The organism is Mycolicibacter icosiumassiliensis, from assembly GCF_900078685.2.
In the GTDB taxonomy this organism is placed as follows: domain Bacteria; phylum Actinomycetota; class Actinomycetes; order Mycobacteriales; family Mycobacteriaceae; genus Mycobacterium; species Mycobacterium icosiumassiliensis.
The window spans coordinates 1,532,808-1,890,239 of record NZ_LT546166.1; the positions used below are offsets into that span (position 1 = coordinate 1,532,808).

Here is a 357,432-nt window from a genome sequence, read left to right on the forward strand (position 1 = left end):
TGCTGCCGGGCGGGGTGGCCAACCCTGACCAGCTGCGGGTCGACAAGCGCGCGGTGTCGTTCATTCGGGAGTTCTTCGACGCCGGTAAGCCGGTCGCTGTCATCTGCCATGGGCCGTGGACGTTGGTGGAAGCCGGAGTCATTGCCAGCCGCCGGATTACCTCGTGGCCGAGCTTGCGTACCGACATCGTGAATGCGGGCGGCGATTGGGTCGATGAGGAGTTGGTGGAGGAGTTCGCGGCACGGGGGGCGACGTTGTGATGGTGGAGCCGATGCCGGTACCTGTCGAGACCGAAAACCGCCGTGCGCGACTCTGGGTCAACTGGGCCACGGCGGCGTTGACCGCTGCGGGGGCGGCCTTGGTGATGGTGTTTGCGCTGGGCGCGGTGATGAGCACCGCCGCGTGCAGTACCGCTGAGTGCCCCGACCTCGGGCCCAGCGGGGCACTCTTCGGCGTGCTGTACTACGGGGCACCGGCAGTCGCCGCATTGACCATCTTGGCTTCGTTCTTCACGGCGGGTCGTCGGCGCGGATTCCTAGTGCCGGTGGCTGGTTGGACGTTGCTGGTACTCGATGTGCTGGCGCTGCTCATCGCCTTTCGGCGCTGAATGCAAGGATCGGGGTTCAGGCCGCCAGGGCACCCCGGGGACGCGGCGCCCATGTGGTGGCCTGAGGGCCGGGGGTTTTGCCTCAACGTGCTCGGGGTAGCCCATAGCCATGGCACAGATGACTTTGCGCGCCGAACTCAGCGATTCCGAACTGAAGCTGCTGGCCAATGCGATCCTGGGTTGTGACTCATGATCGGGGTCGGGTTGCTGCTGCTGATCCTGGGACTGGTGTTCGACGTCTACGTCCTGTGGGCGATCGGGATCGTCCTGCTGGTCGTGGGCGCGGTGTTTTGGGTGCTGGGGGCCGTGGGGCGGCCGGTTGGTGGCCGTCGCTACTGGTACTGAGCGCCTTTCGTGGCGTGACGTCAGACTCGCCCCCCGGCCCCCAGCGTGCCTTGCATGTCCGGCCTCATGGCCACCAGCTGGGCGTTCCAGTATCCCCAGCTGTGCACCCCGTTGCTGTCGATATTGAACGTCGCGTTGTGCCCGCCCGCACCGGTGTAGGCGTCGCGGAAGGCGGCATTGCCCTGCATGACGACCTGCTCGATCACTTGGCCAGGCAGGCTTCCCTCGCCGATCTCCGACGGAGTGCCGTTGCCGCTATAGATCCACAACCGGGTGCCGTTGCCCGCCAGGCGCCCGGCTTGCACCGTTGGATCGTTGCGCTGCCATCCCGGACCGCCCGTCGGGCCCCACATGTCCTGCGGGTTGAAACCGCCCTCGTCGTTCATCGCCATCCCGATCAGCGTCGGCCCGTTGCCGCTCGATGGAGTCAGCAGCGCCGAAAGTGACGCGGCATAAGCGAATTGCTGCGGGTGATAGGCCGCCAGGATCAGCGCCGACGATCCGGACATGGAGACGCCCACCACCGCGTTGCGGTTGGAGCGTACGCCTTTGCCGGCGAGGTAGTTCGGCAGCTCACTGGTCAGAAACGTCTCCCATTTGTAGGTCTGCCCATTGGCCGACCCATACCAGTCGGTGTAGAAGCTTGAGCGCCCACCGACCGGTGCTACCACGGACATCCCCGAGCCGCTGTACTCACTGAACGCCGGTGTTTCGATATCCCAGCCGCTGCGATCATCGCGGGCTCGTAAGCCGTCCAGCAGGTAGACGGCCGGCGCGCCGCCGCCCTGGAATTCAACGGTGATGTTGTGGCCCATGCTCGGCGACGGCACCGAGAGAAATTCCGGCCCGGCGGCATCGGCGGGTGGGGCCGATGCGCCCAAGCCGATCAATGCCGGCAGCAACGCCGACGCCACTGCGACCGCGCTGACCGGGCGCGGCCGGTCCGTTGCGTTGTTCCACATCGTTCTCCCCTTTCGCGCAGACCCGAGCGCCAATGCCCGTCGGCCGGGTGTACGAGAGGGGAGGGATCGACACAGGGCCCGGGGGCTTTGGGTCCACCCGTCGGCATCGCGAGATACCGCGGATGGCTGCCCTGCAGTCTGAAGACAGATATCTGACCTTCTTGTCTTAACAAAGTGGGGGACCGTTGTCCAGAGTGTTCGCCAAAGCGCTGCCGCGACAAAAATTTCCGGACAAGCGGTTTGAGCTGGCGGCGCCGTGGGCACCTACATCGACATGTCCGCGCATACCCGCCTCGATTCCATTGGTCCGCTGGCGATCGCGGTATCCGCAGTCTGTGCCGCCATGCTTGTCAGCCCCAGCGTTCCCGTCGCGAGGGCTGCGCCGTGTCCCGATACCGAGGTGGTCTTCGCGCGCGGAACCGGTGAGCCGCCGGGCGTTGGTCCGACCGGTCAGGCATTCCTCAATGCGCTCAACGCGCGCCTGGGTACCAGCCCGGTCGTCTACGCGGTCAATTACCCGGCCACCGACCACTGGGACACCGGCATCGACGGCATTCGGGATGCGGGCGCTCACGTCGTCTCCCGGGCGACCAGCTGTCCCAAAACCAAGATGGTGCTGGGCGGCTACTCCCAGGGCGCGGCGGTGATGGGTTTCGTCACGTCGGCCCAGGTACCCGACGGGGTCGACCCGGCGACAGTTCCCAAGCCGCTGGACCCCGATGTCGCCGACCACGTCGCCGCGGTCGTATTGTTCGCCATGCCCAACGAGCGGGCGATGAACTTTCTCAAGGAACCCACGATCGTGATCGGACCGCTGTATCAGGCAAAGACCCTGCAAGTGTGCGCCGTCGAGGATGCGGTGTGCTCCGACGGCATGAACTTCGCGGCGCACGACAGCTACGCCGGCGACGACGCAACGATGGTCCAACAGGGAGCGGACTTCGCCACCCACCAGCTGACCCAGGGCCGCGTGGGATAGCCCCTGCGGCCCCAAACACGCCGCCGACGCGGCACCCATGCTGCTCGTCGCGACCCGAATGGTGCAGGGCTTCTCCGGCGGGGGACGTGCCGGCTAACGGACCTGACGGAAACCCTGCACGCCCGCCAGCGCCTCAGCCACCGACGAGGTAGTCGGCAAGGCATTGCCGGGGTCGCAGATTCGCAGCAGCCGCCCAACCGCGACTCCGGGCACCGTCGTACAGTAGACCATGGTTTCGTCGCATCGGTCGGTAATCGACTTGAGTGCCGAAAACCCTGCGGTGCCAATGAATTCCAGATCATTGAGGTCGAGTACCAACCACTCGCAGTAGCCCGCGCAACGTTGTACGTAGTCAGCCAGCTGGCCGGCGTTGGATGCGTCGAGTTCGCCGCCCACACTGATCACTGCACCGGAGCGTCCCCAGCGGGTGACGGAACGAGCGGTGCGGCTCGCCCAGGTATCTGACGGGGGAAGGGAATCTATTCGGGGCGCCGGGAACACCGACCCGGCGGTTCTCAAAGCAGGCATTGAATTACTCCATCAGTCCAAACTCGTACTGTGGATCGCGTCGATGCGAGCTACACCTTCACAGATGAGATGCCGGGAGTAGGCCTCCCTGGCTAGCGTGCATTACGCGTCTTTCCGGGTGGCTGTGAACTCAACCTGCTAACGAACCTACGCCGATACTCGCGGGTCTGCAACGATTCGGTAACGATACTCTTTTTCACGTTGTCGCGAATTCCCTTGTAGCAAACCGCTTCGAGGACCTGTTCCGCGTTTAGGAGCGGGTGTCGGGGGTAACAACCGACTATGGCATTTCCGCAGACCACTCGGCGTTCGCTGCTCGTCTGGCACGTGCATGGCTGCTGGATGGATTCCTTCGTCGCCGGGCGACACCGCTACCTCATTCCGGTCGATGCCCCGCGTGGTCCCGACGGTCGCGGGTTATGCGGTCACGACTGGCCCCGGGCACAGGAAGTCCCGCTGGCCGAACTAGGCGACCACGATATCGATCTGGTGGTGCTGCAGCGGCCGCACGAGCTGGAGCTGGTAGCGCGCCTGCTGGGCTGCCGGCCCGGAATCGACGTCCCGGCGGTCTACGTCGAGCACAACACCCCGCGGCCGTTCGTGGTGGAGAGCCTGCACCCGATCGCAGACCGCGACGACATCCCACTGATCCACGTCACCGCCTTCAATCAGCTGATGTGGGACAACGGCCGCGCGCCCACAACCGTCATCGGCCATGGGATCGCCGACCCGGGCCACCTGTACACCGGGGACATCGCGGCTGCCGGTGCCCTGATCAACGAGCCGCTGCGGCGGGGGCGCACCGTCGGCACCGATCTCCTGGGCCCGCTGGGGCAGTCAGCGCCGGTCGACGTGTGGGGGATCGGCACCGAGGACCTCAACAAACCGGCCCATCGCTGCTCAGGTGTTGTCGGCCACGGTGACGTGCGGACCGATCAGCTGCTGAAGGAATTGGCGCACCGGCGGGTCTACCTGCACACCGCGCGCTGGACGTCGCTGGGTCCGTCGTTGCTGGAAGCCATGTTCCTGGGAATGCCGGTGGTGGCGGTGGCTGCCACGATGGCGCCGCTGGTGGTGCCCCCGGAGGCGGGTGTCGTCAGTGCGGACGTCGACACCCTGCGAGTCGCGCTGAACGGCCTGGTCGCCGACCGGTACCTGGCCGAGGTGGTCGGCCAGGCGGCCCGCGCGTACGCCACGGAACATTTCGGGCTGGACCGATTCCTGCGGGACTGGGACCAGGTCATCGAGGAGCAATGCAGCGCCAGCCGTGCTGGGGGAGCGCCGCCGTGAAGGACGCGTGAGCGCCACCCACCTGGCCGCCAAGCGCCGGTTGCGGGGATCTCGTTGTGGCGGAACGGGTATCACTGTATGGCGACGAGCATCGTGGCCTCGTCCCACTGGAGGCCGTGGCTCGCGGTGTACCGGTGGTGGGGTCGGCGGCCTGATGGCTGGCCTTGCGAATGTGTAAAGCCTGAGCGCTATTTGACAAAACGTGGTCCCGCGCGGAAGACCGGCCCGGGCCATGGCCCGTTCGATTCGGGCCGCTTGCCCCGATAGACCGGGCGGAGGAGTATGAGCGCATTGGCCGCGTGGGCGGAGAAACATATGGCGGAGACGAGCCGCAACGACATGATGGGCGATGTGGCGGATCTGGTTCGTACTTTGGATCAGCGGCAGCCGGTCGATACCGACGGAGCCTTGGACGAGCTGATCGAGAACCTGCTCGGGCACATGTCCTGCGCCCAGCACGCCGGTGTCACACTCACGACGTCGGGCGGTGCTGTGCAGACTCTTTCGGCGACCGACACGTACCCAGCAGTGCTCGACGACATTCAGCGTCGCCACCGGGAAGGGCCATGTCTGGCCGCGGCGTGGAAGCATCACGTCGTTCGCCTGGATGACATCTCCCGCGAGGAACGCTGGCCGTCGTATTGTCGGGAGGCCGTGGCCACGACGCCGATCCGTTCCATTCTGGCGTTCGAAATATTCACCGGTGATGGGACTACCGGCGCCTTGAACTTCTACGCCCACACGGCCAACGCGTTCGATGACGACGCGGTGGAACTGGGTTTGATCCTGGCTACCCACGCCGCGTTGGCATGGCACATGGTCCGCCGCGACGAGCAATTCCGCAGTGCACTGGCGTCCCGCGACGTCATCGGCCAAGCCAAAGGAATGCTCATGGAGCGGTTCGACATCGACGCGGTGCAAGCCTTTGAGCTGCTCAAGCGGCTGTCGCAGAACTCCAACACCCCGCTGGCCGCGGTCGCCCTGCAACTGGTGGGTCGCGTCGGCCGGGCGCGGTGAGCTTGCGGGCTGCTAGAGCCGGCTTTCCGGTCTGATCAGCGCCCAGACCGTCTTGCCGCGCGGAGTAGGCGTACTGCCCCAGGCGCGAGACACCGCACTGACTACCGCCAAGCCCGACGCCCGGGCCGGGGAGCCGGCAGGGGTTTCGTGGAGCACCGCCGGGGCGGCGTCGGCGTCTTGGACCGCGATGGTGACCGTGGAGCCTGCGCTTTCTACCAGAACTGTCGGGGAGCTGTCGGTGTGGCGCAGGACATTTTCCACCAGCACATCCACGATCACCTTGGCGCTGGGGATCAATTGATCCTGTGACCAGTTGGACAGGCACTCGGCGACGAAGTCACGGGAATGGCGCAAGCTGCTCAGGCGGCGTGGCAACTCGGCGCAGACCCTGCGCCGTGCGCGCTTGGGGCGCGCCAGCGAACCCAACGCGGTCTCAACGTCGGGATACGCCGGAACGTACCGCGTCACACCGGTTCTGGCGATTGACGCCGCCATGTCGGGTCGAACACAGACCAACAGAATCGGGATATCGGGCCAGACGCTCACATGCCAGCGGGCGCTGGTGAACACCGACCACGCAGATGGCGCTGGGACTTCCAGTCCGCTGACGTCGACCAATACCGCCGACGGTTCATCGAGCGCCACCTTGATCACGCTGTCGCGCAATGCGAGATAGGTGCTGCTGTCTAGCCTTCCCATGGCGGTCAGCAGGCGCGCGCCGCTCACTTCGCTTATCGATACCGTGAGCTGACCTGGTGCCCTAGTCATGTCCCACACCCGGCCTGCAGTCCGTCATAACACTCTGCCACCACCCCTCACGTGATGGGCTACCCACAAGTGCCGTCAAGCTCACCTGGCGTGCCGCCGCGATCTCAATTCACGGTCAAAAGAGTGTGGTCGAGATCGGAAAGCACCTCGGACGGCAGCCTGCCGGTGTAGGCAGCCAGGAAGCGGGCCGCCAGCTCGCGCACCTTGATGTTGGTCTCCTGCGAACGCCAAACCAGGATGTCGAACGCCCGCTCGGCGGAGATGCCGTACGCAACCATCAGCACACCCTTGGCCTGCTCGATCACCGCGCGGGACTCGGCGACCTCGGAAACCGCGGCGCTGACATCGGCCTGCAACACATCGGTGACGTCGACGTAGAAACCAGCCGTGCCGGTCACGGTGCCGGCGTCATCGTGCATGCGGTCCCCGACCACGATCACCCAGTGCTCCTGCTCACTGGTGTCGATAATGCGGTGCCGGCTGCTGAACGGCTCGCCCTGTAGGACCCGCTCCAGCACCGCCGCGACCTGGGCGCGGTCTTCCGGATGTTTGTGCCGCAGCAGCAAATCAGTGCTGGGCGTCACCGTTCCCGGCTCGTAGCCGTGCATGCGGGCCACCGCATCCGACCATTCCCACCGCTGCTCGCCGAGCCAGTAGCGAAACCGGCCGACCCGCTGCGGCTCGCCGTGGCCGACCACCAGGTCTAGGTCACTTTGGACCTCGGCGTCGTCGCCGGTCGGCGTCACAAACTGAGCATTGACATCCCCGACCACCGCGCACCCGCCTTCTCGTACTCCAACAGTATGAGCTGATTCCGAACGGCCGGCGGGCGAGCCGCGGTCGGGAATCGTAGGAGCATGCACGGACGATCCGAACCGGCGCTGTTTTGCTGAACGTCCGAGCTTGGCGTAACTATCCACAATTTCGTAACGCCGCGCAACAACTACCTCATGTTTCACTATGTTTCCCGTTCGGTCGGGGTGGGTAAGCGCTGACAGGTGCGGTGATGTTCCGGCGCAGCGGACTGCCGCTAACGATCGACTCGATGGAAGGAGTCAGAAGTGAAGCTCTCCAGGATTTCGACCAAGACGGCCGCCGGCGCGGCCGCAGTCGCCGCGTTGAGTGTTTTCTCCGCGACCACCGCCATGGCTGAGCCGGCGATCCAACCGTTCGGCACACCCGAACAGCTCAACGACGGTCTGATGGCGACGTCCTACACGGTCAGCAACCTGGGGCCGGCCACCGTCGCCATCCCCGGCTACCAGCCTCGCGGCAAGCTGTATCAAGCCGACGTGACTGCTCGCGCGGACCGCGGCACCGTGACCCCGGTGGTGGCCGACTTCAATGCCAGGGCGGCCAACAGCGACACCTACCGGGTGATCGACACGGTGCCCACGCCGGACGGAATCAATCCCGGGCCGATTGCCCAGGGCGCTGCCGCAAACGGCAAGATCTACTTCGATGTCACCGGCCCAGCGCCGGACGGGGTCGTCTACAACGACGGCGTCCAGGACGTGCTGATCTGGTCGAGCAAGGCCTGATGTAGGACGAATTGGGCCCGATCTTCGCGTCGGGTCCAACACCATCCGCGCTGTCTCCGCGGGATCGGTCCTGCCATCGCCGCCGCTGCGGCAATTCTGCGGCTGGCGGTTGTCTGGTTATCCGGCCTACCTGTTGTGCCATTTGGACCGCGCGTCAGAAGCCCGCGGTTCACCGAGGTGGTGGGCTGCGCCGTTTGGTAAAGCCGTTGGCGGGTAACCGTGTGCGTGTTGAAGGGAGCAGCCAATGCCGAAAACCGCGGACTTCATCCTCGATGGGCTCTGTCGGTGGTGGGAGCACCAGACCTTCGGATACCCCGCGACTCTCAAGGATCGGGATTGGGTAAGCGGGTACCCGGCAATCACAGTAAGACGGGCGGGGTAGCCGTCGATGACCGCCTTTGATGCGCCCGTCGCCTTACGCAGCCTGCCGTCGAACCTGGACGGCGTCTATGTTCCCCAAGAAGATTCACATCTGCTCATCGAGACTATGGAACGGTCTGGGCTGCCACGCGGCGCGCGGGTGCTGGACCTGTGCACCGGTAGCGGCGTGGCGGCAATCGCGGCGGCCGAACTAGGTGCGGAAAGTGTCACCGCGTTGGACATCTGCCCGCGTGCGGTGCAGTGCGCGCGGGACAACGCGCGTTTTGCGGGCGTGGAGGTAACGATCTGGCAGGGGTCATGGAGTCACGCGTTACATTGCGCCCCTTTTGATCTCGTGGTGGCCAACCCGCCCTATGTGCCTTCGCCGAGCGGCGGTGGGCCAATCCCGTCGGCGGGCGGTCCGGAATGGTCGTGGAACGGTGGCGTCGACGGGCGAATCGTGCTGGATCCGCTCTGCGGGTCGGCAGGGGCGCTGTTGCGTAGCGGCGGTTCCCTGCTACTGGTGCAGTCCGCGCTGGCTGACGTCGCACGTTCACTGGAGAGCCTGCGGAAATCGGGGCTGTCAGCCGCGATTGCTGCCGTTCGAAGCATTCCGTTCGGTCCGGTGCTCTCGGCGCGCGCCGGCTGGCTGGAGTCCACTGCCCGGGTATCGCACGGCTCCCGTGTGGAACAACTCGTGGTGATCCGGGCGGACAAGCCATGACGGCGCCGGAGAAGACGGTGGTACGGCCGGTCCGCAACGGCCCGGTCCTGGTCGCCGGACCGGTGCGGATCGAAACGCCCGAGGGCGTCGTCGAATCCGATCGCTTCATGGTGGCCATCTGTACGTGTGGGCGCAGTCGCAACTATCCACTGTGCGACACCAGCCATCGGCGCCGTAAAGCGTCACAACGTCGTAGCGGCATGGACGGCGTCAGAGCCGATTAGCTGCCGGCGCCGGCCTCATCGGTCGCCGGCAGCCGTTCAGGACTGGTCATCACGATCCCTTTCGTTTCCTCGCTCGTGGCGTGCCCGGGACGGGCCGGGCGGCGCGTTCGGCGGCCAGTAGCGCGTAGTCCGATTTCAGTTGGGTGTTGTCCGACCTCAGTTTGGTGTTGTCGGATTCCAGCCTGTCGTTGTCCGACTCCAATCGGGCGTTGCGCGCTTCCAGACCGAGGATCTGCCCAATACCCGCCACGTTGATGCCGATGTTTACCAGCTCGGTGATTCGTCGCAGCCGCACGAGATCGTCATCGCTGTAGCGACGCGTCCCGCCCGCGGTGCGTGCCGGGGTCAGCAGGCCGCGGCTCTCGTAGAGCCGCAAGGTCTGCGGACCGATACCGGACAACTCGGCTGCCACCGAGATGCCGTATACCCCAAGCCCGGACCGGGCATTCATCTCGTTGGCCACCGCGCGTCGCTTCCACTCGTCGGAAATTCTTCGTGCCACCTCTTGCATAAACCTACCACCGGTGCTATATAAAAATCTATGCCGATAGACATAGATGATCTGTCGCAGATTTAGGAGGTGGAGATGATGTTGATGCGTACCGACCCGTTCCGTGATCTCGACCGCTGGACCCAGCAGGTGCTGGGCACCGCGGCGCGGCCGGCGGTCATGCCGATGGACGCCTGGCGCGACGGCGACCAGTTCATCGTCGAATTCGACCTGCCCGGGGTCGCGGAGGATTCGCTGAACCTTGATGTCGAACGCAATGTGCTGACAGTGCACGCCGAACGGCCGGGGCTCGATCAAAGCCGGGAGATGGTGTCCGCGGAACGGCCGCGCGGGGTGTTCAGCCGTCAGTTGTTCCTTGGTGACAATCTGGACGCCAGCCAGATCCAGGCCAGCTATCAGGATGGCGTGCTGCGGCTGACTATTCCGGTCGCCGAGAAAGCAAAGCCACGGCGGATCAAGATCGCCGGTAGTCACGGCGAGCAAGCCATCAACGCCTGATCGCGAGGGGCCGGGCGGCGGCCTGCTACCCCGGTGAAGGAGGTGAGCAAGATGACCACCGACACTCTGATCGCGGCGGTGCTCGAGGAGGCGGAGAGCATCGTGCGCGCCGAATGGCTGCGCCTGTTAGCGGCCGCAAGACCCGGGCGCTACGCCGCGACACCCACCGAAATGCCCGTCGCCCGGCCTCGACCCCCGAAGCTCGCCCTGTGCAGCGCCAGTTCTGAACGGCGTGATGGGTCGCTAGCGCGCGGCCACCAACACCGGTCGGCCACGCGGCGGCGCAACAGGAGCGTGTGGCCGACGCAGCGGTCCCCTCCGCGACGTCCCGCAGGGGTGGTCAAGTGGATGCCGGCAAGGGAGGTGATGGTCTAACGCGGTTAACAGCGGGCGGTGAATCGTGCGTTGCTCACCGATGTGACCATGAGCGCGTTCGACGCAGACCGGGCCTGCGCGCGCATCGCCACCGATGTGGCAGCGAGACTCAGGTGGGCCGCGCGCGATGTCACCGCAGGGCGCGACGGGGCTCCGCTGCTGCCAACGCTCTCCCGGCAGCGGGCCTCGCCGGCCTGGCAGATATTGATCAGGTACCGCCAGCCCCGGCTTGGACCTTGGTGGCGTTATGAACACGAGACCCGATCCCTACGCAGTGCTTGGCGTGCCGGCGGCCGCTACCCCGGCTGAGATCAGTCATGCCTTCCGTACCAAGTTGCGCACGCTCCATCCCGATGCCGGCAATGCAGGCTCTCCGCCAACAGCCGACACGAAGGCGCAGCTGCAGCAGCTGCTGGCCGCATACGCGTTGTTGCGCCGCGGCCACCACCATGCTGACGAAGCCGATCGCAAGTCGCCGACCGGGACCAACGCGAATCGGAAAGGGCCGGTGAAGGTGCGGGTCACCTACGGTGACTCGCCCGCTCCGATCCGTCGGAAAGACCTGTGGGTTGGCCCGGTGCGTCGCCATCGCTGACGTCTCTGGCCCGGCGATAGCGGCGGCTGGACGGTCAGGCGTCACACCGTCGTCTCGGTGCGGACATTGGCCAAATCGAGAAGGCTGACCAGCCGGCGCACGACTGCCCGATCGCTGCACAACAGGGCCATTCTGCCGTGGGTGGCGCAATAACGGCCAAGCAGGCAGAGTTGCCGTCCCAACCGACGTGGCCCATTCGCCTGACCGGTCCGCTCGATAGGCGCCCATCACGCTGACTTCCTCATCAGCAGGTGCGCTTGAACGGTGGTTCCGGTTGCCGTCGTATGGATACGAACCAGGTCCGCAGTCGCATTGACGACGAACAGCCCGCATCCGTGCTCGTAGTCGCCGACGATGGGTCTGCGACCGGCCAGCCGGTCGGTCAGGTGGCCGGCATCGCTTACCTGGCAGATCAATTGGCCGCCTGTCTCCCACAGCATCAGGGTGCAAGGCCCGCGGCCGTGCTGCAGGCCGTTGGATGCCAGCTCGTTGACGATCAGCTGCAAATCCGCGATATCGGCGCCGTCTAGACCGAACCAGCGCGCGTACTTGGCGGCGAATTGCCGCGCGGCGGAGAGATCGGTAAGTCGCTGCAGGGTGCAGCTTGCCGCCGTCGGACTGCTGGGCAGCGGCTCGTTGTAGCGGGCCCACGCGACATCGGGAGCGAAGCCGGCACTGGTGCGCTCTGGGTGACCGACACGGGCCAGTAGTGGATGGGTCGTCTCCGCATCGGCGAGGGCACATGAGTCCAGATATGTTGCGTCGTAAGGACAAAGCATCGTGAGTTCGCGTCCGGTGAAAGCCTCATTGACCAAAGCTTCGTGCTGCACGCAGGCCGGATACTCCAGCTTGGACCTGCCGCTCCAGATCGGTTGGCCGACCATCTGAACCGGTCCCGACGGATGTCGGGCGGCGAAGGTGCCGAACACACCGCCCAGGATGTGCCCGGGATTGCGCCCCACCTGGTTCATGTCGGCCAGGGTCACCAAGCCGACTGTGGACGCGGGCAGGGCGCCGTGCAGCAGCGAGAGGTTGGGTTCAGGCACCGCCACCAAAGTGGGCACACCGTCGGCCACACCGCCGGCGACAAAGGGCACCAGATAATCCAGATACTCCTGCGGGGACCGGTAGAACAGCGCGATATGTCGAAAGGAACCGCGATCAGCGTCGGCAGCCACGGTCATCGCGTGTGCCCCTGTCATCCGGCGTGAACGGCCCGCAGAGCAACCTCAAGTTTGACTACGTGAGGCGCGGTCCGACTGTGCGCGGCGTGCCGCGGTTGCGCTTAGTACCAGTAGCGCCGACCCGCGACCGGACGGCCGACCGCACCCAGAATCCACAGTGCCGCGCCGACGACCAGCAAAATGACGCCGATCGTCCAGAGGACGTTGATCTTGAAGATGAGCGCCAGAATAAGCAGCACCACTCCGAGGGCAATCATTACAACCCCTTCTCTCACACAATCAAACCGGCCGCACCCAGCGAAGATGGCTGCGGTAAATGACAGTCAGACACGACCGGGTTGAACCCGAGATAGTTCAACGGACCCGCCAGTGTGGTGACGGCGATGGTTCCGGCGTTTGCACAACTGGTTTGACTGCCGTGGAAATAGTCGCGCTGCCACGCGGCGAAGACGCCGATCAGCAGCCAGATCAGCACAATGGTCCCGGCCAATCCACCGATTCGCATCCGCCCTCCATTCATCTGTACCCCGATCAATTCCCCGTTCGATCGCTGTCGAAACCTGGAAACGGAGTGCGCAGGTGAGGTTGCTGCAGCCGGGTTTGACCGTCGGGCACCATGGTTAACCCCGGCATTATGGCTTCGAATACCGCAGGTGCCGGAATTGTCGTCGGTGTCGATGGGTCGTCGGCGTCGCGGGTGGCCGTGCGCTGGGGAGCCCAGGAAGCTGACCGCCGTGCTCTGCCGCTCACTCTGGTGCACGCGGCCGTAACCCAGCTGTCACCGCGGCGGGCCCGACGGATCGTATTCGGCCAACACGAGTTGCCGCACCGGCGCGTGCAACGGATCGTCGAGGACGCCGTCGGAGTCGCCGGCGACAGCCGCCGGGACGGCGCGCCCGCGCGGCTCAATACCAAGGTGGTGTTCACCGACCCGGTTGACGTGTTGGCCGACTTGTCCCGGCAAGCCGATCTGGTAGTCGTCGGATCGAGTGGCCGGCGACGGTTGCGGCACCTGTTGTTCGGCTCGGTCGGCTCGGCACTGACACCGCGCTGCCAGTGCCCATTAGCCGTCATCCACGATGACGAGCTGGCGACGCCACGGTCCGTGGCCGCCGCGGTGCAGGTCGATCCGACCGGATGGTGACCGCCCCCGAAATGGTTGCCGGGCCAGGCCAATGCATGGGGTAGCCAACCGTTGCCGTTGAGTGTGTTGTGGTGACACGCTCATGCGGCGTCCCCTTGCGGGGTTGGGGTTTTGGCCTCGCCGTGTCCGGCCCCGTGTGTGCGGGGTCTTATGGATGCTCCGCCGGCACCGGATGATCCGGTGTCCGCGCCATGGCCTGTACCAACCACCGGTGTGATTGGCCCGGGTACCGATGGGGCCGTGGTCCCGACTGGACCACAACTGGCGTTATCCGGCCAGTCACGGAGATTGAGCGCAGCATTGCGATCCCGATCGACGACTTTCCCGGTGATCGAACAGACCAGGTGTTTGTCGATGAGGCCCTTGCCGACCAGGCGGCACGGTGTGCCGTCGGCCTGCCAGCAGCCGTGGTGGATTTGGCTGGACGGGAACCAGCGATCGGCCACGGTCAGGGTGCTGTGGTGCCGGATGGATTTGTAGGCCAGCTGGGGCCTGATCACACCCATCGCAGCATCCGAGGCCGACCGGCGGAACGCCCGCCGGCCCATGCCTTGTTTCATCGCGGCTACATCGAGATCCTCGATCACGACATGGCCGTACCTGCTCGCCAGCTCGGTCGTGAGCTGGTGGGCAGCCTCTCGCCGCAGGTGCACGCACCGGCGATCCAACCGGGACAGCTTGGCTTTCGCTGCCCGATGGCCGTTCGATCCGGGGATGCGGCGGGAAAGTTCACGACCGGCAGCACGCCGCGCCACCAGGGTGGCTTTCAGCGGGGCCGGATTCGGGTATTCGACAACGGTTTCGGCGCCCGTTGCGGTGTCGATGGTGGCGACGGTGGCCAGCGTGCGCATCCCCAGGTCGACCCCGGCCCGCACCGTCGGCTCGGTGACCGTGCGGGCCGTGTCGGGGGTGCGCAGCGCGTAACCCACGGACACGAACAACCGGCCCCACTGCTGCGACAACGTCATGTTCACCACGCGGGCACGCCCCGAGGCGAGGTGGCGTTGCACGCGGCGGGTGTTCTCCTTGGACCGCAACCCACCGATCACCGGCACCGTGATCGTGCGCCGATCAGCCTCAACGCGCATCGTGCCGGTGCTGAACCGCACCCGGCCGCGATCACGTCGAGCGGATTGGAAGCGGGGGAAACCCACCCGCCGGCCAGCCCGTCGACCGCTGCGGCTGTCTCCCCAGTTGCTCAACGCCTGCGCCAGATCGGCCAGCCCGGCAGAATATGCCTCCTTGGAATTGGCGGCCCACCACGGCGCCACCTCATCCTTTGCGCGATTCCACGCCTTGCGCAACGACCCCAGATCCCAGCCCACCGACTCATGGTCTGGATCAGCCGAGGTTGCGTCGAGGTCGGCTTTCACCCGGTCCAAGCCCCAGTTGAATGCTTTGCGGCGGGCACCGAAATGCGACCGCACCAACCCGGCCCGATCCTCATCAGCGGGCCATTCGACCTCGAACTTCGCCGCCGTGATCGTCCAGCCCGACGGCACCTTCTCGCCTAGCAACCCGCTCGCGGCGTAACCGCCGGCATCCCCGCTGTAAAGCTCGAACAACACCGACACCGACTCCACCGCCACCCGATGCGCCTCGAAGTCCGCACCGACGTCGACATACCGCGACAACACGTGAGTGCCATCGGGCTTGGGCTTGCCCGGCATGTGCACACCGCCAGTAAGGTCGGCAACCTTGCCGGCCTGCACACGGGTGCGCAGCGCCACGATCATCAGGCCGCTCCCGATTCACGTTTGGTCGCCGCCACCGCGCGCATCGCCCGGTTGCGGGCACCGCGGCGCCCATAGAGCCGGGCACACATGCTGGTCAGGACCTCGATCATGTCGCGCACCAGATCATCGGTGGTCTCACCCACATCAGCGACGACAATCCGACGGCCCTGCGCCGACAACGCCGCCTCCAGGTGCTCTACCCCGAAGCGCGCCAGCCGATCACGATGCTCCACAACAATCACCCTCGCATCAGGGTCTGACAAGATGCGCTGCAACTTCGGGCGTTTACCGTTGAGACCGGAACCGACCTCGCGTACCACCTGGCCCACCTCCAGCCCTCGCCCCCTGACCCACTCGGTCAAGCGGGCGACCTGCCGATCCAGATCCGACCGCTGATCATGGCTCGACACACGCGCGTACACCACCACCGTCGCCGATGAACCCGACGACGAACCACCACCCGTCTTCACCAGGATCAACCGCCCCACCCGCTCCGCCGGCACCGGCAACGTCCCCTCACGAAACCAGCGATACGCCGTATGCCGGTTCACCCCAACCGACTCCGCCCAATCCGCCAAATTCACAACACCAACTAGAACATACTTACGCACACTAAAACACACTCAACACGCAACAGTTCGAAACCCCAATTGCAGTCGCTGATTGGAGGTCTCATGCCCAAGACGACGAAGAGCGGCAACGTTAAGCGCGGCGAGTTGCCCAGCACCCTGCAGCGGTCCGGCGCCAAGGCGCAGCGCACTTTTGCGAAGGCGCACGACGCCGCCGCCAAGGAGTACGGCAGCGAGCAGCGTGCCCACCGAGTCGCGTATGCCGCGCTGAAGCACAGTTTCGAAAAGGTCGGCGATCACTGGGAACCCAAAAAGAAGCCCGGTCCGTCCGATAAGCGCGCGGCCCGGGGTGGCCTGAACAATTCCGCACCGTCCGCAGAGGGCGTCGACGCCAACGCCAGCAAGCAGCATCTGCTGGATGTCGCCCGCCGGCTGGAGATTCACGGACGTTCGACCATGCGGAAGTCCGAACTGGTCACGGCGATCAAGAAGCACAATCGCCGCGTCCGCGGTAAGTAATCGGCTGACGGCAGCTTTAGCCCCGCCCCGAGGCCAAACCGGCGATCGGAGTTTGCTCAAGGTTCTCGAGAAGGTCCTCGGCGTTCTCGAAAACTGCTGAGGCACCGGCCATTTCCAATTCTGTTCGGGAGACGCCGCCACTGAGCAGACCGATGCTGGGCACCCCGGCGCGCACGCATGCCTGGGCATCCCAGACCGCGTCGCCCACAAAGACGGCGCGCTCCGCCGTCGCGCCGACCCGGTCCAGCGCGATCCCGATGATGTCCGGATCCGGCTTCGCGACGTCAACGTCGGCAGACGAGGTGACCGCCGCGACGAGATCGTCGCAGCCGAGCACTTTGCGCAGCGCCGCCAACTCCTCTTCCGGTGCCGAGGTGGCCAGCACTACCGGAAGGTCGAGGGCCGCTAGGCGTTCAAGTAGATTCCGGGCGCCCGGTAGTGGCGACAGCAGGGCCGATGACCGCAGGTAGTACTGCGAGTGCAGGTCTTTCAGTCGCCGGCGGACGTCCTGCGGTGCCTCGTCAGACAGCAGGCGCACCAGCTCGGTTCCGTCCATTCCGATGGCGCGGTGAATGCGCCACGACTCCACCTCGAGGTGTAGCTCGGAAAACGCTCGCGACCAGGCGTGCACGTGCAGATAGTTGGAATCGACCAGGGTGCCGTCGATATCGAACAGCACCGCCGATTGCGCACTCACGGCCTTCCCCTCTCGTTTGCGGATGTCCCGGCTGGGATACCCACCCAGAGACTTCCCAAATACCGACGAGAGGAAAAGCGGTGGCTACCGAGGACCGCGACAGCAAGCTGCGACAACTCGACGATTACCGGGTCGGCATCGAAAGCCGCAAGATTGCAGTGCTGGCCGCCGACGGCGTGATGACCTCAACGACGAGTTCTTCGACGCGTTCGCCGCGCACCGCGCCTGGAATCGCGATGCCGACGCGGTTCCGGCCTAGACCCCTAGGTCACGGCACCACGCGCAGCGGCCGGCCGGACCGCTGCACCTCGGCCAACGCATCCGTCAGCGAGTCCACCAGCGGAAGTCGAGAGTGCGGATCGCAGATCCGCAGCAAGGTGGACAGTGCGGGACTCGGGACCACCTTCAGATTGGTCTGCGCGCTGGAACACTGCACGCTGATCGACTGAAGAGCCGAAAACCCGGCGGTCCCAATAAAAGTCAGCTCAGAGAGGTCCACTACCAGCCACTCGCAGCACTCGGCGCAGCGTTTGGCGTAGTCCGCGAATGCGCTGGCGTTTGCCGCGTCGATCTCGCCGTTCACGGCGACGACGGCTCCGGTGCGTCCCCAATGAACAGTGAACTTGGCGGTATGACTCCGCCAAACCTGGGTGGCTTCCGTTGCGGGAGTGGCGAAAGCGTTCTGAGTTACCTTGCTGATCGTCATGCTGTGGCTCCATCAGTCGACGAATCGTGCTGTTGGATCACGTCAACGTAATCACGTCCGGGTCTGCGTTTACGCGGTGACGTTTCACTGCGGCTGTGAACTCAACCGGAGGAACCAGACGTTACCCAGCCTCGCTCTCATTGGCCAAGAGATACTCGACAATTTCTGGAAAATCCCAGTGAAACCTTAAGTTTCACGGTGTGAGCAGCGACGAGCGTCCCGCTGACCAGGCCGACGTCATCACGTCGGCCAACCGATTTTCCACAGCATCGAGAGCTCGCATACCGAAAACGACATCAGTCTCCAGATGCGGAGCGTGGTCCAACAAGTCGCCGATCACGTCGGCGCGCACCACCTGTTCGTGGACCGCATCGGCCTCGACATGCTCGGCGTAGAACGCCACGCACGCCTCCGGCGCGGCCATCTGCCGCAGGGCCGCGACCAGGCGGCTTGAGCCGGGAGGCGAGGTGATCTCGGTGGCCGCGAAGTGTCCGGCGGCCGCACCCCGCCAGCGGCGATGCAGCCCGAACAGCGACATCAGGTTCACCACGGCCAGCGACTCGGCGGGAACCACGTCGAGGTAGGCGAGGTAACCGGCATCCAACCCAGCTGCCGTCAGCAGGTCGGCGAAGAGCTGCTGGTGCACCCGTGACTCCCGCCCGGCGCCGTACTCGTCGAATTCGACCGCAACGAACGACGCTTTGGCTTGGCCGGTCAGGCGCGGGATGATCCAGGCGTGCGGATCGCCCTCCTTGAGGTGGTACAGCGATCGGTGGACGAAGTACTCGCGTGCCTGCTCCCAGGTGCCGTGATCGCGCAGATACCACGACGGTCCGGTGCCGTGCACGGGCTCGGTTGCCGCAGCATCCATCTCGGCACCGGCCGTGGCGTGCGGCGGTATTACTCCGACGTCGTGGCGGACCCGATCCAGGAATGCGTGTTCGAGCTGCGCGCGCAGTCCCAACAGGGCGACATCCCACTCCCAGCCCGGGTCCACTCCGGCAAACCCGCGGTAATGCAACTCGTAGCAGACGTACAGCGCCAGTTGTAGGTCGCGGCCATAGGGGTCGGCGTCGGAGGCCGGAGGGATGAGCTCGTGGGTCGTGCCGGCGGGCCGGCGCAAGAGGTCACACACCGTCGCAGACAACGGCCCGCACGCGGCGGGCAGACGAGGTTCGGTGTGGATCGTTGCGGTGGGCACGCTTGCGGGTACCCATCACCCGGCCTGCGCCAAACGGCGCCGCGTCGTTTCGGTGGTCGGCCGTTGGGTATTCCGGCAGCATGACACGCTTCGGCTACACCCTGATGACCGAGCAAAGCGGACCCGCGGAGCTGGTCAGCTACGCCGTTGCCGCCGAGGAACGCGGTTTTGACTTCGCGGTGTGCAGTGATCATTTCTCGCCGTGGTTGACGTCGCAGGGTCACGCGCCCAACGCGTGGGCACTGCTGGGCGCGGTCGCGCACGCCACCCAACATATGGGGCTGTACAGCTACGTCACGTGCCCGACAATGCGCTATCACCCGGCGATCGTGGCCCAACAGGCGGCCACCGTACAGATCCTGGCCGAGGGCCGGTTCACCCTGGGGTTGGGCAGCGGGGAGAACCTCAACGAGCACATCGTGACGGGAGCCGGCTGGCCGAATGTAGCGCGCCGGCAGGCCATGCTTGGTGAAGCCATCAAGATCATTCGCGAGCTGCTGATGGGGGAGACGGTCGACCACGACGGCGACTACTTCCAGGTGGACCAAGCGCGGCTGTGGGACCTGCCGGACATCCCGGTCGCGCTCGCCGTCGCCATGTCGGGACCCAAGGGCATCGATAGATTCGCCGCGGCCGCTGATCACCTGATCGCGGTGCAGCCCGACCGCGACCTGGTCCAGGGCTGGCATGCCGCGCGGAAGGCAGCGGGGCTGCCCGGCGGTGGGCGAGTCATCGGCCAGCTGCCGGTGTGTTGGGATCCCGACCGGGACAAGGCAATACAGCGCGCCCACCGGGAATTCCGCTGGTTTGGTGGGGGTTGGTCGGTCAATTCCGAGTTGCCGACACCGGCTGCGTTCGCGGCCGCCACTCGTTACGTGCAGCCGCGAGACGTTGCCGGCGCAATTCCCTGCGGGCCGGAACTGGATGCGATCGTCGATGCGGTCGGCGGCTACCGAGACGCCGGATTCACCGACATTGCGCTGATCCAGATCGGCGACCAGACCCAAGAGGCGTTCCTCAAGGAGGCCGCCGAGCCGCTGCTGGCGGCGCTGCGCGACGCCCCGTAAGGCGACTGCGAGCGCGGCGGAGCCGGGCGCAGCAGGTCGCCGCCATCAGCGCAGCGGGTTTCGGTTTGCCGCGCCGAGGGTACAAGGGGCCTCATGAGCGACACCGATGAGGGAATCGATCGCGAGCGTACGACCCATCAGCGGGCCGGACTGGTGTTCAAGGACCGCCGTGAGCTGCCGGGATTGGCCCTGCTGTTGACGGCGACACTGGGGGAGGTGACGAAAATTGTTCGGCGCCTGGTAGCTGGTGGTAGGCATTGAGGTTGGGAACGTGATCCCGACGATTTCGGAACGCACCGGTTAGGACCAAGGCCACGATCTGGTGCACGCCGGGTGCCCCAATTTGAGGTCAATCCCTACAACGAAGTCTCTCTGAGCGCAGTTCGTCTTGTGGGGTCGAGCGGGATGGCCACGTCACACTTCGTGGTGTTGATGCGTGCTGGGCTGTCGACAGATCGGTGAGCGGCTAGGAAGTCGTCGGCGATGCGTGCGCAGTCGTCGGCGGTGATGACGCGCAGGCCGGTTATTCGCGCGAATGCCAGCGGGCCGATGAGTTGGCACAAAGCCAGTTGTGGGTCGAAGTCGTCGAGTTCGGCTCGTGCTGTGGCGTGTTGCAGAACGGCGTCGAAGGGCCAGCGGTACTGCTCGATGACGCGGGCGCGCAGGGCCGTGGAGGCGTGCTCATCAGCTGGCGCGGCGGGGCCAAGCGCGAGCCAGGCCAGTACGGTGACGTGCAGCGGCGCCTCAGCGAAGACGCCGGCCTGGCGGCTCAGCAGCTCAATGAGTTGTTCGCGCAGCAAGCCTGGGGCGGGTGGCAGTGATTCGACTTGGGGAAGTAGCCGTTCGAAAGTGGCCGCGAGCAGGTGTGACGAGCTGTTGAAGTGGCGGTAAAGGGTGGTTCTGGCGACTTTGGAGGCTTTGGTCACCGCGTCGACGGTGACGGCTTCGATGCCGCCGCTGGTGAGCAAGGCTGTTGCGGCGTCGAGAAGCCGGTTGCGGGATCGAATTCGCCGCGGGTCGACATCGTCGACGCCGGCGCTGTGGGCTTGCGGCTGCAGGCTGCTCATTCTTCCTCGCTTCGCGGTTGACCATGCTCCTGGCTGACGGTTCCATGTGGAGCCGCTATAGTACCGGCAGTATCGTAGCGAAACCGATGGTAGCGAAAGGCCGTTAGTTTGTCTGATCGCTTGGTCGACGAGGGTAGCGCGCCCGGCGACTTGCCGGTGTCGGTCCCGCAATTGCTGCCCTACCACACTTCGACATGTTTGGGTTGTGGGCCGCAGAATCCGCATGGCCTGCATTTGGTGGCACATCGCAGTGGCGATTCGGTATACGCCGATGTGACGTTCACCGACCGCCACGTCGGCGCTCCCGGGCTTGCCCACGGTGGTGCTGTTGCTGCGGCGTGCGACGACGTGCTGGGTTTTACGCCGTGGCTCATTGGAGCGCCGGCAGTCACTCGCCGCCTGACCGTCGAGTACTTGCTGCCGGTTCCACTGAACCAGCCTCATCGGATCACGGCCCACATTGAGATGCGACAGGGCCGCGCGTTGCACGTCAGAGCCGCTGGCGTCGGCGGCGATGGGATCATCCGCTTCACCGCCGATGCGGTGTTCGTGGTGGTCGACGCCGCACATTTCGCTGCTCACGGTGACGTGTCCGGTTTTGGTGGCCTGCTGGAGCAATTCGGCCGCGATGGGGTGTCCCGAAACGGCCTGGCTCGATGAGCTCACCCGACTTGCGCGCTCACCCCGCCACGAAGAAATTTGGCGCCACTGCGTCGCCTGCGCGCGGCGTGAGCGCCGCACCGCACCTGGCCGGGGAGCGATGGGAAGCGTTGCTGGATGAGGCGGTGAGATTGGCGTCGGTGGGCGGCTACGACGCCGTGCAAATGCGGGCAGTTGCCAAACATGCCGGCATGGCCGTGGGCACGTTGTATCGCTACGTTCCGTCGAAGAATTACCTGCTGGCCGTCGCGCTGACGCGTCAATTTCACCGTGTGGAGGCAGGCTGGCACTGGACGGCCGGCGCCGCTACGCCCGCGCAGCGACTCGACCGGCTCAGCGCCTATCTGCACGACCGCTGGCAGCGCGATCCGCTGCTTACCGAAGCCATGGTCAAGGCTTTCCGGGTCACCGACAGCACCGCGGCTGACGTGGTGAACGAGGCCGCCGGGGTCATCGAAGATCTCCTGGCGCGCACCCTCGCCGGCGGCACGCCCAGCCTTCTCGATCGACGTGTCGCCGGGGTCATCGCCGACATCTGGCTGGCGAATTTGACCGCTTTCATCGGCCGACGGGCCTCGGCGTCACAGACCCGCGACCGCATCACTCGAGCCACCCGGCGGATACTGGCCAATCTGGCATTGTCATCAACAGCCCGACGACCGTGACCCAAGGCGACGGCATTGGGCACGCGCCTCGTTGCGGCATCGCCGCGGGCCTTGTCGGTGTGGCCGGAGTCTGTGGCAATGCGACAGAAGACTGATAATGTCGCATCCGAAAAGCGGGAGGGTCGCCAATTCGCTTTCGTTACGTCGCTAGTCGGTTCGAGTCAGGGTGAGGGCATCGTGGCGAGGACACCATCGCGTCGGGGTCAGGCGTCTGCGGCCACCCGCGCGGTGGCCACGGATCGGCTGCTCGACGCCGCCGAAGACTGCTTGCGGGATAAGGGGGCAATCGGGCACCACCATGGAGGACCTCGCGGGGCGTACCGGGGTCTCGCGCGCCACGGTGTACCGCTACTTCTCCAATCGCGAGTCCGTCATGTCCGGTGTCATCCTGCGGACAACCGAACGCTACCTGCGAAGCATTGCTCCGCGCATCGCTGAACATGCCGATTTAGGTTCGGCGATCGTCGATTTCGTCGAAGTAACGGTACGGGCGGCTCAACGCGAGCCGATCATCGGTGTGTTGTTCGGCAGCGACGACGATTTAGCCGGTGTCGGGTTGGCCGAAGGCACGTCGGTGGCACTATTCGACCTCGTCGCCGAATTCCTACGACCAGTCTTCAAAGAGCGGTGGGATCAACTAGGGTCGGGGATGTCAGTTGACGACGCCGCCGAGTGGATTCTGCGCGTCATCCTCAGTCTGATCGCGGTGCGCGGCCCCCGCCAGCGCAGTCCCGACGGCCTGAACACCTTCCTACGCCGTTTCCTGCTGCCGTCGTTGCTTTCCACCGCCGAGTCTGGCGACACATGCAACAAACCGTGAGTAGTGTCTTAAGTCATGACGATTGACTCCGACGCCGATCGAGAGCGCTGACCGTGCAGTTTGCGCAGGTCGACCCGGCCATTGCCGAACAACTGCAGAACGCTTCGGCGGTCGTGGAAGGGCTATCCGGTTATCTGGGTTTTCGCCACACCGAGTTCACCGCCGGGCGACTGGTGGTGGAGATGGACGCCCGCGCTGACCTGTTGACTGCGTTCGGCAATCTGCTCGGCGGATGCCCGACCGCGATGGTCGACCACTGCCTGGGTGTGGTGTTCTATCCAGTCATCCCGGCCGGATCATGGGTCGCGACCACGGGGTTTCAAGCTGAACCGGCTTGCGCCCGTGTCACACCGCGTGTGCGTCGCCGTGGCCGAGATCATCGCGCTGGGAAAGCGTAGCGGGGTCGCCAGAATCGACATCAGCAACGACGGGAGCGCAGTGTGCGCCGCCCAAGGAATCGTAACCGTGGTGCGCCCAACGACCGGGTCGGCGTGAGCGCGAAAGTCACCGTTCCCCTCGCGGCTCTAGCTGCCCGATTCGCACGGCTGCGCCGATGACGCTCACGCACTTCAACGGCAGCGACGGTGTCACGCTTGCCGCGGATTGCTACCGGCATCACGATTCCCCCGCTGTCGTCCTCCTGCTACACGGCGGAGGTCAAAACCGCCAGGCTTGGGCGGCCACCGCGCACGAGTTACACGAAGCTGGCTACACCGTCATCGCCTATGACGCCCGTGGTCATGGAGACAGCGCCTGGGATCCCACCGGACACTACGATCTCGACGTGCTGGCGTCGGATCTACTGGCCGTACGTGCGCAAGCGTCAAGCGACCGCCCCGTAGCGGTGGTGGGTGCGTCTCTGGGCGGCATGACCGTCCTCGGGGCACACCGACTCGCAGCCGCAGACCTGTGGGCCGCAGTAACCCTGGTCGACATCACCCCGCGCATGGAGTTCGACAGAGCACGCCGTGTCGTGTCGTTCATGGCCGCCCACCCTGATGGATTCGGCAGCCTCGACGAGGCGGCCGACGTCATCGCCGAATACAACCCACACCGCGCACGGCCGCGCAGTCTGAACGGACTCCGCAAAGTGTTACGGCCACGCGAGGACAATCGGTGGATCTGGCGATGGGACCCGGCTTTCGTGACCTCCAACTTCCACGTCCTGCGCGGCGATCCCGCGGCCGGCGCCGAGGAGTTCAACGCCATCACCGACCTGCTGGTCGACGGAGCCCGCCGCGTACAGGCGCCGACGCTGCTGGTGCGCGGTGTGCTCTCCGACGTCACATCGCCGCAATCGGTCGATGAATTCCTGCAGGTCGTACCGCACGCCCAGACAGTGGACGTCTCGGGCACGGCCCACATGGTCGCCGGCGACGACAACGACGCCTTCACCGCGGCAGTCGCGGACTTTCTGGACCGCACCATTGCGGCAACGTCGTGACGCTGCCCGCTGAAGCCATCCCCACGGCGAGTCGCCTGCCGCTGCGCCGCCGGCGCGACGGTGAGCGGCTGCCGGCGTCGTCTCACTGGTATTGAGTGACAGCACGTAGGCGCCGAGGCTTCCGAGGAAGCCTGCGCAGTGGGCGACGAGTTCGTCGGTGCTGAAGTCGAGTTCGTCGTCGAGCCAGCGGCGCAGCACCTCGAACAGCCCGCCCACCCCCAGGGTCGACGCCAGATGGGCGACGCTCACTGCGGAGTCGGGAATATCGAGGCGCACTCTAGCCTCGCGCAGCACGAGGTCGGCGAATCCAGCCATGAGTTGGCTGCGCAACTCACGTAGCAGCGGCTCGGTTGCCGATTCGACAAACAAAATCCGGCCCAGCCGCCGGTCGTTTTCGATCATCGTGATCAGCGCGCGAATCGGAGCGTGCGCCAACACGTCGGGGGTTGCGCCCGCGTCGGGGATCGCTTGGACAATCACCTCCTGGAAGGTGGCGTAGAGCTGCTGGTAGACCGCCCGCAACAGCTCGTCCCGATCGGTGAAGTGTTGATAGAAGTACCGCGAGGTTACCCCCGAGGTCGCACACACCGCCGTCACCGTGGCCGCCGTCACGCCCCGGGTGCCGATCAACTCCACGGCAGCATCGATCAAGCGCTCGCGGCGGCGGCGATGACGCTGCTCGGCCGACACTCCGCTGTACACCCGGACCGAACGCACACGTATAGTCTGGCACCCACATCTGACAAGGTGTAAAGTCAGATTCGTCCACTACGAACAAGGGGCAGCGTGATGAGCAACGAGTCGTCGATATCGTCGAGAACACGGGTGCTGCCGAAGGCCCGCCGGGTCCGTTTCGCATTGCCTTCGGGCACCACTCGTCAGCATTTCGTGGGCGGCGAGCTGGTGATGAGCCACTTTATTTCGACCTTGTCGGCAACGTTTCCCGAGGGAGAAGACTTTTTTATTCGGTCAGTGCGCCAGTACCGTGACCAGATCAGCGACCCTGACCTTCAGGAGGCGGTCAAGGGATTCATCGCACAGGAGGCCACCCACCGGCACCAGCATCGGCTGCTCAACGAGCGGCTGCAGGCGATGGGTTATCCGACTGACCGGATCGATCGGCACATCAAAAAATTGGTTGCCCGGTTGGAGCAGCGCTTCTCCCCGGTCATGCGCCTGGCTGTCACCGCCGCGCTTGAGCACTACACCGCGACACTGGCCGAGATCATCTTGACCAGTGATGAAGCCCAGAAACTGATCGGCGACACCGAGGTCCGGCCGATCCTGCTGTGGCATGCGTTCGAGGAGTCCGAGCACAAGGCCGTCGCTTTTGATGTCTTGCGGACGATCGGGGCCACCGAACGCACCCGCGTCTGGGGAATGCGCGTCGCTTCGCTGCTTTTGTTCACCGAGTTGATCGCCCAAACGCTCCGGTCTATGGCGGCTGACCGTGCTGCATATCATCCGAGACGAATGACGGCCAGCCTGAAGGCATTTCGTCGGTCCCCCATGTTCAGCCCCGAGGCGGTGCAACGCTTCCGTTCTTACACTCGCCCCGGGTTTCACCCTGACGACTGGGACAGCGCCGACGTCCTGGGCCGCTGGGCGGCCGAGTTGTTCGACGCCGACGGCGCCCAGCAGATCGGGCAGCCGGCCGACGCGCCAAGGGCCTAGCGTCATCCAGAGACAAACACGCCGATAACCGGATCGCCGACGTCGAAGCCGCCACCACCGATACACGGATCTGCTACTCAATTACGCTGTTCCGCAGCCCATTTCGGCATGTTCTGACGTGAGCGACTTTCATTCCCGCTGCCAGGCGGCTGCCGCTTATCGGGTGAAGGTGTCGCGCTCGGCGGGGGTTGTACGCATGAGCGGGCCGTAGCGTTGCCGGAGCTCGGTGACGATGTCGGCGAACGGCAGGTCGTGATACCAGCCTCGGTCATGAAGATATTCCATGTGCTGGTGGCCTTCGCTGTCGAAGGCATGCAGCAGTGCGTCGTGTTCGCCGTCAAAGTCGATTGGGGGCACACCGAATCGGGCACACAGTTCGGCGTTGAACGCCGGTGTCGCCTTGACCCAGCGGTTGTTGACGAAAAGCTCGCTGTAGCCGTGGTAGACGAATAGGTCGGTGCCGCCCATTCGGGCGCGCAGCGTGTCGGTTTGTAGGTGGTTGCGCACGTCGGCGAACCCAAGGCGGGCGGGTATACCCGCGGCGCGGGCCGCCGCGGTGAGCAGGACTGCCTTGGGGACGCAGTAGGCGCGGGTAGCGGTGGCGACGTAGCTGGCGCGGTAGTGGCCGGGATCGTCATCGACACTGTAGGGGTCGTACCAAATCGTGTCGCGGACAGCGGCGAAGATGCGCTGGGCTCGTGTCACCGGATCGTGGCTGTCGCCGATCGCCGCCCGGGTGAAACGCTGAACATTGTCGTGGCGCCAGTCCAGGAACTCCGTCGTTGCCAGAAAACTCGGGTGCTGCCCGGTGGATGTGTCGGTCACTGAGCGCCTTTTGTCCTCGCCTCGGCCGCGATATGGCCTGTCAGCGATCGCGCCGCGTGGTCCAAGGCCTCGGCAAGACACCGCTCGGCTTCGGGCAGTCCGGCGGCTAGATGGGCCGCCGCAGCACAGCGGTCCCGCACCGAAAGGCTGTTGTCCATGGCTTTCTCGGCGACAGCGGTCCACAGGTCGGCTGCTCCGCGGGCCGCTGCTGCCGCGATGGCGACCGCGTCGTTGTCCAGCAACTCGGCGATGTGCTGGCAGCCGTGAGCTTGCAGGCGGCGGAACAGTCCGCCACCGGTACCGGCCTTTTCGATGAACGCGCCAAGCCCGAACAGTGCTTCGGCGAGCGCATCGTCGTCGAAATAGTCAAGCCAGCAGCGCACGTCGTCGGCGAAAACCCGCACACCAGGTAACCCGGCCCCTGCCAGGTCGGCGTCGTTGAAATTTAGAAGCGGCGGCCCGGCGGCCTCGCCGCGCATCGACGCCGCGCTGGCTGCCAGCGCGGGCCCGCTGATCACGGCCAGTTCGGGAACGTGGCGTGGCCAGTCGATCAGATAGGTGGTGTGACGGGTCGGCATCGGGAACCCGGTCGAGCACCGGGCGCGCCGCAGGTTCTCATACGGAACGCTTTGGATGGTGTCCCGGTCGTTGTCGACAACATAGGCCAGTTGATGATCGTCGTCGTAGCCGACGATCACGACATCGTGGCGGCTCATGCTCAACCGCACCCGAAGATAGGGCAGCTCGGCGATGTCGGCCCACACCATCACCGGCCGGCCGGCGTCGATCTCGCCGGTCACCCACGCCCAACCGAGGTCGGCGTCATCAGTCGAGGCCACCCGCAGCCCGGCGCCGATACGGGTCAGGTAATCCTCTTCCAGCCCGCCTCCGCGCCCCACCAGATAGATCTGCGGCCGCAACCGGGCGCAGCGGATGTAGCTGAAACCCACGACACCACCGAGAGCGAACACCAGCCCCTCGGTTGGCGGCTCAGATTCCCAGCCGAGTTCGGCCCACTCGGTGAGATCACGCAACGCCGACGACCCGCAGTGCCCACCCATTCGGTGCCGGTAGGCGATCTGTCCTGCGCCCAAAGCCTTTCGCGCCTTTCGCTCGTCAGAATCGGATGAGTCCTCGGATGTTGCGGCCTGATCTCATGTCCTCGTATCCCTCGTTGACCTGCTCGAGGGTGTATTCCCGGGTGATCAGCTCGTCGAGTTTGAGTTGCCCGGCGTTGTAGAGTTCGACCAGCCGCGGGATGTCGTGGGCGGCGTTGGACGACCCGTACAACGCGCCGCGGATCTGCTTTTCGTACAACGTCAGTTCCAGCAGCGATCCCGACATCGAGGTGTCGTCGGGGTGCCCGATCGCGGTCACCACCACCCGGCCCCGCTTTCCCACCAATGACAGCGCCTCACCGATGTAGGACGCCTCGGCCACGTCGGTGGTCAACACGCACACGTCGGCGAGTTTGCCTCGGGTCAGATCGCTGACCAACGCCCACGCCTGATCGATCGTGGCGGCGGTGTGCGTCGCGCCGAAGCGGGCGGCCTGCTCGCGTTTGAACGCGACCGGGTCGACCGCGACGATCGTCAACGCTCCGGCGATGCGGGCGCCCTGGATGGCGTTCATGCCGATACCGCCCGCCCCCACCACGACCATGGTGTCCCCGGCGCGCACCTCCCCGGTGCGCACCGCCGACCCGTAACCGGTCGTGACACCGCACCCGATCAAGGCTGCTTTGTCCAGCGGGGTTCCGGCGTCGATTTTGACCAGTGAGGCTTGCGGCACCACGGTGTACTCGGAAAACGTTCCCAACAAACACATCTGACCGATGTCCTGGCCGCGGGCGTGGAAGCGGTAGGTGCCATCAATCTGGGGTCCCATCATGATCGCCGCACCCATCTCGCACAGGTTGCCCATGCCGCGCGCACAGTACGAGCAGCGTCCGCACGCGGGCAGGAACGTCAAAATGACCGAATCGCCCTCTGCGAGATCCTCGACGCCGGGCCCGACCGCGGCCACGGTGCCGGCACCTTCGTGTCCGCCCACCACCGGCAGCGGTATCGGCAGGTCGCCGGTGACCAGGTGCTCATCGGAGTGACATAACCCGGTCGCGGTCAGCCGGACCAACACCTCGTCGGGACCGGGGGGATCGAGCTCAATCTCCTCGACCTCCCATTTCTGGCCCAGGCCCCACAGAATCGCTGCGCGTGTCTTCACCGTTTCACTCCTTGCACGTTGATGTTTCGGTTTTATCGATGCTTCGGGTTTATCGCCGGGAAAAGATCAACCGAGGGTCTCGATGACGAACGCGCAGTCGGTGTGCTGCTGGCGGAGCGTTTTTTTGTCGAACTTGCCGGTCGACGTCAACGGAATTTCGGGGACGAACGTCCACCGCTCCGGCAGCCACCACTTAGCCACCCGGTCGCGCAGGAAGTCCGCCAGTTCCCCAGCAGTGGCGGTGTGCTCGGCGTGACGCACGATCACCGCCAACGGCCGTTCCTGCCATTTGGGGTCGGGCACCGCGATGACCGCCGCGGTGCGCACCCCGGGGTGCGCGGCCAATTCGTTTTCCAGTTCCACCGAGGAAATCCATTCACCGCCGGACTTGATCACGTCTTTGGCCCGGTCGGTCAACGTGATGAACGCATCCTCAGAGATCGTGCCGACATCACCGGTCGGCAGCCACCCGTCGGCAGTAACCGCTGCGGTGTCCTGGCCGTAGTAGCGTTCGGTGATCCACGGCCCGCGCACCTGGATCTCCCCGACCGACTCGCCGTCCCAGGGTTGTTCGACGCCCGTGTCGTCAACGATGCGGGCTTGCACGCCGGCCACCACCCGACCCTGCGTCGCCCGCAGTCGCTGCGCGGTATCGGCGGGGTCGGTGTGGCGCGGCAGGGCCACCGAGGCCAGCGGCGAGGTTTCTGTCATGCCCCACGCCTGCACGATCCGGATGCCCAACTCGTCAAACGCAGCCATCAGCGACCGCGGCACCGCAGATCCCCCGCACGCCACCAGCTTCAGTGAACTCAAGTCATGGCCGGGATTGCTGCGCAGGTAGTGCAGGATGTCGGTCCAAATTGTTGGCACCGCACCCGATATCGTCGTCCGCGTCGCTTCGATCATCTCCACCAGCGGCGCGGCCTGCAAGAAGCGATCCGGCAACACCAGCTGCGCGCCGGCCATCATCGCCGCATAGGGCAGCCCCCAGGCGTTGGCGTGAAACATCGGCACAATGGCCAGCACCGTGTCGTCATGGCCGATACCCAACGCGTTCGCCGTGCAGGCGGCCTGCGAATGCAGCCACGTCGAACGGTGACTGTAAACCACTCCTTTCGGGTGACCGGTGGTGCCGCTCGTGTAGCACATCGCCGCGGCGGAGCGCTCGTCAACACTGGGCCAGTCGAAGGTCTCCGGCTGGCCCGCCACCACCTCCTCGTAGCGCAGCACGGTTTTCCCGCAACCCTCCAGCAGCGCCAGATCACCCTCACCGGTGACCAGCACCGTGTGCACCGAGGCCATCGTCGGCAGCGCCGCCGCCAGCACGCCCAGCACCGTGTCGTCGACGATGACCACCCGGTCATCGGCATCGTTGGCGATCCACGCCAACTGCTGCGGCGGCAGCCGCAGGTTCAACGTGTGCAGCACCGCGCCCATCGACGGCACCGCGGCGTAACTGTCCAGGTGCTCCTGATTGCTCCACTGCAACGTGGCGACCCGCTCATCACCGCGCACACCGATCTCACGCAACGCGTTGGCCAGCCGAGCCGCCCGAACCGCCAACTCCCGATACGTCACCCGAGAAATCTCCTCCGGACCACGCGCGGTGAACACCTCCCGCTCACCATGCACCGTCGCCGCATGCCCGACGATCCCGGCGACACCCAACTGAACGTCCTGCATCGTCGATTTCACCGCGACACCACCCCGCTCAGCAGACCAGTCGACCGCTGCGGCTCACGCATCAATGAGGTCCTGCCGCTGCGCGGCCTCCAACATCAGCCGATACTCCGGGAACAGATTCTTGGCCTGCGGTATCAGCTTGACCAGCTTGGCCACCGGACCCTTGGCCCGCACCGTGCCCTTAGCCATCGCCACCGTCAAGTTCACCTTCCCCAACCAAAACCTGTTTCCCATGTCCGCCGACATGAACAACTCCACATTGGGCACCGCCGCACTCGACGCACCGGTCTCGACGACCTTGTTAGGCATATCCACCGTCACCACCGCATCCGGATCGGTGTAATGAACCCGCAACACCACCCCCGAACCCGCCAGCTTGTCAGCCAACCCCTCCTTGTCCAGCCCACGCCTAAAAATCCCACCCAGATACGTGTAAACCTCATCCTCATCAGCAAAAACAGCCATCCCAACCTCGTCTCGTAGGGATCAACAACTCGCGACGTTTTCAACTAGGCCCGACGTCTTGAATCGATATTTGACACTCAAAGCGCTTGGCGGACCAGACATCACGACACCACCGATGCGGATGTCGCTGCTCATCGCCGGACTGGGGCAGCGATACGTTGCCCCAGTCCGGCCGCGCTAACTGGCCCAGCCGGCGCTTGCCAACGTGGCACCCAGCCGGTTAGGCCGACGTGCCGGCCAGGGCTTTGCGATCCTCATCGGCGAAGTCGTCTTCGAGCTGAACCGGCGTGTAGTCGACATCGATGTCGGCAACCGGACGCCCCCGCGCGCTCTCGATCGTGCTCAACCTGCGCATTCCCTTGTCGGTCGCATAACGAGTCAACTCCTCCACGGTCAGGTTGAACGGGATCTGGTCGCCGTAGGGTGTCAGGAGTTCTTCGATCATCTGAACTCCCAACGGGATCAACTCGTTCATGCGTGCTTCGAACACCGACCAGTTGGCATCGTCGGCGGCGATGTGACGCCGGCAGGTGAAGGTGCCCCACGCCATGTGGCGGCGCTCGTCGTCACCGATGCGTCCGATGAACTCCTGCATACCGGGAAGAACGCCGCGGTCCACACAGATCTTGTGCCAGGCATAATATCCGGTCAGCGCCAACATCCCCTCGACGATGTGGTTGTAAGTTGTGGCCGCACGAATCTGGGCGGCCGGCGAGGGATCCGTGACGAGATCGCCAAGTGATTCCGAAAGCTCCTCATTGAAAATCTTCCGGTACGCCGGAGAGTGATAACCATGCAAATCCTCGGTGACCCCCACGGCATCCAGCCATAACCGGAACCCCTGAGTGTGCTTAGCCTCCTCGAAAGCGAACTGGGTCAAATACATCTCGTCACCCAGCCGGCCCTCGGCCCGCATCGCGGCCATGAACGGTTGGATGTCCTGTGTGACCGCCTCTTCACCGGCGAGGAACGCCGCACACAACCGCACCGCGAGATCGCGTTCGCTCTCTGATAGCGACTCCCAGTCCTTGCGGTCGCGGGAGAAGTCGATGTCGGCCGGATCCCAGAATTTCGCGTTGCCCCCGGCGAACAGCTTGAGCGGCAAGCTATCCCAGTTAAGTCCGCCCGCAGCCAGCGAGCCGTAACCCGTTCGTGTCATGATAGTGACCTCCTTGTCATGCTGTGAAACTTGCGTGTTGGACTGTCGCAGTGTCTTGATGCTGGCCTCCTCCTCGGACTCATCTCGATGCAACGCTTCCCGGATAGGACAGCCCCCGTCCGGCCGCAGCTTTGGCTCTCATCGGCGGCGACGGTAACGACGCGAAAGCGTGCGTCAGGACCGCGACCAGCCGCCGCACCGCCAGCTGCGGCTGCTCAGGTGTGGGCTCGTCGAGACCGAGGACCGGATCCATCCCGCGCACGTACGGCGCGAGCGCCAGATGCGGGAAAAGCAGCAACAGCAACGACAACAGCGCATCGGTGTCGGCGTCGGCGCGCAGGTCCCCGCGTACATGTGCGTCGCGCACCAAGGGCCGCAACACCTCCAGGTAATGGCGGTGAACCACGGTCCGCACACTGACGCGGGCGTCGGTATCGACCTCCAAACTCACCGCGGCATGCAGCGCACGCTCGCGAGGATGCTCAGCGAAATAGACGATCCAGTCGTCGAGCAAGTCGGTCAGGAAGTCGAAAAACGGTCGGCGCGGATCAAGTTCGCGGATACGGACCTCCAGATAAGACCGCACCCGCTGGCTAGCCACGTCGGCGACGAATGCGTACAAGTCGCGTTTGTCAGCGAAATACTGAAAGAGGCTGCCCTTGGCCACTCGCGCACGCCGCGCGATCACGTTCAGGCTGCCGCCTGAAAACCCATGCGCCGCGAACTCGGCTTCGGCCGCCTCTATCACGGCTGCGCGACGGGCCGGATCGACACGCGCCCACGTAACCGTCGGCATCCCACCTCCTTGTCGCGACCCGTCAAAAGTAATGACCACTGGTCATTGTAGCATGATGCAGGTCACAGTCAATGCCGCGGCGTGCCTCACCTACTTTGAGCGCGTGGGCGACGGCGGTGCCTCACCAATTTTGAGCGCGTAGCCCGAGAGGCTTGCCCGGTATGGAGGGCAAGATCGATATGGCCGCGAGACGGCAGGTGACGAACAAATTGCGAGGTCGGTATCGCAAGGCGTCGAAAGCGGACAAGACCAAGATCCTGGACCGGGTGGTGTCCACCACCGGGATGGGCCGCTCGACGGCCCGGCGGATGCTGACCGGTCCTGCGCTGGCGGACCCGGCTGAGCAGGTCGATGGGCGCACCCTGCGGGCGCGGGGCTTCAGCGACGACGCCAGGGCGCTTTTGGAGCACGTGTGGGCCTTGATGGGCATGCCGTGCGGCAAGTACCTGGTGGTCATGGCCGAGCTGTGGCTACCGCTGCTGGCGGCCGCCGGTGACCTCGACAAGCCGTTCGCCACCGAAGCGGCCTTGGCCGAGCTGAAGACAATGAGCGCGGCCACCGTGGACCGCTACCTCAAACCGGCCCGGGATGCGATGCGCATCAAGGGCATCTCGACGACGAAACCCTCACCGCTGCTGCGTAATTCGATCACCATCCGCACCTGCTCCGACGAGGCGCCCGAGACTCCGGGGGTGATCGAGGCTGACACTGTGGCGCACTGCGGCCCGACGCTGATCGGCGAGTTCGCCCGCACCCTGACCATGACCGACGTCGTCATCGGCTGGACCGAAAACTACTCGATCCGCAACAACGCCTCCAAGTGGATCACCGCCGGCATCGAGGAGTTGCGGGCGCGGTTCCCGTTTCCCATGGTGACCTTCGACTCGGACTGCGGCGGTGAGTTCATCAACCACGAGGTCGCCGACTGGTTGCAGGACCGCGACATCACCCAGACCCGCTCGCGGCCCTACCAGAAGAACGACCAGGCCCATGTGGAGTCCAAGAACAACCATGTGGTGCGCATTATGTGGAATCTGATTTGTCATCAAGTTCGGTCCCTATTTGCCCTGGTTGACTGCGGTGATCGGTAGCAGGGTGGCGGTCGCTGGGATACCGATCTCGCGTGGGGTTGTCTCATCGGGTGTGGCGACGTCGATCAGTCGTTCCAATAGGCGGTCGAGCGCGCTCTGTCCCTCGTCGACCGCCGCTTGTTCGTCGTCGGTCAGCGGGACACTGGCCAGCATGCGCTGGAGGTTTTCCTTGGCCTCCAGCAATTGCGCCTTGCTGGAGGCCTTCGGAGTGTAGAAATCGCAACGGGCGCAGGCCATTCGGTGTCTGCATTGCTCGAAGAAGCTGTAGGTGCAGTAGCCGTGGCCGAGGTCGTAGTACTGCCAGGGCTCGCCGGTCGCCGCGGCCCCGGAGACGACGGCGTCGCGGTCCACGAGGACCTCGATGGTGCGGACGTTGCGAGCGAAGTACCCGGCGTCGCTGTATGCCTTCGCCAACGTAGTTGGGGCGATCTTGGCGTAATGCTGAGTGGCAGAGGGACTTCGGTGACCAAGCCATGCTTGCAGCTCGAACAGGGTCATGGGCTCTTTGGCGTTGTAGAGCTGGCTGGCGATGGTGGAGCGGGCCCGGTGGCTGGTGATGTTGCCGCGGACGTCGGCGGTCGGCACACCCGCTTTGGTGCAGAGGGCGGGGATGACGCGGATGTTCAGGTATTGCCTACCGATTCCTTGTGCGCGGTAGGAGAACAGCGGGTGCACCCGTTCGCTGGTCTTGCGGTCAAGGACAGCGGGCTGGGTCGGCCGGACGGCCTCCCATGCTGCGATGGCCTGCCCCAGGATCGGGTCGACCGGTTTGGTGAACGCGGTCCCGGTCTTGTGCACCGGGACATCCAGTAAACAGACCGCATCCTTGTCCAGCGTTTGGTCGGTGTCGCCGGGCAGGGCGACGTCTTCACGTTGCCAACGCACGCATCCGACCCGCAGTCGGACGATCTCGTCGCTGCGCAGTCCACCGAACAGCCAGGTCAGTGCCAATGCCCGGAGAAGCTCGATCGGATACATACGGCCGACCGGGTTGGCGTAGACGTCGCTGTGCTCCAAGTTGAGGCCTGCCCACAGCAGCTTGGCCCAGACATCGTCGGCGATCACGCGCGGGTCGGGGCCGATGAGTGCGCGGATGCTGCGCGGGGTGGCCAGCACGCGAGCGGGATCGAACCGTCGGGAGATCCAACCCCACTCCTGGCAGTCGCGAAAGAGCTGGCGAGCCCCGGCGAGCAGGCTACTCTTCGTGCGCGGCATCAACGGCTCCCCGATCCGATCTCGTAGGGAGTCGTCGTTTTGGGTGTAGTCGCCGATACGCAGGCGGTCGACAGCGGCGACCCAGGCCGCGCACAGCTCTCGCGTCCACTGGCCCGGCTCCTGGACCTCGGGATGCTCGGCAGCCAGCCAGCGTCCCATCCGCAGCATCTGGTTGCGTCGGCCCTTCCTGCCCGATGATGGAAGAGTCGAGGTGTCGTACCAACGCACCACCCAGTCCGCCCAGACCGGGTCCACGCCCTCGGCCGGCGCCAGAGTCAGCCGCCTGGGCGGTCGCGGCGGATCAACATACCCGAGCGCCGCCAGCGCCCGGTGCAGGCTGTGGACGTTCTGGCGCAACGAGTACGGGACCGACATGTTCGTCCGCAGTGCCCGCAGCGCGTCTTCGGACAGGTCGGCCAGCAGCGGGCTGCGGTTGAGCAGCATCGCATGGCAGACCAGGCTCGCGGTCCGCACGCTCACTTTTGGTGACCGCTGGCCCCATCCGTGCAGTACCGAGGCGACTTGTTCTACCGCTTGGTCGACGGCGTTTCTGCCGAACACTTTCCGAGCGACCGCGCCGCGGTCGACGTTGCCCAGTAAGTGCAGTTCGGTGAACCCAAACAAGTAAGCCATGGCGATGGCGTAGGACCTTGCCGACGTGTGTGCCCATCGCGGATACGTTTCCAGGAAAGCTTTTCCGTTGATCCCCAGAACGCCGGCCCAGGTTGGCCCGTCCCAGGCCCAGAAGCTGGCCCCGAGCGTGGCGCAGCCCGACAGGATCACCGCGACGGCGTCTCGGGCCGACCGGCGGTGGTACCAGCCATCAGCTACCTCAAGGCGTTCCACCGCCTGAGCCAGTGGAAGCACCAGTCGGTGAACAGCTCGCCACCGCCGCAGCCGCGGGTCCTTCCAGTACTGCGGCCAGTGACGCACGTCCCAGCCGAGGGTGTCCAGCGCGGCCCGCTCGGCGATCGACAGCGTCGCGGAGCGATCAAATTGCGCGGTGCCGACCAGCCAGGACCACGCGGGAACTATGACCGTGGCGGCCGCCGACGACTCTGCAGTCACTGCTCGACCACCCCCGATTCTGGTTCGCCGAGCCGGGCCAATGTGCGGACCCGCCAACCATGAATCTGCTCCATCCCGCGACTGAGCTTGTCGGCAAGATCACGGCCGGACAGGTGGATATAGGCCAGAGTGGAATCTGTCGAACGGTGACCGGCGAATGTCGCGATCGCATGCAGCTCCCAGCCCATGCGCGCCAGGTCGGTCAGGCACAAGTGCCGAGTCGTATGGGTGGAGAACTGCGGCAGATCGGCCGCCAACGCCAGCCGCCTGACGACCTTCGACCACGTCCACAGGCTCAGCGGCGCAGCCCTATTCCGCCGGGACTCCGACAAGAACAACGGCCCACGAGCGCGGGAAAGCGTCGCTCGGTGGGCCAGATAGCCTGACAGCAGTATCCCCGTAGGCGCCGAGTAGGGCACCACCCGTTCCAACCGGTTCTTCGTCGTTTCCGCCCGGATCTGCAGAGTCCGGTGAGCCGGGTCGACATCATCGGTGCGCAGGGAGCACAGCTCCTCGCGCCGCAGCGCGGCGTCATAGGCGAGCGCGAGCATCACCCGGTTGCGGGCCGGCTCCCCGGCGGCCACCGCCAGCAGCGACAGCCATTGCGATTCGGTGGGAATCCACGGCAGCTTGGTCAACCGGGGAATCAAGCCACGCTGATGGCCTGCGCCGCCACGATTGCGGGCCGTGTAGCGACCACGGCCGACCGGGTTGGACTCACGCACGCCCTCCTCGACCAGGAAGTCGTAAAACAACCTCACGGGAACCATCCGCTGCTGCAGCGTGGCGTTGGCCAACCCCGCGCCCGAGTCGATCGAGACCACGTTCGCACCCCGACGGCTCGGCCGGTCGCCCAATTCCCTTACATAGCTTGCGATATGGGACCGGTCAGCGCCGAGCGGATCGACTCCCACCCGCTCGCACATCTCCAGGTACTCCGCCAGCCCCCGTGCGTAGGCGTCCATCGTCCGGGACGCACGCCCAAGATCGGCCCACATGCGCAGCCAGATGACCGCCTGCTCGTGTCGGCCGAGGACCGGCCACTTCTCCGCCAGCACTACCGTGCCCAACAGGTCTCCTCAGTTCGTGGTCGTACCGCAGTGAGCTGATCCTCACTGCAGCCAGATTCCACGTAACTGACAAGCACGCCTTCTACTGGCGCTACGACACCCCCGGCGAGTTGCAGCTGCTCAACCGGTTATGGGAGCTGGTGTCGCTGCGCCTGAATTTCTTCACCCCGACCAGAAAGGCCGTCGGCTACACCACCACCGCGGCCGGTCGCCGTAAGCGCGTCTACGATAAGCCGGCCACCCCGTGGCAGCGTCTGCGGGCATCGGGCGTCCTTGATGCGCAACAGCTTTCGAACGTTGCAACCCGCATCGAAGGCACCAACCCGGCCGATCTGACCCGCCAGATCAACACCATCCAGATGCAGCTGCTGGACCTGGCCAAAGCCAAGACCGAGGCCCTGGCCGCCGCCCGCCACATCGACCTGCAAGCATTACAACCGTCAATCAACCGATTGGCCAAGGCGAGGTAGTGCAGGCCTCCTACGCGCTCACTATGTGTGAGGCACCAGCGACCGCTTCGCGCTCACTTTTAGGTGAGGCACCTCGTGCCGCGGGGGAGGCTTTCCGAGTCGAAATAGACTGTGCAAGCGGCACGTTCAGTTGCGAGCCGTCAGCCGATGGGTGAAGTCTGGGCCGGTGTAGGTCAGCGATCATCCGCCCCAAGCGTTGAGGAAATCTCGTGACGTGAGCGCGGGTACCGCCACTTCGGGTCATGACCTTCTCAGCGCGACGCGGTGGTCGCTGAGAGGGTAGTCGGCATGGCGATTTGCGGGGACGCAAGGTAGTTCAGGCTACAGGGATCGCGCGATGATCTCTTTCATGATTTCGTTAGTTCCGGCGTAGATTTTCTGGACTCTCTGGTCGACCCAGAGACGAGAAATCGGGTAGTCGTTCATGTATCCGTAGCCGCCATGCAGCTGCAAGCAGTTATCGATGACGGTCATCGCGTGTTCTGTCGTCCACCACTTCGCCATCGCTACGGTTTGCACATCGAGCTTGCCGTGGAGATGCAAACAGATGCAGTGGTCGAGGAAGACACGCGCGATGCGGGTTTCGGTGGCGGCTTCAGCCAACGTGAACTTGGTATTCTGAAAGCTGAACAGATTGCGGCCGAACGCTTCTCGTTCGTGGGTGTAACGCAAGGTGTGCTGCAACGCCGTCTCCATGGCGGCGACGGCACCGACTGCGACGATCAACCGCTCCTGTGGCAGCTGAGTCATCAGCTGGATGAAACCCTGACCTTCGGTTTCGCCGAGCAGGTGGGACTTGGGCACGCGCACCGCGTCGAAAAACAGTTCGGAGGTGTCTTGGCCGTGCTGGCCGATCTTGTTCAAGACGTGCCCGCGGCGGAACCCGGGCCGGTCGGCCTCCACGACGATCAACGAGATGCCGCTGGCTCCGTGATTTGGATCAGTTTTGGCGACGACGATTACGAGGTCAGCTTGTTGACCGTTGGTGATAAAAGTTTTGGAGCCACTGATCACATAGTCGTCGCCCTCCGCTACTGCTCGCGTGGTGATATTCTGCAGATCGGAGCCGGTGCCGGGCTCGGTCATCGCGATCGCACCGATAAGTTCGCCGGAAGCCATTTTAGGCAGCCAGCGCTGCTTTAATTCTTCTTGGGCATACTGAAGGACGTAGTGCGCGACGATGCCGCTGTGCAGGCCCGCGCCCCACGAGCTGTCAGCGATGCGGGCTTGCTCTTCGAGTAATACTGCTTCGTGGGCGAAAGTTCCGCCGCCACCGCCGTATTCGACCGGTATCGACATACACAGCAGGCCGAGATCTCCGGCGCGCTGCCACAACGCCCGGTCAACGTGGTGCTGTTGGGCGAACCGCTCCCGGTGAGGTGCGAGTTCAGTGGCGCAGAACTTGGCAGCCAGCTCGCGGACTGCGTCGAGTTCTGAAGTGCGCCAGGGCGAGTTGAGGTTCATCAAGAAGCCTTTCTGCTGTCGAGCCTGTCGAGATTCGCTGTCAAAAATCAGTTCGGCGTCAGAATCGCCTGGCGGCTGTGCGGCTACGTTTGCCTGTACCGCAGCGGATTTCGCGCCGACGCCAGCCCGGGAAGAATCGTGTCGAAATGAGCTAGGGACAATATCGGCCCGCCAAGAGACAGTGCGGGCGTGGAACTGTCACCTGCGTGCTCATCGCCTGCGCAAGTCGACGGGAAGGCCGTCGACGGGGATGGGCAGCGAGGTGTTGTCCCACCTGGCGGTGTAGTCGGGCCGCACACTCCAGGTGTAGGTGCGCAGCATTTGGTGCAGGATGGCCTTGACTTCGAGCATGCCGAAATGCATCCCGATGCATTTGTGGGCGCCTCCGCCGAAGGGGATCCAGGCGAAACGGTGCGCGTTGTCCTCGCGCCGCTGTGAGTCGAAGCGCAGGGGATCGAAGCGGTCGGGCTCGGTCCAGACGTCGGTGACGAAGTGGTTGACCGCCGGAGTGATGGCCACCAGGGTGCCGGCCGGGATGTAGTAGCCGGCAATGGCGGTGTCTTCGACGGTCTTGCGCATCACCAGAGGCACCGGGGCGAGAAGGCGCAGCGACTCCTTGATGACGAGGTCGAGGTCGGTCAAGCCCTCCAAATCGTCGATATCGAGAACCTTGTCGCCGAAGACGTCGGATTGGGCGCGCACCCGGTCCTGCCAATCGGGATGTTTAGCCAGGTAGTAGGCGACGGCGGTGGTGGTGATGGTCGAGGTGTCGTGGGCAGCCATCATCAAAAAGATCATGTGGTTGATGACGTCGGCGTCGGTGAACTGTTCGCCGTCTTCTGTGCGGGCCTGACACAGCGCGGTGAACAAGTCGTCGCTGCCTCCGGAGCGAGCCTGGGGCAGGTGACGGGTGAAATAGTTTTCCAGGACCCGTCGACCACGGATCCCGGCCCGATACCGGGTGCCGGGCAGCGGCGCGCGGACGATGGCGCTAGCAGCGCGGACGGTCGCGATGAAAGCCCGGTTGACCGCCTCGCTTTCATCCTTGCCGCGGCCGCCCATGAACACATCGGTGGCGACGTCGAGTGTCAGGTTCTTCAGCAGGCGATACAGGCGAGTCGATGGCCCGGTCGGCCAGGCCGGAACGGTGGCGCGCACGCACGGGGCGACCTGTTTGACGTATCCGGCCAGCCGGGGCCGGGTGAACGCCTCTTGCATGATGCGCCGGTGCATCCGGTGTTCATCGAAGCTCATCAACATCAGTCCGCGATGAAAAAACGCATCGATGAGGAAGCTCCAGCCGTCTTGCGAGAACGCCTTGGCGTTGCTGGTCAATGCTTGCTGGGTGGCCTCCGGTCCGGCGATAACCACCATCTTGGTGCCGAAAGCTCCCATCCAGGTCACAGGCCCAAGCCGGGCATAGCGTTCGCGGCCGAGTTCGCAACCAAAGCGGATGTAGTCCAAGGTGTGCCCAACGAAAGGCAGCCCAGGGTCACCAGGAACCGGCTTGAGACCGCTGCCAGCCGGTGGAGCCGCCAAATCGCGCACCGGCCACCGCCGGCTCAGCTCGCGCCAGCCGTCCTCGACGCGGCGGGGGGCCGGAACCAAAATCACCGACGACAAGCGCTCGCGGGCCTTATCGACCGGAGCGTGCAACAACCCAGTCATGAGCATTCCTTCGCACTCCTCTGAACACACAGATCGCCATCGACCGCTGGCAGTTCTCGCGTGACTGCGCCTAACCGGTGATACCCCGAATCATTTACAGGGATCGGTTAAATGTCAAGCTTCAGACAGTTCGGCTCAATCTGTCACAGATGGGTAGTCCAGTCGCAGATACCGCAACGCGACCTGCGAAATACGCCCCGCTGTGGCTGCGGCGTCGTCAGTGGGCAATACCAGGTGGCTGACGGTCAGCCGGACCAAGGCGTCGACGACATCCCGTACATCCTGGGCGTCGAGCCCCGGGAAATGGCCGATGAACCACTTGATCATCGTTGCCGAGGACAACTCGAGCAGCGACGCCGATGTCGGCAGCAGCGGCAATACCCCGGTGTCGGGCGACCCGGGCCCGGCGTCGGTCCCCCGGTTGGAGGTCAGTACCGCTTTCAGCAACGGGCTGGACTCCGCCTCGTCCAGGGTGTAGCGGACGGCGGCCATGATGCCTGCACCGGCGTCGCGGGCATGCTCTTCGAGCACCGCGCGAACGCCATCCAAGAATTGCTCGCCTTCGCGGACGATCAGCGCGTCGCCGAGTCCTTTCTTGTCGGTGAACTCCTTGTACAGCGTCGGACGAGAGACACCCACCAGCTCGGCGACTTCACTCACCCGTACTCGCTCCCAGCCCTTCTCGATCGTCAGGGCCCGCGCAGCGTCCAACACTTGTTCGCGCATGTGCCGGCGAAACGACATTCGCATAGATTCGCTGGGCATGGTCGGTAGGATAAACCGCGAGGCCGTCTAGCCAGGCACTTCGCTCTATGGATCAACCGGCCGGCAGCATTTCTGGACTGCACATCAGCCCTCCCGGATGGGTGGATCGTGGCCTCGCGACCGCTCACGGCGTCTCCACCTTGCATGCTGCGCTACTTCTAGTAGCGTAGCGATACCGATAGTCTCGCTACGGGGGAATACATGACCGACGCTCCTTCAACGGGCTCGGGTGCGGGGCCTGCGCTTTTGTCGCGTCCCGCACCGCCTGCCGATGTGGCGAGGCCACGCGAATACAGCAGGCGGTTAGCGGCCCTGGCCGGGTTCACCGTTCGGCACAAAGCGCTGGCGATCGGGGCGTGGCTGGGTACGGCCGTGCTGCTGGCGATGCTGTTTCCCCAGCTGGAGACGGTGGTGCGTGAGCAATCGGTGAACCTTCTCCCGCGAGACGTTCCGTCGTTGCAAACAGTGGACCGGATGAGCGCGGCCTTCGGTGAACAGGGTTCCAAGACGGTGGTGTTCGTTGCGATGGAAGACCCCGCGGGGTTGACGCCTTCGGCGCGGCAGCGCTACGACCAGCTGCTGGCGCGGCTGCGCGCCGACACCGGCCATATCTTGCTGGTGAAAGACTTGCTGGCCGATCCGGTCACCGCGTCTCAGGCGGTCAGCCGCGACGGCAAGGCGTGGTACCTGCCGGTGGGTGTGGCCGGCACGTTGGGCGATCCCACCGCGGCCGCATCGGTGCAGGCGGTGCGCGCCCTCGTCGCAGAGGTGTTCGCGGGCTCGTCGACCACCGCGTATGTGACGGGTCCGCCGACGACGTTCAGTGACATGATCTCCTCTGCCGAGCACGATCTACTGCTGATCTCGATCGCAACGGCCGGGCTGATCGCGTTGATCTTGCTGATCGTCTACCGGTCGGTGTTCACCGCCCTGCTGCCGCTGCTGGTGATCGGGATAAGCCTGGCCGTTGGGCGCGGTGTACTGTCCGCGCTCGGCGAAATCGGCATGCCTGTCTCCCAGTTCACTGTGGCGTTTATGACCGCAATCCTGCTCGGCGCGGGCACCGACTACACGGTGTTTCTGATCAGCCGATACCACGAGCAGCGCCGCGCCCAGGTTCCCGCCGATCAAGCCGTCATCGCCGCCACCGCCAGCATCGGCCGGGTGATCATGGCCTCGGCGGCCACCGTGGCGTTCGCCTTCTTGACCATGGTGTTCGCCCACCTGAGCGTGTTCGCCGCCCTCGGTCCGGCCTGCGCGGTCGCCGTACTGGTCGGGTTCGCAGCCACCATCACGCTGCTGCCGCCGGTGCTGGCGCTGGCCGCCAAAAGAGGCATCGGCGAACCCAAATCTGACCGCACCCGGCGCTACTGGAACAGCGTTGCAGTCGCGGTGGTCCGCCGGCCGGTACCGCTGTTGATCACCAGCCTGGTCATCCTGCTGGCCCTGACCGCGGTCGCGGCGACCATGAAGATCAGCTACGACGACCGCAAAGGCCAGCCGGCCGGCACCGCCAGCAACCAGGGCTACCGCCTGCTGGACCGCCACTTCCGCAAAGACAGCATCGTCACCGAATTCCTGCTCGTGGAAAACCCGACCGACATGCGCACTGGAAAGGGGCTGGCCGACCTCGACGAAATGGCCTCCCGCATCGCGCAAATCCCCGGCGTCACCAAAGTATCCGGAGTCACCCGCCCCACCGGAACCCGCCTCGAGCAAGCCCAACTTTCATGGCAAAACGCTCAGATCGGCGACAAGATGGCCCGCGCCGTCGCCGACGGCAACACCCGAAAAGACGACCTCACCAAACTCACCAACGGCGCCGGCCAACTCGCGGAGGGCCTGGCCCAACTCGACACCACCCTGCGCACCGCCCTGACTCCGCTAACCGGAATACTCACCCAGGCCCAGTCTGCCGGCACCCCGGCCCAGCAGTTGCGGCCTTTGCTGCAACAGCTTTCGGCCACCGCCCCCGCCGTCGATCAAGCCATCCAATCCGGCCCCGGGCTGCGGCCTATGGCCGACCAAGCTCAAAACGCCATCGCCGTCCTCGACCCCCTCGCCGGTGCCCTCAACAGCTCCCCGTGGTGTGCCACCACAACGCAGTGCACCCAGATCCGTGACCAAGTCCAGATTCTGGTGAGCCTGCGTGACAATGGGTTCTTCACCGAGGTCGCCGATCTCGGCGACCGCTACAACCCCGCCACCAATGCCACCGTCACCGGCACCCTCATCAACGTCCAGTCAGCCGTCGGCGCACTGGACAAAGCCTTCGGAACCCTCGGGGACCCCGCCGACCTTGCCGGCAACATACGGCGCCTCCAGGACGGCGTCGGCCAGCTTGCCTCGGGCGCCCAAGCGCTGGCGACCGGCGTGCACACCCTGGCCGACAGCAACATCGACATGCTTTCCGGGATGAGCCAGATCGCCATCCAACTGCAAAACTCAGCCCGGGCCAGCGCCCGCTCAGATTCCTCCAGCGGCTTCTACCTACCCGCCGATGTCTTCGAAAACCGCCAATTCGCCGACGTGGCAAAGCAATTTGTCTCCCCCGACGGTAAAGCCGCGCGCTTTGCCATCGAATCCAATTTCGACCCCTACAGCGCCGAAGCAATCCACCTTGCCCACCAGATCACCGACATCGCCAACGCCGCCCGGCCCAACACCGCGTTAGCCCACGCCACCGTGTCAGTCGCCGGCTTTCCCGCCGTCAACTCCGACATCCAACGCCTGCTGCGCGCCGACTTCGCCCAACTGGCCATCGCTACCCTGCTCATCGTCGGGCTCATCCTGGTACTGCTGCTGCGCGCTGTGCTGGCCCCGCTCTACCTGCTGGGCACCGTGGTGCTCAACTACCTCGCCGCACTGGGCATCGGCGTGCTTCTATTCCAATGGGGGCTGGGCTATCCCATCGCCTGGCCGGTGCCCCTGGTGGCATTCATCATCCTGGTCGCGGTCGGCGCCGACTACAACATGCTTCTCGTGTCGCGGCTGCGTGAAGAATCAGGACGCAATATCCGCGTCGGCGTACTACGTACCGTTGCCAACACCGGCTCGGTCATCACCTCAGCGGGACTCATCTTCGCCGCCAGCATGTTTGGCCTGATGGTCGGCTCGGTGGCCATCATGGTCCAAGCCGGATTCATCATCGGCTGCGGACTGCTGCTCGACACCTTCCTCGTGCGCACCCTCACCGTCCCCGCCATCGCCACACTCCTACGCCAAGCCAGCTGGTGGCCCAACACACCGACCTCGACCACACCCCCGCACCCGCACCCGCCCGGCCACCGCCCGCGGTGAACTGCATCGCAGCGCCGGCCCGTCGGATAACGCCCCCCAACAACGTCGGCATCTGCCGCAGCCGCAAACGGTCGAAGGGGTGCCTGCGGCCACGAGGGGTCTGTAAGTTAAACGGTGTAACTCCTGAGGAAGAAGGAGAGCACTGTGACTGATGTGATTATCGGTGACACCGTCGTTGAGTCGGCCGACGAGGAGGCCGTGGTGCGGCTGGACGACCTGGACCAGCAACTGGTCGGGCAGTTGGTGGATCGGGCCCGCTCGCAGGGGCTGCAGCTGACCGGCGAGGGCGGGCTGCTGGCCCAGCTGACCAAGACGATCATCGAGTCCGCAGCCGAGGGCGAGCTCGATGAGCATCTCGGCTACGCCAAACATGACCCGGCCGGCCGTGACGGCGGCAACTCCCGCAACGGCAGCCGCCCCAAGACCGTGCTCACCGACATCGGGCCGGTCGAGGTCGAGATGCCGCGGGACCGCGAGGGCACGTTCGAGCCGCAGATCGTGCGCAAGCGCCAGCGCCGGCTGTCCGGGATTGAGTCGCTGGTGATCTCGTTGTCGGCCAAGGGATTGACCCATGGCGAGATCTGCGCGCACCTGGCCGAGGTGTACGGCGCGCAGGTGTCCAAGCAGACCATCTCCACGATCACCGACCGGGTGATCGAGGGCATGAGCGAGTGGCAGAACCGGCCGCTGGATGCGGTGTATCCGGTGGTGTTCATCGACGCGATCAACGTCAAGATCCGTGAGGGCAACGTGGCCAACCGGCCGATCTACACCGCGCTGGGTGTCACCGTGGATGGCACCCGCGACGTGCTGGGGCTGTGGGCCGGTGAGCACGGCGACGGGGAGGGGTCCAAGTATTGGCTGCGGGTCTTGTCGGAGATCAAGAACAGAGGGGTCCAAGACGTCTGCATCGTGGTGTGCGACGGTCTGAAGGGGCTGCCCGACGCCATCGCCAACGTGTGGCCGGCCGCGATCACCCAGACCTGCGTTATTCACTTGCTGCGCAACAGTTTCCGCTACGCCTCGAAGAGGGACTGGGCCGCGATCGCCAAAGACCTCAAGCTGGTCTACACCGCGGCCAGTGAGTCCGCGGCGCTGGACGCGTTCGCCGCGTTCGCCGAGAAATGGGAACAGCGCTACCCGGCGATCATCAAACTGTGGGAGAACGCGTGGGCCGAGTTCGTGCCGTTCCTGGCCTTCGACAAGGAAATCCGCGGCGTGATCTGCACGACCAACAGCGTCGAAAGCCTCAATTCGCGCATCCGCAGGGCGGTCAACGCGCGTGGACACTTCCCGACCGTTCTGTGGAATCAGGATTGTCAAGTTCGTGCTGGTCGGCCATGGTTGACGGCAACGATCGGCAACGGGGTGGCGGTCAGTTGTCGTGGTGTCGTTCCGGCCGGGGTCGGAACGTCGGCGAGGCGTTGCAGTAGCTGGTCGAGGGCGGCTTGACCGTCTTCGACGGCTGCTTGTTCGTCGTCGGTGAGCGGGATGCTGACGAGCATCTTTTGAAGGTTCGATTTCGCTTGCAGGAGTTGGCTTTTGCTGGACTCTTTGGGAATGTAGAAGTCGCACCGGGCGCAGGCCATCCGGTGCGGGCATTGCTCGAAGAACGTGTAGCTGCAGAAACCGTGGCCGAGGTCGTAGTGCTGCCAAGGCTCACCAGCGGCGGCACCGCCGGAGGTGGCCGCGTCGCGGTCGACGAGGACTTCGATGGTGCGGACGTTGCGGGCGAAGTAGCCAGCGTCGCTGTATGCCTTAGCCAGGGTGTTCGGGGTGATTTTGGCGTAGTGCTGGGTCGATTCCGGGCTGCGGTGCCCGAGCCAAGTCTGCAGCTCGAACAGCGTCATCGGTTCCTTGGCGTTGTAGAGCTGTGTCGCGATGGTGGAGCGAGCGCGGTGGCTGGTGATCGGCCCGCGAACGTCGGCGGCTGGGATGCCGGCTTTGCGACAGAGCGCGGGGATGATCGTGTCGTTGATGTAGTTCTTGCTGATCCGTCCGGCTCGGACAGCGAACAGGAAGTGCACCTTCTCACCGGTTTTCCGGTCCAGCATCGGTGGTTGCGCTGGTCGCAGGGCCTGCCATGCTTCGATCGCCCGGCCCAGGAGCGGGTCGACGGGCTTGGTGAAGGCGGCGCCGGTCTTGTGGGTGGGGATATCGAGCAGACAGACCGATGAGCCAGTCTGCTGCGGGTCGTCGCCGACGGCGGGCTGATCGTGCTGCCAGCGGATGCAGCCGAGCCGGAGCCGGGCGATTTCGTCGCTGCGCTGGCCAGCGAACAGCCAGGTCAGCGTGATCGCGCGGACCATGTCGACCGGGTGGGCTCCGGGCCCTCCGGGCAGGTCGCCGGGGTCGAGGTTGAGGCCGGCCCAGAGAAGTTTGGCCCAGAGGTCGTCGGCGATCACCCGCGGGTCGGGTCCTTGCAGTGCCCGGATGCTGCGCGGGGTCTCCAATGCTCGCGCGGGGTCGAACCGGCGCGGGATCCAGTCCCAGTCTTGGAGGTCGCGGAAGAAGGTGCGGGCGATCCGAATGTAGGTGCGTTTCGTCTTCGGCGACAGCGGTTTTCCGAGCTGTTCGGTGCGGCTCTCACGCCAGTTCTGCGATTGGATGTGGTCGCCGACGCGCATGCGGTCGACGGCGGCGATCCAGGCCGTGCAGGTCTGGCGTGTCCAGTCAGCGGGCCCGGTGATGTCGGGATGGTCGGCGGCGAGCCAGCGGCCGATCTTGGCCAGCACGACGCGGTGGGTGTCCCGGGTGCTCGGTTGGACCGTCGCGGTGGCGTGCCAGCGTTGGATCGCTCGCGCCCAGCCCGCGGCGGTGCCGGTGATGGGGACGGGCCCCTCCCCGTACCGCGGTGCCGGCGGCGGACCGGTGTGTCCGAGCGTAGCCAGAGCCCTGTGAATACCATGCAGGTGGCGGCCGTGGAAATGCCGTTCGATCGCCGCGTCCGCGCGCAACCGCTCCAGCGCCGGGGAGGTGAGCTCGTTCAGCATCGGGCTGCGGTTGAGCAACAGCAACGTGCAGATCATCGACTCCAGATTCGCGGCACGATATCCCCATCCGCTAAGCACCGCGCGAACGGGCTCGACTGCCTGCTCGACGGCATCAGCACCGAACACTCTCTGCGCCAACGCCTGCCGCGCGAACGGCCCGACCAGATCGAATGCGGTGAACCGGGTGAGCAGATAGGCGTGGGCGAGGAGATAGGGGCGTGCCTGCATGCCGACCTGCCCCGGGAAACGCTGCCGCAGCTGCTGTGGGCGCAGCAGCTCGGCCCACTCCTGTGTCGACCAGGACCAGAAGTCGCGGCCCAGGTCGCCGCAGCGGTGCAGGACGATCGCGGTGGCATAGCGGGCGAACCGGCGCTGGAACACGGTGTCGGGATGCCAGTGCAGCACGGCCAACGCCTCGTCCAGTGGTGCGGTCAGTCGCAGAATCGCCCGCCATTGCCGGTGTTCGCGGTCCCGGTCCAGCCGCAGCAGGTCGAACCCGAGAGTCTGCAGCGCATCGCACTCGTCCTTCGACAGCCGTTCGTGGCGCCGGAAACAATCCAGCCGCAGCGGCCACTCCCAAGCAGATTGCGCTGCCTGCCAATTCACGATCGTCGTCATCGGCGACCGGTCTCCTGCTCGCCGAGGCGGGCCAGCATCTCCACCCGCCAGGCGTGGATGTGGTCCATGCCGCGAGCGAGCTTGTCGGCCAGCTCCCGCCCGGACAGGTGAATATAGGTGAGCGTGGTCTCGGTGCTGCGATGCCCGGCGAACGTGGCGATCGCGTGTAGTTCCCAGCCCATCCGCGCCAGGTCCGTCAAGCACAGATGCCGGGTCGTGTGGGTAGAGAACTGCGGCACCCCGGCGTCGATCGCGATGCGCCGCACCACTTTCGACCAGGTCCACAAACTCAACGGCTCAGCCAGGTTGCGGCGCGACTCCGACAGGAACAACGGTCCTCGGGCTCGGCTCAGCGCCGCCCGATGTGTCAGATATTCCTGCAACAACACCCCGGTCGGCGCCGAATACGGCACCACCCGCTCGAGCCGGTTCTTCGTCGTCTCCGTCCGCACTCGCAACATCCGCCGACCCGGATCCAGGTCATCGGTGCGCAACGAGCACAACTCTTCCCGCCGCAACGCTGCGTCATAGGCCAGCGCCAACATCACCCGATTCCGCGGCCGCTCGGCCGCCGCCACGGCCAGGACATCCAGCCACTGCTGCTCGGTCGGGATCCACGGAAGTTTCACCAGCCGCGGCACCAGGCCGCGCTGCTGCCCACCCCACTTCCGCCCTGGCGTATATCGTCCTCGCCCAACAGGATTGGACTCCCGGACACCCTCATCCATCAGGAAGTCGTAGAACAACCGCACCGGCACCAGCCGCTGCTGGATCGTCGCGTTCGCCAACCCGCACCCGGAATCGATCGACACCAAATTCGTGCCACGCCGGCTGGCCCGCCCCGTCAGCTCACGAACGAACACCGCGACATCGGCCCGGTTTGCGGTGACCGGGTCGATGCCATGGTCCTCACAGACCTGCAGGAACTCGGCCAGCCCGCGCGCATACGCGTCGATCGTCCGCGGTGCTCGACCAAGGTCGACCCACACCCGCAACCAGGCCGCCGCTCGCTCGTGCCGGCCGAGCACCGGCCACTTGTCCTCAAACCCCGTTGCCGCCAAGCCTGCCTCCCAGTTCCGTGGCCGTCAGGGACCAAGATCTTCTCAGCCCCAATCTGATTCCACGTAACTAATAAGCAGGCCGCGCTCAAATGCGTCTACCTGGCGATCATGAGCCTCGACCCCACCGGCAAAGGCCGACAACGCTGGATGAACCGATGGAAGGCACCCCTCAACGCCTTCGAGATCGCCTTCCCCGGACGACTGACCCAAGGCCGAAAGTAACACTACGACAACCAGTTACACCGTTAACTTGACAGTCTCGCCACGAGGGACGAGTCGAAAGCCGCCTGTGAAGCTCAGTTTTAGTTTTAGTCGTTGAGCCGGTAGACGGCGTGGGCGGTGTAGGTGGTTTTGACGGCGCCGCCGGGGGTTGTTTCGATTTTCATGAGTGCGTGGATGCGGACGCGATCACCGACTGCCAGGCCGCGCGCTTGGTCCTTGCCGATGCGGCCGAGTTTGACCGTCACGGTCTCTCCGTCGTCTTGCTGAATGAGCCAGGACGAGACCGCGCTGACGGTGAGGTATTCGCCGATGATTTGCACGGGTTGTTCGTCGAGGTTGGCGTTTTCGACGGTGGCGGCGATGTAGGCGGCGGCCGTTGCCGACACGGTGACGCGGCGGGTGGCGCGGGATGGTTGCTGCCAGTCGATTTCGACGTCGAATCCGGCGCGGTCCAGTGTTTTGGACAGGTCGCGTAGGGCCGAGGCGGTACGTGGTCCCATCTCGGCGAGCTGTTGGACGAACCGGGATTGCGCTGGGCTGGGCCCGATGTCGTTGCCGGCGCTGAACACATCGATGGCCGCACCGATTGCGGTGTCGAGCAACTGATCGTCGGTTTCCAGTTCGGCGAACATGCCGACTTTGCCGCCGGCGTGGCCGGTTTCGGTGATCGGTGAGGTCGCCGGGGTGAGGGTCAAGATGATCGATCCAGGCCCGGGTGAGGCTCTGAGCAGCAGGTCGGTGCGCCGGCGCACGTCGGCGTTGGGTTGGCGTCCCAGCGCTTTATCGCCTTGTTGGGCTGCCCCGACCGCGGTGGCCAGGCGTTGAAATCCGGCCATCACGCGGGCGACTTCGGAGACCCGCGCCGAGGCCCCGGTCACGCCGTCGCCGCTGAGGCGGATGTTGCCACGCGAGGGCAGGGTTCGCCCGAGGCTATCGTCGGCGATCAGGGCCTCGACGCTGATGCGGGATAAGTCATCAGGAGTACTCCAGGCTGGTGTGTCGTCGTCGGTCATCGCCGCCAGGATCGCCGCCTGCATCCGGTCGAGGTCATCCTCACTGGTAGTCATCGACGATCACCTCCACATATCCGCAGCGCGGCAGCGCGTCCTCGCGTACGGGCGGCGAACCCGTTGGGCCAGAACGCATTCGCTGCAGGTAATCATCGACCCGGCCTCGTCGCTCCAAGTATTGGGGCAGGTAGCGGTCCTCAATCTCGGTGTCGGGTTGGCAGTGCCAGGCGACGACCGAAGTATCCACCCGCACTCCGACAACGCGACGCAGCGTAGCGCGCTGCGCGAACGCCCGCAGGATGTTGGCGCTGGCCGGGTCCAGGTGGGCTTTGGACAACTCCAGGTCCTCGGCCCAATACACACACGACACGACCTCGGGTTCGGGCTCCTCGGACAGGAACCGTCCGTAGAGCCAGCAGGCGTTGACGTGCACGTGGCGACAAAGCAGGCTTGTCGCCGACTCCCAGTCCCGCCATAGGTGCTGCCGGTGCTCGCCGCGCCCGTTGACGAATCGCTGGTAGACCTCGGCCCGGCTTGCCCGGTAGCGACCGGGTGGCAGTAGCCCACCGGATGGATCCAACTCCGGAATCACACCATTGCCCCTCCTGCCGGACGGCCTGTTGGCTCTACCCGACCGCGCGGGCGGGGTGATCTGTGCTCAATCCCGTGAAACCCGAAAGCGATTCATCATCGGCTGGGTCCTGGTCGCTGGCCGCGGCGAACAACGCGTCGATCACCTCGTCGATGCCGGCCACCGCCTCTTGCGCCGCCGGCCGAAGCGCAGCGGATGACGACCCGGCAGCGTAAGGCGGTCGACGAGCTGATCCGCGGGTCCGCCGCCGCGAACGCGACGTTCTCCGACACGTCGGCCAGGAAGGCGATCGCCCGGATCGATGCGTCTGACGGGCGGGTGGCGTAGGTGCCCTGCCGCAGGCGATTCAGCGTGGCGTGCGAGATATCGTGGCCGGCGCGCTGCGCCAGCTCGGCCAGGCGGCGTCCGGATGCCCCGCCGTGCCGTGTGGCGGCGATCTCGATCAGGTCGATCAGCGACTTGCTGGTCTTTGCCATAGCGTTACACCCACTCCCTCGCTACCCTGACGCGCGCGTGCGCCCGAAACCCATTGTTGCGGCGCGTGGAACACGAGTCAAGCGCAACACGCGGTCGCGGTAACACCCCAACCGAATAACGATTCTGTAATCTGCCTCATGTGTCAGACGGCATCGCGATGGTGAGCGTGCGGTTTCCCGCCGAGGCGGCGGTGGGTGGCGGCGTCTGGGTGTTCGGGCCACAGCCGCCGGCCCAGGGCGTGTTCCAGGCGAGCCAGCGAGCCGATGTCGCACAGCACGGTGCCGGCCAGGATCCGCCCGATGGTGGTGTGTGCCACCCCGCTGACCACAGCCAGTGCCCGCTGACCGGTAGCGGTCTCGGCCATCGCCGCCCCCAGCGCGCGGGCCAGATGCTGCGCGGCCGACGCCGACGGCGGGGCATCAGGTGTCATGGCGGCGTTAGGCCAGAGGCCTCTGGCCACGTAAGCCACCGGCGGCTTATCGCCGTTGCTGCGCGCCACCAGCCCACCCTATCCCGCAGCCCCGCCGCATTCAGGCAGGCTGTCGGACCCCCCTGCTCGAATGGTGCATACATGCACCATTATGGATGGAGGCGGCATGGCCAACGTTTCACCAACGGCGCGGACCCGTGGTGAGCGCCGGGCAGCAGTTGCTGTTGCCGCTGGGGTGGGGGCCGGCCATGGCTGAGGGCAGCTTGAGCGCGGCGGTGGCGGCAGTGACCGGGGCGTGGATCGCCGACGGCGCGCTGTCGGTGCAGACGCTCGACAAGTTCGGCTTGCTCGCCCGCCGTTTCGCCCGGTTCGCCGCCGCGCATGACGTCACTACCCTGGCCGGCGTCGATCGAGTGTTGGTCGCGACATTTGTTGCCGCCAAAGGCCGCACCCGACACGGGACCGTGTCGGCTGCGGCGGTCGCGACCATGCACAACCGCCGCGCCGCGCTGCGCGCGTTCTACCGCACCGCCCGCCGGCTGCGGCTAACCCTCGACGACCCCACCACCGACATCGACGTCCCAGCACGTCGGTCCTCGGCCCGGCGCCCACTCACCGATGACGAAGCCGCGCTGGTGCGGCTGTTCTCCGAACACGCCACCCCAACCCGCCACGCCGCCACCGCCGCACTGCTGCTTGCGGGGGCGCACACCGGCGAACTCGGTCACATCAGCGCCGCCGACCTCGACCACCGCGCCGCCACCGTGTGGGCGCACGGATCAGCCAAGCACCGGGCCCGGCTGCTGCCCCTGGACACCTGGTCGGTGCGGGTGCTCGTCGAACGCGCCGCCCACCTCACCGAACCGCTTCCTCGCGGCGGCCACCCACCGGTGCTGTGCACCGGCGCCCACGGCAGCGACGCCCACAAACAGGCCCGAGTGTGCGTGACCGTGCGCGACATCCTCACCCGCGCGGGACTATCCGACGACAGCGGGGTACGACCCGCATCGCTGACCGCCTACGCCGCGCGCCGCGAGTTCGAGCGCACCGGCCGCATCGAGGACGCCGCCCGCCTTATCGGCTCGCCCTCGCTGGACACCACCGCCGCCCTCATCGGCTACGCCTGGCACGACCCCGGCGGCGCACCATGAAGCGCGACACCGCCACGCCGACGCCGGCCTATGGGGCCCAGCGCATCGAGCAGCGCCGGCTGGGCAAGCTCGAAACCCCGACCGATCTCACGCTGCTCGAAATCGACACCATCGAAGCCGTCGCCTCACACGAGGTCATTTACCACCTGGCTGCGATCCTGCCCGTCCACGAGCCCGGAACTCCCGGCCGGCGCCCGCACTACCCACCGTGGGTGCACGTGCTGCACAAAGCATTGACCGGGGTGCTCGGCTCACACAGCAAGGCCGCCCGCGCCATGGCCCACCCCGCCTACTGGCGCTCGATCCGCCAGCACGCCGCCAAACACGGAGCCCCCACCGCGCAGCGCCGCCCACCGCAGCGATGGCACCACAACTACGCCCAACGGTTGCTCGACGACCACGCCAACGAGCTGCTCACCGCGTTTCGGCCGCTCGCCCGCCGGCTGGCCACCGAACTCGGCTGCCTGGCCCACACCGCCCCTGTCTCGCACACCAATCCCGCCCGGGGACAATACGTCGTCGGCGATGGCACCGTGGTGGCCGCGCCCGTCCGTAAGGCCACCGCCGACCGGTGGGCCGAAGAGGGTGGACGCCGCGTCCACGCCGGCATCGAAGTGCAAAACGGCGAAAACGACAGGGAGTTCCGCTACGGCACCAAGTTCACCATGCTCGCCACCCGCCCCAACGCCATCCGCAACAACCGCGTCATCCTCGATGTCGACGCCGTGCCGGCGGGCAAAGGCTACGGCGGCGAAGCCCGCATCGCCGTCGACATGATCGACCGCGTCATCGCCGACTCCGACGTCCGCTGCGACGGCGTCTGCTACGACGGCGCCTTCCGCGGCAAACACATCGACCACGCCATGAAACACGGCCTGACCGTGCTCTCACCCATCCACGACGGCACCCGAAAACCCACCGCACTGGCCCGCCTCGACTGTGCCTGCGGCGAGGTTCACAACCTATGGACTCAAGACGGGCGCATCTGCCAACGCCAGATCCTCGACACCGGCGACACGCACCTGCAACCCTGCCCAACCGCCAAGATCTACTCGCGCCGCAACGCCGACGGAAATCACCGGTGGTACATCGAGTTCGCGACTCCCACGTGCGGCACCGTGCAGCGAGAGCGCATTGACACCACCGACGACGACCGCAAGCGTGGCTACAATCGGGCAGAGCACCTGCGCCAGCACGTCAAAACCGAGGACGGCGACAGCGTCTACGACCGCTGCTACGGGTGGCGCGAAGACTCCGAAAGTCTCAATAACACTCTCGACCGCACCCTCTACGGCGGGCGCATGATCGCCTACTCGGCTGTTCGCCAACTGACCGTCATGCTCGGATTCGGCCTGGGCCGCAACGCAATAGCGGCCTACCTGCACCGACGACGACACCCAGACGAGCGAGCAGCCTAACGCCGGCCACCACGACGAGCGACCCCAAGCTGCCCACGGACGCCCACGCGTCGCGTGGCCTTTGTCATGCCCGATACACTCACACCCGCCGGACTCGACAACACGACGCCCACCGTCACGACGCCGACCACGGCACCAGGATGTCCAAGAAGCCGCTGAAATCGCGCCCCGCCAGGGTTTTAGTCAGGTATTCAAGGACGTCCCCGACACTGGCATTGGTGGGTTTCATCAGCGCTGCCGCGCAGCACGATGCCGGGTGGACGCTGGGCTTCGGGATCTCGGTCCTAGTGTTGGCGATCGGCGGTTTGACCTGGATTTTCATCGGTCGAAACCGGACCACCCACGCCGGTCATCACCGGCGTCAGACCTAGCGCGCCGGCGGCGAACCGGGACACTGCCTGCGCCCCGGTCAGCGCCGCCTGGCCATGACCTGGCCGGTGGCGGCTGCCGATCTCGCCCGAAGCCGGATTCAGCGTCACCTCGGCCAACAGTTCGCCCGTCGTCGGCTCGCAGACCGCCCAGAGATAGCGCGAGTCCTCGGCCCAGCCGGCGGCTGCCGTCGCGATGAAGTCCGGGTCGGTCTCACCGAGATCGGCCAGGGTCGGACGGTCGTCGACTCGGTCGTCAGCCCGTGGCATCCGCAGATACCACGGGCCGGCGTTGATCTCGACAGGTTCTATAGCGGGCCGGACCTACTTGATCTCGCAGAGCACGGTGCCCTGCGTGATGGCCGATCCGGCCTCTGCCGACAGGCCGGTGATGACACCGTCCTTGTGCGCGGTGACCGGGTTCTCCATCTTCATGGCCTCCAGGACGACGACCAGGTCACCAGCGGCAACCTCTTGGCCCTCCTCGACGGCCACCTTGACCACGGTGCCCTGCATCGGTGCGGTGACCGCGTCACCCGAGGCCGCCGCGCCGCCGTGCGCGCCACGCTTGCGGGCCTTCGGCTTCTTTCTGAGGACACCGCTGGCTCCACTTCCACCGCCCGCTCCGCCGCCCAGCGCCAAGTCACCCGGCAGCGACACCTCCAGGCGCCGGCCGCCAACCTCGACGACCACCTTCTGCCGCGGCTGGACATCGTCCTCGTCGAGGGGCTCGCCGCCGGTGAAGGGCTCGATGTTGTTCTCGAACTCGGTCTCGATCCAGCGGGTGTGGACCGTGAAGCCGTTCTCGTCGCCGATGAAGGCCGGGTCACGGACCACCACACGGTCGAACGGGATCACCGTGGCCAGTCCCTCCACGTGGAACTCGTCCAGGGCACGCCGGGCGCGCTCCAGGGCCTCGGTGCGGGTCGCGCCGGTGACGATCAGCTTGGCCAGCATCGAGTCGAACTGGCCGCCGATCACCGAACCGGCCTCCACGCCGGAGTCCATCCGGATGCCCGGGCCGGTCGGCGGGTCGAATCGGGTGACCGGGCCGGGGGCGGGCAGGAAGCCGCGACCGGCGTCCTCACCGTTGATGCGGAATTCGATCGAGTGGCCGCGCGGCGTCGGGTCCTCGGTGATGTCGAGGGTCTCGCCGTTGGCGATCCGGAACTGCTCGCGTACCAGGTCGATACCCGAGGTCTCCTCGGTGACCGGGTGCTCCACCTGCAGACGGGTGTTGACCTCCAGGAAGCTGATCAGGCCGTCCTGGCCGACCAGATACTCCACGGTGCCGGCGCCGTAGTAGCCGGCCTCCTTGCAGATCCGCTTGGCGGACTCGTGGATCTCCTTGCGCTGCGCGTCGGTCAGGAACGGCGCCGGAGCCTCCTCGACCAGCTTCTGGAAGCGGCGCTGCAACGAGCAGTCGCGAGTGCCCGCGACGACGACGTTGCCGTGCTGGTCGGCGATGACCTGGGCCTCGACGTGGCGCGGCTTGTCCAGGTAGCGCTCCACGAAGCACTCGCCGCGACCGAAGGCCGCGATCGCCTCACGGGTGGCCGACTCGAACAGCTCGGGAATCTCCTCGAGGGTGCGCGCCACCTTCATGCCGCGGCCACCGCCGCCGAACGCGGCCTTGATCGCCACCGGCACGCCATACTCCTTGGCGAAGGCCACCACCTCGTCGGCGTCCTTGACCGGGTCGGGGGTGCCGGGCACCAGCGGAGCCTTGGCGCGGGCGGCGATGTGACGCGCCGTGACCTTGTCGCCGAGGTCGCGGATCGACTGCGGGCTCGGCCCGATCCAGATCAGCCCGGCGTCGATGACGGCCTGGGCGAAGTCGGCGTTCTCCGAGAGGAAGCCGTAGCCGGGGTGAATGGCGTTAGCGCCCGACTGGGCCGCGGCGTCGAGGATCTTCTCGAACACCAAGTAGGACTCGGCCGAGGTCTGCCCACCCAGGGCGAAGGCCTCGTCGGCGAGCCGGACGTGCGGTGCGTCGGCGTCGGGCTCGGCGTACACGGCCACGCTGGCCAATCCGGCGTCGCGCGCGGCGCGGATCACCCGGACTGCGATCTCTCCGCGGTTGGCGACGAGCACCTTGGAGATCTTCGAGCTGGCATGGTTCGCCACTGGGCCTCCTGATGGCATGTTTAAGAAAGGTCTTTAAGAATCTAGCTTCAGGCAGTGTAAGGCGCGAGCGCTGAACCTGTTCCAGGTGCCCCTTACGCGGCGCGTAAATGCCGCTTGATGCGGGTCAACATGGCCGACATACCCCGCAGCCGCAACGGGCTGATCAGTGCAGCCAGCCCCAGCCGGGACGCGAAATCCTCCGGCACGCCCAGGATGACATCGGCCGGTTCGCCGTCGAGGCCGGCCGCCCAGATCGAGGCGAAGCCGCGCGTGGTCGGTGCCTCCGGAGGCGCGCTGAAATACAGCCGCACCCGTTGCGGGTCGGCGGCATCGACATGCAGAAACAACGGCGACTGGCACTCCGGTACCGGTTCCATGGCTGATTCGGTGAGCTCGTCCGGCAGCTCGGGCAGTTCGTCGGCGAATTCCAGCAGCAGCTTGAGCTTGTCCTGGCCTTCGACTTCGGCGAAATCGGACACCACCTGCGCCAGTCCTTCCGGCAGGCTCATCAGCTGGCTGGACTCCCCGGGGCTCCGGGCAGCTGTCCGGGTGCTTGTCCTGGTTCTACCCCCGCGACGATCGGCACGCGCACGGTGTTGCCCCACTCGGTCCATGAACCGTCGTAGTTGCGGACATCGTCGAGGCCGAGCAGGTGCGTCAGCACGAACCAGGTGTGGCTAGAGCGTTCTCCGATGCGGCAGTAGGCGATCGGTTTGTCGTCGGGCTTGAGGAAGCTGTAGAGCGCCTCGAGTTCCTCGCGCTTACGGAACCGGCCGGCGTCGTCGGCCGCCTTGCTCCAGGGCACCGACACTGCGGTGGGGATGTGGCCGCCGCGCAGCACACCTTCCTCCGGGTATTCCGGCATGTGGGTGCGCTCGCCGGTGTACTCCTGCGGGGAGCGGACGTCGATCAGCGGCACCTTGCCGATATTCGCCAGCACGTCATCCTGGTATGCCCGGATGGGGGCGTCATTGCGCTTGACGACGGGATAGCCGCTGGTGGTCTTCGACGGCACGTCCAGCGTGGTCTCCCGGCCCGAGGACACCCACAGATCACGTCCGCCGTCGAGTAGCCGCACGTCTTCGTGACCGAACAGGGTGAACACCCACAGCGCGTAGGCGGCCCACCAGTTGGACTTGTCGCCGTAGATCACCACGGTGTCGTCGCGGGAGATGCCCTTGCGGTTCATCAGGTCGGCGAACTGCTCGCCGGTGATGTAGTCGCGAACCGGGGAATCGTTGAGATCGGTGACCCAGTCGATCTTGACCGCGGTGGGAATGTGGCCGATGTCGTAGAGCAAGACATCTTCGTCGGACTCCACCACGACCAGGCCGGGCCGGCCCAGATTGCCCGCCAGCCAGTCGGCTGTCACCAGCCGTTCGGGGTGGGCGTAGGACTGCGGGATCGGCAGGCACTGGCACGATGTCGAGCCTACCGGGCGGAAACCGCTGTGCCACTCCCATGGCGGGAAATCCTGCGGCGTCAGACGCCGGTGAGCTGGGTCAAACGACCGGGTTGTTCGCCCACAGCGCAGCGACCGAGAGCCCGGCTGTGCGCAGCAGCCGCCGCAGCATCGGCAGGCTGATACCGATGACGCTGGAGGGATCGCCGTCGACACCGTCGACGAACCAGCCCCCCAAACCATCCAGGGTGAATCCGCCGGCCACCCGCAGTGGCTCGCCGCTGGCCAGATAGGCCTCCAGGTCGTCGTCATCGGGGCGGCCGAAACGCACTGTGGTAACCGCGGTTTCGGTGATCTGATGGGTGATCTCGTTGTCGCGCAACCGGATCAGACTGTGGCCGGTGTGGAGCTGGCCGGAATTGCCGGCCATCTCGCGCCAGCGGTTGCGGGCCTCATCGACGGTCGGTGGCTTGCCGCACAGCTTGCCGTCGATATAGAGCATTGAATCGCAGCCGATCACAACGCAATCGGTGCTCACCGGAGGCTGCAGCGTGGCGGCGACCTGTTCCGCTTTCGCGGCAGCCAGAGCGCCGGTCACGGCATCCGGGGAGGCGGTGGCGGGCAGGCCGGCCATCACGGCGTCCTCGTCCACACCGGAGACCACCACCAACGGGTCGATCCCGGCGCCGCGCAGGACGGCCAGCCGGCCTGAGGATGCCGAGCCGAGGACCAGGCGCGTCACCGACGGGTCACCGGCGCATGTGGGTGCGCTCCAGCAGAGTGATCCGCTGCCAGCTGAACAACGGAATCCGCAGCTTGTCGACCGGGTGGCCCCACAGATTGCGGTCCCGCGTACCGGATTCGGCTCCCGAGCCGCCTGCCGTGCCCAGCACCGCGACCAGCGCCGCGATCTCTGCGTCGGTGGGGTTGCCCCGCAGCACCTTGATGTGTGGTTCGGCCGCCGCGGGCCCTTGGCCCGCAGTGGTCGCCTCGGTGGTCTCGTCGCTCACGTGGTCGCTCACAGCGGAATGTTTCCGTGCTTCTTGGGCAGCGGCTGGACGATCTTGCGTTCCAGCAGGCGCAGTGATGTCGCGATGTAGCCGCGGGTGTGCGACGGCGGGATCACCGCGTCGACGTAGCCCCGCTCGGCGGCGACGTAGGGGTTCACCAGGGTGTCCTCGTACTCCTGCTGGAGCTCCAGGCGCAGCGCGTCGACGTCGTCGCCGTTCTTCGAAGCCTCGGTGAGCTGCTGGCGGTAGACGAAGCCGACCGCGCCGGAGGCGCCCATGACCGCGATCTGGGCCGTCGGCCAGGCCACGTTGACGTCAGCGCCCATCTCCTTGGACCCCATCACGCAGTACGCGCCGCCGTAAGCCTTGCGGGTGATGACGGTGATCTTGGCGACGGTGGCCTCACCGTAGGCGTAGAGCAGCTTGGCGCCGCGCCGGATGATGCCGTTGTATTCCTGCTCGGTACCGGGCAGGAAGCCGGGCACGTCGACCAGCAGCACAATCGGGATGTTGAAGCAGTCGCAGGTCCGGATGAACCGGGCGGCCTTCTCCGAGGCGTTGATGTCCAGGCAGCCGGCGAACTGGGTGGGCTGGTTGGCCACCAGGCCGACCGTGCGGCCCTCGATACGCCCGAAGCCGACGATGATGTTCTGCGCGTAACCGGCCTGGACTTCCAGGAACTCGTCGTCGTCGAGGATCCGGGTGATCACCTCGTGCATGTCGTACGGCTGGTTCGGCGAGTCCGGGATCAGCGTGTCGAGTTCGAGGTCCTCTGCGGTGAGGTTGTCCTCGATGGCGCCCTCGGCTGCCGGCACCGGGAAGTGCGGCGGGTCGGCGTAGTTGTTCGGGGGCAGGTAGCTCAGCAGGTCGCGGACGTAGTCCAGGGCGTCCTGCTCACCGGAGGCGACGTAGTGCGCGGTCCCGGACTTGCCCATGTGGGTGTGCGCCCCACCCAGCTCCTCTTGGGTGACCTCTTCGCCGGTGACGGTCTTGATCACGTCCGGGCCGGTGATGAACATCTGGCTGGTCTGGTCGACCATCACGATGAAGTCGGTCAGGGCGGGGGAGTACACGTGACCGCCGGCCGCGGCGCCCATGATCAGCGAGATCTGCGGGATCACACCCGAGGCCAGGATGTTGTTGTGGAAGATCTTGCTGTACAGGCCCAGCGAGACCACACCCTCCTGGATGCGGGCACCGGCGCCGTCATTGATCCCGATCAGCGGCCGGCCGGTCTTCATAGCCAGCTCCTGGACCTTGACGATCTTCTCGCCGTAGACCTCGCCGAGGCTGCCGCCGAACACGGTGGCGTCCTGGCTGAAGATGCAGACCTCGCGGCCGTCGATGGTGCCGTAACCGGTCACCACACCGTCGCCGAGCGGACGCTTGTCGGCCAGGCCGAAGTTGGTGCTGCGGTGCTTGGCCAGCGCGTCGAGCTCGACGAATGAGCCCTCGTCAAGCAGGGCATAGACCCGTTCCCGAGCGGTCAGCTTGCCCTTGGCATGCACCTTCTCGACCGCGGCCTCACCGACCGGGTGCAGGGTCTCCTCGGTCCGACGCTTGAGGTCGGCGAGCTTGCCCGCGGTGGTGTGGATGTCGACGACATGCTCGGCTTGCGCCTCTACGTGGGCCTCACCGGAGTGCTCAGTAACACTGGTCATAAGAAACGATCTTAAAGTGTGGGCCATCGGATCGCCCGACCGGACCGGTTAGGGAACGTCGCCGCCGTCTTCGCCGTCGCGAAGCAGTTTTTCTCCGGTGGTGGTGGTTGGTGCGGGGTCGATCCCGGTCCAGGTGTGGTGGGGGCAGGGTTTGGGTGGTGCCGCTTGCAGGTTACCGAGACGGCGGAATCGGGTGGCGCCCCGACCAGCGCGTTTAGGGAACTCCTATGCAGTTCAGCGGTGGTTTTGGGCCGGTTAGAGGTCGGCTCGGGTACGACTGCGGTTCGCCCCCGATATACCCCTGGTCGCCGGGGTGACGCCGGGGTGAGATCGGGGCTGACGCAGAGTTACACGCCCTGCTCTACCGGCGTCTTGCTAGCGACCAGTTAGTACCGCGCGGCGTGCCCGAGCAAACTTATCTACGCAGGTAGTCTGACTGTCGGGACCAGAGTCGACGATGGAGGACGGAATGCCGCCGTTTGGCCTAGGCGAGACCATGAAGCTTCGCCGCATCGGGGACGACGGCACACCTACAGAGTTCGACATCAAAGCCCAGGACTTAGGACCTGCGCACGGCATCACATTCAGCGTTGATGCTGACGTCGAAGTCGGCGATGAGATCACCCACACCCTGCCGAACGGCAAAACCAAGACGATGCGGCTTCTTGAGGTGCAGGTGAATCAGAGTCCGTTTGGCCGCGGCAGCAGGTTGGACCATACGGCTGCGAAGTACGAGGTTGTTTCAGCTAAGGCAGTTGCCCGGCCGCCGACGCCGGTTAACGTGCCCGGCTTGCACCCGTTGGTCTCAGCTGCGAGCGGATCGCAAGTCGCGAATGGTCACTACGACGACGCAGTTTTTAATGCTTTCAAGGCTGTTGAGGACCGCGTCAAAAAGCTGACGGGGCAATCCGATATCGGCAAGCGGCTCATGACAGCTGTGTTTAACGAACAAAGCCCTCAGCTGGACATCACATCGGATAACGCAGACAACGACCAGAAGAACGATGAGCGAGAAGGCTACAAGTTCTTGTTCATGGGGTGCGCGCAGGCGCTGCGGAATACACGCGGGCATGGACCAAATCTCCAGACCGGGAAGCACGAGGCTATTGAGATGCTGGCCACCGCCAACCTTCTGATGCGGGCGCTCGATCGAGCCGAAAAGCGGCTTCCCCAAAAGCAGTTCAAACAGCCTATGCAGAAGCTTCCTCAGGGGATCGGTCGGTTTTCTCCTCCGTCATTTAGGCCATGATTGAGAACCCTCTGGCTGGATATAGCTAGCCGCGCTTGCGCTTGTGGTTGGCGGTACTCTTCGCCGCCTTGCCGACCTTGCCCTTACCGGCTCGGGCCTCCTTGGCGAACTTGGCGCTGCGCGGCCTGCTTCTTGGTGGCCGTCGTGGGTTCCTCTCGTTGGCAGCCGGGGCGGGTTGGAAAGGAGGAACCAACCGCCCCGGCCGCGTCTGGGGCTTTACCGCGCTATTTGGTCGCCGGGGTACCCGCGAGCCTCGTCACGTGGCCGGCGCTTCTGCCGGGGCGTGAGCGATAGCCCGTGGAGTTCTACCTGCGGACACTTCGGCATGTACTGGCCGCCCATCGACGGCGGTAGCCCGTTGGCGTGCGGCGCTACTAGGCCCTCGCCCCAGCTGAACTCTGTGAGGCCGGTCTCGGCCTGGCCGGTGAGTGGTTGGCGTGAGCTGGCGTAGAACTGCCTTTTCCTGGGCGGTGGTTCCCGCCAAGGCTCGGGGGCATGAACACCGGCCACGATCACGTCGCAATCGTCGTCGGCGCGGCGTAGCTGACAGTCTGGGCGATCTGGCAGACCACCGCCGCGCCCCGGTGCCGAGTTCCTACGCCGAACCCCCTGGCGAAGAAGCTGTCTGTGAACCGTCCCGGGTTTGATGCGCACCCGGTTACTGGTGTGCCGCCTGTTGAGCATCGGCTTGTTGATCATAGTAAGCGGTCTCGTACTCGGCTGGTGGGATTCGGCCGAGGCGGTGCATGAGCCGGCTGGTGTTGTACCAGTGCACCCAGTCAGCGGTGAGTAGCTCCACGTCGGACAGCCGGTGCAGGGGGCCACGCCGAAATGGTGCGTCGTCACGGACGGCTTCGGTCTTGTAGAGGCCGATGGTGGTCTCGGCCAGCGCGTTATCGTAGGCGTCGCCGACCGAGCCAATCGATGCCACCAGTCCGGACAACGACAGGGTCTCCCCGAACCGCACCGACGTGTATTGACCGGGTTCAACTGATGGATGCAACACCGGCTTGTCGGAGTGAGAGTAGCTGCTCGTTGAATGCTTCGGCGGGTGTCTTCCAGCCGAGTCTCTTTCGGGGCCTGGTGTTCAGTGCGTGAGCGACTGCCTAGATCTCCTCTGCGGACCACCGAGAGAGATCGGTGCCTTTCGGAAAGTACTGGCGTAGAAGGCCATTGGGGTTCTCGTTCGTGCCGCGTTGCCAAGGGGACTGGAGGTTGGCGAAAAAGACGGGGATGCCGATCTCGATCTGGAACTGGGCGTGGGCTGACATCTCCTTTCCTCGGTCCTAGGTCAGCGACCGGGCGAGTTGCTCGGGCAGGGTCGACATGGTGTTGGCAAGGGTGTTTTTCATCGTGAGTGCGCCGTAGCCGGCCAGAGCCGGGCCGTTCTTCGGGGTTTCCTTGTGCCGATAGCCCTCCTCGCGGGGGAGGTGGACCAGCATCGTGTATCTGGTCGTGCGCTCGACGACAGTGCCGATTGCCGAGCGCCCCAGACCGATCAGGAGATCGCCCTCCCCATGGCCTGGAACAGCGCGGTCCTCGGCCTCTGCGGGCCCGTTGGCTGATCAGCGTCTCAGGGGTGACGTGGGCCCAGGTCTTTCGCCGTGATCGTTCCCGCGGCGCTTTGAGTGCGCGTCCGGTGCGTAAGCACCAGACCAGTTCACGTTTGAGCGCGCCACGGCCCTGGATGTAGAGCGATTGGTAAATCGCCTCGTGGCTGATGCGCACGGAATCGTCCTCGGGGAAGCCAGGCGTAGAAGGTTCTCGGGACGATTGCACAGTCGTGCTCGTACAGCACGCGGCAGATCGGAACGACCCCGAACCGAGCACGATGCTCGGCGATGAACGCACAGATCAGCGGTGTCGCGGGTCGCTCTCCCGCGCGAAGAAACTCGTTGCCGCCTTCAGTATTTCGATGGTCTGCTCAAGCTCACGGTTCTTGCGCTTGAGTTCCCGGTTCTCGCGTGCGATTTCGCTGGAAACCCCGTCGCGCTGCCCGGCGTCAACCTCGGTCTGGGTCACCCACCGGCGCAGCGTGTCCGCCGACACGCTCAACCGTTTTGCGGCCGCGGCGATGCAGGCCGTCCTGGTGTCGTAGTCCTGCTCATGGTCGGCGACCAACCGCACCGCCCGCGCCCTGAACTCGTCGTCGTATTTCTTCGGCATGATGCGCCTTACCTTCCCTCGAAATAAGGTATGCATCAAAGCCGGGGCGGTTCAGGTAGGACACGCGTAACCAGTGGAACCAGCCACGCCACACTTGGTCGGACCCGTTGGACCTCGGCGGGTTCTACAGCAAGATCGCCTGGCCAGCCTTGGAGGCGGTCGGATTGCCGGCCAGCCGACCTGCCTACACCGCCGAGGACGGCACCGCCGTACCTGCCGTCAAAGGCGTTCGCTTGCACGACTTGCGACACACAGCGGCAGTGCTGTGGCTGACCAATGGCGTTCACTTCATGCAGGTAGCAAAGTGGTTGGGGCACAGCAGCTACGTGCTAACGCTGACCACCTACGCCAACTACATTCCCGAGGTCGAAACCGAAAATCCATTGCCCGAACGCGTTGTACCGGTAGCGAAGCTGAAAGTGGTCAATCTGTTTGGTCGTCCGATTGCCTAGGCGTGTCGTCGATATTGCGCCGAATAGCCCGGAGAAATGTGAGGTGTCGATCGCCCTTGTTGGTGAGAGCCAGGTACTTGTTTGTGTCGTTGATTGGCCTCCTCTTCTGTCCGTTGTCGATCAGGCCGAGCGCACGAAACTGGACGCGAATCATGTCCCAGTGATCGTTATAGATATTGATTTCTCGATTGCTGAAGCCCTTGCAAGATTCCCTGTCATCGTCATTTAGCATCACGAAAGCATGGGTCGCCGCCCGTTGGCGTACGTCGTGTTCTATCGCCTCGTCAATCATGGCTGGGCCGATGTCGCCGAACAATTCATCCCATGTGGTGCGCGCTTCTGCGTCCAACCGGTACTTCTGCCAACCGGTTTCCGACCTCTTCTGCCCAGTAACGACTACCGGGATGCTCACTTCGTCACTGCCCTGGGCGAGTTCCGAGGTGTCCTCCACCAAAGCGGATTGCGCACTCTCGCGCTCAGCTTCCGCCTTGGCCAATCGCTGCTTCAGTTCGAGCATTTCGCGCTCAGTCTCAACTGTCATTGCCTTATCGCCGCGTACCCATCCGATGCCTGGCTCTTTGCGGGTCAAGGCTACGAGGCTTAGCGCGACGTTGCCGCCGAGTTCCGCCGCACTCGTGAAGTACTTGACCGGGCGGCTCTCGACCTTCGTGCGAAACTCGGCGAGTTTCGCTCTCGCTTCGTCGTTCTGGTCAGTCTTCCCTGCCTCTATGCGCTCAGGGTCTTTGTGCAGGAAGCCGATCACCGGCGTCTTGGTCTCGATTGCGTAGTCATATTCACGTTCGGTATAACTGATGCCTTCGGCGTTCATGCTGCCGTAGCGACCACCTACGACCACCACGTAGTAGTCGCTCTCGTCAATGACTCGCTTGATGAGGGTCCATTGATCCTCGTTGGCGGCCGGAAACATTTCCATCCCAGCCGGAAGATGTTCGAGGCCAAGGATCGCCTGGATTGCTGCGCCACGTTCATCAGCGAGGTCGTCGTAAGTCGAACTGACGAAAACCTGGTATCGCTTATCCATGTGGCCATGATCGCATCCCCCGGCGACAACCTTGTACGTTCCAGAAGAGGCACGGAGCACCGGTAGTGGTGCTCAACGTGCCTCTTCCCAAACCTAGGCGGGATTCGAACCCGCACCCACCGCGTCGACAATGCGGCACTCTATCCGTTGAGCTACTAGGACATGCCCAGTTTATAGCCACCCGTCGGGGACTCGCGGGCGTGTCATTAAGCGTGTCGCGTGCCGCCGGTCGCCGCGAATACAGTGGACTGGCGAAGTCCCGGGCGTCTAGGTCAGGCGGCTAGCACTGGTGAGTAAGCTGGCGAAATGAGTCTTGTGCCAAGGCCGCCGCTGGACGTAGCCGCTCTGCGAGCCGGGCTGACCGGGCCGAATGGGCCGTGGCGCGCCGTGGATGTCGTCGACGAGACCGGTTCCACCAATGCGGATCTGTTGGCTCGCGCCGCAGCGGGCGAAGACATCGACGGAGCCGTGCTGTTGGCCGAACATCAGACGGCCGGCCGTGGACGTCACGGTCGACACTGGAGCGCCCCGGCGCGCAGCCAACTCTCGCTGTCGGTAGGAGTCGCCGCGGACACCGTGCCGACATCGGGTTGGGGTTGGCTGACTCTGGCCACCGGTGTCGCGGTCGCCGATGCGATTGCCGACGTTTCGGACTTGCAGATCGGCCTGAAGTGGCCCAACGACATTCTCGTGGGCGACGGCAAGCTGGCCGGCATTCTCGCCGAGGTCGCCGCGCCACAGCGGGTGATCGTGGTGGGCCTCGGGCTCAACGTGTCCATGACCGCCGAGGAGGCACCGGATCCCGCAGCGGTCTCACTGGGCATGCTCGGTGCCGCGGTGGTTGACCGAAACCTCTGGGCCGACAAGGTCCTTCGTCACCTCGCGGATCGGATCGCGGCCTGGCGGGCGGCCGGCGGGGCAGACGACGCGCTGGTGTCGGACTATCGGCGGCACAGCTGCACTCTGGGAGCTCAGGTGCGCGCCGACATACCCGGCGACCAGCGAGTGGAGGGACTCGCCGAGGCCATCGATGACACCGGTCGGCTGGTGATCAACACCGGGGATGGCACCGTCACGGTGTCGGCCGGCGACGTCACCCGACTGCGGCCCACCGGCTAGGGCCGGCCGTGGGTTACCCGGAGAGCGTGCTGGCCGAGGACGAGCAGCTGGTGTTGCACCGGCACCCGCACGTCAAACGTCTGATTCTGCCGGTGCTGGCACTGCTGCTGGTCACCGCCTGCGCCGCGTTTGCCGCCGGGTTCGTCAACTCGCGGGTCTGGGATCCCACCGCCAAGAACGTCGTCTTCGGGGTGATCTGGGCGATCTGGCTGGTGGTATTCGGCTGGCTGACGCTGTGGCCGTTCCTGAGTTGGCTGACGACGCATTTCGTGGTCACCGACCGGCGGGTGATGTTCCGGCACGGGTTGTTGACCCGCAGTGGCATCGACATCGCTCTGGCGCGGATCAACAGTGTGGAGTTCGTGCACGGGTTCATCGACCGGATCTTGCGAACCGGGACGCTGATCATCGAGTCGGCATCAGCCGAACCATTGGAGTTCTATGACATCCCGCGCGTGGAGCAGGTCCACACGTTGCTCTATCGGGAGGTCTTCGACGGCTCCGATCCGAAGGTCTTTGACGGTTCCGGTTAGGACGTCTTCGACAGACCGTCCGCCGGCGGTTGATGACGGGCCGGACGCCGGAACAGCGTCACCACGCCGGTATCCGGGCCGCCCTCCAGGGCGTCTTCGATCGCCTCAGCGAGCGCACCGGTCTCGATTGTCGCGTCCAGCGCGGCATCGGTACTACGGGCGAACTCGTCGGGAAAGACCCAGCGGCGGAACGCCCAGAACCGGAATGCCATCTGCAGCAGGTTGCCGACGATGTACGCCGAGACGAAGTCTGAGAGGTTCTCGATGGTCAACGACACCATCGGCACCCGCAGCCCAAGCACGTAGCTGGAGAACCACAACGGGGCCATGGATAACACCACACCGACGCCGCTGACCCCGAAGAACAGCAGGGCCTCGTGGTGCCGCTCCCGGCCGCCCCGGTCTTTGAAACTCCACTCACGGTTGAGGATGTAGGAAGCGATCACCGCGACAATTCCCGAGATGACCTTGGCGGTGACGGGCTTGGGCGAAAGGATCGTCAGCTTGAGGGTGTAGAACAACGCGGAGTCGATGACAAAGGTGGTCGCGCCGACGATGGCGAACTTGATCAGCTCATGATGGCGTTCGGCCAGCGGACGGATCCCCCGCGGCAGGCGTGCGATCGTGGCGTCGGTAAAAGACACAAGTTGCCAGTGTACGGACTCGGCCCCATCTGCGCCTAACGACTGCATAACGACCGCGCGGGCCCATGGCGCCGACGCGCGCCGCGCGGCCGCGCCGCGCTTGCGATCGCCGCGTGCCGACGTGACACGATATTGCCCGTGCCGAACCCCCCAACCACGACGCCGCCTGCGGGCGGACGTAGCCCCCTCGTCGCCATGGTGGGCGGCGGCCAGCTGGCGCGGATGACCCATCAAGCCGCGATCGCGCTAGGGCAGCGGCTACGGGTGCTGGCCGCGGCGGCCGACGAGCCGGCCGCCCAGGTCACCCCCGACGTGGTGATCGGATTGCACACCGACCTCGATGCCCTGCGCCGGGTGGCCGCTGGGGCTACTGTGCTCACCTTCGACCACGAGCATGTCCCGGGCGAGCTGCTGGACCAGCTGATCGCTGAGGGCGTCAACGTCGCGCCGCCGCCGGCGGCGTTGCTGCACGCCCAGGACAAACTGGTGATGCGCCGCAAGCTATCGGCGCTGGGGGCGCCGGTGCCGCGGTTCGCCGCGATCGAGACGCCCGAGGATCTCGACGACTTCGCCGCGCTGACCGGTGGCCCGATGGTGGTGAAGGCGGCCCGGGGCGGCTACGACGGGCGCGGGGTGTCCATCGTTGATGACGTGGCCCAGGCCCGGGCGGTCGTCACTGACTATCTGGCCGCCGGTGTGCCGGTGTTGGCCGAAGAGCGGGTCGCGATGCGCCGCGAACTCTCGGCGCTGGTGGCCCGGTCGCCGTTCGGCCAGGGCGCGGCGTGGCCGGTGGTCGAGACCGTGCAAGAAGACGGAATCTGCGTGACGGTGATCGCGCCTGCCCCCGACCTTTCGGGTGAATCGGCTTCTGCTGCACAACAATTGGCGCTGCGTTTGGCCGATGAGTTGGGTGTGGTCGGGGTGTTGGCGGTCGAGCTTTTCGAAACCGTCGACGGGCAGTTGTTGGTCAACGAGCTGGCGATGCGCCCGCACAACTCGGGGCACTGGACCATGGACGGTGCTGCCACCAGCCAGTTCGAACAGCATCTCCGCGCGGTGCTGGACTATCCGCTCGGCGCCACCACGCCGGTGGCCGCGGTGACCGTGATGGCCAATGTCCTCGGCGCCCCGCAAACGCCCGCGATGACGATGGACGAGCGGCTGCACCACCTGTTCGCGCGCTATCCCGACGCCCGAGTCCACCTCTACGGCAAGGACGAACGGCCGGGCCGCAAGATCGGCCACATCAACCTCCTCGGTGCGGACACGAACGACGTGGCGAACCTGAGCGAGCGGGCCGAAAGCGCGGCACACTGGTTGTCGCACGGGGAATGGAGCGATGGATGGGATCCGCATGAGTGAGCACAAGCCCGGTCCCCGGGTCGGCGTCATCATGGGCAGTGACAGCGACTGGTCGGTGATGGAGGAGGCAGCGCTCGCGCTGGCCGAGTTCGACATCCCCTTCGAGGTCGGCGTGGTCTCGGCGCATCGCACTCCGCAGCGGATGTTCGACTACGCCCGCGACGCGGCCGGCCGCGGCATCGAGGTGATCATCGCCGGCGCGGGCGGCGCCGCGCACCTGCCCGGAATGGTGGCTTCTGCCACACCGCTGCCGGTGATCGGGGTCCCGGTGCCACTGGCTCGCCTTGATGGGCTGGATTCTTTGCTGTCGATCGTGCAGATGCCTGCCGGTGTGCCGGTGGCCACCGTTTCCATCGGTGGCGCGCGCAACGCCGGTTTGCTGGCAGCCCGCATTCTGGGCTCTGCCGATGCGGCGCTGCGGGCTCGGATGGTGGCGTTCCAGGCCGAGTTGGCTGATCTCGTGTTTGCGAAAGACGCCGCGTTGCAGGGTAGAGTTAGCGGCCATTAACTGAGGAGGCTGTGATGGCTGGGTGGGCCGGGAATCCGTCGTTTGACCTGTTCAAGCTCCCCGAGGAGCATGACGAGTTGCGGGCAGCGATTCGAGCGTTGGCGGAGAAGGAGATCGCTCCGTACGCCAAGGAGGTCGACGAGCAGGCTCGGTTCCCCGAGGAAGCACTGGCGGCGCTGAACGCGTCGGGCTTCAACGCCGTCCACGTCCCGGAGGAGTACGGCGGCCAGGGCGCGGACTCGGTCGCGGCCTGCATCGTCATCGAGGAAGTGGCGCGGGTGTGTGCTTCGTCGTCGCTGATTCCTGCGGTGAACAAGCTGGGCACCATGGGTCTGATCCTGTCCGGGTCCGAGGAGCTCAAGGCGCAGGTGCTGCCGGGTTTGGCGGCCGGTGAGGTGATGGCCTCCTACGCACTGTCCGAGCGCGAAGCCGGCAGTGACGCCGCGGCGATGCGTACCCGAGCCAAGGCCGATGGTGATGACTGGATCCTCAATGGCTCCAAGTGCTGGATCACCAACGGTGGCAAGTCCAGCTGGTACACGGTGATGGCGGTGACCGACCCGGATCTGGACGCCAACGGCATCTCGGCGTTCATGGTGCACATCGACGACGAGGGCTTCACGATCGGGCCCAAGGAGCACAAGCTCGGTATCAAGGGTTCGCCCACCACGGAGTTGTACTTCGAGAACTGCCGGATTCCCGGCGACCGGATCATCGGCGAGCCGGGGACGGGGTTCAAGACCGCGCTGCGGACCTTGGATCACACCCGTCCGACCATCGGTGCGCAGGCGGTCGGTATTGCCCAGGGCGCGTTGGACGCGGCGATCGAATACACCAAGGACCGCAAGCAGTTCGGCAAGAACATCAGCACGTTCCAGGGTGTGCAGTTCATGCTCGCCGACATGGCGATGAAGCTGGAGGCCGCGCGGTTGATGGTGTATTCGGCGGCGGCGCGTGCTGAGCGCGGTGAGACCGGGTTGGGCTTCATCTCGGCGGCCAGCAAGTGTTTCGCCTCGGATGTGGCGATGGAAGTGACCACCGATGCGGTGCAGTTGTTCGGTGGGGCGGGTTACACCACGGACTTCCCGGTTGAGCGGATGATGCGCGACGCCAAGATCACCCAGATCTATGAGGGCACCAACCAGATCCAGCGCGTCGTCATGAGCCGACACCTGCTGCGCTGACGCAGCGATGACACACCGGATCGACCTCGTCCGCGCGTCGGTCGGGGCACCGTTGTCCGCGGCACCGCAGAAGCGCTGGGCCGGTGGCTCGGCGGCCGCAACATTTCCGATGTCGTGATCGGCTTAAGGACCTCGCGCGCATCGGTGAACTGACGAATGCGACAGCCCTAAGATTGGCATTCGGCGCTGTCCGCCCCACCTAGGAGAGGCTTTATGCCAGGACTTCTTCCCGCGGTCGACCCCGACGGATTGCTGGAGTACTCCGTCGTCTACACCGACCGGGCGCTCAACCACATGTCCGTGCGCTTCCAAGACGTCATGAACGACGTCTCGGCGATGCTGCGCGAGGTGTATCACGCCGACGCGGCAGTGGTCGTGCCCGGCAACGGAACGTGCGGCATGGAGGCGGTCGCGCGCCAGTTCGCCAACGACGCCGATGTGCTCGTCGTCCGGAACGGGTTCTTCAGCTACCGCTGGAGTCAGATCCTTGCGACCGGCCGCATCACCGACCGCGTCACCGTACTCAAGGCACGCCCGACCGGCGACGGCGACCAGGCGCCCTTCGCTCCCGCGCCCATCGACGAGGTCGAGGAGGCGATCGCACGGATCCGGCCGGCGGTGGTGTGCGTTCCGCACGTGGAGACCGCCAGCGGAATCCTGCTGCCCGACGACTACCTGGCGCGCATCGGCACGGCCACCGCCGCGGTGGGCGGCCTGTTCGTCCTGGACTGCATCGCCGCCGGCGTGGTCTGGGCGGACATGGCGGCGCTCGGGGTGGACGTATTGGTGACCGCGCCGCAGAAGGACTGGAGTGCCGAGCCGGGCTGCGCCATGGTCTGCCTGTCCAACCGGGCGCTGGAGGTCATGGAGCGCACCCAGAGCACCAGCTTCGCGCTGGACCTCAAGAAGTGGCGCGAGATCATGGTGGCCTACGAAAACGGTGGCCACGCCTATCACGCGACCATGCCGACCGGCGTGATCAGCAGCCTTCGCGACGCCATGGCCGAAACCCGTGACCGCGGCTTCGAGACCGTGCGCGAGCAGCAGTTCACCCTGGGGCGCAAGGTACGTGCGCTGCTGGCCGAACGCGGCTTCCCCAGCGTGGCCGCACCGGGATTCGAAGCGCCCGGCGTGGTGGTCAGCTACACCACCGACCCCGACATCCGCACCGGCAGAAAGTTTCTGGCGCAAGGCCTGCAGACCGCGGCCGGAGTGCCGCTGCAATGCGATGAGCCGGCGACGTTCAGCACCTTCCGGATAGGGCTGTTCGGTCTGGACAAGTTGGCCGATATCGAGGGAACGGTGGCGCGACTGAGCTCCGCGATCGACCGGATCGCCTTGGCCTGATCCGATGTCAGAAGGTAACGCCGGCACGTCGAGCATCTACCTCGCCGCCGCCGAGGGCGGCACCGGCAAGTCCGTGCTCGCGCTGGGCCTGCTGCACCTTCTGGCCGCCTCCTCGACCCGGGTCGGGGTTTTCCGGCCGGTCGTGCGATCGCTGGACGAGCCCGACGAGCAACTCGAACTGCTGCTGGCTCATGCCACCGCCACCATCGACGACCACGGTGCCTGCCGTGGCGTCACCTACCAGCAGGTCTTCGCCGACCGGGAGGCGGCGTTGGGCGAGATCGTCGCGCGTTTCCACGAAGTCGCCCGGCACTGCGACACCGTGCTGGTGGTCGGCAGCGACTACACCGACGTCGTCAACCCGAGTGAGTTAAGCTTCAACGCGCGCGTCGCGGTGAACCTGGGGGCGCCACTGGTGTTGGCGGTCAACGGCTACAACCGCGACGCGCAGGCCATCGCGGAGATCACCGAGCGTTGCCTGGCCGAAGTGGCCGCGGTACACGCCCATCCGGCGGCGGTGATCGCCAACCGCTGCGACCCGGACCGGCTGGCCGATGTCACCCAGGCGATCTCGGTACGCCTGGCCGGCATAGGCGTTCCGGCGTTCGCGGTTCCGGAGGTGGCGCTGCTGTCGGCCCCGACCATGGCCGAACTCTGCACCGCGCTGGGTGGCACTGTCTACAGCGGCGACCCGGAGTTGCTGCGCCGTGAAGCGCTCAGCGTCATGGTCGGCGGCATGACCGCTGAGAACATTCTCGATCGACTGTCCGAGGGCCAGGTGGTGATCGTGCCGGCCGACCGCTCCGACGTCCTGCTGGCATTGGTGAACGCGCATGAGGCACAGGGCTTCCCATCTCTGGCGGGGATCATCCTCAACGGCGGTCTGCTGCCTCACCCGGCCATCGACAAATTGGTGAAGGGCCTGCGGCCCACCCTGCCGTTGATCGCCACCAGCCACCGCACCTACGACACCGCCGAAAAGGTGTCGCACACCGGCTCGAAGATCACCATCGGTGCGTTGCGCAAGATCGACACGGCGCTAGCCCTGGTGGCCGCGCACATCGACGGCGCCGAGCTGGCCGACCGGATCCGGGTGCCGGCGTCGACGGTGATCACCCCGCAGATGTTCGAGTACCGGCTGCTGGAACGGGCCCGCGCCGACCGTCGCCACATCGTGCTGCCGGAAGCAACAGATGACCGGATCTTGTTGGCAGCCGGGCGGTTACTATCGCGCGGGATCGTCGATCTGACCCTGCTCGGCGTGGAAGGTGCAGTGCGCCAACGCGGCGCCGAGCTGGGAGTGGACCTGGACGCCGCGCGGGTGATCGACCCAGAGACCAGTGACCTGCGGGATACCTTCGGCGCCGAATACACCAGACTGCGCGCGCACAAGGGTGTGACCGAGGACCGTGCCCGCGAGATCATGCGCGACATCTCCTATTTCGGCACCATGATGGTGCATCTGGGGATCGCCGACGGAATGGTGTCGGGTGCCGTGCACACCACCGCCCACACGATCAGGCCGGCGTTCGAGATCATCCGGACCGCGCCCGGGGTGTCCACGGTCTCCAGTGTGTTCCTGATGTGCCTGTCCGACCGGGTGCTGGCCTACGGGGACTGCGCGGTGGTGCCCGATCCGACCATTGAGCAACTCGCCGATATTGCCATCTCCTCGGCGGCCACCGCGGCAGCGTTCGGCATCGAACCCAGAGTCGCGCTGCTGTCCTACTCGACGGGCGAATCCGGTTCCGGCGCCGGGGTCGACAAGGTTCGTGCGGCAACGCAATTGGTGCACGAGCGTCGCCCCGATCTACTCGCCGACGGTCCGATCCAATACGACGCCGCGGTCGACGAGGGGGTGGCCGCGGCCAAGATGCCGGACTCGCCGGTGGCGGGGCGGGCCACCGTGCTGGTGTTCCCAGACCTCAACACCGGTAACAACACCTATAAGGCGGTGCAGCGCAGTGCCGGTGCGCTCGCGATCGGCCCGGTGCTGCAGGGACTGGCCAAGCCCGTCAACGACCTGTCCCGGGGTGCGCTGGTCGACGACATCGTCTACACCGTGGCCATCACTGCAATCCAGGCGCAGGGCGTGACTCCGTGAACGAAACCGCATCCGGCCTGGTGCTGGTGCTCAACTCCGGCTCGTCGTCGATCAAATTCCAACTGGTCGACCCGGTGGCCGGGACCGCGGTGCTGTCCGGACTGGTGGAGCAGATCGGCGAGGCGGACAGCCCGGTGGCCGACCACGCCGCCGGGCTGCGGCTGATCCATCGGCAGCTCATCGACTCCGGCATTGGCCTGGCCGCTGTCCGTGCCGTGGGGCACCGGGTGGTGCACGGGGGCAACCTGTTCCATGCACCCACACTGATCACCGATGAGGTGGTGTCCGAGGTGGCGCGGCTGGCCGAGCTGGCGCCGCTGCACAATCCGGCCAACGTCATCGGGATCGAAGTGGCCCGCAAGGACTTTCCCGACGTCCCGCATGTGGCGGTGTTCGACACCGGCTTCTTCCACTCGCTGCCGGCGGCCGCGGCCAACTATGCCATCGACCACGACGTCGCGACCCGATACGGTATTCGCCGCTACGGATTCCACGGCACCTCACATGAATACGTCTCCGGTGAGACCGTCGCCGTGCTGGGCCGTGACCCCGGCGAGTTGAACATCATCGTGCTGCACCTGGGCAACGGGGCTTCGGCTTCGGCCGTGCAAGGCGGGGTGGCCGTCGAGACATCGATGGGGTTGACCCCGCTGGAGGGCCTGGTGATGGGGACCCGCAGCGGTGACATCGACCCCGGGGTGTTGTTCCACCTCAACCGCACCGCCGGGATGGGTGTCGATGAGCTCGACGAGCTGCTGAACCGCCGCTCCGGGCTCAAGGGGCTCAGCGGGGTCAACGATTTCCGCGAGTTGCTGGAGAAGCGGGAGGCCGGCGGCGCGCTGGGCGAGGCCGCCGGACTGGCCTACGACGTCTACATTCACCGACTGCGCAAATACGTGGGCGCCTACCTGGCGGTGCTGGGCCGAGTCGACGCCATCGCCTTCACGGCCGGGGTGGGGGAGAACGCGCCCAGCGTGCGCGAGGACGCACTGGCCGGCCTGGACGGGCTGGGCATCGTCGTGGACCCCGAACGCAACCGCACCGGCAGGGGCGCCCGGATCATCTCAGCCGACGGATCGCGCACCACCGTCTTGGTGGTTCCCACCAATGAAGAGCTGGCGATCGCGCGGGCCGCCTGGCAGTTCGTCTGAGCGCCGCCCGCGATCGCGTCACCCGGCCCGGGGTAAAACCGGCGGTACTCGGCCCGCGAGCGCGCAGTAGCGGTACAGTCTCGTCCTGTGAAATTCGGCCGATCGACCGTGCTGCCAGCGCTGCTGGTTGTTGGCGCACTGACGGTTTCGGCCTGTGGCGGCGGCTCTGCTCAATTGGTGTCTGGCGAGGACCCGGCGGCGGGCGTGGACTGCGGGGGCAAGCAGGAACTGCATGCCGGCGGCTCGACGGCCCAAACCAACGCGATCGAGCAATTCGCGTACGCCTACTCCCGGGCCTGCCCCGGCCAAGCGCTGGTCTACAACGCCAACGGCTCCTCCACCGGAGTGGACGACTTCATCGCCAACGAGATCGACCTGGCCGGCTCCGAGGTCGCCATGGACCCCGCCAAGACGCAGCCGGAACGGGCCGCAGAGCGGTGCGGTTCGCCGGCCTGGGACCTGCCGGTGGTGTTCGGTCCGATTGCCGTCACCTATCACGTCAACGGGGTGAACAGCCTCAGCCTGGACGGGCCCACCCTGGCGAAAATCTTCAACGGCACCATCGGCAGCTGGGACAATCCCGCGATCAAGGCGCTCAACGCCGGTGTCACATTGCCCGCGCTGCCCATCCATGTGGTGTACCGCAGCGACCGGTCGCCGAACACCGCCAGTTTCCAGAAGTACCTCGAGGTCGCCTCTGACGGCGCGTGGTACGCCGGCGGCGCCGACATGTTCAACGGCGGCATCGGCGAAGCTGCTACCGGTAACAACGGCGCCGCGGCGGCCATGCAGACCACCGACGGATCCATCACCTACAACGAATGGTCGTTCGCGGTCGGCAAGCAGCTGCCCATGGTGCAGATCATCGCCGCGGCCGGCTGGGCCCCGGTGGCGATCTCCGCCGAATCGGTCGGCAAGACGATCGCTGGGGCGAAATTCGTGTCCGACGCGAACCCGAACAACGACCTGGTGCTCGATACGGCGTCCCTCTACCGGCCCACCGAACACGGCGCCTATCCCATTGTGTCGGCGACCTACCAGCTGGTCTGCTCGAAATACCCCGACGCCGCCACCGGCACCGCGGTGAAGGCGTTCCTGCAGGCTGCGATCGGTCCAGGCCAGGATGGGCTGGACCAGTACGGCTTCATTCCCTTGCCGCCGTCCTTCAAATCCAGGCTCCTGACCGCGGTCAACGCGATCTCGTGACCGTTCGCGGCGTCGGCGCCGGTTAGTCTGGTAGCCAATCTTTCGCCGCAGTGCGCGGCACTGTGGTCGAAGGGAGCGTCGTCGGTGAACAACCCCGTGCCGGGTTCGCGGACCGGATCGCGATTCGGCCCCTATCACTTGGGGCGGTTGCTCGGCCACGGCGTTGTGGGTGATGTCTACCGGGCCGAGGACACCCGCAACGACGAGACGGTGGCGCTGAAGCTGATCTCCGAATCGCTCTCCGCCGATGAGGCGTTCCGCAGCCGGCTCGAGGACGAAGCCGAAGCCGCCGGGCAGTTGACCGAGCCCCATGTGGTGCCGATCCGCGCCTACGGCGAGATCGATGAGGTGCTCTACCTGGAGGCGGGCCTGATCGACGGCACCGACCTGGCCACCGTCTTGGCCGACGGAGGTCCGCTGAGCCCGCCGCGGGCGGTGGCCGTGGTGCGGCAGGTCGCCGCGGCCCTGGACGCGGCACACAACGCCTACGTCGTCCACCGCGACGTCAAACCCGACAACATCCTGCTCACCGGCGACGACCTGGCTTATTTGATGGACTTCGGGGTGGCCGCGGCCATCGCCGAACCGGGCGTGCGGGCCAAGCCGGCTGTCGGCACCGTCACCTACATGGCGCCCGAGCGTCTGACCGGTGAGCAGGTCACGCACCTCGCCGACATCTACTCGCTGGCCGCTGTGTTGGCCGAGGCGCTCAGTGGGGTGTGCCCGTTCTCCGCCGACACCGTCGACGAGGCGATCGAAGAACGCCGCACCGCCGAGCCTCCGCAACCGAGCAAGCTGCGACCGGGGCGCGTTCCGGCGGCCATCGACGCGGTGCTGGCCCGCGGGTTGGCCCGCAAACCCGAGGAGCGCTACAGCAGCGCCGGTGAGCTCGCTGCCGCCGCCTACCAGGCGCTGACCGAGCCCGAACGCCACCAGGTGTCCCGGATTCTGCGGCGCGGCGAGCCGGCACTGCCCCTGCCCGGCGGCCTGGAACCCGAGCCACGATCCGAGGGCCGGGGTGGCGGCGCACTGTCGGCCGGCGTGAGCCGTGCCGGATGGGCGCCGACGGACAGCGGATTCGGTGCGGTTTTGGGCACCGGTCTGGGCGGCCCGCCGCCGGCGCCGTTCCCGATGTCACTCCTGCTGCGCGGTGATCTGCACACCGGCACCCCGGCCATCCCCACCCCGTCCCGGCGATGGCGGCTACCCCGCAAGCCGGTGCTGGTGGCGGCCGCGGTGGTTGCCGCGGTGGCCGTCGCCGCCGGAATCGGGCACGTGGTGTCGCAGCCCTCGTCGGCGATGCCGGTGGCGTCACCTCCGCAGGAGGTGTTGCCGTTCACCGACCTGGACTACCGGCTCTCACCGGGTGGGGTGGCGCTGGACGGCGACGGCAACGTCTACGTCACCAGTGAGGGCATGCACGGGCGGGTGGTGCGCCTGGCCGCCGACTCGACCGCCTCGACCGTGGTGCCCTTCAGTGACCAGTACCAGCCGCGTGGCGTGGTGGTCGACAGCTTGGGCAACGTGTACTTCTCCGATGTCAACAATCGGGTGGTCAAGCTCGGCGCGGACGCCGAGACTCACACGGTGCTGCCGTTCGCCGGCCTGGACGACCCCGACGGGGTGGCGGTGGACTCCGACGGCGGCAACGTCTATGTCGCCGACCGCGGCAACGATATGGTGCTGCGCTTGGACACCGCCACCAATGCCCAGACCACGGTGCCATTCGTCGGTCTCAACAAGCCCGATGGGGTGGCAGTCGACACCGCCGGCAATGTCTACGTCACCGACACCGGCAACAACCGGGTGCTCAAGCTGGTGGCCGCCTCAGGCGAACAGGTGGTGTTGCCCTTCGCCGGGATCGTCGCGCCGTGGGGTATCGCGGTGGACGAAGCCGGCGACGTCTACGTCACCGAGCACAACCGCAACAAGGTCGTGAAACTGGCCGCCGGTGCCGCGATCCCGGTGGTGCTGCCGTTCACCGGACTCAATGCCCCGTTGGATGTCGCCGTCGACAAACGCGGCAATGTCTATGTCGCCGACCGCGGCAACGATCGCGTCGTCAAGGTGGACGCGAACAGCTGAGGGCTGCCTGAGCCGGAGGCGCTGTGACGGCTGCCTCACCGAAACGCCAGGTAACATTTTTTGGGTGGACAGTAGCGTCGCGGGCCCGGCAGCAGGCATCACCGATCCGGTGACCGAGGCCTCGGGCACGACCATCGGGCGCCACGACCACGACCACGACCATCACGCCGGGCACGCCCATGGCGGTCCCGTCCTGCGCGATGGGGGCTGGCATCGCGCAGCGACCTGGGCTCGCCGGCTTGCCTGGATCAGCCTGGTCCTAGTGGGAATCGAAGGCGTCGTGGGCCTGTGGCAGGGCCTGGCCGCCGGTTCGATCGCCCTGACCGGCTGGGCGCTGGGCGCCATTCCCGAGGCGCTGGCCGGGGCCGTGGTGATCTGGCGGTTCACCGGTGCCCGCACACTGTCCGAGACGGCTGAGCGGCGCGCTCAGATCGGCGTAGCGATCTCATTCTGGATCAACGCCCCCTATATCGCCGCGGAATCCTTACGTCACCTGTTCGGGGACCAGCGCAGCGAAGGCAGCGCCATCGGCATCGCGGTCACCGCCGCGGCCGTGCTGGTGATGCCGGTTCTGGGCCGCGCCCAGCGACGGCTCGGCACCCGCCTCGGCTCGGCGGCGACCGTCGGTGAGGGCGTGCAGAACTATCTGTGTGCGATCCAGGCCGCCGCGGTACTGGTCGGGCTGACTCTCACCACGCAGTGGTCCGGCGGTTGGTGGCTGGACCCGCTGATCGGTCTGGGGGTGGCCGCCGTTTCGGTGTGGCAGGGCTTCCGCTCCTGGCGCGGCGAGGGCTGTGGCTGCTAAGCGCCGCTGCGATGTTGCGCCTATCGGCGCTAAGTCCCCCTGAGTTTGGACATTTGGCTTAGTACCCGGGTTTGAAGCCGAGGTCGGTGAGGATTCTGCGTTCGGCGTCGGGGATGGCCGGCGGGAAAGTCTGGGTGGCTCCGTTGATGTTGATGGTGGCGCTGCGCAGTGGTCGCAGCGTCTTGACGGCCTTGGCGATGGATATGCCGGTGCGCGACTGGATGACGTGAGAGACGGCCAGGGCGGCGAACACGATAGTCAGGTGCGCTTCGATCGCGTCGCGCATCCGGTTGAACATGGGCCGCGCTTCGAGGTCGCTCTTGGACATCCGAAACGACTTCTCGACGTGCCACAGGTCGTGGTATTTCGCGATGATTTCGCTGGCTGGCATCACGGTGAGCGGCACATTGGTCACATACCCCTTCAAGCCCACCAGTGATTGGGCACGCGCCAAACTGGCCTCATCGATCGCCCGGTCATTGCCGCGGACCTTTACGAACCGGGCGGTCTTGGCCGGTTTGGAGCCGTCGACGATGGCTCGCGCCCGGGCTTCCTGGGCGGCCAGGGTTTTCTGGTCACGCCGTGCCCGTTTGGCCGAGTACGCCCAAACCGCCCGCCAGGCGCCCGGGTGGGCTTGGGGGTCCCAGACCGGCTCAGCACGTTTGTTGCAGTCGTTGACGGTGCTGTTTGCGTGCCGGGGTGTCACGGTGTCGATGATCTGCCCATCGATGAAAACATCGCCGTTCCAATGGAAATGGGACTCCAGATCCCCGGGTGCCTTGGTCATTCGGGATCCGACGATGAACGACAACTCCAACTCGTCGAGGGCTTTGAGGTTGGCCGCTGAGAGCATCCCGGCATCAGCGGCCACCACCATCGGCGTCCCGTGAAGTTGGTGGCGTTCGAGGAAACCGCGAATGATCGGCACGATGGTGGTCGTCTCGGCGGTGTTGCCCTCGAAACAGCCGATCTCCAAAGGCATCCCGGTGCGATCCACCAGCAGTCCGACGACGATCTGAGGTTCGACCTTGCGGTCCTTGCTGTAGCCAACCCGGCGCAGCGTGTCTTCTTTCTCGGCTTCCCAATGCAAGGTTGTGACGTCGTAGAGCAGCAGTGAGCGGCCTCCGCAATCACGGGAATGCGCAAAGCACTTCGCGGCGAGCACATCTCGGGCCGGGCCGGCGTGCAGGCTGCGGACGTGGCGGTCAATCGTCTTGTACGACACCAGTGTTGTTCCGAGGTCGGCCAGCACTCGCAGCGCGTCGATCTTGCTGGTCGGCTCTACGATCCGGGCGATCACCAGATCCCGCAACACGTCATCGCCGACCTCGCCGAAACCGAGCCAGTCATACACATGGGCCAGCACGTCATAGAGCAGTCGCGAACTGGTGCCCAGCGTGCGCCCTGGCGGCACGACCGGTGCTGGGTTGCCGGACTGGACCGGTGCAGCGAGCAAGGCGCGCTCCCGGAAGTCGGCCACCTGGGCCATCGACGAAGCGCGAGCACCGACCTCAAAGTCGAGTGCGGCCTGACCGTCGAGGACCACCTGTTGGGCCGCATCGAGCAGAATGCCCAGCTCAGCATCGGTATGCGCCGAGCCCAGATGCGCCAGGATCACCACCCTGCCCTGGTCCTTGCGCGCCACCTGCACCGCCACCGCACCCGAGGCAGTGCGCACCTTCCGGACGTACGCCACCGCACGAACCTACCCGGTTAGTACCCCAAAATACCCGCCCGCCAGACACAAACAGCAGGTCAGAGACCTACACCACATCAGAATCGCTGAGGGTGTCCAAACTCAGGTTTCGGTGTGGCAGGGCTTCCGCTCCTGGCGCGGCGAGGGCTGTGGCTGCTAAGCGCCGCTGCGATGTTGCGCCTATCGGCGCTAAGTCCCGACTGCCCTGGAGCTGGTGGTGGTGCTCGACAGGAACAGTCGGGACGGGAGACAGATTACGGCACGGACGGCACGGACGCCATCGGCGTCGCCGCCTCGGCGCCCAGCCGGTAGCGAATCAACCGCGAGCTGTTGGCGACGACGGCCACCGACGACGCGTTGTGCAGGATTGCCGCGAGCACCGGTGACAGCGCACCGCCGGCGCCGATCAACAGTCCTGCGGCGTTGACCGCGATCGACATGCCGTAGTTCTGCCGGATCACCTCGACCGCACGTCCGCCCAAGTCCCGGACGTCGAGCAGCCGACGCAGGTCGTCGTTGGCCAGGGCAACATCGGCGGTCTCCACCGCAACGTCGGTACCGGCCAGACCCATGGCGATCCCGATGTCCGCGGCGGCCAATGCCGGGGCGTCGTTGACGCCGTCACCGACCATGCCCACCACGTAGCCCTCGTCCTGAAGCGCGCGGACCACCTGCAGCTTGTCCTCCGGCAGCACCTCGGCTCGCCATTCGTCGATGCCGAGTTCGGTCGCCACCGCTGCCGCCGTCTCCGGGTGATCGCCGGTGAGCATAACTATGCGGCGAATGCCTTTGGCGCGCAACGCCTCAAGTACTTCACGTGACTCTGGGCGTACCTCGTCGCGCAGACTGATCAAGCCGACCAGGGTGCCGTCGACCGCCAGCAGCAGCGGGGTCTCGGCCTGCGCGCGTAGCTTGCTGACCCAGTCCGCCGCCTTCTTGGAGATGCGGACCTTCTCCGAGCGCAGCAGGTTCGGGCTGCCCAGCAGCAGGGTGCGGCCATCGGCCCAGGTGCGAATGCCCAGCCCCACCAGGACTTCACACTCCTCGTGCGGCGGGATGCTGATGTGGCGTTCCTCGGTGGACCGGATCACCGCTTCGGCCAGCGGGTGACGGGAATGCAACTCCGAGCTGGCAGCGTAGGCGAGCACCTGTTCGGGCTGCCAATCCTTATGGATGGCAACGATATTGGTCACCACCGGCCGGCCCAACGTCAGCGTGCCGGTCTTGTCGAACACGATCGCATCCACCCGGCCGGCCTGCTCCAGATGCGAGCCGCCCTTGATCAGGATGCCGCGCCGGGCGCCATTGCCGATCGCCGCGCTGATCGCGGTCGGCGTGGCCAGCCCCACCGCACAGGGGCAGGCGATCAACAGCATTGTCATCGCGCGACGGACATCGCCGGTGAGCACCAAGGTGATCGCCGACAGGATGAACGAGGCCGGCACGAAGCGGCGGGAGAAGTTCTCGCCGACGGTCTGGATCGGTGCGCGGTCGTGCTGCGCCTCCTCGACGCGACTGATGATGCGGCCGATCACGGTCTGGTTTCCCACCGCGGTGGCCCGGACCACCACTCGGCCGCGCACCACCACCGAACCGGCATGCACTCGCGCCCCGGCGATCACGCTGACCGGCAGGGTCTCGCCGGTAATGGCCGATTGGTCGACGATGGCGTCCCCGTCGACGATCTCGCCGTCGACCGGGATCGCCACGTGGTCGTGGACGATCACCTCGTCGCCGATCTGCACCGTGTCGATCGGCACCTGAATCTCGGTACCGTCGGCCAAACGGACCCAGGCGGTGTCCTGGTTGCCGCGCAGCAGATCCGAGATGGCACGGCGAGTCCGCCGCAGCGTCAGATCCTGCAGGTACTCACCGATGTTGAGCAACCACAGCACCGTCAGCGCGACCACATTCTCGCGAAGTATCAGGCTGGCCACGGTCGCGGCGGTCACCAGTGCGTCGGTGCCGGCCTTGCCGGACCGGATCGAGCGCAGCGCGCCCCGCAGGAAGGGATAGCCCATGAAGACCGTGGCGCCGGTCGCGACGAGCTGGCCGCTGGGCCCCAACAGCGGCGGCCGGGCGAAGACGTAGCGGCGCATCCCCAGCAGTGCCAGCGCCGCGCCGCCGATCACCATGCGCAGCACGTCGGTGTTGCTGACGTCGGCCGAACGCGGCGTGCGGGCCGGAATCAGCTCGGCGGCAACGGTGGCCGCGGACGCGATGGCCGCGAGGATCTCCCCGGTGTCACTCCGCTTGGGGGAGTACCAGACCACGACCGAGCCGGTACGCGGATAGGCGTGCACGGTACGTACCCCGTTGACGCGGCCGGCGGCCTCTTCAGCCGCCACCGCACGTCGTGAGTCGCCCCGGACCCACGGCACCTGCACCCGCATCCGGCCGGCCGCGTCGGACACGACGGTCAGCTCATCGTGGTCGGCGGGCACGATTGCAATGACGCCGCTGCTCTTCATCGCTGCGCTCCCCATCGTCGGCGCCGGGCGATCAGTGGTCGTGGTCGTGCTCGACGGCCGCTGCCGGCGGGGTGGCCTCCTCGCCGATGCGTTCGCGAGCCTCGGCAACCACGTCGGCCACCTTCAGTCGCGCCGACTCGGCGACCTCTTCGGCTCGCCGGGTTCCGCGCAGACTCCACTCGGTGGCCGCTACCGCCGCCTCATGTAGCGGAGCCTTCGCCAGTGCCCGGCGTGCCACCTCGTAGGCACTTACTCCGACCAGTCCGGTGAACACCGTCGATGCCGCTTTCACCAGCAATCCCTGCACTGCCATGAGCCATCTCCTTTTTCGTACGGCGGGTTCTTGTGAGTGAGGGTATCAGCATATAAGCATTTATGCATGTGTCGTGGGTCTCGGCTTGGCGCGTGCTTCGCCCCGATGGGGGACGGAAGTGGGTGCCCAGTGGGACCCTGGCGACGACATGGGCGTGTCGTGTCGTGAAATTCCCACTCGCGGCCGTGGCGGGCCGTTCAGGCGAGGTTCCGGGTGACCTTCTCGCTGGCCCGGCGGCGCTCTTGCAGGTCGGGATCGGGGTTGGCGACCTGCACCAGTGACGCACCCACGGCGAACACCGCCAACATGTTCTCGATCAGCGCGGTCGGGTTGTTCCAGTCCTTGGTCGACCACACCCGATCCGACGACGTCAAACCCAGTGTTGCCGCGCACTTGTCGCACGACGCCAGCACGTCGTCGGCCGACGATCCGGCCAGCGCTGGGCCGGGGGCGCGTTCGGCGACGATCTGGTCGCCGTGCACCCGCACCGCGGTCGCATAGTCGGTGACGCCCACCGGCAGGTCGGGGGCCGGCCGACCGAACGGGTCCAGGGACAGCACCACCACCTCGCCGGCGGTGGCGGCCACTGCCGCATCGGCCTCGCCGAGCCGGTCGGCGGCGTGTCCAGCAGCACTTCGGCCCCGATCCACCAGGCGCCGAACAGCACCGCCGCCGTCTGCCAGTGCGCGGGCAACAACACCGCGATGCGACTGCCCGCGCCGGCACCGAGCTCGTCGCGCAGCAGGTTGCCGGTCTTGGCGGCCCAGTTCGTCAGCGTCGCCGCGGACAGTTCGATGCGCTCGGCGGTGGCGTCGTCGTAGTAGGTGATCCGTGGTCCCACCGAGTCGGCGCGCATGATCGGATCAAGGATCGCCGAGCTGAGGTTGATCACCGCAGCGACGTTAGCCGACATGTCGACTCAGGCCACCCCCGCGTGCGTTTTAGGAGATAAACAACTTTGGATCGGCCAAGACTACGGCGGGGGGCACATCTCCCATTCGCCTTGCTGCAAATGGATATTCGTACACGGTTCCCTGGTTTCCGCACTCATTGGTCGTAACCGTTGCCGTCTCCACGCCCAACAGTGATCCGTCGGCCTGAGGGGTCCACGTCTTTTGGGAATGGTACGTAGGAGATTGCTCGGGGCCGGTCTGACCATTGCGAGTCACCGTACACATGGGGAGGAGCTGGTCGATCGGGTTCGATTCCCACTGCCCATTGACAAAATGAAGGATGTCGTGGAGCGCATTCGGCACTTGATTGTTATCGGCATCCAGTCCGGCACCGGTGGCGGCGCACCCTATCGAACCGCACCACGAACGAAATGCCCACCACTCATCTCTGAGGTTCTCCTTGGAAGGCGTGATCACGCCGTTGACCTTCCGCTTGGTCAAGTCGTAATCCAGGCGGTACAAGCCGTCGAGAACCGGTCCGTCAAGAGTTGGCGCTGGCGGGGGCGAGGAGTCCGGCGGTGATGCGCTGATAGTCGCCGGATCGGCTACGGCAACGCCGATAGGCACATCAGCTACCCGGGTCGCCGTCACTGGGACTTGCTTAACCGCGCCTTGAAACCCGCACTCATTGGTGAGCACCGTATCGGTGAATATGCCTCGCAGCGTGCCGTCGGGTTGCGGTCGCCAGGTCCACGAGGTTGTTTCTGTGTCAGCTCCAGGTACGGTCTTGCCGCCTTCGATGGCGCACTCGGGGTACTGAACACGCTCACGGCCGGGTTCGGATTGCCACCTTTGGTCGATGAACCGCAGCGCGATCGTGGCGCCGGACTTGTCCGCGACCGTATGGTCAGCGGTATCCAGTTTGGTTGCCGCAGCGACACATCCATCGGGTGTGCACTGCGAACGAAATGCCCACCAAGTTACGTCCGGTGACCGATACGACTGGCCGGTTTCTGGGGGACTCGAAGGAGGCTTGCTCTCTGGGGCCGGGCTCGCCGGAGCGGGATCCCGCGGTGCGGGTGCGCCGTTCAGAGTCTGCAGATCGTAATGGTAGGCAAGCTGGTAGGTGCCGTCCAGTGCCGCAGCAGGGGGTGTGGGGGCGCCGAAGCGCTGATGCGTTTGCGCGGAAACGACTACCCCGGCGGTGGCGAGTAGGAGAACCACGGCAGGGATCGCCCAACGGGCACGCCGTCGCCCCAATCGGGGCTGGGCGGACGAGCTGGTGTCGGATGGACTGGCGGCCTGCACCTGTTCGACGGGGGTGACCATGGTGTGCGCGGTCGCGGAAAGGCCTTGTGGCGCTGTGATTGCTGACAGTGAGCGGGCGAACTCTGCGCATGAAGCGAACCGATCGGTTGGACTCTTCGCCAGGGCACGTGCGAGCACTGGGTCCAGCGCGGCGAGGTCCGGCCGTGCGGCGGCAATCGACGGTGGTGGTGAGGACAGGTGTCGGCTGATGACCGCTGCGGGATTGGAAAGCGGGAACAGTGGAGTCCCGCAAAGTAAGTGGTAGGCGGTAGCGGCCAGTGCGTACTGGTCGGCGCGGCCGTCGATCGGTTCGCCCATCAGCTGCTCGGGCGCTGCGTAGGGGAGGGTGCCGAGGGCCACGTTGGTGGCCGTCAGGCCACCCACATCACCCATGGGTCGTGCGATCCCGAAGTCTCCCAGCAGGACTCGTCGTTCACCGCCTTGCGGGTCGCTGAGCAGGATGTTGGCGGGTTTGACGTCACGGTGCAATAGGCCGCGCTGATGGGCGTAATCGAGTGCGTCGGCTACGGCCGAAACGATCGATTCGACGACGCCGGCCGGTATTCCGCCCGGGTAATGTTGCGCCAGCAACGTGGCGGCGTCGGTCCCCTCGACGTAATCCATGGAAATCCAGAGTTGGCCGTCGGACTCGCCGCGGTCATTCACCCGAACCACGCCGGGATGCCACAAGGTAGCGGCAAGGTCGGCCTCTCGGATAAACCGCATTCGGAATTCTTCGTCGGCAGAAAACTCGGGCCGCAGAATTTTGAGCGCATCGCGGCGTGGCAGGCGCGGATGCTCGGCCAGATACACTTCGCCCATTCCGCCGGTGCCCAATATCCGAACAATGCGGTACCCGGCAAAAAACGTTCCCTGAGCTAACGCCATGCGGTGATATTAATGCTGATCGATCCGGATTCAGCGACCGTTGTCGCCCAGGCAAAGCTGATTCCCGATCAGTTCACGCACTGCGGGTCGTTGGAACCCGCGGTCAGAATCGGTGACGCAACGGGGATTTGGGGCGCCTCGCCGTCGTCGTAGCTGGAGATGCCGGCCGCCTGCGCGCTGCTGCCGCCGGAGCCCAGGCCCGACCCGGGCCCGGTGTAGTCGTTGGCCAGCACGACGCGCACCGCGCCGGTCGGGACGGATTCGTTGGACACCACCGGCAATCCGCCCAGGTCCCTGGCCACCGCCCGTGCGCCGGGGTCGTCGGCCGAGGCGGCCTGCACCTGACTGGTGGGTACGTGCCCGGACTCGTTGTTTCCGACCGATCCGGTGCCGAATCCCTTGGCGTTGAGCACCCCGGAGACCGCGGCGGCCAGTCCGTTGATGTCGGTGTCGTTGAGCACGCTGGCGGTGGTCTGCTCCGGGTTGTAGGCCAGCAGCTCGGTCTTGCCCTCGTCCTGATCGTGCAGCAGCCCGGCCACCCAGTCGGCCACCTGGCCGGGGTCGACGCGGACCACGCTCTGCATTCCGTCGTCGCTCCAGCCCGACTCCTCGAGCACCGGGATGGTGGCGAACGCCACCTTGCCCGCGGCCAGGTCTTGGGCCTTGGTGACGAAGTCGATCACGTCCCAGCCGGACGACAGCACCACCGACCGCTGTACCGCGGCCTGCAGCCGCGACAGGGTGCCCGGACTGGCCAGCGTCTTGCCGGAGATGACCTGGTGCGCCAGCGACGCCATCACGGTCTGCTGGCGCCGGACCCGGTCCAGGTCGCCGTGCGGGAGTTCGTGGCGCTGCCGCACGAAGCTGAGCGCCTGGGCGCCGCCGAGCCGCTGCCAGCCCGCCGGGAAGTCCGCGCCGGAGAGCTCTTCGTACACCGGCTCCTTGAGGCAGACGTCGACGCCGCCGAGGGCATCGGTGATCAGCGCGAACCCGAGCAGTCCGATCTCGGCGTAATGGTCGACGGTGACTCCGGTCAGATCGGCCACCGTCTTGATCAGGGCCTCGCGGCCCGCTTCGGTACCGCGTGCCTGTGCCTGGATCGGGTCCATCCCGGATTCGACGAGCGCGTCGGCGGTCTCCAGCCGGGTGGCCCCGTACACGCCGTTGATCTTGGTCTTGTCCAGGCCGGGTGCCGCCACGTAGGAGTCGCGGGGGATCGAGATCGCAGTGGCCGACTTCCCGTTATTGGGGATCCGGACCAGGATGATCGTGTCGGTATTGGTGGCTTCGTCGTCCCCGACCCGCAGTGCGGACAGCTCTTCGGGGGTCAGCGGATTGCCGTGGGCGTCGGTGCGGCTGTCCATCCCGACCAGCAGGATGTCGACCGCGCCGTCGGATCCGCCGTTGCCCAGCGCCAGCGATGAGACGTGGAAGATGCCGTCCTCGAACGACCGGACTTGGCTCCAGGCCACTCCGGTACCCAGGACGACGGCGACGGCTGCCACCGTGGCGATCACACGAACCACACGTTGCGCAGGCATCACTTCAGATTACTTGCGTAACTGCTGTATCGGCGGTAGCCGAGTGCGGCGTGCCAGACTCGACGGTCATGACTACTCGGCAGCGGATCGTGATCACCGGCGCCGGCGGCCAAGTCGGCACTTTCCTGGCGAAACGCGCCGCCGAGACCGGTCGTGACCTGCTGGCACTGACCTCGGCGCAGTGCGACATCACCGATGCCGCTGCGGTGGACGCCGTGGACCTGCGGCCCGGTGACGTGCTGATCAACTGCGCGGCGTACACCCAGGTCGACGCGGCCGAGACCGAAACCGAGCGTGCCCACGCCGTCAATGCGGCCGGGCCCGGCCACCTGGCGGCCGCCTGCGCGCGGGCCGGGGCGCGCCTGATCCACATCTCCACCGACTACGTCTTCGACGGCGACTTCGGTGGTGCCGCGCCTCGCCCGTACGAACCGGGAGATGCCACCCGGCCGTTGTCCGTCTACGGTGCCACCAAACTGGCCGGCGAGAACGCGGTGCTGACAGCTTCACCGGACGCCCTGGTGGTGCGCACCGCCTGGGTCTACACCGGTGCCGCGGGCGGCTCTGACTTCGTCGCGGTAATGCGCGAACGGGCTGCCGGCGATGCGGTCGTGGAGGTGGTCGACGACCAGATCGGATCCCCGACGTATGTGGGCGATCTCGTCGACGCGCTGCTGGCGTTGGCCGCCACACCGCCGAGTGCCCGGGTATTGCACGCCGCCAACGCCGGTGCCGCGAGCCGCTACGAACAGGCCCGCGCGGTGTTCGCCGCGGTCGGCGCCGATCCGGACCGGGTGCGCCCGGTCAGCAGTGCGGTGCATCCGCGCCCGGCGGCCCGGCCCGCCTACTCCGCGTTGTCGGGCAGCGAGTCGGCGCGGGCCGGCCTGGCGCCGCTGCGCCGGTGGAGCGATGCATTGTCCGCCGCCGTGGCCAGATAACCTCTACGCCGTGAGTGAGGCCCTGCCGGTGGTGACGGTGACCTATTCGCCGGGATGGCATCTGGACCGCTTCCTGGCATCGCTGTCGCTGGCGACCGATCGTCCGGTGCGGGTGGTGATGGCCGACAACGGGTCCACCGACGGTTCGCCGGAGGAAGCCGAGCAGCGCTATCCGAACGTGCAGTTGCTGCACACCGGGGCCAACCTGGGCTACGGCGGAGCGGTCAATGCCGGGGTGGCCTTGCTGGACGCCGAGGGTGGCGAACGCAGCGAATTTTTCATCGTGGCCAACCCTGATGTGCAGTGGGGTCCGGGCAGCATCGAGGCCCTGCTGGACGCGGCGGACCGGTGGCCGCGGGCGGCGACGCTGGGCCCGCTGATCCGGGAGCCAGACGGCTCGGTGTATCCCTCGGCCCGCCACCTGCCCAGCCTGATCCGCGGCGGCATGCACGCCGTGGTCGGCCCGGTGTGGCCCAACAATCCCTGGACCCGCGCTTATCGGCAGGAACGGCTGGAGCCCAGCGAGCGGCCGGTCGGCTGGCTGTCGGGGGCGTGCCTGCTGGTGCGCCGGTCCGCGTTCGACGCGATCGGCGGCTTCGATGAGCGCTACTTCCTCTATATGGAGGACGTCGACCTGGGGGATCGGCTGGCCAAGGCCGGCTGGCTCAATGTGTACGTGCCCTCGGCCGAGGTGTTGCACCAGAAGGGCCACGCCACCGGCAAGGACCCCGCGCGCAACCTGGCCGCACACCACCGCAGCACCTACACCTACCTGGCCGACCGGCACCCCGGTTGGTGGCAGGCGCCGCTGCGCTGGAGCTTCCGGGGCGCATTGGCGGTGCGCTCGCGCCTGGTGGTGCGCAGCGCTCGCCGCAAACTGACGAAGGGACGCCCGTGACACTCAGCCAAGTCGATGCCGTCGTCCTGGTCGGCGGCAAGGGGACCCGGCTGCGGCCGCTGACCCTGTCGGCGCCCAAGCCGATGCTTCCGACTGCGGGTCTGCCGTTCCTGACTCACCTGCTGTCGCGGATCGCCGCCGCCGGCATCGAGCACGTCATCCTCAGCACGTCCTACAAGCCGGAGGTGTTCTCCGCGGAGTTCGGCGACGGCTCGGCGCTGGGCCTGCAGATCGACTACGTGACCGAGGAGGAGCCGCTGGGCACCGGCGGAGGTATCGCCAACGTCGCACCCAAGCTGCGCCATGACACCGCGATGGTGTTCAACGGTGACGTGCTGTCGGGGGCGGATCTGACCGAGTTGTACGACTACCACCGCGCGCAGGGTGCCGAGGCGACCCTGCACCTGGTCCGCGTCGGCGACCCGCGCGCGTTCGGCTGCGTGCCCACCACCGATGGGCGGGTCACCGCATTCCTGGAGAAGACCGAGGACCCGCCCACGGACCAGATCAATGCCGGTTGCTACGTGCTGTCCCGGGAGGTTATCGATCGCATCCCGCGCGGGCGCCCGGTCTCGGTGGAGCGGGAGGTGTTTCCCGCGCTGTTGGCCGACGGTGTGAAGGTCTGCGGCTACGTCGACACCAGCTACTGGCGCGACATGGGCACCCCGGAAGATTTCGTTCGCGGTTCGGCGGACCTGGTGCGCGGTATCGCGCCGTCACCGGCGCTGGGCGGCCGGCGCGGCGAGGCGCTGGTGCACGACGGTGCCTCGGTGGCGCCGGGTGCGGTCCTGATCGGCGGGACTGTGGTGGGTCGGGGCGCCGAGATCGGCCCGGGTGCCCGACTCGATGGTGCGGTGATCTTCGACGGGGTCAAGGTCGAGGCAGGCTGCGTGATCGAACGCTCGATCGTCGGGTTCGGTGCCCGGATCGGGCCGCGGGCGCTGATCCGCGACGGGGTGATCGGCGACGGCGCCGACATCGGGGCCCGATGCGAGTTGCTGCGCGGGGCCCGGGTGTGGCCTGGGGTGTCGATCCCCGACTGTGGGATCCGCTACTCCAGCGACGTCTGAGCCGGCCGATCCCGCGTTGACTCGGCGGTCACGGCGCACCCCTCTCGACCTTTTCCGCCCTACGCGCAGTGCCAACGGTGGATGGTCGTGGCTCAGTGCCGATCCGTCGCCAGGCCAACCAGATGCGCCAGGGCGTCGTCGGCATCCGGCGGTAACGCATCCACCGGCCACCAGCGCAGGTCTACCGATTCTTCGCTGATGTCGATCTGTGCATCCGCGGGCGCGTGCGCGACGAACTGCAGGTCCAGGTGCCGGGTCGGCACGCCCAGCGAGCAGGTCACCGGATGCACGTGCACGGCCGCCAGCTGCGGATCCAGCCGCAGACCCACGATGCCGGATTCTTCGGTGGCCTCACGCAGTGCGGCGGCGGCGATGTCGGCGTCGGTGTCCTCGCAGTGCCCGCCGAGCTGCAGCCAGCGGCCCACCCGCGGGTGCAGGGTGAGCAGCGCGTGCCGGCCGGTGTGGTCGAGTACCAGGGTGGATGCGGTGATGTGGCCGGCAACGCATTCGCGTCGGCACGCGTCGGGGCGGGCAGCCAGAAAAGCCAGCACCGCGTGCCGTAGCGAGTCCTGATCGGAATCCGGTGCTGCCCAGTCGTTCAGTGCCGCGACAGCGGAGTCGTGCAGGCTCATCGCCGCACCAGCAGGTCGCCGACGTCGGCTGGCCGGCGTGGTTCGGGTGGTTCGGTGGGGTAGCCGATCGCGATGGCGCCCAAGGGTTCCCAGTCGGCTGGCAGATCGAGTTCGGTGCGGACCAAATCGGGGGTGAAGATGGTGGAACCGATCCAGCAGCTGCCCACGCCACGTACCGCTAGTGCCACCAACAGGCCCTGGACTGCAGCTCCGACGGCAACCGTGAACATGGTGTGCTCGGCGGCGGTGCGGGTGGCGTCGGGGTAGTGGTGGGCGCCGTCGGGAACCATCATCGGGATGACGACTTCGGGTGCGTCATAAAGGATCTGGCCACGCGAGACGCGGGCCGAAATGGCCTCGGGGGACTTGCCGTCGCCGGTCAAATCGGACCGCCATTGCTGCGCCATGGCATCGAGCAGTCGAGTGCGAACGCTGGGGGTCTGCAGCCAGACGAACCGGACCGGGCGGGTGTGATGCGGGGCCGGGGCGGTTAGGGCCTCGGCGATGGAGTCGGTGATCAGTTGCGCCGGAACAGGTTCGGCGGCGAAGCTACGGACGGAGCGGCGCAACAGCTGTGCCTGGCCGCGTCCGACCCCGATGGCCTCGGCGGTGCCCAGCCAGAACAGGTCATCAGGGCCGGAGCGCACCAGTGCGGCTGCGGTGGAACCGTTGTCGGGGCTGGTAACGCCACGCACCACCGCCACCGGAACATCGGTGAGCTTGCCCTTGACCAGGTCGGCGGCCGCGGCGAGTTCGTCGGCGACGGCCACTTCGGTGACCAGCAATTCGTTGCCGTGTCGGTCGACGGACCCAGCGTAGCCATTGAGCACAGCCAGGCCCGACGCCCCGATCGCGACGTCGATCTGACCGTTGCGCCAGGCGCGGCCCATGGTGTCGGTGATCAGCACCGCCACGCTGACGCCCAGCCGCTCGGCCAGTCCGGCGCGCAACGCGGCGGCGCTGCCGTCGGGGTCGACCGGCAGCAGCGCGAGTTCGTCGGAGCCGACGTTGGAGCCGTCCACACCGGCGGCGGCCTGTACCAGGCCGAGGCGATTCTCGGTGATCCAGGTGCGGCCTTTGCGGGCCAGTACGCGTACCGCCTCGGCCTCGACCAGCTGGCGGCGCAGTTCATCGCGCGCCTCGGCGTCGTGCGGCGCCGGCACGATGCGGCCCTCGCACTTGGACACCACCTTGCTGGTGACGACCACGATGTCGCCGTTGGCCAGCCACGGGGCGGCTTGGGCCAGCGCGGCCGCGAGATCGTCGCCGGGCCGGAATTCGCCCAAGCCGGTCACCGGCAAGATCTCGACCTTGGCGGCGCTGCCGTGCTCGGTCATCGAATACCCGCGAGATCCAGTCCGGTACGGACCATTTCGGCCGTGGCTGCCGGATCGGTCATCAGCAACGGGGCGGCGCGTACGGTGACGCCGGCGATGTCGGCGCCGTCGACCCGCTCGCCCTCGTGCACCAGCCAGTAGTCCAGAATCCCGGTCCCACTGCGGGCGCCGTAGTGCTCGCCGACCGCCCGGGAAGTCGAATCCAACCCGATCACGCTCAGGCAGACATCGGCCATGCCGCGCAACGGCTTTCCGGCGATGATCGGGGAGTAGCCGACGATCGGCGCCGCGGTGGAGCGCAGCGCCGCGCGGACACCCGGAACGGCCAGGATGGCGCCGATGCTGACCACCGGATTGGAGGGGGCCAGCAGCACGATGTCGGCGCCGGTGATGGCGTCGACGGCTTCGGTTGTGGCCGTGGCCTTCTCTGCGCCCACGAAGCCGAACCCGTGCGTGGGAACCTGGGCGCGGTAGCGCACCCACCACTCCTGGAAGTGGATCGCGCGCTGGGTGTCGTCGGCCGGATCGGTGATGACGACGTGGGTTTCGCAGCTGTCGTTGGTGACCGGTAACAGCCGCGCTCCCGGCTGCCAGCGCTCGCACAGCGCCGAAGTCACCTCGGTCAGCGGGTAACCGGCGCGCAGCGACTGGGTGCGTACCAGGTGGGTAGCCAGGTCGCGGTCGCCGAGGCCGAACCAGTCCGGCTGCATCCCGTAGCGAGCCAACTCCTCCATGGCGTGCCAGGTTTCGTCCCGGTGACCCCAGCCGCGCTCGGGGTCGACGCCGCCGCCCAGGGTGTACATGCAGGTGTCCAGGTCGGGGCAGATGCGTACCCCGTGCATCCAGGCGTCGTCGCCGACATTGACGACCGCGGTCAGTTCGTGCCCGGCTGCCCCGCTGTCAGCTGGGGATTCGGCGAATTGGCCCAGACCCAGTAGTTTCTGGACGCCGAGCAGGAACCGGGCGCCGCCGACTCCCCCGACGAGAACGGTGACCTTCACAGCGCACGACAGTACCTTTGGCGCCGCTACGGCCGGTGTGGCGGACCGTTATCGCCGCTGCGTCGGGGGCGCGGTAAGACACGCCGAGGGGCGGGTGTGGGGTAGATGACAGGGACTCGCCGGTCTCGAACACGTTGGAAATCGATCACGGGATGGTAAGGAATTTGGCCAATCGGCTTGACCGGGCTGATCAACCCGTGTCTAATCACACTAGTGTCATTTCCCGGTTGGCCAACCGATTTCGGTGTCGCAGACCGAGATTCGACCACATGTTCGAATCGGGTGGTCAATATCTTCCGATTCGGCCGACATATCACGATCGCGCTACAGGTGAGGAGGCGGAGCATGTCCTATGAGCACCTTTGGGGCGTGATGGGGGGAGCACCGCACGCCGGTGCCGAAATGGCCGAAATGGCTGGGCCCAGTGGGCTTGAGGCGATGCCCAGCCGGCCGCATCTGAGTCTGGTTCCCGAGCCTGAGGACTACGACGAGTTCGAGCCGTTCGACCCGGCGTCGGCCACCAACGAGCAATGGCAGGACCGTGCGCTGTGCTCGCAGACCGACCCTGAGGCGTTCTTCCCGGAAAAGGGCGGCTCGACCCGGGAGGCCAAGAAGATCTGCCAGCGGTGCTCGGTTCGCAGCGAGTGCCTGGAATACGCCTTGGGGCACGACGAGCGCTTCGGTATCTGGGGTGGGCTTTCCGAGCGTGAGCGCCGCCGCCTCAAGCGCGGCATTATCTGAGTCTGCGTTCTGTCGCTTCGGGCGACCCACTGCGCCCGGCTGCGCTGGGGGCACCTCCCGCTTGCGGGGGAGGATCGCACGGGTCAGTCGTCGATCGTCGGGTCGATGACGGTGGGCTCGACATCTAAGTAGGTGGCGACTTGGGCCACCAGAATCTCGTGCAATAAATCACCGAGCTCTGTGCTGTCGTTCGCGCGTTGCTCGATCGGCTTGCGGAACAGCAAGATTCGGGCGCGCGTCGGATTGCCCCGAACATCCACCCCGGCGGGAATCAAACGGGCCAGCGGAATTGGTCCGTCCGCGACCACTTCTGGCGGCCACTGCACGCTGTCGGGATCCTTGGCAGCGATCCGCGGGATCTCATCGACCGCGACATCGAGAGCCGTCAACCGTTGCTTCCACCGTTGTTCGATCGGCTCGTAGGCCTCCAACACCGCCATGTCGAAGCGCTCCGCGCGGGTGCGCCAGCCCGGGACGGTTGGCGGCAACAGCGGCCCGCGGGTTTCGCGGCCGCGCCTGCGGCGACGCGTGGCGATCACGCAGAAGATGGTAACGGTTGTGCATAGGGTGCCGGCCCATTGCGCGTGTCCGGCGCCGCGGGGGCGCGCGGCCACGATAGCCTCACGGGCGTGAACGTTCCCCGCCGTTGCTGCCGGCCAGGGTGTCCGCACTATGCGGTGGCGACGCTGACGTTCGTCTACTCGGACTCCACCGCCGTGGTCGGCCCGCTGGCGACTGCCGCTGAGCCGCATTCCTGGGACCTGTGCTTCAGCCACGCAGGCCGGATCACCGCCCCGCGCGGCTGGGAACTGGTCCGTCATCCCGGCCCCTGGGTGTCCCCGGAAGAGGATGACCTGATTGCGCTCGCCGAGGCGGTTCGCGAACGCGAATCCGGGCGGGCGGCCCCGGCCAACGGGTGGTACCCGCAGGGCAATCCGGTCGACTCCCCGACCCGGCCAGCGCCCGCCGCTGGACCCGGTGGTGGTGTGCTGGCACCTCCCGGTCCGCCCGGCAAGACCAATGGTCGGCGCCGTGGCCACTTGCGTGTGTTGCCAGACCCGTCGGACTGATCGCCGGTTCCGGGCTAGGCTTGAGCGTCAAGAGTCCACTGCGTCAGGAGCCCTGTCCATGTCTCGGCCCGCTGCGGCTGTCCACCGTGTGATCAAGGCGTACGACGTACGCGGCCTGGTCGGTTCGGAGATCGATGAATCCCTCGTCACCGAGGTCGGGTCTGCGTTTGCCCGGCTGATGGCAGAAGAAGGGGCCCGGCAGGTGGTGATCGGCCACGACATGCGGGACAGTTCGCCAATGCTGTCGGCGGCGTTCGCCGAGGGGGTGGTTGCCCGCGGTCTGGATGTGGTCCGGATCGGGCTGGCGTCGACCGACCAGCTCTATTTCGCCTCCGGGGCGCTGGACTGCCCGGGTGCGATGTTCACCGCCAGCCACAACCCGGCCGCCTACAACGGCATCAAGCTCTGCCGGGCGGGTGCCAAGCCGGTGGGTGCGGACAGCGGCCTGGGCCGGATCCGCGATGAGCTGATCGCCGGTATCGACCCGGTCGGCGACGGCCACGGATCGCGCGGCAGCATCACCGACCGCGACGTGCTGGCCGACTATGCGGCATTCCTGCACTCGCTGGTCGACATCTCCGGTCTGCGTCCGCTGCGGGTGGCCGTGGACGCCGGCAACGGGATGGCGGGCCACACCGCGCCGGCGGTGTTCGGATCGGTTGGTGCGATCACGCTGCTGCCGCTGTACTTCGAGCTGGACGGCAACTTCCCCAACCACGAGGCCAACCCGCTGGATCCGGCAAACCTGGTGGATCTGCAGGCATTCGTGCGCGAGCAGGGCGCCGACATCGGCCTGGCCTTCGATGGCGACGCCGACCGGTGCTTCGTGATCGACGAGCGCGGCGAGCCGGTGTCGCCGTCGGCGGTGACCGGTCTGGTGGCAGCCCGTGAATTGGCCCGCGAGCCCGGTGCGACGGTGATCCACAACCTGATCACCTCGCACGCCGTGCCGGAACTGGTCACCGAGCGCGGCGGCACTCCGCTGCGGTCGCGGGTCGGGCACTCCTTCATCAAGGGGCTGATGGCGCAGACCGGGGCCATCTTCGGCGGGGAGCACTCGGCGCACTACTACTTCCGGGACTTCTGGGGCGCCGACTCGGGCATGCTGGCCGCCCTGCACGTTCTGGCCGCGCTCGGCGAACAGCAGCGGCCGCTGTCGGAGCTGACCGCCGACTACCAGCGTTACGCGGCGTCCGGAGAGATCAATTTCACCGTCTCCGATGCGCAGGCCTGCGTGGATGCGGTGGTCTCCTCGTTCGGTGACCAGGTGTCCGTGGACCACCTCGATGGCGTGACCGTCGACCTGGGTGCGGGCAGCTGGTTCAACCTGCGCAGCTCCAACACCGAGCCGCTGCTGCGGCTCAACGTCGAGGCGCCCGACGCTGCCGCGGTGGACGCGGTGGTGGCCCAAGTGTCCGAAAAGATCGCCCAGCAAGGCCGAGCCGTCGGCGCCGCGGAGAAGTCGCGTCCGTGACCGCGTTCTCCGGCTCGTTCTCCACCGTGGACCTCGATGACACCGAGGCCCTGCTGGCGGCTGACCGCGACGGTGCGCTGTGGGCCACCGCGATGGCCGGGGCGCAGGTACGCGCCACCGCCGCAGCCGTCGATGAGGGCGCCTTGGACGGCGTGCGCAGCGAGAGCCGTGACTACCCGCCGCGGACGATCATCTGGCTGTCCACTCGCGGTACCGCGGCTACGGCCGGGAGCCTGCTGGCCGCCACCCGCGGCGATTCGGCGCGCGCACCGCTGGTGCTGGCCGCCGAGGCCCCGCCGTGGATCGGGTCGCTGGACGTACTGATCGTCGCCGGCGACGACCCGGGCGATCCGGCGCTGGTCGCCGCGGCCGCGGCTGGAGTACGTCGGGGCGCCCGGGTGGTGGTGGTCGCGCCCTATGAGGGCCCGCTGCGTGACGCCACCGCCGGCCGGGTCGCCGTGCTCGAACCGCGGATCGCCGTCTCGGCGGAGTTCGCCCTGCCGCGCTACCTGGCCGCCGGGCTGGCCATCATGGACGCCCTGGAGGTGGCGGCCGCACCGACCGACTTGGGCGCACTGGCCGACGAGCTGGACGCCGAGGCGCTGCGCAACAGTGCCGCGCGTGAGCTGTTCACCAACCCGGCGAAGATGCTGGCGAACCGCATCGTCGGCCGCGACATCGCGTTGGCCGGTGACTGTGCGGCGACCCTGGCGCTGGCGCGGCACGGCAGCGCGGTGATGCTGCGGATCGGCCGGACCACGGTGGCGGCGAGCGGGCTCGCCGACGCGGTGAGTGCACTGCGGGCCCGGTCCGGTGGTGGCCGCGACGTCGCCGACATCTTTCACGACGAGCAGATCGACGGCCCGGCCGTGGACCGGTTGCGGGTGCTGGCCCTGACGCTGGCCGCCGAGCGGACCGTGGTGGCGGCCCGAATCAACGGCCTGCACGACGTCGACCTGGTTGCCGCCGGGGACGTGCCGGTGGCACCGGGCGCCGCGGAGGAAACCGCGAACCCGGCTGTGCCGGTGGTGGGGCTGACGCCGACCGGCCCGGGCCGGGCCGAACAGCAGCTTGCGGTGTTGGCGGTGCGGTTGGAGATGGCCGCCGCCTACGTGCGACTTTTGCGGGGTTGACGGGAACAGTGGAACAACTACGCGGTGCGATACGGACCTACGCCTGGGGCTCGAGGACAGCTATCGCCGAGTTCACCGGTCGGCCGGTTCCGGCGGCGCATCCCGAGGCCGAGCTCTGGCTGGGTGCACACCCGGGAGATCCGGCCTGCCTGGAGACCGACACCGGCGAAGTGTCGTTGCTCAAGGTTCTGACCCGCGACCCGGAGGGCCAGCTGGGCCCGGTGGCCCAGGCACGCTTCGGTGACCGGCTGCCGTTCCTGGTCAAGGTGCTGGCCGCCGACGAGCCCTTGTCGCTGCAGGCCCACCCCAGCGCCATGCAGGCGATCGAGGGCTACGAACGCGAGGAGCGGCTCGGGGTCCCGGTATCCTCGCCGATCCGCAACTACCGCGACACCAGTCACAAACCGGAACTGCTGGTGGCGCTGCAGCCATTCGAGGCGCTGGCCGGCTTCCGGCCGGTGGCGCGCACCATCGACCTGTTGCGGGCGCTGGCGGTGTCCGACCTGGATCCGTTCATCGACCTGCTCGGCGGCCCGTCCGGCAACGGTCAATCCGATGTGCAGTCCGACGCCGACGGACTCCGGGCGCTGTTCACCACCTGGATCACCGCACCCCAACCCGACCTGGACGTGTTGGTGCCCGCCGTGCTCGAAGGAGCCATCCAGTACCTCAGTTCCGAGGCCGGCGAGTTCTCCGCCGAGGCCAAGACGGTGCTCGAACTGGGGGAGCGGTATCCCGGGGATGCCGGGGTGCTGGCCTCGCTGCTGCTCAATCGGGTCAGCCTGGCGCCCGGCGAGGCCATCTTCGTATCGGCCGGCAACTTGCACACCTACCTGCATGGCGTAGGCCTGGAGGTGATGGCCAACTCCGACAACGTGCTTCGTGGCGGACTGACGCCCAAGCACGTCGACGTCCCCGAGTTGCTGCGGGTGCTGGATTTCACCCCCACCACCGAGGAGATGCTGCGGCCGGCCACCTATACCGACGGACTCGAGGTGGTCTACCAGACCCCCGCCGAGGAATTCGCGCTGTCGCGCCTGAAGCTCGACGGCACCCACCTCGGCCACGAGGTGGACGCGCCGGCGCGCCATGACGGTCCGCAGATTCTGCTGTGCACCGAAGGCTCAATCACCGTGCACGCCAAGTCCAAGACGCTGACGTTGCACCGGGGCGAGTCGGCCTGGGTGCCCTGCGACGACGGGCCGATCCGGCTGCTCGCCCAGAAACCGGCCGCCGTATTCCGGGCGACGATAGGCCTCTAGGGTGTCGTCCTCCGGTAGCGCCAAGGCCATCGTCGCGGCCCTGACGGCCAACGGCGGTATCGCGGTGGCGAAGTTCGTCGGCTACCTGGTCACCGGCAGCGCCGCCATGCTTGCCGAAGCGGTGCACTCGGTGGTCGACACCTCGAATCAGGCGCTGCTGCTGTTCGGCCAGCGGGCCGCCACCAAGGCGCCCGACGCGCTGCACCCATTCGGGCACGGCCGCAGCCGCTACTTCTGGTCGTTCGTGGTGGCGCTGGTGCTATTCAGCCTGGGTTCGATGTTCGCGCTCTACGAGGGCTACGAGAAGGTTCGCCACCCGGTCGAGTTGAGCTCACCGGTGGTGGCGATCGCGATCCTGGCGGTAGCGATCGGGTTGGAGACCTACAGTTTTCGGACTGCGATCACGCAGTCGCGCCCGTTGAAGGGTCAGGGCAGCTGGTGGCGGTTTCTGCGTACCTCCCGCAATCCCGAGCTTCCGGTAGTCCTGTTGGAGGACACCGCGGCGCTGATCGGTCTGGCGCTGGCGCTGATCGGGGTGGGGCTGAGCGTGGTCACCGGAAACCCGGTGTGGGACGGCGTGAGCACCCTGGGCATCAGTGCGCTGCTGGGTGCGGTCGCCGTCTTCCTGATGGTGGAGATGCACAGCCTGCTGATCGGCGAAGGCGCCACCGCCGCCGAGGACCAGGCCATCCGCGCCGCCGTGGAGGGAACCGAGAACGTCACCCGCCTGATCCACATCCGGACCCAGTACCTGGGCCCGGACGAGATGCTGGTGGGAGCCAAGATCGCGTTGGCGCCCCAGCTCGACCTGGCCGGCGTCGCGGCCACCATCGACGCCGCCGAAGCCAACATCCGCGCGGCTGTCCCTGCGGCGCTGGTCATCTATCTCGAGCCGGATCTGGACCGCACTCCTGTGCCACACTCGGTGGAGCAGAAAGGTTGATCGCTTTGTCCAAACTGTCCTACCGACAGCTCACCGCCGCGTGCCAGGCCGGCGGCGGGAGCACCCTGAGCGTGTCCACCGAGCTGGCGCCGGCCGGGGGAGCCCACGCCGCGGTCAGCCCGGCCCCCCGCGCCGGGCGCTCTGCGTCGGCCGCCGAGACCCGGCTGATCGATGGGGTACCGACCGCGACGGTGCTGATCGATGACAACCAGAGTCAGGTCCAGCGCGTCGAAGCCGCGATCCTGCAGGGCATCCGTGATCAGCATCCACTGTTGAGCCTGGTGCCGCGGATGGAAGTCTCCTACGACGGCGGCCGGTTGGTGTATACCGATCTTGAGCTGCCGCAACGGATTTTCGACGGACACTTTCTCACCGGCTCCATCGACGGCAAGCCCGCGATCGCCCACCCCGCCTACCGAGTGGCCCGCGAGAGCACGCCAGACAATGCGCGTGCGCTGTTGGAATTGAGCCCCGGCAGTTTGGTGTTCGGTGCGATCGACGCCGCCCTCGGCACCGGCCAAAGCCGTTTCCGCGGAGTGCTGTCCGGCGAGATCATCGGCGTACTCGTCGACGGTGCATCGGCGGACTCTCGTGCAGTGTCCGACACCGGTGTGTGCTGTAGCCGGATCCTTCGCACCCAGGTGCTCAGCTTCGCCGCACTGCGGCAACTGCGGTTCGACTGTGGCCCGGCCGGCGATGAGGCGGGCCGCGTCCTGCTGGCCGCCTACGCGCTGGCCGGGTTGGTGCGTTCCAACGCCGAACTGAGCATCCGGGCCAACTGCGATCTGGTGGAGACCGGCCCCACCACACTCAAACTCGATGCCCGCGACGGGGAATTCGTCGAGTTGGCCGCGTTGTCGATCGCCGAGGCCGACAAGCTGCTGGAGCGGGCCCTGGTTGAGGCCTACCGGGAAGCCGACATCACCTGGCGCGGACAGGTGCTGCACGTCACGGGAAATTCCGCGGCCTACGCGGCCGCCCAGAACGGCGGAGCGCCGCGGGACACACCGGTGGTGCATGCGCCTCGGCGGTTTCGGTTTCCGCACTTCATCGAGAGCCGGCTGAGCACTCCGAACTGAGTCACCGAGATTCGGCGATGGACGCCCGCAAGGAGGTAACAGCGCACCGGATCCTGGTTTCTAGGTCCAGCCCCCTTTCAGCGCCGTGCGAATTCCGGCGCGCGTTCGGAAAATGGACCAACGGCGATAATCAGACCGAAGACGGCTTGCACCAGGGGATTGCGCCCGAGGATCTCCGTCAACCGAGACGGGCGATGATCCGACCGAGGATCGGAGTTGCGGTTCGCGACGATTCTTGCGTGCAGCATCCCCTGCACAGTTTGAACGATCACGGTGGGCAGTGTGCGTCGCAGTTGGATCCGTGCCAAGTGACGAGTGGACAGCCTGCCAGTACGCAACGGCGGCGCGAGAATTCGCGCTGCCGCTACGGCATCGGCGATCGCCAGGTTGATGCCGATTCCGCCGGCTGGCGACATCGCATGCGCGGCATCGCCAATGAACAAGATACCTTTGCCGTACCACCTACGTAGCCGATTCATTTGTACGTCAAGGAGTTTGACCTCCTCGAATGACGTGAGTTCGCCGACCCGATCAGCCATGCATGGTATCAACGAGGTGATATCGCGCTGCAACGCTTCGATTCCCCGGGCACGTAGGGCAGCGTCTTGCCCTTTGGAGATCTGGAGTCCGATCTGGTAGTAGTCGCCGCGGTTGGTCGTGACGCATCGGCGGTCGATGTGCGCCACCCCGGACAGCTCCGCGGGGTCGTCGAGACGGCGTGGCAATCGAAACCACCAGATGTCCATCGGCACATCGAAGCTGCGCGGTACCAAGCCCATTGCGGAACGCAACGTGGATGAGCGGCCATCGCACGCGACGGTCAGGTCAGCACGGAGTTGCCCAACGACGCCGTCCGGGCCTCGGTACCGGACCCCTACGACACGGCCGTCGTGGCGTAGTGGCCCGACCACCTCGACGTTGTGCACCAGTCGAAAGGTCGGCTTTGCCGCTCCGGCGGTGGCTAGCAGGTCCAAGAATTCCCACTGCGGCACGATCGCGGTGCGTCGCTCCGTACGGCCGGCCTCGTTTCGCCCGCGCCCGAACCACCGGAGATTGCCGGTGCCGCTGAGGCTGTCGAGGTCTTGGCGGGGAAGCTGGGCGAACTGCTCTGCCAACCCCATATCGTCAAGCACCCGCTGGGTGCTCACGTGGACGGTGTCGCCGCGGAAATCGCGCAGGAAGTCGGCATGTTTCTCCAGCACGATCACAGCTATGCCCGCGCGCGACAGCAGCACCCCCAACATCACGCCGGCCGGACCGCCGCCGGCAATGACACAGGTCGTCGACTCCGGAATGGTCATTCTCTCCCTTTCACCGGCAGGTGGCTCGCTTGGTTTTTCTCGTGGTTGTCGTGTCCCAGCCCAGTCGGTGCGCGTCGCACGTCGAGGTCGCCGGCCATTGGGGTTCGGGGCACCAGTGGGCCCGCATCGGTGCCGCGCAACGTGAGTAGGCCGCTCGCTTCACATCCAGAAGCCCGGTCTGCCGTACTGAAGCCGAGAATCCCGGCAGTACGATCAGAGGAGGCCGTGGGCTTGATCGCCACATCGGCGGGAAGAGCTTCTGGTTGAGGTCGCGATCGGGCTGTCTGTGGTTGCCGGCGACGGTGGTAAGTCGACGGGCTCGGCCGCAACGGCCTCTGCGCCACTAGGTAGTGCTGCGAGCGCGGCCAACCCCGCGAAGGCGCCCAGCGGCACGGTCGCTAAGAAGGCCGCCACGCTGCTGATCAACGCCGGCCCCAATAGGGGCACAGACTCCATCAGCACGAACAGGACCACGTGAAATTCGACCAGGGCTACGGCGAACAACCCGACCGGGATTGCCAGTTCGCTTGGCGCAGCCGACAAGAATCCTTGCGCCACCGCGATCACGTTGGCGAGGCTGCGCAGATGGCCTTCTGACAGCAACGAGGCAAGCGGCGATTCTCGGATCCACGTGATAATCGAGTTCACCAGCTGCTTTACCTCCTCGGCGTAGCCCGGCGCTGCTCGGCCCGTACTGACCAGGTGCGGTGCTGGCAGAGCTGGTGGTGTCGATGCCAATGCCGCCGCCGCGACCGCCTCGTAGGTAGTCATGGTGGTAGCGGCTTGGATCCACATGCGCGCGTAGTCGGCCTCGTTGACCGCGATGGGGAGGGCATTGACGCCGAAGAAATTGGTCGCCACCAGTACCGCGTGCGTGGCGTGATTGGCGGCCAGTTCTGCGAGAGTCGGCATGGTGGCTTCCGCTGTGGTGTAGCCGCCTGCCGCGACTTCGTGGGCAACGGCCATCGCCGCGAAACCAGCTGCGGTTTGCCGCAACGACGACGCGTAGGCGGCGTGCGCGGTCAGGTAAGCGTCCGCGGCCGGGCCCTGCCACACGGCGGTTCGGATTGTTCCGATGAGTCCGACAAGCTCGTCAGCCGCGGCGCCGTACTCAACGGAGAGGGATTTCCATGTCCGCGCTGACGCCAGCAGCGGACCTGAGCCGGGCCCGCTGAACAGCGCCTGCGCATGGACCTCGGGCGGGAATGCCATCCATATCGGCGTATTCACCAGGGGTCACTCCAGGCCATATGCAGCGCTCCTTGGATCACCGGATCGGTCAGTGGCTTCGATGCAAAAGGCAAGGGGCCGAGTCCATTCCGGACCGCAGCTGGAGAAGCTGGCTGCCGCTTGTCAGCGGGGCCTTTCGCCTCAACCGTGGCCGATCAGAAGAGGCTGAACCAGTCAGTGGTGTTCGCCACGCCCACCAAGTCGTCAATATCGACCGCAGGCGTCAGATTGAGATTGAGGAACGGTGTCAGTATCAGCATCGCGGTCGGGTCGTCATCGTGCTCCAAGATCACAACCTTGAACCAGTCCCAATGGTTCACCACGGTGATCAGCCAGGCGTTCTCGAGCGCTGACCCGGGGTCCACACCGTCGATGTTGACAGTGGGAGGGACCACGTCGCCGAGGGTCAGATGTGTTCCGGTGACACCCAGCATCGACGTGTAGTTGCCCTCGGCGAATCTGTCACCCAGTGGCTCGGCAGACGCTGGTCGATCCCACAGGCTATCGGCGTCAACGATTGTCAGACCGTCGGTGCCTCCGGACGAATAGAGCCAGTCGAACAGTCCGGGCGGGCGGTCGCCGTGCACGAAGTCTTGAATTGCCCGCAGGTTCATGTCCTCGACGTACCGCATATTGGGGTACATGGCCGCCAATTCGGTGGCGGTGGGGTCGGGGCCGCCGGGCACGTTGGTGATTCGTGGCTCGAACCTGACTATGCCGTCAACTTCGCGGACCGTGAGCTCAGTCGTCGCCGAACCGGTGTCTGCGTAGGCGGTAGCGGCGAAAGCGATAGCCACAGAGGCGATTTGCACTGCTCCCGCCACGGTTTTGGCCACGGTCTTGGTAGTCAATTGATTTCCTCGCATTCGTTTCATTCGGTGTCTACAACGGCGACTGCAGCTGCCAGAGCGTTCGGCAGCAAGGCGCTGCGTGGTGAACGGCGTTGTGCGGCAGAGGTGTTAGGTGACGGCGCCCCCTTCGGTCGCCTCGAACGTCCCGCTGCCAGATTAATGATAATGAAAATCATTGTCAATAATGACTGAGCGTGAGATTAGGACTGGGCTCGGCAGGGGGCCTGGAGCGATGCAGCGCCGCCCCATCGGCCGGGCAGGTCTTCGCTCGGAACATGCAGGGACACAACGCTGAAGGTTCACGCCGACGTGGTCGGCTAGAACCTCAACAGCGCTAAGGGGGAGATGGGATTCACCGTCGGCCGGCCGGGGATTTCTCGGCCCTACCGGCGAATGCGGGTGCGCGGTCGGCGATCAGCCAGGCGGCTCGATGGCGGCGATCAATCCGCCCTGCGGCCCGTGACCGCCCGCGGCCGACGGCAGGTCCCGAGTTGGGCGAACAACTCCCGGATCGATTGCGGCGCGGTCATGGTGTCGGCTCGGCCGGCTCGCCCCAGGCCTGTAGCAAGGTGCACAGAATCTCTTCGGCGCGGCCTAATCCGGCCAGATGGCTCTCCCCGGGAATCGGGTGGAGCCGGGCGTCGGGAAGCAGCGCCACCGCATGTTTGCCGTGGGAGAACGGGACGATGTGGTCGGCGTCGCCGTGCCACCAGTGCACCGGCACCTTCACGTCGGCGAGCCGGAAGCCCCAGGGGCGGGCGAACAGGATGACATCGGCGATCGGCGCGGCGAGCTGCTTGCGGGAACCGTTGAGCAGGTCGTCGAGGAACATCGCCTTGAACTCCGGGCGGGACAGCATCTCGCGGTCGCCCTCGGGGGAGAACCGTGCGTAGAGCTCCAGCGCTGGCGAGGCCACCGGCCGGACCATTCGAATCAGGCCCGCGGCCAGCACGCTGATCGGTCGCCCGGCGTGGTCGAGTACCGGCTCGGCGAGCCGGGCCAGCCGCATCAGGTTGCTGTCGATGGCTTCGGGGCCCACCGCCGGGGCGACGCCGCCCAGCACGCCGGCCGCCACCACCCGGTTGGGCATGGCCGCCGCGCATGCCAGCGTGTAGGGGCCGCCACCGGACAGTCCGATGACCGCCATCTTGTCGATCCCGAGCGTGTCGGCCACGGTGCGCAGGTCGTCGGCGAACTGGGACACCGTCTCGTACTGGAACGGCGTGGAGGAACCGATGCCGGGCCGGTCCACCCCGATCAGGCGGATGTTGGCTTCGGTGGCATACAGCCGTGCCTCGATGGGAATCTGCCGGCGGGCGCCGGGGGTGCCGTGCAACCAGAACATCGCCCGGCCCTGCGGGGCACCGAATTCGGCGAAGCCAAGCTGACGGTCCTCGCCGACCGCGATGTTCCCCTCCATCTGAGGACGGGCGATGTCATAAGCCATGTCCGGAGTCTGGCACGCGCCCAGCAGCCAGATTCCCCAAGGTCGCAGGCTCGATGATCGGCATCAACATTTCGGTGGGCTGCGCGCGGCCGAGCAACGTCGCCGAAGGCATCGCGCAGGTGATGAACCACATGGTCACCAGCCGGGCCAATACGTGGCGCGCCATCTCGAATGTACAAAATGGCATCAAATGTCTAGACAGCAGACGTATGTAGATGTAATGTCCAGCGGCGATAGTGGTTGAACTCACAAGGAGGGCCGTGGATGAGCACCCAGAGCGCCGAGGTGTGGCGGGACAAGAAGCGATACCTCTGGTTGATGGGCCTGATCGCCCCGACGGTGATGTTCACCCTGCTGCCGTTCGTCTGGGCGATGAACCGGTTCGGCTGGCAGCTGGCCGCGCAGCTGCCGTTCTGGATCGGACCGATCCTGGTCTACGTGCTGCTGCCGGCGCTGGATCTGCGGTTCGGCGCCGACGGGCAGAACCCGCCCGATGAGGTGATGGCGGCGCTGGAGAACGACCGGTACTACCGCTACTGCACCTACGCCTACATTCCGTGCCAGTACGCCAGCCTGGTCCTGGGCGCCTACCTGTTCACCGCCACCGATCTGAGCTGGCTGGGATTCGAGGGGTCTCTGGGCTGGTTCGCCAAGATCGGGCTGGCGCTGTCGGTGGGCACCTTGGGCGGGGTCGGCATCAACACCGCGCATGAGTTGGGGCACAAGAAGGATCGGCTCGAACGTTGGCTGTCCAAGATCACCTTGGCGCAGGTCTGCTACGGGCACTTCTACATCGAGCACAACCGTGGCCACCACGTACGTGTCGCGACCCCCGAAGACCCGGCGTCGGGCCGGTTCGGCGAGACCTTCTGGGAGTTCCTGCCCCGCAGCGTCTTCGGCGGTCTGCGTTCGGCCTGGCAGCTGGAGGCCGCGCGGTTGCGCCGGTTGGATAAGGGGCCGTGGCGATTGTCCAACGACGTGCTCAATGCCTGGCTGATGTCGGTGGTGCTGTGGGGCGTGCTCATCGCGGTGTTCGGCCCGGCGCTCATCCCGTTCGTCGTCATCCAGGCCGTCTACGGCTTCTCGCTGCTGGAGTCGGTGAACTACATCGAGCACTATGGTCTGCTGCGTCGGACTCGTGCCAATGGCCGCTACGAGCGCTGCACGGCCGAACACAGTTGGAACTCCGACCATCTGGTGACCAACCTGTTCCTCTACCACCTGCAGCGGCACAGCGACCACCACGCCAACCCCACCCGGCGCTACCAGACGCTGCGCAGCATGGTCGAGGCGCCGAACCTGCCCAGCGGCTACGCGTCGCTGATCGGGCTCACCTACCTCCCGCCGCTATGGCGCGCACTGATGGACCACCGGGTGCTGGCCCATTACGGCGGCGATATCACCCGGGTCAACATCGACCCGCGTCGGAGAGCGAAGATCCTGGCCCGCTACGGCGCCACCGAGCCTGCGGCGGCCTGATGCCAGCGGCTAATCTCGCGGTGGTGAAACGCATCCCCTACGCCGAGGCCTCCCGAGCGCTGCTGCGCGACTCGGTGCTCGATGCGATGCGGGACCTGTTGACCCGGCGGGATTGGTCATCGATCACGCTGGCCGCGGTGGCCGAGGCGGCGGGGGTCAGCAGGCAGACCATCTATAACGAGTTCGGCTCGCGCCAGGGATTGGCGCAGGGCTATGCGATCAGGCTGGCTGACCGCCTGGTCGATGCCGTAGACAGAGCCATGTCCGACAACGTCGGCGACATCCACGCCGCGTTCCTGGAAGGGTTCCGGTCCTTTTTCTCCGATTCTGCGGCCGACCCGCTGGTGATCTCGCTGCTGACCGGAGCCGCCAAGCCGGACCTGCTGCAGATCATCACCACCGACAGTGGTCCGATCATCACCCGCAGCTCAGCGCGGCTGACATCGTCGTTCATGCACAGCTGGGTCCGGGTCAGCGAGGACGACGCCGGAATCCTGGCCCGGGCCGTCGTGCGCCTGGCCATGAGCTATGTCTCCATGCCGCCGGAAGCCGACCACGATGTGGCCGCCGACCTGGCCCGACTGTTCACCCCGGCGGCACAGACCTACGGCGTCGTCGACGCCGAATGACCCGACCGAGCAGACTTCGGCCTGCGCCGGTAGCTTGTAGCGGAGCCAATTCACCGAACCTAACGGGGGCGTACTGATGAGTTTGACCGCGGACAGCCGCAACGGCATCGACTACAAGGTCGCTGACCTGTCGCTGGCCGAGTTCGGCCGCAAGGAGATCCGGCTGGCCGAGCACGAGATGCCGGGCCTGATGGCATTGCGTCACGAGTACCACGGGGTCAACCCGCTCAAGGGCGCCCGCATCACCGGTTCGCTGCACATGACCATCCAGACCGCGGTGCTCATCGAGACCCTGGTCGACCTCGGCGCCGAGGTCCGTTGGGCGTCGTGCAACATCTTCTCCACCCAGGACCACGCTGCCGCGGCCGTCGTCGTCGGGCCGCACGGCACCGTCGAGGAGCCCAAGGGCACCCCGGTCTTCGCCTGGAAGGGCGAGTCGCTGGAGGAGTACTGGTGGTGCGCTGAGCAGGCTTTGACCTGGGACGGCGAGCCGGTCAACATGATCCTCGACGACGGCGGCGACGCCACCATGATGGTGCTGCGCGGTGCCCAGTACGAGAAGGCCGGCGTGGTTCCGCCCGCCGAGGACGGCGACTCCCACGAGTGGAAGGTCTTCCTGGCCCGGCTGCGCGAGCGGTTCGAGACCGACAAGACCAAGTGGACCAAGATCGCCGAGTCGGTCCAGGGCGTCACCGAGGAGACCACCACCGGCGTGCTGCGGTTGTACCAGCTGGCCGCCGCGGGTGAGCTGGTATTCCCGGCGATCAACGTCAACGACTCGGTCACCAAGTCCAAGTTCGACAACAAGTACGGCTGCCGGCACTCCCTGATCGACGGCATCAACCGTGGCACCGACGCACTGATCGGCGGCAAGAAGGCGCTGGTCTGCGGCTACGGCGACGTCGGCAAGGGCAGCGCGGAGTCCCTCAAGGGCCAGGGCGCGCGGGTGACCGTCACCGAGATCGACCCGATCAACGCGCTGCAGGCACTGATGGAGGGCTACGACGTGGCGACCGTCGAGCAGGCCATCGGCGACGCCGACATCGTCATCACCACGACCGGCAACAAGGACATCATCACCCTCGAGCACATGAAGGCGATGAAGAACCAGGCCATCCTGGGCAACATCGGCCACTTCGACAACGAGATCGACATGGCCGCCCTGGAGACCTCCGGCGCCGTGCGCGACAACGTCAAGCCGCAGGTCGACGTGTGGACCTTCCCCGACACCGGCCGCTCGATCATCGTGCTGTCCGAGGGCCGGCTGCTCAACCTGGGCAACGCCACCGGCCACCCCTCGTTCGTGATGAGCAACAGCTTCTCCAACCAGGTGATCGCGCAGATCGAGCTGTGGACCAAGGGCGACGAGTACGACAACGAGGTCTACCGGCTGCCCAAGCACCTGGACGAGAAGGTGGCCCGCATCCACGTCGAGGCCCTGGGCGGCACGCTGACCAAGCTGACCAAGGATCAAGCCGAGTACATCGGCGTCGACGTCGACGGCCCGTACAAGCCGGACCACTACCGGTACTGATTCGATGCCGACTGTGCGGTTTCGTACGCAACACACCGTAGGTGGCGTACGAAACCGCACACTCGCGCCATGCTGATCGCGATCGAAGGCGTTGACGGCGCCGGGAAGAACACCCTGGCCCAAGGGTTGCGCACGGCCTTCGAGGGGGCTGGTCAGTCGGTGGCCACGCTGGCGTTCCCGCGCTATGGCGTCTCGGTGACCGCGGATGTGGCCGCCGAAGCGCTGCACGGCCGGCACGGCGATCTGGCCGACTCGGTGTATGCGATGGCGATGTTGTTCGCATTGGATCGCGCCGGAGCCAAGGACGAGATCGACGCGCTGTGCCGCGGAAACGACGTGGTGATCCTGGACCGGTACGTCGCCTCCAGCGCTGCCTACAGCGCCGCCCGGCTGCACCAGGACGCCGCCGGGGAGATGGTGGGCTGGGTACGCCGGCTGGAATTCGAGCGGTTCGGGCTTCCCGCCCCGGACTGGCAGGTGTTGCTCGACGTGCCCACCGAACTCGCCGCGCAGCGGGCCCGGCGCCGCGAGGACCAGGACGCCGCGCGTACCCGGGACAGCTACGAGCGCGACGACGGTCTGCAGCGGCGCACCGGTGCGGTATACCGCGGGTTGGCCCGGGCCGGGTTTGCTGGACGCTGGCAGGTAGTCGGCCCGACGGTCGACGCGGCCGCTCTGGCGGCCGATCTGACTGCACAAATGCGCGGGTAACTCGGCGAAACGCGCGTGTGATAGCCGCGTTTTATCTCGATCTGGTGACACCATGTACGCCATGAGGCAAAGGATTCTTGTCGTCGACGACGACGCGTCGCTGGCCGAGATGCTCACCATCGTGTTGCGTGGGGAGGGTTTCGACACCGCGGTCGTCGGTGACGGCACCCAGGCGCTCACCGCCGTGCACGAGCTGCGGCCCGACCTGGTGCTGCTGGACCTGATGCTGCCCGGCATGAACGGCATCGACGTCTGTCGGGTGCTGCGCAAAGACTCGGGTGTGCCGATCGTGATGCTCACCGCCAAGACCGACACCGTCGATGTGGTGCTTGGGCTGGAGTCGGGCGCCGACGACTACATCATGAAGCCGTTCAAGCCCAAGGAGCTGGTGGCCCGGGTGCGGGCCCGGCTGCGCCGCAACGATGACGAGCCGGCCGAGATGCTCTCGATCGCCGACATCGACATCGACGTGCCGGCGCACAAGGTGAGCCGCGGCGGGGAGCAGATCTCGCTGACCCCGCTGGAGTTCGACCTGTTGGTGGCGCTGGCACGCAAACCGCGGCAGGTGTTTACTCGTGAGGTGCTTCTCGAACAGGTCTGGGGATATCGCCATCCGGCTGACACCCGGCTGGTGAACGTGCACGTCCAGCGCCTGCGGGCCAAGGTGGAGCAAGACCCGGAGAACCCGACTGTGGTGCTGACCGTCCGAGGAGTGGGTTACAAGGCCGGACCTCCGTGATCCCCACCGGGGAGCGGCTGCGGTGATCTTCAGCTCCAAACGGCGCCCCCGGCGATCGGGTCCACTGCTGCTCGGCGTGAATACACTGCGCCGCGCGGTGCAGGTTGCCTGGCGTCGTTCGCTGCAACTGCGGGTTGTGGTGCTGACGTTGGGCATGTCGGCTGCGGTCATTCTGGGTCTGGGGTTTGTGTTGACCAGCCAGATCACCGATCGGGTGCTGGACGTCAAGGTCCGGGCGGCCACCGAGCAGATCGTGCGGGCGCGGGTCACTGCCGGTGGCATCGTCGGCGGTGAGGAGGCCCGTTCGCTGACGTCGAGTCTGCAGCTGGCTCGCAACACGCTGATGTCCAAGACCGACCCGGCAGCCGGCAGCGGTACCGCAGGCGCGTTCGACGCGGTGCTGGTGGTGCCCGGTGAGGGGCCGCGCGCGGCGACTACCGCCGGGCCGGTGGATCAGGTTCCGGCCGGACTGCGTGAATTCGTCAAGGCCGGTCAGGTCAGCTACCAGTACGCGACAGTGCACGTCGAAGGCTTTTCCGGGCCGGCGCTGGTGATCGGTACCCCGACGACGTCGCGCATCACCAACCTGGAGCTGTACCTGATTTATCCGCTGGGCACCGAACGCAACACGATCGCCATGGTGCGCGGCACGATCGCCACCGGCGGCTTGGTGCTGCTGGTGCTGCTGGCGGGCATCGCTTTGCTGGTGTCGCGGCAGGTGGTGCTGCCGGTACGGTCGGCGTCGCGGATCGCCGAACGTTTCGCCGAGGGCCATCTGTCCGAACGGATGCCGGTGCGCGGTGAAGACGACATGGCCCGGCTGGCGGTGTCGTTCAACGACATGGCCGAGAGTCTCTCGCGGGAGATCACCCAGCTCGAAGAGTTCGGCAATCTGCAGCGCCGGTTCACTTCCGACGTCAGCCACGAACTGCGTACCCCGTTGACCACGGTGCGGATGGCCGCCGACCTGATCCACGACCACAGCGACGACCTCGAACCCTCGCTGCGGCGCTCGACCGAGTTGCTGGTCAGCGAGCTGGATCGGTTCGAGTCGCTGCTCAACGACCTGCTGGAGATCTCCCGCCACGACGCCGGTGTGGCCGAATTGTCGGTGGAGTCGGTGGACCTGCGCTCGACGGTCAACAGCGCCCTGGAGAACGTGGGTCACCTGACTGCCGATGCCGGCGTCGCGCTCAAGGTAGACATGCCTGGCGATCAGGTGATCGCCGAGGTTGATCCGCGTCGGGTGGAACGCATCCTGCGCAACCTTCTGGCGCGCCGACCCGTCGCGGGTGCGACGCTCGGGCGGGACCGGGTTGGGCCTGGCGATCAGCGTGGAGGACGCCCGGCTGCATCAGGGCCGGCTGGAGGCCTGGGGCGAGCCGGGCAAGGGGGCGTGCTTCCGGCTCACCCTGCCACTGGTGCGCGGACACAAGGTCACCACCAGCCCGCTGCCGATGAAGCCGGTGAGCGCCGCCGAGCGTCGGGAGCGTCGTCAGCGGGCCCGCGAGCACGCCGAGTGGGGGCACCGCCCGCTTGCGGGGGAGATCGGATGATGCCCCGCAACAGGACCGCAACCCGGATGCTGGCGGTGGCAGCGCTGGTCGGCGCGCTGGCAGGGGGCGCCGGGGTGCCCAGCACGTCGGCGCCGCAGGCGATCGGCACGGTGGACGCGCCGCCGCCGTCGGTGCTGCCCAAGCCCACCCCGGGCATGGATCCCGATGTGCTGCTGCGGGAATTCCTCAAGGCGACCGCCGATCCGGCCAACCGGCATCGGGCGGCGCGGCAGTTCCTCACCCAGGAGGCCTCCGACTCTTGGGACGACGCCGGTAGCGCTTTGCTGATCGACAACGTGGTGTTCGTCGAGACGCGTAGTGCGGGCCGGGTGGCGGTCACGATGCGCGCGGACATGCTGGGGTCCTTGTCGGACATGGGGGTGTTCGAGACCGCTGAGGGCGCCCTGCCTGCGCCGGAGCCGATCGAGCTGCTCAAGACCCCCGACGGCTGGCGCATCGATCGGCTGCCCAACGGGGTGTTTCTGGACTGGCAGCAGTTCCAGGCCACCTACAAACGCAACACGCTGTACTTCGTCGACCCGACCGGCAAGACGGTGGTTCCCGATCCCCGTTACGTGGCGGTGTCCGATCCCGACCAGCTGGCGACCGAACTGGTGTCCAAGCTGATCGCCGGCCCCCGTCCTGAGATGGCCGGTGTGCGCAACCTGTTGGCGCCGCCCCTGCGGTTGCGCGGGCCGGTGACCCGCGCCGACGGCGGCAAGAGCGGGGTGGGCCGCGGCTATGGCGGCGCGAAGATCGATCTGGACAGTTTGTCGGCTACCGACCCGAACACCAGGAAATTGCTTGCCGCGCAACTTATCTGGACGCTGTCCCGAGCTGACATCAAGGGTCCCTATGTGATTGACGCCGGCGGTGCGGCGCTCGACGACAGGTTCCCCGACGGGTGGACCACCTCCGATGTGGCCACCACCGATCCCGGCGCCTCCGACGGCGCCGGTGCGGGAATACACGCGCTGGTGGGTGGATCGCTGCTGGTGCTGGACGGGCAGCAGGCCAATCGGGTCCCGGGAGCGTTCGGCCGGGAGCCGGATCAGGAGTCGTGCGCGCTATCGCGCAATGGCCGCCAAGTGGCCTCGGTGGTGGTGCACCCCGGTGACCCGGAGGCCACCTTGTGGATCGGCGACCTCGGTGGCGAGGCGGTGCAGGCGGCCGAGGGGCACACCCTGTCGCGGCCGAGCTGGTCGCTGGACGAGGCCGTGTGGGTGGTGGTCGACGGCAACAATGTGCTGCGGGCCATCCAGGAAGTCGCGACGGGCCGCCCGGCCCGCATCCCGGTGGACTCCGGGGCGGTCTCCGCGCGGTTCCCCGGACCGATCAGCGAGCTGCAACTGTCCCGTGACGGCACTCGGGCGGCCATGGTGATCGGTGGGCAGGTGATCCTGGCCGGCGTCGAGCAGATGCCCGGCGGCCAATTCGTGCTGCACTACCCGCGCCGGTTGGGCTTCGGGCTCGGCTCCTCGGCGGTGTCACTGAGCTGGCGCACCGGCGACGACATCGTGGTGAGCCGGTCCGATCCGAAACATCCGGTGTCCTACGTCAACATCGACGGGGTCAACTCCGATGCGCCCAACGGCAACCTTCAGCTACCGGTGTCGACGATCGTGGCCGACCCGTCCACGGTCTATGTGGCCGATCCGCGCGGAGTGCTCGCACTGTCATCCGCGGCGGCCGAGGACGAGCAGAGCTGGTCGCCGCTGGGGCCGTTCATGGTGAGCGGTGCGCTGCCGGTACTGCCGGGCTGAGCGGCAGGACCGGCAGCTAGCCAGCGCCGATGAGGGGTTGGCGAGAGCGCCTGCTCTTGCTGGTCTTGCGCCGCTTGGCGCTGACCACCAGGCGAGCCACCGCGGCTTCGATGCTGCGGGCGAACTCGTCGATGTCGGGCATGGTGTCGTAATCGGCCAGGATGCCGAAGAACAGGTTGTCGGTGTAGCTCAGCATCGCGACGCCGGTGCGCAGCTGCAGCGCGATCGGCGGCACCGGCAGAATCTCGAGAACCCGCCGGCCCAAGATGTGCAGCGGCAGCGACGGCCCGGGGACATTGGTGGCCACGGTGGTAACGCTGTGCTGCGGCAGGCGGGTCAACAGCCGAACCGCCCACGCGGTCAGCGGGAACGGCAGATGGTTGGTCGCGGTGACCAGTGCGCTGCCGGCCTGACGTTGCCCGGTGCCCTTGGTTCGGCGCAGCCGCGCGTGCACCAGGTGCAGCCGCCGCACCGGGTTGTCTTCCTCCACGGGCAGGAGCGGCAGCATCAGCGAGACCCGGTTGTCGGTGTGGCCGGAGGCATCCTGGGCGCGGGTGGACACCGGCACCAGGGTGCGCAGCGTCTGCGCGACCGGGCGTTCGCCGCGGCGGTCCAGCACGCCGCGGTAGGCCTCGGTCAGGGCGGCCAACGCGACATCGTTGACGGTCACGTCGAACGCTCGGCAGATCCGGTTGACGTCATCGAGGGACACCGCGGCCGAACTGTACCGGCGCAACGCGCTCATCGGCCCGTTCAACGAGGTGCTGCCGCCCGGTCGCAGCAGTCCCGCCGACAGTTCGACGGTGCCGCGGGCGGCGCGTACCGCGGCGGCCCCGATCGCGGTCGAGACGTGCCAGAGTTCGGCAGCCCAGCTCACCGGATTGAGGCTCACCGCGTGCAGCCCGAATTGGACGGGGGCCGAATTGTTTTCGTCGCCGCCGCGAAGGTGGCCGGTGAAGCTCGACACCCCTTCGCCCGCGCCGCTTTCGTCGCACAGCCCGGTGAACAGGTGCGATGTTGCGATCCCGTCGCCGACGCACTGGTGAACCTGGATCAGCATCGCCCACCGGTCGTCGGCGAGTCCTTCAATGACCCAGATGTGCCACAGCGGCCGGTCCCGGTCCAGCCGGCGGGCCATCTGGTCGGCGACCACACGGAACAGTTCGGCGTCGCCGCCGGGATGCGGCAGGGCAATCCGTCCGATGTGGTGTGCCATGTCGAAGTCGGGGTCGTCCACCCACTCCGGCGGTGCCAGGTCGAGCGGGTGCGCCTGCAGTTTCTGGGCGAACCGCCGGCAGCCGCTGATCCGGGCAGCGAGGGTGGAGACCAGCGAGGCGTAGTCCGGCACCGGACCTTCCAGGACGACCAGGGCGCCGATGGCCAAGCTGGCGTGGCGGTCGGAGTCTTCGGCTTGCAGAAACCCCGCGTCCAGGGTCGTCAGCTGCTCCACGATGCGTCCTCCTGCCCGCGCCCCGTTCTCATGGTCCGCCCGCATCGCGGATGAAGGCAGGGCCAGAAGTCCCGAGTCGACGGCGAAGGTGCGGGTCTTCGTGCCCTGGTCGGACCGGTGGGGCGCAGAGGATCGTGAAAAGGGCAGGTCCTCTTGGGCTCGGCGGGAAGTGGGCCCGGGACCGCCAGGGAAGAAAGGGGCTGGACCGTGGATGAACAGCCTGCGGGTTACCCGGATGCCGCGGCGGTCCGGGAGACCATCCGAACCGCGTTACTGTTGGCAGCCCGAGCGCCGTCGGTACACAACTCCCAACCGTGGCGCTGGCGGGTGGACCCTGCGCCGTCCGCGCCCCGACTGGACCTGTACGTCGAGCCCGATCTGCAGCTGCGCAACGTCGACCCCGACGGCCGGGGCATGATCTTGAGCTGCGGTGCGGCATTACACCACTGTGTGGTGGCGCTCGCCGCGTTAGGGCAGCAGGTCAAGGTTCATCGGTTGCCCGACCCGTCGCGGCCCGACCTGCTGGCCTCGATCGAGCTGTGTCCGCTTGGCGCGCAACCCGATCTCTCGCAGGTCGACGTCGCGCTGGCGGCGGCGATCCCGCGGCGGCGCACCGACCGTCGCTACTTCAGCGGCTGGCCGGTGGCCGGCGCCGACATTGCCTTGATGGGCGCGCGTGCCGCCCGGGCGGGCGTGATGCTGCGCCGGGTCGACGCCCTGGATCGGCTGAACGCGGTGGTGGCCCGCGCGGTGTTCGAGCATCGGACCGACTACGACTACCTTGCCGAGTTGGCGACCTGGAGCGGGCGCTACGGGTCGGTGGCCGGCGTTCCGGCGCACAGTGTTCCGGCGCCGGACGTCGGCGCCCCGATTCCGGGCCGGTTCTTCGCCGGGCCGGCACTGGCCCAGCCGCCGGGTGCCGTCCCGGCCGAGGACCGCGCGGTGATGTTGGCGTTGGGCACCGAGACCGACGACCGGCTGGCCCAGCTGCGCTCCGGCGAGGCCACCAGTGTGGTGCTGCTGACCGCGACGGCATTGGGGCTGGCCAGTTGCCCGGTCACCGAGCCGCTGGAGATCGCCGAAACCCGCGCTGCGGTGCGCCGCGACGTCTTCGGAACCAGCGGCTATCCGCAGATGCTGCTGCGGGTGGGCTGGGCCCCGATCAATGCCGATCCGCTGCCGGCGACCCCGCGGCGCTTCCTCAACGACACCGTCCAATGGCTGGTCGCCGATGCTCGGGCGGTGGAACCGGGGGACGTTCGGGGGCTGGCGCTGCACGCCTGATCCGCCACTGCGGCGGTTAGGCCATCAGGGGAGCGGACCAGCGCAGCACGGTCCCGCCGTCGGGGGCCGAGGCGACGCTGAAGGTCCCGCCCGCCTGCTCGGCGCGCTGCCGCAGGTTGGCCAGGCCGCTGCGGTTGATCACCTCGGGCATTCCGCGGCCGTTGTCGCTCACCTCGATGCTCAGGTCGTCTTCGACTTTGATCTGCACGGTCACTGCGGTGGCACCCGAATGCCGGACCGTATTGCTGACCGCCTCGGAAACCACCGCCTCGGCGTGATCAGCCAGACCCGGCTCCACCACCGAGAGCGGGCCGACGAACTGGACCGTGGTGTGTAGTCCCGATCCGGAGAATTGGGCCACCGCGTTGTCCAGTCGCTGCCGCAACGGTGTCGCCGCGGAGGCGACGCCGTGCAGGTCGAAGATGGTGGTGCGGATCTCGCCGATGATCTCCTGTAGGTCGTCGACCGCGTCGGAGAGTCTGCGCTGCACCGCGGCGTCCCGGCTTCGGGGAATGGTGCCCTGCAAGGACAGTCCGACGGCGAAAAGCCGTTGGATCACATGGTCGTGCAGGTCGCGTGCGATCCGGTCCCGGTCGGTGACCACATCGAGTTCGTGCATGCGGCGCTGTGTGGTTGCCAGCTGCCAGGCCAGCGCGGCCTGGTCGGCGAACGCAGCCATCATCTCGAGTTGCTCGACGCTGAACGGGGCCGTGATGCTGTGCCGCATCACCACCACCACTCCGGCCACCGCATCGGCGGCGCGCAGCGGAAGTATCAGCGCCGGCCCGGCCGCGTCGACACCGGTCAACGTGAGCCGGTCGACTCGGTGCGGTTCCCGCTTCGAGTAGGCCTCGCCGACCGGGGAGCCGGTCACCGGGAGGGTCTCCCCGGATAGGCAAGCCATTGTCGGCCCGATGGTTTCGACCACCAGGAGCTCGCTGACCTCGGCTTCGGCGGTGTCCTCGTCAAGCGGGATGGCCACCAGCGCCGACTCGGCGCCGGTGAGTTTGCTGGCCTCCTCGGCGATCAACCTGAACACCGTGGTGGGGTCGGTTCCGGACAGCAGTTCGGTCGCGATGTCGTGGGTGGATTCGATCCAGGATTGCCGCGCCTTGGCCTGGGCGTACAACCGGGCGTTGGCGATCGCGATCCCGGCGGCGGCGGCCAGCGCCTGCACCAGCACTTCGTCGTCTTCGCTGAATGGCTGCCCGTTGGCCTTTTCGGTGAGGTACAGATTGCCGACCACCTCACCGCGCACGCCCACCGGTACGCCGAGGAACGTCCGCATCAGTGGATGGTGAGGCGGAAAACCTATCGACGCGGGATGTTTGGAGAGGTCGTCCAGTCGCAGCGTTTGGGGTTGGTCGATCAGCAGACCGACCACCCCTACCTGCTGGGGCAACCGACCGATCTTGGCGAACGTGTCGTCGTCGATGCCCTCATAGACGAACTGCTGCATTCGACGGTGGCGGTCGTGTACTTCCAGCGCACCGTATTTGGCGTCGACCAGATTGGTGGCGGTCTGCACGATGGTGCGCAGGGTCTCGTCGAGCTCCAAACCCGAGGTGACGGCCAGCATCGCCGCCAGCAGTCCGTCGAGGCGGTCGCGGCCCTCCACGATCTGCTGGACCCGGTCTTGCACACCGACCAGCAGTTCGCGTAGCTGCAGATGAGAAAGCTTGTCGCGCAGGGGGTTCGGTCCTTCCTCGGATGCGTCGTCAATCATTCCGTGCGCGCTCGAGTTTGGTGGCGAAGACTGCGGCCTGGGTGCGACGCTCCATGCCCAGCTTGGCCAATAGCCGTGATACGTAGTTCTTGACGGTTTTTTCCGCCAGGAACATCCGGTCGGCGATCTGCTTGTTGGTCAGGCCTTCGGCGAGCAGGCTCAGCAGTGTCCGCTCCTGTTCGGACAGGCCCGACAGCGGATCGGGTTTTGCGGCGGCGCCGCGTAGCTTGGCCATCAGGGCGGCTGCGGCGCGATTGTCGAGCAGTGACCGTCCCGCGCCGACTTCCTTGACCGCGTGGGCCAGCTCCATGCCCTTGATGTCCTTGACGATGTAGCCGCTGGCGCCGGCCAGGATGGCGTCGAGCATGGCCTCATCGGAGGTGAAAGATGTCAGGATCAGGCACCGTAGTTCGGGCATCCGCGACAGCAGGTCACGGCACAGTTCGATGCCGTTGCCGTCCGGCAGCCGGACGTCGAGCACCGCGACATCCGGGCATAGCGCGGGTATGCGGGCGAGGGCTTCGGCCACCGAACCGGCCTCACCGACCACGTCGAGTTCGGGGTCGGCGCCCAGCAGGTCGATCAGGCCGCGCCGTACCACCTCGTGATCGTCTACCAGAAAGACTCTGATCACATCGCGTCCTCTCCGCTCCGGCACTGCCCACGGTAGCGGCGCAACTGGCGGATTCACAGGGTACTTAGCCCCGAACCGCCGGAGGGGCGCTCGGTGGGCGTGAATTACGCTTCATGCGCTTCGGCCGAGACAGAGGAGATCCCAGTGGACAGGTCTGCCCTCAACGCATTGTTCGATCTGACCGGACGCACCGCCATCGTGACCGGCGGAACGCGTGGCATCGGATTGTCGGTGGCGCACGGACTGGCCGCTGCCGGCGCCAACGTGGTGGTGGCCAGCCGCAAGAGCGAGGCCTGCGAGCGTGCCGCGGAGCAACTTCGCCAGGCCGGCGCCCAGGCCATCGGGGTGCCCACCCACCTCGGTGACGTCGAGGCGATCCAGCAGCTGGTCGACGCCACGGTCGAGCGGTTCGGCGGGGTGGACATCGTCATCAACAACGCGGCCAATGCGTTGGCGCTGCCGTTGGGTGAGATCACCCCGGAGGCCTTGAGCAAGTCGTTCGCGGTCAATCTGCAGGGGCCGGTGTTCCTGGTGCAGGCGGCGCTGCCGCATCTTCGGAAGAGCCAGCACGCCGCGATCGTCAACGTGGTGTCGGCCGGCGCCTTCGTCTATTCGCCGGCGACATCGATGTACTCGGCCGCCAAGGCCGCACTGGTGTCCTTCACCCGGTCCATGGCGGCTGAGCTGGCGTCGTCGCGGATCCGGGTCAACGCGATCGCCCCCGGGCCGGTCAATACGGACATGGTGCGTAACAACCCGCCGGAGTTCATCGCGGCGCTGCGGGGTGCCACGCTGCAACAGCGCATCGCCGAACCCGACGAAATGGTCGGTCCGATACTGCTTCTGGTCTCCGACGCCGGCAGCTACATCACCGGCCAGACCATCCACGCCGACGGCGGGATGGTGGCGCGGTAGTTTGCGCTAGTCCCGCTTGGCGGCGCGCAGCGCCTCGGCCGCGCCGCCCAGGAACGGGGTGATGATGTCCACCGGCAGCGGGAACACCACGGTGGAGTTCTGGTCGGCCCCGAGTTCCAAAAGGGTTTGCAGGTAACGCAGTTGCAGCGAGGCCGGGTTCTGCGAAAGCCGCTCGGCGGCTTGGCTGAGTTCCTCGGACGCCTGCAACTCGCCACGGGCGTTGATCACCTTCGCCCGGCGCTCGCGTTCGGCCTCGGCTTCGCGGGCCATCGCGCGTTGCATCGACTCGGGGATCTCCACGTCCTTGATCTCGACCACCCGCACCTGGACGCCCCACGGCTCGGTCTGCTTGTCGATGATCGTGCGCAGGTCGGCGTTCAGATCGTCGCGGTGCGCCAGCAGCGTGTCCAGATCCGCCCGCCCCAACAGGGAACGCAGCGTGGTCTGGGCGATCTGCGAGGTGGCCACCGCGTAGTTCTCGACCTCCATGATCGCCTTGATCGGGTCGGTGACCTGGAACATCACCACGGCGTTGACCCGGGCCGGAACATTGTCGCGGGTGATCACCTCTTGTGGGGGAATGGTCAGCGTCACCACCCGCTGATCCACCCGAATCATCTTGTCCACCAGGGGGAACAGAAACTTCAGCCCGGGCTGGTAGAGCGGGCGGGCATGGCCCATCCGGAACACCACGGCGCGTTCATACTCGCGCACCACATTCAGCGCGAAATAAGCCAGCACCGCCAGTGCCACGATGGCCAGCACCAGTACGGTGATCAGTCCTTCACTCACTTGAGCTGCTGCCTCCTGCTCGACGCGTCGTCGGAAAAGCCGCCCCACCGGGTGGAGTATCGGTCGATCGCGGCCTCGACCTGCAATGCCTGATCTTCGGCGACGGATCGGTGCGGCCGGTCATCGGGGGCATTACTCGGGGTATGCCACAGGTGCCGCAGCAGCGGAAAGCCGCCGGCCGCTACCACGGCGATCGCCGCGGTCAACACCAGCACATCGGCGGCCGAGTGGTTCACGAACAACGTCGCCGCCGGCAGGATGATCCCGAAACCCGCTACCGCACAAGCGATGCCTCGGTGGAACCGGCCGGTCTCGGAGTGCGGCCACGGGTCGACCGCTCGGCTGATCTCCCGGCCGTGGCTGGATGTGGTGCAGGTGTGCTTGACCGGGCAGGAGTTGCAGACCGACGGCGTCGCCCGGTACCGCATCACGCGATTGTCCGGATCGAACGAGGTGGGCCAGAGCCACTGGTCCTGCGGGCACTTCCACGCGTCATGGTCGTCGTGGTAGACGAACTTGCCGGTACGCCACTGCGCGGCGCGCTCGGAGGTCCGCTGGGCCATCCGGTCGAAGCCCCAGGCGAAAGCCAGCAGCAGCAGCGCGTAGCCGGCAACCAGCCACACCCAGGTCGCCGGCCCGGTCATGCTCAGTCCTTGCCTGCAGCCGTGGAGTCCGCCGGGACCTCGACGTAGAGCGGGTTCTCCGGCAGCTCGTCGACTGTCTCGCCGGAGCGGAAGTTGCGCAACGCAATCCAGGCGATCCAGACGAACGGCAGCACGCCGCCGATGATCAGGATCGCATCACCGGGCAGGCGCATCCACTCCAGCAGCGCATTGCCGGGCTTGGTGATGTACCCCAGTGACCGTGCTTCGAAATAGCCGTCGTTGACCGAGTGGAAAAGCTGCAGCACGCCCAGCGGCAACAGCGTGACGAACACCATCCACGCCAGGCCGATGTTCATGCTCCAGAACGAGATCCGGGCCAGTTTGTTCGGCCACTTGTCCGCCGGGATCACGTAGCGGAAGGCGAACATCGCCAGGGCGACCGCGAGCATGCCGTAGACCCCGAACATCGCGGCGTGTGCGTGGTTGGCGGTCAGCGCGGTGCCGATCTCGTAGTAGGACACCACCGGCAGGTTGATCAGGAACCCGAAGATTCCTGCGCCCAGGAAGTTCCAGAACCCGACGGCGACCAGGAACATCACCGCCCAGCGGGCCGGGAAGTTGTTCTGCTCGCCGGCTTCCTGACGGGCACCCAGCTGAAGGAAGGCCCAGGCTTCCACGGTTAGGAAGGTCAGCGGGATGACCTCGGCGGCCGAGAAGAACGCGCCCATCGCCATGTGCTCGACGGGTGTGCCGGAGAAGTACAGGTGGTGCATGGTGCCGATCACGCCGCCGGCGGAGTACAAGATGATGTCGAGGAAGATGACCAGCAGCGCGACGCGCTCGCGCACCACCCCGAGCTGCACGAAGATGTAGGCCACCATCGCGGTGGTGAACAGCTCCAGGAAGTCCTCCACCCACAGGTGCACCATCCAGAATCGCCAGAAGTCGGCGACCGAGAAGTGTGTCTCGCTGCCGGCCAGCAGGCTGGCCGCGTAGAAGGTGGGGATGGCCAGTCCGGTGAAGAAGAACATCCAGGGCAGGTTCATCTTCGAGGTGGTGGCCAGTTTCGAGCGCATGCCGCGCCAGATGATGACGATCCACAGGAACAGGCCGACGATCAGCAGCACCTGGAACAGGCGTGGCAGGTCCAGGAACTCCCACTGCTGGGAGAAGATGGTCCCCGGCTTGATCACCCCGAAGATCGACAGTGCCTCGAAAGTCAGCGACCCGAAGACCACCACCGCCAGTGCGCCGAGCAATCCGTAGACCAGGATCGACTGCTTGCCGGGTTCGCGGCGGGTGATGAAGGGTACCAGGAAGATCCCGCCGGCCAGGAACGCCGCCGCGGTCCAGAACAGTGACAGCTGCAGGTGCCAGGTTCGGGCCAGGTTGTAGGGCAGGACCTTGGCGAGGTCGATCCCGTAGAACTCCGACAGATCCGCCCGATAGTGCTCGACGGCGCCGCCGAGCAGGACTTGGGCCAAGAACAGCACCGCGACGACGGCGAAGATCCAGATCGCGGCGCGCTGCGAGCGGGTCAGCGGCACCTCGCCGGGCTGGCGGAAGTGCAGCTTGGTCATCTCGGTGCCGTGCCAGCCGATGTTCTGGCTCCAGCGTCCGTAAACGGTGAACATGATGCCGATGCCGCCCAACAGCATGATCAGCGACAGCACCGACCACACCACCACCGATCCGGTGGGCACGTTGTCCACGCGGGGCTCCGAGGGCCAGTTGTTGGTGTAGCTGTAGTTGTGACCGGGCCGGTCCGCGGCCGCCGCCCACGCGGTCCAGGCGAAGAAGGAGGTCAGATCGCGGATCTCGCCGGGGTCGGTGATCATGTGCGGCAGCAGGCCGTATTTGGTGGAGGCTTCGCCGAAGTAGTCGGCGTAGTGCTTCTCGATGTCGTTGAACGCCTGGACCTGTTTGTCGGTGAACACCAACGTCTTGGTATCGGCGTTATAGCGGTTGGTCCGGAACTCGGCGACCACGTCGTCGTGCGGGTTCGCCACGCCCTGAGCCTTGAACTGATCGGCGACGTCTTCGGTGGCCAGCCGCAGGTATTCGGCGGTGTAGTCCGGGCCGAGATAGGCGCCGTGGCCCAGCACCGAGCCGTACTGCATGAGGCCGCGGGCCTGATAGAGCTGTTGGCCGCGGGTGATGTCGGCACCGGAGAACAGCTCCTGGCCGGATTCGGTAACGACCCTGTCTGGCATCGGCATTGATGCCGTGTACGTGCGGTAGGCCAAGATGCCCATCACCAGGAAACCGAAGATCATGACCAGGGCCACGCCCTGGGCCCAGCCCTTGCCGACCAGCGCCCCGGCACGGCCGGATTCGCTGGTCGGCGCGCCCAATTGTGTCGCGTCGGTGCTCATGGATCGGACGCTAACAGTATCGAGGATGGGTATTCGCGAAATTATCCGGGCCGCCACGAATTTGGGGTCTGGCGTTAGTTTTTCTGCGGACTAAATGCCCCTTGACGCCGAGGTACGACATACCGTAGTAGCGAGCCGGAGGTCCAGGCACCCGAGGGGGTCGCGGTCGCCGACCTCTCGGCCGACCTGTCCGGGGATTAGGACCGGCTAGAACAGCTGGCCCCACTTGATGTCACACCCCGGGGGCAGCATCTCCCTCGTGCTTGACGCGGTGCTTCCCCTGCAGTGCGGGGGCTGCGGTGCGCCCGGGACCCGATGGTGTGCCGTCTGCGCCGCGCAGCTGGCCGTTGGGCCGGACGAACCGCGGGTGATCGCCCCGCGACTGGATCCGCAGGTACCGGTGTTCGCACTGGGCCGCTACGCCGGGTCCCGCCGGCAGGCGATTGTCGCGGTCAAGGAACGCGGACGTAGCGACCTCGTCGCGCCGCTGGCATTGGCGTTGGGCGCTGCGCTGGCGCGGCTGCTGCGCTGGCAGATGGTGGACCTGCCGCTGACGATCATCCCGGCGCCCACCCGCCGCAGCGCCGCTCGACGGCGCGGGGGCGATCCGATCGCGCGGATCGCCGCGGCGGTCGCGGCGCGCAATGTCGGCGTGACGGTCACGCCGGCATTGCGGATGCGGGCGCTGACCCGCGACTCGGTCGGTCTGGGCAGCGCCGCCCGGGAACGCAACATCGCCGGTCGAGTCCTGCTGCGCCGACGTGGCCTGGCGGATTTGTCCGGAGCCGGCGATGTCCTGATCGTCGACGACGTCGTGACCACCGGGGCCACCCTGGCCGAGTCGGTGCGGGTGCTGCGTCACGCCCAGGTGCGGGTTTCTGCGGCGCTTGTGATCGCTTCGGTATGAGACGGGTGTCAAACGGGTGCGCCAAACCGGTGGCACGTATCCGGCGGCATGGCTACGGTCGTCATCAAGGGCCGGGGACCTTGAAAGAACGGGCCGGGGACCTCGAAAGAACGTGGTCGAGACGATAGGAGAGTGTCGAGCATGGCAAATCAATTTGTGGAAACCAGCGCGACGTCGGTCGATGTGGACGAGCGCCCCGACCAGTCGGGTGCGGAGATCGTGGTCAAGGGCCGTAACGTCGAGATTCCAGACCATTTCCGGGTTTACGTCGCGCAGAAGCTGGCCCGCGTGGAGCGGTTGGACCGCTCGATTCGCTTCTTCGATGTCGAGCTCAAGCATGCCAATAATCGACGCCAGCGAAAATCCTGCCAGCAGATCGACATCACCGCGCACGGCCGCGGCCCGGTGGTCCGCGGGGAGGCCCGCGCCGACAGTTTCTATGCCGCGTTCGAGGCCGCGATCGACCGCCTGGAGAGCCGCCTGCGCCGCGACAAGGGCCGTCGCAACGTCTCCTACGGCGACAAGACTCCCCTGTCGGTAGCGGAGGCCACCGGGATCACCAAGTTGGACCCGGAGTTCCTCGCCGACGCATTCAACCGGGACGGCACCGCCGAACCCGACCACCGCGAGGCGGGCGGGCACAGCGACGGCCACGAGCATGAGCCTGGCCAGATCGTGCGCACCAAGGAACACACCGCGACACCCATGTCGGTCGACGACGCGCTCTACGAGATGGAGCTTGTCGGCCACGATTTCTTCCTGTTCCAGGACAAGGAGACCGACCAGGCGTCGGTGGTCTACCGTCGGCACGCCTACGACTACGGCTTGATCCGTTTGGTCTGAGGCCACTGCCTTGGCGGAGCCGCGTTGGCGGCGCATTGCCACCCCTGGCAACGGTGTCACCTACCATGGGTGACGCTCGTAATGCCGAAGACTGAGTAGGGGACATAGCCGTGCTGTCCAAGTTGCTGCGTTTTGGTGAAGGCCGCATGGTCAAACGGCTCCGGAAGGTCGCGGACTACATCGACACCCTCTCCGGGGATGTCGAAGCGCTTACCGATGCCGAGCTGCGGGCCAAGACCGACGAGTTCCGTCAGCGGCACGCCGACGGCGAATCCCTCGACGACCTGCTGCCCGAGGCATTCGCGGTGGCCCGTGAGGCGGCGTGGCGGGTGCTGACCCAGCGGCCGTTCCACGTGCAGCTGATGGGTGGCGCGGCGCTGCACTACGGCAACGTCGCCGAGATGAAGACCGGCGAGGGCAAGACCCTGACCTGTGTGCTTCCGGCGTACCTCAACGCGATCTCCGGCAAGGGCGTGCACGTCGTCACCGTCAACGACTACCTGGCCAAGCGCGACAGCGAGTGGATGGGCCGCGTGCACCGTTTCCTCGGCCTGGAGGTCGGGGTGATCTTGTCGCAGATGACCCCGGACGAGCGACGCGTTGCCTACCACGCCGACGTCACCTATGGCACCAATAACGAGTTCGGCTTCGACTACCTGCGCGACAACATGGCGCATTCGCTCGAACAGCTGGTGCAGCGCCCGCACAACTTCGCCATCGTCGACGAGGTCGACTCCATCCTGATCGACGAGGCCCGCACCCCGCTGATCATCTCCGGGCCTGCCGACGGCAGCTCCAACTGGTACTCCGAGTTCGCTCGGATCGTGCCGCTGATGGAAAAGGACGTCCACTACGAAGTGGATCTGCGCAAGCGCACCATCGGTGTGCACGAGCTCGGGGTGGAGTTCGTCGAGGACCAGCTCGGTATCGAGAACCTCTACGAGGCCGCCAACTCCCCGCTGGTCAGCTACCTCAACAACGCCCTGAAGGCCAAGGAGCTGTTCAACCGCGACAAGGACTACATCGTCCGCAATGGCGAGGTCTTCATCGTCGACGAGTTCACCGGCCGCGTGCTGGTGGGCCGGCGCTACAACGAGGGCATGCACCAGGCCATCGAGGCCAAGGAGCGGGTGGAGATCAAGGCCGAGAACCAGACCCTGGCCACCATCACCCTGCAGAACTACTTCCGGCTCTACGACAAGCTCGCCGGCATGACCGGCACCGCCGAGACCGAAGCTGCCGAGCTGCACGAGATCTACAAGCTGGGTGTGGTACCGATCCCGACCAACAAGCCGATGGCGCGCCTGGACCAGATCGACCTCATCTACAAGACCGAAGAGGCCAAGTTCCTCGCGGTCGTCGACGACGTCGCCGAGCGCTACGAGAAGGGCCAGCCGGTGCTGATCGGCACCACCAGCGTGGAGCGCTCGGAGTATCTGTCCAAGCAGCTGACCAAGCGGCGCGTCCCGCACAACGTGCTGAACGCCAAGCAGCATGAGCGTGAGGCGCACATCATCGCCGAGGCGGGCCGGCGCGGCGCGATCACGGTGGCCACCAACATGGCCGGTCGCGGCACGGACATCGTGCTCGGCGGCAACGTCGACTTCCTGGCTGACCAGCGGCTGCGCGGTCAGGGCTTGGACCCGGTGGAGACCCCGGACGAGTACGAGGCCGCCTGGGATGCGGCGCTGCGCGAGATCAAGGCCGAGGCGGCCGTCGAGGCCGAGGAAGTGATCGAGGCCGGTGGTCTTTACGTGCTGGGCACCGAGCGGCACGAGTCGCGGCGTATCGACAACCAGCTGCGCGGTCGGTCCGGCCGCCAAGGTGACCCGGGCGAGTCGCGGTTCTACCTGTCGTTGGGCGACGAGCTGATGCGACGGTTCAACGGTGCGGCGCTGGAGTCGCTGCTGACCCGGCTGAACCTGCCCGACGACGTGCCGATCGAGGCCAAGATGGTCACCCGGGCGATCAAGAGCGCCCAGACCCAGGTCGAGCAGCAGAACTTCGAGATCCGCAAGAACGTTCTGAAGTACGACGAGGTGATGAACCAGCAGCGCAAGGTGATCTACGCCGAGCGCCGCCGCATCCTCGACGGTGAGAACCTGGCCGAGCAGGCCAACGACATGCTCGTCGACGTGATCACCGCCTATGTCGACGGCGCCACCGCTGAGGGCTATGCCGAAGACTGGGACCTCGAGCAGCTGTGGACCGCGCTGAAGACCCTGTACCCGGTGGGGATCGACTATCACCAACTGTTGCACGCCGACGACATCGGTGAGGCCGACGACCTGACTCGCGAAGAGCTGCTCGAGGCGCTGCTCGCCGACGCCGAGAACTCCTACGCGGCGCGTGAGGCCCAGGTCGACGAGACCGCCGGGACCGGCGCCATGCGAGAGCTGGAACGCGGCGTGCTGCTCAGCGTTCTGGACCGCAAGTGGCGTGAGCACCTCTACGAGATGGACTACCTCAAGGAAGGCATCGGTCTGCGGGCGATGGCGCAGCGTGACCCCCTGGTCGAGTACCAGCGGGAAGGCTTCGACATGTTCCGCGGCATGCTCGACGGGCTCAAGGAGGAGTCGGTCGGCTTCCTGTTCAACGTCGCCGTCGAGGCGGTCCCGAAGCAGTCGGTGGCGCCGGTGGATGCCCCCGAGGGGTTGGCGGAGTTCGGGTTGCGCGCCAAGGGAATCGACGGTGCCAACGGGGCTGACGGCGCGGACGGCACAGCGGGGCTGACCTATTCGGGTCCCGACGAGGACGGTTCCGCGCAGGTGCGCCGGAACGATGACCTGCAACCGGCGGGCGCGACATCTCGCCGTGAGCGCCGCGAAGCGGCCCGCCGCGAAGGCCGCGGGCCCCGGTTGCCGAAGGTTCCTCGCAAGAGCTGAGGGCGCAGCGCTCAGCCGATGGCGCCGACCCGTCCCCGGCCAGCGGGCGGTACCCCCAGCGCGTGGCTTCGCCGCGCTTGCGATCGGCGCTAGCCGATGTGCAGAGCGACGATCCGCCAGGCTGTGTTGTTGCCGCCGTTGCCGCGGTTTCTGCCCCCGGGAACCAACTCGACGCGGCAGGCCAGTGCATGCGTGCGCGGTCCGCGCCGGTAGGTGCCGAAAACTTCCACCGCGCTTGCCGGTTCGGCTGAACCTGCCGGTTGCACGCGCACCCGCTGCAGGGTGGCCGGCTCAACCCGGCCCGCCGGTGCCGCCGGCCGAGCCGATACCACCGAGCCGGCCAGTCCGGTGGCAAGTAGCGGATGCAGATGCGTCGACGGCCGGCGCCCGTCCACCACTTCCAGGACCCGGCGCAGTGCGGCGTCGGCGAACACCGCTGCCGACTGCAACGGCGCCGGCAATGCCTTGCGTGCGGGCCGATCGGGCCGTGTCCTCGGGGGATGCCCGCGCCGCGGCCGGACCGACGGCGAAGGCCCGGGCGAGTGCGCGGGCCGAGCCGGCATGGCGGGGCGGGCAGGCGGTTCGTAATCGAGCATCGGTGCGACGGTCGATCGCGGGGGCGAAGTGGGATCGATGGGCACGGCAACTCTCCAAGGTCGGTCCGGGCGGCGGGCCTGCTGGAGAGTGGCAGGGCGTGTGCGGCGATCATCGCACAATCGCGGCTGCGGCGTATCCGCGTGCGGCGCGGCCTAGCGGCGGGCTACCGTGAGCGGCAGTGTTTTTCTCTGATCCGGAGCTGGTTCAGCGCCCGGCCGGATCGAGCCAGCAGGGAGGACGGGTGCCAGGATGGTGAACCGGCTATCGGCGTCGGACGCCTCGTTCTACCGGCTGGAGAACACCACGACGCCGATGTATGTGCAGTCGCTGTTTATTCTGCGCAACCCGCGGGGCGGGCTGGGCTACGACAAGCTACTGGAGACCGTCGAGCGGCGGCTGCCGCAGATCCCGCGCTACCGGCAGAAGATCCGCGAAGTCACCATGAGCCTGGCCCGCCCGGTGTGGGTGGATGACCAGGAGTTCGACATCACCTACCACGTAAGGCATCTCGCGGTGCCATCTCCCGGCAGCGATCGCCAGCTGCACGAGCTGATCGCGCGTTTGAGCCAGCAACCGCTGGACCGGTCCCGGCCGCTGTGGGCGACCTATCTGATCGAGGGGCTAGCTGACAACCGGATCGCCATCTACGTCAAGTCGCACCAAGCGCTGGTTCACGGCATGGCGGCGCCGGCGTTGGCGCACGTCCTGGTCGACCGGACTGCGCGCCCACCGGCGTTCGATGAAGACATCTGGGTGCCGCGCGACGAGCCCGGCGCCGTCGAGTTGGTCCTCGGCGCGGTCGGGGACTGGTTAGCGGCTCCGCGGACCCAACTGCAGGCGGTGGGATCGACGGTCGGCAGCCCGTTGACCTGGGCGGGCCGCAAGGCGTTTGAAGCAGTCCGGGCCGTCGCGCGCGGTGCGGCCCCGCACAGCCCGCTCAACACCCAGGTCTCGCAGAACCGCCTGTTCACGGTTGCGAGCGGCTCGCTGGAGGATTACCGAACGGTGCGGGCCCGCTACGACTGCGCCATCAACGACGTGGTGCTTGCCGTGATCACCGGGGCGTTGCGGAACTGGCTGCTGGCCCGCGGCGAACCGGTCGGATCGACGCGCACCGTACGGGCGCTGGCACCGTTGTCGGTGTACCCGGACCACGAATTCGACTCCGCCGGTCAGCCGATCGGTGCGGTCACGCCGTTCCTGGTGGATCTGCCTGTCGGAGAAACGAATCCGGTAGTCCGGCTTTCCCAGATCGCCTATGCCACCGAATCGCATCCCTCCTCGACCCGGCTGGTGGATGCCCGCACCATCTTGACCGTGGCGGGCTTCGCCCCGCCAACCCTGCATGCGATGGGTGTTCGGGTCGCGACCGCGTTCGCCGGATTCTCCGGGCGGGTGTTCAACCTGCTGATCACCAATGCGCCGGGCACTCAGCGCCAGCTCTATGTCTGTGGCGCGAAGCTGCTCGAGACCTACAGCGTGCCGCCGTTGTTGCCGAACAAGGCGTTGGCGATCGGGGTCACGTCCTACAACGGCACGCTCTATTTCGGCGTCAATGCCGACCGCAAGGCCATGAGTGACGTAGGAATGGTCTCAGCACTGCTGGACGAGGCGCTGGCCGAACTACTGGAGGCAGCACAGTGAGTGACAACGAATTCCAAGCCGCTAAACGGCGGCTCGCCGACGACGTGTACGAGAAGGAATTGCTGCGTCTGCAAAGCGAATTCGTCAAACTCCAAGAATGGGTCCGCACTACCGGCACTCGGGTGGTGGTGCTCTTCGAGGGGCGTGACGCCGCAGGCAAGGGCGGGGTCATCAAGCGCATCACCGAATACCTGAGCCCGCGCACGGTGCGGATCGCGGCGCTACCGGCGCCCACTGAGCGTGAGCGAGGGGAGTGGTACTTCCAGCGCTACGTCGCGCATCTGCCGGCGCGCGGTGAGATCACCCTCTTCGACCGATCCTGGTACAACCGGGCCGGGGTGGAAAAGGTGATGGGATTCTGTACGCCCGAAGAGCATGCGCAGTTCCTCAAGCAGGCGCCGGTCTTCGAGCAGCTGCTGATCGATGACGGAATCCTGTTGCGCAAGTATTGGTTTTCGGTCTCTCAGACCGAGCAGCTGCGCCGGTTCCGAAAGCGGCGTAACGATCCACTGCGGCAGTGGAAGCTCTCGCCGATGGACCTGGAGGCGCTGCACCGCTGGGAGGACTATTCACGGGCCCGTGACGAGATGATGTCTCACACCGATACCGCTTCCAGCCCTTGGTACTTGGTCGAGTCGGAGGTCAAAACCCACGCGCGGCTGAACATGATGGCGCACCTGCTGGAGTCCATCCCGTATCGCGAGGTGGAGCACCAGCGGGTTGACTTGCCGAAGAAGCCCATCGTCACCGGCCGTTACGAGCGGCCCGACCGCAGTCTCTACCGCTATGTGGACGACTACGCCGCCACCCTGCTGGACGACGCGTGAGTGGCTTCGCCCGGCTTCGCCGTGCTCGCGATCGCGGCTAAGGTCTGGCACATGCGGGTATATATCCCGGCGACGCTGGCCATGCTGGCCCAACTGGTCGCCGACGGTTCATTGCGTCCGGTCAGCGGGACTGCGTTCGCGGTGACCCCGGCGCTGCGGGAGTCCTATGCCCACGGCGACGACGACGAGCTGGCTGAGGTCGCACTCGGGGAGGCGGCGCTGGCCTCGCTGCGGTTGCTCGCCGGCGCGGCCGGTGAGACGTTGCCCACCCGCCGGGCGGTGCTCGTTGCCGAGGTCGAGGGCGCCACCGTTCGCCCCGATCTGGATGCCGCCGTGGTCCGGCTGACCGAGCCGGTCACGATGACCGACGTGGTCGCGGCGTATGTGGACAACGCTGCGGCCGAGCCCGCTGTGCGCGCGGCATTGGCGGTGATCGACGACGCCGACCTCGGCGATGAGGACGCCGAGCTGACCGTCGGCGACGCCCAGGACCACGACCTGGCCTGGTACGCCACCCAGGAGCTGCCGTTCCTGCTCGATCTGCTGTGATGCCGTCGGGCCAAGGTTACGGTACCGTAGGTTCATCAACCGCCCGATAGCGAGCAGGGAAAGTTTTCGTGAGTAAGAAGCATTCGGCGATCGTTGCGCACATCGGCGACACTAAGCGCCCGACCGCCGTCGGGGCCGACCGTCACCCGGTCTGGAATGCTGTGCGCCGCATTGCGACACAGATCACCACCCCGCTTCTTCCCGACGACTATCTGCGCTTGGCCAACCCGCTGTGGTCGGCCCGCGAACTGCGTGGGCGCGTGGTGGAGGTCCGGCGGGAGACCACGGATTCGGCGACGCTGATCATCAGGCCCGGCTGGGGTTTTCAGTTCGACTACCGGGCCGGTCAGTACATCGGCATCGGCCTGCTGGTCGATGGTCGCTGGCGCTGGCGGTCCTACTCGCTGACATCTCCGCCGGTGACCAGGGCGCGCACCATCTCCATCACCGTCAAGGCGATGCCGGAGGGCTTCCTGTCCAGTCACCTGGTCGATGGTGTGGCGCCGGGAACCGTGGTGCGCCTGGCTGCGCCGCAGGGGGAGTTCGTGTTGCCCGACCCGGCGCCGGCGACGGTGCTGTTCGTCACGGCCGGATCAGGGATCACGCCGGTCATGGCGATGTTGCGCTCGCTGGCTCGCCGTGGGGCCATTGCCGACGTCGTCCACCTGCATTCGGCGCCGACGGCAGCCGACGCGCTGTTCGCTGATGAGCTGGCCGATCTGGCGCGGGACCACCCCGGGTACCGGCTGCTGTTGCGCACCACCCGAGACCAGGGCCGGCTGGAGCTGCGGGGACCCGAAACTCTGGACGCCGAGGTGCCCGACTGGCGTGAGCGCCAGACCTGGGCGTGCGGACCGACGGCAATGCTCGGCGATGCCGAACGCGTTTGGGCTGCAGCCGGAATCGCCGACCACCTGCACGTCGAGCGGTTCGCGGTGGCGCGCACCGCGCCGGCCGAGGGCGGTGGCACCGTCACCTTCGCGGCCAGCGGCAAGAGCGTGACGGCGGATGCGGCGACGACGCTGCTCGAGGCCGGCGAGAGCGCCGGGGTATCGATGCCGTTCGGATGCCGGATGGGTATCTGCCAGTCGTGCGTGGTGACGCTGGTGGGCGGACGCGCTCGTGACCTGCGCTCCGGCGCCGACCATGAGCCGGGCACTCGGGTGCAGACCTGTGTCAGCACGGCGGCCGGCGATTGCGAACTAGACGTTTGATGATTACCCGCTGGTAACCTACGGGAACGTAGGTTACGATAGCGTAGGTATAGACGGTGATGCGTTTCCGAAAGGCGGTCTGATGGCGGTAACCGACGTCGAGGTGTTTGCGCACCTCAGCGACGCCGACGTGGCGAACCTCGCCGCCGAGCTGGACGCCATCCGCCGGGACATCGAGGCCACACGCGGGGAGCGTGACGCGCGGTACATTCACCGCACCATCGCGGCCCAGCGGGCGCTCGAGGTGACCGGTCGGGTGCTGCTGGCGGCCGGTAACCGGCGCTGGGCGCGCTGGGCCGGCATCGGCACCCTGGGCGTGGCCAAGATCGTCGAGAACATGGAGATCGGCCACAACGTCATGCACGGGCAGTGGGACTGGATGAACGATCCCGAGATCCACTCCACCGGCTGGGAGTGGGATATGGCCGGCGTTTCCAAGCACTGGCGCTTCACCCACAACTTCGCCCACCACAAATACACGAACATCCTCGGGATGGACGACGATGTGGGTTACGGCGTAATCCGGGTCACTCGCGACACTCGCTGGCAGCGCTTCAACCTGCTCAACCTGTTCTACAACGCCATGTTGGCGATCGGGTTCGAGTGGGGAGTCGCGCTGCAGCACTTGGAGATCGGCAAGATCTTCAAAGGTCGCGACAGTCGCCAGGAGACCCTGTCTCGACTGCGGGAGTTCGGCGGCAAAGCCGGCCGGCAGGTGTTCAAGGACTACATCGCCTTCCCGGCGCTGACTTCGCTGTCGCCCGGCGCGACCTTCGTCTCGACGGTGAAGGCCAACGCGATCGCCAACGTGATCCGCAACCTGTGGGCCAATGCGATCATCTTCTGCGGTCACTTCCCCGACGGTGCAGAGAAATTCACCAAGACCGACATGGTCGGTGAGTCGCAGGGACAGTGGTACCTACGGCAGTTGCTGGGCAGCGCCAACATCGATGCTCGGCAGCCGATGCGGTTTATGAGCGGAAGCCTGTCGCATCAGATCGAGCACCATCTTTTCCCCGATCTGCCGAGCAACCGCTACCCCGAGATCGCGGTGCGGGTGCGTGCGGTGTGCGAGAAGTACGACCTGCCCTACACCTCCGGGCCGTTCTTGGTGCAATACGCCAAGACCTGGCGAACCATCGCCAAACTGTCACTGCCGGACCGCTTTCTGCGCGACACCGCCGATGACGCACCGGAGACCCGCAGCGAGAAGATGTTCGCCGAGCTGGGCCCGGGGTTCACTCGCGTCGACCCGGTGACCGGTCGTCGCCGTGGGCTCAAGACCGCCATCTCCGCCGTGCGGGGTTGGCGTCGCGACAAGAAGGTCGGCCTGGCCGCCTGATCAGTGGTCGTGAGTGTGAATCTCACGACGGGACACGCCGCAAGTCGTCGTGAGATTCACACTCGGCGGTGTGGAAACGCGGAACTCGGCGGTGTGGAAACGCGGAACTCGGCGGTGTGGAAACGCGGAATCCGGCCGTGTGGAAACGCGGGATCAGCCCTCGCGCAGCACCGTGAGCAGTCGGCGCGCCGCCTCGACACGGCGTTGCGCCGCACCGGTCAGATTGTCCAGCGCGCATTCGGGATCGGCCGGCGGTCCCAGGTGACCGCAGCCGCGTGGACAGTCGCCGATGGCTTCGGCGAGGTCGGAGAACGCCAGCAGCACGTCATCGGGTGCAATGTGGGCTAGGCCGAACGAGCGGATACCCGGGGTGTCGATGACCCAGCCCGAGCCCTCCAATCGCAGCGCCACCGACTGAGTGGACGTGTGCCGCCCGCGACCGATGTCGGTGACCCGTCCGACGGCCCGATCAGCTTCCGGGACAAGACGATTGACCAATGTTGACTTGCCGACACCGGAGTGCCCTAGCAGCACCGTGACCTGGGATTCCAGTAGGGGAGCGACGGCGTCGAGCGGGTCGTCGCGGCCCGCGATGACCACCGTGAGATCCAGGTCGGCGAACTGGCTGGCGAAGGGCGCCGGATCGGCCAGGTCTGTTTTGGTCAGGCACAGAATCGGCGCCAGACCTCCGGCATAGGCGGCGATCAGCGCCCGCTCGACCAAACCGGTCCGCGGCGGGGGATCGGCCAACGCGACCACCATGAGTAGTTGGTCGGCGTTGGCGACCACCACCCGCTCGGTGGGGTCGGTGTCATCGGCAGTGCGCCGCAACACGGTTCGCCGCGGCCTGCGCCGGACGATCCGGGCCAGGGTGTCGGGTCGGCCGGACAGGTCGCCGACCACATCGACGCGGTCGCCGACCACGATCGGGGTACGCCCCAGCTCGCGGGCGCGCATCGCGGTGACCTGGACATCGGCCGGGCCGTCGGGTCCGTCGAGGACACAGCCCCAGCGGCCGCGGTCGACGCTGACCACCATGGCCGATTGGGCGTCGGCGTGCCCGGGACGGATTTTGGTGCGCGGCCGCGAGCCGCGGCCGGAGCGGACTTTGACGTCGGATTCGTCGTAGTCCTCCGGTTTCAAGCGCCGGCCCCTGCGTCGGCCAGCATGTCGGCCCACATTCGGGGGAATGCGGGCAGGGTCTTGGCGGTGGTGTCGATGTCCTCGACCTCGACACCGGGGACTCGAAGTCCGATGATCGCACCGGCGGTGGCCATCCGATGGTCGGCGTAGGAATGCCAGATTCCGCCGTGCAACGGGGTCGCGGTGATCAGCAGGCCGTCGGGGGTCTCGACGCTGTCGCCGCCCAGCCGGTTGATCTCGGTCGTCAGCGCCGCCAGTCGGTCGGTCTCGTGCCCGCGCAGATGCGCGATGCCGCTCAGCCGCGACACCGAGCCCGGGGCCGCCAGGGCAGCCAGTGCCGCCACTGTCGGGGTGAGCTCGCCGACGGCGCGCAGATCCACCTCGAAGCCGCCGTAGCTGCCCGGGCCCGCTACCTGCAGGTGCGCGTCGGCGTGGCTCACCCGGGCGCCGGTTGCGCTGAAGATCTCGATGATGGCGTCGCTGGGCTGTACGCCGACGGCTGGCCAGTCGGCGATGCGCACGCGGCCTCCGGTGACCACCGCGGCCGCCAGGAACGGGGTGGCGTTGGACAGGTCCGGTTCGATCTCCCAGTTCCGGGCCGTCGCCGTCGCCGGTGTGACCCGCCAGCGGTTCGGGGCGGCGTCGTCGACCTCGATTCCGGCCTGGCGCAGCATCGCGACCGTCATCGAGATGTGCGGGGCGGACGGCAGGGTAGTCCCGGTGTGCACCACGGTCAGTCCGTCGTCGAACGCCGCGGCGGCCAACAGCAGGCCGGAGACGAACTGCGAGGACGCGGAGGCGTCGATCGCCACCGTGCCGCCGGCGACGGAGCCCGAACCTTGGATCCCGAACGGCAGTCCGTCGCCGTCGACCGTTATGCCCAGGCTGCGCATCGCATCCAGCAGTGGCGCGATCGGCCGGGCCCGGGCCTGCTCGTCCCCGTCGAACGTGACGGTGACGGCGCCCAGCGCGGCCAACGGCGGCACGAACCGCAGCACGGTGCCGGCCAGGCCGCAGTTCAGCCGGATGTTCGGTTCGGGGTCGATCTTGCCGCTGACCGTTACGTGATGGGCCACTGCCTCGACCCGCAGGCCCAGGGCGCGCAGGGCGTCGAGCATCAGGTCGGTGTCGCGGCTGCGCAGGGCGCCCGAGAGGGTGGAAACACCACCGCCGCGTGCTGCGGCCAGCGCGGCCAGCACCAGGGCCCGATTGGTCTGCGACTTCGAGCCGGGCACGGTCACCGTCGCCTCGATGGGAGCGTTGGGCGTCGGTGCCGGCCAAGTCGTCACGGTTTCATCCTGCCAGCGCATGGCTCCGGAGCTGGTATCGGCGCTCGATAGGCTTCTTTGCCGGCCAGCTGCCCGGTATCACCCAACTGTTTACCCAGGATCATTAGTGTCTGCGGCATGGCTCTGGCCGCGGGCTCGATTTTTGCTGAGTACACCATCTTGAAACTGGTGGGTGCCGGCGGGATGGGCAAGGTTTACCTTGCGCAGCACCCCCGGCTGCCCCGACGCGAAGCGCTGAAGATTCTTCGTCGGTCCTTAAGCGCCGACGACGAGTACGAGGAGCGGTTTCGGCGGGAGGCCGAAGCCGCCGCCGTGCTGGTGCACCCGAACATCGTGCGCGTGCATGACCGCGGTGAATACCGGGGCCGACTGTGGCTGTCGATGGACTACATCGACGGTGAGACGCTCGGCGAGCTGATCACCCGCAAGTTCCCGGCCGGTATGCCGGCTCAGATCGTCATTCCGATCATCGCGAGCATCGCCGATGCCCTGGACTACGCCCATGGGCAGGGCGTGGTGCACCGTGACGTCAAGCCGAGCAACATCTTGGTGACCGAGGACGGCGACGACGTGCTGACCGCCGTGCTGGCCGACTTCGGCGTCGCCCGGCAACTGAGCGGCCCCACCGGGCTGACCGCCAGCAATCTCGCCATCGGAACCATTGCCTACGCCGCACCCGAACAACTGATGGGTGCCGAAGGTCTGGAACGCGCTGACCAGTACGCCTTGGCCGCCACCACCTTCCAGATGCTGACCGGGGCACCGCCGTATCAGCACGAGAACCCGGTGACGGTGATCAGCCACCACCTGAACACCCCGCCGCCGCTGCTCAGCGACCGGCGTCCCGAGCTGCAGCAGTTCGACGACGTGCTCGCCGCGGCGCTGGCCAAAGACCCCGCTGAGCGATTCCGGGACTGCTCGGATTTCGTTGCGGCCCTGGCCGAGCAGCTCGCCGACCCGGAGTCCGACGACGAGTCCGACTCCGCCAGGACGGTCGTGCGGGGCGTGCCGCGAGCCCTACCGGCACCTCCACCGAGCCGGCTGTCGAAACTGGCCCGACCCGCTGTCCTGGTGCCCTTGGGTCTTGCGGTGGTGGGATCGGTGGCGGCCCTCGTCCCGCGCCTGCTGGCCGAGGAGCCGGTCGACACGGCGGCGGTCGCCGCCGGGGGCGCACCCGCGGCAGCTGTGGCGCCGCCGCCCAAGGCGCCCGCGTTCGAGGGCACCTACCGCGTCGACGCCAACCGCGCCGGGGAGAAGTACAACGGCGTTCCCAACCCCGAACCGCCCAACGTGAGCACGTGGTGGGCGGTCAAGTCGGCCTGTGACGCCTCGGCGTGCACGGCGTCGGCGATGATGCTGGACGCGAAGGATCACCGGAAGACGGTGAAGACGCCTTCGGGCGGCAATGAATTGGCCCTGGAATTCACCGGCGACACCTGGCGGTCACAGCCGCAGACGGTGCAGACGCCGTGTATCGGGGTCGACGGCCGGCAGGACAGTCAGAGCACCACCCAGGTGCTCACCCTGGAGCCGACCATTCCGGGCGTCCTGCACGGCGCGATGGTTGCCACCGTGGACAGCAATGAGTGCGGCCAGCGCGGAGCTCAGATCTGGGTTCCGGTGGTAGCCAGCCGATTCGGTGACGTTCCCGCGGGGATCAACCCGTCCGTCGAGATGGCCAAGCCAACCAAGCCGGCCTGATCATCGCCTGATTGGCCGTCGCTTGGTCGACGCATTCCCGGGCAGCTCTGAAGGGCCCGACTGTGTAGCACTAAAAAATTAGAGTGCGCACTATTGAGCGCTCCATAGCTATGTTACTTTTCGAGTAATTCAAGGTTGCTCGACAGCTTTCGGGAACCTCCTGGACGTACCTGCCGCGCGTGGCTGGTCGTCGACCACCGCAAATGGGCCGAGCGGGCCGCCGGAAGGAGAACCCCGGTGAATCATGTACGCGGCGCCTTGGGCACTGTTGCCATCGCCGTTGTGGGTGCGGGATTGATCGCACCCACCGCGGCGGCTGCGCCGTCAACCGCTCTGCAGATTCCCGGATTGCGCCTGGCCGCCAATGACACTGCAACTCTGCCGCTGGGAGGCGGCACGGCGTTCATCATCGGCGGCAGCGGTCTGGCCACCCCCGGCCCGTCGTACGTGGACGCCGCTATGTCGCTGTATCTGGAGCCGCTCGGCTTCACCGGCACGACGCAGGTTGTCACGACACCAGAACAGCTCTACCCATTCTTGGGTCCCTTCGGCGGGACGCTGGATGAGTCACTGGCACAGGGTCAGCAGAACCTCTTTGACGCAATCATGGCTCAGTACCAGAACGGAGACCTGAGCGCCGAGAACCCCGCGGTGGTGTTCGGCTGGTCGCAGGGCGCGGTCATCGAGACGATGCTGCAATACCAGCTCGCGGACGCTGGGGTGCCCAGTGAATACGTGCATTTCGTGATGGTCGGTGACGTCAGCGCCCCCAACGGCGGCATGCTGGAGCGCTTCAATCTGCCCGATGATGCGCACCCGAGCCTTCCGAGCTTGGGTCTCACGTTCAGCGGGGCCGGAGCCTCTGATCTGTATCCGACCGAGGTCTACACCCACGAATACGACGGTTTCGCCGACTTTCCGCAATATCCGATCAACTTCTTGTCGGTCCTCAACTCCATTTTCGGCATTGCTTTCGACCACACCACCTATCTAGGGCTGACGGCCGATCAGATCAGTGATGCGATTCTGCTGCCGACGTCAGACGCTGACAGCTTGACCAACTACTACATGATTCCGGCCGGCGGGCTGGGACTTGACCCCGTGTGTTGGACACGCTCAATCCCAGGAATGTCCTGGGGGAAGCGAGATGATCCAACCCGATGGCAAGGAAAAATTACCCCGATGCTTACCCGTCCGCACGGGAAGCAAGTCTTCAATCAACAACCACTGCGCATCGGTGAGCAACTGAAACCGCGACATACTGAAAAGCTTCAGCCACAACACCCGAAATATTTGTCAGACACGCCCTAGTGTTCTCCGCTGCAGATTTGTTGAATATATTTGACGAGTGATTCGAGGATCTCTTCGGCGGTCTTGTTCCCGACGGACGGCTTCGGTTCGGAGTTCCAGTCGTGGATCCAATTCTTGATGTCATTCTGCAGTGCCGCAACGCTTTTGCGGACGTCGCGTCGCAGTAGCCGGCGAGCCGGTCGTTGACCGTGGGTAGTTTGTGGGCGGACCGGTTGTCCGGGTGCGCGTCCACCTCGTCGGCTACGGCCTTGTCGATGGCGAACAGCCACAGCCGCCGGCACGCGCAGCGCTGAAAAACGTGACGTGGCGCGCCACTGAACCAAAACCGATCACGCCAACCCGAGCCGGGGCCGGCAGACCGATTGCGGAATCTATCTACCGGCTGCAGTGCTCAGCCGTCAAATTGTGCGCCGATGAGCACTCGATGAGCCCCGAGGGCAAATCACTCTTCCAACCTGTCGGGACAGTACACGGCGCGGGCAACCGCCACGAAGTGGGCGCCCTGCAGCAGGGGCAGATTGTTGGAGTAGGAGTTTCTCACGCCGTCGACGGCTTCGCGTACGGTGTGGCCGTCTTGCATGTAAGCGCAGGCTCCCCTGGCGACATTGACTGCTTCGGGATCGTTCGGATGCGCGATACCGAGGCCGTCGAGCGCACGGAGGAACGTGTCGTCCGTCGCGCTGGTGACGTACACGTACGGATCATTTGGTGTGGCGTACGCGGGAGCCATTCCCATGCCGACCACGGCTGCTGCGCACGCCGAAGTCACAACCAGCACCGGTAGGGTCGGGAAACCGCGCCGCCACAACGGTATTTGGTGGCCGGTCTTGGTCTGCCGGCAATTCTCTTTCGACATTCCTTCGTCTCCTCAGTTTCTCGGTGCGGCGTCGGCATCGAGGTGGCAGCTGGTAACCCTGTGGCGCAAGCGCTTCCAGCTCCGGCGGCCTGCCTAGCACACTAGATGCTGCAGCCGGGCTGAGCTCCCCGCCGAAGTCAACCTTCGCGACTCTTTTCACTGAAGTTCACCTAAGGTGGCCGGTATTCACTCGCTGTTCATCAACACGCAATCTGATTGCGCGCTCGTCGGCTCGACCCGGCTACGGTGGCTGTCTTGTGGTCGCGCCGGTCGACACGTCGCATCGACGATCAGGCGGTGGGCCGGCCACATGCGAAACGCCCTGGTGTTGCGATCACACGGACCACTTGTGCCCGCGCTGCCAAGCCGGGCTACTGAATCGCCCCGGCAAGTCCGGAGACTCCGTTCCTTGGGAAGGATGGAGTCATGTCAGGGAGTACGTCGAAGAGGTACCCGGCCGAGTTGCGTGAGCGGGCGGTCCGAATGGTCGGCGAGATCAGGGCCGATCATGAGTCGGACTGGGCGGCAATGGGCAAGGTCGCCGAGCTGCTCGGAATCGGGACGCCAGAGACTGTGCGCAAGTGGTGTCGGCAGGCCGAAGTCGATGCGGGCCAGCGGCCCAGTGTCACCAGCGAGGAATCGGCGGAACTGAAACGGCTCAAGCGCGAGAACGCTGAGTTAAAACGCGCCAACGCGATCCTCAAGAGTGCCTCGGCTTTCTTCGCGGCCGAACTCGACCGGCCACTGCGCTGATCGTGCGCTACATCGACGAGCACGTCGGTGTCCGCCGCGACGATGCCGACGGGCCAGGTCTGCGCTGGGGTGTCGAGTCGATCTGCGCGCAGCTCACCGAGCTGGGTGCCAAGATCGCCCCCGCGACCTACTACGAACACCGCGCCCGCAGACCCACCAAGCAGGAGGTTCGCGACGCCGAACTGAGGCCGAGGATCCGTGCGGTGCACGCCGAGAACTACGGTGTCTACGGCGCCCGGAAGGTATGGCTGACGCTGAACCGTGAACGGCCCGAGGACGCACCACCGATCGCGCGCTGCACTGTGGAGCGGCTCATGGCCGAACTCGGCCTGGCCGGCGCGGTGCGCGGCAAGATCAAGCGAACCACGATCAGCGATCCGCGCACACCGAAGCCGCTGGATCTGGTGGATCGCAACTTCCGGCCGTTGGCTCCGAATCGCTTGTGGGTAGCCGATTTCACGTATGTCTCGACGTGGTCGGGCTGGTGCTACACGGCGTTCGTGATCGATGCCTACGCCCGGCGGATCCTGGGCTGGTCGGTAGCGACCACGATGACCAGCCAGCTCGTCGTTGACGCTGTCGAGCAGGCGATCTGGACGCGCCAGCGGGAAGGCAACGACCTGGCCGGGCTGGTTGCGCACCATGACCACGGAACCCAATACCTATCGGTGGCCTACTCCGAGCACCTAGGGCGTGTCTCCCATATCGGGAGATGTTTTGAGGTGATGCTGTCGGGGTGACGACGGCTTCGCGGTATCGGTTGTTCAATGACGCTCAGTGGGGGTTGATTTCGGGTCTGTTGCCTTCCAATGCGGGCAGGCGTGGTCATCCGTTCGGTGATGACCGGCGTGTGGTGGAAGGCATCGTCTACCGGTATCGGACCGGGATTCCGTGGCGGGATCTGCCGCGATCGGAGTTCGGGCCGTGGCAGACGGTGTGGAAACGTCACCGCCGCTACGCCGGCGATGGCACCTGGGATCGGGTGTTGATGACGCTGTTGGCGATGGCTGATGCCGAGGGCCGGTTGGACTGGACGGTGTCGGTGGATGCCACGATCAACCGCGCTTACCAGCACGCGACGAACACGACGCGCCCCGATCAGGACACAGGGGGCTGGGTCGAATTACACGAATCTGCCACTGTCTGAATGTGAACCCGCAGGTCACGGCATCGGGCGGTCGCGGGGTGGGTTGACCACCAAGATCCACACCGCCGTTGACGGCAACGGCCGCCCGCTGGCGGTGGTGGTCACCGGCGGGCAGCGCAACGACCAGGCGATGCTGGCCGGTGTGCTCGACGAGATCGTTGTACCCCGCCGTGGACGTGCTCGTTGCCGGCCCGATGCGGTGATCGTTGATCGCGCCTATTCCAGCGGGGCCGCCGACGAATGCTGCGCAGCCGCAAGATCACCACAGTCATCCCGCAGAAGAGCGATGAGATCGCCGCCCGGCAGCGTCGTGGCAGTGCCGGTGGCCGACCGCCATCGTTCGACGAAATCCGCTACAAGCAGCGCAATCTCGTCGAACGGTCATTCGCGCTACTCAAACAATGGCGCGGCCTGGCCACCCGGTACGACAAACTCGCCATCGTCTACCGCGCCGCCGTCGTGCTCAGCGCATGCATCACATGGACCCGCCATATGGGAGACATGCCCTAGCCACAGCCGGGATCAAGCCCTCGACTGGCGCGGTGGGTTCGTCGTATGACAACGCACTGGCCGAGTCCGTGATCGGGCTCTACAAGACCGAGCTGGTCAAGCCGCGGCGGCCCTGGAAGGGCTGCGACGACCTCGAGATCGCCACCGCCGAGTGGGTCGACTGGTTCAACCACCGCAGGCTCTACGAGTACTGCGGCGATATGCCGCCAGCGGAGCTGGAGGCCGCGCACTACGCTCAACAACCGACTTCGACACTCGTCGAGGTCTCAAACTAAGAAGTCTCCGGACATGCCGGGGCGATTCAAGCCCGCCAGTTGATCACCGTTTGGCGCGCGATGGAGAACCGGCGCGCGATCTCGACATGGGCGACACCATCGGCGATCAACAACACGATCCGCGCCCGCAGCGCCAGACCCGCCTTCGTGCTCGAGGACCGAACCCATTTCTCCAGTTCGACACGGTCACTGTCGGGCACTACCAACGGCGCTGCTCGCATACGCAATTCAACCAAACAACACCGCCCAATTACTTTAGGCGCGCGGCACTAGAACCCCAAACACCCCGCCGCGCCATGCAAAACCACAGGTCACAGGACTAACGATCCAGAAACCCGCGATCCATGTCCGAAGTCAGGTCCTAATTTGAAGCTCCCGTTCATGTCGGCTTCAGATTGTCGTCGCTGCCCAGTCAACTCGGGTGCCTAGCATCCCGCGAAGTATCGCGTTGCGAACTATCACGCCGCTTGGGCGAGGACGGTCGACCGCAGAAGGGGAGTCGCATGCTGGATTTCGGGGTGTTGCCGCCGGAGGTGACGTCGTCGCAGATTTATTCGGGCCCGGGGTCGGGTTCGATGATGGCGGCCGCGTCTGCTTGGGACGGCCTTGCATCGCAGCTGAATTTGTTTGCCGGCGGGTATGCCTCGATGATCTCGGCCCTGGAAGGCGATGCCTGGTCCGGCCCTGCCGCGAACGCGATGGTCGCGGCTGCCGTCCCGTATATCGACTGGGTGAAGACAACAGCGGGGCAGGCTGAGCAGGTCGCCAACCAAGCTCGGACGGCGGCGACCGCCTTCGAGACAGCGCACGCTTCGGTTGTGCCACCGGCCCTGGTAGCTGCCAACCGAGCTCAGCTGTCAAACCTGCTCGCCACCAACGTATTCGGTCAGAACGCGCCGCAGATCGCGGCCACTGATGCCCAATATGCGCAGATGTGGGCCCAGAACACCCAGGCGATGTACGGATACGCGGGATCGTCGTTGTCGGCGACGCGACTATCGACGTTCACCCAGCCGCCGGAGACCAGCAATCCGACCGCTCAGCCCAGCCAAGCGGTTGCGACCGCCGCCCAGTCCGCCGGTGCGGGCGCATCGCACGCTAACAGCCTCTCCCAGCTACTTTCGTCAGTGCCGCAACAGCTCTCCACAGCGGCGACTTCGGCCTCGTCGAGTTCGAGCACATCTACGTTGTTCGGCATGCCCGTGCCTTCGTCACTGCTCACGAGCCTGGGAAACCTCAACACCATCGACGGACCGATATCGTTTGCCGCCGCCATGGTTCGAACTGCCGCCAACTCGTCGGCCGCCGGCATGATTGCGTTCAGGCTCTTTGCTGACGCGGCAATTTATTCACCGCTGGCCGGATTGTCCGGCGCGATGTCGCCGGTCACCTTCAGCTCGGCGTCACTGGGCGCGGGGTTGGCTGGGGTGACCACATCGAGTGCAGCAGGCGTTCAGAGCGCGGTTTTGGCCAGTACCGGCGGTGCGGGTCTGATGGGCTCGCTGTCGGTGCCGTCCGCATGGGCGCAGGCAACTCCAGTGGCCACCGCGAGCGAGCAGCCCATGTGGTTGTCGGAGGTCGAGGCGTGGTGGGAGGACGGTGCACCCGCGAATCTGGATTCGAGATCGATGGCGCAGGTGGCCGCCGCGGCTGCCGCGGGAAGTCTGCTGATGCGTCCCGTTGTCGGTAAGGCATTACGTGTTCCACCACGCCGTTTCAAGATGTCGCGACCCTCTGCCGGTGGATGACTGTCTTTCTCTACGGCGTGACGTGGCAGCGCGCGATCTGACCGTTGCCTCCGAGGCGATTGTTAAAGGGGTTGGGCAACAGTGATGTTGGACTTTGCGGTGCTACCGCCTGAGGTCAATTCGGCCAGAATGTACGCTGGGCCCGGCTCGGTGCCGATGATGGCGGCCGCAACAGCGTGGGATGCAGTCGCCGGGCAACTGGAATTGTTTGCCTCCGGCTACTCCTCTACGGTGACAGATCTCCAGGGCCACCAATGGTCGGGGCTTGCTTCGGCTTCGATGGCCGCCGCAGCCGCACCTTATGTGACGTGGGCGAACACGACTGCCGTTCAGGCCGGGCATGCGGCGAGCCAGGCTCGCGCCGCAGCGGCAGCGTACGAGGCGGCGTTCGCGATGACTGTTCCCCCGCCGGCGATCGAAGCCAACCGGGCGTTGCTGGCGGCGCTGGTGGCCACTAACTTCTTCGGTCAGAATTTGCCGGCGATCGCTGCCACGGAGGCCCACTATTCCGAGATGTGGGCGCAGGACGCCGCCGCGATGTACGGCTATGCCGCCGCGTCGTTGCCGGCGGCCGCGGCCTTGGCGTCGTTCAAGGCGCCACCGCAGACCACCGATCCCGGCGGGCAAACCGCGCAGAACGCAGCGACGGCGCAGGCGGTGGGCTCAGCAACCGCGCATAAGATGCAACTCCTGACCCACGCGATATCAAATGTGTCGCATCAGATGCACAGCCTCTCGGTAGGGCAGTACTCGTCTCACTCCGCGGTGTCGACGGGATCGAGTTCGGCGCATGCAGCGGGTTCGTCGTCGGCGCATACCGCGGGCTCGTCCGGCTCGTCCGGCTCGTCACAGTATTACTACATTCACGACTGGCAGTCCTTCAAACAGTTTTACGACAATTTCAACACCGCAATAAATAAAAACTTCTATAACGGCGGCGTAACCCTGGGCGACCAGTTGGACTTCAACGCCACGATTCCCAAGGTAGTGAGCCATTACAGCCTGCCGAGGACGCCGCCGCTCCTCTACGCCTCTGACGCGCTGAGCTCGACAGGAGGAAACGGGCCGGTCGTGGTCAGCGCGGGCAGGGCGGCCTCGGTGGGTTCATTGTCGGTTCCCCGGGCCTGGTCATCGCCGTCTTTGACGAACGGCCAAACCCTGCTTGCGGCAAATCAAGTCACCCAGCAACCGCCGGAGGAGGTTCACCGCGGTGTGCCCGTCCATGCGGTGAAGCCCATGGCTGACCAGCCGCCGCCGGCCCTGGGGCCGGTGGGAGGCCACGGGCAACGCCACACTGGCAACGCTGTTATCCGCATGCGGGAGCGCCGGTTCCAGATGCCGCGGCCAACGGTCGGTGGATAGCGAAGCGTAGGTCGTCAGGGCTCGCGGGTAACGAATGCGAGCGAGGAAATGAGGATTCGGATGCTGGAATTCGGAATATTGCCACCGGAAATCACCTCGGTACGGATTTACTCCGGCCCTGGTTCGGAGTCGATGATAGTGGCCGCAGGAATCTGGGATGTCCTTGCTGCGCAGTTGGATTTGTTTGTGCGAGGCTATTCGTCGATCATCGCGGCTCTGGAAGGTGAGTCGTGGTCGGGTCCCGCTGCGACCGCGATGGTGACCGCGACTGCACCGTACTTACAGTGGGCGACGACAACAGGGATCAAGGCGGAGCAGACCGCCAGCCAGGCCCGCGCGGCTGCGGCCGCCTTTGAGGCAGCATACGCGGCTGTGGTGCCGCCGGCTGCGGTGGCGGCCAACCGCAGTCAGCTGTTGCATCTGATCGCGACCAACATATTGGGTCAGAACGCGAACCAGATCGCGGCCACCGAAGCTGATTACGCTGAGATGTGGGCGCAAGACACCCGCGCGATGGATTGCTATGCAGCCTCGGCATCGTCGGCGACCCAGCTGTCGCCATTCACGGAGTCGCCCCAGATGACCAACCTGGCCGGACAGTCCGCGACTGCGGCTTCCTCTGCTGCGAGTTCGGTTGCCCCGCACCTGCAAGCATTGTCGCAGCTGCTTTCGACTGTGCCGCAACAACTGGCGGCCGCAACTGCACCGAGTTCGGGCGCCGCCGCGCCGGCCGGTATACCGATACCGGAATCGTGGATCACGTTCCTCGACGATATCAATTACACGACCGGAATCCCCGACATTTGGGGGTTGGAGGTGATGCGTGATGTCGGTGCGGTCGGGAGCGCGATCCTCAATACGACCGGCTACTTGACCGATGGCGGCGGATTTGTGCAAGCCGGGGCTACGGAGAAGACATCGCCGACGGCGACTCCCGGGATTCTGGCCGGGGAAGCGGAGTCCTCGGTAGGGAGGGCAGTTGGGCGCTCGGTGCTTGTCAGCGTCGGCGAGGCGACCGCCGTGGGGCAGCTGTCGGCGCCTCCGGCATGGGCGAATGCGACCCCGATCGGCGGTGCGACCGACACTTCGCTGGCATCGTGGGGGGCCAAAGCGGTGTGGGAGGAGACTCCGAAGATGGGCACGGCAGGCACAGGGTTAGCGGCACCGATGGCTGCCGGAGCCGGTGGGGCGGCGGCCCGCAAAGTGGTGCGGCCCAGTGTCAGCGCCATCCTGCAGGTCATGCCTCCCCGGTACCAGGTGCCCCGCCATACCGCCGGTGGCTAGTGGTCCGTGCTTGAAATGGTTTGACGGTTTGCCTTCTTGAGGACCTCGTCGGCGGTTTTTGTCCAGACGAATGGGTGGGCGCGGTTGTTCCAGCCGGTGATGAATTTGCGGATCGCGGAGGTGAGCTCGCGGACGTTGCCGAAGGTGCCGCGTCGGATGGCTTGGCGTTCGATAATGCCGAACCAGACTTCGACGAGGTTGAGCCATGATGCCGAGGTCGGGGTGAAGTGCACCTGGACGCGTGGGTTTTCGGCGAGCCAGTCGCGGACCTCGACGCGCTTGTGGGCGGCGTAGTTGTCCATCACCAGGTGCAGTTGCTGGTCGGGGTAGGCGCGAGCGATATGTTTGAGGACGCGCAGAAATTCCTGATGGCGGTGCCGGTCCTGGCATAGTCCGGTGACCTGCCCGGTAGCGATCTCCAGCGCGGCGAACAGCGTCGTGGTGCCGTTGCGCACGTAGTCGTGAGTGCCCCGCTCCGGTCCGGTGATCCCGGCTGCATCGGCAGCATGGGCTGGGTGCGATCGAGTGCTTGGATCTGGGATTTCTCGTCGACGCAGAGCACGACAGCGTTCTCGGGCGGGTCAAGGTACAGCCCGACGACGTCGGTGACCTTGGCGACCAACTGCGGATCAGTGGAGAACTTGAAGGTCTCGACTCGCCACGGCTGGATGCCGTACTCACGCCACGCCTTGGCCACCGCCGAGAAACTGACTTTGAGGTGATCGGCCAGCAGCCGTGAACTCCAGTGCGTGACACCGAGTTTCTTTGGCGGCGGCACCAACGATCACCGCGGTCTGGCCGTCGGCGATCGTGCAAACCTGCGTGGTGCACCTGCTGCGGGCATCGATGCGCTACGCCTCCTACACCGACCGCCGCAAGATGGCCGCAGCGATGCGCCCGATCTACACCGCGGCCACCGAAGACGCTGCCAAGCTGGCACTGGAGGACTTCCGCACCCAGTGGGGCACCAAATCCCCCGGAGCACTCGCCGTCTGGGACCGTGCCTGGGCCGAGTTCACCCCGTTCCTGGCATTCCCGGTCGAAATCCGCAAGATCATCTACACCACCAACGCGATCGAATCGCTGAACTACCAGCTGCGCAAAGTCACCAAGGCCCGCGGCTCGTTCCCCTCAGATGCCGCGGCGATGAAACTGCTCTACCTGGCCATCCGCAACATCAACCAGAAACGAGGATCAACCACCGGAACCGCAACCTGGGGATGGACCCACGCCCTGAACTCCTTCGCCATCCAATTCCCCGACCGACTCCCACTCTAACCCAACAATCAACGGCCACAACCACTTACACAGTTACCTTGACAAGCCCGCACCAACGTCGCCGACACGATCGCACCGTGATCAAGCGTGCGGGGGCGCCCGGATCGGGGCAGGTCATCGAGGCCGGCGATTCCGGACTGCTCGTAGCGTGCCCGCCACGAGATCACCGTGGGGCGTGAAACTCCCGTGCGCGAAGCGATCTCGGTATTCGATACCCCGTCGGCGGCCAGCAGCACGATCCGCGCTCGCAACACCAAGCCCGCCGGCGCCGTCGTCGACCGCAGCAATGAGCCCAGTTTCGCCCGGTCGCCGTCACGCAATCCCAGTGGAGCAATCCGCATGCATGACTATCCCAAACATCGACCGTCAAACCATTTCAAGCACGGAAAACTAGGGCGTGTCTGACAAATGCGGTAGCCAGAGGGTGATTGCGCGCAGGACCGCTGCGCCGCGGTAGACCAGGGCGAGTTTGTCGTAGCGGGTGGCCAGCCCACGCCATTGCTTGACGGTGTTGAAGTTGCGTTCAACAACATTGCGGCCCTTGTAATCGTCGGCGTCGAAGGCCGGTGGTCGCCCGCCGGCCGAGCCACGGCGCTGGCGATTGGCGACCTGGTTCGATGGCTCCGGTATCACCGCACCGATGCGGCGTCGCCGCAGCATGGTGCGGATCGCGCGACTGGAATACGCCTTATCGCCGCGGACGCGATCAGGGCGGGNGGACAGCAGCGACAGGCCGGGCGGCGGGCCCCCCACCGCCGGTGCGGCCGACGCCCAGGCCAGCGGCACCGACAGGCCGCTGATCGAGGTCGCCGAGGCCAGGTTGGCCGAGACCGGCAGTGCGCCGGCCATCGCTGCCCGGAGCAATTCCTGGCCGACCTCGGCGGCACCCATCGCGTCGAACAGGAACGTTCCGAGCGCGTCGACGCCGAACGTGCCCATCGAGTCGACAGCCAGCTCGACCCCGGCGATGCCGAGCTCCATGGCGGGTTCGCCGATCAAGATTGCGTCGGCGCCGATTGCTTCGGCCACGGCCGACGAGGACTCCAGCGCCTGGGTCAGTGTGGTGATGACGCCCTCGCCGTGGCCCTCCGAGGTGGTGGCGGCCGCGTGCATGACGGCCGCTGACTGCGCCGACGCAGCGGTGGAGTTGGTGGTGTGCGGTGGTTGCCGGAACGGGCTCAGCCTGCCTGCGGCTGCGGCGCCGGCGGCGTAGCCGTACATGGCGGTGGCGTCCTGGGCCCACATCTCGTAGTAGTGGGCCTCGGTGGCCGCGATCGCGGGAGTGTTCTGTCCCAGGAAGTTGGTCGCGATCAGGGTCATCAGCAGGCTGCGGTTGGCGGCGATCACCGGTGGCGGCACGGTCATGGCGAACGCGGATTCGTAGGCGGTGGTGGCGGCGCGGGCTGCGATGGCGGTCTCCTCGGCCTGGATCGCGGCGGTGTGCAGCCATTGGGCGTACGGTGCTGCGGCGGCGGCCATTGCCCGCGCGCTGGGGCCCGTCCAACCGGAGCCCAGTTCGGTGAGCACTGAGGTGTAGGCCAGGCCCGCGGTGTGTAGCTCGGCGCCCAGCGCATCCCAGGACGACGCCGCGGCAAGCAAGGGGCCGGCGCCCGCGCCGGAATACATTCGGCCGGAGTTGATCTCCGGTGGCAACAATGCGAAATCCATCAGGTGCTACCGGCCGAGGAGGCGCTGCTTTTCCTGGGTGAACTCTTCTTCGGTGAGGATTCCGGCATCGCGCAGATCGGCCAGTTCCCGCAGCTCGCCGGAGATCCGGGTGATCGGCCCGTTCAACGGCCGCACCGGCGGCTTCGCCGGCTTCTCCGCTTGGTCGCGCTGTTTGACCAGGGCACGCGGCGCCCGCTTGGGGGCGGTTTTCGGGTTCGCGGTGCCAGCGCGGCCACGCCCTACGCCCGCGGTGGCCCGGCCGGCCAGTCCGGCGGCGCCGATGGCGGCCAGCGGCAGTGCCGATGCCCCGGCCGCGGTGGCCGGAAGTGCAGCTTGCGCGGCAGTCGGCAAGGCGCCGCCGACCTGCTGGATCACGGTGGTCGTCGGCGCCGCAGTGGCCCAGGCTTGTGGCACCGACAGCCCGCTGAGCGTGGCCGCTTCGCCCATTTCCGCGCCCACCGGAGTGATCGAGCTGGCCAGGACCATCTCCGGCAGTAGTTCGCTCTCGATCTCGCCGACGCCGATCAGGTCGATCCCGAAGGTGCCGGCCGCGTCCACGCCGAACGTACCGGCCGAGTCGATGACGAAGGTGCCGAACAGGCTGGAGGCCAACGCCAGGTAGGACGCCGCCAGTCCTGGCTCCATTGCCGCCGCCGAACCGATCGAACTCGTCAGCGTCGCATTCGATCCCGCTGCCGCCGATCCCGGCGCGCTGAGGCCCTGCAGGGCCTGGGTGATCGCGGAAGCCGCGGTATCGGCGTGGCTGCCCGCCGCGGTGGCAGTGGCCTGGCCGACCGCACCGGCGTGGTTCGCCGTCCCGGTGGGATTGGTGGTGCGCGGCGGCTGGGTGAACGGGACCAGCCTGGCGGCCGCAGCGGAGCTGGTGGCGTAGCCGTACATGGCGGTGGCGTCCTGGGCCCACATTTCGTAGTACTGGGCGTCGGTGGCCGCGATGGCGGCGGTGTTCTGACCCAGATAGTTGGTGGCAAGCAGCGACATCATCTGAGTGCGGTTGGCGGTGACCGCCGGGGGAGGCACGGTCATCGCGAACGCTGCGTCGTAGGCGGCGGCGGCCGTCCGGGCCGACGACGCGGTGTGTTCGGCCTGGGCAGCGGTGGCGTGCATCCACTGCGCGTACGGTGCCGCGGCGGCGGCCATTGCGGCGGCGCTGGGCCCGGCCCAGCCGGCGGACAGCTCATCAATCATCGAGTCGTAGGCCAGGCCCACGCTGTTCAGTTCGGCGGCCAGGGCGCTCCAGGCGGCGGCAGCGGCCATCAAGGGCTGTGCGCCCGCCCCTGAATACATCCGGCTCGAGTTGACCTCTGGCGGAAGCGTCGCGAAATCCATTGTCAGACAGTCCTGTTGGTAGTAGGCGTCATGGTGCCTCCTGAATTTCCGGTTCGCGCCGGTGCGATGGGCCGCCGGGCGCACTCGGTCACCGTGACCGTAAACAGTCAACTTGAAGTGAACCTGAAGAACGCGGCGGTGGGTGAAAGCCACGCCGGTCGGCTCTCCCCATCGTGGCGTGACGGTGTTATCAATGGACCATGGCCGATTCCCGGTCCGCCGACCGTCGCGGCGGTACTCCCTTCAGCGTGGGAACGCCGCGGGTTCTGGTTGTGGAGGACTCCGAGACCATCCGCGAGATGGTCAGCGAGGCGCTGGCCGATGCCGGCTACCTCACTGACACCCAGCCCGACGGCGAGGGGTTGGAAGAGGTGCTGGATGGATTCCGGCCGGATCTGGTGGTACTCGACGTCATGCTGCCCGGCCGTGATGGCTTCGCCCTGATGGACGTGGTCCTGCGCTGGGGCGAGGTGGGCGTGGTGCTGCTTACCGCACGCGACGGCCTGCCCGACCGGCTGCGCGGCCTCAACGGCGGCGCCGATGACTACGTGGTGAAGCCGTTCGAGCTCGCCGAACTGGTCTCGCGGGTCGGTGCGGTGCTGCGCCGGCGGGGCCGGTTGCCGGCGGCCGTGCAGTTCGGCGATCTCATGGTCGATGTGGACGCTGGAGTGGCCTCCCGTTCGGGCACCCCGCTGGGTCTGACCGCCACCGAGCTGCGCGTGCTCGTCTACCTTGTCGAACAACGCGGCCGCATCGTCAGCAGTGCACAGATCCTCAATGCGGTGTGGGGCTATGAGGCCTACGACCCGAATCTGGCCCAGGTCCACATCAGTGGGCTGAGGCAGAAGCTCGAGGCGCACGGACCACGGATTCTGCATACGGTGCGCGGGATCGGCTACCGGCTGGAACTTTCGGGTTCATGACCGCCACCCCCTCGCTGCGCCGCCGCCTGACGCTGATGGTGCTGGCGCTGCTGGTCATGCTGATGTTGGCGATGGGGCTGGTGATCAATGCCACCTTGACCGCATTTGCGACGCGCAGCGTGCACGAGCGACTGGCAGCGGCGACCGCGCGGGCGGATTCTTTGATGGCGCTGGGAATCTCGGCGGAACAGATGTCGGAGCAACTCAACGGCGGCATCATCGCCGCCCTGGTGGTCGCCGCCGATGGCACCAGCTACGGTGACCCCGCGATCGAGCCCGACGCCACCACCGGATCGAAGATTGCGGCCCCGCCGCTGGAGCCCGACGACACCGCGACGGTCCTGGTGCATCCCCTGGCCAATGGTGATCGGGTGATCCTGGTCGCCGACACCACGGAGTCTGACGAGACGCTGCGCCGATTGCGGCGTTTGATGATCGAGGCCGGTCTAGGGACCTTGCTGCTCGCCTCGACCCTGCTGGCCGGGGCGAGTCGTGCGCTGCTCGCGCCGCTGGATCGTCTTACCGATCTGGCCCACGACATCACCACCGGGGACCGGGGCCGGCGACTGCGCCCCGACCGCCCCAAGACCGAGTTGGGCCGGGCGGCAGAAGCTTTCGACGACATGCTCGACGAATTGGAGGACTCCGAGAAGCGGGCGCAGCACGCCGCACAGGGCGCGCAGCGAGCGGAAGCGGCGGTACGGCGTTTTCTGGCCGACGCTGCCCATGAGCTGCGCACCCCGATAGCGGGAATGCAGGCTGCCGCGGAGCAGATTGCCGGAAACGTCAGTGTGCGTGTCGGCCAGTCCGTCAGCGAGGACGCCATCTCACCCGAGTTACTTCGCCAGCATCGTCGCGCCAGCCTGCTGTTGACCGAAGCACGGCGAGCGACCCGGCTGGTTACCGACATGCTGGACTTGAGCTATATCGATGCTGGATTGCCGTTGGAGCTCAAAGACATCGACCTGATCGGGATTGTCGATACCCAACTGGATCGGGCGGCGCTGCTCGCCCCGCAACTGCGGATCGGGCGTACTGGCCTGGACTCGGTGACTGCCCGGGTCGACCCCACGCGAGTCGCGCAGATTCTGTCCAACCTGCTCGACAACGCGCGCCGCTACACGCCGCCCGGTGGGCAGATCACCGTTGACGTCGGTGAAGGCAGCGGTGGTGTCGCAGTGGTCGTCACCGACACCGGCATCGGTGTGCGCTCCGAGGACGCCGAGCGGATCTTCGATCGGCTGGTGCGCCTGGACAGCGCCCGCGGCCGCGACCACGGTGGGGCGGGACTGGGGCTACCGATCGCCCGGGCGCTGGCCGTCGCGCACGGCGGGAGCCTGACGTGTGTTCCCCACGATGGGGGCGCCTGCTTCAGGCTGGTCATCCCCGCGAGTTCCGGCGCGGCGCGGCCGGGCGGCTAACTGCGCCGCAGCAGGGGTTGTCAGCTGTTGTGTGGTGAGTGGTCGGTAGTTGTCGGTGGTGTGCTGTAGGAACAGGTGTATGAATCTTGCGGCGTGGGCTGAGCGCAACGGTGTTGCGCGGGTGACCGCGTGTCGCTGGTTNTGGTTCCCTTCGTCGAAGACTTGCCACGCTTGCGGGCATGTTCAGGACATCGGCTGGGCAGAACACTGGACCTGTGATCGCGCTGGCGGCGGTTGCGGGACTCACCAACGCGACGATTGCGCCGCGATCAACCTCGCACGCTACGAGGAACCCGATAGCGTCGTCGGCCCAGTTGGGGCCGCCGTCAAGCGTGGAGCCGACCGTAAGACCGGGCCACGCCCGGCTGGTGGCCGTGAAGCGCGGAAGGGACCCGGCCACCCGGCCGGGAAACAACCCCGAGACGGGGTGCGAGTCGCGTGACCACTAAAGATCACTCACTCGCAACGGGTTGGGTGCTGCACCGGAATGCGCCGCCTAGCGACCGGCTGATTCCGAACTCGACGTACTCGACCGTGACGCCACGGTGTTCCAGTTGCTCGCCGACGTTACTGAAGGCCGGATCGGTGACATAGACGTCGGGGGAGATCGGCAACCCGTTGGTGGCCAGATCCTTGGCCTGCGATAGCGAAACCGGAATCCGATCCCAGCACTTCAGCGCGGCCGGAACCCCGTCGAGCAGCGCTTCTTCGCACACGACCAGCAGGCCGTCCCGGATCAAACCGAGCGCGCAGTCCAAGTGCAAGATGTCCGGGACCAACCGGACCACCTCAACGGTGTAGCCCCGCGCGGCGAGCAGCTTGTCCAGCCAACGCGCTCCGAGTTCATTCGACGCAAGACCCGATGTTCCCACGAAGACATGCCGGCCGAGGACCAGGACATCGCCGCCCTCGAGGAACGGTCCGGGCCCCAACGTCGCGTCGTCGTCGGCGGCGATCTCGGGAGCCGGCACGGCGACATAATCGCAAGGCGCCGGATACACCCGCTCGCGCAGGATGTCGCGGACCGGAAAAACCTCACGACGGCGATGCCGAAACCGAAGGGAGCCCTCGATCACGACATCACCGATGGTGAAAAACGGGTCGCGCACAAAGAAATTGGCGTAACCGTCGGATCCGGCTGCGGCCTTCTCGGCCGCGGTCAACATCCGCGGCCGCAGCACCTCCACACCGTAGCGGTGCAACACCGACTCGAAGTTGCGGCGTTCCTGCAGCCACAGCCGCTGTCGCTGCGGGAAGGCCGCACCGAAATCCTTTCCGGCGACGACATTTTCGGTCGACCCTGGAGCAGGGAAACCCAACTCGGAATCCGAGATGTCTTCCGGCAGAGCCAGTTCGGACTGGGCGAGCAGCACGGTGCGCAGCGGCGCGAACTCGCTTTCGACGAAGACCTCGGTCACCGACGCCTCGCCGCTAGGGCTGCAGGTATCCCGGCGGGTTGACGGTGTCGACCCACAGGTCCACGCCCAGGTCACTGCCGGGCACACAGTCATAGACCGACAGATCGGTGACGCCGGAGTCCACCAGCACGTCCTCGCACAGCAGGGAGTTGCCGGTGTATTCGCGGGCCGGCCTGGTCACGATGGCGTACGCGGCGTCGGCGTAGATGTCGGGGGTGCGGGAGCGGGCCATCGCCTCGTCGCCGCCGAGCAGGTTCTGCACCGCCGCGGTCGCGATCATGGTGCGCGGCCACAGCGTGTTGGAGGCGATGCCGTGCCCGCGGAGCTCCTCGGCCATACCGAGCGCGCACAGGGTCATCCCGAACTTGGCCATCATGTAGGCGGTGGGTTTGAGCCATTGGGGCTCCAGCCGGATCGGCGGGGACAGCGTCAGGATGTGCGGATTGTCGCGGCCGATCATGTGCGGGATGCAGGCCTGCGACACCGCGTAGGTGCCGCGCACCTCGATGCCGTTCATCAGGTCAAAGCGCTTCAATGGCACCTCGAGGATCGAACCGAGGTTGATCGCTGAGGCGTTGTTCACGCAGATGTCGATGGCGCCGAACCGTTCGACGGCGGTGGCCACCGCCCCTGCCACGGAGTCTCCGTCACGGATGTCGCCGACGATCGGCAGCGCCTGGCCGCCGGCCTCTTCGATTTCCGCGGCGGCGGTGTAGATCGTGCCGTCGAGCTTGGGGTGGGGTTCGGCGGTCTTGGCGATCAGCGCGATGTTGGCGCCGTCGCGGGCGGCCCGCTTGGCGATCGCCAGGCCGATGCCACGGCTGGCACCCGAAATGAACATGGTTTTACCGGAGAGAGGGCCTGAGTTGGGCATGGCTGTCAGCCTATGCCGCGGCGGCCATGGTGGTGGTGCTCCGGGGGATGTTTTCGTCCTCGACCTGGCACTGGAAGCTAGCCCGCGGTGGCGCCGTGGCGCACCAGCGCGTCCAGTGTGAAACGGGTCTGTAGCCCGATGTATTCATCGAGGGTGTACAGCTCGCCGAAGTGCCAGCGCTTGAGCGCCCAACCATGTGCGAGCAGCATGATGTCGAAAACGATGAGGTCGACGTCGACGTCGTGGAAAGCTCCGGCAGCGATCCCAGCCTCGACGACGGCGCGAAGTGGTGCGGCGCTCGCGATCTCGAGTTCCTTGATCTTGGCCCGCCCCGCCGAGTCCAGGGTGCGGCTTTCCCGGTAGGTCAGCACCACCGCGTCTAGGTTTTCATCGACGATTTCGATATAGCGCCGGATGCCGGCTGTCAGCTGCTGGATGGGGTCGTCGCCGGCCTCGGCGATGACGGGGGAGAGCTGATCGCTGAAGGCGTCCTGGATCCGCACGATGGTCGCCAGCAGCAGGTCTTCCTTGCCGGAAAAGTACTTGTAGATCAGGCCGACGCTCACGTCGGCCGCAGTAGCCAGGTCCTGCATCGACATCTGGTGGAACCCGGTCTTCTGCATGACTTTGACTGCCGCATCAAGGATCTGACGACGCCGCGAATCGGTTCGGGCTGCGCGTACCGCCTCCTCGACGGGCAGTTGACCGTAATCGATGGTCAAGGCGTGCTCTCCTATCGGCGAAATCAGATTCCCAGGTCCTTGGCGATGATCGTCTTCATGATCTCGTTGGTGCCGCCGTAGATGGTCTGGATGCGGGCGTCGACGAAGGCCCGCGAAACCGGGTATTCGCGCATGTAACCGTAACCGCCGAACAGTTGCAGGCAACGATCCGCGGTGCGCACTTGCAGGTCGGTCGTCCACCACTTCAGCTTGGCGGCTCGGCCCGCGGTCAGGTCGCCCGCCAGGTGCTCGGCGATGCAGTCGTCGAGGAATGTCCGGGCGATGTCGAGTTCGGTGGCAACCTCGGCGAGCACGAACTGGGTGTTCTGAAAACCCGCGATCGGCGAACCGAACGCGTGGCGCTGCTTCACGTAGTCCAGCGTCTCGTGCAGCACGCCCTCGGCGGCCGCGACTGCGCCGACTCCCAACGACAGCCGCTCCTGCGGCAGGTTGTGGACCAGTTGGAAGAAGCCCTGTCCCTCCTCGCCGAGCAGGTTTGCCGCTGGCACCCGCAGATCGGTGAAGGTCAGTTCGCTGGTGTCCTGGGCGTGTAGGCCGATCTTCTCCAGATTGCGGCCGCGGTGGAAGCCCGGCGTGTCCGCTTCGACCACCAGCAGCGACAGCCCGCGGTGCCGGTCTTCACCGGTGCGCACCGCAACGACGAACAGATCACCGGTTTGGCCGTTGGAGATGAAGGTCTTCGCGCCGTTGACGACGTAATGTTCGCCATCACGACGCGCCGTGGTGCGAATGCCCGCGAGGTCGCTGCCGGTGCCGGGCTCGGTCATCGCGATACCGAGCACCGTCTCGCCGGTGACCACCCCAGGTAGCCAGCGCTCCTGCTGCTCGGGCGTGGTGAGGTCGGTCAGGTAGGGCAGCACCACGTCGTTCTGCAGGGAGAACGCGATCGCTTCGGCAGCCGCCCCGGCTCGCTGCAGTTCTTCGATCACGATGGCGTGGTAGCGGAAGTCGTGCACGCCCGGGCCGCCGAATTCCTCGGCCACCGGGAAGCCCAGCAGGCCCAGGCGGCCGGCCTCAATGAATAGTGCCCGGTCCCAGCAGCCGGATCGCTCCCGGTTCTCGTGGGCCCCGACGACGCTTTTCTGCACGAATTCTGTGACCATCTCCCGGAATTGCCGGTGCTCGGGGCCGTACCGCAGCTTGGTCGCCATCGCTCAGCCCGCCATGGTCAGACCACCGCTGACGCTGATCACCTGACCGGTAATGAACGACGCGGCATCGGAGGCGAAGAACAGCACCGGGGCGGCGACTTCCTCGGGCCGAGCCAACCGGCGGAACGGGATCGCCTTGACCAGAGCCTCTTTCAGTTTCTCGGGCTGAGCCGCGAACAGCGGGGTGTCGGTGGGCCCCGGACACACGCAGTTGACGGTTATCGCGTGCCGGGCCATCTCCCGCGCCAGTGACTTGGTCAGCGCGATCACCCCGCCCTTGGCGCCGGCGTAGATGCTTTCGCCCGCACTGCCGACCCGCCCGGCGTCGCTGGCCAAATTGATGACGCGTCCACCGCGGCCCGCCTCGATCATGCCCGGCAGGAATGCACTGCAGACGTGAACCGGACCCAGATAGTTGATCGCCACCACCTTCTCAGCGAATTCCGTTGTTGCGTTGAGAAATTGGTCGGTACGGTCCCACCCGGCCGCGTTGACCACCACCGTTGGCACCCCGATCTTCGCGTGCGCGCGGTCACGTAACGCGTCGACCTGCGCGCGATCGGCGACGTCGACCGGCAATGCCGTGATCAGCTCGGGCTGTCGGGCGGCGGTCGCCGCGGCCGCGGCGAGGTCGAGATCGGCAGCGATCACTCGATCACCCTGTGCGGCGAACGCCAGGGTGATCGCCTTGCCGATACCGGATCCGGCTCCGGTGACCAACGCGAGGGCATTGCTCATGGCGTAGTCCTGTCCTGGTCGACGTCAGGCCGTGATGAACTGGCCGAAGTTGGCGGGACGCTTCTCGGCGAACGCCGCGGCGCCCTCCCTGCCCTCGTCGGTATGCACAAAGATCTCCAGCGCCGACATCGCCAGGTTGCTCAGACCGGCTTGGTGATCGGTGTCGGCGTTGAAGGACTGTTTGAGGAAGCGCAGTGCGGTCGGGCTCTTTTCGGCGATCTCGGCGGCGATCGCCTTGGCCTCGTCGAGGAGTCGCTCGGCCGGGACCACCCAGTTCACCAGACCCCAGCGTTCGGCGGTGGCGGCGTCGTACTGCCGGCACAGGTACCAGAGTTCCCGGGCGCGCTTCTCGCCGACGACGCGGGCCAGGTACGCCGAGCCGAATCCGGCGTCGAAGGATCCGACCCGGGGGCCGGCCTGACCGAACTTGGCGGTCTCCGAAGCTATCGACAGGTCGCACAGCACGTGCAGCACGTGGCCACCGCCGATGGCGACGCCGTTGACCGCGGCGATCACCGGCTTGGGAACATCGCGAATCACCTTGTGCAAGTAGCCGATCTCGAACATGCCGCTTTCGGTGGGTCCGTAATCACCGGTCTCGGCGCGCTGCTTGACGTCGCCGCCGGTGCAGAAAGCCTTCTCGCCGGCTCCGGTGAGGATAATGGCCGCAACCCGGGTATCGGCCCAGGCTGCGCGGAACGCCTTGATCATTTCCTCCACGGTTTGACCGCGGAAGGCGTTGTAACGGTGCGGGCGGTTGATCGTGATGACGGCAGCGGGGCCGTCGACCTCATAGGTGATGTCGTCGAAGTCGGGCACGGGGTCTCCTGGGTCAGCGATTGCGGGTCGGCGAACGTTCGGTGAGGTTGTATTCATAATGAATGAATGACAATTCAATTTTGCTGAATGTAGGTTCCGATCCGTTGGTGCGTCAAGTGCAGCTCGGCCGGGTATTGAGCCCAGGTGAGGGTGGTTCTCATCGGTTCGATTTGCAGAGCGAGCGTTTCTGCGGCGGGGGCGGGCTTACGACGTAAACTCACCAGCAGTGGACACCGAGTCTCGTGGTCCGCTGCGAGGCGGTCCGGATGACTACCACGCCTGGGCTGGGTCGGCTGATCGTCTTGTCGGTGCAGTGAAAAAAGGGTGGTCCACGTGGATATCGATGGTTCCGGTGCTCGGCGTCGGCTGGGCGAGGCCGAGTTGCCCGACGACGTCGGTGGTTTCGACGGCCCGCGCTCGTTGTCGCAGCTGAGCCGCGACGGCATCTTGGAAGCGGCCATCGACTTCATTGATCGCCAGGGCCTGTCGAAATTGACGATGCGTGCCCTGGGCGCGGCCTGCGGGGTCGAGGCGATGGCGCTCTACCGTTACGTGCACGGCCGTGGCGACCTGCTCAGCGGCGTCGTGGACCACATCATCGACCGGCTCTACGCCGATCAACTTGCGGCGCGGCGTCAGGAAGACGGCTGGCAGGACTACCTCATGCGGCTGGCGCACGGGGTACGCCAGATCGCACTCGACCATCCGGAGGTCTTTCCGCTGGTCGCCACCCAGGCGCCGGAGGCGCCGTGGGTTCGGCCGCCGCTGCGCAGTCTGCGCTGGATGGAGAGCTTCCTGGACACGTTGATCTCCTACGGATTCGACGACGACGCCGCGGTGGCGGCCTACCGCTCTTACACGACATTCCTGATCGGTCACCTGCTGTTGGAAGTGTCTGCCCGCGGCGCCGAACTGCACCCCGACGAGGTCCTCCTCGATGACAAGGTTGAGCGTCCCGGCCGCGACCTCACCGACTACCCGAACCTGCGGCGCCTGCAGCCGATGTTGTCGCAGGACCGCAGCACCGCCGAGTTCGAAGAGGCGCTGGAGACGATGCTCGACCGGATCGAACTGCTGCTCGCCCGGCGCTGAGGCGATTGGCGCTCCCCGGTGTGTTTACGTTGTAAACAGCGGGGGTATGTCTCGCGGTGTAACGCCACACGAGGGAGGGCTGCACGATGGGACTGGCAGACAAAGCCAAAAACGCCGCACAGGATGTCGCGGGCAAGGCCAAAGAGGCCGCGGGCAAGGTCACTGGGGATGACGACCTCAGAAATGAGGGCAAGGCTGACCAGGGGAAATCGAGCCTGAAGAAGGCCGGCGAGAACATCAAAGACGCCTTCAAGGACTAACAAGCGGGAACACCGCCCCGCGCGCCGACTGCGGCGCGCGGGGCGGTGGTGCGTTCGGGGCATGGGTCGGCTGCAGCGGTACGCAACGCGGACCACGAAGCCGCCGCGACAAGGTTTACAACGTAAACAAACCGGCGTAGCTTCGACGACATGCTGTTCGGTTTACGGCGTAAACTCAGTCGTTGCGCGGTTTGGCGCCGCAACACGGTCGGATCGGAACGGGCGGAAGCGGTTCCGGCTCTGACCGTCATGATGGCGGCCGGTGGCTTCATTGCCCAGGCCTGCGTGGACGAGGCCTTCGTCGCCCCGGCGGGTCTTGCGGAAGACGAGCTGCGCGTCCTGGTGGAGCGTCGCGGGTCAGCGCTGCTGGTGCACGCGGGCGGCAGCGTCGACGCGTCCAACATCGCCGTCTGGCGGCGCCTGGTCGGCGAGGCCGCGGCGGCGGCGACAGCGCCCGGACCGCTGATTATCGATGCCAGTGGACTCGAATTCATGGGAATCTGCGCATTCGCGGTACTGGTCGAGGAAGCAGCCAGATGCCGCCGGCGTGGCATCCGGCTCTGCCTGGTCAGCGACCAGCACATCACCGCCCGGGTGGTGAAGGCCGCAGGTCTGGATGCCGAATTGTCGTTCGCCGCGACGGTCGGCGACGTACCGTGTGGCGATCCCGGTCCGGTCCTAGACAGCTGAACGGTGACGACCGCGGTCAGTGTGCCTGAATGTCCGCGGTGATCGCACCGGTCAACCGGATCAGATCCGCGGGCGCTAGCGCCACGTCCCAGCCGCGTTGCCCCGCACTGCACAGCAACCGGTCAAAGCCCAGCGCCGAGGCGTCCACCACGGTCGGCAAGGCTTTGCGCTGTCCGAGTGGCGAGATCCCGCCCAGCACGTAACCGGTCGCCCGTTGTGCCGCCGCCGGGTCGGCCATTGCGGCCTTAGGCGCCCCCAGCGCAGCGGCGACCGCCTTGAACGACAGCTTCGCCGGCACCGGCAGCACCGCGACCGCTAGCCCGCGGGGGACAGCGACTACCAGCGTCTTGAAGATCTGCTCGGGCCGCACGCCGTCCGGCCCCTCGGTCGCGAGCTGCTCGACCGCTTCGGCTCCGAAAGCGCGCTGGTCCGGCTCATGCTGGTATCGCAGCACCTCATAGGGCACCTGCGCGGCTATCAGGGCCGCGATAGCTCGGGTTGCCGCGCGACTCACCGCGCCAGCATACGGCCGGGAAATAGCTCCAGGGCTGACGCTGTTGAGTAGGGCAGTTCATGTGGTCGCTGTGCCAAGCCGTCGATCACGGCCCTAGGATCGGAAAGGAGTCGCCGATGTCAACGGCGATCGGTCTGCTGGAACGCGAGCTATCGGCTGGGCTGGTTGTGGGCACCGCGACAGAAGGGACAGCGGCGATCGAGATGGCTGACGGCGAGAGTGCGTCCGGTACCGAAACCGAAGCTTCGACAGAAGCCAAGGCGCCGGTGCGTTCCGATGAGACCGACGAGCAGCTGACCGCTCGTTTCGAACGCGACGCGATCCCCATGCTCGATCAGCTCTACGGCGGTGCGTTGCGCATGACGCGCAATCCCGCCGACGCTGAGGACCTGCTGCAGGAGACCATGGTCAAGGCCTATGCCGGGTTCCGCTCGTTTCGGGAGGGCACCAACCTCAAGGCGTGGCTGTACCGCATCCTGACCAACACCTACATCAACAGCTACCGCAAGAAGCAACGTACGCCCGCTGAATACCCGACGGATGAGATCACCGACTGGCAGCTGGCGGCCAGCGCCGAACACTCTTCGACGGGGCTGCGCTCGGCGGAGGTGGAGGCGCTGGAGTCGCTGCCTGACACCGAGATCAAAGAGGCGCTGCAGCAGCTTCCCGAAGAGTTCCGGATGGCGGTGTACTACGCCGACGTCGAGGGATTCCCGTACAAGGAGATCGCCGAGATCATGGATACGCCGATCGGCACGGTGATGTCGCGTTTGCACCGAGGCAGGCGACAGTTGCGCAGTCTGCTGGCCGATGTAGCCCGCGACCGCGGCTTCATTCGCGACGGCCAGGCTCCCGAGGAGGTGTCGTCGTGACCGAGCACTCGCGGGACTGCAACACGCCGCCGGCTGCTGGTGGATCCGAGGCCAACTGTTCTGAGGTGATCGCCGAAGTTTGGACGCTGCTGGACGGCGAATGCACGGCGGAGACCAAGGCCAAACTGCGCCAGCACCTTGAGGAGTGCCCGGGCTGCCTGCGGCACTACGGGGTCGAGGAACGGATCAAGGCGTTGATCGCCCGCAAGTGCAGTGGTGACAAGGCCCCGCGGGGTCTCTACGAAAGGGTGCGGCTAGAGATCAGCCGGACCACCATCATCCACCGCGAGAGCTAAGCCGGGGTCAGGCGGGTCGCCGTCATGGCCCAGACATTAGGTGCTAACCGCAGCAAGCCCGGCCTAAGGCCGGGCTTGCGATCAGCTCTACTGGTGAGGCTGAACTAAACGCTCTAGGCGTTGGGTCGCTTGCCGTGGTTGGCTTTGCTGTGCTTGCGATCGCGCTTCTTGCGGCCACGTTTTGCCATGATTGGCCCTCCTAGCAGGTATTCCGGCTGGTAAGTGTCTCACACCGCCGGGTGTGGCGCGGTGGCGGGGCCTGGAATCGGCCCCGCCACCGCAGTTACCGCGCCTCAGTGAAAGCTGCGCGCGCCCGCCAGGGTCTGCGGCACGAGTGCTGGCGGGGTCGGCGGGGCCGGCGGGGTCGCCAGTGCGGGTGCCCCGGGCACGGGTGCCCCGGACATGGGCGTGCCGGGCGGCGTCAGTGAGCTGACGTCGGTCGGCATGATCGAACCCACTCCGGGCACCACTTTGTTGAGCATGCCGTTGAGGGCCTGCAGGAAGGAGTTCGCGGCGTTCACGCCTGCCGCTGAGCCTCCGGCGGCCGATCCGGGCACGCCGAGCGGGGCGGGGGTACCGAGGGGGGTCGGAATCGGCATGGGGTCATCGACTAGTGCCGGGGCCGCATGGGCGGACGCGACACCGAATCCCAGCGTCGCCAGCGTCATCGCGGCGGCGCAGATCAGGGTCAGCCGCACACGCGGCTGGGCAAGATGATTTTCAAACAACGCGCTACTCCTCAAGTTCGATCTCGACTTGTGCCGCGTCACGGCGATTTCGTCACGCGTTCAAAACACTCAAGTAACGGTGCTATGCAATTGTCACAACAGAAACACGACATGATCACGGATCGAACTCTCTAGGTCCTCTTATTTATCTTGGAGTTCGCTTACCCGAGCGCCCTGCCCGATGGCCGGCCGCGTTGTGGTTCGATAGGGACCTAGCTTTTTTTGATGTACGTAATCGTTGACTGGGTGATGAACGAGGTGAAGATGGCCGAGGACGTTCGCGCGGAGATCGTGGCCAGCGTGCTCGAAGTCGTGGTCCACGAGGGCGACCAGATCAACGAGGGCGACACTGTGGTCCTGCTGGAGTCGATGAAGATGGAGATCCCGGTGCTGGCCGAGACTGCGGGCACCATCAGCAAGGTGGCCGTGCAGGTCGGCGACGTGATTCAGGCCGGCGACCTGATCGCCGTGATCAGCTGATCGGTACCGCTGTGACCGGCGCAAGCTAGCCGATGTCCACCCTCGGTGACCTGCTTGCCGAACACACCGTTTTGCCCGGCAGTGCGGTGGACCATCTGCATGCCGTGGTCGGGGAGTGGCAACTGCTCGCGGACCTGTCGTTCGCCGACTACCTGATGTGGGTGCGCCGCGACCCCGACGCCGACGGCGCACTGGTGTGCGTGGCGCAATGCCGGCCCAATACCGCTCCCACGGTGCTGCTCAGCGACGCCGTCGGCACCGTCGTCGTTCCGGACTGGATGCCGCTGGCGGTCGCGGCGTTCGAGTCGGGAACGATTTGGCGGGAGGGTTCGGAAGGCGCTGCCGGACAACGCAATATGGAAGCGGTACCGGTACGGCACGGTGGCCGGATAGTGGCCGTGCTGACCCACCAGACCGCATTGACGGGCGGCCGGGAGTCCAGCAGATTGGAGGCCGCGTACCTGGACTGCGCCGCGGATCTGCTGCACATGATTTCCGAGGGCACCTTCCCCGACGTCGGCGACATCGCGGTGTCGCGGTCGAGTCCGCGGGTGGGCGACGGCTTTATCCGGCTGGCCGTTGATGGCACAGTCCGTTACGCCAGCCCGAACGCGGTGTCGGCCTACCACCGCATGGGTCTGGCCGCCGAGCTGGCCGGTCACGACCTGGTTGCCGTCACCCGGCCGCTGATCTCCGACCCGTTCGAGGCGCACGAGTTGGCCGAGCACGTGCGTGAATCGCTGTCCGGTGGCTCGAGCATGCGGTTCGAGGTCGACGCGGCCGGAGCGGTCGTGCTGCTACGCACCCTGCCGCTGATCGTGCATGGCCAGCCGGCGGGTGCGGCGGTGCTCGTTCGCGACGTCACCGAGGTGAAGCGCCGCGACCGCGCGCTGCTCTCCAAGGACGCGACCATTCGAGAGATCCATCATCGGGTGAAGAACAACCTGCAGACCGTGGCGGCGCTGCTGCGTCTGCAAGCCCGCCGCACAGCCAGTGCTGAAGGACGCGAGGCGCTGCTGGAGTCGGTACGGCGCGTGTCGTCGATCGCATTGGTCCACGAAGCGCTCTCGATGTCGGTCGACGAGGTGGTGAACCTCGACAAGGTGATCGACCGCATCCTGCCGATGATGAATGACGTTGCCAGCGTGGATATCCCGATCCATGTCGCCCGAATCGGGTCGATCGGAGCGCTGGACGCCGACCGGGCCACCGCGTTGATCATGGTGATCACCGAACTGGTGCAGAACGCGATCGAGCACGCCTTTGAGGCAGAGGCGGATCGGCGCGCCGTGACAATCCGGGCCGAACGTTCGGCGCGCTGGCTCGACGTCGTGGTCCACGACGACGGGCACGGGCTGCCCGACGGGTTCCGGTTGGAAACCTCTGACCGGCTCGGTTTGCAGATCGTCAACACGCTGGTATCGGCGGAGCTCAACGGCTCGCTGACCGCGGGCGATGCGCCAGGCGGTGGGACTGAGATGGTGCTGCGCATTCCGGTCGGCGGTCGCCGGCTCCGTCAGACGTTGTGAGTGCTGGATAGGGACCCAGTGCGAACCTGACGACGTGACATGCGCGTGTCGCGTCGTGAAATTCCCGCTCGCGGCCCGGTGCAGAATCGGGTTGACCTCACGGCCCGGTGCAGAACCGGGTTGTCCCCGACACAAAAACGACGCGGCCCCGACCAGGTCGGGGCCGCGTCGTTGTCGGTCTGAGATCAGACCCCGCTGCGCGCCCGGGTGCGGGCGTTGCGGCGCTTGAGCGCACGCCGCTCGTCTTCGCTCATGCCGCCCCACACGCCGGCGTCCTGGCCGGTCTCCAGCGCCCAAGTCAGGCAGTCGGTGACGACCGAGCAACGGGTGCAGACCTGCTTAGCGGAAGCAATCTGGGCGAGAGCCGGCCCGCTGTTTCCCACCGGGAAGAACAGCTCCGGGTCCTCGTCGCGACAGACCGCCTTGTGGCGCCAATCCATAGGTCTCCAACTCCTTACTTTGCGCGCACAGCGATGTGCGCTATTGCTTTTCGACTGTTATAAGCGGCGCAAGAAATCAATACGGCTTGCATCCGATCGCTCGATCGTTTCACAGCCTGGACAGATGTCAAGGGTGCGCTTTATCACGTGGCCAAGGTCACGTTTGCGCGGGGCTGCTCCCGCCGCGCCCGCGCAGGTGTACTACAGTCGACCTAACTGCGCGCTCATCGAGCGATTTGAGCGCTATCTCCGCAGCTCAGCGGGATTTCTCTACCGGAGGCGCGACGACGTCCAGCGCGTCGGGCACCGCGCGGAACGTCATTGTGCTACGCAGCCCGAGATATTCGCCATCGATCTGAGTCGCTATCGGTGTGTCGCCCGCATCCACCCGCAGCGCGGCCACGTCGTCGTCGCGGATGAGCTGTTTGGCGCGCAGCGTCGGCCGTTTCGACAGCATCTGCCGCACTAGCCTCAGCGTGGGTAGAACCTTCATGCTGGTGGTCGCGAACACGCCCATTCCCGACTCGAAGGTGGTGTCGGGGTTGGTCCACACGGATCGCTCGTCGGCGTAGGTCCACGGAGCGCAGTTCGAGACGAACACGAAATGCACCCCGTCGACCGGCTCGGCGTCGCCCAGTTGCAGTGTCAACGTCGGCGCACGGCGGGTGGTGGCCAGCACTGCAGGGACCGCCGCCCGGATGTAGCGCAGCGGGGTGACGGTATGGCCCTTCTCGCGTTCGGCTTCCACCGCGGCCACTACCTCGCCGTCGACGCCCATGCCGGCGTTGAGGACCGACCACCGTTCGCCGCAGTCGATGAGGCCGATTCGGCGCCAGGCGGGGCGGCCCCGCGGGGGCGTGATCACCTCGATGAGCTGGTTGGTGGCGGCGATCGGGTCGGCCGCGATGCCCAGCGAACGCGCGAACACGTTGGCTGACCCGCCGGGCACCACAGCCACCGCGGGCACGTGTGCCGGCCGCGGTGAGCCAGGCGTCCCGAGCAGGCCGTTGACCACCCCGTGCACGGTCCCGTCGCCGCCGTGCGCGATGACCAGGTCGATGCCGTCCCGGCACGCGGCCTGGCTGATCTCGATGGCATGGCCGCGATAGTCGGTGTGCACCACGGTCAGGTCGAGGCGGCTCTTGAGCGCGTGGGCGAGTAGGTCGCGCCCGGCCGGCGTGGTGGATGTGGCATTGGGGTTCACGATCAACACGGCACGCACGGGATAGCAGTCTATGGGCATCCGGCAGATCGGATCGGGTGGTTACGCTGGCGGCGTGAAAGCCGTCGCTGACTCACCCCGCGCTGTGTTTGGTGCGGGCCTGATTGTCGCTGTGCAGGGCGCGGCCGCGCTGGTTGTTGCGGTGGTGCTGGTGCTGCGGGCCTTGGCCGGTGCGGATCAGCACGACGCCAACGGCTACGGCACTGCGGCATGGTTCGCGTTCATCGGTGCCGCCGTCTCGGCAGCCGGATGGGCGCTGCTGCGGGGCCGGCGGGTCGGGCGCGGTATAGCGGTGTTTGCCAATCTGCTGCTGCTGCCGGTCGCCTGGTATCTGGGTGTGGGCTCACACCGCTGGGGCTACGGCGTGGCGGTCGGCGCGGCGGCCGTGGCGGGACTGGCGGCGTTGTTCAGTCCGGCGGCGCTGCGCTGGGCGGAACGACGCCCATAGCCGACAGGATCGTGCCGAACTTGGTCGCGGTTTCGGCCAGTTCCTCGTCCGGGTCGGACTCGGCGACGATCCCGCCGCCGGCATGGGCCAGCGCGGATCGGCGGTCGGCGGACAGTTGCGCGCAGCGGATCGATACCACCCAACGGCCGTCACCGCTGGCGTCGCACCAGCCGACCGCGCCCGCATAAAACCCCCGGTCGCCCTCCAGCTCAGTGATGAGGTCGACCGCAGCCGCGGTCGGAACCCCGCCGACCGCGGCGGTCGGGTGCAGTGCCAGCGCCAAATCCAGTGCAGTGGTGGCGGTGTCGCGCAGCCGGCCGGTGATCGGGGTGTTCAGGTGCCACACCGCGGAGGTGCTGCTGAGCTGCGGCTCCGGCGCGACATCGAGCTCGGTGCACAGTGGCCCGAGGGCGGCACGCAGCTGATCGACCACCAACTGATGCTCGTGGCGGTTCTTACCGGACTCGGCCAGCGCGGCGCCGTTGGCGGCGTCGACGGCAGGATCGGGGGAGCGTGGCGCCGAACCGGCGAAGGGCCGGCAGGTGACCCGGTCGCCTTCGCGGGCGACCAACAGTTCCGGACTGGCGCCGACCAGCACGGTGCCGGCATAGGACTGCCCGGCCGCACTCAGGTCGTGCCGGCATCCAGCGGCGCGTCGGCGGCCAGCCGCAGCCCGCGGGCCAGCACCACCTTGTGCAGGGCGCTGCGTGGTGCGGTCAGTTCGTGCAGGGCCCGGCGGATCCGGGCTCGATGCTCGTCGGGCGGCGGAATCTGCGCGACGACGTGGACCGCCGGCAGCGCCGCGCCGTGCGCGGACGGCAGCGCCGCGTCGCGTCGCACCTCGCGCGGGACGAACAGGGCCGCGGCGGCGTCCGGCCGGAAAGGCAACGCCCCCACCACTATCGGTGCGTCGCCGCAGGACAATGCGGCCTGTGCGGCGGCGACATCGGCGAACCCGGCTTTCATTGCCTCGGCCGAGAGCGTCCCGGAGGGGCCGGAAAGCACGAACGTCGGTGCCGGCAACCCTCAGGCTCCCGGTCCGGTCAACCCGAGTGCGGCCAGCTGACGTACCCCGTGCTCGAAGCCACAGACGGCCATCGAGGCCGCGGCCATCGCAAATCGCGCTCCGTCGGCCAACGGCAGCTCCAGCCACCGGGTGATCACCGCCCGGGAGAAGTGGCCGTGTCCGACGAACACCACATCACGCGAGGCGAGGTGCCGCAGCGCCACCGCAACCATCCGGTCGGCGCGGTCGCTGACCTGCGCCACCGTCTCACCGCCGGCACTGCCGTGTGTCCAGATCAGCCAGTCGGATTCGGATTCGCGGATCTGCGCGGTAGTCAGCCCTTCGTAGCGGCCGTAGTCCCACTCGGCGAGGTCGTCGGAGATCTCGTCGACGTGCAGTCCGGCCAACTCGGCAGTCACCTGGGCGCGGCGGCGCGGGCTGCAGATCACCAGCGGATTGTCCAGCGCCAGCTTGGTCAGCGTCGCTCGGGCGGCGACGGCTTGGCGCCGGCCCACCTCGGTCAACTCCAGATCGGTGCGCCCGGTGTGGCGACCGCTTTGGGACCACTCGGTTTCCCCGTGGCGCAGCAGCAGAAGTCGGTGCTCCTCGATCCCCACGTCCGTCCATTCTGCCCGACGGCGGACACCGACCCGCGTTTGGTGCTCCGCGGCCGCAAGCCGTGCCAGTATGTCGGTGTGACGGGGATGCGGATCTTGGCGGTTGCCAACCAGAAAGGCGGCGTGGCCAAGACCACGACGGTGGCGTCGCTGGGTGCGGCGATGGCCGAGCTGGGTCGGCGGGTGTTGCTGGTCGACCTTGACCCGCAGGGCTGCCTGACCTTCTCGCTGGGGCACGACCCGGACAAGCTGCCGGTGTCGGTCCACGAAGTGCTGCTCGGCGAGGTGGAACCCAACACAGCGTTGGTGCCAACCGACGAGGGAATGACCCTGTTGCCGGCCAACATCGACCTGGCCGGCGCCGAGGCGATGCTGCTGATGCGGGCCGGCCGCGAGTATGTCCTGCAGCGGGCGCTGACCAAGCTGGAAGACGAGTTCGATGTGGTGGTCATCGACTGCCCCCCGTCACTGGGTGTGCTGACCCTCAACGGTCTTACCGCGGCCGGCGAGGTGATCGTGCCGCTGCAGTGCGAGACCCTGGCGCATCGCGGCGTCGGCCAATTCCTGCGCACCGTCTCCGACGTCCAGCAGATCACCAACCCGCAACTGCGTCTGCTGGGAGCCTTGCCGACGCTCTACGACTCGCGCACCACCCACAGTCGCGACGTGTTGCTCGACATCGCCGATCGCTACGACCTGCCGGTGTTGGCTCCGCCGATCCCGCGGACGGTGCGTTTCGCGGAGGCCAGCGCATCGGGCGCGTCGGTGATCGCCGGGCGCAAGAACAAGGGCGCGCAGGCCTACCGCCAACTGGCCGAGGCGTTGTTGAAGTACTGGAAGAGCGGCAAGACGCTGCCGACGTTCACTCCCGAGGTCTAGCTCCCATCCCCGCGAAGGTGCGTGTCCGCGACACGCCGGGGCCGACCGTACAACGGTGCACGCTCGCGGAGGGCCTCAGCCCAGCGCGACGACGGTCGCACCGCGCTGTTCCAGCACCGTCGGACCCGACACCGCCGGAAACACCGTCGAGACCCCGGGCGGGCGGCTGACCGGGATGATGCGTTCCGGCGCGCCGGTGCTCTGATCGAAGACGCCGACCCCGTCGGTCACCGGGATCAGCAGGCGATCGGCCATCCGCGCCGCCGGCCCCAAGGGAACCGCGCCGCCCGACCCCGCAATGGTGTAGCGGTAGGCCAGGGTTCCGGAGTCGAACACCATCACGGCATCGCCGGTCCACCAGCAGATCAACCCGGTGGGCCGCGATACCGGAAGTGCGGCGCTGTCGGGGGTGGGCTTGGCCGGCAGCAGAGTCTTGGCGATCGTGGTGCCGGTCTGGTCGACCACCTCGATCCGGGGCTGCGGGGTGGGCAGATAGACCGCGGTGTTGGCGCCGGCATCGGAGTCGGTCACCGCAAGCACCCGGGCGCCGGAATCCGCGGTCACTCCGCGCTCGGGGATGTGCTGGGTCTCCGGCTCGTCTTCTTCCTTGCCCGCGCGTAGCAGGGTCAGTTGCAGGTCGGAATGGCCCGCGCAGGCCTCCAGCACCGAGACCGCCGAGGAGGCCGCCGCTGCCGACACCAGCGTGCAGCCCTGTCCGCGGCCGCGCGCCGACGGTTTTACCCGAGCGTCGATTTCCCCGTAAGACATCACTCGGACCAGGTCCGAACGCCACAGTTCCAGGCGGGTGGGGCCGGCGGAGAGCACCGCGCTGCCCTCGGAGGTGACCCGCACGGCTCGGTCGGCGTAGCTGGTTCGGGCCGGTCCGCGCAGGCCGTCGGCGGCGACCACCGTGCTCACCTGGCCGCAGCCGCGGGAGTCGGGATAGACCGCGACGGCGTAACGGTAGATCCAGGACACCGCGCACAGGTCGACGTCGCGGGAATAGCTCCAGCGCTCCTCCCCGGTGGCCGGGTCGCGTCCGCTCATCCGTGGGCCGTCGCCGGTGATCACCGTGCCGGAGACCAACACCGGCGCCCAGGTGGCCGGGCTGGCGGCCGTCCACAGCTGGGACAGCGCCGCCGGCACCATCGCCGCTGACGGGGGATTGGTCGCCGAGTCCGACGCCGGCCGGCTGATGGTGGCGCGGGCATCGCTGGTCCACCAGATCACCACTCCGACGACAACGATCACGACCGCGATCACGGCCGCCGCGATCAGATCACCGGAGGTGCGGCGCTCGGGGCGCACCATCGCAGCGGCCTAGCTCAGCTGCCGTTCGCGGCAGCGGCCGCGGTCTTGTTCGGGCGGCGGCGGCGACGACGCCGCGGCGCGCTGGGCCCGGTGGACTCGGAGGGCGCGGTGGTGCCGGTCTCACCCGCGTCCACGCTCTGGGGGGCCCCGTCGGCGGCGGCCGCCTGACCACCACCACGGGTGCGCCGGCGAGACCGGGTCGGGTTGCGGGGCGCACGCTGGCGGTCCGCTGCAGTCTCGCGGGTTTCATCCTCGGATCGCTTGGCCGGTGACCGGCGCGCCTGGCCCAGGGAGCCGCTGGCGTCGGTGGGAATGTTCAGCTCGGTGAACAGGTGTGGCGAGCTGGAATAGGTCTCCGACGGGTCCGGGCAGCACAGGTTGAGAGCCTTGTCGATCAGCGTCCAGCGGGCCAGCTCGTCCCAGTCGACCAGGGTGACCGCGACGCCGGTCTTGCCAGCCCGTCCGGTGCGGCCGATGCGGTGCACGTAGGTCTTCTCATCGTCGGGGCACTGGTAGTTGATGACGTGCGTGACGTCGTCGATGTCGATGCCGCGGGCGGCCACATCGGTAGCCACCAGCACATCGATGTCGCCGGCGCGGAACGCCTTGAGCGCCTTCTCGCGGGCCACCTGATTGAGGTCGCCGTGCACCGCGCCCACCTTGAACCCGCGCTCACCCAGGTCGTCGGCGACTTTCTGGGCGGTCCGCTTGGTGCGGGTGAAGATCATTGTGGCGCCGCGGCCCCGGGCCTGCAGCACTCGCGCCACCAGTTCGGCTTTGTCCAGCGCGTGGGCCCGGTAGACGAACTGCTCGGTGGCGTCGTGCACCGCCGAAGAGTGCGGCGCCTCGGCGCGGATGTGAGTGGGCTGGTTCATGAAGCTGCGGGCCAGCGTGATGATCGGGCCGGGCATGGTGGCCGAGAACAGCATCGACTGCCGGTCGTCGGGGATACGAGACAAGATGCGCTCGATGTCGGGCAGGAAACCCAGGTCCAGCATCTCGTCGGCCTCGTCGAGCACCAGCACCGACAGCCCGCCCAGCTGCAGGTGTCCCTGCTGGGCCAGGTCGAGTAGCCGGCCCGGGGTGCCCACCACCACGTCGGCGCCGGCCTGCAGCGCCTCGATCTGCGGTTCGTAGGGCCGGCCGCCGTAGATGGCCTGCACCGACAGTGGACGGTCCCCGGCGGTCAGGTACTTGGCCGCGTCGGCCAGGTCGCCGGAGACCTGGATGCACAGCTCACGGGTGGGTACCACGACCAACGCTCGGGGCGCGCCGGTCAGTGGCCGGTCCGGGCTGGTGGTGACCCGCTGCAGCAGCGGGATGCCGAAGCCGTAGGTCTTGCCCATGCCGGTGCGGGCCTGGCCGATCAGGTCGTCGCCGGCCAGGGCCAGCGGCAACGTCAGCTCCTGGATCGCGAAGGCGTGCTCGATACCGTCCTCGGCGAGTGCGCGGACGATCTCGTCGCGAACGCCCAGTTCGGCGAAGCTCGGAGGGGTAGTGGGAACGGTGGTGGAGATCAGTGGGGTCATGCGCGGAAAGATGCCTTTCGAAGTCGGCGCGGTATGTCAGTCGATCGCGGTGCGGGTCGGGGCGCACACACTGGAGACGGTCGATACTTTGCCCATTTTCGAAGGCACCGCCGGGGGCCCTGCACTCGCCGAGGAGGCGGGCCAACCACGTGTACGCACATTGCGCGGCAGCGCCGAATAGGCACTGCCTGGGGCTCATACTACCTGGTCGGGCCGGGCATGGGTCCATCGCCGCGGAACGCATACAGTGTGGTGATGAATTCGGTTCCCTCCGCCGAGGCGGAAGCGCAGTCTTCCCCGCCGCGGCTGTCCGCCGATCATCCCGGTGTCAACGAGCTTTTCGCGGTACTGGCCTATGGCGAGGTGGCCGCGTTCTACCGGCTCACCGACGAAGCCCGGATGGCGCCCGATCTGCGTGGCCGGATCTCGATGGCGGCCATGGCCGCAGCGGAGATGGGTCACTTCGAGGTGCTGCGTGAAGCTCTGGAGTGTCGCGGTGTCGACGTGGTCGCTGCGATGTCGAAATACGCTACCGCCCTTGATAATTACCATCGGCTGACGATGCCCAGCACCTGGCTGGAGGCATTGGTCAAGACCTACATCGGCGACGCGATGGCTGCCGACTTCTACCTGCAGATCGCCGACGGACTCCCCGATGAGGTGGGCGACGTGGTGCGTGCGGTGCTCGCCGAGACCAAGCATTCGCAGTTCGTCGTCGACGAGGTGCGCGGCGCGGTCACGGCCAGCGCCAAACAGCGCAGCAGGCTGGCTTTGTGGTCGCGTCGCCTGCTCGGTGAGGCGATCACCCAGGCTCAGTACGTGTTGGCCGACCGCGACGAACTCGTCGATCTGGTGGTGTCGGGGGCGGCCGGGCTGGCTCAGCTGGCCGGGTTCTTCGATCGCCTCCAACACACCCACGACGAACGCATGCGCGAGCTGGGCTTGGCCTAGCCGTGACCGGCGCGCGGGCTCAGGATCTGCGCGATCTGGCGCGGCTGCGGCGCGTCCGGGACCGCATCGATCGGGATTACGCCCAACCGCTCAACCTGGAGGCGCTGGCGCGCGAAGTTCACCTGTCCGCGGGGCACTTGTCGCGACAATTCAAGCTCGCCTACGGTGAATCGCCGTACTCCTACCTGATGACCCGCCGGATCGAACGCGCGATGGCACTGCTGCGGCGCGGCGACATGAGCGTCACTGAAATCTGCTTCGCGGTGGGCTGCTCATCGCTGGGGACGTTCAGTACACGCTTCACCGAACTTGTCGGGATGCCGCCGAGCCGCTATCGGGCGCAGACCATGCACCGCACCGAGGGCATCCCGTCATGCCTGGAGAAGCAGGTCACCAGACCGATCAGGAATCGAGAAGCCCCGGCCGGCGCGCTGCACCTACCGTGACCGCTATGGACATCACTATTCACTCGAGCTTCCTGCCGCACGATGATCCGGACGCCTCCGTCGCCTTCTACCGCGACGTGCTGGGCTTCCAGGTGCGCCTGGATGTCGGCAAAGGCAAAATGCGCTGGATCACAGTCGGGCCCCCCAATCAGCCCGATACCTCGATCGTCCTGTGTCCGCCGGCGGCCAACCCCGGGATCACCGACGATGAGCGTCGCGTCATCGCCGAGATGATGGCCAAGGGCACCTACGGCACACTTCTGCTGGCCTCCGACGATCTCGACGGCGCGTTCGATCGAGTGCAGGCGACGGACGCCGAAGTGGTCCAGGAACCCACGCAACAGCCATATGGCGTGCGGGACTGCGCTTTCCGTGATCCCGCCGGCAATATGGTCCGCATTCAACAGCGCTGAGAAGTCCGTTATCGCCGAGGGCGAACAGCCGGTGCGCACCAATCGGGTCCTCGTCCACTAGCCTGCTTAGCAACGCCCACCGCAAACGAAAGGGGCAGGCGTGGAGGTCAAGATCGGGGTCACCGACAGCGCGCGCGAACTGGTCATCAACAGTGCGCAGACGCCCGATGAGGTCGAGAAGTTGGTCGACGCCGCGTTGGGCAAGGGTGCGGACGGTGCTGGACTGCTTGCCCTCACCGACGCGAAGGGCCGTCGCTTCCTGGTGCAGGCCGCCAAGATCGCCTATGTGGAGATCGGTGTCGCCGACAGTCGGCGGGTCGGTTTTGGAATCGGCTCCGACGCCGCTACCGGGGCCGGTTCTTCTTAGCGGGGCTAGTGCCTCTTAGCGAGTGAGGGGCACGTGTGACAGCCCGCCCCAGGCGAACGCCACCGTCCCGTCGACGGCGTCGTCCTTGGAGATCGGGCGGTCACTGTCCAGCCAGTACCGGGCGCAGTCGACGCTGATCGCGACCAACCCCACCGCGACCATCCTGGCGCGGTGCGGGTCCAGGCCGGAGTCGTGGCTGACCAGGTCGAAAATCGCGTCGATGCACGATTCGGTGGCCACCCGCACCTGCACCGCCACCTGCGGCTCGGCAACGTTGTCGTTCTCGAAGATCAGCCGATAGCCCTGGCTGTCGTGCTCGATGAAGTCGAAGAATGCTTGCACCGCCGACCGCAGTCGCTGGCGGTTGTCGGTGGTGGTCCGCAGTGCCTGGCGGACACCGGAGACCAGGTTCTCCACGTGCCGGGCCAGCACCGCCAGGTACAGCTCCAGTTTCGAGGTGAAGTGCTGGTAGAGGATCGGTTTGCTGACACCGGCCCGCTCGGCGATCTCATCCATGCCGGCCGCATGGTAACCGCGTTCGACGAATACGTCACTGGCGGCGATCAGTAGCTGACCCCGGCGCTCGTCGCGGGGGAGCCGGCTGCCCCGACGGCCGCCGGTAGTCGACGCCTTGGCGCCGCTCGAGCGGCGGCCGGTCGGCTGGGCGCCGTCCCGCTCTGCCGTGTCGATCGGTTTGCTCATCGACTCCTCAATCTGGTTCGGCCGGACGCCTGGGACCTGCGTCCGCGACGGCCGGTACGTGAGAGCGAGACTACGCGCTGCGCCCGTCACTTCCACCAGCGACATCCGGCAATCGGCTGTCGATCGCCAATTAGAACTCCTCGTGGCACACCTCCTGGCGTGCCGCAGAGTCCCAGCTCGCAGACCTTGTGCCATCCTGGGACGGTGACCTACGACCCGGGGCGGAGCGGCGGCGGTCGAGCCCCGGTGCTACGGGATCGCTTCCGCGAGCCGCTGCGCGCCCAGCGCGACCCGCTGGCAGCCGGTGCTGGACGGCTGCGGTCGGACCGTGATGTGCACCGCCAGTGGCGCAAGCAGACCTGGCTGGGCAGGTTCGTGTCGACCTATGGTTGGCGCGCCTATGCGCTGCCGGTACTCATGGCTCTGACCGTCGTCGTGGTGTATCAGACCGTGACCGGGACCGGAGTGCGTACCCAGGCCGCCGACGACACCGTCCAGGGGCCGCCGACGATCGGGTCGGCGGGCACCTCGATCATCGGCGCACCACCGCGCGGCCTCACCGAGTTCGATGTGAACCTGCCGACCGGTGTGCTGCCTAACGGCGGCCCGTTCACCGAAGCCGGCGACATGTCCTGGCACGTCATACCGGGGACGGAGCCGCAATTCGGTCAGGGCACCGAGAAGGTGTTCGCCTACACCGTCGAGGTGGAGAACGGCATCGACGCCACCGCCTTCGGCGGTGACGAGGCGTTCGCCCGGATGGTCGACCAGACCCTGCGTAACCCCAAGGGATGGACGCACACCCCGCAGATCGGGTTCGTGCGGGTTGACGGGGCGGGTCCGATTACTCCTGACTTTCGTATCTCGCTGACGTCGCCGATCACGGTCCGGGAGGGCTGCGGCTACGAGATTCCGCTGGAGGCGTCCTGCTACAACCCGTCCTACGGCGCCAAGTCCGAGCCGCGGGTGTTCATCAACGAAGCCCGCTGGGTTCGCGGTGCCGTGCCCTTCCAGGGCGACATCGGGTCCTACCGGCAGTACCTGATCAACCACGAGGTCGGTCATGCCATCGGCTACCAGCACCATGAACCGTGCGATAAGCAGGACGGGCTGGCGCCGGTGATGATGCAACAGACGTTCGGCACCTCCAACGACGACGCGGCGAAATTCGACCCGGACTGGGTCAAGCCCGACGGGAAGACCTGCCGCTTCAACCCGTGGCCGTCTCCGATTGCCTGAACCGGTCAGCTGCCCTTCGGGAAGCTTCACCCGCAGTTTGTCGTTGCCCCCACCAGCTGCTGTGATGGGTTGGCGGACGCGACGTTGAGGAGATTGCCCGGTGCCGATATCACTGCCGCCGCTGGTGGAGCCGGCTGGCGATCTGACCAGGGATGAAATAGCGCGCTACAGCCGCCACTTGATCATTCCCGACGTCGGCGTGCAGGGGCAGAAGCGACTCAAGAACGCCCGCGTGCTGGTGATCGGCGCCGGCGGACTGGGTGCGCCGACACTGCTGTATCTGGCGGCCGCCGGCGTCGGCACCCTGGGGATCGTCGACTTCGACGTTGTCGAAGAGTCGAACCTGCAGCGCCAGGTCATCCACGGGATCTCCGACATCGGCCGCCCGAAGGCCGAAAGTGCCCGGGACTCGATTGCGGAGGTCAACCCGCTGGTACGGGTGCAGCTGCATCGGGTGCGGCTGGACCGGTCCAACGCCATCGAACTGTTCACGCAGTACGACCTGATCCTGGACGGCACCGACAACTTCGCCACCCGCTACCTGGTTAACGACGCGGCGGTGTTGGCGCACAAGCCCTACATCTGGGGGTCGATCTTCCGCTTCGAGGGCCAGGTCTCGGTGTTCTGGGAGGACGCGCCGGGCGGGCGCGGCCTGAACTACCGCGACCTGTACCCCGAGCCCCCGCCGCCGGGAATGGTGCCGTCATGTGCCGAGGGCGGCGTGCTCGGGGTGTTGTGCGCATCGATCGGGTCGGTGATGGCGACCGAGGCGATCAAGTTGATCACCGGTATCGGTGAAACGCTGCTGGGGCGGTTGATGATCTACGACGCCCTTGCGATGAGCTACCGCACCATTGCGATCCGCAAGGACCCGGCCACGCCGGCGATCACCGAGTTGGTCGACTATGACGCGTTCTGCGGAGTGGTTTCTGACGATGCGGGCGAGACTGTTTCTGGTGCCACGATCACCCCGGCCGAGTTGCGCGAGCTGTTGGACTCCGGGCAACAGGTGGCACTGATCGACGTGCGCGAGCCGGGAGAGTGGGCAATCAACCGCATCGAGGGTGCCCAGTTGGTCCCGCAGTCGACGATCAACACCGGTGAGGCCCTGGCGACTATCCCGCAAGACCGAATGTCGGTGCTGTACTGCAAGACCGGCGTCCGCTCGGCCCAGGCCCTGGCCACCCTGAAGAAGGCCGGATTTGCCAACGCGGTCCACCTGCAGGGAGGAATTGTGGCGTGGGCCAAGCAGATGCAGCCCGACATGGTCATGTACTAGCGCTACCGAGCGGGTGAGAACGGTGCCTTTGGCGGTGACCCGCCGCGCCCGGCTGCGCCGTGCTTGCGATCACCGCGGTTAGTCTTATCGCGTGACCATCGAGCCGCCACCCGAACATGTGCTGGCGACGTTCGGTATTCGCAACGTTTCGCCCACACCGCTTGGCGCCGGCTGGGAAGACGGCTGGAAGTGCGGGGAAGTGGTCCTGTCGATGGTCGCCGACCATGCCAGGGCCGCGTGGTCGGCGAAAGTACGCGAGACCCTGTTCGCTGACGGCATCCGCCTGGCCCGCCCGGTGCGCTCCACCGACGGACGGTATGTGGTGTCGGGTTGGCGAGCGGACACCTTCGTCGGCGGCAGCCCCGAGCCCCGCCACGACGAGGTGGTGTCGGCGGCGGTTCGGCTGCACGAAGCCACCTCCAAGTTAGAGCGGCCCCGCTTCTTGACCCAGGCACCCGTGGCGCCGTGGGCCGACGTCGACGTGTTCATCGCCGCGGACCGGGCGGCCTGGGAGGAACGGCCGTTCGCCTCGCTGCAGGCCGGCGCACGGCTGGCCCCAGGATCGGTGGACGGCCAGCGGTCGATCGACCTGATCAACCAGCTGGCCACTTTGCGCAAACCCACCAAGAGTCCCAGCCAGTTAGTGCACGGCGACCTGTACGGCACGGTGCTGTTCTCCGGCGCCGCGGCCCCCGGGATCACCGACCTCACGCCCTACTGGCGGCCCGCCTCGTGGGCTGCTGGCGTGGTGGTGGTAGACGCCTTGTCGTGGGGCGATGCCGACGACGGTTTGATCGAACGCTGGGAAACATTGCCCGAGTGGCCACAGATGTTGCTGCGCGCGTTGATGTTCCGCCTTGCCGTACATGCGCTGCATCCACGCTCGACCGAGGAGGCGTTCCCCGGACTGGCCCGCACGGCGGCGTTGGTCCGCCTGGCGCTCTAGCTTTCTCGGCTTTCGCGCTGAATGTGTGCTCAGCCCGACTTCGAGGCTGTTTTTTCGCGCTCATTACACGTTCGGTGACGTATTGTCGCCCCTCAGAACCGGTGTCGCAGCGTGCGCAGGTCCACTTTCCCGTCGACGGCCAGGACTCCTTCGGCGCGAAGGCGTTCCAGTTGCTCGGTGCGTAGGTGCGCCGCCGGCCGTCCCGATGCCGGGACCACCCGGTGCCAAGGCAGGTCAGTGCCGTCGATCCGCAGAATCCAGCCCACGATGCGGGGACTGGAAAGTCCTGCCGCCGAAGCGACGTCGCCATAGGTAGTGACCCGGCCGGCGGGCACGCCGATGATCAGCGCGCGGACCAGCTCGACCTGTTCGTCGGTGACGGCGCCCACGGCCCTGGGCTCCTAGCGCCGGTCCAGCTGCGCGCGGATCACGGCGGCAGCCTCGGTTGGGCGGGCCTGGTCGACCATGTGGTTACAGTCGAAGTCGACCAGCTGGAAGTTCGTGCCCAGCCGGTCCCGCAAGCCGTCGATGAGCGCCGCTTCCACATACGGCGGCGAGGTGCGGGTGGCCCGCACCAGGGTGGTCGGCGTGGATTGCGGCAGCACGACAGCGCGGGCCAACTCGCTCCAGTACGACATCACCGCGGGCACGCTGATGCGCCAACCGAAGCGGCCCGAGGGCAGCGCGACCAGATGCTCGTCGAGTTCGACGTCGAGCAGGACGGGATCCACGTCGGACCACGCGCCGTTCTCTTTCTCGGCCCGGGCCTCCGCGGGGTCGGGGTAGTCGGGGGAGGCCAGCATCGCGGCGGCGATCGTGGCCATCCACTCGCCGTCCAGGCCGATCGCCGGGTCGAGCAGGATCAGCGCGTCGACGAGGTCGGGCCGTGCCGCGGCCAGATGCAGCGCTATCGCACCGCCGAAGGAATGCGCGACCACCGGAACCGGGCCGTCAGCGGTGCCCTCCAGCAGCGCCGCCAGCGCCGCGACGTTGGCGTCGATGCTCCACGGGGCCGCCCACGACGAGTGCCCGTGGCCGATCAGGTCCGGCGCGGCGACGGCGATGTCGGGCAGCTGCTCGGCCACGTAGCGCCAGCGGGCCCCGTGACCGGTCAGCCCGTGGACCGCCAGCAGCCCCACCGGGCCGTCCGGGCCGTAGCGGTGCACATGCAGTCGATGATCGGGATTCACCCGTCGATGGTGCCAGCCGCACCCACACCTGTCGGAGGGCAGTGCTCTCATTGGCGGCATGGCACAGGATTGGGGATCGCCCGCCGCGCAGGTCGCCGCGGCGCTCGATCCGGGTGCGCGCGGCGTCCTACAGGTACGCGGGGGACCGGGCACCGGCAAGACCAGCCTGCTGGTGGAGGTGGCCACTGCCCACGTCGGCGCCGGCGTGGACGCCAATTCGGTGCTGCTGCTGACGGGCTCCGGCCGGCTTCCCGCAGCGGATCGCGGGACGCTGACCGCGAAATTGCTGGGCGCCGGCGGGCTGGGCACCGGCCAGGTGATCCGGGAACCTCTGGTGCGCACCGTGCACGGCTACGCCTTCGCGGTGCTCCAACGCGCTGCCCGGCGGGCCGAAGCCACCCCACCGCGGCTGGTCACCGGTGCCGAACAGGACAGCGTGATCCGCGAACTACTCGCCGGGGACGGTGCCGAAGCCTGGCCGCCGTCGTTGCACGCGGCCCTGGCCACCGACGGCTTCGCCACCGAACTGCGGGACTTGATGGCGCGCTGTGCCGAACGCGGTGTGGACCCGGCAGAGCTGACCAGGTTGGGCAAGCGCTGCCGCCGCCCGGAGTGGACGGCCGCGGGCCGGTTCGCCCAGCAGTACGAGCAGGTGATGCTGCTGCGTGCCGCGGTTGGTACCGCGGCGCCCCAGGCGACCACGCCGGCGCTCGGCGCGGCGGAATTGGTCGGGGCGGCGCTGGAGGCGTTCGCGACCGACCCGGATCTGCTCATCGACGAACGCAGCCGGATCCGGCTGCTGCTGGTCGACGACGCGCAGCAACTCGACCCGCAGGCGGCCAGGTTGGTGCGGGTGCTCGCGGCCGGCGTGCACCGGACGGTGATCGCGGGCGACCCCGATCAGGCGGTGTTCGGATTCCGCGGCGCCGAACCCACCGTCCTGTTGGGTGACGACGTGCAACCCGACGGGGCCGCGGTGCCGGTGGTAACACTGACGACGTCGCACCGGTGCGCGCCGGCGGTGGCCCGGGCCATCAGCGCCGTCGCCGGACGGCTGCCCGGCACCAGTGCCACCCGCCGGCTCGAGGGAATCGGATCCGACGCCGGGGCGGTGAGCGTGCGCACTGCGGCCAGCAGTCACGCCGAGGCTGCCCTGATCGCCGACACCCTGCGGCGCGCCCACCTGATCGACGGGGTGCCGTGGTCGCAGATGGCGGTGATCGTCCGTTCGGTGCCGCGGGCGGCCGCGCGGCTGCACCGCACCCTGGCCGCCGCCGGGATCCCGGTCACGCTGCCGGCCAGCGGTGGATTGCTGGCCGAACAGCCCGCGGTGGCCGCCCTGCTCACGGTGCTGGAGTGCACCGCGGACGTGGTGGACGGAGCTCGGGCGCTGACGTTGCTCAGTGGGCCGATCGGTCGGGTGGACCCGATCTCACTGAGGCAACTGCAACGCACGCTGCGCCGCGGCACGGCCCGCCCGGAACCGCCGCATGAACCCGATGATCGCCTGGCGGTGGTGCTCACCGGTGCGCCCGGTGAGCTGCCGGCCGCGCACACCCGTGCGCTGCGCCGGGTTCGTGCGGTGCTGCAGGCCGCGGCCCGCAGCCATGCCGACGGCCGCGACCCGCACCACACGCTGTGGCAGGCCTGGAATCGGTCCGGGCTGCAACAACGCTGGCTGTCGGCCACCGAGCGCGGTGGTCCGGTCGGCGCTCAAGCCGGCCGGGACCTGGACGCGGTGACCGCACTGTTCGACCTCGCCGAGCAGTACGTGGCGCGCACCGCGGGCGCCACCCTGACCGGATTGGTCGAGTACGTCACGGCCATGCAACTGGCCCCGCCCCGCCCCGAACCCGCGACGGGCACGGAGGCGGTGGGTGTGCTCAGCGCGCACGCCGCACTCGGGCGCGAATGGGATCTGGTGGTCATCGCCGGAGTCCAGGAAGGACTGTGGCCCAACATCGTTCCGCGTGGCGGCGTGCTAGGAACCCAGCGGCTCCTGGACACCCTGCATGGCTTCGGGGCGGAGGTCTCGGCCCGGGCCCCGCTACTTGCCGAGGAGCGACGGCTGCTGGTGGCGGCGCTGGGGCGGGCACGGCGCCGGCTGGTGATCACTGCCGTCGACGGCGACGGCGACGGCAGTACCGAGGAACAGATCCCGTCGGAGTTCTTCGCCGAACTCGCGGACTGTGCCAGCGGCGACGTGGCAACGGCACCGGCTCCACCGGTGGTGGCCCCGCCGGTGTTGTCCGCGGCCGGGCTGGTGGGGCGACTGCGTGCGGTGGTCTGCGCACCGGAGACCGCGGTGAGCGATTCCGAACGCGCGGATGCGGCAATGCAATTGGCGCGACTTGCCCGGGCCGGGGTGCCCGGTGCCGATCCGCGGGGTTGGCACGGCACGGCAGCATTGAGCACCGAGGAGCCCCTTCGGCAGCCCGGCTTAGGACCGGTCACCCTGTCGCCGTCGGCGCTGCAGAGCCTGCTGGACTGCCCGCTGCGCTGGCTGGCCGAACGCCACGGCGGAACCGACGGCCGCGATCTGCGCTCGACAATCGGATCGGTGATACACGCGCTGGTCGCCGAATCGGCTGGCAGCCCACAGGAACTGCTCGCCGAGCTGAACCGGGCTTGGCAGCAGCTGCCGTTCGCGTCGCAGTGGTACTCGGCCAACGAACTCGACCGGCATCGCGCCATCATCGAGACGTTCCTGGCATGGCGGGCGCAGACCCGTGGCGAACTCACCGAAGTCGGCACCGAGGTCGGCTTCGACGGAGTGATCGACGCCGGTGAGGACGGGGTTCGGCTGCGCGGCCGGATCGACCGAGTCGAACGCGACGCCGCCGGCCGGCTGGTGGTCGTCGACGTCAAGACCGCGAAGACCCCGGCCAGCAAGGATGACGCACAACAGCACGCCCAGTTGGCCGTCTACCAATTGGCGGTCGAAGCCGGGCTCGTCGGGCCCGACGAGGAGCCCGGCGGGGCGAGGCTGGTCTATCCCGCCAAACCCGGAACGGTCGGCGCCACCGAGCGCGCACAAGACCCCCTGACGCCCGATACCGGTGCGCAATGGCGGGAGCGGATCGCGCAGGCGGCCGCGGCCACCGCCGGCCCGCAATTCACCGCCCGAGTGAACGACGGCTGCCGACACTGCCCGGTCCGGCCGATCTGCCCGGCACACAACGGCGGGTGCGGCGCATGACAAACCGCTACGCCCCCGCCGAGCTGGCCGCCGCGCTTGGGCTACACCAACCCACCGAGGAGCAGGCCGCGGTGATCGCCGCCCCGCCGGGGCCCCTGGTGGTGATCGCCGGCGCGGGTGCCGGCAAGACCGAGACGATGGCTGCTCGGGTGGTGTGGTTGGTCGCCAACGGTTACGCCGACCCCGGCCAGGTCCTGGGGCTGACGTTCACCCGCAAGGCGGCCGGCCAACTGCTGCGCCGGGTTCGATCCCGGCTGGCGCGGTTGGCCGGTGCCGGCCTGATGGCGCATGAACCCGGCGTGCGGGGGATTGACGGCGCCCCGGCGGCAACGCCCGTCGTGAGCACCTATCACGCCTTCGCCGGTGCGCTGCTGCGCGAGCACGGGCTGCTGCTCGGTATCGAGCCCGACACCCGGCTGCTCACCGAGACCGGGCTATGGCAGCTGGCGTTCGACGTGGTCAGCAGTTATCCCGGGGAACTGCGCACCGACCGGGATCCCGCCGCGGTCACCGCGATGGTGTTGCGGCTGGCCGGGCAGTTGGCCGAACATCTGGTGGACACCGGCGCATTGCGCCACACCCACCTGGAGTTGGAGCGGCTGGTGCACACCCTGCCGCCGGGCCCGCGCCAGCGCGCCGAACCCAACCAGTCGCTGCTCAAGATGCTCGACACCCAGACCGAACGTGCCGAACTGGTGCCGTTGATCGAGGCGCTACACCAGCGCATGCGGGCGGAACGGGCAATGGATTTCGGCGCACAGATGGCCACCGCCGCTCGGCTGGCGCAGTCCGACGGGGCGGTCGGCGCCCGGTTGCGTGCCACCTATCGGGTGGTGCTGCTCGACGAATACCAGGACACCGGGCACGCCCAGCGCATCGCGCTGTCGTCGCTGTTCGGCGGGGGTGCCGACGACGGCCTGGCGCTGACCGCGGTGGGCGATCCGATCCAGTCGATCTACGGCTGGCGCGGCGCCTCGGCGACCAACCTGCCCCGATTCGCCACCGACTTCCCGCTCTCCGACGGCAGCCCGGCACCCACCCTGGAGTCGCGGACCAGCTGGCGCAACCCTCCCGAAGTGCTGCACCTGGCCAATGAGATCTCCGCGGAGGCACGCCGGCGCTCTGTCACCGTGCAATCGCTGCGGCCCCGCCCGGCCGCGCCCCCCGGCGACGTGCGGGTCGCGCTGCAGCCCGACGTAGTCAGCGAAGACGAGTGGGTTGCCGAGGCATTGCAGCGGTACTACCGGCAAGCCGACCGCCGGGCGCGGCGGCGATGCGCGTGCCCACCGGCCCGCGCTGGCGGTTCGGCGCCGCCGACCTGGCCGCGCTGTGGCGACGTGCCGCCGGGCTGGCCCGGCCCGAAAAATCGACCGCACCGGTGTCGGCCGCGGAGATCGCTGCCACGGCCGGGCCGGATTCCGAGACCGCATGTCTGGCCGACGCGCTGGCCGATCCTGGACCGCCAGAGCGCTATTCGGCCGTCGGATACCGGCGCATCGTCGCCCTCGCCGAGGAACTGACCCTATTGCGCGGCCACCTGTGGCATCCGCTGCCCGACCTGGTCGCCGAGGTACGCCGGGTGCTCGGCCTGGACTGCGAGGTGCTCGCCGCGCAGCCGGTGGCGGCAACTGCGGCCGGCACCGAACAACTGGACGCCTTCGCCGATGTGGTGGCCGGTTATGCCGAGGCGATCGCAAGGCCGGCGCCAGCCGGTCGCGGCGGGTCGTCATGGGCGCAGGGGGCCGGGGCGCGAGCCGCGCTGCCGGGACTGCTGGCATACCTGGACGCCGCCGCGGTGGTGGAGAACGGGCTGGCGCCGGCGGCGCCGGCGGTCGCTACCGATCGCGTCCAGATCCTCACTGTGCATGCCGCCAAGGGGCTGGAATGGCAGGTGGTCGCGATACCGCACCTGGTGGCGCGGGTTTTCCCGTCGACCGCATCGCGACGTAGCTGGCTCTCCGACGCTGCCGAACTTCCGCCGTTGTTGCGCGGCGATCGGGCCCAGCATGTGCCCGGCGGTTCAGTGAGGCTCGACGCAGGAGAGGCGAAGCTGGGACCGTCGCATGTGTCCGGCGATCACGGTGTCCCGCTGCTCGACATCGATGCGGTCACCAACCGAAAGCAGCTGTCCGACGCCATCTCCGAACATCAGCGCCGCCTGGACCAGCGACGGGTCGACGAAGAGCGCCGGCTGCTCTACGTCGCGGTCACCCGCGCCGAGGACACCCTGCTGGTCTCGGGCCACCATTGGGGGCAGGGCGAGACCAAGCCGCGCGGCCCGTCGGACTTCCTCACCGAAATCAAGGCGGTGATCGACAGTTCGGCCGACGCGGGAACTCCCTGCGGGGTGGTCGAGCACTGGGCGCAGGCGCCGGCCGACGGCGAGAAAAACCCGTTGTCCGACAACGTAAAAGAAGGAATATGGCCGACTGATCCGCTGACCGGCCGGCGCGGTGATGTCGAACGCGGCGCGGCGCTGGTCGCCGCCGAGCTGCAGGCGGGTGAACCTCAAGACGACGCGCCCTCGGTCAGTGCGTGGGCCGCCGACGTGGACGCCCTACTGGCAGAGCGAGCCACCGCCGCGACGCCGCAGGCCCGCGCCCTGCCCAACCAGCTCTCGGTGAGCGGTCTGGTTGAGTTGAGTCGTGACCCCGCTGGTGCCAGGCAGCGCCTGAGTCGCCGGCTCCCGGCCCGGCCTGACCCGCATGCGTTGTTGGGCAGCGCATTTCACGACTGGGTTCAGCGGCTCTACGGCGCCGAGAGACTTTTCGAGCTCGAAGATCTGCCCGGTGCGGCCGACGCCGACACCGCCCGCGCCGACGCACAGGAGCTGGCCCGCCTACAGGCGGCGTTCCTGGAATCGCCCTGGGCCGCGCGCACTCCCACCGCCGTCGAGGTGCCGTTCGAGATGGCTATCGGCAACCGGGTGGTGCGCGGCCGGATCGACGCGGTGTTCGTCGAGCGCGACGGTGGCGTCACCGTGGTGGACTGGAAGACCGGAACGCCCCCCGACGGACCCGAGGCGCGCCGGCACGCCGCCGTCCAGCTTGGCGTTTACCGCCTGGCCTGGGCCGCATTGACCGGCTGCCCGCCCTCGCAGGTGCGAGCGGCCTTCCACTACGTGCGTTCCGGGACCACCGTCGTCGCTGACGAGCTGCCCGAACTGACTGACCTGGCCGCGCTGCTCAACACCTGACGACGGGTGTGGTTACAGTGGGTCCGTGCGTCAGGCTGACCGATGACCGCCCGTCGTGGCAGGAGCTAGCTGGCGGCGGTTGCGGCGTCTCGACGAGACGCTGACCGCCCAGCCCAGTTATGCGCTCGTCGGTGTGCTACGCATGCCACACGGGCAGTCCAGTCCCGGCCGCACCGTATATCGGCGAAGCCTGATCGCGCTGGCGGCACTGCTGGTGTCCGCGCTGTTCGTCTACATCGACCGCGACGGCTACCAGGACGTGCAGGGCGACCGCCTGACCTTCCTGGACTGCCTGTACTACTCGGCGGTGACCCTGTCGACCACCGGATACGGCGACATCACGCCCGTCACCGAATTTGCCCGCATGATCAATGTCCTGGTCATCACCCCGCTGCGGATCGCCTTCTTGATCTTGCTGGTCGGAACGACCGTCGAGGCGTTCACCGAGACCTCCCAGCAGGCATTCCGCATTCAGCGTTGGAGGAAGAGAGTGAAAGACCACACCATCGTCATCGGGTACGGAACCAAGGGCAAGACCGCGATCGCCGCGATGCTCGGCGACGACGAGACCACCCCCAGCGACATCGTCGTCGTGGACAACGACCGGGCGGTGCTCGACCGCGCGAAGACCGCCGGGCTGGTCACGGTGGACGGCGACGCGACCCGGTCGGATGTGCTGCGGCTGGCCAGCGCCCAGCGCGCGTCGGCGATCGTGGTGGCCACCGGCTCCGATGCGACGGCGACGCTGGTCACGCTGACCGCCCGCGAGATCGCCCCCAAGGCCACCATCGTGGCGGCCATTCGGGAAGCCGAGAACCAGCACCTGCTGGAACAGTCCGGCGCCGACTCGGTGGTGGTGTCCTCGGAGACCGCCGGGCGACTGCTCGGCATCGCCACCACCACGCCCAGTGTGGTCGAGATCATCGAGGACCTGCTCACGCCGGACGACGGTTATGCCATCGCCGAGCGGCAGGTGGAACAGCAGGAAGTCGGCGGGTCGGCCAAGCACCTCAACGACATCGTGCTCGCGGTGGTTCGCGGTGGGAAGCTGCTGCGGTTGGATGCGCCCGAGGTGGATGCTATCGAGCCCGGCGACCGGTTGCTCTACGTTCGCACGGTGAGCAACCAGTGACGGTCGAACCGGGTCGGCACGGGAGGAAAGATGGGTAGCTTCCAGCTTCGCCATGTGCCCCTGCTGTCGCGGGTCGGGGCTGATCGAGCAGACCAGCTGCGCACCGACACGGACGCGGCCGTCGCCGGCTGGTCGTCTGCCGCGCTACTGCGCGTCGATCCCCGCAACCAGGTACTGGTCGCCGGCGGCCGGGTGGTGCTGCACGCGGCCAGCGAACTGGGCGACACGCCGCCACCGGATGCGGTGTTCCTGGGCCGTGTCGAGGACGGTCGGCACGTCTGGGCGGTCCGGGGCGCGCTGCAGGCCCCGACCGGCGCCGACGTCTCGGTGCTGGATATCCGTGCCACCGGCGATATCTTCGATGACGTCAGCGCTCAATTGGTGTCTTCGGCCATCGCGTTGCTGAATTGGCATGACAATGCCAGGTTTTCGTCCGTCGATGGCACGCCGACCAAGCCGGTGCGCAGCGGCTGGGCACGGGCCAACCCGATCAGCGGCGTCGAAGAGTTCCCGCGCATCGACCCGGCAGTGATCTGCTTGGTGCACGACGGCGCCGACCGGGTGGTGCTGGCCCGCCAGCACAATTGGCCGGTCCGGATGTTCTCGCTGCTGGCCGGATTCGTCGAGGCCGGCGAGTCGTTCGAGGCCTGCGTGGTCCGCGAGGTCCACGAAGAGGTCGGGCTGTCCGTGCGCGACGTCAGCTACCTGGGCAGCCAGCCCTGGCCGTTCCCGAGGTCGCTGATGGTCGGCTTCCATGCCGTCGCCGACCCGGGCGAGGGGTTCGTCTTCAATGACGGCGAGATCACCGAGGCCGCGTGGTTCACCCGCGAGGAGGTGCGGGCCGCGCTGGCGGCCGGAGCCTGGGACGGCGGCAACGCCGACGCGAAACTGCTGTTGCCCGGGTCGATCTCGATCGCCCGGACGATCATCGAGTCCTGGGTCGAAGCGGTCTGATTGGCGATCACCCAGCAACAATCCTGCACGTACGGCCCTCAGCCGCGAGTTGGTGTCGCGAACTCGGCCACCAGAGCCTTCGCCAACGGCCGTGCAGACGCCGGATTCTGACCGGTGTAGAGATTGCCGTCGATGGTGACGTGCGGGGACCACGCAGTGCTGCTCTGCTCGTAGGCCCCGCCATCAGCAGTGAGGCGGTCTTCGAGTAGCCAGAAGGCTTTGTGGGCGAACCCGATCTGCGCCTCCTCGACGTTGCTGAAGCCGGTCACCTTACGACCACGGAACAACCATGTCCCATCCGCGCTGCGGGCAGCCAGCAATGCGGCGGTGCCGTGGCACACGGCCCCAACCGGCTTGTCCTGTGCGGCGAACTCACCGAGTAGGGCGCCGAACCGGTCAGACACCGCGAGATCCTCCATTGGCCCGTGGCCGCCGGGGATGAAAACCATCTCGTAATCGGCGGCCGTAACCGCGTCAAGGTCGACTGGCGCTGCGAGCTGATCGGCGATACCCGCCAGATAGGCACGAAACCTTTTGCCCGGCTCACTCGAGCCGCCGTTCATCTCGGGCGTAAACCCTGCCTCGTCCGCAACTGGTCGCACAGCTCCAGGGGTCGCGATCGTGATGTCGAAGCCGGCCTGGGTGAACATCTGGTGTGGGACCGCTAGCTCCTCGGGCCAGAAGCCGGTCGGGTGCTTGGTGCCATCCGCGAGCGTCCAGTGGTCCGAGCCCGAGACTGCGCAGAGTAGGTGTGTCACGTAACTGCTCCTTTTCGTCGCCAGGCCGGCTGTCCGTACACAACCGCACCATCCGAAATATCCGCCAGGGGTGGTCATCGAGGGCTTCGGTTCCGCCAAGAGGAACAGTTCTTCGTGCCGGCCGTGAGCGGGCGCACTGTAGTGGGCATGACCGAGACCGCGCTGATCGCAGAGCTGGCAGACCAGCTTTGGCAGGCCGACCGGTCAGGTGTGCCGGTGGAGCCGTTGACGGCAGCCCATCCTCAGCTCGACATCGATGACGCCTACGCCATTCAGTTGCGCAATATCGATCGGCGGGTCGCTGCCGGAGCACATGTTCGAGGGCGCAAGGTGGGGCTGACGGCCCGCACCATGCAGGAGTTGCTCGGGGTAAGCGAGCCCGACTTCGGTGTTCTGCTCGACGACATGTTCGTCGAGGACGGTGACGAAGTGCCGCTCTACGACATGGTGCAGCCGCGGGTCGAGGCGGAGATGGCATTCGTGCTCGACACCGACCTTGTCGGGCCTGGTGTCACGACGGCGAACGCGCTGACCGCGATCGCCGGAGTCCTGCCCGCGATCGAGATCGTCGACAGCCGTATCACGGACTGGCGGATCAAGCTGGTTGACACGGTCGCCGACAATGCGTCGTCGGGCAAGCTTGTCCTGGGTGGTCGGCTGCGCAAGGTCACCGAGCTCGACCTGCGCGTGGTCGGGATGGCGTTGAGCCGCAACGGTTCGGTCATCGATACCGGCGCCGGGGCGGCGGCGCTGGGAAACCCGGCCCGCTGCGTGGCCTGGCTGGCGAACAAGCTCGCCGATTTCGGCACGGGTCTACGCGCCGGTGATGTGGTGTTGCCCGGCGCGGTTCATCGGATGGTGGCGGTTACCCCCGGGGATGTCTTCCGAGCGGAATTCGCCCACTTGGGCGCAGTTACCGTGCGCTTCTCCAACGGATCTGAGGTGCAACCATGATCGGCCCGCGCCAGATCGTGGACGAGTTGATAGTGGCCGAACGCGAATGCAAGGCGATCAACCCGTTCAGCGATACGCAACCGGACTTCGACCTCGAATCCGCCTACGAGGCGCAGCGGCTATTCGTCGCCGCCAAGGTCGACGCGGGCGATGTGGTGGTCGGTGCGAAGCTCGGACTGACCAGTCGCGCCAAGCAGCAAGCGATGGGCGTATCGGAGCCGTTGTACGGCAAGGTCACCCGCACGATGCTCGCTCCGTTCGGCGAGCCGTTGGATCTCACCTCGCTGATTCAGCCACGGGTCGAGCCGGAGATCGCCTTCCTGCTGGGCGAAGAGCTGTCGGGTCGCGTCACGGTCACCGACGTTCTCGCGGCCACGAAATCGGTGTTCGCGGCCCTCGACGTGCTCGACTCGCGGTACCGGGACTATCGATTCACCCTGCCTGATGTCGTGGCCGACAACTGCAGCGCCGGCCGGTTCTTGTTGGGGCCGCGGGCCTTGCCGCCCACCGAACTGACCGATCTACGCCTGGTGGGCTGCGTGCTTCGCGCCGACGGCGAAGTGGTCGCCACTGCCGCGGGCGCAGCCGTCATGGGCCATCCGGCCGCCTCGGTCGCCTGGCTGGTCAACCAACTCGCGGAGCGACACGAAGTGCTGCCGGCTGGGTCGCTGATCTTTTCCGGTGGGCTCACGGCACCAATCCCGCTGTGCGCCGGCCATTCCGTCACTGCCGAGTTCGATGGCCTCGGCACCGTCGAGGCTTACGCCTGACCGGCCGGTCTGGCGTTAGAGAGGAGAAACAATGGGATACGAGCTGCGGACCCAGACGGTTGAACCGATCCGCAACACGTACCAGAGTTTGATCAATCGGTTCGGCGACAAGCCGGCAAGCCGGTATCAGGAAGGAACCTACGAACTTCAGCCGACCGAGAACTTTCATTATCGACCCCTGTGGGCTCCTACCCACGAGATCTACGATCCGGATTACACCGCGCTGAAGCTCAGCGACCCGTACTCCTACGTCGACCCGAGGCAGTACTACTACGCGACCTATGTCGCGGCCCGCGCAGGTCTCTACGAGGGCTTTGCCAAGGATCTGCAGTACATCGAGCAGCGCAACCTGTTCGACAGCCTGCCCGAGAACTGGCATGCGATGATGGTGTACGCACTCGTGCCGTTACGCCACTACGAGTCCGGTGGAGAACTGGTCTCCATCAATGCCAGCCGATTCTCCTGGGGCGCAACGCTCTCGCAGGCCGCCACGTTTGCGGCGATGGATCGTATCGGCAATGCGCAGCTGCTGAGCATGGTCGGGCTGGCGATCGGTGGTGGCGCGGGCGACAAACTCGCTGAGGCCAAGCAGGCCTGGCTTGAGCGTCCTGAGCTGCAGGGCCTGCGTGAACTCGTCGAACAGGCGTTGGTCGAACAGGACTGGGTCACCGGGCTGCTCGCCATGGAGCTGACCGATGCGCAGCTGCACCCCCTGCTGTTCCGGCATTGCGACGAACGCGCACTGTTCCGCGGTGCGATGGCGTACAGCCTGCTCGCCCAGCATTTCAACAAGTGGTACACCGACCATCGCAAATGGTTGACGGCGTTGCTGAAGGCGTGGGTCAGCGACCCCGAGCACGGTGACGCCAACCGCACGGCGCTCAGAGCCATCGTCGACCGCTGGTACCCGCAGTCCCGAGCCGCCGTCAACAGCCTCGCTGAAGGTATCCAGCAGGGCTATGGCTCCACCTCGATGGTCTCGGCTGCCGATCGTCTGGCCGCCGAGTTGGCGAAAGAGCTTGATCAGCTTGGTATCCCCGTCGACACCCCGAGTGGAAGTAAGAGATGACCGAAAAATCAGGAATGCGCGTCCGCAATGTCGGCGTGGACCTGCAGGACATCGACGAGGCCCGTTCGATCGTCGAGGCGATTGAACGCGACAACCCTGAGGTGACCATTCGAAGGCTGCCCGGGATGGTCAAGGTCTCGGTGCCTGGGCGCCTGAGCATTCAACGCAGCACGGTCGAGGAACTGCTCGGTCGGGACTGGGAGACGAACGAATTCCAGTTGGTCGTCATCTCCCTGGTCGGCAACATCGCCGAATGGGACGAAGACGAAATCATTATCAAGTGGGAGCACTGAGAGCTAAGGAGGAATCGTGGCGAAAGCTTCGATGCGGGAGCGCTACCAGCTGCTCACCCGCGATCTGGACTGGAAACCGAGCTACGTGGCGGAAGAAGACCTCTACCCGCACACCAGGTTCGAGGGCATCAAGATCCACGACTGGGATGCCTGGGAGGACCCCTTCCGGTTGACCGTCGATGCCTACACGAAATACCAGGCCGAGAAGGACAAACGGCTCTACGCGGTACTCGAGAGCTTCGCTCAGGGCCAGGGACATCTGCAGCTGAGCGACGCGCGCTACCTCAACGCCCTTCGGCTCTTTCTGCAGGGCGTATCGCCACTGGAATATGCCGCCCATCGTCACTTCGGCTACCTCGGCCGGCATCTGAACGGTCCCGGTCCCCGGTTTGCGGCGCTGTGCCAGTCGATCGACGAGTTGCGGCACGCGCAAACGCAGACACACGCGATCTCGATGTACAACAAGTACTACGACGGATTCCACTCGCCACAGAAGATGTTCGACCGGGTTTGGTACCTCAGCGTGCCGAAATCGTTCTTCGACGATGGCCTCTCGGCTGGTCCTTTCGAATTCATGACCGCCATCTCGTTCAGCTTCGAGTACTTCCTGACCAACCTGCTGTTCGTGCCGTTCATGAGCGGAGCCAGCTTCAACGGCGACTTGTCGACCATGAGTTTCGGGTTCTCCGCGCAGAGCGACGAGAGCCGGCATATGACGCTGGGTCTGGAAGTGATCAAGTTCATCCTCGAGCAAGACGAACAGAACGTGCCGATCATGCAGGACTGGATCGACAAGTGGTTCTGGCGCGGTTACCGGTTGCTCGGGCTGGTGGCATGCATGCAGGACTACTTCCTGCCGAAGAAGGTGATGAGCTGGAAGGAGGCGTTCGAGCTCTACCTCGAGCAGCAGATGCTGGACGGCCTGTTCCCCGATCTGGAGTACTACGGTATCCGCCCGCCGCGCCACGTTGAGCAGGCCATCGCGGAAAAGGAGTACCTCAGCCACCAGGTCCACTGGATTCTCTACCAGTTCTCCCATGCGGCGTCCTTCACCACGACGGTTCCACCCGGGCCTGAGATGGACTGGATGTCCGAGCAGTACCCCGACACCTTCGACCGGTACTACCGGCCGCTGTACCAGAAGGCCGCAGCGATGCAGACCGCGGGCAACCGCTTCTTCAACCCGGTCCTGCCCCAGCTGTGCCAGGTCTGTCAGATCCCCATGGGCTTCAGTGAAGTGGGCGATCCTGCGACGATCTGCCAGCGGCACAGCGTCTACCGGGGCGAGCGGTACAACTTCTGCTCGGATGGCTGCAAGTGGATCTTCGACCGGGAGCAGGAGAAGTACGTGCAGGCATGGCTGCCCGTGCACCAGATCTACCAGGGCAACTGCGGCGGGCCGACACTGCCGGACGTGCTGAAGTGGTACGGGATCGATCCGACTCGCGATGGTGGCGAATACACGACTTCCCCGGATGCCGCTCGCTGGGCGGAGTGGCACGCTCCGTTGGGGGCGAGGTCATGACGGTAAAAAGCCTTGGGACCTATGACTTCCCCGCAAAGGACCGTCAAGAGGTCTACGGCGACGACCAACTGGTGCACGTGCTCTGGGATGGCAACATGCTGTTCTGCTCGGCAGCGTGCTTCCGGGTGCCCAAAGCCATGACCTGGTCGGATTTCAAGAGTCAGATGATCGACCCGTGGGCGTCCGCGGACCCCGACTACCGATCGGATAACGCAACCGGATGGCGTCGAGACGAGGAAGCCTTCGACCCGAAGCCGGATGACACCATCGCGGGCCTCGGCATCCCGCACAAGGGCCTGATCTATTTCCTGGTGCGGTGATGGCGATCCTGCGACTGCTGCCCGGCGAGGTCGAGTTGGCGGTTCACGAAGGTGAGTCGATTCTCCAGGCGACTGTCCGCGACGGCTTCAGCTACCGGTTCGGTTGCCGTCGGGGCGGTTGCGGGATCTGCAAGGCGGACCTGGTGTCCGGCGAGGTGCGCTACGGCAAGAACATCGCCGAGAGCGTACTGAGCGAACAGGAGCGGGCCGAGGGAGTGGTGCTGACATGCCGGGCCCAGCCGGCTACCGACGAAGTCGTCGTGCGGCTGCGACCGGGCCATCGGTTGAAGCTGAACGTCCCGCTGTTGCTCGCGGCCGCGCAACAAAGGATCGCCGGCGTCGACGACCACCGCAGCACTGCCGATGTACAAGGCCCCGAACAATTCTCGACGAAGGAGGCATAGATGAGCGTCAATCGGATCGGCTACGTGCATGCACGAGTCACCGACCTGGACGAGGCGATCAGCCACTACAGCAACACTCTTGGCCAGACGGTCATCGCGCAGGAAGACGGGAAGGTCTACCTGAAGGCCTGGGACGAGTTCGATCACCACTCCGTGGTACTCGAAGAGGGCGGCGTCGGCCTGGTCAAGCTGGGCTTCAAGGTGCACACCGAAGATGACCTGGCCGACTTCGAGAATCGAATCAGCCGATTCGGCGCATCAAGCGAGCGGATGAGCAAGGGCGAAAACCTCGCCGTCGGCGCCGGCCTGCGGGTGGTCCTACCCTCAGAGCACGTCGTCGAGTTCTACACCGACATGGAGTTTCTCGGCACCGACACCGGCACGCTCAACCCCGACCCTTGGTCCCGTCGCGCCCCGGGTGCGGCGGTGCATCGCCTCGACCATGCACTGATCGCGGCGGAGGACCCCGCACTCGTCGAGCGCTTTTTCCAGGAGTGCCTGGACTTCCACACCTCGGAGCGGCTGATCACCGACCCAGCGGACCCGGAAGTGATCGGGACCTGGTTGTTCTGTGGCCAGAAGGCGCACGACCTTGCGGTGATCAAGGGGGAGAACGGCAAGCTGCACCACTGGGCCTACTGGCTCGAGGACTGGAACGAAGTCCTGCGCGCCGGTGACCTTTTCGCGATGGACGATGTGTCGGTGGATGTCGGGCCGACACGGCACGGCATCACCCGGGGAAAGACCATCTATTTCTTCGACCCGTCGGGCAACCGCAACGAAGTGTTCTCCGGCGGCTACATCACCGGGGCGGACTTCCCGACGATCACCTGGACCGCCGATCAGGCCGGCAAGGGGATCTTCTACATCTCCCGCGAGGTCAACGACACCTTCACCACGGTATTCACCTGACCGCTCGCCTCCCAACTGACCGACGCGACAGCAGGAGCACAACCACCATGGCCGAGACCTACACCATCACCGTCGAGCCGCTCGACCGCCAGGTCCAGTGCCGCGATGACCAGAACATCCTCGACGCCTGCCTGCGCCAGGGTGTCTGGTTGCCGCACGCCTGCACCCATGGCACGTGTGCGACGTGCAAAGTGCAGGTGCTCGACGGCGACGTGGAGCACAACGACGCATCCTCGTTCGCCCTGATGGATTTCGAGCGCAACGAAGGCAAGGCGCTGGTCTGCGTCGCGACACCGAAATCCGACGTGACCGTCGAAGCCGAAGTGGATGTCGAAGAGGGAGTGGAGTTCCACCCGATCCACGACTACTGCGGGACGGTGGCAGGAATCGAAGACTGTGCGCGCAACATCCGCCGGGTGCTCATCGACCTCGACGGTGAGATGCGTTTCAATCCAGGTCAATACTTGCAGATCTCCGTCCCCGGCAAGGGAGTGAACCGAAGCTGGTCAATGGCCAACCCACCCGGCCGGGCCGATCGCGTCGAGCTGCAGATCCGCAACACCCCGGGCGGACTGGCCACCGAAGGCTGGGTATTCAAGGATCTCGCCGTCGGCGACTCGGTGCAGCTGACCGGTCCCTACGGGCGGTTCTTCCTGCGGGAGCAGCGCAGCCAGCCGGCGATCCTGATCGGCGGGGGAACCGGGCTGGCCCCGCTGAAGTCGATGATTGCCCACGTGCTGACAACCGGATTGCCGCATCGGCTGCACCTGTACCAGGGCGCCCGAACGCAGGCAGACCTCTACGACGTGGAATTCTTCGATGGCCTCGCCGCGCAGTTCCCCGAGCAGTTCAGCTACCGGCCCTGCCTGTCCGATGAGCAAGTGGACGGCATCGCACACGGGATGGTCACCGATGTCGTGGCAGGCGATTTCGACACCTGCCGTGGTCACGTGGCCTACGTGTGCGGACCGCCGCCGATGGTGGAGGCCGCGATCAAGACGCTGATGAAAAAACGCCTGTTCCCGCGCGACATCTACCGGGAGGACTTCTTCGACTCGTCGGACAAGGCCACCGGCGGACTGCGCAGCCCGCTGATGAAAACCACTTGACCGCCGCCGCGAAGAAGCGCGAAGGAAATCCGATGACTGTCACCAGCCAGCGCGATGTCGTCTTCACCCCGTTCATGTTGCGGGTACGCGAGGCGACCGCCGGCTCGCAAACAGAGCCGACCGTGTTGCGGTTCGAGCCGAGCGGCAGCTGCTCGATCGCCGTCGCCGTGAACGAGTGGTTCGAGTTGCGGGCCTACGCGGAGCACATGATCGCCGAGGCCAACGCAATGCTGGACCCCAACATCGAGCCCATCGCACTGCGCGACGAATGCGGCACCGGAATCCTGGCTTTCGAACTCGGTTGGCAGGCCTATAATTTCCGGCTGTTCGTGCATGCCGACGCACCCGGCCACACCGGGCGGGTGGAGATCGGCCACGATCTACAGGCCCGAGCCGAGAAACCCGCCGAGCGCACCGTGCTCGACGACCTGGTCATCAACATGCTGGTCCACGCCGATCGATGCGGCACCCGCCGATGAACGCGCGGCCGGAGATCGGCGAGTCGGTCGTCGCCGCCGGCATCCGCACCAACTATCTGGAGTCGGGTACCGGCGACCCGGTGGTGCTGATCCATGGCTCGGGGCCCGGGGTGACGGCGTACGCGAACTGGCGACTGACCATCCCCGACCTGGCGAAGCGTTACCGCGTCCTCGCACCGGACATGGTCGGCTTCGGCTACACCGAACGGCCGGATGGCATCGACTTCGGCGTGCAGACCTGGGCGGACCAGGTAGTGGGATTCCTCGATGCGCTGTCCATTCCGCAGGCCTCACTGGTCGGCAACAGCTTCGGTGGGGCGATCGCCTTGCGGGTCGCCGCGCAACACCCCGCCCGGGTGCAGCGACTGGTCCTGATGGGCAGCGTCGGCGTGCCATTTCCCATCACCGACGCACTCGACGCGGTGTGGGGATACCAGCCGTCGTTGGAGAACATGCGCGGTCTGCTCGACGTGTTCGCGTATTCACGGAAGCTGGTCACCGATGAGCTCGCGGAAGTGCGGTACCGGGCCAGCATCGAGCCGGGGTTCCAGGAGTCCTTCAGCGCGATGTTCCCGGCCCCCCGGCAGCGGCACGTCGACGCGATGGTCACCTCCGATGAGCAGATCGCGGGGCTGCCGCATGAAACGCTGATCGTTCACGGCCGCGACGACCGGGTGATCCCGTTGCGCACTTCAGGCCGACTGTTGCAGCTCATCGAACGCTCCCAGCTGCACGTCTTCGGTGAATGCGGGCACTGGACGCAGATCGAGCGGAGTACCGAATTCAACCGGCTGCTAGACGATTTCCTCGCCGGCTGACGAGGACCTGAGATGGGTGAAGCAGGGAAAGGGCAGGTGAACATGACGGTCACAGGCCGGACGAGCAAGGCGGGCGGGGGCACCCGTCGGCGTTCTGCGGCCAAGCCGGCTCCGGAACGCGATCTGTATCTTTCGATGTATCGCACCATGGCGCTGCATCGCGCTGTGGAGGACCGGATGGTCAGCATGTACCGGCAGGGCGAGTTGCTCGGCTCGCTGTATACCGGGCATTGGCACGAGGCGATCGCGGTCGGAACGGCGGCGGCGTTGCGGCCCAGCGATTTTCTTGCCCCGCTGCACCGTGATCTCGGTGCCCACCTGTGGCGGGGGGTCCAGCCGCGCGAAGTGATGGCGAGCTTTATGGGCAAGGCCACCTCGCCGACCGGCGGTCGCGACGGCACACTGCATTACGGGCGGCTGGACCTGAACATCTACAACCCGCCGAGCCATATTCCCGACAACTATCCGGTCGCCACCGGTGCCGCGTTCGCTTTCAAATACCGCGGCAGCGACGGGGTGGCACTCGCGTACTGCGGCGACGGCTCGACGGGACGCGGCGACTTCCACGAGGCACTCAACATCGCCGCGGTTCTGCGGCTGCCCTGCGTCTTCGTCGTGGAGAACAACCAGTTCTCCTACTCGACGCCGCTGCGGCTGACCTCGAACTCCGAGGACTTGGCAACCAAAGCCATTGCTTACGGTATGCCGGGGGAGCGAATCGACGGAATCGATGTGGTCGCCGTATACGAGGCGACGTCGCGGGCGGTCGCACGGGCCAGATCCGGGCAGGGCCCGTCCCTCATCGAAGCCGTCACCATGCGCATGCACGGTCATGCCGAGCACGACCCGGCCGATTACGTGCCCAGGGAGCTGCTGGCCGAGTGGGCGAAACGGGACCCGGTGGAGGAATTCGGCGGCCGGTTGCGGGAACTGGGCTTCGCCGACACCGACGACATCGCCAAGATCGCCGAGGAAGTGCGACAGATCGCGATCGACGCCCGCAAGCAGTCGATGGCCGACCCGATGCCCGAGCCGATCGATTTGGAGGGGCGCGTCTATGCCGACTGAGACCGCTACCAGCACTGGTGAAGTCAGCTATCTCGACGCGGTCAGCCACGCGCTGGCCGCCGAGATGGAAGCCGACGACAACGTATTCCTCATCGGCGAGGACGTCGGACAATTCGGCGGCGCCTTCAAAGTCACCAAGGGCTTCCTGGAGCGCTTCGGTGAGCGCCGCGTCGTCGACACCCCGATCGCGGAGTCCGGGTTCACCGGGCTGGCGGCGGGCGCAGCACTGATGGGCCTTCGTCCGGTCGTGGAGTTCCAGTTCGCTGACTTCATCTCCTGCGCTTTCGACCAGATCATCAATGTCGTGGCGCGACACCACTTCCGCACCGGCGACCCGATGCCGATCACATTCCGGTGTCCATTCGGAGCTCGGCTGCGCGCGGGGCCGACGCATTCCCAGAGTGTGGAGTCCTACTTCGCGCACGTCCCGGGATTGAAGATCGTGGCGCCGGCGACCGTGTCCGATGCGGCGGGCCTGCTGATCAGCGCGATCCGGGACAACAATCCGGTGCTGTACTTGGAAAGCAAGTACCTCTATCGGCGCGTCAAGGCGCCGCTGTCGCTGGATCCGGTGCCGATCGGCGCGGCGCGGGTGGTTCGGGAGGGCACCGACGTCACCCTGGTGACCTATTCGGTCGGCGTTCATCAGGGGCTGGAGGCCGCCGCCGAGCTGGAGAAGGAGGGGATCTCCGTCGAGGTGGTCGACCTGCGCAGTCTGGTGCCGCTCGATGTGGAGACGATCGCCGCTTCGGTGCGCAAGACCGCGCGGGCTGTCGTGCTGCACGAGGCCGCGCGCCGGCTGGGGTACGGCGCGGAGATCGGATCCGTCATCACCGAGGAGTGCTTCTGGTCGCTGGACCACCCGGTCGTGCGGATCGCGGCGAAGAACACCCCGACCCCGACCAGCCCACCGCTGGAGGATGCCGTGGTGCCACAGACGACGGAGGTCATCGAAACGCTGCGGAAGGTGGCGAAAACATGAGCAGCGAGCAAGATTACGACGTCGTGGTGATCGGCGGCGGCCCAGGCGGTTACGCCGCGGCACTCTACGGCGCCTCAGCGGGCCTGACCGTCGCGCTCGTCGAGGACGGCGCCGTCGGCGGAACCTGCCTGAATCGGGGCTGCATACCGGCGAAGGCACTACTGCAGACCGCCGAGGTGTACCGGACCGCCGATCATGCCGCGGATTTCGGAGTCATCGCCGACGGCGCGAGCACCTTCACGGTGGACTGGGCGAAGGTCTCCCAACGAACCAACGGCATCGTGGATCGGCTCGTCGGTGGACTCCCGGGCCTCACCGAGACCGGCGCGGTCTCCGTCAACGGTACGGTGCTGCGCGGCGGCGCGGTGGTCATCGCAACCGGCTCGGTGCCGCGGACCCTTCCCGGGTTCGAGTTCGAGGGCGAGCTGATCGTCAGCTCCGATCACAGCACTCGCAGCGCAAGTCTGCCGGAGCGGGTCGCGGTCGTCGGCGGCGGTGTGATCGGCTCGGAATTCGCCTCGGTGTTCACCGACGTGGGGGTGCACACCACCCTGCTGGAGGCGATGCCCGGCGGCGTCCTGCCGGTCGGCCCCGATCCCGAGCTCGCCGATGTCCTGCGTAGGGCGCTTGTCAAGCGCGGCACCACGATCCACGCCGGAGCCAAGGTCAATCCTCCGGAAATGTCGGACGGCGGAATAGTTCTCGGATTCGAGGCGAACGGTGCCTCGGAGAAGATCGAAGTTGACCAGGTTCTGGTGGCGACCGGGCGGCGTCCCGTCAGTGCGGACATGGGATTGACCGAAGCCGGAATCCAGGTGTCGGACAAGGGGTTCATCGAGGTCGACAAGACGACGATGGCCACCACCCGGCCCGGTGTCTACGCCGTCGGCGACGTCGTCGACACCCCCGGCTTGGCGCACGTCGCGTACGCCGAAGCCATCGTCGCGATCAAGGCCATCCTGGGAGAGCAGCCGGATCCGGTCGACTACGCACGGGTCCCGTGGATCGTCTACACCCATCCCGAAATCGCGTGGGCCGGTTACACCGAGGACGCGGCCAAGGCGGCCGGCTACGACATCGTGGTGCACAAGCACAAGTTCGCCGGCAACGGCCGGGCCATGATCATCGGCGACACCGACGGGATGGTGAAGGTCGTCGCCCAACGTGACGGGCCCATCCTGGGTGTGCACATCGTCGGACCGTGGGCGAGCGAACTGATCGCCGAGGGCTACCTGGCGGTCAACTGGCAGGCCCTGCCCGAAGAGGTGGGCGCATTCATCCATCCGCACCCCAGCCTGTCGGAAGCGGTAGGCGAAACAATGCTCGCCCTCACCGGGCGAGCACTGCACGGCTGAAACGGAGCGATCATGGCAGACGACGTGCACGAGGTGACCATGCCGAAGCTCGGTGAGAGCATCACCGAAGGAACCCTGTCCCGGTGGCTGAAATCGGTCGGCGATCAGATCGCGTTCGATGATCCGCTGTTCGAGGTCGCGACCGACAAGGTCGATTCCGAAGTACCGAGTGCCTTCGACGGTTTCCTTATGGAAGTGCTCGTCGCAGAGGGGCAGACCGTGCCGGTAGGCACGGTGCTCGCGCGGATCGGGCCATTGGCCGGGTCCGCGACGGGCGCTGCACCAGTGCCGGCCGCAGAACCTGCTCCCGCGCCGAGCGAGGTCATCGACGCACCGGTGGTCACGGGCCGGGGCAACGGCAACGGGCGGTTGCTGTCCCCGGTCGTGCGCCGCCTGGTCGCCGAGCACAACCTCGACCTGGCCGCGGTCACCGGGTCAGGCGCAGGCGGTCGGATCACACGCGAAGACGTCCTGGCTGCGATCGCCGCCACCCCTGCTCCGGTGGCGCCGGCTGCGCCCGCCGCGTTGGCGCCACCGGCTTCACCCGTCAGCCCGCCAACCGCAGCAGCCCCGGCGCCGCAGGCCGGCGACCGTGAGGAGGTCGTACCACTCTCACGGATCAGGCTGATCACCGCACAGCGCATGCTGGAGTCACGGCAGACGTCACCGCACGTGTGGACCTCCGTCGAGGTCGACCTGCAGCGCATTGAAGATCTCCGACGGCGGTACAAGGAACAGTTCCGCAAGGAAGAGGGGGTGTCGCTGACCTACCTGGCGTTTATCGCCCGCGCCGCATGTGACGCCTTACGTGCCCATCCCGCCGTCAACGCCTCGATCGATACGGCGAGCAAGACCATGACGTTGCACCGCTACGTCAACCTCGCGATCGCGGTGGACCTCAACGAGCAAGGCCTGATGGCACCGGTGATCAAGGGCGCGGACGCACTGAACCTGCGCGGGCTCGCCAGGGCGATCAAAGCCATGGGTGATGCGGCAAAAGCACAGACCCTCACCGCCGACGACCTGTCCGGCTCGACCTTCACGCTCACCAATCCCGGGCCCCTCGGCAGCTTCGCGTCTGCACCGATCATCAATCAGCCCAATGTGGCCATCATGTCCACCGAAGGGGTGTCCCGGCGACCGACTGTCGTCGGCGACGGGATCGCCATCCACCACATGTGCATCCTGGGATTCTCCTACGACCACCGCGCTTTCGACGGGGTCACCGCTGCGCGGTTCCTGATGGATATCCGCGACACCCTGCAGGACCGTGATTGGGAGGCGGAACTGCAATGAGCACGGCAGACGGGATCGATACCGCCAGGACGCGCGCGTTCGAGGTCGGACTCGTCATCGACCCGGACCCGGCGTTGTTCGGGCGCGCACTCGCCGCAGCCGCCCTCGGTGTGGCGCGCAACCCGGTCGAGGGGACCGAGGCGACCGTCCGCGCCGGAATCCAACTCCTGCGAGCGGGACTGGCCGCGGTGAATCGTGCACTGGGCGTATCGACGCCGGGACCGATGCCGGTCGACCCGAAGGACCGGCGGTTCGCCGATCCGGCTTGGGAGGACAACGCCGCCTACTACACCATCAGACAGCTTCACCTCATACTGCGGCAGTACGCCTTCGCGCTGGCCGGCGCGGCAAAGCTCGACCCGGTGGTGGCGGGCAAGGCCGACATGGCGCTCGGCTTCCTCGCGGACGCTGCGGCGCCGACGAACTTTCTCCCCACCAACCCGGCGGCGCTCAAGCGCATGTTCGAGTCCGGTGGCCGCAGTATTGTTTCCGGCCTCCGCAACTTCGCCGACGACGTGCTGCACAACCGTGGCCGCCCGCGACAGGTGGACCGGACCTCGTTCGAGGTCGGTCGCAACATGGCCGCGACCCCCAGCAAAGTCGTCTATCGCAACGATCTCATCGAGCTTCTGCAGTATCTGCCGCAAACCGATGAGGTGCATCAGATCCCGATCCTGTGCAGCCCGCCGTGGATCAACAAGTACTACATCATGGATCTGGCACCGGACCGTAGCTTCATCGAGTGGGCAGTCCGGCACGGGCATAGTGTGTTTGCGATCAGCTATCGCAACCCCGATAAGGAGATGGCGAACTCCGGTCTGGATGACTACCTGATCGGCGGGCTGCGCACGGCACTGGATGTGGTGTGCGAGATCACCGGTTCCGACACCGCGCATGTCGTCGGGCTCTGCCTCGGCGGTGCCATGACCATGATGACGGCGGCACACTTGGCGAAGGCCGGGGACAGCCGGATCGGAACCATCACGTTGCTGAACACGATGGTCGATTTCGCCGAGCCGGGTATCCTGGGCAACTTCACCGACGATGCTGCGGTTGCCAAGTTGGAGAAGAAGATGGCCCGCAGGGGTTATCTCGAGGGTTGGGAAATGGCAGCTACTTTCGACATGTTGCGTGCCAATGACCTGATCTTCAAGTACACGGTGTCCAATTGGTTGATGGGGGAGTCACCTCCTGCGTTCGACCTGCTCGCGTGGAATGCCGACTGCACTCGCATGCCGGCTGCCATGCATTCGTTCTACCTGCGCTCGTGCTACGTCGAGAACCGGTTGGTTTCCGGTGACCTGAAACTGGCGGGTCATCGTCTCGAGCTCGCCGATGTCAAGCAACCGATGTATATCGTCGCCGCGATCACCGATCACATCGTGCCCTGGCGGTCGTCGTATGCCACCACCCAATACGTCTCCGGCCGGGTGCGCTTCGTGCTTTCCAACGGCGGGCACATCGCGGGCGTTGTCAACCCGCCCAGTTCCAAGGCGTGGTACCTGACCGCTGAGGACGCCGCTGCCACACCGGACGCGTGGTATGCGAATACCAGCACGACTGCCGGCTCGTGGTGGGAGGATTGGGCGGTGTGGGCCGGTGAGCACGGCGGTCCGATGATCGATCCACCCCGATTGGGCTCGGAGGTGTACGAAGTACTCGGAGACGGGCCCGGCGATTATGTGTACACCTGAGTGAGCTGGATTCGAGATGGTTCGACAACGGGTTGAGGCGCCGACGTGACCGACTTCATCGCGTGGCTCGAAGACCTGGATCCCCCAACGGCGAATGTCGTCGCAGGTGCGAAGATGGGCCGGCTCAGCGAACTGTCGCGGCTCGGATTCCGGGTGCCACGCGGTTTCACGGTCACCGTTGACGCCTTTCGTCAGCACTACATCGGGTCTGGCGTGGATGCCGTCGTCGAACGGCATTTGTCGACGCTGACCGGCCCGGCTGATCGGGCTCGGCTCTCAGAGGTGGCCGATGCGATCAGGACTACGTTCGAAGAGACTCCGGTGGCCGAGACGCTCACGTCGGCCATTGCCGACGCGTACGCCGAACTGAGTTACCGCTGCGGCGATATCAATCAACCGGTCGCGGTCCGCAGTTCGGCGACGGGCGAGGACGCCGCCGAGGCCAGCTGCGCCGGCGTCTTCGACACCTACCTCGGCATGACCGGTGAGGCCCGAGTGCTTGCGGCGATAAACCGTTGCTGGGCGAGCCTTTTCTCGGCGCGCGCGCTTCGCTACCGGCAGGAGCGGGGGATTCCGCACCACCCCGTGGCGATGGCCGTTGGTGTGCTCGAGCTCGTCCATGCCCGGGTCTCCGGTGTGGCATTCTCCATCCACCCGGTGACCGGCAATCGAGAACGAATGGTCATCGAAGGAACCTGGGGGTGGGGGGAGGCCGTCGTGCAGGGCGTCGTGAGTCCCGATCACATCGAGATCTGCAAGGAAGACCGTCGAGTGCTGTCCCACGACGTCGCGGACAAGAGCCTGATGTCAACCTTCGACTACGCGAGGGGCGAGATCGTCGAAGCCGAGATGCCCGAGCGCTTTCGCAACGCACCCATCCTCGACGAAGAACAGATCGGTGCCGTGGCGGACGCGGTCTGCGCGATAGAGCAACATTACGGCCATCCGGTGGACGTCGAGTGGGTGATCGACCGGACCCGCCGCCCGGGTGATCCGGTGTCGATCGTTCAGGCCAGGCCGGTAACGGTATTCGGCGGAACCGAAGGTCCGCCATCCGCGACGCAATGGAACCCGGGCGCCTACGCCGACAAATACGCGTTCGGTGAACCGCCATGAAAGGTTAGGCCAGATGGCTGATTTGATCGAAGCGCGGACCATCGGCTTCGCCGCCGCGGGCCGAATTCTGGATGCCGGCGTCAAGGAGGCGGGGGCATTGCAGGTGCCCGTCGCCATCGCCGTCGTCGATCGTGCCGGAAATCTCGTCGTATACGGGCGCATGGACGGCGCTCCGCTGTTGTCCGGCCAGATCGCTCAGGACAAGGCCTACACTGTCGCGGCTTTCGGACTGCCGACCCATGAGTGGTTCGAGTTGATCAAGGACGACCCGGCACTGCTGCACGGCATCGTCAAGACGGAACGGCTGATCGTATTCGGTGGCGGTGTCCCGATTCTGGCCGATGCGGAACTCGTCGGAGCCGTCGGTGTGTCGGGCGGGAGCGCCGCTCAAGACCGACAGATCGCCGAGGCAGCCGCGGGAGTCATCTGAATTCCGGTGTTGCTGCAGGCGTGGCCCGGCGCCGTCGGTCACGACCGACGCGCGATATCCTCGAACACCACCGCCCAGTGCTCCTGGAGCGCGTGACGACCCATGAACAAGCCCAAATGGCCGGCAGAGACCAACCGACGGGTGATGTTCTCGGCGTTGGTCGACACGTGGTCTTCCAGTGCCCAGACCTGTTCGGCCGGCGTGATGTGATCGCGGTCGCCGGCGATCAGATAGACCGGGCAGTCGATACGGCCGAGATCGACCTTTTCTCCTGCTACCCGCAGTGTTCCGTTTGCCAGCTCGTTGCGGACGAACAGATGCTCGACGATCCACAGGTAGAACGCGCCGCTGATGTCCTGTGTGTGCTCGAACCAGTCGGCGAACTTCGCGTAGTGCGTCAGGGCTGCATCGTCATGGGCATTGCCGAGCAGCTGGGCCAGTCGCTCGAACTGACCGGCCGGCTCCATGGACTTGAACCCGGCCAATTGGTACTGGCCGGGCCAGATTCCACCGTGCAAAGCGACCAACATCCGGTGGGCGGGCAGGCCGAGGTCTGCGTTGAACAGTGCCAGCCACTGTTGCAGTTGCGGCTCGCCGCGTTTCGTGTCGATCGGTGCACCGGCAACGGTCAGTGTGTGAACCTTCTCGGGATGCGTCGCCGCATAGATGGCGCCGAGCCACCCTCCCTGGCAGTCGCCCACCAGGTTTACCCGACCACCGAGTAGGTCCACGGCTTCGGAGATGACCGCCAGGTAGTCCTCGATCGTGGAATCTCGCGTTTCATGTTTTGCGCCAACCCAATCCAAGGCGGCCACCCTTCCAATGCCGGCCGACTGGATGGTCTCGATCTGGCTCTGCCCCGGCGCGAAGTCGACGACGCATGAGTCATGGCCGGCCTGCGGGGGCAACACCAGCACCGGGATGCCTCCCGACTCCGGGTGCCGGCTGAAATCCCGCAGCCGCGCGATCGGCCACACCCTCGCGATACTGTGCGCAGTCGTCCACACCGGTGCCTTCCGCTCGAACGCAGACCGCGCCCAGCGATCGAGCACATCGAATGGATCGGCCGGGTTGGAGCTCTGGCGGACCGCGGAAATCATGAACCGGGCGGTGCCGGCCGCAGCGGCGGTGGAGACCTGCGCAGGCACCTTCGCGTAATTGGTGACGATACCGTCTTCTGAAAGTAGGCCTTTCAGTGTTCGATGCAGTGCCATGCGTGGTGTCATCGGCAGACCCTATCCTGGTGAATTCGTTCTCCGGCCGTATCGTTCCGCGGTCCAGAACCGCGAGGGTATACGGCTGCAACACTCTTGTCCCGCAGTAATTCTCGACGTAGCTTCGGTACGTGATCGACTTCAGGGGAGAGCAGGCATGAGCATTCGAACAATCGAGCGGCCCGGTGGTCTCTCGTTACCGGCGGTCGGCCTGGGCACCTATCTGCTCAACGGCGTCAACGGCAGGCATGCGATCCAGTCGGCTATCCGCGCCGGCTATCGGTTGTTGGATTCCGCCTTCAACTATGAGAACGAGGGGACAGTCGGCGCCGCGGTCCGGCACTGTGGTGTAGACCGCGAAGAACTCCTGGTCACCTCGAAGTTGCCGGGACGCCACCACAGTTACGACGAAGCGCTGACCACGATCTATGAGAGCCTTTATCGGACCGGCCTGGAGTGGATCGACCTCTACCTGATCCATTGGCCGCTTCCGCGACTTGGTCTCTATGTACAAGCGTGGCAGGCGTTGATCGAAGCCAAAGAGCGTGGCATCGTGCGTCACATCGGTGTGAGCAACTTTCTGCCCGAACATCTGCAACGACTTGTCGATGAGACCGGTGTGGCCGCCGCTGTGAACCAGATCGAAATGCACCCGTATTTCCCGCAGCTCGAGGCGCTCGCCTACCACCGCGAACACGGCATCCTTACCCAGGCGTGGAGCCCGCTCGGACGTGGCAATGATCTGCTCACCAATCCGGTGATCACTGATATCGCTGCAGGCCACGGTGTTTCACCCGGACAAGTCGTACTGGCCTGGCATGTCGGGTTAGGTGCTGTTCCGCTCCCCAAGGCGGCGTCGCCCAGTCGCCAGCAGGAGAATCTGAATCTGTTCTCCTTCGAATTGACCGATGCGGAGGTTGGACGTATCACCGCCCTGGGCCGGCCTGACGGGCGTATCGCCGGACAGGACCCGGCGACTCACGAGGAGTTCTGACCGGCGTTCCGCAATCGGGAACGGCGCCCCGCTCAGGACGCGGCCGGGCCTATCGTCGGGGTACTCCCAGCCGACCAACAAGGAGGTCTGACATGGCCGATGCGAAGTTCTTCTCGCAAGCGTGGTGCGACAAGGCGATTCAGGCGGTCAACAGCAACGAGGCGATGCGGGCGGGGTTCAAGGACCCTGATGCGTTCACCAACAAGATGGCATTTGTGTGCACCGATCGGCCGGACTGTGCCGTGCATCTGGAGTGGGACAAGGGCAAAGTCGTTTCCTGGACGACCCCGAAGTTCGACGAGAGTGAACTGTGGCTCGTCATCAACGGGAGCCAGGAAACGTGGCGTACCGCGGCCTCCGGTGCTGAGGAGGGCGGAAAGCTGCTCATGGGCGGAAAAATCAAGATCGCCAAGGGGCCGATGTCCGCGGCCATCGAGAACGCCGGTGCCTTCAACAGCTTCCTGGCAACCTGGGGAGAAGTTGCGACGGATTGGGACGTCTGACGACGACCGGAACGAGGCGGATCATGTCATCCATTGAGGCGAATGCCTATCCGGTCGTACTGAGCGATGGCGACGAGGCGAACGGAGTCGCCGGCATCTTGGCGACACTGCTCGATCAGAACTTCGGGGCCTTTCCGTCGCGCACAAAGATCGCCCACAGAATGAGACGTCCGGTAGCGATCTACAGCAGCGACACCGAAAGCGCTTGCACGATCACGTTCGGTCAGGATCGCACCGTGATAGCCAACGGCATAGTGGGCAAGCCGAGCGTCACGGTCATTGCCACCGTGGGCCAGATCCTTGATGTGTCACAACTCAAGATGATGGCGGGTGGGCTCTGGCCGGCGGGGTTCTTCACAAAGCGTGGGCTGTCCGTCATCGGTGAGATCGTCAGACACAAGCTTGTCATCAAGGGTCTGCTGACCCACACGGTGACCGCGCTGCGGACCATCGCGCTCGTCTCGGTCGCGCAGTAACACCGGTAGGGATGGTGTCACCCGTGCGGTGTTCCGCAGCCGGGAACGCGGCGGTGCCACAGGCCTGGTCGCGCCTAGGGTTGGTCGGGTCGACATGTTCATCGTCAAGCAGGGAGGCGTATCCATGCCGCTGGTCGAGGTCACGCTCACCGAGGGCCGTACCGCCGAGCAGATCCGCGCCTTGATTCATGAGGTGACCGCGGCGGTCGAGCGTTCGGTCGCTGCTCCGCGCGCCAACATCCGGGTGGTGGTCCGCGAAGTGCCGACGACACACTTCGCGGCCGGCGACGTCACCATCGCGGAGCGACATGAACAGGACCGGATGCGACAAACACCCAACCCACCGGCGGACTCGAAACGGGATGACGCATGACTTCGAACGATTTTTACGGCCATGTGATCGATGGCAAGGAGGTCGGCTCCCGCGACGGGGCGACGTTCGAGAGCGTCGACCCATGGCTGCGGAAGCCGTGGGCGCGAATCGCTTTGGGCGGCGCGGCCGAGGCAGACCAGGCGGTGGCCGCGGCCCGTCGGGCATTTGACGAAGGGGACTGGCCCCGCATGGGTTTCGCGAAACGTGGTGCAATCCTGCATCGACTCGCGGACCTCATGGAGGAGCGGGCCGACGAGCTGGCCCTGGCCGACACCCGCGACATGGGCAAACCGATCGTCCAAAGCCGGGGGACCGACGTCGCGCGCTCGGCCACCAATTTCCGCTTCTTCGCCGACCATGCCCGGATGTCGACCGGCGCGTTGTTGCCGATGGACAGCGGCCATCACGCCTACACGCGATTCGACCCCGCCGGCGTCGTTGCGGCAATCGCGCCGTGGAACTTCCCGCTGATGCTGGAAACCTGGAAGGTGGCGCCGGCGCTGGCCTGGGGGAACACGGTGGTTCTGAAGCCGGCTGAGGACACACCGACTTCGGCGACCATCCTGGCTCGGCTCGCGCTCGAGGCCGGCATGCCACCGGGCGTGCTCAACGTGGTGCACGGCTACGGCCCGAACTCGGCCGGCGCGGCGCTGACCGAGAACCCGGCGGTGGACCGGATCACCTTCACCGGAGAGTCCGGCACGGGCAAGATCATCGCTCGCACGGCATCCGCGCACCTCGTCCCGGTCAGCCTGGAACTCGGTGGGAAGGGCGCGAACGTGGTGTTCGCCGACGCCGATCTCGACAATGCCGTCGAGTGGTCGATTCGGGCCATCTTCACCAATGCGGGCCAGGTCTGCCTCGCCGGCAGCCGGTTGTTCGTGCAGCGTGCGGTCTACGACGAATTTCTGTCACGCTTCGCCGCCGCGGCTGAGGCCATGATCGTCGGTGACCCGAAGCACGCGGCTACTCAGATCGGCCCCCTGGCCTCTGAAGAGCATTACCGCAAGGTCTGCTCGTATCTGGACTTGATACCGAGCGAAGGCAAGGTACTGACAGGCGGCCTCGGCGATGGCTGGGTGGTGAAACCCACCGCGGTGGTGGATATCGCAGCGGACGCCCGCCTGTGTCGTGAGGAGATCTTCGGCCCGGTCGTGGTGATCCTGCCCTTCGAGACCGAGGAAGAGGTCATCCGACTGGCCAACGACACCCCGTACGGACTCAACGCCATGCTGTTCACCGAAAACGTCCATCGGGCACATCGGGTCGCGGCCGCGTTGAAGGCCGGCACCGTCTGGGTGAACTGCTTCTTCATCCGAGACCTTCGCGCCCCTTTCGGCGGCGTGGGCGATTCAGGCATCGGTCGCGAGGGCGGCGACTTCAGCCGCGAGTTCTTCACCGAACCCAAGGCGATCGTCATGCAGATAGACGCCGACTCCCTAACGTAGAGCAAATTTCGGAGAACCTGAGCCGGACCGGCCTTCGTTGCCGTTCCTTACCCTGGAACGAGGCCCACTCATCGGCCGGAGATTTGCCAGACTTCTCTGAAACCTGACCACGACGAAAGGACCGGGATGGGTGACGAAGATTCTTATCGCGTCGAAATCGCGGGCCACAACTGTGGTTTCAGCGTCGGCCACGGCGAACGCATTCTTTCTGCAGCTATCCGGGCCGGTGTGTGGATGCCGTTCGAGTGTGGCTGGGGCAGCTGCGGCACCTGCAAGGTGACATTGGTCGAAGGGCAGACCGAGCTACTGTTCGCCGACGCGCCGTCGATCACGCCCCGGGACGAACGCCGCCGCCGTGTCCTGGCCTGTCAGAGCACAGCACTGTCCGACCTGGTGGTGAAGCCGACCTGGATCGCCGATAGCCCGCGAGATGGTTTCGCCGCCCGGAGCTTCGCGGCGGTGTTGACGGCCAAGGACGCCCTTGGGCCCGATATCTGGCGGTTGCGCTTCGAGCTTGACGGCATCGCCGACTTCTATGAGGGGCAACACGCGATCATCGATTTGGGCGGCGTGATGCGCCGGTGCTACTCGATGTCCAACATGCCGGGATCCTGCGACGTCGAGTTCATCATGAAGCGCTACGGCGGGCGGCCGGTCAGCGAGGCGGTGGCCGCACTGACGCCCGGGGAACAGGTGAGTATCGAAGGTCCATACGGCGACATGTGGATACGTGACTCCTCGACGCCGATATGCCTGGTGGCCGGCGGGACCGGGATATCACCGATTCTTGCCATGCTCCGAAAGCTGGTCAGTGCGGCCGATCGGCGAACCATCCGAGCGTTTTACGGGGCCAACAATATTGACGATCTGGTCTGCTGGGACGAGTTGGGTGTGCTGACTGGCGAGCTGGCCAACGCCGACCTGACAGGCGTGCTGGTGTCCCCGTCACCGGGTTGGCCCGGCGCCGTAGGCATGGTGACCGACGCACTGGTGGCGGCGCTACCCGACCTGACTTCGGCAGATTTCTACATCGCCGGGCCGCCGGTTATGACCAATGCGGTCACCGCACTGCTGGAGCAGAACGGCATTCAACTCGACCGGATCAGGTACGACAGTTTCGGTTGACCGGTTGCGATGCAACGGCAGGGGATCTACGAGCGCCTGCGCATGATGGTGACCACGCCGGTTGCGCCGTCGACATGAATGTCGTCGCCATCGCGGATCGATGAGGTCGCCACCCCACAGGCGGTGACGGTCGGTACGCCGTACTCGCGGCCGACAATCGCAGCATGCGACAGCATTCCACCGCTGTCGCAGACGCAGGCCGCGATGCGGCTGAACACCAAAGTCCAACTGACCGAGATGGATTCGCAAACCAAGATTTCGCCGCTCTGGATCTTGTCGAGTTCGCTGGGGTCGCGCAATACCCGCGCCCGCCCAGAGGCCGAGCCGCGCGCAACGGGCACACCGCGCAGCGTAGAAACCCGGAGGCCGGCCGCCTCGGCGCGCACTGCGCTCATGTACTGGCGGTCCAAGCCGTAGATCTCGATCAGCATCGGATCGTCGACTTCGTCGGGAATCGTGCCCAGCACTTTCGGCATCTGTGAGCGCCGCGTTTGCCAGTGGTCGAAATACTGTCGCCGGGCCTCGACAAGGGTGCGGAGATCGGTGTAACTGCGCTGCCGGTCGGCGAGTTCAAGCAATTCCGGCCAGAACAGATACATCGTGTCGTCGTAGCGGTCGGCGCCGATCCGGTTGGCCAGTTCCAAGGCCGCCCAGCGGATCGGCAGCGATGCCCGGAGATCGATGTAGTAGTTGTGATCGTCTTGCCACCAAGGGAAATTCGCATGCTGCACGGAGGCGAGCCCGGCATCGAAGAGTTGTTGCTCGCTACGGGTCAGCCGGCGACGCGTGTCATCGATCGCGCCCTCCCGCTCCTCGATGGCGGAGGCCTGAGCGGCTGCGAAGTCATGCGGCTGGTCATGCTGCAGGAACCCCTGGAGCGTACTGAACACCGGGGTGGGATCCTCGATCCAGCTTGGTAGCGCCACGTCTGCGGTACCGGCGGTGCGGTGACCGTAGTCGTCCAAGAACGTCGCCAGTCGCTGCAACCAGCGCCGGCCGGTGTCGCTGGTCTCCAACGCCGCGCCGAGTTGATCGGCCGGGGTAGCCGCGAAAGTCAGATCCAGACCACGCGATCGGGCATCGATGGCAAGGCTCCATAATGCCCGGTCGGTTTCGGCGATCTTCGTGTCGTAGCCTTGCAGAAACTTCGCCACGATCGCGGGCTCGACACCCAGTTCTCCGCAGAGACCCCGAAAGCCCAGATAGTTCGTGATAAGCGGGTACATCATCTCGAAGTGGATCTCAAACGTCCGGCGGTAGTACAACCTCGCCTCGCGTAGTCCGGTGGCCAGGTCATCATCGGACAGTGCCGAATAGTCACGTGACAGGAATGCGCGCCAACCTGTCTCGATTTCGTCGCGACGCTGTGTCCAGATCTGCTCGAACCGGTCCAGAAAACGTGGCAGGTAGGTGCGCATACGCTGGTCGCGCGCAGCAACCGCGTGCTTGTTGCGCACGGGGATCACTGCGGCGTAGGTGTGCGTGCCGGCGATCCGCTGCGTCATACCCCGCCCAGTGGGCAGCGGCATTTGCTCGGCTGCCAGTTGGGTACCCCATGAATAACCGTCCTGGTTCCAGATCAGGCCGAGCGGTGTCAGTCCACGGGCCCAGTGGAAGTCCAGAAACCAAAACCGGTCTTTGTCGGCCTCGGTGAAACGGCGGAACGGCTCGACGATATAGAGGGACTGGGCGAGCGCGGGCGTGAAGCCCGGGTACCACTCGTCGGTGAGGTATGCGTCGATGCCGACCACGGCGATGAATGCTACCGCTTACTAGGACACCCGCCGGCCCAGCTGGCGCGCTGCCTCCACCAGCAGGCGGGTCAACTGGGCCAGGGAGCGTTCCACGAGTTCGGTGCGACCGACGATCGATAGCGCGGCGCGGACTTGCCCGGCGCTGTCGAAGATGGGTGCGGCCACCGACATGACTCCGACCTGGACCTCGTCGCGGTTGATGGCAACACCGTCGCGGCGGACCTGGGTCAGTGTCGCCTCCCATCCGGCGACAGTACGTACCGAGTTGGGTGTGATCGGCGGGAACCCTGCACGGCGGCGGGCGTCGGCGACAGCTGGGTCGAAGGCGGCCAGTGCCTTGCCCGTCGCCGAGCAGTGTGTCGCGAATCGCCGTGGCAGGACGGCTTCAAGCAGGTAGAGTCCTTCGCGGGACTGCAACCGCTCCAGATGCACCACATCAGGCCCATCGGCCACGCCGAGGTGCGTCGTGTGACCGGTGCGCTGACGCAGATCCTCCATGATGGGCAGTGCCGCCTGGCGCAGGCGGCTGCGGCTGATCGACAGCTGGCCTAGCTCATAGAGGTGCAGGCCCAGCCGGTAGCGTCCGGTGGCCGGACTGCGTTCCACGAAACCCCGGCTGGCCAGCGTACTGAGCATGCGGTGGGCGCTGCTCTTGGCGACCCCCAGGCTGCGCGCTACTTCCGACACGCCCAACTCGTCATCGGTGCGGAAACAATCGAGCACATCCAGTGTGTTCGCAACCGACTTCAGCGCGTCATCGCGGTGCGTGACTACCACGTCCGAGGCAGGACGACCGTCATCGACGAGGCTCACATGAACTCCAGTTACATGAAATTGACCACTCTTACCGAGCGTCCCCATAGTACGGCTTAGGCCGCCACCGCTGTATAGAACGCATGAAAATCCCGAAAATGTGGGCATAGTCGGTTCGTTGCGGGTTGGCGTTAAATGCGTGCCAAACGTTCCGGGGGTGCCCACGAACTCGCCGGCAGATCAACTGTCGCGGTCCCAATGCGTTTTTCATCAGACTCGTCGAGGCGTCAAGGCCAAGTCAGCAGGCTCGCGGTCCCCGGCTGACCGGGGGGGCAGGACCTGATCGTGCGCCGCGCTGTCGGAGGACTCATCGTCGCGCCGAATGTAGTAGCTACGGCTCGTCACCGGGGAGAAACCGGCTGCGGCACCTGCCCGAGGCGCGTGGCGGACAACCGTGTGGCGCACTGTGAAGCGATCCCGGTTGCTCGCGGCTCGTCCGCGGCGATCTGGCCAGCGAGGCTAAACGGCAAGGCGCACAAGATATCGCATCGACGATGTTCGCTCGCGATCGGACATCCGGGTATCCGATGCGGCACGTCGACATCGTCGATGCCGTCGGTGTCGCCGGCTGTCGGGCCGGGGATTATCTGACGCGGTAGTCGTCACCAGCAGCGGCGCGCCTGCGTTCCGTCTTGTGGAACGGTTCACATGCCATCGCTGGGTACGTGACAGTGTGATGTCCACAACCGCAAGAAGGTTTGAGAGCTCATCTCACACACTCCGACGGAAAGAGAGATAACGATGCCCCAGCTGGCCCGTTCTGAATGGTACGACCTGACACGCGACATGAACTGGACGCTGTCCTACGTCACCGAGGACCAAGCGTTTCCCGAGGAGATGTCGAACGGTTTCGGTGTGTCCACCGAGCAATGGTGGACTTGGGACGAGCCCTACAAGATCACCTACCCGGAGTACGTGCACATCCAGGCGGGTAAGGACGCCAGCGTCTACGCGGTCAACGCCGTGGTGGCCCGGTCGAAGGTGTATGAGCAACTCGACCCGGGGTGGAAGGCGGCTATCCTCGCCCACTACGGCGCGGTCGCGGTCCCCGAATATGTTGCGGGCATAGCCGAATCGCGGATGGCTCGATTCGGGCGAGCAGCGGCCTGGCGCAACATGGCCACCTACGGAATGCTCGACGAGACCCGGCACGGCCAGATTCAGACCTACATCCCTTACACCCTGCTGCACAAGGAGCCCCGGGCGGACTGGGCGCACAAGGCGCCGCACACCAATGAGTGGGGCGCAATCGCGGCGCGGTCGCTCTTCGACGACATGTTCACCGCCAACGATGCGGTTTCAACCGCCATCCAGCTGACGTCGACTTTCGAGACCGGGTTCACCAACCTGCAGTTCCTCGGGATGGCCGCCGATGCGATGGGTGTGGGTGACCTGGAGTTCAGCGCGCTCATCTCGTCGATTCAAACCGACGAAGCCCGCCACGCCCAGCAGGGCGAGCCGACAATGAAGATCCTGATACGAAACGGTAAGCGCGAGATCGTACAGAAACTCTTGGATCACATGTTCTGGCGGTCCTGGAAAGTGTTCGCACTACTCACCGGCCTTTCGATGGACTATTACACCCCCCTCGAGCATCGCAGGCACTCGTTCAAAGAGTTTATGGCGGAGTGGATCAATAAACAGTTTGTCGACCAATTCCGTGACTTCGGCCTGGAAACTCCGTGGTACTGGAATGAGCATTACCTCAACGAGGTCAACTGGCTACATCACGCCTACCATCTCGGCGTGTGGACCTGGCGCCCCACGGTGTGGTGGAACCCCGACGCCGGCGTCTCGCCGCAGGAGCGTGACTGGCTGGAAGAGAAGTACCCGGGCTGGAACGACTCGTTCGGCAAGTACTGGGATGTGATCACCGACAACGTCCGTGCCGGCGATATTCCCCTGACCCTGCCCGAGACGCTGCCGATGGTGTGCAACATGTGTCACATCCCGGTCTGCACACCGGCCGGGTTCAACGCCGGCTACCTCGACAGTCCGGCACCGCTGATCCACGACTATCAGGGGCGCCGTTACACCTTCTGTTCGGAGCCGTGCAAGTGGATCTTCACCATCAATCCGGCTCGCTTCCAAGGACATCTGGGCATCGTCGACCGATTCCTGGCCGGCCACATCCAGCCGCCCGACCTCGGTGGCGCCTTGGCGTACATGAGCATCTCTCCGGCCGAAGCCGGCCAGGATGCGACCAACTACGCATGGGCTCATGAGCACGCGCCACTGCTCGTGTCGGCGCCCTGATCACTACGCAGCAGAAAGGAAGCCGCCAATGGCACCATTGCCAGTCCAAGGTCTGGTTGAAGGCGATTTCGTCGTCCAACTAGTGCCGATCGATAGCGACGACACGATGGATGTCGTCGCCGGCAAACTCGCCCACCACTCGGTCAACCGCCGCGTCGCCCCGCAGAACAAGCCGCTGCGGGTGCGATTCAACGGGCAGGTGCTGCCGGCCGATGCGACGCCGGCCAGTGTCGGCATCGCGCCGCTGGACTTCGTCGAGGCCTACTACCAGGAGCAGTCGTGACCGAGATGCGATGGGTCGAAGTCGCCGAGGCCGATGAGTTGTGGGAGGGCGAGATGATCGACTTCGAAGTCGATGGTGAGCAGATTTTGGTCGCCCACCTGGTCGGCGGTGAGGTCAAGGCGTTCCAAGGTTTGTGCCCACACCAGGAAATTCTGTTAGCCGACGGAGAGTTTGATCCCGACAAATGCGAGCTGACCTGCGGTGGACACCACTGGCAGTTCGACCTCCGCACCGGGGAGGGGATCAATCCGGTTGGTAGCCAGCTGTATTCATTTCCGACCAGGGTGGTCGGCGAGAAGATCGAGATCGGTATTCCGCAAGACGGCCAACGGCACGACAACCGCTTTTGGATCACACAAGAGGAAGCCGGATGACGCATACGGATGAGCAGGGCAGGGTGGAGAAACGCGTGGGCCCGATCCTGCGGGGCATTGACCGCGAACTCTGCGGCGCGGTGATCGACGCCATCGAAATCGACAACCCCGACACCGATCTCCAAGTCGATGATCAAGGCGCCTACATCCGCATCAGCGCACCGTGGTACTGCCGACTGACCCGCGAATCGCTGGAAGACGCCCTCGGACGCCCGTTCCGGCTGAGCGACATCGAACCCAACCTGGCCAGTTTCGCTGGCCGCATCGACTTCGGCGACGACGAGGTCGTCTGGCAACTTGACAGAGAGGCATGACCGTGGCGACGAACAACCGGCGAGTAGGACCTCGCACCTGGAGCCTGCTGGGCGATGTCAAACGCAAACCCAGTCCCTATGAGGCCGTGACGGCCAAATTCCACTACCACTTTCGCCACGAGCCCGCCCCATTCGAACTGGACCCGAACGTCCCGCTCAACAACTGGTACATGCGGTACCGGGAGGGCTCGCCCCTTCAGGTCGAGGACTGGGAACAGTTCCGCGATCCCTACAAGCTGACCTACACCGAATATGTCACCCGTCAGCGGGACCGCGAAACCTACGTCGATGGTCTCATCGACCAGTACGAAGCCGCCGGCGCCGTCACGCAGCTGAAGCCGGATTGGGTGGCGACACTGCAGAATTTCTTTGTCCCGCTGCGCTTTCCGTTGCACGCGTTGCAGATGGCCGGATTGTATCTGGGGCAGGTGGCGCCGTCGTCGTTCATCACCAACTGCGCCCACTTCCAGGCCGCCGACGAGCTGCGCCGCGTTCAGCGCATCGCCTACTGGACCAAGGTGCTGGCCAACGCGCACGGCGAGGAGTTCGCCCAAACCGGCACCGCGCGCCAGCCCTGGGAGTCGGGGCCGCAGTGGCAACCGCTGCGCCAGCTGCTGGAAGAACTCCTGATCGCCTACGACTGGGGCGAGGCGTTCACGGCGTTGAACCTGGTGGTCAAGCCCATGATCGACGCGCTGGTCAACTGGGAGTTCGCTCGGCTGGCCGAAGCCAACGGCGACCAGTTCCTGAGCCAGCTCTTCACCGAATTCACCCTCGACAGCCGGCGTAGCCAGGACTGGACGCAGGCGCTGGTCACCTACACGATCGATCGCGACCCTGCTCTGCGTGAGGTGATCAACGGGTGGGTGGCGCACTGGCAACCCAAAGCCCGTGCGGCAATCGAGGCACTGGTGCCGCTGTTGGACACGGCGTCGACCGGGGACCTGGTAACCAACGTCGCGGAACGCTACGTGAGCTTCATCGATGGTGTCGGTCTGGCGGAGCGTGCGGACAGCCCCGCCTGATACGCACCAGCGACCGGATGCAATGTGGAGGTGTGAGGTGCGGTCACTTCATCGCGCGGGGAAACCGCAATGACGGCCATAACCGGCGCACGCGACTATATCGGTGACCAGCTGAGCCGACCGTTGGCGCACATCGGCGGTTTCGCCCGCATGTCCGCATTGGCCGGAAAGGCCGTCGTCAGTGGGCGACTGGAGTGGCGTGAACTGATACTGCAGTGTTGGTTCCTGTTGCGCATCACCATCCTGCCGACCGTCCTGGCGGCGATGCCGCTGACGGTACTGTTGACCTTCACGTTGAACGTCTTGCTGGCCGAGTTCGGCGCGGCAGACATTTCAGGCGCCGGCGCGGCGTTGGGGGCGGTCACCCAATTGGGCCCACTGACAACGGTGTTGGTGGTCGCAGGCGTCGGCTCCACCGCGATCTGTGCCGACTTGGGCGCACGCACCATCCGGGAGGAGATCGACGCCCTGGAGGTGATGGGCATCGACCCCATCCGCCGACTGGTGGTGCCCCGCGTGCTCGCGGCGACCCTGATCGCCGGCCTGCTCAACAGCCTGGTGATCATCGTGGGCCTGGTCGGCGGTTTCGTCTTCAGTGTCTACCTTCAGGACATCTCTGGTGGCGCCTACCTGTCCACCCTGACGCTTGTCACGGGCTTGCCCGAAGTGTTGATCGCGCTGGCCAAAGCCATCTCGTTCGGGGTGATCGCCGGGCTGGTCGGCTGCTACCGGGGTCTCACGGTGTCGGGGGGCGCCAAAGGGATCGGCATAGCCGTCAACGAAACCGTGGTGCTGTGCGTGCTTGCCTTGTTCGCGGTGAACGTGATCCTGACGACCATCGGCGTGCGATTCGGGACGGGACACTGACATGGCCAACGCCGCCGTCGTGCGCGCCCGCTTCCCGCGGACGGTGACCAACCTCGACCGGTACGCCGCCAGCCCCGTGCGGGCGCTCAACGGTTTCGGCGAAATGGTGTGGTTCATGCTGAGCAGTGTCGGGCAGATCCCGTTCACACTGCGCCGCTACCGCGCCGAGACCATGCGACTCATCGCCCAGATCGGCATGGGTACCGGCGCGCTGGCGGTCGTCGGCGGCACCGTCGCGATCGTGGCTTTCGTAACGCTGTCCGGTAGTTCGCTGGTCGCGATCCAGGGCTTCTCGTCACTGGGCAACATCGGAGTCGAGGTGTTCACCGGCTTCTTCGCCGGACTGGTCAATGTGCGGATCGCCGGCCCGGTGGTCACCGGCATTGCGCTGGCGGCCACGGTCGGCGCAGGCGCCACGGCAGAACTCGGGGCCATGCGCATCAGCGAGGAAATCGACGCACTAGAAGTGATGGGGGTCCAGTCGATCGCATTCTTGACATCGACGAGAGTACTTGCCGCAGTAGTGGTTATCCTGCCGCTGTACGGAATGGCCATGATCATGGCGTTCCTATCGCCCCAACTCGTCACCACGGCGCTCTACGGACAATCGAGCGGCACCTACGCTCACTACTTCCGGACGTTTCTGCGTCCCGAAGATGTGTTCTGGTCGTTCGTGACCGCTGTGATCATCGCGATCATCGTGATGATCACCCATTGCTACTACGGCTACACCGCTGCCGGGGGCCCGGTGGGTGTAGGCGCAGCCGTCGGGCGGTCCATGCGCTTGTCGCTGATCGCAGTGGTGGTAGTTGCCATGCTCGCTTCGTTGGCCCTCTACGGAGTCCACCCCAACTTCAACCTCTCGGTGTAATCCATGACCTCACATCGCACAGAAAACACTCAACGCACACCCCCGTACCGGACCGTGGCTGTCGTCGCACTGGCCGTGCTGACCCTCATCGGCGGCATGGTCTTCGTGCAGTTTCGCGGAGGCTTTACCCAGAAGGAGTCACTCACGCTGATCGCCGACCGCGCGGGTCTGCTGGTCAGTCCCGGGTCGAAGGTGACCCTCAACGGGGTCCAGGTCGGCCGAGTGGCGAGCATCAACGAGATCGAACGCGACGGCAAGGAGGCGGCGAAATTCGTCTTGGACGTGTCGCCCAAGTACCTCGAGCTGATCCCGGTCAACGTTGACTCGGCGATCAAGGCGTCCACGGTATTCGGCGGCAAGTACGTCGCACTCACTTCACCGAAGGATCCAGGCGCACCGATCACCAGCGCCGACGTGATCGACGTCCGGTCGGTGTCCACCGAGATCAACACCGTTTTCGAAACGCTGACTTCGATTGCGCGGTCGGTGGATCCGGTCAAGCTGAACCTGACCCTGAGCGCGGCCGCCCAAGCGCTGGCGGGACAGGGGACCAAGTTCGGCACCTCATTGGTCAACGGCGACAAGGTGCTGGACAACCTCAACCCCCAGATGGACCAGTTGCACCACGACGTCCGGCAGCTGACGCAGATAACGGACGCGGTGGGCGATGCATCTCCGGACCTCTGGAACCTGGTGAGCAACCTGACGACCACGTCGCGCACGCTCAACGAGCAACAAAAGGACTTGGACGCGGTACTTCTGGCGGCTACCGGATTCGCCAACACCGGTGCCGACGTGCTCGAAGAGAGTCGGCCGCATCTGGTTCAGACGTTGGACCAACTGGTCCCGACGACCGCATTGCTCGACACCTACAGCCCAGAACTGTTCTGCGCCATCCGCAACGCCGCGGAGGTGGCACCTGCGGTCGCGGATGTGGAAGGCGGCGGAAACGGGTATTCGCTCAAAATACACACCCAGTTGATCGGCGCCCCCAACCCGTACATCTACCCGGAGAACCTGCCCCGGGTCAACGGCCGCGGTGGTCCCGGCGGCGCGCCCGGCTGCTGGCAGAAGATCACCCGAGACCTGTGGCCCGCGCCGAGCCTGGTCCTTGACACCGGTGCCAGCGTCGTCCCCTACAACCACTTCGCATTCGGTACACCGTGGGCGAACGAATACGTGTGGGGACGCCAAGTCGGGGAGTACACGATCAACCCATGAAACTGACCGCAACCGCTATCAAGCTCGCCGCCGTCTCGCTGGTGCTGGTGATGTTCACCGCAGGCATCATCGTGGTGTTCGGCCAGATGCGCTTTCAGGACACCGTCAGCTACTCGGCGGAATTCTCCTCCGGTAGCGGATTGCGCAAGGGGCAGTTTGTCCGGGCCGCCGGGGTAGAGGTCGGCAAGGTGACCAGCCTGCGGTTGGTCGAAGGTGGCGAGCGCGTGCACGTGACCTTCGACGTCGACCGGTCATTGCCGCTGTACCAGTCGACCACCGCGCAGATCCGCTACGCCAACCTCATCGGCGATCGCTACCTGGAGATCAAGCGCGGAATCGGCGAGGGTACCGACCGCTTACTGCCACCAGGAGGCCAGATCCCGGTGGCGCGCACCGAGCCGGCCCTTGATCTCGACGCACTGATCGGAGGATTCCGACCGGTATTTCGTGCGCTGGCTCCCGAGAAGGTCAACACCATCGCTGCCGCGATCATCACGGTGTTCCAGGGCCAGGGCGGCACGATCAACGACATCCTCGACCAAACCAGCCGGGTGACCGCGGCATTGGCCGACCGGGACGAGGCGATCGGTTCGGTGGTGAAAAACCTGAACACCGTCCTGGACTCGATCGTCAAGCAGGCAGGTAAAGCCGACGCGACCGTGGTCAACTTGGAGACACTGATCAGCGGGCTGTCCGAGCACGCGGATCCACTCGCCGACAGCGTCGCCGGCTTGAGTAGCACCACCGGAAAGTTGAGCGCTCTGTTGACCGACAACCGGCCGCTGCTGCAGAAGTCGGTTTCTGCGGCACAGGGTGTGCTGCAGCCACTGGTCGATGACAGCAGCCGGCTCGACGAATTGCTGGGCAAACTGCCGACCGCGCTGACCCTCTTGGGCCGCAGCGCCGGTACCTATGGCGATTTCATCAACTTCTATCTCTGCGACATCACGCTCACAATGAACGGCCTCCAGCCCGGCGGCCCGGTCCGCACGGTGCGGTTGACCCAGCAGCCCACCGGAAGGTGTACACCACAATGAGGACGTTGGAGCCCGAAAACCGGGTCCGGACCGGGATCATGGCCGTCGTCCTGGCGGTGCTCGCCACCGCGGTCGGCCAAACCTTCACCAGTGCACCTGTGCTGTTCGCCCAGCCGCGCTACTACGGCGAGTTCAGCGACTCCGGCGCGCTGCGCGTCGGCGACAAGGTGCGCATCTCGGGCTTGGATGTCGGTACTGTGCAGGAACTCAAGATCGCGACCGGCCGGGTGGTGGTCCGATTCACCTTGGGCGGCAACACTATCGGCACCCGGAGTCGACTGTCCATCCGAACCGACACCGTTCTGGGCAAGAAGGTGCTCGAAATCCAGCCGCGGGGTGATACACCGCTGCGTTCCGGTGGGACGCTGCCGCTGGGCCAGACCACCAGCCCGTACCAGATCTACGACGCGTTCTTGGACGCCACCAAGGCCACCGCCGGCTGGGATGTCGGGACCATCAAACAATCACTGCAAGTGCTGTCGCAGACCGTCGACCAGACTGCCCCGCACCTGAGTGCAGCCCTCGCCGGGGTGCAGCGATTCGCCGACACCGTCGGCAAGCGCGATGAACGAATCCAGCATCTGCTGGGCGAAACCAGCAAGGTGGCAGGCGTTCTCGGTGTCCACGGCGACCAGATCAACCGGCTGCTGGTCAATGCCCACGCACTGTTGGCGGCTGTCAACCAGCGTGGCCAGGCGGTCGAGGCGTTGTTGCGGAACCTCAACGCCGTCACAACGCAGGTGGAGGGACTTATCAATGACAACCCCAACCTGAACACCGTGCTCAACCAGGTGAAAACCGTCAGCGACGTGCTGGTCAAACGCAAGGACGACCTGGCCTCCACCGTCACCGAGTTGGGCAAATTCGTGGCCTCCCTGTCCGAGATCGTGTCGTCGGGGCCGTATGCCAAGATTGCGCTCTTCAACCTGCTGCCCTATCAGATGCTGCAGCCATGGGTTGACGCCGCATTCAAGAAGCGCGGCATCGACCCGGAGGACTTCTGGCGCAACGCCGGGCTGCCGGCATTCCAGTGGCCCGATCCCAACGGCACCCGGCTACCCAATGGAGCGCCACCGCCGGCGCCGCCGGTACTGGAGGGCACCCTGCAACATCCCGGTCCGGCCGTCCCACCGGGATCGCCATGCTCGTACACCCCGCCGGTCGACGGTCTGCCACGCCCGGGCAATCCGCTGCCCTGTGCGGGTCTGGAGGCCGGGCCATTCGGCGGCGACGGGGGTTACCTGCCCCCGGTTGACGTCCGGACATCGGTTCCGAACCTCGACCGTCCGTCACCATCACCGGGGATTCCGGTCGCCGGGCGCCCGGGTCAGCCGTCGCCCGACGTTCCCGGAAGCCCGGTGCAGCTGCCCCCGAAAGCACCACCGGGGGCTCGATCTGAACCGATGCCGGTTCTTCCGGGCAACACCGGAGGGTTGGGCCAATGAGCACCATCGTCAACGTGAACGGGCTGCCGCGACCGTCCCGAAAGTCACTGATCGTTACCGCACTGGTGGCGGTGCTGGCCCTGGCTGCCGGTTACGCGGGTCGACAGATATACCACAAGTTGACGACCAACACCGTCGTCGCCTACTTCGCGCAGGCGAACGCGCTCTACCCGGGGGACGAGGTCACGATCATGGGCGTGGCCGCGGGATCCGTGGACAGGGTTGAGCCGGCCGGCGACAAGATGAAGGTCACATTCCACTACAAGAACATCTATAAGGTGCCCGACAACGCGTCCGCGGTGATCATCAACCCGACGTTGGTCGCTTCGCGCATCATTCAGCTGGAGCCGCCGTACAACGGTGGCCCGATGTTGACCAATAACGCGGTGATCCCGCTCGAACGCACCCAGGTGCCGGTGGAGTGGGATGAGCTGCGCGACAGCATTGGCCAGACCGTCTCCGCATTGGGCCCGACGCCGCAGCAGCCGAAGGGGCCGCTCGGCGATACCATCGAGTCCCTCGCAAACGGACTGTCCGGCAAGGGGCAAGAGGTCGGCCGGACGTTGGACAGCCTGTCGACGGCGCTGACCGCGCTGAACGAGAGTCGCGGCGAAACATTCGCGGTGCTACGCGGTCTGGCCAAGTTCCTCAACGCGTTGCACATAAACGAGCAGCAGCTGATCTCGCTGAACGACAACCTGGCGCAGATTTCGTCCAGCCTGACGCCCACCGACCACGAGGTCGCCGACGCAGTGGAGAACCTCAACTCATTGCTGCCTGTGCTGGACAAGTTCCTCGACAAGAACGCCAAGGTGTTGACCCGCGATGTCAACAATCTCGCCGAGGCAACCACCCCACTGGTACAACCCGACACCGCGAACGCCTTGGAGACCTTTTTGCATGTGTTCCCGACCTTCGCGGCGAACGTCAACAATGCCTACCACCCGAGCCAGAGCGCGCTGACCGCCATTCCCGCCGTCGTCAACTTCGCCAATCCGTTGGAGCTGATCTGCAGTTCGATCCAGGCCGGCAGCAGACTCGGGTATCAGGATTCCGCTGAGCTGTGCGCCCAATACCTCACGCCGGTACTGGATGCGATGAAGTTCAACTATCTGCCGTTCGGTCTGATGCCGTTCAGCACCGCGGCGACGCAGCCCAAACAAGTCGCCTACTCCGAGCCGCGGTTACAGCCGCCGGCCGGATTCAAGGACACCACCGTGCCCGGAATCTTCGCGCCGGACGCCTTCTTCGCGCGTGGCAACGTCAACCCGGGCTGGATTACGGCACCCGGGATGCAAGGGGCGCAGGTTGGGCCCGCCACCGGAAACCTGCTGACGCCACAGTCGGTGAGCGCGCTGCTGGGCGGGCCCGATGTTCCCCCTCCGGCGGTCGGGCCGAACCAGGCCGGCCCGCCCAACGCCTACGACGAGCACAGCCCGCTCCCGCCGCCGTGGTACCCGCAACCCGGTTCACCGCCGCCGCCCGGACCGGATGTGAGGCCGGGCCCGGTTGCGCCCACGCCTGCACCGGCGGTGTCGCCCGCTGACGCGTCGACAGGGCCGGGCGAGTGAACGCGGCACGCCGAGTCAGACGTGGCCTCTGGCGTGGGCTGGCCATGCTCGCTGTCACCATCTCGCTGAGCTCGTGCGCCCAGTGGCGCGGCATCTCGAACGTGGCGATCCCCGGCGGCGTGGGCTCTGGGCCCGGCTCCTACACCGTCTACGTGCAGATGCCCGACACGCTCGCGCTGACACCCAACAGCAAGGTGATGGTCGCCGACGTCTACGTCGGCCGGGTGCGGACGATCGCGATGAAAAACTGGGTGGCCAGTGTGACGTTGGACTTGCAGAAAGGCATCCGCCTGCCGAGGAACGCCACCGCGAAAATCGGCCAAACCAGCTTGCTCGGTACCCAACATGTGGAACTCGCTCCACCGGTGGATAACCCATCGCCGCAGCTGTTGGCGAACGGTGACACCATCGAACTGAAGGACTCGTCGGCGTTCCCGACCACCGAGCAGACGCTGGCCAGCATCGCGACCCTCCTGCGCGGCGGGGGCATCGCGAACCTGGAGGTGATCTCCAACGAGGTCTACAACATCGTGAACGGACGGGAAGGTCAGATCCGAGCTCTGCTCGGCAAGCTGGACACGTTCACCGCCAAGCTGGACGAGCAGATCGGCGATGTCACGCGCGCCATCGACTCGGCCGACCGCGTTCTTGCGATGGCGGCCGCGCACAAGAACACCTTGAACGCGGCGCTGACAGCGCTGCCCCCGTTGATTCAATACGCCACCGACTCCCGGGGGCGCGTCATCGATGCGGTCGAGGCACTGGGGCGGTTCAGTGATGTCACGGCGCAAACGGTCGGACCGGTACAGGCCAGCCTGCACCGCAACCTGATGTCCGCGCAGCAGCCGCTCGCGCAGCTCGTAAGGGCTGCACCGTATCTGATGACCGCCCTGCCCCTGGCCGTCACCGCGCCGTTCGACATCGATGTCATCCCGAAGTCTTTCCGGGGCGACTTCTTCAATGCCTCCCTCAATATCGATCTGACGCTCAGCACAATTGATAGCGGCGTCCTCACCGGGACCGGCTTCTCGGGGGCGCTACGCGCACTGGAGCAGTCCTGGGGCCGCGATCCGGCCACCATGATCCCCGACGGCAGGTTCACGCCGAACCCCAACAATGTGCCGGGCGGTCCGCTGGTTGAAAGGGGTGAATAGATGTTGGTCACCCGATTGGTCAAATACCAGCTCATCGTCTTCACCGTCCTGACGATGATCACCCTGATGGTCCTGGGCGGGTATTACCTGCGTATCCCTTCCCTGGCCGGCCTCGGACAGTACAGCCTGAACGCGGAGTTGCCGACATCCGGCGGCCTGTATCGCACGGCCAACGTGACCTACCGCGGCGCCACGATCGGCCGAGTCACCGCAGTGGAGCCGACGCGGACCGGGGTGCGCGCCACGATGAGTATCGAAGACCGGTACAAGATCCCCGTTGACGCGACAGCCAACGTGCATTCGGTATCGGCGGTCGGCGAGCAATATCTGGACTTGGTGTCGCAGGGCAACCCCGACAAGTTCTTCTCGCCCGGGCAAACCATCACCAAAGGCACCGTGCCCGAGGATATCGGGAAGGCGCTCGACGCGATTGACCGCGGCCTGGCGGCGTTACCCAAGGACAAGATCACGTCGCTGCTCGACGAGACTTCACAGGCGGTAGGTGGTTTAGGCCCGGCGCTGCACCGCCTTGTCGACTCCACCCAGGCGCTCAGTGGAGACTTCGCGGCGAACTCCGCCGATATCAACGCCATCATCGCCCAGTCGGTGCCGCTGCTGGACAGCCAGGCCGCCTCCAGCGACGACATCCGGAGCTGGATTCACAACCTTCATATCGTGGCCACCCAGACCGCCCAGAAAGATCCACAACTCAAGAGCGTGTTGTCCAACGCAGCCTCCACGCTCGACAGCGCCAACGACCTGGCCGGCGGCCTTCGGGAATCGTTGCCACAGACATTGGCCAACCTCGAGATCGTCACGGGCCTGCTCCTGCGCTACCGCAAGGGCATTGAGCAGGTACTGGTACTGCTTCCACAGGCCGCTTCGGTCGCCCAATCGACCATGGTGACGTTTCCGGGCGAATTCCCGCTGAACCTTCAACTGGCTATCAACCAGCCGCCGCCCTGTCTGACCGGGTTCTTGCCGGCCTCGCAGTGGCGCTCTCCCGCCGACACCAGCATTGAGCCATTGCCTTCCGACACTTACTGCAAGATTCCGCAGGACACCCCGGCCAATGCCGTGCGCGGGGCCCGCAACATTCCCTGTGTCGATGTCGAAGGCCGGCGGGCGGCGAGCCCGCAGGATTGCCGCAGCGACCAGCCATACGTCCCACTGGGCACCAACCCCTGGTATGGGGACCCCAACCAACTCCGCAACTGCCCCGCACCGGGCGCCCGCTGCGACCAACCCGTAGAGCCGGGCCACGTGATACCGGCGCCGACGGTGAACACCGGGTTGAATCCGCTGCCGGCCGACCAGTTGCCAGGCACGCCCCCGCCGATCAACGATCCGTTGTCCCGGCCGGGATTTGGCACCGTCCAGTGCGACGGGCAACAGCCCAACCCGTGTACCTACACACCGGCCGGGCCGCCCAGTGCGTTGCTCAGCACCCAGAGCGGGGAGATCACCGGGCCCGACGGCGTCAGGTACTCCGTCCAGACAACGCCGACAGGAGACGACGGATGGAAGAGCATGCTGGCCCCGGTCGGCTGAGTCCCCCCGACGGCGCGGCAGCAACGGACGGCGCATCGGGCTTGAGCCGTCGGTGCCTGGGTGCCGCCGCGATGACGTTGACCCTCCTGGCCGGCGGTATCGCTGCGGGGGGCTGCTGGGTGCTTCGTGCCCATTCGGTCAGCCAGGCCATCGCGGGTGCCGGCACTGAAGCCGTTGCCGCTGCCAAGGACTGCGTCGCGGCAACTCAGCCGGCCGACCGCACCGCGTTGTCGGCCAGTCAGCGCAAGCTTGACGAGTGTTCCACGGGGGACTTCAAGGCCCAGATCGTGTGGTATAGCGCAGTTTTGGCGGAGGCCTATGAGGCGCAGGACGTCCATGTCCAGGTTCCGGAGATTCACGCCGGGGTGGAACGAGCCAACAGCGACGGTTCTATCGTTACGTTACTGGCGTTTCGCGCGAGGATTTCCCAGGCTGGTGTGGCGGAGCGGGAAAACAGCTACCGGGTGCGAGTGAAGATGGTGCCCGAGAATGGGCAGTTCAAGATCGCCGATCTTGACCAGGTGGCCAGATGATGGTGATAACGGCCACCCCGCCGAGCACCGACGCAGACCAAAAGGCAATAGGGGCTGTCCCGGCGCCGTGGTCGCTGCGTGCGGCAGCGTTGGCCGTGGACATCCTGCCAGCTGCGGTGGTGCTCGCGGTCACAGCGCTGGTCGCACTGGCGGTACCGCTCTACAGCGGGTGGTGGTGGGTGTGCGCGTCAACCGGTGCGGTTGCGATCCTGCTGACGGCAGCAAATCGACTGCTGCTGCCGATCATCTGCGGAAATAGCCTCGGGCGGGCGGCTTTCGGCGTAACGGTCATGGACCGCAACGCTGCACCCGTTGGACCGTGGCGGCTATTGTTGCGCGACACGGCGCACGTGCTGGACACCGCCCCGATGTTCGCGGGTTGGTTCTGGCCGCTATGGGATTCGCGCCGGCGCACCTTTGCCGACATCCTTTTGCGCACCGAATCGTGTCTCGTTGGGACGCGACGGCGAGGTCGCGACCTACGCCGCCTCTTGGCGGCGGTCATGCTGACAGCCGCGTTGCTTTGCGCGGTCGGCGTCACGATCAGCTATACGGTTGTGCACCAACATGATCGGTCGGTAGCTGTTGCAGGCGCGCAGGTTGCGGAGCAGGGTCCACGCATGGTCGCGCAGATGCTCAGCTACCGCCCCGAGACCATCCAGGCCGACTTCGATCACGCGCGTTCCCTGGCGACGGACAAATACGGCGCGGAGCTGTCCGCCCTGCAGCAGGCTGTGCAGGAGTCAGGTCCGGTGCGCAACGAATACTGGGTGAGCAATAGCGCGGTCCTCGACGCGACACCCGAACGCGCGACGATGCTGCTGTTCTTGCAGGGTGAACGGGGCGCACCGCCCGACCAGCGTTACATCACCGCCTCGGTGCGGGCGACCTTCGTCGCGTCGGGCGCGGCGGGATGGCGTGTCGACGACATTGCCGTCATCGCTGGAACACCGGCGGTAGAGGCGCAACCATGAGCCCACGACGCAAGCTCGAACCGACCGAGCGCTCTGCCTTGCCCGTGACGTCGCGGCGTTCGTTGCCGCGTTGGAGATTCCCACTAATGGCGATGCTCGCTGTAGTGTTTTCTGCAGCGGCGATAACCCTGTGTGCCATGAACCTGTATTCGCATGAATCGCAGAAGCGGATGATGATCAAAAATGTCGCTGTGCTGGGCTACATTCGCTCATTCATGACCGAATTCACATCTCCGGATCCGTTTCATGCCAACGATTACACAGATCGCATACTGGCTGAGGCCACAGGTGAATTTGCGGAGCAATACCGTGAAAGTAGGAACGAGATCCTCATTCGGGTCGCCAGGGCCGAAGCAGCTACGGGCACCGTCCTGGATGCCGGCGTCTCGAAATGGAACGACGATGGCAGCGCCGACGTATTGGTGTTGACGAAGTTCACCTCGAAGTCACCAAATGGAAAATTGCAGCTTGAACGGGTGAATCGTTGGGTGGTAGCGGTCAAGCAGGAAGGGCAATGGTGGAAAATCAGCCGATTGACCCCGGTGATCTGAGTGATGCGATCGCCGATCATGACACCTCCAACGGCGGCACCGAAATCGAAGCCGGCGAGGCGGCACCCGATGCCGGAAGCCGTCGAGGGCGGCGTGACACCTGGCTTGCCGGCGCCGTCGTCGGCGCAGCCGCGCTGTTCATCGCCTCCGTCGCGTTCACCGGTGCGGTGCTGCAGCCCCACCTGGCAGATCGCGCCGCGGTGTCCGCCCGAGTGGTGGTCGCCCGCACCGCGGCGGCGACGATCACCACACTGTGGACGTACACCCCCGACACAATCGACACGCTGGCCGACCGTGCAAGCGAATACCTCAGTGGCGACTTCGCGGCGCAATACCGCAAGTTCCTTGAGGCGGCGGTCACGCCAAACAAGCAAGCACAAGTAACCGGAGACACAAACGTCGTGGGGGTGTCCGTGGAATCTTTGGACGGCGCGAATGCGGTTGCCATCGTCTTCACCAACACGACGTCGACCAGTCCGCTGACGCAGAACATACCCTCGCTGAAATACGTGGCCTACCGAGTGGGTATGCAGCGACTGGGTTCACGATGGACGGTCACCAATATGGCGACGATCAGCTTCATGGACTTGACGCCGAAGCTGTAGGCGTACGGATAAGGAGGCGAATATGGGTCACAGAAAATTGCCGCTGGCGTGGGCTGGTGTGGTCGTGCTCGGAGTGATTGTGGTCATCCTCGTGGTGTCCTGGCAGTTGTTTGCCCGACTGTTCGCCGCGCAGGGCATGGTCGACGATCTGAACCCGGCATTTCCTGTAGATCGGGTGGTCGGCGCACGGGGCGGCATCGAGATGGTTTCTGCCGCGACCGACGTCGGTGATGCGATGATGCATTCCGCGGATGCAGCCGCGGAGGTCCCCAAGCTGATCGACTTCCTCGCCGAGCAGACCGGCCGCTCCAGCGATGACACGCGGGCGATGCTGGCGAAGGACTATCCGTACATCAACGGCTTCCTGACCTCATTGCCGCTTCCCGAGGTCAGCGCCGAGCTCCCGAAGATCGTTCATTACCTGGGCACCGTCTTATTCATGACACCTGATCAGGTGGACCACATGCTGGAGACGGACTACCCGAAGATGTACCAGGTGATCGTGAACCTGCCGAGGCTGACCGCGGGCTGGGATGACATTCCGGGCACCGAGAAACTGACCCGATTCAACGGCGAACCCGTGCACACCATGCCCCAGCTGCGGGACTACCTCAGCCAGGAGGTGATAGCCCCGGTAGAACGCCAGCAGGCCAACTTCCGGCCGCTGGGCACCCGCGGCGGGGTCGCATACCTGGCCCCCCTGCTCCTGGCGCTGGGCATCGTGGTGATCCTCTTCGGTACGACGATGATCGTGGAGACCTGGCGAGGAGTACGGCCAAATCCGCTCCGGTACGCGTGGGTGGTCGTCCCGGTGGTCGGAGCCGTGGTGATTCTGCTAGTCCTCGCGATAAACGCGTTCCCGCGGTTCATCGGCGGACAGCAATTGCTCGATGACACCCGCCCGGTCTTCGCGCTGGATCGAATCCAGGGCGATCGCGCCGGCATCGAATTCATCTCCATCTTCGTCGAGGCCCTCGGACCGGCGGTCCTGCCCGATGGCGGCGCGACCGAGGAGTACCCCAGGCTGCTGGACCACGTCGCCAAGGAGGTGGGTGTTCCCGTCGGGGTGGTTCGTGATCTGGTGGCCCTGGATTTCCCTCACGCAGCCAGGCTGTTGGACGGGGTGCCGTTCTCCGCCTCGGTCGCCGACGCTTCGAAACTGGTCGATTACGTCGCTTCCACCTCCGGCGTGCCTCCCGCCCAGTTATGGGAGACGCTGCACGCCCGATTCCCCAAGATCTACCAGGTGCTGTCGAATCTGCAGATAGTCACCGACGGCTGGAAAGAGGTGCCCGGCACCGACAAGCTGACTCGCTTCGACGGTTCGCCGGCCCGCTCGGTTCCGCTGATCAGGGACTACTTCCGCGAGGATGTCATACCTGGATTGGAACGCCAGCAGCACAATTTCGTGGTCGTCGACACCAACTGGCCGCCGCTGTTCGTGTTCGCCCCGTTGCTGACTGCCCTCGGCGCATTCGTGATCGGCTACGGGCTCTGGCTGGGCGTCCTGACCCGAAGGCAACTGGAACGGCAGAACGAGGCGCAGAGCCCAGTGGTCCTGGTGCCCGAGGAGCCGAGCCTGACCGGGTCGGCTCTGGGGGATTCGGCGTTGGCCGACGTCCGATGACGGAGACCACCGGCGCCGCCGCCCCAGGTGGAGGGGCGCCGGGAGGTTCGTGAACTGAATTGAACGACAACAACAAAGGAGAACTCACAATGAGCCACAACGACATGCTCGACGCCGCTCGCGCCGCGGGGGCGCCCATAGAGCAAGCGGTCGCGCTGTTCATGCTGCACCAGGAGACTGCCGCCGAAAGTGTCGCAGCGGGTTACCAGAACTCATTCGCGGGCTATGTGGTGGGTCGCGGAGGTGTGCTGGGCGAGGCAACCGGCGCCACGGTCAGCGCGGTGTTCGCGGCATTCGATCCCGCATTCCTTCGTAGCCTCTGGGAGGAAGGCGTCGCGGTGCGTGACGCCGCCGGCGCGGCCGAACTCTACTGGGACCAGACCGCCGGCTTTGCGCGTAGACACTTGACCGGCATCGAAGGGCTGGACCGCATCGCCGCGTTGGGGGAGAAGGTGATCGCAGCGACGCCAGACGCGGGCCTGCCGCTGTACGCCGGCTGGCGCACCATGCCGCTGGCCGACGACGCGCCGGCGCGGGCGCTACAGGTGATGTTCATCCTGCGGGAGTTGCGGGGTGGTGTGCATTTCAACGCCCTCACCATCTCCGGTATCACGCCCGTCGAAGCGCACATGCTCAACCACGGCCATGACTACACCACCATGTTCGGCTGGCCTGAGCCGTTCGCCGACGGCGCGGACAAAAAGGAGCGTTACGCCGAGGTCGAGCAGACGACCAACCAGCGGATGGCGGAGATCTTCGCGGCTGCCCTCGACCGTGACGAGGCAAACGAACTCGTTGGATTGAGCGCCGCAGTTTGGGCGTGGTTAAAGGCCGGTGTCCCGGCATGAACACCTCGGGCGGGCGCCACCGTCTCAGCGCGCCAGCTGCTCCAGTTTCGCCTTGACCTCACGACCGGTCGGATTCGTCATCGTCGAGCCGTCGGCGAAGCGCAGCGTCGGAACAGTCCGGTTGCCGCCGTTGGCCGAGGCGACGAACTCCGCGGCGGTCGGGTCGGACTCGATGTCGATCTCGTCGAAGGCGATACCGAACTTGTTCAGAACGATCTTGAGCTGGCGGCAGTAGCCGCACCAGCCGGTGGTGTACATCACGAGCGGCGCATTGCTGTCGGTCATAGCTGTTCAAACTAGTCGCTGAGGATGCTGGGCCGCTCGCGGCCGGACGTCAGGGGTTCCTGCCAAGATGGACACATGGCTGACCCGCTGATCGACGCTCTGGACGACGAGCAGCGCGCTGCCGTGCTGGCGCCACGCGGGCCGGTATGCGTGCTGGCCGGGGCCGGGACCGGCAAGACCCGCACCATCACCCACCGGATCGCCCAGCTCGTGGCGGGAGGTCACGTCGCATCCGGGCAGGTGCTGGCGGTGACGTTCACCCAGCGTGCCGCCGGCGAGATGCGTTCTCGGCTGCGGGCCCTGGGTTCGGTCGCGAACGGCGAGGGCGGGACTGGCAACGGAGTGGGCGCGGTGCAGGCGCTGACCTTTCACGCCGCCGCACGCCGGCAGCTGCGCTACTTCTGGCCCCGGGTGGTCGGTGACACGTCCTGGGAGCTGCTGGACCGCAAGTTCGGGGTGGTGGCTCGCGCCGCCGGGCATGCCGGGCTGCGCTTGAGCAACGACGACGTCCGCGATGTGGCCGGCGAGATCGAGTGGGCCAAGGCGTCCCTGATCGGCCCGGAGCAGTACCCGGAAGCCGTGGCCGCCGCCGGCCGCGACACCCCGGTGGATGCCGCGCAGCTCGCCGAGGTCTACGCCGGGTATGAGTCGCTGAAGGTCCGCGGCGAGGTCACAATGCTCGACTTCGACGATTTGCTGCTGCACACCGCCGCCGCGATCGAGAATGACGCGGCGGTGGCCGCCGAATTCCGGGACCGCTACCGCTGCTTCGTCGTCGACGAATACCAGGACGTCACCCCGCTGCAGCAGCGGGTGCTGTCGGCGTGGCTGGGGCAGCGCGATGACCTGACCGTGGTCGGCGACGCCAACCAGACCATCTACTCGTTCACCGGCGCCTCCCCGCGCTACCTGCTCGACTTCACCCGCCGATTCCCCGACGCCGCCCTGGTGCGGCTGGAACGTGACTACCGGTCCACCCCGGAGGTGGTGTCGCTGGCCAACCGGGTGATCGCCGCGGCCCGCGGCCGGGTGGCGGGCAGCAAGCTGAAGTTGATCGGTCAGCGCGAATCCGGCCCGACGCCGACCTTCCGGGAGCACCCCGACGAGGTCGCCGAGGCCACCGCGGTGGCCAAGTCGATCGCCCGGCTGATCGAGGGCGGCACCGCCGCCGCCGAGATCGCGGTGTTGTACCGGATCAATGCCCAGTCAGAGGTCTACGAGGAGGCGCTCACCGAGGCCGGCGTCGCCTACCAGGTGCGCGGGGGAGAGGGATTCTTCACCCGCCAGGAGATCCGCCAGGCGCTGGTCGCCTTACAGCGGGCCGCGCAGAGAGGCGCCGACGGGCCGCTACCGGAAACCGTGCGCGCCGTGCTGGAGCCGCTCGGCCTGACCGCCGAGCCGCCCACCGGCGCCCAGGCGCGGGAACGCTGGGAGGCCCTCGGTGCGCTGGCCGAGCTCGTCGACGACGAAGTGGCCCAGCGCCCGGACCTGGATCTGCCTGGACTGCTGGCCGAGCTGCGGATGCGCGCCGACTCCCGGCATCCACCGACCGTTCAGGGCGTCACGCTCGCGTCGCTGCACGCCGCCAAGGGCCTGGAATGGGACGCGGTGTTCCTGGTGGGCCTGGCCGACGGCACGCTGCCGATCTCGCATGCCCTGGCGCACGGCCCGGACAGCGAAGCCGTCGAAGAGGAACGCCGGCTGCTCTACGTCGGCGTCACCCGCGCGCGCATTCACCTGGCGTTGAGCTGGGCGCTGGCCCGCGCTCCGGGCGGGCGGGCGTCGCGCAAACCGTCGCGATTCCTCAGCGGGATCGCGCCGCAGGCCGTCGTCAGCGCCACTCCCGCCAAGCGCCGGTCGCGGAGCACTCCGAAGCACTGCCGGGTCTGCAACAAGGACCTGGCCACTCCGGCCGCCATCATGTTGAGCCGGTGCGAGACCTGCGCGGCCGACGTCGACACCGAGCTTCTGGTGGCACTCAAGGACTGGCGGCTGCGCACCGCCACCGAGCTGAAAGTGCCCGCTTACATCGTCTTTTCCGACAACACCTTGACCGCGATCGCCGAGATGCTGCCGGTGGACGAGGCCGCGCTGGTGGCGATTCCGGGCATCGGTGCGCGCAAGCTGGAACAGTTCGGCTCCGACGTCCTCGAGCTGGTCCGCAACCGGGACTGAATGTGCAGGTCAAAAAATCGGTTGTGCATCCCACGGGGCAACCGTTAACCTGCCTAACCATGAACACCCCGAACACGATCGGTGTACGTGCGGCTGCCGCGGCGGCGCATGCCGCTGCCGGCGTGTCCGTGCATCGGGGTTTTGCCTAACGCATCAAGCTCAACCCGCCCGATGGCCACGGACCTGAAATCAGGACCGTGGCCAATTTTTTTTGCGCTATTCCGAAGAACAAGGTGACCAGCGACCATGAAGAACAAGCTCGAACTCCCGTGTAACAGACCCACGTGCCGGTCAAGCGCCTGTCCGAGGAGTACGTGCCGGGCTTCACCGCCTGAGCACGTACTCCTCGGACAGGCGCTTGACCGGCACGTGGGCGTCGAGCTGGCACATGATCGCCGTGGTCGAGGCGAGCACCCGCATCGGCATCGCCAGCTTGGGCGGTAGGTCCAGCTGCCGCGCGGTCTTGAGCTGCTCGACCGGCCGTTCCAACTGCTTGCCGGCCATTCGCATCAGCCATTTGCGGCTGTAGTGGAACACCTCGACTTGCACCGGCTCGACGTACTGGCGCAGCATCTCGTCGATCTCACGGACCGACACCTCCTGCCCCTTCTGGATGAAGCCGCCCTGGCGCATGGTCGCGATGACCTTGTCGTAGTCCTTGTCCCGGGCGTAGCGCACCGCGGCACCCAGTTCGGCCGGGAACCCGCCCGGCATCGGGGCGACCGCCCCGAAGTCGATGACGCCCATCTTGGTGCCGTCGATCAGCATGAAGTTGCCGGGGTGGGCATCGCCGTGGATCAGTTCCAGCCGGCGCGCGGCGTCCCAGGTGAACTCGGCCAGCCGGGTGCCCATCAGGTCGCGCTGCTCGACGGTGCCGTTGCGGATGATCTCGGCCATCCCGACGCCCTCGATCCACTCCTGGATGACCGTCTTGGGCGCCGACGCCACCACGTTGGGGATGACGAAGTGCGGGTGGTCCTTGTAGGCCTTGGCGAAGATCCGCTGGTTGTCGGCCTCAAGCCGGTAGTCCAGCTCCATCTCGGTGCGCTCGATCAGCTCGTCGACCACGCCCTGCACATCCACGCCGGGGGCCAGCTGCTTGAAGACGCCGGTCAACCGTCGGATGGTCTTGAGGTCGGCGCGCAGTGCCTCGTCGGCGCCGGGGTACTGGATCTTGACCGCCACCTGTCGGCCGTCGGCCCAGACACCGCGGTGCACCTGGCCGATGCTGGCCGAGGCGATGGGTTCGTCGTCGAAGGAGCTGAATCGTTCCCGCCACTTGGTGCCCAGCTGGGCGTCGAGCACCCGGTGCACCTTGTCGGCGGGCAGCGGGGGAGCGTCCTTCTGCAGCTTGGTCAGCGCCTCCCGGTAGGGCTCGCCGAACTCCTCGGGGATGGCCGCCTCCATCACCGACAGGGCCTGGCCCACCTTCATCGCGCCGCCCTTGAGCTCACCCAAGACGGTGAACAGCTGGTTGGCTGCCTTCTCCATGAGCTCGGCGGTGACTTCGTCCTTGGACTTGCCGGTCAGTCGTTTCCCGAGCCCGAGTGCTGCCCGGCCGGCAAAGCCGACGGGCAGGCTGGCCAGCTTCGCATTGCGCGCCGCGCTTCCGCGTTTGATTTCTGACACGTGCCCATCATCCATGACGTTGTTGTGGTGCCGGTCACCGCGGTGACAATTTTCGATGGCGGTTGTCACCTCAGCAATCGCACATCGGATGCCGGACCCAGCGCCGCGTCATCATCGATCCGGTGGCCAGATCCAGCTCCAGGGTGGCGCCCAGCGTCGGCGGAGCGGCCAGGCCGGTTGCAGCCCCGCGCACCGCGGCGATCACCCGCTCGATTTGGCTCAGCGCCAGCGCCGCGGTCGCCAGCACGGTTGCCCGGTCGGCGTGGGTGACGGTGTGGCGGAGCTGCGCGGCCACCGCGGGCCACGCGGAGTCCCGGTCTCTCCGGTGCAGATCGGCGCAGCCCAAACAGCTGGTGACTCCCGGCAGGACCAGCGGGCCGATGATGCCGGTGCCGTCGCGCACCCGCACCGGCAGGTGCGGCACCCGCGCGGCGTGCAGTTCACGCACCAGCCTCGGGTCGGGGACCAGGTAATCCGCCAGTACCACCAGATCGGTCCCGGTGGCGCTGAGCGCGGCGTGTGGATGACTGCTGCGCCGGACGACGGCGCTCGAGCAGCGCAACGATTCGACCAACAGATCCGACAAGGGGCCGCGGCCGTGCACCCGCAGCGAGACTGTGCGGCACCGACGGCTCGTCGCGGTGCCGCGGACGGCGACACGTGCCGCGACCAGCGCGACCAGCAGGTCGTCCAGCTCCCCGGTGTCTACCGGGCCGTGTTGGGCGGCTTCGTGGCGCAGCGCGGCGACGGTGGTCGGGATCTGCATCGTGCGCAGGACGGTGGCCAGCGCGGCGGTGCTCAGCCCGCGGGGTGGTCGCACCAGAACGGCGCGCCGCGGATCCCAGCCGACCTGGACGGCACCGTCGGGGCGCAGCAACACCGGCAGCGCCGGATCGAGGATGTAGGTGGAGGTCTCGGAACCAACCCTTGTCACGCAGGCGACCCTGCCATGCCGGCTGGCGACGATCCTCCCGTCATCCACAGGGGCGAGAAACGATGCGCCGCGCGGCCTCCACGGCGGCGCCGCGTTGGCGTGCGATGACGGCGCGGTCGGTAATGGTCTGGTACGGATCAGTAGGCAACTGAACTCCAGGCCGCGCGGTGCGCCTCAGTGGTCGGCGTCGTCGGAGTTGCCGGCCTCGCGCTGGAACTCCGCGATGGCCTGATCGATGGCCGAGTCGATGTCGCTGGAGCCGCCGATGATCCGGTCGATGAACGCGGCCGGTTCGTCGAGATCGGAGGACTCGGGCAGCAGGTCGGGGTGCTGCCAGACCTTGTCGCGGGCGTCGGCCCCGACCGCTGTGGTCAACCGCTCCCAGAGCACCGCGGCCTCGCGCAGCTTGCGCGGGCGCAGTTCCAGACCGACCAGCGTGGCGAAGGTCTGCTCGGCCGGGCCACCGGTGGCGCGCCTGCGGCGCAGCATCTCCGAGAGCGCGGCGGTGCCCGGGATCCGGTCGCCCAGCGCCGCATTGACCACGGTCTGCACCCAGCCCTCGATCAGGGCCAGCAGGGTCTCGAGGCGCTCCAGTGTGGCGAGTTGCTCCGGGGTCGACTTGGGCTCGAACACACCCTGGTTGAGCAGTTCGTTCATGGCCGCGGGATCGGTCATCGCCGACGGATCGAAACCCTGGGCCAGTTCCTCAATGCCCCGGATGTCGATCTTCATGCCCCGGGCGTACGCCTCTACCGCGCTGAGCAACTGGTTGGACAGCCACGGCACGTGGGTGAACAGTCGGTGGTGGGCGGCTTCGCGGGCCGCCAGGAAGGTGACGATCTCACTGCGTGGCTGCTCCAGGCCGTCGGCCAACTCCTCGATCGCCCGGGGCAGCAGCGCTGCCACACCGCTGGGACCCAGCGGCAGGCCGATGTCGGTCGAGGTCAGCACCTCGCCGGACAACCGTCCCAGCGCCTGGCCCAATTGGGAACCGAACGCCAATCCACCCATCTGCGACATCATCGACAGCAGCGGGCCGGCCATGCCCTTGGCCTCTTCGGGCAGCGCCGACGCCCACACCGACGAGACCTGTTCGGCCATCGGGTCACACAGCCGCTGCCAGGTGGTCATGGTGTGCTCGACCCAGTCCACCGGCGTCCAGGCAACCCCACTGGTGGTGCCGGCCGGCAATGAAGTCGCCCCGTCGAGCCAGGTTTCCGCCAGGTGCACCGCGTCGCCGATGGCGGTCGCGGTCGACGCGGTGACCGGCGAGACCGAACCGATCGACTTGGTCGCGACCTGACGCGCCAGGTCGTAGTTCACCGGCCCGGCGGGTCGGCCGTCGGCACTGACCCGGCCGGCACCGCTGAACATCTGCCCGAGCTGAGTGAAAACCTGGCCCAGATCGGCCATGTTGAAACCAGCACCCATACCGAATGGGTCGGAGGGCCCGGAGCCTCGCTCGCGGTCGGGGTCGTCCCCGGAAGAGAAACCGAAGGGCAGATCAGCCATAGACATAACCGTACCCATCGGCACCGTCCGACGGTACGACACGCGGCCACCAGTGGTCGGGCCGTCCCCACCAGGGCGGCGGCCGTTTACCATACCCGGGGTGAACAGGCGGATTCTGACACTGTTGGCGGCTGTGCTGCCGGTGGTCGCGTTCGGCGTGCTGCTGACGGCGGTGACGGTGCCCTTCGTGTCGTTGGGGCCGGGTCCCACGTTCGACACCCTCGGCATGATCGACGGCAAGCAGGTGGTCGACATCGAGGGGACCACCACGCACCCGACGACCGGCCACCTCAACATGACCACGGTGTCTCAGCGCGACGGTCTGACGCTGGGTGAGGCGTTGGCGCTCTGGCTGTCCGGGCGTGAGCAGCTCATGCCGCGTGACCTGGTCTATCCGCCCGGCAAGTCCCGTCAGGAAGTCGACGAGAGCAACGACGCCGACTTCCGTGCGTCCGAGCAGAGTGCCGAGTACGCCGCGCTGGGCTATCTGCGTTACCCGTCAGCGGTCACCCTCGCCGACGTCCAGGATCCGGGGCCGTCAGCCGGCGCACTGCAGCGCGGCGACGCCGTGGACGCCGTCAACGGCGAACCGGTGTACACCGTGCAGCAGTTCACCGCGCGGCTGGCCGACACGAAGCCGGGCGAGACGGTTGTCATCGACTTCCGGCGCAAGAACGCCGCACCCGGCACGGCGCGGATTAAGCTCGGAGAGAACAAGGACCGCGCCAATGGATTCCTGGGCGTGTCCGTCCTTGATGCGCCGTGGGCGCCGTTCACCATCGACTTCAACCTCGCCAATATCGGCGGCCCGTCGGCGGGGCTGATGTTCTCGTTGGCCGTCGTCGACAAGCTGACCAACGGCACCCTGGCCGGTCCGAACTTCGTCGCCGGCACCGGGGTCATCAAGGCCAATGGCCAGGTCGACGCGATCGGCGGGATCACGCACAAGATGACGGCGGCCCGCGAGGCCGGCGCGACGGTGTTCCTGGTCCCAGCCGACAACTGCTACGAGGCCAGAAACGACAACAAGGGGCTGCAACTGGTCAAAGTCGACAGCCTCGCCCAGGCGGTGGGGGCGCTGCGAACCATCACTGACGGAGGTCAGGCACCCTCTTGCTGACTGTTCGTTGGCTACAGTGGGGCCGTCAGCGACAATTGAGCTAGGGAGCGTGGCACGTGGCGATGCGGCCCACCGCGAGGATGCCGAAATTGACCGCGCGCAGCCGGATCATGGTTGGCAGCGCCTTCGTCGTGATCGCGCTGCTGCTGGTGGGGCCGCGGCTGATCGACGGCTATGTCGACTGGTTGTGGTTCGGGGAGCTGGGCTACCGCTCGGTGTTCGTCACGACGTTGCTGACCCGCCTGATCACGTTCGTCGTGGTGTCGCTGCTGGTCGGCGGAATCGTGTTCGGCGCACTGGCGATGGCCTTCCGGGTCCGGCCGGTTTTTGTGCCCAGCAATGGCGTCAACGACCCGGTGGCGCGGTATCGGACCACGGCGCTGTCGCGGCTGCGGCTGTTCGGATTCGGGATTCCGGTCGGGATCGGTGTGCTGGCCGGGATCGTCGCGCAGAGCTACTGGGTGCGTATCCAACTGTTCCTGCGTGGCGGTGACTTCGGGATCGCCGATCCGCAGTTCGGCAAGGACCTGGGTTTCTACGCCTTCGACCTGCCGTTCTACCGGCTGGTGGTGGGGTTGCTGCTGGCGACGCTGTGCCTGGCCACCATCGCGAATCTGACCACGCACTACATCTTCGGCGGTATCCGGCTGTCCGGCCGGGCCGGCGCCCTGAGCCGCCCGGCGCGCATCCAGGTGGTCAGCCTGATCGGCACTCTGGTGCTGCTCAAGGCCGGGGCCTACTGGCTGGACCGCTATGAGCTGCTCAGCCACACCCGTACGGGCAAGCCCTTCACCGGAGCCGGTTACACCGACATCAACGCGGTGCTGCCGGCCAAGATGATTCTGCTGGCGATCGCACTGATCTGCGCGGTCGCAGTGTTCTCGGCGATCGTGCTGCGCGACTTGCAGATTCCGGCGATCGGGCTGGTGCTGCTGCTGCTGTCGTCGATCGTGGTCGGCGCGGGCTGGCCGCTGATCGTCGAACAGTTCAGCGTCAAGCCGAACGCGGCGCAGAAGGAGAGCGAATACATCTCCCGCTCGATCACGGCGACCCGGCAGGCCTACGGTCTGACCGAGAATGTGGTCACCTACCGGGACTACCGCGGTGACGCGCGCGCCACGGCCGCGCAGGTGGGTGCCGATGCGGCCACCACCTCCAACATCCGGCTGCTGGATCCGACCATCGTCAGCCCCGCGTTCACCCAGTTTCAGCAGGGCAAGAACTTCTATTTCTTCCCCGACCAGCTGACCATCGACCGCTATCGGGACGACGAGGGCCAGCTGCGTGACTATGTGGTCGCCGCCCGCGAGCTGAACCCGGATCGACTGATCGACAACCAGCGCGACTGGATCAACCGGCACACCGTCTACACCCACGGCAACGGGTTCATCGCCTCGCCGGCCAACACCGTCCGCGGTATCGCCAACGACCCCAACCAGAACGGCGGATACCCGGAGTTCTTGGCCAACGTCGTCGGCGCCAACGGCGGTGTTGTCTCGGACGGGCCGGCCCGTCTCGACCAGCCGCGCGTCTACTACGGGCCGGTGATCGCCGACGCCGTCGCCGACTACGCGATCGTCGGGCGCAACGGCGCCGACCGTGAGTACGACTACGAGACCAATACCGAGACGAAGAACTACACCTACACCGGTGCGGGCGGCGTAGACGTCGGAAATTGGTTGGCCCGCAGTGTGTTCGCCGCCAAGTTCGCCGAACGCAACTTCTTGTTCTCCAACGTGATCGGCGCGGACAGCAAGATCCTGTTCAACCGAGACCCGGCGAGCCGGGTGCAGGCGGTGGCGCCTTGGCTGACCACCGATTCCACGGTGTATCCGGCGATCGTGAACAAACGACTGGTGTGGATCATCGACGGTTACACCACGCTGGACAACTACCCGTACTCGGAGCTGACGTCGCTGTCATCGGCGACCGCGGACTCCAAAGAGGTGGAGTTCAACCGGTTGCTGCCGGACCGGCGGGTGTCCTACATCCGCAACTCGGTGAAGGCCACCGTCGACGCCTACGACGGAACGGTGAGCCTGTACGCCCAAGACGAGCAGGACCCGGTGCTGCGGGCATGGATGAAGGTGTTTCCCGGAACGGTCAAGCCGAAGGCCGAGATCTCACCCGAACTCGCCGATCACCTGCGCTATCCCGAAGACCTGTTCAAGGTGCAGCGCATGCTGTTGGCCAAGTACCACGTCAACGACCCGGTGACCTTCTTCTCCACCTCGGATTTCTGGGATGTGCCGCTGGACCCCAACCCGACCGCCAGCAGCTTCCAGCCGCCGTACTACATCGTCGCGAAAAACCTTGCCAAGGGCGATAATTCGGCGTCGTTCCAGCTGACCAGCGCAATGAACCGTTTCAAGCGCGACTACCTGGCCGCCTATATCAGCGCCAGCTCGGACCCGGACACCTACGGCAAGATCACCGTGCTGACCATTCCCGGTCAGGTCAACGGACCCAAGCTGGCCAACAACGCGATCACCACCGACACCACGGTCAGTCAAGACCTCGGTGTGATCGGGCGCGACAACCAGAACCGCATCCGGTGGGGCAATCTGCTGACCCTGCCGGTGGCGCAGGGCGGACTGCTCTACGTCGAACCCGTCTACGCCTCACCCGGTTCCAGCGATGCTTCGTCGTCGTACCCGCGATTGATCCGGGTGGCGATGATGTACAACGACAAGATCGGCTACGGGCCGACGGTTTCCGACGCGCTCACCGGCCTGTTCGGGCCCGGTGCCGGTGCGGCGGCCACCGACATCGCACCCACCGACAACGGCGCTGCCGCGCAGGGGACGCCACCCTCGGCGACCCCGCCCGTTGCGGCGGTGCCCGCGCCCCCGGCTGCGGCGGCCACCTTGTCCCCGGCGAAGGCCGCGGCGCTGCGTGAGATCGAATCGGCGCTGACAGCGCTGCGAGACACTCAACGCCGCGGTGATTTTGCGGCCTACGGTGCGGCGCTGCAACGCCTCGACGACGCGATGGCCAAGTTCAACGGCGCCAAATAGGAGAGCGGTTCAGCCGCCGCGTGGTGTCAGCGACCCGTGGCGCCCAGCGGCGTCGTCGGCTGGTGTTGTGCCGCCGTGCTGAGAGCGGCGCGTGCCTTAGCGTTCCAGTGGTGTCTGGGAGCCAGTGCGGATAACTGAGCCAACCGGACGAACTGTCGCAGCGACCATCGGTCGGCGGCGCTGACGGTGATCCCGGTGAGTTCCAGGGCGCGGGGGTGCTGCAGGGCGCGGATAGCCGGGTGGGGGACTGTGCGCATCCACCAATCGGTGGGGGCGAAAATCTGCTCGCGGAACGGCTCGAAGTGCGCGCCGGCCACCAGGTGTGCGCGGCAGTAATCCTCGAAATACTCGACGAATTCCGGCCACGTCGCGGGCATCGGCCGCGTTGATACGCCGTATCGGCGATACCAGGCGCAGCACTCCTGGTAGAGCTGCTCATGTTCGTCGGCGTCGAGCCGACGAATGAAGGTATTGATCATGACGACGAGGGACTCGACATAAGCGCTGTGCTGAAAATGGAACGTGTCGGGATTCAGTGCGTGGTACTTGTGCCCGAGACTGTCGACGCCCTTGACATGCTCGTGGGAGAACCGCATCTGGGGCCGCATGTCGAGGTCGGAGTAGGCGTAGTTGACGGCCTGGGTGAAGGTGCGTTTCTTGTGCAGCCAAATGCGCTTGCGCATCAGGGCATGCTCGTTGATGCCGGCGGCGATGCCCGGATGCAGCAGCAGTAGACACACCGCCCTGGGTAGCACGAACAGGTAGCGCCGGTCGGCCAGGAAGTGCCACAGCATGCTGTTGGGCCCCAGGCCGTCGTCGTGGTTAGCCGACACGATCAGATCAGTGCCTTCTCGCGGCGGATGCGATGGCGAACGTCGGCCATCAGCACGGTGTAGTTGACGGTTCGGATGAATCGGGGAATGAAGCGGTTCACGAATGACACGAATAGGAACAGATTTTCGAACTGGCGCTGCTCGGTTGCCGACCATGGCACGCCGAGCAGCTCACGAAAGAGCGGTGGCAGAAAGCCGATCGTCAGGAACCGCAGCAAGGGCGCCATGGGCGCCCGCAAGATCGGGCTGATCATTTTCAGGTCCACCAGCCGCAGGAGGTAGTCGCGGACGACGTCGTCCACCTGCAAGGCCTGGCAGGTGGTGTTCCAGTAGGTATCGAATTCGGCGCGGGTGGGCGGCCACTGGTCGGCGGTGACCTGCAAGGTGGTGCCGAGCGGCCAGGCGTGGTGATAGAAGCCCTCCGCCTGTGTCTGGGTCATCTTGCCGCGCAGCAGCTGATAGGTGTCCTCGTAGAAGACGAACAGGCATGCGGCGACCCACAGTTGCAGATCCGGATCGAAGGCGTTGTATTGGACCGGGCTGTCGGCGGTGGAGCGAACCTGCCGGTGGGCGACGTTGACCGCGTCACGGTAGGCGGCGCGTTCCTCGTCGTTACCCAGCACCGCGACGGCCATGTACTGGGCTGTGGTGCGCAACCGCTTCCATGGATGTTCCATCAGCGCACCGGATTCCACTCGGCTCTCCACGACGCCGTGGCCGACACCGGGCATGCTCAACTGCATGACGACGTTGGCGGCTGCCGCGGCCGCAGACCAAAAATCCAGTGCCTCAGTGAGATCGACGGGACCATCGTCGAAGCGTGGCGTGTACTGATCGACGTGGATCCGGCTCCCGGCAGTGCTCAGCGGCCGAGCTTCCGGACAGGTGCGGATGCCGAGCACCCTGATGAGAGCATCGATGATCCGTACCAGAAACATCATCTCTGCGGCCTCCGTTGTTGCGGGGCAACTTTGCTGTTCGCGATCACTGCATACAGACGTTAGCGATCAGCAGCACCGGCCACGCCACGATCGATCCGAGAAGGGACACTACGAGGTCCAGGCCTCGCATGCCGTGCAGCGCAGCGGTGTGGGTCAGTGACCAGATCAACCCGATGCTCAGATACGGCGCGGCGAGGAACAAGCCCAGGCCGATGAGCTCTCCGATGGGTATCCGGTAGTTGAGCAGGCGGCCGACGTTGTCGAGAAGTCCGGGCATCTGTTGCCCCTCCCGCTGTTCTGGCCCCGGAATGCAGCATGGCATAGCGGGGTTGGGCCGACAAGGACGAGGTGAGACGAGGTGAATCGGCACCGGCCGGGCGAGGCCGGCGACGCCAGACCAGGCGATTTGGCGGCTTGGGCACCTGTTCGGTAGTGTCATACATACCGACGCGGGGTGGAGCAGCTCGGTAGCTCGCTGGGCTCATAACCCAGAGGTCGCAGGTTCGAATCCTGTCCCCGCTACTATTGTGATGTCTCAGGACATTGAATCGCCCCGGGTTTGGTGCACACCTTCTTTCGAGGGAAGGTAAGGCGCATCATGCCGAGGAAGTACGACGACGAGTTCAGGGCCCAGGCGGTGCGGTTGGTCACCGATCATGCCGGCGAGTACGACACCCGCACGGCCTGCGTTACCGCAGTGGCCAAGCGTTTGGGCGTGTCGTATGAATCGCTGCGCCGGTGGACCAACCATGCTGAGATTGACGGTGAGGTCCGTGACGGGGTGCCCACCGATACGTTGCGCGAGTTGCGTGAGCTCAAACGCAAGAATTGTGAGCTCGAGGAAACGATCGAGATCCCCGTGGCCAGATCAAGGAGCGGCCGACGGTTCGCTATGTCGACCTGCCGGTGTACGGCCAGCCGATGCGTCTGGCCTGGCGCAAACACCGTTTCATCTGCAGGCGCCAGGATTGTCCGGGTGGCAGCTGGACAAGCGGCGACCATCGCATCGCGGCCAAGAACTGTCTACTGACGACCCGGTGTGCCAAATGGGCGACCATGCAGGTCGGCACGGGCCGCGCAGTTTCCGATGTCGCCCAAGAACTTTCCTGCGATTGGCATACCGTCAACGACGCGGTCATGACCTACGCCTAGGCGCTGCTTGATGCTGACCGGCGACGCCTCAACGCCACGACCGCGATCGGCTTGGACGAGACCTCGTTCGTGAAACTGTCGCACCGGCGTGCCCGCTCGTATGCGACCACCGTCGCCGACGTCGCCAACCACCAGATCATCGAGATCCTGCCCACCCGCAACTATGTCGATGTCGCGGGTTGGATCGACGAACAACCCGCCGCGTGGAAACGCCGCATCCGCTTCGGTGCACTGGACATGTCGGCGACCTACGCCGCGGTCTACACCGTCACGTTGCCTCGCGCCGAACAGGTCGTCGACCCTTTCCACTGCGTGCAACTGGCCAACCGGGCCCTCGACGAAATCCGACGACGTGTCCAGCGCGAACAAAAAGGCCACCGCGGGCGACGCAATGATCCGCTCTACCGGATCCGCCGCGTGTTGTTGACCGGCCAGGAACGCCTCGACGCCAAGGCCACCCAACGCTTGATGTCGCTACTGGCTCTGGGCGACCCCCACGGCGAAGTCGCCATCGCCTACCGCGTCAAAGAACGACTCCGCGAGTTCTACCGCTGTCCCGACATCCAGACAGCTCGCACGATGCTGTCCGAACTGATCGAACACTGCCTACGGCCAAGCCTGCCTCCAGAACTGAACAAGCTGGCCCGCACCCTGAAAGCCTGGTTCGACAAGATCTGCAACTTCCACATCGCTGGGGTTGACCCCTGATGGTGGACACCTGACTGGTGGGACTGCTGGTCCCGCGGGAAGGATGTCCGTATGTCGGGCAAGCGCAAGAAGTACACCCCGGAGTTTCGGGAGCAGGCTGCCCGCCTGGTGATCGAGACCGGTCGGCCGGTGGCTCACGTGGCCGCCGAGATCGGTGTGGGTGAGCAATTGCTGGGCCGCTGGGTGCGCCTGGCCCGCGAAGCAGCCGGCGCCGACGATAATGGCGCGGTGCTTGATGCTGATGAGCGTGCCGAGCTGGAGCGGCTGCGCAAGGAGAACGCCGAATTGCGTTTGGACCGGCAGTTTTTAAAAAAAGCCGCGGCCTTCTTCGCCTCCGAGCAGAACCAGTAGACGCCTACCGGTTGATCGAGGCGGAGAAGGCCAACTACCCGATCACGCGCATGTGTGCACTGCTGGAGGTGTCGCGCTCGGGGTTCTACAAGTGGCGTGCCAACCGGGGGCGTGGACCCACACCGGCTCAGCAGCGGCGCACCGAGTTAGACGCCACGGTCGCGGCCATGCACAAGGCCTCTGACGGGGTATACGGGGCGCCGCGGATCTTGGCCGATCTACGTAATGACGGCGAGACGGTGTCGCGCAAGACGGTCGCGGCCTCGCTGCGCCGTCAGGGCCTGGCCGGGATCAGCCCGCGCACGTTCGCCCCGGTGACCACGATCGTTGATCTGGATGCACCGGTGCCCAAAGACCTGGTCAAACGTCGTTTCGACGTCGGTTCGCTGGACCGGGTTTGGACCTCGGATATCACCTATTTGCGTACTGGTGAGGGCTGGCTGTACTTGTGTGCGGTCCGCGACGGCTGCAGCCGGCGGGTGATCGGCTGGGCCATCGATGAGCACATGCGCACCGACCTGGTCGAGGCCGCGCTGGCCATGGCGGTGGCGATGCGCGGTGAGCTGGCCGAGCAGGTGGTATTCCATGCCGATCGTGGATGCCAGTTCACCAGCGCGCAGCTGGCCCGGTTCGCCCGCGATCACAACCTGGCTCGTTCGGTGGGTCGTACCGGGGTGTGCTGGGACAATGCTCAGCAGGAATCCTTCTGGGCCACACTGAAAGTCGAGTTCTATGACCGCTACTTGTGGCCCACCAAGGCCGCGGCTAAGCTCGCTGTCGGCGACTGGATCGAGCGGGTCTACAACCGACGCCGGCGCCACTCAGCGATCGGAATGATCCCCCCGATCGAATACGAGAACCGGATCACTCAGACGGCACAAGCCGCCTGACCCTGTGTCCACCATCAGGGGTCAACCCCAATCGCCCGCGTCAGCAACGGACCCACCGAAGCCCTCAACAACCTGATCAAACGCATCAAACGCATCGGCTACGGCTTCACCAACTTCGACAACTACCGCATCCGAGCCCTGCTCTACGCCGGCAAGCCCAACTGGAGAGTCCTCACATCCATCATCGTCCGATGAACACCACACCCCGGCAAGATCCGAAGAGCCCCTTTTGTTCAGCACGATGGCGTGACGCGTGGGATGGACTACGTCGGGCGCGCGGCATCTCCGGATCGATAGGGGGTCAGTGCCAGATCTGATCCGATGCTGTGCTGCTGCGGAGACGGGCGCGGCTGCGCTGAGCCGGGCGCAACGTGGTGAACTGTTGGCGCACAGTGTCATACAGTGTGCCGCTCTTGCCGGTGTCAGACAGTGATATCAGCAGAGCGAACGGAACTGTGGTGGGCGAATTGTCCAAAGCTCCTGCGCGGCGGGCAACATAGGTGATTTCCAGGCGGGGCGCGGCGATCTCTGTCGGTTTGAGGGTGAATCTGTGGTGACGGATCGTTTCCCACTTACCGCTGTCACGCAGCTGTGCTTCCGAAGATTTCGGCTTGGCTCCGAGTTGTTTGGTGATGGGCTCTTGGCTTGCCTCCCACCCTGCAGCGAGTAACTCCCCGGCCTGCGGGCTGCCGATGTCGGCGATGATGGGTTTGGCGTCCAATCCGGTGGGTGCGCGGAAACTGTGCATACGATGGTGCGGACGCAGCAGCATTTCCAACGAGGCACTGGTGTATTCGGTGGGCTGGGTGGGATCGATGGGGGAGGCGTAGGCCAGCGTGAGGGTCACCGCGAGATTAGCGGTGACGGGGCTCGGCGCGGGAAGCTGATAGGCCATCAGGTCGCCGCGCACGATCTCATCGACGTAGAGAACATGTACCTCGTCAGGATCGCAGTCAAGCAGATCTTCGTAGGTCAGGGGTTGGCGCCCGTACCCGACCTCGTCGCGAAGTTTGACGTGTCGGTGTGGCCGTTCAGCGAAATGTGTTGCAAAGGAACGTAGTACACTGCTGTTCACTCTGGGTAGACGGGTTGTCAGGTCGGCGAGAGCATGGGTCGTCACGGGTGCGGCGAAGCTGGTCCCGGCAGCTTCGAGGAACCCTCCGTCAGCGGCGAGCAGGTTGAACATCTGACTTTCCGCGCCACCGAATTGCACCCCCAGCGGCTGGATGCGGTTGCCGTGGCGGCCGGGGCCCATCGAGGAATAGTCGGCACGGGCCCACGGGCGGTGCGGCGCTGCTGCGTCACAGGCACCCACGGCCAGGCCGTTGGCCATGTCGGCGGGAACCTGTACCCGGTGCAGGCCAGTCGCCGCGTCCTGATCGCCGTCGTTACCGGCGGCCACAACGAACAGTACGTCGTTGTCCCACGCCAGCTGGTCGAGTTCACTCGTCCAGCGATCAGGTTCCATGTCATCGTCGACGGCACGGTCTGGACCCATACTCAAGTTGACGATCTGGTGCCCATTTTGGCGGATCGTCTCGACAATGCGGTCTAGAACCCAATACCCCTCAAGGTCGTGGGGATTCGGCGATGGGGTAACACGGTAGCTATGTACCGGCAACGGGGGCCGCGGTGCCTGCTGCCCGGGCTCAAGGAGCCCGTAGAGCACCGCCCCGGTCACCCCAGTCCCGTGAGATAGGTCCTCGGCGACGGCTGGCTCGAGGGTGAGATCAGAGGTACCAATGGGAAACAGGGGTGAGGTGCCGCCCTCGACTCCGCCGTCGAACACCGCCACCGTCGCCGCGGTGGACATGGGTTGCGCAGTTGGCGGGGGACTGACTCTGCGCGCCGCGCGCAGGCCGAAGCGAGGCCGCGGACGAATCCCGGGCATCGGACGCAGCACGCGTAAGGGATTGAAGCGGGCGAGTTCGGCCGCCTCCGTTGCACCTGCGGTGAGGGGAACAAAGGTGAGTCCGCCGACGCGGCGGATGAATCCTTCGTGGACCTGGCCGCCCCGGCTCTGCACCAGTGAGATCCATCGGGCGAGGGTTTCCTGCTCCAGGGCCACCGCCTCACCGGAGCGTGCGGTGGCCGGGTGCAGGACTGCCTCCCATACCAACGACGGATGGGCGAGGGTGTCCTCCGGTGCTGGCGGGGTACGTAACACCTGGTCGGGTCGGGGTATTGCGATCTCATCGAGTTTGCGGATCTCGGAAAACGCCTGTCGTTCAGTGCGATTGGCTCCGCCGGTCTGCACCAACGTTTGCAACGCGGCGAGACCGGCATCGGGAACGGTGAAGACGAGACGCCGGGTTTGTGCCTCCTGTTGCTTGCTGGCGGTCACATAGAGGCCCGTATCTGCGCGCGAGCCGACCGGCGTGGCACCGATCTGGGCCAGCAGAGCGCCGGGAAAGTAGCTGGCGGCAAGGTAGTTGGGAAGCAGTTTGGCCTCGACGTATACCCGGTCGGGTGCGCGCAATTGCGAGGGCAAGGCTTGAGCGGATGCGACCATAACGTTGACCTGCGGAAGGAGCAGCTCTCGGGCATCGTCGGCGGTGCGTGGCTCGAATTTCGGGCCGCCGGAGGCGTTGGGCGCCTCGACGCCTTCGATACGCAGACCCTCTCCGTTGACCAGCAGCGGCCGCACAGCGCTCTGTGGTGTGGTCATCATCGAGTCCTGACGCGCTTGATCGCCGCGGCCACGGTCGGGTGGCTGACTCCGGCCAGCGCCGCGATCTGGCGGTTGGACATGTGGAGGCGGGTGTGGAGCGCCGCGAACAAGGTGTCACGGCCTGGACCTGCGTCGCCGGCTCGGCGGGCCAGCTCTTCGACAACGGTGTCGGTGGTCGTCGCCGCACGCAGGATCGCCCGGCGACGGCACAGCTCCCACAGCCGGGTGAGGTCAGAGCCGCTGAGCCCGTCAGTTAGGTCGGCAACGACGTCGAGGACCCGCTCATCCATGTCGGTGACGCCGGCGGCAAGGCCGTGTAAGAGGAGCCGCCGCTCACGCAACCCGGGTAGAGGAATTTCGATGGTTCGGTCGAATCGCCGCCCCACCGCGGGGTCGAGCAGCTGGCAATGGTTGGTGGCTGCTACCAGCAGGCTGCTGTCGGGCCAGCGATCCAATTCGACGAGGATGACGTTGACGATGCGTTTGAGTTCGCCGATATCGGTGTCGTCATCGCGGCGCTTGGCGATGGCATCGAACTCGTCCAAAAGCAACACGCACGGCCCTGACTTGGCATAGTCGAGGACGGCCTTGATATTGCGGCCTGAGGAGCCCAGGTAACTGGAAACTACCGATGACAGGTCCAATGAGACTAACGGCCAATCCAAGGCCTGCGCCAGCCAGCGTGCGGCCATCGTTTTTCCGACACCGGGCGGACCGCTGAGCAGGACGGTCCGGGTCGGGCTCAATGCGGCGCGATGAAGTTCGTCGCTGAATCGGCGCTCGGCGATCACTTCGTGCAGAAGCTCGGTGACGGCGGCATCGAGTACGAGACCGTCGCCGTGGGGAAGGTGGTCGACCTCGGCCAGCCTGTGTGCAGTGTCTGCTTCGGTGGGGACCGTAGCGTTGGCGAAACGCAGTTCGGTTCCCTGGGTGACCGAGGCCAGTGCCCGATGTATTGCTGTGCGAAACGATTCCGCATCGTCGATACCCGGAGGGACGGTGTGCATCAATCGCGATGCCAGCTGCCGTACGCCGGCGCCGTGGCCCCGTGCACCTACCCGTACCAGGTCCACCACCGCCCGTTCGAGACCGTCCGCAGTTTGGTAACGATTCACCCCTGAGGCCGCCACGCTTTCCATAGTAGACCAAAAAGCCAGTTCAGCAAGGCTAGATGAATGGTAGAATTCGAGACCCGAAGGCTTTAGAGTTACCAGCAGGTGGGCTGAGGAGCGGGCAGATCAACGCGAAGACCGAGGGACCCGGACACCGGCCTCGAAAGGCTACGTCGGGCGCTGGAGCGATCAACGACGCGGGTGGGAGACCATATGGTGAACGGGGACCGACAACTCGCGCTGGCGCGCCTATTGCCGGCGGTGGTAGCCGCCCATGATGCGTGGGCCGGAGCGCTCGGCGATGCAGACCAATGGGTGATTCTGATCGACGAGGCGGGGGAACCAACCACCGCCCTGCCGCCGGGCGCCGCGTCACAGGCCAAGCCCATCACGCCGCTGAGCGAAGTTGTTCGCAGGCTGCGGACCTTCATCGTCGCCGACAACCGCTCGACGTTCCAGGAAGTCCTCGATCTGGCCGACGAGTTGGGCGAAGAACCCGAACCGGAACCCACGATCGTGGTGGTGCGGGACGCGGGCCGGATTGCCGGTGTGGCGACCGCGGCCGACTTACGAAATCAGCTCTTCCGTATCCGCTACAGCAGTCGCGGCGTCACGCTACCCGGCCCCATCACCGTGCCCAAGATCGTCCGACGCTGCAATTTCATCGACGATGATGAGGCATGCGGGTACACGAAGCGTTTCGCCACGCGGCCACCGCAGATGCCCCCGTGCCCGAACCCCCGCACTCTCAGCGACCACCTGTTCGTCTGGTAATTGACGATGCTGGGCACAATATTCGGCAAAACGGCCGACCTGCTGGACAAGCGTTTCCTCGTGGGTCTGCTCCTGCCATGCGTGGGCTTTCACGCCGCGCTGGCAGCCCTCCTCGTCACAGCGCTGGGATGGGATGACGCGCGCCAACTAGTCGCCACAATCCCGAGTCCCGAGCGGTGGTTCCTCGCGGTCGCGGCGGCGGCAGTGGTGCTGGTCTTCGCCGTCTTGCTCGGCACGCAGATCAACACACTGATGAGATGGTGGGAAGGCTACTGGCGGCCGCGCTGCGCTCGGACCCCCGGGGCGGCAGTGCAGCGGTGGCGCTACGGTCGCCTCGACGACGAAGATCCCTGGGACTCAACCCAGATGTTGCGCGAATATCCCCGCGAAACAGCCGATTTCCTGCCCACAAGACTAGGTAACGCCCTTCTGGCGGCAGAAAACTACAGCCGCGATCGCTACGGACTCGACAGCGTCTTGTTCTGGCCACGCCAATACCTGTTGCTCACTGACACCATTCGCACGGTGGTCGACGATGCTCGCCGGGCGATCGACCAGTTCATCGTCATCGCTTCCCTGTCGGTGCTCACCGCGATCATCACCACGGGTATGGGCATAGCAGGGCAGCTCACTGACCGCGTGTGGATCCCCACTGGTCTCGGTGCAGCCGGGCTGGCCCTTGTGACCTATCGCTCGGCGGTGCGCGAGGCCATCACGTTCGGCGATCTCGTGCGATCGGTCTACGACCTATATCGACGCGACCTCCTGGCCGCGCTCGGCGTCGCGGCCGCCGTTACCCCCGAAGACGAACGCCGACTATGGAAGGCACTCGGGCAGTATCTCTTCCGGGGCGCTACGGACTCAGGAGACGAAGCTCTCATCCGCTACATCCCACCGCAGAAATCGTGATGATGGCCGCCTCGCCGAGCGGCCCTTCGGGCGCACGCCGAGCCCCGGTTGAGGGGCCTGCGCCGAACGCGGCTCTCGCCCGGGCCGAGAGGCGCTAACCGCCAGCAGCGGTTGGACGCCTACCGCAGCTACTCTCAGATACTTAGTGCGTTAAGTAAGCTCCCATCATTCAGTGCGCCTGCGCCGCCGTGTTCTGCTCCAGGGGCAGGTACTTCTTAGAATCGAGTGAGGCAAACGGCCCAAAGTGTGAACGGATTTGTGAACGAAACCGTCCGCAACAGCGGCGACCGCATCGACACGGCGTGACATGCGAGACGGCAGAGCTCAACCGCGGGTTCGCCCTTGGGGTGCTGCGGTGGGCTGGTAAGAGCGGTAGCCGGGTGGTTCATTCACGGGCGTCGCGGATGGACGTCCAGCGCACGGATCACAAAAAAGACTGCCGCAGCTTGCGCTGCGACAGCCTTTTTGAAGTCTGCGTGTTCGATCAGATGACCGTAACGCCCACAGCCTGTGGACCTTTCGCGCCCTGCTCTACCTCAAACTGAACCCGAGCGTTCTCTTCGAGGGTGCGGAATCCGCCGCCACCGATCTCGGAGTAGTGAACGAAGACGTCAGGCGCTCCGCCATCGGGGGCGATGAAGCCGAAGCCCTTTTCGCCGTTGAACCATTTCACAGTGCCCTGTGCCATTACTTAACTTCCCTCATTTTCAAGCACATCGAGAAAGATATGCGTCACTGACGGTAGCACGGATTGTCAAGGGGAGTGGACCTCTGCTTGTCCGGGGGCAGCGACGCGGTGACGTCGGCCATATCAGGCTGCACAGGACGCTGCTGGATCCTGTTCCGGCGCAATGGTGATCATTGGCCTACGGTTCATTTGACGCGGGCTGACCGTCTTCCCGGGCAGTGAAGGTGACTACCTCTCCGCGGTTGATCGACACCCAGTCGCGGGCCTGAAGATAGGGACTGAAGGTTTCGGCGATGCGCTGTTCGTCGGCGGGAGTCTTGGGCCGCTGCAGCTCGTACAGCTGCGGAAACTCGGTCCAGCCGACCACGGCGTCCCACAGGCGCAGGGCGGCATCGCCGGTGGGCGGATCGATGAGCACCGGCCCGAAGAGGCATTGCCCGTCGGGAAAGAACAGCGTGGGTACCCCGTAGCCGCTGGCGGCGACCACCCGTTGATGGTCAGTCAGTACCTCGTCGCTGGTGGTCGGGTCAGCGATCGCCTGGTCGGCGAGTTCCGGATCGAATCCGAGTTCTTCGAGCAGCCGGCGGGCGACCGCCTTCTCGTGCGGCTTGCGGCCCTCGACGTGCAGAGCACGACCGGCGCGCTGGTACCAGGCATCGACATCGGCCATCGATTGGCGGCGCAGCAGTGCTCCGATGCGCATCATCGACCAGCCATAGGACCACTCGCGTTCCCAGGGATGCTTCTTGCCTGCTTGGCGGTTGATCTCCTCCAGGCTGAAGAAGCGCCAGTTCACCGTGAGGCCGGTAAGGGCGCGGACTTCCCGGATCCACCGCGACGTCTGGTACGCATACGGGCACATGACGTCGAAGTGGAAGTCAACGAAATCCGGGCGACTGGTCACATCGTGAACCTCAGGTTGCGGGCGGCGCGGTCGCCGAGTTCGCCGTCGCCCGTCCAGGTGATGGCGCCGGAGTCGATCTGGGCCTGCGGGTCGATGCGTCCGCATGCCAGTTGGATGAAGGTGGTGGAATCGGTGACCACTGTTACATCCGGGTTGCTTAGGTGGTCAACAGCTTTGGCTCGTCCGTCCACGGCGACATGTAACTGGCGGGTGAGCGGTCCGGTGAGATCGAAGGTGATGCTCTTCCCGTCGGGAAGGCCCACCTTCTTGCCGACGATGTAGCCCAGGGAACCGGCCACTTCAGCCAGCGCGATCTGGGCCCCGAGGCCGGCGTCATCGGTTGTGCGGCCGAGTGGGGTGGTGATGTCTCGTTCGTGCACCCAGAAGTCGAAGACCCGGATCTCCAGGAACCTCCCATAGGTGGCGGGGCCGACCGGAGTCCACGATGGCCGCATCAGATCCGCGTCGGACAACGCGGCCAGATCGCGTCGGCGACGGTCATAAACCGCGCGCACCAGCTCGACGTAGGCGGCGCCGTCGGTGTCGGCCTCGCGCAGGAAGTCCGCGGCCTTCTCGAACGGCGGCAGGGTGCGATCGTCGTCGGGCAGCCATCCAGCCATGACCGCTTCGATGCTGGTGACGTGGTTGACCACGTCGCGGATCGTCCAGTCCGGGCACAACGACTGAGCCCCCCACTCGGCGTCGCTGAGATCGGCGCAGAGCGCTTCTATCGCGGCGTAGCAGGCCCGCAGGGCGGTGGCGATCCTGTCCACACGGTTGGCTTCCGGTGTCTCCAATGCCGTCCGCTCCTTCACGACAAAACCTCGAACTGCACTTCCAAGACGAGCATCCGACAGGCCAGAGCAGATATCAAGGAAATGGCGACGCTGGCCCTCAAATCACCCACGGTGCAATCAACGTCATCGTCCCCAGGCCCACCAACCCGATGACGAACGCCACGATGGTAAAGCCCATCACCTGACGGACATTGAGCTTCGCGATCGCCAACAGTGGCAGCAGCCAGAACGGCTGGATCATGTTCGCCACGCCTTCGCCGACGGCAACGGCCATGGAGACCAACCCGAGATAGGCCGGCGACTGCTGGCCGATCGCCAGTGCAGAGTCGACGGCGATCGGGCCCTGCACCGCCCAGTGCCCGCCGCCGGACGGCACGAACAGGCTGATGATCACCGAGCCGATGAACGTCAGGAACGGCAACGTGTACTGGGTCGCGCCGTTCACCAGCGTCTGGGCCAGCAGTGTCTGCAACGGCTTGGACCCCTCGGCGCCCTGATACGCCAGCAGCCCGACCAGGCCGCCGTAGAGCGGATACTGCAGCAGCAGGGGTCCCGATACCTTCGCGGCACCGGTGAACGCCCGGATGAATCGAATCGGCGTGCGGTGCAGCAGGGCGCTGGTGATGGTGAACAGCATGATCATCGAGGAGATATTCAGCGCGAAACCATTGGCCACGAAGTACGTGATGCCCGCCGTGAACAGCAGCACATTGAGGATCCACTGGTTTTCCAGCCATTCGGCAAATGTCTTGCCGGTCGGTATCTCAACGGCTGCTGTGTCGTCGTCGAACACCGCCGGATCGGGGGCCAGGCTTTCGGACGGCTCCATCCGCCATACCGCGAGCGCGAGCACCCCCAACACGGTGATCGCTGACAGCCAGCTGTACGGCTGGAAGATGGTCTGGCTCAACGGCACAGTGAATCCGGCGATCTTGTGGATCACGTTGATGGGGCTGCCGGCGTCGGTGTTCGCCAGCGCGATCGACGACGAGAGGCCCTGCGTCCAGACGATGAAGCCCATGAACGCGGCGGCGATCAGGTAGCCGAAATGCGAGTCGGGGAATCGTCGCGCCACTTGCCGGGCGACGAGTGCGCCGGCCACCAGTCCCAGGCCCCAGTTCAGCAGGGACGCAGCGGCACTGACGGTGAAGCAGAGCAGCGCACCCTGCACCTGGTTGCGCGGCAGTGCCGCGACGCGGACGATGGCCCGCTTCAGCACGGGCGCTTCGGCCAGTGTGTAGCCGGTCACCAGGATCAGCACCATCTGGAACGCGAACGTGAAGATGTTCTCCCGCCCCCACACCCCGGCGTACCAGGCCTGCAGCATGCCGCTGGCCGACGCTCCACGCACCAATGCGGCGACCAGTGCGGCGACGATCAGCGTGAGGATCACCGCGAACAGATACGGGTCGGGCATCAGGCGCTCGACATAGCGGACGCTGAGTCCGGTGAGCGATTGCATGACGCGCCGATGCTTAGTCCGTGGCTCAGTCATCGCACAACCTCTCGTCACAGAACGCGTCGTATTCTTGCAAGGCCGCTCATCCTGCCAGCGTTTCAGCGCATGGTGGCGTGCAGCGCGTCGGTCATCGCCCGAGGTATTGGCACAGCTGGCGGTGCCCCCGCGAACCGCACTATCGGTGCTCACCCGACTGACGCCGTCTGAGCATCATCGCTATTCGGAGCTGGTCACCGATGGGCTGGGCGAAAGGGTGCGACTTGAACAGGAACGCATCGACTGGGCTTGGGTCGAGCAGCGGCTGTCTGACGCTATTGCCGGCTGCAGCTGCACTGACTTGCACTTATAAGTGCAACACCGCTAATCTTGGTTGAAGCACCACAAGGGAGGTGAAAAATGGCCTTCGTTCAGAGCAGGGAAGACAGGCTGGTCCTGGCTGTGGATGATACCGAGATTAACGAGGCGAAGTCCCTGGTTGATTGTCTCGACCGGGCCAGTGGGCCGGCGGTGGTCGAGATTGCCGCACCTGACGTGAACAAGATGGTGGTTCCGTCCGCTCTTGCAGGGCTGATGCGTGCTGTGCTCGACGGCATCGGCCGTGGGGCTCAGGTCACTATCCAGGCAGTGCCGCGAGAAGCAACTACGACGACGGCGGCGAAGATGCTCGGTATATCGCGTCCGACGTTGATGAAGCTGATCGCCGACGGCAAGTTGCCAGCGCATAAGGTCGGCTCGCACACCCGTCTCTTGACGGCTGAGGTAATGGCCTTCCGTGAACGGCAGCGCGAAGCACAACGACGTGCTTTTGACGAGTTGCGGGAACTCGACGAAGGCCTGGAGATGGCCCCTTAGCGCACGCAACACGCGGAGGCCCCATGTCGGTCTGTGTCGCACGCGCGACATAAACTCCGGGGCCATGGCATTGGGCGCGCTGACGACGACTGTGTTGCCTGATGCAAACATTCTTTATTCCCGCACGTTGCGCGACTGGCTGGCGCTGTGCGCGTTGTACGGGCCAGACGGGTGGTATGAGGTCCGCTGGACAGAAGACATCCTGGCCGAGACGTTGTATCACCTCAGAAAGAACAACCCCAACGCCTCCGATACGCAAATCGGCGGGGTTCGGGACAAGCTTGTGCAGTCGTTCAATGAAGGCCGGATCTCCGGCTATCGAGTCGATCCCGACATCGGTCACCCAGATATCTTCGATGCACATGTCCATGCCGCGGCTGTGCACGCTGATATCGACTTCGTGATCACGGCTGACCGTGACTTTAGCCAGTGGGCTGAACTGCTCGACAGCCTTTCCTACGAAGTGCATTCACCGGATAGCTTCTTCTGCCTCCTGGACGATTCATCGCCCAAGTCCATCCGTTACGTGGCGCAAAAGCAACTTGAGTATTGGTCGAAGCGTCAAGGTCGATTTAACCTCTGCACTCAGCTGATCAACGCCGGTGCTCCTGGATTCGCCGAGCGGGTGCGTGTCCACCTGGCGTCGCTCTGTTGACCCATCCTGTCGGTTCGAGGCTACGGCGTCATCGGCGCCCATACTGGTAGTCGACAGGGGAGGCCACATGCCGTTCGAAGCGCATCCGGACCGACGCAAAATCGCCACGCTGCTCGCCATGGCGATCGCGTTCGTCTTGATCGGGGTGCGGTTGGCCGGGGGATTCGGGCCGGTAGGGCCTATCCGCGGCTGGTCGCCGCAGGCCCTGCACGTCTTCGGATGGTTCGCGATCGTCTTCTTCGGGTTCGGTGTGGCTGTGCTCGTATCGCGGTTGTTCTCCGCCGGAGCCGAAATCCGCGTCGACGCCGAAGGCGTCTACGGGCGGCGCAACGGCAACCGGGTGATTCCGTGGAGCGCCATCGAGCGCATCACCACCGTGGACGGCGGCCGGGTGCAGCTGGCACACCTGTTCCTCGGCGACGCCTCCGCATTCGCGGGCCGGAAAAGGCTGGGGGGCAAATCCTTTGGTGACGTCACGCTCTCGCTGCAGGGTACCGACGGCAAACTCAGCGACCTGCGTGCCGCGTTCGACTACTTCGCGCCGGGCCGGCGGGATGAGTCCGCGGGCTAGTCGCCCCGTCCGCAGCACCGCTGAGCCGGTCGCATGTGCTAGTACTGCCTAGCATCCTGGATGAAAGGTTCCGCCATGGCCGGTCTGTATCACGCCGCTGTCGTCTTCCTGATCGTCTTGACGATCGTCACCTTCGTCAGCAGCTTTTGGTTCACCAACCCCTATGGCCGCTTCGCCAGTCCGGACGACCGCTTCACACTGCCGGGAAAGATCAGCTGGCTGATGTTCGAATGCCCGCAGTGGTGGGCGTTTACCGTGACGTTCTGGTTCGTCGCGCACTCGCATGGGGCGCCGGCGATCGTGTTGTACGCACTGTGGCAATGCCACTACCTCTACCGCGGTTTGATCTATCCGCTGAGCCGCAAGGGCGACGACAAGCGTTTCCCCATCTCCGGTATCGCCTTCGGTTTCACCTTCAACGCCATCAACGGGTTCGCCAACGGTTACGCCGTGGCCCTGGCCCCGCACTTGCAGCAGGAGAGTTGGTTTGTCGACCCCCGCTTCATCCTGGGACTCGCCGTGGCAGTGGTCGGCTGGGGGATCAACTTCCAGGCTGACCGCATCCTGATCGGCCTGCGCGCCGACGGCAGCAGCGGGTACCGCATCCCCTACGGCGGGGTGTACCGCTGGGTGTCTTCGGGCAACTATTTCGGTGAGCTCGTCTTGTGGGCGGGCTGGGCGATCATGGCCTGGACGCTCCCCGGCCTGATCTTCCTGCTGTTCTCCATCGCCAACCTGGGGCCCAGGGCTATGGCTACCCATAAGTGGTACCAGCAGAAGTTCCCCGACTACCCGCCTAACCGCAAGGCGCTCATTCCCGGCGTGCTGTAGCGGCTCGCCGCGCGGCGTCCGCCTCAGATATAGAGGCGGACAGCGGAAATCGCGCCCCGGTGAGCGGCGTCCTTGGAGAACTCGAACAGTCCCACCCCGCGCCTGCCGTCCAGGTGCACGGTCGCAGTGACGGTATGCCCTGCGGCAAGGAGCTTTTCGGCCTCAAGGTGCCGTGCTGCCGAGACGAACTCGGCAACCGGGGTCTCCGACACCCCGTCCAGGCTCAGCGTGGCATTCGGAGTCAGCAGCGCCGACACTGCCGCCGCATCACCGCGCGTCAGCGCTGCGACAAGGTCTTCGACCCGACGTTTTCCGCGCTTTCCTACCCCGGAAAGGCCGCGCAGGAATCCCGCACAGCCCGAAAGCCCTTGATGGCGAATCAGCTGGGGGCCCAGGATCACCGAGGCCAGCAGGCCGCGGCCGCCTGAGGTCAGGAGCTGTCCGACCATCTTCTGCAGCTCCCAGTGCGCGAACAAGCGCTGGACCTTCAGCGAGCTGTCCGGCCCCTGCGAGACCAGGTCATAGCGCAGGTGCATCGGGATGTGCATGGTGACGCCCGTCGACATGGTGGTGTGCACCGTGAGGTCTCGTAGCACCGACATGCCCGCGACCACATCGCGCTGCACGTCGAAGGCAATGGTGTTCGGTGCAATGAAGGTGTCGAAGAAACGCCCGATGGCGGCCGTGCCGACATGCGGAGTCGACCCGACCGGATCGTTCACCTGCCCGTCGGCGGCGAAGAGCCCGACCCACGCCGATTTATCGTGTACCGCGACAGCTTTCGGCGACTGCTCGACGGCCTCGAGCAGTGCACGGTCGCTGTGTGGGGAAAGTCGATCCGCCATCGGGATTCCTCTCGTTTCGAAAATCTCGGTACTGCTCTGACGACCCGTAAAAGTCACCACAACATAGGAACGCCGGGAAGGCCGGCGAATCCGGCATCACCGGTGATGAGGGTCATCGACTCGATGATCGCCTGAGCCGCCAACATGCGATCGAACGGGTCCCGATGATCCCAGTCGAGTCGTCCGGCCAGGAGTGCATGCTCCTCGGTGATCGGCAATCTGCTGGCGCCCAAGCGATCAAGATGCCTGGAATAGGCGCCAAGGATTGCATCTGCTTGAGGAAGCTTGCCCAGCCGCTGCTTGGTGGACAGTTCCCAGGCCGACACGGTCGACACGACGATGGGGGCGGAGCGATCGGTGAGGACTTTGCGGGCATTGCCACCCAGGCGGGCGGGCGCCGTGAGTGCCCACAGCACAGCATGGGTGTCCAGCAGGTAGGTCACTGCCATGCGGTGAGTTCTTCTTCGGGCAGTGGGTCGAAGAACTCCTCGGGAACCGCATAGGTGACGAAGCCGAGTTCGCGATCATCTTGGCTGGCGAGCGGGACAAGGCGGGCGGCCGGGTGGTCGCCGCGGGCGATGACAAACTCCTCGCCGCCCTCGACGGCGGCGATCAGCGCGGACAGGTGCGTCTTCGCGTACTGGACCTTGACCTGCTTCATGGCATCGATGCTAAGTAGTTGACCAGGGTTGGTCAACGTTGTTGGTCAACTAGTGTCAAGTTGCGGCTAGTCACGCATCCGCAGCACGACTTTGCCGGCCGCGGTGCGATTTTCCAGTGCGGCCAACGCATCAGCGGCCCGATCGAGGCCGAACACATCCGGTTGCGGCGCAGCCACCGTCCCGGAGGCCAGCAGCGGCTCCAGCGTGTCCCATTGGCGCTCCAGCTCGCCCGGATGCGACATCACCCACGCGCCCCAGCCAACGCCCACCACGTCGATGTTGTTGAGCAGCAGCCGGTTCACCTTCACCGTCGGGATGTCGCCGCCGGTGAAGCCCACCACCAACAGCTTTCCGCCGGGGGCCAGCGAGCGCAGTGAGTCGGTGACGCGGTCACCGCCGACGGGGTCGAGCACCAGGTCCACGCCGCGCCCGCCGGTCAGCTCTGCCACCGCCTCGCGGAACCCGTCGGCGAGCACCGTGTCGGTGGCGCCGGCAGTCCGGGCCACCTCGGCCTTGGCCTCGGTGGACACCACCGCGATCACCCGCGATGCCCCCAGCGGTCCGGCCAGTCGCAGGGTGGAGGTGCCGATCCCGCCGGCGGCGCCGTGCACCAGCACGGTGGCGCCTTCGGTCAGCTGGCCGCGCGTGGTCAGCGCGAACAGCACCGTCAGGTCGTTGAACAGCAGGCCGGCACCGGCCTCGAAGGACACGGTGTCCGGCAGCTTGAACACCTGGGCGGCGGGCACCGCGATCACCTGCGCCATCCCGCCGTTGAGCATGGTCAATACCGCCACGCGGTCACCGGGGCGCACCTGCGCGCCGGCCGGGGCGCTGCGCACCACACCGGCCGCCTCGCCGCCCGGCACGAACGGCAGCTCCGGCTTGTGCTGGTAGAGCCCGCGGGACTGCAGCACGTCGGGAAAGGCCACCCCGGCGGCGTGGACGTCGATAACTACCAGGCCCTCGCCGGCGGCCGGCTCGTCGAGATCGACTACCTGGGCAGCTGTCGGTCCGTCGAGTTGGGAAATCTGTACCGCGCGCATGGGCGAACCCTTCGTCAGTAGTGCTTTCGGGGAAAACCTAGTCCACCCAGGCGTATGCTCGCGATGCGGCAGCGTTGCCGCATTTCCGATGAGGTGGCGATGAGTGCTCAAGGGTCCAGTCGGCGGCGAAGTGTCGGTACGTTCCCGACAGAGTTGCCGCCGGCCCGCACCATGGCGGTCCGGGCGGCCGACGGAACAAAGCTGCACACCCAGGTCTTCGGGCCGGCCGACGGCTATCCGATCGTGCTGGCGCACGGCATCACCTGTGCTATCCGGGTGTGGGGACAGCAGATTGCCGACCTGAGCGCTGATCACCGGGTGATCGCCTACGACCACCGCGGCCATGGACGCAGCGGGGTGCCCAAGCGTGGCGGATATAGCCTGACGCACCTGGCATCCGATCTGGACTCGGTCCTGGAGGCCACCCTGGCGCCGGGGGAGCGTGCCGTCATCGCCGGACACTCGATGGGCGGCATGGCGATCAGCGCCTGGTCGGACCGCTACCGGCATCGAGTGCACGAGCGTGCCGATGCGGTGGCGCTGGTCAACACCACCATCGGCAACCTGCTGGCCGAAGTCGAACTGTTCCAGGTGCCACCGCCGTTGCAGCGGACCCGGGTGCAGGCAGCCCGCCGCGGGTTGTTGGCGTTCGGCAGTGTGCCGATCGTCGGCCCGGCGAACCTGGCAGTACGGCGGTTCGTACACATGCTTGCCGTCGGCGGTGAGGCCGATCCCTGGGTCGCCTCGTTGATCTGCGACCTGTTTGCCAAGACGCCGGCAGTCAGCCGCGGGCACTGGGTGCGGGCGCTCATCGAGGCGCTGGGTCCGGCGTCCTACATCAACCTCGACGGCCTGACCGTGCCCACCTTGGTCATCGGCAGCACCCGCGACCGGTTGTTGCCGCTACGGGCCTCACAGCGGATCGCCGACGCTGCACCCAATCTCGCCCGGTTCGTCGAGCTCAGCGGGGGACACTGCTCGATCCTGGAACACCCTGCTGAGGTGAACCGGGAGCTTCGCGAGCTGGTCGAGCTGGCCACCGGATCCGCGGGTGGGTTGGCCGTCGGGTCCGAGCTCACTTCTTAAGGGCTTGGCGAAGCGCGTTGAAAGTCCTCACTGCCCTTAGCGGGCTGACCGGTGTCGTCGAGCAGGCGCGCGAGCTGCGCGGCGCCGGCGTCAGCGGGGTCTTCACCTTCGAAGGGCCGCATGATGTGTTCGCACCGTTGACGCTGGCCGCCGGTGTGGGCGGCCTGGACCTGATGACCAATGTCGCAATCGCGTTCCCCCGCAACCCGATTCATTTGGCCCACCAGGCCAACGACCACCAGCTACTCAGTGGCGGGCGGTTCGTCCTGGGACTGGGCACGCAGGTGCGCGCGCAGATCGAGAAGCGATTCGGTGCGGCCTTCGACCACCCGGTGGACCGCATGGTCGAATTGGTTGCCGCGCTGCGAGCGATCTTCGAATCCTGGAACACCGGTGCCCGCTTGGACTTTCGCGGCGACTATTACCGGCACACGCTGATGACGCCGACGTTCAGCCCCGGACCGAACCCGTACGGCCCGCCACCGATCTACGTCGGCGCGCTGGGACCACTGCTGACCCGTGCGGCCGCTGCGCACGCCGACGGATTGCTGGTGATGCCGTTCTCCACCAAGCGATTCCTGCATGAGAGCACCATGTCCGCGGTGCGCGCCGGGCTTGCGCAAGCCGGCCGTCGTGCCGAGGATTTCGCGGTCGTGCCGGAAATCATTGTGGCCACCGGCGCCACCGACGCTGAGCGCGAGGCCGCCGAAGCCGCCACCCGAATGCTGCTCGGTTTTTACGCGTCGACGCCGGCGTATGCCCCGGTGCTGGCCACGCAGGGTTGGCAGGATTTGCAGCCCGAGCTCAATGCACTGTCCAAGCAGGGCCAATGGGCGCAGATGGGCGCACGGATCACCGACGAGATCCTGCACACCATCGCCGCGTGCGGTACTCCGGCGCAGGTGGCCGCCCGCATCCGCGACCGGGTCGACGGAATCGCCGACACGGTCTGCATTTACCAGGCCGCGCCGATCGCCCCGGCAGTCGTCGGGGCGATCGTCAGCGAACTGTCCTAACGGCCGAGCCTTACGGCGCCATGGTGACCCAGTCGGGGAACCCCGTCGGGTCGTGCCGGCCCAGCACACCGTGCTCGTAGAGTCCCCAACCCTCGACCGGGGCGGCGTCGCCGTCGCGGCACACCGCGCGCCCCACGTGGTCGATCATCCCGAAGCTGGTGCGCCCCAGGATGCCCGGATCGTTCATGTCATAGGTCAGGCGCTCGGTGAACTTCTCGCCCTTCCATTCGCCGTGCAGCCAGTCGATGTCGCCGCCATAGCCGCCGCCGACGTGAATGGGCACCGGCAGTTTGGATTCCACCTCGAACACCACCGGGGTGCCGTCGGGGCGGGTGGCCTCGATGGTGGCTCCGGTGGCGATGCGGGTGCCGGATCGGTAGCGAGTGGAGATCCGTGGCCAGCCCAGCTGTTCGACCCGGCCGTCACGCCAGACCCGGCTGCAGTCGTTGAGCGAACGGAAACCGCTGGGCTCCTCCTGGATGATCATCACCACCGCGAAGTCCTCGAACGCCATCGGCAGATACAGCCACCACATGCCGTCGAACGGCGGGTCGGCGGGCCGGCCCGCCGGTTCGCGTTCACCGACCGGGCGGATGCCCCAGGAGCGGTCCCGTGATCCGATCCAGACCGCGGGATCAACGGCGATCTCCTCGCCATCGATCAGGATCTGTCCACTCCAGGCGCCCAGTTGAGCGAAGCGCTGCGCGTCCAGGGTCACCCGGTTGCCGGTCCGCAGGATGTGCCGCTGTTCCTGAACCGGGTCGAACAGGCCCTCCCAGCGCAGATCGAGCGCGATGCCCTCGGTCTCATCCATGACCACCCGCAGGGAGCGCAGCGGATCGGTGACCTCGATGCGGTAGGCGCCGATGCGCTGGTTGAGCCGGTCTTGGTCGATGGCGTCGGACAGGTGCACCGCGGTCTGGGTGTCGCCGCGGCGGACCAACACGTAGGCGTCCTTGACACCGAGGTTGGGGTAGTAGCCGCACCCGGTGATCAAGAAGATGTCCCCGGTACGGTCGTGGGCATTCAGATAGCACCGGTCGTAAAAGTTGCGATCCGAGGAGCCCGGCCAGGCGATCGGCTGCGGCAGTTGGTGAACCGGGAATTCGTCGAGTGGTCCCAGCATCAGCTCTGTTCTCCGATCAACTTCTTGAGCAATCCGGCGTGATAGAACAAGGATTCGGGGTCTTCGGGCTTTTCCATCTCCCCGAAATGCACCCGGCGGGACCCGGTGCGCATAAACACGATGGCCCACATCACGCCGGCGTAGACGTAGAACCAGTGCAGATCACCGAGCTCGACGCCGGTGAGCTTCTGGTAGGTGGCCCGCACCTCGTCCTCGCGCAGCACCTGCGGAAGTCCAGGGAGCCCGGCCAGGCCGGCAAGCTCCTCGAACACCAAGTGCGCGAAGATAACCCACGAGACATCGAGCTCTCGCGGCCCCAGTGCCACCATCTCCCAGTCCAGCACGGCCACCGGCCGGAAGTCGCGGTAGAGCACGTTCCCAACCCGGGAGTCGCCCCAACACAACACTGTCTCGCCGGCGGCCACGTCGTCCGGCCAGTTCTCCTCCAGCCAGGCCAAGGCGCGGTCCAGCAGCGGCGAGCGCCCCATGTCGGGCACCGCGAACTCGTACCACTGCCGCACTCCCTCGAAGTGCCGGCGCAGCGCGGTGGCCCCGTGCGATCCCTCGTCGAGGAAGGCGAAGGTCTGCTCGGCATCGCCGATGGCGTGCAGCTTGGCGAGCACTTCGACGGTGGAGTCTTGTAGGGTCCGCTGCTGCTCGGCTGACGCGTCGGCGAACCAGTTGCCGCCGAAGGTGTAGGGCATGACATCGGGCGGCACCTCGCCGTCGATGCGGTCCATCAGGAAGAACGGCCGGTCCAGCACGTTGCCGGTGGGTTCGATCCATCGGACTTTCGGCACCGGGACGTCGGTGAGTTCACCCACCAGCCGCATCACCTCGAACTGGTGGTCAAGCCGGTAGTTCGGGAACACTGGAACGTCTTCGGCCGCGGGCGCCACCCGCATCACCCAGCGCTGTTCGACCTGGGCGCCATCGGCTGTCCAGCGGCCGGTGAGCATGATCGTTTCTGACGACATGCCGTTGGTGTCGACACCGCTTTCCACGGTGATCTCCGGCGTGACCGCGCCGGGCAACTGGGTGGCAAGCCAGCGAGACACTACCGTGGGCAGTGTGGTGACATCGCGGCTAGAACGTTGGATCCGGCCGACGTCTTTTTCCACAGTCGGATGGTCGACCACGGTTGTATCCTCCGTTAAGGTAATTACGATACGACAGGTAGCGTTATGAAAGCAGAACCTTCGGCCGTTGACAAGGGGTCCGGCGCCGGACGGCCCCGTGATACCCGCATTGACGGTGCCATATTGCAGGCTGCCGCGGAACTGGTTGTCGAAGTCGGATATTCGAATCTGAGCCTGGCCGCCGTCGCCGAGCGCGCCGGGACGACCAAGACCGCGCTGTACCGCCGGTGGCCCAGTAAAGCCGAACTGGTGCACGAGGCCGCATTCTCAGTACCCCCGAGTGCGGTGACGACGCCGCCGGGCGATGTGTCCGGCGACCTGAAGGCCATGATGGCCGGCGCGCGTGACGCCTTCACCAACCCGGTGGTGCGGGCCGCCCTGCCGGGCCTGATCGCCGATATGGCCCGCAACGCCGAGTTGACCGAGCGCATCCTGGAACGCTTCCAGGGCCTGTTCGAGGTGATGCGGCACTGGGTGGCCGATTCGGTGAGCCGCGGCAATGCGCGAAACGATGTCGACCCCGACCGACTCGTCGAAATTATCGGCGGTGCAACGTTGCTGGCCATGATGCTGCGCCCCGACGACGACCTCGACGACGACTGGGTGCGGCGGATCGCTGACATCATCGCCCACGGTGTGATGGCATAGACCCATGGCTGAGCCGTTCGGGCCCGCCGGGCCGCAGCCCTTCCCGCAAGACTGGGCGTCGCTGCTGGTGTTGGTGCCGCACCCCGACGATCCGGAATACGGCATCGCCGCCGCGGTGGCGAAGTGGACCGCCGCAGGCAAGACGGTCCGCTACGCCCTGGCCAGCAGTGGGGAAGCGGGCATCGCCGGCCTGGAGCCGCAGCAGGCCGGGCCACTGCGCGAGGATGAGCAACGGCGAGCGGCGGCCATCGTGGGGGTCCCTGACGTCGAATTCTGGGGCTTCCCGGACAGCAACATCCTTAACACGCCGGAGTTGCGCGCCAAGATTGCGTCGGTGATCGCCGAGGCGCGACCCGACGTGGTGGTGACGATCTACGGCGGTGCCGAGTTCGGGCCGGGCATGCCTAACCAGCGCGACCACATTGAATTCGCCGCCGCGGTCACCGATGCCTGGGACACCCTGACGGACAAGCCGCGCTGGCTCTTCCAAGGCGGCCCGGGACCCACCCACGTCGAGGACGTGGCCGGCTACCTCGACATCGCGACAGAGTCCCTGGCCGCCCACGAGGTCTACCTGTCGGTTCTCGACCCGGCCACGCCGGTGCATGAGCAGGCGCGCAAGGTGGTCGACATGACGACCTCGGCTCATCCCGGTCACCGAGTGGCGGGGTTCCGTCTGCAGCGAAGCGCCGTCGCATGACCGGAACCACGGCGCCGCTGCGTATCGGTGTGCTCGGAGCGGCGCGGATCACCCCGGATGCACTGCTCAAACCGGCCGCCGCCAACCCGGAAGTCGTGGTGAGCGCGGTAGCCGCACGCGACATCGGCCGGGCTGGTGCGTTTGCCGCCAAACATGGCATCGCCCGGGTGCACGACAACTACAACGCGCTGATCGCCGACCCCGAGGTCGATGCCATCTACAACCCGCTACCGAACCACCTGCACGGCAGATGGACCCGCGCCGCACTGGACGCCGGCAAGCACGTGCTGTGCGAGAAGCCATTCACCGCCAACGCCGAGGAAGCGCGGGCGATCGCCGCGGCGGCCGCGCGAACCGATCGGGTGGTGATGGAGGCGTTCCACTACCGCTACCACCCGATGACCGCCCGCATCGAAGAGATCATCGCCTCGGGCGAACTGGGACAGCTGCGGCAGGTGGACACCGCGCTGAGCTTTCCGCTGCCCCGCTTCTCCGACATCCGCTATCACTACGCGCTGGCCGGTGGGGCGTTGATGGACGCCGGCTGCTACGCGGTGCACATGGCCCGCACCTTCGGCGGAGCCACCCCGGAAGTCGTTTCCGCGCAGGCGAAGTTGCGCGATCCACTCGTTGATCGGGCCATGACGGCGCAGCTGCGGTTCCCCGCCGGACACCGCGGGACCATCCGCTGCTCGCTGTGGTCATCGAACCTACTGCAGATCAGCGCCCGGGTGATCGGCGAGCACGGCGAGCTGCGGGCGCTCAACCCGCTGATGCCTCAGTACTTCCACCGGTTGCGGGTCAGCTCGCCGAAGGGCAAGCGCGTCGAGCGTTTCACCCACCGGGCGTCGTATGCCTACCAGCTCGACGCGTTCGCCGACTCCGTGTTGCGTGGCGTGCCGGTGCGCACCACCCCGGAGGACGCGATCGAGAACATGACCGTTGTCGACGCGATCTACACCGCTGCCGGCCTTCCGCTGAGGCAGCCGGGCTGAGCTGTCAGGCCTGGTGGCCCGGTACGAGATCGTCGACGTCCGAAAGCGTCAGCAGGTCCTCGCCGCCCTGGGCGGCATATCCGGCCACGGGATCCAACAGGTAGCCCATATGGTCGCCGAGGTCCATCCGGCGCAGTGTCTTGCCGACGAACCATGCCGGCGCATCGTCGAGGATCGGCATTCCCGCGGGACCGCTGTGCCAGCAGCAGCGCTCGAATTTGTCGATGTCGTCGCCGGTCTGGCCGCCGAACAGCCGGGCCAGCTCGATATCGCGGCGCGCCAGGACGTGAACGGCCAAGTGTTCGGCCTCGGCTGCCACCTCGAAGGTGTGGTTGCGCTTGGACATTCCCACCAGAAACCTCGGCGGTTCGATGCTGGTCTGGGTGGCGAACCCGACCAGGCAACCCGACGCGCGCTCGTCGGTGGCCGTGGTCACCACGAACATGGTGTAGTCCAGCATTGAGACCAGCTGCTGAAATGACTCGTCGTGCATCTGTCCATGATGTACCAGCAGCGCGACGGCCACACCGCGATTACTGCGCGAATTGCGTTGCGGCGTCCACCAAATCCAGCAGCGGCTGCGGCAGCACGCCTAATAGCACGGTGATCGCGGCGCACAGCGCGATGGCCGCCTTGCTCCACACGCTGGGCAGCACCAGGTGCGGCGGGTCGGCGGGGGAGTCGGTGAAGAACATCAGCACGATCACCCGAACGTAGAAGTAGGCGGCGACACCGCTGGCGATCACACCGACCACCACCAGTGGTGCCGCGCCGCCCTCGGCGGCGGCCTTGAACACCGCGAACTTGCTGATGAACCCACTGGTCAAGGGGATACCGGCGAACGCCAGCAGGAACATCGAAAACAATAGGCCCACAACGGGATAACGCCGGCCCAGACCGGCCCACCGGGACATGTCGAGTTCCTCTTCGCCGCTGGAGCTGCGGATCAGGTTCACCACGGCGAAGGCGCCCACCGTGGAGAAGCTGTAGGCGACCAGATAGAACAGCGTCGCGGAAATACCGGCCGGGATCGCGGACAGCACCCCGGTCAGCACAAAGCCGGCATGAGCGATCGAGGAGTAGGCCAGCATCCGCTTGACCTCAGTCTGGGTGATCGCTGCCATGGTGGCGACCACCATGGTCAGTACCGCGATCAGCCACAGCAGCGGGCGCCAGTGGTCATGCAGCGCAGGCAGTGCGACGTAGAGAATCCGCAGCATCGCCCCGAATGCGGCGACCTTGGTGGCGGCCGCCATGAACCCGGTGATCGGCGTCGGCGCCCCGACGTAGACGTCGGGAACCCACGAATGGAACGGCACCGCGCCGACTTTGAAGAACAACCCCACCAGCAGCAGCCCGGCGCCGATCAGCGCCAGCGGGTCGCTGCTGTGGGCGAACAACTGCTCGCCGATATCCGGCAGCGTCAGCGTCCCGGTGGCACCGTAGAGCAATGCGGCGCCGAACAGGAACAGCGCCGAGGAGAACGCGCCCAGCAGAAAGTACTTCAGCGCCGCTTCCTGCGAGAGCAGACGGCGGTAGCGGGCCAGCCCGCACAGTAGATACAGCGGCAGTGACAGCACTTCCAGCGCCACGAACATGGTGACCAGGTCGTTGGCGGCGGGAAACACCATCATGCCGCCGACCGCCAGCACGGTCAGCGGGAACACCTCGGTCTGGGTCACCCCGGCACGCGCCGCGTCGAGTTCGGCGACGCTATCGGGGACCGCGGACGCCTGTGGAGTGAACGCGTCCAGACCCGCATGTGCGGGGGCGGCGGGTGCCGTCGCCGCGCCCGGACCTTCAGGAACGCCCGCACCGATGTTGCGCTCGGAGATGAACAGCACGGCCATGATCCCGACCAGCACGATGGTGCCCTGCAGCACCAGCGCCGGCCGGTCGACGGCCACCGCGCCCATTGCCGCGATGCGGCCACCGGTCGGCAGGTCCCGGCCCACCGCGACGATGGCGGCGAACGCGGCGGCCAAACCGCCGACAGCGAGCAGCACCTGCATCACGTAGCGCGCCCGGCGCGAAATGAACGCCTCGAAGAGCACGCCGGTCACCGCGGTGCCGAAGACGATCAGCAGCGGCAGCAGAAGGCTGTATTCGACGGATGGGATTGGCATGCCCGCCATGGTCAATGCGCCCCCTCAGCGGTCAGCGGTGCCGGATCGGTCTGACCGATCGTGGTCAAGGTGTGCTCGACGCCCGGATTGATGATGTCCAGCGCGGGTTTGGGGTAGAAGCCGAGGAACAGCAGCAGCGCGATCAACGGTGTGACGACCAGCAACTCCCGCGGCACCAGATCGCGGATGCGTTCGTTGCCCTCGGTGACCGGGCCGGTCATCACTCGCTGATACAGCCACAGCATGTAGATCGACGACAGCACCAGCGCCGTGGAACCGACGGCCGCCGCCACCCAGTACCGGTTGAAGGTGCCGATCAAGACCAGGAACTCGCTGATGAACGGGGCCAGACCGGGCAGCGACAGGGTGGCCATCGCGGCGACCATGAAGGTGCCGGCCATCACCGGCGCTACCTTCTGCACGCCGCCGTAGTCCGAAATCGCCCGGGCGCCGTCGCGCCGGGCGACCAAGAACCCGGCGATCAGGAACAGTGCCGCCGTGGACAAGCCGTGGTTGAGCATGTACAGCGTCGAACCGCTCTGGCCTTGGCTGGTCATCACGAAGATGCCCAGAATGATGAACCCGAAGTGCGAGATCGAGGTGTAGGCGATCAACCGCATCATGTCGCGCTGGCCGATTGCCACCATGGCGCCGTAGACCACGCCGATGACCGCCAGCACGATGATGACCGGACGGAAATACGTTGAGGCGTCCGGGAATAGCTGCAGGCAGTACCGCAGCATCCCGAACGTTCCTACTTTGTCCATCACCGCCATCATCAGCACCGCGGTCGCCGGAGTGGACTCCACCGCTGCGTCGGGCAGCCACCGGTGCAGCGGCCACAGCGGGGCCTTGACCGCGAAGGCGAACATGAACCCGGCGAACAGCAGCTTGAGTACGCCCGGATCCACGGTGGTGGTCGCCGGGGAGAAGATCGAGACCAGTTCGCGGAAGTCGAAGGTGCCGCCGGAGACGCCTTCTCCGGTGCTCACCACGTAGACCCCGATCACCGCGGCCAGCATGATCAGACCGCCGAACAGGTTGTACAGCAGGAACTTCAGGGCCGCTTGGGAACGCTTGGCGCCGTTCCCGAATCCGCCGATCATGAAGTACATCGGGATCAGCATCGCTTCGAAGAACACATAGAACAGCAGCACGTCCAGCGAGACCAGCGAGATCAGCACCATCGCCTCGACGGTCAGCGTCAGCGCGGCGAATGCGTGCGGGCCTCGGCTCCGTACCCCCTCGCCGTCGTTCCAGCCGGCCAGCATCAGCAACGGCACCAGCCCGGCGGTCAACAACGCCAGGATCACCGCGATACCGTCCACCCCGAGCGTGTAGCTCGCCCCGAACGCCGGTATCCAGGAGTGCGATTCGACGAACTGGTAGGGCGCGGCCACCGGAGTCGTGTCGAAGCCCACGGTGACCACGATCGCCACCGCCAGCGTGGCAAGGCTCACCAGCAGGCCGGTCCACTTCGCCAGTGCGGCAAGCCGGGCCGGCAACACGATGACCAATCCGGCACCGACCAGCGGTACCAGCCACAGCAGGCTCAGCCAGGGCAGGTTGTTGTTCACAGCTGCACCGCCAGCACGACCGCGACGACCAGGACCGTACCGGCCAGCATCGTCAGCGCGTAGGAGCGCACGAACCCGGTCTGCAGGCGCCGCACCAGGTATGACGCGATCGCCACCAGCCCGGCCGTCATGTTGACCGAGCCGTCCACCACCCGGTCGTCGACGCCGACCAGGGCTTGTGCCAGTCGGTTACCCGGACGCATGAGCACCTCCTCGTTGAAGGCATCGCCGTAGAGATACTTGCGGGCCGCCACCGTCAGCGCCGACACGTCGGTGGGCGCGGTGATCGGTATCGGCTTGCGGCCGTACATGTTGTAGGCCACCGCAACACCGAACAGGACAACGCCCAGGGTGACCGCACCGGTGAGCCAGGCCGGGATGGCGTGCGCGTGCTCGGCAACCGGTGCCACTCGGGTGACCACCGGCTCCAGCCAGTGCTCCAGGCGCCCGCCGATGGCCAGCGCGGCGCCGGCGAACACGGCGCCCAGAGCCAGCACGATCATCGGCCAGGTCATCACCCGAGGGGATTCGTGCGGGTGCTGCAGCGCCCGCTCGGCACTCACCTCGCTCTCGTCGGCGGCCCAGCGGCGCTCGCCGCCGAACGTCATCAGCATCACCCGGGTCATGTAGAAGGCGGTGATGCCGGCGCCCAGGATCGCGACGGCCCCCAACACCCAGCCGCGGGTGCCGCCAGAGGCCAATGCGGCCTCGATGATGGCGTCCTTGGACCAGTAGCCGGCGAACGGAGGTACCCCGATGATCGCCAGGTAACACAGCCCGAACGTCGCGAACGTCACCGGCATGAAGCTGCGCAGGGCGCCGTAGCGGCGCATGTCCTGTTCGTCGTTCATCCCGTGCATCACCGACCCCGAGCCCAGGAACAGCCCGGCCTTGAAGAAGCCGTGGGTGAGCAGGTGCATGATCGCCACCGCGTAGCCCGCCGGGCCTAGGCCCGCGGCCAACACCATGTACCCGATCTGGCTCACCGTGGAGGCGGCGAGCGCCCGCTTGATGTCGTCGTTGGCGCAGCCGATGATCGCACCGAACAGCAGCGTGACGGCACCCACCACCACCACCGCGAGCCGGGCGTCGGGGGACAGGTCGAACACCGGGCCGGACCGCACGATCAGGTAGACCCCGGCGGTCACCATGGTGGCGGCGTGGATCAACGCCGACACCGGGGTGGGGCCCTCCATGGCGTCGAACAACCAGGCCTGCAGCGGAACCTGCGCGGATTTGGCGCACGCTCCCACCAGCAGCAGCAACCCGATGGCGGTGGTCAGCCCGCTGGGACCGGCGTCGCCGACCGCGCCGAACAGTCCGTCGAAGGACAGCGTGCCGAAGCCGGCGAACATGACGAACGTCGCCAGCGCGAGGCCGATGTCGCCGACCCGGTTGGACACGAACGCCTTCTTGCCGGCCGCGGCCGCCACCGGCTTGGCGTACCAGAATCCGATCAGCAGGTAGGAGGCCAGACCGACGCCTTCCCAGCCGACGTAGAGGCCCAGGTAGTTGTCGGCCACGACCAGCAGCAGCATTGCCGCGACGAACAGGTTCAGGTAAGCGAAGAACCGTCGGCGGTCGGGGTCGTGCTTCATGTAGCCGGTCGAGTAGATGTGGATCAGCGAGCCGACGCCACTGATCAGCAACACGAAGCAGATCGACAGCTGATCGATCAGCACCCCGAAGTCGACCTGCAGGGCACCGACCGGCACCCAGCTGAACAGGTGCGTGTGAATCGCCCGGGCCTCGCCGTCGCGGCCCAGCATGTCGGCCAGCAGCGCCAGCCCGATCCCGAATGAGCCGAGCACCGTGGCGCAGGCCAACAGGTGTCCCCACCGGTCGGTTCGGCGCCCGCCGAGCAGCAGGATCAGCGCGCCGGCCGCCGGCAGGGCCACCAGCAGCCAGCTCAGCTGACTCAGATTCGTCATAGAGCTCCCCAACTCCCTAGCCGCGCAGTAGGTTCGCGTCGTCGACCGAGGCGGATCGCCGGGCCCGGAAGATCGTCATGATGATGGCCAGGCCGATCACCACCTCGCAGGCGGCGACCACCATGGTGAAGAACGCCACCATCTGGCCGTCCAGCTGCGAGTGCAGCCGGGCGAACGTGACGAACGCCAGGTTGGCGGCGTTGAGCATCAGCTCGACGCACATGAACATCACCAGCGCGTTGCGCCGCAACAACACTCCGGTCGCGCCGATAGTGAACAGCATCGCCGACAAGTACAGGTAGTTTTCTGGATTCACTGGCCCGATTCCTCCCCGTTGGTCGTGTCGGCGTGTGCCGCGTTCCCCGTCGCACCGACCCAGCGGTGCGTCAAGGTGTCCGACACCGACAACTCGGAGTAGCTCCCGTCGGGCAAGCGCGCGGCGATGTCGACAGCGTTGTGGCGGGCGTACACCCCGGGCGTCGGCAGCGGGGTGGCCCGCCGGCCGGATTGGAAGCGCTGGATGGACAGCTCCCGCTGCGTCATTCGCGGCTGCAGCCGCTCGCGGTGCGTCAGCACCATGGCGGCGAGCACCGCGGTGATCAGCAATGCGCTGGTGAGCTCGAATGCCCACAGGTAGCGAGTGAAGATCAGTGCCGCCAGTCCCTCGACGTTGTGCTGGCTCAGGTCCGCCGTGCCGGTGCCGGTGGCGGCCGGCGCGCCGATGTTGCGCAGGTGCGTTGTCGCGCCGCCGATCCCGGCGATCAGCAACATCCCGAAGCCGATCCCGGCGAGCGTGGCGGCGACCCGCTGGCCGCGCAGAGTCTCCACCAGGGACTCGGTGGAGTCGACACCGATCAGCATCATCACGAACAGGAACAGCATCATCACCGCGCCGGTGTAGACGACGATCTGCACCACGCCCAGGAACATGGCGTCCTGGACGAAGTAGAACACCGCCAGGATCAGCATTGTCATCGCCAGAAACAGTGCCGAGTACACCGCCTTGGCGGCGGTGACGACGCCGATGGCGCCGACCAGGGCGATGGCGCCCAGAATCCAGAACGCCACCGCCTCCCCGGTGGAGGTGGCCACGACGATGTCGGCGGCGAGCAGCGTGGCGCCCATCAGGCTTTGCCCTGCTTCACCCGGTCGAGCATCACGAACAGATCCGGGTCGGCATCGAGCCCGGCCGGGCTGACTCTGCCCAGGTAGTAGTCTTTTTCGGTCGCGCCGGGCGGCATTGCGTGCGGCGGTGCGACCATGTCGGGTTCCAGCGGCGCCAGCAGCTGGTCGCGTTCCCAGATCAGCTCGGCGCGGTTGTCGGCGGCCATCTCGTAGTTGTTGGTCATGGTCAGCGCACGGGTCGGGCAGGCCTCGATGCACAGTCCGCACCCGATGCAGCGCAGGTAGTTGATCTGGTAGACCCGTCCGTAGCGCTCACCCGGGGAGAAGCGTTCCTCGTCGGTGTTGTCGGCGGCCTCCACATAGATGGCGTCGGCCGGACAGGCCCACGCGCACAATTCGCAGCCGATACACTTCTCCAGCCCATCGGGATGCCGGTTGAGTTGGTGCCGGCCGTGGTAACGCGGCGCCGTCGGCTTCTTGCGTTCGGGGTAGCCGTCGTTGATCGGCCGCTTGAACATCGTCTTCCAGGTGACGCCGAACCCGGCCAGGGCGTCTCGCAGACTAGCCATTGACGTCCTCCTTGATCCGCGATGGATTGCGTTGCGGCAGCGGTGGTGTCGGGAATGATCCTTCGGAACTTACGACCGGCGCCGGCGACGTCGATTCATCGAGGCGGCTGTTCAACGCGCTGAATTTGCGGTGCAGCACCAGTAGCAGCACCACCGTGGTCAGCGTGCTGATGCCGGCCAGCGCCGGCTGCCAGTGCTCGTAGCCGTTGTTACGCAGGCTGCGCATCCCCGCGGCGACCAGCACCCAGGACAGCGCTACTGGAATCAGGATCTTCCAGCCCAGTGCCATGAACTGGTCGTAGCGCAGCCGGGGCAGCGTGCCCCGCAGCCAGATGTAGACGAAGATAAAGCCCCACAGCTTGAGGGTGAACCACAGCAGTGGCCACCAGCCGGTGTTGGCGGCCGGCCACATGTTGAACGGGAACGGCGCGTGCCATCCGCCGAGGAACAGCGTGACGGCGACGGCCGAAACCGTGGTCATGTTGATGTATTCGGCGAGGAAGAACAGCGCGAACTTCAGCGACGAGTATTCGGTGTGGAAGCCGCCGACCAGCTCGCCTTCGGCCTCGGGCAGGTCGAACGGCGCCCGGTTGGTCTCACCGACCATCGCGGTCAGATAGACCAGGAACGATGGCATCAGCAGGAAGGCGAACCAGGCCCGATCCTGGGCCGCCACGATGCCCGAGGTCGCCATCGTCCCGGCATAGAGGAACACCGACGCGAACGCCAGGCCCATCGCGACCTCGTAAGAAATCACCTGGGCAGTGGAACGGATTCCGCCGAGCAGAGGATAGGCCGACCCGGACGACCAACCTGCCAGGACGATCCCATACACCCCGATTGAGGACATCGCCAGGATGAATAGGACCGAGATCGGCAGGTCGGCCAGCTGCAGGGCGGTGTGGTGGCCGAAGATGCTGACCTCCGGGCCGAGCGGGATCACGGCGAACGCGGTGATCGCCGGCACCGTCGAAATGACCGGGGCCATCACGTAAATCGCGCGGTCGACGTTGAAGGGGGTGATGTCCTCCTTGAGTGCCAGTTTGATCGCATCGGCCAGGCTCTGCAGCCACCCCTTGGGCCCGACCCGGTTGGGTCCGGGCCGCATCTGCATGCGGCCCACGACTTTTCGTTCGATGACGATCGCCAGGACGACCGTCAGAATCAAGAACACGAAGACGCCCAGCACCTTGGCCAGCATCAACCACCACGGATCGGTCATGATCTGCGTCCAATCTGTACCGTCGCGCCGAGGGTGACCCCCAGATCCCGGTGCACCGCGCAGCCGTGCGAATTCATCGGCAGCCACACCACACTGTCCGGCATCTCGGTGATGACCAGCGGCAAGGTGATGCTGCCGTGGTCAGTGCTGACCGTGACCGGTTCACCTTCAGCCACACCGATATCGGCGGCCGTCGTCGCCGACAGGCGCGCCACCGGTTTGCGGGCGGTGCCGGCCAGGTTCGGTTCGCCGGCTTGCATCCGCCCCTCGTCCAGCAACATCCGCCAGCCGGCCAGCACGGCTTCGCCGGTGCCGGGCTGCGATGGTGAACCCGCGGCGACGTCGGGGTCGGCGACTCGCGCGCCGGACCACACACCCAGCCCTGCCAGCTCGTCGCGCGCCGCTTCCAGCGTCGCCAGACCCAGCGCGACGCCCATCTCCTCGGCGAGGACGTCGAGCACCCGTCGGTCGGGCAGGGCCCCGGTGTCACCGAGTGCGACGCCGAACCGCCGGTGGCGGCCCTCCCAGTTGACGTACGTGCCCGACTTCTCGGCCGCGGCAGCCACCGGCAACACCACATCGGCGCGCTCGGTGACTTCACTGTGCCGCAACTCGAGGCTGACCAGGAATCCGACCGCGTCCAGGGCGGCCAGTGCGGCCGCCGGGTCGGCCAAGTCGGTCGGTTCCACCCCGCCGACCAGCAGTGCTTCCAACGTCCCGTCGGCTGCGGCCGCCAGGATGGCGTCGGTGTCGCGCCCGGCCTGCGCCGGCAACTCGTCCGGGCTCTCGAGACCCCACACCTGCGCCACCTCGGCCCGCGCCGCCGGATCACCCAGCGGACGTCCACCGGGCAGCAGGCCGGCCAGCGCCCCGCCATCCAGTGCACCGCGCTCCCCGGCACGGCGTGGCACCCAGGCCAGCTTCGCGCCGGTGGCTTCGGCCAGCCGGACCGCGGCCGACAGTGCTCCCGGCGTGGCCGCCAGGCGCTCGCCGACCAGCACCACCGCGCCCGGCTGGCGCAGCAGCTGCCCGACATCACCGTCATGCAAGCCGTCCAGCGCCGCGGCCTCGCCGCCGGGCACGACCGCCAGCAGGGTGCCGAACATCTTGGTCAGCCCGCGATCGGCGAACGGCGCCAGGCTGAACACCTTGGTGGCGTTCTTGCGGGCCGCCTTGCGCAGCCGCAGGAAGACCATCGGTGCTTCTTCCTCGGGCTCCAGGCCGGCCAGCAGCACCACCGGTGCGGCCTGCAGATCGGCGTAGCTGACCTCGATTCCACGCCCGGCCACTCGGGCCGCCAGGAACGCGGTCTCCTCGGCCGACTGAGCGCGTGCCCGGAAGTCGATGTCATCGCTACGCAGCGCCACCCGGGCGAACTTGGCGTAACCGTAGGCGTCCTCGGCAGATGCCCGGCCGCCGACCAGCACGCCGGTGCGCCCATGCGCGGCGGCCAGGCCGCGCGCCGCCACCGCCGCCGCGTGCGGCCAGGAGGTCGGGACCAATTCGCCGGCGTCGTTGCGAACCAGCGGTGTGGTGATCCGGTCGCCCTGGGTGGCGTAGGTGAACGCCCAGCGGCCCTTGTCGCAGTTCCATTCCTCGTTGACGTCCGGGTCTTCGCCGGCCATGCGTCGCAGCACCTTGCCGCGCCGGTGGTCGGTGCGTTCGGCGCAGCCGCCGGCGCAGTGCTCGCAGACGGTGGGTGTGGACACCAGGTCGAACGGGCGGGCCCGGAACCGGTAGGAGGCACCGGTGAGCGCCCCCACCGGGCAGATCTGCACGGTGTTACCCGAGAAGTAGGAGTCGAATGGTGTGTCGGTGTAGATGCCGACTTGCTGCAGGGCGCCGCGATCCATCATCTCGATGAGCTTGTCCCCGGCGATCTCGTTGGCGAACCGGGTGCAGCGTGCACACAAGATGCAGCGGTCCCGGTCAAGGAGCACCTGCGAGGAGATGTTGATCGGCTTGGGGTAGTGGCGCTTTTCCTCTTCGAAGCGAGTCTCGGTGCGGCCGTGCGACATCGCCTGGTTCTGCAGCGGGCACTCACCGCCCTTGTCGCAGGTCGGGCAGTCCAGCGGGTGGTTGATCAGCAGCAGTTCCATCACCAGGTGCTGGGCACGATCGGCTTCGGGGGAGGTGTGCTGGGTGCGCACCACCATGCCGTCGGCGGCGGCCACCGCGCACGACGGCTGCGGCTTGCGCTGGCCTTCCACCTCGACCATGCACTGCCGGCACCAGGCCACCGGGTCCAGCAGTGGGTGGTCACAGAACCGCGGCACCTCGATGCCCAACTGCTCGGCAGCCCGAATGATCAAGGTGCCCTTGGGAACCGTGATCTGTTGGTCGTCGATGGTGAGCGTCACCGACTCCTGGCCGTCCGGCTGAGAAGTTTGAGTCACGCCACACCGCCGTTGGATCCACCTGGCACGAACATGCTCGCTTTCGGGTCGAACGGGCAGCCGCCCTCGAGGTGGGCGATGTATTCGTCGCGGAAGTACTGGATCGACGACTTCACCGGCATGGCCGCGCCATCACCCAAGGCACAGAAGGACTTTCCGAACAGGACGTCGGCGATATCTAGCAAGGTGTCGAGGTCTTCCGGGGTGCCGCGGCCGGATTCCAGTCGTTCGTAGATGGGCACCAGCCAGTAGGTGCCTTCACGACAGGGCGTGCACTTGCCGCAGGACTCGTGCTTGTAGAACTCTGACCAGCGCCCGGCCGCCCGCACCACGCAGGTGGTCTCGTCGAAGATCTGTAATGCCTTGGTGCCCAGCATCGATCCCACTGATGCCATGCCCTCGTAGTCCAATGGGATGTCGAGGTGTTCTTCAGTCAGGATCGGGGTGGACGATCCGCCCGGCGTCCAGAACTTCAGCCGATGTCCGTCGCGTACCCCGCCGGCATAGCCGAGCAGTTCGCGCAGTGTGATGCCCAGCGGCGCTTCGTACTGGCCGGGCCGGTTGACGTGCCCGGACAGCGAATACAGGGTGAACCCGCGGGATTTCTCGGTGCCCATGGACCGGAACCACTCCGGGCCGTTGCGCAGGATCGACGGCACACTGGCGATCGATTCGACATTGTTGACCACCGTCGGTGACGCGTACAACCCGGCCACCGCGGGGAACGGCGGGCGGGGCCGCGGCTGGCCCCGATAGCCCTCCAACGATTCGATCAGTGCGGTCTCCTCACCGCAGATGTAGGCGCCTGCCCCGGCGTGCACGGTGATGTCCAGGTCGAAGCCGCTGCCGCCGATGTCGGTGCCCAGCAGCCCCGCCGCATACGCCTCGGCGACCGCGGCCTGCAGCCGACGCACTACCGGCAGCACCTCGCCGCGAATGTAGATGAAGGCGTGGCGGGCGCGGATCGCGTAGCAGCACACGATCATGCCTTCGATGAGCACATGCGGTGTGGCCAGCAGCAGCGGCATGTCCTTGCAGGTGCCGGGCTCGGACTCGTCGGCATTGACCAAGAGATAGTGGGGCTTTGCCGCTGCCCCTTCGTCGCCCTGGGGGACAAAGGACCACTTGGTTCCGGTGGAGAACCCGGCGCCGCCTCGACCACGCAACCCAGAGTCCTTGACCAGTTCGATGACCTCGTCGGGCGTCATCGCCAGCGCGCGCTTCATCCCGACGTAGCCGTCGTGGCGGCGGTAGGTCTCCAGCGTCCACGACTCGGGTTCGTCCCAGTAGCTACTGAGCACCGGGGTCAGCGGTGTGCCCTTGGCAAGTGTCATTTCGCGCCCCCGCTGGTGTTGCTGCCGGGCTCCGGTGCGCTCATTCCGTGCTCGCGGGCCACCAATAGGCCGGCCAGCGTCGCCGGGCCGACGCCGCCTTGGCCGTCGTCGGAGCGTTCGTCGGGGAAGCCGGCGAGAATCCGTTCGGTGGCGGCGAAACTGCACAGCGGCATCCCGCGGGTGGGCCGCACCTCGGTGTCGTCGCGCAGCTTGTCGACCAGTTCGCGGGCCGATTCCGGGGTCTGGTTGTCGAAGAACTCCCAGTTGACCATCACCACCGGCGCGTAGTCGCAGGCGGCGTTGCACTCGATGTGCTGCAGGGTGACCGATCCGTCCGGGGTGGTCTGATCGTTGCCGACCCCCAAGTGCTCCTTGAGGCCCTCGTAGATGGCGTCGCCGCCCATCACCGCGCACAGCGTGTTGGTGCAGACGCCGACCAGGTAGTTGCCGGTGGGATCACGCCGGTACATCGAATAGAACGACGCGACGCCGGCGACGTCGGCGCTGGTCAGGCCCAGCAGCTCCGCGACGAACGACAGGCCGGCCGGGGTGACGTAGGAGTCCTGCGATTGCACCAGGTGAAGCAGCGGCAGGATCGCCGAGCGCGGCTGCGGGTAGCGGCCGATGATCTCCTTGGCGTCGGCCTGCAGCCGGGCTTGCACGTCGGGGGAGTAGCTGGTCGGCGCGCCGGGGTGATTGAACTGATTGGGCTCTTCGGGTTGGCGGCCCAGCTGCAGAAAGACCCGCCTGCCGTCGGTCCCGGCGGTCGGCGGCATCAACCGGCCGCGCCCGGTCTTGTTGACGCCGACCTTGTCGATCTCGCCGCCCGGCGCGCTCACCGGTCCACCCCGCCCATGACCGGGTCGATGCTGGCGACCGCGGCGATCACGTCGGCGATCAGCCCGCCCTCGCTCATGGCGGCCACTGCCTGCAGGTTGGTAAACGACGGATCCCGGTAGTGCACCCGGTAGGGGCGGGTACCGCCGTCTGAGACCAAGTGCCGCTGATCGCCGACGTGATCGCCGCGGTCGCCAGCATCGACCGAGACGAACACCTGCCCCGGTGGCACCCACAGATCCTCGGTGACCCGCTTGAAGTGGTGGATCAGACCTTCCATCGAGTGGCCCATGATCCAGCCGATGTGCTCGCGGGAGTTGCCCTGCCCGTCCGGGCCGATGGTCAGGTCGCCCGGCCAGGCGATCTTGCGGTCGGCGACCATCACCGGCTCTCCGTGCAGCTTGGCCAACTTCTCTACACACTGTTCGACGATTTTCAGGGACTCCTTGATCTCTGCGATGCGGATCAGGTAGCGGCCGTAGGCATCACAGCCGTCATCGGTGATCACATCGAACTCGTAGTCCTGGTAGCCGCAGTAGGGCTCCGCACGGCGCACGTCATAGGGCAGGCCCGTCGAGCGCAGCACCGGACCGGTAATGCCCAGAGCCATGCACCCGGTCAGGTCCAGATAGCCCACGCCCTTAGTGCGGGCCTTCCAGATGTAGTTCTCGGTGAGCAGGTCCTCGATGTCCTTGAGCCGCTTAGGCATCAGCTTGAGGAAGTCGCGAATCATCGGGACCGCCTCGTCGGGCAGATCGACCGATACCCCTCCGGGCCGGACGTACTGGTGATTCATCCGCAGACCGGTGATCGCCTCGAAGATATCGAGCACCAGTTCCCGTTCCCGGAAACCGAACAGCATCACCGAGAGCGCGCCGAGCTCCATGCCACCGGTCGCGAGCGCGACCAGGTGCGAGGACATCCGGTTGAGCTCCATCATCAAAACCCGGATGACGCTGGCGCGCTCGGGGATGTCGTCGGTGATGCCGAGCAGCTTCTCCACACCGAGGCAGTAGGCGGTCTCGTTGTAGAACGGCGCCAGGTAGTCCATCCGGGTCACGAACGTGACGCCCTGGGTCCAGTAGCGGCTCTCCAGGTTCTTCTCGATGCCGGTGTGCAGATAGCCGATGCCGCAACGAGCTTCGGTCACAGTCTCGCCCTCGAGCTCGAGGATCAGTCGCAGCACGCCGTGTGTCGACGGGTGCTGGGGTCCCATGTTGACGACGATGCGTTCGCCGGGGTCAGCGGCCTTGGCGGCCTCGACCACCTGATCCCATTCCTGCCCACCGACGTTGAGGACGGTGTGCGGCGTGTCGGTGCTCATTACTTGTAAGCCCTCCGCTGGTCCGGCGGCGGTATCTGTGCGCCCTTGTACTCGACCGGGATGCCGCCCAATGGATAGTCTTTGCGCTGCGGGTGACCATGCCAGTCGTCGGGCATCTCGATTCGGGTCAGCGAGGGGTGGCCGTCGAAGATGATCCCGAAGAAGTCGTAGGTCTCCCGTTCATGCCAGTCGGTGGTGGGGTAGATCGCGAACAGTGACGGAATGTGTGGATCCGCATCGGGGGCAGCGACTTCCAAACGGACGCGGCGGTTGTGGGTGATGGATCGTAGCGGATATACCGCGTGCAACTCGCGGTCGGCGTCGCCGGGGTAGTGCACACCGGAGACCCCGAGGCTCAGTTCGAAGCGCAGCGCCGGCTCGTCCCGCAGCAACTGGGCCACTGCCGGCAGCTGCGCGCGGGGGACGTAGAGGGTCAGTTCGTCGCGGTACACCACGACTTTCTCGATGGCGTCGGCGAATTCGATCCCGTTGCGCTGCAGGGCCGCGGCGAGGGTGTCGACCAGATCGTCGAAGTAGCCGCCGTAGGGCCGTGGGGTCTCGCCGGGGAGGGCGGCCTCGGTCACCAGGCGCCCGTATCCGGACGTGTCGCCGGTGCCCGTCGCGCCGAAAAGGCCGTGGCGGACCTTGATTACGTCTTCGGGTCCGTTTCGGTCCTCACCGCTTGCCTCGCTCACCGCAGCAACCCCCTCAGCTCCCAGGTGGACGGGGCCGACAGAGCGGCCTCCTCGGTCGCGGTGATCACCTGTTCCCGGTTGGCGCCCAAGGGCATCGAGCGAATCTTCTCGTGCAGCTTGAGGATTGCGTACATCAGCATCTCCGGCCGGGGCGGACAACCGGGCAGGTAGATGTCGACCGGGACGACATGGTCCACGCCCTGCACGATTGCGTAGTTGTTGAACATTCCGCCCGACGATGCGCACACGCCCATCGACAGCACCCACTTGGGCTCCACCATCTGGTCGTAGATCTGGCGCAGCACCGGTGCCATTTTCTGGCTGACCCGGCCCGCCACGATCATCAGATCGGCCTGGCGCGGTGAGGCCCGGAAAACCTCCATCCCGAATCGGGACAGGTCGTAGTCGGGGGCCATCGTCGACATCATCTCGATCGCGCAACAGGCCAGGCCGAAGGTCGCCGGCCACAGTGACCCGGTGCGGAAATACCCGGCCAGATCTTCCACGGTGGACAGCAGGAGTCCGCTCGGCAGCTGCTCTTCTAATCCCATGTCTAAGCCCGCCTACTCCCACTCAATCCCAATTCAGACCGCCGCGCCGCCAGACATAGGCGTAGGCGACGAACACGATGACGGCGAACAGCACCATTTCGATGAGGGCGAACACTCCGAGCCCGTCGAAGGCAACTGCCCAGGGGTAGAGAAAAACGATCTCGATGTCGAAGACGATGAACAGCATCGCGGTCAGGTAGTACTTCACCGGGAATCGCTGCCCGGGCGGGGAGTGCGGCCCGCTGACCGGCTGGTCGGTGGGCTCGATGCCGCACTCGTAGGCTTCTAGTTTCGACCGGTTGTAGCGTGAGGGGCCCACCAGGGCGGTGGCGACAACGGAAAATACGGCGAAACCGGCGGCTAGCGCGGCGAGGACCAGGATCGGCAGGTAGAGGTTCATGCTCAGTGACGTAGTTCCCTTCCGGGCGCCGATGTGACTTCAGGCACAGCCTAGTCTGCTGTCACGGGGCGGTTGGGAAGAATCCGAAATTGCCGACAACTGTGACGGGCATCACCTGTAGCGGTAACGGCGACAGGGGAATTCGTCTCTGAGGCTGCCCTAACTAGCGGGCTGGCCGCGCAGCAGACCCAGCACCGCGTGGCTCAATTCCATCGGGTCAATCGGGTGGGCCACCGCGGCGTCGGCGTGTGACCATTTGGCCAGCCAGACGTCGTCGGCGCGGCCGGTCAGCACCACGATCGGCGGGCACGGCGTGATCTCGTCCTTGAGCTGTTTGCAGATGCCCATCCCGCCGGCGGGGGCCGCCTCCCCGTCCAAGATGGCCAGGTCGATTCCACCGGCATCCATCTGCCGGATCACCACCGGTTCGGTGGCGACCTCGACGTAACTCAGCTCAGGTAGGTCCGGGTGCAGCTGCTTGCCCAACGCAGTCGTAACCCGGGCACGGGTCGCGGCGTCGTCACTGTAGACAAGGATTCGCAGCGCGGCATTGGAGTCGGACACGGTCCAGATGCTACTGCGCAGGTCCAGCCGATACATCGGGTTTGGAGCAGCACCGTCGAAGTGATTGTCGCGCAGGAACTCTAGGAGCTATTGGGCGTATCCCGGATGGTCGATCGCCAGCCGATGCTCCACCAACGTGTACAGGCAGGCGGTGAGCGCCTCGGGCCGGTCGTCGAGATCTCCGGCCCGGATGGCGGCGGCCAGCTCTGTCTCATCGGCGAACCCCAGGCTGGCCAGTGCCTCGGCGACGACGCCGCCGGTGGTGTCGCGTAACTCCCGTTCGACGATACGCAGCGCGTTGGCGGCCACCCGGGCATGGAAGCGGACTTGGCCGTCGGTGACGGCATCGCTGTCGCGGTTGACCAGCGCCGTGTCCAGGAATTCGGTGACCGCGGCAACGAGTTCGGCCGCGGTGGGGCGGCGGGCCGCGGCGCTCATGGCTGGCTGCGCTGATGGCCCGCCTCCTCCGCCCGTCGCTGCGCTCCGCACGTCGTCGCCGGGTGCGTCGAGCATGCGCAATAGGTCCCACTCGGTTTCGGAGACCCGCCGGCCGATGGTCGCCAGTTCCACCGAACGGGTTTGGCCGCTCAGGTGACGCTGCGCCTGATAGCGGCAGATGATGCCCCACCGCAGCGTGCCCAACAGCAGCCACCAGTCGAATCGATCCCGATCGACGGCGCAGCCGCCGCTGGCCTGCTCATAGGCGGCCAGGAGAGCGTCGATTCCGCCGAGCCCACCGGCGGCACGCTCGAGCGGCGCGCCGAACCGCCAGGCCCGCAGACAGAACCAGGCCAGGTCCTCGAGGCCGTCACCGAGGTGCACCAGCTCCCAATCCAGCACCGCGGCCAGGTCACCGCTGTGCGAGACCATGAGGTTGCCCATCCGAAAATCGCCGTGGACCAGCTGAGCCGGCACCGGCGGCGGACGATCGGCGGCCAGGCGCCGCAGCGCCCACTCGAAGACAGCGGTGGTATCGGGCAGCGCATCGAGCTGGGTGCGGCAGGCGGATAGCTGGTCGTCGGCACTGAGCGCGACACCACCCGGGTCGGCCCGATGGATCGCAGCCAGCGCCTGCGCGCACTGGCGCAGCAGCCGTTCGCGTCCGGCATCATCGAGCTGGCGCTCGATGCGGCGAACCACCGTCTCGCCGTCGATCAAATCGCAGATCAGGTACGGATTCCCCAGTGCTGCAGCGGAATTATCGGCCACCAGCACGTGCGGAACCGGAGCGCCGGCCTGGCCTGCGGCGCGCTGGGCATGCGCCTCGAGCTCCATGCTGGCATGAAGCTCCTCGGTCGGCCCGGTGCGCAAAATCAGCGCCCGGCGCCGGCCCGTGCCCGTGACGGCATCGAAAGCCCAGGTGACCCGGCTGGCTCCGCCGGTCAGGGCGCGCAGGCCCTCGACCGCGACGGGGCCCAACACCGGCCTCAGCACATCGGCCAGCCGGTCGGCGAGCTGATCGGCGCGCGCACCCGGTTTCATGGCCGCCTATCGAACCCGAACAGTCGCTGCGCGACCCGGCGGATCTGGATCTCCTCGGCGCCCTCGGTGATCCGGTACCGGCGGTGGTGTCGATAGATGTGCTCGAACTGCTCGTGGCGGGTGTAGCCGATTCCGCCGTGGATCTGGATCGCGCGGTCGGCGGCCTCGCACACCAGTCGGTTGGCGCGGTAGTTGGCCATCGACACCTTGTCGGAGACCTCCAGGTGGTGGTCGCGGTCCAGATGCCAGGCCGCATAGTTCACTAGCAGTCGCACCATCTGCGCTTCGGTCTGCAATTCGGCCAGCGGCCACTGCACCGCCTGGTTGACCGACAGCGGCTTGCCGAAGACGATGCGTTGCCGGGCATATTCGGCGGCGCGATCGATGCAGTACTGCGCCGCGCCCAGGCTGGAGGCGGCCTGGCGAATCCGGTTCTCGTGCAGGAAGGTCTGCGCCACGTCCAATCCACCGTCGACTTCGCCGAGCACCGCATCAGCGGGCACCCGCACGTTGCGCAGTTCCACTTCGCCGTGGTCGGTGGGCATGTTGAAGGTCCACCAGTAGAACGGGATGGTGAATCCCGGTGTGTCGGTGGGCACCAGGAACGCGGTGATGCCGCGAGCCGAGCCCGCCTCGCCGGACGTGCGGGCGAACACCAAGTCGTGGGTGGCCCGATGTACTCCGGTGTTGAACCGCTTGGCGCCGTTGATCACCCAGGTGTCACCGTCGAGTTCGGCGCGGGTTTCCAGCCAGGTCGCATCCGAACCGTGGTCCGGTTCGGTCAGGCCGAAGGCCATCGACCGCTCGCCGGTGATCATGGCCTGGGAGAACTCGCGGCGCTGCTCGTCGGTGCCGAACCGTTCCATCATGATCACCTGCGGGAAATTCCCGACGATCGAAGACTCGTCCTGCAGATCGTTGTGCAGGCCGAGGCCCTTGTGCGCCAGGTGTTCCCGAATCACCGCCATGTCGACGTTGGTTCCGTCCCGGCCGCCCAGGGAGGCCGGTAGTCCGTACCGCAGCCAGCCGGCGGCATCAGCGCGACGGCGCATTTCCTCAAGCAGATCTTCCCACTCGCGTCGCGGGATACCGCCGCGTTCCACGTCGGTGCGGGCGAACTCGCGCCGGTGGTCGAAATACTGCTTGTGCTCGGCCTGCAGCGGTGCGATCTCTCGCTCGATGAAGTCGTCCATCTCGGCGAGCACCCCGGGGAGGTGTTCGGGCAGTGTGAAATCCATGGCGTTTCCTTCAGTTATCGGCGGTTTAATGGCCGTACAGGGTCTTCCGCCAGATCGTCGACAGCGTTTCGACGGCGTCGCTGTCACTGATCTGCCATCCCGGCCCTGACGGGCCGACGAACACGACGGTGAAGTTCTCGAACAGCAGCGCGATGGCCGCCGCGATGTGGTCGGGGTCGAGCTCGCGGCCATAGCCCTGCTGCTGTGCGCGTCGTACTGAGGCGGCGACGATCTCCATGCCGAATCGACGGAACTCGTTCTGCAGCGCGGCGAAGCGTTCGCTGGTTGCCGCTAGCTGCGCGACTGCGATCATGACGCCGATGTTCGGTTTGAACATGGCCCAATAGGCACTGACCACCGATGAGAAGAACTCGGTGTCCTCCGGGGACTCCGGCAGCCGCATCTTGAGTCCGGACGGTTCTACCACCTGGGTGAGAAACGACTCGGCCAACGCGGCCAGCAGTTCTTCCTTGTCGCGGAAATACCGGTACAGCACCGCCGTGGACTTTCCGGCGGACGACGTGATGTCGGCCAGTGTGGTGCCGTGGAACCCGCGTTCGGCGAACAGTTTTCGGGCGGCCTGTTCGATCGCACCGCGCGTCAGGCGCCCCTTCGAACTGAGCTCACGCTGGGTGGACATCGAGGCGTTCAGACCCGCTTCCGGTCTCCGGCGGCCAGCAGGGCGCTGGGCAGCCCGTGGCCGACGACGGTGCTGGCCACGCCGGCCGCGGCGATGGCGGCATCCAGGTCGATACCGGTGTCGATGCCGCAGTCACCGAGCAGGTAGACCAGGTCTTCGGTGGCGATATTGCCGGTGGCGCCGGGGGCGAACGGACAACCGCCCAGGCCGCCGGCTGAGGCGTCGAGCCGGGTGATTCCCGCCTCGACCGCCGCAAAGGCGCAGGCCAGCCCGGATCCGCGGGTGTTGTGGAAGTGCGCCCCCAGCGGGATGTCGCCGATGATCGGCTGCACCGCCGCGATCAGGTCGGTGACTCGCCGGGGAGTGGCCGTGCCGATGGTGTCGGCGATGGCCAGCCGGTCGACACCGAAAGCTCTTGCCGAGGCAGCGATGTCGGTGACGCGACCGGGATCGGTCGGGCCGTCGAACGGGCAGTCCCATGCTGTGGCGATGATGACCTCTAACGATGCACCGGCATCATGGGCGAGACCGGCGATGTCGGTGATGGCTGCGACTGCCGCCGCCGTGGGGCGCCCGACGTTGGCGGTGCTGAAGGCATCCGAGGCGCACACCACGTACTCGATGGACTTCAGGCCGGCGGCTACCGCCCGGGCGGCGCCACCGGGGCTGGCGACCAGCGCGGAGAACTCCAGTTCGGGGTAGCGCCACAGCTCGGCGGCCAGCTCGGCGGCATCGGCGAGGGCGGGGACTTTGGTCGGGGAGACGAAAGAGGTCACTTCGACCTCGCGAACGCCGGTGGCGGCGATGGCGGCCAGCAGTTCGAGCTTGGCGCTCAACGGGATCGGTGCTTCGATCTGCAGGCCGTCGCGCAGCGCGACCTCGCGGATCGCGACTTGGGTGGGCGGTGTGCTCACAGCACCCCCTCGGTGCGTAGGGTGTCCATCTCCGCGCTGGTCTTGCCGAGCAGGCCGGCGTAGACCTCGTCGTTGTGCTGGCCGGGCCGGGCCGATCCCGCGTTGCGGATGGTGCCCGGGCTCTCCGAGAGCACGGGCATGACACCGGGCCCCAGCACGGTGCGCTCGGCGCCCTCGTCCCAGTGTTCGGCGAGCATGCCGCGTGCCCACAGTTGCGGGTCTTTGACGACCTCGGCGACGGTATTGATGGGCCCGGAGATCACCCCGGCGTCGCTCAGCGTCGCGATGATGGCATCGGGTGCCCGCTGTGCCGCCCATTCGCCGATAATCGCGTCCAACTCGTCCTGATTACGGCCGCGCGCACCGTGATCGGCAAACCGCGGGTCGGTTGTCAGCTCTGGCCGTCCCATGGCTTGGCACAGCCGGGCGAACACGCTGTCCTGGTTTGCGGCGATCACCACCCAGCTGCCGTCGGCCGACTGGTAGATGTACGACGGGGCGATGCCTTCCAGCCGGGTGCCCGACGGCCCGCGGACCACGCCGCCGAGGTCGTAGTCGGGGATGGTGGATTCCTGGATGGCTAAGCAGGATTCGGTGAGGGCGACGTCCACCACCTGGCCCTGGCCGGTGACCGTGCGACGGTAGAGCGCTGCCAGCGCGCCTTGGGCGGCGAACATGCCGGCGAGGCTGTCGCCAAGGGACAGGGCCAGTCGCGGCGGCGGGCCGCCGGGAAAACCGTTCATGTGCCGTAGCCCGCTGGCCGCCTCGGCGACCGAGGCGTAACCGGCCTTGTGGGCATCCGGTCCGGTCTGACCGTAGCCGGAGACCCGCACCAGGATGATGCCCCTATTGCGCTGACGCAGGATGTCAAAGCCCAGGCCCCAGCGCTCCAGCGTGCCGGGGCGGAAGTTCTCCACCACGATGTCGGACTTGTCGATGAGCTCGAGGAACAGCTCGCGGCCGCGCTCGGTACGCAGATCGAGGGTGACGGCCTTCTTGTTGCGGGCGTGCACGGTCCAAAAGAAGTGGTGCCCGTCGAGCTCGGCCTGTCCCCAGGTGCGCAGCGGGTCGGGTTTGCCGGGCAGCTCGATTTTGATGACCTCGGCGCCCATGTCGCCGAGCAGTCGCCCGGCGAACGGCCCGGAGATCAGCGTGCCGAGCTCCAGAACCCGGATGCCGTCCAGCGCACCAGTCGTGTTCATGCCGTCGAGCCTACGAAATCATGCTGGGCCAGCCAATCACTGACGATCGATACGGCCTGTCGCAGGGCGTCACGCTGATCCGGACCGGCGTAATAGTGGTTGGCTCCAGGGATTTCGTGCATCGCCTTGTCGCTGGTGCCGATCGCCTCGAAGAGCCGGCGGGTGTGGCTGGGGGTGCAGGCGTCGTCGGCCATGTTGCCGATCACCAGGGTGGGTACCGCGATGTCGCGGCCGCAGTCCACGCCGTCACCGTGGGCGTCGTCGTAGCTCCACTGCGACAGCCAGCTGCGCAGCGTGCAGAATCGTGCCAACCCGACCGGGCTCATGTTCACCACCGCGGGCTCGCCCAGGTAGCAGCTGCCGGGGGTGCGCTCGTTGGGGTCGACCGCGGGATCCAGCCAGCGTGGGTCGGCCATGGTGCCGTGCACGACGAACCCGAACTCCTGATCGGGCAGGCCGGCCGCGGTGAACTCGGCCAGCTTCGCCTTGACCCAGGCGGTGATCCGGCGATTGCGGTCGATCTGGGCGGCCCGGTAGCGGTCCAGGAATTCCGCGCTGTAGGGCGGTTGGTTGGGGTTGTCCGGGTTGTAGAGGTCCAGTTCCGGGTCGCGTTTGGTCGGGTCGGACTCGTCGAGGATCGAGGCGTCCAGCCATTCGGTCAGCGTGCCGTGGCGACTGATATGGGCAGCCAGCAGCATCACGCCGTCGGCCGGGATCAGGTTCAGCGTGGTCAGGTCGGGGCCGTCACCGGATGGGCTGGCCGTCACCGTCGGGTGCCGGGCCTGCTGTTGGTAGAACAGCGACAGCGAGCCGCCGCCACTCCATCCGGCCAGCACCACCTTGGCATAGCCGAGCCGGTTCTTGGCGTCGGAGATGCACTGGCCGAGGTCTTCGACCACCTTCTCCATCAGCAGCGCCGAGTCGGTGCCGCGAAATCGACTGTTGCAGTAGATGACATGGTGCCCGGCGCGGGCCAGGGCATTGACCATCGGAAGGTAGGCCCCGCCGCCGATCGGGTGCATGAACACCAGCACGGTATCGCTCGGCGCGTCCTTGGGCCGCAGCAGGTAGCTCTCCAACACCACCAGCTCGGCGACCCCGCCGTAGACGTCTCGGACGCCCGAATTGTTTTGGTAGGCAATCAGGTAGGGGATTCGATCGTAGTCGTGCTTGGCGGTCATGCGTGCTGTCCTAGGTCGGCGGCGAGAACTTCGGGGGAGGGGGTGAGGCGGCGTCGGGTGTCGATGGCGATGACCTGCCAGTCCACCCGCTGATAGTCGTCGAATTTGCGGCGCGCCCGCTCGCGGGCCTTCTCCGGCGCGCCATGATGCACGCCTTGCGGGGCATGGCTGAGCAATCCGGGTGGCATCGGTATCCCGTAGAGCGAACCGCCGTGGAAGAACGCGATCTCGTCATAGTCGACATTGCGGTGATACCACGGTGTGCGTTCGGTGCCCGCCACCCCTTCGGCGGGCTTAGGCAGAAAGTTCATCACGTACACCCCGGTGGCCTGCATGAACAGGTGCACCGTCGGCGGCAGGTGCACGCTGTCGGACGTCACTACGTGGTAGTCGGCGATGTTGAACGAGAACGCGAAGTTGTCGCCGCGCCAGCCCTCCACGTCGATCGGATTGTGTTGGTAGTGAAGGGTTGTCGGGCCGCCGTCATGAATGAGCCGGACCTGGTAGCTGTCGCGCCCATCGTCGTCGGTGGGGGCTGGATCCGGGATGACCACCAGGGAGGGGTCGAACGGGAAGTGTCGGCCCAGCGGGCCGGGCGGCGGAACCCGGAACTCGTCGGTGGCCTCGATCATCAGCAGCGTCGTTTCGGCCGCGGGTAGCTGTCGCCAGGTGGTCGACTTGGGCAGATACAGCCAGTCGCCCTCGCGGTAGTGCAGCGGGCCGAATTCGGTCTCCAGCCGCCCACTCCCGGCGTGCACGAAGCAGAGCAGGTCGCCGTCGACGTAGCGGATGTGAAACGGCATCGGGACCGAACGTCGGGACAGCCGGATGCGGCAGTCGGCGTTGCTGAACAGCAGGAGCGGATCGCCGGCGGCGTCGGTGGCGTCGGTTGGCTGCAGGAGTGCGGCCAGTACGTCGACGGGCCGCAGCGGCCCCTCGGCGCGGTAGGCGGTCGGGTCGTTGCGCCGGTACATGTTGGCGGTGCGGCCGGTGAAGCCGCCGCGGCCCAGCTCGTCGTCCTTGAGGCCGTCGAGGTCAGCGTGCAGGCGACGCGGCGTGGTGCCTTTGCGCAGGTGGACGAAGGATTCCATCGGTGACTCCCGGGGATTGGCACTCAAAAAGTAAAAGCAACATTACTTTTTGTTCCGGGTGTCGGCAAGGGGCCGCGAGGGGGCAAGAGCCCGCGAGGGGGCAAGCGCCCGCGAGTGCGTGTTTGTACGGAATCACACGGCGCGTCGCGTACAAACACGCACCTTCGCGGGAAGGTAACGGGCTACTTGAGCTCGGCGGACGACAGGCCCAGTAGCCGGCGGGCCACCACCAGCAGCTGGATCTGCTGGGTGCCTTCGAAGATGTCGAGGATCTTCGAGTCGCGGCTCCACTTCTCCAGCAGGAGCTGTTCGGAGTACCCCAGGGTGCCGGCCATTTCGACGGCCTTGAGGGTGATGTCGCTGGCGACTCGGCCGGCCTTGGCCTTGCCCATCGACGCCTCTTTGGAGTTGGGGATGTTGTTGTCGGCCTGCCACGCCGAGCGCAGCGTCAGCAGGTTCGCCGACTCCCAGTCGGCCTCCATGCGCAGGAATTCCGCGGCCGGTGCGCTCTGGGCGTGTGCCGGCTTGTCATAGGAGATCTCAATGCCGGCGGCGGTGAGCATCTTGCGCAGCTCTTCGAGTGCGGCGCGCGCGACCCCGACCGCCATGGCGGCCACGATCGGCCGGGTGTTGTCGAAGGTCTCCATGACCCCGGAGAAGCTCTTCTCGGTGTTGATCTCCGGGCTGCCCAGCAGGTTGTCCTTGGGGATGCGGGCATTGTCGAACCGGATCACTGCGGTGTCGGAGGCCTTGATGCCGAGCTTGTGCTCCAGGCGTTCGACGATGACACCGGGGTGCTCGCGCGGCACGATGAACGATTTGATCGCCGCCCGCCCCAGCGCCTTGTCGAGGGTCGCCCACACCACGATGTGGGTGCAGCGCGATCCGGCGGTGACGAAGATCTTCTCGCCATTGATCACGTACTCGTCGCCATCGAGGGTGGCCGTCGTGGTCACCGCCGCCGAGTCGGAGCCGAAGCTCGGCTCGGTGATCGCCATGGCGGCCCACACCTTGCCCAGCCGAGCGAGCTGTTCGTCGGTGGCCACACCGGAGATCGCCGCGTTGCCGAGGCCCTGGTAGGGCACCGACAGCATCAAAGCGACGTCGCCCCAACTCATTTCGAGTACCTGCAGCAGCGCCGCCATGTTGGCCGCGTTGCGGTTTCCGGTCTGCTCGCCGGCGTCGCGGAAGGCCTCGGCGCCGGCCATCGCGTTCCCGCCGGTCTTGGAGACCCCGTCGAACAGGGTTTCCAGGGTGTCCAGCTCGACCGGGTAGGCGTGCTCGCGCGCGTCGTACTTGCGCGAGATGGGGCGCAGCATTTCGGCGGCCCCGGCATGGGTCATCTCAATGACTTCCTGCAGCTTGCGGGGCAGTTCCAGATTGATTGCCATGATCAGACTTTCGTGTTCGCAGCGGAGTTTGCTTGATGTCTTGGATGACTCAGATGACCAGGACGCCCTCGGCGACGCCGAGCGCCCGCAGATCGCGGTACCAGCGCTCGACCGGGTGCTCCTTGGTGTAGCCGTGGCCGCCGAGCAGCTGCACACCGTCCAGCCCGATCTGCATGCCCTTGTCGGTCGCGATCCGCTTGGCCAGCGCGGCTTCGCGGATGAACGGCAGCCCCTGCTCGCACCGCGACGCGCCGCGCCAGGTCAGCAGCCGCAGGCCGTCGAGCTCGATGGCGATGTTGGCGCACATGAACGCCACCGACTGGCGGTTGGCGATCGGCTCGCCGAACGCCTCGCGCTCCTTGATGTAGGGCATCACGTGGTCGAGCACCGCGTGGCTGGTGCCAACCGCCAGCGCGGCCCAGCCCAGCCGGGACAGCGCGATGGCCTGCGAGTAGTCCGAATCGGTCGCGGCTTCCTCGCCGAGGCGGGCGTTCAGCGGCACCGACACCTGGTTCAGCTCGAGCTGGCCCAAAGCGGCGGCGCGCAGACCCATGCTGGGGTTGGCCTTCACCGTGAGGCCGGGCGTCGAGGACTCGACGATGAACAGCGCCGGCTTGCCGTTGAGTTGGGCGGCCACGATGAACAGCTCGGCATCGGTGGCGGCCACCACCAATGACTTCACGCCGTCGAGCCGGTAGCCGCTGGGGGTGCGCACCGCGGTCGTCTTGAGGTTGGTCGGGTCGAACAACGGCTGCGGCTCGACAATCGCGACACAGGCCTGTGGGACTTTGTCGCCGGCGAACTCGGGCAGGTAGGTGGCCTGCTGGTCGGCGCTGCCCCAGTGGGTCAACGCCGAAGCCACCCCGCCGGGGGCCAGGATCGGCAGCGCCAGGCCCATGTCGCCGTAGCCCAGCGCCTCGGCGACCAGCACGTTGGTGACCGCGGAACGGTGTGCGGCGATCCCGTCGAACTCCTCCGGGATGTTGATCGCCGTGATGCCCAGTTCGGCGGCCTTGCCGAGCAGCTCGCGCGGGTAGTCAAGGGCCTCGTCGGCATCGTGGGCCGCCGGCCGCAGCAGCTCGGCCGCGAACTCTTCGACCGTGTCGATGATCATCTGCTGGTCGTCATCGGGGGTCAGGTCGAAGTAGTCAGCGCCTTTGGCGCCGCCGGGGGCGCTGAGCCGCGCCGGTGGCTTGCCCAGGCCCTGGACCCTCTTGAACTGGCGGGGGGAGGCTCCGGCGACGGAGAACACCGTCTTGACGCCGTAGTTCAGCCCTTTGTTGAGCGGCTGCCGCAGGCCGTAGCGGTCCAGGAAGTCCTGGCTGACCAGTGGGGTGACGAACGACAGTGCGGCCGCGATCGGGCTGCGCTTGTAGGGAACCGACCCGACGCCGCTGGCGCGGCTGTTGAGCCGGACCTTCGAGCCGTTGGTGGCGGGGGCGATATCAGTCATGTCAGAGCCTCACTCGATGGAAGGTATCGATGAGGCTACCTTACTCCGAAGTAAGATGACTCAGAAGTAAGGTGTGACCAAGTCCTCAGCCGCCGGACGCCGACTACTCCGGGGTCAAAGCCGCCAGCACCTGCTGGTGCAGGGCGGGGTTGGCGGCCACGGCGCAGTTGCCATGTGGACCGGGGTTACCGGACAGGTCGGTGAACACCCCGCCCGCCTCGCGCACCAGGATGTCGACGGCGGCCAGATCCCACACCGACACCGCCGGCTCGATGGCTGCGTCCACGGCGCCCTCGGCGACCAAGCAGTACGCCCAGAAATCGCCGTAGGAGCGTGCCCGCCACACCGACTCGGTCAGACCCAGGAATTGCTCCCGCAGGCCGCGCGGCCCCCAGTAGTTCAGTCCGGCGAAGGTCAGGCTGGCCGAGCCCACATCGGCCACCGAGGACACCGACAGCCGTCGGGCCGGCGCGCCGGCGACGGACCCGAATGCGCCCTGACCGCGCGTCGCCCACCAGCGCCGGTGCAACGCCGGGGCGCTGACCACCCCGAGAATCGGTACGCCGTCCTCAAGCAACGCGATCAGGGTGGCCCACACCGGCACCCCACGCACGAAATTCTTGGTGCCGTCGATCGGGTCGATGATCCATTGGCGCCCAGTGAAAGTGGCGGTGCCACCGAATTCCTCGCCGAGGATCTGGTCGTCGGCACGCTCGGCGACCAACACCTCACGCAGTGCGGTTTCGACCGCCTGGTCGGCGTCGGTCACCGGGGTCAGGTCGGGCTTGGTGTCGACCCGCAGGTCGAGCGCTCCGAACCGCGCCAGAGTGATTTCGTCGGCCCGGTCGGCCAGGGCAAGGGCCAGCGTGAGGTCCTCATCGAGATTGTCGTTGATCTGCGCCATGGCGAAAGTCCTACCATGACCGCATGTGGGAGTTCGGAGCACTGCTGTTGCTACTGGCGGTTCTGGCGGTGTTTCTGGCGCCGCGGTTCCTGCGCTCGGGGCCGGGTGCGGGCGCCCAGGAGGGCACCGTGCTGGTCACCGGCGTCAGCCCGCGGCCCGAGGCAACCGGCGCGCAATACGTCACCATCACCGGCGTCCTGCATGGGCCCACCATCGATGAGCACGAGGTCTACCAGCGGTACTCGGTCGACGTCGACAACTGGCCCAGCATCGGCGATCTGCTGCCGGTGGTGTACTCGCCGCGAAACCCCGACAACTGGAATCTGGTCCCGGCCGTAGGGAATTGACGACCGCGATCGTGAGCTGATGGGCAACGGGGGGTGAGCTGTGGGCCCGCTGGCAGATCGGCGCGGGCAGCGGACCTTCTTCAGTGTTGTGGGCTAACGTTGACGACGTTATGCGCCCACGGCAGCTGAATCTGCATCTCGCGCTGCGGCATCTCATCGGTGCCGCGGTGGCTGTCGCATGGGTGCTTGGCGCCGTGTCGTGCTGCCACATGGCGCAATCGGGGAACCACATGCCCCAGATGCCTGCCGCGTCGATGAGCGCGGTCGGACACGCCGCCGCGCACCACGCGGTCGCTGTCGCCGAACACGGTGCCGTTCTGACCCATCTGTGCACTCACCGGTGCTCTGACGTGGGCGTGGCTGTCCTACAGGCGTGCCAGGTGACCGGCTTTGTCGCGCTGATCGTCATCGTGGCAATGGCGGCGGTGGCCGTTCCGTTGGCGGGCCCGGTCGTGGCGGGAACGCGAGATCCCCCGATCCCGATCCGGCCGTTCAATCAATACCTCGGTCGAAACATCCTGGACCGGATCTGCATCTGTCGTTGCTGATAGGTCAGCGCTAGAGCGGTGCGCGATATTCGCGCCCGCCGTCTGTCGCTGTCCCTATTCATCTGCCGCGCAACGGTCGCGGCGCACGACACAGAATCGAGAAACCTCATGAACAATGCGCGCTATATTCCTGCGCCCACATCCAGCCGGCCGAAGGCACTGATCATCGGCGCCGGCGTAAGCGGACTGACGTCAGCACTCGTGCTTGCCCGACGGGGCTGGAGCGTCACCGTGGCATCCGATCGATTCGGCTCGGACACGGTGTCGACCGTGGCGGGTGCCCTGTGGGAGTGGCCGCCGTCGGTGTGCGGCCGTCATCACGAACAGACGACGCTGACCCGATCGACCGACTGGGCGGTGCACTCCTACCGCTACTTCGCTCAACTGGCCGCCAACCCGCACACCGGCGTGAGTCTGCGGCCAGCGGTGTTCTACTTCCGCCGGCCGATCGAAGAAATTCCCGACGAATTCGACAAGATGACCCAGATCGAGCAGCGCATTCCGGGATTCGTACACGACGCCGCACTCATCGGTGCGCACGGAGTCAACCCGGATGCCGGCGTCGTCGACGCCTATTCGTACCTGGCGCCGACGGTCGACACCGACAGGTACCTGTCGTGGCTCACCGACGCGGTGGTCAAGGCCGGTGCATCGCTCATCCGCCACCGTGTCCGCGGATCGCTGGCCCAGCAGGAGGATTTCCTGCTCGCCCGCCACGGTGCGCAGGTCATTATCAACTGCGCGGGTCTCGGCGGTGGCGAACTGGGCGACGACACAACGATGGATCCGCACCGTGGCGCCTTGCTGCGGGTGATTAACGACGGCTCCACCATGCCGCAGATCACGGCGGCCCACGCGGTCGCCCACGACGTCGGAACCCACGACCAAAATATGATCTTCATCGTTCCCCGGGGCGCCGACCGGCTGTTGCTCGGCGGACTGGTGGAGCCCGGTCAGTACGACACCGCGCTGACGTGGGAGGGCTATCCGCCGCTGCGGGAGATGCTGGAACGCTGCACCGAGTTCCTGCCGGCATTACACCGGGCCCGACTGGATCCGGCCGACCCACTACGGGTGGGTCTGCGGCCGTTCCGCAAGGACGGCGTCCGGTTAGAAGCCCAACCCGGCACCCGCATCCTGCACAACTACGGCCACGGCGGTGCAGGTGTCAGCCTCTCCTGGGGGTGCGCCGAAGCGGTCGCCGAGCAGGCCGAGCTCGTTGTCGCGGGGGAGGTCGTCGCATGAACTGCCCCGAACACGCCGGCATGGCGGGGATGGCCGACATGACCGGGGCACCGGCATGGGTGACCGCGACCGGCTGGGTCGTCACCACCATCGGGGTCCTCGTCGCGCTCGTCATGCTCGCCGACATCTACCTGGGCCGGTATCGCCAACCGATACCGGCGATGGAAGCCGTATGGGCCATCACCGCGATCTATGCAGGTCCGCTGGCGCTGTGGGCCTATTACCGATGGGGACGCCCGTCCACGCCCCGATGGCAGCAGCAGCACGGAGGCAGTCCCAAGTTGGGGCGGCCGGCCGCCGTGGCGCTGCAAACCATCCCGGGCGGTGCGGCCTCGTTCATCGGGCACGCGATAGCGGTGCCGATCGTCATGGGGACCGGCATGACCATTGCGGGCAGGGCGGTGTGGCCGATGATCTTGCTGATCGCGGTCTTCGCGCTGCCGTTGCTGATCGCCTTCGAATACCACGCGTTGGCGCTCTCCGCCGACGCGGTGTCGGCGGGTGACCGGCTGCGCAAAGCGGTGCGAATCTCGGTGCCGGCGATCCTGGCATTCGACGCCGGTATGGGCGCCATCATGCTGCTGGTGGCCTTCGTGTTGCACTACGACCACGCGACGATGGCGTTCTGGCTGCTTATGTGGGTGGGAATGCTGTTGGGCTTCCTGACGGCGTATCCGATCATCTGGCGACTGGTCGGGGCCGAGGCCGACCGGTAATTACCGCGAGTGTGACTCCGGCACCGGCACCGAGTAGCCCGTCAGGTCGCCGGAGTCACACTCGGGGCAGAACTCGCCGACGCCCGGCGCGTGTCCGATCCGCAGCATCTCGGCGACGTTGGCCAGCTTGACCCGGGGCCGGCCATGCGGCTCACCGGTAGAGCGCTCGTGGGCGTCGATCAGCTGCCAGTGCTCGGCGGTGACCAGTTCCGGTTGGCGAGACAGCAGCCACCGGTGCAGTTGCGCGTCGTAGTCGGCGTCGACGTCGGGAAGCTCGGTAGCGGCCAGATCCGCGGCGAGCGTGTCGACGGTGGCCTGCGAATCGCTCTTGTTGGAACCGATCACCCCCGAGGGCCCACGCTTGATCCAGCCAACCACGTACTGATTGCTGGTGCCTTCGATGCGCCCGTCGGTGTGCGGAATGGTGCAGCTGCGTTCGTCGAACGGCAAGCCCGGCATCGGCACCCCGCGATATCCGACCGAGCGCACCACCAACTGGGCGGGCAGAACCTCACGCTCGCCGGTGTCGTGGGCACTGACACGGCCCTGCTCGTCGGTCCTCAGCTCGTTGCGACCTAACACGATTTCCTCGACCCGGCCCTCGCCGCGAATCTCGATCGGCGACGTGCAGAACCGGAATACGATCCGGCGATGACCCGGGCGCAACGGGCGTCCGACATAGGTGCGCAGCACCTTGACGTTCTGCTTGGGATGCTTGGCGGCCGCCTCGATGTCCTCGTCGGTGATGCCGGCGAACTCGGCGGCGTCGATCACCACGTCGACATCGTCGAGACCCTTGAGGTCGCCGAGTTCGCGTAGCTCCGGGCTGGTGAACGTGGCCTGCAGCGGGCCGCGCCGACCGACGATCACCACCTCCTCGATGCCGCGCGGACCGAGCAGGTCCAGCGCGTGGTCGGCGATGTCGGTGCGGCGCAGTTCGTCGGGCTGACTGACCAGAATGCGGGCCACATCCAGGGCGACATTGCCGTTGCCCACCACAATGGCGCGCTTGCAGCTCAGATCGGGTGCGTGGTCGGCGAAGTGCGGGTGAGCGTTGTACCAGCCGACGAAGTCGACCGCGGCGACGCTGCCGGGAAGATTCTCTCCGGGAATGCCCAGGTGCCGATTCGACTGCGCGCCGATCGCGTAGATCACCGCGTCGTAGCGCTCGGCGAGTTCCTCGGGCAGCACGTGCTCGCCGACCGTGACGTTGCCGTAGAACCGGAACCGAGGATCGGCGGCGGTCTTCTCGAACTGCGCACTGATCGACTTGATCTTCGGATGATCGGGCGCCACCCCCGAGCGCACCAGGCCCCACGGCGTCGGCAGCATCTCCAGCATGTCGACGCGCACGTCGACCTCACCGCCGGCAGCCAGCTTGAGCAGCGATGCCGCAGCGAAATAGCCGGAGGGGCCGGAGCCGACGATCGCGACGTGGTAGGGCCGCATCCTCGAACCTTCTTTCCTGTCGGAAGTCGTTCATGCACCCGCGTAACCCCGATGCTAGAGGTCGCACGCCAATGGTCGCCGGTAACCTCGATAAACGTGGAACCAGACCGCCAGCCCGACATCGCCGCCCTCGACACCACTTTGACCACGGTGGAGCGGGTGCTGGATGTCGACGGACTGCGCAGCCGTATCACCGACCTCGAGCGCGAGGCTTCCGACCCGAATCTGTGGGATGACCAGACGCGCGCCCAGAAGGTGACCAGCGAGCTGTCACACGCCCAGGCCGAGTTGCGCCGGGTGGAGGAGCTGCGCCAACGCGTCGACGACCTCCCGGTGCTCTACGAGTTGGCGGCTGAAGAAACCGGCGTGAGCCAGACTGAAGCGGTCGCCGACGCCGACGCCGAACTGGCCAAGCTGCGCGAGGACATCGACGCCATGGAAGTGCGCACCCTGCTCTCGGGTGAGTACGACGAGCGCGAGGCGCTGGTGACGATCCGTTCCGGTGCGGGCGGTGTGGACGCCGCGGACTGGGCCGAGATGCTGATGCGGATGTACATCCGCTGGGCCGAGCAGCATAAGTACGGCGTCGAGGTGTTCGACACCTCCTACGCCGAAGAGGCCGGGATCAAGAGCGCCACGTTCGCGGTCCACGCGCCTTTCGCCTACGGCACCCTCTCGGTGGAGCAGGGCACCCACCGGCTGGTGCGAATCAGCCCTTTCGACAACCAGGGGCGCCGGCAGACGTCGTTCGCCGAGGTCGAGGTGCTGCCGGTGGTGGAGACCACCGACCACATCGACATCCCCGAGGGCGATGTCCGGGTCGATGTCTATCGCTCCAGCGGCCCGGGTGGTCAGTCGGTGAACACCACCGACTCGGCGGTGCGGCTCACCCACATCCCCACCGGGATCGTCGTCACCTGTCAGAACGAAAAATCGCAGTTGCAGAACAAGGTTTCGGCGATGCGGGTGCTGCAGGCCAAGCTGATGGAACGCAAGCGGTCCGAAGAGCGCGCCGAGATGGACGCGCTTAAGGGCGACGGCGGCAGCTCGTGGGGCAACCAGATGCGCTCCTATGTGCTGCACCCGTACCAGATGGTCAAGGACCTGCGTACCGAGTACGAAGTCGGCAACCCGGCCGCGGTGCTCGACGGTGACATCGACGGATTCCTCGAGGCCGGAATCCGGTGGCGCAACAGGCCCGAAGGCGACTAAGCGCATGGTTTTGGCCTTCTCACCGGGACAACGCTGGCACGACTTGTGGCGCGGTGAGATCGGCGAGTGGGTCATCACCAAGGGCTTACGGATCGCCCTGCTGCTGATCGGCGCGGCGCTGGCATCGCGGTTCATCACTTGGGCGGCGCGCCGCGTCACCCGGCGTTTGGAACGCGGCTTTGCGGCCAGCGACGCGCTGGTGCGCTCGGAGGCCTCCAAGCACCGCCAGGCAGTCGCCTCGGTGATCTCGTGGGTGTCGGTGGTGCTGCTGTGCGTGATGGTCGCCGTCCAGATCACCAGCATCCTCGACATTCCGGTCGGCTCGCTGGTGGGGCCGGCCGCGGTGCTCGGTGGCGCGATCGGTTTCGGCGCCCAAAAACTGGTGCAGGACCTGCTGAGCGGGTTCTTCATCATCACCGAAAAGCAGTACGGCTTCGGCGATCTGGTGCAGCTGTCCATGGCGGGAGCACCGACTGAGGCGCTCGGGACCGTCGAGGAGGTCACGCTGCGGGTGACGAAGCTGCGCACCCCCAACGGCGAGGTCTACAACGTGCCGAACGGCAACATCGTCCGGTCGCTCAACCTGTCCAAGGACTGGGCGCGCGCCGTCGTCGACATCCCGGTGCCCACCAGCGCCGACCTGACCCGGGTCAACGAGGTGCTGCACCAGGTGTGTGAGAACGCCCGCGAGGCCGACGCCCCGCTGCGAGATCTGCTGCTGGACCAGCCATCGATCATGGGGGTGGAGAGCATCGAGCTCGGTGTCGTCAACCTGCGGATGGTGGCCCGCACCCTGCCCGGGAAGCAATTCGAAGTGGGACGCCGGCTGCGCATCCAGGTGGTGCGGGCACTGGCGTCGGCCGGCGTCGTGACCGCCGGTGATGTGAAGCCGGTGGAGACACTGTGAAACTCAGCATCAGAAAGCCCGATGACACCCCGGAGCAGCCAGAGGCGGCGGCCGGCAAGCGGTGGAAATGGCCGGCGTATCTGTTCGGCGGCCGGGTCCGCACCTCCACGGTGGTGCTGATCATTGCCTTCCTCGGAGTGTGGTGGGTCTACGACACCTACCGGGAGGAGCCGAAGCCGCCGCCGGCCCCGCAGGTTGTGCCGCCGGGATTTATCCCCGACCCGGCCTATACCTGGGTGCCGCGTACCAAACTGCAGCAGCCGCCGGTCACCGTCACCGAGACCGTCAGCGGCAGGTGCTCGGATGCGTGTTTCAGGACTTCCGGTTATTGCAGCAGAAGACCGTGTTCGAGAACGTCGCGTTCGCCCTCGAGGTCATCGGCAAGAAACCGGGGATGATCAACCGGGTTGTCCCCGAGGTTCTGGAGATGGTCGGGCTGTCCGGTAAAGCGAATCGGCTGCCGGGCGAGCTGTCCGGCGGTGAGCAACAGCGGGTGGCGATCGCCCGGGCCTTCGTCAACCGGCCCCTGGTGCTGCTGGCCGACGAACCGACCGGAAACCTCGACCCGGAAACAAGTGAGGACATCATGGATCTGCTGGAGCGGATCAACCGCACCGGAACCACGGTGCTGATGGCGACCCACGACCACCACATCGTCGACTCGATGCGCCAGCGTGTCGTCGAACTGTCACTGGGGCGGCTGGTGCGCGACGAACAGCGCGGCGTCTACGGAATGGACCGCTGACGTGCGCTTTGGATTCCTGTTCAACGAGGTCCTGACCGGCCTGCGTCGCAACGTCACCATGACGGTGGCCATGATCCTCACCACGGCCATTTCGATCGGGCTGTTCGGCGGCGGTCTGCTGGTGGTCCGCCTGGCGGATCAGTCCCGCAACATCTACCTGGACCGGGTGGAATCGCAGGTGTTCTTGAACCCCGACGTCGCGGCCGACGACCCGAACTGTGAAGGTCAGGCGTGCAAGGCGCTGCGGGAACAGATCGAGACACGCAATGACGTGAAATCGGTGCGCTACCTCAACTCCGACGACGCCTACGCCGACGCGATCCGCAAGTTCCCCGAGTTCAAGGACGTGGCGAGCAAGGACTCCTTCCCGGCGTCGTTCATCGTCAAGCTGGAAAATCCGGAGCAGAGCAAGGATTTCGACGCCGCGATGCAGAGCCAACCCGGTGTGCTCAGCGTGCTCAACCAGAAGAAACTGATCGACCGACTGTTCGCCGTGCTCGACGGATTGAGCAGTGCCGCGTTCGCGATCGCCCTGGTGCAAGCGGTCGGGGCGGTGTTGTTGATCGCCAACATGGTCCAGGTCGCCGCCTACACCCGGCGCACCGAGGTCTCGATCATGCGTCTGGTGGGCGCCAGCCGTTGGTATACGCAGCTGCCCTTCCTGGTGGAGGCGGTGCTGGCCGCGACAATCGGGGTGATCATCGCGATCATCGGGTTGATCGTGGTGCGGGCGGCGTTCCTCGACAACGCGCTGAGCCAGTTCTATCAAGCGCATCTGATCGCGCGGATCGACTACGCCGACATCCTCTACATCTCGCCGATCCTGCTGCTGTTGGGTGCGGCGATGGCCGGAGCGACCGCTTACGTGACGCTTCGGCTGTATGTGCGGCGGTAGCGATGGCTAAGAAAGCGGCGGACAAGGGCAGCAAGAAGAAGCCGGACAAACAGATCGTTGCGTCGAATCGCAAAGCGCGACACAACTACTCGATCCTCGACGTGTACGAGGCCGGGGTGTCGCTAGTGGGCACCGAGGTGAAGAGCCTGCGAGCCGGGCAGGCCTCACTGGTCGATGCGTTCGCCACCGTCGACGACGGCGAAGTGTGGCTGCGCAACATGCACATTCCCGAGTACCACCACGGGACCTGGACCAATCACGATCCCCGCCGCACCCGCAAGCTGCTGTTGCATCGACGCCAGATCGACATGCTGATCGGCAAGATCCGCGACGGCAACCTCACCCTGGTGCCGCTGTCGGTGTACTTCACCGAAGGCAAGGTGAAGGTCGAACTGGCGCTGGCGCGCGGTAAGCAGGCCCATGACAAGCGGCAGGACCTCGCCAAGCGTGATGCGCAGCGCGAAGTGACCCGGGCGCTGGGCCGGCGCGCCAAGGGCATGTGACCGGCGCCGTCCTGGCGCTGTTGTCAGCGGCCGGTTTCGGGGTCAGCGATTTCGCTGGTGGCCTCGCCGCGCGCCGGGTACCCGCGCTGCGGGTGGTGTTGGTCTCCTACCCGGTGGCGCTGGTGTTGCTGGGCACGCTCGCTATCGCGGTGGGCGGCCCGATCCCGGCGGGCGCGATCGGCTGGGGCCTGGCCTCCGGTGTCGCGCTGGGTCTGGGCGGCTGGTGGTTCTACGCCGCGCTGGGTGCCGGGCCCATCTCGGTGGTGTCCCCGATTTCGGCGGTGCTGACGGCCGGGGTTCCGGTGGGGGTCGGCTTGATCCAGGGGGAGCGGCCCGGGGCGGTGGCCAACGGCGGGATCGTGCTGGTCGTCGGCAGCGTCAGATGTGAAGAAGAGGCAGCTGGTGAGCCGGCAGGCCACCGACGAGGACGTCCGACCGCACCGGTTCACCCGCAAGGTGGCGTGGCTGACCGTGGGCGCCGGCGTGACGTTCGGCTTGGACTTCGTGTTCATCCACGAGGCGCCGGACGATTCCGGGCTGTGGCCGTTGGCGTTCGCGCGGGTGGCCGCCGCGGTGCTGGTGTTCACCGCGGCGACCGGGGCGCGTGAATTGCAGGTGCCCACCGGCCGGCCGTTGAGGCTGGCGCTGGTGGCGGGGCTGTCGGACACCGCAGCCAATGTCGCGATGCTGCTGGCGCTGCGCGGATCGGACCTGTCGTTGGCCAGCGTGCTGATCTCGCTGTTTCCCGCGGTGACGGTGGTGCTGGCCATTGTGGTGCTGCGCGAGCGGGTCCATCGCGGACAGGTGATCGGCATGGTGCTGGCGGCGGTGGCCGTGGCGATGATCACCGCGCGGTGACACTGCGGCGCCGATGGAATGAACGGGCGTCGGTCTGTCGTTGCAACCGCGTACCATGAAGTGTCCGCCGACGGTCGGTGGCAATCACCCAAGACAGGGGGCTGAAAGGTTTCGACTGCGTGTGTCGAATCAAGGGAAGCGTGCCGGTGCAGGCAGGAGACCACCGTAAGCGTCGCTGTAAACAAGTAAGCGCCAAGGCACTTACGCCGGCTAAGGTCGCTCTTCAGAGCGACTTCGCCCTCGCTGCCTAAGCGAGGCGGGCCTGTCAGACCGGGAGCTCCCTCGGCCCGGACCCTGGCATCGACTAGAGGGATCCACCGATACGTCCGGTCGCGGGATATATCGGGACACCAACAGCGACTGGGATCGTCATCTCGGCTTGTTCGCGTGACCGGGAGATCCAAGTAGAGACATAGCGAACTGCGCACGGAGAAGTCTTGAGGGAATGCCGTAGGACCCGGGTTCGATTCCCGGCAGCTCCACAACTAAATAGCAGGTCACAGTAGGTAAACTGCTCAAGCAAAGGTCACGTCAACGCTGCGTCAACATTTGGTTGGCGCTAGTGCCCGACGTGGCCTTTGTTCGTGAACGTGGCAAGAAGGACGGTACGACCGTCTATGCAGTGACCTACCGCGTCGGAGGACGTGCGGGAACGTCAGTCGTCCACCACATTTCCGGATCGGAAACAGGCGGACCGGTTCTGCGCCCTCGTTGACGCATTCGGGCCAGTCGAGGCGCTGGCTAAGGCTGGTATCGCGGACACGGGTCTCGCCATGTCGGCCTTGACCGTTACGGAATACCTAGAGCGTCACATCGCCACTCTGTCTGGGGTCGAACGCCGGACCATCAGCGACTAAAAGCGGTACGCCCGCAACGACAGCACCCCGGCCTTCGGCATGGTCCGATAGTGGAAGAGGCGCCGTCGTCAAGCGCTAGCTAGACCCGAAGTCCACCACTCCGCTGGGCGCTATCATGAGCAAGCCCATGGGTGAACCCGCCAACGCGTCACATTCTCAAACCACGACCACAAGAAAAGGAGAGGTCGGGATGAAACTACTCATCGCCGCTCTTGCGGCAAGCATCGTAGCGGCACCGATTGCTAGTGCTGATGACCAATCACTCCTCGACCGTAACCAATCATTCCTCGACCGGGCTCACGAGCTTGGCGTGCCAAGTCAGTACGGCTTCCTTGGGCATTGGGATGACAACTCCACTCTTTATCGAGGATTGGAGATTTGTCGCAACCTCAGAGACGGCATGACCCTTGAGCAGATGGAACCGAAGCCGTCTGGTAGCCCGATCCTCGACGCTACTCCGATGTTTTATTCGGAGATTGCTCAGGCGGCACAGGAGAAACTTTGCCCTGACACCCTTGGTGCGCCCAGTGGAAGACCGAATGCCTAATCCCGAGAATTGCCCGCGCCGCAAGTTGCAGTCGCCAAATCTCAGCCGTTGGCGATAATCCCATAACCATCCCGGATCAAGACTTGTTGGGGCGACGGGACGTTGCAGGGGCTCTAGCGCGTGACGTTCGGCGTGCTGACAGTTCAGAAGGATATGTGTTTGGCGTCGTCGGGACTTACAGGCCACCTAGTTCTCCAGGGCAAGCATCGACGTAGCGGTACTCCGACACCGGGTCGAGTAGCGGCACGGCCCGACTGCTGGACTTCGGGGATGGATGCGTGCTGACCGTCGTCAGCACATTCTCATGTCCGCTCGTATTTGCGCATGTCGAGCCGTGCTGACCCAAATTGTGTCTCCGCAGGTAAACCGCGTTATATGCGGCTTCGATTCCCGGCAGCTCCACACGGAAAGATGCTGGCCACGGGTACGATTCGTGGCCAGCATCTTTGTCTGTGTCAAGTACTCTGATCGAACTTGGGTGTCGCGGGGCCGAATCGGGCAGTCAGCGCTCGGCTGGGTCGCGTAGTAGCGCAGCAGAAATCGGCATCCCGTCTCGGTCTAGCCGGTCGATGATGTCGCCGGGAGTGAACGGCGGATTCCTGCATGCCGCAGCGGCATCGGCCACTGCCTGGCGTACTCGGGACCCGGCGACTGCGATCACGTCCTGGAGGAACGCATCGGGATGCTTGGCCTCAATGCCGTATCTTGTCCAGTTCGCTCGACGGGAAGTCCTTGAGGTTGATCGTGACGATCACCTGCGCCTGGCCGGTGATGGTGGCAGCGAGGACATGGCGGTCGTCCGCGTCCGGCAGGTTCAGCCCGTTGATGAGAGGTTCGAAACCTTCAATTAGGCAGTCGGGCACTGCCTGGTTCATCAGCGTGCGTGTCCGGTCCAGGAGGTCGAGGCTCAGGTCGGGGCGATTCTTCGCGAGGTTGCCTAGCGCCTCATTCAAAATCATCTCCGACCACCGTGCTTGGAAGACCCCTAGTTGAGCGACTCGAATGAGCACGTCACGCATTGTCGATGGGTACAGCACGTTGGCGTCGTACAGAACGACGACTGGCACCTCAGTACAGCCCGAGATTCTGGGACAGTTCGGTCAGCTCGTCGGCGGCACGCTTACCAGCGAGGGCCTGAGCGCGTTGGTATGCCTGCAGATCATCAATACGTATGCGGCGATGGGTCCCGACCTTGCGGTGTGCGAGTTCTCCGGCGTCAAGCAGTTTGATCACGTACGGGCGTGAGACGTTCAGCAAGTCCGCTGCTTGCTGGGTGGTCAGCTCGGCGTGTGTAGGCAGCACGGCGACTGGTGTGCCGGTGGCGAAGCTGACGAGAACCTCGCGCAGGATCATGGCGATGTCGTGGGGCAGGTGAACGACATCTGGGGCACCACTGACCGCCACGGGCACATCGGCGGGACCATGTTCGGCGAGCAGTGCATCGAGTTCGCCTAGCGCCTGGCCGGCACGTGACGGCGCTACAGGTTCGTGGAGGCCCTTCAGCGTCATGCTCCCATGGTACGGATCAAACGCAATAAACGCAGCAGTCGCAGCAGGCGAATCGTACTCTCGTGTGGCTTCACGGGCGGCACCAAAGGCATCCAAACATCGGTACTGCTCGGCCACCACCGCGTTGACGCCGTCAACACCTTTCGCTGTACTCCCAGGTCGCGACACGTCGTTGGGCGTTGTTTCGCGTGCTGAGATCCGATGTTTTCCCAGTTCAAGGCGAAATTTGAGTCTGCTTCGATTCCCGGCAGCTCCACAAAGGAAGAAGCTGGTCACGGTCACGATTCGTGGCCAGCTTTTTCTGCGTCAACATGACTCTGATCGAACTTGGGTGTCGCGTGGACGAATCGGGGAGTCAGCGCTCGACTGACGGAGTCTGGTGGCGTCCTCTCGATGTGGCATAACCCCGCACTGGTGGCCGTGGTCGTTGATGCCGGTGTCGATGAGGTCGCCGAACAGGCTGCCCAGCTCGCTGGCAGCGAGGTCGGCGTGGCCCGTGCCGTCACCCCAGGATGCGATCGCCCGCTCTGCGAGCTGCTCAACCACAGCGTCACCGCCCATGTGTTCGCGGATTGCTCGAAGTTCGCGCGGCCCGAGTCACTAGTTGTGGGCAGGTGGGTCATGCCTACCCGGCCGCTCAGTGCGCCGGGCAGCGCGGTTGTCCGTTCTCATTGAGTCTGGGGCAGGGTTCTCATCGAATCTCGGGCACGTTCGGGTTGAGCTCCGGCGCTCGCGGCGTACCTTCAGGACGCTCTAGTCGATCGTGCCCGCGGACACCACCCAACGGCAAGGTTGGCCGGTAACGGCGGAAATCAGGTCGAAGTCGGCGGCGTAGTGCAGGACGGTAAGTCCGTGTTCTTCGGCGGCGGCGGCGATGAGTAGGTCAGGTATCTTGCGACCGCGCTGGCTTCGCTGAGCGAGTAACCGCTGTACCTGGAGCGCGCGGCGGTGATGCGATTCCGTCGATTCCAGGGCCTCGAATGTGTCCAACGCTGCTATTAGGCCTTCCCACTCGGCCTGATTGCGGGCGGAATATCCGACCTCGAGATCGGTTATACGGGCGCGGCCGAGTTCGCCAGCCGCGGCTAGGGGTTGCACGACCTCCCGCACTGCGGGCTGGCCGAGTCGTTTGATCACGCTGGTGTCTATAACAAATGTCAGCGCCATGCGGCGGCGCGATCTTCTGATGATGCGGCGGCCAACACGTCCAGTGCCGCCGCCACGTGCTGGACTCGGTGGGACGTCGCGCGGCGCAGAGCCACGTTCACCGTCTCTTTGATCGAGGAAGTCCCAAGCTCAGCGCGAGCCATTTCCAATGCCTGCTCATCAAGGTCGATCAGATGCTTTGCCACCAAGCCAGTATATACAAGCAGGCCGTCGATATATACTCATATGTGCGGTCGATCACCCGAAGGTCACGCACCCCCGGTTTGATGAGAACTCTGCCGCAGGTTCAGTGAGAACGGACAGTAGGTGGTCACCGGTCACCGGTCACAGGCAAGGGGGATTTGGTTTGCGGTAGTCCGCGTCGAAAGCTGGTGTCGTCTCGAATTTCATGCCTGCGGCTCGGCGTCGTCGGCTTGGGCGTCGAGGCGGTCGAGATGATCCAGGAATGCTTCGCCGTCGTCGTGAACGGTGACCCGACCGACCAGTGTCTAGGAACGGTTCCCGGATCGCCCGCTCTTCGAATGGTGGTTCACTATCTTCCGTGGTAGACACCTGGGGTGAAGGTCTCAGGTTGGCTTAAGGCAAATGGGTCGGCGTCGGCTTGGCGCGTGGCTGTTGCGGGAGCGTCCGTCGGGGCGCTTGCGGCGTTCGGATTAGCGCCAACGTCTCATGCCGATTTCGACGACTTCTTTGGCGATCTGTTGGATTCGGCTGCCTGGGGCGCCGTGTTTGATCCCAGCTCGTGGGTCGGTCCGGACTCGGCTTCGACGCTTGACCTCGCGGCACTGTTCAGCGCTAATGATCTGCCCGGTGCGGCTGTCGGTACCGATTTCGCCGATTGGTTCCAGAACGATTTCTATCTGCCGTTGCATGCTGCGATGCAGGACTGGATTGACAGTCCGTTGGGCTCGACGGTCAACGAATTCATCAACCCATTGTTTGCGTTCGGTGGTTCTTGTGGCTTGATCTGCAACGGCGTCGACGGCTCTGAGACCAATGTCGACGGCGGCGCTGGTGGCTGGATCTTCGGTGACGGCGGAACCGGCTGGAGCAGCACGCAAGACGGTGTGGCCGGTGGCGCTGGTGGTGCCGGCGGTTGGCTGGGCAACGGCGGTGCCGGTGGCGAGGGTGGCGCTGGCGCCGATGGTGGTGTCGGTGGCGGTGGTGGCTGGATCGGCAACGGTGGCACCGGGGGAGACGGCGGTGCGGGTCTGGATGGGCTGCACGCGGGAGACGGCGGTAACGGCGGCGACGGCGGCAGTGCCGGATATCTGTTCAGTACCAACGGTGATGGTGGCGCCGGCGGCAGTGGCGGCAATTCGGTTGGTGACGGCGGCAACGGTGGTGCCGGCGGTAACGGTGGTGCCAGCGGACACACCCTGAACCTGTACGCCATCGGTGGTGACGGTGGCACCGGTGGCAATGGCGGTAACGGCGGCAGCGCCGAGGGCGTCGGCAGCAGCGGCGGCGCCGGCGGTAACGGAGGCGACGGACTGCAAGCGAGCATTTGGGACGGCCGGGATGGTGGTTCGGGCGGCAACGGCGGTAACGGCGGCGCAGTCGTCGGCGCGAGCAGCACGCAATGGCGGGCAGGTCGGCCCTAATGGCAACGGTGCTGGCGGCAACGGAGGCGACGGCGCGCCGAACTACAGCGTGACCAAGGGCGGTGACGGCGGAAACGGCGGAGCTGGCGCCGCCGATGGAACGCCTGGTGCTCCCGGAGCACCTGGAGTCGACCCATACAGCCCATCCAGCTAATTAGGTCAGCATCCATCGGGAAGGATCGCGCCGTGGGCATCTGCAGCTTCGGGCACGGTGTACCAGTCTGATCGGATCTCCACCGGCATCAACTGAATCAAAAGAGAGAGGCCGTCATGCAGTTCGCTCGTTGGCGACTCACTCTTAGCCTCGCACTGCTTGTCGGTGCGGGGTTGCCCGTTGCGCCACCCGCGGCGGCAATGGTGATCTTGGGCGGGGGAGCCCCCATCGTCATCGATGGCAACAGCCACTGCACGCTGACCACGATCGGACGAGATCGGGCTGGCGACGTGGTGGGTATCACCGGAGCGTGCGGCGGTCCAGGGGCCACCGTTGCACTCGCGGGAACAGAAACCACCGTGGGCACCCTGGTGGCCGTCAACAACGACCTGCATTACGCGGTGATCAAGTTCGACGTGCCCGACCTGCTCCCGGTGTCTGACTACGCCGGGACCGTGATCAACGGCATCGGCCCAGATCCACAGTTCAATGCGCGCGTGTGCAAATACGGGCTCACCCCCGGCTGCGGCCCCATCAAATTCGTCGAATTGCCGTTCATGATGATCATGGGAGCGCAATTTGACACAGGCGATGTAGGAGCCCCGGTAACCATGGACGGTCTGCTGATCGGCATGGCATACAACGGCGGCGCGATCGGAGTCCACAGGTGGGAGCCTCTGAGGCCGGTCACCTACTTGACGAAATTCAGCACGATCCTCGCCGACGTCAATGCCAACGACGGACCCGGCAGCGGATTCATCCCGATCGCCAGTTAACGGCGCGGGCGCGTTGCCGATTCTTCCTGCCCGAACCGGGCATCATGGTCGCACCACAACTGGACCACTACGAGGGCTCACCTCACGTGCTTAAGCAATGGGACACCGGCTAAGTGTCAGATGCCCTGAATCATCGCGGCAACGGCGTCGATGAAGTCGAGTGGTAGGTAGGCTCCGAGTACCTGGAAGTCGGTCACGCTAACCGGCAACACTACTGACTCAGATGTGAGGTTCGCCAGAGCGGCATCGAATGCTTGGTCGGCCTGGAGGACGGCTTGATCGGCTTGGTAGACAGGCTGATCCGCGTAGGAAAATAGCCAGGTGTCCAGCTGGGACCCAAAAGCGCTAGCGTTGGAAAGAATTTCCGCTTGTTGCGTCAAGGCTGAATGGTTCCACTGCAACATGGCGTCTTGAAGGCTCGTTTGATTGGCGATGAAGCTCCCTACGTCGCTCGCGTTGGAGACGTTGGAAAGGTCCGCTTGGCTCAATAGTTGATTGGCCTGAGTCACGGCGTCGCTGCCCATGTTCAGCAGTTCGGCGGGCGTGGCATCGGTGGTATCGACCACCTCAGCACGGGCGGGTGTCGCGGCGAACAGTCCAACCAACGCGCCAGCTACTAGGGCACCACCCGCCATGCTCCATTGGCCGATCGGTCGCGCGGTGCGGCGGCTTTTGCGGTTCATTAGTGGTTCCAATTCTGAGTGGCAATGAGACGCTCTGGGTCGTTTTCCGCCGAGTTTTCGGGAATAACGAACAGTTGTCAACCAGCCGCTTACCGCTGGACCTGCCCGGCTCACCGTGAGTGTTGCCGCCGGAAATCCACTCGGATTGCCACCGCCGCAACCCATTTGATAGCGCCGACTGCGGCGACCCCAAAGAACGCAGTGCCGATAGAGCGGAGCCGGTCGTTGATCAGTGTCCGGCACGGCCCCTCCCGAAGGCGAGGACTTCCGGGATCACCTCGACCGCATCGACGCCCAGGCCGATGACGCTACCCCTCTGCCCTGAAATTCCAGACGCCTCCAGCTTTCGACTCGGACTACCGCAAGCTGAAGGCAGAGCACCGAGCGACCTTCCGGGACGTCGTGCGATCGAAGTTCGCTCCGGTGTGCGAGGACTACGCCGCCGATCCGGCGACTCCGTGCCCGCGTTTGGAATTTGGCTCGGTGAGATGGTGCCCTCTCAGGCCGGTGGAACGGGCGAAAACCCAGCGCCGGGTCCGCCTTTGGCGTTGACGTCGTCGAGGATCGCGCTGAACAAGATCAGATTGGACTCTGGGATCAGGCGGAAACCACCAGTGGCGATCCAGCCACGGTAGGCCATTCCGAATAGCAGGTCGTCGGTGGTAACGGGGCGTCCCGCGTCTCCGGGTTGGAAGACAGCCTCGGCCATATTTCGGCCTGGCAGGGTTCCAGGGAGAGTGGTGATTCCGCCACATTGAATGCCGGTGGCGGCGCCGTCGGTGCATGCGGGTTGTCGAAATCCGGGGTCGGGGCCGATTCCGTTGATGGCGAAGCCGGCGAAGTTGGCCGTTGGGGTCACTTGGGCTGGGTCGAACTTGATGACGGCGTACTTGAGGGAGTCTTCGACGGCTACTACGCTGCCGACGTTTGCTCCGCCTACCGCGGAGACCGGGGAACCGGGGCCACCGCAACTTGCGGCGGTGAATCCCACGAGGTCCCCGCTCTTGTCGTGGCCGATCGTGGTCAGGGTGCAAGGAGTGTCGTTCACGACGATCCCAGCACCACCGCCCAACAGAGCCTTGTCGTCGGCGCCGGCTGTGGTGCTCGGGAGCCCGGCGGAAGCGATCAGGGCGGAGAGGGCCACCGCACCCATCACGACTCGTCGGCGCGCGCCCGCCCCACATATTTCGGGATTGAGGACATGACTCACGGAGTTGACGCCCTGGCTGGCGTGAATCATCTCTCGCCCATCGGTTGCCCCTAGCGCGGGGCCGGCTTCCTATCAGAAGCGGCGTTTGCGAACAGGTTGGTAATGCATGTCCTGGGTATTAACGGCTGCCGGAGACAGTATTTCAGGATGGCGGCCTGCGAGGCGTTGTCCAGCATAAAGCCAGCTAACTGCGAGGATGCCGGCGTAGCGTCCCTTCGCATCTCTGACGGGGCGGTTGCTGTGATTCGTGGAAGGGTTTGAGAAATGCGCGTCGATCGTGTCCGCCGATACGGAACCGGTGCCGGCTTGGTCGGCGGGGCGGCAGTAGCTGCCGCGCTGATCGGAGCGGGTATCGCCCGCGCCGACGACAGCACCGCTGACCTCAACGGCTGGACGGTGACACTGACTGGCAGTAATGAGACCGTCGGCCTGCTGCCCGCGGCGACGCTGTCGGACCCCGGCAATTCGCTGGGGCTGGGCACCACACCGATAGCGGGTGGGTATGACAGCTCGCCGGCTTCACCGCTGCTCGGCAGTATTGGATCGAACGACACATTCACCACACCGCTGTCGTCGGTCGGCGGGCCGGGTTACTTGAACATCGAAAACAGCTGGTTCCCAGGATTCGAGGTTGCCATCGTTCAGCCTGGCCAGGACAACGGCGCGGCGATGTCGCTTCTTGCGGTTGGCGATAGTGGCAAAGAGGTTGTCGATCTCCTCAACTTCGGCATAGGCTCGGCGCCGCTGTTCAACCCGGACGCGACCGGCCCCATTGACATCGGCGGGGTTGACTTAGCGTCCCCAGACGCCGGGGCGCTGTTGAATAACCTCTACGGAGCGGTGTTCCAAGGCAACACCACCGACTGGAACAATGCGATGACACTGTTCGATGACTGGCTCGGTATCGGCACATCCGGCAGCGGCTCGGCGGCCGCCAGCGATACCACGGGCTCGAACGACCCTCTGAGCACCGCTGCTTCGGACTTCAGCGACGCGAAGTCGGTGCTCGCCGGCATCGACGTTTCGGATGCCCCGAGCGATCAGCAGGAGCATCTGTCCCAGCTCGTCACCAGCCAGTCCGAGCTAATGGGCAACGTGTCGCATCTGCTGAGTCTCCTTCCGTCCCCGGACGCCAGCGATTCAGGGTCGCTGTCCTCGTTGGTCGACCAGCTGGTTTTCGAGCCGTTGGACCAGAGCTGGGCCAACGACGCCGCATCGGTGCTCTCCGCTGCCCAGGGCCTCGACACCGCCGTCACCGGCGGCTCGGAGTCGGCCATCGCAGGGGCTATGGAGCAGATTGGCTTGGCGGACCTCAGCCTGATCCCCACCACGTTCGAGTCGATCCCGGACATCGTGCTCGGTGACATATTCGGTGGCGGGGCCGGTGATGCCGCTGCGGGTGCGGACTTCTTCGACCTTCCCTCCGGGCTGTAACCGCGACTGGCCGGCGCAGCGCAAAAATACCTGCCTTGATAGCAGTGAGGAAGTTAATCACACCGCAGGTCACGGATGGTTTTTAACGGTGGTCGACGGGGCTTCACTGGTGGTTGTATCGGGCGTGCCCATCCTTGTGGCGGTGTCGGTGGAGTGGACTCTTCGGCGTCGTTGCGGACACAGTGTCGGTGATGCGGGTGGGATATCGCTGGTGGGTCGGAGTGTGCGTGTTCGTGTCCCTGTTGGCCGTATTGTGTGCCCCCTTAGCCTCGGCGGCACTCCCGCTGGGCGGCGGAGCGGGGATTATTGTCAACGGCACCTATTGCACCCTGACCACCATCGGCCACGACAAGACCGGGGACCTGGTCGGTTTCACCGCCGCGAGCTGTGGCGGACCGGACTCCCCAGTGGATGCCGCGGGCTCAGAGGACCTCGGCCCGGTGGGCACCGTGGTGGCCGCTAACGGCGACCTAAATTACGCGGTGATCCACTTCGACCCCGCCAAGATCACGCCGATCGCCAACTTCGCCGGATTCGTCATCAACGGCATCGGCCCCGACCCGGAATGGCACCAGCCAGAGTGCCGATTCGGCGCGGCCACCGGTGAATTCTGTAGCCGTAAAACCAGTTTCGACGGCCCTGGCACGCATATGGGAACGGGCGGGGGCAACTATCTGCCCGGCGATAACGGTGCCCCGGTCACGTCGGACGGCCTGCTGGTCGGCCTGGTGACCGGCGGCCTTTTCGCCCCTAACGTCGGCCCGATCCCCTACCCGTCGCACCAACTTATATATGTGACGAAGTTCAGCGCCATCCTCGATGACGTCAATAGCAATGGTGGCCCCGGCGCCGGATTCACCCCGATCTCGGCCTAATGCCGGCAGTCCAGGGCCAGCGTGCCCGGACGATCAGGCTCGAGCTGAGTCAACTCCGGACGGGTCATTCAGACCCGCTCAACCAGTAGGCCACTCTTCACGGCGGGGATACGGAGATTTCCCTGCACTTCGGCCACGTCGGGCAAAGTTCCCGCGACGTTTGACCTTGACAAATTCGCAGGCGGCAACTGACGATCACATACGGCGAGGTCACAGCCTTTCCGCAGGGTCGAGATCGGGAGCACACCATGACCGCAGTGCAATCCAGGGCCGAGTCGACGATCACCGTGCACAACCCCGCCACCGGGGCGGTGTCGGGCACCGTGCCGATTGACGATCCCGCGACGGTGGCCGCCAAGGCCGCCCAACTCCTTTCAGCCCAACCGGAATGGGAGGCGCTCGGGCCGGCCGGCCGCAAGCGGTGGCTGTTGGCGTGGCAGGACTGGATCCTCGACCACGCCGACCGCATCACCGAGGTGCTGATCTCCGAGACCGGCAAATCGCATGTCGACGCCAGCCTGGAGGCCGTCGCTACGGCGGACGCTGTCGCCTACTGGGCCAACCATGCCAAGGAGTTCCTCGCCGACCGTCATCCCAAGGCGCACAGCCCGATCTATCGGGTGAAGCGGTTCACCACCGCCTATCGTCCCTACCCGCTGGTCGGGGTCATCACGCCGTGGAATTTCCCGTTCGCGATGCCCGGTCTCGACGTGCCGCCGGCCTTGGCTGCCGGCGCGGCCGTGCTGCTCAAGCCCTCCGAAGTGACGCCGCTGTCGGCGGTCGAGTTTGTGCGCGGCTGGGCCGAGATCGGTGCACCGCCGGTGCTCGGCCTGACCACCGGCTACGGCGAGACCGGCCAGGCGCTGATCGAGCACGCCGACTTCCTGCAGTTCACCGGGTCGACGGCGACCGGGCGCAAGGTCGCGGTGGCTTGTGCGCAGCGGCTGATCCCGTACGGCTTGGAGCTCGGCGGAAAGGACCCGGCGATCGTGTTGGCCGACGCCGACCTCGACCGGGCCGCCAACGGCATTGCCTGGGGCGGAATGTTCAACTCCGGACAGGTCTGCGTGTCGGTGGAGCGTGTCTACGTCGAAGCGCCCGTCTATGACGAATTCGTCGCGAAGCTGGCGGCCCGCGTCGGTGAGGTGCAGCAGGGCCAGGACGGTGACACCGGGGCGATGGCGACTGCCGCGCAGCGCGACATTGTGGCGCGCCACGTCGAGCAGGCGAGGGCCGCCGGCGCCCGGGTGGTCACGGGCGGTACGGCGACCGGCGTGGGGACCTACTTCGCCCCGACCGTGATCGCCGACGTCGACTCGTCCATGACGTGCATAACCGAAGAGACGTTCGGGCCGACCCTGCCGGTGATCAAGGTCGCCGACGAGAACGAGGCCATCCGGCTAGCCAACGACTCGCCGTACGGATTGTCGGCCACGGTGTGGACCGCCGATAAGCGCCGCGGCGAGCGGCTGGCGCGTCGACTGGAAGTGGGCGCGGTGAACGTCAACGATGCCTTGGTCAATGTCTTCTGTCCGGGGCTGCCGATGGGCGGCTGGAAGGAATCCGGCATCGGCTACCGCGCCGGGGGCGCCTCCGGAATCATCAAATACTGCCGGCAGCAGGCCATTACGTCGCCGCGGCTCCCCACTCAGAAGTCCGAATTGCTGTGGTATCCGTCCTCGAAACGCCGGATGGCGATCGCGCTGGGGGCCATGCGTGCCTTCGCGGCACGGGGGCGGCGCCGGTTCGGTTCGCGGCCGCACAACGGCTAGAACGTCGACCGCTCGTCGGGGTCGTGATCCCAGGTCTCGGGCAGTAGCGGTACCGCAGGGCCGGCGCCGAAAGTGTTGCCGCGCAACCGGGCCAGTCCGGTTGCACCCACCTCGCCCCGCTGCGCTGTCCCGGTGAATCCCAGCGCGCCCGCACCGGATTCCGAGCAGGCGGCGCCGCAGCGTCGTCGGGTGTTCCATGGTGGCGTCGGCGTATTCCTTCATCTGCGTACGGCGTCGCCGCCGGGCCCGTAACGATGCGCGAGCCGCGGGCGCGCGAGCCGAGACCGCCGCGGAGGCGCCGGCGGCCGGCGCCCTGGACTGGTCGCGGCCGGTCAGGGTGGGCCCGAAGCCTTCGGCGTGGCCGCCGGTCACCAGATAGGCCAACGTTTCGGCGCCGCTCACCGGTACGGCCGGCCCGGTGGTGCTCGCACCGGCCGGGCCTGCGGAGGTCCCCGCCGAACCGGTGACAGCGCCCCCGACACCGACGGCGACAGCAACCGGCTCGTGGGCCGGTCGAGGCACGATCATCGGGTGCAGCACGGGGGAGGGCACGGGCGCGGGTTGCTCGATGACCAGCTCCGGTGGCCCCTGCATCGATGCGATGAAGTCGTTGATGGCGTTGATCAGCAGCGGTAGCACGATCGGTATCCGAACCGGAATCGTCACGATGAACAGGAACGTCGACCAGAACACGATGTTCCAGAAGATGAACCAGAACCAGCGGTTGGCTTCCTCGATCGGATCTGTCGGCTCGTCGTCGCCACCGGTTCCGTTGTCGGAGGCCAGGATCGGCGGCGCCGGGTCCGGGCCGGGTAGCGACGCCAGCGCGGCACCGGACATCGCCTCGTAGGTCGCCATGACGGCGGCGGCCTGCACCCACATCCGGGCGTAGTCGGCTTCATTGAGGGCGATCGGGATGGTGTTGATGCCAAAGAAATTCGTGGCGGTCAGCACCCCGTGGACGGTGTGGTTGAGCGCCAGCTCGGCCAGGGTGGGCATGGCGGCCAGGGCGCTGCTGTAGGCCGCCGCGGCGGCTTCGTGTTGGGTGCCGGTGCGGGCGCTGTCGATGCTGGCGCGCGTCAGCCACTGCAGGTACGGCCCGTGCGCCGCGATGTACCTTTCCGCGCTCAGGCCGTGCCAGGCCGCCGACCGCACGGAGCCGAGCACGCTGATCAGTTCGGCGGCGGCGGCCGAGTATTCGGCGCTCAGCGCCGACCAGGCTCCCGCGGCGGCCAGCAGGGCAGCGGGACCGAGCCCGCCGCTCAACAGCGCGGAATGCAACTCCGGAGGAGAGGCGATCCAACCACCGTTCACGCCAGACACCAATTTCTACGAGCGGAACTGATAAATAATGACAAAATAGCATTGCCTAAGCTAACTTCGACGGCGTCGCGGGTGGTCGAAACCACCGCTGACATGCGCCGCGGGCCGGCGATAACCTGGGGTATGAGTCCCACAACCACGTTCCGGGTCGCCCGTGTCTACGACGAACCCCGTGCCGAGGACGGTGAACGGATCCTCGTCGACCGGCTCTGGCCCCGGGGCTTCCGCAAAGACGACCCGCGGGTGGGGCGCTGGTACAAAGACGCGGCGCCGTCGACCGAACTGCGCCGTTGGTACAACCATCAGCCTGAGCGTTTCGACGAGTTCGTCAGCCGTTACGAAGACGAACTGCAGACCGCGCAGGGGGCCGTAGGGTTTGCCGGCCTGCGCGCGCTGGCTCGCGGTAAGAAGACCGTCACCCTGGTAACGGCGAGCCGGGACGTGGCGGGAAGTGAGGCGGCGGTGTTAGCCAAGCTGCTGGCCCGACAGTGACGCGGGCGGTAGCCCCGTCCATGGCCAAGCCTCCCGTCTCAGGTATTACCGAGGCTGTCTAAAGTTATCGGGTGACCTCCGACCCCCCGGCCGCTCGACCGCGGCTGCAGCGGGAGATCTGGGTACTGCTCGTCGCGAACGTCTTGATCGCGCTCGGCTACGGGTTGGTGTCGCCGGTGCTGCCGGTCTACGCGCGTCATTTCGGGGTGAGCATCTCCGCGACCACGTTCCTCATCACCGCGTTCGCGCTGACGCGACTGATCTTCGCGCCGGTCAGTGGTCTGCTAGTTCAACGGCTGGGCGAGCGCTGGGTCTACGTGGCCGGACTCTTGATCGTCTCGGTGTCCACCACGGCCTGCGCCTTCGTGCAGACCTACGGGCAGCTGCTGTTCTTCCGTGCTCTCGGCGGCATTGGATCGACGATGTTCTTCATCGCCGCGGTAGGCCTGATGATCCGGATCAGCCCGGAGGACGCCCGCGGCCGAGTCGCCGGGCTGTTCGCCTCGGCATTTCTGCTGGGCACCGTGGGTGGCCCGGTATTGGGCAGTCTGACAGCGGGTTTCGGCCTCAGTGTGCCGTTCTTGTTCTACGGTTCGGTGCTGATCGTCACGGCCACCGGCGTCTTCGTCAGTCTGCGCCACTCGCATTTGGCCGAAGCGGCCGAATCGACGGGGCCCACGGTGTCGGTGCGGACGGCGTTGGCGCACCCCGCGTACCGCTCGGCGCTGTTGTCGAACTTCGCCACCGGCTGGTCGGTCTTCGGTTTGCGGGTTGCGTTGGTGCCGTTATTCGTCACCGAAGTCTTGGGCCGCGGGCCCTCCTTCGCCGGCTTGACGCTGGCCATGATCGGGATCGGCAATGTCTGCGCGGTGCTGCCCAGCGGCCAGCTGTCCGACCGGATCGGCCGCAAGGGGTTGCTGATCGCCGGCCTGACAGCATCTGGCGTCACCACGGTCTTGCTGGGTGCGAGCGCATCGCTGGTGGTGTTCTTGGTGGTGGCCTACCTGACCGGGGTGGCCTCGGGGATCTACGGGTCGCCGCAACAGGCGGTGATCTCCGATCTGGTCGGCAACCAGGCCCGGGCGGGCACTGCGGTGGCGACCTATCAGATGATGGCTGACTTCGGGTCGATCGTGGGTTCGCTTGCGGTCGGCCAGATCGCCGAACGGATGTCCTTCGAGTGGGGTTTTGCGATCAGCGGTGCAGTGTTGTTGGTGGCGGCCCTCACCTGGCTGTGGGCGCCGGAGACCAGGGCGAGCAACCCGATCGGCGGGATCGGCGACGCGACGTGGCTACGCTCGGTTGATGGTGACACTGGACCGGCTGGTCAACGTGGTGGGCAGCTACGGGGTTCGGCTGAGGTTCTGCTCCATTCCCAGGACGACGCGGCTGAGCAGTGTCGTGATGCACGAGGTGACCGGTGAGCGAGTCGTTGTCGGCGACGTCCTGTTGGCGGTCGGCGCCCGCTCGGTAAAGGAAGCGGTGCGCTGGGCGGTGGCCGCCAAGGCCGTCGCCGTGCTGGTGCGCGACGTCGAAGACAAGACCTCCTTCGTGGGGGAGGGCGAGTCGCTGGCCGTGCTGGTGGTGGACACGGCGGTGTCCTGGAGCGAGCTGGCCGCGGTGGTCTACGGGCTGGTGCTCGAAGGCCGCGAGACCGAATCGGGCCGTGGGCCAACGGATCTTTTCGCCGTGGCGGACAGCCTCGCCGAAGCGGTAGCCGGTGCGGTCACCATCGAAGATCAGCTGGGCAGGGTGCTGGCCTACTCGCGTGGCCAGCGATACGCCGACCCGGCGCGTTCAGCGACCATCCTGAACCGGCAGGAATCCGAGCCGCTTCGGGAGTTATTCGAAAAGCGGGGCGTCTTAGCGCATTTGGATATCCACGACGAGCCGTTGTTCGTCGCTGCCGATCCCGAGTACGGCTTGACCGGCCGGATGGTGGCCGCGGTGCGCGCCGGCCGGGAGCTGCTGGGTGCGGTATGGGTGGCCTGTCCGGAGGCATTGAGCGGTGAGCGGCTGACCGCCCTGGCCGACGGTGCTCGCACGGTGGCGTTGCACGTGCTGCGGTCACGAGCCAGTGCGGACCTGGAACGCCAAGTCGAATCCGATTGGGTGACCAGACTTTTGGATGAGCAAACCGAGCCAGACGATGCGGTCGCTCTGGTCGCCAGGCTGGGGCTGCCACAGGCCCCGTTGCGGGTGATCGCCGTGCACACCCGGATCGCCACGCAGCCGCACGCCGGGCTGCTACTGGCTTTCGAGGCCGTCACCACGGGATTCGGTTGGTCGCGTCCAGGCCGCAGTGCATTGGCCGCCAACACCGTCTTCACCCTGCTGCCGGCCGAGGACGCCGCGGCGGCCCGGCAGTGGGTGCGCGGCCTGGCCGACGCCCTGCCACCGCACGCCAGCGTGCGGGCCGGGATAAGTGCGGTTGCCACGGTCACCGAGTTGGCCGCGGCGTGCCGCGAGGCCGAGGAATGCCTCGCGCTGCACGAAGCCGGCTCACCCGAGGACATTCCGCCGGCCTACGACGAGTCCTGGGACGAGATCGTGCTGCGTCGGCTGCACACCGCGGCACGAGCCGGACGGGTCCCGACCCGCGGGCCGGTCGCAGGGCTACGTCACCACGACGCAGCCCACAACACGCCCTATGTAGCCACCCTGCGGGCCTGGCTCGACGCCCAGGGCGACCTGGCCCGAGCCGCCGAGCAGCTGGGCGTGCACGAAAACACGGTCCGCTACCGGCTGCGCAAGATGGCGGAGGTCACGCCACTGGGGCTGGCGGATCCGCGCACCCGATTCGCGGCGATGATCGAGCTCGCGGCGGGTGAGGTGTCGGAACTCGACAAACATTGACGCCGCTGTTGTGCGATTCGGTTAAACCGGGCGTCTGAGTGCAGTCGCATCATGGAGTGATGGGTGCGGCCAACCGAATCGACGACGCGCCACGATCGGTGATCGTGGTGGGTGCCGGCGTCGTTGGGTTGTCCACCGCCTGGTTTCTGCAGGAGCGCGGTGTCGAAGTCACCCTGGTCGACCGAGTCGGAGTAGCAGCCGGTTCCTCGTGGGGCAACGCCGGCTGGATCTCTCCGGCGTTGGCGATTCCGCTCAACGAGCCGGCGAACCTGCGCTTCGGGCTGCGGTCCCTACTGAGCCGGACCGCGCCGCTGCAGGTGCCACTCAACGCCGGCCCGGCACTGTGGACGTTCTTGGCGCGCTTCGCCGCGAACAGTCGTCCCGCGGCCTGGCGCCGCGCGGTGCGGGCCAACGCGCCGCTGAGCGCGGAATGCATTGAGGCCTATGATGTTCTGCTCGCCAACGGAGTGGACGCCCCGGTAACCGATGCCCCGATCACCGCGATCTTCCGCACCTCGGCTGACGCGGAGCGATTACTCGACGAGCTCCGCCGATTCTCCGAGGCCGGCCAGCCGGTATTCGGCACCGAACTGACCGGCGCCGCCCTGGCCGAGCGGGTGCCGCTGGCCTCCTCAGCAGTCGCCGCCGGGGTGCAGATCGACGGCCAACGCTTCCTCGATCCCGGCCGTTTTGTGACCGCGCTCGGTCGCGCGGTGGTGCAGCGCGGCGCCGTCCTGCACATTCTCGACGTCGCCGACGTGTCGCCGCACGGTAACGGCGTGGCCGTGACCAGCAGCGACGGCACGACTTTGACGGCCGATGCGGCGGTGATCGCCAGCGGCGCCTGGCTGTCGCGACTCGCGGCGCGCTGGATCCGAGTGCCAGTGCGGGCCGGGCGCGGCTACTCCTTCTCGGTGCCGGTCGACGGGCCGGTCACCGGGCCGATCTACCTGCCCGATGCCCGGGTGGCCTGCACGCCGCTCAATGCCCGACTTCGGGTCGCCGGCACCATGGAGTTCGGCGATCCCGACGCCCCGATCGTCCCGGCCCGCGTCGATGCCATCGTCGCCGCCACCCGCCCGCTGCTCGACGGTGTCCGCTGGGATGAGCGCACCGATGTATGGGTGGGCCCACGCCCGGTCAGCCCCGACGGGCGGCCCCTGGTGGGGGAGGTGTGCCCGCGCACCGTTTACGTCGCCGGTGGGCACGGAATGTGGGGCATGACGCACGGTCCGGTGACGGGCCGGTTGTTGGCCGAGCAGATCACCACCGGCAAACAGTCCGCCGTACTGCGTGACCTCGATCCCTTGCGCTGACCCGCTCGGGTCGGTGATTTTCGAATCAAATGCTGTTGTAAAGGAGAACTGTCGATGACTGATACGCACGGTGTCTGGATGACCCAGCAGGCCAAGGACCGGCTGCTCGCGGAGTTAGCGGAATTGTCTGCACCGCAGGCTGTTTCGGGCAGCGAAGACATCGATGAACAGCAAGCTCGGCAGGCCCGGATCCACCAGATCCACGACCTGCTGGCGGTCGCGGTGGTTGGACAGGACCCGCCGGACGACGGGGTCGCCGAACCCGGCATGGTGCTGACCGTCCGCTACAGCGACGGCGAGACCGAGACCTTCCTGCTCGGGGTGCGCGATGACGATCAGGGTGGGTTGGAGGTCTACTCGCCGCAGTCGCCGCTCGGCATGGCGATCACCGGAGCCCGGCCGGGGGAGGAGCGCAGTTACCAGGTGCCCAGCGGGGCCAACGTGACGGTGACGCTGCTCGACGCGGTGCCCTACGGGCTGCATCAGACCCAGCATCCGGCCTGAAATCAGGCCGACTGACGAGCTGTTTTGAACCTTGGTGCGGCTGTGGTGTAGCTTCGATGAGCACGACAACGCGGGGCTATGGCGCAGCTGGTAGCGCACCACACTGGCAGTGTGGGGGTCAGGGGTTCGAGTCCCCTTAGCTCCACTCATTTCGATAGGTATCGGCGTTCAGTCTGAGCTGTTTGCGCTGACTTGCGGCTGGGCCACTTGGTGAACAAAGAGTCACAACGCCCTAGCCGCATCGTTACGGTAACGAGTCAATTGGCCGGAGCGGTTACTTACAAGCCTGTGATACGGTTCTTTTGCAGTCAGAGGATTGCGGGTCCGGGGGGGCTGGATACTAATCATCGGAGTTTACGTGAAGAGCCTCGGGAGAATCGGTAAAGCGATATTCGCCGGTGTCGGCTTTTATGCAAGCGGGTTGATTCTGAGTGGTCAGGCAGGTGCTGTGCCCCTCGCGCATCTGCCCCTTGGGGGGCCGGTGTGTGCGGGTGGTGTGATCGCTCAAACATCCGGTGACGGTGGGGCGGCGGCCGCGCCGGTTGGAGCGGCCGGCGCGGCGCCGTGCGCGGCTGACCTGACCACTCTTGCTGGTCCGGTGCCGATGGGGCTGCCGGGACCGGTGCCCCCGATTCCGATTGCCCCGATTCCGGTGGTGCCCGGACTGCCGCCGCCCGTGCCGCTGGTGGCGCCGGGGCCGGCCGGGGCCGCCGCAGCCAGTCCTATCGTGGGGCTGGCGGCAGACGCCGCCAGTGCTCCTATCGGCCTGGCTGGCGGCACTAAATAACACGTGCCAGAAGAGAGCCCGCGAACATTGTGTTCGCGGGCTTTTTTCTGTTGCGGAGTCATCCGGAAATTGGTCGGCGATAATTACTTTGTAAAACCGTTATTCCAGTGCGATCGTGCCGTTACGAAAAGCTGTTCTGGAAAACAGTGTGGACGGCGCGATCACGGCTTCACCAGCCGGCGCGGAGTGCCGACGCAGTAACCGACGATGTCGTCGACGATATCGCGATAAAACACGTTCATGCAGTTCGCGGTCACGTAGCCCAGATGCGGGGTCAGCACGGTGTTGCCCAGCGCGGTCAGCGGGTGCCCGGCCGGCAGCGGCTCCTGGTCGTAGACGTCGAGCCCGGCGCCACGGATCCGGTTGGTGCGCAGCGCGTCGATCAGCGCTGCCTCATCGATCAACCCGCCGCGTGAGGTGTTGACCAGGATCGCGCTGGATTTCATCGCGGCCAGCTCATCGCGACCGACCAGTCCCCGGGTCGCCTCGGAGAGCACCAGGTGGATCGAGACGACGTCGGCGGTCTCGAACAGACTGCGCCGGTCCAGTAGCTGCGCCTGAGCCTCGGCGGCCCGCTCGGGTGTCAGGTGTGGGCTCCACGCCGTCACTCGCATGCCGTAGGCGTGGCCCACCGCGGCGACCATCCGGCCGATTCGGCCCAGCCCCACCAGCCCGAGCGTCGCGCCGGCCAGATCAGCGCCGACGGTCTGCTGCCATCGGCCGGCCCGCAGACCCGCATCCTCGACGATCAGATGACGTTGCAGGGCATGGATCAACGCCCAGGTGAGTTCGACCGTCGGCGTGATGGTGCCGCCGGTCCCGCACACGGTGATTCCGAGCCGGTGGGCGGCGGCCACGTCGATGGCGGCGTTGAACGGCCCGGTGGTGACCAACAATTTCAACGACGGCAGCGAAGACAGCAGATCGGCGTGGATCGGTGTGCGTTCGCGCATCACAACCAGCACCTCGCGGTCGGCCAGCCGGGCGACCAGTTCGTCACCGGGAGCGAGGTGCTCGCGGATCGCCAGCAGATCGACGGGCCGGGGGATGGGCGACCAATCCACCGTCTCGGCAATGCCCTGGTAGTCGTCGAGCACCGCGATACGCAGCGGTGGCGCGGAAGCGGCCACGTTCAGAACGCATCCGGGTCGTGCTGGACCGCGTCGGGAACCGGATGCTGATAGAGGCGAGAGGCGTTCTCCCAGGTGAACTTCCGGATCACCTCGGCAGGAAGGTCGCCGATCTCCTGGTGAATCACCCGCTGGGTGTTCGGCCACGTCGAATCGCAGTGCGGGTAGTCGGACTCCAACATGATGTGGTCGGTGCCGATGCGCTCGTGCTGGCAGAACGACGACTGGTCCTCGACTGCGCAGAACCAGAAGTTGCGTTGCAGCACCTCGGCCGGGGAGAGCGTCTCGCCGAGCGCCTTCCAGGTTCCGTACATCTGGTGATAGCTCAGCATGTGGTCGAGGCGGTCCAGTAGCCCCGCGACCCAGCCGATCCCGCCCTCGGACAGACAGATCTTCAACTCCGGGAAGCGGCTGGGCAACCCGGAATACAGCCAGTCGACCGCGGCGGAGATGGCGTAGGCGAAGAACAGCACGCCGGCGACGTCGGGCGGTGCATCGTCGGTGGTGGACGGTGCGGTGCCCGACGATCCGATATGCAGGTTGACCACGGTGCCTGTTTCGGCGCAGGCGGCGATCATCGGGTCCCAATGCCCGGAGTGGATGGTCGGCAGCCCCAACATGGCCGGATTCTCACTGAAAGTGATGGCGCGAAAGCCTCGTTCGGCGTTCTCGTAGATCATCGCCGCACCGACCTCGGGTTCCAGCAGCCAGGGCAGTTGACAGCCGATGATGCGGTCGGGGTAGGAGCCGGCCCACACCTCGTGGTGCCAGTCGTTCCACGCCCGCACCGAGGCCAGCGCCAGCTCACGGTCGCCGGTCGTCAGTTGCAGGCGCTGACCGGCGAACCCGGGCAGGAAGGAGGGAAAGTTCAATGAGGCGTAGACGCCGTTGAGGTCCATGTCCTTGATGCGCGCATGGATATCCCAGGCGCCGCGGCGCATCTCCTCGAATCGGGTCGGCTCGAAGCCGTACTCCGACACCGGACGCCCCACCACGGCGTTGAATCCGACGTTGGGCAACGATTGGCCGTCATACATCCAGGTTTGGCCGCCGGTTTCGGTCTCGACCACCCGCGGCGCCCGGTCGGCCAGTTTGCGCGGCACTCGCCCCAGGAAGGTGTCCGGGGGTTCGACGATGTGGTCGTCCACCGAGATCACCGTGTAGCGCCGCTGTGCGCGTGGCGGTTCGGGCAGGAAGGTCACGGTGCGTTCCGTTCCGGCCTTGGCGGTGGTGAAGCTCAGGTCAGCGCTGAGCTCGTCGATCGATCTCATGGGCGCTACTCCAGCACATGTCGGTCGGCCTTGATGGTCATGCGGGCCGCGCCGGCCCAGTACACGTCGGCGGCGCGCTCGATCAACGACGCCCGCATCCCGGCCATGTCGGATCGCTTCATGGGCGTGGGCGCCCGGCCGGTCAACATGACGTGGTAGGCCAACTTGCACACTCGCTCGATGGTGGCCGACCGATAGACCGCCTCGGCCAGCGTGCGCCCGGTGGCGATCACCCCGTGCGACGCCAGGATCGCCAGGTTCGCACCGCCGATACGGGCGGCCAAATCGCTTGCCCGCGCAGCGGTGTCCACCTCGCCGTCGTAGTCCTCGACGAAACACAGGTCGTCGAGGAACAGCGAGCAGGTCTGGTGCACCAGGTCGGGCAGTGTCTGCAGCGACGCCAACACGCTCACGTAGTACGGATGGTTGTGGATCACCACGCGCGCGTCGGGGCGGGCGCGGTGCAGTTCGGTGTGGATATGAATGGCCGGGGTGACATCCCAGCGACCCGCGACCACGCGGGCGTCCTCGTCGACGGTGCAGATGTCGGAGGCGGTGAGTTCGGCCCACCACAGTCCCCACGGATTGACCAGCATCTCGGTCTGACCGGGGGGCTGCCAGGTGATGTGGCCGGCCATGTTCTCGGCGAAGCCGATGTCTGCGAGATGACGAAACGCGATGGCCAGCGCCTGGGCGTTGGTCAGCTCAACGCCGATCGGCGGGACCACCGACGGCGACCAGACCGCTGAGCCGCCGGGACGGGCGCACTGGACGTCGACGGACTCCGTCATGAACAAATCATATGGAAATAAGGGGCGCCGTCAACGCACCCGATGAGTCCCTCACAGCTCGGGGTCCCCAGCGCTGGGGAGCCCCCGGGGACGAACCATGGCCGGGTCGACAATCCCCGAGCGGCCGGGATAGTGCTGGGCGTGCAGCAGGTGTGCCGCGGCCAGGTCCCGGGCTCGTTGGGCGTCGCCGACATCAATGGCATCGATGACCTGACGGTGGTCTTCCAAGACGGCGCGCCGTTCCGGAACGGGCACCGTGGAATGGTCGGTGACCTGACTGGACCAGCTTTGCTCGTGAGCCGACCACAGGGCTTCGAGCGCGCCCGCCATGACGAGCATGGTGGCATTGCCGCAGTGCGTGACGAGCGCCTCGTGGTAGCGGCGACTGGCGGAGGTGGCCTTCTGCAGGTCGTCGACCGCGGCCACCGATTCCTCGTGTAACCGGCGCAAAATGGGCACCACCGTGCTCTTGCGGTCCGGCCGCCCCGCGCACAGTGCTGCACAGGCCGGCTCGACTTGCAAAAGCGCGGTCCCGACGTCCGCGAGGCTGACCTGTTGCGAGCCCAACACCAGGCCCATGGTGTAAGCGACGTTTGCTGGAGTGGGTCGATGGATCACCGCGCCGCCCCGTTTGCCGCGGCGTACGGTGAGCAGTCCCTCGGCCTCGAGAATGCGCATGGCCTCGCGCAAGGACGGCTTACTGATGGCGAACTCGACCAGCAGTTCGTCCTCTTTGGGAAGCACATGATCGTCGGTCAGCTCGCCGGCGAGAATGCGCCGACGGAGCTCGTCGGCGACCTGTTCGGCGAGCCGCCGGAAGCGAACGGTGGGTGCTGCCACGGGTCGAGTGTGCCAGACCAAGCCCGTTCCCTCCGGTTCCTCGAATCGCTCACTTCCAAATGATTCGTGGCATACGATCGCGCTGCGAGAAGGGGACCATGGCGTGCAGCACTGGACTGTCGGCGACATTGACATCCACGCGGTGCCGCAGGCGGTCATACCGATCCCACCCGCGCTGCTGTTCGCCGGAGCACTCGAGCGTTGTGCGGACGACTCCCTGGCGGACTACTGCGACGCGTCGGGCAACATCTTGATGGCGATCCAGTCCTACCTGATCGCGTCCGAGACGTCGCGCGTGTTGGTCGATACCTGCTTCGCCGAAAGCTTCCTGCGGACCCGGAACATCCCGGACCGCTTCGAGGAGTCGTTGGCGGCCACCGGATTTAGTCCGAGCGACATCACGGCGGTGGTGTGCACGCATCTGCACCGCGATCACGCCGGTCGCAACACCGTTGAGCAGGACGGGCAGTGGGTGCCCAGGTTCGCCGGCGCCGACTACCTGGTGACCGCTGCCGAGCACGCGCATTGGACTGAATTCACCGGTGAGGATTGGGTGGCGCCCGAATGCGTCGCGCCGCTGGCGCAGTACGGCAAGCTTCGGTTGGTCGGGCCGGATCATCAGCTGACCGAGGCGGTCCGGCTCGTCCCTACCGCCGGTCACACCCCCGGCCACGTGTCGGTGCGCATCGAGTCCGCCGGCGAGGTCGCCTACATCAGCGGCGACGTTGTGCACCATCCGGTCCAGATCGGCAACCCCGAGATCAGTGCCCGGCCCGACGCCGACGCCAGCGCCGCTCGCGCAAGCCGGCTGGACTTGCTGCGCCGCGTCGCCGACGAGCGGGCACTGCTGCTCGGATCGCATTTCGCCGTCCCCTCGGGCGGCTACATCAACAGCGCCGGTGCAGGTTTGGCGTGGCAACCGCTGGTAGAGCGAGAGGGAGCACGATGACCGAGACGCAGCACCTACTGCCGGAGGGGTTCGACTTCACCGACCCCACACTGATCGGGGAGCGGATCCCGCACGAGGAGTTCGCCCTGCTGCGCAAGACCGAACCGATCTGGTGGAACGCCCAGCCCTTCGGAGCCTCGGGTTACCCGGATGAGGGCTACTGGGTCGTCACCAGGCACGCCGATGTACGGGCGGTGTCGTTGCAGGACGAGGTGTTCTCCTCGCACGAGAACACCTCGCTGATCCGGACGAACACGACCGAGAATCAAGAGCTGCACGACGCCAGCCGCGACAACATCATGTTGTTCCTCGACGGACCCAAGCACGCCAAGCTGCGCCGGATCGTCTCCCGGGGTTTCACCCCTCGAGTGGTTGCCGGCATGCGGGATTCACTCGACCGGCAAGCCCGACAGATCGTCACCGCCGCCGCCGAGCACAACACCGGCGACTTCGTCACCGAGGTCGCCTCGCAGCTGCCGTTGGCGACCATCTGCGAGCTGATCGGCGTTCCGGCAGACGAGCGCCAGCAGGTCTTCGACTGGAGCAACCGGCTGGTGGGCGGCGGCAACGGCGAACCGGAGGCCGGCGCAGACGGGACGCTGGCCGCGGCCGAACTGTTGGGCTACGCCTATCAGATGGCCGAAGATCGCAAGGCGCATCCGCGCGACGACATCGCGACGGCCCTGGTGACCGCGACCATCGACGGCGAAGAGCTCACCGCGCTGGAATTCGGTTACTACGTGATGATGTTGATGGTGGCCGGCAATGAGACCACCCGCAACGCCACCTCGCAGGGGATGCTGGCGTTCTTCGACCACCCCGATCAATGGCGGCTGTACGTCGAGCAGCGCCCCACCACCATGGCCGACGAAGTGGTCCGCTGGGCGACGCCGGTGATCTCCTTCCAGCGCACCGCGTTACGCGACGTCGAACTGGGCGGAGTGCAGATCCGCAAAGGGCAGCGGGTCGGCATGTTCTACGGCTCGGCCAACTACGACGACGAAGTGTTCGACGACCCGTTCAGGTTCGACATCCTGCGAAGCCCCAACCCCCACTTGGGTTTCGGGGCACCGGGAGCGCACTACTGTATCGGCGCCAACTTGGCCCGCATGCAGATCAACCTGATCTTCGGTGCGCTGGCCGACATCATTCCCGACATCCACCAGCTGGATCGACCCTCGCGGTCTGTGCTGCCCTGGATCAACGGGATCGACGCTATGCCGGTGGAATTCGGCAACACTGGGACGCCCTAGCTGGCGTCCCAGCGGCCCGCCTCACTCCTTGATGATTACCGGGTCGCCGATGTTGACCCGGTCGAAGTACCACTCCGCGTCGGTGGGACTGAGGCCGACACAGCCGTGACTGACGTTCTCCAGCCCCAGCGAGCGCAGCGCCCAGGGTGCGGAATGGACGTAGAGCCCGCGCCGAGTGATACGTACCGCCTGCTCGACCTCGAAGCGGTAGCCCTCGGCGGAGTCGATCGGGATCCCCACGCTGCTGGAGTCCATCACGACTTTGCGGTCCTTGCCCAGCACGGTGTAGTTGCCGGTCGGCGTCTCGTATTCGGTCTTGCCCATGGTGGCAGGCATGACGCCGTCTTCGCCCCAGTGCGGGCGGTGGTGCGGCGTGGGCAGCGGGCCGGCTTCCTCGCTGTCGCCGTCAACGGTCACGGTGAAGGTGTGTGCCGAGATGCTGGCGACGCCCACCACCTTTGCGCCCGTGCTGAAGTCGACAGAGAGCTTTCCCACCGACAGGGCCACGGCGCTGTGCGACGGCCAGTAGTGGTCGGGAATCCACTGCACCTCGGTGTCGTCGACCCAGTCGAACGTTCCGGTCATCGGCGGGGTGGACCGCACCGCGATGGTGCGCTCGGCGGCCCGGCGGTCGATCACCGGTGCCGAGAAGGTCACCACGACCGGGTGCGCCACCCCTACGACAGCGCCCGACGCCGGCTGGATCGAGGCGATCCCCGCGCCGGGCGGCTGGCTGGCCGCGGCCGAACTTGTTCCGGGCGGCGTCACGAGCGTTGTGACGGCGACCCCGAGTACCACCATTGCTGAGCGCACCGATGTCCACATCGTCGGCATACCTTCCCGATCTTCTTACTTGGGTTATCGCCGTTGATGGTAGGGAGATTCACGTCGCTAAGCCTCGCGCACATGCCTACGAGTCGGTCAAGGCTTCATTAAGATTTGGACACGGCCCGCGCCCGGCGGTGTCAGCAGCAGCGCGCCCCGGGATCGCCGTCGTGACGGCGTCGCCAGTAATCGCGCTCGCAGAGCACCGGCTCGCCGGGATGGGTGCGGCGGCGGTACTCCAGATAGCGGCGGTAGTGGTTGTCGCCCAACAGCGATGCCCAGTACCAGCCGATGTGACGCGCGGCCCGTGCTAGCCCGCGCAGCGCGCGTCCCATTGCTCCTGCACCTTTCGTTCGGCCGCCGTCGGGATCAGACCGGCAGGCGCGAATCGCCGCGATGGCATCGGCGGCGGCTCGGAGGTCGATGCCGCGCCGCGAATCGACCGGAGCGACACCAGAATTCCGGCTACCACCACGACCGCCACCACGGAGGCGAAGACTATCGACAAGGTGCCCTGGATGAAGGTGTTGCGGACGACGTCGTGCAGTTGCGAAGGGTTGGCCGCCGATCCGTAGGACGTTTCGCCAGACCGTTCGGCGGCCCGATAGGCGAAGTGCTGCGTCCAGTAGCCCACCCGCGGATCGCCGGAGAAGATCTTCTGCCAGGAGGCCGTCATGGTGACCGTCAGGTCCCACAGCAGCGGAATGCCCGGGATCAGCGCCCATTTGAGGCCTGATTTTCCGTTGCCCTTCTTGATCACGATCACCGTCACCACCGTCAGCGCGATCGCGGCCAGCAACTGGTTGGCGATGCCGAACAGCGGGAACAAGGTGTTGATCCCGCCGAGCGGGTCGGTGACGCCCATCAACAGGATCGAACCCCACCCCGCGACCACGGCCAGGCTGCACACCCATGCCCCGATCCGCCAACTCGGGTTGGACAGCCGCCGCAGTGGTCCGCCCAGGTTGCTCAGCGCGTCGGAGAGCATGAAGCGGGCCACCCGGGTGCCGGCGTCGACGGTGGTCAGGATGAACAGCGCCTCGAACATGATCGCGAAGTGGTACCAGAAGGCTTTGAGACCCGGGCCGCCGAACACCCGCCCCAGCACGTCGGCCATTCCCAGCGCCAGGGTGGGGGCCCCGCCGGTGCGCGACACGATCGACTGTTCCCCTACCGAGGTGGCGGCCCCGGCGATCTGCTCGGCGGTCACCGGGGACCCGCCGAGACCGAGCCCGTTGACGTAAGCGGCGGCGCTCGATGCGGTACCGCCGGTGGAGGCGACCGGCGCATTGAGGGTGAAGAACAGGTGCTGGTCCAGGATCGAGGCGGTGATCAGCGCCATCACCGCCACGAAGGACTCGGTGAGCATGCCGCCGTAGCCGATCAGCCGCATCTGGCTCTCTTTCTCCAGCAGTTTCGGAGTGGTGCCCGAGGCGATCAGCGAATGAAATCCGGACAGCGCGCCGCAGGCGATCGTGATGAACAGGAACGGGAACAGCGATCCGGCGAAGACCGGCCCCGCGCCGGTGCGGGCGAATTCCGAGACGGCCGGCGCGGCCATCAGCGGCCGGGCGATCAGGATGCCGACGGCCAGCAGGGCGATGGTGCCGACCTTCATGAACGTCGACAGGTAGTCGCGCGGCGCCAGCAGCAACCACACCGGCAGCACCGAGGCGGCAAAGCCGTAGCCGATGATGCACCAGGACAACGTCACCGGGGACAACGTGAACCATGAGACGCCCCAAGAGGTTTCGGCGACCCACTTGCCCGAAGCCACAGCGCCCAGCAGCGCGACGATTCCGATCAGGGATACTTCGGACACCCGGCCTGGCCGTAAGAACCGCAGATAGCACCCCATGAACAGGGCGATCGGAATCGTCATCGCGATGGAGAACACCCCCCAGGGGCTGACCGCCAACGCCCGCACCACGATCAGTGCCAGCACCGCGATCAGGATCACCATGATGGCCAGCACGCCGATGATCGCGGCCGCACCGCCGACCACCCCGAGTTCCTCCCGGGCCATCTGTCCCAAAGAGCGGCCCCGTCGGCGTACCGAGCACCACAGCACCAGGTAGTCCTGCACACCGCCGGCCACCACCGCGCCGATGATGATCCAGATGGTGCCCGGCAGATAGCCCATCTGCGTGGCCAGCACCGGGCCGACCAGCGGGCCTGCACCGGCGATTGCCGCGAAATGATGGCCGAAGAGCACCCGCCGGTCGGTCGGCAGATAGTCGGTGCCGTCCTCGAAGATCTCCGCGGGCGTGGCGTGGTCGTCGCGCGGGCGCACGATCTTGCGTTCGATGAACCGTGCGTAGAAACGGAATCCGATGATGTAGGTGCAGACCGCGGCGATGACGAACCACACCGCGTTCACCGATTCGCCGCGGGCGAACGCGATCGATGCCCACGCCACCGCCCCCGCGACCGCGACCGCACCGAACACCACTTTGTGCCGTGCGGAGATGGGGGAGCGGTCGATGACCGCCACCGCGGGTAATTCGGGGTCGGTGTGCAGATAGGTCACCGGCCCGTCGTGTCGCTCGACTACCTCTGGCGCCGTCGGTGCGGCCACGGGTTCCTCCTGGGGGCCTTCTCTGATGCCCGAGGGGCAGCGGTTTCCGAGCCGAACGATAACTTGTCCTAGATTCTCAACCACTAGATTTCCCGGTGGCTGCCGGCGGCGCGGATGTCGCGGTGCTCGACCGGGAAGGCTCGGAGGGCGGGGAGGTGGCCGCCGGTCTGAAGGGGGGAGCCGGTGCCTTCTACCCGGTAGACATCACCGACTTCGACGCCACCGAGAAGACCCTGGCCACGGCGGTCGAGGGCCTGGGCGGGCTGCACGTCATCGTCACCACGGCCGGCGGGGGTATCGCCAAGCGCACCCTGTCCAAGTCCGGCCCGCACGACCTGGAGTCCTTCCGTGCCGTGATCGACCTGAACCTGATCGCCACGTTCAACATCAACCGGCTGGCCGCCGCGCACATGAGCCAAAACGAGCCCGAAGACGAGGAGCGCGGCGTCATCATCAACACCGCGTCGATCGCGGCCTTCGAGGGCCAGATCGGCCAGGTCGCCTACACCGCCGCCAAGGCGGGCGTCGCCGGCATGGCCCTGACCATGGCGCGTGACCTCGGTTCGGTGGGCATTCGGGCGCTGGCGATCGCACCGAGCCTGTTCGCCACCGGCCTGACCAAGGGCATCCCGGAGGAGTTCGCCAGCGCCCTGACCCGCGACGCCGCGTTCCCCAAGCGCCTCGGCCGGCCCGAGGAGTTCGCCAAACTGGTTGCCGCTGTCATCGACAACCCGATGCTTAACGGACAATGCCTGCGGCTCGACGCCGGCCAGCGGTTCGCCCCCAAGTAAACGAAAGCCAGGAGATATCCCATGGGCATTGGAATTACCGACGACCACCGCGAACTGGCCGAGGTGGCCCGCGGGTTCTTGACCGCGCAGAAGGCCCGCTCGGCGGCTCGTGCGCTGCTGGACACCGCCGAGGAGGCTCGGCCCCCGTTCTGGGCTGAACTGGCCGCCCTGGGCTGGCTGGGCCTGCACATCGACGAGGAGCACGGCGGCTCCGGCTTCGGGCTGCCCGAGTTGGTGGTGGTGATCGAGGAACTGGGCCGGGCGGTGGCTCCGGGGCCGTTCGTTCCGACCGTCATCGCCTCGGCGGTCATCGCCGCCGCCGGCACGCCCGAGCAGCAGGCCCGCCTGCTGCCGGGGCTGATCGACGGCTCGGTCACCGCCGGGGTGGGGCTGGCCGGTGACGTCATCCTGGACGGCGGCGTGGCTTCCGGCGATGCCGGGGTGGTGCTGGGTGCGGGCCTGGCCGACGTGCTGTTGGTGGCCGCCGGTGAGGACGTGCTGGTACTCGAACGTGGATGTGCCGGGCAACGTCGATCTGACCCGGCGGTCTGGGCGGGTCACGCTGACCGGTGTCGGGGTCAGCGCCGACGACGTCCTGGCCGGCGCGCGCGAGTCGGCGCTGGCGCGCGCCCGGGTGCTGCTGGCTGCCGAGGCCGTTGGTGGCGCGGCCGACTGCACCGACGCGGCGGTGGAGTACGCCAAGGTGCGCGAACAGTTCGGCCGGACCATTGCCACCTTCCAGGCCGTCAAGCACCATTGCGCCAACATGCTGGTGGCCGCCGAGTCGGCGACCGCCGCGGTGTGGGATGCGGCTCGGGCCGACGGCGAGGACGAGTACGCCTTCCGGCTGGCCGCCGCGGTCGCCGCCACCCTGGCCTTCCCCGCCTACGTGCGCAACGCCGAGCTGAACATCCAGGTGCACGGCGGTATCGGTTACACCTGGGAGCACGACGCCCACCTGCAGCTGCGTCGCGCCCTGGCGGTGCAGGCGCTGTTCGGCGGCGACGCGCCGGCCCAGGCCGTCTTCGAGAGCGCCGCGGCCGGCATCACCCGGGCCAACAGCCTGGACCTGCCGCCCGAGGCCGAGGAGCTGCGCACCCGCATCCAGGCTGATGCCGCCGAGATCGCGGCGTTGAGCACCGAAGACCAGCTGGACAAGCTGATTGCGACCGGATATGTGATGCCGCACTGGCCCAAGCCGTGGGGCCGGGCCGCCGACGCGGTCGAGCAGGTGGTGATCGAGCAGGAGTTCAGCGCCGCCGGCGTGCAGCGACCCGACTACTCGATCACCGGCTGGGTGATCCTGACGCTGATCCAACAGGGCACCGACTGGCAGATCGAGCGGTTTGTGGAGAAGGCGCTGCGCCAGGAGGAGATCTGGTGCCAGCTGTTCTCCGAGCCGGGTGCCGGCTCGGATGCGGCCGCGGTCAAGACCAAGGCCGTTCGGGTCGACGGCGGCTGGAAGATCACCGGTCAGAAGGTGTGGACGTCGGGCGCACACCTGTGCCGGCGTGGCCTGGCCACCGTGCGCACCGACTTCGACGTCGCCAAGCATGCCGGCATCACCATGGTGATCGTCGACATGAAGGCGCCGGGCGTCGAGGTGCGGCCGCTGCGTCAGATCACCGGTGGTTCGGAGTTCAACGAGGTGTTCTTCAACGACGTCTTCGTTCCCGACGAGGACGTGGTCGGCGAGGTCAACGGCGGCTGGAAGGTGGCTCGCGCCACGCTGGGCAATGAGCGGGTCAGCATCGGTGGCGGCGGCTCCTACACCGCCGGGATCGACCAGCGGCTGATCGCACTGGCCCAGCAGCACCGGCAGTCGGTACCCGATGCCGAGGTGCGCGTTGGCAGGTTTGTCGCCGACGAGCACGCGTTGCGACTGCTGAACCTGCGGCGTGCGGCGCGCAGCATCGCCGGCGCCGCCCCCGGCCCCGAGGGCAATGTCACCAAGCTCAAGCTCGCCGAACACATGGGCGACGGTGCGGCCATCGGCGCGGCGCTGCTGGGCCCGGATGTCGCCCTCGACGACGGGCCGGGCGCGATGGCCGCCCGGATGGTGATGGGCGCGCGCGGCATCGCCATCGCCGGCGGCACCTCAGAGGTGACGCGTAACCAGATCGCCGAGCGGATTCTGGGGATGCCCCGCGACCCGTTGATCAAGTAGCGTTTCCCCCGGCGCGAGATGGGGGTACCCCCATCGCTCGCGAGCGTGCGGTTGCACGGCGACACTCCGTCGGCGACGGCATTCTGCGCACGCTCGCCCGTGGTGAGGAGGACGCGAAATGGCTACTGTCGCAGACCATGTCATCGCGGCCCTCAAACGCAGCGGGGTGCAGCGCATCTTCGGGATACCCGGCGACAGCCTCAACGGGCTCACCGACGCGATCCGCCGGGTCGGCGACTTCGGCTGGGAACAGGTGCGCCACGAGGAGACCGCGGCGTTCGCGGCCGCCGCCGAGGCAACGCTGTCCGGTGGTTTGGCGGTGTGCGCGGGCAGTTGCGGACCCGGCAACCTGCACCTGATCAACGGGCTGTTCGACGCGCAGCGCAGCCGGGTGCCGGTGCTGGCGATCGCTGCCCATATCCCGCTGGCCGAGGTCGGCTCCGACTACTTCCAGGAAACCCATCCGCAGAACCTGTTTCGCGAGTGCAGTGTCTACTGCGAGTTGGTCAGCACTCCCGAGCAGGCGCCGCGGATCCTGGAGCTGGCGATGCGTGCGGCGGTGGAAGAGAACGGCGTGGCCGTCGTGGTGGTGCCGGGCGAGATCTTCAGCCACCGCCTCGATGAGACCGCCTGGGGGGTGCGTCCGGTGCTGGCGACCGGATCGGTGTGCCACCCCGATGAACGGGGGCTGCGGGCGGCCGCAGCCATGCTCAACGGCGCCGCCAACGTCACCATCCTGGCCGGTGCGGGGGTCGCCGGCGCCCACGACCAGGTGATAAAGCTAGCGCGCACCTTGGCGGCCCCGATCGTGCACGCGCTGCGCGGCAAGGAATACATCGAGTACGACAACCCGTACGACGTCGGCATGACGGGACTGCTGGGCTTCGCGTCCGGCTACAAGGCGATTGCGGAAGCCGATGTGTTGCTGATGCTCGGCACCGACTTTCCCTACCAGCAGTTCTATCCCGATCGTGCACAGATCATCCAAGTCGATATTCGCGGTCGAAACCTGGGCCGACGCACCCCGATCGATCTCGGATTGGTCGGCACGGTAGCCGACACCGTCGCCGCGTTGCAGCCATTGCTCACCAGCAAGAACGACAGCACCCACCTGGAAAAGTCGCTGAAGCACTACCGCAAGACCCGCAAGCGACTTGACTCGCTGGCGTCCAACGATCGGGACCGCACCCCGATACGTCCCGAATATGTTGCCGCGGTGGCGAATCGGTTGGCCGCAGACGACGCGGTGTTCACCGTCGACGTCGGATCGCCGGTGGTGTGGGCGGCGCGCTACGTCACCATGAACGGGCGACGACGGTTGATCGGGTCGTTCAACCACGGCACCATGGCATGCGCGTTGCCACATGCGATCGGCGCCCAGTCCGTCGACCGACAGCGTCAGGTTGTCGCGTTGGCAGGCGACGGCGGGCTGGCGATGCTGTTCGGCGAGCTGCTCACGCTGACGCAGAATCGCTTGCCGGTCAAGGTGATCGTGTTCAACAATTCGTCGCTGAACTTTGTCGAACTGGAGATGAAGGCCGCCGGCATCGTCAACTTCGGTACCGAGTTGGATAATCCCGACTTCGGCGCCGTCGCCACCGCGCTGGGCATGTTCGGGCGTCGGGTGGAGCGGCCTGCCGACCTGGAAGCGGCCCTGACCGAGGCGTTCGCCTACGACGGCCCCGCCGTCGTCGACGTCGTCACCGCCCGCCAGGAACTGTCGATTCCGCCCGCGATCACCGCTGAACAGGCCAAAGGCTTCTCGCTCTATGCGATCCGGACCATTCTGGCCGGTCGCAGCGACGAACTGCTGGACCTGGTGACCACCAACGTGGCTCGCCGCATCTTGAATTGATATCAATCTCGACGCCAGTCCATAAATGCGTTGCGCGTGCAGCGGACGCGCTACTAGCCTTGGGGCATCATGCGTTATCTAGTTGTAGTAGCCGGCACCCGCAGCGGGGTCTGATCCAGACCGACCCCCCGCTGTCGGGTCGGAAGCTACTACCCGTCGGTCGCTCTTCGAGCAGAAAAGACCGCAACATGGCCAGTACATCTTTCGCAGACCAATTCGACACTCGACTCCCGCGTGAACTGCGTGACCCAGCCGCCCAGCTCACCCGGGAAGGCTTCGTGGCCACCTACGGTCACTGCTCCGGGCCGCTGCGGCTGGGCCGGTGGCGCTGCCTGGATGCCGACCGGCCCGCGGCCAGGCTGGGGCTGCAGGGCCGCACCTACCAGGCGACAATCGCCATCGGCGATCGAACCGGTACCTGCACCGCGGCGGCGCACGGCCCGCTGGGCGCCCTCACCGAGATGCTGTACGAGCGTGGAATCAGGTTGGAAATCCTGGCATTTCATCAGCTGGCTTGCGGCACCGAGACAGCAACGTTCATCCACGGTTCCAACGGTCGCGCGACGGCATGGGCGGTGGGCTTCGCGTCCGACGCCGGGGCCTCAGCCGTGGATGCCGTTGTCACGTGCGTGAATCGACTGCTGACTGCAGGCGGTTAGCGAGGCTCGACGCAGGAGAGCCGAAGCTGGACCGCCGCATCCGACCGAGCGGTTAGCGAGGCTCGACGCAGGAGGGGCGAAGCTGGACCGCGAATCAGCCCCAGAGGCTTAGAGCCGGCGCAAGACGATCGGCATCCCGTCCATCGGAATCGGCATGCCGCCGTAGTCCCAGCGCGGCTGGTAGCCGGGGTGGGACAGCTCAATCCGATACTGACGCAGCAGCCGATGCAGCACCGTCTTGACCTCGAGACGGCCGAATACCATCCCGATACACTTGTGCGCCCCGCCACCGAACGGGGCCCAGGCGTAGCGGTGCTTCTTGTGCTCGGACCGCGGCTCAAGGAACCGCTCCGGGTCGAACTGGCGCGGGTTGGTGTACAGCTCGGGCAGCCAATGATTCATCCCCGGCCAGGTGACCACGTTGGTGCCGGCCGGCACGTAGTGGCCCAGCAGATCGGTGTCGCGCACCGTCTGGCGCATATTGAACGGCAACGGCGTCACTAGCCGCAGGGACTCGTCCATGACCAGGTCGAGGGTTTCCAGCTTCTCCAGCGACTCGATGTCCAGCGGGCTGTCGCCGAGTCGCTGTGACTCGTCGCGGGCGCGGTCCTGCCACTCCGGGTGGGCGGCCAGGTGGTAGACCATCGTGGTCACCGTCGAGGTGGTGGTGTCGTGGGCGGCCATCATCAGGAAGATCATGTGGTTGACGATGTCGGCGTCGGAGAAGCTGTTGCCGTCCTCGTCGGCGGTATGGCAGAGCACGGTCAGCATGTCGGTGCCCTCGGCGTTCCGGCGCTCTTTGACCCGCTCGACGAAGTAGTCTTCGAGCAGCTTGCGACCCTGCAGACCCTGCCACCATTTGAACGGCGGCACGCCGGTCCGGATGATCGCGCCCCCGGCCCGGGTGGTCTGCTCGAAGGCGTGATTCACCTTGGTGACCAGCTGGTGATCGCTGCCCGGCTCATGGCCCATGAACACCACCGAGGCGACATCGAGGGTCAGTTCCTTCATCGCCGGGTACAGCAGGAAACGGCCGTCGTCGGTGGGCCAGTCGGCCACGATGGCCGAAGCCACCCGGTCGATGTCTTCGACGTAGCTGGCCAGCCGGGGCCGGGTGAAGGCGGACTGCATGATCCGCCGATGGCCCATGTGCTCGTCGAAGTCCAGCAGCATCAGACCGCGGTTGAAGAACGGCCCGATCACCGGGAGCCAGCCCTTCTGCGAGTAATCCTTGTTCTTGTTGGTGAAGATCGTCTGGGTGGCGTCGGGGCCCAGCGCGACGATCGACGGCAGGATGGGCGAGTCAGCGAAAGTGATCGGGCCCCGGGTGTTGTACAGGTGCAACGGGAAGTCGGGTCCCTGGCGGAACATCTCGACGATGTGACCTAGCAGCGGCAGCCCCGAGTCGCCGACGATGGGCTTCAGGTTGCTCCCCGCCGGCGGGGCGGCCAGCGTCCGCTGCGGCCAGTCCACTGTCATCAGCCGCTTTTCCAGCAATCCCATCCCGGGGATGGTGTTCACGGTCGGGATGAACCGGCGTTTTGCCTGGTCGAGCAGGTAACGCGGGGTGCTGATGGTGGTCACAGACCCTCCTCTAACGGCCGGACAGGTTGTGGTAACCGTCACTCGGGCCTAATCCTCGGAGTAAGTTTGACGCCTGTCAAGTTTGAATCCGGCGCGGCGTGGTGCAAGGTGCAAAGGTGAATAGCGAGGATGGCGCGGGTGGGCGGTCTGCCGACGATCTGCCGATGCGGCGCGGCGACAAGCAACGTCAGGCGATTGTTCAGGCGGTGCGCGAACTGCTGGAGGAGAAACCCTTCGCAGAACTGTCGGTCAGCACCATCAGCGATCGGGCCGGGGTGGCGCGCTCGGGCTTCTATTTCTACTTCGACTCCAAGTACGCCGTGCTCGCCCACATCCTGGCGGAGGCCACCCACGAGCTCGAAGAACTGACCCACTACTTCGCGCCGCGGGGCGCCGACGAATCGACGGAGGCATTCGCCCAGCGCATGGTGGGCAGTGCGGCCGCGGTCTACGCCCACAACGATCCGGTGATGTCGGCATGCAACCTGGCGCGCAACAGCGACGCCGAGATCCGTGAGCTGCTCGACGCCCAGATCGATGCGGTCATCGACCAGATCGTCGGCGTGGTCAATGACGAGCTCGCCGCGGGGACGGCCAACCCGATCAGCGACGACATTCCCGCGCTGGTGCGGACCCTGGGCGCTACCACCGCCTACATGCTTTCCGGAGACAGTGCCTTCGTGGGGCCCGGCGGCGACGTGGGGCGTGGCGTACGGGTGCTCGAAGCGCTATGGCAAAACGCGCTCTGGGGCGGCCGGAAGCGCTAGCGGGGATCGAATCATCGATGCGCGGTACCGCTCGGCTTGTACGGCGGTCCCAGCTTCGGCTCTCCTCCGTCGAGCCTGAGCGGTACCGCCGGTATCGTCTGCACCCATGACACGCGTAGCGCAGTACTACCGGGGCAAGCGGTGCTTCATCACCGGAGCGGCCAGCGGGATCGGACGGGCCACCGCGTTGCGGCTGGCTGAGCATGGTGCCGAGCTGTACCTGACCGACCGCAATGCCGAAGGTCTGGCCGAAACCGTCGCCGACGCCCGCGCGCTGGGCGCGCTGGTACCGGAGCACCGGGTGGTCGACATCGCCGACTACGACGACGTCGCCGCCTTCGCCGCGGACATTCATGAGCGGCATGAGCCGATGGACGTCGTGATGAACATTGCCGGGGTGTCGGCGTGGGGGACCGTCGACCGGTTAACTCACCAACAGTGGCGAAAGATGGTCGACATCAACCTGATGGGTCCGATCCACGTCATCGAATCGTTCCTGCCGCAGATGGTCGCCGCCGGCCGCGGCGGTCACCTGGTCAATGTGTCCTCGGCGGCTGGAATCGTCGCCTTGCCCTGGCATGCGGCCTATTCGGCCAGCAAGTACGGCCTGCGCGGAGTGTCGGAGGTGCTGCGGTTCGACCTGGCCCGGCACAAGATCGGGGTGTCGGTGGTGGTGCCCGGCGCCGTCAAGACCGGGCTGGTCCACACCGTCGAGATCGCCGGTGTGGACCGCGAGGACCCGCAGGTGGAGAAATGGGTGGGTCGTTTCGCCGGCCATGCCGTGTCGCCGGAGAAGGCGGCGGACAAGATCCTGGCCGGGGTGGCGCGCAACCGCTACCTGGTCTACACCTCCGGCGACATTCGGGCGCTGTACGCGTTCAAGCGGCTGGCCTGGCTGCCCTACAGCGTGGCCATGCGTCAGGCCAACGTGCTGTTCAGCAAAGCGCTGCGGCCGTCGCGGGAGTCGTTGCGCAGCTCCTGAACCGCCAGCCGGCTCAGCGGCTGCCCCAATCCCAGGCCGGGGTGTTGAGCAGGCCCAGGCCGGCGACCCGCGTCTCGCCGAAGTCCTTGTAGACCTCGATCTCTGCGGTGTCGTGGCGGTCGGCGTCGGCGACAGGCACGGCGGCGAGCAGCTCCGGCATGGTGCGCGCGTGGGTGACCACTATGACCTGGGTTCGGGTGGCGGCGGCCTGGATGAGTTCGGCCAGCGGCGCCACCAGGTCGGGATGAAGTGATGTCTCGGGCTCGTTGAGCACCATCAGCGACGGCGGCTGCGGGCTCAGCAGGGCGGCGGCCCACAGCAGGAAGCGCAGGGTGCCATCGGACAGTTCGGCGGCACGCAACGGCCGCAGCATGCCCCGTTGGCGCAACTGAAGATCGAACATGCCGTCGTGGGAGCTGACCGACAGCGTCGCCCCGTCGAATGCGGCCGCGACCGCACGGTCCAGCTCGTCGTCGCCGGACTCGATGATGGTCTGCACCGCTGCGGCCAGATCGACGCCGTCGCCGGCGAGCACCGGTGTGCGCGTACCGACCTGCGGCCGTCGCACCGGTGCGCCGGCATCCACCCGGAAGCCGTCATAGAAGCGCCAGTCGCGTAGTCGATCGCGCACCGCGGCCAGTTCTGGATGTGCGGCGGGGTGGGCGAACTCGGCGAGCACACTGCGATAGGTGGGCAGCGTGCGCGAGAGTTCCTCGACACCGGAGTCCGTGTTGAACTGCGCGAAAGCCCGGGTGCGGCTCACCAGGGTGGCACCGCGCCGCGGCACTGCTCCGGCGAACACGATCTCGCGTTTGATCTCTGGATCGTGGGCGAACGCCGACGCCTGCGCGGGGTCCTGCGGCAATCCCAAATCGACTAGATAGCCGAAGTCGTCCGAGGCGAAACCCATCTCCAGCGAGACCGGTCGGCTGCGCACACTGCCCTGGACGGTTCCGCTGCGGCGCGCTTCGCCGAGCTGTTCGGGGCCGGCCCACAGCACCGACTCCAGGCCGCCCTCGCGAGCCAGCGAGCCGATCACCTCGCCACGTCCGCAGTCGGCCAACAGGCGTAACGCCCGGTACAGCGACGACTTGCCGGTGCCATTAGCCCCGGTGACGACCGTGAGAGGGCGCAACGGCAGCACCAGGTCGCGCAGCGAGCGGTAGCCGCGCACAGCCAGCGTCGAAAGCATGCCCGGCAGGCTATCGGGTGCCTCCGACGTGATGGGCGTGGTAAGCGGCCGTCTGCAGCGGTACGACAGGCCTCTCGGCTCAGGCCGATGCCGAATCCGCCGGAATCGGTACCCCGCCCGGATGCGCTGAGCCGGGGGCCGGGAAGCTTTGCTGGCCGGCGGTCGGTGGTTGCGTGCCCCGATGACTTGTCGGTGCCGCATGGTAGACCTGCGGTTATGAGCAGAGAGTCGTTCGAATGTGAGCTGCGACACGCCGACGCGGATGGCGTCGCAAGCTTACGACCAGCGAATTTCAACAATGTCGTTCAGAACATCTAGTATTAACCCCGAGGGATGACCACTAGGTGTAGTGTTCGGGGGACCGACAGGCCCGGGATCTTCCAGTTATCCGGGCCGCGGCAACCGGCACTTATTTCGGTGCTTTGCCACGGCTGCGGAGCTGGGGAACGGAAAGTCCTGGCGGCCCGCTGAACATAGTGCCCGATCCGTCATCCGTTCGTTGTCGACGATTCGCTGAGGAGCCTGCCGCATGAGCATCACTGTCTACACCAAGCCCGCGTGCGTGCAGTGCAACGCCACCTACAAGGCATTGGACAAGCAGGGCATCGCTTACGAGAAGGTTGACATCTCGCTGGACCCCGACGCCCGTGACTACGTCATGGCGCTGGGCTACCTGCAGGCCCCGGTCGTGGTCGCCGGCGACGAGCACTGGTCGGGTTTCCGGCCGGACCGCATCAAGGCGCTGTCGCAGACCGCGCTGAGCGCGTAGGCCGGTCGTCGGGTCGGGTACGGGTGGAGTCTGACTGAGAGTTGAAGGGGGTCGCCATGTCTGCGGATTCAGAATGCAGCCTGGTGTACTTCTCCTCGGTGTCGGAGAACACCCACCGCTTCGTGCAGAAGCTGGGCCTGCCGGCCATCCGGATCCCGCTGCACGGACGCATCGAGGTCGACCACCCCTATGTATTGGTCCTGCCGACCTACGGTGGCGGACGTCAGCAGCCCGATATGAACGAGGGCGGCTACGTGCCGAAGCAGGTCATCGCTTTTTTGAACAACGAACACAACCGGCAGTTGCTGCGCGGCGTGATCGCGGCCGGCAACACCAACTTCGGTGCGGAGTTCTGCTATGCGGGCAATGTGGTGTCCCGCAAATGCGGGGTGCCGTACCTATATCGATTCGAATTGATGGGAACCGACGAGGACGTACAAGCCGTCCGCGCGGGCTTGGCTGATTTTTGGAAGGACGAGGCATGCCACCGACCGCTGCAACTGCAGAGCAGGTAACCGCAACCACCCGCAGCGCTCCGGTGGGCGAGCTGGACTTCCATGCGCTCAACGCAATGCTCAATCTGTATGACGCCGACGGCAAGATCCAGTTCGACATGGATGTGCTGGCCGCCCGGCAGTACTTCTTGGAGCACGTCAACCAGAACACGGTGTTCTTCCACAATCAGGACGAGAAGCTCGACTACCTGATCCAGAAGGAGTACTACGAGCGCGAGGTGCTCGACCAGTACTCGCGCAACTTCGTCAAGTCACTGCTGGATAGGGCGTACGCCAAGAAGTTTCGGTTCCCGACCTTCCTGGGGGCGTTCAAGTACTACACCTCCTACACCCTGAAAACCTTCGACGGCAAGCGCTACCTGGAGCGGTTCGAGGACCGGGTGTGCATGGTGGCGCTGACCCTGGCTGCCGGTGACACCAAGCTGGCCGAGCAACTCGTCGAGGAGATCATCGACGGCCGCTTCCAGCCCGCCACCCCAACGTTTTTGAACTCCGGCAAGAAGCAGCGCGGCGAGGCGGTCAGCTGCTTTTTGCTGCGCATCGAAGACAACATGGAGTCGATCGGCCGATCGATCAACTCCGCCCTGCAGCTGTCCAAGCGTGGCGGGGGAGTAGCGTTGCTGCTCAGCAACATTCGCGAGCATGGCGCCCCGATCAAGAACATCGAGAACCAGTCTTCCGGGGTCATCCCGATCATGAAGCTGCTGGAGGACTCGTTCTCCTACGCCAACCAGCTGGGCGCCCGTCAGGGTGCCGGTGCGGTGTACCTGCACGCCCACCACCCCGACATCTACCGCTTCCTGGACACCAAGCGGGAGAACGCCGACGAGAAGATCCGGATCAAGACGCTGAGCCTGGGCGTGGTGATCCCCGACATCACCTTCGAGCTGGCGAAGAAGAACGAGGACATGTACCTGTTCTCGCCTTACGACGTCGAGAAGTTCTACGGGGTGCCGTTCGCCGATATCTCCGTCAGCGAGAAGTACTACGAGATGGTGGACAACGCGGCGATCCGCAAGACCAAGATCAAGGCGCGCGAGTTCTTCCAGACCCTGGCCGAGCTGCAGTTCGAATCCGGCTACCCGTACGTCATGTTCGAGGACACGGTGAACCGGGCGAACCCGATCGCCGGAAAGATCACCCACTCGAATCTGTGCTCGGAGATCCTGCAGGTCTCCACCCCCTCGGAGTTCAACGACGATTTGTCGTACGCCAAGGTGGGCAAGGACATCTCCTGCAACCTGGGTTCGCTCAACATTGCCAAGGCGATGGACTCGCCCGACTTCGGCCAGACCATCGAGGTCGCCATCCGGGCGCTGACCGCGGTGAGCGATCAGACCCACATCTGGTCGGTGCCGTCGATCGAGCAGGGCAACAACGAGTCGCACGCCATCGGGCTGGGTCAGATGAACCTGCACGGCTACCTGGCCCGGGAGCGGATCTTCTACGGTTCCGAAGAGGGCATCGACTTCACCAACATCTACTTCTACACCGTGCTGTATCACGCCCTGCGCGCATCGAATCGTCTTGCCCTGGAACGGGGTAGGTCATTCGTGGGCTTCGAACAGTCCCAGTACGCTTCCGGAGAGTTCTTCGACAAGTACACCGAGCAGGTGTGGGAGCCGGCGACCGAGCGGGTGCGCCAATTGTTCGCCGATGCGGGGATTCGGATCCCCAACCAGGACGACTGGCGCCGGCTCAAGGAGTCGGTGCAGACCCACGGGATCTACAACCAGAATCTGCAGGCCGTTCCGCCGACCGGGTCGATCTCCTACATCAACCACTCGACGTCGTCGATCCACCCGATCGTGGCGCGGGTCGAGATCCGCAAGGAAGGCAAGATCGGCCGGGTCTACTACCCGGCGCCCTACATGACCAACGACAACCTGGAGTACTACCAGGACGCGTACGAGATCGGCTACGAGAAGATCATTGACACCTACGCCGCGGCCACCCAGCACGTGGACCAGGGGTTGAGCCTGACGCTGTTCTTCAAGGACACCGCGACCACGCGCGACGTCAACCGGGCGCAGATCTACGCCTGGCGCAAGGGAATCAAGACGCTGTACTACATCCGGCTGCGGCAGATGGCGCTGGAAGGCACTCAGGTGGAGAACTGCGTGTCCTGCATGTTGTAGGGCATTTTGAGACCGTTGCAGGCCAGGGGGCATTGCCCTCTGGCCTGCTTCTTTGTTCAGGGAGTGACGGGTGTTGACTTCGCTGCACATTGCGGTCGAGCGCTCGTGCCACCTCAGGAAATTTCCAGTTAAATTTCAGAAACTCCAAGTTAATTGTTAGCCTACGCGAAGCTAACTGACATTTACGGCGCGCCGCGGAAGTAGTCGACTCGGCGTGACGAACTGACCTAGGGGTGCACGAGATGGCTGGTACCAGCGGCAATCCGGGACGCAATGGCGGAAACGGCGTTCGCGGACGTCGGTTTGGGCGGATGGTCGGGGCCGGCTCGGCGGTGGGCGCCTTTCTGGCCCTTGGGCTGACTCCCGTGGATGCACCGGCCGCGCACGCCGACTTCGGGTTCGACGACGCCATCGAGCAGTTGTTCGCCGGACTGTCGTGGGCCGACCTGAACACGGCCGGACCGGCCATGTTCACGCCGGGCTTCACAGACGATTGGTTCGCCGAGCTCGTCTACACCCCGACGCACGACAGCATCGAGGCGTGGATTCATAGCGATCTGGGCCAACAGGTCAACGGCTTCATCAACGATCTATCCGGGGTGTACCTCATCGGCGACGGCGCCGAAGGCACCGCCGACAACATCCACGGCGGCGATGCTGGCCTATTGTTCGGTGACGGCGGCGATGGTTACGGCTACTACGGCGCCGGTGGTAACGCTGGCTGGCTGTTCGGCAACGGTGGCAACGCCGGCAGCGCGGACCAGGGCTACATCCTGCCCAGCACCGGTGACGGTGGATCGACCGACTACATGTATCTGGCAGCAGCGACGGACCCCAGTGGCAACGCCACGCTTCCCATCAACGGCGCACCTGGTCAGGGTGGCAATGGCGGCGGGCTGTTTGGTAACGGCGGCAACGGCACCAACGGCGGCGACGGCCAGTTCGGCGGCAACGGTGGTGTGGGCGGCAACGGCGGCGCCGGCGGCTTCTTGTTCGGTGCAGGCGGGAACGGCGGCAACGGCGGGGCTGGCGGGGCGGGCACCGCGACTCATCTCGCAGGTGGCTCCGGCGGTGCGGGTGGTGCCGGTGGTGCCGGCGGACTCTTCTTTGGCGGCGGCGGTACCGGCGGTATCGGCGGGGCTGGCGGGGCTGGATTTACGTCCGCCCAAGCCGCCGCGGGTCTTCAAGGCGCGACCAGCGGTCAGGGCGGTGCTGGCGGGTCCGGCGGTGCCGGTGGTCAAGGCGGGCTCTTCTTCGGCGGCGGTGGCGGCGGTGGCGCCGGTGGCGCCGGTGGTGCCGGGGGTACCGGG

335 protein-coding genes, 3 tRNA genes, 1 other RNA gene and 25 pseudogenes (1 of these 364 cut by a window edge) are annotated in these 357,432 nt (G+C 66.3%); 203 read left to right on the top strand and 161 right to left on the bottom strand.

The annotated features are described in order from the left end of the window. The 3 genes from BN4346_RS31125 to BN4346_RS48085 all read left to right on the top strand — a co-directional run. A protein-coding gene (locus BN4346_RS31125; RefSeq protein WP_078058528.1) for a type 1 glutamine amidotransferase domain-containing protein crosses the window boundary here: on the top strand, positions 1-260 show its 3' portion. The gene continues 232 nt to the left of window position 1, outside the view; the window shows 260 of its 492 coding nt (coding positions 233-492); its start codon lies beyond the left edge, outside the window; it ends in the stop codon at positions 258-260. An 11-nt stretch (positions 261-271) separates the two neighbouring features. Continuing rightward, positions 272-607: a hypothetical protein gene (locus BN4346_RS31130; protein ID WP_235653584.1), complete on the top strand. Its 336-nt coding sequence runs from the start codon at positions 272-274 to the stop codon at positions 605-607. Positions 608-796: 189 nt separating this feature from the next. After that, a complete protein-coding gene (locus tag BN4346_RS48085) occupies positions 797-952 on the top strand; it encodes a hypothetical protein (protein WP_096867488.1) in 156 nt (51 codons plus the stop codon). Positions 953-972: 20 nt separating this feature from the next. Here BN4346_RS48085 and BN4346_RS31140 read toward each other — a convergent pair whose 3' ends face one another. Beyond that, complete coding sequence (locus BN4346_RS31140) at positions 973-1,914, bottom strand: esterase family protein (RefSeq protein WP_067970507.1); 942 nt, start codon at positions 1,912-1,914, stop codon at positions 973-975. Between the two features lie 274 nt (positions 1,915-2,188). Between BN4346_RS31140 and BN4346_RS31145 the strand changes: the two genes are divergently transcribed. After that, on the top strand, positions 2,189-2,893 hold the full coding sequence (locus BN4346_RS31145) for a cutinase family protein (RefSeq protein ID WP_078058564.1): 705 nt from the start codon (positions 2,189-2,191) through the stop codon (positions 2,891-2,893). A 93-nt stretch (positions 2,894-2,986) separates the two neighbouring features. Here the strand turns inward: BN4346_RS31145 and BN4346_RS31150 are convergent, their stop codons facing one another. After that, positions 2,987-3,298 carry an STAS domain-containing protein gene (locus BN4346_RS31150; protein ID WP_067970510.1) on the bottom strand — a complete coding sequence of 104 codons (312 nt, stop codon included), beginning with the start codon at positions 3,296-3,298 and terminating at the stop codon, positions 2,987-2,989. A gap of 405 nt (positions 3,299-3,703) precedes the next feature. On the opposite strand from BN4346_RS31150, the gene BN4346_RS31155 reads away from it, so the two are divergent. Further along, a complete protein-coding gene (locus tag BN4346_RS31155) occupies positions 3,704-4,711 on the top strand; it encodes a glycosyltransferase (RefSeq protein WP_067970513.1) in 1,008 nt (335 codons plus the stop codon). A 315-nt stretch (positions 4,712-5,026) separates the two neighbouring features. Further along, the gene (locus tag BN4346_RS31160) at positions 5,027-5,728 is read left to right on the top strand and encodes a GAF and ANTAR domain-containing protein (RefSeq protein ID WP_067970515.1); all 702 of its coding nucleotides are present in this window, start codon (positions 5,027-5,029) and stop codon (positions 5,726-5,728) included. Between the two features lie 12 nt (positions 5,729-5,740). Here BN4346_RS31160 and BN4346_RS31165 read toward each other — a convergent pair whose 3' ends face one another. Then, complete coding sequence (locus tag BN4346_RS31165) at positions 5,741-6,454, bottom strand: STAS domain-containing protein (protein WP_078058529.1); 714 nt, start codon at positions 6,452-6,454, stop codon at positions 5,741-5,743. A gap of 146 nt (positions 6,455-6,600) precedes the next feature. Beyond that, positions 6,601-7,269, bottom strand: coding sequence for a PAS and ANTAR domain-containing protein (locus BN4346_RS31170; RefSeq protein ID WP_067970519.1), 669 nt, complete (start codon positions 7,267-7,269; stop codon positions 6,601-6,603). Between the two features lie 288 nt (positions 7,270-7,557). Between BN4346_RS31170 and BN4346_RS31175 the strand changes: the two genes are divergently transcribed. The 3 genes from BN4346_RS31175 to BN4346_RS31185 all read left to right on the top strand — a co-directional run bounded on the left by BN4346_RS31175 (position 7,558) and on the right by BN4346_RS31185 (position 9,345). Continuing rightward, positions 7,558-8,037 (top strand): MPT63 family protein, encoded by a 480-nt coding sequence (locus BN4346_RS31175; protein ID WP_067970521.1) that lies wholly within the window; start codon positions 7,558-7,560, stop codon positions 8,035-8,037. A gap of 388 nt (positions 8,038-8,425) precedes the next feature. Continuing rightward, positions 8,426-9,121: a HemK2/MTQ2 family protein methyltransferase gene (locus tag BN4346_RS31180; protein WP_067970524.1), complete on the top strand. Its 696-nt coding sequence runs from the start codon at positions 8,426-8,428 to the stop codon at positions 9,119-9,121. Further along, on the top strand, positions 9,118-9,345 hold the full coding sequence (locus tag BN4346_RS31185) for a CDGSH iron-sulfur domain-containing protein (RefSeq protein WP_067970525.1): 228 nt from the start codon (positions 9,118-9,120) through the stop codon (positions 9,343-9,345). The genes BN4346_RS31180 and BN4346_RS31185 overlap by 4 nt, the downstream gene beginning before the upstream one ends. Positions 9,346-9,394: 49 nt before the next feature. Here BN4346_RS31185 and BN4346_RS31190 read toward each other — a convergent pair whose 3' ends face one another. Beyond that, complete coding sequence (locus BN4346_RS31190; RefSeq protein WP_407695129.1) at positions 9,395-9,808, bottom strand: MerR family transcriptional regulator; 414 nt, start codon at positions 9,806-9,808, stop codon at positions 9,395-9,397. A 123-nt stretch (positions 9,809-9,931) separates the two neighbouring features. On the opposite strand from BN4346_RS31190, the gene BN4346_RS31195 reads away from it, so the two are divergent. Then, the gene (locus BN4346_RS31195) at positions 9,932-10,354 is read left to right on the top strand and encodes an Hsp20/alpha crystallin family protein (protein WP_327344147.1); all 423 of its coding nucleotides are present in this window, start codon (positions 9,932-9,934) and stop codon (positions 10,352-10,354) included. 622 nt (positions 10,355-10,976) lie between these two features. Further along, complete coding sequence (locus tag BN4346_RS31205; RefSeq protein WP_067970530.1) at positions 10,977-11,324, top strand: J domain-containing protein; 348 nt, start codon at positions 10,977-10,979, stop codon at positions 11,322-11,324. 227 nt (positions 11,325-11,551) lie between these two features. On the opposite strand, the gene BN4346_RS31210 is transcribed toward BN4346_RS31205, so the two are convergent. The 3 genes from BN4346_RS31210 to BN4346_RS31220 all read right to left on the bottom strand — a co-directional run bounded on the left by BN4346_RS31210 (position 11,552) and on the right by BN4346_RS31220 (position 13,013). Continuing rightward, entirely contained in the window at positions 11,552-12,508 is a 957-nt protein-coding gene (locus tag BN4346_RS31210; protein WP_067970531.1) for a sensor histidine kinase, read from the bottom strand. Positions 12,509-12,609: 101 nt separating this feature from the next. Beyond that, a complete protein-coding gene (locus BN4346_RS48090) occupies positions 12,610-12,765 on the bottom strand; it encodes a DUF6131 family protein (RefSeq protein ID WP_096867489.1) in 156 nt (51 codons plus the stop codon). A gap of 14 nt (positions 12,766-12,779) precedes the next feature. Continuing rightward, positions 12,780-13,013: a hypothetical protein gene (locus tag BN4346_RS31220; protein ID WP_078058530.1), complete on the bottom strand. Its 234-nt coding sequence runs from the start codon at positions 13,011-13,013 to the stop codon at positions 12,780-12,782. Positions 13,014-13,142: 129 nt separating this feature from the next. Between BN4346_RS31220 and BN4346_RS31225 the strand changes: the two genes are divergently transcribed. Then, on the top strand, positions 13,143-13,652 hold the full coding sequence (locus BN4346_RS31225) for a universal stress protein (RefSeq protein ID WP_067970534.1): 510 nt from the start codon (positions 13,143-13,145) through the stop codon (positions 13,650-13,652). 80 nt (positions 13,653-13,732) lie between these two features. Here the strand turns inward: BN4346_RS31225 and tnpB are convergent, their stop codons facing one another. Together tnpB and BN4346_RS31235 are read right to left on the bottom strand one after the other, a co-directional pair. After that, positions 13,733-15,388 (bottom strand): IS607 family element RNA-guided endonuclease TnpB, encoded by a 1,656-nt coding sequence (tnpB, locus tag BN4346_RS31230; RefSeq protein ID WP_067970535.1) that lies wholly within the window; start codon positions 15,386-15,388, stop codon positions 13,733-13,735. Then, positions 15,388-15,972 carry an IS607 family transposase gene (locus tag BN4346_RS31235; protein ID WP_067970537.1) on the bottom strand — a complete coding sequence of 195 codons (585 nt, stop codon included), beginning with the start codon at positions 15,970-15,972 and terminating at the stop codon, positions 15,388-15,390. The genes tnpB and BN4346_RS31235 overlap by 1 nt, the downstream gene beginning before the upstream one ends. A gap of 90 nt (positions 15,973-16,062) precedes the next feature. On the opposite strand from BN4346_RS31235, the gene BN4346_RS31240 reads away from it, so the two are divergent. Then, positions 16,063-16,476: a ChaB family protein gene (locus tag BN4346_RS31240; protein WP_067970539.1), complete on the top strand. Its 414-nt coding sequence runs from the start codon at positions 16,063-16,065 to the stop codon at positions 16,474-16,476. 16 nt (positions 16,477-16,492) lie between these two features. Here BN4346_RS31240 and BN4346_RS31245 read toward each other — a convergent pair whose 3' ends face one another. The 3 genes from BN4346_RS31245 to BN4346_RS31255 form a co-directional block, all read right to left on the bottom strand. Next, positions 16,493-17,173 carry an HAD family hydrolase gene (locus tag BN4346_RS31245; RefSeq protein WP_067970540.1) on the bottom strand — a complete coding sequence of 227 codons (681 nt, stop codon included), beginning with the start codon at positions 17,171-17,173 and terminating at the stop codon, positions 16,493-16,495. Between the two features lie 268 nt (positions 17,174-17,441). After that, positions 17,442-17,879, bottom strand: a complete 438-nt coding sequence (locus BN4346_RS31250; protein WP_067970542.1) for an STAS domain-containing protein — start codon at positions 17,877-17,879, stop codon at positions 17,442-17,444. A gap of 193 nt (positions 17,880-18,072) precedes the next feature. Next, positions 18,073-19,080: an iron-containing redox enzyme family protein gene (locus tag BN4346_RS31255; RefSeq protein ID WP_067970546.1), complete on the bottom strand. Its 1,008-nt coding sequence runs from the start codon at positions 19,078-19,080 to the stop codon at positions 18,073-18,075. An 80-nt stretch (positions 19,081-19,160) separates the two neighbouring features. Between BN4346_RS31255 and BN4346_RS31260 the strand changes: the two genes are divergently transcribed. After that, a complete protein-coding gene (locus tag BN4346_RS31260) occupies positions 19,161-20,147 on the top strand; it encodes a TIGR03557 family F420-dependent LLM class oxidoreductase (RefSeq protein WP_067970549.1) in 987 nt (328 codons plus the stop codon). Between the two features lie 93 nt (positions 20,148-20,240). Beyond that, positions 20,241-20,408: a hypothetical protein gene (locus BN4346_RS47615; protein WP_154677564.1), complete on the top strand. Its 168-nt coding sequence runs from the start codon at positions 20,241-20,243 to the stop codon at positions 20,406-20,408. Positions 20,409-20,503: 95 nt separating this feature from the next. Here BN4346_RS47615 and BN4346_RS31265 read toward each other — a convergent pair whose 3' ends face one another. Further along, a complete protein-coding gene (locus tag BN4346_RS31265) occupies positions 20,504-21,214 on the bottom strand; it encodes a TetR/AcrR family transcriptional regulator (RefSeq protein ID WP_067970551.1) in 711 nt (236 codons plus the stop codon). A gap of 150 nt (positions 21,215-21,364) precedes the next feature. Here BN4346_RS31265 and BN4346_RS31270 point away from each other — a divergent pair, with 150 nt between their 5' ends. The 5 genes and pseudogenes from BN4346_RS31270 to BN4346_RS31290 all read left to right on the top strand — a co-directional run bounded on the left by BN4346_RS31270 (position 21,365) and on the right by BN4346_RS31290 (position 24,803). Next, entirely contained in the window at positions 21,365-21,874 is a 510-nt protein-coding gene (locus BN4346_RS31270) for a PaaI family thioesterase (RefSeq protein WP_067971098.1), read from the top strand. Further along, the gene (locus BN4346_RS31275; RefSeq protein ID WP_067970553.1) at positions 21,871-22,539 is read left to right on the top strand and encodes a TetR family transcriptional regulator; all 669 of its coding nucleotides are present in this window, start codon (positions 21,871-21,873) and stop codon (positions 22,537-22,539) included. Before BN4346_RS31270 ends, BN4346_RS31275 begins: the two co-directional genes overlap by 4 nt. Before the next feature lie 298 nt (positions 22,540-22,837). Further along, entirely contained in the window at positions 22,838-23,359 is a 522-nt protein-coding gene (locus BN4346_RS31280; protein WP_067970555.1) for a TetR/AcrR family transcriptional regulator, read from the top strand. Positions 23,360-23,412: 53 nt separating this feature from the next. Beyond that, positions 23,413-23,854: pseudogene (locus BN4346_RS31285) on the top strand (PaaI family thioesterase). Positions 23,855-23,912: 58 nt separating this feature from the next. Then, complete coding sequence (locus tag BN4346_RS31290) at positions 23,913-24,803, top strand: alpha/beta fold hydrolase (protein WP_067970557.1); 891 nt, start codon at positions 23,913-23,915, stop codon at positions 24,801-24,803. A 63-nt stretch (positions 24,804-24,866) separates the two neighbouring features. Here BN4346_RS31290 and BN4346_RS31295 read toward each other — a convergent pair. Then, positions 24,867-25,520: pseudogene (locus BN4346_RS31295) on the bottom strand (TetR/AcrR family transcriptional regulator); the annotation flags it as partial. A 72-nt stretch (positions 25,521-25,592) separates the two neighbouring features. On the opposite strand from BN4346_RS31295, the gene BN4346_RS31300 reads away from it, so the two are divergent. Continuing rightward, positions 25,593-26,477, top strand: coding sequence for a metal-dependent hydrolase (locus tag BN4346_RS31300; protein WP_067970562.1), 885 nt, complete (start codon positions 25,593-25,595; stop codon positions 26,475-26,477). A gap of 156 nt (positions 26,478-26,633) precedes the next feature. On the opposite strand, the gene BN4346_RS31305 is transcribed toward BN4346_RS31300, so the two are convergent. From BN4346_RS31305 to BN4346_RS31335, 7 genes are all read right to left on the bottom strand, one after another. Continuing rightward, positions 26,634-27,302: a transglutaminase-like domain-containing protein gene (locus BN4346_RS31305; protein ID WP_067970564.1), complete on the bottom strand. Its 669-nt coding sequence runs from the start codon at positions 27,300-27,302 to the stop codon at positions 26,634-26,636. After that, a complete protein-coding gene (locus tag BN4346_RS31310) occupies positions 27,299-28,363 on the bottom strand; it encodes a BtrH N-terminal domain-containing protein (RefSeq protein ID WP_067970566.1) in 1,065 nt (354 codons plus the stop codon). Before BN4346_RS31310 ends, BN4346_RS31305 begins: the two co-directional genes overlap by 4 nt. A gap of 55 nt (positions 28,364-28,418) precedes the next feature. Then, complete coding sequence (locus BN4346_RS31315) at positions 28,419-29,525, bottom strand: NDMA-dependent alcohol dehydrogenase (RefSeq protein WP_067970568.1); 1,107 nt, start codon at positions 29,523-29,525, stop codon at positions 28,419-28,421. A gap of 66 nt (positions 29,526-29,591) precedes the next feature. Continuing rightward, positions 29,592-31,208 (bottom strand): long-chain fatty acid--CoA ligase, encoded by a 1,617-nt coding sequence (locus BN4346_RS31320; protein ID WP_067970570.1) that lies wholly within the window; start codon positions 31,206-31,208, stop codon positions 29,592-29,594. Positions 31,209-31,262: 54 nt separating this feature from the next. Next, a complete protein-coding gene (locus BN4346_RS31325; protein WP_067970572.1) occupies positions 31,263-31,673 on the bottom strand; it encodes an SCP2 sterol-binding domain-containing protein in 411 nt (136 codons plus the stop codon). Between the two features lie 220 nt (positions 31,674-31,893). After that, the gene (locus tag BN4346_RS31330) at positions 31,894-32,883 is read right to left on the bottom strand and encodes a R2-like ligand-binding oxidase (protein ID WP_268811493.1); all 990 of its coding nucleotides are present in this window, start codon (positions 32,881-32,883) and stop codon (positions 31,894-31,896) included. 28 nt (positions 32,884-32,911) lie between these two features. Continuing rightward, positions 32,912-33,628: a TetR/AcrR family transcriptional regulator gene (locus tag BN4346_RS31335; RefSeq protein ID WP_067970574.1), complete on the bottom strand. Its 717-nt coding sequence runs from the start codon at positions 33,626-33,628 to the stop codon at positions 32,912-32,914. Between the two features lie 197 nt (positions 33,629-33,825). On the opposite strand from BN4346_RS31335, the gene BN4346_RS31340 reads away from it, so the two are divergent. Further along, positions 33,826-34,719 (top strand): integrase catalytic domain-containing protein, encoded by an 894-nt coding sequence (locus BN4346_RS31340; RefSeq protein ID WP_235653587.1) that lies wholly within the window; start codon positions 33,826-33,828, stop codon positions 34,717-34,719. Here BN4346_RS31340 and BN4346_RS31345 read toward each other — a convergent pair. Both BN4346_RS31345 and BN4346_RS31350 read right to left on the bottom strand, forming a co-directional pair. Beyond that, on the bottom strand, positions 34,687-37,002 hold the full coding sequence (locus BN4346_RS31345; protein ID WP_096867490.1) for a tyrosine-type recombinase/integrase: 2,316 nt from the start codon (positions 37,000-37,002) through the stop codon (positions 34,687-34,689). The two genes, BN4346_RS31340 and BN4346_RS31345, sit on opposite strands and share 33 nt — an antisense overlap. After that, the gene (locus tag BN4346_RS31350; protein ID WP_067970576.1) at positions 36,999-38,072 is read right to left on the bottom strand and encodes a tyrosine-type recombinase/integrase; all 1,074 of its coding nucleotides are present in this window, start codon (positions 38,070-38,072) and stop codon (positions 36,999-37,001) included. Before BN4346_RS31350 ends, BN4346_RS31345 begins: the two co-directional genes overlap by 4 nt. Before the next feature lie 140 nt (positions 38,073-38,212). Between BN4346_RS31350 and BN4346_RS31355 the strand changes: the two genes are divergently transcribed. Next, positions 38,213-38,542 (top strand): transposase, encoded by a 330-nt coding sequence (locus tag BN4346_RS31355; RefSeq protein ID WP_235653588.1) that lies wholly within the window; start codon positions 38,213-38,215, stop codon positions 38,540-38,542. A 321-nt stretch (positions 38,543-38,863) separates the two neighbouring features. Here BN4346_RS31355 and BN4346_RS31360 read toward each other — a convergent pair whose 3' ends face one another. The 3 genes from BN4346_RS31360 to BN4346_RS31370 all read right to left on the bottom strand — a co-directional run bounded on the left by BN4346_RS31360 (position 38,864) and on the right by BN4346_RS31370 (position 42,400). After that, positions 38,864-40,006, bottom strand: a complete 1,143-nt coding sequence (locus BN4346_RS31360) for an acyl-CoA dehydrogenase family protein (protein ID WP_208863226.1) — start codon at positions 40,004-40,006, stop codon at positions 38,864-38,866. Positions 40,007-40,216: 210 nt separating this feature from the next. Continuing rightward, complete coding sequence (locus BN4346_RS31365; protein ID WP_067971104.1) at positions 40,217-41,674, bottom strand: cytochrome P450; 1,458 nt, start codon at positions 41,672-41,674, stop codon at positions 40,217-40,219. Positions 41,675-41,809: 135 nt separating this feature from the next. Then, on the bottom strand, positions 41,810-42,400 hold the full coding sequence (locus BN4346_RS31370) for a TetR/AcrR family transcriptional regulator (protein ID WP_067971106.1): 591 nt from the start codon (positions 42,398-42,400) through the stop codon (positions 41,810-41,812). 240 nt (positions 42,401-42,640) lie between these two features. Here BN4346_RS31370 and BN4346_RS31375 point away from each other — a divergent pair, with 240 nt between their 5' ends. Both BN4346_RS31375 and BN4346_RS31380 read left to right on the top strand, forming a co-directional pair. Continuing rightward, the gene (locus tag BN4346_RS31375; protein ID WP_078058533.1) at positions 42,641-45,739 is read left to right on the top strand and encodes an MMPL/RND family transporter; all 3,099 of its coding nucleotides are present in this window, start codon (positions 42,641-42,643) and stop codon (positions 45,737-45,739) included. Positions 45,740-45,946: 207 nt separating this feature from the next. Beyond that, positions 45,947-47,038: pseudogene (locus tag BN4346_RS31380) on the top strand (IS256 family transposase); the annotation flags it as partial. Positions 47,039-47,058: 20 nt separating this feature from the next. Here the strand turns inward: BN4346_RS31380 and BN4346_RS49705 are convergent. Both BN4346_RS49705 and BN4346_RS31390 read right to left on the bottom strand, forming a co-directional pair. After that, complete coding sequence (locus BN4346_RS49705; protein WP_154677565.1) at positions 47,059-49,350, bottom strand: tyrosine-type recombinase/integrase; 2,292 nt, start codon at positions 49,348-49,350, stop codon at positions 47,059-47,061. Next, positions 49,347-50,411, bottom strand: coding sequence for a tyrosine-type recombinase/integrase (locus BN4346_RS31390; RefSeq protein WP_067970583.1), 1,065 nt, complete (start codon positions 50,409-50,411; stop codon positions 49,347-49,349). The genes BN4346_RS49705 and BN4346_RS31390 overlap by 4 nt, the downstream gene beginning before the upstream one ends. Before the next feature lie 60 nt (positions 50,412-50,471). Here BN4346_RS31390 and BN4346_RS48890 point away from each other — a divergent pair. Next, positions 50,472-50,633 (top strand): annotated as a pseudogene (locus BN4346_RS48890) (IS256 family transposase); the annotation flags it as partial. Positions 50,634-50,719: 86 nt separating this feature from the next. On the opposite strand, the gene BN4346_RS48410 reads toward BN4346_RS48890, so the two are convergent. The 4 genes from BN4346_RS48410 to BN4346_RS48620 all read right to left on the bottom strand — a co-directional run bounded on the left by BN4346_RS48410 (position 50,720) and on the right by BN4346_RS48620 (position 53,211). After that, complete coding sequence (locus BN4346_RS48410; RefSeq protein ID WP_067970585.1) at positions 50,720-51,700, bottom strand: hypothetical protein; 981 nt, start codon at positions 51,698-51,700, stop codon at positions 50,720-50,722. Beyond that, positions 51,687-52,235, bottom strand: a complete 549-nt coding sequence (locus BN4346_RS31410; RefSeq protein WP_067970587.1) for a DUF6932 family protein — start codon at positions 52,233-52,235, stop codon at positions 51,687-51,689. The genes BN4346_RS48410 and BN4346_RS31410 overlap by 14 nt, the downstream gene beginning before the upstream one ends. Before the next feature lie 95 nt (positions 52,236-52,330). Continuing rightward, positions 52,331-52,711, bottom strand: a complete 381-nt coding sequence (locus tag BN4346_RS48895; RefSeq protein ID WP_235653589.1) for a hypothetical protein — start codon at positions 52,709-52,711, stop codon at positions 52,331-52,333. 143 nt (positions 52,712-52,854) lie between these two features. Then, the gene (locus tag BN4346_RS48620) at positions 52,855-53,211 is read right to left on the bottom strand and encodes a helix-turn-helix domain-containing protein (RefSeq protein ID WP_154677567.1); all 357 of its coding nucleotides are present in this window, start codon (positions 53,209-53,211) and stop codon (positions 52,855-52,857) included. 131 nt (positions 53,212-53,342) lie between these two features. Between BN4346_RS48620 and BN4346_RS31425 the strand changes: the two genes are divergently transcribed. Further along, complete coding sequence (locus BN4346_RS31425; RefSeq protein WP_235653590.1) at positions 53,343-54,293, top strand: integrase; 951 nt, start codon at positions 53,343-53,345, stop codon at positions 54,291-54,293. Further along, entirely contained in the window at positions 54,290-55,711 is a 1,422-nt protein-coding gene (locus BN4346_RS48900) for a hypothetical protein (RefSeq protein ID WP_235653591.1), read from the top strand. The genes BN4346_RS31425 and BN4346_RS48900 overlap by 4 nt, the downstream gene beginning before the upstream one ends. Positions 55,712-55,995: 284 nt before the next feature. Here the strand turns inward: BN4346_RS48900 and BN4346_RS31440 are convergent, their stop codons facing one another. From BN4346_RS31440 to BN4346_RS31470, 7 genes are all read right to left on the bottom strand, one after another. Continuing rightward, positions 55,996-56,391, bottom strand: a complete 396-nt coding sequence (locus tag BN4346_RS31440; protein ID WP_067970593.1) for a GNAT family N-acetyltransferase — start codon at positions 56,389-56,391, stop codon at positions 55,996-55,998. A gap of 12 nt (positions 56,392-56,403) precedes the next feature. After that, entirely contained in the window at positions 56,404-58,206 is a 1,803-nt protein-coding gene (locus BN4346_RS31445) for an acetyl/propionyl/methylcrotonyl-CoA carboxylase subunit alpha (protein WP_067970595.1), read from the bottom strand. Positions 58,207-58,298: 92 nt separating this feature from the next. Beyond that, complete coding sequence (locus BN4346_RS31450) at positions 58,299-58,715, bottom strand: SufE family protein (RefSeq protein ID WP_067970597.1); 417 nt, start codon at positions 58,713-58,715, stop codon at positions 58,299-58,301. Then, the gene (locus BN4346_RS31455) at positions 58,715-59,578 is read right to left on the bottom strand and encodes a sulfurtransferase (protein ID WP_235653592.1); all 864 of its coding nucleotides are present in this window, start codon (positions 59,576-59,578) and stop codon (positions 58,715-58,717) included. Before BN4346_RS31455 ends, BN4346_RS31450 begins: the two co-directional genes overlap by 1 nt. A gap of 130 nt (positions 59,579-59,708) precedes the next feature. Next, positions 59,709-60,350, bottom strand: coding sequence for a Maf family protein (locus BN4346_RS31460; protein WP_067970600.1), 642 nt, complete (start codon positions 60,348-60,350; stop codon positions 59,709-59,711). Positions 60,351-60,357: 7 nt separating this feature from the next. Then, positions 60,358-60,630: an acyl-CoA carboxylase subunit epsilon gene (locus BN4346_RS31465; protein WP_407695068.1), complete on the bottom strand. Its 273-nt coding sequence runs from the start codon at positions 60,628-60,630 to the stop codon at positions 60,358-60,360. Continuing rightward, entirely contained in the window at positions 60,627-62,279 is a 1,653-nt protein-coding gene (locus BN4346_RS31470; protein WP_067970602.1) for an acyl-CoA carboxylase subunit beta, read from the bottom strand. The genes BN4346_RS31465 and BN4346_RS31470 overlap by 4 nt, the downstream gene beginning before the upstream one ends. 457 nt (positions 62,280-62,736) lie before the next feature. Here BN4346_RS31470 and BN4346_RS31475 point away from each other — a divergent pair, with 457 nt between their 5' ends. Beyond that, entirely contained in the window at positions 62,737-63,528 is a 792-nt protein-coding gene (locus BN4346_RS31475; protein WP_067970605.1) for a TIGR02391 family protein, read from the top strand. Between the two features lie 658 nt (positions 63,529-64,186). Here BN4346_RS31475 and BN4346_RS31480 read toward each other — a convergent pair. From BN4346_RS31480 to BN4346_RS31490, 3 pseudogenes are all read right to left on the bottom strand, one after another. Then, positions 64,187-64,549: pseudogene (locus tag BN4346_RS31480) on the bottom strand (integrase core domain-containing protein); the annotation flags it as partial. Further along, positions 64,515-65,274 (bottom strand): annotated as a pseudogene (locus BN4346_RS31485) (IS30 family transposase); the annotation flags it as partial. The pseudogenes BN4346_RS31485 and BN4346_RS31480, both read right to left, overlap by 35 nt. Then, positions 65,267-65,694 (bottom strand): annotated as a pseudogene (locus BN4346_RS31490) (transposase); the annotation flags it as partial. The pseudogenes BN4346_RS31485 and BN4346_RS31490, both read right to left, overlap by 8 nt. Before the next feature lie 107 nt (positions 65,695-65,801). Here BN4346_RS31490 and BN4346_RS48415 point away from each other — a divergent pair. After that, positions 65,802-66,146, top strand: coding sequence for a site-specific integrase (locus tag BN4346_RS48415; protein WP_067970609.1), 345 nt, complete (start codon positions 65,802-65,804; stop codon positions 66,144-66,146). On the opposite strand, the gene BN4346_RS31500 is transcribed toward BN4346_RS48415, so the two are convergent. Then, entirely contained in the window at positions 66,118-67,188 is a 1,071-nt protein-coding gene (locus BN4346_RS31500) for a DUF4062 domain-containing protein (RefSeq protein ID WP_067970611.1), read from the bottom strand. The two genes, BN4346_RS48415 and BN4346_RS31500, sit on opposite strands and share 29 nt — an antisense overlap. Before the next feature lie 89 nt (positions 67,189-67,277). After that, positions 67,278-67,350: transfer RNA gene (locus BN4346_RS31505), tRNA-Asp, on the bottom strand. 144 nt (positions 67,351-67,494) lie between these two features. Between BN4346_RS31505 and BN4346_RS31510 the strand changes: the two genes are divergently transcribed. Then, entirely contained in the window at positions 67,495-68,307 is an 813-nt protein-coding gene (locus BN4346_RS31510) for a biotin--[acetyl-CoA-carboxylase] ligase (protein WP_067970614.1), read from the top strand. 8 nt (positions 68,308-68,315) lie between these two features. After that, entirely contained in the window at positions 68,316-68,840 is a 525-nt protein-coding gene (locus tag BN4346_RS31515) for a PH domain-containing protein (protein ID WP_067970616.1), read from the top strand. On the opposite strand, the gene BN4346_RS31520 is transcribed toward BN4346_RS31515, so the two are convergent. Next, positions 68,837-69,484 carry a GtrA family protein gene (locus tag BN4346_RS31520; protein ID WP_067970618.1) on the bottom strand — a complete coding sequence of 216 codons (648 nt, stop codon included), beginning with the start codon at positions 69,482-69,484 and terminating at the stop codon, positions 68,837-68,839. The genes BN4346_RS31515 and BN4346_RS31520 overlap by 4 nt on opposite strands. Positions 69,485-69,622: 138 nt before the next feature. On the opposite strand from BN4346_RS31520, the gene BN4346_RS31525 reads away from it, so the two are divergent. The 9 genes from BN4346_RS31525 to BN4346_RS31565 all read left to right on the top strand — a co-directional run bounded on the left by BN4346_RS31525 (position 69,623) and on the right by BN4346_RS31565 (position 81,236). Further along, positions 69,623-70,846, top strand: a complete 1,224-nt coding sequence (locus BN4346_RS31525; protein WP_407695069.1) for a 5-(carboxyamino)imidazole ribonucleotide synthase — start codon at positions 69,623-69,625, stop codon at positions 70,844-70,846. Further along, a complete protein-coding gene (gene purE, locus BN4346_RS31530) occupies positions 70,839-71,354 on the top strand; it encodes a 5-(carboxyamino)imidazole ribonucleotide mutase (RefSeq protein ID WP_067970622.1) in 516 nt (171 codons plus the stop codon). Before BN4346_RS31525 ends, purE begins: the two co-directional genes overlap by 8 nt. Positions 71,355-71,368: 14 nt before the next feature. Continuing rightward, entirely contained in the window at positions 71,369-72,538 is a 1,170-nt protein-coding gene (locus BN4346_RS31535; protein ID WP_067970624.1) for an acyl-CoA dehydrogenase, read from the top strand. Positions 72,539-72,751: 213 nt separating this feature from the next. Continuing rightward, on the top strand, positions 72,752-73,885 hold the full coding sequence (locus BN4346_RS31540; RefSeq protein WP_067970625.1) for an aminotransferase class V-fold PLP-dependent enzyme: 1,134 nt from the start codon (positions 72,752-72,754) through the stop codon (positions 73,883-73,885). 4 nt (positions 73,886-73,889) lie between these two features. After that, positions 73,890-75,989, top strand: a complete 2,100-nt coding sequence (gene pta / locus BN4346_RS31545) for a phosphate acetyltransferase (protein WP_067970627.1) — start codon at positions 73,890-73,892, stop codon at positions 75,987-75,989. Continuing rightward, a complete protein-coding gene (locus tag BN4346_RS31550; RefSeq protein ID WP_067970629.1) occupies positions 75,986-77,140 on the top strand; it encodes an acetate kinase in 1,155 nt (384 codons plus the stop codon). The genes pta and BN4346_RS31550 overlap by 4 nt, the downstream gene beginning before the upstream one ends. An 87-nt stretch (positions 77,141-77,227) precedes the next feature. Next, the gene (pstS, locus tag BN4346_RS31555) at positions 77,228-78,346 is read left to right on the top strand and encodes a phosphate ABC transporter substrate-binding protein PstS (RefSeq protein ID WP_067970631.1); all 1,119 of its coding nucleotides are present in this window, start codon (positions 77,228-77,230) and stop codon (positions 78,344-78,346) included. 84 nt (positions 78,347-78,430) lie between these two features. Beyond that, a complete protein-coding gene (locus tag BN4346_RS31560) occupies positions 78,431-80,431 on the top strand; it encodes a serine/threonine-protein kinase PknD (RefSeq protein WP_067970632.1) in 2,001 nt (666 codons plus the stop codon). Positions 80,432-80,624: 193 nt separating this feature from the next. Next, on the top strand, positions 80,625-81,236 hold the full coding sequence (locus BN4346_RS31565; protein WP_067971114.1) for a cation transporter: 612 nt from the start codon (positions 80,625-80,627) through the stop codon (positions 81,234-81,236). Positions 81,237-81,294: 58 nt separating this feature from the next. Here the strand turns inward: BN4346_RS31565 and BN4346_RS31570 are convergent, their stop codons facing one another. The 6 genes and pseudogenes from BN4346_RS31570 to BN4346_RS31595 form a co-directional block, all read right to left on the bottom strand. Next, a complete protein-coding gene (locus tag BN4346_RS31570; protein WP_067970634.1) occupies positions 81,295-82,932 on the bottom strand; it encodes an IS1634 family transposase in 1,638 nt (545 codons plus the stop codon). Positions 82,933-83,186: 254 nt separating this feature from the next. Beyond that, positions 83,187-85,403 (bottom strand): manganese-exporting P-type ATPase CtpC, encoded by a 2,217-nt coding sequence (gene ctpC, locus BN4346_RS31575; RefSeq protein WP_067970636.1) that lies wholly within the window; start codon positions 85,401-85,403, stop codon positions 83,187-83,189. A gap of 31 nt (positions 85,404-85,434) precedes the next feature. Further along, positions 85,435-85,716, bottom strand: coding sequence for a DUF1490 family protein (locus tag BN4346_RS31580; protein ID WP_067970639.1), 282 nt, complete (start codon positions 85,714-85,716; stop codon positions 85,435-85,437). Positions 85,717-85,913: 197 nt separating this feature from the next. Then, positions 85,914-86,629: pseudogene (locus BN4346_RS31585) on the bottom strand (TIGR03089 family protein). 28 nt (positions 86,630-86,657) lie between these two features. Further along, positions 86,658-88,805, bottom strand: coding sequence for a serine/threonine-protein kinase (locus tag BN4346_RS49710; protein WP_078058535.1), 2,148 nt, complete (start codon positions 88,803-88,805; stop codon positions 86,658-86,660). A gap of 68 nt (positions 88,806-88,873) precedes the next feature. Continuing rightward, positions 88,874-90,346 carry an LCP family protein gene (locus BN4346_RS31595; RefSeq protein WP_067970643.1) on the bottom strand — a complete coding sequence of 491 codons (1,473 nt, stop codon included), beginning with the start codon at positions 90,344-90,346 and terminating at the stop codon, positions 88,874-88,876. 68 nt (positions 90,347-90,414) lie between these two features. Here BN4346_RS31595 and rfbD point away from each other — a divergent pair, with 68 nt between their 5' ends. The 3 genes from rfbD to manB are packed head-to-tail and all read left to right on the top strand — an operon-like array spanning position 90,415 to position 93,252. Beyond that, positions 90,415-91,284, top strand: coding sequence for a dTDP-4-dehydrorhamnose reductase (gene rfbD, locus BN4346_RS31600; RefSeq protein ID WP_067970646.1), 870 nt, complete (start codon positions 90,415-90,417; stop codon positions 91,282-91,284). 10 nt (positions 91,285-91,294) lie between these two features. Then, positions 91,295-92,182: a glycosyltransferase family 2 protein gene (locus tag BN4346_RS31605; protein WP_067970648.1), complete on the top strand. Its 888-nt coding sequence runs from the start codon at positions 91,295-91,297 to the stop codon at positions 92,180-92,182. Beyond that, the gene (gene manB, locus BN4346_RS31610; protein ID WP_067970650.1) at positions 92,179-93,252 is read left to right on the top strand and encodes a mannose-1-phosphate guanylyltransferase; all 1,074 of its coding nucleotides are present in this window, start codon (positions 92,179-92,181) and stop codon (positions 93,250-93,252) included. Before BN4346_RS31605 ends, manB begins: the two co-directional genes overlap by 4 nt. A 92-nt stretch (positions 93,253-93,344) precedes the next feature. On the opposite strand, the gene BN4346_RS31615 is transcribed toward manB, so the two are convergent. From BN4346_RS31615 to cofD, 3 genes are read right to left on the bottom strand one after another with little or no spacing between them, the layout of a single operon-like run. Continuing rightward, entirely contained in the window at positions 93,345-93,884 is a 540-nt protein-coding gene (locus tag BN4346_RS31615) for an NUDIX hydrolase (protein ID WP_067970652.1), read from the bottom strand. Next, positions 93,881-95,221 (bottom strand): coenzyme F420-0:L-glutamate ligase, encoded by a 1,341-nt coding sequence (locus tag BN4346_RS31620; protein WP_067970655.1) that lies wholly within the window; start codon positions 95,219-95,221, stop codon positions 93,881-93,883. The genes BN4346_RS31615 and BN4346_RS31620 overlap by 4 nt, the downstream gene beginning before the upstream one ends. Beyond that, a complete protein-coding gene (cofD, locus tag BN4346_RS31625; RefSeq protein WP_067970656.1) occupies positions 95,218-96,222 on the bottom strand; it encodes a 2-phospho-L-lactate transferase in 1,005 nt (334 codons plus the stop codon). Before cofD ends, BN4346_RS31620 begins: the two co-directional genes overlap by 4 nt. 345 nt (positions 96,223-96,567) lie before the next feature. On the opposite strand from cofD, the gene BN4346_RS31630 reads away from it, so the two are divergent. Continuing rightward, positions 96,568-96,963 (top strand): WhiB family transcriptional regulator, encoded by a 396-nt coding sequence (locus BN4346_RS31630; RefSeq protein WP_067971115.1) that lies wholly within the window; start codon positions 96,568-96,570, stop codon positions 96,961-96,963. A gap of 83 nt (positions 96,964-97,046) precedes the next feature. On the opposite strand, the gene BN4346_RS31635 is transcribed toward BN4346_RS31630, so the two are convergent. Beyond that, positions 97,047-97,499, bottom strand: a complete 453-nt coding sequence (locus tag BN4346_RS31635) for a metallopeptidase family protein (RefSeq protein WP_208863283.1) — start codon at positions 97,497-97,499, stop codon at positions 97,047-97,049. A gap of 93 nt (positions 97,500-97,592) precedes the next feature. On the opposite strand from BN4346_RS31635, the gene BN4346_RS31640 reads away from it, so the two are divergent. Genes BN4346_RS31640 through BN4346_RS31665 form a run of 6 tightly spaced genes read left to right on the top strand, consistent with a single transcriptional unit; the run spans position 97,593 to position 103,924 of the window. After that, positions 97,593-98,033, top strand: a complete 441-nt coding sequence (locus BN4346_RS31640) for a DUF3499 domain-containing protein (RefSeq protein ID WP_208863227.1) — start codon at positions 97,593-97,595, stop codon at positions 98,031-98,033. Positions 98,034-98,091: 58 nt separating this feature from the next. After that, on the top strand, positions 98,092-99,507 hold the full coding sequence (locus tag BN4346_RS31645; RefSeq protein ID WP_067970662.1) for a phosphomannomutase/phosphoglucomutase: 1,416 nt from the start codon (positions 98,092-98,094) through the stop codon (positions 99,505-99,507). Further along, on the top strand, positions 99,504-100,640 hold the full coding sequence (locus tag BN4346_RS31650; RefSeq protein WP_096867494.1) for a TobH protein: 1,137 nt from the start codon (positions 99,504-99,506) through the stop codon (positions 100,638-100,640). Before BN4346_RS31645 ends, BN4346_RS31650 begins: the two co-directional genes overlap by 4 nt. An 8-nt stretch (positions 100,641-100,648) precedes the next feature. Beyond that, positions 100,649-101,902: a mannose-6-phosphate isomerase, class I gene (manA, locus tag BN4346_RS31655; protein ID WP_067970664.1), complete on the top strand. Its 1,254-nt coding sequence runs from the start codon at positions 100,649-100,651 to the stop codon at positions 101,900-101,902. A 1-nt stretch (position 101,903) separates the two neighbouring features. Further along, complete coding sequence (locus BN4346_RS31660) at positions 101,904-102,845, top strand: cation diffusion facilitator family transporter (protein WP_067970667.1); 942 nt, start codon at positions 101,904-101,906, stop codon at positions 102,843-102,845. A gap of 5 nt (positions 102,846-102,850) precedes the next feature. Next, positions 102,851-103,924: a type I-U CRISPR-associated protein Cas7 gene (locus BN4346_RS31665; RefSeq protein ID WP_067970669.1), complete on the top strand. Its 1,074-nt coding sequence runs from the start codon at positions 102,851-102,853 to the stop codon at positions 103,922-103,924. A 77-nt stretch (positions 103,925-104,001) separates the two neighbouring features. Here the strand turns inward: BN4346_RS31665 and BN4346_RS31670 are convergent, their stop codons facing one another. The 4 genes from BN4346_RS31670 to BN4346_RS31685 form a co-directional block, all read right to left on the bottom strand. Further along, positions 104,002-105,225: an FAD-dependent oxidoreductase gene (locus BN4346_RS31670; protein ID WP_067970671.1), complete on the bottom strand. Its 1,224-nt coding sequence runs from the start codon at positions 105,223-105,225 to the stop codon at positions 104,002-104,004. A gap of 213 nt (positions 105,226-105,438) precedes the next feature. Continuing rightward, entirely contained in the window at positions 105,439-106,437 is a 999-nt protein-coding gene (locus BN4346_RS31675; protein ID WP_067970673.1) for a PPE family protein, read from the bottom strand. A gap of 173 nt (positions 106,438-106,610) precedes the next feature. Beyond that, positions 106,611-107,306, bottom strand: a complete 696-nt coding sequence (locus BN4346_RS31680; protein WP_154677568.1) for a hypothetical protein — start codon at positions 107,304-107,306, stop codon at positions 106,611-106,613. Between the two features lie 526 nt (positions 107,307-107,832). Further along, the gene (locus tag BN4346_RS31685; RefSeq protein ID WP_067970677.1) at positions 107,833-108,753 is read right to left on the bottom strand and encodes an alpha/beta fold hydrolase; all 921 of its coding nucleotides are present in this window, start codon (positions 108,751-108,753) and stop codon (positions 107,833-107,835) included. Between the two features lie 53 nt (positions 108,754-108,806). Here BN4346_RS31685 and BN4346_RS47625 point away from each other — a divergent pair, with 53 nt between their 5' ends. From BN4346_RS47625 to lpqB, 8 genes and pseudogenes are all read left to right on the top strand, one after another. Continuing rightward, positions 108,807-108,968 (top strand): hypothetical protein, encoded by a 162-nt coding sequence (locus BN4346_RS47625; RefSeq protein ID WP_154677569.1) that lies wholly within the window; start codon positions 108,807-108,809, stop codon positions 108,966-108,968. 49 nt (positions 108,969-109,017) lie between these two features. After that, positions 109,018-110,232 (top strand): alkane 1-monooxygenase, encoded by a 1,215-nt coding sequence (locus BN4346_RS31690; protein WP_067970679.1) that lies wholly within the window; start codon positions 109,018-109,020, stop codon positions 110,230-110,232. Beyond that, a complete protein-coding gene (gene alkX / locus BN4346_RS31695) occupies positions 110,232-110,861 on the top strand; it encodes a TetR family transcriptional regulator AlkX (RefSeq protein WP_067970680.1) in 630 nt (209 codons plus the stop codon). Before BN4346_RS31690 ends, alkX begins: the two co-directional genes overlap by 1 nt. A 76-nt stretch (positions 110,862-110,937) precedes the next feature. Next, positions 110,938-112,395, top strand: coding sequence for an adenosylhomocysteinase (gene ahcY, locus BN4346_RS31700; RefSeq protein WP_067970682.1), 1,458 nt, complete (start codon positions 110,938-110,940; stop codon positions 112,393-112,395). A 69-nt stretch (positions 112,396-112,464) separates the two neighbouring features. After that, complete coding sequence (locus BN4346_RS31705) at positions 112,465-113,106, top strand: dTMP kinase (protein WP_067970684.1); 642 nt, start codon at positions 112,465-112,467, stop codon at positions 113,104-113,106. A gap of 52 nt (positions 113,107-113,158) precedes the next feature. Next, positions 113,159-113,845 carry a two-component system response regulator MtrA gene (gene mtrA, locus BN4346_RS31710; RefSeq protein WP_013829915.1) on the top strand — a complete coding sequence of 229 codons (687 nt, stop codon included), beginning with the start codon at positions 113,159-113,161 and terminating at the stop codon, positions 113,843-113,845. Positions 113,846-113,867: 22 nt separating this feature from the next. Next, a pseudogene (mtrB, locus tag BN4346_RS31715) lies at positions 113,868-115,401 on the top strand (MtrAB system histidine kinase MtrB). A 26-nt stretch (positions 115,402-115,427) separates the two neighbouring features. After that, complete coding sequence (lpqB, locus tag BN4346_RS31720) at positions 115,428-117,164, top strand: MtrAB system accessory lipoprotein LpqB (protein ID WP_096867497.1); 1,737 nt, start codon at positions 115,428-115,430, stop codon at positions 117,162-117,164. A 16-nt stretch (positions 117,165-117,180) separates the two neighbouring features. Here the strand turns inward: lpqB and BN4346_RS31725 are convergent, their stop codons facing one another. Beyond that, the gene (locus BN4346_RS31725; RefSeq protein ID WP_096867655.1) at positions 117,181-118,614 is read right to left on the bottom strand and encodes a WS/DGAT/MGAT family O-acyltransferase; all 1,434 of its coding nucleotides are present in this window, start codon (positions 118,612-118,614) and stop codon (positions 117,181-117,183) included. 207 nt (positions 118,615-118,821) lie between these two features. Between BN4346_RS31725 and BN4346_RS31730 the strand changes: the two genes are divergently transcribed. Further along, positions 118,822-119,898, top strand: coding sequence for an Acg family FMN-binding oxidoreductase (locus BN4346_RS31730; protein ID WP_067970688.1), 1,077 nt, complete (start codon positions 118,822-118,824; stop codon positions 119,896-119,898). Positions 119,899-119,914: 16 nt separating this feature from the next. Here the strand turns inward: BN4346_RS31730 and BN4346_RS31735 are convergent, their stop codons facing one another. Together BN4346_RS31735 and dosR are read right to left on the bottom strand one after the other, a co-directional pair. Further along, entirely contained in the window at positions 119,915-121,624 is a 1,710-nt protein-coding gene (locus tag BN4346_RS31735; protein WP_067970690.1) for a GAF domain-containing sensor histidine kinase, read from the bottom strand. After that, on the bottom strand, positions 121,617-122,258 hold the full coding sequence (gene dosR, locus BN4346_RS31740; RefSeq protein ID WP_067970693.1) for a hypoxia response regulator transcription factor DosR/DevR: 642 nt from the start codon (positions 122,256-122,258) through the stop codon (positions 121,617-121,619). The genes BN4346_RS31735 and dosR overlap by 8 nt, the downstream gene beginning before the upstream one ends. A gap of 144 nt (positions 122,259-122,402) precedes the next feature. Between dosR and BN4346_RS31745 the strand changes: the two genes are divergently transcribed. Beyond that, a complete protein-coding gene (locus BN4346_RS31745) occupies positions 122,403-123,173 on the top strand; it encodes an SDR family NAD(P)-dependent oxidoreductase (protein WP_067970695.1) in 771 nt (256 codons plus the stop codon). Between the two features lie 6 nt (positions 123,174-123,179). Here the strand turns inward: BN4346_RS31745 and BN4346_RS31750 are convergent, their stop codons facing one another. The 3 genes from BN4346_RS31750 to BN4346_RS31760 are packed head-to-tail and all read right to left on the bottom strand — an operon-like array spanning position 123,180 to position 126,945. Beyond that, positions 123,180-123,953: a slipin family protein gene (locus tag BN4346_RS31750; RefSeq protein WP_407695130.1), complete on the bottom strand. Its 774-nt coding sequence runs from the start codon at positions 123,951-123,953 to the stop codon at positions 123,180-123,182. Between the two features lie 8 nt (positions 123,954-123,961). Beyond that, positions 123,962-124,609, bottom strand: coding sequence for a hypothetical protein (locus tag BN4346_RS31755; protein ID WP_067970699.1), 648 nt, complete (start codon positions 124,607-124,609; stop codon positions 123,962-123,964). Between the two features lie 2 nt (positions 124,610-124,611). After that, positions 124,612-126,945, bottom strand: a complete 2,334-nt coding sequence (locus tag BN4346_RS31760) for a nitric-oxide reductase large subunit (protein ID WP_067970701.1) — start codon at positions 126,943-126,945, stop codon at positions 124,612-124,614. Positions 126,946-127,204: 259 nt separating this feature from the next. Between BN4346_RS31760 and BN4346_RS31765 the strand changes: the two genes are divergently transcribed. The 3 genes from BN4346_RS31765 to secA all read left to right on the top strand — a co-directional run bounded on the left by BN4346_RS31765 (position 127,205) and on the right by secA (position 131,580). Beyond that, complete coding sequence (locus tag BN4346_RS31765) at positions 127,205-127,852, top strand: ComF family protein (RefSeq protein ID WP_067970704.1); 648 nt, start codon at positions 127,205-127,207, stop codon at positions 127,850-127,852. Between the two features lie 141 nt (positions 127,853-127,993). Next, positions 127,994-128,695: a ribosome hibernation-promoting factor, HPF/YfiA family gene (hpf, locus tag BN4346_RS31770; protein ID WP_067970705.1), complete on the top strand. Its 702-nt coding sequence runs from the start codon at positions 127,994-127,996 to the stop codon at positions 128,693-128,695. Positions 128,696-128,805: 110 nt separating this feature from the next. Further along, the gene (secA, locus tag BN4346_RS31775; protein ID WP_067970707.1) at positions 128,806-131,580 is read left to right on the top strand and encodes a preprotein translocase subunit SecA; all 2,775 of its coding nucleotides are present in this window, start codon (positions 128,806-128,808) and stop codon (positions 131,578-131,580) included. A gap of 89 nt (positions 131,581-131,669) precedes the next feature. On the opposite strand, the gene BN4346_RS31780 is transcribed toward secA, so the two are convergent. Continuing rightward, the gene (locus tag BN4346_RS31780; RefSeq protein WP_078058537.1) at positions 131,670-132,176 is read right to left on the bottom strand and encodes an Rv3235 family protein; all 507 of its coding nucleotides are present in this window, start codon (positions 132,174-132,176) and stop codon (positions 131,670-131,672) included. A 250-nt stretch (positions 132,177-132,426) separates the two neighbouring features. Between BN4346_RS31780 and BN4346_RS31785 the strand changes: the two genes are divergently transcribed. From BN4346_RS31785 to BN4346_RS31805, 5 genes are all read left to right on the top strand, one after another. Continuing rightward, a complete protein-coding gene (locus BN4346_RS31785) occupies positions 132,427-133,821 on the top strand; it encodes a WS/DGAT/MGAT family O-acyltransferase (RefSeq protein WP_067970711.1) in 1,395 nt (464 codons plus the stop codon). Further along, a complete protein-coding gene (gene ppk2 / locus BN4346_RS31790; protein ID WP_067970713.1) occupies positions 133,818-134,648 on the top strand; it encodes a polyphosphate kinase 2 in 831 nt (276 codons plus the stop codon). Before BN4346_RS31785 ends, ppk2 begins: the two co-directional genes overlap by 4 nt. Positions 134,649-134,699: 51 nt before the next feature. After that, positions 134,700-135,197, top strand: a complete 498-nt coding sequence (locus tag BN4346_RS31795) for a DUF6912 family protein (protein ID WP_067971121.1) — start codon at positions 134,700-134,702, stop codon at positions 135,195-135,197. A gap of 68 nt (positions 135,198-135,265) precedes the next feature. Continuing rightward, a complete protein-coding gene (locus BN4346_RS31800) occupies positions 135,266-136,411 on the top strand; it encodes a ferredoxin reductase (protein ID WP_067970714.1) in 1,146 nt (381 codons plus the stop codon). Positions 136,412-136,493: 82 nt separating this feature from the next. Beyond that, entirely contained in the window at positions 136,494-137,753 is a 1,260-nt protein-coding gene (locus BN4346_RS31805) for a fatty acid desaturase family protein (protein ID WP_067970716.1), read from the top strand. Between the two features lie 153 nt (positions 137,754-137,906). Here the strand turns inward: BN4346_RS31805 and rsgA are convergent, their stop codons facing one another. Both rsgA and aroA read right to left on the bottom strand, forming a co-directional pair. Beyond that, on the bottom strand, positions 137,907-138,896 hold the full coding sequence (gene rsgA / locus BN4346_RS31810) for a ribosome small subunit-dependent GTPase A (RefSeq protein ID WP_067970718.1): 990 nt from the start codon (positions 138,894-138,896) through the stop codon (positions 137,907-137,909). Next, positions 138,893-140,185, bottom strand: a complete 1,293-nt coding sequence (gene aroA / locus BN4346_RS31815) for a 3-phosphoshikimate 1-carboxyvinyltransferase (RefSeq protein WP_067971123.1) — start codon at positions 140,183-140,185, stop codon at positions 138,893-138,895. Before aroA ends, rsgA begins: the two co-directional genes overlap by 4 nt. Before the next feature lie 117 nt (positions 140,186-140,302). On the opposite strand from aroA, the gene BN4346_RS31820 reads away from it, so the two are divergent. Together BN4346_RS31820 and BN4346_RS31825 are read left to right on the top strand one after the other, a co-directional pair. After that, complete coding sequence (locus BN4346_RS31820) at positions 140,303-141,886, top strand: serine/threonine-protein kinase (RefSeq protein WP_067970720.1); 1,584 nt, start codon at positions 140,303-140,305, stop codon at positions 141,884-141,886. A 237-nt stretch (positions 141,887-142,123) separates the two neighbouring features. Further along, positions 142,124-143,197 carry a PE-PPE domain-containing protein gene (locus tag BN4346_RS31825; RefSeq protein ID WP_154677570.1) on the top strand — a complete coding sequence of 358 codons (1,074 nt, stop codon included), beginning with the start codon at positions 142,124-142,126 and terminating at the stop codon, positions 143,195-143,197. A gap of 442 nt (positions 143,198-143,639) precedes the next feature. Here BN4346_RS31825 and BN4346_RS31830 read toward each other — a convergent pair whose 3' ends face one another. Next, positions 143,640-144,053, bottom strand: a complete 414-nt coding sequence (locus BN4346_RS31830; RefSeq protein ID WP_067970724.1) for a DUF732 domain-containing protein — start codon at positions 144,051-144,053, stop codon at positions 143,640-143,642. Positions 144,054-144,479: 426 nt separating this feature from the next. Here BN4346_RS31830 and BN4346_RS48910 point away from each other — a divergent pair. The 3 pseudogenes from BN4346_RS48910 to BN4346_RS31850 all read left to right on the top strand — a co-directional run. Further along, positions 144,480-145,495, top strand: a pseudogene (locus tag BN4346_RS48910) (IS3 family transposase); the annotation flags it as partial. Between the two features lie 71 nt (positions 145,496-145,566). Then, a pseudogene (locus BN4346_RS49875) lies at positions 145,567-146,463 on the top strand (IS5 family transposase). Then, positions 146,460-146,738 (top strand): annotated as a pseudogene (locus tag BN4346_RS31850) (integrase core domain-containing protein); the annotation flags it as partial. The pseudogenes BN4346_RS49875 and BN4346_RS31850, both read left to right, overlap by 4 nt. Before the next feature lie 26 nt (positions 146,739-146,764). Here BN4346_RS31850 and BN4346_RS47245 read toward each other — a convergent pair. Then, positions 146,765-146,938, bottom strand: a complete 174-nt coding sequence (locus BN4346_RS47245) for a helix-turn-helix domain-containing protein (RefSeq protein WP_235653594.1) — start codon at positions 146,936-146,938, stop codon at positions 146,765-146,767. 303 nt (positions 146,939-147,241) lie between these two features. On the opposite strand from BN4346_RS47245, the gene BN4346_RS31855 reads away from it, so the two are divergent. The 3 genes from BN4346_RS31855 to BN4346_RS31865 all read left to right on the top strand — a co-directional run bounded on the left by BN4346_RS31855 (position 147,242) and on the right by BN4346_RS31865 (position 151,132). Next, positions 147,242-148,486, top strand: coding sequence for a PPE family protein (locus tag BN4346_RS31855; RefSeq protein WP_067970732.1), 1,245 nt, complete (start codon positions 147,242-147,244; stop codon positions 148,484-148,486). 84 nt (positions 148,487-148,570) lie between these two features. Continuing rightward, a complete protein-coding gene (locus tag BN4346_RS31860; RefSeq protein ID WP_078058541.1) occupies positions 148,571-149,848 on the top strand; it encodes a PPE family protein in 1,278 nt (425 codons plus the stop codon). Between the two features lie 60 nt (positions 149,849-149,908). Continuing rightward, a complete protein-coding gene (locus BN4346_RS31865) occupies positions 149,909-151,132 on the top strand; it encodes a PPE family protein (RefSeq protein ID WP_167666209.1) in 1,224 nt (407 codons plus the stop codon). Here BN4346_RS31865 and BN4346_RS31870 read toward each other — a convergent pair. Next, positions 151,129-151,916 (bottom strand): annotated as a pseudogene (locus BN4346_RS31870) (IS630 family transposase); the annotation flags it as partial. The gene BN4346_RS31865 and the pseudogene BN4346_RS31870 sit on opposite strands and share 4 nt — an antisense overlap. On the opposite strand from BN4346_RS31870, the pseudogene BN4346_RS31875 reads away from it, so the two are divergent. Continuing rightward, a pseudogene (locus BN4346_RS31875) lies at positions 151,913-152,410 on the top strand (transposase); the annotation flags it as partial. The pseudogenes BN4346_RS31870 and BN4346_RS31875 overlap by 4 nt on opposite strands. Before the next feature lie 8 nt (positions 152,411-152,418). On the opposite strand, the gene BN4346_RS31880 reads toward BN4346_RS31875, so the two are convergent. From BN4346_RS31880 to BN4346_RS31890, 4 genes and pseudogenes are all read right to left on the bottom strand, one after another. Continuing rightward, positions 152,419-152,751 (bottom strand): helix-turn-helix domain-containing protein, encoded by a 333-nt coding sequence (locus BN4346_RS31880; protein ID WP_078058542.1) that lies wholly within the window; start codon positions 152,749-152,751, stop codon positions 152,419-152,421. A 49-nt stretch (positions 152,752-152,800) separates the two neighbouring features. Further along, positions 152,801-153,523: a transposase gene (locus tag BN4346_RS50030; RefSeq protein ID WP_456080970.1), complete on the bottom strand. Its 723-nt coding sequence runs from the start codon at positions 153,521-153,523 to the stop codon at positions 152,801-152,803. Next, positions 153,500-154,078 (bottom strand): annotated as a pseudogene (locus tag BN4346_RS50035) (PPE family protein); the annotation flags it as partial. The gene BN4346_RS50030 and the pseudogene BN4346_RS50035, both read right to left, overlap by 24 nt. Positions 154,079-154,084: 6 nt before the next feature. After that, positions 154,085-155,425, bottom strand: coding sequence for a PPE family protein, SVP subgroup (locus BN4346_RS31890; RefSeq protein ID WP_067970746.1), 1,341 nt, complete (start codon positions 155,423-155,425; stop codon positions 154,085-154,087). Positions 155,426-155,625: 200 nt separating this feature from the next. Between BN4346_RS31890 and BN4346_RS31895 the strand changes: the two genes are divergently transcribed. The 3 genes and pseudogenes from BN4346_RS31895 to BN4346_RS31905 all read left to right on the top strand — a co-directional run. Further along, positions 155,626-156,348, top strand: coding sequence for a response regulator transcription factor (locus BN4346_RS31895; RefSeq protein ID WP_067970748.1), 723 nt, complete (start codon positions 155,626-155,628; stop codon positions 156,346-156,348). Beyond that, complete coding sequence (locus BN4346_RS31900; RefSeq protein WP_067970750.1) at positions 156,345-157,769, top strand: sensor histidine kinase; 1,425 nt, start codon at positions 156,345-156,347, stop codon at positions 157,767-157,769. Before BN4346_RS31895 ends, BN4346_RS31900 begins: the two co-directional genes overlap by 4 nt. Before the next feature lie 142 nt (positions 157,770-157,911). Continuing rightward, a pseudogene (locus BN4346_RS31905) lies at positions 157,912-158,211 on the top strand (IS607 family element RNA-guided endonuclease TnpB); the annotation flags it as partial. A gap of 10 nt (positions 158,212-158,221) precedes the next feature. On the opposite strand, the gene BN4346_RS31910 reads toward BN4346_RS31905, so the two are convergent. From BN4346_RS31910 to BN4346_RS31935, 6 genes are all read right to left on the bottom strand, one after another. Further along, positions 158,222-159,187, bottom strand: a complete 966-nt coding sequence (locus BN4346_RS31910) for a dimethylarginine dimethylaminohydrolase family protein (protein ID WP_067970752.1) — start codon at positions 159,185-159,187, stop codon at positions 158,222-158,224. A gap of 13 nt (positions 159,188-159,200) precedes the next feature. Next, positions 159,201-160,061 carry an SDR family oxidoreductase gene (locus BN4346_RS31915; RefSeq protein WP_078058544.1) on the bottom strand — a complete coding sequence of 287 codons (861 nt, stop codon included), beginning with the start codon at positions 160,059-160,061 and terminating at the stop codon, positions 159,201-159,203. A 77-nt stretch (positions 160,062-160,138) separates the two neighbouring features. Next, entirely contained in the window at positions 160,139-160,783 is a 645-nt protein-coding gene (locus tag BN4346_RS31920) for a TetR/AcrR family transcriptional regulator (RefSeq protein ID WP_067970755.1), read from the bottom strand. A gap of 23 nt (positions 160,784-160,806) precedes the next feature. Continuing rightward, positions 160,807-161,955, bottom strand: a complete 1,149-nt coding sequence (locus BN4346_RS31925) for an acyl-CoA dehydrogenase family protein (RefSeq protein ID WP_067970756.1) — start codon at positions 161,953-161,955, stop codon at positions 160,807-160,809. 3 nt (positions 161,956-161,958) lie between these two features. After that, positions 161,959-162,693, bottom strand: a complete 735-nt coding sequence (locus BN4346_RS31930; protein ID WP_067970758.1) for an SDR family NAD(P)-dependent oxidoreductase — start codon at positions 162,691-162,693, stop codon at positions 161,959-161,961. Between the two features lie 24 nt (positions 162,694-162,717). Beyond that, positions 162,718-163,512 (bottom strand): enoyl-CoA hydratase-related protein, encoded by a 795-nt coding sequence (locus BN4346_RS31935; RefSeq protein ID WP_067970760.1) that lies wholly within the window; start codon positions 163,510-163,512, stop codon positions 162,718-162,720. A gap of 339 nt (positions 163,513-163,851) precedes the next feature. Between BN4346_RS31935 and BN4346_RS31940 the strand changes: the two genes are divergently transcribed. The 3 genes from BN4346_RS31940 to BN4346_RS31950 all read left to right on the top strand — a co-directional run bounded on the left by BN4346_RS31940 (position 163,852) and on the right by BN4346_RS31950 (position 165,554). Beyond that, entirely contained in the window at positions 163,852-164,604 is a 753-nt protein-coding gene (locus BN4346_RS31940; protein ID WP_067971130.1) for a TetR/AcrR family transcriptional regulator, read from the top strand. An 86-nt stretch (positions 164,605-164,690) separates the two neighbouring features. After that, the gene (locus BN4346_RS31945) at positions 164,691-164,864 is read left to right on the top strand and encodes a CsbD family protein (RefSeq protein ID WP_047318850.1); all 174 of its coding nucleotides are present in this window, start codon (positions 164,691-164,693) and stop codon (positions 164,862-164,864) included. 150 nt (positions 164,865-165,014) lie between these two features. Then, entirely contained in the window at positions 165,015-165,554 is a 540-nt protein-coding gene (locus tag BN4346_RS31950; protein ID WP_067970762.1) for an anti-sigma factor antagonist, read from the top strand. A 16-nt stretch (positions 165,555-165,570) separates the two neighbouring features. On the opposite strand, the gene BN4346_RS31955 is transcribed toward BN4346_RS31950, so the two are convergent. Further along, entirely contained in the window at positions 165,571-166,068 is a 498-nt protein-coding gene (locus BN4346_RS31955) for an aminoacyl-tRNA deacylase (RefSeq protein WP_067970763.1), read from the bottom strand. A 203-nt stretch (positions 166,069-166,271) separates the two neighbouring features. Between BN4346_RS31955 and BN4346_RS31960 the strand changes: the two genes are divergently transcribed. Together BN4346_RS31960 and rsrA are read left to right on the top strand one after the other, a co-directional pair. Then, a complete protein-coding gene (locus BN4346_RS31960; RefSeq protein WP_407695131.1) occupies positions 166,272-166,940 on the top strand; it encodes a sigma-70 family RNA polymerase sigma factor in 669 nt (222 codons plus the stop codon). Then, complete coding sequence (rsrA, locus tag BN4346_RS31965; RefSeq protein WP_067970768.1) at positions 166,937-167,236, top strand: mycothiol system anti-sigma-R factor; 300 nt, start codon at positions 166,937-166,939, stop codon at positions 167,234-167,236. The genes BN4346_RS31960 and rsrA overlap by 4 nt, the downstream gene beginning before the upstream one ends. Positions 167,237-167,349: 113 nt before the next feature. Here the strand turns inward: rsrA and BN4346_RS49880 are convergent, their stop codons facing one another. After that, positions 167,350-167,424 (bottom strand): 50S ribosomal protein bL37, encoded by a 75-nt coding sequence (locus tag BN4346_RS49880; RefSeq protein ID WP_011728008.1) that lies wholly within the window; start codon positions 167,422-167,424, stop codon positions 167,350-167,352. 105 nt (positions 167,425-167,529) lie between these two features. Then, positions 167,530-167,964, bottom strand: coding sequence for a hypothetical protein (locus BN4346_RS31975; protein WP_154677571.1), 435 nt, complete (start codon positions 167,962-167,964; stop codon positions 167,530-167,532). Positions 167,965-168,228: 264 nt separating this feature from the next. Here BN4346_RS31975 and BN4346_RS31980 point away from each other — a divergent pair, with 264 nt between their 5' ends. Further along, positions 168,229-168,444: a biotin/lipoyl-binding carrier protein gene (locus BN4346_RS31980; protein ID WP_036458599.1), complete on the top strand. Its 216-nt coding sequence runs from the start codon at positions 168,229-168,231 to the stop codon at positions 168,442-168,444. 32 nt (positions 168,445-168,476) lie between these two features. Further along, entirely contained in the window at positions 168,477-169,973 is a 1,497-nt protein-coding gene (locus tag BN4346_RS31985) for a sensor histidine kinase (RefSeq protein WP_067970773.1), read from the top strand. A 185-nt stretch (positions 169,974-170,158) separates the two neighbouring features. On the opposite strand, the gene BN4346_RS31990 is transcribed toward BN4346_RS31985, so the two are convergent. Further along, the gene (locus BN4346_RS31990) at positions 170,159-170,413 is read right to left on the bottom strand and encodes a WhiB family transcriptional regulator (protein ID WP_067970776.1); all 255 of its coding nucleotides are present in this window, start codon (positions 170,411-170,413) and stop codon (positions 170,159-170,161) included. A 256-nt stretch (positions 170,414-170,669) separates the two neighbouring features. After that, on the bottom strand, positions 170,670-171,635 hold the full coding sequence (locus BN4346_RS31995) for a diacylglycerol/lipid kinase family protein (RefSeq protein WP_067970778.1): 966 nt from the start codon (positions 171,633-171,635) through the stop codon (positions 170,670-170,672). 55 nt (positions 171,636-171,690) lie between these two features. On the opposite strand from BN4346_RS31995, the gene BN4346_RS32000 reads away from it, so the two are divergent. Beyond that, the gene (locus BN4346_RS32000; RefSeq protein WP_208863229.1) at positions 171,691-172,083 is read left to right on the top strand and encodes a hypothetical protein; all 393 of its coding nucleotides are present in this window, start codon (positions 171,691-171,693) and stop codon (positions 172,081-172,083) included. Here BN4346_RS32000 and BN4346_RS32005 read toward each other — a convergent pair. After that, positions 172,043-173,049, bottom strand: a pseudogene (locus tag BN4346_RS32005) (isochorismate synthase). The gene BN4346_RS32000 and the pseudogene BN4346_RS32005 sit on opposite strands and share 41 nt — an antisense overlap. A gap of 60 nt (positions 173,050-173,109) precedes the next feature. Then, positions 173,110-173,706, bottom strand: coding sequence for an acid phosphatase (locus tag BN4346_RS32010; RefSeq protein WP_067970781.1), 597 nt, complete (start codon positions 173,704-173,706; stop codon positions 173,110-173,112). A gap of 87 nt (positions 173,707-173,793) precedes the next feature. Here BN4346_RS32010 and BN4346_RS32015 point away from each other — a divergent pair, with 87 nt between their 5' ends. Next, positions 173,794-174,585, top strand: coding sequence for a ParA family protein (locus BN4346_RS32015; RefSeq protein WP_096867499.1), 792 nt, complete (start codon positions 173,794-173,796; stop codon positions 174,583-174,585). A gap of 75 nt (positions 174,586-174,660) precedes the next feature. On the opposite strand, the gene BN4346_RS32020 is transcribed toward BN4346_RS32015, so the two are convergent. After that, positions 174,661-175,896, bottom strand: coding sequence for an Rv3212 family protein (locus BN4346_RS32020; protein WP_067970783.1), 1,236 nt, complete (start codon positions 175,894-175,896; stop codon positions 174,661-174,663). 14 nt (positions 175,897-175,910) lie between these two features. Beyond that, positions 175,911-177,425, bottom strand: a complete 1,515-nt coding sequence (locus BN4346_RS32025; RefSeq protein ID WP_067970785.1) for a DEAD/DEAH box helicase — start codon at positions 177,423-177,425, stop codon at positions 175,911-175,913. 255 nt (positions 177,426-177,680) lie between these two features. On the opposite strand from BN4346_RS32025, the gene BN4346_RS32035 reads away from it, so the two are divergent. The 4 genes from BN4346_RS32035 to BN4346_RS32050 all read left to right on the top strand — a co-directional run bounded on the left by BN4346_RS32035 (position 177,681) and on the right by BN4346_RS32050 (position 179,602). Next, positions 177,681-178,376, top strand: a complete 696-nt coding sequence (locus tag BN4346_RS32035; RefSeq protein ID WP_067970789.1) for a ferritin-like fold-containing protein — start codon at positions 177,681-177,683, stop codon at positions 178,374-178,376. Positions 178,377-178,378: 2 nt separating this feature from the next. Further along, on the top strand, positions 178,379-178,822 hold the full coding sequence (locus BN4346_RS32040) for a helix-turn-helix transcriptional regulator (RefSeq protein ID WP_067970791.1): 444 nt from the start codon (positions 178,379-178,381) through the stop codon (positions 178,820-178,822). A gap of 5 nt (positions 178,823-178,827) precedes the next feature. Beyond that, positions 178,828-179,235 (top strand): VOC family protein, encoded by a 408-nt coding sequence (locus tag BN4346_RS32045; protein WP_067970792.1) that lies wholly within the window; start codon positions 178,828-178,830, stop codon positions 179,233-179,235. Positions 179,236-179,335: 100 nt separating this feature from the next. Beyond that, positions 179,336-179,602 carry a DUF3107 domain-containing protein gene (locus tag BN4346_RS32050; RefSeq protein ID WP_067970795.1) on the top strand — a complete coding sequence of 89 codons (267 nt, stop codon included), beginning with the start codon at positions 179,336-179,338 and terminating at the stop codon, positions 179,600-179,602. Positions 179,603-179,617: 15 nt separating this feature from the next. Here the strand turns inward: BN4346_RS32050 and BN4346_RS32055 are convergent, their stop codons facing one another. Continuing rightward, the gene (locus BN4346_RS32055; RefSeq protein ID WP_067971134.1) at positions 179,618-180,304 is read right to left on the bottom strand and encodes a TetR/AcrR family transcriptional regulator; all 687 of its coding nucleotides are present in this window, start codon (positions 180,302-180,304) and stop codon (positions 179,618-179,620) included. Between the two features lie 186 nt (positions 180,305-180,490). Here BN4346_RS32055 and BN4346_RS32060 point away from each other — a divergent pair, with 186 nt between their 5' ends. From BN4346_RS32060 to BN4346_RS32070, 3 genes are all read left to right on the top strand, one after another. Then, entirely contained in the window at positions 180,491-181,543 is a 1,053-nt protein-coding gene (locus tag BN4346_RS32060; RefSeq protein ID WP_407695132.1) for a DUF3152 domain-containing protein, read from the top strand. 100 nt (positions 181,544-181,643) lie between these two features. Beyond that, positions 181,644-182,822 carry an adenylyltransferase/sulfurtransferase MoeZ gene (moeZ, locus tag BN4346_RS32065; RefSeq protein ID WP_078058546.1) on the top strand — a complete coding sequence of 393 codons (1,179 nt, stop codon included), beginning with the start codon at positions 181,644-181,646 and terminating at the stop codon, positions 182,820-182,822. A gap of 91 nt (positions 182,823-182,913) precedes the next feature. Continuing rightward, the gene (locus BN4346_RS32070) at positions 182,914-183,768 is read left to right on the top strand and encodes a TIGR02569 family protein (protein ID WP_067970798.1); all 855 of its coding nucleotides are present in this window, start codon (positions 182,914-182,916) and stop codon (positions 183,766-183,768) included. Between the two features lie 92 nt (positions 183,769-183,860). On the opposite strand, the gene BN4346_RS32075 is transcribed toward BN4346_RS32070, so the two are convergent. After that, positions 183,861-184,157, bottom strand: coding sequence for an MGMT family protein (locus BN4346_RS32075; RefSeq protein WP_067970800.1), 297 nt, complete (start codon positions 184,155-184,157; stop codon positions 183,861-183,863). 12 nt (positions 184,158-184,169) lie between these two features. Further along, the gene (locus BN4346_RS32080) at positions 184,170-184,958 is read right to left on the bottom strand and encodes an alpha/beta fold hydrolase (protein ID WP_067970801.1); all 789 of its coding nucleotides are present in this window, start codon (positions 184,956-184,958) and stop codon (positions 184,170-184,172) included. Positions 184,959-185,016: 58 nt separating this feature from the next. Between BN4346_RS32080 and BN4346_RS32085 the strand changes: the two genes are divergently transcribed. The 4 genes and pseudogenes from BN4346_RS32085 to nudC all read left to right on the top strand — a co-directional run bounded on the left by BN4346_RS32085 (position 185,017) and on the right by nudC (position 193,439). Next, complete coding sequence (locus BN4346_RS32085; RefSeq protein ID WP_067970803.1) at positions 185,017-188,157, top strand: ATP-dependent helicase; 3,141 nt, start codon at positions 185,017-185,019, stop codon at positions 188,155-188,157. After that, a pseudogene (locus BN4346_RS32090) lies at positions 188,154-191,353 on the top strand (ATP-dependent helicase). The gene BN4346_RS32085 and the pseudogene BN4346_RS32090 overlap by 4 nt, the downstream one beginning before the upstream one ends. Before the next feature lie 55 nt (positions 191,354-191,408). Next, complete coding sequence (locus tag BN4346_RS32095; protein WP_067970805.1) at positions 191,409-192,485, top strand: potassium channel family protein; 1,077 nt, start codon at positions 191,409-191,411, stop codon at positions 192,483-192,485. Positions 192,486-192,515: 30 nt separating this feature from the next. After that, the gene (gene nudC, locus BN4346_RS32100; RefSeq protein WP_067970807.1) at positions 192,516-193,439 is read left to right on the top strand and encodes an NAD(+) diphosphatase; all 924 of its coding nucleotides are present in this window, start codon (positions 192,516-192,518) and stop codon (positions 193,437-193,439) included. A 38-nt stretch (positions 193,440-193,477) separates the two neighbouring features. Here nudC and BN4346_RS32105 read toward each other — a convergent pair whose 3' ends face one another. Then, on the bottom strand, positions 193,478-194,197 hold the full coding sequence (locus BN4346_RS32105) for a type 1 glutamine amidotransferase domain-containing protein (protein ID WP_067970809.1): 720 nt from the start codon (positions 194,195-194,197) through the stop codon (positions 193,478-193,480). Between the two features lie 147 nt (positions 194,198-194,344). Between BN4346_RS32105 and BN4346_RS32110 the strand changes: the two genes are divergently transcribed. From BN4346_RS32110 to BN4346_RS32195, 18 genes are all read left to right on the top strand, one after another. Continuing rightward, positions 194,345-195,151, top strand: a complete 807-nt coding sequence (locus BN4346_RS32110) for a 2-keto-4-pentenoate hydratase (RefSeq protein ID WP_067970810.1) — start codon at positions 194,345-194,347, stop codon at positions 195,149-195,151. Then, complete coding sequence (locus BN4346_RS32115) at positions 195,148-195,921, top strand: 2-keto-4-pentenoate hydratase (protein ID WP_067970813.1); 774 nt, start codon at positions 195,148-195,150, stop codon at positions 195,919-195,921. Before BN4346_RS32110 ends, BN4346_RS32115 begins: the two co-directional genes overlap by 4 nt. A gap of 31 nt (positions 195,922-195,952) precedes the next feature. Beyond that, positions 195,953-196,990: a ferritin family protein gene (locus BN4346_RS32120; RefSeq protein WP_067970815.1), complete on the top strand. Its 1,038-nt coding sequence runs from the start codon at positions 195,953-195,955 to the stop codon at positions 196,988-196,990. Next, the gene (locus BN4346_RS32125) at positions 196,987-197,283 is read left to right on the top strand and encodes an MmoB/DmpM family protein (RefSeq protein WP_067970817.1); all 297 of its coding nucleotides are present in this window, start codon (positions 196,987-196,989) and stop codon (positions 197,281-197,283) included. The genes BN4346_RS32120 and BN4346_RS32125 overlap by 4 nt, the downstream gene beginning before the upstream one ends. A gap of 16 nt (positions 197,284-197,299) precedes the next feature. Then, positions 197,300-198,808, top strand: a complete 1,509-nt coding sequence (locus BN4346_RS32130; protein ID WP_235653596.1) for a YHS domain-containing protein — start codon at positions 197,300-197,302, stop codon at positions 198,806-198,808. Further along, positions 198,805-199,128 carry a phenol hydroxylase subunit P4 gene (locus BN4346_RS32135; RefSeq protein WP_067970819.1) on the top strand — a complete coding sequence of 108 codons (324 nt, stop codon included), beginning with the start codon at positions 198,805-198,807 and terminating at the stop codon, positions 199,126-199,128. The genes BN4346_RS32130 and BN4346_RS32135 overlap by 4 nt, the downstream gene beginning before the upstream one ends. Then, on the top strand, positions 199,128-199,532 hold the full coding sequence (locus BN4346_RS32140) for a 2Fe-2S iron-sulfur cluster-binding protein (protein WP_078058549.1): 405 nt from the start codon (positions 199,128-199,130) through the stop codon (positions 199,530-199,532). The genes BN4346_RS32135 and BN4346_RS32140 overlap by 1 nt, the downstream gene beginning before the upstream one ends. After that, a complete protein-coding gene (locus BN4346_RS32145) occupies positions 199,533-200,444 on the top strand; it encodes a catechol 2,3-dioxygenase (RefSeq protein WP_067970821.1) in 912 nt (303 codons plus the stop codon). 47 nt (positions 200,445-200,491) lie between these two features. Continuing rightward, the gene (locus BN4346_RS32150) at positions 200,492-201,553 is read left to right on the top strand and encodes an NADH:ubiquinone reductase (Na(+)-transporting) subunit F (RefSeq protein WP_067970823.1); all 1,062 of its coding nucleotides are present in this window, start codon (positions 200,492-200,494) and stop codon (positions 201,551-201,553) included. Between the two features lie 32 nt (positions 201,554-201,585). Then, entirely contained in the window at positions 201,586-202,032 is a 447-nt protein-coding gene (locus BN4346_RS32155; RefSeq protein WP_154677572.1) for a hypothetical protein, read from the top strand. Then, on the top strand, positions 202,029-202,850 hold the full coding sequence (locus BN4346_RS32160; protein WP_067971140.1) for an alpha/beta fold hydrolase: 822 nt from the start codon (positions 202,029-202,031) through the stop codon (positions 202,848-202,850). The genes BN4346_RS32155 and BN4346_RS32160 overlap by 4 nt, the downstream gene beginning before the upstream one ends. A 12-nt stretch (positions 202,851-202,862) precedes the next feature. Continuing rightward, a complete protein-coding gene (locus BN4346_RS32165) occupies positions 202,863-203,918 on the top strand; it encodes a thiamine pyrophosphate-dependent dehydrogenase E1 component subunit alpha (RefSeq protein ID WP_235653597.1) in 1,056 nt (351 codons plus the stop codon). Next, a complete protein-coding gene (locus BN4346_RS32170; protein WP_067970829.1) occupies positions 203,908-204,900 on the top strand; it encodes an alpha-ketoacid dehydrogenase subunit beta in 993 nt (330 codons plus the stop codon). The genes BN4346_RS32165 and BN4346_RS32170 overlap by 11 nt, the downstream gene beginning before the upstream one ends. Continuing rightward, positions 204,897-206,255, top strand: coding sequence for a dihydrolipoyl dehydrogenase (lpdA, locus tag BN4346_RS32175; protein ID WP_067970831.1), 1,359 nt, complete (start codon positions 204,897-204,899; stop codon positions 206,253-206,255). The genes BN4346_RS32170 and lpdA overlap by 4 nt, the downstream gene beginning before the upstream one ends. A 12-nt stretch (positions 206,256-206,267) precedes the next feature. Then, positions 206,268-207,551: a dihydrolipoamide acetyltransferase family protein gene (locus BN4346_RS32180; RefSeq protein WP_067970833.1), complete on the top strand. Its 1,284-nt coding sequence runs from the start codon at positions 206,268-206,270 to the stop codon at positions 207,549-207,551. Continuing rightward, positions 207,548-209,245 (top strand): PHA/PHB synthase family protein, encoded by a 1,698-nt coding sequence (locus BN4346_RS32185; protein ID WP_067970835.1) that lies wholly within the window; start codon positions 207,548-207,550, stop codon positions 209,243-209,245. The genes BN4346_RS32180 and BN4346_RS32185 overlap by 4 nt, the downstream gene beginning before the upstream one ends. A gap of 114 nt (positions 209,246-209,359) precedes the next feature. Further along, entirely contained in the window at positions 209,360-210,361 is a 1,002-nt protein-coding gene (locus BN4346_RS32190; RefSeq protein WP_235653729.1) for a PEP/pyruvate-binding domain-containing protein, read from the top strand. Positions 210,362-210,374: 13 nt separating this feature from the next. Beyond that, positions 210,375-210,791 carry a GlcG/HbpS family heme-binding protein gene (locus BN4346_RS32195; RefSeq protein WP_067970839.1) on the top strand — a complete coding sequence of 139 codons (417 nt, stop codon included), beginning with the start codon at positions 210,375-210,377 and terminating at the stop codon, positions 210,789-210,791. 38 nt (positions 210,792-210,829) lie between these two features. Here the strand turns inward: BN4346_RS32195 and BN4346_RS32200 are convergent, their stop codons facing one another. Then, positions 210,830-212,017, bottom strand: coding sequence for an alpha/beta fold hydrolase (locus BN4346_RS32200; protein WP_235653598.1), 1,188 nt, complete (start codon positions 212,015-212,017; stop codon positions 210,830-210,832). A 145-nt stretch (positions 212,018-212,162) separates the two neighbouring features. Here BN4346_RS32200 and BN4346_RS32205 point away from each other — a divergent pair, with 145 nt between their 5' ends. The 6 genes from BN4346_RS32205 (at position 212,163) to BN4346_RS32230 (ending at position 216,924) form a co-directional block, all read left to right on the top strand. After that, positions 212,163-212,999 (top strand): aldo/keto reductase, encoded by an 837-nt coding sequence (locus BN4346_RS32205; RefSeq protein ID WP_067970842.1) that lies wholly within the window; start codon positions 212,163-212,165, stop codon positions 212,997-212,999. A 92-nt stretch (positions 213,000-213,091) separates the two neighbouring features. Beyond that, positions 213,092-213,502, top strand: a complete 411-nt coding sequence (locus BN4346_RS32210) for an SCP2 sterol-binding domain-containing protein (RefSeq protein ID WP_067970844.1) — start codon at positions 213,092-213,094, stop codon at positions 213,500-213,502. Between the two features lie 23 nt (positions 213,503-213,525). Continuing rightward, the gene (locus BN4346_RS32215; protein WP_067970846.1) at positions 213,526-213,978 is read left to right on the top strand and encodes a hypothetical protein; all 453 of its coding nucleotides are present in this window, start codon (positions 213,526-213,528) and stop codon (positions 213,976-213,978) included. Positions 213,979-214,102: 124 nt separating this feature from the next. Beyond that, positions 214,103-214,351: a 2-hydroxymuconate tautomerase gene (locus BN4346_RS32220; protein WP_067971142.1), complete on the top strand. Its 249-nt coding sequence runs from the start codon at positions 214,103-214,105 to the stop codon at positions 214,349-214,351. Beyond that, entirely contained in the window at positions 214,348-215,799 is a 1,452-nt protein-coding gene (locus tag BN4346_RS32225) for an aldehyde dehydrogenase (RefSeq protein WP_067970848.1), read from the top strand. Before BN4346_RS32220 ends, BN4346_RS32225 begins: the two co-directional genes overlap by 4 nt. Before the next feature lie 126 nt (positions 215,800-215,925). Then, the gene (locus tag BN4346_RS32230) at positions 215,926-216,924 is read left to right on the top strand and encodes a 2Fe-2S iron-sulfur cluster binding domain-containing protein (RefSeq protein ID WP_067970850.1); all 999 of its coding nucleotides are present in this window, start codon (positions 215,926-215,928) and stop codon (positions 216,922-216,924) included. 26 nt (positions 216,925-216,950) lie between these two features. On the opposite strand, the gene BN4346_RS32235 is transcribed toward BN4346_RS32230, so the two are convergent. Next, complete coding sequence (locus tag BN4346_RS32235; RefSeq protein ID WP_067970853.1) at positions 216,951-218,675, bottom strand: PEP-utilizing enzyme; 1,725 nt, start codon at positions 218,673-218,675, stop codon at positions 216,951-216,953. A 21-nt stretch (positions 218,676-218,696) separates the two neighbouring features. Next, entirely contained in the window at positions 218,697-219,491 is a 795-nt protein-coding gene (locus BN4346_RS32240; protein WP_235653599.1) for an IclR family transcriptional regulator, read from the bottom strand. 741 nt (positions 219,492-220,232) lie between these two features. Between BN4346_RS32240 and BN4346_RS32245 the strand changes: the two genes are divergently transcribed. The 19 genes from BN4346_RS32245 (at position 220,233) to BN4346_RS32335 (ending at position 238,598) form a co-directional block, all read left to right on the top strand. Then, positions 220,233-221,747, top strand: a complete 1,515-nt coding sequence (locus BN4346_RS32245; RefSeq protein WP_067970857.1) for an aromatic/alkene/methane monooxygenase hydroxylase/oxygenase subunit alpha — start codon at positions 220,233-220,235, stop codon at positions 221,745-221,747. Between the two features lie 28 nt (positions 221,748-221,775). Further along, on the top strand, positions 221,776-222,030 hold the full coding sequence (locus BN4346_RS32250; protein WP_067970859.1) for a toluene-4-monooxygenase system B family protein: 255 nt from the start codon (positions 221,776-221,778) through the stop codon (positions 222,028-222,030). A gap of 5 nt (positions 222,031-222,035) precedes the next feature. Beyond that, positions 222,036-222,404 (top strand): Rieske 2Fe-2S domain-containing protein, encoded by a 369-nt coding sequence (locus BN4346_RS32255; RefSeq protein ID WP_067971144.1) that lies wholly within the window; start codon positions 222,036-222,038, stop codon positions 222,402-222,404. Beyond that, positions 222,401-222,718, top strand: a complete 318-nt coding sequence (locus BN4346_RS32260; RefSeq protein WP_067970862.1) for an MmoB/DmpM family protein — start codon at positions 222,401-222,403, stop codon at positions 222,716-222,718. Before BN4346_RS32255 ends, BN4346_RS32260 begins: the two co-directional genes overlap by 4 nt. Next, positions 222,715-223,743 (top strand): aromatic/alkene monooxygenase hydroxylase subunit beta, encoded by a 1,029-nt coding sequence (locus BN4346_RS32265; RefSeq protein WP_067970864.1) that lies wholly within the window; start codon positions 222,715-222,717, stop codon positions 223,741-223,743. Before BN4346_RS32260 ends, BN4346_RS32265 begins: the two co-directional genes overlap by 4 nt. A gap of 69 nt (positions 223,744-223,812) precedes the next feature. Continuing rightward, positions 223,813-224,610: an MlaE family ABC transporter permease gene (locus BN4346_RS32270; protein ID WP_067970865.1), complete on the top strand. Its 798-nt coding sequence runs from the start codon at positions 223,813-223,815 to the stop codon at positions 224,608-224,610. A 1-nt stretch (position 224,611) separates the two neighbouring features. Beyond that, complete coding sequence (locus BN4346_RS32275; protein ID WP_067970867.1) at positions 224,612-225,481, top strand: MlaE family ABC transporter permease; 870 nt, start codon at positions 224,612-224,614, stop codon at positions 225,479-225,481. A 3-nt stretch (positions 225,482-225,484) separates the two neighbouring features. Continuing rightward, the gene (locus BN4346_RS32280; protein ID WP_067970869.1) at positions 225,485-226,702 is read left to right on the top strand and encodes an MCE family protein; all 1,218 of its coding nucleotides are present in this window, start codon (positions 225,485-225,487) and stop codon (positions 226,700-226,702) included. Then, the gene (locus BN4346_RS32285; RefSeq protein ID WP_067970871.1) at positions 226,699-227,739 is read left to right on the top strand and encodes an MCE family protein; all 1,041 of its coding nucleotides are present in this window, start codon (positions 226,699-226,701) and stop codon (positions 227,737-227,739) included. Before BN4346_RS32280 ends, BN4346_RS32285 begins: the two co-directional genes overlap by 4 nt. Then, on the top strand, positions 227,736-229,184 hold the full coding sequence (locus BN4346_RS32290; protein ID WP_067970874.1) for an MCE family protein: 1,449 nt from the start codon (positions 227,736-227,738) through the stop codon (positions 229,182-229,184). The genes BN4346_RS32285 and BN4346_RS32290 overlap by 4 nt, the downstream gene beginning before the upstream one ends. After that, the gene (locus tag BN4346_RS32295; protein WP_067970876.1) at positions 229,181-230,755 is read left to right on the top strand and encodes a virulence factor Mce family protein; all 1,575 of its coding nucleotides are present in this window, start codon (positions 229,181-229,183) and stop codon (positions 230,753-230,755) included. The genes BN4346_RS32290 and BN4346_RS32295 overlap by 4 nt, the downstream gene beginning before the upstream one ends. Then, positions 230,752-231,909 (top strand): MCE family protein, encoded by a 1,158-nt coding sequence (locus BN4346_RS32300; RefSeq protein WP_067970878.1) that lies wholly within the window; start codon positions 230,752-230,754, stop codon positions 231,907-231,909. Before BN4346_RS32295 ends, BN4346_RS32300 begins: the two co-directional genes overlap by 4 nt. Next, positions 231,910-233,460: an MCE family protein gene (locus BN4346_RS32305; protein WP_407695070.1), complete on the top strand. Its 1,551-nt coding sequence runs from the start codon at positions 231,910-231,912 to the stop codon at positions 233,458-233,460. 71 nt (positions 233,461-233,531) lie between these two features. Next, on the top strand, positions 233,532-233,993 hold the full coding sequence (locus BN4346_RS32310) for a hypothetical protein (RefSeq protein ID WP_067970880.1): 462 nt from the start codon (positions 233,532-233,534) through the stop codon (positions 233,991-233,993). Continuing rightward, positions 233,990-234,967: an RDD family protein gene (locus BN4346_RS32315; protein ID WP_067970882.1), complete on the top strand. Its 978-nt coding sequence runs from the start codon at positions 233,990-233,992 to the stop codon at positions 234,965-234,967. The genes BN4346_RS32310 and BN4346_RS32315 overlap by 4 nt, the downstream gene beginning before the upstream one ends. Further along, positions 234,964-235,518 (top strand): mammalian cell entry protein, encoded by a 555-nt coding sequence (locus tag BN4346_RS32320; RefSeq protein WP_067970883.1) that lies wholly within the window; start codon positions 234,964-234,966, stop codon positions 235,516-235,518. The genes BN4346_RS32315 and BN4346_RS32320 overlap by 4 nt, the downstream gene beginning before the upstream one ends. Beyond that, the gene (locus BN4346_RS32325) at positions 235,482-236,123 is read left to right on the top strand and encodes a mammalian cell entry protein (protein WP_067970885.1); all 642 of its coding nucleotides are present in this window, start codon (positions 235,482-235,484) and stop codon (positions 236,121-236,123) included. The genes BN4346_RS32320 and BN4346_RS32325 overlap by 37 nt, the downstream gene beginning before the upstream one ends. Before the next feature lie 22 nt (positions 236,124-236,145). Next, positions 236,146-237,750 carry a hypothetical protein gene (locus BN4346_RS32330; protein WP_067970887.1) on the top strand — a complete coding sequence of 535 codons (1,605 nt, stop codon included), beginning with the start codon at positions 236,146-236,148 and terminating at the stop codon, positions 237,748-237,750. Between the two features lie 89 nt (positions 237,751-237,839). Next, positions 237,840-238,598: an SCO6745 family protein gene (locus tag BN4346_RS32335; protein WP_067970889.1), complete on the top strand. Its 759-nt coding sequence runs from the start codon at positions 237,840-237,842 to the stop codon at positions 238,596-238,598. A 24-nt stretch (positions 238,599-238,622) separates the two neighbouring features. Here the strand turns inward: BN4346_RS32335 and BN4346_RS32340 are convergent, their stop codons facing one another. Continuing rightward, entirely contained in the window at positions 238,623-238,883 is a 261-nt protein-coding gene (locus BN4346_RS32340; protein WP_067970891.1) for a mycoredoxin, read from the bottom strand. Between the two features lie 75 nt (positions 238,884-238,958). On the opposite strand from BN4346_RS32340, the gene BN4346_RS32345 reads away from it, so the two are divergent. Beyond that, on the top strand, positions 238,959-241,058 hold the full coding sequence (locus BN4346_RS32345; RefSeq protein ID WP_067970892.1) for an ATP-dependent DNA helicase UvrD2: 2,100 nt from the start codon (positions 238,959-238,961) through the stop codon (positions 241,056-241,058). Between the two features lie 324 nt (positions 241,059-241,382). Here BN4346_RS32345 and BN4346_RS32350 read toward each other — a convergent pair whose 3' ends face one another. The 3 genes from BN4346_RS32350 to BN4346_RS32360 all read right to left on the bottom strand — a co-directional run bounded on the left by BN4346_RS32350 (position 241,383) and on the right by BN4346_RS32360 (position 245,133). Beyond that, positions 241,383-242,702, bottom strand: coding sequence for a macrolide-binding ATPase MABP-1 (locus BN4346_RS32350; RefSeq protein WP_067971147.1), 1,320 nt, complete (start codon positions 242,700-242,702; stop codon positions 241,383-241,385). Between the two features lie 55 nt (positions 242,703-242,757). Then, positions 242,758-243,621, bottom strand: coding sequence for a TOMM precursor leader peptide-binding protein (locus tag BN4346_RS32355; RefSeq protein WP_067970895.1), 864 nt, complete (start codon positions 243,619-243,621; stop codon positions 242,758-242,760). 174 nt (positions 243,622-243,795) lie between these two features. Further along, a complete protein-coding gene (locus BN4346_RS32360) occupies positions 243,796-245,133 on the bottom strand; it encodes a zinc-dependent metalloprotease (protein WP_067970897.1) in 1,338 nt (445 codons plus the stop codon). A gap of 100 nt (positions 245,134-245,233) precedes the next feature. Between BN4346_RS32360 and BN4346_RS32365 the strand changes: the two genes are divergently transcribed. Both BN4346_RS32365 and BN4346_RS32370 read left to right on the top strand, forming a co-directional pair. After that, positions 245,234-246,253: a YlbL family protein gene (locus BN4346_RS32365; protein WP_067970899.1), complete on the top strand. Its 1,020-nt coding sequence runs from the start codon at positions 245,234-245,236 to the stop codon at positions 246,251-246,253. A 56-nt stretch (positions 246,254-246,309) separates the two neighbouring features. After that, positions 246,310-249,270 (top strand): UPF0182 family protein, encoded by a 2,961-nt coding sequence (locus tag BN4346_RS32370; protein ID WP_067970901.1) that lies wholly within the window; start codon positions 246,310-246,312, stop codon positions 249,268-249,270. 26 nt (positions 249,271-249,296) lie between these two features. On the opposite strand, the gene BN4346_RS32375 is transcribed toward BN4346_RS32370, so the two are convergent. Genes BN4346_RS32375 through BN4346_RS32385 form a run of 3 tightly spaced genes read right to left on the bottom strand, consistent with a single transcriptional unit; the run spans position 249,297 to position 251,321 of the window. After that, on the bottom strand, positions 249,297-250,103 hold the full coding sequence (locus tag BN4346_RS32375; RefSeq protein ID WP_235653600.1) for an oxygenase MpaB family protein: 807 nt from the start codon (positions 250,101-250,103) through the stop codon (positions 249,297-249,299). A 2-nt stretch (positions 250,104-250,105) separates the two neighbouring features. After that, complete coding sequence (locus BN4346_RS32380) at positions 250,106-251,044, bottom strand: oxygenase MpaB family protein (protein ID WP_407695071.1); 939 nt, start codon at positions 251,042-251,044, stop codon at positions 250,106-250,108. A gap of 43 nt (positions 251,045-251,087) precedes the next feature. Next, positions 251,088-251,321, bottom strand: a complete 234-nt coding sequence (locus BN4346_RS32385) for a hypothetical protein (RefSeq protein ID WP_067970903.1) — start codon at positions 251,319-251,321, stop codon at positions 251,088-251,090. A gap of 171 nt (positions 251,322-251,492) precedes the next feature. Between BN4346_RS32385 and BN4346_RS32390 the strand changes: the two genes are divergently transcribed. From BN4346_RS32390 to BN4346_RS32415, 5 genes are all read left to right on the top strand, one after another. After that, positions 251,493-251,566, top strand: a tRNA-Met gene (locus BN4346_RS32390). Positions 251,567-251,642: 76 nt separating this feature from the next. Next, positions 251,643-252,074 carry a transposase gene (locus BN4346_RS49885; RefSeq protein WP_154677573.1) on the top strand — a complete coding sequence of 144 codons (432 nt, stop codon included), beginning with the start codon at positions 251,643-251,645 and terminating at the stop codon, positions 252,072-252,074. A 191-nt stretch (positions 252,075-252,265) separates the two neighbouring features. Beyond that, positions 252,266-252,904 (top strand): transposase, encoded by a 639-nt coding sequence (locus BN4346_RS32405; protein WP_167666210.1) that lies wholly within the window; start codon positions 252,266-252,268, stop codon positions 252,902-252,904. 51 nt (positions 252,905-252,955) lie between these two features. After that, positions 252,956-254,145, top strand: a protein-coding gene (locus tag BN4346_RS32410; protein ID WP_096867503.1) for an IS3 family transposase whose coding sequence is annotated in 2 segments (ribosomal slippage) — positions 252,956-253,226 and positions 253,226-254,145 — 1,191 coding nt in all. Because the reading frame shifts where the segments join, the coding sequence is not laid out codon by codon here. Between the two features lie 30 nt (positions 254,146-254,175). Continuing rightward, positions 254,176-254,340, top strand: coding sequence for a transposase (locus BN4346_RS32415; protein WP_078058573.1), 165 nt, complete (start codon positions 254,176-254,178; stop codon positions 254,338-254,340). A 106-nt stretch (positions 254,341-254,446) separates the two neighbouring features. Here BN4346_RS32415 and BN4346_RS32420 read toward each other — a convergent pair whose 3' ends face one another. Together BN4346_RS32420 and BN4346_RS32425 are read right to left on the bottom strand one after the other, a co-directional pair. After that, entirely contained in the window at positions 254,447-256,813 is a 2,367-nt protein-coding gene (locus BN4346_RS32420) for a S8 family peptidase (RefSeq protein WP_067970912.1), read from the bottom strand. Continuing rightward, entirely contained in the window at positions 256,813-257,946 is a 1,134-nt protein-coding gene (locus tag BN4346_RS32425) for an AAA family ATPase (protein WP_167666211.1), read from the bottom strand. Before BN4346_RS32425 ends, BN4346_RS32420 begins: the two co-directional genes overlap by 1 nt. 297 nt (positions 257,947-258,243) lie before the next feature. Here BN4346_RS32425 and BN4346_RS32430 point away from each other — a divergent pair, with 297 nt between their 5' ends. Together BN4346_RS32430 and BN4346_RS32435 are read left to right on the top strand one after the other, a co-directional pair. Continuing rightward, positions 258,244-258,702 carry a hypothetical protein gene (locus tag BN4346_RS32430; RefSeq protein WP_154677574.1) on the top strand — a complete coding sequence of 153 codons (459 nt, stop codon included), beginning with the start codon at positions 258,244-258,246 and terminating at the stop codon, positions 258,700-258,702. A gap of 6 nt (positions 258,703-258,708) precedes the next feature. Beyond that, positions 258,709-259,611 carry a hypothetical protein gene (locus BN4346_RS32435; RefSeq protein WP_067970918.1) on the top strand — a complete coding sequence of 301 codons (903 nt, stop codon included), beginning with the start codon at positions 258,709-258,711 and terminating at the stop codon, positions 259,609-259,611. 484 nt (positions 259,612-260,095) lie between these two features. Here the strand turns inward: BN4346_RS32435 and BN4346_RS32440 are convergent, their stop codons facing one another. The 4 genes from BN4346_RS32440 to BN4346_RS32455 all read right to left on the bottom strand — a co-directional run bounded on the left by BN4346_RS32440 (position 260,096) and on the right by BN4346_RS32455 (position 263,495). After that, positions 260,096-260,299, bottom strand: a complete 204-nt coding sequence (locus BN4346_RS32440; RefSeq protein WP_067970920.1) for a cold-shock protein — start codon at positions 260,297-260,299, stop codon at positions 260,096-260,098. Positions 260,300-260,477: 178 nt separating this feature from the next. Continuing rightward, positions 260,478-261,203 (bottom strand): mycothiol-dependent nitroreductase Rv2466c family protein, encoded by a 726-nt coding sequence (locus BN4346_RS32445; protein ID WP_067970922.1) that lies wholly within the window; start codon positions 261,201-261,203, stop codon positions 260,478-260,480. After that, complete coding sequence (locus BN4346_RS32450; RefSeq protein ID WP_235653601.1) at positions 261,200-262,018, bottom strand: maleylpyruvate isomerase family mycothiol-dependent enzyme; 819 nt, start codon at positions 262,016-262,018, stop codon at positions 261,200-261,202. The genes BN4346_RS32445 and BN4346_RS32450 overlap by 4 nt, the downstream gene beginning before the upstream one ends. Positions 262,019-262,097: 79 nt before the next feature. After that, positions 262,098-263,495 (bottom strand): TIGR00366 family protein, encoded by a 1,398-nt coding sequence (locus BN4346_RS32455; RefSeq protein ID WP_067970924.1) that lies wholly within the window; start codon positions 263,493-263,495, stop codon positions 262,098-262,100. Between BN4346_RS32455 and BN4346_RS49890 the strand changes: the two genes are divergently transcribed. The 5 genes from BN4346_RS49890 to BN4346_RS32480 all read left to right on the top strand — a co-directional run bounded on the left by BN4346_RS49890 (position 263,461) and on the right by BN4346_RS32480 (position 266,368). Next, a complete protein-coding gene (locus tag BN4346_RS49890) occupies positions 263,461-263,808 on the top strand; it encodes a Wadjet anti-phage system protein JetD domain-containing protein (RefSeq protein ID WP_407695133.1) in 348 nt (115 codons plus the stop codon). The two genes, BN4346_RS32455 and BN4346_RS49890, sit on opposite strands and share 35 nt — an antisense overlap. 47 nt (positions 263,809-263,855) lie before the next feature. Next, positions 263,856-264,311 carry a helix-turn-helix domain-containing protein gene (locus BN4346_RS32465; RefSeq protein WP_067970928.1) on the top strand — a complete coding sequence of 152 codons (456 nt, stop codon included), beginning with the start codon at positions 263,856-263,858 and terminating at the stop codon, positions 264,309-264,311. Positions 264,312-264,375: 64 nt separating this feature from the next. Further along, the gene (locus BN4346_RS32470; protein WP_067970930.1) at positions 264,376-264,966 is read left to right on the top strand and encodes a PIN domain-containing protein; all 591 of its coding nucleotides are present in this window, start codon (positions 264,376-264,378) and stop codon (positions 264,964-264,966) included. A 67-nt stretch (positions 264,967-265,033) separates the two neighbouring features. Beyond that, positions 265,034-265,537: an STM3941 family protein gene (locus BN4346_RS32475; RefSeq protein ID WP_067970932.1), complete on the top strand. Its 504-nt coding sequence runs from the start codon at positions 265,034-265,036 to the stop codon at positions 265,535-265,537. A 75-nt stretch (positions 265,538-265,612) separates the two neighbouring features. Beyond that, complete coding sequence (locus BN4346_RS32480; RefSeq protein WP_067971154.1) at positions 265,613-266,368, top strand: DUF1295 domain-containing protein; 756 nt, start codon at positions 265,613-265,615, stop codon at positions 266,366-266,368. A gap of 23 nt (positions 266,369-266,391) precedes the next feature. Here BN4346_RS32480 and BN4346_RS32485 read toward each other — a convergent pair whose 3' ends face one another. The 4 genes from BN4346_RS32485 to BN4346_RS32500 form a co-directional block, all read right to left on the bottom strand. Continuing rightward, positions 266,392-267,213 carry a nuclear transport factor 2 family protein gene (locus BN4346_RS32485; protein ID WP_067970935.1) on the bottom strand — a complete coding sequence of 274 codons (822 nt, stop codon included), beginning with the start codon at positions 267,211-267,213 and terminating at the stop codon, positions 266,392-266,394. A gap of 53 nt (positions 267,214-267,266) precedes the next feature. After that, positions 267,267-267,662, bottom strand: a complete 396-nt coding sequence (locus BN4346_RS32490; RefSeq protein WP_067970937.1) for a type II toxin-antitoxin system VapC family toxin — start codon at positions 267,660-267,662, stop codon at positions 267,267-267,269. Continuing rightward, a complete protein-coding gene (locus BN4346_RS32495) occupies positions 267,653-267,874 on the bottom strand; it encodes a type II toxin-antitoxin system Phd/YefM family antitoxin (protein WP_047318945.1) in 222 nt (73 codons plus the stop codon). Before BN4346_RS32495 ends, BN4346_RS32490 begins: the two co-directional genes overlap by 10 nt. A 66-nt stretch (positions 267,875-267,940) precedes the next feature. Further along, a complete protein-coding gene (locus BN4346_RS32500; RefSeq protein ID WP_067970938.1) occupies positions 267,941-268,918 on the bottom strand; it encodes an NADPH:quinone oxidoreductase family protein in 978 nt (325 codons plus the stop codon). 99 nt (positions 268,919-269,017) lie between these two features. Here BN4346_RS32500 and BN4346_RS32505 point away from each other — a divergent pair, with 99 nt between their 5' ends. Beyond that, on the top strand, positions 269,018-270,004 hold the full coding sequence (locus BN4346_RS32505; protein WP_067971156.1) for an alpha/beta fold hydrolase: 987 nt from the start codon (positions 269,018-269,020) through the stop codon (positions 270,002-270,004). 17 nt (positions 270,005-270,021) lie between these two features. Then, positions 270,022-271,020 carry a TIGR03617 family F420-dependent LLM class oxidoreductase gene (locus BN4346_RS32510; RefSeq protein WP_067970941.1) on the top strand — a complete coding sequence of 333 codons (999 nt, stop codon included), beginning with the start codon at positions 270,022-270,024 and terminating at the stop codon, positions 271,018-271,020. A gap of 10 nt (positions 271,021-271,030) precedes the next feature. On the opposite strand, the gene BN4346_RS32515 is transcribed toward BN4346_RS32510, so the two are convergent. Beyond that, complete coding sequence (locus BN4346_RS32515) at positions 271,031-272,146, bottom strand: hypothetical protein (protein WP_067970942.1); 1,116 nt, start codon at positions 272,144-272,146, stop codon at positions 271,031-271,033. Further along, a complete protein-coding gene (locus BN4346_RS32520) occupies positions 272,146-273,285 on the bottom strand; it encodes a phosphotransferase family protein (RefSeq protein ID WP_067970945.1) in 1,140 nt (379 codons plus the stop codon). Before BN4346_RS32520 ends, BN4346_RS32515 begins: the two co-directional genes overlap by 1 nt. A gap of 45 nt (positions 273,286-273,330) precedes the next feature. Here BN4346_RS32520 and BN4346_RS32525 point away from each other — a divergent pair, with 45 nt between their 5' ends. From BN4346_RS32525 to BN4346_RS32535, 3 genes are read left to right on the top strand one after another with little or no spacing between them, the layout of a single operon-like run. Continuing rightward, complete coding sequence (locus tag BN4346_RS32525) at positions 273,331-273,933, top strand: TetR/AcrR family transcriptional regulator (protein WP_067970947.1); 603 nt, start codon at positions 273,331-273,333, stop codon at positions 273,931-273,933. A gap of 4 nt (positions 273,934-273,937) precedes the next feature. Then, complete coding sequence (locus tag BN4346_RS32530; RefSeq protein WP_067970949.1) at positions 273,938-274,633, top strand: PIG-L deacetylase family protein; 696 nt, start codon at positions 273,938-273,940, stop codon at positions 274,631-274,633. Continuing rightward, complete coding sequence (locus tag BN4346_RS32535) at positions 274,630-275,628, top strand: Gfo/Idh/MocA family protein (RefSeq protein ID WP_067970952.1); 999 nt, start codon at positions 274,630-274,632, stop codon at positions 275,626-275,628. Before BN4346_RS32530 ends, BN4346_RS32535 begins: the two co-directional genes overlap by 4 nt. A gap of 4 nt (positions 275,629-275,632) precedes the next feature. Here BN4346_RS32535 and BN4346_RS32540 read toward each other — a convergent pair whose 3' ends face one another. The 26 genes from BN4346_RS32540 to hisN all read right to left on the bottom strand — a co-directional run bounded on the left by BN4346_RS32540 (position 275,633) and on the right by hisN (position 303,775). Further along, the gene (locus BN4346_RS32540) at positions 275,633-276,121 is read right to left on the bottom strand and encodes a flavin reductase family protein (protein WP_067971159.1); all 489 of its coding nucleotides are present in this window, start codon (positions 276,119-276,121) and stop codon (positions 275,633-275,635) included. A gap of 40 nt (positions 276,122-276,161) precedes the next feature. Then, a complete protein-coding gene (nuoN, locus tag BN4346_RS32545) occupies positions 276,162-277,763 on the bottom strand; it encodes an NADH-quinone oxidoreductase subunit NuoN (protein ID WP_067970954.1) in 1,602 nt (533 codons plus the stop codon). 2 nt (positions 277,764-277,765) lie between these two features. Beyond that, positions 277,766-279,331 (bottom strand): NADH-quinone oxidoreductase subunit M, encoded by a 1,566-nt coding sequence (locus tag BN4346_RS32550; protein WP_067970956.1) that lies wholly within the window; start codon positions 279,329-279,331, stop codon positions 277,766-277,768. Then, complete coding sequence (nuoL, locus tag BN4346_RS32555) at positions 279,328-281,262, bottom strand: NADH-quinone oxidoreductase subunit L (protein ID WP_067970959.1); 1,935 nt, start codon at positions 281,260-281,262, stop codon at positions 279,328-279,330. Before nuoL ends, BN4346_RS32550 begins: the two co-directional genes overlap by 4 nt. A gap of 16 nt (positions 281,263-281,278) precedes the next feature. After that, positions 281,279-281,578 (bottom strand): NADH-quinone oxidoreductase subunit NuoK, encoded by a 300-nt coding sequence (nuoK, locus tag BN4346_RS32560; protein ID WP_024442457.1) that lies wholly within the window; start codon positions 281,576-281,578, stop codon positions 281,279-281,281. Then, the gene (locus BN4346_RS32565; RefSeq protein WP_067970961.1) at positions 281,575-282,387 is read right to left on the bottom strand and encodes an NADH-quinone oxidoreductase subunit J; all 813 of its coding nucleotides are present in this window, start codon (positions 282,385-282,387) and stop codon (positions 281,575-281,577) included. The genes nuoK and BN4346_RS32565 overlap by 4 nt, the downstream gene beginning before the upstream one ends. After that, positions 282,387-282,956: an NADH-quinone oxidoreductase subunit NuoI gene (gene nuoI, locus BN4346_RS32570; protein ID WP_067970963.1), complete on the bottom strand. Its 570-nt coding sequence runs from the start codon at positions 282,954-282,956 to the stop codon at positions 282,387-282,389. The genes BN4346_RS32565 and nuoI overlap by 1 nt, the downstream gene beginning before the upstream one ends. Continuing rightward, on the bottom strand, positions 282,949-284,178 hold the full coding sequence (gene nuoH / locus BN4346_RS32575; protein ID WP_067970965.1) for an NADH-quinone oxidoreductase subunit NuoH: 1,230 nt from the start codon (positions 284,176-284,178) through the stop codon (positions 282,949-282,951). Before nuoH ends, nuoI begins: the two co-directional genes overlap by 8 nt. Beyond that, entirely contained in the window at positions 284,175-286,574 is a 2,400-nt protein-coding gene (locus tag BN4346_RS32580) for an NADH-quinone oxidoreductase subunit G (protein ID WP_067970967.1), read from the bottom strand. Before BN4346_RS32580 ends, nuoH begins: the two co-directional genes overlap by 4 nt. Continuing rightward, the gene (gene nuoF / locus BN4346_RS32585; RefSeq protein ID WP_067970969.1) at positions 286,571-287,908 is read right to left on the bottom strand and encodes an NADH-quinone oxidoreductase subunit NuoF; all 1,338 of its coding nucleotides are present in this window, start codon (positions 287,906-287,908) and stop codon (positions 286,571-286,573) included. Before nuoF ends, BN4346_RS32580 begins: the two co-directional genes overlap by 4 nt. Then, positions 287,905-288,684 (bottom strand): NADH-quinone oxidoreductase subunit NuoE, encoded by a 780-nt coding sequence (nuoE, locus tag BN4346_RS32590; RefSeq protein WP_067971162.1) that lies wholly within the window; start codon positions 288,682-288,684, stop codon positions 287,905-287,907. Before nuoE ends, nuoF begins: the two co-directional genes overlap by 4 nt. A 59-nt stretch (positions 288,685-288,743) precedes the next feature. Next, positions 288,744-290,069, bottom strand: a complete 1,326-nt coding sequence (nuoD, locus tag BN4346_RS32595) for an NADH dehydrogenase (quinone) subunit D (protein ID WP_067970971.1) — start codon at positions 290,067-290,069, stop codon at positions 288,744-288,746. Next, the gene (locus tag BN4346_RS32600; RefSeq protein ID WP_067970973.1) at positions 290,069-290,764 is read right to left on the bottom strand and encodes an NADH-quinone oxidoreductase subunit C; all 696 of its coding nucleotides are present in this window, start codon (positions 290,762-290,764) and stop codon (positions 290,069-290,071) included. Before BN4346_RS32600 ends, nuoD begins: the two co-directional genes overlap by 1 nt. After that, positions 290,761-291,315: a NuoB/complex I 20 kDa subunit family protein gene (locus BN4346_RS32605; protein ID WP_067970975.1), complete on the bottom strand. Its 555-nt coding sequence runs from the start codon at positions 291,313-291,315 to the stop codon at positions 290,761-290,763. Before BN4346_RS32605 ends, BN4346_RS32600 begins: the two co-directional genes overlap by 4 nt. A gap of 22 nt (positions 291,316-291,337) precedes the next feature. Continuing rightward, positions 291,338-291,715, bottom strand: coding sequence for an NADH-quinone oxidoreductase subunit A (locus tag BN4346_RS32610; RefSeq protein WP_067970977.1), 378 nt, complete (start codon positions 291,713-291,715; stop codon positions 291,338-291,340). 159 nt (positions 291,716-291,874) lie between these two features. Next, complete coding sequence (locus BN4346_RS32615; RefSeq protein WP_096867662.1) at positions 291,875-292,279, bottom strand: Rv3143 family two-component system response regulator; 405 nt, start codon at positions 292,277-292,279, stop codon at positions 291,875-291,877. An 87-nt stretch (positions 292,280-292,366) separates the two neighbouring features. Further along, on the bottom strand, positions 292,367-293,761 hold the full coding sequence (locus BN4346_RS32620) for a phosphotransferase family protein (protein ID WP_067970981.1): 1,395 nt from the start codon (positions 293,759-293,761) through the stop codon (positions 292,367-292,369). Beyond that, positions 293,758-294,999, bottom strand: coding sequence for an acyl-CoA dehydrogenase family protein (locus tag BN4346_RS32625; RefSeq protein ID WP_067970982.1), 1,242 nt, complete (start codon positions 294,997-294,999; stop codon positions 293,758-293,760). The genes BN4346_RS32620 and BN4346_RS32625 overlap by 4 nt, the downstream gene beginning before the upstream one ends. Before the next feature lie 25 nt (positions 295,000-295,024). Next, the gene (locus BN4346_RS32630; RefSeq protein ID WP_067970984.1) at positions 295,025-295,639 is read right to left on the bottom strand and encodes a TetR/AcrR family transcriptional regulator; all 615 of its coding nucleotides are present in this window, start codon (positions 295,637-295,639) and stop codon (positions 295,025-295,027) included. A gap of 8 nt (positions 295,640-295,647) precedes the next feature. Continuing rightward, a complete protein-coding gene (locus BN4346_RS32635; protein WP_067970986.1) occupies positions 295,648-296,553 on the bottom strand; it encodes a hydroxymethylglutaryl-CoA lyase in 906 nt (301 codons plus the stop codon). Then, complete coding sequence (locus BN4346_RS32640) at positions 296,550-297,755, bottom strand: CaiB/BaiF CoA transferase family protein (RefSeq protein ID WP_067970988.1); 1,206 nt, start codon at positions 297,753-297,755, stop codon at positions 296,550-296,552. Before BN4346_RS32640 ends, BN4346_RS32635 begins: the two co-directional genes overlap by 4 nt. Then, positions 297,752-298,936: an alpha/beta hydrolase family protein gene (locus BN4346_RS32645; protein WP_067970990.1), complete on the bottom strand. Its 1,185-nt coding sequence runs from the start codon at positions 298,934-298,936 to the stop codon at positions 297,752-297,754. Before BN4346_RS32645 ends, BN4346_RS32640 begins: the two co-directional genes overlap by 4 nt. Then, positions 298,933-300,027 carry a homogentisate 1,2-dioxygenase gene (locus BN4346_RS32650; RefSeq protein ID WP_067970992.1) on the bottom strand — a complete coding sequence of 365 codons (1,095 nt, stop codon included), beginning with the start codon at positions 300,025-300,027 and terminating at the stop codon, positions 298,933-298,935. The genes BN4346_RS32645 and BN4346_RS32650 overlap by 4 nt, the downstream gene beginning before the upstream one ends. Positions 300,028-300,209: 182 nt before the next feature. After that, a complete protein-coding gene (locus BN4346_RS32655) occupies positions 300,210-301,418 on the bottom strand; it encodes an acyl-CoA dehydrogenase family protein (RefSeq protein WP_067970994.1) in 1,209 nt (402 codons plus the stop codon). A 49-nt stretch (positions 301,419-301,467) separates the two neighbouring features. Continuing rightward, a complete protein-coding gene (locus tag BN4346_RS32660) occupies positions 301,468-302,871 on the bottom strand; it encodes an acyl-CoA dehydrogenase family protein (RefSeq protein ID WP_067970996.1) in 1,404 nt (467 codons plus the stop codon). A gap of 103 nt (positions 302,872-302,974) precedes the next feature. After that, positions 302,975-303,775 (bottom strand): histidinol-phosphatase, encoded by an 801-nt coding sequence (hisN, locus tag BN4346_RS32665; protein ID WP_067970997.1) that lies wholly within the window; start codon positions 303,773-303,775, stop codon positions 302,975-302,977. Positions 303,776-303,798: 23 nt separating this feature from the next. Between hisN and BN4346_RS32670 the strand changes: the two genes are divergently transcribed. From BN4346_RS32670 to BN4346_RS32685, 4 genes are all read left to right on the top strand, one after another. Beyond that, on the top strand, positions 303,799-304,122 hold the full coding sequence (locus BN4346_RS32670; RefSeq protein ID WP_067970999.1) for a hypothetical protein: 324 nt from the start codon (positions 303,799-303,801) through the stop codon (positions 304,120-304,122). A gap of 209 nt (positions 304,123-304,331) precedes the next feature. Next, a complete protein-coding gene (gene lpqS / locus BN4346_RS50040) occupies positions 304,332-304,670 on the top strand; it encodes a putative copper homeostasis (lipo)protein LpqS (RefSeq protein WP_456080971.1) in 339 nt (112 codons plus the stop codon). Between the two features lie 108 nt (positions 304,671-304,778). Next, positions 304,779-305,915 carry an FAD-dependent oxidoreductase gene (locus tag BN4346_RS32680; RefSeq protein WP_067971003.1) on the top strand — a complete coding sequence of 379 codons (1,137 nt, stop codon included), beginning with the start codon at positions 304,779-304,781 and terminating at the stop codon, positions 305,913-305,915. Then, positions 305,912-306,631 (top strand): DUF4396 domain-containing protein, encoded by a 720-nt coding sequence (locus tag BN4346_RS32685; RefSeq protein WP_235653602.1) that lies wholly within the window; start codon positions 305,912-305,914, stop codon positions 306,629-306,631. The genes BN4346_RS32680 and BN4346_RS32685 overlap by 4 nt, the downstream gene beginning before the upstream one ends. Here the strand turns inward: BN4346_RS32685 and BN4346_RS32690 are convergent, their stop codons facing one another. Further along, positions 306,632-308,080, bottom strand: coding sequence for an FAD-dependent oxidoreductase (locus BN4346_RS32690; RefSeq protein WP_078058557.1), 1,449 nt, complete (start codon positions 308,078-308,080; stop codon positions 306,632-306,634). Between the two features lie 96 nt (positions 308,081-308,176). On the opposite strand from BN4346_RS32690, the gene prfB reads away from it, so the two are divergent. The 9 genes and pseudogenes from prfB (at position 308,177) to BN4346_RS32740 (ending at position 314,604) form a co-directional block, all read left to right on the top strand. Beyond that, positions 308,177-309,292 carry a peptide chain release factor 2 gene (prfB, locus tag BN4346_RS32695; RefSeq protein WP_067971005.1) on the top strand — a complete coding sequence of 372 codons (1,116 nt, stop codon included), beginning with the start codon at positions 308,177-308,179 and terminating at the stop codon, positions 309,290-309,292. A 4-nt stretch (positions 309,293-309,296) separates the two neighbouring features. Continuing rightward, on the top strand, positions 309,297-310,199 hold the full coding sequence (locus BN4346_RS32700; RefSeq protein ID WP_067971007.1) for a mechanosensitive ion channel family protein: 903 nt from the start codon (positions 309,297-309,299) through the stop codon (positions 310,197-310,199). 8 nt (positions 310,200-310,207) lie between these two features. Then, a pseudogene (locus BN4346_RS48930) lies at positions 310,208-310,483 on the top strand (hypothetical protein); the annotation flags it as partial. Continuing rightward, positions 310,471-310,944, top strand: a pseudogene (locus BN4346_RS32710) (cell division ATP-binding protein FtsE); the annotation flags it as partial. The pseudogenes BN4346_RS48930 and BN4346_RS32710, both read left to right, overlap by 13 nt. A gap of 1 nt (position 310,945) precedes the next feature. After that, complete coding sequence (gene ftsX, locus BN4346_RS32715) at positions 310,946-311,839, top strand: permease-like cell division protein FtsX (RefSeq protein ID WP_067971009.1); 894 nt, start codon at positions 310,946-310,948, stop codon at positions 311,837-311,839. A gap of 2 nt (positions 311,840-311,841) precedes the next feature. Then, entirely contained in the window at positions 311,842-312,342 is a 501-nt protein-coding gene (gene smpB, locus BN4346_RS32720) for an SsrA-binding protein SmpB (protein ID WP_067971011.1), read from the top strand. A gap of 92 nt (positions 312,343-312,434) precedes the next feature. Next, a pseudogene (locus BN4346_RS32725) lies at positions 312,435-313,200 on the top strand (EamA family transporter). Positions 313,201-313,297: 97 nt separating this feature from the next. Next, positions 313,298-313,685, top strand: a transfer-messenger RNA (tmRNA) gene (gene ssrA, locus BN4346_RS32730). Positions 313,686-314,247: 562 nt separating this feature from the next. Continuing rightward, positions 314,248-314,604 carry a DUF732 domain-containing protein gene (locus BN4346_RS32740; RefSeq protein ID WP_167666212.1) on the top strand — a complete coding sequence of 119 codons (357 nt, stop codon included), beginning with the start codon at positions 314,248-314,250 and terminating at the stop codon, positions 314,602-314,604. A 692-nt stretch (positions 314,605-315,296) separates the two neighbouring features. Here the strand turns inward: BN4346_RS32740 and BN4346_RS48935 are convergent. Both BN4346_RS48935 and BN4346_RS48940 read right to left on the bottom strand, forming a co-directional pair. Beyond that, complete coding sequence (locus tag BN4346_RS48935) at positions 315,297-315,623, bottom strand: PIN domain-containing protein (protein WP_235653603.1); 327 nt, start codon at positions 315,621-315,623, stop codon at positions 315,297-315,299. Between the two features lie 49 nt (positions 315,624-315,672). Then, the gene (locus tag BN4346_RS48940; protein ID WP_235653604.1) at positions 315,673-316,395 is read right to left on the bottom strand and encodes a helix-turn-helix domain-containing protein; all 723 of its coding nucleotides are present in this window, start codon (positions 316,393-316,395) and stop codon (positions 315,673-315,675) included. Between the two features lie 111 nt (positions 316,396-316,506). On the opposite strand from BN4346_RS48940, the gene BN4346_RS32755 reads away from it, so the two are divergent. After that, a complete protein-coding gene (locus BN4346_RS32755) occupies positions 316,507-316,788 on the top strand; it encodes a hypothetical protein (RefSeq protein ID WP_067971018.1) in 282 nt (93 codons plus the stop codon). A 78-nt stretch (positions 316,789-316,866) separates the two neighbouring features. Here the strand turns inward: BN4346_RS32755 and BN4346_RS32760 are convergent, their stop codons facing one another. Further along, on the bottom strand, positions 316,867-317,280 hold the full coding sequence (locus BN4346_RS32760; RefSeq protein ID WP_067971020.1) for a PIN domain nuclease: 414 nt from the start codon (positions 317,278-317,280) through the stop codon (positions 316,867-316,869). After that, a complete protein-coding gene (locus BN4346_RS32765; RefSeq protein ID WP_067971022.1) occupies positions 317,271-317,465 on the bottom strand; it encodes a hypothetical protein in 195 nt (64 codons plus the stop codon). Before BN4346_RS32765 ends, BN4346_RS32760 begins: the two co-directional genes overlap by 10 nt. Positions 317,466-317,888: 423 nt before the next feature. Here BN4346_RS32765 and BN4346_RS47640 point away from each other — a divergent pair, with 423 nt between their 5' ends. After that, entirely contained in the window at positions 317,889-318,884 is a 996-nt protein-coding gene (locus BN4346_RS47640) for a PGRS repeat-containing protein (protein WP_067971024.1), read from the top strand. Between the two features lie 444 nt (positions 318,885-319,328). Continuing rightward, positions 319,329-319,814, top strand: coding sequence for a chymotrypsin family serine protease (locus BN4346_RS48120; RefSeq protein ID WP_208863230.1), 486 nt, complete (start codon positions 319,329-319,331; stop codon positions 319,812-319,814). A gap of 116 nt (positions 319,815-319,930) precedes the next feature. On the opposite strand, the gene BN4346_RS32785 is transcribed toward BN4346_RS48120, so the two are convergent. Further along, on the bottom strand, positions 319,931-320,497 hold the full coding sequence (locus tag BN4346_RS32785; protein ID WP_154677578.1) for a hypothetical protein: 567 nt from the start codon (positions 320,495-320,497) through the stop codon (positions 319,931-319,933). Between the two features lie 499 nt (positions 320,498-320,996). Beyond that, complete coding sequence (locus BN4346_RS32790; RefSeq protein WP_067971031.1) at positions 320,997-321,650, bottom strand: chymotrypsin family serine protease; 654 nt, start codon at positions 321,648-321,650, stop codon at positions 320,997-320,999. Between the two features lie 321 nt (positions 321,651-321,971). Here BN4346_RS32790 and BN4346_RS32795 point away from each other — a divergent pair, with 321 nt between their 5' ends. From BN4346_RS32795 to BN4346_RS32805, 3 genes are all read left to right on the top strand, one after another. Continuing rightward, positions 321,972-323,141, top strand: coding sequence for a hypothetical protein (locus BN4346_RS32795; RefSeq protein ID WP_067971033.1), 1,170 nt, complete (start codon positions 321,972-321,974; stop codon positions 323,139-323,141). A gap of 191 nt (positions 323,142-323,332) precedes the next feature. Beyond that, positions 323,333-324,016, top strand: a complete 684-nt coding sequence (locus BN4346_RS32800) for a chymotrypsin family serine protease (RefSeq protein WP_078058575.1) — start codon at positions 323,333-323,335, stop codon at positions 324,014-324,016. Between the two features lie 248 nt (positions 324,017-324,264). Further along, positions 324,265-325,788, top strand: coding sequence for an aldehyde dehydrogenase family protein (locus tag BN4346_RS32805; RefSeq protein ID WP_067971035.1), 1,524 nt, complete (start codon positions 324,265-324,267; stop codon positions 325,786-325,788). On the opposite strand, the gene BN4346_RS49715 is transcribed toward BN4346_RS32805, so the two are convergent. Continuing rightward, positions 325,785-325,898, bottom strand: a complete 114-nt coding sequence (locus BN4346_RS49715; protein WP_327344247.1) for a PPW family C-terminal domain-containing PPE protein — start codon at positions 325,896-325,898, stop codon at positions 325,785-325,787. The genes BN4346_RS32805 and BN4346_RS49715 overlap by 4 nt on opposite strands. 458 nt (positions 325,899-326,356) lie before the next feature. On the opposite strand from BN4346_RS49715, the gene BN4346_RS49720 reads away from it, so the two are divergent. Beyond that, positions 326,357-326,638: a hypothetical protein gene (locus tag BN4346_RS49720; protein WP_327344249.1), complete on the top strand. Its 282-nt coding sequence runs from the start codon at positions 326,357-326,359 to the stop codon at positions 326,636-326,638. Here BN4346_RS49720 and BN4346_RS49725 read toward each other — a convergent pair. Beyond that, positions 326,530-327,102, bottom strand: a pseudogene (locus tag BN4346_RS49725) (PPE family protein); the annotation flags it as partial. The gene BN4346_RS49720 and the pseudogene BN4346_RS49725 sit on opposite strands and share 109 nt — an antisense overlap. 132 nt (positions 327,103-327,234) lie before the next feature. Between BN4346_RS49725 and BN4346_RS32815 the strand changes: the two are divergent. The 7 genes from BN4346_RS32815 to BN4346_RS32845 all read left to right on the top strand — a co-directional run bounded on the left by BN4346_RS32815 (position 327,235) and on the right by BN4346_RS32845 (position 333,066). Continuing rightward, a complete protein-coding gene (locus tag BN4346_RS32815) occupies positions 327,235-327,603 on the top strand; it encodes a DUF488 domain-containing protein (RefSeq protein ID WP_067971169.1) in 369 nt (122 codons plus the stop codon). Between the two features lie 71 nt (positions 327,604-327,674). Then, complete coding sequence (locus BN4346_RS32820) at positions 327,675-329,027, top strand: MFS transporter (RefSeq protein ID WP_167666214.1); 1,353 nt, start codon at positions 327,675-327,677, stop codon at positions 329,025-329,027. Further along, positions 328,909-330,459: a PucR family transcriptional regulator gene (locus BN4346_RS32825; protein WP_067971042.1), complete on the top strand. Its 1,551-nt coding sequence runs from the start codon at positions 328,909-328,911 to the stop codon at positions 330,457-330,459. The genes BN4346_RS32820 and BN4346_RS32825 overlap by 119 nt, the downstream gene beginning before the upstream one ends. A 59-nt stretch (positions 330,460-330,518) precedes the next feature. Continuing rightward, positions 330,519-331,775, top strand: a complete 1,257-nt coding sequence (locus tag BN4346_RS32830) for an NAD(P)/FAD-dependent oxidoreductase (RefSeq protein ID WP_067971170.1) — start codon at positions 330,519-330,521, stop codon at positions 331,773-331,775. Positions 331,776-331,829: 54 nt separating this feature from the next. Then, on the top strand, positions 331,830-332,279 hold the full coding sequence (locus tag BN4346_RS32835) for a GreA/GreB family elongation factor (protein WP_067971044.1): 450 nt from the start codon (positions 331,830-331,832) through the stop codon (positions 332,277-332,279). A gap of 72 nt (positions 332,280-332,351) precedes the next feature. Next, positions 332,352-332,424: transfer RNA gene (locus BN4346_RS32840), tRNA-Ala, on the top strand. Positions 332,425-332,775: 351 nt separating this feature from the next. After that, the gene (locus BN4346_RS32845; RefSeq protein ID WP_067971046.1) at positions 332,776-333,066 is read left to right on the top strand and encodes a hypothetical protein; all 291 of its coding nucleotides are present in this window, start codon (positions 332,776-332,778) and stop codon (positions 333,064-333,066) included. Positions 333,067-333,227: 161 nt separating this feature from the next. Here the strand turns inward: BN4346_RS32845 and BN4346_RS32850 are convergent, their stop codons facing one another. From BN4346_RS32850 to BN4346_RS32865, 4 genes are read right to left on the bottom strand one after another with little or no spacing between them, the layout of a single operon-like run. Continuing rightward, positions 333,228-334,196 carry a D-2-hydroxyacid dehydrogenase family protein gene (locus BN4346_RS32850; RefSeq protein ID WP_208863231.1) on the bottom strand — a complete coding sequence of 323 codons (969 nt, stop codon included), beginning with the start codon at positions 334,194-334,196 and terminating at the stop codon, positions 333,228-333,230. Between the two features lie 2 nt (positions 334,197-334,198). Next, entirely contained in the window at positions 334,199-335,467 is a 1,269-nt protein-coding gene (locus BN4346_RS32855; RefSeq protein WP_067971048.1) for an amidohydrolase family protein, read from the bottom strand. Positions 335,468-335,472: 5 nt separating this feature from the next. Next, positions 335,473-336,258 (bottom strand): class II aldolase/adducin family protein, encoded by a 786-nt coding sequence (locus BN4346_RS32860; protein WP_067971051.1) that lies wholly within the window; start codon positions 336,256-336,258, stop codon positions 335,473-335,475. Positions 336,259-336,309: 51 nt separating this feature from the next. Next, positions 336,310-337,098: a FadR/GntR family transcriptional regulator gene (locus BN4346_RS32865; protein ID WP_067971053.1), complete on the bottom strand. Its 789-nt coding sequence runs from the start codon at positions 337,096-337,098 to the stop codon at positions 336,310-336,312. Positions 337,099-337,201: 103 nt separating this feature from the next. Between BN4346_RS32865 and BN4346_RS32870 the strand changes: the two genes are divergently transcribed. Together BN4346_RS32870 and BN4346_RS32875 are read left to right on the top strand one after the other, a co-directional pair. After that, positions 337,202-338,047, top strand: a complete 846-nt coding sequence (locus BN4346_RS32870; RefSeq protein WP_067971055.1) for an MBL fold metallo-hydrolase — start codon at positions 337,202-337,204, stop codon at positions 338,045-338,047. Next, entirely contained in the window at positions 338,044-339,300 is a 1,257-nt protein-coding gene (locus BN4346_RS32875) for a cytochrome P450 (RefSeq protein WP_067971057.1), read from the top strand. Before BN4346_RS32870 ends, BN4346_RS32875 begins: the two co-directional genes overlap by 4 nt. Before the next feature lie 21 nt (positions 339,301-339,321). On the opposite strand, the gene BN4346_RS32880 is transcribed toward BN4346_RS32875, so the two are convergent. From BN4346_RS32880 to BN4346_RS32890, 3 genes are all read right to left on the bottom strand, one after another. Continuing rightward, a complete protein-coding gene (locus tag BN4346_RS32880) occupies positions 339,322-340,125 on the bottom strand; it encodes a L,D-transpeptidase (protein WP_096867664.1) in 804 nt (267 codons plus the stop codon). A gap of 140 nt (positions 340,126-340,265) precedes the next feature. Beyond that, positions 340,266-340,460, bottom strand: a complete 195-nt coding sequence (locus BN4346_RS32885; protein ID WP_067971060.1) for a YbdD/YjiX family protein — start codon at positions 340,458-340,460, stop codon at positions 340,266-340,268. After that, positions 340,436-342,703: a carbon starvation CstA family protein gene (locus BN4346_RS32890; protein WP_067971062.1), complete on the bottom strand. Its 2,268-nt coding sequence runs from the start codon at positions 342,701-342,703 to the stop codon at positions 340,436-340,438. Before BN4346_RS32890 ends, BN4346_RS32885 begins: the two co-directional genes overlap by 25 nt. A gap of 98 nt (positions 342,704-342,801) precedes the next feature. Here BN4346_RS32890 and BN4346_RS32895 point away from each other — a divergent pair. The 4 genes and pseudogenes from BN4346_RS32895 to BN4346_RS32910 all read left to right on the top strand — a co-directional run. Beyond that, positions 342,802-343,494 (top strand): annotated as a pseudogene (locus BN4346_RS32895) (SDR family NAD(P)-dependent oxidoreductase); the annotation flags it as partial. A gap of 21 nt (positions 343,495-343,515) precedes the next feature. Beyond that, a pseudogene (locus BN4346_RS32900) lies at positions 343,516-345,661 on the top strand (acyl-CoA dehydrogenase). 118 nt (positions 345,662-345,779) lie between these two features. After that, positions 345,780-347,516, top strand: a complete 1,737-nt coding sequence (poxB, locus tag BN4346_RS32905) for a ubiquinone-dependent pyruvate dehydrogenase (RefSeq protein ID WP_067971064.1) — start codon at positions 345,780-345,782, stop codon at positions 347,514-347,516. Positions 347,517-347,704: 188 nt separating this feature from the next. Then, positions 347,705-348,175, top strand: a complete 471-nt coding sequence (locus BN4346_RS32910; RefSeq protein WP_078058559.1) for a homocitrate synthase — start codon at positions 347,705-347,707, stop codon at positions 348,173-348,175. Between the two features lie 108 nt (positions 348,176-348,283). On the opposite strand, the gene BN4346_RS32915 is transcribed toward BN4346_RS32910, so the two are convergent. After that, positions 348,284-349,759, bottom strand: a complete 1,476-nt coding sequence (locus tag BN4346_RS32915; protein WP_067971066.1) for a cytochrome P450 — start codon at positions 349,757-349,759, stop codon at positions 348,284-348,286. Positions 349,760-349,923: 164 nt separating this feature from the next. On the opposite strand from BN4346_RS32915, the gene BN4346_RS32920 reads away from it, so the two are divergent. Both BN4346_RS32920 and BN4346_RS32925 read left to right on the top strand, forming a co-directional pair. Continuing rightward, the gene (locus BN4346_RS32920) at positions 349,924-350,526 is read left to right on the top strand and encodes a TetR/AcrR family transcriptional regulator (protein ID WP_067971180.1); all 603 of its coding nucleotides are present in this window, start codon (positions 349,924-349,926) and stop codon (positions 350,524-350,526) included. A gap of 106 nt (positions 350,527-350,632) precedes the next feature. Continuing rightward, positions 350,633-351,508 carry an SDR family oxidoreductase gene (locus tag BN4346_RS32925; protein ID WP_067971068.1) on the top strand — a complete coding sequence of 292 codons (876 nt, stop codon included), beginning with the start codon at positions 350,633-350,635 and terminating at the stop codon, positions 351,506-351,508. 13 nt (positions 351,509-351,521) lie between these two features. Here BN4346_RS32925 and BN4346_RS32930 read toward each other — a convergent pair whose 3' ends face one another. Beyond that, complete coding sequence (locus BN4346_RS32930; protein ID WP_067971070.1) at positions 351,522-352,700, bottom strand: AAA family ATPase; 1,179 nt, start codon at positions 352,698-352,700, stop codon at positions 351,522-351,524. Positions 352,701-353,229: 529 nt separating this feature from the next. Here BN4346_RS32930 and BN4346_RS32935 point away from each other — a divergent pair. The 4 genes and pseudogenes from BN4346_RS32935 to BN4346_RS49485 form a co-directional block, all read left to right on the top strand. Next, positions 353,230-353,469 carry a redoxin NrdH gene (locus BN4346_RS32935; RefSeq protein ID WP_024440250.1) on the top strand — a complete coding sequence of 80 codons (240 nt, stop codon included), beginning with the start codon at positions 353,230-353,232 and terminating at the stop codon, positions 353,467-353,469. A 56-nt stretch (positions 353,470-353,525) separates the two neighbouring features. Further along, positions 353,526-353,984: a class Ib ribonucleoside-diphosphate reductase assembly flavoprotein NrdI gene (gene nrdI, locus BN4346_RS32940; protein ID WP_067971072.1), complete on the top strand. Its 459-nt coding sequence runs from the start codon at positions 353,526-353,528 to the stop codon at positions 353,982-353,984. Further along, on the top strand, positions 353,951-356,122 hold the full coding sequence (gene nrdE, locus BN4346_RS32945; protein ID WP_078058560.1) for a class 1b ribonucleoside-diphosphate reductase subunit alpha: 2,172 nt from the start codon (positions 353,951-353,953) through the stop codon (positions 356,120-356,122). The genes nrdI and nrdE overlap by 34 nt, the downstream gene beginning before the upstream one ends. Before the next feature lie 242 nt (positions 356,123-356,364). Next, a pseudogene (locus tag BN4346_RS49485) lies at positions 356,365-357,432 on the top strand (PGRS repeat-containing protein); the annotation flags it as partial.

Excerpts from the sequence above, each read along its gene's own strand:
- BN4346_RS31130 (WP_235653584.1), top strand. The coding sequence starts at position 272 with ATGCCGGTACCTGTCGAGACCGAAAACCGCCGTGCGCGACTCTGGGTC.
- BN4346_RS48085 (WP_096867488.1), top strand. The coding sequence starts at position 797 with ATGATCGGGGTCGGGTTGCTGCTGCTGATCCTGGGACTGGTGTTCGAC.
- BN4346_RS31140 (WP_067970507.1), bottom strand. The coding sequence starts at position 1,914 with ATGTGGAACAACGCAACGGACCGGCCGCGCCCGGTCAGCGCGGTCGCA.
- BN4346_RS31145 (WP_078058564.1), top strand. The coding sequence starts at position 2,189 with ATGTCCGCGCATACCCGCCTCGATTCCATTGGTCCGCTGGCGATCGCG.
- BN4346_RS31155 (WP_067970513.1), top strand. The coding sequence starts at position 3,704 with ATGGCATTTCCGCAGACCACTCGGCGTTCGCTGCTCGTCTGGCACGTG.
- BN4346_RS31160 (WP_067970515.1), top strand. The coding sequence starts at position 5,027 with ATGGCGGAGACGAGCCGCAACGACATGATGGGCGATGTGGCGGATCTG.
- BN4346_RS31180 (WP_067970524.1), top strand. The coding sequence starts at position 8,426 with ATGACCGCCTTTGATGCGCCCGTCGCCTTACGCAGCCTGCCGTCGAAC.
- BN4346_RS31185 (WP_067970525.1), top strand. The coding sequence starts at position 9,118 with ATGACGGCGCCGGAGAAGACGGTGGTACGGCCGGTCCGCAACGGCCCG.
- BN4346_RS31195 (WP_327344147.1), top strand. The coding sequence starts at position 9,932 with ATGATGTTGATGCGTACCGACCCGTTCCGTGATCTCGACCGCTGGACC.
- BN4346_RS31205 (WP_067970530.1), top strand. The coding sequence starts at position 10,977 with ATGAACACGAGACCCGATCCCTACGCAGTGCTTGGCGTGCCGGCGGCC.
- BN4346_RS31210 (WP_067970531.1), bottom strand. The coding sequence starts at position 12,508 with ATGACCGTGGCTGCCGACGCTGATCGCGGTTCCTTTCGACATATCGCG.
- BN4346_RS48090 (WP_096867489.1), bottom strand. The coding sequence starts at position 12,765 with ATGATTGCCCTCGGAGTGGTGCTGCTTATTCTGGCGCTCATCTTCAAG.
- BN4346_RS31220 (WP_078058530.1), bottom strand. The coding sequence starts at position 13,013 with ATGCGAATCGGTGGATTGGCCGGGACCATTGTGCTGATCTGGCTGCTG.
- BN4346_RS31225 (WP_067970534.1), top strand. The coding sequence starts at position 13,143 with ATGGCTTCGAATACCGCAGGTGCCGGAATTGTCGTCGGTGTCGATGGG.
- tnpB (WP_067970535.1), bottom strand. The coding sequence starts at position 15,388 with ATGATCGTGGCGCTGCGCACCCGTGTGCAGGCCGGCAAGGTTGCCGAC.
- BN4346_RS31240 (WP_067970539.1), top strand. The coding sequence starts at position 16,063 with ATGCCCAAGACGACGAAGAGCGGCAACGTTAAGCGCGGCGAGTTGCCC.
- BN4346_RS31250 (WP_067970542.1), bottom strand. The coding sequence starts at position 17,879 with ATGACGATCAGCAAGGTAACTCAGAACGCTTTCGCCACTCCCGCAACG.
- BN4346_RS31260 (WP_067970549.1), top strand. The coding sequence starts at position 19,161 with ATGACACGCTTCGGCTACACCCTGATGACCGAGCAAAGCGGACCCGCG.
- BN4346_RS47615 (WP_154677564.1), top strand. The coding sequence starts at position 20,241 with ATGAGCGACACCGATGAGGGAATCGATCGCGAGCGTACGACCCATCAG.
- BN4346_RS31265 (WP_067970551.1), bottom strand. The coding sequence starts at position 21,214 with ATGAGCAGCCTGCAGCCGCAAGCCCACAGCGCCGGCGTCGACGATGTC.
- BN4346_RS31275 (WP_067970553.1), top strand. The coding sequence starts at position 21,871 with ATGAGCTCACCCGACTTGCGCGCTCACCCCGCCACGAAGAAATTTGGC.
- BN4346_RS31280 (WP_067970555.1), top strand. The coding sequence starts at position 22,838 with ATGGAGGACCTCGCGGGGCGTACCGGGGTCTCGCGCGCCACGGTGTAC.
- BN4346_RS31290 (WP_067970557.1), top strand. The coding sequence starts at position 23,913 with ATGACGCTCACGCACTTCAACGGCAGCGACGGTGTCACGCTTGCCGCG.
- BN4346_RS31300 (WP_067970562.1), top strand. The coding sequence starts at position 25,593 with ATGAGCAACGAGTCGTCGATATCGTCGAGAACACGGGTGCTGCCGAAG.
- BN4346_RS31310 (WP_067970566.1), bottom strand. The coding sequence starts at position 28,363 with ATGGGTGGGCACTGCGGGTCGTCGGCGTTGCGTGATCTCACCGAGTGG.
- BN4346_RS31320 (WP_067970570.1), bottom strand. The coding sequence starts at position 31,208 with ATGCAGGACGTTCAGTTGGGTGTCGCCGGGATCGTCGGGCATGCGGCG.
- BN4346_RS31325 (WP_067970572.1), bottom strand. The coding sequence starts at position 31,673 with ATGGCTGTTTTTGCTGATGAGGATGAGGTTTACACGTATCTGGGTGGG.
- BN4346_RS31335 (WP_067970574.1), bottom strand. The coding sequence starts at position 33,628 with ATGCCGACGGTTACGTGGGCGCGTGTCGATCCGGCCCGTCGCGCAGCC.
- BN4346_RS31360 (WP_208863226.1), bottom strand. The coding sequence starts at position 40,006 with ATGAACCTCAACTCGCCCTGGCGCACTTCAGAACTCGACGCAGTCCGC.
- BN4346_RS31365 (WP_067971104.1), bottom strand. The coding sequence starts at position 41,674 with ATGACTGGGTTGTTGCACGCTCCGGTCGATAAGGCCCGCGAGCGCTTG.
- BN4346_RS31370 (WP_067971106.1), bottom strand. The coding sequence starts at position 42,400 with ATGCGCGAACAAGTGTTGGACGCTGCGCGGGCCCTGACGATCGAGAAG.
- BN4346_RS31375 (WP_078058533.1), top strand. The coding sequence starts at position 42,641 with ATGACCGACGCTCCTTCAACGGGCTCGGGTGCGGGGCCTGCGCTTTTG.
- BN4346_RS49705 (WP_154677565.1), bottom strand. The coding sequence starts at position 49,350 with ATGACGACGATCGTGAATTGGCAGGCAGCGCAATCTGCTTGGGAGTGG.
- BN4346_RS48410 (WP_067970585.1), bottom strand. The coding sequence starts at position 51,700 with ATGACTACCAGTGAGGATGACCTCGACCGGATGCAGGCGGCGATCCTG.
- BN4346_RS48895 (WP_235653589.1), bottom strand. The coding sequence starts at position 52,711 with ATGGCAAAGACCAGCAAGTCGCTGATCGACCTGATCGAGATCGCCGCC.
- BN4346_RS48900 (WP_235653591.1), top strand. The coding sequence starts at position 54,290 with ATGAAGCGCGACACCGCCACGCCGACGCCGGCCTATGGGGCCCAGCGC.
- BN4346_RS31450 (WP_067970597.1), bottom strand. The coding sequence starts at position 58,715 with ATGAGCCTGCCGGAAGGACTGGCGCAGGTGGTGTCCGATTTCGCCGAA.
- BN4346_RS31470 (WP_067970602.1), bottom strand. The coding sequence starts at position 62,279 with ATGACCAGTGTTACTGAGCACTCCGGTGAGGCCCACGTAGAGGCGCAA.
- BN4346_RS31475 (WP_067970605.1), top strand. The coding sequence starts at position 62,737 with ATGGAGGACGGAATGCCGCCGTTTGGCCTAGGCGAGACCATGAAGCTT.
- BN4346_RS31500 (WP_067970611.1), bottom strand. The coding sequence starts at position 67,188 with ATGGATAAGCGATACCAGGTTTTCGTCAGTTCGACTTACGACGACCTC.
- BN4346_RS31510 (WP_067970614.1), top strand. The coding sequence starts at position 67,495 with ATGAGTCTTGTGCCAAGGCCGCCGCTGGACGTAGCCGCTCTGCGAGCC.
- purE (WP_067970622.1), top strand. The coding sequence starts at position 70,839 with ATGAGTGAGCACAAGCCCGGTCCCCGGGTCGGCGTCATCATGGGCAGT.
- BN4346_RS31535 (WP_067970624.1), top strand. The coding sequence starts at position 71,369 with ATGGCTGGGTGGGCCGGGAATCCGTCGTTTGACCTGTTCAAGCTCCCC.
- BN4346_RS31540 (WP_067970625.1), top strand. The coding sequence starts at position 72,752 with ATGCCAGGACTTCTTCCCGCGGTCGACCCCGACGGATTGCTGGAGTAC.
- pta (WP_067970627.1), top strand. The coding sequence starts at position 73,890 with ATGTCAGAAGGTAACGCCGGCACGTCGAGCATCTACCTCGCCGCCGCC.
- ctpC (WP_067970636.1), bottom strand. The coding sequence starts at position 85,403 with ATGAAGAGCAGCGGCGTCATTGCAATCGTGCCCGCCGACCACGATGAG.
- BN4346_RS31580 (WP_067970639.1), bottom strand. The coding sequence starts at position 85,716 with ATGGCAGTGCAGGGATTGCTGGTGAAAGCGGCATCGACGGTGTTCACC.
- BN4346_RS49710 (WP_078058535.1), bottom strand. The coding sequence starts at position 88,805 with ATGGCGTTAGCTCAGGGAACGTTTTTTGCCGGGTACCGCATTGTTCGG.
- BN4346_RS31595 (WP_067970643.1), bottom strand. The coding sequence starts at position 90,346 with ATGCCTGCGCAACGTGTGGTTCGTGTGATCGCCACGGTGGCAGCCGTC.
- rfbD (WP_067970646.1), top strand. The coding sequence starts at position 90,415 with ATGACTACTCGGCAGCGGATCGTGATCACCGGCGCCGGCGGCCAAGTC.
- BN4346_RS31615 (WP_067970652.1), bottom strand. The coding sequence starts at position 93,884 with ATGAGCCTGCACGACTCCGCTGTCGCGGCACTGAACGACTGGGCAGCA.
- BN4346_RS31620 (WP_067970655.1), bottom strand. The coding sequence starts at position 95,221 with ATGACCGAGCACGGCAGCGCCGCCAAGGTCGAGATCTTGCCGGTGACC.
- BN4346_RS31630 (WP_067971115.1), top strand. The coding sequence starts at position 96,568 with ATGTCCTATGAGCACCTTTGGGGCGTGATGGGGGGAGCACCGCACGCC.
- BN4346_RS31645 (WP_067970662.1), top strand. The coding sequence starts at position 98,092 with ATGTCTCGGCCCGCTGCGGCTGTCCACCGTGTGATCAAGGCGTACGAC.
- BN4346_RS31670 (WP_067970671.1), bottom strand. The coding sequence starts at position 105,225 with ATGACCATTCCGGAGTCGACGACCTGTGTCATTGCCGGCGGCGGTCCG.
- BN4346_RS31675 (WP_067970673.1), bottom strand. The coding sequence starts at position 106,437 with ATGGCATTCCCGCCCGAGGTCCATGCGCAGGCGCTGTTCAGCGGGCCC.
- BN4346_RS31685 (WP_067970677.1), bottom strand. The coding sequence starts at position 108,753 with ATGGCTTATGACATCGCCCGTCCTCAGATGGAGGGGAACATCGCGGTC.
- BN4346_RS47625 (WP_154677569.1), top strand. The coding sequence starts at position 108,807 with ATGATCGGCATCAACATTTCGGTGGGCTGCGCGCGGCCGAGCAACGTC.
- BN4346_RS31690 (WP_067970679.1), top strand. The coding sequence starts at position 109,018 with ATGAGCACCCAGAGCGCCGAGGTGTGGCGGGACAAGAAGCGATACCTC.
- alkX (WP_067970680.1), top strand. The coding sequence starts at position 110,232 with ATGCCAGCGGCTAATCTCGCGGTGGTGAAACGCATCCCCTACGCCGAG.
- ahcY (WP_067970682.1), top strand. The coding sequence starts at position 110,938 with ATGAGTTTGACCGCGGACAGCCGCAACGGCATCGACTACAAGGTCGCT.
- BN4346_RS31705 (WP_067970684.1), top strand. The coding sequence starts at position 112,465 with ATGCTGATCGCGATCGAAGGCGTTGACGGCGCCGGGAAGAACACCCTG.
- mtrA (WP_013829915.1), top strand. The coding sequence starts at position 113,159 with ATGTACGCCATGAGGCAAAGGATTCTTGTCGTCGACGACGACGCGTCG.
- lpqB (WP_096867497.1), top strand. The coding sequence starts at position 115,428 with ATGCTGGCGGTGGCAGCGCTGGTCGGCGCGCTGGCAGGGGGCGCCGGG.
- BN4346_RS31735 (WP_067970690.1), bottom strand. The coding sequence starts at position 121,624 with ATGATTGACGACGCATCCGAGGAAGGACCGAACCCCCTGCGCGACAAG.
- BN4346_RS31755 (WP_067970699.1), bottom strand. The coding sequence starts at position 124,609 with ATGACCGGGCCGGCGACCTGGGTGTGGCTGGTTGCCGGCTACGCGCTG.
- BN4346_RS31760 (WP_067970701.1), bottom strand. The coding sequence starts at position 126,945 with ATGAGCACCGACGCGACACAATTGGGCGCGCCGACCAGCGAATCCGGC.
- hpf (WP_067970705.1), top strand. The coding sequence starts at position 127,994 with ATGGCAAATCAATTTGTGGAAACCAGCGCGACGTCGGTCGATGTGGAC.
- BN4346_RS31780 (WP_078058537.1), bottom strand. The coding sequence starts at position 132,176 with ATGCTCGATTACGAACCGCCTGCCCGCCCCGCCATGCCGGCTCGGCCC.
- BN4346_RS31785 (WP_067970711.1), top strand. The coding sequence starts at position 132,427 with ATGGTGAACCGGCTATCGGCGTCGGACGCCTCGTTCTACCGGCTGGAG.
- BN4346_RS31795 (WP_067971121.1), top strand. The coding sequence starts at position 134,700 with ATGCGGGTATATATCCCGGCGACGCTGGCCATGCTGGCCCAACTGGTC.
- BN4346_RS31805 (WP_067970716.1), top strand. The coding sequence starts at position 136,494 with ATGGCGGTAACCGACGTCGAGGTGTTTGCGCACCTCAGCGACGCCGAC.
- BN4346_RS31820 (WP_067970720.1), top strand. The coding sequence starts at position 140,303 with ATGGCTCTGGCCGCGGGCTCGATTTTTGCTGAGTACACCATCTTGAAA.
- BN4346_RS31830 (WP_067970724.1), bottom strand. The coding sequence starts at position 144,053 with ATGTCGAAAGAGAATTGCCGGCAGACCAAGACCGGCCACCAAATACCG.
- BN4346_RS31855 (WP_067970732.1), top strand. The coding sequence starts at position 147,242 with ATGCTGGATTTCGGGGTGTTGCCGCCGGAGGTGACGTCGTCGCAGATT.
- BN4346_RS31860 (WP_078058541.1), top strand. The coding sequence starts at position 148,571 with ATGTTGGACTTTGCGGTGCTACCGCCTGAGGTCAATTCGGCCAGAATG.
- BN4346_RS31865 (WP_167666209.1), top strand. The coding sequence starts at position 149,909 with ATGCTGGAATTCGGAATATTGCCACCGGAAATCACCTCGGTACGGATT.
- BN4346_RS31880 (WP_078058542.1), bottom strand. The coding sequence starts at position 152,751 with ATGCGGATTGCTCCACTGGGATTGCGTGACGGCGACCGGGCGAAACTG.
- BN4346_RS31890 (WP_067970746.1), bottom strand. The coding sequence starts at position 155,425 with ATGGATTTCGCGACGCTTCCGCCAGAGGTCAACTCGAGCCGGATGTAT.
- BN4346_RS31895 (WP_067970748.1), top strand. The coding sequence starts at position 155,626 with ATGGCCGATTCCCGGTCCGCCGACCGTCGCGGCGGTACTCCCTTCAGC.
- BN4346_RS31900 (WP_067970750.1), top strand. The coding sequence starts at position 156,345 with ATGACCGCCACCCCCTCGCTGCGCCGCCGCCTGACGCTGATGGTGCTG.
- BN4346_RS31915 (WP_078058544.1), bottom strand. The coding sequence starts at position 160,061 with ATGCCCAACTCAGGCCCTCTCTCCGGTAAAACCATGTTCATTTCGGGT.
- BN4346_RS31925 (WP_067970756.1), bottom strand. The coding sequence starts at position 161,955 with ATGGCGACCAAGCTGCGGTACGGCCCCGAGCACCGGCAATTCCGGGAG.
- BN4346_RS31930 (WP_067970758.1), bottom strand. The coding sequence starts at position 162,693 with ATGAGCAATGCCCTCGCGTTGGTCACCGGAGCCGGATCCGGTATCGGC.
- BN4346_RS31945 (WP_047318850.1), top strand. The coding sequence starts at position 164,691 with ATGGGACTGGCAGACAAAGCCAAAAACGCCGCACAGGATGTCGCGGGC.
- BN4346_RS31950 (WP_067970762.1), top strand. The coding sequence starts at position 165,015 with ATGCTGTTCGGTTTACGGCGTAAACTCAGTCGTTGCGCGGTTTGGCGC.
- BN4346_RS31960 (WP_407695131.1), top strand. The coding sequence starts at position 166,272 with ATGGCTGACGGCGAGAGTGCGTCCGGTACCGAAACCGAAGCTTCGACA.
- BN4346_RS31980 (WP_036458599.1), top strand. The coding sequence starts at position 168,229 with ATGGCCGAGGACGTTCGCGCGGAGATCGTGGCCAGCGTGCTCGAAGTC.
- BN4346_RS31985 (WP_067970773.1), top strand. The coding sequence starts at position 168,477 with ATGTCCACCCTCGGTGACCTGCTTGCCGAACACACCGTTTTGCCCGGC.
- BN4346_RS31990 (WP_067970776.1), bottom strand. The coding sequence starts at position 170,413 with ATGGATTGGCGCCACAAGGCGGTCTGTCGCGACGAGGACCCGGAGCTG.
- BN4346_RS32015 (WP_096867499.1), top strand. The coding sequence starts at position 173,794 with ATGCGGATCTTGGCGGTTGCCAACCAGAAAGGCGGCGTGGCCAAGACC.
- BN4346_RS32020 (WP_067970783.1), bottom strand. The coding sequence starts at position 175,896 with ATGGTGCGCCCCGAGCGCCGCACCTCCGGTGATCTGATCGCGGCGGCC.
- BN4346_RS32025 (WP_067970785.1), bottom strand. The coding sequence starts at position 177,425 with ATGACCCCACTGATCTCCACCACCGTTCCCACTACCCCTCCGAGCTTC.
- BN4346_RS32035 (WP_067970789.1), top strand. The coding sequence starts at position 177,681 with ATGAATTCGGTTCCCTCCGCCGAGGCGGAAGCGCAGTCTTCCCCGCCG.
- BN4346_RS32045 (WP_067970792.1), top strand. The coding sequence starts at position 178,828 with ATGGACATCACTATTCACTCGAGCTTCCTGCCGCACGATGATCCGGAC.
- BN4346_RS32055 (WP_067971134.1), bottom strand. The coding sequence starts at position 180,304 with ATGAGCAAACCGATCGACACGGCAGAGCGGGACGGCGCCCAGCCGACC.
- BN4346_RS32085 (WP_067970803.1), top strand. The coding sequence starts at position 185,017 with ATGGCACAGGATTGGGGATCGCCCGCCGCGCAGGTCGCCGCGGCGCTC.
- nudC (WP_067970807.1), top strand. The coding sequence starts at position 192,516 with ATGGGTAGCTTCCAGCTTCGCCATGTGCCCCTGCTGTCGCGGGTCGGG.
- BN4346_RS32110 (WP_067970810.1), top strand. The coding sequence starts at position 194,345 with ATGACCGAGACCGCGCTGATCGCAGAGCTGGCAGACCAGCTTTGGCAG.
- BN4346_RS32115 (WP_067970813.1), top strand. The coding sequence starts at position 195,148 with ATGATCGGCCCGCGCCAGATCGTGGACGAGTTGATAGTGGCCGAACGC.
- BN4346_RS32120 (WP_067970815.1), top strand. The coding sequence starts at position 195,953 with ATGGGATACGAGCTGCGGACCCAGACGGTTGAACCGATCCGCAACACG.
- BN4346_RS32125 (WP_067970817.1), top strand. The coding sequence starts at position 196,987 with ATGACCGAAAAATCAGGAATGCGCGTCCGCAATGTCGGCGTGGACCTG.
- BN4346_RS32135 (WP_067970819.1), top strand. The coding sequence starts at position 198,805 with ATGACGGTAAAAAGCCTTGGGACCTATGACTTCCCCGCAAAGGACCGT.
- BN4346_RS32140 (WP_078058549.1), top strand. The coding sequence starts at position 199,128 with ATGGCGATCCTGCGACTGCTGCCCGGCGAGGTCGAGTTGGCGGTTCAC.
- BN4346_RS32145 (WP_067970821.1), top strand. The coding sequence starts at position 199,533 with ATGAGCGTCAATCGGATCGGCTACGTGCATGCACGAGTCACCGACCTG.
- BN4346_RS32150 (WP_067970823.1), top strand. The coding sequence starts at position 200,492 with ATGGCCGAGACCTACACCATCACCGTCGAGCCGCTCGACCGCCAGGTC.
- BN4346_RS32155 (WP_154677572.1), top strand. The coding sequence starts at position 201,586 with ATGACTGTCACCAGCCAGCGCGATGTCGTCTTCACCCCGTTCATGTTG.
- BN4346_RS32160 (WP_067971140.1), top strand. The coding sequence starts at position 202,029 with ATGAACGCGCGGCCGGAGATCGGCGAGTCGGTCGTCGCCGCCGGCATC.
- BN4346_RS32165 (WP_235653597.1), top strand. The coding sequence starts at position 202,863 with ATGGGTGAAGCAGGGAAAGGGCAGGTGAACATGACGGTCACAGGCCGG.
- BN4346_RS32170 (WP_067970829.1), top strand. The coding sequence starts at position 203,908 with ATGCCGACTGAGACCGCTACCAGCACTGGTGAAGTCAGCTATCTCGAC.
- lpdA (WP_067970831.1), top strand. The coding sequence starts at position 204,897 with ATGAGCAGCGAGCAAGATTACGACGTCGTGGTGATCGGCGGCGGCCCA.
- BN4346_RS32180 (WP_067970833.1), top strand. The coding sequence starts at position 206,268 with ATGGCAGACGACGTGCACGAGGTGACCATGCCGAAGCTCGGTGAGAGC.
- BN4346_RS32185 (WP_067970835.1), top strand. The coding sequence starts at position 207,548 with ATGAGCACGGCAGACGGGATCGATACCGCCAGGACGCGCGCGTTCGAG.
- BN4346_RS32190 (WP_235653729.1), top strand. The coding sequence starts at position 209,360 with ATGGGCCGGCTCAGCGAACTGTCGCGGCTCGGATTCCGGGTGCCACGC.
- BN4346_RS32195 (WP_067970839.1), top strand. The coding sequence starts at position 210,375 with ATGGCTGATTTGATCGAAGCGCGGACCATCGGCTTCGCCGCCGCGGGC.
- BN4346_RS32200 (WP_235653598.1), bottom strand. The coding sequence starts at position 212,017 with ATGACACCACGCATGGCACTGCATCGAACACTGAAAGGCCTACTTTCA.
- BN4346_RS32205 (WP_067970842.1), top strand. The coding sequence starts at position 212,163 with ATGAGCATTCGAACAATCGAGCGGCCCGGTGGTCTCTCGTTACCGGCG.
- BN4346_RS32210 (WP_067970844.1), top strand. The coding sequence starts at position 213,092 with ATGGCCGATGCGAAGTTCTTCTCGCAAGCGTGGTGCGACAAGGCGATT.
- BN4346_RS32215 (WP_067970846.1), top strand. The coding sequence starts at position 213,526 with ATGTCATCCATTGAGGCGAATGCCTATCCGGTCGTACTGAGCGATGGC.
- BN4346_RS32220 (WP_067971142.1), top strand. The coding sequence starts at position 214,103 with ATGCCGCTGGTCGAGGTCACGCTCACCGAGGGCCGTACCGCCGAGCAG.
- BN4346_RS32225 (WP_067970848.1), top strand. The coding sequence starts at position 214,348 with ATGACTTCGAACGATTTTTACGGCCATGTGATCGATGGCAAGGAGGTC.
- BN4346_RS32230 (WP_067970850.1), top strand. The coding sequence starts at position 215,926 with ATGGGTGACGAAGATTCTTATCGCGTCGAAATCGCGGGCCACAACTGT.
- BN4346_RS32245 (WP_067970857.1), top strand. The coding sequence starts at position 220,233 with ATGCCCCAGCTGGCCCGTTCTGAATGGTACGACCTGACACGCGACATG.
- BN4346_RS32250 (WP_067970859.1), top strand. The coding sequence starts at position 221,776 with ATGGCACCATTGCCAGTCCAAGGTCTGGTTGAAGGCGATTTCGTCGTC.
- BN4346_RS32255 (WP_067971144.1), top strand. The coding sequence starts at position 222,036 with ATGCGATGGGTCGAAGTCGCCGAGGCCGATGAGTTGTGGGAGGGCGAG.
- BN4346_RS32260 (WP_067970862.1), top strand. The coding sequence starts at position 222,401 with ATGACGCATACGGATGAGCAGGGCAGGGTGGAGAAACGCGTGGGCCCG.
- BN4346_RS32265 (WP_067970864.1), top strand. The coding sequence starts at position 222,715 with ATGACCGTGGCGACGAACAACCGGCGAGTAGGACCTCGCACCTGGAGC.
- BN4346_RS32270 (WP_067970865.1), top strand. The coding sequence starts at position 223,813 with ATGACGGCCATAACCGGCGCACGCGACTATATCGGTGACCAGCTGAGC.
- BN4346_RS32275 (WP_067970867.1), top strand. The coding sequence starts at position 224,612 with ATGGCCAACGCCGCCGTCGTGCGCGCCCGCTTCCCGCGGACGGTGACC.
- BN4346_RS32280 (WP_067970869.1), top strand. The coding sequence starts at position 225,485 with ATGACCTCACATCGCACAGAAAACACTCAACGCACACCCCCGTACCGG.
- BN4346_RS32285 (WP_067970871.1), top strand. The coding sequence starts at position 226,699 with ATGAAACTGACCGCAACCGCTATCAAGCTCGCCGCCGTCTCGCTGGTG.
- BN4346_RS32290 (WP_067970874.1), top strand. The coding sequence starts at position 227,736 with ATGAGGACGTTGGAGCCCGAAAACCGGGTCCGGACCGGGATCATGGCC.
- BN4346_RS32295 (WP_067970876.1), top strand. The coding sequence starts at position 229,181 with ATGAGCACCATCGTCAACGTGAACGGGCTGCCGCGACCGTCCCGAAAG.
- BN4346_RS32305 (WP_407695070.1), top strand. The coding sequence starts at position 231,910 with ATGTTGGTCACCCGATTGGTCAAATACCAGCTCATCGTCTTCACCGTC.
- BN4346_RS32310 (WP_067970880.1), top strand. The coding sequence starts at position 233,532 with ATGACGTTGACCCTCCTGGCCGGCGGTATCGCTGCGGGGGGCTGCTGG.
- BN4346_RS32315 (WP_067970882.1), top strand. The coding sequence starts at position 233,990 with ATGATGGTGATAACGGCCACCCCGCCGAGCACCGACGCAGACCAAAAG.
- BN4346_RS32320 (WP_067970883.1), top strand. The coding sequence starts at position 234,964 with ATGAGCCCACGACGCAAGCTCGAACCGACCGAGCGCTCTGCCTTGCCC.
- BN4346_RS32325 (WP_067970885.1), top strand. The coding sequence starts at position 235,482 with ATGGTGGAAAATCAGCCGATTGACCCCGGTGATCTGAGTGATGCGATC.
- BN4346_RS32330 (WP_067970887.1), top strand. The coding sequence starts at position 236,146 with ATGGGTCACAGAAAATTGCCGCTGGCGTGGGCTGGTGTGGTCGTGCTC.
- BN4346_RS32335 (WP_067970889.1), top strand. The coding sequence starts at position 237,840 with ATGAGCCACAACGACATGCTCGACGCCGCTCGCGCCGCGGGGGCGCCC.
- BN4346_RS32340 (WP_067970891.1), bottom strand. The coding sequence starts at position 238,883 with ATGACCGACAGCAATGCGCCGCTCGTGATGTACACCACCGGCTGGTGC.
- BN4346_RS32345 (WP_067970892.1), top strand. The coding sequence starts at position 238,959 with ATGGCTGACCCGCTGATCGACGCTCTGGACGACGAGCAGCGCGCTGCC.
- BN4346_RS32350 (WP_067971147.1), bottom strand. The coding sequence starts at position 242,702 with ATGGATGATGGGCACGTGTCAGAAATCAAACGCGGAAGCGCGGCGCGC.
- BN4346_RS32360 (WP_067970897.1), bottom strand. The coding sequence starts at position 245,133 with ATGGCTGATCTGCCCTTCGGTTTCTCTTCCGGGGACGACCCCGACCGC.
- BN4346_RS32380 (WP_407695071.1), bottom strand. The coding sequence starts at position 251,044 with ATGATGTTTCTGGTACGGATCATCGATGCTCTCATCAGGGTGCTCGGC.
- BN4346_RS32385 (WP_067970903.1), bottom strand. The coding sequence starts at position 251,321 with ATGCCCGGACTTCTCGACAACGTCGGCCGCCTGCTCAACTACCGGATA.
- BN4346_RS49885 (WP_154677573.1), top strand. The coding sequence starts at position 251,643 with ATGCCGAGGAAGTACGACGACGAGTTCAGGGCCCAGGCGGTGCGGTTG.
- BN4346_RS32420 (WP_067970912.1), bottom strand. The coding sequence starts at position 256,813 with ATGACCACACCACAGAGCGCTGTGCGGCCGCTGCTGGTCAACGGAGAG.
- BN4346_RS32435 (WP_067970918.1), top strand. The coding sequence starts at position 258,709 with ATGCTGGGCACAATATTCGGCAAAACGGCCGACCTGCTGGACAAGCGT.
- BN4346_RS32440 (WP_067970920.1), bottom strand. The coding sequence starts at position 260,299 with ATGGCACAGGGCACTGTGAAATGGTTCAACGGCGAAAAGGGCTTCGGC.
- BN4346_RS49890 (WP_407695133.1), top strand. The coding sequence starts at position 263,461 with ATGACGCGCCGATGCTTAGTCCGTGGCTCAGTCATCGCACAACCTCTC.
- BN4346_RS32455 (WP_067970924.1), bottom strand. The coding sequence starts at position 263,495 with ATGACTGAGCCACGGACTAAGCATCGGCGCGTCATGCAATCGCTCACC.
- BN4346_RS32465 (WP_067970928.1), top strand. The coding sequence starts at position 263,856 with ATGGCCTTCGTTCAGAGCAGGGAAGACAGGCTGGTCCTGGCTGTGGAT.
- BN4346_RS32470 (WP_067970930.1), top strand. The coding sequence starts at position 264,376 with ATGGCATTGGGCGCGCTGACGACGACTGTGTTGCCTGATGCAAACATT.
- BN4346_RS32475 (WP_067970932.1), top strand. The coding sequence starts at position 265,034 with ATGCCGTTCGAAGCGCATCCGGACCGACGCAAAATCGCCACGCTGCTC.
- BN4346_RS32480 (WP_067971154.1), top strand. The coding sequence starts at position 265,613 with ATGGCCGGTCTGTATCACGCCGCTGTCGTCTTCCTGATCGTCTTGACG.
- BN4346_RS32485 (WP_067970935.1), bottom strand. The coding sequence starts at position 267,213 with ATGGCGGATCGACTTTCCCCACACAGCGACCGTGCACTGCTCGAGGCC.
- BN4346_RS32490 (WP_067970937.1), bottom strand. The coding sequence starts at position 267,662 with ATGGCAGTGACCTACCTGCTGGACACCCATGCTGTGCTGTGGGCACTC.
- BN4346_RS32495 (WP_047318945.1), bottom strand. The coding sequence starts at position 267,874 with ATGAAGCAGGTCAAGGTCCAGTACGCGAAGACGCACCTGTCCGCGCTG.
- BN4346_RS32500 (WP_067970938.1), bottom strand. The coding sequence starts at position 268,918 with ATGCGCGCGGTACAGATTTCCCAACTCGACGGACCGACAGCTGCCCAG.
- BN4346_RS32505 (WP_067971156.1), top strand. The coding sequence starts at position 269,018 with ATGAGTGCTCAAGGGTCCAGTCGGCGGCGAAGTGTCGGTACGTTCCCG.
- BN4346_RS32515 (WP_067970942.1), bottom strand. The coding sequence starts at position 272,146 with ATGCTGGGACCACTCGACGAATTCCCGGTTCACCAACTGCCGCAGCCG.
- BN4346_RS32525 (WP_067970947.1), top strand. The coding sequence starts at position 273,331 with ATGAAAGCAGAACCTTCGGCCGTTGACAAGGGGTCCGGCGCCGGACGG.
- BN4346_RS32530 (WP_067970949.1), top strand. The coding sequence starts at position 273,938 with ATGGCTGAGCCGTTCGGGCCCGCCGGGCCGCAGCCCTTCCCGCAAGAC.
- BN4346_RS32535 (WP_067970952.1), top strand. The coding sequence starts at position 274,630 with ATGACCGGAACCACGGCGCCGCTGCGTATCGGTGTGCTCGGAGCGGCG.
- BN4346_RS32540 (WP_067971159.1), bottom strand. The coding sequence starts at position 276,121 with ATGCACGACGAGTCATTTCAGCAGCTGGTCTCAATGCTGGACTACACC.
- nuoN (WP_067970954.1), bottom strand. The coding sequence starts at position 277,763 with ATGGCGGGCATGCCAATCCCATCCGTCGAATACAGCCTTCTGCTGCCG.
- nuoL (WP_067970959.1), bottom strand. The coding sequence starts at position 281,262 with ATGACGAATCTGAGTCAGCTGAGCTGGCTGCTGGTGGCCCTGCCGGCG.
- BN4346_RS32565 (WP_067970961.1), bottom strand. The coding sequence starts at position 282,387 with ATGGGCGCCACGCTGCTCGCCGCCGACATCGTCGTGGCCACCTCCACC.
- nuoI (WP_067970963.1), bottom strand. The coding sequence starts at position 282,956 with ATGGCTAGTCTGCGAGACGCCCTGGCCGGGTTCGGCGTCACCTGGAAG.
- nuoH (WP_067970965.1), bottom strand. The coding sequence starts at position 284,178 with ATGACCGATCCGTGGTGGTTGATGCTGGCCAAGGTGCTGGGCGTCTTC.
- nuoF (WP_067970969.1), bottom strand. The coding sequence starts at position 287,908 with ATGACACTTGCCAAGGGCACACCGCTGACCCCGGTGCTCAGTAGCTAC.
- nuoE (WP_067971162.1), bottom strand. The coding sequence starts at position 288,684 with ATGCCGCCGACCGCCGGGACCGACGGCAGGCGGGTCTTTCTGCAGCTG.
- nuoD (WP_067970971.1), bottom strand. The coding sequence starts at position 290,069 with ATGAGCACCGACACGCCGCACACCGTCCTCAACGTCGGTGGGCAGGAA.
- BN4346_RS32605 (WP_067970975.1), bottom strand. The coding sequence starts at position 291,315 with ATGGGATTAGAAGAGCAGCTGCCGAGCGGACTCCTGCTGTCCACCGTG.
- BN4346_RS32610 (WP_067970977.1), bottom strand. The coding sequence starts at position 291,715 with ATGAACCTCTACCTGCCGATCCTGGTCCTCGCCGCGCTAGCCGCCGGT.
- BN4346_RS32620 (WP_067970981.1), bottom strand. The coding sequence starts at position 293,761 with ATGAAACCGGGTGCGCGCGCCGATCAGCTCGCCGACCGGCTGGCCGAT.
- BN4346_RS32625 (WP_067970982.1), bottom strand. The coding sequence starts at position 294,999 with ATGGATTTCACACTGCCCGAACACCTCCCCGGGGTGCTCGCCGAGATG.
- BN4346_RS32630 (WP_067970984.1), bottom strand. The coding sequence starts at position 295,639 with ATGTCCACCCAGCGTGAGCTCAGTTCGAAGGGGCGCCTGACGCGCGGT.
- BN4346_RS32640 (WP_067970988.1), bottom strand. The coding sequence starts at position 297,755 with ATGAACACGACTGGTGCGCTGGACGGCATCCGGGTTCTGGAGCTCGGC.
- BN4346_RS32645 (WP_067970990.1), bottom strand. The coding sequence starts at position 298,936 with ATGACCGCCAAGCACGACTACGATCGAATCCCCTACCTGATTGCCTAC.
- BN4346_RS32650 (WP_067970992.1), bottom strand. The coding sequence starts at position 300,027 with ATGGAATCCTTCGTCCACCTGCGCAAAGGCACCACGCCGCGTCGCCTG.
- BN4346_RS32655 (WP_067970994.1), bottom strand. The coding sequence starts at position 301,418 with ATGGCAATCAATCTGGAACTGCCCCGCAAGCTGCAGGAAGTCATTGAG.
- BN4346_RS32660 (WP_067970996.1), bottom strand. The coding sequence starts at position 302,871 with ATGACTGATATCGCCCCCGCCACCAACGGCTCGAAGGTCCGGCTCAAC.
- hisN (WP_067970997.1), bottom strand. The coding sequence starts at position 303,775 with ATGGCGCAGATCAACGACAATCTCGATGAGGACCTCACGCTGGCCCTT.
- BN4346_RS32670 (WP_067970999.1), top strand. The coding sequence starts at position 303,799 with ATGTGGGAGTTCGGAGCACTGCTGTTGCTACTGGCGGTTCTGGCGGTG.
- lpqS (WP_456080971.1), top strand. The coding sequence starts at position 304,332 with ATGGCGCAATCGGGGAACCACATGCCCCAGATGCCTGCCGCGTCGATG.
- BN4346_RS32680 (WP_067971003.1), top strand. The coding sequence starts at position 304,779 with ATGAACAATGCGCGCTATATTCCTGCGCCCACATCCAGCCGGCCGAAG.
- BN4346_RS32685 (WP_235653602.1), top strand. The coding sequence starts at position 305,912 with ATGAACTGCCCCGAACACGCCGGCATGGCGGGGATGGCCGACATGACC.
- BN4346_RS32690 (WP_078058557.1), bottom strand. The coding sequence starts at position 308,080 with ATGCGGCCCTACCACGTCGCGATCGTCGGCTCCGGCCCCTCCGGCTAT.
- BN4346_RS32700 (WP_067971007.1), top strand. The coding sequence starts at position 309,297 with ATGGTTTTGGCCTTCTCACCGGGACAACGCTGGCACGACTTGTGGCGC.
- smpB (WP_067971011.1), top strand. The coding sequence starts at position 311,842 with ATGGCTAAGAAAGCGGCGGACAAGGGCAGCAAGAAGAAGCCGGACAAA.
- BN4346_RS32740 (WP_167666212.1), top strand. The coding sequence starts at position 314,248 with ATGAAACTACTCATCGCCGCTCTTGCGGCAAGCATCGTAGCGGCACCG.
- BN4346_RS48935 (WP_235653603.1), bottom strand. The coding sequence starts at position 315,623 with ATGCGTGACGTGCTCATTCGAGTCGCTCAACTAGGGGTCTTCCAAGCA.
- BN4346_RS32755 (WP_067971018.1), top strand. The coding sequence starts at position 316,507 with ATGTGGCATAACCCCGCACTGGTGGCCGTGGTCGTTGATGCCGGTGTC.
- BN4346_RS32760 (WP_067971020.1), bottom strand. The coding sequence starts at position 317,280 with ATGGCGCTGACATTTGTTATAGACACCAGCGTGATCAAACGACTCGGC.
- BN4346_RS32785 (WP_154677578.1), bottom strand. The coding sequence starts at position 320,497 with ATGAACCGCAAAAGCCGCCGCACCGCGCGACCGATCGGCCAATGGAGC.
- BN4346_RS32790 (WP_067971031.1), bottom strand. The coding sequence starts at position 321,650 with ATGGGTGCGGTGGCCCTCTCCGCCCTGATCGCTTCCGCCGGGCTCCCG.
- BN4346_RS32795 (WP_067971033.1), top strand. The coding sequence starts at position 321,972 with ATGCGCGTCGATCGTGTCCGCCGATACGGAACCGGTGCCGGCTTGGTC.
- BN4346_RS32800 (WP_078058575.1), top strand. The coding sequence starts at position 323,333 with ATGCGGGTGGGATATCGCTGGTGGGTCGGAGTGTGCGTGTTCGTGTCC.
- BN4346_RS32805 (WP_067971035.1), top strand. The coding sequence starts at position 324,265 with ATGACCGCAGTGCAATCCAGGGCCGAGTCGACGATCACCGTGCACAAC.
- BN4346_RS49720 (WP_327344249.1), top strand. The coding sequence starts at position 326,357 with ATGACCAGCTCCGGTGGCCCCTGCATCGATGCGATGAAGTCGTTGATG.
- BN4346_RS32815 (WP_067971169.1), top strand. The coding sequence starts at position 327,235 with ATGAGTCCCACAACCACGTTCCGGGTCGCCCGTGTCTACGACGAACCC.
- BN4346_RS32825 (WP_067971042.1), top strand. The coding sequence starts at position 328,909 with ATGGTGACACTGGACCGGCTGGTCAACGTGGTGGGCAGCTACGGGGTT.
- BN4346_RS32830 (WP_067971170.1), top strand. The coding sequence starts at position 330,519 with ATGGGTGCGGCCAACCGAATCGACGACGCGCCACGATCGGTGATCGTG.
- BN4346_RS32835 (WP_067971044.1), top strand. The coding sequence starts at position 331,830 with ATGACTGATACGCACGGTGTCTGGATGACCCAGCAGGCCAAGGACCGG.
- BN4346_RS32855 (WP_067971048.1), bottom strand. The coding sequence starts at position 335,467 with ATGAGATCGATCGACGAGCTCAGCGCTGACCTGAGCTTCACCACCGCC.
- BN4346_RS32860 (WP_067971051.1), bottom strand. The coding sequence starts at position 336,258 with ATGACGGAGTCCGTCGACGTCCAGTGCGCCCGTCCCGGCGGCTCAGCG.
- BN4346_RS32875 (WP_067971057.1), top strand. The coding sequence starts at position 338,044 with ATGACCGAGACGCAGCACCTACTGCCGGAGGGGTTCGACTTCACCGAC.
- BN4346_RS32880 (WP_096867664.1), bottom strand. The coding sequence starts at position 340,125 with ATGTGGACATCGGTGCGCTCAGCAATGGTGGTACTCGGGGTCGCCGTC.
- BN4346_RS32885 (WP_067971060.1), bottom strand. The coding sequence starts at position 340,460 with ATGGGACGCGCGCTGCGCGGGCTAGCACGGGCCGCGCGTCACATCGGC.
- poxB (WP_067971064.1), top strand. The coding sequence starts at position 345,780 with ATGGCTACTGTCGCAGACCATGTCATCGCGGCCCTCAAACGCAGCGGG.
- BN4346_RS32910 (WP_078058559.1), top strand. The coding sequence starts at position 347,705 with ATGGCCAGTACATCTTTCGCAGACCAATTCGACACTCGACTCCCGCGT.
- BN4346_RS32920 (WP_067971180.1), top strand. The coding sequence starts at position 349,924 with ATGCGGCGCGGCGACAAGCAACGTCAGGCGATTGTTCAGGCGGTGCGC.
- BN4346_RS32925 (WP_067971068.1), top strand. The coding sequence starts at position 350,633 with ATGACACGCGTAGCGCAGTACTACCGGGGCAAGCGGTGCTTCATCACC.
- BN4346_RS32930 (WP_067971070.1), bottom strand. The coding sequence starts at position 352,700 with ATGCTTTCGACGCTGGCTGTGCGCGGCTACCGCTCGCTGCGCGACCTG.
- BN4346_RS32935 (WP_024440250.1), top strand. The coding sequence starts at position 353,230 with ATGAGCATCACTGTCTACACCAAGCCCGCGTGCGTGCAGTGCAACGCC.
- nrdI (WP_067971072.1), top strand. The coding sequence starts at position 353,526 with ATGTCTGCGGATTCAGAATGCAGCCTGGTGTACTTCTCCTCGGTGTCG.
- nrdE (WP_078058560.1), top strand. The coding sequence starts at position 353,951 with ATGCCACCGACCGCTGCAACTGCAGAGCAGGTAACCGCAACCACCCGC.